Source organism: Variovorax sp. KBS0712 (assembly GCF_006323185.2).
In the GTDB taxonomy this organism is placed as follows: Bacteria; Pseudomonadota; Gammaproteobacteria; order Burkholderiales; family Burkholderiaceae_C; genus Variovorax; species Variovorax boronicumulans.
In genome coordinates this window covers 1240032-1688913 of sequence record NZ_VCCD02000001.1, presented here as the reverse complement: position 1 = coordinate 1688913, position 448882 = coordinate 1240032, and the positions used below count along the sequence as shown (strand labels likewise).

423 protein-coding genes, 2 tRNA genes and 8 pseudogenes (2 of these 433 only partly in view) are annotated in these 448882 nt (G+C 67.9%); 233 read left to right on the top strand and 200 right to left on the bottom strand.

What is annotated here, in order from left to right; all coding sequences use genetic code 11:
• The 13 genes from bamA to FFI97_RS07670 form a co-directional block, all read left to right on the top strand.
• On the top strand, nt 1-1317 hold the 3' portion of the coding sequence (gene bamA, locus FFI97_RS07730; protein WP_062471595.1) for an outer membrane protein assembly factor BamA. Its footprint begins 1116 nt before the window's first position; only the last 1317 of its 2433 coding nucleotides appear in the window; its start codon lies beyond the left edge, outside the window; the stop codon is at nt 1315-1317.
• Nucleotides 1318-1863 (top strand): OmpH family outer membrane protein, encoded by a 546-nt coding sequence (locus FFI97_RS07725; RefSeq protein ID WP_062471593.1) that lies wholly within the window; start codon nt 1318-1320, stop codon nt 1861-1863.
• Between the two features lie 14 nt (nt 1864-1877).
• Entirely contained in the window at nt 1878-2855 is a 978-nt protein-coding gene (lpxD, locus tag FFI97_RS07720; RefSeq protein ID WP_139704617.1) for a UDP-3-O-(3-hydroxymyristoyl)glucosamine N-acyltransferase, read from the top strand.
• 23 nt (nt 2856-2878) lie between these two features.
• A complete protein-coding gene (gene fabZ / locus FFI97_RS07715; protein ID WP_056582588.1) occupies nt 2879-3334 on the top strand; it encodes a 3-hydroxyacyl-ACP dehydratase FabZ in 456 nt (151 codons plus the stop codon).
• Between the two features lie 25 nt (nt 3335-3359).
• A complete protein-coding gene (lpxA, locus tag FFI97_RS07710; protein WP_095745191.1) occupies nt 3360-4148 on the top strand; it encodes an acyl-ACP--UDP-N-acetylglucosamine O-acyltransferase in 789 nt (262 codons plus the stop codon).
• 10 nt (nt 4149-4158) lie between these two features.
• The gene (lpxB, locus tag FFI97_RS07705; protein WP_139704615.1) at nt 4159-5307 is read left to right on the top strand and encodes a lipid-A-disaccharide synthase; all 1149 of its coding nucleotides are present in this window, start codon (nt 4159-4161) and stop codon (nt 5305-5307) included.
• Nucleotides 5279-6010: a ribonuclease HII gene (gene rnhB / locus FFI97_RS07700; protein ID WP_260684930.1), complete on the top strand. Its 732-nt coding sequence runs from the start codon at nt 5279-5281 to the stop codon at nt 6008-6010. The genes lpxB and rnhB overlap by 29 nt, the downstream gene beginning before the upstream one ends.
• A gap of 7 nt (nt 6011-6017) precedes the next feature.
• A complete protein-coding gene (locus tag FFI97_RS07695) occupies nt 6018-6803 on the top strand; it encodes a TrmH family RNA methyltransferase (RefSeq protein WP_139704613.1) in 786 nt (261 codons plus the stop codon).
• A 142-nt stretch (nt 6804-6945) separates the two neighbouring features.
• Entirely contained in the window at nt 6946-8130 is a 1185-nt protein-coding gene (carA, locus tag FFI97_RS07690; RefSeq protein WP_139704612.1) for a glutamine-hydrolyzing carbamoyl-phosphate synthase small subunit, read from the top strand.
• Nucleotides 8123-11371 (top strand): carbamoyl-phosphate synthase large subunit, encoded by a 3249-nt coding sequence (gene carB, locus FFI97_RS07685; protein ID WP_062471576.1) that lies wholly within the window; start codon nt 8123-8125, stop codon nt 11369-11371. The genes carA and carB overlap by 8 nt, the downstream gene beginning before the upstream one ends.
• A gap of 11 nt (nt 11372-11382) precedes the next feature.
• The gene (locus FFI97_RS07680; protein WP_139704610.1) at nt 11383-12252 is read left to right on the top strand and encodes a Kdo hydroxylase family protein; all 870 of its coding nucleotides are present in this window, start codon (nt 11383-11385) and stop codon (nt 12250-12252) included.
• 66 nt (nt 12253-12318) lie between these two features.
• Nucleotides 12319-12795 (top strand): transcription elongation factor GreA, encoded by a 477-nt coding sequence (gene greA / locus FFI97_RS07675; RefSeq protein ID WP_056518766.1) that lies wholly within the window; start codon nt 12319-12321, stop codon nt 12793-12795.
• Nucleotides 12796-12804: 9 nt separating this feature from the next.
• The gene (locus tag FFI97_RS07670; protein ID WP_139704608.1) at nt 12805-13227 is read left to right on the top strand and encodes a DUF4149 domain-containing protein; all 423 of its coding nucleotides are present in this window, start codon (nt 12805-12807) and stop codon (nt 13225-13227) included.
• A 37-nt stretch (nt 13228-13264) separates the two neighbouring features.
• Here the strand turns inward: FFI97_RS07670 and FFI97_RS07665 are convergent, their stop codons facing one another.
• A complete protein-coding gene (locus FFI97_RS07665) occupies nt 13265-13984 on the bottom strand; it encodes a glycosyltransferase (protein WP_167395020.1) in 720 nt (239 codons plus the stop codon).
• Between the two features lie 41 nt (nt 13985-14025).
• Entirely contained in the window at nt 14026-14505 is a 480-nt protein-coding gene (locus FFI97_RS07660) for a YhbY family RNA-binding protein (protein WP_062471564.1), read from the bottom strand.
• 33 nt (nt 14506-14538) lie between these two features.
• Between FFI97_RS07660 and FFI97_RS07655 the strand changes: the two genes are divergently transcribed.
• The 5 genes from FFI97_RS07655 (at nt 14539) to FFI97_RS07635 (ending at nt 20043) form a co-directional block, all read left to right on the top strand.
• Nucleotides 14539-15207 (top strand): RlmE family RNA methyltransferase, encoded by a 669-nt coding sequence (locus tag FFI97_RS07655; protein ID WP_095947720.1) that lies wholly within the window; start codon nt 14539-14541, stop codon nt 15205-15207.
• Between the two features lie 166 nt (nt 15208-15373).
• On the top strand, nt 15374-17290 hold the full coding sequence (gene ftsH / locus FFI97_RS07650; RefSeq protein WP_139706553.1) for an ATP-dependent zinc metalloprotease FtsH: 1917 nt from the start codon (nt 15374-15376) through the stop codon (nt 17288-17290).
• A 115-nt stretch (nt 17291-17405) separates the two neighbouring features.
• Nucleotides 17406-18218, top strand: coding sequence for a dihydropteroate synthase (gene folP / locus FFI97_RS07645; RefSeq protein ID WP_139706575.1), 813 nt, complete (start codon nt 17406-17408; stop codon nt 18216-18218).
• On the top strand, nt 18215-19552 hold the full coding sequence (gene glmM, locus FFI97_RS07640) for a phosphoglucosamine mutase (RefSeq protein ID WP_139706556.1): 1338 nt from the start codon (nt 18215-18217) through the stop codon (nt 19550-19552). Before folP ends, glmM begins: the two co-directional genes overlap by 4 nt.
• Nucleotides 19549-20043, top strand: a complete 495-nt coding sequence (locus tag FFI97_RS07635; protein ID WP_139706558.1) for a GNAT family N-acetyltransferase — start codon at nt 19549-19551, stop codon at nt 20041-20043. The genes glmM and FFI97_RS07635 overlap by 4 nt, the downstream gene beginning before the upstream one ends.
• A gap of 101 nt (nt 20044-20144) precedes the next feature.
• On the opposite strand, the gene FFI97_RS07630 is transcribed toward FFI97_RS07635, so the two are convergent.
• The 9 genes from FFI97_RS07630 to lexA form a co-directional block, all read right to left on the bottom strand.
• Nucleotides 20145-21422 carry an acyl-CoA dehydrogenase family protein gene (locus FFI97_RS07630; RefSeq protein WP_139706559.1) on the bottom strand — a complete coding sequence of 426 codons (1278 nt, stop codon included), beginning with the start codon at nt 21420-21422 and terminating at the stop codon, nt 20145-20147.
• Nucleotides 21423-21456: 34 nt separating this feature from the next.
• Nucleotides 21457-22563, bottom strand: coding sequence for a phosphotransferase (locus tag FFI97_RS07625; RefSeq protein ID WP_139706561.1), 1107 nt, complete (start codon nt 22561-22563; stop codon nt 21457-21459).
• A gap of 12 nt (nt 22564-22575) precedes the next feature.
• Nucleotides 22576-23295, bottom strand: coding sequence for a Crp/Fnr family transcriptional regulator (locus FFI97_RS07620; protein WP_139706563.1), 720 nt, complete (start codon nt 23293-23295; stop codon nt 22576-22578).
• Nucleotides 23296-23355: 60 nt separating this feature from the next.
• Nucleotides 23356-24135, bottom strand: a complete 780-nt coding sequence (locus FFI97_RS07615; protein ID WP_062471537.1) for an oxepin-CoA hydrolase, alternative type — start codon at nt 24133-24135, stop codon at nt 23356-23358.
• Between the two features lie 11 nt (nt 24136-24146).
• Nucleotides 24147-25667, bottom strand: a complete 1521-nt coding sequence (locus FFI97_RS07610; RefSeq protein ID WP_139706565.1) for a 3-hydroxyacyl-CoA dehydrogenase — start codon at nt 25665-25667, stop codon at nt 24147-24149.
• Nucleotides 25668-25800: 133 nt separating this feature from the next.
• Nucleotides 25801-26961 carry an MFS transporter gene (locus FFI97_RS07605; protein ID WP_070060544.1) on the bottom strand — a complete coding sequence of 387 codons (1161 nt, stop codon included), beginning with the start codon at nt 26959-26961 and terminating at the stop codon, nt 25801-25803.
• 4 nt (nt 26962-26965) lie between these two features.
• Nucleotides 26966-27973, bottom strand: coding sequence for a D-2-hydroxyacid dehydrogenase family protein (locus FFI97_RS07600; protein WP_062471528.1), 1008 nt, complete (start codon nt 27971-27973; stop codon nt 26966-26968).
• 167 nt (nt 27974-28140) lie between these two features.
• Complete coding sequence (locus FFI97_RS07595; protein ID WP_139706568.1) at nt 28141-28524, bottom strand: hypothetical protein; 384 nt, start codon at nt 28522-28524, stop codon at nt 28141-28143.
• Nucleotides 28525-28668: 144 nt separating this feature from the next.
• Nucleotides 28669-29352, bottom strand: a complete 684-nt coding sequence (lexA, locus tag FFI97_RS07590; protein ID WP_062471522.1) for a transcriptional repressor LexA — start codon at nt 29350-29352, stop codon at nt 28669-28671.
• Between the two features lie 73 nt (nt 29353-29425).
• Between lexA and FFI97_RS07585 the strand changes: the two genes are divergently transcribed.
• Entirely contained in the window at nt 29426-30412 is a 987-nt protein-coding gene (locus tag FFI97_RS07585) for an asparaginase (protein ID WP_139706569.1), read from the top strand.
• A 30-nt stretch (nt 30413-30442) separates the two neighbouring features.
• Here FFI97_RS07585 and adk read toward each other — a convergent pair whose 3' ends face one another.
• The 6 genes from adk to FFI97_RS07555 form a co-directional block, all read right to left on the bottom strand.
• Nucleotides 30443-31099, bottom strand: a complete 657-nt coding sequence (gene adk / locus FFI97_RS07580; RefSeq protein ID WP_062471515.1) for an adenylate kinase — start codon at nt 31097-31099, stop codon at nt 30443-30445.
• A 135-nt stretch (nt 31100-31234) separates the two neighbouring features.
• Nucleotides 31235-32008, bottom strand: coding sequence for a 3-deoxy-manno-octulosonate cytidylyltransferase (gene kdsB / locus FFI97_RS07575; RefSeq protein ID WP_139706571.1), 774 nt, complete (start codon nt 32006-32008; stop codon nt 31235-31237).
• Nucleotides 32005-32187 carry a Trm112 family protein gene (locus tag FFI97_RS07570; RefSeq protein ID WP_013541700.1) on the bottom strand — a complete coding sequence of 61 codons (183 nt, stop codon included), beginning with the start codon at nt 32185-32187 and terminating at the stop codon, nt 32005-32007. Before FFI97_RS07570 ends, kdsB begins: the two co-directional genes overlap by 4 nt.
• Nucleotides 32168-33163 carry a tetraacyldisaccharide 4'-kinase gene (gene lpxK, locus FFI97_RS07565; RefSeq protein WP_144004400.1) on the bottom strand — a complete coding sequence of 332 codons (996 nt, stop codon included), beginning with the start codon at nt 33161-33163 and terminating at the stop codon, nt 32168-32170. The genes FFI97_RS07570 and lpxK overlap by 20 nt, the downstream gene beginning before the upstream one ends.
• On the bottom strand, nt 33164-33589 hold the full coding sequence (locus FFI97_RS07560; RefSeq protein WP_062471507.1) for an ExbD/TolR family protein: 426 nt from the start codon (nt 33587-33589) through the stop codon (nt 33164-33166). It lies immediately after the preceding gene.
• A gap of 145 nt (nt 33590-33734) precedes the next feature.
• Nucleotides 33735-34367, bottom strand: a complete 633-nt coding sequence (locus FFI97_RS07555) for a MotA/TolQ/ExbB proton channel family protein (protein WP_070060550.1) — start codon at nt 34365-34367, stop codon at nt 33735-33737.
• 312 nt (nt 34368-34679) lie between these two features.
• Between FFI97_RS07555 and xseA the strand changes: the two genes are divergently transcribed.
• Nucleotides 34680-35993: an exodeoxyribonuclease VII large subunit gene (gene xseA, locus FFI97_RS07550; protein ID WP_144004399.1), complete on the top strand. Its 1314-nt coding sequence runs from the start codon at nt 34680-34682 to the stop codon at nt 35991-35993.
• A 50-nt stretch (nt 35994-36043) separates the two neighbouring features.
• Nucleotides 36044-36625, top strand: coding sequence for a superoxide dismutase (locus FFI97_RS07545; protein WP_144004398.1), 582 nt, complete (start codon nt 36044-36046; stop codon nt 36623-36625).
• A 69-nt stretch (nt 36626-36694) separates the two neighbouring features.
• Here FFI97_RS07545 and FFI97_RS07540 read toward each other — a convergent pair whose 3' ends face one another.
• From FFI97_RS07540 to FFI97_RS07530, 3 genes are all read right to left on the bottom strand, one after another.
• Nucleotides 36695-37165: a DUF192 domain-containing protein gene (locus FFI97_RS07540; RefSeq protein ID WP_082548869.1), complete on the bottom strand. Its 471-nt coding sequence runs from the start codon at nt 37163-37165 to the stop codon at nt 36695-36697.
• A gap of 91 nt (nt 37166-37256) precedes the next feature.
• The gene (locus FFI97_RS07535) at nt 37257-37442 is read right to left on the bottom strand and encodes a hypothetical protein (RefSeq protein WP_139706199.1); all 186 of its coding nucleotides are present in this window, start codon (nt 37440-37442) and stop codon (nt 37257-37259) included.
• Nucleotides 37443-37594: 152 nt separating this feature from the next.
• Nucleotides 37595-37933, bottom strand: coding sequence for a hypothetical protein (locus tag FFI97_RS07530; RefSeq protein WP_062471494.1), 339 nt, complete (start codon nt 37931-37933; stop codon nt 37595-37597).
• Between the two features lie 219 nt (nt 37934-38152).
• On the opposite strand from FFI97_RS07530, the gene icd reads away from it, so the two are divergent.
• The 22 genes from icd (at nt 38153) to FFI97_RS07420 (ending at nt 66319) form a co-directional block, all read left to right on the top strand.
• Complete coding sequence (gene icd / locus FFI97_RS07525; RefSeq protein WP_062471491.1) at nt 38153-39412, top strand: NADP-dependent isocitrate dehydrogenase; 1260 nt, start codon at nt 38153-38155, stop codon at nt 39410-39412.
• A 360-nt stretch (nt 39413-39772) separates the two neighbouring features.
• A complete protein-coding gene (gene tssH, locus FFI97_RS07520) occupies nt 39773-42478 on the top strand; it encodes a type VI secretion system ATPase TssH (RefSeq protein WP_139706200.1) in 2706 nt (901 codons plus the stop codon).
• Nucleotides 42479-42575: 97 nt separating this feature from the next.
• On the top strand, nt 42576-43121 hold the full coding sequence (gene tssB, locus FFI97_RS07515; protein ID WP_139706202.1) for a type VI secretion system contractile sheath small subunit: 546 nt from the start codon (nt 42576-42578) through the stop codon (nt 43119-43121).
• Nucleotides 43122-43155: 34 nt separating this feature from the next.
• A complete protein-coding gene (gene tssC, locus FFI97_RS07510) occupies nt 43156-44646 on the top strand; it encodes a type VI secretion system contractile sheath large subunit (RefSeq protein ID WP_139706204.1) in 1491 nt (496 codons plus the stop codon).
• A 127-nt stretch (nt 44647-44773) separates the two neighbouring features.
• Nucleotides 44774-45259 carry an Hcp family type VI secretion system effector gene (locus tag FFI97_RS07505; RefSeq protein WP_062471480.1) on the top strand — a complete coding sequence of 162 codons (486 nt, stop codon included), beginning with the start codon at nt 44774-44776 and terminating at the stop codon, nt 45257-45259.
• 118 nt (nt 45260-45377) lie between these two features.
• Nucleotides 45378-45962, top strand: coding sequence for a type VI secretion system lipoprotein TssJ (tssJ, locus tag FFI97_RS07500; protein WP_139706206.1), 585 nt, complete (start codon nt 45378-45380; stop codon nt 45960-45962).
• 35 nt (nt 45963-45997) lie between these two features.
• Nucleotides 45998-47353, top strand: a complete 1356-nt coding sequence (tssK, locus tag FFI97_RS07495) for a type VI secretion system baseplate subunit TssK (protein ID WP_139706207.1) — start codon at nt 45998-46000, stop codon at nt 47351-47353.
• A complete protein-coding gene (locus FFI97_RS07490; RefSeq protein ID WP_139706210.1) occupies nt 47350-48612 on the top strand; it encodes a sterol desaturase family protein in 1263 nt (420 codons plus the stop codon). Before tssK ends, FFI97_RS07490 begins: the two co-directional genes overlap by 4 nt.
• Before the next feature lie 12 nt (nt 48613-48624).
• The gene (locus FFI97_RS07485; RefSeq protein WP_139706212.1) at nt 48625-49281 is read left to right on the top strand and encodes a hypothetical protein; all 657 of its coding nucleotides are present in this window, start codon (nt 48625-48627) and stop codon (nt 49279-49281) included.
• Nucleotides 49282-49334: 53 nt separating this feature from the next.
• Nucleotides 49335-50699, top strand: a complete 1365-nt coding sequence (gene tssL / locus FFI97_RS07480) for a type VI secretion system protein TssL, long form (protein WP_139706214.1) — start codon at nt 49335-49337, stop codon at nt 50697-50699.
• A gap of 24 nt (nt 50700-50723) precedes the next feature.
• Complete coding sequence (gene tssM, locus FFI97_RS07475; RefSeq protein ID WP_139706216.1) at nt 50724-54791, top strand: type VI secretion system membrane subunit TssM; 4068 nt, start codon at nt 50724-50726, stop codon at nt 54789-54791.
• Nucleotides 54792-54809: 18 nt separating this feature from the next.
• Nucleotides 54810-55541 (top strand): type VI secretion system-associated protein TagF, encoded by a 732-nt coding sequence (gene tagF, locus FFI97_RS07470; RefSeq protein ID WP_185993576.1) that lies wholly within the window; start codon nt 54810-54812, stop codon nt 55539-55541.
• Nucleotides 55538-56647, top strand: a complete 1110-nt coding sequence (locus FFI97_RS07465) for a TagK domain-containing protein (RefSeq protein WP_139706220.1) — start codon at nt 55538-55540, stop codon at nt 56645-56647. Before tagF ends, FFI97_RS07465 begins: the two co-directional genes overlap by 4 nt.
• A complete protein-coding gene (tssG, locus tag FFI97_RS07460) occupies nt 56644-57801 on the top strand; it encodes a type VI secretion system baseplate subunit TssG (RefSeq protein WP_139706222.1) in 1158 nt (385 codons plus the stop codon). The genes FFI97_RS07465 and tssG overlap by 4 nt, the downstream gene beginning before the upstream one ends.
• Before the next feature lie 26 nt (nt 57802-57827).
• Nucleotides 57828-58871, top strand: a complete 1044-nt coding sequence (locus FFI97_RS07455) for an ImpA family type VI secretion system protein (RefSeq protein WP_139706224.1) — start codon at nt 57828-57830, stop codon at nt 58869-58871.
• Nucleotides 58868-59452 carry a hypothetical protein gene (locus FFI97_RS07450; RefSeq protein WP_139706226.1) on the top strand — a complete coding sequence of 195 codons (585 nt, stop codon included), beginning with the start codon at nt 58868-58870 and terminating at the stop codon, nt 59450-59452. Before FFI97_RS07455 ends, FFI97_RS07450 begins: the two co-directional genes overlap by 4 nt.
• 141 nt (nt 59453-59593) lie before the next feature.
• Nucleotides 59594-59953, top strand: a complete 360-nt coding sequence (clpS, locus tag FFI97_RS07445; protein ID WP_062471456.1) for an ATP-dependent Clp protease adapter ClpS — start codon at nt 59594-59596, stop codon at nt 59951-59953.
• 67 nt (nt 59954-60020) lie between these two features.
• Nucleotides 60021-62342: an ATP-dependent Clp protease ATP-binding subunit ClpA gene (clpA, locus tag FFI97_RS07440; RefSeq protein ID WP_139706228.1), complete on the top strand. Its 2322-nt coding sequence runs from the start codon at nt 60021-60023 to the stop codon at nt 62340-62342.
• A gap of 100 nt (nt 62343-62442) precedes the next feature.
• Nucleotides 62443-63891, top strand: coding sequence for a cardiolipin synthase (gene cls, locus FFI97_RS07435; RefSeq protein WP_139706230.1), 1449 nt, complete (start codon nt 62443-62445; stop codon nt 63889-63891).
• Nucleotides 63892-65331: an exodeoxyribonuclease I gene (gene sbcB, locus FFI97_RS07430; protein ID WP_139706232.1), complete on the top strand. Its 1440-nt coding sequence runs from the start codon at nt 63892-63894 to the stop codon at nt 65329-65331.
• 17 nt (nt 65332-65348) lie between these two features.
• Nucleotides 65349-65783 carry a DUF3574 domain-containing protein gene (locus FFI97_RS07425; RefSeq protein ID WP_139706234.1) on the top strand — a complete coding sequence of 145 codons (435 nt, stop codon included), beginning with the start codon at nt 65349-65351 and terminating at the stop codon, nt 65781-65783.
• Nucleotides 65784-65959: 176 nt separating this feature from the next.
• Entirely contained in the window at nt 65960-66319 is a 360-nt protein-coding gene (locus FFI97_RS07420) for a GNAT family N-acetyltransferase (protein ID WP_260684929.1), read from the top strand.
• On the opposite strand, the gene FFI97_RS07415 is transcribed toward FFI97_RS07420, so the two are convergent.
• Together FFI97_RS07415 and FFI97_RS07410 are read right to left on the bottom strand one after the other, a co-directional pair.
• Complete coding sequence (locus FFI97_RS07415) at nt 66316-66864, bottom strand: GNAT family N-acetyltransferase (protein ID WP_139706235.1); 549 nt, start codon at nt 66862-66864, stop codon at nt 66316-66318. The genes FFI97_RS07420 and FFI97_RS07415 overlap by 4 nt on opposite strands.
• Nucleotides 66836-67900 (bottom strand): DUF72 domain-containing protein, encoded by a 1065-nt coding sequence (locus FFI97_RS07410; protein ID WP_139706237.1) that lies wholly within the window; start codon nt 67898-67900, stop codon nt 66836-66838. The genes FFI97_RS07415 and FFI97_RS07410 overlap by 29 nt, the downstream gene beginning before the upstream one ends.
• Nucleotides 67901-67961: 61 nt before the next feature.
• Between FFI97_RS07410 and FFI97_RS07405 the strand changes: the two genes are divergently transcribed.
• The 8 genes from FFI97_RS07405 (at nt 67962) to FFI97_RS07370 (ending at nt 74413) form a co-directional block, all read left to right on the top strand.
• A complete protein-coding gene (locus FFI97_RS07405; protein ID WP_144004397.1) occupies nt 67962-69440 on the top strand; it encodes an ATP-binding protein in 1479 nt (492 codons plus the stop codon).
• The gene (locus FFI97_RS07400; RefSeq protein WP_139706360.1) at nt 69437-70093 is read left to right on the top strand and encodes a response regulator transcription factor; all 657 of its coding nucleotides are present in this window, start codon (nt 69437-69439) and stop codon (nt 70091-70093) included. Before FFI97_RS07405 ends, FFI97_RS07400 begins: the two co-directional genes overlap by 4 nt.
• A 116-nt stretch (nt 70094-70209) precedes the next feature.
• Nucleotides 70210-70710, top strand: coding sequence for a GlcG/HbpS family heme-binding protein (locus tag FFI97_RS07395; protein WP_056581174.1), 501 nt, complete (start codon nt 70210-70212; stop codon nt 70708-70710).
• A complete protein-coding gene (locus tag FFI97_RS07390) occupies nt 70710-71408 on the top strand; it encodes an ankyrin repeat domain-containing protein (protein WP_139706359.1) in 699 nt (232 codons plus the stop codon). The genes FFI97_RS07395 and FFI97_RS07390 overlap by 1 nt, the downstream gene beginning before the upstream one ends.
• A 64-nt stretch (nt 71409-71472) precedes the next feature.
• Entirely contained in the window at nt 71473-72108 is a 636-nt protein-coding gene (locus tag FFI97_RS07385) for an FMN-binding negative transcriptional regulator (protein ID WP_139706358.1), read from the top strand.
• A 1-nt stretch (nt 72109) separates the two neighbouring features.
• On the top strand, nt 72110-72334 hold the full coding sequence (locus tag FFI97_RS07380) for a hypothetical protein (protein WP_095745223.1): 225 nt from the start codon (nt 72110-72112) through the stop codon (nt 72332-72334).
• Nucleotides 72324-73439 (top strand): tRNA adenosine(34) deaminase TadA, encoded by a 1116-nt coding sequence (gene tadA / locus FFI97_RS07375; protein WP_139706357.1) that lies wholly within the window; start codon nt 72324-72326, stop codon nt 73437-73439. The genes FFI97_RS07380 and tadA overlap by 11 nt, the downstream gene beginning before the upstream one ends.
• A complete protein-coding gene (locus FFI97_RS07370) occupies nt 73436-74413 on the top strand; it encodes an LD-carboxypeptidase (RefSeq protein ID WP_139706356.1) in 978 nt (325 codons plus the stop codon). The genes tadA and FFI97_RS07370 overlap by 4 nt, the downstream gene beginning before the upstream one ends.
• A gap of 52 nt (nt 74414-74465) precedes the next feature.
• Here FFI97_RS07370 and FFI97_RS07365 read toward each other — a convergent pair whose 3' ends face one another.
• Complete coding sequence (locus FFI97_RS07365) at nt 74466-74801, bottom strand: hypothetical protein (RefSeq protein WP_062480058.1); 336 nt, start codon at nt 74799-74801, stop codon at nt 74466-74468.
• A gap of 331 nt (nt 74802-75132) precedes the next feature.
• Here FFI97_RS07365 and FFI97_RS07360 point away from each other — a divergent pair, with 331 nt between their 5' ends.
• The 3 genes from FFI97_RS07360 (at nt 75133) to FFI97_RS07350 (ending at nt 76969) form a co-directional block, all read left to right on the top strand.
• On the top strand, nt 75133-76080 hold the full coding sequence (locus tag FFI97_RS07360; protein ID WP_062480056.1) for an adenylate/guanylate cyclase domain-containing protein: 948 nt from the start codon (nt 75133-75135) through the stop codon (nt 76078-76080).
• Nucleotides 76081-76202: 122 nt separating this feature from the next.
• On the top strand, nt 76203-76553 hold the full coding sequence (locus FFI97_RS07355; RefSeq protein WP_139706354.1) for a hypothetical protein: 351 nt from the start codon (nt 76203-76205) through the stop codon (nt 76551-76553).
• A gap of 185 nt (nt 76554-76738) precedes the next feature.
• Nucleotides 76739-76969 (top strand): hypothetical protein, encoded by a 231-nt coding sequence (locus FFI97_RS07350; protein ID WP_070060568.1) that lies wholly within the window; start codon nt 76739-76741, stop codon nt 76967-76969.
• A 20-nt stretch (nt 76970-76989) separates the two neighbouring features.
• Here FFI97_RS07350 and FFI97_RS07345 read toward each other — a convergent pair whose 3' ends face one another.
• The 5 genes from FFI97_RS07345 to FFI97_RS07325 form a co-directional block, all read right to left on the bottom strand.
• Nucleotides 76990-77343 carry a response regulator gene (locus tag FFI97_RS07345; protein ID WP_235926581.1) on the bottom strand — a complete coding sequence of 118 codons (354 nt, stop codon included), beginning with the start codon at nt 77341-77343 and terminating at the stop codon, nt 76990-76992.
• A 91-nt stretch (nt 77344-77434) separates the two neighbouring features.
• Nucleotides 77435-78652 (bottom strand): hybrid sensor histidine kinase/response regulator, encoded by a 1218-nt coding sequence (locus FFI97_RS07340; protein WP_095745228.1) that lies wholly within the window; start codon nt 78650-78652, stop codon nt 77435-77437.
• Nucleotides 78642-79256: a chemotaxis protein CheB gene (locus tag FFI97_RS07335; RefSeq protein WP_062480044.1), complete on the bottom strand. Its 615-nt coding sequence runs from the start codon at nt 79254-79256 to the stop codon at nt 78642-78644. The genes FFI97_RS07340 and FFI97_RS07335 overlap by 11 nt, the downstream gene beginning before the upstream one ends.
• Nucleotides 79253-80083 carry a CheR family methyltransferase gene (locus FFI97_RS07330; RefSeq protein ID WP_062480071.1) on the bottom strand — a complete coding sequence of 277 codons (831 nt, stop codon included), beginning with the start codon at nt 80081-80083 and terminating at the stop codon, nt 79253-79255. Before FFI97_RS07330 ends, FFI97_RS07335 begins: the two co-directional genes overlap by 4 nt.
• A gap of 47 nt (nt 80084-80130) precedes the next feature.
• A complete protein-coding gene (locus tag FFI97_RS07325) occupies nt 80131-83631 on the bottom strand; it encodes a response regulator (RefSeq protein WP_139706352.1) in 3501 nt (1166 codons plus the stop codon).
• Between the two features lie 141 nt (nt 83632-83772).
• Here FFI97_RS07325 and FFI97_RS07320 point away from each other — a divergent pair, with 141 nt between their 5' ends.
• From FFI97_RS07320 to bioD, 7 genes are all read left to right on the top strand, one after another.
• Nucleotides 83773-86112 carry an ATP-dependent DNA helicase gene (locus tag FFI97_RS07320; RefSeq protein ID WP_139706351.1) on the top strand — a complete coding sequence of 780 codons (2340 nt, stop codon included), beginning with the start codon at nt 83773-83775 and terminating at the stop codon, nt 86110-86112.
• Nucleotides 86090-86707, top strand: a complete 618-nt coding sequence (locus FFI97_RS07315) for an alpha-ketoglutarate-dependent dioxygenase AlkB (protein ID WP_139706349.1) — start codon at nt 86090-86092, stop codon at nt 86705-86707. The genes FFI97_RS07320 and FFI97_RS07315 overlap by 23 nt, the downstream gene beginning before the upstream one ends.
• Nucleotides 86704-87294 (top strand): DUF4304 domain-containing protein, encoded by a 591-nt coding sequence (locus FFI97_RS07310; RefSeq protein WP_139706346.1) that lies wholly within the window; start codon nt 86704-86706, stop codon nt 87292-87294. Before FFI97_RS07315 ends, FFI97_RS07310 begins: the two co-directional genes overlap by 4 nt.
• A gap of 114 nt (nt 87295-87408) precedes the next feature.
• Nucleotides 87409-87720: a plasmid stabilization protein gene (locus FFI97_RS07305; RefSeq protein WP_070060574.1), complete on the top strand. Its 312-nt coding sequence runs from the start codon at nt 87409-87411 to the stop codon at nt 87718-87720.
• A gap of 298 nt (nt 87721-88018) precedes the next feature.
• Entirely contained in the window at nt 88019-89446 is a 1428-nt protein-coding gene (gene bioA / locus FFI97_RS07300) for an adenosylmethionine--8-amino-7-oxononanoate transaminase (RefSeq protein ID WP_139706344.1), read from the top strand.
• Nucleotides 89430-90662: an 8-amino-7-oxononanoate synthase gene (bioF, locus tag FFI97_RS07295; protein WP_144004396.1), complete on the top strand. Its 1233-nt coding sequence runs from the start codon at nt 89430-89432 to the stop codon at nt 90660-90662. Before bioA ends, bioF begins: the two co-directional genes overlap by 17 nt.
• On the top strand, nt 90659-91417 hold the full coding sequence (gene bioD / locus FFI97_RS07290) for a dethiobiotin synthase (protein ID WP_144004395.1): 759 nt from the start codon (nt 90659-90661) through the stop codon (nt 91415-91417). The genes bioF and bioD overlap by 4 nt, the downstream gene beginning before the upstream one ends.
• On the opposite strand, the gene FFI97_RS07285 is transcribed toward bioD, so the two are convergent.
• Nucleotides 91400-92452 (bottom strand): aldo/keto reductase, encoded by a 1053-nt coding sequence (locus tag FFI97_RS07285; RefSeq protein ID WP_139706342.1) that lies wholly within the window; start codon nt 92450-92452, stop codon nt 91400-91402. The genes bioD and FFI97_RS07285 overlap by 18 nt on opposite strands.
• Nucleotides 92453-92688: 236 nt before the next feature.
• Between FFI97_RS07285 and FFI97_RS07280 the strand changes: the two genes are divergently transcribed.
• On the top strand, nt 92689-93672 hold the full coding sequence (locus FFI97_RS07280) for an AraC family transcriptional regulator (RefSeq protein WP_139706340.1): 984 nt from the start codon (nt 92689-92691) through the stop codon (nt 93670-93672).
• 162 nt (nt 93673-93834) lie between these two features.
• Nucleotides 93835-95055 carry an SAM-dependent methyltransferase gene (locus tag FFI97_RS07275; protein ID WP_139706336.1) on the top strand — a complete coding sequence of 407 codons (1221 nt, stop codon included), beginning with the start codon at nt 93835-93837 and terminating at the stop codon, nt 95053-95055.
• Nucleotides 95056-95187: 132 nt separating this feature from the next.
• Here the strand turns inward: FFI97_RS07275 and FFI97_RS07270 are convergent, their stop codons facing one another.
• Nucleotides 95188-95394: a dodecin gene (locus FFI97_RS07270; protein ID WP_062482179.1), complete on the bottom strand. Its 207-nt coding sequence runs from the start codon at nt 95392-95394 to the stop codon at nt 95188-95190.
• A gap of 176 nt (nt 95395-95570) precedes the next feature.
• On the opposite strand from FFI97_RS07270, the gene FFI97_RS07265 reads away from it, so the two are divergent.
• From FFI97_RS07265 to FFI97_RS07165, 21 genes are all read left to right on the top strand, one after another.
• Nucleotides 95571-95771, top strand: a complete 201-nt coding sequence (locus tag FFI97_RS07265) for a hypothetical protein (RefSeq protein WP_062482175.1) — start codon at nt 95571-95573, stop codon at nt 95769-95771.
• 115 nt (nt 95772-95886) lie between these two features.
• The gene (locus FFI97_RS07260) at nt 95887-96894 is read left to right on the top strand and encodes an LLM class flavin-dependent oxidoreductase (RefSeq protein ID WP_139706982.1); all 1008 of its coding nucleotides are present in this window, start codon (nt 95887-95889) and stop codon (nt 96892-96894) included.
• 33 nt (nt 96895-96927) lie between these two features.
• Entirely contained in the window at nt 96928-98268 is a 1341-nt protein-coding gene (locus FFI97_RS07255; RefSeq protein ID WP_139706980.1) for an LLM class flavin-dependent oxidoreductase, read from the top strand.
• A complete protein-coding gene (locus FFI97_RS07250; protein WP_144004394.1) occupies nt 98268-99488 on the top strand; it encodes a M20 aminoacylase family protein in 1221 nt (406 codons plus the stop codon). The genes FFI97_RS07255 and FFI97_RS07250 overlap by 1 nt, the downstream gene beginning before the upstream one ends.
• Nucleotides 99485-100021 carry a GNAT family N-acetyltransferase gene (locus FFI97_RS07245; RefSeq protein ID WP_139706243.1) on the top strand — a complete coding sequence of 179 codons (537 nt, stop codon included), beginning with the start codon at nt 99485-99487 and terminating at the stop codon, nt 100019-100021. Before FFI97_RS07250 ends, FFI97_RS07245 begins: the two co-directional genes overlap by 4 nt.
• The gene (locus FFI97_RS34290; RefSeq protein ID WP_139706244.1) at nt 100018-101844 is read left to right on the top strand and encodes an amino acid ABC transporter permease/ATP-binding protein; all 1827 of its coding nucleotides are present in this window, start codon (nt 100018-100020) and stop codon (nt 101842-101844) included. Before FFI97_RS07245 ends, FFI97_RS34290 begins: the two co-directional genes overlap by 4 nt.
• A 37-nt stretch (nt 101845-101881) precedes the next feature.
• A complete protein-coding gene (locus FFI97_RS07235) occupies nt 101882-102805 on the top strand; it encodes an ABC transporter substrate-binding protein (protein WP_139706246.1) in 924 nt (307 codons plus the stop codon).
• Between the two features lie 12 nt (nt 102806-102817).
• Nucleotides 102818-103744 carry an ABC transporter substrate-binding protein gene (locus tag FFI97_RS07230; protein ID WP_139706248.1) on the top strand — a complete coding sequence of 309 codons (927 nt, stop codon included), beginning with the start codon at nt 102818-102820 and terminating at the stop codon, nt 103742-103744.
• A 19-nt stretch (nt 103745-103763) separates the two neighbouring features.
• The gene (locus FFI97_RS07225) at nt 103764-104807 is read left to right on the top strand and encodes an LLM class flavin-dependent oxidoreductase (protein WP_144004393.1); all 1044 of its coding nucleotides are present in this window, start codon (nt 103764-103766) and stop codon (nt 104805-104807) included.
• 119 nt (nt 104808-104926) lie between these two features.
• Nucleotides 104927-105877 (top strand): sulfurtransferase, encoded by a 951-nt coding sequence (locus tag FFI97_RS07220; protein ID WP_062472823.1) that lies wholly within the window; start codon nt 104927-104929, stop codon nt 105875-105877.
• Between the two features lie 127 nt (nt 105878-106004).
• The gene (locus FFI97_RS07215) at nt 106005-107216 is read left to right on the top strand and encodes a YeeE/YedE thiosulfate transporter family protein (RefSeq protein WP_139706250.1); all 1212 of its coding nucleotides are present in this window, start codon (nt 106005-106007) and stop codon (nt 107214-107216) included.
• 165 nt (nt 107217-107381) lie between these two features.
• On the top strand, nt 107382-108971 hold the full coding sequence (locus FFI97_RS07210; protein ID WP_139706252.1) for an ABC transporter substrate-binding protein: 1590 nt from the start codon (nt 107382-107384) through the stop codon (nt 108969-108971).
• Between the two features lie 21 nt (nt 108972-108992).
• Nucleotides 108993-109958, top strand: a complete 966-nt coding sequence (locus FFI97_RS07205; RefSeq protein WP_070060589.1) for an ABC transporter permease — start codon at nt 108993-108995, stop codon at nt 109956-109958.
• Between the two features lie 22 nt (nt 109959-109980).
• A complete protein-coding gene (locus FFI97_RS07200; RefSeq protein WP_139706254.1) occupies nt 109981-110922 on the top strand; it encodes an ABC transporter permease in 942 nt (313 codons plus the stop codon).
• Nucleotides 110919-112676 (top strand): dipeptide ABC transporter ATP-binding protein, encoded by a 1758-nt coding sequence (locus tag FFI97_RS07195; RefSeq protein WP_144004392.1) that lies wholly within the window; start codon nt 110919-110921, stop codon nt 112674-112676. Before FFI97_RS07200 ends, FFI97_RS07195 begins: the two co-directional genes overlap by 4 nt.
• Before the next feature lie 139 nt (nt 112677-112815).
• Entirely contained in the window at nt 112816-113823 is a 1008-nt protein-coding gene (locus FFI97_RS07190; RefSeq protein WP_144004391.1) for an AraC family transcriptional regulator, read from the top strand.
• Between the two features lie 101 nt (nt 113824-113924).
• The gene (locus FFI97_RS07185; RefSeq protein WP_139706019.1) at nt 113925-114509 is read left to right on the top strand and encodes a carboxymuconolactone decarboxylase family protein; all 585 of its coding nucleotides are present in this window, start codon (nt 113925-113927) and stop codon (nt 114507-114509) included.
• Nucleotides 114499-115569, top strand: a complete 1071-nt coding sequence (locus FFI97_RS07180; RefSeq protein WP_139706017.1) for an acyl-CoA dehydrogenase family protein — start codon at nt 114499-114501, stop codon at nt 115567-115569. Before FFI97_RS07185 ends, FFI97_RS07180 begins: the two co-directional genes overlap by 11 nt.
• Nucleotides 115566-116405, top strand: coding sequence for an ABC transporter ATP-binding protein (locus FFI97_RS07175; protein WP_139706015.1), 840 nt, complete (start codon nt 115566-115568; stop codon nt 116403-116405). The genes FFI97_RS07180 and FFI97_RS07175 overlap by 4 nt, the downstream gene beginning before the upstream one ends.
• An 11-nt stretch (nt 116406-116416) precedes the next feature.
• Nucleotides 116417-117676 (top strand): ABC transporter substrate-binding protein, encoded by a 1260-nt coding sequence (locus FFI97_RS07170; protein WP_139706013.1) that lies wholly within the window; start codon nt 116417-116419, stop codon nt 117674-117676.
• The gene (locus tag FFI97_RS07165; RefSeq protein ID WP_139706011.1) at nt 117676-118443 is read left to right on the top strand and encodes an ABC transporter permease; all 768 of its coding nucleotides are present in this window, start codon (nt 117676-117678) and stop codon (nt 118441-118443) included. The genes FFI97_RS07170 and FFI97_RS07165 overlap by 1 nt, the downstream gene beginning before the upstream one ends.
• A gap of 20 nt (nt 118444-118463) precedes the next feature.
• Here the strand turns inward: FFI97_RS07165 and FFI97_RS07160 are convergent, their stop codons facing one another.
• Genes FFI97_RS07160 through FFI97_RS07150 form a run of 3 tightly spaced genes read right to left on the bottom strand, consistent with a single transcriptional unit; the run spans nt 118464 to nt 124153 of the window.
• Nucleotides 118464-120389, bottom strand: a complete 1926-nt coding sequence (locus FFI97_RS07160) for an esterase/lipase family protein (protein WP_139706008.1) — start codon at nt 120387-120389, stop codon at nt 118464-118466.
• The gene (locus FFI97_RS07155; RefSeq protein ID WP_139706005.1) at nt 120386-121399 is read right to left on the bottom strand and encodes a DUF4105 domain-containing protein; all 1014 of its coding nucleotides are present in this window, start codon (nt 121397-121399) and stop codon (nt 120386-120388) included. Before FFI97_RS07155 ends, FFI97_RS07160 begins: the two co-directional genes overlap by 4 nt.
• Before the next feature lie 60 nt (nt 121400-121459).
• Complete coding sequence (locus FFI97_RS07150) at nt 121460-124153, bottom strand: bifunctional acetate--CoA ligase family protein/GNAT family N-acetyltransferase (RefSeq protein ID WP_062472839.1); 2694 nt, start codon at nt 124151-124153, stop codon at nt 121460-121462.
• A 319-nt stretch (nt 124154-124472) separates the two neighbouring features.
• Between FFI97_RS07150 and FFI97_RS07145 the strand changes: the two genes are divergently transcribed.
• Nucleotides 124473-125834, top strand: coding sequence for a homoserine dehydrogenase (locus tag FFI97_RS07145; protein ID WP_139706003.1), 1362 nt, complete (start codon nt 124473-124475; stop codon nt 125832-125834).
• Nucleotides 125835-125897: 63 nt separating this feature from the next.
• Here FFI97_RS07145 and FFI97_RS07140 read toward each other — a convergent pair.
• The 4 genes and pseudogenes from FFI97_RS07140 to FFI97_RS07125 all read right to left on the bottom strand — a co-directional run.
• Nucleotides 125898-126539, bottom strand: a pseudogene (locus FFI97_RS07140) (MOSC domain-containing protein); the annotation flags it as partial.
• On the bottom strand, nt 126536-127228 hold the full coding sequence (locus FFI97_RS07135; protein WP_139706001.1) for a glutamine amidotransferase: 693 nt from the start codon (nt 127226-127228) through the stop codon (nt 126536-126538). The pseudogene FFI97_RS07140 and the gene FFI97_RS07135, both read right to left, overlap by 4 nt.
• A 22-nt stretch (nt 127229-127250) precedes the next feature.
• Nucleotides 127251-127802 carry a redoxin family protein gene (locus FFI97_RS07130; protein WP_139705999.1) on the bottom strand — a complete coding sequence of 184 codons (552 nt, stop codon included), beginning with the start codon at nt 127800-127802 and terminating at the stop codon, nt 127251-127253.
• A 1-nt stretch (nt 127803) separates the two neighbouring features.
• Nucleotides 127804-128352 (bottom strand): carboxymuconolactone decarboxylase family protein, encoded by a 549-nt coding sequence (locus tag FFI97_RS07125; RefSeq protein WP_139705997.1) that lies wholly within the window; start codon nt 128350-128352, stop codon nt 127804-127806.
• A 95-nt stretch (nt 128353-128447) separates the two neighbouring features.
• Between FFI97_RS07125 and FFI97_RS07120 the strand changes: the two genes are divergently transcribed.
• Entirely contained in the window at nt 128448-129332 is an 885-nt protein-coding gene (locus FFI97_RS07120) for an AraC family transcriptional regulator (RefSeq protein ID WP_139705996.1), read from the top strand.
• A 4-nt stretch (nt 129333-129336) separates the two neighbouring features.
• Here FFI97_RS07120 and FFI97_RS07115 read toward each other — a convergent pair whose 3' ends face one another.
• Nucleotides 129337-130524: a M20 aminoacylase family protein gene (locus tag FFI97_RS07115; RefSeq protein WP_139705994.1), complete on the bottom strand. Its 1188-nt coding sequence runs from the start codon at nt 130522-130524 to the stop codon at nt 129337-129339.
• On the bottom strand, nt 130521-131519 hold the full coding sequence (locus tag FFI97_RS07110) for a tripartite tricarboxylate transporter substrate binding protein (RefSeq protein ID WP_095947658.1): 999 nt from the start codon (nt 131517-131519) through the stop codon (nt 130521-130523). The genes FFI97_RS07115 and FFI97_RS07110 overlap by 4 nt, the downstream gene beginning before the upstream one ends.
• A 131-nt stretch (nt 131520-131650) precedes the next feature.
• Between FFI97_RS07110 and FFI97_RS07105 the strand changes: the two genes are divergently transcribed.
• Nucleotides 131651-132538 (top strand): LysR family transcriptional regulator, encoded by an 888-nt coding sequence (locus FFI97_RS07105; protein WP_095745258.1) that lies wholly within the window; start codon nt 131651-131653, stop codon nt 132536-132538.
• Nucleotides 132539-132550: 12 nt separating this feature from the next.
• Here FFI97_RS07105 and FFI97_RS07100 read toward each other — a convergent pair whose 3' ends face one another.
• Nucleotides 132551-134923, bottom strand: a complete 2373-nt coding sequence (locus tag FFI97_RS07100; protein ID WP_139705992.1) for an ATP-binding protein — start codon at nt 134921-134923, stop codon at nt 132551-132553.
• Nucleotides 134920-135597 carry a response regulator transcription factor gene (locus FFI97_RS07095; protein ID WP_221937666.1) on the bottom strand — a complete coding sequence of 226 codons (678 nt, stop codon included), beginning with the start codon at nt 135595-135597 and terminating at the stop codon, nt 134920-134922. The genes FFI97_RS07100 and FFI97_RS07095 overlap by 4 nt, the downstream gene beginning before the upstream one ends.
• A gap of 274 nt (nt 135598-135871) precedes the next feature.
• On the opposite strand from FFI97_RS07095, the gene FFI97_RS07090 reads away from it, so the two are divergent.
• From FFI97_RS07090 to FFI97_RS07055, 8 genes are all read left to right on the top strand, one after another.
• Nucleotides 135872-136672 carry a DUF1120 domain-containing protein gene (locus tag FFI97_RS07090; RefSeq protein WP_144004390.1) on the top strand — a complete coding sequence of 267 codons (801 nt, stop codon included), beginning with the start codon at nt 135872-135874 and terminating at the stop codon, nt 136670-136672.
• A gap of 101 nt (nt 136673-136773) precedes the next feature.
• Complete coding sequence (locus FFI97_RS07085) at nt 136774-137472, top strand: DUF1120 domain-containing protein (RefSeq protein WP_185993574.1); 699 nt, start codon at nt 136774-136776, stop codon at nt 137470-137472.
• A gap of 78 nt (nt 137473-137550) precedes the next feature.
• Entirely contained in the window at nt 137551-138279 is a 729-nt protein-coding gene (locus FFI97_RS07080) for a DUF1120 domain-containing protein (RefSeq protein WP_139705984.1), read from the top strand.
• Nucleotides 138280-138401: 122 nt separating this feature from the next.
• Complete coding sequence (locus FFI97_RS07075; RefSeq protein ID WP_139705982.1) at nt 138402-139064, top strand: DUF1120 domain-containing protein; 663 nt, start codon at nt 138402-138404, stop codon at nt 139062-139064.
• 275 nt (nt 139065-139339) lie between these two features.
• Nucleotides 139340-140056, top strand: a complete 717-nt coding sequence (locus FFI97_RS07070) for a fimbria/pilus chaperone family protein (protein ID WP_260684927.1) — start codon at nt 139340-139342, stop codon at nt 140054-140056.
• A gap of 2 nt (nt 140057-140058) precedes the next feature.
• Complete coding sequence (locus tag FFI97_RS07065; RefSeq protein ID WP_144004389.1) at nt 140059-142674, top strand: fimbria/pilus outer membrane usher protein; 2616 nt, start codon at nt 140059-140061, stop codon at nt 142672-142674.
• Nucleotides 142671-143252, top strand: coding sequence for a hypothetical protein (locus tag FFI97_RS07060; protein WP_139705979.1), 582 nt, complete (start codon nt 142671-142673; stop codon nt 143250-143252). Before FFI97_RS07065 ends, FFI97_RS07060 begins: the two co-directional genes overlap by 4 nt.
• Before the next feature lie 87 nt (nt 143253-143339).
• Nucleotides 143340-144212, top strand: a complete 873-nt coding sequence (locus FFI97_RS07055) for a winged-helix domain-containing protein (RefSeq protein ID WP_139705977.1) — start codon at nt 143340-143342, stop codon at nt 144210-144212.
• Nucleotides 144213-144228: 16 nt separating this feature from the next.
• On the opposite strand, the gene FFI97_RS07050 is transcribed toward FFI97_RS07055, so the two are convergent.
• Nucleotides 144229-145191: a LysR family transcriptional regulator gene (locus FFI97_RS07050; RefSeq protein ID WP_139705975.1), complete on the bottom strand. Its 963-nt coding sequence runs from the start codon at nt 145189-145191 to the stop codon at nt 144229-144231.
• A 198-nt stretch (nt 145192-145389) separates the two neighbouring features.
• On the opposite strand from FFI97_RS07050, the gene FFI97_RS07045 reads away from it, so the two are divergent.
• The 8 genes from FFI97_RS07045 (at nt 145390) to FFI97_RS07010 (ending at nt 151742) form a co-directional block, all read left to right on the top strand.
• Nucleotides 145390-146721, top strand: a complete 1332-nt coding sequence (locus tag FFI97_RS07045; protein ID WP_139705973.1) for an MFS transporter — start codon at nt 145390-145392, stop codon at nt 146719-146721.
• A 51-nt stretch (nt 146722-146772) separates the two neighbouring features.
• Nucleotides 146773-147327, top strand: a complete 555-nt coding sequence (uraD, locus tag FFI97_RS07040) for a 2-oxo-4-hydroxy-4-carboxy-5-ureidoimidazoline decarboxylase (RefSeq protein ID WP_139705971.1) — start codon at nt 146773-146775, stop codon at nt 147325-147327.
• A complete protein-coding gene (locus FFI97_RS07035; RefSeq protein ID WP_139705969.1) occupies nt 147320-147835 on the top strand; it encodes a hydroxyisourate hydrolase in 516 nt (171 codons plus the stop codon). The genes uraD and FFI97_RS07035 overlap by 8 nt, the downstream gene beginning before the upstream one ends.
• A 48-nt stretch (nt 147836-147883) precedes the next feature.
• On the top strand, nt 147884-148219 hold the full coding sequence (uraH, locus tag FFI97_RS07030; protein ID WP_062472877.1) for a hydroxyisourate hydrolase: 336 nt from the start codon (nt 147884-147886) through the stop codon (nt 148217-148219).
• A 19-nt stretch (nt 148220-148238) separates the two neighbouring features.
• Entirely contained in the window at nt 148239-148730 is a 492-nt protein-coding gene (locus FFI97_RS07025; protein ID WP_095947648.1) for a nucleoside deaminase, read from the top strand.
• Between the two features lie 100 nt (nt 148731-148830).
• A complete protein-coding gene (locus tag FFI97_RS07020; protein WP_185993573.1) occupies nt 148831-149442 on the top strand; it encodes a TetR/AcrR family transcriptional regulator in 612 nt (203 codons plus the stop codon).
• 53 nt (nt 149443-149495) lie between these two features.
• Nucleotides 149496-149945 (top strand): nuclear transport factor 2 family protein, encoded by a 450-nt coding sequence (locus FFI97_RS07015; RefSeq protein WP_185993572.1) that lies wholly within the window; start codon nt 149496-149498, stop codon nt 149943-149945.
• 99 nt (nt 149946-150044) lie between these two features.
• Nucleotides 150045-151742, top strand: coding sequence for a long-chain fatty acid--CoA ligase (locus FFI97_RS07010; protein ID WP_139705964.1), 1698 nt, complete (start codon nt 150045-150047; stop codon nt 151740-151742).
• Here the strand turns inward: FFI97_RS07010 and FFI97_RS07005 are convergent.
• A complete protein-coding gene (locus tag FFI97_RS07005; RefSeq protein ID WP_139705962.1) occupies nt 151734-152672 on the bottom strand; it encodes a LysR family transcriptional regulator in 939 nt (312 codons plus the stop codon). The two genes, FFI97_RS07010 and FFI97_RS07005, sit on opposite strands and share 9 nt — an antisense overlap.
• Before the next feature lie 139 nt (nt 152673-152811).
• On the opposite strand from FFI97_RS07005, the gene FFI97_RS07000 reads away from it, so the two are divergent.
• A complete protein-coding gene (locus FFI97_RS07000; RefSeq protein ID WP_139705960.1) occupies nt 152812-153222 on the top strand; it encodes a RidA family protein in 411 nt (136 codons plus the stop codon).
• A 256-nt stretch (nt 153223-153478) separates the two neighbouring features.
• Nucleotides 153479-154081, top strand: coding sequence for a hypothetical protein (locus FFI97_RS06995; RefSeq protein WP_139705958.1), 603 nt, complete (start codon nt 153479-153481; stop codon nt 154079-154081).
• A 13-nt stretch (nt 154082-154094) separates the two neighbouring features.
• Here the strand turns inward: FFI97_RS06995 and FFI97_RS06990 are convergent, their stop codons facing one another.
• The 6 genes and pseudogenes from FFI97_RS06990 to mltG form a co-directional block, all read right to left on the bottom strand.
• Nucleotides 154095-154775: an ankyrin repeat domain-containing protein gene (locus tag FFI97_RS06990; protein WP_095745272.1), complete on the bottom strand. Its 681-nt coding sequence runs from the start codon at nt 154773-154775 to the stop codon at nt 154095-154097.
• Nucleotides 154772-155578: a TatD family hydrolase gene (locus FFI97_RS06985; RefSeq protein ID WP_139705956.1), complete on the bottom strand. Its 807-nt coding sequence runs from the start codon at nt 155576-155578 to the stop codon at nt 154772-154774. The genes FFI97_RS06990 and FFI97_RS06985 overlap by 4 nt, the downstream gene beginning before the upstream one ends.
• An 85-nt stretch (nt 155579-155663) precedes the next feature.
• Entirely contained in the window at nt 155664-156047 is a 384-nt protein-coding gene (locus FFI97_RS06980) for a PilZ domain-containing protein (protein ID WP_062472893.1), read from the bottom strand.
• Nucleotides 156044-157066 carry a DNA polymerase III subunit delta' gene (locus tag FFI97_RS06975; protein WP_139705819.1) on the bottom strand — a complete coding sequence of 341 codons (1023 nt, stop codon included), beginning with the start codon at nt 157064-157066 and terminating at the stop codon, nt 156044-156046. The genes FFI97_RS06980 and FFI97_RS06975 overlap by 4 nt, the downstream gene beginning before the upstream one ends.
• Nucleotides 157063-157744, bottom strand: a pseudogene (tmk, locus tag FFI97_RS06970) (dTMP kinase). Before tmk ends, FFI97_RS06975 begins: the two are co-directional and overlap by 4 nt.
• On the bottom strand, nt 157741-158766 hold the full coding sequence (gene mltG / locus FFI97_RS06965) for an endolytic transglycosylase MltG (RefSeq protein ID WP_139705821.1): 1026 nt from the start codon (nt 158764-158766) through the stop codon (nt 157741-157743). Before mltG ends, tmk begins: the two are co-directional and overlap by 4 nt.
• A gap of 138 nt (nt 158767-158904) precedes the next feature.
• Here mltG and FFI97_RS06960 point away from each other — a divergent pair.
• Together FFI97_RS06960 and FFI97_RS06955 are read left to right on the top strand one after the other, a co-directional pair.
• Nucleotides 158905-159830: pseudogene (locus tag FFI97_RS06960) on the top strand (YgfZ/GcvT domain-containing protein).
• A 144-nt stretch (nt 159831-159974) separates the two neighbouring features.
• Nucleotides 159975-160904, top strand: coding sequence for a hypothetical protein (locus FFI97_RS06955; protein ID WP_139705823.1), 930 nt, complete (start codon nt 159975-159977; stop codon nt 160902-160904).
• Nucleotides 160905-160914: 10 nt separating this feature from the next.
• Here FFI97_RS06955 and FFI97_RS06950 read toward each other — a convergent pair.
• From FFI97_RS06950 to FFI97_RS06940, 3 genes and pseudogenes are all read right to left on the bottom strand, one after another.
• Nucleotides 160915-161797, bottom strand: a pseudogene (locus FFI97_RS06950) (YbgC/FadM family acyl-CoA thioesterase).
• Entirely contained in the window at nt 161794-162708 is a 915-nt protein-coding gene (locus FFI97_RS06945) for an alpha/beta hydrolase (protein WP_139705880.1), read from the bottom strand. Before FFI97_RS06945 ends, FFI97_RS06950 begins: the two are co-directional and overlap by 4 nt.
• 50 nt (nt 162709-162758) lie before the next feature.
• On the bottom strand, nt 162759-163631 hold the full coding sequence (locus FFI97_RS06940; protein WP_139705825.1) for a 2-keto-4-pentenoate hydratase: 873 nt from the start codon (nt 163629-163631) through the stop codon (nt 162759-162761).
• A 63-nt stretch (nt 163632-163694) separates the two neighbouring features.
• On the opposite strand from FFI97_RS06940, the gene FFI97_RS06935 reads away from it, so the two are divergent.
• The 7 genes from FFI97_RS06935 to FFI97_RS06905 all read left to right on the top strand — a co-directional run bounded on the left by FFI97_RS06935 (nt 163695) and on the right by FFI97_RS06905 (nt 172678).
• Nucleotides 163695-164831 carry an iron-containing alcohol dehydrogenase gene (locus tag FFI97_RS06935; RefSeq protein ID WP_095947634.1) on the top strand — a complete coding sequence of 379 codons (1137 nt, stop codon included), beginning with the start codon at nt 163695-163697 and terminating at the stop codon, nt 164829-164831.
• A gap of 175 nt (nt 164832-165006) precedes the next feature.
• Nucleotides 165007-167349 (top strand): type VI secretion system Vgr family protein, encoded by a 2343-nt coding sequence (locus tag FFI97_RS06930; RefSeq protein WP_139705827.1) that lies wholly within the window; start codon nt 165007-165009, stop codon nt 167347-167349.
• Nucleotides 167350-167365: 16 nt separating this feature from the next.
• The gene (locus FFI97_RS06925; RefSeq protein ID WP_062472912.1) at nt 167366-167803 is read left to right on the top strand and encodes a hypothetical protein; all 438 of its coding nucleotides are present in this window, start codon (nt 167366-167368) and stop codon (nt 167801-167803) included.
• 5 nt (nt 167804-167808) lie between these two features.
• Complete coding sequence (locus tag FFI97_RS06920; RefSeq protein WP_139705829.1) at nt 167809-170466, top strand: DUF2169 domain-containing protein; 2658 nt, start codon at nt 167809-167811, stop codon at nt 170464-170466.
• Nucleotides 170463-171587, top strand: a complete 1125-nt coding sequence (locus FFI97_RS06915) for a pentapeptide repeat-containing protein (RefSeq protein ID WP_139705831.1) — start codon at nt 170463-170465, stop codon at nt 171585-171587. Before FFI97_RS06920 ends, FFI97_RS06915 begins: the two co-directional genes overlap by 4 nt.
• Entirely contained in the window at nt 171584-172270 is a 687-nt protein-coding gene (locus FFI97_RS06910) for a DUF3540 domain-containing protein (protein ID WP_139705833.1), read from the top strand. The genes FFI97_RS06915 and FFI97_RS06910 overlap by 4 nt, the downstream gene beginning before the upstream one ends.
• Before the next feature lie 21 nt (nt 172271-172291).
• Nucleotides 172292-172678: a DUF4150 domain-containing protein gene (locus FFI97_RS06905; protein ID WP_056580973.1), complete on the top strand. Its 387-nt coding sequence runs from the start codon at nt 172292-172294 to the stop codon at nt 172676-172678.
• A gap of 15 nt (nt 172679-172693) precedes the next feature.
• On the opposite strand, the gene FFI97_RS06900 is transcribed toward FFI97_RS06905, so the two are convergent.
• From FFI97_RS06900 to FFI97_RS06880, 5 genes are all read right to left on the bottom strand, one after another.
• On the bottom strand, nt 172694-173680 hold the full coding sequence (locus tag FFI97_RS06900; RefSeq protein WP_139705882.1) for a tripartite tricarboxylate transporter substrate binding protein: 987 nt from the start codon (nt 173678-173680) through the stop codon (nt 172694-172696).
• A gap of 95 nt (nt 173681-173775) precedes the next feature.
• The gene (locus FFI97_RS06895) at nt 173776-174852 is read right to left on the bottom strand and encodes a phospholipase (protein ID WP_139705835.1); all 1077 of its coding nucleotides are present in this window, start codon (nt 174850-174852) and stop codon (nt 173776-173778) included.
• Nucleotides 174853-174892: 40 nt separating this feature from the next.
• Nucleotides 174893-177268: a Tex family protein gene (locus FFI97_RS06890; RefSeq protein WP_070060629.1), complete on the bottom strand. Its 2376-nt coding sequence runs from the start codon at nt 177266-177268 to the stop codon at nt 174893-174895.
• 79 nt (nt 177269-177347) lie between these two features.
• Nucleotides 177348-178262 carry a sensor histidine kinase gene (locus tag FFI97_RS06885; protein WP_260684926.1) on the bottom strand — a complete coding sequence of 305 codons (915 nt, stop codon included), beginning with the start codon at nt 178260-178262 and terminating at the stop codon, nt 177348-177350.
• Nucleotides 178263-178353: 91 nt separating this feature from the next.
• A complete protein-coding gene (locus FFI97_RS06880; RefSeq protein WP_062472928.1) occupies nt 178354-179148 on the bottom strand; it encodes a LuxR C-terminal-related transcriptional regulator in 795 nt (264 codons plus the stop codon).
• 379 nt (nt 179149-179527) lie between these two features.
• On the opposite strand from FFI97_RS06880, the gene FFI97_RS06875 reads away from it, so the two are divergent.
• The gene (locus tag FFI97_RS06875) at nt 179528-180220 is read left to right on the top strand and encodes a hypothetical protein (RefSeq protein WP_062472930.1); all 693 of its coding nucleotides are present in this window, start codon (nt 179528-179530) and stop codon (nt 180218-180220) included.
• Between the two features lie 326 nt (nt 180221-180546).
• Here FFI97_RS06875 and FFI97_RS33575 read toward each other — a convergent pair whose 3' ends face one another.
• The gene (locus FFI97_RS33575; protein ID WP_185993571.1) at nt 180547-180759 is read right to left on the bottom strand and encodes a hypothetical protein; all 213 of its coding nucleotides are present in this window, start codon (nt 180757-180759) and stop codon (nt 180547-180549) included.
• 147 nt (nt 180760-180906) lie between these two features.
• Between FFI97_RS33575 and FFI97_RS06865 the strand changes: the two genes are divergently transcribed.
• The 7 genes from FFI97_RS06865 to FFI97_RS06835 all read left to right on the top strand — a co-directional run bounded on the left by FFI97_RS06865 (nt 180907) and on the right by FFI97_RS06835 (nt 185224).
• Entirely contained in the window at nt 180907-181329 is a 423-nt protein-coding gene (locus FFI97_RS06865; protein ID WP_144004388.1) for a hypothetical protein, read from the top strand.
• A 23-nt stretch (nt 181330-181352) separates the two neighbouring features.
• A complete protein-coding gene (locus FFI97_RS06860; protein ID WP_062480212.1) occupies nt 181353-181691 on the top strand; it encodes a hypothetical protein in 339 nt (112 codons plus the stop codon).
• A gap of 90 nt (nt 181692-181781) precedes the next feature.
• On the top strand, nt 181782-182291 hold the full coding sequence (locus FFI97_RS06855) for a hypothetical protein (protein ID WP_139705839.1): 510 nt from the start codon (nt 181782-181784) through the stop codon (nt 182289-182291).
• Between the two features lie 56 nt (nt 182292-182347).
• Nucleotides 182348-182710: a GIY-YIG nuclease family protein gene (locus FFI97_RS06850; RefSeq protein ID WP_139705841.1), complete on the top strand. Its 363-nt coding sequence runs from the start codon at nt 182348-182350 to the stop codon at nt 182708-182710.
• Nucleotides 182707-183147, top strand: a complete 441-nt coding sequence (locus tag FFI97_RS06845) for a MarR family winged helix-turn-helix transcriptional regulator (protein WP_139705843.1) — start codon at nt 182707-182709, stop codon at nt 183145-183147. Before FFI97_RS06850 ends, FFI97_RS06845 begins: the two co-directional genes overlap by 4 nt.
• Nucleotides 183148-183215: 68 nt before the next feature.
• Nucleotides 183216-183788: a DUF2239 family protein gene (locus tag FFI97_RS06840; protein ID WP_139705845.1), complete on the top strand. Its 573-nt coding sequence runs from the start codon at nt 183216-183218 to the stop codon at nt 183786-183788.
• Nucleotides 183785-185224, top strand: a complete 1440-nt coding sequence (locus FFI97_RS06835; protein ID WP_139705847.1) for an MATE family efflux transporter — start codon at nt 183785-183787, stop codon at nt 185222-185224. Before FFI97_RS06840 ends, FFI97_RS06835 begins: the two co-directional genes overlap by 4 nt.
• Before the next feature lie 18 nt (nt 185225-185242).
• Here the strand turns inward: FFI97_RS06835 and FFI97_RS06830 are convergent, their stop codons facing one another.
• Nucleotides 185243-185719 carry a VOC family protein gene (locus FFI97_RS06830; RefSeq protein WP_139705849.1) on the bottom strand — a complete coding sequence of 159 codons (477 nt, stop codon included), beginning with the start codon at nt 185717-185719 and terminating at the stop codon, nt 185243-185245.
• Nucleotides 185720-185935: 216 nt separating this feature from the next.
• Between FFI97_RS06830 and FFI97_RS06825 the strand changes: the two genes are divergently transcribed.
• Nucleotides 185936-187201 carry a serine hydrolase domain-containing protein gene (locus FFI97_RS06825; RefSeq protein WP_260685022.1) on the top strand — a complete coding sequence of 422 codons (1266 nt, stop codon included), beginning with the start codon at nt 185936-185938 and terminating at the stop codon, nt 187199-187201.
• A 6-nt stretch (nt 187202-187207) separates the two neighbouring features.
• Here the strand turns inward: FFI97_RS06825 and FFI97_RS06820 are convergent, their stop codons facing one another.
• The 14 genes and pseudogenes from FFI97_RS06820 to FFI97_RS06755 all read right to left on the bottom strand — a co-directional run bounded on the left by FFI97_RS06820 (nt 187208) and on the right by FFI97_RS06755 (nt 204563).
• Entirely contained in the window at nt 187208-189622 is a 2415-nt protein-coding gene (locus FFI97_RS06820; protein ID WP_139705851.1) for a TonB-dependent siderophore receptor, read from the bottom strand.
• Between the two features lie 103 nt (nt 189623-189725).
• Nucleotides 189726-190742: a FecR family protein gene (locus tag FFI97_RS06815; RefSeq protein ID WP_139705854.1), complete on the bottom strand. Its 1017-nt coding sequence runs from the start codon at nt 190740-190742 to the stop codon at nt 189726-189728.
• 69 nt (nt 190743-190811) lie between these two features.
• A complete protein-coding gene (locus FFI97_RS06810; protein WP_139705856.1) occupies nt 190812-191321 on the bottom strand; it encodes an RNA polymerase sigma factor in 510 nt (169 codons plus the stop codon).
• Nucleotides 191322-191532: 211 nt separating this feature from the next.
• Nucleotides 191533-192969 carry a PAN domain-containing protein gene (locus FFI97_RS06805; RefSeq protein ID WP_139705859.1) on the bottom strand — a complete coding sequence of 479 codons (1437 nt, stop codon included), beginning with the start codon at nt 192967-192969 and terminating at the stop codon, nt 191533-191535.
• A gap of 184 nt (nt 192970-193153) precedes the next feature.
• Nucleotides 193154-194638: a flavin-containing monooxygenase gene (locus tag FFI97_RS06800; RefSeq protein ID WP_139705860.1), complete on the bottom strand. Its 1485-nt coding sequence runs from the start codon at nt 194636-194638 to the stop codon at nt 193154-193156.
• A 19-nt stretch (nt 194639-194657) separates the two neighbouring features.
• A complete protein-coding gene (locus FFI97_RS06795; protein ID WP_139705862.1) occupies nt 194658-196268 on the bottom strand; it encodes an MFS transporter in 1611 nt (536 codons plus the stop codon).
• A gap of 62 nt (nt 196269-196330) precedes the next feature.
• On the bottom strand, nt 196331-196960 hold the full coding sequence (locus FFI97_RS06790) for a membrane integrity-associated transporter subunit PqiC (protein WP_139705864.1): 630 nt from the start codon (nt 196958-196960) through the stop codon (nt 196331-196333).
• Nucleotides 196957-198618: an intermembrane transport protein PqiB gene (locus FFI97_RS06785; RefSeq protein WP_070060642.1), complete on the bottom strand. Its 1662-nt coding sequence runs from the start codon at nt 198616-198618 to the stop codon at nt 196957-196959. Before FFI97_RS06785 ends, FFI97_RS06790 begins: the two co-directional genes overlap by 4 nt.
• Complete coding sequence (locus tag FFI97_RS06780) at nt 198615-199352, bottom strand: paraquat-inducible protein A (protein WP_139705884.1); 738 nt, start codon at nt 199350-199352, stop codon at nt 198615-198617. Before FFI97_RS06780 ends, FFI97_RS06785 begins: the two co-directional genes overlap by 4 nt.
• Before the next feature lie 2 nt (nt 199353-199354).
• Entirely contained in the window at nt 199355-200011 is a 657-nt protein-coding gene (locus FFI97_RS06775) for a paraquat-inducible protein A (protein ID WP_139705867.1), read from the bottom strand.
• Nucleotides 200012-200031: 20 nt separating this feature from the next.
• A complete protein-coding gene (locus FFI97_RS06770) occupies nt 200032-201462 on the bottom strand; it encodes an MFS transporter (RefSeq protein ID WP_260684925.1) in 1431 nt (476 codons plus the stop codon).
• A 1-nt stretch (nt 201463) separates the two neighbouring features.
• Nucleotides 201464-202681, bottom strand: a complete 1218-nt coding sequence (locus FFI97_RS06765; protein ID WP_185993570.1) for a multidrug effflux MFS transporter — start codon at nt 202679-202681, stop codon at nt 201464-201466.
• 99 nt (nt 202682-202780) lie between these two features.
• Entirely contained in the window at nt 202781-203392 is a 612-nt protein-coding gene (locus tag FFI97_RS06760; RefSeq protein ID WP_139705871.1) for a pyridoxamine 5'-phosphate oxidase family protein, read from the bottom strand.
• Nucleotides 203389-204563 (bottom strand): annotated as a pseudogene (locus tag FFI97_RS06755) (MFS transporter). Before FFI97_RS06755 ends, FFI97_RS06760 begins: the two are co-directional and overlap by 4 nt.
• Nucleotides 204564-204641: 78 nt before the next feature.
• Here FFI97_RS06755 and FFI97_RS06750 point away from each other — a divergent pair.
• On the top strand, nt 204642-205523 hold the full coding sequence (locus FFI97_RS06750) for a LysR substrate-binding domain-containing protein (RefSeq protein WP_139705875.1): 882 nt from the start codon (nt 204642-204644) through the stop codon (nt 205521-205523).
• A 78-nt stretch (nt 205524-205601) separates the two neighbouring features.
• Nucleotides 205602-206822: an MFS transporter gene (locus FFI97_RS06745; protein WP_144004387.1), complete on the top strand. Its 1221-nt coding sequence runs from the start codon at nt 205602-205604 to the stop codon at nt 206820-206822.
• Between the two features lie 10 nt (nt 206823-206832).
• On the opposite strand, the gene FFI97_RS06740 is transcribed toward FFI97_RS06745, so the two are convergent.
• Complete coding sequence (locus FFI97_RS06740) at nt 206833-207390, bottom strand: methylated-DNA--[protein]-cysteine S-methyltransferase (protein WP_062471436.1); 558 nt, start codon at nt 207388-207390, stop codon at nt 206833-206835.
• 246 nt (nt 207391-207636) lie between these two features.
• Here FFI97_RS06740 and FFI97_RS06735 point away from each other — a divergent pair, with 246 nt between their 5' ends.
• From FFI97_RS06735 to FFI97_RS06710, 6 genes are read left to right on the top strand one after another with little or no spacing between them, the layout of a single operon-like run.
• Entirely contained in the window at nt 207637-208245 is a 609-nt protein-coding gene (locus tag FFI97_RS06735; protein ID WP_139706611.1) for a GspH/FimT family pseudopilin, read from the top strand.
• Complete coding sequence (gene pilV, locus FFI97_RS06730) at nt 208242-208841, top strand: type IV pilus modification protein PilV (RefSeq protein ID WP_139706609.1); 600 nt, start codon at nt 208242-208244, stop codon at nt 208839-208841. Before FFI97_RS06735 ends, pilV begins: the two co-directional genes overlap by 4 nt.
• Nucleotides 208838-209842, top strand: a complete 1005-nt coding sequence (locus tag FFI97_RS06725) for a PilW family protein (protein WP_260684923.1) — start codon at nt 208838-208840, stop codon at nt 209840-209842. The genes pilV and FFI97_RS06725 overlap by 4 nt, the downstream gene beginning before the upstream one ends.
• A complete protein-coding gene (locus FFI97_RS06720; protein ID WP_139706606.1) occupies nt 209839-210447 on the top strand; it encodes a PilX N-terminal domain-containing pilus assembly protein in 609 nt (202 codons plus the stop codon). The genes FFI97_RS06725 and FFI97_RS06720 overlap by 4 nt, the downstream gene beginning before the upstream one ends.
• 4 nt (nt 210448-210451) lie before the next feature.
• A complete protein-coding gene (locus FFI97_RS06715) occupies nt 210452-210955 on the top strand; it encodes a type IV pilin protein (protein ID WP_139706604.1) in 504 nt (167 codons plus the stop codon).
• 49 nt (nt 210956-211004) lie between these two features.
• Nucleotides 211005-214808, top strand: a complete 3804-nt coding sequence (locus FFI97_RS06710) for a pilus assembly protein (protein WP_260684922.1) — start codon at nt 211005-211007, stop codon at nt 214806-214808.
• Nucleotides 214809-214835: 27 nt separating this feature from the next.
• On the opposite strand, the gene FFI97_RS06705 is transcribed toward FFI97_RS06710, so the two are convergent.
• Complete coding sequence (locus FFI97_RS06705) at nt 214836-217892, bottom strand: FAD-binding and (Fe-S)-binding domain-containing protein (RefSeq protein ID WP_139706603.1); 3057 nt, start codon at nt 217890-217892, stop codon at nt 214836-214838.
• 9 nt (nt 217893-217901) lie between these two features.
• Nucleotides 217902-218615, bottom strand: a complete 714-nt coding sequence (locus tag FFI97_RS06700; RefSeq protein ID WP_139706601.1) for a GntR family transcriptional regulator — start codon at nt 218613-218615, stop codon at nt 217902-217904.
• A 121-nt stretch (nt 218616-218736) separates the two neighbouring features.
• Here FFI97_RS06700 and FFI97_RS06695 point away from each other — a divergent pair, with 121 nt between their 5' ends.
• The 3 genes from FFI97_RS06695 (at nt 218737) to FFI97_RS06685 (ending at nt 222159) form a co-directional block, all read left to right on the top strand.
• The gene (locus FFI97_RS06695) at nt 218737-219981 is read left to right on the top strand and encodes a pyridoxal-phosphate-dependent aminotransferase family protein (protein WP_139706599.1); all 1245 of its coding nucleotides are present in this window, start codon (nt 218737-218739) and stop codon (nt 219979-219981) included.
• Between the two features lie 133 nt (nt 219982-220114).
• On the top strand, nt 220115-221092 hold the full coding sequence (locus FFI97_RS06690) for a Bug family tripartite tricarboxylate transporter substrate binding protein (RefSeq protein ID WP_139706596.1): 978 nt from the start codon (nt 220115-220117) through the stop codon (nt 221090-221092).
• A gap of 302 nt (nt 221093-221394) precedes the next feature.
• Nucleotides 221395-222159: a fumarylacetoacetate hydrolase family protein gene (locus FFI97_RS06685; protein WP_139706594.1), complete on the top strand. Its 765-nt coding sequence runs from the start codon at nt 221395-221397 to the stop codon at nt 222157-222159.
• On the opposite strand, the gene FFI97_RS06680 is transcribed toward FFI97_RS06685, so the two are convergent.
• Nucleotides 222108-223070, bottom strand: a complete 963-nt coding sequence (locus FFI97_RS06680; RefSeq protein ID WP_095948546.1) for a LysR substrate-binding domain-containing protein — start codon at nt 223068-223070, stop codon at nt 222108-222110. The two genes, FFI97_RS06685 and FFI97_RS06680, sit on opposite strands and share 52 nt — an antisense overlap.
• 90 nt (nt 223071-223160) lie before the next feature.
• Between FFI97_RS06680 and FFI97_RS06675 the strand changes: the two are divergent.
• Nucleotides 223161-224358 (top strand): annotated as a pseudogene (locus FFI97_RS06675) (MFS transporter).
• Here FFI97_RS06675 and FFI97_RS06670 read toward each other — a convergent pair.
• Both FFI97_RS06670 and FFI97_RS34285 read right to left on the bottom strand, forming a co-directional pair.
• Nucleotides 224322-225161, bottom strand: a complete 840-nt coding sequence (locus FFI97_RS06670) for a dienelactone hydrolase family protein (RefSeq protein WP_139706592.1) — start codon at nt 225159-225161, stop codon at nt 224322-224324. The pseudogene FFI97_RS06675 and the gene FFI97_RS06670 overlap by 37 nt on opposite strands.
• Nucleotides 225162-225290: 129 nt before the next feature.
• Nucleotides 225291-225605, bottom strand: a complete 315-nt coding sequence (locus FFI97_RS34285; protein WP_313906258.1) for a hypothetical protein — start codon at nt 225603-225605, stop codon at nt 225291-225293.
• 70 nt (nt 225606-225675) lie between these two features.
• Here FFI97_RS34285 and FFI97_RS34280 point away from each other — a divergent pair, with 70 nt between their 5' ends.
• On the top strand, nt 225676-226296 hold the full coding sequence (locus tag FFI97_RS34280; RefSeq protein WP_313906257.1) for a helix-turn-helix domain-containing protein: 621 nt from the start codon (nt 225676-225678) through the stop codon (nt 226294-226296).
• A 27-nt stretch (nt 226297-226323) separates the two neighbouring features.
• Nucleotides 226324-226851, top strand: coding sequence for a GNAT family N-acetyltransferase (locus tag FFI97_RS06660; RefSeq protein ID WP_260684921.1), 528 nt, complete (start codon nt 226324-226326; stop codon nt 226849-226851).
• Here FFI97_RS06660 and FFI97_RS06655 read toward each other — a convergent pair whose 3' ends face one another.
• Together FFI97_RS06655 and FFI97_RS06650 are read right to left on the bottom strand one after the other, a co-directional pair.
• Nucleotides 226852-227493, bottom strand: a complete 642-nt coding sequence (locus FFI97_RS06655; protein ID WP_139701569.1) for an ATP-binding cassette domain-containing protein — start codon at nt 227491-227493, stop codon at nt 226852-226854.
• The gene (locus FFI97_RS06650; RefSeq protein ID WP_185993569.1) at nt 227490-229391 is read right to left on the bottom strand and encodes a hypothetical protein; all 1902 of its coding nucleotides are present in this window, start codon (nt 229389-229391) and stop codon (nt 227490-227492) included. The genes FFI97_RS06655 and FFI97_RS06650 overlap by 4 nt, the downstream gene beginning before the upstream one ends.
• Before the next feature lie 217 nt (nt 229392-229608).
• On the opposite strand from FFI97_RS06650, the gene FFI97_RS06645 reads away from it, so the two are divergent.
• Complete coding sequence (locus FFI97_RS06645) at nt 229609-232068, top strand: Mur ligase family protein (RefSeq protein WP_144004385.1); 2460 nt, start codon at nt 229609-229611, stop codon at nt 232066-232068.
• Nucleotides 232069-232070: 2 nt separating this feature from the next.
• Here the strand turns inward: FFI97_RS06645 and FFI97_RS06640 are convergent, their stop codons facing one another.
• Nucleotides 232071-232619 (bottom strand): hypothetical protein, encoded by a 549-nt coding sequence (locus FFI97_RS06640; protein ID WP_139701571.1) that lies wholly within the window; start codon nt 232617-232619, stop codon nt 232071-232073.
• Nucleotides 232616-233518 (bottom strand): transcriptional regulator GcvA, encoded by a 903-nt coding sequence (gene gcvA / locus FFI97_RS06635; protein WP_139701572.1) that lies wholly within the window; start codon nt 233516-233518, stop codon nt 232616-232618. Before gcvA ends, FFI97_RS06640 begins: the two co-directional genes overlap by 4 nt.
• A 134-nt stretch (nt 233519-233652) precedes the next feature.
• Between gcvA and FFI97_RS06630 the strand changes: the two genes are divergently transcribed.
• Nucleotides 233653-234339 (top strand): FMN-dependent NADH-azoreductase, encoded by a 687-nt coding sequence (locus FFI97_RS06630; protein WP_139701573.1) that lies wholly within the window; start codon nt 233653-233655, stop codon nt 234337-234339.
• 33 nt (nt 234340-234372) lie between these two features.
• On the opposite strand, the gene FFI97_RS06625 is transcribed toward FFI97_RS06630, so the two are convergent.
• From FFI97_RS06625 to FFI97_RS06510, 23 genes and pseudogenes are all read right to left on the bottom strand, one after another.
• Complete coding sequence (locus FFI97_RS06625; RefSeq protein WP_062471360.1) at nt 234373-235278, bottom strand: SDR family oxidoreductase; 906 nt, start codon at nt 235276-235278, stop codon at nt 234373-234375.
• A 107-nt stretch (nt 235279-235385) separates the two neighbouring features.
• Nucleotides 235386-236324 carry a glutathione S-transferase family protein gene (locus tag FFI97_RS06620; RefSeq protein ID WP_139701574.1) on the bottom strand — a complete coding sequence of 313 codons (939 nt, stop codon included), beginning with the start codon at nt 236322-236324 and terminating at the stop codon, nt 235386-235388.
• A gap of 32 nt (nt 236325-236356) precedes the next feature.
• The gene (locus tag FFI97_RS06615) at nt 236357-237997 is read right to left on the bottom strand and encodes an isovaleryl-CoA dehydrogenase (protein WP_139701575.1); all 1641 of its coding nucleotides are present in this window, start codon (nt 237995-237997) and stop codon (nt 236357-236359) included.
• Nucleotides 237998-238028: 31 nt separating this feature from the next.
• Nucleotides 238029-239045, bottom strand: coding sequence for an NADP-dependent oxidoreductase (locus FFI97_RS06610; protein WP_095745324.1), 1017 nt, complete (start codon nt 239043-239045; stop codon nt 238029-238031).
• Between the two features lie 24 nt (nt 239046-239069).
• A complete protein-coding gene (locus FFI97_RS06605) occupies nt 239070-239540 on the bottom strand; it encodes a PaaI family thioesterase (protein ID WP_082817985.1) in 471 nt (156 codons plus the stop codon).
• Nucleotide 239541: 1 nt separating this feature from the next.
• Complete coding sequence (locus FFI97_RS06600) at nt 239542-240342, bottom strand: SDR family oxidoreductase (protein WP_139701576.1); 801 nt, start codon at nt 240340-240342, stop codon at nt 239542-239544.
• A gap of 70 nt (nt 240343-240412) precedes the next feature.
• Nucleotides 240413-241587 (bottom strand): annotated as a pseudogene (locus FFI97_RS06590) (DUF2252 domain-containing protein).
• Between the two features lie 193 nt (nt 241588-241780).
• Nucleotides 241781-242083 (bottom strand): Dabb family protein, encoded by a 303-nt coding sequence (locus FFI97_RS06585; protein ID WP_062471343.1) that lies wholly within the window; start codon nt 242081-242083, stop codon nt 241781-241783.
• 20 nt (nt 242084-242103) lie between these two features.
• On the bottom strand, nt 242104-242343 hold the full coding sequence (locus tag FFI97_RS06580; protein ID WP_139701578.1) for a hypothetical protein: 240 nt from the start codon (nt 242341-242343) through the stop codon (nt 242104-242106).
• A gap of 2 nt (nt 242344-242345) precedes the next feature.
• Complete coding sequence (locus FFI97_RS06575) at nt 242346-244199, bottom strand: acyl-CoA dehydrogenase (RefSeq protein WP_139701579.1); 1854 nt, start codon at nt 244197-244199, stop codon at nt 242346-242348.
• Between the two features lie 18 nt (nt 244200-244217).
• Nucleotides 244218-244697 (bottom strand): PaaI family thioesterase, encoded by a 480-nt coding sequence (locus FFI97_RS06570; RefSeq protein ID WP_095948561.1) that lies wholly within the window; start codon nt 244695-244697, stop codon nt 244218-244220.
• 2 nt (nt 244698-244699) lie between these two features.
• The gene (locus FFI97_RS06565; RefSeq protein WP_070060672.1) at nt 244700-245875 is read right to left on the bottom strand and encodes an acetyl-CoA C-acyltransferase; all 1176 of its coding nucleotides are present in this window, start codon (nt 245873-245875) and stop codon (nt 244700-244702) included.
• Nucleotides 245876-245918: 43 nt separating this feature from the next.
• Nucleotides 245919-247394 carry a M20 family peptidase gene (locus tag FFI97_RS06560; RefSeq protein WP_139701580.1) on the bottom strand — a complete coding sequence of 492 codons (1476 nt, stop codon included), beginning with the start codon at nt 247392-247394 and terminating at the stop codon, nt 245919-245921.
• 25 nt (nt 247395-247419) lie between these two features.
• Nucleotides 247420-249522 carry a 3-hydroxyacyl-CoA dehydrogenase NAD-binding domain-containing protein gene (locus FFI97_RS06555; RefSeq protein WP_139701581.1) on the bottom strand — a complete coding sequence of 701 codons (2103 nt, stop codon included), beginning with the start codon at nt 249520-249522 and terminating at the stop codon, nt 247420-247422.
• A gap of 237 nt (nt 249523-249759) precedes the next feature.
• Nucleotides 249760-250455 carry an ABC transporter ATP-binding protein gene (locus FFI97_RS06550; RefSeq protein WP_062471318.1) on the bottom strand — a complete coding sequence of 232 codons (696 nt, stop codon included), beginning with the start codon at nt 250453-250455 and terminating at the stop codon, nt 249760-249762.
• Nucleotide 250456: 1 nt separating this feature from the next.
• Nucleotides 250457-251233 (bottom strand): ABC transporter ATP-binding protein, encoded by a 777-nt coding sequence (locus tag FFI97_RS06545; protein ID WP_062471315.1) that lies wholly within the window; start codon nt 251231-251233, stop codon nt 250457-250459.
• A complete protein-coding gene (locus tag FFI97_RS06540; protein WP_062471312.1) occupies nt 251234-252559 on the bottom strand; it encodes a branched-chain amino acid ABC transporter permease in 1326 nt (441 codons plus the stop codon).
• A gap of 4 nt (nt 252560-252563) precedes the next feature.
• Nucleotides 252564-253517 carry a branched-chain amino acid ABC transporter permease gene (locus FFI97_RS06535; RefSeq protein ID WP_062471309.1) on the bottom strand — a complete coding sequence of 318 codons (954 nt, stop codon included), beginning with the start codon at nt 253515-253517 and terminating at the stop codon, nt 252564-252566.
• An 83-nt stretch (nt 253518-253600) separates the two neighbouring features.
• Complete coding sequence (locus tag FFI97_RS06530) at nt 253601-254842, bottom strand: branched-chain amino acid ABC transporter substrate-binding protein (RefSeq protein WP_139701582.1); 1242 nt, start codon at nt 254840-254842, stop codon at nt 253601-253603.
• Between the two features lie 201 nt (nt 254843-255043).
• Complete coding sequence (locus FFI97_RS06525) at nt 255044-256273, bottom strand: branched-chain amino acid ABC transporter substrate-binding protein (protein WP_062471303.1); 1230 nt, start codon at nt 256271-256273, stop codon at nt 255044-255046.
• Nucleotides 256274-256413: 140 nt separating this feature from the next.
• On the bottom strand, nt 256414-258057 hold the full coding sequence (locus FFI97_RS06520; RefSeq protein ID WP_139701583.1) for a 3-(methylthio)propionyl-CoA ligase: 1644 nt from the start codon (nt 258055-258057) through the stop codon (nt 256414-256416).
• A gap of 114 nt (nt 258058-258171) precedes the next feature.
• Nucleotides 258172-260058 carry a CocE/NonD family hydrolase gene (locus FFI97_RS06515; RefSeq protein ID WP_139701584.1) on the bottom strand — a complete coding sequence of 629 codons (1887 nt, stop codon included), beginning with the start codon at nt 260056-260058 and terminating at the stop codon, nt 258172-258174.
• A gap of 79 nt (nt 260059-260137) precedes the next feature.
• Complete coding sequence (locus FFI97_RS06510; RefSeq protein ID WP_139701585.1) at nt 260138-261970, bottom strand: carboxylesterase/lipase family protein; 1833 nt, start codon at nt 261968-261970, stop codon at nt 260138-260140.
• Between the two features lie 149 nt (nt 261971-262119).
• On the opposite strand from FFI97_RS06510, the gene FFI97_RS06505 reads away from it, so the two are divergent.
• The 6 genes from FFI97_RS06505 to FFI97_RS06480 all read left to right on the top strand — a co-directional run bounded on the left by FFI97_RS06505 (nt 262120) and on the right by FFI97_RS06480 (nt 266905).
• On the top strand, nt 262120-263211 hold the full coding sequence (locus tag FFI97_RS06505; RefSeq protein ID WP_139701692.1) for an AraC family transcriptional regulator: 1092 nt from the start codon (nt 262120-262122) through the stop codon (nt 263209-263211).
• Nucleotides 263212-263284: 73 nt separating this feature from the next.
• On the top strand, nt 263285-264766 hold the full coding sequence (locus FFI97_RS06500; RefSeq protein WP_139701586.1) for a protein adenylyltransferase SelO: 1482 nt from the start codon (nt 263285-263287) through the stop codon (nt 264764-264766).
• Nucleotides 264763-265176, top strand: a complete 414-nt coding sequence (gene msrB / locus FFI97_RS06495; RefSeq protein WP_070060682.1) for a peptide-methionine (R)-S-oxide reductase MsrB — start codon at nt 264763-264765, stop codon at nt 265174-265176. The genes FFI97_RS06500 and msrB overlap by 4 nt, the downstream gene beginning before the upstream one ends.
• The gene (locus FFI97_RS06490) at nt 265173-265712 is read left to right on the top strand and encodes a septation protein A (protein ID WP_139701587.1); all 540 of its coding nucleotides are present in this window, start codon (nt 265173-265175) and stop codon (nt 265710-265712) included. The genes msrB and FFI97_RS06490 overlap by 4 nt, the downstream gene beginning before the upstream one ends.
• Complete coding sequence (locus FFI97_RS06485; RefSeq protein ID WP_139701588.1) at nt 265709-265990, top strand: BolA family protein; 282 nt, start codon at nt 265709-265711, stop codon at nt 265988-265990. The genes FFI97_RS06490 and FFI97_RS06485 overlap by 4 nt, the downstream gene beginning before the upstream one ends.
• 129 nt (nt 265991-266119) lie before the next feature.
• Complete coding sequence (locus FFI97_RS06480; RefSeq protein ID WP_139701589.1) at nt 266120-266905, top strand: peptidylprolyl isomerase; 786 nt, start codon at nt 266120-266122, stop codon at nt 266903-266905.
• A gap of 49 nt (nt 266906-266954) precedes the next feature.
• Here the strand turns inward: FFI97_RS06480 and FFI97_RS06475 are convergent, their stop codons facing one another.
• From FFI97_RS06475 to FFI97_RS06465, 3 genes are read right to left on the bottom strand one after another with little or no spacing between them, the layout of a single operon-like run.
• The gene (locus FFI97_RS06475; protein WP_139701590.1) at nt 266955-267941 is read right to left on the bottom strand and encodes a Bug family tripartite tricarboxylate transporter substrate binding protein; all 987 of its coding nucleotides are present in this window, start codon (nt 267939-267941) and stop codon (nt 266955-266957) included.
• Between the two features lie 37 nt (nt 267942-267978).
• Nucleotides 267979-269337: an amidase gene (locus tag FFI97_RS06470; protein ID WP_139701591.1), complete on the bottom strand. Its 1359-nt coding sequence runs from the start codon at nt 269335-269337 to the stop codon at nt 267979-267981.
• Nucleotides 269338-269353: 16 nt separating this feature from the next.
• Complete coding sequence (locus tag FFI97_RS06465; RefSeq protein ID WP_139701592.1) at nt 269354-270040, bottom strand: DUF2848 domain-containing protein; 687 nt, start codon at nt 270038-270040, stop codon at nt 269354-269356.
• A gap of 123 nt (nt 270041-270163) precedes the next feature.
• On the opposite strand from FFI97_RS06465, the gene FFI97_RS06460 reads away from it, so the two are divergent.
• Nucleotides 270164-270847, top strand: coding sequence for a GntR family transcriptional regulator (locus FFI97_RS06460; protein ID WP_095745340.1), 684 nt, complete (start codon nt 270164-270166; stop codon nt 270845-270847).
• Between the two features lie 113 nt (nt 270848-270960).
• Here FFI97_RS06460 and purL read toward each other — a convergent pair whose 3' ends face one another.
• Nucleotides 270961-274929: a phosphoribosylformylglycinamidine synthase gene (gene purL / locus FFI97_RS06455; protein ID WP_139701693.1), complete on the bottom strand. Its 3969-nt coding sequence runs from the start codon at nt 274927-274929 to the stop codon at nt 270961-270963.
• 157 nt (nt 274930-275086) lie between these two features.
• Between purL and map the strand changes: the two genes are divergently transcribed.
• Both map and FFI97_RS06445 read left to right on the top strand, forming a co-directional pair.
• A complete protein-coding gene (map, locus tag FFI97_RS06450; RefSeq protein ID WP_062471267.1) occupies nt 275087-275911 on the top strand; it encodes a type I methionyl aminopeptidase in 825 nt (274 codons plus the stop codon).
• Nucleotides 275912-275933: 22 nt separating this feature from the next.
• Nucleotides 275934-278543, top strand: a complete 2610-nt coding sequence (locus FFI97_RS06445) for a [protein-PII] uridylyltransferase (protein ID WP_139701593.1) — start codon at nt 275934-275936, stop codon at nt 278541-278543.
• A 24-nt stretch (nt 278544-278567) separates the two neighbouring features.
• On the opposite strand, the gene FFI97_RS06440 is transcribed toward FFI97_RS06445, so the two are convergent.
• Entirely contained in the window at nt 278568-278912 is a 345-nt protein-coding gene (locus FFI97_RS06440) for a hypothetical protein (protein ID WP_056580768.1), read from the bottom strand.
• Nucleotides 278913-278965: 53 nt separating this feature from the next.
• Nucleotides 278966-279598, bottom strand: coding sequence for a response regulator transcription factor (locus FFI97_RS06435; protein WP_185993568.1), 633 nt, complete (start codon nt 279596-279598; stop codon nt 278966-278968).
• A 198-nt stretch (nt 279599-279796) separates the two neighbouring features.
• Here FFI97_RS06435 and FFI97_RS06430 point away from each other — a divergent pair, with 198 nt between their 5' ends.
• From FFI97_RS06430 to FFI97_RS06420, 3 genes are all read left to right on the top strand, one after another.
• Nucleotides 279797-280039 (top strand): helix-turn-helix domain-containing protein, encoded by a 243-nt coding sequence (locus tag FFI97_RS06430; protein ID WP_062471259.1) that lies wholly within the window; start codon nt 279797-279799, stop codon nt 280037-280039.
• A 123-nt stretch (nt 280040-280162) separates the two neighbouring features.
• Complete coding sequence (gene pgm / locus FFI97_RS06425; protein ID WP_139701595.1) at nt 280163-281818, top strand: phosphoglucomutase (alpha-D-glucose-1,6-bisphosphate-dependent); 1656 nt, start codon at nt 280163-280165, stop codon at nt 281816-281818.
• A 16-nt stretch (nt 281819-281834) separates the two neighbouring features.
• Entirely contained in the window at nt 281835-282248 is a 414-nt protein-coding gene (locus tag FFI97_RS06420; protein ID WP_139701596.1) for a PPC domain-containing DNA-binding protein, read from the top strand.
• Here FFI97_RS06420 and FFI97_RS06415 read toward each other — a convergent pair.
• Genes FFI97_RS06415 through FFI97_RS06405 form a run of 3 tightly spaced genes read right to left on the bottom strand, consistent with a single transcriptional unit; the run spans nt 282203 to nt 285311 of the window.
• Nucleotides 282203-283261 (bottom strand): amino acid ABC transporter permease, encoded by a 1059-nt coding sequence (locus FFI97_RS06415; protein WP_139701597.1) that lies wholly within the window; start codon nt 283259-283261, stop codon nt 282203-282205. The two genes, FFI97_RS06420 and FFI97_RS06415, sit on opposite strands and share 46 nt — an antisense overlap.
• Complete coding sequence (locus FFI97_RS06410; protein WP_139701598.1) at nt 283258-284256, bottom strand: amino acid ABC transporter permease; 999 nt, start codon at nt 284254-284256, stop codon at nt 283258-283260. The genes FFI97_RS06415 and FFI97_RS06410 overlap by 4 nt, the downstream gene beginning before the upstream one ends.
• Nucleotides 284253-285311 (bottom strand): amino acid ABC transporter substrate-binding protein, encoded by a 1059-nt coding sequence (locus FFI97_RS06405; protein ID WP_139701599.1) that lies wholly within the window; start codon nt 285309-285311, stop codon nt 284253-284255. Before FFI97_RS06405 ends, FFI97_RS06410 begins: the two co-directional genes overlap by 4 nt.
• A 173-nt stretch (nt 285312-285484) precedes the next feature.
• Here FFI97_RS06405 and FFI97_RS06400 point away from each other — a divergent pair, with 173 nt between their 5' ends.
• Complete coding sequence (locus FFI97_RS06400; protein ID WP_062471245.1) at nt 285485-285874, top strand: DoxX family protein; 390 nt, start codon at nt 285485-285487, stop codon at nt 285872-285874.
• A gap of 20 nt (nt 285875-285894) precedes the next feature.
• On the opposite strand, the gene def is transcribed toward FFI97_RS06400, so the two are convergent.
• The 5 genes from def to smc all read right to left on the bottom strand — a co-directional run bounded on the left by def (nt 285895) and on the right by smc (nt 293780).
• Complete coding sequence (gene def, locus FFI97_RS06395; RefSeq protein ID WP_139701600.1) at nt 285895-286434, bottom strand: peptide deformylase; 540 nt, start codon at nt 286432-286434, stop codon at nt 285895-285897.
• Between the two features lie 45 nt (nt 286435-286479).
• Nucleotides 286480-286902, bottom strand: a complete 423-nt coding sequence (locus FFI97_RS33875; RefSeq protein WP_223301316.1) for a hypothetical protein — start codon at nt 286900-286902, stop codon at nt 286480-286482.
• A 119-nt stretch (nt 286903-287021) separates the two neighbouring features.
• On the bottom strand, nt 287022-289118 hold the full coding sequence (ligA, locus tag FFI97_RS06385) for an NAD-dependent DNA ligase LigA (protein WP_139701601.1): 2097 nt from the start codon (nt 289116-289118) through the stop codon (nt 287022-287024).
• 26 nt (nt 289119-289144) lie between these two features.
• Nucleotides 289145-290251 (bottom strand): cell division protein ZipA C-terminal FtsZ-binding domain-containing protein, encoded by a 1107-nt coding sequence (locus tag FFI97_RS06380; RefSeq protein WP_062471237.1) that lies wholly within the window; start codon nt 290249-290251, stop codon nt 289145-289147.
• Nucleotides 290252-290264: 13 nt separating this feature from the next.
• Nucleotides 290265-293780: a chromosome segregation protein SMC gene (gene smc, locus FFI97_RS06375; protein ID WP_139701602.1), complete on the bottom strand. Its 3516-nt coding sequence runs from the start codon at nt 293778-293780 to the stop codon at nt 290265-290267.
• Nucleotides 293781-293893: 113 nt separating this feature from the next.
• Between smc and FFI97_RS06370 the strand changes: the two genes are divergently transcribed.
• The 4 genes from FFI97_RS06370 (at nt 293894) to FFI97_RS06355 (ending at nt 297103) form a co-directional block, all read left to right on the top strand.
• Nucleotides 293894-294664: a hypothetical protein gene (locus tag FFI97_RS06370; RefSeq protein WP_139701603.1), complete on the top strand. Its 771-nt coding sequence runs from the start codon at nt 293894-293896 to the stop codon at nt 294662-294664.
• Nucleotides 294665-294719: 55 nt separating this feature from the next.
• Nucleotides 294720-295040, top strand: a complete 321-nt coding sequence (locus FFI97_RS06365; protein WP_139701604.1) for a helix-turn-helix domain-containing protein — start codon at nt 294720-294722, stop codon at nt 295038-295040.
• Entirely contained in the window at nt 295037-296332 is a 1296-nt protein-coding gene (locus tag FFI97_RS06360) for a type II toxin-antitoxin system HipA family toxin (protein ID WP_139701605.1), read from the top strand. Before FFI97_RS06365 ends, FFI97_RS06360 begins: the two co-directional genes overlap by 4 nt.
• Nucleotides 296333-296410: 78 nt before the next feature.
• Entirely contained in the window at nt 296411-297103 is a 693-nt protein-coding gene (locus tag FFI97_RS06355) for a mobilization protein (protein WP_139701606.1), read from the top strand.
• 118 nt (nt 297104-297221) lie between these two features.
• Here FFI97_RS06355 and fabG read toward each other — a convergent pair whose 3' ends face one another.
• Genes fabG through FFI97_RS06305 form a run of 10 tightly spaced genes read right to left on the bottom strand, consistent with a single transcriptional unit; the run spans nt 297222 to nt 306748 of the window.
• Nucleotides 297222-297953: a 3-oxoacyl-ACP reductase FabG gene (gene fabG, locus FFI97_RS06350; protein ID WP_062471225.1), complete on the bottom strand. Its 732-nt coding sequence runs from the start codon at nt 297951-297953 to the stop codon at nt 297222-297224.
• Nucleotides 297950-298423: a hydroxymyristoyl-ACP dehydratase gene (locus FFI97_RS06345; protein WP_139701607.1), complete on the bottom strand. Its 474-nt coding sequence runs from the start codon at nt 298421-298423 to the stop codon at nt 297950-297952. The genes fabG and FFI97_RS06345 overlap by 4 nt, the downstream gene beginning before the upstream one ends.
• Nucleotides 298420-299190, bottom strand: coding sequence for a class I SAM-dependent methyltransferase (locus FFI97_RS06340; protein WP_139701608.1), 771 nt, complete (start codon nt 299188-299190; stop codon nt 298420-298422). The genes FFI97_RS06345 and FFI97_RS06340 overlap by 4 nt, the downstream gene beginning before the upstream one ends.
• A complete protein-coding gene (locus tag FFI97_RS06335; RefSeq protein WP_139701609.1) occupies nt 299187-300041 on the bottom strand; it encodes a polysaccharide deacetylase family protein in 855 nt (284 codons plus the stop codon). The genes FFI97_RS06340 and FFI97_RS06335 overlap by 4 nt, the downstream gene beginning before the upstream one ends.
• Nucleotides 300041-302446, bottom strand: a complete 2406-nt coding sequence (locus tag FFI97_RS06330) for an MMPL family transporter (protein ID WP_144004382.1) — start codon at nt 302444-302446, stop codon at nt 300041-300043. Before FFI97_RS06330 ends, FFI97_RS06335 begins: the two co-directional genes overlap by 1 nt.
• On the bottom strand, nt 302443-303078 hold the full coding sequence (locus FFI97_RS06325; RefSeq protein ID WP_139701610.1) for a LolA-related protein: 636 nt from the start codon (nt 303076-303078) through the stop codon (nt 302443-302445). The genes FFI97_RS06330 and FFI97_RS06325 overlap by 4 nt, the downstream gene beginning before the upstream one ends.
• A complete protein-coding gene (locus FFI97_RS06320; protein ID WP_144004381.1) occupies nt 303050-304060 on the bottom strand; it encodes an acyl-CoA synthetase in 1011 nt (336 codons plus the stop codon). The genes FFI97_RS06325 and FFI97_RS06320 overlap by 29 nt, the downstream gene beginning before the upstream one ends.
• Complete coding sequence (locus tag FFI97_RS06315; RefSeq protein ID WP_260684918.1) at nt 304057-305772, bottom strand: AMP-binding protein; 1716 nt, start codon at nt 305770-305772, stop codon at nt 304057-304059. Before FFI97_RS06315 ends, FFI97_RS06320 begins: the two co-directional genes overlap by 4 nt.
• A gap of 16 nt (nt 305773-305788) precedes the next feature.
• Entirely contained in the window at nt 305789-306433 is a 645-nt protein-coding gene (locus FFI97_RS06310) for a hypothetical protein (RefSeq protein WP_070060740.1), read from the bottom strand.
• Between the two features lie 3 nt (nt 306434-306436).
• On the bottom strand, nt 306437-306748 hold the full coding sequence (locus tag FFI97_RS06305) for a phosphopantetheine-binding protein (RefSeq protein WP_062482694.1): 312 nt from the start codon (nt 306746-306748) through the stop codon (nt 306437-306439).
• Between the two features lie 102 nt (nt 306749-306850).
• Between FFI97_RS06305 and FFI97_RS06300 the strand changes: the two genes are divergently transcribed.
• Nucleotides 306851-308362, top strand: coding sequence for a helicase HerA-like C-terminal domain-containing protein (locus FFI97_RS06300; protein ID WP_139701612.1), 1512 nt, complete (start codon nt 306851-306853; stop codon nt 308360-308362).
• 10 nt (nt 308363-308372) lie between these two features.
• On the opposite strand, the gene FFI97_RS06295 is transcribed toward FFI97_RS06300, so the two are convergent.
• Both FFI97_RS06295 and FFI97_RS06290 read right to left on the bottom strand, forming a co-directional pair.
• Complete coding sequence (locus tag FFI97_RS06295) at nt 308373-309014, bottom strand: NrsF family protein (RefSeq protein WP_139701613.1); 642 nt, start codon at nt 309012-309014, stop codon at nt 308373-308375.
• Nucleotides 309011-309595 carry a sigma-70 family RNA polymerase sigma factor gene (locus FFI97_RS06290; RefSeq protein WP_062477750.1) on the bottom strand — a complete coding sequence of 195 codons (585 nt, stop codon included), beginning with the start codon at nt 309593-309595 and terminating at the stop codon, nt 309011-309013. Before FFI97_RS06290 ends, FFI97_RS06295 begins: the two co-directional genes overlap by 4 nt.
• A gap of 86 nt (nt 309596-309681) precedes the next feature.
• Here FFI97_RS06290 and FFI97_RS06285 point away from each other — a divergent pair, with 86 nt between their 5' ends.
• From FFI97_RS06285 to FFI97_RS06215, 15 genes are all read left to right on the top strand, one after another.
• On the top strand, nt 309682-310101 hold the full coding sequence (locus FFI97_RS06285) for a hypothetical protein (protein WP_139701614.1): 420 nt from the start codon (nt 309682-309684) through the stop codon (nt 310099-310101).
• A 14-nt stretch (nt 310102-310115) separates the two neighbouring features.
• Nucleotides 310116-310583: a DUF6152 family protein gene (locus tag FFI97_RS06280; RefSeq protein ID WP_070060744.1), complete on the top strand. Its 468-nt coding sequence runs from the start codon at nt 310116-310118 to the stop codon at nt 310581-310583.
• Between the two features lie 82 nt (nt 310584-310665).
• Nucleotides 310666-311991 (top strand): GTP cyclohydrolase II, encoded by a 1326-nt coding sequence (locus tag FFI97_RS06275; protein WP_139701615.1) that lies wholly within the window; start codon nt 310666-310668, stop codon nt 311989-311991.
• Complete coding sequence (locus FFI97_RS06270) at nt 311988-313385, top strand: URC4/urg3 family protein (RefSeq protein ID WP_144004380.1); 1398 nt, start codon at nt 311988-311990, stop codon at nt 313383-313385. The genes FFI97_RS06275 and FFI97_RS06270 overlap by 4 nt, the downstream gene beginning before the upstream one ends.
• Before the next feature lie 50 nt (nt 313386-313435).
• Nucleotides 313436-314065, top strand: a complete 630-nt coding sequence (gene upp / locus FFI97_RS06265) for a uracil phosphoribosyltransferase (RefSeq protein ID WP_062477764.1) — start codon at nt 313436-313438, stop codon at nt 314063-314065.
• A 183-nt stretch (nt 314066-314248) separates the two neighbouring features.
• Nucleotides 314249-315250 carry a BMP family protein gene (locus FFI97_RS06260; RefSeq protein WP_139701617.1) on the top strand — a complete coding sequence of 334 codons (1002 nt, stop codon included), beginning with the start codon at nt 314249-314251 and terminating at the stop codon, nt 315248-315250.
• Between the two features lie 33 nt (nt 315251-315283).
• Nucleotides 315284-318091 carry a polysaccharide deacetylase family protein gene (locus FFI97_RS06255; protein WP_139701618.1) on the top strand — a complete coding sequence of 936 codons (2808 nt, stop codon included), beginning with the start codon at nt 315284-315286 and terminating at the stop codon, nt 318089-318091.
• A 5-nt stretch (nt 318092-318096) separates the two neighbouring features.
• On the top strand, nt 318097-319062 hold the full coding sequence (locus FFI97_RS06250) for a 5'-methylthioadenosine/S-adenosylhomocysteine nucleosidase (RefSeq protein ID WP_260684917.1): 966 nt from the start codon (nt 318097-318099) through the stop codon (nt 319060-319062).
• Entirely contained in the window at nt 319053-319799 is a 747-nt protein-coding gene (locus FFI97_RS06245) for an alpha/beta fold hydrolase (protein WP_260684915.1), read from the top strand. Before FFI97_RS06250 ends, FFI97_RS06245 begins: the two co-directional genes overlap by 10 nt.
• Nucleotides 319796-321385, top strand: coding sequence for an ABC transporter ATP-binding protein (locus tag FFI97_RS06240; RefSeq protein ID WP_144004379.1), 1590 nt, complete (start codon nt 319796-319798; stop codon nt 321383-321385). Before FFI97_RS06245 ends, FFI97_RS06240 begins: the two co-directional genes overlap by 4 nt.
• Nucleotides 321385-322449 (top strand): ABC transporter permease, encoded by a 1065-nt coding sequence (locus FFI97_RS06235; protein ID WP_185993634.1) that lies wholly within the window; start codon nt 321385-321387, stop codon nt 322447-322449. The genes FFI97_RS06240 and FFI97_RS06235 overlap by 1 nt, the downstream gene beginning before the upstream one ends.
• Nucleotides 322446-323369, top strand: coding sequence for an ABC transporter permease (locus FFI97_RS06230; protein WP_099789232.1), 924 nt, complete (start codon nt 322446-322448; stop codon nt 323367-323369). Before FFI97_RS06235 ends, FFI97_RS06230 begins: the two co-directional genes overlap by 4 nt.
• Before the next feature lies 1 nt (nt 323370).
• On the top strand, nt 323371-323841 hold the full coding sequence (locus FFI97_RS06225) for a hypothetical protein (protein WP_409574619.1): 471 nt from the start codon (nt 323371-323373) through the stop codon (nt 323839-323841).
• A gap of 28 nt (nt 323842-323869) precedes the next feature.
• Nucleotides 323870-325150 carry an amidohydrolase family protein gene (locus tag FFI97_RS06220; RefSeq protein ID WP_139701619.1) on the top strand — a complete coding sequence of 427 codons (1281 nt, stop codon included), beginning with the start codon at nt 323870-323872 and terminating at the stop codon, nt 325148-325150.
• A gap of 71 nt (nt 325151-325221) precedes the next feature.
• Entirely contained in the window at nt 325222-325731 is a 510-nt protein-coding gene (locus tag FFI97_RS06215) for a DinB family protein (protein WP_095745365.1), read from the top strand.
• Between the two features lie 10 nt (nt 325732-325741).
• Here the strand turns inward: FFI97_RS06215 and FFI97_RS06210 are convergent, their stop codons facing one another.
• From FFI97_RS06210 to FFI97_RS06180, 7 genes are all read right to left on the bottom strand, one after another.
• The gene (locus tag FFI97_RS06210) at nt 325742-326233 is read right to left on the bottom strand and encodes a RidA family protein (protein WP_062477794.1); all 492 of its coding nucleotides are present in this window, start codon (nt 326231-326233) and stop codon (nt 325742-325744) included.
• Nucleotides 326234-326319: 86 nt separating this feature from the next.
• On the bottom strand, nt 326320-326640 hold the full coding sequence (locus FFI97_RS06205; protein WP_056580656.1) for a non-heme iron oxygenase ferredoxin subunit: 321 nt from the start codon (nt 326638-326640) through the stop codon (nt 326320-326322).
• 16 nt (nt 326641-326656) lie between these two features.
• On the bottom strand, nt 326657-327622 hold the full coding sequence (locus FFI97_RS06200) for a Bug family tripartite tricarboxylate transporter substrate binding protein (protein WP_139701620.1): 966 nt from the start codon (nt 327620-327622) through the stop codon (nt 326657-326659).
• Entirely contained in the window at nt 327619-327987 is a 369-nt protein-coding gene (locus tag FFI97_RS06195) for a chorismate mutase (RefSeq protein ID WP_139701621.1), read from the bottom strand. The genes FFI97_RS06200 and FFI97_RS06195 overlap by 4 nt, the downstream gene beginning before the upstream one ends.
• A gap of 9 nt (nt 327988-327996) precedes the next feature.
• A complete protein-coding gene (locus FFI97_RS06190) occupies nt 327997-328479 on the bottom strand; it encodes an aromatic-ring-hydroxylating dioxygenase subunit beta (RefSeq protein ID WP_056580648.1) in 483 nt (160 codons plus the stop codon).
• Nucleotides 328476-329735: an aromatic ring-hydroxylating dioxygenase subunit alpha gene (locus FFI97_RS06185; protein WP_139701622.1), complete on the bottom strand. Its 1260-nt coding sequence runs from the start codon at nt 329733-329735 to the stop codon at nt 328476-328478. Before FFI97_RS06185 ends, FFI97_RS06190 begins: the two co-directional genes overlap by 4 nt.
• Nucleotides 329736-329763: 28 nt before the next feature.
• On the bottom strand, nt 329764-330753 hold the full coding sequence (locus FFI97_RS06180; protein ID WP_139701623.1) for a 2Fe-2S iron-sulfur cluster-binding protein: 990 nt from the start codon (nt 330751-330753) through the stop codon (nt 329764-329766).
• 133 nt (nt 330754-330886) lie between these two features.
• Here FFI97_RS06180 and FFI97_RS06175 point away from each other — a divergent pair, with 133 nt between their 5' ends.
• Complete coding sequence (locus FFI97_RS06175; RefSeq protein ID WP_062477812.1) at nt 330887-331807, top strand: LysR family transcriptional regulator; 921 nt, start codon at nt 330887-330889, stop codon at nt 331805-331807.
• Here FFI97_RS06175 and FFI97_RS06170 read toward each other — a convergent pair.
• Nucleotides 331804-332265, bottom strand: coding sequence for a 2'-5' RNA ligase family protein (locus FFI97_RS06170; protein ID WP_409574618.1), 462 nt, complete (start codon nt 332263-332265; stop codon nt 331804-331806). The genes FFI97_RS06175 and FFI97_RS06170 overlap by 4 nt on opposite strands.
• Before the next feature lie 331 nt (nt 332266-332596).
• Here FFI97_RS06170 and FFI97_RS06165 point away from each other — a divergent pair, with 331 nt between their 5' ends.
• Entirely contained in the window at nt 332597-333211 is a 615-nt protein-coding gene (locus FFI97_RS06165; RefSeq protein WP_185993567.1) for a porin family protein, read from the top strand.
• Between the two features lie 61 nt (nt 333212-333272).
• Here the strand turns inward: FFI97_RS06165 and guaA are convergent, their stop codons facing one another.
• The 4 genes from guaA to guaB form a co-directional block, all read right to left on the bottom strand.
• Nucleotides 333273-334892, bottom strand: coding sequence for a glutamine-hydrolyzing GMP synthase (gene guaA, locus FFI97_RS06160; protein ID WP_062477832.1), 1620 nt, complete (start codon nt 334890-334892; stop codon nt 333273-333275).
• Nucleotides 334893-334903: 11 nt separating this feature from the next.
• Nucleotides 334904-335338: a type II toxin-antitoxin system VapC family toxin gene (locus FFI97_RS06155; RefSeq protein ID WP_070060761.1), complete on the bottom strand. Its 435-nt coding sequence runs from the start codon at nt 335336-335338 to the stop codon at nt 334904-334906.
• Nucleotides 335335-335583, bottom strand: coding sequence for a type II toxin-antitoxin system Phd/YefM family antitoxin (locus FFI97_RS06150; RefSeq protein ID WP_070060762.1), 249 nt, complete (start codon nt 335581-335583; stop codon nt 335335-335337). Before FFI97_RS06150 ends, FFI97_RS06155 begins: the two co-directional genes overlap by 4 nt.
• A 167-nt stretch (nt 335584-335750) precedes the next feature.
• On the bottom strand, nt 335751-337220 hold the full coding sequence (gene guaB, locus FFI97_RS06145) for an IMP dehydrogenase (RefSeq protein ID WP_062477841.1): 1470 nt from the start codon (nt 337218-337220) through the stop codon (nt 335751-335753).
• Between the two features lie 128 nt (nt 337221-337348).
• Between guaB and FFI97_RS06140 the strand changes: the two genes are divergently transcribed.
• Nucleotides 337349-337867: a DUF4124 domain-containing protein gene (locus tag FFI97_RS06140; RefSeq protein WP_139701626.1), complete on the top strand. Its 519-nt coding sequence runs from the start codon at nt 337349-337351 to the stop codon at nt 337865-337867.
• A gap of 31 nt (nt 337868-337898) precedes the next feature.
• On the opposite strand, the gene FFI97_RS06135 is transcribed toward FFI97_RS06140, so the two are convergent.
• A complete protein-coding gene (locus FFI97_RS06135; RefSeq protein WP_139701627.1) occupies nt 337899-338246 on the bottom strand; it encodes an RnfH family protein in 348 nt (115 codons plus the stop codon).
• On the bottom strand, nt 338246-338692 hold the full coding sequence (locus tag FFI97_RS06130; protein ID WP_062477851.1) for a type II toxin-antitoxin system RatA family toxin: 447 nt from the start codon (nt 338690-338692) through the stop codon (nt 338246-338248). Before FFI97_RS06130 ends, FFI97_RS06135 begins: the two co-directional genes overlap by 1 nt.
• Before the next feature lie 62 nt (nt 338693-338754).
• On the opposite strand from FFI97_RS06130, the gene smpB reads away from it, so the two are divergent.
• From smpB to FFI97_RS06100, 6 genes are all read left to right on the top strand, one after another.
• A complete protein-coding gene (smpB, locus tag FFI97_RS06125; RefSeq protein WP_062477854.1) occupies nt 338755-339231 on the top strand; it encodes an SsrA-binding protein SmpB in 477 nt (158 codons plus the stop codon).
• Nucleotides 339232-339326: 95 nt separating this feature from the next.
• Nucleotides 339327-339707: a hypothetical protein gene (locus FFI97_RS06120; RefSeq protein ID WP_139701628.1), complete on the top strand. Its 381-nt coding sequence runs from the start codon at nt 339327-339329 to the stop codon at nt 339705-339707.
• A 24-nt stretch (nt 339708-339731) separates the two neighbouring features.
• Nucleotides 339732-340238, top strand: coding sequence for a sigma-70 family RNA polymerase sigma factor (locus FFI97_RS06115; RefSeq protein ID WP_139701629.1), 507 nt, complete (start codon nt 339732-339734; stop codon nt 340236-340238).
• 16 nt (nt 340239-340254) lie between these two features.
• On the top strand, nt 340255-341079 hold the full coding sequence (locus FFI97_RS06110; RefSeq protein ID WP_139701630.1) for an anti-sigma factor family protein: 825 nt from the start codon (nt 340255-340257) through the stop codon (nt 341077-341079).
• A 77-nt stretch (nt 341080-341156) separates the two neighbouring features.
• The gene (locus tag FFI97_RS06105) at nt 341157-341552 is read left to right on the top strand and encodes an ATP-binding protein (protein ID WP_062479812.1); all 396 of its coding nucleotides are present in this window, start codon (nt 341157-341159) and stop codon (nt 341550-341552) included.
• Between the two features lie 100 nt (nt 341553-341652).
• On the top strand, nt 341653-342330 hold the full coding sequence (locus FFI97_RS06100; protein WP_139701631.1) for a hypothetical protein: 678 nt from the start codon (nt 341653-341655) through the stop codon (nt 342328-342330).
• A gap of 13 nt (nt 342331-342343) precedes the next feature.
• Here FFI97_RS06100 and FFI97_RS06095 read toward each other — a convergent pair whose 3' ends face one another.
• The 13 genes and pseudogenes from FFI97_RS06095 to FFI97_RS06040 form a co-directional block, all read right to left on the bottom strand.
• Nucleotides 342344-343261, bottom strand: coding sequence for a DMT family transporter (locus tag FFI97_RS06095; RefSeq protein ID WP_139701632.1), 918 nt, complete (start codon nt 343259-343261; stop codon nt 342344-342346).
• A 19-nt stretch (nt 343262-343280) separates the two neighbouring features.
• Complete coding sequence (gene typA / locus FFI97_RS06090; RefSeq protein ID WP_062479817.1) at nt 343281-345116, bottom strand: translational GTPase TypA; 1836 nt, start codon at nt 345114-345116, stop codon at nt 343281-343283.
• A complete protein-coding gene (gene truB / locus FFI97_RS06085) occupies nt 345113-346069 on the bottom strand; it encodes a tRNA pseudouridine(55) synthase TruB (RefSeq protein WP_139701633.1) in 957 nt (318 codons plus the stop codon). The genes typA and truB overlap by 4 nt, the downstream gene beginning before the upstream one ends.
• 2 nt (nt 346070-346071) lie before the next feature.
• Complete coding sequence (rbfA, locus tag FFI97_RS06080; RefSeq protein ID WP_070060772.1) at nt 346072-346443, bottom strand: 30S ribosome-binding factor RbfA; 372 nt, start codon at nt 346441-346443, stop codon at nt 346072-346074.
• 21 nt (nt 346444-346464) lie between these two features.
• Nucleotides 346465-348804 (bottom strand): translation initiation factor IF-2, encoded by a 2340-nt coding sequence (gene infB, locus FFI97_RS06075; protein ID WP_409574617.1) that lies wholly within the window; start codon nt 348802-348804, stop codon nt 346465-346467.
• A gap of 407 nt (nt 348805-349211) precedes the next feature.
• Nucleotides 349212-349454 (bottom strand): annotated as a pseudogene (locus FFI97_RS34405) (translation initiation factor IF-2 N-terminal domain-containing protein); the annotation flags it as partial.
• Between the two features lie 23 nt (nt 349455-349477).
• Nucleotides 349478-350962, bottom strand: coding sequence for a transcription termination factor NusA (nusA, locus tag FFI97_RS06070; RefSeq protein ID WP_062479821.1), 1485 nt, complete (start codon nt 350960-350962; stop codon nt 349478-349480).
• Between the two features lie 17 nt (nt 350963-350979).
• Nucleotides 350980-351609, bottom strand: a complete 630-nt coding sequence (gene rimP / locus FFI97_RS06065; protein ID WP_095745389.1) for a ribosome maturation factor RimP — start codon at nt 351607-351609, stop codon at nt 350980-350982.
• Nucleotides 351610-351796: 187 nt separating this feature from the next.
• Nucleotides 351797-353005 carry a YbfB/YjiJ family MFS transporter gene (locus tag FFI97_RS06060; protein WP_139701634.1) on the bottom strand — a complete coding sequence of 403 codons (1209 nt, stop codon included), beginning with the start codon at nt 353003-353005 and terminating at the stop codon, nt 351797-351799.
• Between the two features lie 19 nt (nt 353006-353024).
• Entirely contained in the window at nt 353025-354668 is a 1644-nt protein-coding gene (locus FFI97_RS06055) for an ABC transporter ATP-binding protein (RefSeq protein WP_409574616.1), read from the bottom strand.
• Nucleotides 354665-355708: an ABC transporter permease gene (locus FFI97_RS06050; RefSeq protein ID WP_070060775.1), complete on the bottom strand. Its 1044-nt coding sequence runs from the start codon at nt 355706-355708 to the stop codon at nt 354665-354667. Before FFI97_RS06050 ends, FFI97_RS06055 begins: the two co-directional genes overlap by 4 nt.
• Nucleotides 355701-356714 (bottom strand): microcin C ABC transporter permease YejB, encoded by a 1014-nt coding sequence (locus FFI97_RS06045; RefSeq protein ID WP_062479827.1) that lies wholly within the window; start codon nt 356712-356714, stop codon nt 355701-355703. The genes FFI97_RS06050 and FFI97_RS06045 overlap by 8 nt, the downstream gene beginning before the upstream one ends.
• A gap of 16 nt (nt 356715-356730) precedes the next feature.
• On the bottom strand, nt 356731-358563 hold the full coding sequence (locus tag FFI97_RS06040) for an extracellular solute-binding protein (protein ID WP_139701635.1): 1833 nt from the start codon (nt 358561-358563) through the stop codon (nt 356731-356733).
• 37 nt (nt 358564-358600) lie between these two features.
• On the opposite strand from FFI97_RS06040, the gene fabI reads away from it, so the two are divergent.
• Together fabI and FFI97_RS06030 are read left to right on the top strand one after the other, a co-directional pair.
• Complete coding sequence (gene fabI / locus FFI97_RS06035) at nt 358601-359383, top strand: enoyl-ACP reductase FabI (RefSeq protein ID WP_095745393.1); 783 nt, start codon at nt 358601-358603, stop codon at nt 359381-359383.
• Between the two features lie 31 nt (nt 359384-359414).
• Nucleotides 359415-360263, top strand: a complete 849-nt coding sequence (locus FFI97_RS06030) for a DNA ligase (RefSeq protein WP_139701636.1) — start codon at nt 359415-359417, stop codon at nt 360261-360263.
• Between the two features lie 45 nt (nt 360264-360308).
• On the opposite strand, the gene FFI97_RS06025 is transcribed toward FFI97_RS06030, so the two are convergent.
• Nucleotides 360309-362606 carry an arginine/lysine/ornithine decarboxylase gene (locus FFI97_RS06025; RefSeq protein ID WP_139701637.1) on the bottom strand — a complete coding sequence of 766 codons (2298 nt, stop codon included), beginning with the start codon at nt 362604-362606 and terminating at the stop codon, nt 360309-360311.
• 216 nt (nt 362607-362822) lie between these two features.
• On the opposite strand from FFI97_RS06025, the gene FFI97_RS06020 reads away from it, so the two are divergent.
• The 3 genes from FFI97_RS06020 (at nt 362823) to FFI97_RS06010 (ending at nt 364362) form a co-directional block, all read left to right on the top strand.
• Nucleotides 362823-363248 (top strand): NfeD family protein, encoded by a 426-nt coding sequence (locus FFI97_RS06020; protein WP_139701638.1) that lies wholly within the window; start codon nt 362823-362825, stop codon nt 363246-363248.
• A gap of 58 nt (nt 363249-363306) precedes the next feature.
• Nucleotides 363307-364236, top strand: a complete 930-nt coding sequence (locus FFI97_RS06015; RefSeq protein ID WP_056580537.1) for an SPFH domain-containing protein — start codon at nt 363307-363309, stop codon at nt 364234-364236.
• 35 nt (nt 364237-364271) lie between these two features.
• Nucleotides 364272-364362: transfer RNA gene (locus tag FFI97_RS06010), tRNA-Ser, on the top strand.
• 260 nt (nt 364363-364622) lie between these two features.
• Here FFI97_RS06010 and FFI97_RS06005 read toward each other — a convergent pair.
• The 5 genes from FFI97_RS06005 to FFI97_RS05990 form a co-directional block, all read right to left on the bottom strand.
• Nucleotides 364623-366314, bottom strand: a complete 1692-nt coding sequence (locus tag FFI97_RS06005; protein WP_139701639.1) for a hypothetical protein — start codon at nt 366312-366314, stop codon at nt 364623-364625.
• A 347-nt stretch (nt 366315-366661) separates the two neighbouring features.
• Nucleotides 366662-367990 (bottom strand): phage major capsid protein, encoded by a 1329-nt coding sequence (locus tag FFI97_RS06000; RefSeq protein ID WP_139701640.1) that lies wholly within the window; start codon nt 367988-367990, stop codon nt 366662-366664.
• Nucleotides 367987-368253, bottom strand: coding sequence for a hypothetical protein (locus FFI97_RS05995; RefSeq protein WP_139701641.1), 267 nt, complete (start codon nt 368251-368253; stop codon nt 367987-367989). Before FFI97_RS05995 ends, FFI97_RS06000 begins: the two co-directional genes overlap by 4 nt.
• A 118-nt stretch (nt 368254-368371) precedes the next feature.
• Nucleotides 368372-368542 carry a hypothetical protein gene (locus FFI97_RS33570; protein ID WP_185993566.1) on the bottom strand — a complete coding sequence of 57 codons (171 nt, stop codon included), beginning with the start codon at nt 368540-368542 and terminating at the stop codon, nt 368372-368374.
• On the bottom strand, nt 368539-368796 hold the full coding sequence (locus FFI97_RS05990) for a hypothetical protein (RefSeq protein WP_139701642.1): 258 nt from the start codon (nt 368794-368796) through the stop codon (nt 368539-368541). The genes FFI97_RS33570 and FFI97_RS05990 overlap by 4 nt, the downstream gene beginning before the upstream one ends.
• A 513-nt stretch (nt 368797-369309) precedes the next feature.
• Here FFI97_RS05990 and FFI97_RS05985 point away from each other — a divergent pair.
• The gene (locus FFI97_RS05985) at nt 369310-369528 is read left to right on the top strand and encodes a hypothetical protein (RefSeq protein WP_139701643.1); all 219 of its coding nucleotides are present in this window, start codon (nt 369310-369312) and stop codon (nt 369526-369528) included.
• 11 nt (nt 369529-369539) lie between these two features.
• Here FFI97_RS05985 and FFI97_RS05980 read toward each other — a convergent pair whose 3' ends face one another.
• From FFI97_RS05980 to FFI97_RS05955, 6 genes are all read right to left on the bottom strand, one after another.
• Entirely contained in the window at nt 369540-369869 is a 330-nt protein-coding gene (locus FFI97_RS05980) for a hypothetical protein (RefSeq protein WP_139701644.1), read from the bottom strand.
• On the bottom strand, nt 369866-371185 hold the full coding sequence (locus FFI97_RS05975; protein WP_260684914.1) for an AAA family ATPase: 1320 nt from the start codon (nt 371183-371185) through the stop codon (nt 369866-369868). Before FFI97_RS05975 ends, FFI97_RS05980 begins: the two co-directional genes overlap by 4 nt.
• Entirely contained in the window at nt 371182-371373 is a 192-nt protein-coding gene (locus FFI97_RS05970; RefSeq protein ID WP_139701645.1) for a hypothetical protein, read from the bottom strand. Before FFI97_RS05970 ends, FFI97_RS05975 begins: the two co-directional genes overlap by 4 nt.
• Nucleotides 371370-371552, bottom strand: a complete 183-nt coding sequence (locus tag FFI97_RS05965) for a hypothetical protein (RefSeq protein ID WP_139701646.1) — start codon at nt 371550-371552, stop codon at nt 371370-371372. Before FFI97_RS05965 ends, FFI97_RS05970 begins: the two co-directional genes overlap by 4 nt.
• Complete coding sequence (locus tag FFI97_RS05960) at nt 371549-371749, bottom strand: hypothetical protein (protein ID WP_139701647.1); 201 nt, start codon at nt 371747-371749, stop codon at nt 371549-371551. Before FFI97_RS05960 ends, FFI97_RS05965 begins: the two co-directional genes overlap by 4 nt.
• A 92-nt stretch (nt 371750-371841) precedes the next feature.
• Nucleotides 371842-373299 carry an EAL domain-containing protein gene (locus tag FFI97_RS05955; RefSeq protein WP_185993565.1) on the bottom strand — a complete coding sequence of 486 codons (1458 nt, stop codon included), beginning with the start codon at nt 373297-373299 and terminating at the stop codon, nt 371842-371844.
• Between the two features lie 228 nt (nt 373300-373527).
• Here FFI97_RS05955 and FFI97_RS05950 point away from each other — a divergent pair, with 228 nt between their 5' ends.
• On the top strand, nt 373528-373893 hold the full coding sequence (locus tag FFI97_RS05950) for a hypothetical protein (RefSeq protein WP_070060782.1): 366 nt from the start codon (nt 373528-373530) through the stop codon (nt 373891-373893).
• 103 nt (nt 373894-373996) lie between these two features.
• Nucleotides 373997-374386: a response regulator gene (locus FFI97_RS05945; RefSeq protein ID WP_070060783.1), complete on the top strand. Its 390-nt coding sequence runs from the start codon at nt 373997-373999 to the stop codon at nt 374384-374386.
• Nucleotides 374387-374492: 106 nt separating this feature from the next.
• Here the strand turns inward: FFI97_RS05945 and FFI97_RS05940 are convergent, their stop codons facing one another.
• The 4 genes from FFI97_RS05940 to FFI97_RS05925 all read right to left on the bottom strand — a co-directional run bounded on the left by FFI97_RS05940 (nt 374493) and on the right by FFI97_RS05925 (nt 378262).
• Complete coding sequence (locus tag FFI97_RS05940) at nt 374493-375698, bottom strand: branched-chain amino acid ABC transporter substrate-binding protein (protein ID WP_062470234.1); 1206 nt, start codon at nt 375696-375698, stop codon at nt 374493-374495.
• 136 nt (nt 375699-375834) lie between these two features.
• A complete protein-coding gene (locus tag FFI97_RS05935; RefSeq protein WP_139701649.1) occupies nt 375835-376263 on the bottom strand; it encodes a hypothetical protein in 429 nt (142 codons plus the stop codon).
• On the bottom strand, nt 376263-376706 hold the full coding sequence (locus FFI97_RS05930; protein WP_139701650.1) for a DNA polymerase III subunit chi: 444 nt from the start codon (nt 376704-376706) through the stop codon (nt 376263-376265). Before FFI97_RS05930 ends, FFI97_RS05935 begins: the two co-directional genes overlap by 1 nt.
• On the bottom strand, nt 376703-378262 hold the full coding sequence (locus tag FFI97_RS05925; protein WP_144004377.1) for a leucyl aminopeptidase: 1560 nt from the start codon (nt 378260-378262) through the stop codon (nt 376703-376705). Before FFI97_RS05925 ends, FFI97_RS05930 begins: the two co-directional genes overlap by 4 nt.
• Nucleotides 378263-378283: 21 nt before the next feature.
• Here FFI97_RS05925 and lptF point away from each other — a divergent pair, with 21 nt between their 5' ends.
• The 8 genes from lptF to FFI97_RS05885 all read left to right on the top strand — a co-directional run bounded on the left by lptF (nt 378284) and on the right by FFI97_RS05885 (nt 384243).
• Complete coding sequence (gene lptF, locus FFI97_RS05920) at nt 378284-379429, top strand: LPS export ABC transporter permease LptF (RefSeq protein WP_062470224.1); 1146 nt, start codon at nt 378284-378286, stop codon at nt 379427-379429.
• Nucleotides 379426-380535 (top strand): LPS export ABC transporter permease LptG, encoded by a 1110-nt coding sequence (gene lptG / locus FFI97_RS05915; protein WP_139701651.1) that lies wholly within the window; start codon nt 379426-379428, stop codon nt 380533-380535. The genes lptF and lptG overlap by 4 nt, the downstream gene beginning before the upstream one ends.
• Nucleotides 380532-380903, top strand: a complete 372-nt coding sequence (locus FFI97_RS05910) for a sirohydrochlorin chelatase (RefSeq protein WP_095745412.1) — start codon at nt 380532-380534, stop codon at nt 380901-380903. Before lptG ends, FFI97_RS05910 begins: the two co-directional genes overlap by 4 nt.
• A gap of 63 nt (nt 380904-380966) precedes the next feature.
• Complete coding sequence (locus FFI97_RS05905; RefSeq protein WP_062470216.1) at nt 380967-381908, top strand: CysB family HTH-type transcriptional regulator; 942 nt, start codon at nt 380967-380969, stop codon at nt 381906-381908.
• 31 nt (nt 381909-381939) lie between these two features.
• Nucleotides 381940-383121 (top strand): pyridoxal phosphate-dependent aminotransferase, encoded by a 1182-nt coding sequence (locus FFI97_RS05900; protein WP_139701652.1) that lies wholly within the window; start codon nt 381940-381942, stop codon nt 383119-383121.
• Nucleotides 383122-383149: 28 nt separating this feature from the next.
• Entirely contained in the window at nt 383150-383524 is a 375-nt protein-coding gene (locus FFI97_RS05895; protein ID WP_139701653.1) for a rard protein, read from the top strand.
• A gap of 11 nt (nt 383525-383535) precedes the next feature.
• Nucleotides 383536-383985, top strand: coding sequence for a DUF3592 domain-containing protein (locus tag FFI97_RS05890; RefSeq protein ID WP_139701654.1), 450 nt, complete (start codon nt 383536-383538; stop codon nt 383983-383985).
• Nucleotides 383986-384084: 99 nt separating this feature from the next.
• Nucleotides 384085-384243, top strand: coding sequence for a DUF3309 family protein (locus FFI97_RS05885; RefSeq protein ID WP_070060790.1), 159 nt, complete (start codon nt 384085-384087; stop codon nt 384241-384243).
• Nucleotides 384244-384288: 45 nt separating this feature from the next.
• Here the strand turns inward: FFI97_RS05885 and hrpA are convergent, their stop codons facing one another.
• Entirely contained in the window at nt 384289-388254 is a 3966-nt protein-coding gene (gene hrpA, locus FFI97_RS05880) for an ATP-dependent RNA helicase HrpA (protein WP_409574615.1), read from the bottom strand.
• Between the two features lie 351 nt (nt 388255-388605).
• Here hrpA and FFI97_RS05875 point away from each other — a divergent pair, with 351 nt between their 5' ends.
• The 11 genes from FFI97_RS05875 (at nt 388606) to FFI97_RS05825 (ending at nt 402031) form a co-directional block, all read left to right on the top strand.
• Entirely contained in the window at nt 388606-390627 is a 2022-nt protein-coding gene (locus FFI97_RS05875; RefSeq protein WP_139701656.1) for an AAA family ATPase, read from the top strand.
• A 43-nt stretch (nt 390628-390670) separates the two neighbouring features.
• Nucleotides 390671-392017, top strand: a complete 1347-nt coding sequence (gene argA / locus FFI97_RS05870) for an amino-acid N-acetyltransferase (RefSeq protein WP_062470199.1) — start codon at nt 390671-390673, stop codon at nt 392015-392017.
• 31 nt (nt 392018-392048) lie between these two features.
• On the top strand, nt 392049-392696 hold the full coding sequence (locus FFI97_RS05865; RefSeq protein ID WP_062470196.1) for a LysE family translocator: 648 nt from the start codon (nt 392049-392051) through the stop codon (nt 392694-392696).
• Between the two features lie 119 nt (nt 392697-392815).
• Nucleotides 392816-393811, top strand: a complete 996-nt coding sequence (locus FFI97_RS05860) for a DUF3829 domain-containing protein (protein WP_139701657.1) — start codon at nt 392816-392818, stop codon at nt 393809-393811.
• 58 nt (nt 393812-393869) lie between these two features.
• Nucleotides 393870-395081 (top strand): succinyldiaminopimelate transaminase, encoded by a 1212-nt coding sequence (gene dapC / locus FFI97_RS05855; RefSeq protein ID WP_139701658.1) that lies wholly within the window; start codon nt 393870-393872, stop codon nt 395079-395081.
• A 49-nt stretch (nt 395082-395130) separates the two neighbouring features.
• Nucleotides 395131-395964, top strand: a complete 834-nt coding sequence (dapD, locus tag FFI97_RS05850; RefSeq protein WP_062470187.1) for a 2,3,4,5-tetrahydropyridine-2,6-dicarboxylate N-succinyltransferase — start codon at nt 395131-395133, stop codon at nt 395962-395964.
• A gap of 88 nt (nt 395965-396052) precedes the next feature.
• The gene (locus tag FFI97_RS05845; protein ID WP_062470184.1) at nt 396053-397201 is read left to right on the top strand and encodes a PilT/PilU family type 4a pilus ATPase; all 1149 of its coding nucleotides are present in this window, start codon (nt 396053-396055) and stop codon (nt 397199-397201) included.
• 25 nt (nt 397202-397226) lie between these two features.
• On the top strand, nt 397227-398405 hold the full coding sequence (gene dapE, locus FFI97_RS05840; RefSeq protein ID WP_139701659.1) for a succinyl-diaminopimelate desuccinylase: 1179 nt from the start codon (nt 397227-397229) through the stop codon (nt 398403-398405).
• A complete protein-coding gene (gene prmB, locus FFI97_RS05835) occupies nt 398402-399283 on the top strand; it encodes a 50S ribosomal protein L3 N(5)-glutamine methyltransferase (RefSeq protein ID WP_139701660.1) in 882 nt (293 codons plus the stop codon). The genes dapE and prmB overlap by 4 nt, the downstream gene beginning before the upstream one ends.
• Before the next feature lie 142 nt (nt 399284-399425).
• The gene (locus FFI97_RS05830; RefSeq protein ID WP_139701661.1) at nt 399426-401429 is read left to right on the top strand and encodes an ABC-F family ATP-binding cassette domain-containing protein; all 2004 of its coding nucleotides are present in this window, start codon (nt 399426-399428) and stop codon (nt 401427-401429) included.
• A gap of 89 nt (nt 401430-401518) precedes the next feature.
• A complete protein-coding gene (locus FFI97_RS05825; protein WP_139701662.1) occupies nt 401519-402031 on the top strand; it encodes a hypothetical protein in 513 nt (170 codons plus the stop codon).
• Between the two features lie 21 nt (nt 402032-402052).
• On the opposite strand, the gene FFI97_RS05820 is transcribed toward FFI97_RS05825, so the two are convergent.
• On the bottom strand, nt 402053-402283 hold the full coding sequence (locus tag FFI97_RS05820) for a helix-turn-helix domain-containing protein (protein WP_062470169.1): 231 nt from the start codon (nt 402281-402283) through the stop codon (nt 402053-402055).
• Between the two features lie 70 nt (nt 402284-402353).
• Between FFI97_RS05820 and FFI97_RS05815 the strand changes: the two genes are divergently transcribed.
• Entirely contained in the window at nt 402354-403079 is a 726-nt protein-coding gene (locus FFI97_RS05815) for a helix-turn-helix domain-containing protein (protein ID WP_083259139.1), read from the top strand.
• A 414-nt stretch (nt 403080-403493) separates the two neighbouring features.
• Here FFI97_RS05815 and FFI97_RS05810 read toward each other — a convergent pair whose 3' ends face one another.
• Entirely contained in the window at nt 403494-405218 is a 1725-nt protein-coding gene (locus FFI97_RS05810; RefSeq protein ID WP_221937665.1) for a DUF2957 domain-containing protein, read from the bottom strand.
• 435 nt (nt 405219-405653) lie between these two features.
• Between FFI97_RS05810 and FFI97_RS05805 the strand changes: the two genes are divergently transcribed.
• Together FFI97_RS05805 and FFI97_RS05800 are read left to right on the top strand one after the other, a co-directional pair.
• Nucleotides 405654-405887, top strand: coding sequence for a hypothetical protein (locus tag FFI97_RS05805; protein ID WP_062470163.1), 234 nt, complete (start codon nt 405654-405656; stop codon nt 405885-405887).
• A gap of 102 nt (nt 405888-405989) precedes the next feature.
• Entirely contained in the window at nt 405990-407054 is a 1065-nt protein-coding gene (locus FFI97_RS05800) for an asparaginase (RefSeq protein WP_139701664.1), read from the top strand.
• Nucleotides 407055-407069: 15 nt separating this feature from the next.
• On the opposite strand, the gene FFI97_RS05795 is transcribed toward FFI97_RS05800, so the two are convergent.
• Nucleotides 407070-407972 carry a LysR family transcriptional regulator gene (locus FFI97_RS05795; protein WP_139701665.1) on the bottom strand — a complete coding sequence of 301 codons (903 nt, stop codon included), beginning with the start codon at nt 407970-407972 and terminating at the stop codon, nt 407070-407072.
• A gap of 121 nt (nt 407973-408093) precedes the next feature.
• Between FFI97_RS05795 and FFI97_RS05790 the strand changes: the two genes are divergently transcribed.
• Both FFI97_RS05790 and FFI97_RS05785 read left to right on the top strand, forming a co-directional pair.
• Nucleotides 408094-408801 carry a type 1 glutamine amidotransferase domain-containing protein gene (locus FFI97_RS05790; RefSeq protein WP_139701666.1) on the top strand — a complete coding sequence of 236 codons (708 nt, stop codon included), beginning with the start codon at nt 408094-408096 and terminating at the stop codon, nt 408799-408801.
• A gap of 15 nt (nt 408802-408816) precedes the next feature.
• Nucleotides 408817-409674: a type 1 glutamine amidotransferase domain-containing protein gene (locus FFI97_RS05785; RefSeq protein ID WP_139701667.1), complete on the top strand. Its 858-nt coding sequence runs from the start codon at nt 408817-408819 to the stop codon at nt 409672-409674.
• Nucleotides 409675-410198: 524 nt separating this feature from the next.
• On the opposite strand, the gene FFI97_RS05780 is transcribed toward FFI97_RS05785, so the two are convergent.
• Nucleotides 410199-410945, bottom strand: a complete 747-nt coding sequence (locus tag FFI97_RS05780; RefSeq protein WP_007832325.1) for a hypothetical protein — start codon at nt 410943-410945, stop codon at nt 410199-410201.
• A gap of 15 nt (nt 410946-410960) precedes the next feature.
• Nucleotides 410961-411974, bottom strand: a complete 1014-nt coding sequence (locus FFI97_RS05775) for a hypothetical protein (RefSeq protein ID WP_139701668.1) — start codon at nt 411972-411974, stop codon at nt 410961-410963.
• 669 nt (nt 411975-412643) lie between these two features.
• Here FFI97_RS05775 and FFI97_RS05770 point away from each other — a divergent pair.
• The 10 genes from FFI97_RS05770 to FFI97_RS05730 all read left to right on the top strand — a co-directional run bounded on the left by FFI97_RS05770 (nt 412644) and on the right by FFI97_RS05730 (nt 421815).
• Nucleotides 412644-414365 (top strand): DNA-primase RepB domain-containing protein, encoded by a 1722-nt coding sequence (locus FFI97_RS05770; RefSeq protein ID WP_185993563.1) that lies wholly within the window; start codon nt 412644-412646, stop codon nt 414363-414365.
• A gap of 315 nt (nt 414366-414680) precedes the next feature.
• Complete coding sequence (locus FFI97_RS33770) at nt 414681-415070, top strand: hypothetical protein (protein ID WP_221937657.1); 390 nt, start codon at nt 414681-414683, stop codon at nt 415068-415070.
• 978 nt (nt 415071-416048) lie between these two features.
• Entirely contained in the window at nt 416049-416453 is a 405-nt protein-coding gene (locus FFI97_RS05765; RefSeq protein WP_139701670.1) for a hypothetical protein, read from the top strand.
• Nucleotides 416454-416545: 92 nt separating this feature from the next.
• The gene (locus FFI97_RS05760; protein WP_144004340.1) at nt 416546-417781 is read left to right on the top strand and encodes a hypothetical protein; all 1236 of its coding nucleotides are present in this window, start codon (nt 416546-416548) and stop codon (nt 417779-417781) included.
• A complete protein-coding gene (locus FFI97_RS05755) occupies nt 417778-418578 on the top strand; it encodes a hypothetical protein (RefSeq protein WP_139701672.1) in 801 nt (266 codons plus the stop codon). Before FFI97_RS05760 ends, FFI97_RS05755 begins: the two co-directional genes overlap by 4 nt.
• Nucleotides 418579-419384: 806 nt before the next feature.
• Entirely contained in the window at nt 419385-419645 is a 261-nt protein-coding gene (locus FFI97_RS05750; protein ID WP_139701673.1) for a hypothetical protein, read from the top strand.
• 20 nt (nt 419646-419665) lie between these two features.
• Nucleotides 419666-419917 carry a hypothetical protein gene (locus FFI97_RS05745; RefSeq protein ID WP_139701674.1) on the top strand — a complete coding sequence of 84 codons (252 nt, stop codon included), beginning with the start codon at nt 419666-419668 and terminating at the stop codon, nt 419915-419917.
• A gap of 31 nt (nt 419918-419948) precedes the next feature.
• The gene (locus FFI97_RS05740) at nt 419949-420194 is read left to right on the top strand and encodes a hypothetical protein (protein WP_139701675.1); all 246 of its coding nucleotides are present in this window, start codon (nt 419949-419951) and stop codon (nt 420192-420194) included.
• An 18-nt stretch (nt 420195-420212) separates the two neighbouring features.
• Complete coding sequence (locus FFI97_RS05735; RefSeq protein WP_139701676.1) at nt 420213-420536, top strand: hypothetical protein; 324 nt, start codon at nt 420213-420215, stop codon at nt 420534-420536.
• Between the two features lie 58 nt (nt 420537-420594).
• A complete protein-coding gene (locus FFI97_RS05730; protein WP_139701677.1) occupies nt 420595-421815 on the top strand; it encodes a CAP domain-containing protein in 1221 nt (406 codons plus the stop codon).
• A gap of 50 nt (nt 421816-421865) precedes the next feature.
• Here the strand turns inward: FFI97_RS05730 and FFI97_RS05725 are convergent, their stop codons facing one another.
• A complete protein-coding gene (locus tag FFI97_RS05725) occupies nt 421866-422723 on the bottom strand; it encodes a hypothetical protein (RefSeq protein ID WP_139701678.1) in 858 nt (285 codons plus the stop codon).
• A 126-nt stretch (nt 422724-422849) separates the two neighbouring features.
• Between FFI97_RS05725 and FFI97_RS05720 the strand changes: the two genes are divergently transcribed.
• On the top strand, nt 422850-423701 hold the full coding sequence (locus tag FFI97_RS05720) for a hypothetical protein (protein WP_139701679.1): 852 nt from the start codon (nt 422850-422852) through the stop codon (nt 423699-423701).
• A 42-nt stretch (nt 423702-423743) separates the two neighbouring features.
• On the top strand, nt 423744-424091 hold the full coding sequence (locus FFI97_RS05715) for a DUF2958 domain-containing protein (protein ID WP_139701680.1): 348 nt from the start codon (nt 423744-423746) through the stop codon (nt 424089-424091).
• Between the two features lie 132 nt (nt 424092-424223).
• Here the strand turns inward: FFI97_RS05715 and FFI97_RS05710 are convergent, their stop codons facing one another.
• The 7 genes from FFI97_RS05710 to tolB form a co-directional block, all read right to left on the bottom strand.
• Entirely contained in the window at nt 424224-424640 is a 417-nt protein-coding gene (locus FFI97_RS05710) for a hypothetical protein (protein ID WP_139701681.1), read from the bottom strand.
• Between the two features lie 154 nt (nt 424641-424794).
• The gene (locus tag FFI97_RS05705) at nt 424795-425796 is read right to left on the bottom strand and encodes a site-specific integrase (protein ID WP_139701682.1); all 1002 of its coding nucleotides are present in this window, start codon (nt 425794-425796) and stop codon (nt 424795-424797) included.
• Between the two features lie 180 nt (nt 425797-425976).
• A tRNA-Lys gene (locus FFI97_RS05700) sits at nt 425977-426052 on the bottom strand.
• Between the two features lie 51 nt (nt 426053-426103).
• Entirely contained in the window at nt 426104-426922 is an 819-nt protein-coding gene (locus FFI97_RS05695) for a ThiF family adenylyltransferase (protein ID WP_235926844.1), read from the bottom strand.
• An 80-nt stretch (nt 426923-427002) separates the two neighbouring features.
• The gene (gene ybgF, locus FFI97_RS05690; RefSeq protein ID WP_095745430.1) at nt 427003-427755 is read right to left on the bottom strand and encodes a tol-pal system protein YbgF; all 753 of its coding nucleotides are present in this window, start codon (nt 427753-427755) and stop codon (nt 427003-427005) included.
• Nucleotides 427755-428273: a peptidoglycan-associated lipoprotein Pal gene (pal, locus tag FFI97_RS05685; RefSeq protein ID WP_056580452.1), complete on the bottom strand. Its 519-nt coding sequence runs from the start codon at nt 428271-428273 to the stop codon at nt 427755-427757. Before pal ends, ybgF begins: the two co-directional genes overlap by 1 nt.
• Before the next feature lie 36 nt (nt 428274-428309).
• Nucleotides 428310-429536 carry a Tol-Pal system beta propeller repeat protein TolB gene (tolB, locus tag FFI97_RS05680; RefSeq protein WP_216360076.1) on the bottom strand — a complete coding sequence of 409 codons (1227 nt, stop codon included), beginning with the start codon at nt 429534-429536 and terminating at the stop codon, nt 428310-428312.
• 253 nt (nt 429537-429789) lie between these two features.
• On the opposite strand from tolB, the gene msbA reads away from it, so the two are divergent.
• The gene (gene msbA, locus FFI97_RS05675; protein ID WP_139701683.1) at nt 429790-431574 is read left to right on the top strand and encodes a lipid A export permease/ATP-binding protein MsbA; all 1785 of its coding nucleotides are present in this window, start codon (nt 429790-429792) and stop codon (nt 431572-431574) included.
• Between the two features lie 6 nt (nt 431575-431580).
• On the opposite strand, the gene FFI97_RS05670 is transcribed toward msbA, so the two are convergent.
• Nucleotides 431581-432342 (bottom strand): GntR family transcriptional regulator, encoded by a 762-nt coding sequence (locus FFI97_RS05670; RefSeq protein ID WP_082817950.1) that lies wholly within the window; start codon nt 432340-432342, stop codon nt 431581-431583.
• A gap of 99 nt (nt 432343-432441) precedes the next feature.
• On the opposite strand from FFI97_RS05670, the gene FFI97_RS05665 reads away from it, so the two are divergent.
• The 3 genes from FFI97_RS05665 to FFI97_RS05655 all read left to right on the top strand — a co-directional run bounded on the left by FFI97_RS05665 (nt 432442) and on the right by FFI97_RS05655 (nt 435647).
• Nucleotides 432442-433224, top strand: a complete 783-nt coding sequence (locus FFI97_RS05665) for an SDR family oxidoreductase (protein ID WP_095948650.1) — start codon at nt 432442-432444, stop codon at nt 433222-433224.
• A 47-nt stretch (nt 433225-433271) separates the two neighbouring features.
• Nucleotides 433272-434204: a 3-keto-5-aminohexanoate cleavage protein gene (locus FFI97_RS05660; RefSeq protein ID WP_139701684.1), complete on the top strand. Its 933-nt coding sequence runs from the start codon at nt 433272-433274 to the stop codon at nt 434202-434204.
• Nucleotides 434205-434315: 111 nt separating this feature from the next.
• Nucleotides 434316-435647, top strand: coding sequence for an MFS transporter (locus FFI97_RS05655; protein WP_139701685.1), 1332 nt, complete (start codon nt 434316-434318; stop codon nt 435645-435647).
• Between the two features lie 33 nt (nt 435648-435680).
• On the opposite strand, the gene rng is transcribed toward FFI97_RS05655, so the two are convergent.
• Genes rng through FFI97_RS05615 form a run of 8 tightly spaced genes read right to left on the bottom strand, consistent with a single transcriptional unit; the run spans nt 435681 to nt 442633 of the window.
• The gene (gene rng, locus FFI97_RS05650; RefSeq protein ID WP_056580445.1) at nt 435681-437207 is read right to left on the bottom strand and encodes a ribonuclease G; all 1527 of its coding nucleotides are present in this window, start codon (nt 437205-437207) and stop codon (nt 435681-435683) included.
• A 7-nt stretch (nt 437208-437214) separates the two neighbouring features.
• Entirely contained in the window at nt 437215-437817 is a 603-nt protein-coding gene (locus FFI97_RS05645; protein WP_139701686.1) for a Maf family protein, read from the bottom strand.
• 40 nt (nt 437818-437857) lie between these two features.
• Complete coding sequence (rlmH, locus tag FFI97_RS05640; protein WP_070060813.1) at nt 437858-438325, bottom strand: 23S rRNA (pseudouridine(1915)-N(3))-methyltransferase RlmH; 468 nt, start codon at nt 438323-438325, stop codon at nt 437858-437860.
• A complete protein-coding gene (rsfS, locus tag FFI97_RS05635) occupies nt 438322-439017 on the bottom strand; it encodes a ribosome silencing factor (protein ID WP_062470113.1) in 696 nt (231 codons plus the stop codon). Before rsfS ends, rlmH begins: the two co-directional genes overlap by 4 nt.
• Complete coding sequence (gene nadD / locus FFI97_RS05630; RefSeq protein WP_062470111.1) at nt 439017-439649, bottom strand: nicotinate (nicotinamide) nucleotide adenylyltransferase; 633 nt, start codon at nt 439647-439649, stop codon at nt 439017-439019. The genes rsfS and nadD overlap by 1 nt, the downstream gene beginning before the upstream one ends.
• A complete protein-coding gene (gene hemF, locus FFI97_RS05625) occupies nt 439646-440566 on the bottom strand; it encodes an oxygen-dependent coproporphyrinogen oxidase (RefSeq protein WP_139701687.1) in 921 nt (306 codons plus the stop codon). The genes nadD and hemF overlap by 4 nt, the downstream gene beginning before the upstream one ends.
• On the bottom strand, nt 440566-441864 hold the full coding sequence (gene purD / locus FFI97_RS05620) for a phosphoribosylamine--glycine ligase (protein WP_062470106.1): 1299 nt from the start codon (nt 441862-441864) through the stop codon (nt 440566-440568). Before purD ends, hemF begins: the two co-directional genes overlap by 1 nt.
• Nucleotides 441865-441907: 43 nt before the next feature.
• The gene (locus tag FFI97_RS05615) at nt 441908-442633 is read right to left on the bottom strand and encodes a YebC/PmpR family DNA-binding transcriptional regulator (protein ID WP_056580425.1); all 726 of its coding nucleotides are present in this window, start codon (nt 442631-442633) and stop codon (nt 441908-441910) included.
• A 118-nt stretch (nt 442634-442751) separates the two neighbouring features.
• On the opposite strand from FFI97_RS05615, the gene FFI97_RS05610 reads away from it, so the two are divergent.
• The 4 genes from FFI97_RS05610 to FFI97_RS05595 are packed head-to-tail and all read left to right on the top strand — an operon-like array spanning nt 442752 to nt 446163.
• Nucleotides 442752-443543 carry a class I SAM-dependent methyltransferase gene (locus FFI97_RS05610; RefSeq protein WP_139701688.1) on the top strand — a complete coding sequence of 264 codons (792 nt, stop codon included), beginning with the start codon at nt 442752-442754 and terminating at the stop codon, nt 443541-443543.
• A 2-nt stretch (nt 443544-443545) separates the two neighbouring features.
• Complete coding sequence (locus tag FFI97_RS05605; RefSeq protein WP_139701689.1) at nt 443546-444586, top strand: Rid family hydrolase; 1041 nt, start codon at nt 443546-443548, stop codon at nt 444584-444586.
• Between the two features lie 36 nt (nt 444587-444622).
• Nucleotides 444623-445420 carry a lysophospholipid acyltransferase family protein gene (locus FFI97_RS05600; RefSeq protein WP_139701690.1) on the top strand — a complete coding sequence of 266 codons (798 nt, stop codon included), beginning with the start codon at nt 444623-444625 and terminating at the stop codon, nt 445418-445420.
• A complete protein-coding gene (locus FFI97_RS05595) occupies nt 445384-446163 on the top strand; it encodes a glycosyltransferase family 2 protein (protein ID WP_139701691.1) in 780 nt (259 codons plus the stop codon). Before FFI97_RS05600 ends, FFI97_RS05595 begins: the two co-directional genes overlap by 37 nt.
• A gap of 241 nt (nt 446164-446404) precedes the next feature.
• On the opposite strand, the gene FFI97_RS05590 is transcribed toward FFI97_RS05595, so the two are convergent.
• Both FFI97_RS05590 and macB read right to left on the bottom strand, forming a co-directional pair.
• Complete coding sequence (locus tag FFI97_RS05590; protein ID WP_139704204.1) at nt 446405-447793, bottom strand: efflux transporter outer membrane subunit; 1389 nt, start codon at nt 447791-447793, stop codon at nt 446405-446407.
• Nucleotides 447786-448882, bottom strand: partial view of a macrolide ABC transporter ATP-binding protein/permease MacB gene (macB, locus tag FFI97_RS05585; protein WP_139704206.1) — the 3' portion only. It continues 886 nt past the right edge of the window; the window shows 1097 of its 1983 coding nt (coding positions 887-1983); its start codon lies beyond the right edge, outside the window — the gene reads right to left on this strand; it ends in the stop codon at nt 447786-447788. Before macB ends, FFI97_RS05590 begins: the two co-directional genes overlap by 8 nt.

Sequence of the window (448882 nt, the reverse complement as noted above, 5' to 3'; positions counted from 1 at the left end):
ATCCGCCGCGAGTTCCGCCAGTTCGAAGCCTCGTGGTACGACGGCGACAAGATCAAGGTCTCGCGCGACCGCGTGGACCGCCTGGGCTTCTTCACCGAAGTGAACGTCGAGACCCAGGAAGTGCCGGGCTCGCCCGACCAGGTCGACCTGACCGTCAACGTGGCCGAAAAGCCCACCGGCACGCTGCAGCTGGGCGCCGGCTACTCGAGCGCGGAAAAGGTCGCGCTGACCTTCGGCATCTCGCAGGAAAACGTGTTCGGCTCGGGCAACTTCCTGGGCGTGCAGGTCAACACCAGCAAGTACAACCGCACGCTGTCGCTGACCACCACCGACCCGTACTTCACGAAGGACGGCATCTCGCGCACGATCAGCGTCTACCACACGACGACGCGTCCGTACTCCACGAACGAAGACGGCGACTACAAGCTGGTGAACCAGGGCGCCTCGATCCGTTTCGGCGTGCCGTTCAGCGAACTCGACACCGTCTTCTTCGGTGTCGGCCTGGAGCGCTACGCGTTCGACCCGAACCGCTCGGCGCTCGCCGGCCTCACCACGCCGCAGTCGTACCTGAACTACTTCCACTGCGGCAAGGACGCGACCGGCTGGTTCGTCACCAGCTGCGACCAGAAGAGTGTCTGGGGCATCCCGCTGACCGTGGGCTGGGGCCGCGACAGCCGCGACAGCGCGCTGGTCCCGACCACCGGCCGCCTGCAGCGCGCCAACCTCGAGTTGGGCGTGGGCGGCGACATGAAGTACCTGAAGACAAGCTACCAGTACCAGCAGTTCTTCGCGATCAACAAGCAGTACACCTTCGCCATCAACGGCGAAGTGGGTTATGCCAAGGCCTTCGGTGGCAAGGTCTACCCGATCTTCAAGAACTTCTACGCCGGTGGCCTGGGTTCGATCCGCGGTTTCGAGCAGAACTCGCTGGGCCCGCGCGACCAGCCGCTGCTCGGCCAGACCGAAGGCGCGGCACTGGGCGGTACCAAGAAGGCCATCTTCAACGCCGAGCTGAGCACGCCGTTCCCCGGCGCCGGCAACGACCGCACGCTGCGCCTGTACGGCTTCTTCGACGTCGGCAACGTGTTCGGTTCCCGCGCACCCAACGTGACGGACGAACAGTGGAAGGCCCAGAAGAAGCTGCGCGCCTCGGTCGGCCTGGGCATCAGCTGGATCTCGCCGCTGGGCCCGCTGCGCCTGGCCTACGCCTTCCCCGTCAAGTCCCAGAAGGAAGTGACGGATCCGAGCACCGGGTTCGTCGTGATCCCGAAGGATAGAATTCAGCGCCTCCAATTCCAGATCGGAACGTCTTTCTAAATGAAGCATTTGATTCGCGCCGCCGCCGGCGCGTTCCTGATTCCCGCTTTTGCCCTCGTGGCTGCGCCCGCGCAGGCCCAGGAAAGCTTTCGCATCGGTTTCGTGAACCCCGACCGTGTGCTGCGTGAAGCGCAGCCGGCCAAGACCGCGCAAGCCAAGCTCGAGGCTGAATTCCTCAAGCGCGAAAAGGACCTGACCGTGCAGGGCGATGCGCTGAAGACGGCCTCGGAGAAGTTCGAGCGCGAGGCACCGACCCTGTCGGAAAGCCAGCGCGTCTCGCGCCAGCGTTCGCTGGTCGACCAGGACCGCGACTTCCAGCGCAAGCGCCGCGAGTTCCAGGAAGACCTGAATGCGCGCAAGAACGAAGAGCTCCAGCAGGTCTACGAGCGCGCCAACCGCGTGGTCAAGCAGGTCGCCGAAGCTGAAAAGTACGACGCCATCCTCCAGGAAGCGATCTACATCAACCCGAAGCACGACATCACCGACAAGGTGATCAAGGCGCTCAACGCGTCGGTCGGCTCCTCTGCGCCTGCGGCCGGCAAGTAACGCCGCGAACCGGCGTGTCGCTGCAGCTCGGAGCCATCGTTGACGCCCTCGGGGGCGAGCTTCATGGAGATTCCACGCTGTCCATCGAGCGGCTCGCGCCGCTTCAGAATGCACAGCCCGATGCGCTCAGCTTCCTGAGCCATCCCAAATACCAGCAGGAACTGGCCGCCTCCAAGGCGGCCTGTGTCATCGTGTCGCCCGCCATGCGCGAGGCCGCCGCGGCGCGTGGCGCCTACATCGTCACGTCCGATCCGTACTACTACTTTGCGCGCCTGACGCAGCTGTGGAAAGCGCACCATGCGCGCCCGGAAGCCGATCGCATCCATCCCTCCGCCGTGATCCATCCCGAAGCTCAGGTCGACGCCACCGCGCGCATTGGCGCGCTGTGCGTGGTGGAGCGGGGCGCGCGCATCGGCGCGGGCACCGTGCTGAAGTCGCGTGTCACGGTCAGTGAAGACTGCACCATCGGCGAGCGCTGCCTGCTGCACCCCGGCGTGGTGATCGGGGCCGACGGCTTCGGCCTCGCGCCGCACCAGGGCGCCTGGGTCAAGATCGAGCAGCTGGGCGCGGTGCGCATCGGCAACGACGTCGAGATCGGTGCCAACACCTGCATCGACCGCGGCGCGCTCGACGACACCGTGATCGAAGACGGCGTGAAGCTCGACAACCTGATCCAGATCGGCCACAACGTGCGCGTCGGCAAGCACACCGCCATGGCGGGCTGCGTCGGCGTGGCCGGCAGCGCCACCATCGGCGCGAATTGCACCTTCGGCGGCGGCGCCATCGTGCTGGGTCACCTCACGGTGGCCGACGGCGTGCACGTGTCGGCCGCCACCGTGGTGACGCGTTCCATCCGCAAGCCGGGCCAGTACACCGGCATGTTTCCGATCGATGACAATGCGAACTGGGAAAAGAATGCGGCAACACTCAAGCAGTTGCACAGCCTGCGCGAACGACTGAAGGCGCTGGAAAAAGCCCCCTCGAAACAATGACGACGATGCAGGAACAGAACACCATGACGGACACGACGCTCGATATCCACCAAATTCTCAAGTTGCTGCCGCATCGCTACCCGTTTCTCCTGGTGGACCGGGTGTTGAGCATGGAAAAGGGCAAGCGCATCACGGCCCTCAAGAACGTGACGATGAACGAGCCTTTCTTCAACGGCCACTTCCCGCACCGTCCGGTGATGCCGGGCGTGCTGATGCTCGAAGCCATGGCGCAGGCCGCGGCGCTGCTGTCGTTCCGCTCGCTGGACATCGTGCCCGACGACAACACGGTCTACTACTTTGCGGCCATCGACGGCGCGCGCTTCAAGCGCCCCGTGGAGCCGGGCGACCAGCTCACGCTGGAAGTCGAGATCGAGCGCATGAAGGCCGGCATCTCGAAGTTCAAGGGCCGTGCGCTCGTGGGCAGCGAACTGGCGTGCGAAGCCTCGCTGATGTGCGCCATGCGCCAGATCAACAGCTGATCCGGCTCATCGTCTCTTGCAAGGCATGACCCAGGTTCATTCGACCGCGATCGTCGACCCGAAGGCCCAGCTCGACGCCTCGGTGTCGGTCGGTCCCTACACCGTGATCGGCCCGCACGTGCGGATCGGCGCGGGCACCACCATCGGCGCGCACTGCGTGATCGAAGGGCGCACCACCATCGGGCGCGACAACAGGATCTTCCAGTTCTCGTCGCTCGGCGCGATCCCCCAAGACAAGAAGTACGCGGGCGAGCCGACCGAGCTGACCATCGGCGACCGCAACGTGATCCGCGAGTTCTGCACCTTCAACCTCGGCGTGCCCGGGGCAGGGGGCATCACGCGTGTCGGCAACGACAACTGGATCATGGCGTACACGCACATCGCGCACGACTGCCGGGTCGACAACCACACGACGCTGTCCAACAACACCACGCTGGCCGGGCACGTGCATCTGGCCGACTGGGTCACGATCGGCGGGCTGACGGGCATCCATCAGTTCGTTTCGGTGGGTGCGCACGCCATGGTCGGTTTCGCGAGCGCGATCTCGCAGGACGTGCCGCCGTTCATGCTGGTCGACGGCAATCCGCTGGCCGTGCGCGGCTTCAACATCGTGGGCCTGCGCCGGCGCGATTTCTCGGCGCAGCGGCTCGCGGCGGTCAAGCAGATGCACCGCCTGCTGTACCGCCAGGGCAAGACGCTCGAAGAGGCGCGCGCCGCCATCGCCGAGCTCGCGGCGGAAATGCCCGAGGCCGCCGGCGATGTCGCGCTGATGGAGGCCTTCCTCGCTCATTCAACGCGCGGCATCGCGCGCTGACATGGGCGCGATGAGCACGAACGAACAGCGCCGCTTCGCGCTGGTCGCGGGCGAAGCGTCCGGCGACCTGCTCGCGGGCTTGCTGCTCGACGGCCTCGAAGCCCGCTGGCCTGCCTTGCAGACCGTCGGCATCGGCGGTCCGCGCATGCTGGCCCATGGCTTCCAGAGCTGGTGGCCGCAGGAAAAGCTGGCGGTGCGCGGCTACATCGAGGTGCTTCGGCACTACGCCGAGATCGCCGGCATCCGTCGCCAGCTCAAGGCCCGGCTGCTGCGCGAGCGCCCCGAGCTGTTCATCGGCGTCGACGCGCCCGATTTCAACCTCGACCTCGAAGCCGGCCTGCGCAGCGACGGCATCAAGACCGTTCACTTCGTCTGCCCCTCGATCTGGGCCTGGCGTGCCGACCGCATCGACAAGATCCGCGCCGCCGCCGACCACGTGCTGTGCATCTTCCCGTTCGAGCCCGAACTGCTCGAAAAGCAGGGCGTGGCCGCGAGCTATGTGGGCCATCCGATTGCCAACGTGATCCCGATGACGCCCGACCGCGCCGCCGCCCGCGCTGCGCTGGGGCTGGACCCCGAGGCGCAGGTCGTCGCGCTGCTGCCCGGCAGCCGCCGCTCCGAGATCCGCTACCTCGCGACCCGCTTCTTCGCGGCCGCGGCGCTGATGCAGAAGGCCAAGCCGAAGCTGCAGTTCATCGCGCCGATCCTGCCGGGGTTGCGCGCCGAGGTCGAAAGCTTGCTGCAGGCCGCCGGCATGGCCGGGCGGGTGAAACTCCTCGACGGCCAGTCGCACGCCGCGCTCGCGGCCTGCGACGTCACGCTGATCGCCAGCGGCACGGCCACGCTTGAGGCGGCGCTGTTCAAGCGGCCGATGGTCATCGCGTACAACATGAACGGGCTCTCGTGGCGCCTCATGCAGCGCAAGCAGCTGCAGCCCTGGGTCGGGCTGCCGAACATCCTGTGCCGCGAGTTCGTGGTGCCCGAACTGCTGCAGGAAGCCGCCTCGCCCGAGGCCCTGGCCAACGCCACGCTCGAATGGCTCGACGCGCCCGCGAAGACGCAGGCGCTGCAACAAAGATTTTCAGCGCTGCATGTGCAATTGCAGCGCGACACGCCCACACTGTGCGCCGATGCGATCCAGAAAGTTCTTGAAGGCTGAGCAGGCCCCGCTGGTGTGGGACGCGCCCGGCCTGATGGCGGGCGTCGACGAGGCAGGGCGCGGGCCGCTGGCCGGCCCCGTGGTGGCTGCGGCCGTGATCCTCGACGACCTGCGCCCGATCCGTGGCCTGGCCGACTCCAAGACGCTCACGGCCCTGCAGCGCGAACGCCTGCACGACCAGATCCTGGCCAAGGCGCTGTGCTGCTCGATCGCCCAGGCCTCGGTCGAGGAGATCGACAGCCTCAACATCCTGCAGGCCACCATGCTCGCGATGCGTCGCGCGGTCGAAGGCCTGCGGCTGAAACCGGTCAAGGTGCTGGTGGACGGCAACCGGCTGCCCCGGCTCGACGTGCTGGCCGAAGCCATCGTTAAGGGCGATGCGCGGGTCAAGGCGATCTCGGCCGCGTCCATCCTGGCCAAGGTGCACCGCGACCGGCTCTGCACGCAACTGCACGACGAATTTCCGCACTACGGCTTCGCCGGCCACAAGGGCTACGGCACGCGCGAGCACCTCGAGGCACTCCAGCGTCACGGCGCCTGCGTGCATCACCGCCGCTCGTTCAGCCCGGTGGCAGCGGCGCTGGCGCGCACGGCCGCCGCAACTTCAGGCGTCGACGTCTTGGCCGGCGAGGTTTCGGTCGCCCACGTGATCGGCGCCGCCGAGAACCATGGCGCGCGCCTCGATCCGCGCGCCGCCCCCTGAGCCCGCCATGACCACCGACACCGGCCCGAGCCACATCAGCTCGCGCGACAACCCCTTGCTCAAGGATTTGCGCAAGCTCGCGCAGGACCCGGGCGCCTACCGCAAGCTCGGCCGGCTCTGGCTCGAGGGCGATCACCTGTGTCGCGCGGCGCTGGCCCGCGGCGTCCGGCCGGCGGTGGCGGTGTTTTCGGAAGCGTTCTGGCCCTCTGCACCCGCCGAATGGGTACAGAGCGCTATCAAAACGGTAGTGGTCGCCGACGACCTGCTGCGCGCAGTGAGCGGCCTGGAGTCACCCGCGCCGATGGGTTTCGTGCTTGACCTGCCACCGCGGCCCGAAATCCTCCCCGACGCCCCGAGCGTGGTGCTCGACCGCCTGCAGGACGCCGGCAATGCCGGCTCCATCCTGCGCAGCGCGGCGGCTTTCGGCTTCACCCAGGTGATCGCGCTCAAGGGCACGGCCGCCCTGTGGGCGCCGAAGGTGCTGCGCGCCGGCATGGGGGCCCACTTCGGCCTGCGGCTGGTCGAAGGCGTGGACATCGACGCGCTCGATGCGCTGCGGGTGCCGCTGGTGGCCACCAGTTCGCACCGGGGCGAATGGCTGCACAAGGCCGATCTGCCGCACCCCTGCGCCTGGCTGATGGGCCACGAGGGGCAGGGCGTTTCGGCCGCGCTGGAGGCCCGGGCCGCCCACCACATCCGCATCGCGCAGCCGGGCGGTGAAGAGTCGCTCAACGTGGCGGCGGCGGCCGCCATCTGCCTGCACGCGAGCGGAGCAGCCCTGCAGGCCAGATAACACACCCAGTCCGGGCTACAATCGGGGGCTTACTCGCAAATCAGCGTCGCCCGGCCGCCTTCAACGCCAAAATCCCCTTAAGCAGCAGTCCGCAGGCAACGCGCCTGGGGCTCCGGGCGACCGTAACCATCCGGAGAACCCAGTGCTTTTGTCTCTCAAGGGAAGTTTCCCGCCCGCCATCCTGGCGCTCGCAGACGGCACGGTCTTTCTCGGCAACTCGATCGGAGCCGCCGGCTCCACGACCGGTGAAGTGGTGTTCAACACCGCGATGACCGGTTACCAGGAAATCCTCACCGACCCCAGCTACTGCCAGCAGATCGTCACCCTGACGTATCCGCACATCGGCAACTATGGTGTCAACGGCGAGGACATCGAAGCCGACAAGATCCATGCCGCGGGCCTGATCATCAAGGACCTGCCCCTCGTCGCGTCCAACTTCCGCAAGACCGCCACGCTGACCGAGTACCTCGTGTCCGGCAACACGGTGGCCATCGCGAACATCGACACCCGCAAGCTCACGCGCCACCTGCGCACCCACGGCGCGCAGAACGGCTGCATCCTGGGCTTGGCCGCGGGCGAGACCGTGACGCAGGCGCTGATCGACAAGGCCATCGCCGCCGCCAAGGCCGCGCCGAGCATGGCCGGCCTCGACCTCGCCAAGGTGGTGTCGGTCAAGCAGACCTACGAATGGACTGAAACCGAGTGGAAGCTCGGCGCGGGCTACGGCGTGCAGATCACGCCGCAGTTCCACGTGGTCGCGTTCGACTACGGCGTCAAGAAGAACATCCTGCGCATGATCGCGCAGCGTGGCGCGCGCATCACCGTGGTGCCGGCGCAGACGCCCGCGGCCGATGTGCTCAAGCTCAAGCCCGATGGCATCTTCCTGGCCAACGGCCCCGGCGACCCGGAACCTTGCGACTACGCCATCAGCGCGGTCAAGGAACTGATCGAGACCGGCATTCCCACCTTCGGCATCTGCCTGGGCCACCAGATCATGGCGCTCGCCTCGGGCGCCAAGACCTTCAAGATGAAGTTCGGCCACCACGGCGCGAACCATCCGGTGAAGGACCTGGACAACGGCCGCGTGAGCATCACCAGCCAGAACCACGGCTTCGCGGTCGACGAGAAGTCGCTGCCGGCCAACCTGCGTCCCACCCACATCAGCCTGTTCGACAACACGCTGCAGGGCCTGGCGCGCACCGACAAGCCCGCGTTCTGCTTCCAGGGCCACCCCGAAGCCTCGCCGGGCCCGCACGACATCGGCTACCTGTTCGATCGCTTCACGGCACTCATGGAAAAGCACAAGACGGAGAACAAGAATGCCTAAGCGCACCGACCTCAAATCGATCCTCATCATCGGCGCCGGCCCGATCATCATCGGCCAGGCCTGCGAGTTCGACTACTCCGGCGTGCAAGCCTGCAAGGCGCTGCGCGAAGAGGGCTACAAGGTCATCCTGATCAACAGCAACCCCGCGACGATCATGACCGACCCGGCCACGGCCGACGTCACCTACATCGAGCCCATCACCTGGCAGACGGTTGAAAAAATCATCGCCAAGGAACGCCCCGACGCGATCCTGCCGACCATGGGCGGCCAGACCGCGCTGAACTGCGCGCTCGACCTGTGGCGCAACGGCGTGCTCGACAAGTACACCGGCACGGCCACGAACCGCCCGATCGAGCTGATCGGCGCCACGCCCGAAGCCATCGACAAGGCCGAAGACCGCCTGAAGTTCAAGGACGCGATGACCAAGATCGGCCTGGGCTCGGCGCGTTCGGGCATCGCCCACACGCTCGACGAGGCGTGGGCCGTGCAGAAGACGGTCGGCTTCCCGGTCGTCATCCGCCCCAGCTTCACGCTGGGCGGCACCGGCGGCGGCATCGCCTACAACCCGGAAGAGTTCGAGACCATCTGCAAGCGCGGCATCGAGGCCTCGCCGACCAACGAGCTGCTGATCGAAGAGTCGCTGCTCGGCTGGAAAGAGTACGAGATGGAAGTCGTGCGCGACAAGGCCGACAACTGCATCATCGTCTGCTCGATCGAAAACCTCGACCCGATGGGCGTGCACACCGGTGACTCGATCACCGTGGCCCCCGCGCAGACGCTGTCCGACAAGGAATACCAGATCCTGCGCAACGCCTCGCTGGCCGTGCTGCGCGAGATCGGCGTGGACACCGGCGGCTCGAACGTGCAGTTCTCCATCAACCCGAAGGACGGCCGCATGGTCGTCATCGAGATGAACCCGCGCGTCTCGCGTTCCTCGGCACTGGCCTCCAAGGCCACGGGCTTCCCGATCGCCAAGGTCGCGGCCAAGCTGGCTGTGGGCTACACGCTCGACGAGCTGCGCAACGAGATCACCGGCGGCGCCACGCCCGCGTCGTTCGAACCGTCGATCGACTACGTGGTCACCAAGATCCCGCGTTTCGCCTTCGAGAAATTCCCGCAGGCCGACTCGCGCCTCACGACGCAGATGAAGTCGGTGGGCGAGGTGATGGCCATGGGGCGCACCTTCCAGGAATCGTTCCAGAAGGCCCTGCGCGGCCTCGAAGTGGGCGTCGACGGCCTGAACGAGAAGACGCAGGACCGCGAAGTGCTCGAGAAGGAACTGGGCGAGCCTGGTCCCGAGCGCATCTGGTACGTGGGCGACGCCTTCGCCATGGGCCTGAGCGTTGATGAAGTGTTCGCGCTGACCAAGATCGACCCGTGGTTCCTGGTGCAGATCGAAGAGATCGTGAAGATCGAACTCGAACTGGAAACCAAGTCGCTCGACGACATCGACAAGGACACGCTGCTTGCGCTCAAGAAGAAGGGCTTCTCCGACCGTCGCCTGGCCAAGCAGCTCAAGACCACCGACACGGCCATCCGCGAGAAGCGCCGCGCCCTGGGCGTGCGCCCGGTCTACAAACGCGTGGACACCTGCGCGGCCGAGTTCGCGACCAACACGGCCTACATGTACTCGACCTATGAAGACGAGTGCGAAGCCGACCCGACCGACAAGAAGAAGATCATGGTGCTCGGCGGCGGTCCCAACCGCATCGGCCAGGGCATCGAGTTCGACTACTGCTGCGTGCATGCCGCGCTCGCCATGCGCGAAGACGGCTACGAGACCATCATGGTCAACTGCAACCCCGAGACCGTGTCGACCGACTACGACACCTCCGACCGCCTGTACTTCGAACCGCTGACGCTCGAAGACGTGCTGGAGATCGTCGACAAGGAGAAGCCGCTCGGCGTGATCGTGCAGTACGGCGGCCAGACGCCGTTGAAGCTTGCGCTCGACCTCGAAGCCAACGGTGTGCCGATCATCGGCACCTCGCCCGACATGATCGACGCGGCCGAAGACCGCGAGCGCTTCCAGAAGCTGCTGCACGAGCTGGGCTTGCGCCAGCCGCCGAACGCCACCGCGCGCACCGAACCCGAAGCGCTCGAAAAGGCCGCGGCCCTGGGCTACCCGCTGGTGGTGCGCCCGAGCTACGTGCTCGGCGGCCGCGCGATGGAAATCGTGCACGAGCAGCGCGACCTCGAGCGCTACATGCGCGAGGCTGTGAAGGTCAGCAACGACTCGCCGGTGCTGCTCGACCGCTTCCTGAACGACGCCGTCGAATGCGACGTCGACTGCATCCGCGACGCCGAAGGCGGCACGCTGATCGGCGGCGTGATGGAGCACATCGAACAGGCCGGCGTGCACTCGGGCGACTCCGCCTGCTCGCTGCCGCCCTACAGCCTGAACGCCGACACGGTGGCCGAGCTGAAGCGCCAGAGCGCCGCCATGGCCGCCGCGCTGAACGTGGTCGGCCTGATGAACGTGCAGTTCGCCATCCAGCAGAAGGATGGCAAGGACGTCATCTACGTGCTCGAAGTGAACCCGCGTGCGTCGCGCACCGTGCCCTACGTGAGCAAGGCCACGGGCATCCAGCTGGCCAAGGTGGCGGCACGCTGCATGGCCGGGCAGTCGCTCGCGTCGCAGGGTGTGACCAAGGAAGTGACGCCGCCGTACTTCAGCGTGAAGGAAGCCGTGTTCCCGTTCGTCAAGTTCCCGGGCGTGGACACCATCCTCGGCCCCGAGATGAAGTCGACCGGCGAAGTCATGGGCGTGGGCAAGACCTTCGGCGAAGCCTTCGTGAAGTCCCAGCTGGGCGCGGGCACGCTGTTGCCCAAGTCGGGCAAGGCCTTCATCTCGGTGAAGAACAACGACAAGGCACGTGCCGTCGAAGTGGCGCGCGGCCTGGCCAAGCTGGGCTTCGAGCTGGTCGCCACCAAGGGCACCGCCGCGGCCATCAGCGCTGCCGGCATCGCCTGCGAGACGGTCAACAAGGTGACCGAAGGCCGCCCGCACATCGTGGACATGATCAAGAACAACGAGATTGCCTTGGTCATCAACACGGTGGAAGAGCGCCGCAACGCGATCACCGACTCGCGCCAGATCCGCACCTCGGCACTGCTGGCACGCGTGACGACCTTCACCACAATCTTCGGCGCCGAAGCCGCGGTCGAAGGCATGGGCTTCATGGACGAGCTGGGCGTGATCTCGGTGCAGGAGATGCACGCGCAGCTGGCCGCCGCCTGACCGGCACCGCCATGGAAACGCAGCTGGTCGAACTGGACCTCGCGGACTGGAATGCGGCCACGCCCAACGAGACGTGGATCGCGGAACTGGAAGCCGGCAAGGTGTTGTACTTCCCGCGGCTGGGCTTCGAGCTGCTGCCTGAAGAGCGCAGTCTGCTGACGCCCAGCCTGCTGTCGCCCGACGTGCGCAACATCAGCCTCGATGCCCACGGCAAGCTCAAGGGCGCCGTAGGCGACGAGGCGGTGCAGCGCGCCGCGGCGGCGATGGTGAAGCGCTTTCGCACGCAGGCGCAGCAGCTCATTCATGGCTTGCTGCCGCACTACACGCCGGCCCTGCGCCTGGCGCCGACCAGCTACCGGCCGGCCCAGGTCGAGACGCGCGTGCAGTCGTGGCGCGCCGACGACCGGCGCCTGCACGTCGATGCATTCCCGTCGCGCCCCAACTACGGCGAGCGCATCCTGCGCGTGTTCACCAACGTCAACCCCGACGGCGCACCGCGCGTGTGGCGTGTGGGCGAGCCTTTCGAGGACATCGCCAAGCGCTTCCTGCCGCGGGCCAAGCCCTATGCGCGCTGGCAGGCCAAGCTGCTGCAGGCGCTGCACGTCACCAAGTCGTTCCGCAGCGAGTACGACCACCTGATGCTGCAGCTGCACGACGGCATGAAGTCGGACATGGCGTACCAGGAAAACTCGCCCCAGGAAACGGCGAAATTCCCGCCGGGTTCGGTGTGGGTGTGCTTCTCGGACCAGACCTCGCACGCCGTGATGGCGGGCCAGTACATGCTCGAGCAGACCCTTCATCTGGCCGCATCGAAGCAATACAATCCCGAATCGAGCCCGCTCGCCATCCTGAGCCGGCTGACCGGACGCACACTCGTCTGATCAATTCCCTCAATCGACCGCCGAACGGCAGCGTTCGGCGGTTTCGCTTTATGGAGAACCAACAACATGGCCACCATTCCGATCACCAAGCGCGGCGCTGAAAAACTGCGCGCCGAACTGCACCAGCTCAAGACGGTCGACCGTCCCTGGGTCATCAACGCCATTTCCGAGGCACGCGCCCAGGGCGACCTGAGCGAAAATGCCGAATACGAAGTCGCCAAGGACCGCCAGGGCTTCATCGAAGGCCGCATCCAGGAAGTCGAAGGCAAGCTGTCGGCCGCGCAGATCATTGACCCGAGCGAGCTCGATGCCGGTGGCAAGGTGGTGTTCGGCTCGACCGTCGAACTCGAGGAAGAAGAGTCGGGCGATGCCGTCAAGTACCAGATCGTGGGCGAAGACGAAGCCGACCTGAAGCTCGGCCTCATCAACATCTCCAGCCCGATCGCACGCGCGCTCATCGGCAAGGAAGAGGGCGACACGGCCGAAGTGCAGGCGCCGGGCGGCCTCAAGCGCTACGAGATCGTGGCGGTTCGCTACCTCTGAGCCGGCCGGATGAAAGACCGCGTCGCGCTGATGCTGGCGGCCCTCTGGTGGGGCAGCCTCAGCACCATCGGCTTCCTGGTGGTGCCGATGCTGTTCGCCCGGCTCGGCAACCCGGCGGTGGCGGGCAATTTCGCGGCCCAGCTGTTCGAGGCGCAGAGCTGGATCGCCATCGGCTGCGGGCTGATCCTGCTGATCCATTTCCGCCAGAAGGCCGACGACGGCATGACCGGGCCGGTGTTGACGGCCATCTTCCTGGTGCTGGCGGCGTTGCTGCTGGCGCTGTTGCAGCAGTACGCCGTGGCGCCGCGCATCGTGGCGCGCGACAACCTCAAGCTGTGGCATGCCGTGGGCACAGGCATGTATTTCGTTCAGTGGGCGTGCGCCGGCACGTTGCTGTGGCGCATGGGCGGCGCCGCTCGGGCGCCACGCTGAACCGGGGAGGCGACGCGCTCGCCGCCTCCCTCCGGCTTTACTCTTTCCAGTGCTTGGCGACCCAGCTCGCCGGCCGGATGTAGCGGAAGGCGCGGTTGCGCCGCCCCGCCAGCGCATCGGGCGGGTTGCACTCGCCGTGGAACACCATCACACGGGCGCCTTCGGGCACGAAGGGCTCTTCCCAGTAGTTGGTCGGCCAGGTCGGGATGCCGTGGTACTTGAAGCTCGGGCACCAGGCCGCCGGCCAGTAGGCCAGCTTGCCCTGCTTGTGCAGCACGTCCGACAGGTAGGCCTGCTCGTTGCGGTATTCGGCCTGCACCTTGTCCATGTTGGCGCGGAAGTACGCCAGCACGTCCGCATGGGCGCCCAGCTCGAAGCGGTAGACCGATGAATTGCCCGTGATCCGCTCGCGCCGCCAGGGGCGGGCGTAGTCGTGAATGATCAGGAATTCGCCGGGCTGCTCGAAGAAGGCGTCCAGGCTGCCGACGATGACCACGTCGACGTCCAGGAAGAGGGCGGTGCCGCGCAGGCCGTGCAGGTCCTGCTCGAAGGTCGTGAGCTTCTTCCAGGCACCGTCGCGCTGGCCCGGGGCCAGCTGGAGGTTGAGCGGCGGAATGGGCAGGCACGTCACTTCGGGGCGGATGCCGTTGCCGTCGTCGGTCAGGCAGACGAACTTGAAGTCGCCGCTGAGGTGGCGGCGCACCATGGCGTAGAGCCGGTTGACGTACTCGGGGCCGTACTTGGTGCCCCACTTCATGCAAAGGATATGGCGCTGGGCGCCTTGCGCTGCCACCAAGTTCAGTCCGCCTGGTTGCGTTTCTTGGCCGACAGCGGACGCTTGGCCTTGGCGCGCTTGATGGTGCCGCCGGGAGTGAGGCGCTGGTTGCCGAGCACGCGCAGGGTCTTGATTTCAGGGCGTTGGCCGCCGCGCTTGCTGTACTTGACGATCTTCACGTCGCGCGGGCCGGGCATGCGGTCTTCGTCGATCACACGCTCTTTTTCGGGCTTCGGGCGCCACAGCACGAGCAGCTTGCCGATGTGCTGGATCGGGGCGGCGTCGAGCTCGTCGGCGAGCTCCTGGAGCATGGCGTCGCGGGCGAGGCGGTCGTCGGAGAAGACGCGCACCTTGATCAGGCCATGGGCCTTCAGGGCCGCGTCGGCCTCCTTTTTCACGGCAGGGGTGAGCCCGTCTCCACCGACCATGACGATCGGATCCAGGTGGTGAGCTTCGGCGCGGTGCACCTTGCGCTCGGCAGGGGTAAGTTGAATGGCGGGCATCCCCGTATTATCGACGCGTACACGAACACCCTCATGAGCACCAAAGCCAAAAGCAAAAAAGTCAACAAGGCGTGGCTTCACGACCACATCAACGATCCCTACGTGAAGCTCGCGACCAGAGAGGGCTACCGCGCCCGCGCGGCTTACAAGCTCAAGGAAATCGACGAGTCGCTCGGGCTGGTCAAGCCCGGCCAGCTGGTGGTCGACCTGGGTTCGACCCCGGGCGCCTGGAGCCAGTACCTGCGGCGGCGCATGTCGCCCGGCGGGGCGGCGGTCGGCGACCTCAACGGCACCATCATCTCGCTCGACCTGCTGCCGATGGAGCCCATCGAAGGCGTGACCTTCCTGCAGGGCGATTTCCGCGAGGATGCGCTGCTGGCGCAGCTGCTGGCGGTGCTGGACGGCCGCAAGGCCGACCTGGTGGTGTCCGACATGGCGCCCAACCTGTCGGGCATCCATTCGGCCGACGCGGCCCGGGTGGCGCACCTGATCGAGCTGGCCATCGACTTCGCCCAGCACCACATGAAGCCCGAAGGGGCATTGGTGGCCAAGGTCTTCCACGGCAGCGGGTACGACGAATTGGTCAAGATGTTCAAGGCCAATTTCCGCGTCGTGAAGCCGCTCAAGCCCAAGGCATCGCGCGACAAATCGGCCGAGACCTTCCTCATCGGCAGGGGATTGAAGGCGCTCGATACGCATTGATACCTTGCTGTGGGGTGCCCTCCAGGGGCGCAAACCCTTGTCAGCCTATGGCTGCTATAGGGAAATGTCCGCTTTTCGCAGCTTGAAAAGCCTAAAATGGGGCGCAATTGCGTACCCTCAGCGCGTATTTCATATTCCCGTCACGCGCTTTCGACTGGAGCTTCGTTTGAACAATCAGTGGTTTTCCAAAGTTGCCGTATGGCTCGTCATTGCCATGGTGTTGTTCACTGTGTTCAAGCAGTTCGACACCCGCGGTGGCGTCGGCTCGGGAACGGTGAGCTATTCCGAGTTCCTGGACCAGGTCCGCAACAACCAGATCAAGAGCGCCATCATTCCTGAAGGCGCCGGCGGCGGCGAGATCGTCGCTGTCACCAACGACGATCGCAAGATCCGCACGACCGCCACGGTCCTCGACCGCGGCCTCGTGGGCGACCTGATCGACCACAACGTCAAGTTCGACGTCAAGCCGCGCGAAGAGGGCTCGCTCCTCATGACCTTGCTGGTCAGCTGGGGCCCGATGCTGCTGCTGATCGGCGTCTGGATTTACTTCATGCGCCAGATGCAGGGCGGCGGCAAGGGCGGGGCGTTCAGCTTCGGCAAGAGCAAGGCCCGCATGATGGACGAGAACAACAACACGGTCACCTTCGCCGACGTCGCAGGCTGCGACGAGGCCAAGGAAGAAGTCCGTGAAGTCGTCGACTTCCTGAAAGACCCGCAGCGCTTCCAGAAGCTCGGTGGCCGCATTCCGCGCGGCCTGCTGCTGGTCGGCCCTCCGGGCACCGGCAAGACGCTGCTGGCCAAGTCGATCGCCGGCGAAGCCAAGGTGCCGTTCTTCTCGATCTCCGGTTCCGACTTCGTCGAAATGTTCGTCGGCGTGGGCGCAGCCCGCGTGCGCGACATGTTCGAGAACGCCAAGAAGAATGCGCCTTGCATCATCTTCATCGACGAAATCGATGCGGTGGGTCGTCAGCGCGGCGCCGGTCTCGGCGGCGGCAACGACGAACGCGAGCAAACGCTCAACCAGATGCTGGTCGAGATGGACGGCTTCGAAACCAACCTCGGCGTGATCGTCGTGGCTGCCACGAACCGCCCGGACATCCTTGATGCTGCGCTGCTGCGCCCCGGCCGTTTCGACCGTCAGGTGTACGTCACGCTGCCGGACATCCGCGGCCGTGAACAGATCCTCGGCGTGCACATGCGCAAGGTCCCGCTGGGCCAGGACGTGAACCCGAGCGTCATCGCCCGCGGCACGCCCGGCATGTCCGGCGCCGACCTGGCCAACCTGTGCAACGAAGCCGCCCTGATGGCCGCCCGCCGCAATGCGCGTGTGGTCGAAATGCAGGACTTCGAGAAGGCCAAGGACAAGATCTTCATGGGCCCCGAGCGCAAGAGCATGGTCATGCCCGAGGAAGAGCGCCGCAACACGGCCTACCACGAGTCCGGCCACGCCCTCATCGGCAAGCTGCTGCCCAAGTGCGACCCGGTCCACAAGGTCACGATCATTCCGCGTGGCCGCGCCCTCGGCGTGACCATGAGCCTGCCGTCGCAGGACCGCTACAGCTACGACCGCGAGTACATGCTGAACCAGATCAGCATGCTGTTCGGTGGCCGCATCGCCGAAGAAGTGTTCATGCACCAGATGACCACCGGCGCCAGCAACGACTTCGAGCGCGCGACCTCCATCGCCCGTGACATGGTCACGCGCTACGGCATGACCGACGCGCTGGGCCCGATGGTCTACGCCGAGAACGAAGGCGAAGTGTTCCTGGGCCGCTCGGTCACCAAGACGACCAACATGAGCGAACAGACCATGGAAAAGGTCGACGGCGAGGTGCGCCGCATCATCGACGAGCAGTACGCCCTGGCGCGCCGCCTCATCGAAGAGAACAGCGACAAGATGCACGCCATGGCCAAGGCGCTGCTCGAATGGGAAACCATCGACAGCGAACAGCTCGACGACATCATGGCCGGCCGCGCACCGCGCCCACCCAAGGACTGGACGCCGCGCATCCCGCCTTCGGGCAGCGGTGGCAGTGGCGGCACGCCGGCCGTCAATCCTGACCCGGCGCCGACCGCCGCTTGAGGTGAGCTTGAAATCAAGCAACAACGGGGCCCCTGGCCCCGTTTTCCATGGTGAGCCAGATGCTGCGGTTTGGCAGACCTCGCGTTTCAGGATTGACCTCGCGCAGCCGCGCGTGATGGGCATCGTCAACGTCACGCCCGATTCCTTCTCCGATGGCGGCGCGCACGCGTCGACCGAGACCGCGCTGAAGCACTGCGAGCAGCTGCTGAAGGAGGGCGCCGACATCCTCGATATCGGCGGCGAATCGACCCGCCCCGGCAGCCCCGCCGTGCCGCTGGACGCCGAGCTGGCGCGCGTGCTGCCCGTGGTGCGCGAGGCGGTGAAGCTGAACGTCCCGCTGTCCATCGACACCTACAAGCCCGAGGTGATGCGCGCCGTGCTCGACCTGGGCGCGGACATCGTCAACGACATCTGGGCGCTGCGCCAACCCGGCGCGCGCGAAGCCGTGGCGGCGCACCCGACCTGTGGCATCTGCCTGATGCACATGCACCGCGACCCGCAGACCATGCAGGCGCTGCCGATGCAGGGCGACGTGATTCCCGAGGTGCTGGCTTTCTGGGACGCGCAACTGGCGCCCCTGACAGCGCTGGGCATCGACCCTGCGCGCATCACGCTCGATCCGGGCGTCGGTTTCGGCAAGAGCGTGGCGCAGAACTTCGCGCTCCTCGGTCGGCAGCGGGAATTGTTGGCAACCGGTTACCCCTTGTTGCTAGGGTGGTCCCGCAAGTCCTCCATCGGGGCCGTCACCGGCATCGACAATGCATCCGGGCGTACCGTGCCCAGCGTGGCCGCCGCCGTGCTGGCCGTGGACCGGGGTGCGGTGGTCGTGCGGGTGCACGACGTGCGCGACACCGTCGCCGCCCTCGCCGTATGGCGTGCCATGCGCGCGGAAGTACCGCAAGAACACCTTCAAAGAGCAACAACATGACCCGTAAGTATTTCGGCACCGACGGCATCCGCGGCACGGTCGGCCAATCGCCCATCACCCCCGATTTCGTACTGCGCCTCGCGCACGCCGTGGGCCGTGTGCTCAAGAAAACCCAGGCCCGTCCCACGGTGCTGATCGGCAAGGACACCCGCATCTCGGGCTACATGCTCGAGTCGGCGCTCGAGTCGGGCTTCAACTCCGCCGGCGTCGACGTGGTGCTGCTCGGCCCGCTGCCCACGCCGGGCGTGGCCTACCTCACGCGCGCCCAGCGCGCCAGCCTGGGCGTGGTGATCAGCGCCAGCCACAACGCCTTTCCCGACAACGGCATCAAGTTCTTCAGCGCGCAGGGCACCAAGCTCGACGACGCCTGGGAGCTGGCCGTCGAGGCCGCGCTCGAAGAAGAACCCGTCTGGGTGGATTCGGCCAACCTGGGCAAGGCCCGCCGCCTCAACGATGCGGACGGCCGCTACATCGAGTTCTGCAAGAGCACCTTCTCCAACGACCTGTCGCTGCGCGGCATGAAGCTGGTGGTCGATGCCGCCCACGGCGCGGCCTACCAGGTGGCGCCCAACGTGTTCCACGAACTGGGCGCGGACGTCACCAGCATCGGCTGCGCGCCCGATGGGCTCAACATCAACAAGGGCTTCGGCGCCACGCATCCCGAGGCGCTGGTTGCCACGGTGACGGCGCAGAAGGCGGACTACGGCATCGCGCTGGACGGCGACGCCGACCGGCTGCAGCTGGTCGATGCCACCGGCCGCCTGTTCAACGGCGACGAGCTGCTGTACCTGATGGTGGCCGAACGCATCGCGCGCGGCGAGAAGCCGGCGGGCGTGGTCGGTACGCTCATGACCAACAAGGCCGTCGAGATGGCCCTGCGTGCGCAGGACATCGAGTTCGTGCGCGCCAAGGTCGGCGACCGCTACGTGCTCGAAGAACTCGACAAGCGCGGCTGGCTGCTCGGCGGCGAAGGCTCCGGCCACCTGCTGGCGCTCGACCGCCACACCACGGGCGACGGCATCGTCAGCGCGCTGCAGGTGCTGCAGGCCTGCGTGCGCAGCGGCAAGACGGTGGCGCAGCTGCTCGAAGGCGTCACGCTGTTCCCGCAGACGCTCATCAATGTGCGCCTCGCGCCTGACCAGGACTGGAAGAGCAACCAGGCGCTCGCCAGCGAAACCAAGCGCATCGAAGCCGAGCTGGGCGATGCGGGCCGCGTGCTGATCCGTGCGAGTGGCACCGAGCCGCTGGTGCGCGTGATGGTCGAGGCGCGCGATCCGAAGCAGTCGCAGTCTTGCGCCGAGCGCCTCGCGGCCACGCTCAAGCCTGCCGCATGACGACGGCGGGCCGCATCGAAACCCGCCTGGCCGACTACCGCGATCCGCTGCAGGCGGCGGCTGTGGTCGAGCTGCTCGACAGCTACGCGCGCGACCCGGCCGGCGGCGGCACGCCGCTGCCAGCGTCGGTGCGCAAAGGCCTGCCCGCCGCGCTGGCGGCGCGGCCGCAGGCGTTCAGCGTGCTGGCTTTCGACGGCGACACGCCCGTGGGCCTGATCAACTGCATCGAGGGTTTCTCGACCTTCGCCTGCCAGCCCTTGGTCAATGTGCACGACGTGGTCGTGCGCGCCAGCCACCGCGGCCAGCGCGTGGCGCAACAGATGTTTGCGCAGGTCGAGCAGGAAGCCCGCCGGCGCGGCGCCTGCAAGCTTACGCTCGAGGTGCTGTCGGGCAATGCGCCTGCGCTGCGCAGCTACGAGCGCGAGGGTTTCGTCAGCTACCAGCTCGATCCGGAATTCGGCCACGCCGTCTTCCTGCAGAAGAAGCTCTGACCGAATGCGGTAAATAAAAATGCCGCCGACGCGCAAGGCGTGGGCGGCATGGCCGGATTGAAAAGAAAAGGGCGCGGCGATTGCGCCCTTTTTTTTCTGGATCAGAAGCGCGTGACAGGCGCGTCGGCGGTGGCACCCGACTTGTCGGCGGCGTACTTGCCCAGCTCCCACTTGGCGATCGCGTTGCGGTGCACTTCGTCCGGACCGTCGGCAAAGCGCAGCGTGCGTGCCTGCGCATAGGCCGAGGCCAGCGGGAAGTCGTCGCACATGCCGCCGCCGCCGTGGACCTGCATGGCCCAGTCGATGACCTGGCAGGCCATGGTGGGCGCCACCACCTTGATCATGGCGATCTCGGTGCGCGCGACCTTGTTGCCGGCCACGTCCATCAGCCAGGCGGCCTTCAGCGTGAGCAGGCGGGCCATGTCGATCTTGCAGCGCGCTTCGGCGATGCGTTCCTGCGTGACGGTCTGCGAGGCGACGGTCTTGCCGAAGGCCACGCGCGACGAGGCGCGCTTGCACATCAGCTCGAGCGCGCGCTCGGCCAGGCCGATCAGGCGCATGCAGTGGTGGATGCGTCCGGGGCCAAGGCGACCCTGGGCGATCTCGAAGCCGCGGCCTTCGCCCAGCAGGATGTTGCCGACGGGCACGCGCACGTTCTCGAAGTACATCTCGACGTGGCCGTGCGGCGCGTCGTCGTAGCCCATCACGTTCAGGGGGCGCACGATGCGGATGCCCTTGGTGTCGGCCGGCACGATGACCATGCTCTGCTGCGAGTGCTTGGGCGCCTCGGGGTCGGTCTTGCCCATGGTGACGAACACGGCGCAGCGCGGGTCGGCGGCGCCGGAGATCCACCACTTGTGGCCGTTGATGACGTACTCGTCGCCCTGGCGCTCGATGCGGGTGGCGATGTTGGTGGCATCGCTGGAGGCGACGTCAGGTTCGGTCATCGCGAAGGCCGAGCGGATCTGGCCTTCGAGCAGCGGCTTGAGCCAGCGCGCCTTGATCTCTTCCGAGCCGTAGCGGGCGATGGTTTCCATGTTGCCGGTGTCGGGCGCCGAGCAGTTGAAGGCTTCGGAGGCCCATGGCACCCGGCCCATGATCTCGGCCAGCGGGGCGTATTCCTGATTGGTCAGGCCCGCACCCTCATAGCCCGAGGCCGAGGCGCTGTCGACTGGCAGGAACAGGTTCCACAGGCCTTGTGCCTTGGCCTTGGCCTTGAGCTTCTCGACGGTCTGCAGGGCGCTCCAGCGCTTGCCGGCGACCGTGTTGGCGGCCAGTTCGGCGCTGTACTCGGCTTCGGCCGGGTAGATGTGGTCTTCCATGAAGGCGAGAACGCGCTTCTGAAGCTCCTTGGTTTTGGCCGAATATTCGAAATCCATGCTGTCTCCTGGTGGGGTTAAGGGGGAGGGCTGGCTATGCCTTTTGGGCAAATTGCCAGGCCATCTCGGCCATCGGCCGTGCGCCACGGGCGGACGCCACGGCTTGCTCGCTCGATGCGGTACCGGCTTCGACGCGTTTCGCAATGCCCTGCAGGATGGCGGCCATGCGAAACAGGTTGTAGGCCTGGTAGAAATTCCAGTCGGGCGCCAGCGCCTCGGGCGTGCTGATGCGCGTGCGCTCGCAATAGCGGGCGATGTATTCGCTCTCGGTGGGAATGCCCAGCGCAGCCACGTCCACGCCGCCGATGCCGCGGCCGGTGGTGGGGGGCATGTGCCACGACATGCAGTGGTAGCTGAAGTCGGCCAGCGGGTGGCCCAGCGTGGAGAGTTCCCAGTCGAGCACCGCGATGATGCGCGGCTCGGTGGCGTGGAACATCACGTTGTCCAGGCGGTAGTCGCCATGCACGATCGAGACCTTGCTTTCGTCGCGTGCGCTCGCCGGCATGTGGGCGGGCAGCCAGTCGATCAGGCGCTCCATGGCTTCGATGGGCTGCGACAGTTCGCCGGCGCCGTCGGCCGAGGCCTTGTACTGCTTGCTCCAGCGGCCGATCTGGCGCTCGAAGTAGTTGCCAGGCTTGCCGTAGTCGCCCAGGCCGCGGGCGGCGAAGTCGACAGTGTGCAGCGCCGCGATGACGCGGTTCATCTCGTCGTAGTAGGCGGCGCGTTCGGCGTTGCTGAAGCCGGGCAGCGACTGGTCCCACAGCACGCGGCCCTGCATGAACTCCATGATGTAGAAGGCGCGCCCGATGATGGACTCGTCTTCGCACAGGCAGTACATGCGCGGCACGGGCACGTCGGTGCCCTGCAGGCCGCGCATCACCTTGTATTCGCGCTCGACCGCATGGGCCGAGGGCAGCAGCTTGGCGACCGGGCCGGGCTTGGCGCGCATCACGTAGCTCTGCGTGGGCGTGACGAGCTTGTAGGTCGGGTTCGACTGTCCGCCCTTGAACATCTCGACCGTCAGCGGACCCTGGAAGCCCTCGAGGTTCTTTTCGAGCCAGGCCGCGAGCGCGTCCACGTCGAAGGTGTGCTGTTGGGACACCGCGCGGGTGCCGATGAAACTGGAGAAGTCCTGGCTCATGTCGAATCTTTTTTAGTTGTCTGCTTCAGAGATGTGCATCAGCGCCGAGCGGTCCAGCACGACCAGTCCGGCCGGCTCGATCCGAATGGTGCCCTCGCGCTCCATCGTCTTGAGTTCCTGGTTGACCCGCTGGCGCGAGGCGCCGAGCAGCTGCGCGAGTTCTTCCTGCGCCAGTTGCAGGCCGATGCGCGTCTGGCTGCCGTCGTCCAGGCTGGGCACGCCGTAGCTGCGCACCAGATGAATGAGTTGCTTGGCCAGGCGTGCGCGCAAGGGCAGGGTGTTGAGGTCTTCCACCAGCCCGAACAGCGTGCGGATGCGGCGCGCCTGCAGCCGCATCAGCGCTTCGTACAGCTCGACGTGCGTGGCCAGGATCTTCTGGAAGTCGGCGCGCGCCACGCACAGCACGGTGGTGTCGCCGTGCGAGTACGTGTCGTGCGTGCGCCGCTCCCCGTCGAACATCGCCACGTCGCCGAACCAGATGCCCGGCTCGACGTAGGTCAGCGTCACCTGCTTGCCCGACACTGCGGTCGAGCTCACGCGCAACGCCCCCTTGGCACAGGCGATCCAGTGCTCGGGCGGGTCGCCGCGCGCGGCGAGCAGGTCGCCGTCCTTGTAGCGTTTGACAAAGGCGCATCGGAGGATGTCGTGCCGTAGCGATGGAGATAGGGAAGAAAACCAGCGACCACTGTTGATCGCTTCACGTTCTTCGATGGTAAGAATGGGGTCGTCCATGGTCTGTCCTCTCGGCGACTGAAAAGCTGTGGGGTGTCTCGGGAGCGACGCCGTCAGGCGTCACTCGTAGCGTGGCGGTGTCTTGTCGAGGAACGCGGCGATGCCGATGCCCGCGTTCGCGTGGTGCAGGTTGCGCACGAAATGATCGCGCTCCTGCGATAGCTGCGACGCCAGTGTGGCGCCGCGCGCGTCGCTCAGCAGCTCCTTGATGCTGGCTAGCGAGTTCGGCGCGCGCGCGTTCAGGCGGGTGGCCAGGGCCAGCGCACCGGCCAGTGCCTGTCCGCTGTCGGTGAGCTCGTTGACGAGGCCGAAGGCATGCAGGCGCGCGGCCTCGATGCGCTCGCCGTTCATCAGCCATTCGCTCGCCAGCTGGCGCGGCAGCGCTTGCCCGAGGTGCCAGCTGAGGCCGCCGTCGGGCGACAGCGCCACGTTGCTGTACGAGGCCGCGAACACGGCGTCGCGCGCGGCCACCACGAAGTCGCAGGCCAGCGCGAGCGAGAAGCCGGCGCCGGCCGCCGCACCCTCGACAGCCGCGATGACCGGCTTGGGAAAGGTGCGGATCGAGTCGATCCAGTTGTGCAGGCCCTCGATGCTCTCGGCCTGCACGGAGCGGTCGAGCTGGCGGTTGGCCAGCAGCCGCTGCAGCGAGCCGCCGGCGCAGAACCAGGCGCCTTCGCCCACGATGACGACGCTGCGGATCTCGTCGCTGCTCTCGGCGCCGTTCAGCGCCTCGATGCCGGCGGCATAGATCTCGGGGCCCAGTGCATTGCGCTGGGTCGGGTTGACGATGGTCAGCACCATGGTGCTGCCTTCGCTGGTGCTCTTGAGTTCGGCGGTCATGGTGTGCGTGCTTATTCTTCTTCGTGCAGCAGGCTCAGGCCCAGCGCGCCGCGGCGGCGCAGCCACGGGCTCGGGCGATAGCGCGGATCGCCATACACGGTCTGCAGGTTGAACAGCACCTCGAGCATGTTGGTCGGCCCGTACAGGTTGCCCATGGCGAGCGGACCGCGCGGATAGCCCAGGCCCAGCTGCACGGCGGTCTCGAGGTCGGCCGGCGTGCACACGCGCTGCTGGCACATGTCGGCGGCGATGTTGACGATGGCGCCGATCACGCGCTGCGTGACGAAGCCGCCGCTGTCGCGGATCACGCTCACGGCCTTGCCGTCGCGCGCGAAGAGGGCGTGCGCGGCGTCGCGCACGTCGCGGCGCGTGGCCGGGTTGGTGGCGAGCACGCGGCGCTTGGTGGCGGCGTCGTCGATCAGCATGTCGATGCCGACGGTGCGCGTGGCGTCCAGCCGCTCGACGGCCGCGACCGTCGTCACGTCGAAGCCCAGCGGCGCGACCAGGATGATCGACTGCGGTGCGGGGGCGCTGCCGCTGTCGATCTGCGCACCCAGCGTGTTCACCAGGCGCAGCAGCTCGGCGCGGCGCGCGGCGCGCGGCGACACCCAGACCGCGGGCGTGCCTTCGATCACCGGCGCCGGCGCTTCGGGCGTCTGCTGCATCACGCCGTCTTCATAGCGGTAGAAACCTTCGCCGGTCTTGCGGCCGAGTGCGCCGGCGGCCAGGCGCTGCGCGGTGATCACGCTCGGGCGGAAGCGCGGCTCTTCGAAGTACTGGTGGTAGATCGACTCCATCACCGGGTGCGACACGTCGAGCGCCGTGAGGTCGAGCAGCTCGAACGGGCCGAGGCGAAAGCCGGCCTGGTCCTTCAGGATGCGGTCGATGGTGGCGAAGTCGGCCACGCCTTCGCCGACGATGCGCAGCGCCTCGGTGCCGTAGCCGCGGCCTGCGTGGTTGACGATGAAGCCAGGCGTGTCCTGCGCCTGCACGGCGCTGTGGCCCATCTGCGTGGCGTAGCCGGCCAGTTGCTGGCAGACCTCGGGCGAGGTCTTGAAGCCCGCTACCACCTCGACCACCTTCATGAGCGGCACGGGGTTGAAGAAGTGGAAGCCCGCGAAGCGCGCGGGGTGCTGCAGGCCGGCCGCGATGGCCGTGACCGACAGCGACGAGGTGTTGGTGACCAGCGTGGCGGTGGGCGCGACCACGTCCTCGAGCTCGCGAAACAGCGTGCGCTTGACCTCGAGGTTCTCGACCACGGCCTCGACCACGAGGTCGCAGCCGGCGAGCGCCTGCATGCCGTCGACCGCCTTCACGCGGGCCACGTAGGCGTCGCGCGTGGGGGCGTCGATTTTGCCTTTCTCGTGCAGCTTGTTCCATTGGGCGGCGAGGGCTTCGCGGCCGCGCTCGGCGGCACCGGCGAAGCTGTCGAGCAGCAGCACTTCGCTGCCGGCCTGGGCGGCGATCTGCGCGATGCCGCGCCCCATGGCGCCGGCGCCGATCACGCCGATTCGGGGGTAGTTCACTGTCATGGGATCAAGGTTCTCATGGGTTGGTGGGTGTCCGGGGCGGCCGCGTCGGCGCGGGTGCGCGACGCGGACGAAAGCTCCGATTTTGCAATCTCGCGGGAGGCCCGCGCCCCGGGTGTTACGCGGGGCATCGGAATCAGGCCGGGCGGCGGCTGCGGTCGATGGCGATGCTCAGGCCCATGGCCAGCAGCATCAGTGCAAAACCGACCCGGCTCATCCACTCGGTGGCGTCGTTCGCCAGCAGCCAGCCGCCCAGCGCCGCACCCAGGGCCTGGCCGATGTAGATGCCCGAGCTGTTGAGCGCCACCGAGCCCGGCGCCAGGGCGGGTGCCAGTCCCACGAGGCGCGCCTGCTGCGAGGAGTTGGTGGCGAAGCAGCCCAGGCCCCAGGGCACGAGCACCACCGCGAGCCACGCCAGCGTGCTGGCCAGCGGCCACAGCAGCAGGCTCAGCGCGATCAGCCCGGTTGTCAGCAGCACCATGCGCCCGGCGCCGACGCGGTCGATGTAGCGGCTCACCACCATGTTGCCCAGCAGGCCGAAGGCGCCGAACAGCGCCCACATCAGGCTCAGCGTGTTGGCATCGGCGCCGAAGCCCTGCTTGAGCAGCGGGCCGAAGTAGCTGAACAGCACGAACTGGCCGACGCCCTGCAGCGCCGTGACCGACACGATGCCCATCAGCACCGGGCTGCGCAGCACGCGCGACCAGGCGGCGGCCGTGAGCGCGGCGGGCCGGATGCCGCTGGGCAGCGTGAGCCAGACCGAGGCGGCGCTCACGACGCTGAGCGCCGCGATGGCCATGAAGGCCATGCGCCAGCCCAGGTGGCCGCCGATCAGCGCGCCGATCGGCAGGCCCAGCACCGAGGCCACCGACCAGCCGAGAAAGACGAAGGTGACGGCGCGCCCGCGCTGCTCGGGCGGCACCAGCATGCCGGCGCAAGCCGCGGCCTGGGGCGTGAAGATGGCGGGCGCGATCACCGTCAGCATGCGCACCGGCAACAGCGCGCCGAAGCTGGGAACGAGCGCCGCGACCACGTGCCACGCGGCGTACCAGAGCAGGGTGAGGGCCAGCAGCTTGCGGCGGTCCCAGCCGGCGACCGCGGCGGCCAGCAGCGGGGCGCCCAGGCACATCACGAAGGCTGCTGCACTGATCAGCTGGCCCGCGGTGGCGACCTGGACGGCCAGCGAGGCGCTGATCTCATTGAGGGTGCCCGGCACGACCATCACGCCCGTGCCGATCACGAAATTGCCGGCCAGCAGCGCCCAGAGCGCGCCTCGCTGCGGCGCGGGCCGGCTCATGCGCTCACCGCCGGACCTGCAGCGCGCCGGGGTTCACGATGTTCGTGGGGTTGCCCTTGATGAAGCTCACGACGTTGTCGAACGCCTGGCCGAAGTAGCTTTCGTAGCTTTCCTGCTCGACGTAGCCGATGTGCGGCGTGCAGATGCAGTTCTCGAGGCGCAGCAGCGCATGGCCCTGCAGCGGCGGTTCGCTCTCGAACACGTCGATGGCCGCCAGCCCGGGGCGCCCGCGGTTGAGCGCGGCCAGCAGCGCATCGGCTTCGACCAGCTCGGCGCGCGAGGTGTTGACGAACAGTGCCGTCGGCTTCATGCGCGAGAGGTCTTCGAGCTTGACGAGGCCCTGGGTGTCCTCGTTGAGCCGCAGGTGCACTGACAGCACGTCGGCGGCGGCAAAGAATTCGTGGCGGTTCTGCGCCACCTGGAAGCCGTCGGAGCGCGCCTTGGCGCAGCTGGCCTCGCGGCCCCAGATCACGACCTGCATGCCGAAGGCCTGCCCGTAGCGGGCCACCAGCTGGCCGATGCGGCCGTAGCCCCAGATGCACAGCGTCTTGCCCTTGAGCACCGAGCCCACGCCGAAATTCGGCGGCATCGACGCCGACTTGAGGCCCGACTGCTGCCAGGCCCCGTGCTTGAGGTTGCTGATGTACTGCGGCAGGCGGCGCATGGCCGCCATGATCAGCGCCCAGGTGAGTTCGGCGGGTGCCTGCGGCGAGCCCGAGCCTTCGGCCACCGCTACGCCGCGTTCGGTGCAGGCCGTGACGTCGATGTGGCCGCCGACGCGACCGGTCTGGGAAATCAGCTTGAGCTTGGGCAGCTTCTCGATGAGCTGGCGGGAGATCTGGCTGCGCTCGCGGATGAGCACGATGACGTCCGCATCCTTGAGGCGAACCGACAGTTGGCCGATGCCCTTGACCGTGTTGGTGTAGACCTTGGCGGCGTAAGCGTCCAGCTTGGCAGCGCACTGCAGCTTGCGCACGGCGTCCTGGTAGTCGTCGAGGATCACAATGTTCATGGCATGCCATTGTGCCTCGCAGCATCGGCACGTCGCACGTGTGAACGTTTGGATACCCGGTGCCGGATGGCGGCCGGAAGGCCTGTTTCAGGCCGATTCCAGTGAATCCGCCGTGCGCATGAGGGGCGCGCAGAGCGCGCAGGCACGGCGGGTTCGTTCGCACCTTCTCAGTGCAGGTGGCTGGGGCGGGGCGTGCCGCTGCCTGTTTCTGCGGCTTCCAATGCGGCGAGCCGGTCGAGCTCGGCGCACACGTCGGCCATGCGGCCGGAAATCACGACCCGGTTGGCGCAGCCGCGCTGCGTGCCTTGGCGGTCGACCACGCGGACCACGCGCAGCGGACGGGCGGGTGCGGCAGTGGCGGATGGCGAACTGGCAGGTGCGGAGCCGCCAGCGGGGCGCGCCGTGCAGGCCGGGCGAATGGCCACGTAGCGCAGGCCAGCGGCAGCGTCGCCGCTCTCACCGTGCGACGAGCGGCGGGCGGGCATCCAGCGGGTGGCCAGCGATTGCAGGGGCGACCAGAGGTCGGCGATGGCGAGGAGGGCGATTCCCATGTGAACTCCAAAAAAGTATGAGGTTGAACACAGGCAGGATTTCTTGAATCGGCCACGACAGGGTGATGGCGACTTCGCGCCATACGCCCGCCACCTGTCGCGGCCGGATGAGGTACTGCTGCGTGTGAACAGCAGGCCCGGGGCTTACATCAGCATCGTGTTGCGGATGAGGCCGACCGCAAGGCCTTCGATCTCGAAGGGCTCGCCGGGCTGGACGATGATGGTCGGGTAGTCGGGGTTCTCGGCGTGCAGTTCGATCACCTGCTTGTTGCGCTTCAGGCGCTTCACAGTGACTTCTTCGCCCAGGCGGGCCACCACGATCTGGCCGTTGCGCGCTTCCTTCGTGGCCTGCACGGCGAGCAGGTCGCCGTCCATGATGCCGGCGTCGCGCATCGACATGCCGCGCACCTTGAGCAGGTAGTCTGGCTGGCGCTGGAACAGCGTGTTCTCGACGTAGTAGGTCTGGTCGACATGCTCTTGCGCGAGGATGGGCGAACCTGCCGCGACGCGGCCGATGAGCGGCAGCGCGAGCTGGGCCATGCCGGGCAGCGAGAGCGAGAACTGGTTGCCTTCGCGGTGGCGCGTTTCGTGGAGCGAGCGCAGCGCATCGCCCTTGAGGCGGATGCCGCGCGAGGTGCCGCTGACGAGTTCGATCACGCCCTTGCGGGCCAGGGCCTGCAGGTGCTCCTCGGCGGCGTTGGCCGACTTGAAGCCCAGCTCGTTGGCGATTTCGGCGCGCGTGGGCGGCGCACCGGTGCGTGCGATGGCGCCCTGGATCAGGTCCAGGATCTGCTGCTGGCGGGCGGTAAGCTTCACTGCGAACTGCATAGTGGTTTCCTTGCGGCACTGGCTAGATATCCAGTACCTGTATTTTTAACCAGTTTTCAAAAGTTGACAAGCCATGACTCATTCCTCTTCGTCCGAGACGCGCCGCGTGGTCGTGCTGGGCACCGGCGGCACTATTGCCGGCAAGGCTGCCAGCAGCGGCGACAACATCGGCTACACCGCCGGGCAGGTGGGCGTGGCGGACCTGCTGGGTGGCATCGAGGCGCCGGCCGGCGTGACGCTGGTGGCGGAGCAGGTCGCGCAGCTCGACAGCAAGGACATGGACGCCGACACCTGGCGCCAGCTGGCCGCACGCTGCGCACACTGGCTGGCGCAGCCTGATGTGGCCGGCATCGTGATCACGCACGGCACCGACACACTGGAAGAGACCGCCTTCTTCCTGCACGCGGTGCTGGCGCCAGCCAAGCCGGTGGTGCTGACCTGCGCGATGCGCCCGGCGACGGCCCTGTCGCCCGATGGCCCGCAGAACGTGCGCGACGCGCTCGCGGTGGCCTCGACGCCGGGCGCGCAGGGCGTGACGGTGGTGTGTGCGGGCACGATCCACAGCGGCGTCGATGTGCAGAAGGTGCACACCTACCGCCTCGATGCCTTCGCGTCGGGCGATGCGGGGCCGGTCGGCTATGTGGAGGAGGGCGAAGTGCGGCGCGTGCGTGCGTGGCCGCAGGGAGCGCCGTTCGATGCGGCGCGGCTGGATGCGGTATCGAAGCCGTGGCCCCGCGTCGAGATCGTCATGAGCCACGCGGGCGCGAGCGGTGCGATCGTGGAGGCGTTGCTGCTCCCGTCGACTGAGCCCTTGCGCGGCCTGGTCGTGGCCACGACCGGCAACGGCACCGTGCACCACGCGCTGGAAGCCGCGGCGCTGAAGGCGCAGGACGGCGGCTTGGTGGTGTTGCGCGCCACACGCTGCGCGAACGGACGCATCCTGCCGAAACCCGGTGACGGGCTGCGGGATGCGGGCGCACTCACGCCGGTGAAGGCGCGGGTTGCGCTGGTGCTGGAACTCTTGGGAGTGGCCGCCCTGCCGGAGGCGGAGGGCGGCTAGGAGAAAGAGGCTGACGAATCAGCCGCTGAATCAGCTGTTCAGTGCGGCAAGCGCGCGCTGCGTGATCTCGTCGACCGTGCCCACGCCCTGGATGGCGCGGTACTTCGGCGCAGCGGCCGGATCGGTCTTGGCCCAGGCCGAGTAGTAATCGACCAGCGGACGGGTCTGCTGGCTGTAGACGTCGAGCCGCTTGCGCACGGTCTCTTCCTTGTCGTCTTCGCGCTGGATCAGCTCTTCACCGGTCACGTCGTCCTTGCCTTCCACCTTCGGCGGATTGAACTTGACGTGGTAGGTGCGGCCCGATGCCGGGTGCGAGCGGCGACCGCTCATGCGTTCGATGATGTCGCCGAAGGGCACGTCGATCTCGAGCACGTAGTCGAGCTTGACGCCGGCCGCCTTCATGGCGTCGGCCTGCGGAATGGTGCGCGGGAAGCCGTCGAACAGGAAACCGCCGTTGCAGTCGGGCTGCGCGATGCGTTCCTTCACGAGGTTGATGATCAGGTCGTCGCTGACCAGTGCACCCGAATCCATGATCGTCTTGGCCTGCAGCCCGAGGGGGGTGCCTGCCTTGACCGCGGCGCGCAACATGTCGCCGGTGGAGATTTGGGGAATGCCGTATTTCTGGCAGATGAAGGTCGCTTGCGTGCCTTTGCCTGCTCCGGGCGCGCCCAGCAAAATAAGTCTCATGGTGTCCTCGGAAGGTTCTTAGATTTTGTGTCGCGCCCCATGCGCACCCTCAGGCGCGCCGAGGCGGAATTGCATCGAGGATAGCATGCGTCCCCGTGACAAATTGCCGCCGTCTCCCTCGGGGCGGCCTGCAGCTCACGCAGGCGAGCCGGCCGCGAAGACGGCGCGCACGCGTGCCAGGTCTTCGGGCGTGTCGATCCCGGGGCCCGGTGCCACATCGCTCACATGCACCGCGATGCGGTGTCCGTGCCACAGCGCGCGCAACTGTTCGAGCGCCTCGGTGGCTTCGACAGGGGCAGGCGACAGCAACGGAAATTGCCGCACGAAGCCTGCGCGATAGCCGTAGATGCCGATGTGGCGCAGCGGCGCCGGGCTGGGCAGCACCGAGGGCGCCGCACCGCCTGAAGAGCCGTCGCGCCACCAGGGGATCGGTGCGCGGCTGAAGTACAGCGCGTGGCCCTGCGTATCGAGCACGGCCTTCACCACGTTCGGGTTCATGAAGTCGGCCAGCGAGTCGATCGCATGGACGGCGGTGCTCATCGCGGCCTGCGGGCGCGCGGCCAACGTGGCGGCGACGGCGTCGATCAGCGCGGGGTCGATCAGCGGTTCGTCGCCCTGCACGTTGACGACGATCGCGTCGCCGTCGAGCCCGAGCTGTTCGCAGGCTTCGGCCAGCCGGTCGGTGCCGCTGGCGTGGTCCTGGCGTGTCAGCAGGGCCTCGACACCGTGCGCCTTGCAGGCCTCGATGATGGCGGCGTCGTCGCCGGCCACCACCACGCGAAGGGCGCCGGACTGGCGGGCGCGTTGTGCCACGCGCACGACCATCGGCAGGCCGGCAATGTCGGCCAGCGGTTTGTTGGGAAGTCGCGTCGAAGCCAGCCGGGCCGGCACCAGAACGGTGAAGCTCACAGGCCCAGCTCTTCGTCGGACAGCGTGCGGGCCTCGTTCTCGAGCAGCACCGGGATGCCGTCGCGCACCGGGTAGGCCAGGCGCGCGCTGCGCGAGCAGAGCTCCTGCTTCTCGGCGTTCCAGGTCAGCGGGCCCTTGGTGACGGGGCAGACGAGCAGTTCAAGCAGCTTGGTATCCATCGAGCGATGATAGCTTCGCGTCGAGGGCGGCGAAGAACGCCGGCGAGGGTTCGAAATGCAGCGGCACGGCGAGCGCGTCGGGTGCCTGCTGCCAGAGCTTGACGGCGTCTTTTTCCGTGCAGACGAGGGGCAGGGCGGGGGCGGCAGGTCGTTGCCAGCCGCTGAAATCGTGGTGGTCAGGCAGCGCGAGGGTGTCAGCGAGCGCCAGGCCGCGAGCACGCAGCATCGTGAAGAAGGCCTCCGGCCGCGCGATGGCGGCGAGCGCGATCACGGGCTGGCCGGCGAGCGTGTCGAGCGGGATGCGTCGACCATCCTTCGCGAGGGCGTACGGCGCCAGTTCGCGGGTGGCGGTGTAGCCATCGGCGAAGGCGGGCCGCTCGCCGCTGTGCAGCAACAGGTCGCAATGGCGTGGCCACGGCTCGCGCAGGGGGCCGGCCGGCAGCAGCCAGCCGTTGCCGACACCGCGGTCGTCGAACACGCAGATCTCGATGTCGCGCGCCAGCGCCAGATGCTGCAGGCCGTCGTCGCTGACGATGACCTGCGTGGCCGGGTGCTGCTCGAGCAGGGCGCGTGCGGCCTCGATACGCTGCCGGGCCACGAAGACGGGCGCGCCGGTGGCGTGGTGGATCAACGCGGGTTCGTCGCCGACGTCCTGCGGATCGCTGTCGGCCCGGACTTCACGGCAGTCGTCGGTGCGGCGGCCGTAGCCGCGCGACACCACACCCACCCGCAGGCCGCGCGCCTGAAGATGGCGCACGACGGCCATCACGACCGGTGTCTTGCCGGCTCCACCCGCAATCACATTGCCGACCACGATCACGGGTACCGGCACGCGTCCGGTTTTCTGCCAGCCCCATCGATAGAAGGCGCGCCGCAGCGCGAAGAGGGCGCCGTAGACCTGCGACAGCGGCCACAGCAGGCAGGCCAGCGCACCGCGGCGCAGCCAGGCATCCTGCAGCCGCGCGCCGGTCGACACTCAGTGACCGGCCTGGGCCGTCGACTGGGCGGCGAAGGTGATCTGCATCAGGCCGGCGCGGCGCGCGGCCTCCATCACCGTCACCACGGCCTGGTGCGGGCTGGCGGCGTCGGCGCTGATGATCACGACGCTGTCCTTGCCACCGGTGGCGGCAGCGCCGAGCGCGGCGGCCACGGTGTCGACGCTGCGGTCCGCCAGCGGCGACTTGTTGATCACGTAGCGGCCGTCAGCCGACACCGCCACGATCACCTCTTTCGGGTAGTCGCGCTGGGCGTCGACGTCCGCTGTCGGCAGCCGCAGCTGCATCTCGGTGAACTTGCTGTAGGTGGTCGACAGCATCAGGAAGATCAGCACGACCAGCAGCACGTCGATGAACGGGATCAGATTGATCTCCGGCTCGTCGCGCGCGCCGTGGCGAAACTGCATGCGGCCCCGAGTCATAGGCTCACCCCCAGGCTGCGCGCACTTCGTGTCGCTACGCCACCCCCCTTCCGGGAGCGACACCTGCGGCCCGGCGAAGCCGGTTCCGCGGTGTCCCTGGTGTGACGGCCGTCGGTTGCTGCGATGGCCGTCATTTGCGAAGTGCGTTCAAGTGGCGCGCGAAGCGCTCGCCCGAGAGTTCGAGGTTCAGCAGGTACTCGTCGACGCGGCTGCGGAAGTAGCGCCAGAAGATCAGCGTCGGAATGGCCACGATCAGGCCGAAGGCCGTGTTGTACAGCGCGATCGAGATGCCGTGCGCCAGCTGCGCCGGGTTGCCCGAACCGACCGCACCGCTGCCGGGCGACTGCGAGCCGAAGATCTCGATCATGCCGATCACCGTGCCCAGCAGGCCGAGCAGCGGCGCGGCCGAAGCGATGGTGGCCAGCGCCGGCAGGTAACGTTCGAGCTTGTGCGCCACGGTGCGGCCCGAGGCCTCCATGGCGGCGCGCAGGTCTTCTTCGGTGCAGCGCGGGTTGGCGTTCAGCGCGCGCAGGCCGGCGGCGAGCACCTGGCCGAGCATCGAGTTGCTTTCCAGTTTGGTCACGACATCCGGGCCGGGAACCGCGCCGCGCGACACGGTGATGGTCTCGTCCAGCAGCTTTGGCGGCAGGACCTTGACGGTCTTGAGGCTGGTGAAACGTTCAATGACCAGCGCGAGTGCGATGACCGAACAGGCGAGCAATGGCCAGATTGGCCAGCCCGCGGCAACAATGATGGAAAACAAGAAAATCCTCCGGCCCGTAGACTGCAAATGCGCGGCGATTATCCACCGAGCCACCATCGGCTCGCGGCTTGTTTGCGTGTCGGCAAGGACGCACAGATTCTGTGGATAACTTTGTGATTAACCCATCGCGCAATGTCTCCGAACCCGCATGGGACGGGCTTTCCGTTAGATCGATTGAATTTTGAGCAGCACTTTTTTTAATGAAATCAACAGCTTGCACGAGAACTCGTGCATCTGTTCCACCATACCCCTCCAAAGTGGGGGGCGCGACGCCCGTTGTGGAAGAGTGGCGCTCGGCGGCGGAGGGGCGCGATGAGCTTCAGGGAGCCGAACGCCGCGCCCGGGCCGCGCGTGTGGGCTGTGGGCGCGCTGTGCCGCGCGGTGGCGGATGCGCTCGATGCGCGTTTCAACCCGGTCTCGGTGCGCGGGGAAATCTCTGGTTTCTCGCGCGCATCGAGCGGTCATTGCTATTTCTCGCTCAAGGACGAATCCGGCCAGCTGCGCTGCGCGATGTTCCGTCGCGCGGCGGGCCTGCTCGACTTCACGCCGCGCGACGGCGATCAGGTCGAGGTGCGCGGCCGGCTGGCGGTGTACGAGCCGCGCGGCGACCTGCAACTCGTGGTCGAGAGCCTGCGGCGGGCGGGGCAGGGCGCGCTGTTCGAGCAGTTCCTGCAGCGCAAGGCGCGCCTCGAAGCCGAGGGCCTGTTCGATCCGGCGCGCAAGCGGGCGCTGCCGTCCATGCCACGCGCCGTGGGCGTCGTCACCTCGCTGGGCGCTGCGGCGCTGCATGACGTCGTGACCGCGCTGCGGCGGCGCGTGCCACATATTCCCGTGGTGCTGGCGCCGTCGGCAGTGCAGGGGGCCAGTGCGCCGGCCGACCTGGTGCGCGCCTTGCAGTCGCTGTACACGCTGGAGCCAGCCGTCGACGTGATCCTGCTGGTGCGCGGCGGTGGCTCGATCGAGGACCTCTGGGCCTTCAACGACGAAACGCTGGCGCGCACCATCGTGCAGAGTCCCGTGCCGGTGATCAGCGGCGTGGGGCACGAAACCGATTTCACCATAGCCGACTTCTGCGCCGACCTGCGCGCGCCGACGCCCACGGCCGCCGCCGAACTCGTCAGCGCGCCGCGCGACCTGTGGCTCGGCGCGCTCGACCTGCTCGACGAACGGCTCGGTGACACGCTGGGCGGGCGGCTCGATGTGCTTGGCCAACGGCTGGACCAGGCGGCCGCGCGGCTGGGCCGCCCGTCGGGCCTGGTCGCGCGCCAGCAGTTGCGGCTGGCGCACCACGCGCAGCGGCTGCACTACGCGGTGCTGTCGCGCCGGGAGCGCCTGGCGCAGGTGCCGCAGGCCATCGCCACCGATTTCTCCGCGAAGTTCGCGCGCTCGCTGACGCAGCGGCGCGAGCGGCTCGAACGCGTGGCCTTGCGCCTGCGGCTGCTCGACCCGGCCCTGGTGCTGCAGCGCGGCTATGCCTTGCTGACCGATGGCGAAGGCCGCGCGGTCGTCAGCGCAGGCAGCCTGAAGGCTGGCGATGCCGTGGTCGCACGCCTTTCGGATGGCTCGGTCGACCTGACCGTGACGCCCGGCGGCGCGACGGGAACACGTCTGACGCCGCCCCCCTGATTACTTCCTAGAATCCTTCTTTCCCCACAACCAACCCACGAGAAAAAACCATGGAACATGTGCTCCCACCCCTGCCGTACGCCATCGACGCACTGGCCCCCGAGTATTCGAAGGAAACGCTCGAGTACCACCACGGCAAGCACCACAACGCCTACGTGGTGAACCTGAACAACCTGCAAAAGGGCACCGAGTTCGAAGCGATGACGCTCGAAGAGATCGTCAAGAAGTCCAGCGGCGGCATCTACAACAACGCCGCCCAGATCTGGAACCACACCTTCTTCTGGAACTGCATGAAGCCCCAGGGCGGTGGCGCACCCACCGGCGCGCTGGCCAAGGCCATCGACGCCAAGTGGGGCAACTACGACGCCTTCAAGGAAGCCTTCGTGAAGTCGGCCGTGGGCAACTTCGGCTCGGGCTGGACGTGGCTGGTGAAGAAGGCCGACGGTTCGGTGGACATCGTGAACACCGGCGCCGCCGGCACGCCGCTGACCACCGCCGACACCGCGCTGCTGACGGTGGACGTGTGGGAACACGCGTACTACATCGACTACCGCAACCTGCGCCCGAAGTTCGTCGAGACCTTCCTGGCCAAGCTGGCCAACTGGGACTTCGCGGCGAAGAACTTCGGCTGAAGCCGGACCTGGCGCTCGCCATGAAAAAAGCCGACCTGCGGGTCGGCTTTTTTGCGGGCGCTCAATTGCTCAGCGCTTGGCGGCCGAGAAGAGCTCGCCGCCGAGCTTGGCCCCCTTCTTGATGTTCTTCTTGGCGAACCAGCCCTGGTTCATCTCGAGCACGTAGCGCACCGGCTCTTCGGAGCAGTGCGAGTTCTCGGTCATCGGCTGCATGTCGACCAGGTTGACGATGCGGCCGTCGTCGGCCACGAAGGCGGCGGTCAGCGGCAGCAGCGTGTTGCGCATCCAGAAGCATTGCGTGGCCGGCTGCTCGAACACGAAGATCATGCCTTCGGCCTGCGGCATCGTCTTGCGGAACATCAGGCCGATCTCGCGCTCGCGAGGCGATTGCGCCACCTGCGCATCGATCTTGTAGAGGCCGACCGACAACTGCGTGCGTGCCAGATCGGTTTGGGGTTGCGGTTGGATTTGCTGCTGCGCGTGGGCCGGCGCCAGGAAGGACGCGGACACCAGAAGCAGCGCGGCGAGACGCTGAAACATCGGATGACTCTTTCGGGGCCGCGACACACGAGGTCGGCCCGTGACCAATAAAAATGCCCGCTGAAGCGGGCATTGCCGGGAGCTTGAAAGCTTACACCTTCTTGGCGGCCGCGTGGGCCTTGGAGACGTGACGCACCTTGTGCTTCTTGACCGTGTGCTTGGCCTTGGTCTTGTGGACGGCGGGAGCGGCCGGCGCTGCGGGCACGGGCTCGGCGGCTTGGGCGAATGCACCGGCTGCGAAGAGGCCGGCGACCAGGGCTGCGATCAGCTTGTTCATGAGAAATCCTTTGAGATTGTTGATATGGATCACCTCCCTGCGGAAGGTCTCCATTCAACGGACCTCAAGAACCCCGGTTGACAGTGGTTGAACAAAACTGCGAACGAAAAAAAGCGCTCCGGAGAGCGCTTTTCTTAGGGGGACAGACCGGCTTACTTGGCGCCGGGCATGTCAGGCGTGCCGCCTTGGGTGGCCTTGCGCTTCACGCTGCCGTCCTTGTTGCGACGACGATCGTCGCGGGTCTTGGCGCGCTTTTCGCCAGCAACGCCAGCCTTGTCGGCACCGAAGGCGCCGCCTTCAGGCGTCTTGGCGATGTCGCCAGCAGCGGGAGCCACTTGACCAGCGGGCTTGGCTTCCTTCTTGGCTTCAGCGCGAGCTTGCGGCTTGCTGTTGGTCGCGTTGCCTTGTTCGGGCGTGGTACCGGCCGGGTTCTGGGCGTACGCGCCAGCGGCGAACAGGCCAGCGATCATGACTGCGAGAAGTTTGCTCATTGATGATTCCTCTATCGAGAATTGGTTGGAAACGCCTCCCGGCGAGCAGAAGGTCAGCCAGTAACGGGCTCTATCGCCCTACGGTTGACAATTGTCCGCTGATGGGTTGCGTCTAAAATGTACAGCGATTTGTTAGCGCGCTGTACAGCGATTCTCCCTCGCTGTCTGAATTCGCAGACAGTCGTTCGAATTACGTCACTCCCGGAGTCAAGCCCCCTCATGTCCAGCTATCAGCACATCAAAGTCCCGACCGAAGGCCAGAAGATCACGGTCAACGCTGACAATTCGCTCAATGTGCCCGATCAGCCGATCATTCCGTTCATCGAAGGCGACGGTACGGGGCTGGACATCACGCCGGTGATGCTCAAGGTGGTGGACGCCGCAGTGGCCAAGGCCTACGGCGGCAAGAAGAAGATCCACTGGATGGAGGTCTACGCCGGCGAGAAGTCGACCAAGGTCTACGGCCCCGACGTCTGGCTCCCCGAGGAAACCCTGCATGCGGTGCGCGACTACGTGGTGTCCATCAAGGGCCCGCTGACCACGCCCGTCGGCGGCGGCATCCGCTCGCTGAACGTGGCGCTGCGCCAGGAACTCGACCTGTACGTCTGCCTGCGGCCCATCCAGTACTTCGAGGGCGTGCCCAGCCCGGTGCGCGAGCCGCACAAGACCAACATGGTCATCTTCCGCGAGAACTCGGAAGACATCTACGCCGGCATCGAGTTCGAAGCCGAAAGCGACAAGGCCAAGAAGCTCATCAAGTTCCTGCAGGACGAGATGGGCGTCAAGAAGATTCGCTTCCCCAACACCTCGGGCATCGGCGTCAAGCCCGTCTCGCGCGAAGGCACCGAGCGCCTCGTGCGCAAGGCTTTCCAGTACGCCATCGACAACGACAAGCCCAGCGTCACCTTGGTCCACAAGGGCAACATCATGAAGTTCACCGAAGGTGGCTTCCGTGACTGGGGCTACAACCTGGCCGCCAAGGAATTCGGCGCCGAGCTGATCGACGGCGGCCCGTGGATGAAGTTCAAGAACCCCAAGACGGGCAAGGAAATCACCGTCAAAGACAGCATCGCCGACGCGTTCCTGCAGCAGATCCTGCTGCGTCCCGCCGAATACAGCGTGATCGCCACGCTGAACCTCAACGGCGACTACGTCTCCGACGCGCTGGCCGCACAGGTTGGCGGCATCGGCATCGCACCGGGGGCGAACCTGAGCGACACCGTCGCCATGTTCGAAGCCACCCACGGCACGGCCCCCAAGTACGCCGGCAAGGACTATGTGAACCCGGGTTCCGAGATTCTGTCCGCCGAAATGATGCTGCGCCACATGGGCTGGACCGAAGCGGCCGACCTGATCATCAGTTCGATGGAAAAGTCGATCGCTAGCAAGAAGGTCACCTATGATTTCGCGCGCCTGATGGACGGCGCGACGCAAGTGAGCTGCTCTGGTTTCGGTCAGGTCATGATCGACAACATGTAATTGCGATCGCTGACGTCGAGAAACGTCAGACCCTTATCAAGCCCTCGAGCTTCCGAAAGGACTCGAGGGTTTTTTCTTGCCTGTCGCCCTCGCGATATCGTTAGTGAATTACCTCCTTTGTGCTCTGAACGTAAGGAGAGGCGGGCAAACATCACAGATCAATAGGCTCCGTCTTTCGTTTAACCATTGGTAGAAACTGTGCTGTGTTTGCCTCGCAGCGAGCCGCCAGAATCGCGCCCATTCCAAGACGCATAGGGGGCGCGAAGTGGGGAAAAAGAACGCAGGAATCTGCCCGACAACAGGGGGCCTCGCAGACGACTCGATCGAACAGGGCGTGCACGCCGCACGGCAGATCGCGCAATGACGATCTCTCGGCGAGCGCTGTTCGGCAAGCTCAACCTCACCTTGTTTCGCGGCATCGAATCCGCCACCGCCTTTGCCAAGCTGCGCGGCAATCCCTATGTCGAACTGACGCACTGGATTCACCAGCTCTGGCAGCTCAACGACAGCGACCTGCACCGCATCTGCCGGCACTACCAGATCGACGCGCAAGCCATCGAGAAAGACTTCGCATCGGCCTTGTCCAGCTTGCCATCCGGTGCCACTTCGCTGACCGATTTTTCCAGTCACATCGAAGCTGCCATTGAGCGCGCGTGGGTGCTCTCGAGCCTCGAGTTCGGCGCGCATTGCGTGCGCGGTGCGTGGCTGCTTGCTGCGCTGCTTCAGACGCCGGACCTGCGGCGCGTGCTTCTTGGCATCTCGCCTGCATTCCAGAGAATCCCAGCAGACCAACTGACGGAGGCCATCGGTGCCATCGTGGCCGGCTCCCCCGAAGGGCAGGAAGGACCGCACGATGGCTCCGGTCTGCCATCAGCGCTGCCCGGTGAAGCCAGCGCCGCGCTCACGGATGCAGCGTCGGATGGAAGGTCCGCGTTGCGGCGCTACTGCACGGATCTGACCGAGCGCGCGTCTCAAGGGCAGATCGATCCGGTCATCGGGCGCGGACACGAGATCCGCACGATGGTCGACATCCTGCTGCGTCGCCGTCAGAACAATCCCTTGCTCACAGGAGATGCGGGCGTCGGCAAGACGGCGGTGGTCGAGGGGCTCGCATTGGCCATCGCGCAAGGCGAGGTTCCTCCCGATCTGAAGAACTGCCGCCTGTGGAGCCTCGATGTCGGAGCCCTGTTGGCCGGCGCAAGCATGCGCGGGGAGTTCGAGTCCCGCCTCAAGGCCTTGCTGGAAGAGGCGGGCAAGTCGGTGCAGCCCGTCATCCTCTTCATCGACGAGGTGCACACCTTGGTCGGTGCGGGCGGGCAATCCGGAACCGGCGATGCCGCCAACCTGCTCAAGCCCGCGCTTGCACGGGGAACCTTGCGCACGATCGGTGCCACCACCTGGAGCGAGTACAAGCGCCACATCGAGAAAGACCCGGCGCTGACGCGCCGCTTTCAGACGCTGCAGGTGGAAGAGCCCGACGAGGTTGCTGCGATCGAGATGGTGCGTGGCCTTGTCACCACCTTTGCAGAGCACCACGGCGTGCTCGTGCTCGATGAAGCCGTGCGCGCGGCCGTGACGCTGTCGCATCGCTACATCCCTGCACGCCAGCTGCCCGACAAGGCGATCAGTCTCCTGGACACCGCATGCGCGCGCGTCGCCATGTCGCTTCACGCGCCGCCGCCTGAAGTCGAGCAATGGCGGCACCGCATCGCGGCCCTCCAGGTCGAGCTCGAACTGCTGAGTCAGGAGGGTGTCGTTGCCCAGGGGAGTGATGCAAGAGCGCTGCGCCTCGACGCAGCCCGATCTCAACTCGATGCCGCGCAGCAGGCGTTGACCTTGCACGAAGCGCGATGGCAGGACGAGCTTGCACTGGTTCGCACGATTCATGGATTGAGGACCAAGAAGAGGGAGGAGGCGAAAGAGCTGAGCTGCGCCGAGGGGAATGCACCTTCGGCGCAGCTGGAAGCCCTCGAACTCGAGCTTGCCGCGCACCAGAAGGAGTTGCCTCTGATTTTTCCCCAGGTGGACGAGGCCGTGGTGGCGGGCATCGTGGCCGATTGGACCGGAATTCCCGTAGGGCGGATGGTCACCGACGAAGTTGCGGCAGTCGTTGCGCTTCAATCACGGCTGGAAGCGCGCGTGATCGGCCAGGGGCCTGCGCTCGCTGCGATCGCCGAGCGCATGCAGACGGCGCGGGCGCAGCTGACCGATCCAAACAAGCCGGTGGGTGTCTTCCTGCTGGCCGGCCCTTCGGGTGTGGGCAAGACAGAAACGGCATTGGCATTGGCCGAAGCCATGTATGGCGGTGAGCAGAACCTCATCACCATCAACATGAGCGAGTTCCAGGAGTCGCACACGGTGTCGACCTTGAAAGGCGCGCCCCCGGGTTATGTCGGCTACGGCGAAGGTGGCGTGCTCACGGAGGCCGTGCGCCGAAAGCCCTACAGCACGATCTTGCTCGATGAGGTGGAAAAAGCCCACCCAGATGTGCACGAGATCTTCTATCAGGTGTTCGACAAGGGGTGGATGGAAGATGGGGAAGGGCGTCGTGTCGATTTCCGAAACACCACGATCCTGTTGACGAGCAACACCGGTGCGGAACTCATCGCCGCTCTGAGCGAAGACCCCTTGCTGATGCCCGATGTCGAGGCTCTGCGCGATGCACTCCAGCCGGCGCTGCGAACGGTCTTTCCTGCGGCCTTCCTTGGTCGGTTGACCGTGGTGCCTTACCTGCCCTTGGCCCCGGACGCACTGCGCGACATCGTGAGCTTGCACCTGGATCGCGTGGTCGAGCGCATGCATGCGCAGCATGACATTGCGCTGGACTACACGCCTGCGCTGCTCAGTGAAATCGTCGGCCACTGCGGTGCCTACGAAACCGGGGCTCGCCGTCTGATCGGCTTCATCGAGCAACGTCTCCTGCCGATTCTTTCCCGGCAATGGCTGGATGCGTTTCAAGCGCGGCAAAAGATCCGGCGCATGACTGCCGACGTGAAGCCGAGCGACAGCGCCAACCCAGCTTTGCAAGGAGGAGGCGCCATCGTCTGTCACACCGAGTTCGCCTGAGTCCACCGAGCCGTCTCGTTGGCGCAGGAGATGCGTCGTTGCCTCCGAAAAGGCGCGATGCCAGGTTCTTGTCTGTCTTTTTCACCAGGGAGTTTTCATGGCCACCAACAACAACAGCAGTCAGAAGTTCATTGCCCGCAACAGGGCACCACGTGTGCAGATCGAGTACGACGTGGAAATCTACGGGTCCGAAAAGAAGATCGAATTGCCTTTCGTGATGGGCGTCTTGTCCGACCTGTCCGGCAAGCCGACGCAGGCCTTGCCTCCTGTGCCCGAGAGAAAGTTCCTCGATATCGACATCGACAACTTCGACGAGCGGATGAAGGCCATCCAGCCGCGCGTGGCATTCGCCGTGCCCAACACGCTGACGGGCGAAGGCCAGCTCATGGTCGACATCACCTTCGAGAGCATCGAAGACTTCTCGCCGGCCGCCGTCGCACGAAAGGTAGAGCCACTCAGCAAGCTCCTCGAAGCCCGCACGCAGTTGGCCAACCTGCAGACCTACATGGACGGAAAGGCGGGTGCCGAAAGCCTCGTCAACAAGCTGCTTCAGGACCCTTCGCTCATGAAGTCGCTGGCGAAATCCGCCAAACCCCGCACCGACGACCTGGAGGGCGCACCTGCGTCCGATTCCGCCGCGTGACATTCAGACCAAGGAATTTCAGATGACCACCCTCATGGACAACGTGCTCGAGGCGCCCGAAGCGACGCGCTACACCGACCCCACCGACTTCTCGGCCCTGCTCGACAAGGAATTCAAGCCCAAGACCGACGAAGCGCGCGATGCCGTCGAGGCGGCCGTCAGGACGCTGGCAGAGCAGGCGCTCGTCAACGCCGCAACGATGACCGACGATGCCTACAGCAGCATCGAAGCCATCATTGCCGAGATCGACCGCAAGCTGTCGGAGCAGATCAACCTCGTGCTCCACAAGGAAGACTTCCAGAAGATCGAGTCGGCCTGGCGAGGCATGCACCATCTGGTCTACAACACCGAGACGGACGAGAAGCTCAAGATCCGCTTCATGGACGTCTCCAAGGACGAAGTCCGTCGCACGCTGCGTCGCCACAAGGGAATCGCCTGGGACCAGAGCCCGATCTTCAAGCGCATCTATGAAGAGGAGTACGGCCAGCTCGGCGGCGAGCCCTACGGGTGCCTGGTGGCCGACTACTACTTCGACCACACGCCGCCCGATGTCGAGCTGTTGGGGGCAATTGCCAAGGTCTCTGCAGCATCTCACGCGCCGTTCATCGCCGGATCGGCGCCCTCGTTGCTCGGCATGGAATCGTGGCAAGAGCTTGCGAATCCGCGCGACCTCGCAAAGATCACGTCGAACCTCGAGCACGCACCGTGGAACTCGCTGCGAAACACCGAGGACTCCCGCTACGTTGGTCTGGCAATGCCTCGATTCCTGGCCCGGTTGCCTTATGGCGTGAAAACCAATCCTGTCGACGAATTCGACTTCGAAGAGGAAACCGAAGGCGCCGATCACCGCAACTACGTATGGAGCAATGCGGCCTATGCCATGGCGGTCAACATCAACCGCAGCTTCAAGCTCTACGGCTGGTGCACGATGATCCGCGGCGTGGAGTCGGGTGGCACCGTCGAGAACTTGCCGTGCCACACCTTCCCGACCGACGACGGCGGCTTCGACATGAAGTGTCCGACCGAAATCGCGATCTCCGACCGCCGCGAGGCTGAGCTTGCGAAAGCCGGACTGATTCCGCTGGTGCATCGAAAGAACACCGACCATGCCGCGTTCATCGGTGCCCAGTCGCTCCAGAAGCCACAGGAGTACATGGACCCGGACGCGACCGCCAATGCCAATCTGTCCGCACGGCTGCCGTACCTTTTCGCCAGCACGCGGTTCGCGCACTACCTGAAATGCATCGTGCGCGACAAGATCGGCTCCTTCAAGGAGCGCGACGAAATGCAGCGCTGGTTGAACGAATGGATCATGCATTACGTCGACGCCGATCCTGCGAATTCGTCCCAGGAAACCAAGGCCCGGCGACCCCTCGCGGCTGCCGAAGTCGTGGTGGAGGACGTCGAAGGCAATCCGGGCTACTACAGCGCGAAGTTCTTCCTGCGTCCGCATTTCCAGCTCGAAGGCCTGACCGTTTCTCTGCGTCTGGTTGCAAAGCTGCCCTCGCTCAAAGAAGCGGCCTGACACCCAACCGCCATCGAATTGTTCGAGGAAGTGGCGCGCAGACGCCACGGCATTTCCAAGGACGCGCCATCAAGAGCGCTCGTGCATTCGTCATTTACCGACAAATTCAAACACAGGGAGTTTTTTCATGTCACAAGACATTTTTCTGAAGATCAACGGCATCGAAGGCGAATCGCAGGATTCGGACCACAAGAACGAGATCGAGGTTCTGGCCTTCAACTGGAAAGCCTTCCAGGAATCCACCATGCACGCCGGCTCGGGCGGCGGCGCAGGCAAGGCGACGGTCGAAGACCTCGAGTTCGACCACTACATCGACCGTTCGAGTCCCAACCTCATGAAGTACTGCCTGACCGGCAAGCACGTGCAGGAGGCCAAGCTCACGGTTCGCAAGGCCGGCGGCAATCCGCTGGAGTACCTGAAGTTCACCTTCTCCGACGTGATCATCACCTCGATCCAACCCTTCGGCTCGAACTCGGACGAGATGCGTGTCAAGGAGCGCGTGCGCCTTTCCTTCTCCAAGATCAAGCAGGAGTACTCCGTGCAGAACGCGCAAGGCGGCAGCGGTGGTGCCGTCACTGCGGGCTACGACATCAAGGGCAACAAGGAGTCCTGAAGCCTTCGCTTCGCCCCGGATCCGTCCGGGGCTTTTCGACTTCGGTTCGCGCAAGGTGGTTGAGGAGGCGCGAATCGAAGTCGGTTCTTTTGCATTCTTTTTTCAGTTTGATTCCCACATGAATCTCGACATGCCAGGGCTGTGCCGGAGTGTTGCGTCCCGACGCGGGCTGTCCAGGTGGATGTCGCGTCTCGGGTTTCCATGCCTGTGGGGCTTTGCATTGGCAGTTGCGTTGGCAGGGCCTTCGCCGGCATATGCGCAGTTCTCACACCCAAGAGAGCAAACCAAGCTCGATATCACGGTCACTGCGGAGGCCGGTGTCAACCCCGACGACAAGGGGAGGGCGGCACCCATCATGGTCCGCATCTACGAGCTCAAGTCGGAGGCAACCTTCGAGTCGGCCGATTACTTCTCGCTGCACAACAGCGACAAGACCGTGATGGGGGCCGACCTTCTGGTGCGCGATGAGTTCATCCTGCGACCCGGAGAGGTCAAGAAGATCCGGCGCATGTCGCACCCCGAGCTCGCCGCGATCGGCGTGATCGCCGGCTATCGAGAGCTTGCACAAAGCGAGTGGCGCCTTGTGCAGAAAGTCGATCCTGCCCCCGAGGCCGCCTGGTATCGCACCGTCATCCCCGCCAACAAGGTCAAGCTGGAGATCGCCCTTCAAGGCAAGGGCATCCAGCTGACACCCATCAAGTAGCACGTCTGCGGCCCGAAAGCACAACGATCGAATCCATGAGCTGGTACAACAAAGTCGCCTGGAGCGAAGGGCTCTTCCTGCGTCCGCAGCTGTTTCAACAGCAGGAGCGCTACCTCGAACACCTGGCGCACAAGCGTGCCGCCTCGTTGACTCCCTTTTACTGGGGGTTCAACCACTACAGCATCGATGCGGAGTCGCTCTCACTGGGCAAGCTGGTGCTGGCCAGCGCGGCCGGGATCTTCTCGGATGGCACGCCCTTCGATGCACCAGGCCAGACGCTGCCGCCAGCGCCGCTCACGATCTTGCCGGAGCATCTGGAGCAGGTCATTCACCTGGCGGTGCCGATCCGGACGCCCAATGGAGAAGAAACGACGTTCGATGACGCCGGCATCTCAGCGTCGTCATTGGCCCGGTTTTCGGTGTTCGATGCGGAGCTGCGCGATGCCAACTCGATCGGACAGGGTGCAAAGACCGTTCAACTGTCCCGTCTGCGCCTGCGTCTCCTGCCGCAACGCGAACTGACGGACGCCTGGATCGGCTTGCCGCTCGCGAAGGTGACGGTGCTGCGCTCGGACGGAAGCATCGCCGTCGACCCGCACCTGATTCCACCGGTGGCAGGCTATGGCGCAAGCCCCTTGCTGGCGGACTGGATCACCAATCTGCACGGTTTGTGCAAGCTGCGCGCGCAATCCTTGGCCGCCCGACTGAGTGGCAACGACGGCAAGTCCAGCGAAGCTGCCGAAGTGTCCGACTTCCTGCTGCTGCAGATCCTCAACCGCTACGAGCCCATGCTCGAGCACTGGCTTCGGGTGCGTGAGACCTCTCCAGAGATGCTCTACACCGCGTTGCGCACGTTGAGCGGAGAGTTGGCCACCTTCGTTCGCGGAACCACCCGTCGCCCGCAACCGCATCCTGCCTATCAACACCTCGACCCGTACCTCTCCTTCAGGGAGTTGATCGGGGATGTGCAGGCCTTGCTGAACGACGTGCTCGTGCGAAGCGCCCAGAGCATCCCCTTGGCGTCAAGACCCAATGGTGTGCGTGTTGCGAGCGTCGAGCCCGCGGAGTTGCAGGGCTTCTCCAGCCTGGTGTTTGCGGTCGCGGCGCACACACCGCCGGAACAGTTGGCGAGCCAGTTTCCCGCCCGCTGCAAGGTGGGGCCGAGCGACAGGTTGACCGAGCTCATTCGGTCCCATCTGCCGGGCATACCGCTGCAGACCTTGCCCGTTCCGCCGCGTCAGATTCCCTTCAATGCAGGCTTTGTCTACTTCCAGATCGACCCTCGCGGTCCGTTGTGGGAGCACATGGTCAAGCACGGTGGGCTGGCGCTGCATGTCGCGGGCGAGTTTCCGGGGTTGCGCATGGAGCTTTGGGGAGTGAGGGAAAAATGAATCCCCTGAAATTCCCGACCCGTTTGTACGAAGGGGTCCTCTACGAGATCAAGAAGGGCGCCGAGCTCGCACTGTCGCATGGGCCTTTGCGATCGGGCAAGGGGATGGTGAGCGGAATGATCGCACTGGTGCTGGCCAACTTCAGCATGCTGGGCGTGTTGTTGTTCCAGTTTCCGGATTTCCTCAGCACGCCCAAGGTGCGTGAGTACCTGAGCTTCGATGTGATGCGAATCGTGTTGCTGGGCGCGATGGCATTGTGCGGAACCTTGGCGTTGTTCAACGTTGTCTTCGGACGGGTTCGACGCCTGTCTGCATGGGCATTGCTCTGGTTGGCCGTGGCCGTTGTGGGGTCGAAGTTGGGCGTCAGTGCAACGGGCAATGGCTGGCTTCCTGTTGCGGGGCAGTTGGCCGTTGTTCCCTATCTAGGGGTTGACTGGTTGATCTTCGATTTGCTGGCGACGACCCTGCTTTTCACCACGATCGAAAAGCTTCGGCCCCCGAAGCCCGAAATGCCCGTTTTCAGGAAAGTCTGGCAGACCGACTTTATGTACTTCGTCACAGGCCACTTGCTCATTGGCGTGACGTTGTTTCTCGTCTATGCCGTCTTGTACGGCGTGAGCGGTGCACTTGCCGATCTCAATCCCGCCGCACAAGGCACGTTGCGCGGCTGGGTGCGGCAGCTGCCGTTCGGCTACGCACTGCTGCTGCTTTTGCTGATCACCGACTTCGGACGGTACTGGCTGCATCGCTTCTATCACGAGACCGCCATCGGATGGCGACTGCACTCGATCCATCACAGCGCCGAGCATATGGACTGGATCTCCGGAAGCCGGACCCATGGCGTGGAAACGGTGATCTCGACGGTAGTCATCCTGGCGCCAGCGTTCTTGCTTGGCTTTTCACAGAGCGTGATCAACGTCTACGTCTTGATTGCGGGCGTGCAGGCCGTGTTCAACCACACCAACGCATCGGTGCGGCTGGGGCCCCTGCGCTATCTCATCGTGACACCGAACTTTCACCATTGGCATCACAGCCGAGACGCGGAAGGCCTGGACCGATGCTATGCCGCGCACTTTGCGTTCTGGGACTACCTGTTCGGTACGGCGGTCAAAGCCGACAAGAACAAGATCTGGCCGGATGGCTACGGGGTCGTCGGCGACTACGTCCCGCGAGGGTTCTGGGCGCAGCAACTGCATCCGATCCGATGGTCGGGGCGGTGGGTCGATGCGCACGGCGTCGAGCACAGAGAGAACCGTTGATCGGAGGCGCAAATGACCACACCCATCACCAGCCTCCAGAAAGAGTACATCCGATTGCTCGACGGCAGCTCGGCCGCGATGACCATCGTCGGTGCGCACATGGCCTCGGGTGCCTTCGTCGGCGTGTCCTGGAAGAACCTGACTTTTGTCGGATGCGACTTCGCAGGGGACGGCAACATCAAGCTGGCATCGATGTCGGGCTGCAAGTTCATCGACTGCCGGTTTCTGGCACCCCATCACGATTTCGGCGTGATGACCGATGTGAGCTTCACCCAATGCAGTTCGGCTGGGCGTTCGATCGTCTGTGGGGGCGATGGAAGCACCGGCGTCCTGTTCCAGGCGTGCAGCTTTGACGGCGGAAGCTCTGCACCCGCGGCGCACGAAGGCGTGGGGTGCATGGGGGAGGTCACCTTTCGCAATTGCACAGGTCGCGGCGAAGTACTGGTGGCCGGCACCCGTCTGACCATCGACGACTGCCGGTTCGACCACATGACCTTCGCCATCGGCCGCCAGCGCCGGCGCGGGACACCGCTGGCGGCCACCGTCCTGATCGACAACTCGCAGGGCTCCGGCGTGTGGCGGATGGTCGATTGCCGCATGAAGACCAGTCACATCCAGAACAGCAGCTTCGAGCAGATCGTCAACGACAGCTCCGAGTGCGAGGCCTGAGCAGTCTTCGTTTTTTTCATCGGGCTCGGCCCGTTCATTTTTCCAACGCTCCAATGCTCTACAAAGAAGAATTCAACGAGGCGCCCGCGGGAGGCGGCGGAACCGCCCCAGGCGACGGATCCGACGATGGAGAACTGTTCGGCGAGTCGGCCGATGTCGCGCATCTGGTGTCCGAGTCCTCGACGCAGGAGCGCCTGACCGCGGTCGCCGCGGCTCAGAATCCTTTGCTGGAGGCGGCCCAGCCCTTGCTGCGGGCCCTGGCAGACATGCCCGCTGCGCTGGAAAGCGACGGCGTGTCGTTGTTCCATCAGTTGCTCGAGCGCGAGGTGGCCGCTTTCCAATCCATCTGCACCACTGCGCAGGTCCGGCACGAACATGTGGTGGCCGCGAGCTATGCGCTGTGCACCGCGCTCGACGAAGCGGCCAACAGCACGCCTTGGGGCGGCGGGCAGGGCGGAGAGGCCGGTATCTGGGCTGGCCAACAGCTGGCCGCGAAATTTCACGGTGATACCAAGGGCGGTGACAAGTTCTTCCTTCTCGTCGGTCGCCTCGCCGCGAGCCCGCAAGAGCACGTGGATCTGCTCGAAGTGCTGTACCAGATTCTCGGGCTGGGTTTCGAGGGGCGCTTCAGCACCGCGGCGAACGGGCGCCGGCAGCTTGAAACGGTCCGTCATCGGCTGTTCTCTTTGCTGGGCAACGCGCGCGGCGATGTCCCGAGCGACCTGTCGCCGCATTGGAAGGGTGTGGGGGCTGGCAAGTTTCGCTTGCTGCGCAGTGTGCCGGTGTGGGTGACCGGCTCGGTGCTGACGCTGATCCTGTTCGGCCTGTTTGCCTGGTACAAGTACCAGCTGTTGCAGTCGAGCGCTGATCTGCAGCAGCGCATTGCCGCCATCGGCCGGCTGCGTCCCCCGCCGGCGCCTCCCGTCAAGCCGCTGCGCCTGAAGGAATTGCTGGCGAGCGAAATCGAGCGAGAGACGGTGAGCGTGGACGAAGACGAGCGCCGCAGCATCGTCACCTTCAAGGGGGACGAGATGTTCGTCCCCGGTCAGGCGCGCCTCAGTGCACGGATTCTTCCCGTGCTGGCGAAGGTGGCTGACGAGATCAACCAGGTCTCCGGCACGGTTCAGATCACCGGCCATTCGGACAACCAGCCGATTCGCACGCGCGAGTTTCCCGACAACCAGGTCCTGAGCGAGAAGCGGGCACAGGCCGTGGCCGAAGTGCTGACGGGCAAGGGCGTCGTGCCGTCGCGCATCCAGACCGAGGGGCGCGGCGCCACGGTTCCCATCGCAGACAGCACCACCGCTGCGGGACGTGCCCGCAACCGGCGCGTCGACATCATGGTCACGCAGGGCACTGGCGTTAGCGCCAACGCCAGCGCGGGTCCGGTGAAGCAGCCAGCCGTCGCCCCGCGCTAGACGCAAGGCAGGAATCCATCACTCATGCAATATCTCAAACAGTTCCTGGCCTTCCTGTTTTCTCGACAGATGCTGGCCTTCCTCGCGATGGTGCTGCTGGCCCTCGCGATCTGGTTCATCGGCCCGCTGCTCGCGGTGGATGGGCTTCGCCCCTTCGCCTCGGTCGGGGTGCGCGTGACCTTCATCGTCATGCTGCTGGTGCTCGGTCTCCTCTGGATGGTGTCGGGCCCCTACAGCCTGTTGGGCGTGGCAGCGCTCTGCCTGCTTGTATGGCATGCAGGGCCTCTGCTGGCCATCGGGGCGGCGAAGCCATTGGCGCCGCTCTGGGTGCGCACCATGGTCATCTGCGCCATCCTTGTGATGTACGCGGTGTACTGGCTCTACCGTCTCTGGCAGGCCTTGCGCAACAACGACGATTTGCTCGCGAAGTTCCTGCGTTTTGGCCAGGATGCCGACAAGGACGACAGCGCGAAAGAGGAGCTCAAGACAGTCACCGCCACGGTCACCCGCGCCCTGGCCCAGCTGAAGGGCTTGCGTGGACGCGGCGGGCTTCGCCGGATCCTGGAGGGCAAGCGCTACCTCTACGAACTGCCGTGGTACATGATCGTCGGCAGTCCGGGCGCAGGCAAGACGACGGCGCTCCTGAACGCCGGACTGCAGTTTCCCTTGGCGCGCCAGATGGGGCACGCGTCCAGAAGCATGGTGCTCAGGTCGGAAGGCGGCACGCTGAACAGCGACTGGTGGTTCTCGAACGAGGCCGTGTTGATCGACACGGCCGGCCGCTACACCACGCAGGAAAGCAACCCGGTCTCGGACCCCATCGAGTGGCGGGGATTTCTGGGGCTGTTGCGCAAGCACCGCACGCGCGCGCCGCTCAACGGCGTCATCGTCGCGCTCAATGCGGCCGAGCTGCTCACGATGTCCGAGATGGAACGCGCAGAGCATGCAAGCATGGTGCGAGACCGGTTGGCTGATCTGCGCCAGGAGCTCGGCATCCGCTTCCCGGTCTACGTGATCGTGACGAAGATCGATCTGCTGCGGGGCTTCAGCGAGTACTTCCAATCCCTCACCAGTGAAGGCCGCACCCAGACCTGGGGCTTCACGCTGCCGTTCCACGGCATCCAGAGCTCGCGCGCGGCAGTGCGCGACCGTGAGCCGCTGCGCGCCCAGATCGAGGCGGAGCTGGCGTTGCTCAAGGACCGCCTGGCGGCGGGTTTGCGCGCCCGATTGAACGAGGAATTCGACGTCGACCGCAGGAAGCGCCTGTTCGCGTTGCCCCAGGAACTGGCCGGCATGTCGGCGCTCCTGGTGCCGATGCTCGACGAGATGTTCCTGGCGTCGCGTTTCGACGGAACCCAGCTGCACGACACGCTGCGTGGTGTCTATTTCACGAGCGGCGCCCAGGCCGATCTGGAAATGCCTGCCGATGCCGGCACGCTGTTTCAGCGTCTGCAGCGCAGTCTGGGCTTGGGTGCGGGCGGCGCATCTGCGGCTGGCAACGAAGAGGGAGGCAAGCCACCGGGAAGAATGGCCTCGACCATGCGGGGGCAGCAAGGGTTCTTTCTGCAGGACCTGCTGACCAAGGTGATCATTCCCGAGGCGCATCTGGTGCGCCCCAATCTGCGCTGGGAGTTCCGCTTCCGGTTGCTGCGTCTCACCGGGCATGCGCTGGCCGTGGTGATCTTCCTGTGGCTTGCCGGCGCGCTGGCCCTGAGCTTCGGCAACAACCGCCAGTACCTGAGCGCCGTGGGCCAGCGCGCCGAGGCGCTCACAGTGCAGGTACGCCAGCTGTTCGCCGATTTCAAGCCTGCAGGGGTTCCGGACGTGCTCAGCGGGGCGCGCGAGTTGCCGGGCTATTCGGGCCTCGACATCGACAACCCGCCCGGCAGCTTTCTCTACGGCCTTTACACGGTGCCTCCGGTGCTGGAGGCGGCCAGCGATACCTACGCCCAACTGCAGGATCACACCCTGCTTCCCTCCGTCCTGCAGCGGATGGAGAGCGTGCTGAAGCAGAGCATGAACGACGGCGATGCCAAGACCGCGTACGAGGTCTTGCGTGTCTACAAGCTGCTGCACGACAAGGAGCGCTACATGCAGGGCGGAGCGCAGGATGTACGCAACTGGGTGCTGAAAGACTGGGAGAGGGCCGACAGCGCTGCCGCCTTTGGCGGCCGGGCATCGATGGTGGGGCATGTCACGGCACTGTTCTCCGGTGCCCGACCGGTGCAGTCCGCATCGCTGCCCAACGAGGCGCTGGTGCGCGCGGTACAGAACTTCCTGGACAGCAATACCTCGAGTCAGCGCGTCTATGAGCGCGCCAAGGCCGCCATGCTGTCCGAGGCGCCCCAGGAGTTCACGCTGGTGCGCGCGGTCGGACCCCAAGCCGGGACCGTGTTTTCCCGCGCAGGCGGATTGCCCCTGGAAAAAGGGGTGGCGGGCCTGTTCACCTATGACGGCTACCACGAGGTCTTCAACAAGCGTTTGCCAGAATTCGTGGTGCGGGCCCTCGATGACGATGCATGGGTCATGGGGCGCGGCGCGCAGGGCGGCGCGACCTTGGCCACGCAAATGAAAACACCAGCGCTGCTCGATGAAGCGGCCCGAAAGCTGCGCAACGATCCGCTGCTCGATGACATCCGGCGCCAGTATTTGGCGGAGTACGCCCAGCACTGGGAGTCTTTTCTCGAATCGATCCGCACCGTGAGCGGCAGCGACACCACGGGAACAAGCTTGGGCTTCGATCTGAGCGTGCTGCGGCAGCTTGCCGCGCCGGACTCTCCGCTGGCACGGTTGGCGCGAGCGGCAGCCCGCGAGACCACCTTGTCGCGCCCGCTGGTGGTTCGCACGCAGGAGGAAAAAGGCTTCCTCGACAAGGCCACCGACGAACTGAACAAGCAGACCAACGCCATCGGCCGGAACCTCGGTATCCGGGCCGAGGAGCGGCTTGAAAAGCAGATCGTCGACAACCGCTTCGCCGCACTGCGCGAGGTCGTCACGGGGCAGGCGGACATTGGCGTGACCAGCGCCGGTGCCGCTGCGGGCAAGCCGGGGCTCGAAAACATCTCTGGCCTGCTGAACGAGTTCTACACCTTGCTGGTCGTGGCAGACACGGCGCTCACAGCCGGAAGCCTGCCTCCTGGTGGCGCCGAGGTCGGCGCCCGTTTGAAGCTGGAGGCCGGCAAATTGCCGGCGCCCTTTCGTGAGGTGCTGACGGCGCTGGCCGCCAGCGGTGGCGACAAAGTGATGCTCGGCTCCACCGGCATCCTGCGCAGCCAGGCTCAACTGCAGCTCGACCGCATCATGGGGTTGATGGCGATGCAGGTCAGCGAGCCCTGCAAGCGCGGCGTGGAAGGGCGATACCCGCTGGCCGCCGTGACGCAGGACGCGTCCATCGAAGACTTTTCGCTGGTGTTCGCTGCAGGCGGGGCTGCGGACGAGTTCTTCAACAAGCACCTCGCCCCTTATGTCGACATGAGCGTGCGGCCGTGGCGCTACAAGGATCCGAATGTGGCCAATGCCATGGTCGGCATCGACGCGGCGGCAGGCAACGGCGCCGGGCTGAAGCCGGCCACTTCCGGCCCGACCTTGCTCGGTGAATTGCTCAAGCTTCTGGCCCAGAGTGGTCCGAGTCTCGATGCCTTCTACCGCGCACAGCAGATTCGCGACCTGTTCTTCCGCGACGCAGGCGGCAAGAAGCTGGCCTGGAAAATCGACCTGCGTGTGCTCGAGCTCGAGCCCAGCATCACCGAACTGGTCATCGACATCGACGGGCAAGGGCAGCGCTACGTTCATGGCCCGGTGCAGGCCTTTGCCGTGAACTGGCCGGGGCCCCGCGGCGGGGCGATGGCGGAGATCACGGCCAATCCCCGCATTTCGAACCCGACGTCGACCTTCCTGGCCCATGGGCCGTGGGCCTTGTTTCGTCTTCTGGAGAAAGGGCGCATCGTGAGCACGGCCACGCCGGGGCGATTGAGCGTGGAATATGCGTTCGACGGCCGCAGGGCGTTGATCGATGTCAGTTCGGGCAGTCAGCCGAATCCCCTCGGTAGCGATGTGCTGAAGGGCTTTCGTTGCCCTGGACGCGCAGCCTGACCCATGCGGATGTGGAGCATGCTGCGTGCCGCGTGGCACGTCACCCCGCCCGCCATCTGGGGAAAACTTCCCGGTCATGCGGATTTCGTTCGCAGCGGCGTCCGCCACGGGGAGCCGGACGCGTGGATGCCCTGGCTGGCCCAGCAGTGCCGCCATGCCGGGGCGGACGCCACGGCGCGTGCCATGGCGATTCCCGTCGCCTTCGTGCTTCCGCCCGGGACGCTGGCGTTCGCGCGGCGGCGCTTCGTGCTGGGCGTGATCGCGCCATCCGTCGACAAGGTAGGTCGGCATCACCCGTTGCTCGTCTATCAACTGGCGCATCCGCGCTGGACGCAGGCGCACTTCGGCGCTCAGGCGCAGGAGCCCCTGGATTGGCAGTTCTGGCTTGCGCGTGCCGTGGCCCGTCATGCCTGTGCCCAGGGGGCGGCCGATCTGCGCGTGCTGGAGCGCACGGTGCGGGCGCTGTGGCGCGCGCAACCATCGCAGGACGGGCGTGCGGCATTGAAGGACGAGAGCAACCGCGCGCATCGGCGCAGGCAGATGCAGGCATTGCTCGAACGTGGGGCGGGGCCCGCGCTGCCGGACGATCCCGCCGCGGCGCTGCAAGGCGTTCGCTTTCTGCCATGGGCTGACTGGCCGAACCGTCTGCAGGGAGCCCGGGCGGAAATGGCGTTCTGGCAGCAGGACGCGCAAGGGCGCTTCATCGGAGCGGCCAACCGATTGCAGAAGCTGTGGGGGGACGCACCATGATCCGCATGGAGACAGGGGAAGGCGACCCCGAAAAGACCCCGTTGCGCCTGCAACTCACGCACAGCAACGGCGAGCCACGGCGTGGCGCGTTGTCGATCCCTCCCTCCGGCGCCGGCATGGCCGATGCGCTCCAGCTGTGTGGGGAGCGTCAGAGCGAAGCGCAATGGCGCGCGGCCAATCTGTGTCGCATCGCATGGAGCGAGAGTGCGGGGGAATGGCGTTTGACGAACAGCAGCCACACGCTGATGTGCGTGTGTCGGGGCGAGCGCGTGCCCGCAGGAGCGAGCGTGCCGGTCGCGCCGGGGGACACGCTGGAACTCGGGCTGTTGCGTTTCACGGTCGAGCAAGACGCTCCGGCCGACGTGAGGAAGCCGGGCACGCAGGCGCCTGGCCGGCGCGCTTCCGCCGATGCCGACCGGGGCGCGGCGTCGCACACGCCCGCGTCCGACGCGTCGCCCTTTGATCTGCGTGTACTGGCCTTCAACGACCGTCCGGAGGGCGGCGAGCGCGACGAACACGTGGATGTGCTGGCGAACCCCTTCGGCGTTCTCGACATCGCAGGGGCGCAGCCGTCGCCCGTTGCCGATGTCCTGGCGGGGCTGCTCGGTGATGCCCCCGTGGCTGCGCAAGCACGACCTGCGGCGCGCCCGGCAAGCCCGCCGGCCCGTGGCGATGGCCGCCCGGCCAGCCTGCTCGACGAACTGCACGAGGAGTTCGTCCGCGTCGTGCGCGATCCCGCTCAACTCTCGGGGCGTGTCGACTGGGTGGGCCTGCTGGCATCGGGCAACGAAGCCGCGCCCACGCTCGACGACTTGCGTCGGCAGGCCGAGCCGTACCCGTTGCTGCGCGACATCCTGCTGCCGCGCGAGGGCATCGACCGGATCATCGAAGACTTCGAGCCCCTCGTGAGATCAGGCTTGCTCGACCAGGAGGTGCCCGAGGACGTGCTGGGGCTGTTCGCCCCGGAACTGGCGCGCGACAGCCGTGCGCCATTGCCCAGCCTGACACGGCAAGAGCACCACGACCTGTCGCCTGACAGCCATCTTCACCTGGGGTCGACAACGTCGCACCGCGTGGGCAGCGACGAAGGCGAGGGGAAGCCATGACGAAATCCCCGGAGGCCGCTCCCGTCGGGACGCTTCAAGACATGCTGGGACGATTGCGGCGTGCGCCGTGGAGGTTCGGCTTCCTGTCCCTGTTGAGGCGCTTCGGCGCGTCCCACCTGCAGCATCCCCCCGTCGGCTTGGCCAGGCGCCCTCAGCAGGAGCCGTTCCGGCTGGGGCAGGCGGCGGCCTTGACCTTCGCGCCGCGCGAAATCGCCAGCGTGGTGCTGCCCGGCGAGTCGGAGCGCCGGGTGCCGGGTGCGTCGCCGACGCGGTCCGGCAACAACCCGACGCTGCCGGTCGTGCGCCTGTACGGCCTCGGGCTCCTGGGCCCCAACGGCCCGTTGCCGCTGCACTACACCGAACTGGTGCGGGACCGCACGGAAAACCACAACGACAGCACCCTCGCGGACTTTCTCGACCTGTTCCATCACCGCTACCTGACGCACATGTACCGGGCGTGGGCGCAAGGGCAGGCCGCTGCCGGGCTCGACCGGTCGGAGGACGAGGCGTTCAGCCGCTACATCGCACGCCTGACGGGGCACGACCCGCTCGAGATCCGCGATTCGGTGCTGCCCGCGCACGCCCGGTTGGCGGCCTCGACCCACCTGGCCCGCGAAGCCCGCAACCCCGACGGGCTGGCCGCCACGCTGGCGCACTTTTTCGCCGTACCCGTGCAGCTGCAGGAGTTCGTGCGCCACTGGATCCGGATCGATCCCGAGGACCAGAGCCACCTGGGGCGCGCGCGAACCTCCAGCATCATGGGCGTCGGGGCCATGGCGGGGGAGGTCGTGGCCGACCGGCAGAACAAGTTCCGGCTCGTGCTCGGCCCGCTGAGCCTGGAGCAGTACCTGCGTTTCACCCCGCAGGGGCAGGACCTGGGCTTGCTCGTCGAATGGGTGCGCGGCTTTGTCGGCTACGAATTCGTCTGGGAGGTGGAACTGCGTGTGCGCAACGACAGCACCCCGCCGGCACGGCTCGAAGATGCCGAGAAGCTCGGGTGGTCTACATGGCTCGGCGGTTCCGGCAGCGCGGAAGACGGGCGGCCTGCCGTCGATGCGCCGCGTTCGACGCCCGGCTACACCGTCGGCATGGTGTTCGAGCCCGAGGCGTACATCGGCTCGCGCCATCACGGCCAGGCGACGGCAGCACGCTGAATTTTTCCCTTCGAGAAACCTGCTCCATGACCGCTCCCATCCACACCGACGCCGAGCCCACCGCCTACGCCACGCGCGCCCGCATCGAGGCGGGCGACCGGCTGTCTCCCTTCAGCGCGACAGCGCCTTGTGGCCCCAGCCTGGAGTACGACGCCGAATACGCCGTCCTGCTGGCGCGCATGTCCCCGCGTGGCGATGCGCAATACGGGCAGTTCGTCGGAGCACCCGACGCGCCGAACTGGGCCGAGATCGAACGGGACTGCCGCCGGCTGCTGTTGCGGACGCGGGACATCAATCTCTTTGTCTGGCTGTGCCGCGCGCGCACCCGGCTGGCGCAGGCGGCAGGGCTTGCGCAGTCGTTGGTGCTGCTGGTCGAGGCGCTCCGGACCTGGCCCGAAGCGGTGCACCCCCAGTTGGTGATCGAAGGCGAGCGCGACCCGGCCGTGCGCGCCAATGCGCTCGCTGCGCTGGCCGATCCGGAGGGCCTGTTGAGCGACGTGCGAGAAGTCGTCATTGCAGCCAATGCCGCGCGGCACCTGACAGTGCGTGAAGTCGAGCGCGCCTTTGCGATGCCCCGGGCGCCGGACGCAGCCAGTCCGGAGGCCATGGCGCAGCAGTTGGCAGACCTCGGGGCCGCTGCGTCGGGCGACGACCAGGCGCCGCTGCGCCTGTTGGCGCAAGCGGCAGAGGCGGCGGCGCAGATCGTCGGCTGGGCCGCCCAGCACCTGGGGCTGGACGCGCCTCCACTGCATCCGCTGGTGCGGTTGCTGGCCCCATTCCAGCGAACCGGGTCGTCGGCGCCGCCTGTCGCGGCCGCAGCAAGGCCTGACCCACTCCCGTCGTGGCCGGCAAGCACGCCAGCAGGCGAGGGCCTCGCAACACGCGACGACATCTTGGGTGACATTCGCAAGGCCCGCCGATGGTTCGAGAACCACGAACCGAGCAGTCCTGTCGCCGTGTTGCTCAAGCAGGCCGAACGCATGACCGGCCTGCGGTTTTCCCAGGTGGCCGATGCCATTCCACTTGATCTGCTGCGCAAATGGGATGCCGATGAGGAGGCTTCGCTGTGACGCTGATCCAGGCCCACTTTCTTGTCGTCTGCTTCGCGGTCGGCGCCGCTGGCGCCTTGCTCGGCCTCTGGGTGTTCTCGCACAGGCTCGGCAGGCAACTCGACGCGCAGCGCCGTGCCTCGGATTCGGAGCGCGAACAGATGCGGCTGGCGATCCGCGCCGAATTGGCGCTGCTCGGGCAGCAGCAGACCGCACATCAGAAAGCGCAACGCTTGGCGCTGACGCGGTGGCAGGCTGAGCAGGATGCGCGGCGGCTGGCTGAATGGCAGGCGTTGTCGCCAGCGCTCCCTACGTGGCCGGGCAGAAGAGGGGGGCCGGTTGCGCCGCCCGTTGCACCGTCACCCCCGCAGCGGCCGAGACCAGCGCCACCAGTACCGGCCTTGCACGAGGATTCCGAGCCGCAAAACTCAACGGTGCCGCTCGCGCTGCCCGCCGCCGTTCACCGGGAAGCAGAGTCGGCCCCCGAGCGCGAACTCACCGACGAAGAAATCGACGCCTTGCCGCCCGATCTGCCGGTCCCGACCCGGGTGCCGGGCCGGAAATTGCCGGTGCCCAAAGGTCCCGTTCTGCGCAATCTGTAAAAAAGACCGGCAATCTGCCGGTTTTTTTTACGTCTGTCTTCGTGCTGTCGTACACGCCGCATGCCTCTTGATTTGTCGAATAGGCGTCACCAAGTCTGTTGGCGTCGGCACGGTGCTTGCACGCTCTATAGAATCTTTTTCATGGCAACGAGAATTCCCAAAACTCCCAGCACCCCACCGGCGCAGAAACCGGCGGGCGACGACGGAGATTCGGTCGTTCTGGAGCGCCGCCCGCAAAAAACGGCGCCGCCCCAGATGTACCAGGTCGTCATGCTGAACGACGACTACACGCCGATGGAGTTCGTGATCGTCATCCTGCAGGAATACTTCAGCAAGGACCGAGAAACGGCGACCCAGATCATGCTCAAGATCCACCTCGATGGCCGGGGTGTCTGTGGGGTTTATTCCCGCGACATGGCGGCCACCAAGGTCAATCAGGTGATGGAGGCCGCGCAGCAGGCAGGGCACCCGCTGCAATGTGTCAGCGAACCGGTCGCGTGAACCAGTTGAATTGCACGCGCTCCAACCCATCTGAGAACTTATTTACAGCAAGGCAAAAGGAAATCACATGATTGCCCAGGAACTGGAAGTCAGCTTGCACATGGCCTTCGTCGAGGCCCGGCAGCAACGCCACGAGTTCATCACCGTGGAACATCTGCTGCTCGCTTTGCTGGACAACCCGAGCGCGGCGGAAGTTCTGCGCGCCTGCTCGGCGAACGTCGACGACCTGCGGGCGTCGCTCACCAACTTCATCAAGGACAACACGCCCCAAGTGGCGGGTACCGATGATGTCGACACCCAGCCCACCCTGGGTTTCCAGCGCGTGATCCAGCGCGCCATCATGCACGTGCAGTCCACCGGCAACGGCAAGAAGGAAGTCACCGGCGCCAACGTGCTGGTCGCGATCTTCGGCGAGAAGGATTCGCACGCCGTGTACTACCTGCACCAGCAGGGCGTCACCCGCCTGGACGTGGTCAATTTCATTGCCCACGGCATCAAGAAGAGCGATCCGCCGGAAGCCGTCAAGGGCAGCGGTGAAGCGCCTCAGGGCGAGGGCGAAGAGGGTGGCGGCGAACGCAACGAGAAGGCCTCGCCGCTCGAGCAGTTCACCCAAAACCTCAACCAGCTCGCCAAGGACGGCAAGATCGATCCGCTGATCGGCCGCGAGTACGAGGTCGAGCGCGTCATCCAGATCCTGTGCCGCCGGCGCAAGAACAACCCGCTGCTCGTGGGCGAGGCCGGCGTGGGCAAGACCGCGATCGCGGAAGGCCTGGCATGGCGCATCACCCAGGGCGACGTGCCCGAGATCCTCGCCGAGGCGCAGGTCTACTCGCTCGACATGGGCGCATTGCTGGCCGGCACCAAGTACCGCGGCGATTTCGAGCAGCGCCTGAAGGGCGTGCTCAAGTCGCTCAAGGACAAGCCGAACGCCGTGCTCTTCATCGACGAAATCCACACGCTGATCGGTGCGGGCGCAGCCTCGGGCGGCACGCTCGACGCGTCGAACCTGCTGAAGCCCGCGCTCTCGAGCGGCCAGCTCAAGTGCATCGGCGCGACCACCTTCACCGAATACCGGGGCATCTTCGAGAAGGATGCGGCCCTGTCGCGTCGTTTCCAGAAGGTCGACGTGGTCGAGCCGTCGGTGCAGGAAACCGTCGACATCCTCAAGGGCCTGAAGTCGCGCTTCGAGGAACACCATGGCGTGAAGTACGCGGTGGCAGCCCTGCAGGCCGCCGCCGAGCTGAGTGCCAAGTACATCAATGACCGTCATTTGCCCGACAAGGCGATCGACGTCATCGACGAAGCCGGTGCCGCGCAGCGCATCCTGCCGCCGAGCAAGCGCAAGAAGACCATCAGCAAGACCGAGGTCGAGGAAATCGTCGCGAAGATCGCGCGCATTCCCCCGGCCAACGTCAGCAACGACGACCGCAGCAAGCTGCAGACGATCGAGCGCGACCTCAAGAGCGTGGTGTTCGGCCAGGACAAGGCACTCGAAGTGCTGGCCTCCGCGGTCAAGATGGCGCGTTCGGGCCTGGGCAAGGGCGACAAGCCGATCGGCTCGTTCCTGTTCTCCGGCCCCACGGGCGTCGGCAAGACCGAAGCGGCCAAGCAGCTGGCCTACATCATGGGCATCGAGCTGATTCGCTTCGACATGTCGGAGTACATGGAGCGTCACGCGGTGAGCCGCCTGATCGGCGCGCCTCCGGGCTACGTCGGTTTCGACCAGGGCGGTCTGCTGACCGAGGCTGTCACGAAGAAGCCGCACGCGGTGCTGCTGCTCGACGAAATCGAGAAGGCGCACCCGGACATCTTCAACGTGCTGCTGCAGGTCATGGACCACGGCACGCTGACCGACAACAACGGGCGCAAGGCCGATTTCCGCAACGTCATCATCATCATGACGACGAACGCGGGTGCCGAGACCATGAACAAGGCGACCATCGGCTTCACGAACGCGCGGCAGGCCGGCGACGAAATGGGCGACATCAAGCGCCTGTTCACGCCTGAATTCCGCAACCGCCTGGACGCCATCGTCAACTTCAAGGCGCTCGACGAACAGGTCATCCTGCGCGTGGTCGACAAGTTCCTGCTGCAACTGGAAACCCAGCTCAGCGAGAAGAAGGTCGAGGTCACCTTCACCGACAAGCTGCGCAAGCACCTGGCGAAGAAGGGCTTCGATCCGCTGATGGGCGCACGTCCGATGCAGCGCCTGATCCAGGACACGATCCGTCGTGCACTGGCCGACGAGTTGCTGTTCGGTCGCCTGACCGACGGCGGTCGCCTCGAAGTCGACCTCGACGAGAAGGACGAAGTGCTGCTCGACATCCAGCCGATCCCGAAGAAGGAAGGCAAGTCGAAGCCTGAAGCCGAGGAAGCCGCCACGGGCTGATCCCGCCTCTCTGAGGAACGAAGTCAAAGGCCGGTAGCATTCGCTGCTGGCCTTTTTCTTTGGGCCGGCCGAAAACACCCCGCCTTCAACCGCTTTTGCCTTGATCCTCCCCGAACTCAGCCACGAATGGAAAACCGGCCTCTCCCTGGCGTGGAGCGGCTACATCGCCGTGCTGTCGATCTGGATCGTGATGCAAAAGCGCGCGCCGGTGTCCACCATGAGCTGGATCCTGTCGCTGGCGCTGCTGCCGTTCGCGGGCTTCATCGTCTATTACTTCCTGGGGCCGCAGCGGCTGCGCAAGCAGCGGCTCAAGCGCCTGCGCAACCGCGCGAACGCCCATGCGCAGGCCGACCTGGCGCGGCTGCGTGACGCCTCGCAGCATGCGCCGCCGGCACTGCAGCAGATGGCCCGGCTGGGCACCGCCGCCTGCGGCCTGCCGGTGTCGAGCGCCACGGGCGTCGAGCTGCTGTCGGGCGGCGCGCGCACCTTCGACGCCATCTTCGAAGCCGTGCGCGCGGCGCGCGACCACGTCCACCTCGAGTACTACATCTTCGAGCCTGACCGGATCGGCACCGCCTTGCGCGACCTGCTGGTCGAGCGTGCGCAGGCCGGCGTGCGGGTGCGCCTGCTGCTCGACGCGCTCGGCTCCAAGCGCATCGGCCGCAAGTTCATGGCGCCGATGCACGCGGCGGGTGTGGAGGTGGCGCTGTTCCACGACACCAAGATCGGCCGGCGCCTGCGCCCCGTGACCAACTACCGCACCCACCGCAAGATCGTGGTGTGCGACGGCCGCGTGGGCTTCACGGGCGGCGTGAACATCACCGACGAGGAAGACAAGCGCACCAACCCCAAGGACGCCTACCACGACGTGCATGTGCGCATCGAAGGCAGCGCGGTGCGCTGGCTGCAGACCACCTTCCTCGAGGACTGGAGCTACGCCACCGGCGAAAAGCAGCACCGCTCCGACGCCGTGCTGGACGCGCTGCTGCCCCAGGTGGAGGCGGGCGACATCCCGGTGCAGATCGTCACCAGCGGCCCCGACAACGCTTTCGAGGCCATCCACCGCATGCACGTCGAGGCCATCCATTCGGCCACGCGCCGGGCCTGGCTCACCACCCCGTACTTCGTGCCGGGCGAGCCCGCGCTGATGGCGCTGACCAGCGCGGCGCTGCGCGGCGTCGACGTGCGGCTGCTCGTGCCGCGCCGCAGCGACTCGGCCATCGTGAGCGCTGCCGCGCGTTCGTACTTCGACGAGCTGATCGCCGCGGGCGTCAAGATCTGGGAGTACAAGGAACGCATGCTGCACTCCAAGACGCTGGTGGTCGACGACCATTGCGCGATGATCGGCACCGCCAATTTCGACAACCGCAGCTTCCGGCTCAACTTCGAGGTCTGCGCCGTGGTCTACGGACCCGCGCTGACCCAGCCGCTGGCGGCGCAGTTCGAAACCGACCTGCACAGCTCTGGCGCGGTGCGCGCCCACCGCCCGCAGACTTTCTGGCGCCGCCTCGGCGACGCCATTGCGCGACTGTTTTCTCCCTTGCTCTGAATGAACCACACCTTTCTCTGGCACGACTACGAAACCTTCGGCGCCGTGCCGCGCCGCGACCGTCCCTCGCAGTTCGCAGCCATCCGCACCGACGCCGAGCTCAACGAAGTCGGCGAGCCGCTGATGATCTATTGCAAGCCCGCGCCGGACTACCTGCCCAGCCCCGAGGCCTGCCTGATCACCGGCATCACGCCGCAGGTCTGCCTGGAGCGCGGCGTTCCCGAGCACGAGTTCGCGGCCCACATCGAGCAGGCCTTCTCGCAGCCCGGCACCATCGGCGTGGGCTACAACACCATCCGCTTCGACGACGAGGTCACGCGCTTCCTGTTCTGGCGCAACCTCATCGACCCGTATGCGCGCGAATGGCAGAACGACTGCGGCCGCTGGGACCTGCTCGACGTGGTGCGCCTCACGTATGCGCTGCGCCCTGACGGCATCGAATGGCCGAAGAAGGAAGACGGCAAGCCCAGCTTCAAGCTCGAAGACCTGGCGCGCGCCAACGGCCTGCTGCACGAGTCGGCGCACGATGCGCTGTCCGACGTGCGCGCCACCATCGCGCTGGCGCGGCTCATCCGTGACAAGCAACCCAAGCTGTTCGACTTCGCCTTCGGCCTGCACAAGAAGGACCGCGTGGCGATGGAACTCGGCCTGCCCGCGATGCGCGAGACCGCCAAGCCCTTCCTGCATGTGTCGGGCATGTTCCCGGTCGAGCGCGGCTGCCTGGCCGTGATGTGGCCGCTGGCCAGCCACCCGACCAACAAGAACGAGCTGCTGGCCTGGGACCTGTCGCAAGACCCGAGCGAGCTGCGCGACCTCGACGCCGAGACGCTGCGCCTGCGCCTGTTCACGCGGACCGCCGATCTGCCCGAAGGCATGACGCGGCTGCCGATGAAGAGCGTGCACCTGAACAAGTCGCCGATGGTGGTCGGCAACCTGCGCACGCTGGCACCGGCCATGGCCGAGCGCTGGGGCGTCGACATGGACACCGCCATGCGCCACGCCGCCATCGCGCGCGACCTGCCCGACATGAGCGCGATCTGGTCGCAGGTTTTTTCCCGCCCGAAGGAAGCGACGCCCGATGTCGATGAAGACCTCTACGGCGGCTTCGTCGGCAACGGAGACCGCCGTCGCCTGAACCAGCTGCGCGGGCTGTCGCCCGAGGGGCTCGCCAAGGAGCGCGTGGCCTTCGACGACGGGCGGCTCGACGAAATCCTCTTCCGCTACCGCGCGCGCAACTGGCCCGAGTCGCTGAACGAGGAAGAGACCGAGCGCTGGGAAGCGCTGCGCGTCGCACGTCTCTTCAAAGGCGAGGGCGGGGCGCGCACCATCGAGGCGCTGTTCAGCGAAGTCGATGCGCTGTCCGAGAACGCCGACGAGCGCGGCGAGGAAATCCTGGGCGCGCTGTACGAGTACGCCGAGTCGATCGCGCCCGAGGCCTGAAAGACCGAGGGGCCGGCATGAACAACGTCGCACGCCCCAGGCTGTCTCGCGCAGGCATGGCGGGCGTGCTGGCCGCTGCGGTGCTTGCAGGTTGCGCCGCAGGACCGTCCGGCCACTGCGCCGCGGGCTTCGAGGCCTTCGAGCGCGACACCCTCTATTTCGGCCGCGCCATCCCCACGGGCGGTCAGGTGTCCGACGCCGACTGGGCCAACTTTCTCGACACCCGCGTCACGCCGGCCTTTCCGCAAGGCTTCACGGTGATCGACGCCGCCGGCCAGTGGCGTGGTGCGTCGGGGCAGGTGGTGCGCGAGCCTTCGAAGCTGGTCGTGCTGCTGCACCCGCGCGACGCCAAGGCCGACACGGCCATCGCCGCATTGGTCGACACCTACCGCCAGCGCTTCGCGCAAGAGGCGGTGTTGCAGGAAAGGCAGTCCGTCTGTGCCCGTTTCTGAAGCCGCTCCCACCGTTCGCCGCTTGGTCCCCGCTGATGCGCCGGCCTATCGCGCGCTGATGCTCGACGCCTACGCGCGGCACCCCGAAGCCTTCACCTCCACGGTCGAAGAGCGCCAGCCTGCCGCCGACGTGGTGGGAGACGCGCCTGCGCACGGACGCCGATGCCGCCGAGGTGGTGTACGGCGCCTTCGATGCCACCGGCGCGCTGATCGGCGCGGCGGGGCTGGGTCGCGAATCGCGGCAGCGCACGCGCCACAAGGCGACCTTGTTCGGCATGGTGGTGGCGGAATCGGCACGGCGCGCGGGCGCCGGGCGACAACTCGTGCGGGCCTTGCTCGCGCATGCACGCACGCTCGGCGGCGTGCGCGTGGTGCAACTGACGGTGACCGAAGGCAATCGCCCGGCGCAGGCGTTGTACGAGCGCTGCGGCTTCCAGGTCTTCGGCGTCGAGCCGATGGCCACCGTGCTCGATGGCGTGTTCTCGTCGAAGGTCCACATGTGGTGCGACCTCGGCGCTGCGCCGCCTGCGGCTTAAGCGCCGCGCTCGCGCACCATCAGCAGCGCGGGCCCGTCGGGCGTGACCACCTCGCCCAGCGCACGGAAGCCGGCCTTGACGTAGCTGCGGATCGCGCGGGCGTTGCGCGGCGACGGATCGGTCTGGATGCGCGTCACCGCCGGGTCGGCGAACAGCTGGTTCGTGAAGGCGCGGACCATCGCGCTGCCGAGTCCGCGATTCAATTGGTCCGCCTGAGCCAGGAACTGGTCGATGCCGCGCGCACCCGGATCGCGCTCGTCTTCCCACCAGCCGTCGCCCGAGCCCATCACGACGTACGACTGGATGAATCCCAAAGGCTGCCCGCCGTACAGCGCGATGTAGCCGCGGTCGGGCGAGTCAGGCGCCAGCATCGGCGTGAAGTCGGCCTCGACCTCGGCGAGCGTCGGCACAGGCGTCCACCACTCAGCCACATGCGGGCGACACAGCCAGTCGTGGAGCATCGCGAAGTCCGTGGATTGCAGCGGCCGGAACGAGATCGAAGGCATGGCGGGCGTCCTAGCGGGAGATCCGGTCGACGATGTCATGCGCCAGCGAGGCGATGGTCAGCGGCGCGCAGCCTTCGGCGTTGTTGCTCACGGTGACGAAGGCGTTCTGCCCGGCGCCCGCGGTGCCGGCGATCACCTTGGCCAGCGCGGCGCGGGTTTCGGGGTCGGGGTCGAGCACCTTGTCGAAAGGGCCGTAGAGTTTTTCGGCGTCTTCATAACCGAAGCGGCCGTGGCGGCGGTGCAGGTTCCAGCGGCACACGAGCGGCCCGGGCCACAGCGCGCGCAGCATCGGCAGTTGGTCTTCGATGGGCGGCATCTTCGCGTGCAGGCCCATGCAGAAGGTCGCGCCCACGCTGCGCAGCATGTCGGCGAAGGCGGGGCACAGCAGCTGCGGGTCGCGCACCTCGACCGCGAGCACGGCGTCGGGCGCGATGGGCTTCAGGTCGGGCATCGCCGCCAGCATCGCGCCGATGCGGGCGATCAGCGCGGGCTGGTCGGCCAGCAGGTGCGCGGGGATCGGGCTCAGCTGGAACACCAGCGCGCCGATGCGGTGGCCCAGCCCGTCGAGCGCCGGCTGCACGAACTCCTGCAGCGCGATCTCGTGGCTCAGGAACACCGGGTTGGCTTGCGTGCCACGGCCGCTTTCGTCGCGCACGGTGGCGTCGGTCACGAGGCTCGGGGCCTTCACGACGAAGCGGAAGTCGTCCGGCACCATGGCCGCGTAGCGCGCGTACTGGCTGGCGGTGAGGGCGCGGTAGAAGTTGCGGTCCAGGCTCACGGTGCGCAGCAGCGGGTGCTGCGCGAGCGCCGACAGGCCGTTCTTCGAGAGCACGGTCTCGGCATAGTCGCCGTCCCAGACCAGGCCGGCCCAGCCCGGGTAGCTCCACGACGAGGTGCCCAGGCGCAGCTGCGGCGGCAACTCGGCGGCGAGGGCGACCAGCGCCGCGTCGGGTGCCACCGGCTTCACGGTGGCGCCGCGCGATTTCTTCGGCGAAGGCGGCGGCGCGTCGGCCGCTTCGGCCGGTCGCGGAAGTTCGGGGAGGTCGGAAAAGAGGGAGTCCTGCACGTCAGCCATGTCTGGGTCGGCATTTTCGGCCAAGCGGGGAGGCCCGTCGGCGCCGGGCACAATCCGCGCCATGACACAGTGGTTGCGTACGCGGGGCGGTTGGTGGCTGGCTTGGTTGGTGCTCACGGCCGCCGGCGCCGTGTGGTTCGCGCGCGCCGAGCTGACCCGGCTCCAGCAGGATTTCGAGACCGATGCGCGCATTGCGCACCGCCTCATGAGCCAGCAGGTGGTGCAGTACGACGCGGTGCTGGCCACGCTCGCCTTGCTGGAACCCAACGCCGGCGCCGACTACCCCGAGCGTCGCCTGCCGTCGGTGTACTCGTCGATCCTGCGCGTGCAGCGGCGCGCGGCCGACGAGCCTTGGCCCGATGCCGAGCACGCCGACGCGCTGGCCGCCGCCGAGGCCCGCTCGCGCGCCGAGCGCCGCGCCGACCTGGCCGTGCTCGATCTGCCGCATGGCCGCTACCAGCTCGTGATCGGCTCGGAGCCGCTGAGCTATGCGCTCGAGATCGACCTCGTCGGCTCGGTGCCCTGGCGCGACTGGCCGATGAACCCGCAGCGCAGTCCCGTGCGCCTGGTCCTGCAGCGCGACGGCCAGCAACTGGTGCTGCAACACGGCCAATCGGCCGCGCATGGCTGGCGCTACAGCCTGAGCAAGGAACTGGCGTCGCCGAGCCAGCCTTTCGAGCTGGTGGCCGAGCGCCAGGTCGGCTGGGCCGAGCTGCCGTGGCGCACCATCGGCGGCTGGGCGGTGGCGATGGCGCTGCTGCTGGCGGGCCTGTGGGCCGCGCAGCGCCAGCGCATCGCGCGGCGCCGCGCCGAAGAACTGCTGCGGCTGGGCCAGGTGGCGCGCCTCAATGCGCTGGGCGAGCTGTCGGCCGGGCTGGCGCACGAGCTCAACCAGCCGCTCACGGCCGTGCTGGCCAACGCCCAGGCCGCGCGCCGCCTGCTCGACGACGACCCGCCCGACCTCGCCACCGCGCGCGACGCGATGGGGCAGGCCGTCGAACAGGCCCGCCGTGCCTCGGGCGTGGTCGGCCGCCTGCGCCGCGTCATCGAACGTCCCGAGGCCGGCGGCGACGTGAAGCCGCTGGTGCTGCAGGAGGTGGTGCGCAGCGCCATGCACCTGCTGGCGCCCGAGTTCGCGCGCCACGGCGTGGCGGCCCAGTTCGACGCCAGCGCGCAGGCGCCCGTGCGCGTGCAGGCCGAGGCCGTGGCGCTGGAGCAGATCGTGCACAACCTGCTGATGAACGCGATGCAGGCGCTGGACCTCGTGCCCGCCGCCGAGCGGCGCCTCGTGGTCTCGGTTGGGCGCAACGGCGAGGAGGGCGTGCTGACCGTCACCGACAACGGCCGCGGCATTGCGCCCGAGGCGCTGCCGCGCCTGTTCGAACCCTTCTTCAGCACGCGCGAAGGCGGCCTGGGCCTCGGCCTGAGCCTGAGCGAAACGCTGGCCAGCGGCATGGGCGGCAGCCTGAGCGCCGCCAATGCCTCGCCGCGCGGTGCGCGCTTCACCTTGCTGCTGCCGCTGGTGGCACCTTCGACATGAACACGCCAACCACCGCGGACCAGCCGCAATCGCCCCTGATCCACCTGATCGACGATGACCAGGCCGTGCGCGACAGCCTGTCGCTGCTGATCGGCACCGTCGGCCTGCGCGTGCAGGGCTGGGCCGATCCGCAGGCCTTCATCGACGGCTTCGACCGCGCGAGCGTCGGCGCCATCGTGCTCGATGTGCGCATGCCCGGCATCAGCGGCCTCACGGTGCTCGACCGGCTGGTGGCGCAGGGCGTCGACCAGCCCGTGATCATGCTGACCGGCCACGGCACGGTCGAGATGTGCCGCCGCGCCTTCAAGGCCGGCGCGGCCGAGTTCCTGGAGAAGCCGGTGGACGACGAGCAGCTGCTCGAAGCCCTGCAGCAGGCCGTGCGCCAGCATGTGCGCACGCGCGAGCGCTCGCAGGCCGACAACGCCGCGCGCGAGCGGGTGGCGCAGCTGTCGGAGCGCGAGCGCGAGGTGCTGGCCTTCATCGTGCAGGGGCTCACCAACAAGGAGATCGCGCGCGTGCTGGCGCTGTCGCCGCGCACCGTCGAGACCCACCGCGCCAACCTGTTCGCCAAGCTCGATTGCGACTCGCTGGCGCAGCTGATCCGGCGCTATGCCGTACTGGCGTCGGATGCAGGAGAAGAGGGCGCTCCGTAGTTCTACGGAGGGCTGGGCGTAGCCGTACGAATGGTTGCAGCGGACCTTATTTTTTACAGTGACACCGTGGTCGGCACAGGCCGGCACGAACCCTCTCATCACTGGAGAAACAACACATGCAATCGATCATCCGCGTTGGCGGCCTCGCCGTTCTGCTCGCTGCTTCCGTCGCCCAGGCCCAGACGCCGGCCCCCGCTGTTCGCACCGAGAAGAACATCTCGCTCGCGCTGGCCAACCAGATCGCCGCAGAAACCGTGGCCGCCTGCGCCGCCAACGGCTACAACGTGGCCGCCACCGTGGTCGACCGCGCCGGCACCGTGCGCGCCGTGCAGCGCGCCGACAACGCCGGCCCGCACACGCTGTCGTCGAGCGAACGCAAGGCCTGGACCTCGGCTTCGGCCAAGAGCCCCACGCAAGCCATGATGGAAGGCGCCCAGAAGAACCCCGGCGCCGCCAACCTCGTGTACCTGCCGGGCTTCCTGCTGCTGGGCGGCGGCGTGCCGATCAAGTCGGGCAACGAAGTGATCGGCGCCGTGGGCGTGGGCGGTGCGCCCGGCGGCCACCTCGACGAGCAGTGCGCCAACGCCGCGCTCGAGAAGGTCAAGGGCCAGCTCTGATGACGGCGCGCGGTCTCTGGTCGGCGGTGCTCGCCGCCGCAATCGGCTGGAGCGCCGCGCCCGGCGCGGCGGCCCAGGTGCCGCCGCTGGCCGCCGAGGTGCTGGCCTACGAGGGTCTGCATCGCGCGGCCTGGCACGGCGATCTGCCGAAGCTCAAGAGCCTGATCGCCTCCGGCGCCAGCCTCGATGCGCGCGACGCGCGCGGCCGCACGCCGCTGCAGGTCGCCACCTATGCACGCCAGCGCGACGCCGTGACGCTGCTCGCCAAGGCGGGCGCGAACATCGACCTGCTCGAAGACGACCGCTACGACGCCGTGACCATCGCGTCGGTGGCCGACGACGTGACCACGCTCACGCTGCTGCTGCAACTGGGCGCCAAGCCCGGGCAGGTCACCAGCCGCTACGACGGCACCGCATTGATTGCCGCTGCGCACCTGGGGCACGACGAGGTCGTGCGCCGGCTGGTCGCGGCCGGTGCGCCGCTGGACCACGTGAACAACCTGCACTGGACGGCGGTGATCGAATCGATCGTGCTCGGTGACGGTGGCGCACGCCACCAGCGCACGCTGGCCGCGTTGATCGCCGGCGGCGCCAACCTGCAACTGGCCGACCGCCAGGGCCTCACGCCACTGCAGCTCGCAAAGGCGCGCGGCTACACCGCGATGGTGAAGCAGCTCGAAGCGGCACGCGCCAAGTAGCCTGCTGCGCCGCAAGCCGGGGGCGACTCGGGGACAATCGGACCTCCCCACGAGGAACCGCCCCATGTACATGCCTCCGCAGTTCAACGCCAAGGACCCGGCCGTCGCGCTGGGCCTGATGCGCGACCACCCCTTTGCCAACCTGATCTCGAACGACGACGAGGGCCTGCCCTTCGTCACGCACCTGCCCATCGTGGCCGAGCAGCGCGAGGGCGATGTGTTGGTGCTGCTGGGCCACTGCGCCAAGCCCAACCCGCACTGGCGCTACCTGCAGGCGCGGCCGCGCGCGGTGGTGGTGTTCCAGGGCCCGCACGCCTACCTGTCGCCTTCGGTCTATCCCGACCTGGCGCGGGTGCCGACATGGAACTACCTCGCGGTCCATTGCACCGTCGAAGCCCGGCTCGTCGAGACGCCCGAGGCCAAGGACGCGCTGCTCAAGAAACTCATCGGCGACCACGAGCCGGCCTACGCCCAGCAGTGGAAGGACCTCGGCGAGGAGTTCCAGCGCAAGATGCTGGCCGGCATCATGGGCTTCGAGCTGCACGTGACGGCGCTGCAATGCAAGATCAAGCTCAACCAGCACCGGCCCGAATCGCATGCGGCGATGCGCGAGGTCTACCGCGCCGGCTCGGCGGACGAACAGGCGCTGGCCGTGTGGATGGACCGGCTCGGCATGGCCGTCGCACCGGAGGCGCGCTGAGATGCGGATGTTCGGTTTGATCGGCCTCGTGCTCGCGCTGGTCGTCGTCGGGCTGCTGGCGAAGCAGCAGCTCTCTCGCACTGCGGTCGCCAAACAACCGGCCGTACCTGGCGTATCCGCCCCGGCGGCGGTCGATGCGCGCACGCAGGCGCAGCAGGTCCAGCAACAGGTCAAGGACGCCCTCGACGCCGCGGCCCAGGCCCGCAAGATGCCCGATGACAACTGAGCCGGCCGCATCGACATCGGACGCGCACTGGATGGCGCTCGCGCTGCAGGAAGCGCAGCGCGCAGCCGATGCGGGCGAGGTGCCCGTGGGCGCGGTGCTGGTGAAGGACGGCCAGGTCATCGCAACCGGCCGCAACACGCCCGTGGCGCAGCACGACCCGAGCGCGCACGCCGAGATCAATGCACTGCGCGCCGGCGCCGCCGCGCTCGGCAACTACCGGCTCGACGGCTGCGAGCTGTTCGTCACGCTCGAACCTTGCGCGATGTGCGCGGGCGCCATGCTGCATTCGCGGTTGGCGCGCGTGGTGTTCGGCGCCGCCGACCCCAAGACCGGCGCCGCGGGCTCGGTGCTCGATCTCTTCGCCGAGCCGAAGCTGAACCACCACACCCGCGTGCAGGGCGGCGTGCTGGCCGACGACTGCAGTGCGTTGCTGCAGCGCTTCTTCCAGCAGCGCCGCAGCGTCGCGCGCGCGCAGGCCGAGCCGCTGCGCGACGACGCCTTGCGCACGCCTGCTGAACGCTTTGCCCCGCTCATCGATTTCGAATTCGCGCCGCATCACGTCCAAGACCTGCCAATCTTGCAAGGCTGGCGCCTGCACTGGATCGACGAGTCCGGCCCGGCCGGCAGCGACGGCCGCGTGGCGGACGTCCTTTGCCTGCATGGCCCAGGCGAGTGGGGTTACTTCTTCCGCCACCTCGTCGGCACGCCCGGCCTGCGCACGCTGGTGCCCGACCTGATCGGCTTCGGCAAGAGCGACAAGCCCAAGCGCGAGGCGACGCACCAGCTCGAATGGCACCGCGACGTGCTGCTGGCGTGGCTCGAGCAGGTGCATCCCGAACCGCTCGCGCTGGTGCACAGCGCGGCGGGCGGCGAACTGGCCGCGCTGCTGCAAACGTCGGCACCGGGCCGCTTCACCGCGACGCTCGCCGCACCCGACAGCGGCGTGCGCGCCAAGGACGCCTGGCGCGCGCCGTTCCCCGACCGGGGCTACGAAGCCGCGCTGCGCGCGCTGGGCCCACGGGCTGTATCGGGCGGTCCAACGGTGGCGCAGGCCGCCCCCCTGGCCCGGCAGATCCGGGACGCAATGGGATACTCGACGACGTGACGTCCAAACATATCTACATCTATTCCCCCTCCAGTGCCATCCGCGACAAGGCCGCCTTCCGGCGCGGCGTGGCGCGGCTGAAGGCCCTGGGCCATGAAGTCGAAGTCGATGAAGCCGCGCTCTTGGCGCACCAGCGTTTCGCGGGCGACGACGCCACCCGGCTTGCCGCCATCTCGCGCGCAGCCGCCAGCGGCGCCGACGTGGCGCTGATCGCGCGCGGCGGCTACGGCCTCACGCGCATCCTCGACGCGCTGCCGTACAAGGCGCTGGCCAAGGCCATCGACAAGGGCACCGAGTTCGTCGGCTGCAGCGACTTCACGGCCCTGCAGAACGCACTGCTGGCCAAGAACGGCGCCGTCACCTGGTCCGGCCCTGCGGTCGGCGAAGACTTCGGCGCCGAAGGCGGCGCCGACGACATCATGGAAGCCTGCTTCGACGACCTGTTGAGCGGGCAGGGCGAAGGCACCGGCTGGCGCATGCCGGCGCGCGATGCCGAGCTCAAGGTCAAGCCGATCGAAGACGCCGTGCTCTGGGGCGGCAACCTCTGCGTGCTGACCAGCCTGCTGGGCACGCCGTACTTCCCGGTGGTCGACAAGGGCGTGCTCTTCATCGAAGACACGAACGAACACCCGTACCGCATCGAACGCATGCTCGACCAGCTGAAGCTCGCGGGCGTGCTGGCGCGCCAGAAGGCCGTCGTGTTCGGCCAGTTCACGGGCGTGCGCAACATCGCCGGCTACGACCGCGGCTTCGGCATGAACACGGTGATCGACCGGCTGCGCGCCAGCCTGAAGAAGGTGCAGGTCATTGCCGGCCTGCCGTTCGGGCATGTGCAGACCAAGGTGCTGCTGCCGGTGGGTGCGAAGGTGGCGCTGGCCGCCGAGGGGCGCGACGTGTTCCTGGTGTGGGGCCATCGGCACGGCCACCATGACCATGATCACCACGGTCACGACCATCACGGCCACGACCATTGAGCCAGCTCGCAAGCGGCCACCGGTGCCGCTGCGATGCCGGCCGATCAGGACATCACTGGTTGGTGAAACGCTGATGGACGCGCGGGCCCATCGAGCCGGGCAGGCCGCCCTTGAACATGCTGTTGATTTCTTTCATCTGGCGCCGCGCAGCCGATTCGCCGTCGATGGCGCTCAGCGCGACCATCACGTCCTGGCGCAGGTACCAGAGGGTCTCGACATCGACCGCAAAGCGCACGCGTTGGCTGACGCGCTGGATCGATTGGCCGCCGCGGCCCTGGAGCACCGACAGCATCGCCGTACGGATGCGCCCGAGCTGACTTTCCGCAACCTGCCGCGAGCCCAGGCCGGGTACGTTCAGGAGCTGAAAAAGGCGGCGAAAGAGCAGCATGTCACGAAAAGCGTATTGCCGGGAGCTGAGACGGTCGCTACCTTAAGCCTCAGTTCGCCGGGACACAAGATGTGAAACACCGTTTCTTGTTTGCAAACAACAAGCTTTAGCGGTCTCTTTTGTTGTCATTTGAATTTTGAGCGCAAAAGTATTAAAAAACTTTGGCATTCATCTGCACGATGCGCCAAGCTGGCCCCGTCGATGCAGCGTCAACAAGAAGCTTCTGCGGATCGTTCCTTGCATGTGAAGGCGCATGTCGGGGAAACTTCTCGCAGGAGCGGCGAAAGGTCCAGAGCAACATAACTAGCGCTTGCCGCCAAGAAAAAACAGTATGGGTGTCAATTCCACAGTCGTTTTCGCGGACTTGACCGGAAGTACCAGGGTCTTCGAGGCCATGGGGAATGCACGTGCCACCGAAACCGTGACGCGGCTGACCCAATGGATCGGGCGTGTGTGCGAGGCCCACGGCGGCCGGGTCGTGAAATCGCTCGGCGACGGCGTGTTCGCCATCTTCACCAGCGGCGCCGCCGCCACGCACGCGGTCATCGAGTTGCAGCGCTACCACCAGAAGCGCCTGGCCGGCTGGCCCGTGCCGCTGCGCATGGCGCTGCAGATCGGCGTGGCCAGCGGCGACGTGGTCGAGGTCGAGGGCGACTGCTTCGGCGACGCCGTCAACCTGGCCTCGCGCCTGAGCGACCTGGCCGGCCCCGGCCAGATCTGGGTCACCGAGGCGGTGATCCAGCAACTGCACGAAGGCGCGGTGCAGCACCGCGACCTCGGGCCCATCAGCATCCGCGGGCGCACCGAGATGTCGATCGTCCACCGCATCGACTGGCAGGAAGACCTCACCAGCTTTCTCACCGTGCCGGCCGCGTTGCTGCCGGCGCGGCTGCCCGATTCCACCTTCGGCCGCATCGAACTCGCATGGCTCGACGTGCGCTCCATGTTTCGCATCGACCAGTTGCCCATTCACCTGGGGCGCGTGGGCGACGCGCAGTTCGTGGTCAACGACCCGCGCGTGTCGCGGCTGCATGCGCGCATCGAGGAGCGGCAGGGCAGTTGCGTGCTGATCGACGTCAGCACCTACGGCACCTGGGTGCGCTTCCACGGCAATGGCGGGCCGAGCCACGAGATCGCGCTGCGGCGCGACGAGTGCGTGCTGCACGGCCGCGGCGAGATCGGCCTGGGCGCGCCGCTGAGCGATTTCAGTGCGCCGACCATCGCCTTCAACACGACGGGCGACGACGTGATGCTGTCGCGCCGGGCCATCGTGAACTGAAGGCCGACTGGGAATCCCGTTCACGTTTGGCAACCAGCTGGTGCGCTTCGTGGTGCACCACGCAGGGACATGTGGCGTTGCAGGACCACGCCGGCGCCGTTCGCGCCAGGCCTGGAGCCACCATGCATTCCCCAAGTGATTCTTCTGTTTTCAGATGGGCCGCCGCTGCCGCGATCGCGGCCGGCGCGCTGCTCGCCACGGGTGCCGCCAGCGCGCGCACGAGCTGGTCGGTGCAGATCGGCACGCCCGGTGCGGTCTATGCGCCGCCGTACTACGTGCCGCCGCCCGTCTATGCGTACCCGGCCCCGATCTACTACGAGCCGCCACCGCCGCGGGCCTACTACCGTCCGCCGCCACCCGTGTACTACCGGCCGGCCCCGATCTACGTCCCGCCGCGCGGGCGCCTGTACTACGGCCCCGGCTATCCCTACCGTGCGCCGAACGATGACGACGACGATGACGACCGCGATTGACCGGCGATCCGCAAGCTTGCAGGCATGCCAATTCTTGGCGTGAACTCTGACGAAAACGTCACATTCAGTCACATTTGTAAGATCAAAGAATTCATTTCATGCCTGCGGAAGGGTTCGGGCCCGGGGCATGACACTTGCCTTGGATCGTTCAACAGGCGCGCAGAGTGCCGAAGGAGCGACAAAAAATGCAGACCAGCGTTCGGCCTTTCACCGATGTCGAGGCCGCCATTGCGGCGGTGGAGGCCCTGGACGGCGAACTCCGTAAGTTCGAGCTGGCCGTGGGGGACAACCTCCAGGACAGCATCGGCCTGCAGATGGCGCAGATCACCGACCGTGCGCTCGCACGCGGCTGGGAGCCCAGCGGCTTCATCCAGAAGGAAGGTTTTCGCCTCTACCGCTACCGCGCGATGCGCTGACAGGTGAGGAGAGGGCCGGATCAGCCCGGCGCGAGGATGCGCTCAAGCGCCCCGATGTCGATGGGCTTTTGCAGGTGGTGGTCGAACAGCACCTCGCCCGGCGCCGCATTCGCCGCGTCCCGCTCCGAAAAACCAGAAATCGCCACCAGCAGCCGCGGCGTGCCTTCTGCGGCCGTGGCACGCAGCCGGCGCGCCACCTCGGTGCCCGGGAAGTCGGGCAGGGTGAGGTCGATCAGCGCCGCATCGAAGCGCTCGCCGGCCGCTGCGTCCAGCGCCTGTTGCGCCGTGTAGGTGCAGCGGGCGGTGTGATCCTGCAGCGTCAGCAGCTCCCGCAGCAGGTCGGCCGCGGCCTCGTTGTCGTCGACGATCAGCACATTCACAGTTGTTTTCTCTCGGCATCCATTGATTGCGATCCCGCAGTATCGACGCTGTGCCTACCGGAATCCGTAACAGAGGCCTTGTTTGTTACTTCCCGCTGTCGGCCGAGGCGGGCGGCGGCTGCAGCGGCAGCTCGACGAAAAAGCGCGCGCCGTGGCCCGGCGTGCTCTCCACACCGATGCGGCCCGCATGCAGGCTCACGATCTTGTGCGTGATGTACAGCCCCAGGCCCAGCCCGGCCGCGTGCTTGCGGCTGACGTCGGTGCGTTCGAACTGCTCGAAGATGCGCTGGTGGTCCTCGGGCGAGATGCCGATGCCCTGGTCGCGCACGCTCACGACCGCGTGGTCGCCGTCCTGGCGCACCGTCATCTCGACCGGCTTGCCGCCGCCGTAGCGCAGCGCGTTGGTCAAGAGGTTGGTCAGCACCTGTTCGATGCGGAACTCGTCCCACACACCGCGCAGCGCCGGGGGCGCGTCCAGGCTGATGGTGCAGCCCGCGGCCTCGGCCTGGTGGCGCAGGTTGTCGACCACGGCGCGGGCCAGCTCGGCCAGGTCGACCGGCTTCGTCTGGATCGACAGCGCGTCGCGCCGCAGCCGCGTCACGTCGAGCATGTCGTCGATGAGGCGCACCATGTTGCGGATCTGCCGCTGGTCGCGCTCGATCATGGTGGGCAGCTTCTCGGGCGAGAAGCTGTCGAGCTTGCCCTTGGACAGGTGCAGCTGCCGCAGCTGCGCCTCCAGGTAGAGCGTGTTCAGCGGCGTGCGCAGCTCGTGCGACACCATCGACATGAAGTCGTCGCGCATGCGCACCGCGCGCTCCAGCTCGCGCTGCGTGTGCTGCAGCTGCTGCACCAGCTCTTCCTGCTTGCGGTGCGCGGCGGCCAGCGATTCCATTTCGTGGCGCAGCGCCTTGCGGTGCTGGTGCAGGTCGACGAACACGCTCACCTTGCTGACCACCGCGTGTGGGTCGAGCGGCTTGTGCAGGAAGTCGACCGCGCCGCTTTCGTAGCCCTGGAAGGCGTAGTTCATCTCGCGCCCGGCGGCGCTCACGAAGATGATCGGGATGTGCCGCGTGCGCTCGGTGCCGCGCATCAGCTCGGCCAGTTCGAAGCCGTTCATGCCGGGCATCTGCACGTCGACGATGGCGAGCGCGAATTCGTGTTCCAGCAGCAGCGCCAGCGCGGCCTCGGCCGAACCGGCGCGGTACACCAGCCGCCCGGGCGCGCGAATCAGCGCCTCGAGCGCCAGCAGGTTCTCGGGCAGGTCGTCGACGATCAGCAGCTTGCTTTCGACCTCAATGGGCATGGGCGGGCTCCAGTAGCTGCAGCAGGATGCGCAGGTCGCGCAGCCGAAGCACGTGGTCGGGGGCGTGGCGCGCAATGGCGGCGAGGGGCATGGTGGGAACCAGGGCTTCTTTCGGGTCTTGCACGGCGGTGAGTCCGCCGGCGCGGTGGATGCGCAGCAGGCCTTCGGCGCCGTCCTCGTTGGCGCCGGTCATGAGAAAACCGGCCACCGAGGGCCCGTAGGCATCGGCGGCCGAGGCCATGAGCACGTCGATGGACGGGCGCGAGAACAGCACGGGCGGCTCGCAGCTCAATGAAAAGCGGCGCCCGCGCTCGATCGACAGGTGGTAGCCCGGCGGCGCGAAGTACAGGCAGCCGTCCACCAGCGGCATCTTGTCGAGCGCCTCGTGCACGGGAATCGGCAGGCGCTGCGCGAAGATCTCGGCCAGGTGGCTCTCGTGCGATTCGGGCAGGTGCAGCACCACCGCCATCGGAATGCGCCAGTTGGCCGGCAGGCCGTCGAGCACCGCGCTGAGCGCGTCGATGCCGCCGGCCGAGGCGCCGAGCACCACGGCCTCGACGCGGCGAACCGGAAACGGACGGTGCTGCGTGCCGGCGCGCTTCATGCGACCTTGCGGTAGATGCGCTCGGCGCGCGCGTGGGCGTCGAAGCGGTCGGCGTAGCCCGAGAAGTCGATGCTTTCCTTCGAGCCCAGGCCGAGAAAACCGCGGTGCGACAGCGACTCGTGGAACAGTCCGAGCGCGCGGTCCTGCAGCTGGCGGTTGAAGTAGATCAGCACGTTGCGGCACGACACCAGCTGCGTCTCGGCGAACACGCTGTCGGTGGCCAGGCTGTGGTCGGCAAAGATCACGTCGGCGCACAGCGAGGGGTCGAAGCGCGCGGCCTCGTAGGCGGCGGTGTAGTAGTCGGAGAACGCGCTCAGGCCGCCCGCGCGCTGGTAGTTGGCCGTGTAGCCGCGGATCGCCTCGAGCGGAAAGATGCCCTGGCGCGCCTTCTCGAGCGAGGCCGGGTTGATGTCGGTGGCGTAGATCTGCGTGCGCTCGAGCAGGCCTTCCTCGCGCAGCAGGATGGCCAGCGAGAACACTTCTTCGCCCGTGCTGCAGCCCGCGACCCACACCTTGACTGACGGGTAGGTGTGCAGGATCGGCACCACGTGCCGGCGCAGCGCCAGGAAGTAGGCCGGGTCGCGGAACATCTCGCTCACGGGAATGGTCAGGAACTGCAGCAGCTGGCCGAACAGCGCCGCGTCGCGCAGCACGCGGTCCTGCAGCGCCGAGATGCTGGGCAGCTCGAGCTGCTCCAGCGCATACAGCACGCGGCGCTTCTGCGAGGCCGTGGTGTAGTTGCGGAAGTCGTAGCTGTACTTGAGGTAGATGGCCTCCATCAGCAGGCGCAGCTCGATCTCGGTGTCGCTCAGCGGCTGGGGCTGCATGGGGGCGGTGGCCGGGTCCTGCAGCGCGGCGGGAAGGGGCTTGCGGGTCACAGGCGCTCCATCTTCGGCATCCACACGCGCAGCAGCGAGAACAGGCGCTCCAGGTCGACCGGCTTGGCCAGGTAGTCGCTGGCGCCGGCGGCCAGGCACTGGTCGCGGTCGTCCTTCATGGCCTTGGCGGTGATGGCGATCACCGGCATCTTCGCGAAGCGCGGGTCGGCGCGCAGGTGGCGCGTGGCTTCCAGGCCGTCCATCTCCGGCATCATCACGTCCATCAGCACGAGGTCGATCTCGCTGACCTGGTCCAGGCGCTCCAGCGCCTCGCGGCCGTTGCGGCCGATCTCGACCGTGGCGCCGCGCTGCTCCAGCGCGCTGGTGAGCGCGAAGATGTTGCGCACGTCGTCGTCCACCAGGAGGATGGTGCGGCCCTCGAAGATGCGGTCGCGCCCGCGCGCCGTCTTCAGCATGCCCTGGCGTTCGCTGGACAGCGAGGCCTCCACCTTGTGCAGGAACAGCGTCACCTCGTCGAGCAGCCGCTCGGGCGAGCGCGCGCCCTTGATGATGATCGAGCGCGAGTAGCGCTGCAGCTCGGTCTCTTCGTCGCGCGTGAGGTTGCGCCCGGTGTAGACGATGACCGGCGGGAACGACACGATCTCTTCCGCCGCCATGGCCTTGAGCAGCTCGCTGCCCTGCATGTCGGGCAGCCGCAGGTCGGTGATCATGCAGTCGAACACGCGCGTGCGCAGCAGCGCCAGCGCCTCCTCGCCGGAGCCGACCGCGACGATTTCGATGTCGTCGTCGCCGATCAGCCGGATCACGCTCTCGCGCTGCAAGGCGTCGTCTTCCACCAGCAGCACGACCTTGACCTTCTGCGTGAGCTTTTCTTCCAGCCGGCCGAACACCTTGGTCAGCTCCTCGCGCGTGGCCGGCTTCAGCGCGAAGCCGATGGCGCCCATGTGCAGCGCGGCGGCCTGCGCGTTGTCGGCGGCCGAGACCACGTGGATCGGGATGTGGCGCGTGTGCGGCGAGTCCTTGAGCTTTTGCAGCACGTCCAGGCCGGTGCTGTCGGGCAGGCGCATGTCCAGCAGGATCGCGTCGGGCACGAACTGCGTGGCCAGCTCGAAGCCGTCGGCCGCGCCGTGCGCCACCAGGCAGCGGTAGCCCAGCTCGTGCGCCAGGTCGTACAGGATGTGGGCGAACTGCGGCTCGTCCTCGATGACCAGCACGCGGCGCACCTGGTCGCGCGGAATCGAGCGGTCGTCCGCGAAGCGCGGGGCCGGCACCACCGGCGCCGGGGCAGGGGGCGCGAGCGGCGGCGGCGACAGCACGGCGGGTGCATGCGAGGGCGAGGCGCTCGACACCGAACGCAGCGTGCCCACCGGCATGGCCGGCGCCGGCATCGTCTGCGGCGCGCGCGGCGGCAGTTGCAGCGTGAAGGTGCTTCCCTGGCCGGTTTCGCTCTTCACCGTCAGCGAGCCGCCCAGCAGCTGCGTGAGGTCGCGCGAGATCGACAGGCCCAGCCCTGTGCCGCCGTAGCGCCGGCTGGTGGTGCCGTCGGCCTGGCGGAAGGCTTCGAAGATCAGCTCGTGCTGCTGCGGGTCGATGCCGATGCCCGAGTCGTGCACCGCAAAGGCCGCGCCGCCGTCGGCCGTGGCCGACACCGTGAGCGCCACTTCGCCGCGCTCGGTGAACTTGATCGCGTTCGACAGCAGGTTCTTCAGGATCTGCTCCACGCGTTGCCGGTCGGTGACCAGCAGGGCGGGCGCGTCGGGCCGCAGCTCCAGGCGGAACTCCAGGTTCTTGTCGGTCGCGAGCGGGCGGAAGGTGCTTTCCAGGCTCTGGGCCAGCTTGTCGAGCGGCACCTCCTCGGGCACCAGTTCCAGCTTGCCGGCCTCGACCTTGGCGATGTCCAGGATGTCGTTGATCAGCACCAGCAGGTCGTTGCCCGAGGCGTAGATCGATTCCGCGAACTTCACCTGCTCCAGCGACAGGTTGCCCTGCGGGTTGTCGCCCAGCAGCTTGGCCAGGATGAGCGCGCTGTTCAACGGCGTGCGCAGTTCGTGCGACATGTTCGCCAAAAACTCAGACTTGTAGCGGCTGGCGCGCTGCAGTTCGTCGGCGCGGTCTTCCAGGTCGCGCTGCACGCGGCGCAGGGCGGTGTTGCGTTGGTCGAGCGCCTCGGTGCGCTCGGAGAGCTGGCTGTTGGTCTGCTCCAGCTCGGCCTGCTGGTTCTCCAACATGGCCTGCGAGGCGCGCAGGGCGCGCGACTGTTCTTCGAGCTCTTCGTTGGCGGTGCGCAGCTCTTCCTGCTGCACCTGCAGTTCTTCGTTGAGCTGCTGCGTTTCAGCCAGCACGTCCTGCAATTGCTCGCGGTAGCGCGCCGCCGCCAGCGAGGTCCCGATGTCGTCGGCCACGAGGTCGAACAGTTGCTCGCTGCGCGCGTCGGGCGTGCCCGGCAGGCCGAGTTCGAGCACGCCGTTGACGGCGCCGTCGGCCGCCACCGGCAGCAGCAGCACGGCCTTGGGCGCCATCTCGCCCAGGCCGGAGTTGACCTTCAGGTAATCGGCCTGCACCGGATCGATCAGCATGCGGCGCTGCTCGGCCGCCGCCTGGCCGATCAGGCTTTCGGTGGGGGAGAACACCTGCGGCGAGGCTTCGGCCTCGCTCGAAAAACCGTAGCTCGCGGCGCGGCGCAGCGGGCCGTGGCGCTCGCGCACATAGAGCGCGCCCACGGAGCTGCCGAGATGGCGCGAGAAGAACGCGAGGATCTTGCGGCCCATGTCCGGCGCGCTGAGTTCGCCGACCAGCTCGCCCACCAGTTCGGTCTGCGCATTGCGCAGCCAGGCCTCCTGCGACAGCCGCTCGGCGTGGGCCGCCTGCTCGCGCAGCACCACGTCGTAGCTGTCGGACAGCCGCATCAGCTGCCGGCGCCCGAAGAACGCCACCAGGCCCGAGTACACCAGCGTGAACAGAAGGAACAGCCCGACCACCCACCAGCTCGTGCGGTTGGCTTCGGTGTTGCGCTGGAAGCGCAGCGTCTGCTCGGTGTCCATGAAGGCCGTGAACTCGGCGCGCAGGTCGTCGGTCAGGCGCTTGCCGCGGCCCAGCCGGACGGTGGCCTGCGGATCGATGCCGTTGCGCCGCGCCTCGATCATTTCCCGCGCGAAGGTCAGCCACGACTCCTGCAGGCCGACGATGCGGTCGACACGCTCCACCTGCTGGCGGTTGTCCGACACCTGGCGGCGCAGCGCGTCGGTGTCGGCTTTCAGGCGCGGCAGGGCGGACTGGTAGGGCTCGAGAAAGCTCTCCTCGCCGGTGATCAGGAAGCCGCGCATGCCCGTTTCCATGTCGATGGAGCGGCGTTGCAGTTCGCTGGCGGCGCGCGTGACCTGGTCGGTGTGCTCGACCCAGCTCAGGCTCGTCAGCAGATACAGGATCAGCGCGACGAACGCCACGGCGCCGATCAGTCCGCCCAGCAGCGGCAGCTTGAGGTTGCGGCTGAGCAGGCGGTCGAATTCGACGGGGTCGATCGCGGAGGGAGTTTTCATGAATGCATTTGTAAGCAAAACTTGTCAAGTCTTGCCGAAAAAGATCATTTGACCTGTCGGAGAAGGCCTCGATACCGATTTGTGTGACGTATTGCCGCATTCGGTGCTCGCTATACTGTGATTTCATCCAGTATCGGCAGCATGCCTTCCGACCTCCATTCCGCTCCGTCAGCCGCCGTTTCGGCGGCGCACGTCGTGTCCGTCAAGGCCTTGTGCGCCTTCGGCGCGAAGGCGGGCGATCTCGACCTGCGCTTCGTGCCCGCGCCCAGTGCGCTCGAAGGCATGGCCGGCCACGCGCTGGTGCAGGCCCGGCGCGGCGGCGACTACCAGAGCGAGGTGCCGCTGGCCACCACCTGCGGCACGCTGCGCGTGCGCGGCCGGGCCGACGGCTACGACCCGGCGCAGGCGCGGGTGGAAGAAATCAAGACCTTCCGCGGCGACTTCGACGCCATCCGCGCCAACCACCGCGCGCTGCACTGGGCCCAGGTGCGCTGCTACGGCTGGATGCTGTGCGAGCAGGAAGGGCACGAGAGCCTGACCGTCGCGCTGGTCTACCTCGACCTGGCCAGCGGCGACGAAACCGTGCTCGAAGAGCAGCACACGCGCGACACCCTGCGCACGCACTTCGAGACCCTGTGCGCCTGCTACAGCGACTGGGCGCAGCGCGAGGCCGCGCACCGCGGCGCGCTCGACGACGCACTGACGCAACTCGAGTTTCCCCACGCCGACTTCCGCACTGGCCAGCGCGAACTGGCCGAGGCGGTCTACCGCGCCGCCGTGGGCGGGCGCTGCCTGCTGGCGCAGGCGCCCACCGGTATCGGCAAGACGCTGGCCACACTCTTTCCGCTGCTCAAGGCGCGCGCAGCGCACAAGCTCGACAAGGTGTTCTTCCTCACCGCCAAGACCTCGGGCCGACCCGTGGCGCTCGACGCCTTGCGCGTGCTGGGGCAGGGCGGCGCGCACCGGCCGCGCGTGCTCGAACTCGCGGCCCGCGAGAAGGTCTGCGAGTACCCCGACCGCGCCTGCCACGGCGAGGCCTGCCCGCTGGCGCGCGGCTTCTACGACCGCCTGCCCGCCGCGCGCGCCGAGGCCGCACAGGTCGGCTGGCTCGACCGCGAGGCGCTGCGGCGGGTTGCGCTCGCGCACGAGGTCTGCCCCTATTTCCTGGCGCAGGAAATGACGCACTGGAGCGACGTCGTCGTCGGCGACTACAACTACTACTTCGACGGCAGCGCCTTCCTCTTCGCCAGCATGAAGGACGCGAACTGGCGCGTGGCCGTGCTGGTCGACGAGGCCCACAACCTGCTGGAGCGCGCACGCGGCATGTACACCGCCAAGCTCGAAGGTGCGGCCCTCGAAGAAGCGCACCGCGCCGCACCCGCGGCCGTGCGCGGCCCGCTGGCGCGGCTGTTCCGCGAATGGGACACGCTGCAGCAGGCGCAGACCGCCGGCTACGACACCGCCGACGAGATCCCCGAGCGCTTTTTGCGCACGCTGCAGGCCGCCAACACCGCGATGGCCGAGCACTTCGCCGCCACGCCCGACGCGGCGCAGGGGCCGCTGCAGCGCTTCTTCTTCGACGCGCTGCACTTCGCACGGCTGGCCGAGGTCTTCGACGACCACTCGGTCTTCGAGCGCACGCTGGGCGCCACGCAGGAACAGCGCGGCCTGGCCATCCGCAACCTCGTGCCCGGGCCGTTCCTCGAAGGCCGCTTCGCCGATGCGGTGTCGGTCACCTGCTTCTCGGGCACGCTCGCGCCGTTCGCGTTCTACCGCGACGCGCTCGGCCTGCCTGAAGACACGGCGCTGCTCGACGTCGAATCGCCGTTTCGCGGCCAGCAGCTGCGCGTCGAGGTGGCGACCGGCGTCTCCACGCGCTTTCGCGACCGCGCCGGCTCGCTGCGCCATGTGACGGACATCATCGGCGCGCAGTTCGAACGCCTGCCCGGCAACTACCTGGCCTTCTTCAGCAGCTTCGACTACCTGGACAAGGCCTGCGCCGCGTTCTCGCTGCGCCACCCCGGCGTGCCCGTGTGGACGCAGACGCGCGGCATGCGCGAAACCGACCGCCACGATTTCGTCGCGCGCTTCGAAGAAGGCGGGCAGGGCATCGGCTTCGCCGTGCTCGGCGGCGCCTTCGGCGAAGGCATCGACCTGCCGGGCAGCCGGCTCATCGGCGCCTTCGTCGCCAGCCTGGGGCTGCCGCAATACAACGAACTCAACGAGATCACGCGCGAGCGCATGCAGTCGCGTTTCGGCAAGGGCTACGAGTACACCTACCTGTACCCCGGCCTGCAGAAGGTGGTGCAGGCCGCCGGCCGCGTGATCCGCACCGAGGCCGACACGGGCGTGCTGCACCTGCTCGACGACCGCTTTGCGCACGCCGAGATCCGCGAATTGCTGCCGCGCTGGTGGCATGTGCAACTGGCCGGGGAGGCCGGGCAGGCCGGAGAAGGCGATGCGCGCCACCCGACGCCTTGAGCACGCCGGCCAGCCCGACCTGTTCGGCGAGGCGCCCGTGGCGGCCATCGAGGGCCTGCGCTACGAAGCCGGGTTCCTGTCGCGCGACGAGGAGGCCGGCCTGCTGCGCATCGTGCAGGGCCTGCCGCTCAAGGAGATGCGCTACAAGGAATACACGGCCCGCCGGCGCGGCACCAGCTTCGGCGGCAGCTACGACTTCGACACGAACCGCCTCAAGCCCGGCGCGCCGCTGCCCGAGGCGCTGCACCCGCTGCGCGCGAAAGCAGCCGCCTGGGCCGGCCTGGCGCCCGAAGACCTCACCCACGTGCTGATCGCCGAGTACCGCCCCGGCACGCCGCTGGGCTGGCACCGCGACGTGCCCGACTTCGAGGACATCGTCGGCGTCTCGCTGCACGGCGACGCGGTGATGCAGTTCCGGCCCTACGTGCCGGGCGCGCCCGCGTCGGGGCCGGCCGCGCTCGACGTCCTGGTCGAGCCGCGCTCCGTGTACCTGCTGCGCGGACCGGCGCGCTGGGCATGGCAACATGCCATCGCCCCGACCGAGGGCCTGCGTTATTCGATCACCTTGCGTACCCGGAGACCCCGCGCGCCATGAACCGCACCGCCTTCCTCAAGCTGCTCACGCGCCACCTCTTTCCCGTGCTCAAGGCCGAAGGCTTCCAGGGTTCGGGCCAGACGCTGCGGCGCATCGACGGGCCGGTGATCCACGTGTTCAACGTGCAGGGTGCGAGCGGCGGCAAGGCCTGCTACCTGAACCTCGGCGCGCACCTGGACTTCCTGCCGCCCGAGGGCGGAACGCCGGTGGCGCCCGAGGCGCTCGAAGAATCGCACTGCGTGTTCCGCGACCGCCTGGACCCACCGCCCGGCGCCGCGTTCGGATGGGCCTATGGCGAGACGAAAGAACAGGCCGAAGAAAACGTCGAATTCATCGTGAGCGAGTGGGAAGGGCCGGGGCGTACTTTCTTCGCACGGCATGGCAGCTATCCGCAGAGCTTCGAACAGATGCTGCGCGAGACCGACCCGCACCAGATCCATGCGCGCACCGCCTTGCACTTCGCACGGATCGCGATGCATCTGGGCGACCGCGCACGGGCACAGGCGCTGGTCGAGGCGGGGCTCGCGCGGGCGCCGGAACGCGCCACGGCCCTGAAGGCCGACCTCGCGAACGTGTTGTCGGCCTGAGCGCGCACGACAGACTGCGCTGACGCGCAGCGCCTGCCTCTTCCGACCCATGGCGGCTCACAGGCGGCCAGCATGAAGGCTTCTTTCATCCCATTTGATTGAAGGAGCGCAGACATGCCACGAGGCGACAAGTCGTCCTACACGGACAAGCAGAAACGCAAGGCCGAGCACATCGAGGCAGGCTACGAGCACCGCGGCGTGGCCAAGGGCGAGGCCGAGCGCCGCGCCTGGGCCACGGTGAATGCCGAGACCGGCGGCGGCAAGAAGAGCGGTGCGGGCCGCGGCCGGCCCGAGAACCATGCACCGTCTCGCAAGGGTGGTCGCCTCGGTGGCGCCGCAGCGGCACACCGCACCGCCGCCGAACGCTCGGCATCCGCCAGGAAGGGCGCTGCCACGCGCAAGCGCAACGCCGAGAAGCGCGGCTGAAGCCGGTTGCGAATACCAGCCACATCGGGTGTCCGAAAAGCGGAATCCACCCACCGCACACCCTGAAAAGCGGACATTCCTTCGCCATCTGTGACGGCAGCCGGACAACTTGCGTCGGCCCCGCGCCGGCGCGGCCCCGCACGAAGTCGCCAGCTTGCGCGACGTTGGCCTGAACGCACGCGCTACACCGCCCAACCTCGGTCATTCCGCCTTCTTTTTGCACGCGTTCCGGGCGTTTGCCGGGGCGCGTTCGCGTCGATACGATCCGCCGCCTTGCCCTCCAGAAAGGAACGCGCGGGTGCCTCCCTCGAACGTTTTCTCCCCCACGACCGCGCCAGCCGCCGCAGGTGCCGATGCCGCCAATGCCAACGCCGACTGGCAGCAGCGCAGCCGCCGCCACGTCTGGCACCCCTGCACCCAGAGCATCCGCCTCGACGTGGCGCCGCCGCTGCCCATCGCGCGCGGCGAGGGCGTCTGGCTGACCGACCACGAAGGCCGGCGCTACCTCGACGCCACCAGCTCGTGGTGGGTCAACCTGTTCGGCCACGCGCACCCGGCGATCAACGCCGCGCTGAAGGCGCAGCTGGACACGCTGTCGCACGTGATGCTCGCCGGCTGCACGCACGAGCCGGCGGTCGAGCTGGCCGAGCGGCTGGCGGCGCTCACGGGCGATGCGCTGGGTCATTGCTTCTATGCCTCCGACGGCGCCTCGGCCGTGGAGATCGCGCTCAAGATGAGCTTCCACGCCTGGCGCAACGCAGGCCGCGCCGGCAAGCGCCGCTTCGTCGCGCTGCGCGGCGGCTACCACGGCGAGACGCTGGGCGCGCTGCACGTCACCGACGTGCCCGTGTTCCGCGACGCCTATGCGCCGCTGCTTGCCAGCGCGCACCTCGTGGCCTCGCCCGATGCGCGCGCCGCCCGGCCCGGTGAAGACGCCGCCGCCGTGGCGCACCGCGCTGCCGACGAGCTCGAGGCGCTGCTGGCTGCGCAGCACGACAGCATCGCCGCCGTGATCGTCGAGCCGCTGGTGCAGTGCGCCACCGGCATGGCGATGCACGATCCGGCCTACCTGCGCCGCGTGCGTGCACTGTGCGACTGCTTCGGCGTGCACCTGATCGCGGACGAGATCGCGGTCGGCTGCGGGCGCACCGGCACCTTTTTCGCGTGCGAGCAGGCCGGCATCTGGCCCGACTTCCTGTGCCTGTCGAAGGGCATCAGCGGCGGCTACCTGCCGCTGGCGCTGGTGATGACGCGCGAGGCCATCTACCAGGGCTTCGTCGACGACGACGCCGCGCGCAGCTTCCTGCATTCGCATTCCTACACCGGCAACGCGCTGGCCTGCCGCGCGGCGCTCGCCACGCTCGACCTGTTCGAGAAGGAGGACGCGCTGGCCCGCAACCAGGACCGCGCCGCGCGCCTGCTGGCGCGGCTGTGCGAGGGGCTCGCCGGCCAGGCGATCGACCACCTGCGCCAGCGCGGAATGATCACGGCCTTCGACGTGCGCGAGCCCGGCGCGCGCTTTGCCGAGCGCTTCCACCTCGCGGCGCGCGACCATGGCCTGTTGATGCGGCCCATCGGCGCCACCGTGTACCTGATGCCGCCCTATGCCATTGCCGACCACGAGATCGACCAGCTCGTGGACGGCACGCTCGCCACGCTCCAGGCCGTCACCCACGCACCCGGCGCCACCGCCGACGAAGGAGCCCGCGATGCTGCGCTTGCTTGAACGCCTGCAGGACGAGATCACCGCGCTCGACGCGCGCTCGCTGCGCCGCCGCCGGCAGATCGCCGAGACCGCCTGCGCGCCCGAGCAGATCCTCACGCTGGCCGGCGCCACCGCGCCGCGCACCATGCTCGGCTTCAGCAGCAACGACTACCTGGGCCTGGCCGCGCACCCCGCGCTGGCCGAGGCGCTGGCCGAAGGCGCGGTGCGCTACGGCACGGGCAGCGGCGGCTCGCACCTCATCCTGGGCCACTCGCGCGCCCACGCGCAGCTCGAGGAGCGGCTGGGCGAATGGATGGCGCCGCACATTCCCGAGGCGCGCAGCCTGTTCTTCTGCACCGGCTACATGGCCAACCTGGCGGTGCTGTCGGCGCTGGGCGACGGCGAGGCGGTGATCTTCTCGGAGACGCTGAACCACGCCTCGCTGATCGACGGTGCGCGGCTGGCCCGCGCCCGCGTGGAGCGCTACCCGCACTGCGACCTGCAGGCGCTCGACGCGCAGCTGGCCGCCTGCGACGCGCCGGTCAAGATCATCGTGAGCGACGCCGTCTTCAGCATGGACGGCCACATCGCCCCGGTCGCGGGCCTGCTCGCACTGGCCGAGCAGCACGACGCCTGGCTGGTGATCGACGACGCGCACGGCTTCGGCGTGCTCGGCGCCACCGGGCGCGGCGCGCTGCAGGCGCTGGCGCTGCGCTCCGAGCGGCTGGTGCTCATCGGCACGCTGGGCAAGGCGGCCGGCGTGTCGGGCGCCTTCGTGGCGGCGCACCGCACGGTGATCGACTTCCTGGTGCAGCGCGCGCGGCCCTACATCTTCACGACGGCCGCGCCGCCGGCGGTGGCGCATGCGCTGCTCACCAGCCTGGCGCTCATCGAGGGCGAGGAGGGCATGCGCCGCCGTGCGCAGCTGCGCGCCCGCATCACCCAGCTGCGCAACGGCCTCAAGCAGGTGCTGCCGGCCGACGGCAGCGCCTGGCTGGCCGATTCGCCGACCGCGATCCAGCCGCTCATCGTGGGCGACAACGCGCGCGCCATGCAGACCATGGAGCGGCTCGACGCGCACGGCCTGCGCGTGGGCGCGATCCGTCCGCCCACGGTGCCCGCCGGCACCGCGCGGCTGCGCATCGCGCTGTCGGCCAGCCACACCGAGGCCGACGTGGCGCGGCTCATCGGCGCGCTGGGCGAGGCCCTGGCCGAACCGTGGCCGGAGGCCGCATGACGACGGCGGCAGCAGCGACACAGCGCCGCTGGTTCGTCACCGGCACCGACACCGGCGTGGGCAAGACACTGGTGAGCAGCGCCATGCTCGCGCTGCTGGCCGCCTCAGGCCTGCGCGCGGTCGGCATGAAGCCGGTGGCGGCGGGGCTCGATGCCATCGACGGCGAATGGCGCAACGAAGACGTCGAACGCCTGCAGGCGGCCGGCAACGTCGCCGCGCCGCTGGCCTGGCGCTGCCCCTACGTGCTGAAGGCGCCGATGTCGCCGCACCTGGCGGCGCGGGAAGAGGGCGTGCAGGTCGCGCTGCCCGTGCTGCTCGATGCCTTCGAACGGCTGTCGGCGCAGGCCGATGCGGTGGTGGTGGAAGGCGTGGGCGGCTTCTGCGTGCCGCTGGGCGACGACCTCGACACCGCCGACCTCGCGGTGGCGCTGGGCCTGCCCGTGATCCTCGTGGTCGGGCTGCGGCTGGGCTGCCTCAACCACGCGCTGCTCACCGCCGAGGCGATACGCGCGCGCGGGCTGGTGCTCGCGGGATGGGTCGCGAGCGTGGTCGAGCCGCAGATGCTCTCGCCCGAAGGCAACCTGCAGACGCTGCGCGCCCGGCTCGGTGCACCGCTGCTGGGCGTGGTGCCGCACCTGGCAGAGCCCTCGGCCGCGCAGGCCGCCGAACACCTCGACCTGCGCGCGCTGCGGGCGAGCGCGGCCCATGCCGCGCGTCGCACCGAGGCCCCGCTCGTGTCAGCCGCGACGGCCTGAGTCGGCCAGCCGCTGGGCGCGCACGCCGCCCTGGCGCGCCAGCATCCACCCCGGGTACTCGGGCGCCAGCGCACTGGCCTTGTCGATCGCCGCGAGTTCGTCGGCCGTGAGCCGCACCTCGGTGGCGGCGATGTTGTCGTCCAGCTGGTCGATACGCTTGGCGCCGACGATCACGCTGGTCACCACCGGCTGGTGCAGCAGCCAGGCCAGCGCGATCTGCGCCACCGACACGCCGCGCGGCTCGGCGAACTGGCGCATGAGGTCGATGCAGTCGTAGGCGCGTTCCACGTTCACCGGCGGAAAGTCGAAGCTCGCGCGGCGGCTGCCTTGCGCGGTGGCGGTGTGGCGGTCGACCTTGCCGCTGAGCAGGCCGCCGGCCAGCGGGCTCCAGACCATCAGGCCGAGCTGTTCGCTGCGCAGCATGGGTACCAGCTCGCGCTCCAGGTCGCGCCCGGCCACGGTGTAGTAGGCCTGCAGCGACTCGAAGCGCGCGAGCCGGTCGCGCTCGGCGATGCCCAGCGCCTTGGCGATCTGCCACGCGGCCCAGTTCGACACGCCCACGTAGCGCACGTGGCCCTGGCGCACGAGGTCGTCGAGCGCGCGCACCGTTTCCTCGATGGGCGTGATCGGGTCGATGCCGTGGATCTGGTACAGGTCGATGTGGTCCAGTTGCAGCCGCTTCAGGCTGGCCTTCACGCCGTCCATGATGTGGTAGCGCGAGGCGCCGGCCGAGTTCACGCCCTTGCTGCCGGTTTCGCCCAGCACCTTGGTCGCGACCACCACGCGGTCGCGCGGCACCTTCAGGTTCTTCAGCGCCTGGCCGGTGATGGTTTCGGACAGGCCCTCGGAGTACACGTCGGCCGTGTCGATGAAGTTGATGCCGGCATCGAGCGAGCGACCGATGAGGCCTTCGGCCTCGCCTTGCTGCAGCTGGCCGATGTGGTCCCAGATGCCCGGCGCGCCGCCGAAGGTCATCGTGCCGAGGCAGAGTTCGGAAACCAGGAGGCCGGTGCGGCCGAATTGGCGGTATTGCATCGAAAGTTGTCCTTTGGGTGGGGAGGGGCCGTCCGGCGTGACGAATGGCCGGCGGTTGCGAAAAAGTATCCCGCCGGCGCGCCCCGGCGGGCGAGCGCGTTTCTGCAAAGTCTTTGCCTATTTCTCCAGACCTCGTGCGCAGGCCGTGCGAAGGAGAGGATGCGACGCTAAGCTGCGGGCAGCCCAATCCTCCATGGCCGCCACCGCGGCCGCTCCCCTTTGTCAGAGGCCTACCCATGTCTGATGAAACCCCCGACACCGCCACCGTCCTCGCCATGCCGATGCCGCTGGAACCCGAACTCGATGCGGCCCGCGAAGAGCTGGTGCAGCTCATCCGCAACATCACGCGCGGCCAGGACGGCACGGTCGAATGCGCCGTGCCCGGCCTGCAGGTGCACTGCATCAGCAAGCCCGACGGCCCCAAGCACGGCTTCGCGACGCCGGCGCTGGGCCTCATCGCGCAGGGCTCCAAGCGGATCATCGTGGGCGACGACATCTACGTGTACGACCCCATGAACTACCTCGTCACCTCGGTCGACCTGCCGGTGTGCGGCCAGGTGTGCGTGACCAGCGAGAACGAGCCCTACCTGGGCGTGCGGCTGGAGCTGGCGCTCGACGAGATCGGCGACCTCATCGGCGACGAGAAGCTGCCCGCCAAGGCCAACGCCCCGGCCTCGCGCGGCATGTACGTGAACCGCATCGCCATGCCGGTGCTGGAGCCCGTGCTGCGCCTGCTGCGGCTGCTCGACACGCCCGAAGACATTCCGATCATGGCGCCGCTCATCAAGCGCGAGATCATGTACCGGCTGCTGGTGAACGGCGAGGGCGCGCGGCTGCGCCAGATCGCGCTGCACGACAGCCACACGCAGCGCATCGCGAAAGCCATCAGCGCGCTGCGCACCAACTACGCCCAGTCGCTGCGCGTGGAAGACATGGCGCGCGCGGTGCACATGAGCGTGTCGTCGTTCCACCACCACTTCAAGGCCGTGACGGCAATGAGCCCGCTGCAGTACCAGAAGCAGCTGCGCCTGCAGGAGGCGCGCCGCCAGATGCTGATCGCCGGCACCGACGTGGCCAGCGCCGCGCACAACGTGGGCTACGAAAGCCCTTCGCAGTTCGCGCGCGAGTACGGCCGCATGTTCGGCGCGCCGCCGCTGCGCGACAAGCGGCGTTGGCTCGGCGAGGCCGGCAACGACGCGACCTCGATGGAAGCCGCGTAGGCCGCCCAGGGCCCCGAGCGAGGGGTCTTTCAACATAGCACCTGCCGCGATTTCTTGCGTCGTCGTGGAAATGCAGGTTTCGCCAAATCTCGCTATCGTTTTGTTCGCTGCAGCACCCGTCCGCCCGTGGAGGCGGGACTACTCAACAACTCGGAGAGATGCATGCTTTGGGAAAAGAAGCTGGCGCAGTGGAGCGCCGCGGTCCGTGCTCGGGCGAACCTGCCCGCGCGGCTCACCTTGTGGGACGGCCAGTCCTACGACTTCGGTGACTTCAGCGGGCCGGCGGTCACGCTGCACGTGAAATCGCCCGCGGCGCTGTCGCTGATGCTGCAGCCCACGCTCGACAACCTGGGCGAGGCCTACGTCAAGAGCAAGATCGACATCGAAGGCAAGCTCAGCGACGTGATCGACATTGCCTACGGCCTGGCGAAGAACTCGCTCGAGAAGCCCGGCGGCGCGCTGCAAAGCATGGCCCGCTACTTCGCGCACACCAAGTCGTCGGACAAGAAATCCATCGAGTACCACTACGACGTGTCGAACGCGTTCTACCAACTCTGGCTGGACGCGAACATGGTCTATTCGTGCGCCTACTTCGAGAACGGCGACGAAGACCTGGCCACCGCGCAGCTGAAGAAAATCGACCACATCCTCACCAAGATCGAACTGCAGCCCGGGCAGACGCTGCTCGACATCGGCTGCGGCTGGGGCGCGCTGGTGATCCGCGCGGCGCAGAAGTTCGGCGCGCGCTGCGTGGGCGTCACGCTGTCGCAGAACCAGTTCGACCTCGCGACAGAGCGCGTGAAGGCCGCAGGCCTCGCAGACCGCATCGAGATCCGCCTGCAGGACTACCGCGACGTGACCGGCCAGTTCGACCGCATCACCAGCGTCGGCATGTTCGAGCACGTGGGCCGCAAGAACCTGCCCGAGTACTTCAAGCGCGTGCAACAGCTGCTGGCCGACGACGGCATCGTCATGAACCACGGCATCACCTCGTCCGACCCCGAGGGCGGCGGCGTGTCGTACGGCGGCGGCGACTTCATCGACCGCTACGTGTTCCCCAACGGCGAGCTGCCGCACATCAGCCTGGCGCTGCAGGCCATGCAGCAGGGCGGGCTCGAGGCCTTCGACGTGGAGAACCTGCGCCGGCACTACGCGCAGACGCTGCGCCACTGGAGCGACGCCTACGAGGCCCATGCCGACGAGGCGCGTGCGCTGGTCGACGAAGAAAAATTCCGCATCTGGCGCATCTACCTCGCGGGCTGCGCCTACGCCTTCGAGAACGACGACGTGGCGATCTACCAGATCGTCGGGCGCAAGGCGGGCAGGGCGGCAAGCACGCTGCCATGGTCGCGCCGCTACATCTACGAAGGAAGGCACGAATAAACCTACTGCGCGCCCCGATCTCGCATCTGCGGTCCTCACCGTACGGGTGTACGGTTCCGGTCCTCGACGCGACCTCGGGGCGCTCGCTACGGTTTCTTCGCGCCTTCCAGGCGCCCATGGATTGTTGCTTTGCTACTCGAGCGTGAAGCCGATCTTCACCGTCACCTGCCAGTGCGCGACCTTGCCGTCGACCACGTGGCCGCGCGTCTCGGTGACGGTGAACCACTGGATGTTGCGCACCGTCTCGTGCGCCTTCGCGATGGCGGTCTGCACCGCGTCCTCGATGCTGGTCTTGGACGAGCCCGTCAGCTCGAGCGACTTGTAGACATGGTTCGACATGGCGGCTGCTCCTTGGGTGGTTGCGTGCCCATCGTAGCCATCGCAGGGGGAGCGAGGCAACACCTTTGGGCGCGCGGATGCGATGCAAACCGCATCAGGACATTCGCAATCCGTCGTTGGCAACGGCGGATGCGCTTCGCAGAATCGGCGGCATCGAACCAGGGAAACCGCCCGCCATGCCACTGCACACCGTCGCCTCTTCATCCCCGGCCGCACAGGCCCGCCACGTCCTCGCGCTGACCGCCATCGCCTGGTGCATCGCGCCGGCGTCGCCGCATGAAGTGGCACGCCGTGCGCCGCATGGCCATGTGCCGCTGCGCGTGCGCAGGAGGCTGCACGCCACGGCCGTGGCGGCGCTCCTGCCCTATGCATGGTGAGCCGCGCGACCCCGCAGATTCCAGATATCGATAGAGGAATTCAGCGCAAACGGCCCGCGTGATGGCTCGCAGAATTTGAAGCACACCCGCTTCCACTGCGCCATCGCCGAACACCGTGTCCTACTCGCTCTCCCTGCTCGACAAGAGCCTGATCCCCGAAGGTGCCGACGCCGCGCAGGCGTTCCAGCACACCATCGCGCTGGCCCGGCGCGCCGAACGGCTGGGCTACCGCCGCTACTGGCTGGCCGAGCACCACGGCAACCGCACCTACGCCGGTTCGGCGCCCGAAGTGCTGGCCTCGCACCTGCTCGCGAAGACCTCGCGCATCCGCATCGGCACCGGCGGCGTCATGCTGCAGCACTACAGCCCCTTCAAAGTGGCGGAGACCTTCAAGGTGCTGGCCTCGCTGGCGCCGGGCCGTGTCGACCTGGGCATCGGCAAGGCGCCGGGCGGCCTGCCGCTGACCAGCAAGGCGCTGCAATCGCTGCACGACCCGGTAAAGGCGAAGGCCCTCGATTTCGAAGCGCGCCTGCGCGAGCTCGATGCCTTCCTGCACGACGGCGTGCCCGCCGACCATGCGCTGGCCGGTGCCGTGGCCACGCCGTTCCCGCCGGTGGCGCCGCAGCGCGTGCTGCTCGGCGGCAGCCCCGAGAGCGCGCTGCTCGCGGCGCGGCTGGGCTGGCAGTTCGTCTATGCGGGCCACTTCAACGGCGACCCCGTGAACATCGGGCAATCGATCGATGCCTACCGCGGCGCGACCGGCCGCGCGCCGCTGCTCGCGCTGTTCGCCTTCGCCGCCGAGACGCACGACGAGGCCGCCGAGCGCGTGGGCGCGCTGCGCAGCTTCCGCGTGACCTTGCCCACGGGCCAGAGCGTGAACCTGCCCAGCCTCGAAGCCGCCGCCGAGTTCGCGCGGCAGGCCGGCGCCAGTGACTACCGCACCGAGGAGCGGCGCCCGCATGTCATCGCCGGCACCGGCGACGAGGTGCGCGACGCACTCGAGGCCCTCAGCGCACGCCACGGCATCGAGGAGTTCGTGATCGACATCCCGGTGGCGGACTTCGGCGCGCGCGCCACGGCGGTCGAGCTGCTGGCGCAGGCCCGCGAACCCGCGCTGGCCTGAGTTTTTTCTTTTCCCACCACAAGAACGATCGTCATGAGCAACATCCAGTTCGGCGTCATGCTGCAAGGGGCCGGCAGCCACATGAATGCCTGGAAGCACCCGGGCGGCCCGGCCGATGCCAGCGTCAACCTCGACTTCTTCATCCGCAGCGCGCAGAAGGCCGAGGCCGCGGGCATCGCCTTCGCGTTCGTGGCCGACGGGCTCTACATCAACGAGAAGTCGATCCCGCACTTCCTCAACCGCTTCGAGCCGATCTCGATCCTGTCGGCGCTGGCCGCCGTCACCACGAAGATCGGCCTGGCGGGCACCATCTCCAGTTCGTACAGCGACCCGTTCACGGTGGCGCGGCAGTTCGCCTCGCTCGACCTCATCAGCGGCGGGCGCGCGGGCTGGAACGTGGTGACCACGCCGCTCGAAGGCAGCGCGAAGAACTACAGCCGCGCGCACCCCGAGCACGCGCTGCGCTACGAGATCGCCGACGAGTACCTGGCCGTGACGCAGGGCCTGTGGGACAGCTGGGACGACGACGCCTTCGTGCGCGACCGCGAAAGCGGCCGCTTCTTCGACCGCGACAAGCTGCACACGCTGGACCACAAGGGCCGCTTCTTCCAGGTGGCGGGGCCGCTGAACATCCAGCGCTCGCCGCAGGGGCAGCCGGTGATCTTCCAGGCCGGCTCGTCGGACGCGGGCATCGGCCTGGCGGGCAAGTACGCCGACGCGGTGTTCACCCATTCGCCCTCGCTCGAAGACACGCGCGCCTTCCTCAAGCAGGTGAAGGCCAGCGCCGTGGCGCAGGGGAGGCAGGCCGGCGACGTGAAGATCTTCCCGGGCATCGGCCCGGTGGTGGCGGCCACAGAAGCCGAGGCCGACGCCAAGTACCTCGCCATCCGCGCACTGCTGACGGTCGAAGAGGCGCTGGCCTACCTGGGCCGCTTCTTCGACCACCACGACTTCAGCCAGTACCCGCTCGATGCGCCGTTCCCCGAGCTGGGCGAGATCGGCCGCAACAGCTTCCGCTCGACCACCGACCGCATCAAGGCGAATGCCAAGGCCAACGGCCAGACGCTGCGCGAGGTGGCGCTCGAAGTGGCCACGCCGCGCACGCAGTTCGTGGGCACGGGCGAGCGCATCGCCGACGAGATCATCCGCTGGGTGGACGAGGGCGCGGCCGACGGTTTCATCCTCGGCTTCCCGGTGCTGGGGCAGGGCCTGGACGACTTCATCGAGTTCGTGATTCCGGCGCTGGAGGCGCGCGGCCGCTACCAGCGCACGCTGCCCGGCCAGACGCTGCGTGACCACCTGGGCCTGCCGCGCAAGGCGAGCCGCCATGCCGCGCCGCAGGGCGGCGCCACCGCCGAGCGCAAGGCCGCCTGATGGGCGCCGCGCTGCCACGACCGGCCCTCAAGGACATCCACCGCGTCGAATCCACCATTGCGGGCTACGGCGACGAGTTCATTGCGCTGCGGCGCGACATCCACCAGCACCCTGAGCTGTCGTTCAAGGAGCACCGCACCTCGGCCCTCGTGGCCGAGCGGCTCGCGGCCTGGGGCTACGAGGTCACGACGGGCCTCGCCGGCACCGGCGTGGTGGGCACGCTGCGGCGCGGGCCGGGGCGCAGCCTCGGCATCCGCGCCGACATGGACGCGCTGCCGATCCAGGAAGCCACGGGCCTGCCGTACGCCAGCGAGAACGCGGGCGTGATGCACGCCTGCGGCCACGACGGCCACACGGCGATCCTGCTCGCGGCGGCGCGCTTCCTGGCCGAGGCGGGGGCCTTTCGCGGCACGTTGCACCTGATCTTCCAGCCCGCCGTAGAACTGGGCGCGGGCGCCAAGAAGATGATCGACGAAGGCCTGTTCACGCGCTTCCCGTGCGACGCCGTCTTCGGCCTGCACAACTGGCCCGGCGTGGGGGCAGGGCACGTGGGCTGCGTCACCGGGCCCGCGATGGCGGCCATCGACCAGGCCCACATCACGGTGCGCGGCAAGGGCGGCCACGGCGCGCAGCCGCACGAGACGGTCGACCCCGTGGTCGCGAGCGCGCACCTGATCGCGGCGCTGCAAACGGTGGTGGCGCGCAACGTCGATCCGCTGGACATGGGCGTGGTCACGGTCGGCTCCATCCACGGCGGCGAGGCCTCCAACGTGATTCCGAACACGGTCGAGCTCAAGCTCACGGCCCGCTCGTTCAAGCCCGAGGTGCGCGCGCTGCTGGCGCAGCGCATTCCCGCCTTGGCGCTGGCGCAGGCCGAGAGCTTCGGCGCGCAGGCCGAGGTCGACTACCGGCCGGGCTTTCCGCCGGTGGTCAACCACGTGGAAGAAACCGCCTTCGCACGCGCCGTGGCGCTGGACACCTTCGGCGCGCAGCGGGTCGACCCGGCCTTCCGCCCGCGCACCGCCAGCGAAGACTTCGCCTACATGCTGCAGGCGCGCCCCGGCAGCTACGTGTTCTTCGGCAACGGCGAAAGCGCCTCGCTGCACAGCCCGCGCTACGACTTCAACGACGCGATCCTCGCGCCCGCGGCCGTGTACTGGGCCCGGCTGGCCGAGCGCTTTCTTTCCGCCGACGGCGACACCCAGGAAACCACCCCATGAGCGAACAGTTTGTCTACACCACGCCGCTGGACCCGCTGGCCCGGCCGTTGATCGAGGGGCTTACCTTCGAGTACGACAGCCGCTACGGCGACGTGCTGCGCGAGCCCGGCGCGCCGCGCGAGATCGACCGCTACGCGCCCGAGGTGTTCGCGCCGCCGCACGGCAACTTCGTGCTGCTGCTGCGCGACGGCGTGGCGATCGGCGGCGGCGCCTTCATGCGCCACGACGAGCGCACCGCCGAACTCAAGCGCGTGTGGACGCACGGCGCGCTGCGCCGCCAGGGCCTGGCCAGCCGCGTGCTGGCCGAGCTGGAGGCGCAGGTGCTGCGCCAGGGCTACGAGCGCATCTACCTCACGACCGGCTTTCGCCAGCCCGAGGCCGTGGGCCTGTACCGCAGCCACGGCTACACGGCGCTCTTCACCGACGACGCCGACCCCGAGACGCCGCGCAAGCTGCCGTTCGAGAAGCACCTGGCGCAATGGGCCACGCAAGGCCGCGTGGGTGCGGCGCTGAGCGGGGCGGTGTCGCGATGAACACGACCACCGTGCTCGACGCCGGTCCGGAGCCTCGTACCCCCACAGCACCCGCACGACCAATCGGCCGCAGCGACGCGGCACCGCCCGCCAAGGGCGACTACTCGCACTTTCGCATCGTGCCCGCGACCTACCCGGCGCGCACCGTCGGCACGGTCTTCGCGGTGGCGGTGATCGGCCTCGTGCTGCATTCGGTGCTCACCAACCCGCGCTGGGGCTGGCCGGTGTTCGCGCAGTGGTTCTTCTCGGAGCCGGTGCTGGCCGGGCTGGGCCGCACGCTGCTGCTCACGGCGCTGGGCGCGGTGCTGGGCTTCTTCTTCGGCACGGGGCTGGCGCTGGCACGGGTGTCGCGCTCGCCGCTGCTGGCGCGGCTGGCCTGGGTGTTCACCTGGCTCTTTCGCTCGGTGCCGGTGATCGTGCTGCTCTTGATCATCAACAACCTGGGCTACCTGTACGAGACCGTGTCGCTGGGCGTGCCGTTCACCGACCTCACATTCTTCTCGTACCCGACCACGCAGCTCATCAGCCCCTTCGTGGCGGCGTTGCTGGGCCTCACGCTGAACCAGGCGGCCTTTGCCTCGGAGATCGTGCGCGGAGGCATCCTGTCGGTGGACCAGGGGCAGCTCGAGGCCGCCGCCGCGCTGGGCCTTTCGCGCCGGCGCCAGGCTTCGCGCATCGTGCTGCCGCAGGCCATGCGCAGCATCCTGCCCACGGCCTTCAACGACATCATCGGGCTGGCCAAGGGCACCTCGAACCTCTACATCCTGGCGCTGCCCGAGCTGTTCTACACGATCCAGATCATCTACCGGCGCAACCTGGAAGTGATTCCGCTGCTCATGGTGGCGACCGTGTGGTACCTCGTGATCCTCACCGTGCTGTCGGTGGTGCAGCATTACATCGAGCGGTATTTCTCGCGCGGGGCGCTGCGCCATGCGCCGCGCTCGTGGCTGGGCGGCGTGGTGCACGGGCTGTGGGCGCGGGGCAGGGCGCCGGCCGTGGTGCCCGTGTCGGCACCGGTGCCGGCGCCCGCGCAGGTGCCGCGCTGGAACGGCTCGCGCGCCCCCGGCGGCGAGGTGACGATCCACGGCGTGTCCAAGCGTTTCGGCGCGCTGCAGGTGCTCGACGACGTGACCTTCACCGCGCCGCGCGGCAGCGTCACCGTGATCCTCGGCCCCTCGGGTTCGGGCAAGTCGACGCTGCTGCGCACCATCAATCACCTGGAGCGCGTGGACGACGGCTTCATTGCCATCGACGGCGAACTCATCGGCTACCGGCGCGACGCCGACACGCTGTACGAGCTGCACGAGAAAGACATCCTCACGCGCCGCGTCGACGTGGGCATGGTGTTCCAGAACTTCAACCTGTTCCCGCACCTCACGGTGCTGGAGAACATCGTCGAGGCGCCGCAGTCGGTGCGCGGCCTGCCGCGCGCCGAGGCCGAGGCGCTGGCCACCGACCTGCTGGCCCGCGTCGGCCTGGCCGACCGCAAGGACGCCTACCCGCGCCAACTCTCGGGCGGCCAGCAGCAGCGCGTGGCGATCGCGCGGGCGCTGGCGCTCAAGCCCAAGGTGCTGCTGTTCGACGAGCCCACCTCGGCGCTCGACCCCGAGCTGGTGGGCGAGGTGCTCGCGGTGATCGAAGAGCTCGCGAGCTCCGGCACCACGCTGGTCATCGTGACGCACGAGATCGGCTTCGCCCGCGAGGTGGCCGACACCGTGGTCTTCATGGAGCAGGGCCGCATCCTCGAAACCGGCACGCCCGAACAGGTGTTCAACGCGCCGAGGCATCCGCGCACGGCCGAGTTTTTGGCCAAGGTGCTCTGAGTTTTTTCTCTTTCTCTTTTCCAACCGACAGCTTTTCATGACCCATCGACGCCTTCTCCTGTCCGTTCTCCTGGCGGCCTTGCTGCCGATCGCCGCCACGGCCCAGACCGCCCCGGCGCCCGACCTGAGCCCCGAGCAGCCGGGCCGCCCGCGCGCGCAGAAGATCGACGAGGCCGTACGGCTCGCGAAGGACTTCAAGTTTCTCAAGGAAGGCGTGCTCGTCGTCGGCACCACCACCGGCCGACTGCCGTTCGCGGCCTACGCCACCGACACCAAGACGCCCGTCGGCAACGCGCCCGACATCGCGCAGCTCGTGGCCGACAGCCTGGGGCGCAAGCTGGAGCTGGTGTCCACCGCCTGGGCCGACTGGCCGCTGGGCCTGCAGTCGGGCAAGTTCGACGTGGTGGTGTCCAACGTGACCGTGACCGAGGAGCGCAAGGAGAAGTTCGACTTCTCGACCTACCGCAACGACCAGCTGGGCATCTACGTGAAGTCGGACAGCAAGCTCGGGCCCATCAAGGAACCGAAGGACATCGCGGGCCTGAAGCTCATCGTGACGGCCAGCACGAACCAGGAGCAGATCCTGCTGCGCTGGAACAAGCAGAACCTCGCCGCCGGCCTCAAGCCCATCGAGATCCAGTACTACGACGACGATGTGGTGCAGCGCCTGGCCATCCAGTCGGGCCGCGCCGACGCGTACGTGGGCCCCAATGCCATCGCTGCCTACGAGGCGCGCGACGGCAAGACCCGGCTCGCGGGCCTGGTGTCGGGCGGCTGGCCGCTCAACGCCGAGATCGCCGTCACCTCGCGCAAGGGATCGGGCATTGCCGAGGCCGTGACGCTCGCGCTGAACACGCAGATCAGGAACGGCAACTACGGCAAGGCGCTGTCGCGCTGGAACCTGGCGTCCGAGGCCATCGAGGTGGCGCGCACCAACCCGCCCGGCCTGCCGAAGAACTGAGGGGAGGGGACCATGTCGCTCAAGAAAAAACTGGGGGCGCTGGCCGCCCTCGGGCTGATGGCGTTCGCGCCGGCGCACGCCGCCGATGCCTTCGACTTCAGCCCCGAGCAGAAGGGCCGCCTGCACACCGGCAAGGACGCCGAGGCCGTCAACGCCATTCCGCCGAGCTTCAAGTTCGTGAAGGAGGGCGTGCTGACCATTGCCATCGCGCCGTTCGCGCCGCCGATCTCCACCTATGCCACCGACGCGAAGACGGTGGTGGGCTTCGACCCCGACTTTGCCCACCTCATCGCCGAGGCGCTGGGCCTGAAGCTGGAGCTGCGGCCCGTCGCCTGGGCCGACTGGCCGCTGGGCCTGAGCTCGGGCAAGTACGACGCCGTGATCTCCAACGTGGGCGTGACCGAGCAGCGCAAGGAGAAGTTCGACTTCTCGACCTACCGGCTCGGGCTGCACGGCTTCTATGTGCGCACCGACAGCGCGATCCAGTCGATCAAGGAGCCGAAGGACGTGGCGGGCCTGAAGCTCACCACCGGCGCCGGCACCAACCAGGAACGCATCCTGCTCGAATGGGACCGGCAGAACGTGGCCGCGGGCCTGAAGCCGGTGTCGATCCAGTACTACGACGACGATGTGACGCGCTGGCTGGCGGTGACGACGAAGCGCGTCGATGCCAACTTCAACCCCAACGCACCACAGGCCTACGAGGCCGCGAAAAACGGGCAGCTGCGGCTGGCCGGCACGGTCAATGCGGGCTGGCCGCTGAAGTCGGACGTGGCCGTGGCCACGCGCAAGGGCAGCGGCCTCGCCGTGGCGCTCACCACCGCGGCCAATGGCCTGATCCGCAACGGCACCTACGCCAAGGCGCTCGCGCGCTGGCGCCTCGCGGAAGAGGCGCTGCCGAAATCGGAGGTCAACCCGCCGGGGTTGCCGAAGTTCTGACCCTGCGAACCCCACGACCATGACCATCCACCACATCGGTTTCCTCACGCCCGGCAACTACGACGAAGCCGACCCGCACGCGGGCCTCGAGGCCGCGCTGCGGCTCTTTGAATTCGGCGAGCGGCGCGGCTTCGACAGCGCCTGGGTGCGCCAGCGCCACCTGGAGCGCGCCGTGTCCTCGGCGCCGACCTTCCTGGCCGCCGCCACGCAGCGCACGCGCCGCATCGAACTCGGCGCGGCCGTGATCCAGATGGGCTACGAGAACCCGTTTCGCCTGGCCGAAGACCTGGCCACGGTCGACGTGCTCTCGCGCGGCCGCCTGCAGGTGGGCCTGAGCGCGGGCGCGCCGCCGCACGGCGCCTTGCTGGGCGGTCGCTTCCAGGACGCACCGCCGGCCACGGTCGACTTCACGCACAAGCGCGTCGCGCGGCTGCGCGCCAACCTCGAAGACGTGCTGCTGGGCGACGAAGACACGGTGGTCGAGTCGGCCGGCGGGCGCGTGCGTCCGCGCGTGCAGCCCTATGCGCCCGGCCTGGTGGGGCGGCTCTGGTACGGCGGCGGGTCGCTGCGCTCGGCCGAATGGGCGGGGCGCAACGGCTTTCATCTGCTGCTGGGCAACGTGCTCACGGGCGAGACCACCGACGACTTCCTCGAGGCGCAGACCGGCCTCGTCGAACGCTACCGCGCCAGCGAAGTGCCGGGCGCGCGACGCGGGCGGATCGCGCTGGGCCGCGTGATCGTGCCGCTCGACGGCGCCGATGCCGCCACGCGGCGCCGCTACCGCGCGTTCGCCGCGGGCCGCGTCGAACGCACGCTGTCGCCGCAGGGCGAACGCCGCACGCTGTTCGCCGGCGACCTCGTGGGCAGTGCCGACGAGATCCTCGAGCGCCTGCACCGCGACCCCGTGCTGCCGCTGGTGAGCGAGCTGCGCGTGGAGCTGCCCTACAACTTCGACAGCGAGGCCTACGAGCAGATCCTGGACGACCTGGCGGTGCGCATCGCGCCCGAACTGGGCTGGCGCGTGCGTGCCGAGCTGCCACACGAAGCGCTCGCACTCGCCTGAGCCTCAGACGCTTTGCGCATGCGCTTATCGCAAACGCTTCGTTGGTGATCGCGGGTGGTCTGCCTAGAGTTCGCTCTGATCTGTTTCTGATGTCTTCCATTCAACACAAGGAGTCCCGCATGTCGATCTTCAGCAGATGGTGGCGCGCCGCGTCCCTCGCCACGCTGACCTTCCTGGCCACCGCACCGTCGGCCTTCGCGCAGGCCTCGGCCGACGGCAGCGGCCCGCTGGTCTCCACCGACTGGCTCGAGAAGAACCTGCGCAACCCGAAGCTGCGCGTGATCGAGGTCAGCGTGAACCCGGGCCTGTACGAGCGCGGCCACATTCCGGGCGCGGTGAACTTCTCGTGGCACAACGACCTCAACGACCGCGTGCGCCGCGACATCGTGAGCCAGGCGGAATTCGAGAAGCTGCTGTCGGCGGCCGGCGTCGACAAGGACACCACCGTGATCCTCTACGGCGACACCAACAACTGGTTCGCCGCCTGGGGCGCCTGGGTGTTCGACCAGTACGGCGTGCAGAACGTGAAGCTGCTCGACGGCGGGCGCAAGAAGTGGGAGGCCGAGAACCGCGTGCTCGACAACCGCGCGCCCGAGCACGTCGCCACGCGCTTCAAGGTGACGCAGCCCAACCCGCAGCTGCGCGCGCGGCTGGCCGACGTGCTGGCCGTGGCCGAGGGCCGCTCCGATGCGAAGCTGGTCGACATCCGCTCGGCCGACGAATACAGCGGCAAGATCTTCGCGCCGGCCGGCGCCGCCGAACTGGCGGTGCGCGCGGGCCACGTGCCCGGCGCGGCCAACGTGCCCTGGGGCCGCGCGGTGAACGAAGACGGCACCTTCAAGTCGGCCGCCGAGTTGAAGGCGATCTACGCGGCCGTCGGCATCGACGGCAGCAAGCCGGCCATCACCTACTGCCGCATCGGCGAGCGCTCGAGCCACACCTGGTTCGCGCTGCACAAGATCCTGGGCTACAAGAACGTGCGCAACTACGACGGCTCGTGGACCGAGTACGGCAACGCCGTCGGCGTGCCGGTGAACAACCCGGCCGGCACGGTGTGGGCGTCGAAATGATTGAGTTGAGGTGAGATGAGTTCGAGGTGAGTCGGCGTTGGAGGGACCTCGCGGCCTCTCTGATGAGCGACATTGGGCGAGCCCTCGGGCTCGCTTTTTTTTGGACCCAAGAAAGAGGGACCGGGGCATGTCCGCTTCGTCAATCCATGTGGCGCCTGCGCCGCTTTCTCGCACGGGCCTGGCCGCTGCGGTCGTGGTGTTGCTGCTGATCGCCGCCGGCGTGCATCTGCTGGGCGAGCGCAGCGGCGGCCGTGCGCTGGCCTTCGCGCTCGGGCTGGGCGCGGTGCTCGGCGTGGTGCTGCAGCGCTCGCGCTTCTGCTTCTATTGCCATGCGCGCGACTACTTCGAGGGCGGCGACGCACGCGGCCTGCTGGCCATCGTGGCCGCGCTCGCGGTCGGCACCGTGGGCATGCACGTCGTCATGACGGGCTGGCTGCCCGTGCCGCAGCCGGGGCGATTGCCGCCCGATGCGCACATCGGGCCGGTCAGCGGCGCGCTGGTGCTTGCGGGGCTGGCGTTCGGCGCGGGCATGGTGGTGTCGGGTTCGTGCATCAGCGCGCACTGGTACCGGTTGGGCGAAGGCTCGCCGACCGCGCCGTTCGCGCTGCTTGGTGCGGGCGCGGGATTCCTGTTGGGGTTCAGCAGCTGGAACTGGCTCTACAGCGCCACCATCGCCATCGCGCCCGTGGTGTGGCTGCCGCATCACCTGGGCTATGCAGGTTCGGCCGCGCTGCAGCTGGCGGTGCTTGCGGCGCTCGCTGCCTGGCTCTGGCGGAAACTGCCAGCAGGTGAGGGTGCGTCGCCCACGCCGCGCCGCTTCATCGACGCCGCGCGCCGCCTGCTGCACGGGCGCTGGCCGTATGCGTGGGGCGGCCTCGCAGTCGGCGCGATCGCTGTGATCGTGGTGCTGCGGCTGCGCCCGCTGGGCGTGACGGCCGCGCTCGGCAGCGCCGCGCGCGACCTCGGCAACGCGCACGGCTTGCTGCCGCAGCGCCTGGACGGGCTCGACGGCTTCGGCGGCTGCGTGACGGCGGTCGTCGAAAGCCTCTGGCAGACGCCCAACGCACTGCTGGTCGGCGGCCTCGTGGCCGGCGCGCTGGCTGCGGCGCTCGCGAGCGGGCAGTTCAAGCCCGCATGGCCGACGGCGGGCCAGGTCGTGCGCGGACTTGGCGGCGGCGTGTTGCTGGGGTGGGGCGCGATGACCGGGCTGGGCTGCACGGTCGGCAACCTGCTCTCCGGCACCATGGCCGGTGCGCTGTCGGGTTGGGTGTTCGGCGCGAGCGTGCTGCTGGCGGTGTGGGGTGGATTGCGATTGAAGCGGCTGGCGACGAGGGCGTAGCGCCCGGTTCATCGTCACGCGGCAGGCACCGCATTTCCATATGCGGAGTCCTTCTTTCGGGACGGCGCGGGGCAGGGCACAGTCCCTCACGCACAGGCACAGGACGGCGCCGCCCCGCGCGGTCGTCCGCCTGTCTTCTCTTCCAAAGAACACCCGAGGGATTCCATGCTCCGACCACTCCTGACCGCGGCCCTGCTGGCCGCCGGCCTGCTGCAGGCGCCTGTTGCCGCCGCCGAAACCGTGCGCTGGGCGCGCAGCGCCGACCCCGCCACGCTCGACCCGCATGCGGTCAACACCGGCACCAACTTCGGCCTGCTGCACCAGATCTACGAGCCACTGATCCTGCGCGGCGCCGACAGCAAGCTGCAGCCCGCGCTCGCCACCTCGTGGAAGCTCACGGCCGACCCGACGGTGTGGGAGTTCAAGCTGCGCCCCGGCGTCAAGTTCCATGACGGCGCGCTGCTCACGGCCGACGACGTGGTGTTCTCGCTGCAGCGCGCGCAGGCGCCGAGCTCGGCGCTCAAGTCGCTGCTGTCGTCGGTGGCCGAGGTGAAGAAGGTCGATGCACTCACGGTGCAGGTCAGGACCAAGGGCCCGAACCTGATCTTCCCGAACAACCTCACGAACCTCTTCATCCTCAACGAAGCCTGGGCCAAGGCGAACAAGGCCGAGCAGTCGCAGGACGTGGCCAGCAAGACCGAGAACTTCGCCACCCGCAACGAGAACGGCACCGGCCCCTACGTGCTGGCCTCGCGCGAGGTCGATGCGCGCACGGTGCTCAAGCAGTTTCCGCAGTACTGGGGCCGCGGCCAGTTTCCGCTGGATGTGACCGAGCTGGTCTACGTGCCGATCAAGTCGCCCGCCACGCGCGTGGCCGCGCTGCTGTCGGGCGAGGTCGATTTCGTGCAGGACCTGCCGGCGCAGGACGTGGGCCGCCTCAAGGCCGACAAGCGCCTGCGCGTGACCGAAGGGCCCGAGAACCGCTCGATCTTCCTGGGCCTGAACGTGGGCGCAAAGGAGCTCAAGTACGCCGACGTGAAGGGCAAAAACCCGCTGGCCGACCCGAAGGTGCGCGAGGCCATCGGCCTGGCCATCGACCGCGATGCGATCAAGGCGGCGGTGATGCGCGGCCTGTCGAACCCCTCGGGCATCATCGCGCCGCCGTTCGTGCACGGCTACGAGAAGGGCTTCGCGGCCTACCCGAAGGCCAACGCGGCGCAGGCGAAGAAGCTGCTGGCCGAGGCCGGCTACCCGAACGGCTTTGCGATCACGCTGCACACCCCGAACGACCGCTACGTGAACGACGAGGCCATCAGCACGGCGGTGTCGGGCTTCCTCGGGCGCATCGGCATCAAGACCACGGTGGCGGCGCGCCCGATTGCGCTGCACAGCACCGCCATCAACTCGGCCGACACCGACTTTTACCTGTTCGGCTGGGGCGTGCCGACCTACGACTCGGCCTACATCTTCGACTACCTGGTGCACACGCGCGGCAAGGACGGCCGCGGCCCGACCAACGCCACCGGCTACAGCAACGCCGAGGTCGACGCGCAGATCGCATCGCTCGCGGCCGAGAGCGACAAGGCGAAACGCGACGCCACCATCAAAAGCATCTGGCAGACGGTGCAGAAGGAACGCATCTACATCGCGCTGCACGACCAGGTGCTCAATTTCGCCTCGACCCCGAAGCTGGACATTCCGGTCAGCCCCGACGGCAGCGTGTTCTTCAAGAACGTGAAGGTAGCGAACCCCTAAGCACACACACGCACGCACACCATGTGGGTTCATCTCTTGCGCCGGCTCGGCCAGTCCGTGCTGGTGCTGCTGGCGGTGTCGTTCGTGTCCTTCCTGGTGTTCCGCCACATCGGCGATCCGACCATCAGCCTGCTCGGCGAAGACGCCACGCTGGAAGAACGCGCCGCGCTGACGGCCGAACTGGGCTTCGACCGCCCGGTGCCGGTGCAGTACCTGCGCTACGTGGGCCACGCGCTGCAGGGTGACCTGGGCGTGTCGTACCGGCTGAAGCGGCCGGTGGTCGAGCTCATCGCCGAGCGGCTGCCGGCCACGCTCGAACTGGCGCTGGTGGCGGCCGTGCTGGCGGTGGCGGGCGGCGTGGCGCTGGGCGTGTACACCGCGATCCGGCGCGACAGCGTGGCCAGCCGCGCGGTCATGGCGGTGTCGCTGGTCGGCGTGTCGCTGCCCACCTTCCTGATCGGCATCGGGCTCATCTACCTGTTCGCGGTCGAGCTGCGCTGGCTGCCGTCGTTCGGGCGCGGCGACACGGTGCAGCTGGGCGGCTGGAGCACCGGGCTGCTCACGGCCTCGGGCTGGGCCTCGCTGCTGATGCCCGCGCTGACGCTGGGCCTGTACAAGCTGACGCTGATCATGCGGCTGGTGCGCGCCGAGATGCTGGAGGTGCTGCGCGCCGACTACATCCGCTTCGGCCGTGCGCGCGGGCTGCGCGAGCGCGACCTGAACTACGGCCATGCGCTGCGCAACACGCTGATCCCGGTCATCACCATCACCGGGCTGCAGATCGGCTCGCTGGTGGCCTTTGCCATCGTCACCGAGACGGTTTTCCAGTGGCCCGGCGTGGGCCTGCTGTTCATCACCTCGATCCAGGGGGTGGACGTGCCGGTGGTGGCGGCCTACCTGCTGCTGATTGCGCTGCTGTACGTGGCGATCAATTTCATCGTCGACCTGCTGTACGTGCTGGTCGATCCGCGCCTGCGACGCGCCTGACTTCTTCTTGCTTTTTTACCGAATGACGCTTCCTTCCCCGACCGGCGCGCCCGCGCCGCGCCGCTGGCGCAACGCCGAGTCGCCCGTGCTGCGCGCGTTTGCACGCTCGCGTACCGTGCAACTGGCGGCCTTCGTGCTGTTGCTGGTCGCGCTGGCCTCGCTGTTCGCGCCGTGGATCGCGCGGCAAGACCCCTTCGACCCAGCCGTGCTTGACCTGATCGACGCCTTCACGCCGCCGGGGCAGCAGGGCGCGTCGGGCGCGTTCTACCCATTGGGCGCCGACGACCAGGGGCGCGACGTGTTCTCGGCCATCCTCTACGGGCTGCGCATGTCGCTGCTGGTGGGCGTGAGCGCGGTCGGGCTGTCGCTGGCCATTGGCGTTCCGCTCGGGCTGGCGGCCGGCTATGCGGGCGGCTGGTTCGACACGCTGGTGATGCGCGTGGCCGACGTGCAGCTGACCTTTCCGGTGCTGCTGGTGGCGCTCTTGATCTTCGGCATTGCGCGCGGCCTGCTGCCCGAGGGCTACCGCGACGACATGGCGGTGTACGTGATCGTGGCGGCCATCGGGCTGTCGGAATGGGTGCAGTACGCGCGCACGGTGCGCGGCGCCGTCATGCTCGAGAAGCACAAGGACTACGTGGCCGCCGCGCAGATCATCGGCCGCTCGCGCACCGGCATCCTGGTGCGGCACATCCTGCCGAACCTGCTGGCGCCGGTGCTGGTGATTGCCACCATCAGCTTCGCGCTGGCCATCGTGGCGGAGTCGACGCTGTCGTACCTGGGCGTGGGCCTGCCGCCAACGCAGCCGTCGCTCGGTACGCTGATCCGCATCGGGCAGGGCTTTCTGTTCTCGGGCGAGTGGTGGATCCTGCTGTTTCCCGCGCTGGTGCTGCTGGCGCTGGCGCTGGCGGTCAACCTGGCGGGCGACTGGCTGCGCGACGCCTTGAACCCGAGGCTGCAATGAGCGCGCGCGGCCCCTCGCCATCGCCCCGCGGCGAAACGCCCGTGCTGCGGGTGCGCGGGCTGGACGTGGCCTTCGACACGCACCGGGGCACGGTGCAGGTGCTCGATGGCGTCTCGTTCGAGATCGCGCCGGGCGAAATCCTGGGCGTGGTCGGCGAGTCGGGCGCGGGCAAGTCGATGGTCGGCGCGGCCGTCATCGGCCTGGTGCCGCCGCCGGGGCGCATCGCGGGCGGCACGGTCGAGCTGCACGGCGAGCGCATCGACACGCTGCGCGGCGAAGACATGCGCCGCGTGCGCGGGCGCCGCATCGGCAGCGTGTTCCAGGACCCGCTGACCAGCCTGAACCCGGTCTACCCGATCGGCCGGCACCTCATCGAAACCATCCGCACGCACCTGCCCGTGAGCGAGCAGGAGGCGCGCCGGCGCGCGCTGGCGCTGCTGGCCGATGTGGAGATTCCCGACCCCGAAAGCCGCATCGACCAGTACCCGCACCAGTTCTCGGGCGGCATGCGCCAGCGCGTGGCGATTGCGCTCGCGCTGTGCGCCGAGCCGCAGCTGCTGATTGCCGACGAGCCCACCACCGCGCTCGACGTGTCGGTGCAGGCGCAGGTGATCCGCGTGTTCCGGCGCGTCTGCCGCGAGCGCGGCACGGCCGCGATGCTCATCACGCACGACATGGGCGTGATCGCCGAGGCGGCCGACCGCGTGATGGTGATGTACCAGGGTCGCGTGCTCGAGACCGGCCCGGTGCGCCAGGTGCTCGACCACCCGCGCGAGCCGTACACGCGCGCGCTGATGGCCGCCATTCCTTCGGTGCACGACAGGCTGCATCGGCTGCCGGTGCCGGAGATCGGCGCGGACATCGCGGTGGCTGCCGCGCTGCCGCCTGCGCAGATCGAGACCGTGGCGGCGCCGGCCGACAGCGCGCCGCTGATCCGCGTGCAGGGCCTGTCGCGCGAATTCGATCTTTCGGCCGGCTGGCTCGTCCGCACGCTCGCACGCCAGCCGAAGAAAGTGCTGCACGCGGTCGACGGCGTGAGCTTCGACATCGCGCGCGGCCGCACCTTCGGGCTGGTCGGCGAGTCGGGCTCGGGCAAGTCGACCGTGGCGCGCATGATCGCCGGCCTCACGCGGCCCACGGCCGGCAGCGTGCATTTCGACGGCATCGACCGCTGGGGCGACGCCGCGCAGACGGCCGCGCTGCGGCGGCGCTTCCAGATGATCTTCCAGGACCCGCATGCCAGCCTCAACCCGCGCTGGCGCGTGGACCGGCTCATCGCCGAGCCGGTGGAGGTGCTGGGCCTGGCCGCCAGCGCCGACGAAACCGCCGAGCGCGTCGCCCAGGCGCTGCGCCGCGTGCGCATGTCGCCCGACGACGGGCGGCGTTACCCGCACCAGTTCTCCGGCGGCCAGCGCCAGCGCATCGCCATCGCACGGGCGCTGGCCAGCCAGCCCGAGTTCATCGTCTGCGACGAACCGACCTCGTCGCTCGACGTCTCGGTGCAGGCCCAGGTGCTGAACCTCATGCGCGACCTGCAGGACGAGTTCGGCCTGACCTACCTGCTGATCAGCCACAACCTCGCGGTGATCCGCCACATGTGCGACGACGTGGGCGTGATGCAGCGCGGGCGGTTGGTGGAGCAGGGCAGCGCGAGCGAGGTGCTCGACGCGCCGAAGCACGCCTACACGCGGGCCTTGATGGCGGCGGTGCCGGACATGCGCGGCGCGCAGGCGCCTGAGGCGATACGCGTCTGAGGCTTCGAGGTCGTCGTGGGATGAGCGCTTGCCATACGCCCCCCGCCGTTGCTGGCCCGGTGCCATCATCGCCCAGGCATAAGCTCACGCCGATTCGTTCTTTGGTTCCGCCCGGGTGCTCGGCCACACTCGGGCCCCTATGTCTTTCGTACGACAGTTCGATGCCTGCGTTCCTTCCGTCGATACCGCCGATGCCGGCGCGGACGCACAGGTCGACCGCGTGGTCGACTGGCTGCTGGGCAGCCTCGAATGGAACGCCACGCTGTTTCATGTCGGCCAGTACTGCGGTCGCTGGCGCGCCTCGACGGCGGGGCGTGCGCGGGCCAGCTTTCACCTGATCCTCGAGGGGCGCTGCTGGCTGCACATGCCGGGGCGCGCGTCGGTACAGCTGTCGCCGCGCGATGGCGTGTTCCTGATGCGCGACGTGCCGCACTTTCTCTCGCCCTATGCCGACCCCGGCATCGACTGTGCGCCGCGGCAGATGCAACCCTTGTCGGGCAGCGCCGCCTCGGCGAAACCGGCCTGGCCTGTGGCTTCTTTTTCCTTCGACGGGCCGTTTCGCGACGTGATCGCCAGCGCCTTTCCCGATTGCCTGGTGCTGCGCGCGGGCGACCTGGCCATGGCCTCGGCGGGCACGCTGTTCGACCTGATGCGCAGCGAGGCCTTGCGCGTGGGCGCCGAGCCCTCGGTGGCGATGGACCGGCTCGCGGGCCTGCTGTTCTTCTATGGCCTTCGGCACGTGGCGCACAGCGAAGTGCATGCACAGGGCCTGTGGACGCTGCTGCGCAAGCGCGGCTTTGCGCCGCTGCTGGCCGACATCCTGCAATCGCCCGCGCGCGACTGGAGCGTGGCCGAGATGGCGCGTCGGGTGAACCTGTCGCGCACCGCATTCTTTCGCCAGTTCGGCGAAGCTTGCGACCAGTCGCCCTTGCAATTCCTGCTGCTGTTGCGCATGCAGCTGGCGGCGCGGCGCATGGCGCAGGGCGACTCGATTTCGCAGGCGGCCGAAGCGGTGGGCTACGCGTCTTATGCCGCGTTCTCGCGCGCCTTCAAGCGCGTGATGGGCGAGCAGCCCGGCGCCTGGCAACGCGCGCGCAGCGGCGCCCCGTCGGGCCCCGTCGCACCGCACGGGGACGAACCGGCATAGATCAGAGACCTCCGGTCATTGATGTGCGGCAGCGGCGCCTGAAGAATCGACGCATCACCTCATCAGCAGCAAGCGCAAAGCAAAAGCGATTGCCCTCAGCCATGACACGCCTCACCCTTCACACCGAAGCCACCGCCCCCGAAGCCAGCCGCCCGCTGGTGCAACGCGCCATTGCCAACAACGGCTTCTTGCCGAACCTGATCGGCATCCTCGCCAACTCGCCGCAGGCGCTCGAAACTTACCTGGGCATGGCCCAGGCCACCGCCCGCGGCGAGCTCACGCTGGCCGAGCGCGAGACGCTGCAGATCACGGCCGCGCGCATCCACGGCTGCGACTTCTGCGTGGCCGGGCACACCGCCGCCGCGCTGAAGCAGGCCAAGCTGCCGGCCGAGGCCGTGGGCAAGCTGCAGCGCGGCGAGGCGAGCGGTGAAGGCCGGCTCGATGCCGTGCGCGCCTTCACCGACGCCGTGATCGCCACGCGCGGCAAGGTGTCGGACGAAGCCCTGGCCGCTTTCCGGGACGCGGGCTTTTCCGAGCGCCAGGCATTGGAGGTCGTGCTGGGCGTGAGCCTTGCCACGCTGTGCAACTTCGCGAACAGCCTGGCCGGCAGCCCGGTCAACCCGCAGCTGCAACCGTACCTGCCTGAAAACCTGCAACGTGATGGAGCGCCCGCCCATGCTGGTTGAGGCCGACCGGCGCTGGCTCGACGACAACGCCGAGGCGCTCGACGCCGACAACGCGCTCGCGCACGAGGTGGTGCCGCGCCTGGCGCACGCCGGGCTCTTCGGGCTCGGCGTACCGAAGGCGCTGGGCGGACAGGGCGGTGACGTGCGCGACGCCGTCGAGGCCATTGCGGCCGTGGCCGGCCATTCGCTGGCGGCCGCCTTCACCTTCTGGGGGCAACGCGCCTTCATCGAATACCTGCTGCAGTCGCCCAACGCGGCGCTGCGTGAGCGCTGGCTTGCTGCCTTGCTCGACGGTTCGCAGGCCGGGGCCACCGGCTTGTCGAACGCGATGAAGTACCTCGGCGGCATCGAGGCGCTGCAGATCACCGCCACGCCGGACAACAACGGCTGGCGGCTCGATGGGGCCGTGCCGTGGTGCACCAACCTGCGCCCGCAAGGCTTCGTGGCCGCGGTCGCGGTGCAGCGCGCCGAAGGCGGCGTGCCGCTGGTGGCGGTGCTCACGGCGGGGCAAGAGGGCGTGCGACGCAGCGCCGATCTCGACCTGATCGCGCTGCGCGGCAGCAACACGGCGTCGCTGCGCATCGAGGGCGCGCGGCTGGAGACGGCCGACCTGATCCATGAAGAAGCCAATCGCTTTCTTCCCGCCGTGCGGCCGGATTTCCTGGGGCTGCAATGCGGCCTGTCGATCGGCCTGGCACGCGCCGCGCTCGACACCGCAACTGAACGCGGCGGTGCCGGCCGTTCGGTGCTTGAAGCGCCGATTGCCGCACAGCGCGCGGCATTGGCCGCCACCGTCGATGCGCTGTACGAAGGCCTCGCGGACGGCCGGTTCAAGACCCAGCCCGAGGCGCTGTTCCGTGCGCGGCTCTCGCTGGCCGAAGTGGTACAGAACGCCGCGCAGCTCGAACTGCAGGCCAGTGGCGGCCGTGGCTACCACCGCGACCAGCCGCTGACGTTGGCCCGCCGTTGGCGCGAAGCGGCCTTCATTCCCATCGTGACGCCGAGCGTCACGCAACTGCAGGGCGAGCTGGCCAAGCGCGCGGCGGCCCGCACAACGTGAACCCGCAAGACCCACACGCCGTCGCGCGCCAGCCGGTGCTCCAGGCGCGCGATCTCGCCTTCGGCTACGCCAAGGCCGTGCCGGTGTTCGAGGGCGTGTCGCTGGAGGTGGCGCCGCGCGAGATCGTCTGCCTGCTCGGTGGCAGCGGGTGCGGCAAGTCGACCTTGCTGCGCACGCTGGCGCATCTGGAACCGTCTCATGCGAGCCATGCCAGGGGAGAGATCCGCTTCCTCGGCGAAGCGCTGACCGCGCCGCACCCGCGCGCGGCGCTGGTGTTCCAGCAGCCCGGTCTGCTGCCGTGGCTCGATGCCGCGCGCAACGTCGGCTTTGGCCTGGACTTCGTTCGGCAGCTCAGGCTGGAGCGTGCGCGGCGCGAACAACGCGTGAACGAAGCACTGGCCGCCGTCGGCCTGGGCGGGCAGGGCGGGCTCTTTCCCTCGCAGCTGTCGGGCGGCATGGCGCAGCGCGTGGCGCTGGCCCGTGCACTGGCCCGCGAGCCCGTGCTGCTGCTGGCCGACGAGCCTTTTTCCGCGCTCGACGCCATCACGCGCGCGCAGATGCAGGACCTGCTGGTCGAGCTGGTGCACCGCTGGCAGACCGCCGCGTTGCTGGTCACGCACGACATCGACGAAGCCATCCTGGTCGGCGACCGCATCCTGCTGATGGGCGACAAGCCGGGCCGCATCGTGCGCGAATGGCGCGTCGACATCGGCCGCCCGCGCACCGCCGACGCGGCGGCCTTCACCGCGTTGCGGTTGGACATCCTCGCGGCGCTGCATGCGGCGCATGCGCCCGGCGGCGGTCTTGCTGTAGCCGCTGCCGTTTCTTCTTCCTGAAAGCCTTTCGAATGACCGACTCTCCATTCGCCTGCGAGCCATCCCTTCGCAAGATTCCGCATGTCTGCGCATCGTCGGCCTGCGACTGTGGCCTGACGCGGCGCGACATGCTGCGCCTGTCCGCACTGGCCGGCGCCGCCGTGGCCGCGCCATTCCTCTCGGCGGGCGATGCCATGGCCCAAGGTTTCAAGGGCGACGACCAGCCCGTGAAGATCGGCTACCTGCCCATCACCGACGCCACGCCGCTGCTGATCGCGCATGCGCGCGGCCTGTTCGACAAGGAAGGCCTGCGCGCGGAAACGCCGCGCATGTTCCGCTCGTGGGCACAGATCGTCGAGGCCTTCGTGGCCGGGCAGGTCAACGTGATCCATCTGCTCACGCCTGCCACGCTGTGGGTGCGCTACGGCTCCAAATTCCCCGCGAAGATCGCGGCCTGGAACCACATCAACGGCTCGGCGCTGACGGTGCTGCCCGAGATCCACAAGCTCGCCGACCTTGGCGGCAAGACCGTGGCCGTGCCGTTCTGGTATTCGATCCACAACGTACTGCTGCAGGACATGCTTCGCGCCGAAGGCCTCACGGCGGTCACGCGCGCGGCCAGCGGCGCCATCGGGCCGAAGGAAGTCAACCTCGTGGTGCTGGCGCCGGCCGAGATGGTGTCGGCGCTGGCGGGCAAGTCGATTGCCGGCTTCATCGTGGCCGAGCCCTTCAATGCGGCGGCAGAAATCGCCGGCGTCGGCAAGGTGCTGCGCTTTTCGGGCGACGTCTGGAAGGACCACGCCTGCTGCGTGACGTTCCTGGCCGAACGCGATATCGCCGAAAAGCCCGAATGGGCACAGCGCGTGACAACCGCCATCGTCAAGGCCCAGCTCTGGACGCGCGACAACCGCCTCGACGCGGCCCGCCTGCTCTCCAACGCCGGTGAGCGCCGCTACACGCCGCACCCGCCACAGACACTGGCGAAGGTGCTCGCCTCCACCGACTACGCAAGCTACGAAGCCAGCGGCGTGGTGCGCCACAAGGGCTGGAGCCAGCGCCGCATCGATTTCCAGCCGTACCCCTTTGCCTCGTACACCGAGCAGCTGGTACGCGCGGTGCAGGGCACGAAGGTGGAGGGCGACAACGCGTTCCTGCGTGCGCTCGATCCGAAGTTCGTGGCACGCGATCTGGTCGACGACCGGTTCGTACGCAAGGCCATCCAAAGTGTGGGCGGGCCGCAGGTGTTTGGCGTGGCGGCGGACTACACGCGTCGCGAAACGATCTCGGTTTGATGAACGTCCGCTTTGGGGGGCGCTGGCGCCGTTGGCTGTTGCCTCTTGCGGGCCTGGGGGTGGTGCTGTTGGCATGGTGGGCGGGAAGCCTGCTGCTGACGCAACGCACCCCCATTGCCGCCGCCTTCGCGACCGGCCCCTCGCTGGTGGCGCTGGGCCATCTGCTCGTGGGAGCCGACATCTGGCACCACGCGCTGTTGAGCCTTCAGCGCGTGGCCATTGGTTTGCTTCTGGCCATCGTGTTCGGCGTGCCGCTGGGCGTGCTCACGGGCCTGTCGCGCGGCTTTGCACAGGCCAGTACGCCGGTGTTCCAGTTCCTGCGGATGATCTCGCCGCTGTCGTGGATGCCCATTGCCGTCATGGTGCTCGGCGTGGGCGATCTGCCCGTGTACTTCTTGCTCGCGTTCGCCGCCGTGTGGCCCATCTTGCTCAACACCGCCGCGGGCGTGGCGCAGATCGATCCGCACTGGCTGATGCTCGCGCGCGGGCTGTCGGCCACGCGGCGCGAGACGGTGCTGCGCGTGATCTTGCCGGGCATCACCGCGCAGATCCTCACGGGCGTTCGGCTGGCCATCGGCATCGTCTGGATCGTGCTCGTGCCAGCCGAAATGCTGGGCGTCTCGGCCGGGCTGGGCTATTTCGTGCTCGACACGCGCGACCGGCTCGCGTACTCAGAGCTCATGGCCGTGATCCTGCTGATCGGGGCGCTGGGCTATCTGCTGGATGCTTTTGCGCGATGGCTGCATGCGCGGTGGACCCACGCCTGAGTGCCCCACGCGGCACGCGCTCAGGGTTTCACGGCTGCAGGTGCTGCCGCCGGCAGCCCCAATTGCTCCCGCAGGATGCGCCGGATCTCCAGGATCGCGAGCGGGTGCTCCTGCACGCTGTGCGCCGACGGAATCACCAGCTCCGACACCGCGCCGTCGAGGTGCGCGCTGGTGTAGGGCACGATGCCGTCGCTCGACTCGGCCAGCGGCAGGCCGGGCGTGTCGTTGCCGATGATCGAGTGGTAGCGCACCTTCGGGCTCAGCGGCAGCCCCGACGACAGGCGCACGAACGCATCGCGGTCGCTGAGGTTGTCGATGCTGTTGGGAATGCGCAGCGGGCCCATGTCCTGCGAACTGGGCGCCACGCGCATCAGCTCGCGCGAGATGTCGTTGAGCTGGCCCAGCATGGCCACCGGCAGCGTGATGAGGTTGGCCACCCAGCGCGAGATGCGCTTGTTGGCGAACGAGGTGCCGCGGTGCGGGGAGGCGATGAAGATGGCGTCGCTGACCTGGGGCAGCGGCTCGAAGCGCAGGTAGGGGCCCAGCCCTTCCTCGATGCGGCGGCGCTGCGCGGCCGGCATGGGGTAGCCCTCGCGCAGCGCGTCCCACAGCACGTCGCCCGACGACGACACCAAGAGGCGCGACAGCACGCCGCCCATGCTGTGGCCGATGAGCGTGACGTTGCGCGAGGCCTCGGCGCGGCCCTGCGGATCGAAGTGCGCCAAGGTCTGCGTGATGGCTTCGCGGATGGCCAGGTTGTTCAGCGGCAGCGGCGCGTTGGTCGGGTAGTACACCTGCCAGATCTGGTAGCGGCGGCGCAGCGTCTCGTCGCCGAGCACTTCGTTCGCCACGTTGATCCAGGCCTCGGGGCTGCTGGCCAGGCCGTGCAGCATGACGATGGTGCGGCGCTTCGGGTCGTAGGGCTGCATCAGGTAGATGTGCGGCCGGGTCAGGCCCTCGGCGCCGCCGAACAGGCTGCGCAGCGCCTGCAGCGCGAAGTCGGAGCGGGCCAGCCACAGGCCGTAGCCCGAGGTGAAGTTGGCGGCCAGCGGAATCTCTTCGCCGGCCAAACGGATCGTGCTGGTGCGGTAGGGGTCGAACACGGCGATGCGCAGCGTGCGCGTGGCCAGCACGTCTTGCAGCGTGGCGCCGTCGAACTGCAGCAGCGCGGTGAGGGCGGGGAAGGGCGTCTCGCTGAAGGGCGGGGCGTCTTCGTCGGCCTGCACCGCGGTCGGGCGGTCGTCGCCCGCGGCGACCAGCTCGGCGCCGAAGCCGTCGCGGCGGTAGATGTTGCGCAGGCCCGAGAAGGTCAGCGAGGCGGCGGGAATCAGCTCTTTGGGCGGGGGCGCGTCGGGTGCGAGCTGCAGCGCCGACAGGTCGGCGTCGATGCGCCAGCCGCTCACCTGCGGAATGGCGGCCACCGGCATGTCGCTCTTGCGGTAGCGGCTGAACAGGCCGGTGATGGCGCGCTGCACCGCGTAGTTGTAGTAGTCGCGCACCTGCGTCTGGCGGTCTTCGAAGGCGCGGTCGCGCGGGTTGCGCGTCGTGTGGAACAGGTAGGCGTAGGCGTGGCGCGCGGTTTCCAGCCAGGCCTCGATGGCCTCGGGCGCCATGGGCTGCGCGGCCGAGCCGCCATCGCCGCCCCCCAGCGCGAGCTGCAGCCACACCTCGGACAGCGCCGACATGCGTTGCTCGTCGCTCAGGCCGGCGGAGGTGGCGAGGTTCTGGCGGCAGGCGCGGCCGTCCTTGCGGCACTGGTCGGCGTCGGAGCCGATGACACGCAGCACCTCTTGTGCGGAACTGCTGAGCTTGCCGGTGGTGAGCACGTCGCCGCGCCGCTGCGCCAGGTAGTCGGCCGGCGAGATGGTGCCGACCGTGACGCCCGCGCAGCCCGTGAGCAGCGACAGCGCCAGCAGCAGGGCGGGGAGGAAGCCGATGCGCCTCATGGCGTCACGCCCGGCAGGCCGTGGCGGATGGCTTGCGAGAAGTTCACGCCGGGCTGCTGGTCGGTGGCGATGGCCCGGTCGGTGATGCGGCCGCCAGCGCGCAGCGCCTCCATGCTCAGCCCCGGCGTCAGGCCGCCCACGTCGTGCAGGTACTCGGGCAGGTAGCCCGAGGCCAGCAGGCGGTAGTCCATCGGCAGGCCGGGCACGACGTGCCTGGCGAGGCTGTAGACGATGGTCGTGCAGTTGGCGGTGAGCGTGTTGTAGAAGCTCGGCGCGCGCGCCAGCGCATTGGCCTCGCCCACGTAGCCCAGGAACAGCGAACGCATCTCGGCCTGCGGCAGGTGCACGCGGTACATGTAGACGTCTTCGCCGCGCACGTTGGTGCGCACGCGCAGGATGTCGTGCTCGTCGGCGGCCACGAGGCTGTTCTCGAACTGCTTGAAGAAGCCGCCCACGGACGAGAAGCTCTCGCCGCGCTCCTTGCGGATCTCGATGGAAAAAGTGACGAACTGGCCATCGTCGAAGCCGAAGGACACCAGCGTGTGGGCGATGGCCGGGCCGGTCCAGTACGACAGCGACACGTCGACCGAGCGCAGGCGGTCCAGGTCGTAGCGGCGCGTGTCCCAGCGCACGGTGTAGTCGGTGTCGCTGCGCCAGTCGAAATTGCGCACGTTCTCCATCGTGACCACGCTGCCCTCGACGCGCGGCCTCAGGTAGCGGGCCACGTCGTCGGCCCATTCGCGATGCTGCGAGGGCGCGATGGTGCCCCACCACTCGAGCAGCACGACGAAGCCGATGGCGTAGGCCAGCAGCGAGCGGCCGGCCTTGCCGCGCCACAGCAGCACGATCGCCGCCAGGCCGAAGAGGCCCCACAGCACCATCGCGCCGACCTTGACCGGCAGCGTCGCGGGCAGCTGGTACCAGAGGGCCGCGCAGGCCCAGGCGGCCGACAGCAACACGGCGAAGCTCACCAGCAGGCGGCCGAGGGAACGCAAAAGGATTCGGAACATGAAGAAACGCGCGGGTGGAGGGCGGCCGATTCTCGTCGAGTTGCAGCCGCCGCCGTCGGGCTACAGCGGGTAGGTCACGAGCTTGAAGTCCGGGTCCTCGGGGAAGGACTTCACCGAGAAGCCCAGTCGGCGCACCAGCTTGAGCATGTCGGGGTTGCCGGCCAGCACCAGCCCGTCCATCTCGGAAAGGCCGCGGTCGCGCGCCACATCGATGATGCTTTCCATGAGACGCGAGCCGATGCCCTTGCCGCTGAACTCGTCGGCCACCACGAGCGAGAACTCGCAGCTGGTCTGGTCGGGGTTGGTGATGTAGCGCGACACGCCCACGATGCGCTCGCTCTCGAGGATGCTGCCGTCGGGCGCGGTGCTGCGCTCCATCACGGTGGCGACCAGCGCCATCTCGCGGTCGTAGTCGATGAGCGTGAAGCGCGACAGCATCGACGGCGGCAGCTCGTGGAAGCGCGAGACGAAACGGAACCAGCGGCTTTCGGGCGACAGGCCCTGCACCAGCGCCTGCAGCATCTGCGCGTCGTTCGGATGCACCGGCCGCACGACGTACGCGCCGCCACCGGGCAGCGGCCATTCGCGCCGGTAGCGCGCGGGGTACGGCATGATGGCCAGGTGCTGGTAGCCGTTGCCCACCGGGCCCGCCACGGCCTGCGTGCTGCTGTCGACCACGATGCGCGCATCGACCGACACCGCGCCGTGCTCGTCCACGATGATGGGGTTGATGTCCATCTCGCGCAGCTCGGGCAGCTCGCACACCATTTCGGACACGCGCAGCAGCACATCCTCGATGGCCTCCATGTTCACGGCGTTGGCGCCGCGCCATTCGCCCAGCGTCTCGGCCACGCGCGAGCGCTCGATGAGGTGGCGCGCCAGGAACTGGTTCAGCGGCGGCAGCTCCATCGCGCGGTCGTTCATGAGCTCGATCATGGTGCCGCCCGCGCCGAAGACGATCACCGGGCCGAAGGGCTGGTCGGTGACCAGGCCCACGTAGATTTCGCGCCCGCGCCGCGCGCGCACCATCTTCTGCACGGTCACGCCGTTGATGCGGGCATCGGGTGCCAGGCGCGCCACGCGCTCCATCATCTCCAGGTAGGTGTCGCGCGCGCTGGTGCCGTTCATCACGTTCAGCGCCACGCCCTCGACGTCGGACTTGTGCGAGATGTCGGGCGAGTCGATCTTCAGCGCCACCGGAAAGCCCAGCTGCGTGGCGATCATCATGGCCTCGTTGGCGCTGCGCGCGAGCAGGGTGCGCGTGATCGGGATGTGGAAGCACGACAGCAGCGACTTCGACTCCATCTCGGTCAGCACCTTGCGCCGCTCGGCCAGCACGCTCTCGATGAGCAGGCGAGCGCCGTCGATGTCGGGCTTGGCCAGCGCCGACAGCGGCGGCGGTGTCTGCTGCAGCAGCTGCTGGTTCTGGTAGAAGGCCGCGATGTTGCCGAAGGCGCCCACGGCCGCCTCGGGCGTGCGAAAGCTCGGGATGGTGGCCTCGGCCAGCACGGCCCGCGCATTGCCCACCGAGGCATCGCCCATCCAGCACGACAGGAGCGGCTTGGGCATGGGGCGCGGAATGTCGGCCAGCGCGCGCGCCGTGGCGGCCGCGTCGACGCCGGCCTTGGGCGAGAAGATGGCGAGCACGCCGTCGATCTGGCTGTCGGCCGAGGCGGTGTCGATGGCGGCGCGAAAGTGCGCGGGCGTGGCGTCCTCCGACAGGTCGATGAGGTCGGTGAGCGAAGCCAGCGCCGGCAGCGAGGGCTGCAGCGACCGCTGCGCGGGGGCCGAGAGGCGGCCCAGGTCCAGGCCGATCTCGTTGATCCAGTCGGCCGCGAGCACGCCGGGGCCGCCGCCGTTGGTGACCACGGCCAGCCGCTTGCCCACCGGCCGGTAGCGCGAGGCCAGGCACTTGGCGGCCGAGAACAGCTCGACGAAGGAGCGCACCCGCACCGCGCCCGCGCGGCGCAGGGCGGCATCGAACACGTCGTCGCTGCCCACGATGGCCGCGCTGTGCGTCTGCGCGGCCTCGTTGCCGGCCGGCTTGCGGCCCGCCTTGAGCACCACCACCGGCTTGGCGTGCGAGGCCGAGCGCAGCGCGCTCATGAAGCGGCGCGCATCGGCAATGCCTTCGAGGTACACGATGATGCTGTGCGTGCTCGAGTCGTTGGCCAGGAAGTCGAGCACCTGCGGAATGTCGACCGAGGTGTGTGGCCCGAGCGACACCACGCTCGAAAAGCCCACACCGTTCTGCCGCGCCCAGTCGAGCATCGAGGCCGTGAGCGCGCCCGACTGCGACACCAGCGCCAGCGGCCCGGTGCGCGCGAGCGGGCCGGCCACGCTGGCGTTCAGGTGCAGCGGCGGGCGCTGGAAGCCCAGCGAATTCGGGCCCAGCAGGTGCACGCCTTCGCGGCGCGCGATCTTTCGCCACTGCGCGGCCTGCTCGGCGGCGATGCCGGTGGAGATGACCACCGCGGCCTTGCAGCCGATGCGCCCCGCGATCTCGAGGGCGGCCGCCACGTCGTGCGGCGCCAGCGCGATCAGCGCCAGGTCGGCATGCGTCTGCGCCAGCTCTTCGAGCGTGCCCTGGGTGCGCACGTCCAGAAAGCGCAGCGTGCCGTCGAAACGGTCGGCCCGGAAGGCTTCGCGCAGCGTGCGGCCCAGGGCGGTCTGGCCCCCCGGATCGCTGGGCTGGCCGACGAAGGCCACGATCGACGCCGGGGCGAACAGGGGGGTCAGGAAATGCTTGTCCATGCCCTAGTTTGCCCGGATCGGGGCGTGCCGCAAGCACCGCGTGTACACTCGCCAGCTCATGTCGTGCCTTTCACTTTTCCCCGTTGCAGCATCCAGCGCCGCCGTTGTCGGCCGCACGATGCCGTTCGCCGCCTGCGTGCGAACGAGCGACGCAGTGAATGCACGAATGATTACCACCATGACCGCCGCGGCCCCCTGAGCACGCGCAGGGTGGCCGCTCCGGCAGCCACCTGGTGTCTCTTCTCCCGAATGAACGAAACCCAGCTGGCAGCTGGGTTTTTTTGTTTTTGTCCTGTTCGTTCGTTGTTTGGAGAAGCCCATGTACCGCGATCCCGTCTCGTCCTTCCTGCCCCAGCCCAGCCATCCTGCGGCCATTCGCCCCCTGCGCGTCGGCATGATCGGCATCGGCACCGTGGGCGCGGGTACCTTCCGCGTGCTGGCCCGCAACCAGGACCTCATCGCCGCCCGTGCCGGGCGCGGCATCGAGGTGACGGTGGTGGCGGCGCGCAACCTCGCGCGCGCCCAGGGCATCGTGGGCGAGGGCGTGGCGCTCACAGCCGACCCGATGCAGGTGGCCATCGACCCCGATGTCGACGTGGTGGTCGAGGTGGCCGGCGGCACCGGCCCGGCGCGCGACTGGGTGCTGGCGGCCATCGCCCACGGCAAGCACGTGGTCACGGCCAACAAGGCGCTGCTGGCCGTGCACGGCCCCGAGATCTTCGCCGCCGCCAGCGCGCACGGCGTGGCCGTGATGTACGAGGGCGCGGTGGCGGTGAGCATCCCCATCGTGAAAGCGCTGCGCGAAGGTCTCACGGCCAACCGCATCGAATGGGTGGCGGGCATCGTCAACGGCACCACCAACTTCATCCTGAGCAAGATGCGCGACGAGGGCCTGGACTTCGGCGACGCGCTCGCGCAGGCCCAGGCGCTGGGCTATGCCGAGGCCGATCCGGCCTTCGACATCGAGGGCGTCGACGCCGCCCACAAGACCGCGCTGCTGGCCGCCAACGCCTTCGGCATGCCGGTGCGCTTTGCCGATGCGCAGGTCGAGGGCATCACCGCGCTGCAGCGCCTGGACGTGGCCTGCGCCGAGCAGCTGGGCTTTCGCGTCAAGCTGCTGGGCGTGGCGCGCCGACGTGAAGACGGCGTGGAGCTGCGCGTGCAGCCCGCGCTGGTGCCCGCGGCGCACCTGCTCGCGCAGGTCAACGGCTCGATGAACGGCATCATGGTCAAGGCCGACGCGGCGGGCGTCACGATGTACTACGGCGCGGGCGCCGGTTCGGAGCAGACCGCCTCGGCCGTGATCGCCGACCTGGTCGACGTGGCGCGCCTGGACGGCACCCACGCCGGCCAGCGCGTGCCGCACACCGGCTTCCACGCGCATGCGGTGCGCGAACTGCCGGTGCTGCCGCGCGCGGCCGTGCGCAGCGCGCACTACCTGCGCGTGCCGGTGCAGGCGGCGACCGACATCGCGGCCGTGGCCGAGCTGCTGGCCGCGCAGCGGCTGCCGGTGCGGCAACTGGTGCTGGCGAACGGGCCGGCGGATGCGGCGCCGCAGGTGCTGGTGATCACCGAATCGGCGTTGCAAAGCGCGGTCGATCTTGCCTTGCACGCGTTGCAGACGAGTCCGGTCGTGGCTGGCCCGGTGATCGCGCTGCGCGTGGAAACGCTGGACGACTGAAGAGCGCTCAGGGGGCGGACGCAGGCGCGGCTCCCAGTCTTCGACCCGCCCCGCATCCACCCGCTTGCGAAACGTGGCGCGCCAGCGCTCGGCCAAAGCGGGCAGGGCGGCGGCCTGTTCCCATTCGGGCGCGAAGCGCGCGTCACGCGAAAACAGCAGCGCGATGAGGCGCGACAGCGGCCACTCGGGATGCGGGCGTTCCACGCGCGTGGCCAGGGCGCCGGCCCGCACCCAGCCGGGTTTGAGCACGCGGTAGTACCAACCCGTGCAGCCGCGCGCCTGCATCTCGCGCGCCATGCCGGGCCTGCCGAAGTGGGCGTCGAGCTTCCAGCACGGCTGCCGGCCCTGCGACACCTGCACCCGCGCATCGCCGAGCTGCACGACGTCGCCGATGCACACGGTCGATTCGTTCCAGCCCGTGGTCGAGATGTTCTCGCCGAAGGCGCCCGCGTGCGCCAGCAGTTCGCTGCGGTGGCCGCCCGTCGCCCAGTCCGCGTAGTGCTCGCGCGGGTAGTGGTGCACGGCCTTCTCGATACCGCCGTGGATGCGCAGGTCGGCCTGCGCATCGCCCTGCAGGCCGGTGGACGACAGCCACAGCGCATCGGCCGTCGGCGTCTTGCGGATGCCGCTGCGTGTGCGGCCGTCGGGCAGCAAGGCCACGGAGCCGACCAGCAGCGCGTCGATGGGCAGGGCGGGCTGCGTCATGCGAGCTGATCCAGCCATGCCGTCAGCATGCGCGTCGCGGCATCGGAGCGCACCTTGGCCAGCTCGGCGCTGCGGGCGCGCAGCGCGGGAATGTCGATGCCGGCCGCGGCCAGTTCGTGGTGATGACCGATGAGCCAGGGCTCGATGCGTGCGGGATCGGCCTCGGGGTGGAACTGCAGCGCGAGCGCATGGCGGCCGTGGCGGAAGGCCTGGTGTGGCGTGCGTGCGGTGCTCGCCAGCAGTTCGGCGCCGGGCGGCAGGTCGAAGGTGTCGCCGTGCCAGTGCAGCACGGGTTCGCCATCCAGCGCCGCGAGGCACGAGGCCCGGCCCGCCGCGCTCAGGTCGACCGGCGCCCAGCCGATCTCCGTGTGCCCCGACGGGTACACGCGCGCGCCGAGCGCACGGGCCATGAGCTGCGCGCCCAGGCACAGGCCCAGCGTGGGGCGCTGTAGCGCCAGTCGTTCGCGCAGGCCGGCGATCTCTTCGGTGAGCCAGGGGTAGGTCGCCGTGTCGTAGGCCCCGATGGGGCCGCCGAGCACCACGACGAGGTCGGCGTGGCGCCACTCGTCGGCGCTGAGCGCGGACGGGCCCGCCTGCCGGTAGTCGATGGCGTGGCCGGCCTGGATGAGCACGTTGGCGAAGCGCCCGAGGTCTTCGAAGGCGAGGTGTTGCAGGGCGATGCATGGCATGCGGCGGGTGTCCTTTCTTCGTTCAGGCGCGGCAGGCGGTGTCGTCGCACGGGCCGTCTGGCGATGCATCGTCTGCAGGTTGTGCAATGAGGTGCGCGGGCGCCTCTTCGGCCGCAAGCTGCCCGATGGCGGCGCCCAGCGCCATGTCGTCGATCAACCCGAAGTGGCTCATGCGCAGGCGCCCCTGCCGGTCGACCAGCACCGTGCTCGGCGTGCCCTGCCACTGGTAGTCGCGCATCGTGGCGGGGATGCCGCCGGTGGGCGAGGGCTGGTCGATGCCGATGGGGAAGCCCAGCCGGTACTCGCGCACGAAGGCGTCGAGCGCGGCGGGCGTCATGACGTCGTGGTGCTCGAACACCGAATGCAGGCCGATCACCGCCACGTCTTTCGCGGCGAAGAGCTGCCGCGTCTTCTTCGCCTGCGGCAGGCCGTGCGACACGCAGGCCGGGCACAGCATCTGGAACGCGTGCAGCACCACGACCCGGCCGCGCAGCGACGCGAGCGTGACGGGCGTGTCGGTGTTGAGCCACTGCGCGACCTGCAGCTCGGGCGCCTCGGGGCGCGGCCAGGCCATGTCAGGCCGCCTCGGTGCGCAGCTTCACCTGCGGGAAATCCACCGGCACCTGGAACGCCACGTTCACGTAGTTGGTGAACAGGTTCAGCGCGACGTGGGCCAGGATCTCGACGATGTGCCGGTCGTCGAAGCCCACGGCGCGCAAGGCCTGCACGTCGGCGTCGTTCACCTGGCCGCGTGCATCGACGAGCTTGAGCGCAAAGCGCAGCGCCGCCGCCGTGCGCGGGTCGGCCGATTCGCCGGCCTGCGCGGCCGCCATGTCGGCGGCCGAGACGCCCGCCTTGCGACCCAGCGCGGTGTGCGCCGCGAGGCAGTAGTGGCAGGCGTTGCGGTCGGCAATGGCCACGGCGATCTGCTCGCCAAGCTGCGCCGGAATGACGCCGCCTCCGAGCGCGCCGAACGATCCCCACAGGCTGCGCAGCGCCGCGGGCGAGTTGGCGACGGCGCGGAACATGTTGGGCGTGGCGCCGAAGGCACCGTGGATGTCGGCGAGCAAGGACTGGGCGTCGCCAGTGGCGGCGGTGTCGGTGACGAGGTTGACGCGGGGCATGAAGACTTCCTTTCGGTGATGACGATGGAGGCAGTGTCTTCCGGAAATCCGTATGATTTGAATGCTTTTATCCATTCAACATACCTTTTCGTCCAATGCCGAGCGCAACACCGCCGACGCCCATCGACAGGCTTTCATCCCTGCTCGAACGCTTCCGTGTCCGGGCCCACCTGTTCCACACGGGGCCGCTGTGCGGCGTGACGCACTTCGCGGCGAAGGAAGGGCGCAGCTTCCTGCATGTGATGCAGCGCGGCGAGATGGTGGTCACGCATTCGGCGCCGTCGGTGCGTTCGGCCGGCGTGCCGCGCAAGCTGGTCGTGAAGGAGCCCAGCCTGCTGTTCTATCCGCGCCCGCTGGCGCACGACTTCCACAACGCGCCCACCGAAGGCTCGGATTTCGTCTGCGCCACGGTCGACTTCGACGGCGGCGAGGCGCACCCGCTGGTGCGCGCCTTGCCGCCGCTGGTGCGGCTGCCGCTGCATGCGGTCGACGGCCTCGAAGCTTCGCTGGCGCTGCTGTTCGCGGAAACCGGGCGCGTGCTGTGCGGGCACCGCCTGCTGGCCGACCGGCTGTTCGAGGTGGTGCTGATCCAGCTGCTGCGCTGGCTGCTCGACCATCCGCAGGAGAGCGGCGTGCCTGCCGGCCTGCTGACGGGCCTGGGCGATCCGCAGCTGGCGCGCGTGCTGGTCGCGCTGCACGAGCGACCGGGCGAGCCGTGGCCGCTCGAACAGATGGCCACGGAGGCCGGCATGTCGCGCAGCGCGTTCGCCGCGCGCTTCAAGTCGGTGGTGGGCGCAACGCCCGCCGACTACCTCGCGCAGTGGCGCCTGACGATCGCGCAGGCCGAGCTGCGCACGGGCGCGTCGGTCAAGGCGATTGCCGACAGCCTTGGCTACGCGAACGCTTCGGCGCTGTCGCGCCTGTTCGCGCAGAAGGTGGGCGTGTCGCCGCGCGAATGGCTCGCGCGGCAGTCGGCTTGAGCGCTCAACCCTCCGCGCGCAGAAAGCGCTCGGTCAGCAGCACCCAGTAGGCGCCGCCCACGGCAACGTTGCTGTCGTTGAAGTCGTAGCCCGGGTTGTGGACCATGCAGGCGCCGTGCGCGTCGCCGTCTCCATTGCCGATGAGCAGGTAGCAGCCGGGCACGCGCTCCAGCATGAAGGCGAAGTCTTCGCTGCCCGGCAGCGGCGGCGTCTGCCAGGTGACCTGCGCCGGGCCCACGAGTTCTTCGGCCACGGTGCGCGCGAAGGCGGTTTCTTCAGGTGTGTTGACCAGCACCGCGTAACCGGGCCGCCAGTCGATCTGCGCCTGCACGCCGAAGCTCTCGGCCTGCGCGGCCACCAGCGCCTTGATGCGGGTTTCGATCTTCTTGCGCACCTCGCGGTCGAGGGCGCGCACGCTCAGCTCGAGCACGGCGCCTTGCGGGATCACGTTGTTGGCCTTGCCCGCATGGATGGCGCCCACCGTGACCACCGCCATCTGCAGCGGATCGATGTTGCGCGAGACCACGCTCTGCAGCGCCATCACGATGCTGGCCGCGGCCACGATGGGGTCGGCCGCGCGGTGCGGCATGGCGCCGTGGCCGCCCACGCCGGTGAGGGTGATGGTGGCGTAGTCGGACGAGGCCATGGCCGGGCCTTCGCGCATCGCCAGCCGGCCCTGCGCCATGCCGGGCATGTTGTGCATCGCGAAGATGGCGTCGCAGGGGTAGCGTTCGAACAGGCCGTCGTCGATCATGCGCACCGCGCCGCCGCCGCCTTCCTCGGCGGGCTGGAAGATCAGGTTCAGCGTGCCGTCGAAGCGCCCGCGTTCGGCCAGGTGCTGCGCTGCCGCCAGCAGCATCGCCGTGTGGCCGTCGTGGCCGCAGGCGTGCATCACGCCCGTGTGCGCGCTGGCGTAGGCCAGGCCCGTGGCCTCGTCGATGGGCAGGGCGTCCATGTCGGCGCGCAGGCCGAGGCGGCGCGTGCCGTTGCCGCGCACCAGCCGGCCCACCACGCCGGTGCCGCCGATGTGGCGCTCGACGGTGTAGCCCCAGGCTTCGAGCTTTTCGGCCACCAGCGCCGAGGTGCGGTGCTCGTCGAAGCCGAGCTCGGGGTGCTGGTGGATGTCGCGGCGGATGCCGATGAAGGTGTCGGCGCTGGCGTGCAGGTCGTTCAGGAGGGCGGTGGTGCTCATTGGGGTTCCAGTCGGATGGACTTGGCGATGTCGCGGTAGCGCGCGGTCTCGGCTTCGTAGAACTTCGCCGATTCGGCCAGCGTCGTCTGCGGAGAGGCCAGCTGCGTCTGGGCCGCGAGCTGCTCGCGCACGCTCGTTTCCTTCAGCGCCGCGCCGACGGCCTGGTGCAGCTTCTGCACCACGTCCTCGGGCGTGTTCTTGCGCACGAAGAAGCCGCTCCAGGTCTTGTAGTTGACGTTCTTCAGCTCCTTGCCTTCGCTGGCGGTGGGCACGTTCTTCAGCAGCTCGGAGCGTTGCCCGCCGAGCTGGCCGAGGATCTTCAGCCGGCCCTGGTCGGCCAGCGCGCCCATGGCGGCGCTGTAGACCAGCACTGCAAAGTCGACCTGGCCGCCGCCGATGTCCTGCAGCAGCGGCGCGTTGCCCTTGTAAGGCGCGTGCATGAGCTTCACGCCGGTGTCCAGCTGCACCTTCTCGAGGATCAGGTGGTACAGCGAGCCGATGCCCACGCTGCCGTACGACAGCGGCTTGTCGGGCGACTTGCGCGCCAGCGCAATGAGCTCGTCGACGCTGTTGGCCGGCAGGTCCTTGCGGGCAACGAAGACCATCACGGCCTCGGCCACCGGGTGCACCATGCGGAAGTCTTCGGCCTTGAGCTTCACGGCCGCATTGGCCAGCGGCGCCAGGATGATCTCGTTGGGCGAGCCCTGGAAGAGGTAGTAGCCGTCGGCCGGCGCGGCCAGCACCTTCTGCGCGGCCATGGCGCCGCTCACGCCGCCCAGGTTCTCCACGACCACCTGCTGGCCCAGCGCCTTGCCCAGCGGCACGGTGAAGATGCGCGCGGTGGCGTCCGAGGGGCCGCCGGCCGGGTAGGGAACCATCAGGTTCACGGGCTTGGCGGGAAAGCCGTCGGCGCGGGCGGGGCCCGCAGCCAGCAGCATCAGCCCGCAGCCGAGCAGCAGCGCGGATCGGAAGAGCGAAGTCGTCGTCAAAGTCATGTCTCCTGGGGTGGTGCCGGCTCGTGGGGCCGGATGCAGGGGAATGCTAGGAGCGGCCCGACGCAACGTCCAATGCATTATTGGCTGCATTAGCATGAGTCCAATGCATTCATGAAAACGAGGTTTTCGCCATGACGCTGGTCCAACTGAGGCACCTGATTTCGCTGGCCCACACGGGCTCGTTCAGCCAGTCGGCGCAGGCGCTGCACCTGACGCAGCCCGCGCTCAGCCGCAGCGTGCGCGCGCTCGAGGACGAGCTGGGCATGCCGCTGTTCGACCGCATCGGCCGGCGCAACGAGCTCACGGTCTTCGGGCGCGAGGTGCTGGAGCGCGCGCGGCTTTTGGTGTCGGAGGCCGAGGCGCTGCGCGACCGCGGCCGGCAGATGCGCGAAGGCGAGGGCGGCACGGTGCGCATCGGGCTGGGCTCGGGGCCGGGCGCGCTGCTGATGACGCCCTTTCTGCTGCACATGGCGACGCACCACCCGGCGGTGCGCACCGTGATCGCGCGCGGCAGCACCGACCTGCTGGCGCAGGCGCTGCGCGAGCGTAGCCTCGATGCGCTGGTGGTCGATGCGCGCGCGCTCAAGCCCGCGCCCGACCTGGTGCTGACCCACGTGTACGAGCTGCGCGGCGCCTTCCTGTGCCGCCGCGGCCATCCGCTCACGCGGCTGCGCAAGGGCGTGAGTTTCGAGGCGGTGCAGCGCTACCCGATCGCCTCGACGCCGCTGAGCGACGAGGTGGCGCGCGGGTTGGTCGAAACCTACGGCCCGCAGGCGCATCCTGCCAACTGCGTGACCCTGCAGTGCGAGGAGTTGCCCAGCATTGCCGACGTGGTGCGCCAGAGCGACACGGTGCTGCTCGCGGTGCACGAGTCGGCACCCGACCTGGTCGAGCTGCGGATGGAGCCGCCGATGCGCGGCACGGCGCGCTTCGGGCTGGTGACCTTGCGCCAGCGCACCGAGGCGCCGGCGCTGGCGATTCTTCGGCGGTTGATGAAAGAACGGATGGCAGGGGCGTAGGGCGCCGTCTGCTCAGGGCGCGGCCTGTGCCGACAGCGCAAGCTGGAGTTCGTCCAGCAGGTCCGCCACGCGCATGTGATCCGAAGCGGTTTCGGCGCGAGCGATTTCTTCCAATGCATCGGCGGGCGCTGCCACGGCCGCAGCGTCGACCATCAAGGCCGCGCCCCTGATACGGTGCGCATGGTGTGCCGCGCTCGCGGTGTCGCCCGCAGCGAACGCCCGGCGCAACGCCGCAAGGTCTTCCGCCATGGCCTCGTGAAACTGCGGCGGCAAGGCCGTGTCGGGGCGTTGCTGCGACGAGGGCGCCCCGCCCAGCCAGAGCTGCAGCATGCTCGACAGTTCGTCCAGCCGCAGCGGCTTCTTGAGCACGCCGTCCATCCCGCTTTCCATGCATTCGTCGAGGTGCGCCGAGTCGGTCGCGGCCGAGATCGCGATCACGGGCAGATGGGTGGCGCCTGCCTCGCGCTCGCGCTCCCGGAGGCGGCGCGTCGCCTCATAGCCGCTCATCCCCGGCATGTGGCAGTCCATGAGCACGAGCGCAAAAGGATGCGGCGGCGCGAGCGCGGCCAGTGCCGCCGCGCCGTCGGCTTCGATCCGGGCGTCGTAGCCCAGCATGCGCAACTGCTCGGCGATGATGAACTGGTTGCCCGGATGGTCCTCCACGACCAGCACGGTGGCCGCAGGATTGGAAGGCGGCTTGCCATGCGCCGCAGCAGCATCCTTGGACAGTTCTTGTGGGGGCGATACAAGCTTCACCGGCAGGGCGAACTCGACCGAGGTGCCCGCACCAAGACGGCTGGTCAACCGGATCTCGCCACCCATCAACTCGACCAGCTCCTTGCAGATGGTCAGCCCCAGCCCGGTGCCGCCGAAGCGCCGGGTCGTGGAGCTGTCGGCCTGCGAATAGGCATCGAAGAGGGTGGCCTGCTGCGAGGGCGCGATGCCGATGCCGGTGTCGCTCACCGTGACCGTCAGCAGGCCGTTCATGTCGCCATCGTCCAGAAGCTCCAGCGTCACGTCGATGCGCCCGCGCTCGGTGAACTTCACGGCATTGCCCAGCAGGTTGAGCAGCACCTGCCGCAGCCGCGTGGGGTCGATCAGCACCTGCCGGCCCGAGGGATTGTGCGTGCGCACCGCGATGACCAGCGGCTTGTCCTGCGCGTTCACGCGCGCCACATGCGCGACCTTCTGCGCCAGCGCGTCGACATCGGTGGGCACCAGTTCCAGCGCGAGGCGCCTGGCGTCCAGCTTCGAGAGGTCGAGCACATCGTCCAGCAGCGACAGCAGGGCTTCGGCGGCCGCCGAGGCGGTGCGCGTGAAGCGCGTCTGGCGCGCATCCAGCGGCGTGTGCGCCAGCATCTCGATGGAGGCCAGCACCGCGTTCATGGGCGTGCGGATCTCGTGGCTCATCACCGCCAGGAAGTTCGACTTGGTGCGCTCGCTCTTCTGTGCGGCGCGCTGCGCCATGCGGGCGCGCCAGGCGAACCAGCCGAGCAGCACGACACCGCCGAGCAGCAGCAACAGCTGCGGCAGGCGGTAGCGCACGATCGACAGCAGCGACGGCTCGCCGAAGTCGGTCTGCTCCAGCCACCGGTCGTTCATCTGGCCGGTCTCCGCCGCCGAGAGGCTCGCGAGCGACTTCTCCACGATGGAATGCAGCAGCGGCAGGTCGGCGCGAACGCCCATCTGGGCCACGTACAGGAGATCGCCGATCGTGCCGGAGATGCTCAGCTGGCGCGCATGCCTGCGGCGCATCATGGGCAAAAACACCGCGTCGGAGCCGATGGCGGCGTAGGCCTCGCCGGTGATCACCGCGTCGAGGCTTTCCATCGGTTCGCTGGTGGGAAGCACGCGCACGCCGGGGTAGCGCTCGGCGAAGACATGGGCGTAAGTGCCTCCGCCGCGCACGGCCGCCACCTTGCCGTCCAGGTCCTTCATGTGCAGGACGAAGGGGGCGTCGGTGCGCGTGACGATGATCGTCTGCGCCACGAAGAAGGGATCGGTCAGGCGCAGCCGGGCGCCGACCTCGCGCGTGGTGCGGTCGGCGCTGGCGTTCGGGAACATGTCGACCTTGCCGTCGAGGAAGGCCTGCTGGGCTTCCTGCCAGTCGGGGGTGGCGTGCAGCTCGAAGCGCAGGCCCGACTTGCGGGCGACCGCGTCGAGGTACTCCGCGATCAAACCCTTGTAGCGGCCATGCTCGATGGACTCCAGCGGACTCAGCCGCGTGTCGGCGGCATAGCGCACGACGGGGTTGGCCTTCATCCAGCGCTGTTCCTCGTCGGTGAAGAGGGGCTGCGCCTGCGCCCAGGCGGGGCCGGCGGGGAGGGCCATCGCACTCCACATCGCCCAGCGGGCCGTTCGCCCGAGAGTGAGCCAGGGATTCATGTCTTGTCCAGCTGGTGGCGGATCTTGAACAGCTCGTTGTCCGTGCGGATGCCCAGCTTGCGGAACGCCGCGTGTTTCTGCGTGCTGATGGTGTTCACGTTGCGGGAGAACTTCGTGGCGATCTGCGTGACCGACAGGCCTTCCAGGCAGCAACGCAGCACCTCGCGCTCGCGCGGGGACAGCAGCGGGTTCTTCGTGAGCGCCTCGGCGTCGGTGTGGGGCGACGCGGCTTCGGCGTAGGTCGCGATGTCCGCCGCCATGTCGGGATGCAGGTGGATGCGGCCCTTGCCCACCGTGCGCACGGCCGCCACCAGCTCGTCCAGTTCCTGGCTCTTTCCGACATAGCCGCGCGCGCCGGCCTTCAGCGCCAGCGCCACGGTGGCCGCGCTGTAGTGCGCGGAGATGACGATCGTCCGGCTGCGCGGATGCCGCACCTTCAGCGCCCGCAGGAGGTTGAGCCCGTCGATGTCCGAAGGCCCGAGCGAGAAATCCATGAGCACGACATCGGCCGCCACGGTGGCCAGGGCATCGAGCAGTTCGCGGCTGGTGGCATGGCTGCCGACCACCGACAGGTCGGGCTCGTCCGCCAGTCTTGCGATCAGGCCACGCCGGACGACCGCGTGGTCGTCGAGCAGCATCAGGCGAAGCGGCTGCGCGGTGAGGTGGTGTGCCATGAGGACCCTCCCAGTGGGTGGATCGTAGGCGGCTCGCCCCCACGTCGACACCATCACAACGAGGGGATGCGCGAGCGCATGCCGCGCAAGCCACCACGCTGCCCCGTGGCTCGATTTTTCGAACGATCCCTAAGTCGACCCCCCGTTTTTTCGTTGCATTTCTATATCGGGAAAAGCACCCAAAAAGAACAATCCATCGCAACAAAACACGCCGCCGCTCACACGCTTTCCGTGCGCCCTTTCAAGGGCGCTCGCTGCAAGAGGCGCAAGGCCCTTGCGACGCGAAACCCGACGCATCGGCGGTTGGATTGGGTTCGTTGCGGTGCAGTCCAACGCATCGTTTCGAGGCCATGGGTGGGTTTCAACGATTCCTTCGTTGGCCCTTTTTTTTGAAGTTCTTGAGGAAATATCTGTGAAGAAAATTGCAACTTTTGCCGCTGTCGCCAGCGTGGTCGCCGTGATGTTCGTGCCCGGGCAGGCGAGCGCCGAAAGCGCCGAACTCCGGATCACCGGCACCATCGTGCCGGCCGCTTGCGCGCCCGTCTTCACGGGCGGCGGCGTGGTCGACTACGGCAACATTCCCGCCAGCACGCTGAATCCCACGACCCAGACCACGCTCGCCGACAAGTCGACCCAACTGACGCTGAGCTGCGATGCGCCTGTGCTGTTCGGCTTCAAGGTGATCGACGAACGCGCTGCGACGGCGGTCGCCGCGTTGGAAACCATCCCGGGGTATGCCACGAACGCGAAGTTCGGCCTGGGCGCTGTGGATGGGAAGAACATTGGCGCCTATTCGTTGCAGATCACGAAAGAGACGGCCGATCAAGGCAGCACCAAACACATCAACAGCGTGGACGGCGGAGCCACCTGGTCGGACTTTGCCGGCGGCATGACCGGCGACGGCGGCACGCTCGTTGCGTTCGCCGCCAGTGCCACGGGAACGGTGCCAGGCGCCCACACCGCCATCACGGCCGACATCCGTGTGGTGACCGCCATCGACAAGGGCAGCAACCTGCCGCTGACTCAGAAGATCCCGCTGGATGGCCTGTCGACGTTCGAACTCGTCTACCTGTAAGCAGCGACTGACGAACAGCCCGCCGATCCATTTCCGTTCTTGTTTCTGCTGCCGTCAACGGCAGCGTTTCGGGACCATGGCGGGCGTCAACGAATCCTTCGTTGAAATCTTTTTCTGAAGTTCTCGAGGAAATATCTGTGAAGAAAATTGCAACTCTTGCCGCCGTCGCCAGCATGGTCGCCGTGATGTTCGTGCCCGGCCAGGCGAGCGCCGACAGTGCCGAGCTGCGGATCGCCGGCACCATCGCGCCATCCCCTTGCACGCCCGCTTTCACAGGCGGTGGCGTGGTCGACTACGGCAAGATTCCCGCCAAGTCGCTGAACTCGACGGCCCAGACCACGCTCGCGGACAAGACGATCCAACTGAGCGTGACTTGTGATGCGCCTCTGCTGTTCGGCTTCAAGGTGATCGACGAACGCGCCTCGACCGCAGTCACTTCACTGACAACGATCGCGGGATATGCCCCGAACAAAAAGTTCGGCTTGGGCGCGTCGGATGGCAAGAACATTGGCGCATATTCGTTGGTAGTTGCGAGCCAGACCGCCGATGGCGGAAGCGCGACTTCCATTGGGACCATGAACGGCGGCGTCAACTGGGCGACCCATCCCCCAGGATTCGGCCTGATGGCTGATGGGGGCGAGATCATTTCAACGCGTGTCGACGGGCAGGGGCCGAGTGCTCGCAGGTCTGGCACGGCCGATATCCGCGTGGTGACCGCCATCGACAAGGGAAGCAACCTGCCGCTGACCCACGCGATCCCGCTGGATGGCCTGTCGACGTTCGAACTCGTCTACCTGTAAGCAGCAACTGACGAACAGCGCCCGCCGATCCCTTTCCGCTCTTGTTTCTTCTGCCGTCAAGGGCAGCGTTTCGGGGCCATGGCGGGCGTCAACGAATCCTTCGTTGAAATCTTTTTTGAAGTTCTTGAGGAAATATTCGTGAAGAAAATTGCAACTCTTGCTGCTGTCGCCAGCGTGGCCGCCGTGATGTTCGTGCCCGGCCAGGCGAGCGCCGACAGTGCGGAGCTCCGCATCGCCGGCACCATCACGCCATCCCCTTGCACGCCCGTTTTCACAGGCGGTGGCGTGGTCGACTACGGCAAGATTCCCGCCAGCTCGCTGAACCCGACGGCCCAGACCACGCTCGCGGAAAAGACGATCCAACTGAGCATCACCTGCGGTGCACCCCTGCGGTTCGGCTTCAAGGTGATCGACGAACGCGCTGCGAGCGCGGTCACTTCGCTTGAAACGATCCCGGGGGCCACCCCGAACATGAAGTTCGGCTTGGGCACTTCGGATGGCAAGAAAATTGGCGCATATTCGTTGCAAGTTACGGGTCAGACCGCCAATGGTGGGGGCTACGCGGCTGTCCTTGTGAGCAGGACCAGCGGGCACGATTGGAATTTCCTTGTTAACCAAGAGGGCCTGTCAAGTGCCGAGGGCAGACTTATTTCATTCAGTAGCACCCCTATAAATTGGCCGAGTGCTAACGAGTCTGTCACGGCCGATATCCGTGTGACGACCGCCATCGACCAGGGCAGCAACCTGCCGTTGACCCACGCGATCCCGCTGGATGGCCTGTCGACCTTCGAACTCATCTACCTGTAAGCAGCGGCTGACGAACAGCCCGCTCGTCCATTTCCAGTCTCGATTCTTCCGCCGTCAAAGGCCGCGTTTCGAGACCATGGACGGGCTTCAACCACTCTTTCGAAGTTCTTGAGGAAATATTTGTGAAGAAAATTGCAACCCTTGCCGCCGTCGCCAGCGTGGTCGCCGTGATGTTCGTCCCCGGCCAGGCGAGCGCCGAAAGCGCCGAACTCCGGATCGCCGGCACGATCACGCCGACTGCTTGCACGCCCGTTTTCACAGGCGGTGGCGTGGTCGACTACGGCAAGATTCCCGCCAAGTCGCTGAACCCGACGGCTCAGACCAATCTCCCGGAGAAATCGATCCAACTTGGCATGACCTGCGATGCGCCTGTGCTGTTCGGCTTCAAGACGATCGACGAACGCGCAGGAACCGCGGTCACTTCGCTTCAAACGGGTGTGGGGGAGCCGGAAACGAAGTTCGGCTTGGGCACTTCGGATGGCCAGAAGATTGGCGCCTATTCGATGCAGATTGTGAGGGCGACCGCCGATGGAAGACCCGCGCTAACCCTTTTTAGCGAGAACGGCGGCACCTACTGGGGAGCCCTCAACACTGGCGGCCTGATGGCTGATGGGGGCAGACTCATCGCATTCGTTAACGACGGGGGAGCGTCGAGGCCGAACGCTCACAAGTCTGTCACGACGGACATCCGTGTGACGACTGTCATCGACAAGGGCAGCAACCTGCCGCTGACCCACGCGATCCCGCTGGATGGCCTGTCGACCTTCGAGCTCGTCTACCTGTAAGCCACACGGCTGTATCGGGCGGGCCTTCCGCCCGATACAGGGGTGTGCCGGGCAGGGCGCTTGGCGCAACCCTTTCCAGGACATCCCGTTCTCGAGCCCGCTGCGGCATTGAGGACCCTCCGGCATCGCGTCCGGACCGATCGGGATCGACGCGGTGCCACTGCCTGGCGCCACGGCTGGCGAACAGCCCGTCGATCCATCCCCATTTTGATTCTTCTCGAAAGCGTTCCTTTCGAGACGGCGGACGCGCTCGTCCGACCACAGGAAAGAGAACCGTGAACTTCATCCCCGCCAGATTTGTTTTCGCACTGTCCGCCTCGGCCGCATGGATCGCGGGCCTGGCCCCGCTGCCGCTGCATGCCGCGGGCATGCTGCCGGAGACCTCGGTCGTCATCGTCAACGAGAGCGATGGCGAAGCCAGCATCAACGTCAAGAACACGGACGCCAAGCCGGCGCTCATGTTCACGTCGCTGACGGGCATTCCCGGGGACGACGAAACCCTGCTGATCGTGACCCCGCCGGTCGCCCGGGTCGAGCCCGGCGAAACGCAGCTCGTGCGCTTTCTCTTGCAAACCGGGCAGCCGCTGAAGACGCAACGCCTGCGGCGCGTGATCTTCGAAGGCATCCCGCCGAAGAACACGGAACCGGGCCTGCGCGTGACCATGAACGTTCGTCAGAACCTGCCGGTGCTGATCCACCCCAAGGGCCTGGCGAAGGACGACCAGCCATGGAAGCGGCTGAAATGGTCGGCTGGGAGCGGCACGCTGCGCGTCGTGAATGACAGCCCGTACGTGGTGCGCATGGCTGCCGCGGTCCAGTTGCTGCCGTCGACCGTGACGGTCGAATTGCCGCGCCCCTATGTGCTGCCCGGTGAGAAGGTGGAAGTGCCCCTGCCGGCCGCGGCCCAGGACGCCGCCACCGTGCGGATGGCGCCTGCGACGGTGTACGGCTTCTCCGTGCCCAGCTACGACGTCAGGCTCGCCGCGCACTGACGATGGCTGCGCAGTCTTTCCGCAGCGCGGCCCCGGCGGCCGCCCGCCGGCCGCACGGCCGCGCCTTTCGCCGCATCCAGCGCCGCTCGCCGGTCGCTGCGGCCGCCATGGGCGGGCGCACGAAAGGCGCTTCGGTCGGCCTGCCGGCGATGCTCTGCGTGCTGCTGGCTTCTCCGTCGGCCTTTGCCCTGGCCGGCGAGGAGCGCGCCGATGTCATCGAGCAGTTCATCAAGGAAAAACAGGGCGCCGGCTTCGACCTGGACGTGCTCAAGCAGCGCGGCATCGACCCGAAACTGGCGGACTACTTCCGGCACGAAGCCCGCTTTCGCGCCGGGACGAGCGTGGTGACACTGTTCGTCAACGACGAGCGCCGCGGGTTGGTGCCTGCCACCTTCGATGCGCAGGGCCGCTTGTGCTTCGACGAGACGCTGCTGGACAAGGCCGGCCTCGTCGCAAGCCGTGAGGCGGATGACGCGCCGAAGAAGGGCGACGCGGCTGCGAACGCGGCAGCCTGCGATGAATTCCAGCGCCGGTTTCCCAGCACGATCGTCGAGCTGCGCCCCGGCAGGGACGAGGTCCGCCTCATCGTGCCGACCGACGCGTTCCGGGCCCGCGAGCGGGCCGACACCTTCAGCAGCGGCGGCGTCGCCGGCCTGCTGAACTACGACCTGCTGACGATGGACAGCCGCCATGCCGGTGGCACCAGCAGCTTCCATTCGCTGGGCACCGAGGCCGGCCTGAACGTCGGCGACTGGATTTTCCGCAGCCGCCAGAGCTACACCTCGAACAACGGCAAGGAAAAGCTGCAGCACCTGTATGCCTACGGCCAGAAGACGCTGACCGGCCTGGGCTCGACGGTGCAGGGCGGCCAGATCACCATCGCCAGCTCGATCTTCCCGGGCGATCCGATCCTGGGCGTGCAGATCGTCCCGGAGGAGGCCCTGCGCACCGACGCACGCGACAACGGCGCCGTGGTCGAAGGCATCGCCCACACGCAGGCCCGCGTCGAGGTGCGGCAGAACCAGGCGCTCATCTACTCGACGGTCGTCCCGCCGGGGCCGTTTTCGCTGACGGGCCTGCCGCTGCTCAGCGGCGCGAGCGACCTGGAAGTCACGGTCATCGAGGCCGACGGCTCGCGCCGGCCGTTCACCGTGCCAGCGGCCGCCCTGGGCGCGACCGCGCTTCGCACCACGGCGGGCTATTCGTTCGCGGTCGGCCGCTACCGCCCGTACGGCCACGGTGAGCGCCAAGACAAGCCCTGGGTGGCGACAGGCACCGGCACCTGGGCCCTGGACAAGCGCACGCACCTGACGGCGGGTGCCATGGCGGCCTCGCGCTACCAGGCAGCGGCATGGGCCGTGAATCGCATGGTGGTGCCGGGCACGATGGCGGGGTTTCGCCAGGCCGTGTCCAACGCCTCGGGGGAAGGCGTGCGCGGCACGCAGGTCGATGCCTCGGTGAGCAGCGTGATCTCGCCTGCGTTGTCTGCGTCGATGAGCGCCACGCAGCAGACCCGGGGCTACCGCGCCCTGGCGGACACGATCAACCCGAACCTGTTCGACACCGCCTGGACGCGCCAGCGCTACAAGGGCCAGTACACGGGCTCGGTCGGCTGGACCCACGCGAGCCTTGGCGGTTTCCGGCTGGCCTATTCGGCCTCCTCGAGCTTCGACGGACGCCACATCCAGCGCGTGATCGGCTCGTGGGTGAAGTCGTTTCCGCACGCCACGGTATCGCTCAACGTGGAACGCAGCACCGGCGACCTGGGGCGCTTCGACAACCGGCATGCGGCCTATGTCACGGTGAGCATTCCGCTGGGCTCGAAGACGGTCAAGACGTACGTCAACCGCTACGACGACCGGACCCGCGCCGGCGTCACGCTCAACGAGCGCATCAACGACACGACGAGCTACCAGGTCTCGGCCGAGCGGGACAGCCGCGACGGGCGCAACGACTTCGCGGGGCGCCTGAGCCTGCTGCCGCGCTACACGCAGGCCAACCTGGGCTTCTCGCGCAACGGCGCGAGCACCACCTACAGCGGGCAACTGCAGGGCGGCATCGTCGCCCACAAGGACGGCGTCACGTTCTCGCCGTACCCCGTGCAGGACACCTTCGGCATCGTCTCGGTGGGGGGCGTGTCCGGCGTCCGCATCGGCACGCCGCAAGGCCCGGTGTGGACCGACGCCTGGGGGCGCGCGGTGGCCCCGCAGCTGTTCCCGTACCACACGAGCCGGCTGGAGGTCGCGACCCGGTCGCTGCCCCGCAACGTCGACCTGGTGAACGGCTACCAGGAACTCGATGCGGGCCGCGGGTCGGTGAACCACATCCGCTTCGGCGTGGTCAACGCCCGCCGGGTGCTGCTGAAAGCCGTCGGTCCCGCGGGGCAGGCGCTCGAGAAGGGCGGGGCGGTGGTCGACGGCGACAACCAGTACGTCACCTCGGTCGTCGACGGCGGGCAGGTCTTTCTGCCCGACGTGCGCGATGGCGCGAACCTGCGGGTCACGCTGTCGAACGGCGGCAGCTGCAGGCTCGCGTTTTCGCTGCCGGACAAGCCGGACGCCTCCGCCTACTTTGAATCGGCCGATGCCACCTGCACGGCCATGGAAGCACACGAATGATCACGATGAAAAACCTGCGCCGGGACAGCGCGTTGTTCAGCATGGTGCTTGCCGCGCTTTTCGCCCTGGCGGGAACGCCGGCGCATGCACAGGCCTCGGGGCGCTGCGATGCGCAACTGAGCGAGTCGCTCGTCGACTATGGACGGATGACCCGCGCACAGCTGCTGGAGCGCCAGCCCGACCCCGCCCGCGCCTCGCTGGGCAAGCGCCTCGTGACGCTCACGGCGGTGTGCGCCGAACGCACGGCGATGGCGCTGTCGTTCCAGGGCGCGGCGGCGGACGACACGGGGTTCCGGTTTGCCGCGAACGACCGCTTCACCCTGCGGATCGTGCAGGCGCAGCTCGACGGCAAGCCGGTTCGCCTGGCCGCGTCGCAGGCGGACGCCACGAACTCGGCCCCTTCGTCGCTGCTTCGGCCCGGGGACCGGATGTCGCCCATGGACGGCGCAAGCCTGGCCCAGGGCCAACGCCTGACGGTGCAGCTCGAGATCGAGCCCTTCGTGGGCGCTGGCGCCACGCGCGTCGCGGCCGAAAGCACCTGGGAAGGCGCGGGGCGTTTCGAAGTTTTGCGCCGCTAGCCCGTCATCTGGCGCACAGGCCACCCGGTCGACTCGCCCACAAGGCGATTCGACATCCGATCCATCCATCCACCTCTGGAGTGATCCTTGAAGCAGAGTCATTGCACCCTCCACACCGCCACCCCCTCCACGCTGCGGCTGCCCCTCACGGGGGGCGAGACCGCGTGCGCCACCATCGCGGTGATCGACCCGGAACTGCGGCCCCGACAGCAGATGGGGCGGGCCATCCGCAGGCTCGGCCATTGGCCGCTGGTCTTCACCAGCGCACTGGAATTGATGCAGGCGTGCCGCTACCTCCAGCTTCGCTTCGACGCCGTGGTCGTGGCCTGCCCGGTGGACGCCGGCGCGGCGGGCGCACTGATCGCCCAGGTGCGGGAGCAGGTGGGCCCGGAGTGCCCGCTGGTCCTGAGCGGCGGCAAGCGCGGTCTGCGCGAACTGGCGGTCCTGCATGCACGCGAATCCGACCACGTGGAGGTGACACCGTCTTCGTTCGAAGAGGCGTACCTCCTGATGCGGTGCTTCCTGCAGTGGCGCCGGGCACAGGTGGCGGGCCAGTTCGTCGAGTGGGGTGCGTTCCGCTTCGACCTGTCCGCGGACAGCGCTCTGGTGGCCGGCATCCGGGTCGAATTGACGCCCAATGAGTTCGACCTGGCCATCGTGCTGTTCAGGAACGTCGATCAGATCCTGACCCACCACGCACTGCGCGCGCTGGTCTGGGACAGTGGCCATCGTTGCGGCTCCGGGGTGCTTTCCACGAACGTGTGCGGCCTGCGCCGCAAGCTCGGCCTGGGCGCCGGACGCCATGGGCTGGAGCTGCAGACCGTTCCGGGGCAGGGCTACCGGTTGAGCACCGCGGCCAGCGCGCCGGGAGAGAACAGGAGCAGGCAGCGGGAACCCGCCCGAAGGGCAGGGGAACGCGCGTGGGGGAGCGCAGCCGCTGCGCCGGGTTCGCCCGCCTGAGCGAAAGGCAATCAGCCTAGGCGCTCGCGGGGGCGGCAACTTCCGCCGCATCGGGCCGCGCCAGCCCCGACGCCACCGCCGCCAGGATGCCGCGCAGCCAGCGGTGCGCCGGCTCGTGCTGCGAGCGGTCGTGCCACAGCTGGTAGAAGCGCATGCGCGGAAAGCCCTGCGGCGCGGGCACCGCCACCAGCGGCAGCGTGTGCACGAACTGCATCGCGAAATGGCGCGCGGTGGTGAAGACCAGGTCGGTGCCCACCAGCAGGTGCGGCGCCACGGTGAAGTAGGGCACGGCAATGCAGGCCTCCCGCGTCTGGCGCAAGGTGGCCAGGTGCGTCTCGACCACCCCGCGCTGCGACGCCGCATACGGCGTGGGCACCACGTGGCGCGCCGCGATGTAGCGCTCCATCGTCATGGCGCCCTTGGCGGCCAGCGGGTTGTTCTTGCCCATGAGGCACATCAGGTCGTCCTCGAGCAGCAGCGACAGGTGCAGCCGGTCGGGTGGCTGCGGCCAGTTGCCGATGACGATGTCGAGCTCGCCCTGGGCCAGCGCGCGCTCGTAGTCGTAGGTGACGCTCAGCGGGTGCACCACCAGCCGCGCATGCGGCGCCTCGGCGCGGAACCGCGTGGTCACGTCGGCCAGGAAGCTCATCGCCAGGTAGTCGGGCAGCGCGAGGTGGAAGGTCATCGCGCTGGAGGCGGGCTCGAACTGCTCGGGGCCCGAGAGCATGCGGTCGATTTCGAGCAGCGCGCCGCGTGCGCGGTCGCGCAGCTGCAGCGCCCGCTCGGTGGGCACCATGCCGCTGCGCTCGCGCACCAGGATGGGGTCGGCGAACACCTCGCGCAGCCGGCGCAGGGCGGTGCTGATGGCGGGCTGGGTCTGGTTCATACGCACGGCGACCCGGGAGACGCTGCGTTCGGCCACCAGGGCGACCAGCACGCGCAGCAGGTAGGTGTCGACGGGGGCGTGGGAGCGTGACATGGCGGCAGGGCGGAGAAAAGAGGCGTTGCCGGCGGCAGCACCATCATGGCAAACCGTTATGCCGCACATTCTAGAGAGCGTGATCCGGGGCCGCGATATCTGCCTACAGTTCGCCACCAGCGGGAACGGCAGCCGCAAGCGGACCCACAGAAGGTCCCAGGCGGCGCGTCCCGTCCACACCTAGAAATGGAGACAACCATGAGCATGGACGCCACGATGGCGCCAGTCCGGGAACACACCGCCACGGCGGAACTGGACGGCATCTACCGCAAGATCATCTTTCGCCTGATTCCCTTCCTGATGCTGCTGTGGGTGCTGGCCTGGATCGACCGGGTCAACATCGGCTTCATCAAGCTGACGATGCTGGACGACCTGAAGTGGAGCGAGGCGGCCTACGGGCTGGGCGCGGGGATCTTCTTCCTGGGCTACTTCTTCTTCGAGGTGCCCAGCAACCTGCTGCTGCAGAAGATCGGCGCCAAGAAGACCATCATGCGCATCACGATCGGCTGGGGCCTGACCTCGATCGCCACGATGTTCGTGAAGAGCACCGAGATGTTCTACCTGCTGCGCTTCCTGCTGGGCGTGTTCGAGGCGGGCTTCTACCCCGGCATCATCCTGTACCTGACCCACTGGTTCCCCGACAGCCGGCGCGCCAAGGCCTTCGGCATGTTCATGTCGGCCTCGGCCTTCGCGGGCGTGATCGGCGGGCCGCTGGCCGGCACCATCATGAACAACATGCATGGCGTGAACGGCTGGGCCGGCTGGCAGTGGGTGCTGCTGCTCGAGGGCATTCCCTCGGTGCTGGCCGGCATCGCCACCTACTTCTACCTGACCGACCGCCCCGAGCAGGCCCACTGGCTCACGGCGCGTGAACGCCAGCTGGTGCACGACGACCTGGAACGCGACCGCAAGACGCTGGGCCACCGCGAGCACAGCATGCTGGCCTCGCTGAAGAACGGCAAGTTCTGGCTGCTGATCCTGATCTTCTTCTGCATCATCGCGGCGAACTCGTCGCTCACCTTCTACGGCCCGACGCTGGTGAAAGAGATCGGCTTCACCAACCCGCTGACCGTGGGCTGGATCATGGCCGGCGCCTACCTGTGCGGCGCGGCCGGCATGATCTGGAACGGCTTCCACTCCGACCGCCACCAGGAGTCGCGCTACCACTGCGCGCTGGCCGCGGCGCTGGGTTCGGGTGCGTTGCTGGTGGTGGCATTGTTCCTGCGCCAGAGCCCGGCTCTGGTGCTGGCGGGCCTCACGCTGGCCATCGTCGGTACCATGAGCGCGATCCCCGTGTTCTGGCAGATGCCCAACCGCTTCCTGGCCGGCACCGCGGCCGCCGGCGGCGTGGCGCTGATCAACTCGATCGCCAACCTCGCGGGCTTCGGCGCGCCGTGGATGCTGGGCCTCATCAAGACCGCCACCGGCAGCCTGGCGCCGGGCCTGTATGTGGTCGCGGCGGTCGAAATCTGCGCCACCGTGCTGATCCTGCTGTTCGTGCCGCGCCTGCACAAGACGCCCGCGCGCTGATTCCTTTCCACCCCTTCGTCCGACTGTCTGAATACAAAGGAGATGCTCTCCATGCCTTCCCACGCCCATCGTTTCGATCTCCAGGCGCTCAACGCCATGGACTGCGACGCGTTCGTCGCCGCACTCGGGCCGACTTTCGAGAATTCGCCCTGGGTCGCACGCTCGGCCTGGTCGCTGCGGCCTTTCGCCACCATCGACGCGCTGCACGAAGCCATGCTCGACGTGGTGCGCCGCGCACCCGACGCCCAGCAGCTGGCGTTCCTCTGCGGCCACCCCGAGCTGGCGGGCCGCGAAGCCCAGTCCGGCACGATGACTGCCGAGTCGGTCGGCGAGCAGGGCAGTGCGGGCCTGAATGCGCTGAGCCGCGAAGAGATGGCCGAGATCCAGCGGCTGAACCGCGTGTACCGCGAGCGGCACGGCTTTCCTTTCATCATCGCGGTGCGGCGCAGCACCAAGGGCCAGATCTTCGAGGCGCTGCGCAGCCGCGCCGCCGAGTCCACCGAAGCCGAGCGCCGCGCGGCGCTGACGCAGATCGGCCTCATCACCCGCGGGCGCATCGACACGCTGCTGGGTGCGTCCACTTCCCAAGGAGCGGTCCATGCCTGAGAAAGAAATTTCCCTGCCCGCACGCCGTCGCTTCGCGCTGTCGGGCCTCGCGCTCGGCGCCGCAGCCCTGGCGCCCCACGGTGCTGTTGCACAAACAACGGCCGCACCCGCCGGCCCGGCCCAGGCCAGCGGCCCGATCGTGCTGCACGGCGTGAGCCCGCGCCTGACCGTGCATGCGCTCGACACCTTCCACGGCGCCGCGGCGACCGGCCTGCGCATTGATCTCTCGGTGCGCGAGGGCGACGGCTTCAAGCTGCTGCGCACCGTGACCATGAACGGCAACGGCCGCTCCGACGAGCCGCTGCTGGTCGGCGACAGCTACCGCGCCGGCGACTACGAGCTGCTGCTGCACGTGGATGAGTACTTTGCGCGCAAGCAGTCGCGCCTGCCCACGCCGCCGTTCCTGTCGAAGCTGCCGGTGCGCATCCGCGTGGCCAACGTGGCCGAGCGCATCCACCTGCCGATCCAGTTCGGCCCGTGGAGCTACACCTACTCGCGCGGCAGCTGACCAAGCAGGCCCCGTTCGTTCCCATCGTCTGCAAGGAGTTTTCTTCGTATGACCGGCATCACCACCCACGTGCTCGACATCACCACCGGCCGCCCGCTCGTCGGGCTGAAGGTCGACCTCTACGACGTGGCGACCACGCCGCCCACACGCCTGAACAGCACGCGCACCAACGCCGACGGCCGAACCGACGCGCCCATGCTGGCCGCCGCCTCCGCGCGCACCGGACAGTTCGAGCTGCAGTTCCATGTCGGGGATCACTTCAAGGCGGCCGATGCGCTGTCCGACGTGGTGCCCGTGCGCTTCGCCATCGCCGACGCCGCTCAGCACTACCACGTGCCGATGCTGTGCGCCCCCTGGTTTTTTTCCACCTATCGCGGCAGCTGACCGCGGGAGCTTTTCCTGAATGACAACTTCCCATGACCCCCACGCAGGCGCGTACCTGCTCGACTCCATCCGCCTCGCCATGGGCAACATCCGCGAGCGCAAGACCTGGCCCTTCGGCGCGGTGATTGCGCGCGACGGCAAGGTCATCGCCACCGCGGTCAACGAAGTGGACGCCCTGTGCGACCCCTCGGCCCACGCCGAGATGCAGGCCGTGCGCGCCGCCGCCAAGGCCCTGAAGAGCACCGACCTGTCGGGCTGCACCGTGTACGCCAGCGGCTACCCCTGCTCGATGTGCCTGACGGCGATGTACCTGTCGGGCGTGAAGGAGGTGTTCTACGCCTACTCGAACGAAGACGGCGAGCCCTTCGACCTGTCGGCCGCGCGCGGCTACGTCGAGATCGCCCGGCCGCTGGAGCAGCGCGAGATGAAGCTGCATTCGCTGCCGGTGCGCGATGAGGCCGATGAGGACTTGTACGAAGCGTGGCGCAAGGTGGCGCAGCCGGCGGGTTGAGCCAGAGACAGCGCTGCGCCCGAGCCTGCCGGGCCGATGCTGCGTGCCATACTGCCCGCGTGTTCACGTGGCGCAGCAGCCATCGAGGAGAGAGACGCACATGGTCCAGCAGGCCAAGCGCAGCGCAACCACCGTCGGGGCCATCCTCGCCTCGGCGCGACAGCTGTTCATCGAGCGGGGGTTCGCGGCCGTCAGCATCGACGACATCGCGGCCGGTGCAGGGATCGCCAAGGGCGGCCTGTATCACCACTTTCGCGCCAAGCACGACGTCTTCGAGGCGGTGCTCGATGCGGTGCAGGCCGAGCTGGCGGCGGAACTCGGCACGCGCATCCAGCGCATCGAAGGGCATCGCTCGCCCCACACCATCGCGACCAACCTGCGCATCTACCTCGAAGCGGCCACGCAAGAAGGCCTGCGCCAGCTGATCCTGGTCGACGGGCCCGTGGTGCTCGGCTGGGAGCGCTGGCGCGGCATCGACGACCGTCACTTCATGGACTCGATCCGCACCGGGCTGGTGGCGATCATGCCGGCGGGCACGCCGCCCGAAGAGATCGAGGCCGCCACGCGGCTCATCGCCGGCGCGGTGGCCGAAGCGGCGCTGGCCTGCGGGGCGGCGCAAGACCCGATGGCCGCCGTGCAGCTGCACTGCCGGTTGCTCGAAACCATGCTGTGCGGGCTGCAGCAACACGGGTCGGGTTCGCACCCGGATTGACAAACCGACTTTGAGTCGGTAAATTTTCTCCATCGCATCCGATGGAGACAGACATGGCGTTTCCTGGCAAGACCGATCCCGCCGACCCCGCCCTGGGGACCGAAGCGTTGTTCGCGCGTTACCACGTCGGATGGGAAACACGCGACCCCGACCGCATCGCGTCGCTGCATTCCGAAGACACGAGCTACTGGCTGCACGACGGCTCCGCGCCGGTGCGCGGGCGCGAGGCGCTGCGCCAGTACTGCGTCGGCGTGTTCGCCCGCTACCCCTTCAGCTTCGAGCTGCGGCGCAGCCTGTTCGGCGCGCGGCACTGGGTGCTGGAGTGGGTGATGGTGTTGCCGCTGAAGGACACGGCAGGGCAGCCGTTCACCGCGCGCGTCGAGATGCTCGACGTGGTCGACGTCAACGACGCCGGCGAGGTGACGCGCAAGGACGTCTACATGAACGGCGCCCAGTCGCAGGCCGCCTTTGCGCGCGCGGGCATCGCGCCCGGCCAGCAGTAGCCGTCTCGTTCTCGAACATCGCTCCCGCCTCCGGCACGCCGGAAGCGGGCAGGGCGCAGCCACGCCCAACGACCGGTTACCACCCACCAGGAGCACGCCATGCACACCCGCCCGCATCACACGTTCTGGCCCCGGCGCCTGCCCCGCGCCTTGCACGCGGCGCGCACGCCGCTGTGGGACAACCTCGCGGTCAATGCCCGCCGCTTTCCCGACAAGGCGGCGCTCATCTTCATGGGCCGCACGATGAGCTACGCGCAGCTGTGGGCCGCCGTCGAGCGCCTGTCGGCCGGCCTGCATGCGCTGGGCGTGCGCCCCGGCGACCGCGTGCTGCTGGCGATGCAGAACTGCCCGCAGCTGGTGATCGCGCATTTCGCGATCCTGCGCGCCGATGCCGTGGTGGTGCCGGTCAACCCGATGAACCGCGCCGAGGAGTTGAAGCATTTCATCGTCGATCCCGATGCGCAGGTGGCGATCGCGACGGCGGACCTCGCGGTCGAGCTCGCGAAAGCCAACGATGCCTTGCCGCAGGCGCAGCAGCTGCGCCACCTCGTCGTGACCCAGTTCACCGATGCCTTCGACCCGGCCGCGCTGTCGGAACAGGACATGCCGGCAGCCTGGGCGCCATGGCTGCTGCCGCGACGCGAGCTGCCGACGCTGGCCGGTGGCGCGGTGCATGCGTGGTCCGACTGCCTGGCCTGCGAAGCCGCACCGCCCGTGGCCCGCGCCGATGCGGACGCACTGGCCCTGTTGCCCTACACCAGCGGCACGACCGGCCTGCCCAAGGGCTGCATGCTCAGCCACGCGAACGCGATGCACAACGCAATGGCCATCAACGCCTGGGGCAATGTGACGCCACAAAGCATCCACCTCGTGGCCGTGCCGATGTTCCACATCACCGGCATGGTCGGTGTCATGCATGCGGCGATGCAGGTGGGCGCCACGGCCGTGCTGATGCCGCGCTGGGACCGCGAGCTGGCGGGCCGGCTGATCGCCACGCACCAGGTCACGCACTGGGCCAACATCCCGACCATGGTCATCGACCTTCTGGCCAGCCCGAACGTGGCGCGCTTCGACCTGTCGAGCCTGGTGGCCATCGGCGGCGGCGGGGCGGCGATGCCGCAGGCGGTGGCACAGCGGCTGTTCGAGCAGTACGGCCTGCGTTATGTCGAGGCCTATGGCCTCACCGAGACCGCCGCGCCCTCGCACTACAACCCGCCCGACGCACCCAAGCTGCAGTGCCTGGGCATCCCGTTCATGAGCACCGACGCGCGCGTGATCGACCCCGACACGGGCCGCGAGGTCGCGCCGGGAACGCAGGGCGAGATCGTGATCCACGGGCCGCAGGTCTTCGCGGGCTACTGGAAACGCCCGGCGGACACCGAGGCCGCCTTCGTCGAGATCGACGGCAGGCGCTTCTTCCGCTCCGGCGACATGGGGCATGTGGACGGGGAGGGCTACTTCTTTGTGACCGACCGGCTCAAGCGGATGATCAACGCGAGCGGCTTCAAGGTCTGGCCGGCCGAGGTGGAGGCGCTGATGTTCCGCCACCCGGCCATCCAGGAGGCCTGCGTGATCGCGACCCGGGACGCCTACCGCGGCGAATCGGTCAAGGCGCTGGTGGTGCTCAAGCCTGCGCAAGCGCCAGTGAGCGCGCAGGACATCATCGACTGGTGCGCCGCGAACATGGCGGCGTACAAGGCGCCGCGCGTGCTGCAGTTCGTCGACGCGCTGCCCAAGAGCGGCAGTGGCAAGGTGATGTGGCGCGCGCTGCAGGAAGCAGAGGCTGCGTCAACGTGAATCCGACAGGCCCGGGCGAACGATGACCGGCGCATGCTGCGCCATGAGCCCGGCGACCCACTCGATGAACGCGCGCAGCTTGGCGCTCACATGCCGGTTCGGCGCGAACGCCACGTACAGCGGCATCGGATCGAGCTGCCAGTCTTCGAACAACGGCACCAGTTCGCCGTGCGCCCGGTGCGGCGCGGCCATGTAGTCCGGCAGCCAGAGGATGCCCAGGCCCGCCAGCCCCGCTGCGAGGTAGGCATTGCCGTCGTCGACCGAGAGCACGTAGCGGCCCTGCACGTCGATGCGCTCGCCGCCCCGGCGCATGGCGTACGGAAAGGTCTTGCCGTGGCGCGACCACAGGAAGCCGACGATGCGGTGGTGCGTGTCTTCCAGGTCGCGCGGGTGCGTTGGCGTGTCAGCCAGTTCGAGATAGCCCGGCGCCGCGTAGACGCCGAGCTGCAGGTCGCCCACGCGGCGGGCCATGAGTGAGGGGTCGGCGAGCTCGCCGCCGCGCACCACGCAATCGACGTTCTCGCCGATCACATCGACCATGCGATCGCTCACGCCCATGTCGAGCTGGATGTCGGGGTAGCGCGCATGGAAGGCCGGCAGCGCGGGCACCAGGATCATGCGGGCCAGGGGGCTGGGCACATCCACGCGAAGGCGGCCGCGGGGCAGGGCGGCGGCGCCCGACAGGCTGGTCTCGGCATCGTCCAGGTCGGCCAACAGCCGCACCGCACGCTCGTAGTACGCCGCGCCGTCGGCTGTGACGTTCACCTTGCGCGTCGTGCGATTGAGCAGCTTCACACGCAGCCGCGCCTCCAGCTGCTGCACCAACTGCGTCACGCTGGTCTTGCTCATGTGCAGCGTGTCGGCGGCCTTGGTGAAGCTGCCGGCTTCCACCACGCGGGTGAAGGCCTGCATTGCATCGAAACGGTCCATGGGAGGGCTCCTGCGGGACGTGTGCCGTGATTGTTTGGGATCTGCAAACAGTGATTGTTGGCTTTGCCCGTTTATCGATGGCGCATGGCTTCCTAAAGTCCCTGCATCGTCCTCACTCACCGCAGAAAGAAAGCACCTTATGGCCTCCTCACGCGACGTTGTTTTTCCACCTGGGCGCCAGGCGCTCTACGAACGCAACCGCTATTCGCCAGCCGTTCGCGCCAACGGCTTCCTGTTCGTGTCGGGGCAGGTCGGCAGCCGCGAAGACGGCTCGCCGGAGCCTGAGCTGGAGGCGCAGGTGCGGCGCGCGTTCGACAACCTGAACGCCATCCTGAAAGCCGCGGGCTGCACCTTCGACGACGTGGTCGACGTGACAGTCTTCATCGTCGATCCGGAATCGAACTTCGAAACGATCTGGAAGCTGGTGCCCGAGTACTGGGGCGAAGCGCCGCACCCGACGCTGACCGGGATCGGCGTGACGTGGCTGTATGGCTTTCAGTTCGAGATCAAGGTGATTGCGAAGCTGCCGGATGGGAGCACGCTGAGCTGATTCGACTCAGGGCAACTTCGCTCAGGCTTGAAATGAAGGGCTGGGCGAAGTGCGAAGGCTGGAAGGGCATTGGGCTCGGGTCGAGGACTGCCCAGGTTCTCAGGTTCACCGCGGCAAATGTTCCGTACGCACGCTAGTCATTTTACATAATGCACATTGTATTCAATATGAAGGGGCTGCCGTACAGTCGACGGAACTCAAGAAACCCAGGCAAGCACTCCGCAAGCCCAACCCGTCGAAAAAGGAACGACCACAAGTGACATCGAACGTCCTTGCCGGCCAGGAAGAAATGAGCCACTGCTTCTGCTGGCGATCGAGCAAGGAAGGATCGAGCGCTCGTTCTTCCTTTCTGTTGGCAGCTGCGGCTTCTCTGGCGGTACTCGCCATGGCCGCACCCGTCTATCTCCTCGGGCTCGGCTTGGCGAGCCTTGCCTCGCTCGCGAACGGCGTGAACCCGTCTTCATCCGGCGTGTTCGCTGATCCGGCAATTTGGATCCCGCTGTTCGGAACGAGCGGCCTCGCGGGTCTCATGCTGCTGGTCGCGACTTCGCGAAAAACGGTCATCGCCTTCAGCTTCGATTCGGAAACCAGGCAGCTCAGTTATGTCGAGACGGCGCCACTGCGAAAGCTGCGCACCACCGTGGTCCCGTTTGAGTCCATTCGCGCAGTGACCCCCACGGCGCTCACCAGCTATGCCACGGCGGGCTATCTGAGCGTGATCACGCGCGTGCCAGGACTGGATGAGAAGTCCCTATGGCTGGGCAACGATATTCCAGTGGAAAGCCTTCAAGAGCACTGCACATGGTTGTCCAAATACCTGGGCGACCGTGTTCAACCTCTGCTGCGTCAGGATTGCTGAGGCCTGCGGGCTCTCACCACTTCCCATCCTTCGGCACCGCCTTCACCCCATTCGCCTTCGCATCCCCAGCCGCCTTGATCAACTCCGCAGACTCAGCCCGATTGGCCTTCACTGCAAAGTCGACCGCAGTCATGCCAAGCTGGTTCTTCATCGCCGTGTCAGCACCTTCGGCCAGCAGCAGCTTCACGGCATCGTTCGATCCGTACATCGCGGCCATCATCAGTGGCGTGGTGCCGTTGGGCGACTGGGCGTCGATGAAGGCGTGGTTCTCGAGCAGCAGCTTCATGATCGACAGTTGCCCGCTGCTCGCCGCGTAATGCAGCGGTGCCCAGCCGGTCTTGTTGACGGCGGCGTCGCGCTTGAGCAGTTGCACCACCAGGTCTTGCTGGCCCTTGATCGACGCCAGCATCAGCGGCGTTTCGTCCTTGGCATTGGCCAGGTCGACGTTGAGCTGCGGCGACTCCATCAGCACCTGGATGACCTTCGGCGACGGCTCGCGCAGCGCGAGCATCAAGCCGGTCTGGCCGTGTTCGTCGCGCGTGTTCGGGTCAAAACCGCGGTTCAGCAGGGTGCGCACACCGCTGGCGTTGTCGCCGCGCACGGCACGGAAAAAGTCTTCGAACGAACCGGCATGCGCTGCAAAAGATGCAGCCATGACAACAAGATATATCGACTTCTTAAAGTAGTTTTTCATGATTTGACTTCCCTGAACAATGTTTCGAAGTTGTCGCTTGTCGCCTTGGCGATGTCCTCTACGGGCATTTGTCGCAGTTCGGCGATCTGTTGCGCCACGAAGGGCACGTACGACGGGTTGTTGGTCTTGCCTCGGTACGGCACGGGCGCCAGGTAGGGGCTGTCGGTCTCGATCAGCATGCGGTCCAGCGGCACGAAGGCCGCCACGTCGCGCAGGTCCTGGGCCTTCTTGAAGGTCAGGATGCCCGAAAAGGAAATGTAGAAACCCAGGTCGAGCGCGGCGCGTGCCACCTCGGCGGTTTCGGTGAAGCAATGGAACACGCCGCCGGCCGCCCTGCCCGCACCGTCTTCGCCCTCCTCCTTGAGGATGGCCAGGGTGTCGGCCGAGGCGTCACGCGTGTGGATGATGAGCGGCTTGCGGGTCTGCTGCGCGGCGCGGATGTGCACGCGGAAACGGTCGCGCTGCCACTCCATGTCGGCGATGCTGCGGCCGCCCTTGCGTTCTTCCATCTGGTAATAGTCGAGGCCGGTTTCGCCGATGGCCACGACACGCGGGCGTGCCGACAGGCGCACCAGGTCTTCCACGGTGGGCTCGGCGATGTCCTCGTTGTCGGGGTGCACGCCCACGCTGGCCCAGAAGTTGTCGTAGCTGGCGGCCAGGGCCTGTACGTCGTCGAATTCCTCGAGCTTGGTGCAGATGCACAGCGCCCGGTCGACCTTGGCGGCGGCCATGGCGGCGCGGATCTGGGGCATCTGGTCCGCGAATTCGGGGAAGGTCAGGTGGCAGTGGGAGTCGGTGAACATCGGAAAGGATGAAGTGCGGCGCGCCTGTGGGAGATCGCGCCGTGTCCGGAGTTCCGCGTCACGGGGACGGCGGCGGAGAAAGAACTCAGATGGTCTGGGTCGGGCGGTCGGAGGCCATGGAGCCACCGAGCGCGGCTTCGATGCGCGCCTTCAGCTGGCGCGACTTCTCGTCCGAAGGAAAGCGCACACCGACGCCCGGCGCCCGGTTGCCAGCGGCGCGGGCCGGCGTGATCCAGGCGACCTTGCCGGCCACCGGGTAGCGCTGCGGGTCTTCGGGCAGCGTGAGCAGCACGTAGACGTCGTCGCCCAGCCGGTATTCGCGCGTGGTCGGAATGAAGATGCCGCCCTCGGCAAACAGCGGGATGTAGGCCGCGTAGAGCGCGCCCTTTTCCTTGATGGCGAGCTGGATGACGCTCGGCCGGGCGGGCGTGGCAGACGAAGCGGCGGCGGGAGCGACAGGTTGGTTCATGGGCGGCGAGCGGCAGAGTTTAGGGTGCTTCGCGCCTCGCTCACAAGCGCTTCGAGCATGAGGCCGGCGTTGAACGGGTGCTCGGCGGTCCGCGCGGCGGCGGCGAGCGACTTCGACCAGCGCGCCAGCGCCAGCTTGTGCGGGGCCGGCGGCAGGTCGGCCGCATCGAAGAAACGGGGTTCGGCGCCGTGGCCCACGGCCATCAGGTCGTGGCAGAGCTTCTGCAGCGAGACGACGGCCTGGGCCGGCGCCTGGTCGGCCAGCGCGCCCACGTCGCCACGCGACACGGCCTTGGGCAGCAGCGACCACGCCTTGGGCGACTGGCCCGAGCGCGCCAGCCGCAGCGCATCGCTGGGCCGTCCGCCCGCGGCACGCAGCAGTTGCGCGGCATCGGCGACGGGCACGTCCTGCGCCGCCAGCCAGGCCTCGGCCTCGGCGGTTTCGGGCCACGGCAGCGTGAAGCCCAGGCAGCGGCTGCGGATGGTCGGCAGCAGCTGCCACGCGGCCTCGCTGGCGAGCACGAAGCGCACGTCGCCGACGGGTTCCTCGAGCGTCTTGAGCAGCGCGTTGGCGGTGATGGTGTTCATGCGCTCGGCCGGGTACACGAGCACGACCTTGCCACGGCCGCGTGCGCTGGTGCGCTGGGCAAAGCCGACCGCATCGCGCATGGCTTCGACGCGGATCTCGCGGCTGGCCTTGCGCTTCTTGTCGTCGATGTCGGACTGGGCCTTTTCGTCGAGCGGCCAGCCCAGTTCCTGCATCGCGACTTCGGGCATCAGCACGCACAAGTCGGCGTGGGTGCGGACCTCGATGGCGTGGCAGCTCGCGCAGTGGCCGCAGGCGGCACCGCCCTCCTCCATCGGCTGTTCGCACAGCCAGGCGGCGGCGAGCGCCAGCGCGAGTTCGTACTGGCCGATGCCCGATGGGCCTTGCAGCAGCCAAGCATGGCCGCGCTGGCGCAGCAGTTCGGCCAAGGGCTGGCGCAGCCACGGGGTCAGCGTGTTCACCGGCTCGCTCATCGCGTGGCTCCCTGCACCGGCGACAGCACGCCGCGCGCCACCAGCGCCGTGTCGATCTGCTGCCAGACCTGGTCGCGGGCCTGGCTCGCGTCGATGCGCACGAAGCGCGACGCATCGGCGGCGGCGCGGTCTGCATAGCCCCTGCGCCACGCGGCGGAAGAACTCGACGGGCTGGGCCTCGAACTTGTCGGGCACGCGCGCACCGGCCAGGCGCTGGGCGGCGATCTCGGGGGCGAGGTCGAACCACACGGTCACTTGCGGCTGCAGCAGTTGCGACGCGGGCAAGCCTGCCCGACCTGCTTGCACCCACTGTTCGAGGGTCGACAGCACGGCCGTGTCGAAGCCGCGCCCCGCGCCCTGGTAGGCAAAGGTGGCATCGGTGAAACGGTCGCACAGCACGACCTCGCCGCGCGCCAGCGCCGGCTCGATGACCTGCGCGATGTGGTCGCAACGCGCCGCGAACACCAGCAGCGATTCGGTCAGCGGGTTCATCGGCTGTTCGAGCACCAGCCCGCGCAGCGTCTCGGCCAGCGGCGTGCCGCCCGGTTCGCGCGTGCGCACCACGGTACGGCCCTGCGCCTTGAAGCGGGCTTCCAGCGCGTCGAGGTGGCTGGACTTGCCCGCGCCGTCGATGCCTTCCAGCGTCAGAAACAGACCGCCATTGCTGATCGAACTCATTGGGTCGCCTTGGGTTGGGAGCTGCTGCCACCGCCTCGCTGGTAGCGGTTGACCGCGCGGTTGTGGTCGTCGAGCGAACTGCTGAACTGGCTCGTGCCGTCGCCGCGCGAGACGAAGTACAGCGACTTGCTCTGCGCCGGCTGCACGGCCGCCAGCAGCGCGGCCTTGCCGGGCATGGCGATCGGCGTGGGCGGCAGGCCGCCGCGGGTGTAGGTGTTCCAGGGCGTGTCGGTCTGCAGGTCGCGCTTGCGCAGGTTGCCGTCGAAGGCGGTGCCCATGCCGTAGATCACGGTCGGGTCGGTCTGCAGCGGCATGCCGATGCGCAGCCGGTTGGTGAAGACGGCGGCAATCTCCGCGCGGTCGTTGGCCTTGCCTGTCTCCTTTTCGACAATGCTGGCCAGGATAAGCGCCTCATCGGCCGATTTGAGCGGCAGATCGGCCGCGCGCGCCGCCCAGGCGGCCTCGAGCTTCTTGTCCATGGCCCGCATGGCGCGCTGCAGCAGCGCGATGTCGGTCGAGCCCTTCGAGTAGGTGTAGGTGTCCGGGAAGAAGCGGCCTTCGGGGTGCAGGCCCGGCTTGCCCAGGGCGGCCATCAGCGCGTCTTCGCTCATGCCCACGCTTTCGGGCTTGAGCTGCTCGGCCTTGGCGAGCGCGGCGCGCACCTGGCGGATGTTCCAGCCTTCGACCAGCACCACGCTGCGCGTGGCTTCCTCGCCGCGCACCAGGACGTTGAGCAGCAGCTTGGGCGTGACACCGCGTTCCAGTTCGTAACTGCCGGCGCGCATCTGGCGGTCTTGCCCCGAGACGCGGAACCACATGTACAGCAGCTGCGGCTGCACGTCGACACCGGTGTCGGCCACGGCCTGCGCAATGCCGCGCGGCGTGGTGCCGGGCTCCACCGACAGGTCGACGCTGGGCGTCGGCAACTTGAGCGGCTGGTGCACCCACCAGAGACCGGCGCCGCCGAGCGCCAGGACGGCCAGGGCCACGAGCAGGAAGAGCGTGAGGAAGAAGCTGCGCACGAATCCGAGGAAAAGACGGAGGAAGAAAAAGGGCTGGCAAGCAGATGGACACCGGCCCGCGGGAACGGCCGGCCCCGTCGCTGCGACGGGGAATCCCTGCCGCCCCGAAGGAACAGGCACGGCCATGATAATTCAGCGATGACCACAGTCGTTCTCAACGGGGTGAGCACCCTGCCCCACCTCGGCGTGATCCGCGCCGAAGGCCCCGATGCCGCCAGCTTCCTGCACGGCCAGCTCACGCAGGATTTCTCGCTGCTCGGCGCCACCGAAGCCCGCCTGGCGGCGCTTTGCACGGCCAAGGGCCGCGTGATCGCCAGCTTCATCGGCATCCGCCCGCAGCCCGAACTCATCCTGCTGGTGTGCAGCCGCGACATCCTGGCGGCCACGCTCAAGCGCCTGTCGATGTATGTGTTGCGCGCCAAGGTCAAGCTGACCGACGCCACCGAGCAGTTCGCGCTGCACGGCGTGGCCGGCACCGCCCTGACCGCCAACGGCCTGGACGCGGCCCTGCCGCCCGGTCGCCGCACGGCCATCGGCGAAGACATCAGCGTGGTGTCGCTGTACCCGGCCGACGGCGTGCCGCGCGCGCTGTGGATCGCGCCGGCCGACCAGAAGGCGCCCGTGGGCCCGACGCTCGACGCCGCCCTGTGGCCCTGGAGCGAGGTGCGCAGCGGCATCGTCACGCTGACCACGCCGGTGATCGAGGCCTTCGTGCCGCAGATGATCAACTACGAGTCGGTGGGCGGCGTGAACTTCAAGAAGGGCTGCTACCCCGGCCAGGAAATCGTGGCCCGCAGCCAGTTCCGCGGCACGCTCAAGCGCCGCACCTACCTTGCGCAGACCGACGCCCGCTGGCCGCGGGCCAGGAGGTGTTCGCGGCCAACGACGCCGAACAGCCCGTGGGCACCGTGGCGCAGGCCGCGCCCGCGCCCGATGGCGGCTGGTCGGCGCTCATCTCCATCCAGATCGCCGCGCTCGAGGCCGGCGGCCTGCACGCGGGAGCGCCCGGCGGACCGGCGCTGTCGGTGGAGCCGCTGCCCTACCCGCTGCTTGAAGACATCTGATTTCCCCTGCGTCCCTGCCTTCTTTCCGGGGCGCTTGGCGCTGTCTCACCGACAGCGCCATTTTTTGCGCGACGCTTAACCCCGTTCGCGAGGCCCCGCCGTAGAAGCCTGCATCGATCCACTCCTGGCAAGGAAGCCACCATGATGCAGCGCAGACTTCTCCTCACCACCGTCCTGGCCCTGACCGCGCTGTCGGCGGGGGCGGAAAGCCCGATGCGGCCCTACCCCTCCGGTGCCAGCCGCATCGGCGGCCTGATGAACATCAGCATCGTCGACCGCACGAGCGGCGCCGAACTGCCGATCTACCGCCACCGCGGCGAGTACTGGGTGGCCGGCCGCCCCGGCGCGCGCTATGCGATCCGGGCGCGCAACGCGATGGGCGAACGCATCATGGCCGTGATGTCGGTGGACGGCGTCAACGTCGTCACCGGCGAAACCGCCGGCGTCGGCCAGAACGGCTATGTGTTCGGCCCGCGCGAGCGCAGCGACATCGCGGGCTGGCGCAAGAGCGATTCGCAGATCGCGGCCTTCGAGTTCGCCGCCGCCGGCAATTCCTACGCAAGCCGCACGGGCCGCCCCGACGACGTGGGCGTGATCGGTGTCGCGATGTTCCGCGAACGCCGGCCGGAACCGCCGCCGCCGGTCGTGACGCCCTATCCGTCGCGCGACGAGTACAGCGGCGGCAACAGCAGCCGCGAACGGCGCAGCGAGGCGCCGCCGGCACCGTCGTCGATGGGCGATGCGCGCGCCAAGGCGGCCCCACCCGCAGGCAGCGCCGGCAACGCCGACATGGCCGCCGAGTCGTCGGCCGGCGCCATGGCCCGCCAGTCGGCGCCCAGCCCGAGCCTGGGCACGGCCCACGGACGGCGCGAGACCTCGTACGTCGGCAAGACGACCTTCGAGCGCGCCAGCTCGCAGCCCGACGAGGTGATCCGCATCCGCTACGACAGCCGCGAGAACCTGGTCGCCGCGGGCGTCATCCCGGTGCCGCAGCGCTGGCCGCGTCCGTCGGGCCCGTCGCCCTTCCCGGGCTCGGACCCCGGCTACGTGCCGGACCCGCCGGCCCGCTACTGATCGGGAGTGCTCAGCGCAGCGCGCGCCGCATCTCGATGTGCGCAATGCCGGCTTCCTCGAAAGGCTGGCCGTGCACCGCGTAGCCGAGTCGCGCATAGAAGCGCTCGGCGCTGCGCTGCGCGTTGAGCGCCACTTCGCGGTCGCCGCGCGCGGGCCGCGTCTTCGAGCGCCTGCACCACGGCCGCGCCGTGGCCGCCGCTGCGCAAGGTGCGATGCACCGCCATGCGGCCGATGTGCGAGACGCCGTCCTCGGCGGGCAGCAGCCGGCCGGTGCCGATGACCTGGCCGAGCCGGTTGCGCGCCACCGCGTGCAGCACGACGGCGTCGTGCGCGTCCCACTCCAGCTCCTTGGGAATGTTCTGTTCCTCGATGAACACGGCACGACGCAGCGCGCTCGCGCCTTCGCCGAGCGTGGCCCAGTCGCCGGTCTCGACGGTGCGCATCGGCTCGCCGGCCTCGAAGGCCGTCAGCGTCTCGCGCAGGGCCGCGGGCACCGGCTTCGAGGTCTGCGTGGCCGGGTCGGCGAACACGTAGACGAGCTCGCAGCCCACCAGGAACTCGTCCTGACGGAACAGGCCGCCCTGGAAAATGATCGACGAGTTGCCGATGCGCGCGCACTTCATGCCCACGTCGATCACGTCGTCCATGCGGGCCGAGGCGCGGAAATCGATGGTCGCCTTGCGCACGTACAGGTCGCCGCCCAGCGAATGCATCGCCTCTTCGTAGGGCAGCGCCATCGCGCGCCAGTAGTCGGCGATGGCGGTGTCGAAGTACATCAGGTAGTGCGCGTTGAAGACGATCTTCTGCATGTCCACCTCGGCCCAGCGCACGCGCAGGCGATGGAAGTAGTGGAAGTCCTCGCGGCGGACCGGGGTGTTGTTGTTCTCGCTCATGGGTTCAATGCCTCTTTCAGTGCGCGGGCCGCGTCGTTCTGCGCCTGCAGCGCCTCGGGAATCGCCCGGCCCATCTTGATGAATTCGTGGATCACGCCACGGTAGATTTCCAGGTCGACCGCCACGCCCGCGGCGCGCAGCTTGTCGGCGTAGGCGATGCCTTCGTCCACCACCGGATCGGCCTCGGCCAGCCCGATCCATGCCGGCGCCACGCCGTCGACGTCGTCGGCCAGCAAGGGCGCGAAACGCCAGTCGTCGCGGTCGGCGGGCGTGTTCACGTACTGGGCGAAGAAGAAGTCGATCATGGCCTTGGTCAGCAGCGGGCCGTCGACATGGCGTCGGTGCGACTCGGTGTCCTGGTGCGCGGCCATGCCGGGGTAGATGAGCAGCTGCAGTGCCACCGGCAGGCCGGCATCGCGCGCCAGGATGGCGCACACGGCCGCCAGCGTGCCGCCCGCGCTGTCGCCGCCCACCGCCAGGCGCGTGCCGTCCAGGCCCAGGCTCGCGCCCTGCGTGGCGATGAACTGGAAGGCGTCCCACGCGTCGTTCGACGCGGTCGGAAACTTGTGCGCGGGCGCGAGCCGGTAGTCGACCGACACCACCGCGCAGCCGCTCTTGAGGCTGAGCACGCGGCACAGCGTGTCGTGCGTGCGGATGTTGCCGACCGTGAAGCCGCCGCCGTGGAAGTACACGAGCACCGGCAGCACCTCGGCCGACGGCGCATACAGCCGCGCGGGAATGGCGTGGCCGTCGCGCGCGGCGATGTGGAAGTCTTCGATGCGCGCCAGCTCGGGCTTGGGCACCTCAAGCACGCCCGCGCCTTTTTCGTACGAGGCCTTGGCTTCGTCGGGCGTGAGCTGGTCGAGCGGCGGATGGCCCGCGCGCGCCATGCGCTCGACCACGCCGGCCATCTTCGGTGTGAGTGCGGGTTGCGCGAGGCGGTTCGCTGTCGTGGTCGTGCTCACTTGAAAGACACCACCACCGGTTGCATGCGCGACAGCCCTTCGTAGCTCACCATCACAGTCTGCCCGGCCTTGGGCGGCAGCAGCGGCGAGAACGAGCCCAGGCTGATCAGGTCGCCCGGCTTCAGCGCGATGCCGTCCTTGGCCAGCGCGCCGGCCAGCCACACCACCGCGTTGAGCGGGTGCTCGAGGATGTCCGATCCCTTGCCAGTCGCCAGCTCCTTGCCCTGCCCGTCCTTCATGACCACGCGCATGTCGCGCAGGCTTTCGAGCATCCAGGACTGGCCGTCGGCCGTGGCCGGCACATCGACCGGCAGCCCGCGCACGCCGAGCCGCGCACCGACGTTGATGGCCGCCACGCCCGGGACGTTGAGCTTCGAGGGCGTCTGCACCGCGAGGTCGGGCAGCTCGATGAAGGGAATGAGCTGGTCGATGTTGGCCAGCACCTCGGCCGGTGTCTTGGCCTTGTGGATGTCGGCGCTCTTCACGCGCACCAGCATGTCGGCCTCGAACAGCGGCCGCGCGCCGAAGGCCGCATCGACCACCGCGCCGCTGTCCAGCAGCATGCGCTGGTAGAGCACGCCCCACACCGGCTGGTCGTAGTTGAAGCGCTTCTGCACCGCGGGGTTGGTGAGGCCCGCCTTGTAGCCGACCATCTCGCCCAGGTTGCGCGCATGCAGCACGTTGAGCTTGGCGCGCGTGCAGGCCGCGTCGGCCTCGCTGAGGTTCTCGATGTCGGCGGCGGGCGTGCGCGCTGCCTGCGCGGCGGCGAAGTCGGCCACCTGGGTGTCGCTGAGACAGGCGGCCTGGATCGAGGCGGCCAGCAGCGCTGAGCCCAGTGCGACAGACGCAAGGGTTTTGTTGGTGGGCAAGAATGTCCCCTCTTGTTAGATTCGAACGGTCAGCAATCGTACTGCCCTCGGGCGTTCCCCCTCATGGCCCTCATCCAATACCTCACCCAGATCCAGTTCGAATTCGGCGCCATCAAGCTCCTGTCGAGCGAGTGCGCGCGCATCGGCATCAACCGCCCCCTGATCGTCACCGACGCCGGCGTGCGCGCGGCCGGCGTGCTGCAGAAGGCGCTCGACGCCATCGCCGATCTCGAGGTCTCGGTGTTCGACCAGACGCCCTCCAACCCGACCGAGGCCGCCGTGCGCGCCGCCGTCGAGCTCTACCGCAGCGGCCGCTGCGACGGCCTCATCGCCGTGGGCGGCGGCTCGGCCATCGACTGCGCCAAGGGCGTGGCCATCGCGGCCACGCACGACGGCCCGCTCAAGACCTACGCCACCATCGAAGGCGGCTCGCCCAAGATCACCGAGCGCGCGGTGCCGCTCATTGCCGTGCCCACCACCAGCGGCACCGGCAGCGAGGTGGCGCGCGGCGCCATCGTCATCGTCGACGACCACCGCAAGCTGGGCTTCCACAGCTGGTTCCTCATGCCCAAGGCCGCCATCTGCGACCCCGAGCTCACGCTCGGCCTGCCGCCCCGGCTCACGGCCGCCACCGGCATGGACGCCATCGCGCACTGCATGGAAACCTTCATGTCGGCCGCCTTCAACCCGCCGGCCGATGGCATCGGCCTCGACGGCCTGGAGCGCGCGTGGGGCCACATCGAGCGCGCGACGAAAGACGGCAGCGACCGCGAGGCGCGCCTGAACCTCATGAGCGCGTCGATGCAGGGCGCCATGGCCTTCCAGAAGGGCCTGGGCTGCGTGCACTCGCTGAGCCACAGCCTGGGCGGCGTCGATCCGCGCCTGCACCACGGCACGCTCAACGCCCTCTTCCTGCCGGCGGTGATCCACTTCAATTCGGGCGCCGAGTCGGTGCAGAAGGAACAGCGCCTGCAGCGCATGGCGCAGGCCATGCACCTGGACTCGGCCGGCGACCTCGGCCACGCGATCCGCGACATGAACGCGCGCCTGGGCCTGCCCAAGGGCCTGGCCGAAGTGGGCGTGACGCCCGCGATGTTCGAACAGATCATCGACGGTGCCATGGCCGACCACTGCCACAAGACCAACCCGCGGCTGGCCACGCGCGACGACTACAAGGCGATGCTCGAAGCGTCGATGTAAAACCTTTGCGTCACTCCTGCTGCGCAGGCGTGCATTCGCTTTCACAAAAGGCCGTTTCGACGGCCTTTTGCATGGGGCGCGTCATGGATGTGACACGCGGCGTTTTCATACTGGCCTGGCCCCATCTGCAGAGGCTTCGCATCCGTGAAAGCCCGAGGGGTCAGGGAAGTGTCGAATGCCGCGTACCGTCCAAGTCCATACCGTCCTGAGCGCCGAGCAACTCAAGTTCCGCGCGATGCGGGGACACGAAGGACTCTCGCAACTCTTCGAGTTCGAGGTCGACATGGTCAGCACCAGCTTCAACCTCGACCTGAAGCGCCTGCTCGGCACCTCGCTCACGCTGGCCATTGCCGACGACGGCACAACGCGCTACCTCAACGGCACCGTGGTGCGCTTCGAGCTGGTCGGGCGCGCCAACGAAACCGGTCGCCACTACATCTACCGCGCGCTCGTGCAGCCCTGGCTGTGGTACCTCACGCGCACCACCGACTGCCGCATCTTCCAGAACCAGAGCGTGCCCGAGGTGCTCGATGCGGTGCTGGGCAAGTACGGCTTCCAGTTCGAGAAGCGCCTCACGGGCAGCTACCGCCCCTGGGAGTACTGCGTGCAGTACCAGGAGAGCGACTTCGCCTTCGTGAGCCGCCTCATGGAGCACGAAGGCATCGCCTACCACTTCGAGCACGGCAACGGCTCGCACCTGCTGGTGCTGGCCGACGACACGGGCGGCTACCACCCGCTGCCGGGCCACGCCCGCATTCCCTACCGCCCGCGCGACCGCGTGGTGAATGCGCTGGAGCCCTGCATCGACCGCTGGCGCGTGGCCGAGCAGATCACCTCGGGCCGCGTGATGCTCGACGACTTCGACTTCAGGAAGTCGCGCGCCTCGCTGCAGAGCGTGCAGCAGGACCCCAAGGGCCACGACCACGCGACCTACGAAGTCTATGAATGGCTCGGCGGCTACAGCGAGCACCAGCAAGGCGACGCCTACGCGAAGATCCGCCTGCAGGAGCTGCAGTGCGCGCACGAGCTGGCCTCGGGCCACACCAACGTGGTCGGCATGGCGCCGGGCCACCTGTTCGAGATGACGCACTGCCCGCGCGAGGCCGACAACCGCGAGTACCTCGTCACCGGAACGCGCTACGACCTGCGCGAGCCCGAATACTCGACCGGCGGCAGCAGCGAATCGGTGTGCGAGTTCGACTTCACCGTGCTGCCTTCGGCCGTGCCCTACCGCCCCGCGCGCACCACGCCGCGCCCGCGCACCAACGGCCCGCAGACCGCCACCGTGGTCGGCCCCGAAGAGATCTGGACCGACCGCTTCGGCCGCGTGAAGCTGCAGTTCCGCTGGGATCGCTACGGCCAGTCGGACGAGAACAGCTCGTGCTGGGTGCGCGTGTCGAGCAACTGGGCCGGCGCCAACTACGGCACCATGCACATGCCGCGCGTGGGCCAGGAAGTGATCGTCGATTTCATCGGCGGCCAGCCCGACCGCCCCATCATCACCGGCCGCGTCTACAACAGCGACCAGATGCCGCCGTGGGAGCTGCCCGCCAACGCCACGGCCAGCGGCATCCTCACGCGCTCCAGCACCGGCGGCGCGGCCAACCAGGCCAACATGCTGCGCTTCGAGGACCGCACGGGCGCCGAGCAGATCCTGCTGCACGCAGAGCGCAACCTCGACGTCGAAGTGGAAGCCGACGAGACCCACACCACCGACGGCACCCGCACCACCCTCATCAAGGGCCACGAGTCGGCCACCTACCAGGACGGTGAGACGCGCGACATCACGGCCGGCGCGACAGAAACCATCACCGGCGGCGACACGCGCGACGTGACCGGCGGCTTCAGCGAAACCGTGAGCGGCGGCGTGACGCAGCGCATCACGGGCGGCAAGACGCGCACGCTCAGCGGCGGGCTGAACGACACCATTTCCGGCGGCGTGACGCTCGCCATCAGCGGCGGCTTCAACGGCACCATCGACGGGCAGGAAATCCGCTTCGTGAGCGCGGGCCGCAACGACACCATCAACACGTCGAACACCGTGCACGTCAACGGTCCGTCGAACACCACGGTGACCGGCCCGACGGTCCACACCTCGCCGGACGTGACCTTCAACACCACGAACCACATCCACAACACGACGCAGCACGTGATCAACACCAACGTCTACAACACGACGTCCAAGGTCTACAAGAACATCACGAACGACTACACGAACAACTCGAAGACCTACATCAACAACTACGCCAAGAGCAACGACTGGCGCTGGTACCGCGCGGGCGGCGTAGGGGCGCGTTTTTCGGCGGTCGGGCTGGCGCTCGACCTGTGGGGGCTGCGCCAGCAGAACTACATCCTCAATTCGCAGTTCTCGGGCATACGGCTCGACGTGGCGGTGTTCCGCTCGCAGAACTCGGCGACCGAGATCGAGGGAAAGATGCTCAAGGTCGCGAACATCGGCATGAAGATCGCCAGCGGCGGCCTGGCCTTCGCCGCCAAGGCGATGACCGTCAAGGTCTGAGCCGATCGCCCCATCGATGGCCATCTGGGAACAGGTCCTCTGGAGCGTCTTCGCCGTGATGATGGGCGGGGCGCTGCTGGCCGGCGTCGCGGTGGTCGTCACGGCCACGCGCGAGCAGCGCAGGTACACGCAGGAGCGGCGCATCGGCGAACGCCTGGGCGGGGCCGGCGTGGCCACGCACGGCGTGGTGGCCCAGGTGCGGCGCTCCGAACACCAGCTCACCAGCCCGGGCAGCCATGGCCAGTGCATGGTCGCGCTCGAATTCACGCTGCAGATGCCGCCGTCGTCGCCGGTGCCGAGCGTGGTGCTGCGCACGCTGGTCGACGAACTGCTGCTGCCCCGGCTCGCGGTGCCGGGCGCGACCCTGCACCTGGTCCAGGACCCGGCGCACCCCGACGTGGTGGCGGTCGATCGGCAGCGCACGCCGCTCGAAGTGGCGCCCGCACGGAGCTAGTCCCATTGAAAACCGTCAAGCCGCTGCGGCTGAGCGTCATCACGCGCCCCTTCCTGCGAGGCGGCCGGCAACGCCTGGGTGTCACGTTGATGGGCATGGTGTCGATGGACGCCGCGCCCGTGCTGCTGCCCGAGCCGGAGTTCTGGAAGATCGCCGCCGAAGAGCTCGGCCCCACAGGCGCCATCGACCTGGGCATTCCCAAACCCCACGCCGAGTTTCTGGCCACTGGGTATGCCTACACGCAGCATCAGGACGACAAGACTGCGTGCGCCGTCGCGATGCGCGTGGGGGAGCTTTCGCGCCAGCTGCTGGTGTTCGGCGACCGCTTCTGGCTCGACGGCCGCGCCACCGCGCCGCAGCCCTTCGAGTCGATGCGGCTCGACGCCACACGTGCCTACGGCGGCCCCAGCTTTGCCGAGAACCCGCGGGGCATCGGCCACGCGCACGAAACCGTCAACGGCCTGCAGGTGCAGCGCCTGCCGAACATCGAAGACCCGCAGCAGCGCATCGACCGGTCCGATCGCGAGACCGAGCCCGCCGGCTTCGGCCCGATCGAGCTGACCCGGCCCAGCCGCATGCGCCTGATTGGCCAGCAGTACGACGGCCACTGGCGCGAGCACCTGTTCCCCGGTTTTTCGGAGGACATGGACTGGCGCTTCTTCAACGCCGCGCCGCCGCAGCAACGCTGGCCCGCGCGCGACCACATTCCCGGCGACACGCCCTACGAAATCTGGCACATGCACCCCACGCAACCGGTGCAGCGCGGGCGCCTGCCCGACTGGCGTGCGCGCGCCTTCATCGCGCGGCGCAACGGCCCCAGCCGCGAACCCGAGCAGTTCGACGAAGTGCCCATGCGCCTCACCACGGCGTGGTTCTTTCCGCACCGCGGACAGGTGGCGCTGATCCACCACGGCGAGATCGACATCGTGGAAGACGACGCCGACGACGTGACGCACGTGATGCCGGCCATCGAAGCCGCGGGCGATGCACCGCGCCCGCTGGCGCACTACTTCGCGCTCCTCCAGCGCCGTTGCGATCCCGAGACCGGCGCGCTGCATGCGGCCCGCGACGACGAGCTGCTGCCCGCGCAGGCCATCGGCCCGTGGCTCGACACGCTGGACGACGGTGAGGAATCCGCGTTGGTGCGCAACATGCGCGAGCGCGGCGACCGGCTGCGCGCGGACCTGATGCAGCAGGCGCGCGAAGCCGGCCACGATCCGCGCCTGCTGCGCGAACGGCCGCTGCCCGAGCCCTTCCGCAAGGCGCCGACGCTCGCCGAGCTGCCCGAGTTCGTCGAGCGCACGCGGCGCTTCACGCAGGACCAGCGCAAGGCGCTCGACGACGGGCGGCGCGAGCTGGAACGTGCGGGGCAACTCAATGCGGCCGAGTCACGCCAGGTCGGCTTCGACTCCGCAGAGTTGGTCTCGGGCATCGACCGCACCACGACCAAGGGCCCGCCCGCCTTCGATGCGCAGACCGTGCTGCAGGGCATGTTCGGCATCGCCGCCGCGACGGGCACGTCCGCGCTACCGCCCGCGCAGCAGCAGGCCTTCGCGGAGGTGGTCGAGAAAGGCCAGCGCGGGCTGATCGACATGTACCGGATGGGCGCGCAGCACCAGTCGCCCGCCGACGTGCTCGAAGGCGAACGCGCCGCCGAGGCGCGCCAGCGCGTGCAGGACGCGATGGCCACCACCCGCGACCTCTCGGAGATGGACCTCACGGGCGCCGACCTGTCAGGCATGGACCTGCGCGGCGCGCGCCTGCACCGCACCTTGCTCGAACACGCGAACCTCGAAGGCGCCCGGCTCGATGGTGCGGATGCCACCGAGGCCGTGCTCGTGCGTGCGCGCCTTTCGCGGGCCTCGCTCGCGGGCTGCGTGCTGCACCGCGCGAACCTCAGCCTGGCCCATTGCGTCCACACCGTGTTCACCGGGGCGCAGTTGCACCACACCACGCTCGAGCAGACGCACTTCGACCATTGCGACTTCTCGCAAGCCTCGCTGGAGCACCTGACCGTGCTCGGCCTGCAGGTCGACCACTGCCGCTTCGACGCCGCACGCCTTTCCTACGTGACCTTCCTCGAACAGACCCGCCTGCAAGACTGCAGCTTTCGCAACGCCGTGCTCCACAAGGTCGGCCTGATCTCGTGCATCGCCGAGCGGCTCGACTTCAGCGGCGCCCGGCTCGAAGCCTGCGCCTGGGCCCACACGCCGGGCGACACCGGCATCGTCTTTCGCGGCGCCACCCTGCACACCACCTGCTTCGTCGGCACCAGCAGCCTGCGCACCATGGACTTCGAAGACGCGACGCTGGTGCAATGCGGCCTGCGCGAGATGCCGCTGGACGGTGCGCGCTTCGTGCGTGCCACGCTCGACACGTGCGACCTGTCGGCCTGCAGCCTCACGGGCGCCGACCTCAGCGGTTGCGATGCGCCCGAAAGCCTCTTCATCCGCGCCGACTTCACGCAGGCCTCGCTGCGCGGCGCCAACCTCATGCATGCCAGCCTGCAGAAAGCCCGCCTGGTCCGCACCGACCTGCGCGAGACCAACCTGTTCCGCGCCGACGTCTCGCAGACCCTGATCGACAGCGTGACCGACACGCACGGCGCGCACCTCGAACAGGCCAAGACCCTCCCGCGCCGCGCCGCGGGCCCGGTGCGATGACGCCGGCCGAGCTGGCAGCGAAGATCCGCGGCGGCGACCACATCCAGGACCAGGACTTCCAGGGCATGGACTTCGACGGCATGGACCTGCGCGGCGGCAGCTTCGGCGCCTGCGATTTCCGCCGCGCCCACCTTCGCGGCGCGCGGCTGGGCGAATCGGTGTTCGACAGCTGCCGCTTCGACGACGCGGTGCTCGACACCGCCGACCTGCAGCACGCCGCCTTCCACCGCTGCGCCCTGCCCCGTGCGCAGTTGCGGTCTGCGGCGATGGCCCACGCCGTCTTCTCCGAGGCCGACCTGAGCGGCGTCGACATGAGCGCGGCGCAGGCGGGCCAGGCCACCTTCCACCAGAGCACGCTCGACGGCGCGGGCTTCGGGCGCGCGGACCTCACGAAGTCGGTGTTCGGCGAATGCCGCCTCGACGGCACGCGCTTCGACGACACGGCGCTGAACACCACCGTCTTCTACCGCGCGGCGCTGCGCGGCACGCGCTTCAGGGGCGCGAGCTTCCACAACGTGATCTTCGGCGAGGCCGACCTCGCGGGGCAGGACTTCTCGGCGCAGTCGTTTCATCTGTGCCAGTTCATCGATGCCGACCTCACGGGTTGCAACTTCGCCGGCGCGCGTTTGAGCCAGTGCAACTTCAAGGGCGCGAAGCTCGAAGGCGCGGTGCTGTCGGGCGTGCAGGCGCCGCAATGCCTGTTCCCCGAGGCCGACCTGCGCCGGGTGGATGCGCGCGGCGGGCACTTCGACCAGAGCCTGTGGGTCGGTGCCCGGCTCGACGACGCCGACCTGTCGGACGCGCGGCTCGAGCAGTGCGTGTTCCACCGCGCAAGCTGCCGCCGCACCGCGTTCGCCCGCAGCCACCTCGTGTATGCGGATTTCTCCTACGCCGACCTCGCCGATGCCGACCTGCGCGGCGCCACCTTCCACCGCACCCAGATGCACCGGGCGATCGAGACCGGTGCGCGCTGGAGCGACCGCCTCGGCGTGCTCGACAGCGACCCCGCGCTGTTCGAGGCCGAGCGCTTTTCTGCCGCCCGTGCGAGCCGCCCGCAACGCGCCGGCCGCGACACCTTCGGCCGGCCACTGCCGCCCGATCCACAGGACACCCCGCCATGACCCAACGAGCCCTTCGCGAAGCTGCTTCGCCGCCATCGGTTACGTCAGAGACCGAGATGCACGCGCTGCTGCGCAAGCCGCTGCCTGCGGTCGCCGCACCGGCCTGGACCGGCAGCGCGCTCGGCACCGTCATGCAATCGCTGCCCAACGGCCGCTTCGTCGTTGAACCGCAGCCGAGCGGCGCGCCCTGGCATTGCCCGCGCGCCGCGAGCTGCCTGTTGCAGCCCGCCGTGGGCGATGTCGTGCTCGTGGCCGGGCCGCAGCGCGAGCAGCTGTTCCTGATCGCCGTCGTCACCCAGGCCGACCCCAGCCAGTCGCAGCTCGTGGCCGAGGGCGACCTCACGATCCGCTCGCGGCGCGGCGGCATCGCGATGCAGGCCTCCGCATTCGCACTTCAGGCCGACAAGGCCACGGTGGACATCACCGACATGGCCTACCGCGGCGCCGAGGTGCGCGTGACCACGCTGGTCGCCCGCTTCGTGGGCCGCACGCTCGAGACCGTGCTCGACCGCCTGAGCCTGCTCACGCGCTCGAGCTTTCGCCTCACTGAAGAGGTCGAGCAGGTGCGCGCGGGCCAGATCGACATGCAGGCCTCGCAGAGCCTGCGACTGCACGCCAGGAACACCTTCGTCACCAGCCAGGCGCTGGTGAAGGTCGACGCCGAACAGATCCACATGGGTTGATACCGACAAGGAGCCTGAACCATGTTCGCCAACGCACAGATGATGGGAATGGACCTCGCGTTTCCCGATGTCTGCAAGACACCGCCCGCGCTGCCCGTGCCCTACCCCAACATCGCGCTCGGGCCGACGGCCCTGCCCAACGCCTGGAACATCCTGTACGGCGGCACGCCCGTGCACAACATGGCGACCACCACGCCGATCACCAACGGCGACAACGCCGGCGTGCTCATGGGCGTGGTGTCGCAGACCGTGATGGGGCCGTCGCGCCACATCACCGGCGCGTTCACGGTGCTGCTCAAGGGCACGCCCTGCACGCGCATGACCAGCCTGGCGGTGCAGAACCGCTGCAACATCGTGGGCATGCGCATCGTGCCCAGCCAGTTCAAGGTGCTGGTGCTGGCCCCCTGAAACAGCGCTGGAGGCTCAGTCGAGCTTGACGCCCGCCGTGCGGATCACCTTGCCCCACTTGGTGGTCTCGGACGCAATGAACGCGTCGAACTCCTCCGGCGTGCTGCCCGCCGGGAAGGTGCCCATGGCATCGAGCTTGGCGCGCGTCTCGTCGCTCTTGATGATGCGCGCCACTTCTTCCGACATGCGCTTGACGATCTCCCGCGGCGTGCCCGCCGGCGCCAGCATGCCGGCCCAGGTGCTGCCGGTGAAGCCCGCGAAGCCTTGCTCGATGAAGGTCGGCACGTCGGGTACGGCCGGCAGGCGCTTGTCGCCGGCCACGCCGATCAGCCGCACCTTGCCGGCCTTGCCCTGGTTGATGAGGCCCGTGGGCGCGTCGAAGAACAGCTGGATCTGCCCGCCCATCAGGTCGGTCAGCGCAGGCACCGCGCCGCGGTACGGGATGTGGATCATGTAGGTCTGCGTGAGCGACTTCCACAGCTCGCTCGTGAGGTGCGCGGCCGAGCCGTTGCCCGAGGAACCGAAGCTGATCTTGCCGGGGTGCTTGCGTGCGTAGTCGATGAGCTCGCGCGCCGTCTTGAACGGCGCGTCGTTGTTGACCGCCGCCAGCAGCGGCGACACCCCCATCAGCGACACGCCCACGAGGTCCTTGCGCGGGTCGTAGGGCAGCTTGGGGTACAGCGTGGTGTTGGCCGTGTAGGCCGCGATGACGACGCCGAAGGTGCTGCCGTCGGGCGCGGCCTTGGCCACGGCATCGACGCCGATCAGGCTGTTGGCGCCGGGCTTGTTGTCAATCACCACTGGCTGGCCCAGGCGCGTCTGCAGGCCCGCCTGCACCAGCCGCGCCATCTGGTCGGTGAAGCCGCCCGGGGTGTAGGGCACGATGATGCGGATCGGCTTGCTCGGCCAGGCGCTCTGTGCGAAAGACGGTGCGGCCAGGCTGGCAGCGGCGGCCGCGGTGGCGAGGGAAAAACGGCGGCGGGAGAGCGTGGCGTGCGGCATGGTCGGGAACCCTTCGAATGGCATGGATCGGACCATTCTCGAAGCGCCCTCATGCGCCGGCGCTCAGGGTTTGTCCCCGACGGGACAAGCTGGGTTCAGAGCGGCAGGATGTCGCGCGAGCGCCCGTCGTCGCCGAGCCAGGCCTCGAACTCATCCGACAGGCGCGTCGCCTCGCGCGTGGCTTGACCCCAGGCCGCGATGCGGGCCTGCGCGTCGTTCGCGAAGCGGATGAAGTCCTTGCGGTCGGGCAGCTTGCCGTGCGGCAGCGTCTTCACCCATTCGGGATTCGGCGCCAGCACCACCATGCGGTCGAGAAAGCGCGTCGACTTGTGGCGCCAGCGCAGCCCCTTGTCGAGCCAGCCCGGCACCACCGCCTGCTGGAAGTGCGGGTACAGCACGATGCCTTCGTCGGCGGGCTGGTAGTCCAGGTGCAGGTGGTAGTCGGTGATGCCGCCGTCCCAGTAGGCGCCGCGCGGCGCGCCCGGAATGTCGTGCACCGCCGCCAGCAGGAACGGAATGGAACACGAGGCCTGCAGCACCCGGTTGAAGTTGGCCTCGCTCAGCGCGTGCTGGCGCGTGCGGAAGTCTTTGGTGCCGAAGGGCAAGGCCGCGCCGGGCGTGGAAAACACGCAGCGCTCCAGCCAGGCGCCCAAGCTCTTGCGATGCAGGCTGTTGCTCGCAAAGGCGCCCAGGTAGCCGACCGGCGTGCGCGCCCTGCCCTCGCGCCCCAGGATGTGGCGCCCGCGCGAGGTCACCACATGCAGCCGGTAGCGCGCATGGCCCAGCACCTCACCGATGCGTCCGCCATAGAAGGTGTCGAGGCTCTCCGCGAAACGTTCGCTGAGCTGGTGCGGACTGAGCCGCTTCTGGCCCGGTGGCACTTCGAACTGCTGGCGCACGTAGTCGTGCTCGAAGCGCCCGAAGGCCGCCTCCGGGTCTGACAGGCAGGCCGTCGCCAGCCGCCACGCGCCGATCGACGCGCCCACCAGGTCCACCGGCTGGCTCGACTGCGTGAGCCAGCGCCCGAAGATGAAGCGATCGAGCGGCCCGAGGATCAGCCCCTTGGGCCCGCCCGCCGCGCCGGGGATGGTACGCACGTCCTGCGGACGCAGGCCGTGCTGCTCGATGTGCTGGCGGGCCGTGGGGCCGGCGTAGATGCGCAGGGCTTTCATGCCGGCGGTGTTTGCAAGAAACGTGCGGTCGGCGGGCTGCTTACTTGCGCAACCCCTGCAACTTGGCAAACGCACTCGCCATCTGCCCCGCCGGCTGCGGCGAGTTGTCGCGCCGGCCTTGTTGCTGCTGGCCGCGTCCTGCCCCTTCGAAGCGGTTGTCGCGCGGACCGTCGCGGCGTGCGGGGGCGGCGTCGAGCTTCATCGACAGGCCGATGCGCTTGCGGGCCACGTCGACTTCCATCACCTTGACCTTGACGATGTCGCCGGTCTTGACGACTTCGCGGGCGTCGTTGACGAACTTGTGGCTCAGCTGGCTCACGTGGACCAGGCCGTCCTGGTGCACACCCAGGTCGACAAAGGCGCCGAACTGGGCCACGTTGCTCACGGTGCCCTCGAGGATCATGCCCTCGGTGAGGTCGGAGATGTCGTCCACGCCGTCGTTGAAGCGCGCCACCTTGAAGTCGGGGCGCGGGTCGCGGCCGGGCTTCTCGAGTTCGCCCAGGATGTCCTTGACCGTGATGACGCCGAACTTCTCGTTGGCGAACAGCTCGGGCTTCAGCGTCTTGAGCATGTCGGCGCGACCCATCAGCTCGGCGATCGGCTTGCCGGTCTTGACGATGATCTGCTCGACCAGCGGATACGTTTCAGGGTGCACGCCGGTGATGTCCAGCGGGTCGGCGCCGTCGCGGATGCGCAGGAAGCCGGCGCTCTGCTCGAAGGCCTTGGGGCCGAAGCCGGTCACGTCGAGCAGCTGCTTGCGGGTGGAGAACGCACCGTTGGCCTCGCGCCAGCGCACCACGGCCTTGGCCACGCTGGCCGACAGGCCGGACACGCGGCTGAGCAGCGGCACGCTGGCGGTGTTCAGGTCGACGCCCACCGAGTTCACGCAGTCCTCGACCACGGCCTGCAGGGTGCGCGCGAGTTCGCTCTGGTTCACGTCGTGCTGGTACTGACCCACCCCGATGCTCTTGGGGTCGATCTTCACGAGCTCGGCCAGCGGGTCCTGCAGGCGGCGCGCGATGGACGCGGCGCCGCGCAGGCTCACGTCGACATCGGGCATTTCCTGCGAGGCGAATTCGCTGGCGGAATACACGGAGGCGCCGGCTTCGCTGACGACGACCTTGTCGACCGTCATTTCGGGCGCACCGGCCTGCGCGGCCATCTTGGCCAGCAGCTTGATGAGGTCGCCGGCCAGCTTGTCGGTCTCGCGGCTGGCGGTGCCGTTGCCGATGGCGATGAGGTTCACGCCATGCTTGGCGCACAGCTTGCCCAGGGTGTGCAGCGAACCTTCCCAGTCCTTGCGCGGCTCGTGCGGGAACACGGTGGCGGTCTCGACCAGCTTGCCGGTCGAATCGACCACGGCCACCTTCACGCCCGTGCGGATGCCGGGGTCCAGGCCCATCACGACGCGCCGGCCGGCGGGCGCGGCCAGCAGCAGGTCGCGCAGGTTGTCGGCGAACACCTTGATGGCGACCTTTTCGGCGTCTTCGCGCAGGCGGGTGAACAGGTCGCGCTCGGTCGACAGCGCGAGCTTCACGCGCCAAGTCCAGGCCACGCACTTACGCAGCAGGTCGTCGGCCGGGCGGGCCGCGTGGCTCCAGCCCAGGTGCAGCGCGATCTTGCCTTCGGCGATGCTGGGCTTGCCCGGCTCGGGTTCGACGGGCAGCACGAGCTTGGCGTCGAGCACCTCGAGTGCGCGGCCGCGGAACACGGCCAGGGCGCGATGCGAGGGCACGCGGCCGATGGGTTCGTCGTAGTCGAAGTAGTCGCGGAACTTGGCGATATCGGCGTTGTTCTCGTCCTTGCCGGCCATCAGGGTGGACTTGAGCAGGCCTTCGTTCCAGAGCCATTCGCGCAGGCGCTGCACCAGCACGGCGTCTTCGGCCCAGCGCTCGGACAGGATGTCGCGCACGCCGTCGAGCACGAGGGGCACGGTGGAGAAATCGGGGCCCGGCTTGCCGTCGTCCAGCGTGGTGGCGGGCTGCAGGAAGGCCTTGGCTTCCACGGCCGGGTCGAGCGTGGGGTCGGCCAGCAGCTTGTCGGCGAGCGGCTCGATGCCGAATTCGCGGGCGATCTGGCCCTTGGTGCGGCGCTTCTGCTTGAACGGCAGGTACAGGTCTTCGAGCTCCTGCTTGGTGGGCGCGAATTCGATCGCGGCGCGCAGCTCGGGGGTCAGCTTGCCCTGCTCGTCGATGGCCTTGAGCACCGCCACGCGGCGGTCTTCGAGTTCGCGCAGGTAAGACAGCCGGGCCTCCAGTTCGCGCAGCTGGATGTCGTCGAGGCCGCCCGTGACTTCCTTGCGATAGCGGGCAATGAACGGAACCGTGGCGCCTTCGTCGAGCAGTTCGACGGCGGCCTTCACCTGGTGCTCGCCGACCTTGATTTCAACGGCGAGCTGGCGAATGATTTTCTGCATGTCTTGAGCGCGTCCCTGGCAAAGCGCGGAAGTTTGCCATAGGCGACGAGGCCCCCCGCCGGGCACCGGCGCGGGATGGTTACAACGTGCTCTCGGCCGGCGCCGCGACCGCCGACTGAGGCAGCACTTCGCCGGGCATCACGAGCCGGATGCGCAGCCCGTGCGGCGCTGCGTCCATGACGGCCAGCTCGCCGTGCAGCGCATCGGCGCGCTCGCGCATGCTGCGCAGGCCCTTGCCGCCGGCCTCGCCGGCCGCCGCATCCAGGCCGCGCCCGTCGTCCAGCACTTCGAGCACCAGCCCGTGCGAGCGCTCGCGCGGGCCGAAGCGCACCTCCACGCGGGTCGCCTGCGAATGGCGCAGCACGTTCGACAAGGCCTCCTGCGCGATGCGGCACAGCTGCATCGCGGCCTCGGGCGACAGCGGCGGCGCCAGCACCACGTCCTGCACGTTCCACACGAGCGTGATGCCGAGCCGGTCGAACGCCGGTTGCAGCCGGTAACGCAAGTGGCCCAGGCGCTCGCCGATGCTGGTGTCGGCCTGGTCGTCGAGGGAGTCGACCGTCAGCTGCAGCTCCAGCAGGCAGGCCTGCAGGGCCATCGACAGCTCGCGGGCGTCGGCCGAGCGCGGGTCATAGCTGGCCATGAGCGCCACCAGCCGCGAGCCGACACCGTCATGCAGGTCGCTGGCGATGCGGCGGCGCTCGGCGAGCACGGCCTGCGCCTGGCGGTAGCGCACGAGGCGGCGCCGCGTGAAATACCAGGTGGCCACGATCATGCAGAGCACGGCGACGTTCACCCCCTGCAGGGCCCAGAAGGCGGCCGGCACCTCGGTACCCAGCGTGGTGATCGCCGAGGTCGCGCGAATCACCTGCCCTACCACCGGCGTCAGGTGCAGCGCGAATGCGAGCCCCACCCACAGCAGCATCCGCTGGCGCGAGGCACGCGGCCACAGCCAGATCAGGAGCACACACCAGGCGGCGATCGAAAGCCACACGAACTGGTCCTCCAGGAAATACGGCGGGAGCGGGGGCGCGGGCGCGCGCATGGGTGGCTCCGCTGCGAACGCGGCGCGCCCGAAGCGCGCCCTAGAGCAGCCCCCGGTGCGAGGCGAAACTCACGGCCTGCGCGCGGGTGTGGGCGTGCAGCTTGCGGTAGATGTTCTTGACGTGTGCGTTAACCGTCTGGGCACTGATGGTGAGCTGCAGGGCGATCTCTTCCGTCACATATCCCGTGGCTACAAGTCGCAACACTTCACGCTCCCGTGCCGACAGGGTCGCCTTGCTGTCCGGCGGGCGCACCGGGCTCGGATTGGCGCGCTGATGGTCCAGGTGAACGAGCAGCCGCCGCGCCAGCCGGGGGGTGATGGCGGCCCCGCCATTCACCACCTGCAGCACGGCCTGGGCATAGCTCTGGAACCAGGCGTTCTTCACCAGGTAACCCGAGGCGCCGAGCTCGAAGGCATGCAGCACCTGGGGCTCGTCTTCCAGCGCGGAAATGACGATGATCTCGGCGGCGCTGCGGTGCTTCTTGGCCTCTTCGATGAGCTCGAATCCGCTGCCGTCTCCGAGGCGGATGTCGACCATGAGCACATCGAATTCATGCTGCATCAAGAGGCGCCTTCCCTCGCGCAGGGAGCCGGCCTGGCCTTCGAGCTGGATGCGCAGATCGCCCAGCAGTTCCTGGGCGATGACACGGCGGACAAAGGGGTCGTCGTCGACGAGCAGGACACGAACGGGCTTGGTTTCCTGGCCCGTGAGGTAGTCCGGCCACGGCAGGGTATCCGCCGAGGGAGCCAGCAGCCCTCCGAACTGGCCGGGATTGGAGAATTTCCTAGCGCCACCACCGACATCGGTCAATGAAATGTCGAGATCGTTTTCCATTTAAGCCCCCTTGTCACAGATAAAAGTCGCGACTTCGTGAACAAAAGTTAATCGATTTCTACTCTTTTTCCGGCTATCGGCTTTTTTGATTACCTTGGTTTCTTTCGGTTGCAATATTGCCAGATTGTGAACCAAAGTGATAGTTCCCACGAGGGGAACAGGGCCTAGAACCGGCTCTCTGTCAACGCCCAAAACGCCCTCGGACATTGCTTTCGCCATAGCCTTGCACTACCCAGCCTGAGGCATTTTTCGATCCCTTCCCCCCGCTGAAACTGCATCCCGGTCGCAACGGAATCCATTCAATCCGTGCTCGCTGACCGTCGCTGATGGCCGGATTCCCCGGCGATCGGGTTCGTTTCAACACTATCGAGGAAGCATCATGAAGAAGACTCTTATCGCCATGGCAGTGGTTCTCGTGGCTGGCATCGGGACCGCAACCGGCAGCAGCGTGGCGCTCGCCGTCACCAACACCACGACCGGCTCCTCCAGCTCGGCAGGCTCGGTCGCCGCCAGCTCCGGAACGGGCAGCGCACTGAGCTACAACGCAGCCAGCTCCACCTCGTCGGCCACGGCCAACGCGGCGGGCGGCGCAGCAGGCAATGCCTTCCTGCGCGTCGGCGGCGCCACCGCCAGCGGCTCGGCCACCACGCAAGGCCGCGTGACCAGCGTGGCAGCAACGACCGGCAACGGCGTGGCTGCAGGCGGTGCGAATGCCCAGGCCAATGCGACCTCGAGCGCCAATGCGAACTACGCCGGCGGCGGCGCCAACCCCGTGAGCGGCTCTGCAGGCGGCGCAGCCGGCTCCACCACCAACAACACCGCAGCCACCGCTGCAGGTCCTGGCGGCGGTCTGGCCGTGGTGACACGCACCTCGGGCACGACGGCCGGCTTCAGCGCCAATTCGGGCGCAGTCAACGGCATCGTCAACGGCACGACGACCTCGGCCACGTCGGGCTCGACCGGCGGTTCCACGGGCGTCATCAACTTCGCCGTGGGCAACGCAGCGGGCTTCAGCAACGGTGGCGGCACCGCCGGCGGCGCGATTTCCGGCGCAACGGCCAACGCTCCCTGAGCGATCCGGACCATCGGTTGTTGGACCAGAAACGGGGAGGGGCACGCCCCTCCCCTGCTTCCCAAAGGAGTCGAAAAAATGAAAACATTGATTGCTCTGACCTTGCTGGGCCTGTCCGCCGGCGCCTTGGCGCAGACCACGGCGGGTGGCGCCAACAACCAGTCGCAGAGTTCAGCCACCACCAACGCCCAGGGCAACACCCAGGCGGTGAATTTCAACAGCTCCGCCCCCTCGGAAGTCACCTCCCGGGCCACGGTGGACAGCAACAGCACACAGAACATCAACAACACGGGCGCGACGACCAGCACCGTCGACTACCGTGGCAGCTACACCGTCAAGAACGTGCCCTCCGTGAGCGGCCCGAACCTGACGACCAGCAACGACACCTGCATGGGCAGCACCAGCGCCAGCGCCAACGGCGCCGGGGTCGGGCTGAGCTTCGGCACCACCTGGACGGACGAACACTGCAAGCGCCTGAAGATGAGCCGCGAGCTCTGGAACAAGGGCATGAAGGCCGCGTCGCTGGCCATGGACTGCATGGACCCAGCGGCCCAGGCGGCCCTGGAGATGACCGGCTCGAAGTGCCCGCAGTCGATGACCGCCGAAGAGCGCGTGAGCGCGTTCGGACCGCAGGCCTCGTCGGCCGGCGCGCCCGTGGCGGCACGTCCGGCGGCGCCGGTAGCCCTGTGGCCGCGGCACCGGCGCCTGCGCCGGCCCCCGTGGCGGTGGCCGTGCCCCAGCCGGTGGCGCCCGTGGCACCTGCAGCGCCTGTCGCGTTGGCGCCGGCCCCGGCACCCGCGCCGGTCGTGGCGGTGCAGCAGCCTGCCGCACCGGCCACGCTGGTCGAGGCGATGCCCATGGCAGCCCCGGCGCAGGAACAGCCGGCGCCGCAACCCGCGCCGGCCGCGACCGCCGTCCCGGTGTCTGCGCCGGAGGTGGCACCGGCCCCTGTGGCCGCAGCGCCCGCCGAGGAAGCCGCGGCACCTGCGGCGGAGCCGGCACCGGTCATGGCGAGCGCCGTGGCCCCGCAGCCGGACATCCTGGAAGCGCGCATCACGCGCCGCCTGCCGGCTGACGAGGTGGCTTCGGCACCGGCCGACGCGCAATGAGGCCGGTTCTGGAGTCCATCACCATGAACACCAGGACCGTTCCTCTCTGGCTGGCCGCCTGTTGCGTGGCGACGGCATCGGTCGCCGCCACGCCGATCATCCGCATCGAGCGGATGCCCATGGGCAGCGGCCTGCAGAACGCCAGCGGCACGGAAAACGCCGAGCCGGTGGGCGACTACGGCGTCTGGCACGTGCCGCAGTACATGCCCGGGTTTCCGACCTCGGCCACCATCTGGCCGCGCGTCGTGATCATCCAGTGCAACGTCACGCGGTGCAGCGGCTACGAAGTGACGCCCGAACTGGGCCGGGGCGAGTACCTGTTCTTCCGGCCGGCGGAAGACAGCAGCGTCGGCCGCAAATAGACAGGCGCGCAGACGCCGCTTTTCGAACGATGCGCCGCCGGGTCCGCAAGGTCCCGGCGGCGCGCGGCCGTGTGCGTATACCCTTCGCGCATGCACAACCCCCTCGTGCGCGCCTTGCGCGCCCTGTTTCGCGCCGTTGCCACCACGATCCTCGTGCCGGTGCTGCTGTTCGAGGAATGGGGCTGGGCCCCGCTCGCGGCGCTGGTCGCGCGGCTGGCGCGCCTGCCCTTCTGGGCGCGGCTGGAGAACCTGCTGCGCGCACTGCCGCCCTGGGGCGCGCTGCTGGCGTTCTTCGTGCCGATGCTGCTGCTCTTTCCGGTGAAGCTGCTGGCGCTGTTCCTGTTCGGGCGCGGCCACGCGTTCAGCGGCATGGCCGTGCTGCTGCTGGCCAAGCTCGCGGGCACGGCCGTGGTCGCGCGGATCTTTCAGCTGGTCGAGGGCTCGCTGATGCGGCTGGCCTGGTTCGCGCGCTGGTACCCGCGCTGGAAAGCCTGGAAAGACCAGGTGCTGACGCGGGTGCGCGAAAGCCGTCCCTGGCGCATCGTGCGGGCGGTGCACCGGCGGGTGTTGCGCGGCTGGCACCGGCTGCGCGCCGAGTGAATCTATTTTTACCCGGGTGTATTGTGTTTTATATTTTGCCCGGGTAATATTTGGAGATGAGTCCATCTCCCCACACTAGGCGTACCCTGGTCAAGCAATACAAGGACAGCGTGCGCCCCGCCGGCGTCTTCGTGATCCGCAACCTGACGGACGGCCGCGTTTACGTGGCCGGCAGCCTCGACGTCGAAGGCGCCATGAACCGCGCCCGCTTCGAGCTGAACCTGCGCTCGCACCGCAACAAGGCATTGCAGCGCGACTGGGTGGCGCAGGGCGCGACGCACTTCGGCTTCGAGGTGATCGACCGGGTGAAGGAGCGCGACGACCCCGCCTTCGACCGCGCGGCGGAGCTGAAAAAGCTGCTGGAGCTCTGGCGCGAGGAACTCCAGTGCACCACTGACAAGGGCTACAACACGCCATGAGCACCGACGCACTGGGCTTTTGCCTCGACCTCGGCCGCGCCCACGCCAGCCTGAGCTTGAAACTCAACGAGGACCTGGGCGCCTTCCACGGGCTGGACTACGACGACTTCACCCTGCTCCATCTGTTGCTGCGTGCCGGCAACGGCGCCATGCCGATGGCCGAGCTCGCGCACACGCTGGGGTTGCCAATGTCGGCGCTCATCCGCAAGATGGTGCTGCTCGAAAAGACCGGCCTGGCCGAGCGCACGACGGGCCCCGATGACGACCCCCAGCGCCATGCGAATATTCGCAGCGGCGGAAAGAAGTTGATGCAAGCCGCCATCACCACCGTCGAAGCGATCTGCGTCGATGCCGTGAAATCGCTGGACCCGCAACGCCTGCCAGACCTGCATGCCGCGCTGCGGGTGCTGTGCGATCACGACACGCCGCACGCCTGAACCGTCCTGCGGGTAGATTACGAACCTCGTTTCGTTCCGCCCGGATCGACAACCCAAAAAGAATTTGCATGTCACCCGACGAACTACCGACCACATTCACTGCGTTTGCCGGCTTCCAGCGCGTCGCCGCCGGCACCAAGGCCCAGGTGCTCACGCAACTGCGCGAGCGCGGCGACGCCGCCGCCTGCCTCGTGTTCGACGACCAGACCGGCGAGCAGCTCGATGTCGACCTGCGCGACCCGAAGGCCATCGAAACCTCCGCGCTCGAAGCCGAGAAACACGAAGACGCACCGCGCGGCGTCGGCCGTCCGCGCCTGGGCGTTGTGGCGCGCGAAGTCACGCTGCTGCCGCGCCACTGGGACTGGCTCGGCCGCCAGCCGGGCGGCGCCTCGGTGGCGCTGCGCAAGCTGGTGGACGACGCACGCCACGTGCACGCCGACCGCGACACGGTGCGCGCCGCGCGCGAAGCCACCTACCGCTTCATGACTGCCATCGCGGGCAACCTGCCCGGCTTCGAGGAAGCCACGCGCGCGCTGTTCGCGGGCGAGCATCAGCGCTTCAGCGACCTCGTGGAACCCTGGCCCACCGACCTGCGCGTGCACCTGCACAAGCTGTCGGCCGGTGGCTGGGGTGGTGCATGAGCGCGGCGCCCGACAGCAGCAGCACCACCTCCACCAGCCCCGGCAACCCGAGCGGACTGCGCGGCGTGCCCGTGGCGCCGGTGGGTGCGCCGCGTCCGCTGTGGAAGGTGTTCCTGTTCTTCCTGGCGCCGATGTTGCTCAGCAACATCCTGCAGTCGCTCTCCGGCACCATCAACAACGTCTACGTCGGGCAGATGCTCGGCGTGAGCGCGCTGGCGGCGGTGTCGAGCTTCTTCCCGGTGATGTTCTTCTTCATCGCCTTCATCATCGGCCTGGGCGCCGGTGCCTCGGTGCTCATCGGCCAGGCCTGGGGCGCGCGCGACGCGGCCAAGGCCAAGGCGGTGGCGGGCACCACGCTCACGGTCGGCCTGCTGCTGGGGCTGGCGATCGCGGTGTTCGGTGGCCTCTTCACGACGCCGATGCTGGCCATGCTGGGCACGCCGCCCGACGTGCTGGCCGACTCCACGCGCTACGCCCGCATCATGCTGATCGCGATGCCCGGCGTGTTCCTGTTCCTGCTGGCCACCGCCATGCTGCGCGGCGTGGGCGACACCATCACGCCGCTGCTAACGCTGCTGATTTCCACGGCCATCGGCCTGGTGGTCACGCCCGCGCTCATCCGCGGCTGGGGCGGGCTGCCGCAGCTGGGCGTGGCGGCCGGCGCGTGGGCCTCGGTGCTGTCGTTCGCGGTCGCGACCACGTGGCTGGGCTTCCGGCTGCGCCAGAAGAAGAGCCCGCTCGCGCCCGACGCGGAGTTCGTGCGCTGCCTGCGCATCCAGCCGCAGCTGCTGAAGGCGGTGCTGAAGATCGGCGTGCCCACGGGCGTGCAGATGATCGTGGTGGCGCTGGCCGAAGTGGTGCTGCTGTCGATGGTCAACAGCTACGGCTCCAACGCCACGGCCGCCTACGGCGCGGTGAACCAGGTGGTGGCCTACGTGCAGTTCCCGGCCATCTCGATCGCCATCACCACGTCGATCCTCGGCGCGCAGGCCATCGGCGCGGGCCGCGCCAACCGGCTGGGTGCCATCGTGCAGACCGCGCTGGGCATGAACCTCGTGCTGACGGGCGGGCTGGTGCTGCTGGGCTACCTGTTCTCACGTCCGCTGATGGGCTTCTTCATCACCAGCGCACCGGTGATCGAGATCGCGCAGAACCTGCTGCACATCATGCTGTGGAGCCTGGTGCTGTTCGGCATGGCCTCGGCCATCTCGGGGATCATGCGCGCCAGCGGCTCGGTGCTGGTGCCGACGCTCATCTCGATCGTCTGCATCCTGGGCGTCGAAGTGCCGGTGGCCTGGCTCATGAGCCGCCAGTTCGGCATGGGCCTGGACGGGATCTGGGTCGCCTACCCGGTGACCTTCGGCGCGATGCTGCTGCTGCAGACCGCGTACTACCGGCTGGTGTGGCGCAAGAAGCCGATCGGCCGGCTGGTCTGACCCGGACTTCGGCGGGGGTCACTCCCCGTCGAAGGCCTTCTTCACCGTGGCGATGTCGAGCTTGATCATCGTCATCATGGCCGCCATCGCGCGGGCGGCCTTGGCCGCGTCCTTGTCCTGGAACATGCGGATGAGCGGCATCGGCGTGACCTGCCACGACACGCCGAAGCGGTCGGTGAGCCAGCCGCACTGCACGGGCTGGCCGCCGCCCTCGAGCAGCTTGTCCCAGTAGTAGTCGACCTCTTCCTGCGTCTCGCAGGTCACGATGAGCGAGATGGCCGGCGTGATCTTGTACTCCGGCCCGCCGTTGAGCACCATGAACGACTGCCCGTCGAGCTCGAAGGTCGCGGTGAGCAGCTTGCCCTTCTTGGCGGGATTCACATCGCCCCAGAGCAGCGTGTCGGTGAGGCGCGACTTCGGAAAGATGGCGGTGTAGAAATTGACCGCCTCCTCGCCGTTGCCGTCGAACCAGAGGCAGGGAATGATCTTCTGCATGGAATCTCCTTGGATTGAATGATGAACTGAAGGGTTCAGTATCAAAGCCGAAGCGGCGCCCTGTCAACCTGCGCCGCGGCTGTCAGTGGGAAGTTCGCAGGCGGGGCCGCGGGCCACAATGGGCCGGTCCTTCGCTTCGGAACTGCCATGTTCGCCCCTTCCAGAACCCGCCTTGGCGCCCCCGCTTTGCTGAGCGCCGCACTCGCCGCCCTGGCGATGTCGGCCGGCGCGGCCGATGCCACCTACCCCGACGCTGCCGCCAGCGACCCCGCGAGGCTCGGGTGGATGACCGGCTCGCCCCCGCCGCCCGAGCGCACGCTGCGCTTCGAGGACGGCAGCTATTTCCAGTTTCCGGCGATGCGCTGGAGCATGTCGAATTTCCGCCAGCTGATGCCGACCGTGAACGTGTCGCGCGGGCTCGGTGCGCCGTCCGCCCTGCCCCAGGCCTTGCGCAAGGACATCGACACGCTGCGCTTCACGCCGCTCGATGCGAAAACGCCCATGACCTGGGACGCCTCGCTGGCCGCCACCTACACCGACGGCATCCTCGTGCTGCACCGCGGCCGCGTGGTCTACGAGCGCTACTTCGGCGTGCTGAAAGACGCCGGCCAGCACGGCGCCATGTCGGTCACCAAGTCGGTGGTCGGCACGCTGGGCGCGATGCTGGTGGCCGAGGGCACGCTCGATGCCAACAAGCAAGTAACCGACTACGTGCCCGAACTCGCGACCTCGGCCTTCGGCAACGCCACCGTGCGCCAGGTGCTCGACATGACCACGGGCCTGAAATTCAGCGAGGACTACGCCGACCCGAAGGCCGAGGTCTGGGCCCATGCGCAGGCCGGCAACCCGCTGCCCAAGCCCAAGGACTACACCGGCCCGCGCAGCTACTACGAGTTCCTGCAGACCGTGCAGCCCGAGGGACGGCACGGCGAAGGCTTCGGCTACAAGACCGTCAACTCCGACGTGCTGGGCTGGGTGATCGCGCGCGCCACCGGCCGCACCGTGGCGCAGTTGCTGTCGGAGCGCATCTGGCGCCACCTGGGCGCCGAGCAGGACGCCTACTTCACCGTCGATTCCATCGGCGCGCCCTTCGCGGGCGGCGGCCTGAACACCGGCCTGCGCGACCTCGCGCGCTTCGGCGAGATGCTGCGCAACGACGGGCGAGTGAAAGGCCGGCAAATCGTGCCCAAGGCGGCCGTCGAAGACATCCGCCGCGGCGGCGACAAGGCGGCCTTCACCAAAGGCGGCTACCCCCTGCTGCAGGGCTGGAGTTACCGCAACATGTGGTGGGTGACGCACAACGACCACGGTGCCTACATGGCGCGCGGCGTGCACGGCCAGCGCATCTACATCGACCCGAAGGCCGAGATGGTGATCCTGCGCTACGCCTCGCACCCGATCGCGGGCAATGCCGCGAACGACCCGGTGACGCTGCCGGCTTTCGAGGCGCTGGGGCGGCATTTGCTGCGCGCACCGCGCTGAAAGCAGTTACCAGCGGTAGGTCGCCGTGGCCGTCGCCGTGCGCGGGTAGCCGTAGTAGCAGTTGCGGTAACCGCAGTTCGCGAAGTAGGTCTTGTTGGTCAGGTTGCGCAGGTTCAGTGCCAGGCTCCAGCGGTCGATGTCGTAGCCGAGCATGGCGTCGAACACCGTCGAGGCCGGCACCTTGCTCGGCCACGCGGCCTCGCCGTCGCCGTAGTTCGAGCCCGTGTAGCGCGCGCCCAGGCCCACCTTCACGCCGCCGGCGAAGCGGTAGTCCGCCCACACCGACAGCCGGTGGCGCGGCACGGCCGTGGCCTGCTTGCCGATCTCGCTCGTGTTGCTGCTGGCCGTGACGATGGCCCGCGGCGTGTAGCTGTACGACGCCGTGAGGTTCAGGCGCGAGGCGATCTCCGCCGTGGCCTCGAGCTCAAGCCCGCGCACCGAGATCTCGCCCGTCTGCTTGGGCATGAACTCGCCGTCGTAGCTGATGTAGTTCTTGCGCCGCAGGTCGAAGATGGCGGCGCTGTACATCGCCTTGCTGCCCGTGGGCTGGTAGCGCACGCCGGCCTCGTATTGCTTGCCGCTTTCGGGCTTGAACGGGTCGCCCGACGCCGGGTCGATGGTGGCCGTGGGCGCGAACGACTCCGAGTAGCTCAGGTACGGTGCCCAGCCGCTCGGGTGCAGGTAGACCAGGCCGGCCCGGCTGGTGAACTTGTGGTCGCGCATGCGCTGGCGCGAGCCGTCGAGGCGGCTGTCCACGGTGCTGTCGGCGGTGTCGTAGCGACCGCCCAGCGTCAGCGTCCAGCGCTCGCCCCACTTGATCTGGTCCTGCAGGTAGACGCCGGTCTGCGCGAGCCGGGTGATGCCGTCGAAATACGGCGCGGGCCGCTCGATCGGCCCGCCGTACACCGGTGCGTAGATGTTCAGCGGCGAGGCGCTGCCGCCGCTGAAGGTGACCTGGTCGATGCGGGTGCGCTGGTAGTCCAGCCCGACCAGCACCTTGTGCTGCGTCTCGCCCAGGCGGAAGTCGGCCTGCAGCTGGTTGTCGAGTGCCAGCGCGCCGATGTTCTCGCGGCTACCGAACACGCTGCGCGACATCTGCTGGAAGTTCAGCGGGTCGTTCGGCACGTCGGGGTTCAGCGCCATGAAGCCCTTCAGCTGCGTGCCCGTGTAGTCGAGCTTCTGGTGCGCGTAGCGCGCGTTCTGCCGCACCGTGAAGGTGTCGTTGATGCGGTGCTCGAACTGGTAGCCGACCATCTGCTGGTCCTGGTCGAAGCGGTCGAAGCCGGGCTCGCCGACGAAGAGTTTCGAGGGAATGGTGGTGCCGATCGCGGTCGGATCGAGCGAGCCGACCTGCGGCCGTGCGCGCGTGTAGACCCCGCCGCGCGTGCGCGAGAACTGCGAGAGCAAGGTGAGCGTGGTGTCGCCCGACGGCTTCCAGGTGAGTGCAGGCGCGATGTACATGCGGTCGTCGGCCTCCTTGCCCGCCGGCAGTTGCGCGTCGCGCACGAGGCCGGTGATACGGTACAGCAGCTTGCCGTCGGCATCGAGCGCGCCCGAGAAATCGCCCGCCACCTGCTTGCGGGCGTGGTCGCCCACCTGCAGCTGCAGCTCGCGCACGGGCTCTGCCGTGGGACGCTTGCTGACCACGTTCACCACCCCGCCGGGACCGCTCATGCCGTACAGCACCGACGACGGGCCGCGCAGCAGCTCGATGCGCTCGGCGCCGTAGTTTTCGGTGCGCCACACGCCCCAGGTGCTGTTGTTGCGCAGCGGCAGGCCGTCGAGATAGAAGCCCGGCGAATAGGCGTCGAAACCGCGCAGCGAGATCCAGTCGTAGCGCGAATCGGCGCCGTAGGTGGTGGTCGACACGCCCGGCGTGTAGCCCAGCGCGTCCTTGAGGTTGGTGGCGCCGATGGCCTCGATGCGGTCGGCGGTGATGACCGAGATCGACTGCGGCGTCTCGATGATCGGCGTGTCGGTCTTGGTGGCGGTGGCGCTGCGTTTGGCGACATAGCCCTGCACCCGGCCCGTGGCGCTTTCTTCGCCGTCGGCCACGACGGTCACCGCCGGCAGCGTGGAGGTGCCGCCCGTGGCGGGCGCCGTCTTGATGACCGCCGCATTGCCTTCCATCGTGGCCGCCAGGCCGCTGCCGGCCAGCAAACGGTCGAGTGCCTGCCGGGCCGTCAGGCTGCCCGAGATGGCGGGCGCGGTCTTGCCCGCGACCAGGCTCTGCTGCACGACCAGCTGGATGCGGGTCTGCCGCGCCCAGTCGTTCAGCGCCTCGGCCAGCGGCTGGGCCGCGATGCGGATCGGCTGGGGCGCGCCCTGCGCCCGGGCCATCAAGGGCGCGTTCGCCAGGGCCAGTGCAACGGCCAGGGCCAGCGGCGCGGGTGTCATCTTTGTTCTCAAGCGCTTCGTCATCGAACGTCTTCCAGGTAGTGAATGCAAATGGTTCCTATCTGGGCTGACGCACGAGCCGGCGGAATCCCCGTAGTGCCGGCGAGAAATTCTTGATTCTTTTGTTTCAGGGGGCCGGCAGGATTTCCGCGACCGTGCCGGTTTCCTTCAGCCGCACCGGCAAGGCGCTGGCCAGGGCGCGCCGCAGCGTGCGCGCGTCCCGCGGGTCGAAGGTGCCGCTCAGTCGCAGGGCCGCCACGGCCGGGTCGTTCACCACCAGGCCGGTGCTGCCGTAGCGCTCCAGCTCGGCCAGCGCGCGGGCCAGCGGCGTGTCGACGAAGCTCAGGCGGTGCTCGCGCCAGGGCGCGATGCCGTCGCGCGGCACGGCCGAGACGGCAGAGAACCGGCCCTGCGCATCGCTTTCCACCTGGCGGCCGGCGACGAGGAAGACTTCGCTCGTCGCATCCGGCGCCCGGCGCAGCACGCGCACCTTGCCCTCTTCCACCGACACCCGCGTGCCATCGGCGCCCGGCATGCCGGGGGTGTGGCGCACGGCGAAACGCGTGCCGACCACCCGCACGCGCAGCGGACCGGCCAGCACGTCGAAGGGGCGTTTCGCATCGGACTGCACCGCGAACACCGCCTGCCCGTCGATCAGCGTCACCTCGCGGCGGTCGCGGAACAGGCGCACTTCGAGGCAGGTGGCGGTGTCCAGCCGCAGCCGGGAGCCGTCGGGCAGCGGCGCTTCGAGCTGCTGCCCGCGCCGGGTGGCGAAGGCCTGTTCGAACACGGGCTGGGCCTGCACATGGCGCCAGCCGAGGTAGCCGGCGCCGACCGCCATGCCGGAAACGCCCAGCACGACCGCCGGTTTCAGGAAGCCGCGGCGCGTGGGTGCGGCGGGCGCGTGGCCTTCGAAGCCGCTGCGCCAGCCCGCGACCGTCTCGGGCGCGATCGCGTCGAAGGCGCGCCAGCGCGACTCCCATTCGCGGAACGCCTCGCCATGGCGCGCATCGGCGCCGAGCCAGGCCTGGAACGCGCGCTCGTCGGACGCGCTCCAGTGCGCGCGCTGGCGGCGGACGAACCAGTCCAGCACGTCCTGTCGCAGGCGCAGGGCTTCTTCGGACGGTGGCGACGTGAGGGTCATGACGTGGGGATCGTTCTTAGGGGGGTAGACGCACGAGCGTGGTCAAACCCTGTAATGGGGCGTCTCATCTCACTCTGAACCACGGGTCCGCTCCAGGCACGCCCAGCACGCCTCCATCGCGATACGCAACTGCATCTCGACCGTCCGCACCGAAATGCCCATGCGCTCAGCCACCTCGGCGTACGAAAGCCCGTCGAACTTGTAGAGCACGAAGGCTTCGCGGCAGCGCGGAGGCAGCCGGTCGATGGTCTCGACCATGGCCGCCATGCCCTGGCTGGACGACAGGATGGCGTCGGGCTCGAAGGTGGGCGGGCCGATGCAGTCGTCGGCGTCGGGCGGCGCGTCATCGGGCGCCGCCGTGTCGCCGCCCGCGCGCACGCTGGTGCGGCGGTGGTGGTCGGTGACGAGGTTGCGGGCCGTGCGGTACAGCAGCGCGCGCGGATCGCGCACCACGCTGCCCGTGCGCTGCGCCTCGTACACCCGCACGTAGCTCTCCTGCGCCAGGTCGGCCGCGGTGGCGCGGTCGGGTACCTTGCGGGACAGAAAGCTCAGCAGCTCGCGGTAATAGCGTTCGAACACGGGCGCACCACAGCCGGAAAGGGTTGGTCGAAGTCCAGGGGCAGGTTGGCTTCGACACGGCGTGGCTACCTGAGAGATTCAGAACAAAAGAAAACGCGAGATTATGTGCGGGTTCAACCCGCCGATCGCCGAAGGGTAGGCATTTCGCCTGCCGCGCACGGCATGCGCGCGGGCTACCCTCCCCTTCGACGCTCTCCAGATTCGCTCGACCTCAGTTGCCGCACGCGGGGTGCTTCTGCCCTTCGGTGGTGTTCGGCAGGCCCAGGAAGTCGAGGATGTGCGGCGTCGTGCCGTCCACCTGCGTCAACGCGGTACCCCCGAGGTTGCCCAGGCAGTAGCTGGGCTTGAGCGGGTTCTGGTGGTTGTTGTTCAGGATCAGCAGCGTGCTGCGCTCCCCCGCCGTCTGCCCGCCGTGGCCGCTGCCGGTGCCGCCGTGGTCCGAGGTGACGACGATCAGCCATTCTTCATTCGCGTAGTTCGGCCGCGACGTGAGCGCCGTGAGCACCTGCTGGATCTGCTGGTCTTCGCCGGCGATCTTGCCCTGGTAGTAGGCATTGAGCGGGTCGTAGCTCGGCGCGTGCACGTCGACGTTGTGCAGGTAGTAGAAGATGGCCGTCGGCGGGTGCTTCCAGCTCAGCCAGCCCTTCACCGCATCGGTGGCCTGCTGCGAATTCTTGGCTGCGTTGGCGACCACGAAGTCGGCCAGCGCGGGGCGCAGGTTGTGGGTGATGTTGAACCAGTCGCCCACCACCGCCGTCGTCGCCGTCGGCCAGGCCGCCTTGATCTGGTCGAACACGTGCGTCTTCTTCAGCGGCAAGGTGGTGGTGTTCGAGGTCACGCCGTGCTTGTCGGCCCAGAAGCCGGTGAACACCGACGACCAGCCGGGCCCGCTCACGGTCGCCTGCTTGGTGCCGCCCGCCAGCACGTTGCCGTGGAAGGCGCCGCCGGCGATCAGCGCCGACATCGCCGGCGTCTGCACGCAGCCCGCGCACTGGATGGCGTCGCCACGCAGGCCGTCGATGCCGATCAAGAGGATGTGCTTGTTGCCGGGCACGGGGTTGGGAACGCCCTCGCCCGCGATCAGCGAGTAGTGGTCGTAGGGGTTGCCGACGTAGTCGGTCTTCAGGCCGCCGATGTCGCTGGCGCGCTTGTCGCTCAGGTCGCAGCGCTGGTTGGTCTTGTGGTAGTCGAAGGACTTGCACCACGACGAGCGGCTCGCGTCGGTGCAGGCGTTGGCGCAGTCGGCGGGCGTCACGGCCTGCAGGGCCTCGGTGTTGTAGCCGCTGATCGCCGCATTGGGCGTGCGCGCGAAAGGCTTCAGCGGATCGGGCTTGAGGCTGTAGTGGTCGTAGGGGTTGCCGGGGTAGTCTGTCTTCAGCCCGCCCACGTCGGCGGCGCGCTTGTCGCTCAGGTCGCAGCTCTGGCCGGCCTTGTTGTAGTCGAACGAGACGCACCAGGCGCCGCGTGGCGCGCCCAGGCAGGCCGACGCGCACATCTCGGGCGTGGACTGCGTCAGGTTCTCGACGTTGTTGCCGGAGATGGCGGCGTTCGGCGTGGCCGCGAAAGCGTCCAGCGAGGCCGCGCTTGCATGTCCTGCCAGCGCTGCGAACAGCAGGCCCGCCAGGGATGCACGGATCGATGACTTCATGAGGTCTCCTCATCACAGGGTCGTGGGGTGATTCCCGGGCACCGCCTCGCCGTTTTTTCAGTGCGAGTGCAACGCCGGGCGGAGTAAATCACCGCCGCCTGCCATCGATCCAATTCAAAAATCTTCGATGTTGTATTGAGCAGAGCTATACATCGACGTGTCACGCAACGCGGTCAGGCCGCGATCAAACCGCGCGGTTCGAGAACGCCATCACCCCGTCATCTACGCGCCCGAGGCGCAGCAGGAGGATGTCGCGCAGGTAGTTCTGGTGCAGCTTCCATGGCGTGTGAGCGCCCTGTTTCGGAAACTTGTCGAGCGAGCGCTGCACGTAGCCTGAGCTGAAATCGATCCAGGGTTCGGGCGACAGGTCGGGGCCCGCGTTGTGCGGCGTGCATTGCCGCCAGCCGTGCTTGTGCATGTGGTTCAGCAGCCGGCAGACGTAGGCGCAGGTCAGGTCGCACTTGAGCGTCCACGAGGCGTTGGTGTAGCCGAAGGACGAGGCCAGGTTGGGCACGTCGCTGTACATCATGCCCTTGTAGTTGAAGGTCGCTGCGGGGTCGACGCGGCGGCCGTCCACGCTCAGTTCGATGCCGCCGAGCACCTGCAATTCAAGGCCGGTGGCGGTGACGACGATGTCGGCCTCGAGTTCGCGGCCCGACTTCAGCCGCAGGCCCTCGGGCGTGAAGGTGTCGATGTGGTCCGTGACCATCGAGGCGCGCCCCGCGTTGAGCGCGGCGAACAGGTCGCCGTCGGGCACGAGGCACAGGCGCTGGTCCCACGGGTTGTAGCGCGGCGTGAAGTGCGTGGCGATGTCGTAGCCGGGCCCGAGCGCGTGGCGCACGCCGCCAAGCAGCATGCGCCTGACGCGCGCCGGCTTGCGCCGCGCGAGCCGGAAGAACAGCATGCCGAGCGTCACGTTCTTCCAGCGCGTGAGGCGGTACGCGGCCATCGCCGGCAGCAGGCGCCGCAGGCGGTTGGCAATCGGGTCTTCGGCCGGGCGCGCCACCACGTAGGTCGGCGAGCGCTGCAGCAGCGTGACGTGCGCGGCGGTCTTGGCCATCGCGGGCACCAGCGTCATTGCGGTGGCGCCGCTGCCGATCACGACCATGCGCCGGCCGCCGTGGTCCAGGTCGGCGGGCCAGTGCTGCGGATGGACGATGCGGCCTTTGAAGTCGGCCATGCCGGCGAAGTCGGGCGTGTAGCCCGCTTCGTAGCGGTAGTAGCCGCTGCACAGGAAGAGGAAGCTGCAGCGCCACTGCACGGGCCGCTTGTCGGCGCCCTGCTCCACGTCGACCGTCCAGCAGGCCTGTGCGCTTGACCAGGCGGCGCGCACCACGCGGTGCTGGTAGTGGATCTTGTCCTCGACGCCGTGCTGGCGCGCGGTGTCGCGCACGTACTGCAGGATCGAGGGGCCGTCGGCGATCGCCTTGGCCTGCGTCCACGGGCGGAACACGTAGCCCAGCGTGTACATGTCGGAGTCGGAACGCACGCCCGGGTAGCGGAACAGGTCCCAGGTGCCGCCGCTGCGTTCGCGCCCTTCGAGGATCGCGTAGCTGCGGCCCGGACACTGCGCCTGCAGGTGGCAGGCGGCGCCGATGCCGGACAGGCCGGCCCCGACGATCAGGACATCGACATGCGGCGGCGCGACGGCCGGTTGTGCTGCTTCCATCGGTGGTTTGTCTCCTGTCTCATGGCTTGTTGTTGTCTGGCTTTTCCACGGGCGTGCGCCGGATCATCAGCCAGGCGCTCACGGCACTCAGCACGGCCAGGCCGGCGCTCAGCAGCATCACCCAGCGAAAGCCCGCGACGAAGGATTCGGCCACCGCGCGCTTCACGGCGGCGCCGGTGGCCGCATCGGCCCCCGGCGGTGCGCCGGCCGCGGCCAATCGGTCGCGCTCGGCGGCAAGAAAAGCCCGCACCTCGTCCGACGCGCCCATCGCCTGCAGCCGCTCGGCCAGCGCCGCGTCGAAGGCCCAGGCTATGATGGCGCCGAACACGGCAATCGCGAGCACCGCCGCCGCGCGCGACACCGCGTTGTTCACGCCCGAGGCCACGCCCGCGAGGTCGGGCCCCACGGCGTTCATGACCGTGGTGGTGAGCGGCGCGACCGTCACCGTCATGCCGAAGCCCAGCACCACCACGGCGGGCAGAAAGCCGCTCCAGTAGCTCGCGCCCACGCCCGGCAGCGCGAACAGCGCAAAGCCCACGGCCGCGATGGCCGGCCCGATGACCAGCGGCACGCGCGGCCCGAAGCGGTCGACCAGCTGCCCGGCCCAGCCCGAGAGCGCGAACATCAGGAAGATGAACGGCAGCAGCGCCGCGCCCGCCACCGTGGCCGAGTAGCCCTGCACCTGGATCAGGTTGAGCGGAAAGAAATACAGCCCGCCGCCCAGCGCCGCGTACAGCAGCAGCGTCAGCAGGTTGGCACCGCTGAAGTTGCCGATGCGCAGCAGCGACAACGGCAGCATCGGCGTGCGCGCCCGGCGTTCGGCGATGACGAAGCCGACACTGCCCACGACACCGATCACTAGCGCCGCGAGCACGGCCGGCGAACGCCAGCCCTGCGTGGGTGCCTCGATGAAGGCGTAGACGATGCCACCCAGCCCGGCGGTCGCCAGCAACGCGCCCCACAGGTCGAGCCCGCCGCGCGCGGCGGCGCCTTTGCTCTCGGGCACGTGGCGGCGCACGATCCACAGCACCAGCAGCGCCATCGGCACGTTGATGAGGAAGGCCCAGATCCACGAGAAGTGATCGACCAGGAAGCCGCCCAGCACCGGCCCCACCGCCGCCGTGATGCCGCTGAAGCCCGACCAGGTGCCGATGGCCTTCCCGCGTTCCTTCTCGGGAAACGAGGCGCTGATAAGCGCCAGGCTGCCCGGCACCAGCAGCGCGCCGCCGATGCCTTGAATCGCGCGTGCGGCGATGAGCTGCTGCACGTCGACCGCGAGTGCACAGCCGACCGACGACAGGGCGAACACGACAACGCCGATGGCAAAGATGCGCCGCCTTCCGTAGCGGTCGCCGAGCGCGCCACCCACCAGCAACAGCGCCGCGAGCAGCAAGGCGTACGACTCGACCACCCATTGCGCCTGGAAGGCCGTGGCGCGCAGATCGGCCTGGATGGCAGGCAAGGCAACGTTGACCACGGTGCCGTCGATGAAAGCCATGCTCGAGCCGACGATGGCCGCGGCGAGCACCCAGGGTTTGGAAGCTTCGGGGCAGGCGCCCTCTTCCGTGGGAGATGGAGACCCATGCAAGATCAGCGTGTCGTCGCAGGGCGCCTTGCCGATCTGTGCCATGGGGCCTCCGATCTATCGGATGACGGCGTGGTGCCTTCCCCCGTCGGGGAAAGGTGAAAGCCTCAGGTCGCGCACGCCGTCGCGCCCGGGTTCGTCCGCGCCGCATTCACGCTGCGCGCCATGGCCGCCGCCGCCGCGGCCGTCACGCGCTGCGCGCCTTGCGCCAGCGCATCCATGCCGCCGCCGGTGGCTTCGCCCGCGTCGAGCCGGCACACCAGCGTGCGCGCCTCGTCGGAGCGGCGCAGGGTCCAGGTGAAGCCGGCGTCCACGCGCCCGCCGTCCACCATCTCGAACTGGCGCACCTGCACCGCCACGCGCCACACGGGCTGCGAGGTCTGGCGGCCGCCTTGCGTGACGTCGAGCGCGCCGAGCCGGCTGGCGATGCCGCTGCCGAGCGCGTCGCGCAGCTCGTTCTCGAAGGACGAGGCCCAGCGGTGCTGCTCGAGCACGTCGACCTGCACGCCGCCGGTCGGGCGGCGCACCACCATCTGCGGGCGCGCCAGCCGCTCGGGCACGGCCACGGGCGCGAGCTCGATGTACAGCGGCGTGGCGGCGTCGCTCTGGCGCGGCGCGGCGTCGGTGAGCGCGGGCGGGCTGGCCAGCGTGTAGTAGCTGTCGGGCTTGCTCGCGCAGCCCGCCAGCACCAGCAACGCGGCGGCGCCCGCGAGCGCGAAGGTCGTCGTCGTCTTCATTTCTTGTCGTCCGGTTTGCCGCGCAGCAGCGATTCGGGATGGCGTTCGAGGTAGTCGGTCAGCACGCGCACCGAACCGGCGGCGCGCGTCAGCTCGCGCAGGGTCTGGCGCATGTCCTGCTGCAGCGGCGAGTCGTCGGCCAGCGTGCGTTCGGCCGAGTTGACGGTCTTGCGCACGTCCTTCATGGCGGCGGCCAGCTCGGGCGTCACGTCGCTGTTGATGCGGCTGACGGTCTGCTCGGTGCTGGTGAGCGTCTTGTTGAGCGTGGCCAGCGTGGTGCGCAGGTCGGTGGCGATCTGCTCGTAGGGCACCTTGTTGAGCTTGGTGGCGATTTCCTGCACCTGCGACTGGATCTCGTCCAGGCCGTTGGCGATGGTGGGCAGCTCGATCGGGCTCTTCGACAGGTCGATCTTCGCGGGCGGCGCCTTCGGGAAGAAGTCGAGCGCCACGTAGACCTGGCCGGTCAGCAGGTTGCCGTTGCGCAGCTGCGCGCGCAGGCCCTTCTCGGCCAGGAAGCGCAGCCGTTCCTGCTGCGTCGCGCGCGACTCCGTGGCCTGCGCACCGGCGCCGCTTTCGCGGCGGCGCAGGCGGTCGGGGTAGATCTGCACCAGCACCGGCATGCGGAACTCGCGCTCGGCGCGGTCGAACTCGACGCCGATGGATTTCACCTCGCCCAGCACCACGCCGCGGAAGTCGACCGGTGCGCCCGGCGTGAGGCCGCGCAGCGACTGGTTGAAGTACATCAGCAGCGTCTGCGAAGGGCCGTCGGGCTCCTTCATGGCGGCGCTTTCGTCCTGCGCCAGCACGAAGGCCGTGTTCTCCTTGGCCAGCGGGCCCATGGCGTCGTCGGGCGCCTGGAAGGCGATGCCGCCGAGCAGGATGGTGGCCAGCGACTGCGTGCGCAGCGTGAAGCCACTGGCGCTGAGCTGCGCGTCGATGCCGCTGGCCTGCCAGAAGCGCGTGTTCATGCCGACGAACTTGTCGTACGGCGCGTTCACGAACACCCGCAGCGTGACGCCGCGGCCGTCGCCGTCGAGCTCGTAGGCCGCGACCTGCCCGACCTTGATGCGCCGGAAGTACACGGGCGAACCGACGTCGAGCGAGCCCACGTCGCGCGCCCGCAGCAAAAACTGCTGGCCCGAGTCGCCGCGCGTGACGATGGGCGGGGCTTCGAGGCCTGTGAACTCGCCCGCGGTTTCTTTCTCGACACCCGCGTCGGCGCCGATGTAGGCACCCGACAGCAGCGTGCCCAGGCCCGAGATGCCCGAGGTGTCCAGCCGCGGCCGCACCACCCAGAAGCGCGAGTCGGCCGAAGTGAAGCCCTCGGCGTCCTTGTTGAGCTGCACCAGCACGCGCACGTGCGAGCGGTCGCGCGCCAGCCGCAGGCTCTGCACCAGGCCGATCTGCACGTCCTTGTATTTCACGGCGGTCTTGCCGGCTTCGAGGCCCTCGGCCGTCTTGAAGGTGAGCACGATCTCTGGGCCGCGCTCCATGAGGATGCGGGCCACCAGCGTCACGCCGACCAGCGCGGCGACGATGGGAATCAGCCAGATCAGCGAGGGCAGCCATTCGCGGCGGCGCGCCACCTTCGGCTTCGGCAGCGCGGGCGGGGCCGACGCTGCCGGACGGTCTTGCGGTTGCGTGTCTTCTTCACTCATGCGATTTTTTCTTCCCTGCTTTCAATGTGTCGTTCGTCCGTGTCTGCTTCAGGCACCGGGCCGTCCCACGTCAGGCGCGGGTCGAAACTCAGCGAGGCCAGCATGGTCAGCACCACCACCGCGCCGAAGGCCGCGATGCCCACGCCGGCGGTGATGACCGCGAAGCCCTGGATCTGCACCAGCCCGGTCAGCAGCGACACCACGAACACGTCGAGCATCGACCAACGCCCGATGATCTCGATGATGTGATACAGCTTGGCCCGCTCGCGCCGGCGCCAGTTGCTGCGCCGCTGCGCCAGCACCACAAGCAAGAGCAGTACCGCCAGCTTGAACAGCGGCACCAGGAAGCTCGCAATGAACACGATGGCCGCCAGCCCCCAGGCGCCCGACACCCAGAAGTAGATGACGCCGCTCAGGATGGTGTCGTACTGTGCGCCGAACAGCGTGCGCGTGATCATCACCGGCAGCAGGTTGGCCGGGATGTACATGATGCAGGCCGCGATCAGGAAGGCCCAGGTGCGGTTCAGGCTCTGCGACTTGCGCGTGTGCAGGTGCGTGCCGCAGCGGGCACAGGCGTCGCCATCTTCGGCATCGCGCCAGACGGCCGTGCAGTGCGTGCAGACGTGCAGGCCGAGCGCGGCGGCCGTCGGCACCGGGTTCTCGTGGTCGTGCTCGTCGTCGACCTGCGCCTCCCAGGGGCGTGCCGAGGCCAGGCGGGCGGGCAGCCCGCGCATGTTCATGCGCGCACCTCCGGCGGGTCTGCCTCTGCGTTGGCGTCTTCTTCATCGGCCTTACGGAAAGTCATCTCCCAGAACGCGCCGGGGTTGAACGACAGCACGGCCGTGAGCGTCACGGTGAGCGCCACGAAGGCCCACAGCGCGGGCCCCGGCACCACCGTCGCCATGCTCGACAGCTTGACGATCGCGACCAGCACGCCGAGCAGGAAGACCTCGATCATTCCCCAGGGCCGCAGCGACTGCATCATGCGCACCAGCACCGCGAAACCCCAGGGCCGGTGCGCGCGGGCCAGCGGCACCAGCAGGTAGGCCAGGATGCACAGCTGCAGCAGCGGAAACAGGATGGTCGTGGCCAGCACCAGCAGCGCCACCGGCGACATGCCCTCGGCGCTCAGCACCACCACCGCGCCTGCGAGCGTGGTCTGGCTGCGCAGGCCCTGCAGCTCGATCTCGACGATGGGAAACAGGTTGGCGATGGCGAACATGATCAGGCTCGCGACCGTCAGCGGCAGGATGCGCCGCTGCTGCGCGCCCGGGTGCCGGTCGAGCTCGGTGCCGCAGCGCGGGCACTCGGCCACGTCGCGCGGCGCCAGCGGCGTGCGGGCGTAGACCGCGTCGCAGCCCGGACAGACCACGGTGTCAGGTACTTCCTTCATGAGGCCGTACCCTACCTTATTCAGGCATGCGGACTTGTCGTCTTCAGCCGCAGACTGCTGAAAACCGCCGCCACCGCCGCGCAGCCCGCCGCCAGCACCAGCGCCACCACCGGGCCATGCCCGCCGTGCGGGCTCCAGACGCTGAACACCGCCGCCAGCACCACGGCCCCCAGCGTCTGTCCCGTGAGCCGCGCCGTGCCCAGCATGCCGCTGGCCGCACCACTTCGGTGCGCGGGTGGCGAACTCACGATGGTGTGGTTGTTGGGCGACTGGAACAGGCCGAAGCCCAGGCCGCACAGCGCCATGCGCCAGGCGATGTCGGCATTGCCCGGATGCGCCGGCAGCGCCGCCAGCAGCGCCAGGCCCGTCGCCAGCAGGCCCAGTCCGATGCCGCCCAGCAGCCCGTCGGGGTAGCGGCCGATGAGCCGCCCGGCGATGGGCGCCATCACCACGATGGCCAGCGGCCACGCCGTGATCAGCAGGCCGGCCTCGATGTGGCTGCGGCCGTACACGTCGAGCAGCAGGAACGGCAGCGCGATGTAGGCCAGCATCTGCGCGCAGAACGCCGCCACCGAGGTGCCCATCGACAGCGCGAACACCGGGATGCGCAACAGGTCGATGGGAAAGAGCGGCACCGCCTGCGTGCGCTGGCGCCGCAGGTAGACGAAACCCACCGCCAGCCCGGCCGCCAGCGTGGCCCAGGCCGACCACGGCGTGCCCGTGGCCTGCACCCCGCCCTCGCGCACGCCCAGGTGGTCCACGCCGAGGAAGACCAGCGAGAACATCAGCACGTTGAGCGTCACGTCGACCAACGAGAAGCGCGCGCCCGCGGCCGGCGCCGCGCGGTTGAACGGCAGCGCGCGCATGCCCAGCGCGAAGGTCACGATGCCCAGCGGCACGTTGATGGCAAAGAGCCACGGCCACGACGCCACCGACAAAATCGCCGCCGCCACCGAAGGCCCGGCCACCGACGAGGTGGCGACCACCAGCGAATTGATGGCCATGCCCCGCCCCAGCTGCGCCGAGGGGAACGTGAGCCGCACCAGCGCCGCGTTGACGCTCATGATCCCCGCCGCGCCCAGCCCCTGCAGGGCGCGCGACGCGATCAGCGTGGCGAGCGAATTGGCGAAGGTCGCGGCCAGCGACGACACGGTGAACACCGCCATGCCCACCAGGTACACGCGCCGGTAGCCCACGAGGTCGCCCAGCGAGGCCAGCGGCAGCAGCATCACCAGCGTGGCGATCTGGTAGGCATTGACCACCCAGATGGCCTGCGCCGGCGAGGCCTGCAGCTCGCGCGCGATGCCGGGCAGCGCGAGGTTGACGATGGTGCCGTCGAGCACCGACACCGTGAGCCCGAGGATGATGACCAGCATCGCCCAGCCGCGTGCGGGCGCGGCCAGGCCGTCGAGCTGGGCCTGCGGGCCGTTGCCTGTCATGGCCACCGTCATGTCAGGCCTCCTGCGCCCTGCCCCCGGTCGGCTCGGAGCGCACACCGCCCAGCGTGAGCCAGGTCAGCACCAGCGCGATGAGCGCACCGCCGGCCATGCCCGCCACCATCGGCAGCGGACGGCCGTTGGAGAACAGCCCCACCACCGCCATCGCCAGCGCGCCGGTCAGCATCTGCAGCGTGCCCAGCAGCGCCGAGGCCGTGCCGGCGATGGCGCCATGCATCTCGAGCGCCAGCACGCCGGTGGTCGGGATCACGAGGCCCATGAAGCCCGAGGCGATGAAGTACAGGACGATCAGCACCCACAGGTTGTCGCCGCCCATCGCGAAATACACGAACATGGCGACCATCGCCACGCCGCAGCAGGCCACGCCGAACTTGACGAGGTTGACCAGCCCGTAGCGCTCGCCCAGCGAACCCGTGAACTGCGAGGCCGCAATGAAGGCCGCGGCGTTCACGCCGAAGGCCACGCTGTACATCGCGGGTGACAGGCCGTAGTGGTCGATCATCACGAACGACGAATTGGCCAGGTAGGTGAAGAAGCCCGCCATCGCGAAGCTGCCGATGAACACCAGCCCGAGGTAATGCCAGTCGCGCAGCAGCAGCCAGTAGGCCGACAGCGCGCTGCCCAGGCTGCTTTCGACACGCTCCGAGGCCGGGCGTGTTTCGTCGAGCAGCTTGACCATCATGGCCAGGCCCGCCACCGCGGCGATGGTGACGGCCCAGAACACGCCGCGCCAGCCGGTGAAGGCGATGACCAGGCTGCCCGCGAGCGGCGCCAGGATGGGCGACACGCTGAACACCAGCATCAGCAGCGACATCAGCCGCGCGGCGTCGGTGCCCGTGTGCAGGTCGCGCACCACGGCGCGCGGAATCGCCATGCCGGCGGCCGCGCCCAGGCCCTGCACGAAGCGCAGCGCGATCAGGGTCTGAATGTCGGTCGCCAGCGCACAGCCCACGCTGGCCAGCGCGAACAGCACCAGCCCGGCATACAGCGGCGGCTTGCGCCCGACCATGTCGGAGATCGGGCCGTAGAGCAACTGGCCCGCGCCGAGCGACAGGAAGAAGGCGGTGAGGCTCATCTGCACCGCGCCGATGTCCGCATGCAGGCTCTGCCCGATGGCGGGCAAAGCCGGGAGGTACATGTCGATCGCGAAAGGCCCGATGGCGGAGAGCAGGCCCAACAACAGGGCCATTTTGAAGAACGGAGAAGAACGCATTGGGTCGATTGTGGCGAAGGCTCGCAATCGGTGCAGGCGTGGGGTCGGCGGCTTTCGCCGCTAGTGCATTCGTTCTACCGGGCGGTACGCCGCGCCCCTTCAGTACAGCGTGGCCTGCTGGCGCGCGGGCAGTTCGCGGTCGTAGGTGGCGCCGTCGAAGGCGGCATCGGTCAGCGCGGAAAGGATGGCGCCCGGCGTCGGCACGGTGCGCGGCGCGTCCGGCGGCACCGGCGCCCAGAGCTTGGAACGCTGGATGGCGCGGGCGCACTGGAAGAACACGGTCTCGACGGCGACCTCGATCACGCACTGCGGCGCGCGCCCTTCCACCGCGAAGCGCGCCAGCAGCTCGGGTGCCACGCGGATGCGTGCGCGTCCGTTCACGCGCAGCGTCTCGCCCACGCCCGGAATCAGGAACAGCAGGGCCACGCGCGGGTCGGTCACGATGTTGCGCAGGCTGTCGATGCGGTTGTTGCCGCGCCGCTCGGGCAGCAGCAAGGTCCTGTCGTCCTGCACCGCGACGAAGCCCGGGGCGTCGCCGCGCGGCGAGGCATCGAGCCCGCCGGCGCCGGTGGTCGCGAGCACGGCGAACGGCGATGCGGCGATCAGCGCCTGGTAGCTCGGGTGCAGGTACGGCACCTCTTTCTTGAGCGAAGCCTCGCCCGGCTGGCCGAACAGGGCTTCGAGTTGCGCGACGGTGTCGATGGTGGTCATGGGGCGATGTTCTCCTGGATCGGGGTGGGTGGCGATGCGCGCCGGACACAGGCCAGCGCCGCCACCGCCAGCAACAGCGCGGCACTGCCGTAGATCCACGGCGGCGAGGCAATGGGCAGCAGCACGCCGGCCAGCAAGGGCCCGGCACCCGCGCCGATGTCGCGCCAGACCGCGCGGGCCGCGAGCGCCCGCACGCGCTCCGGCCCCGGCGTGCGACGCGCCACGATGGGAGGCAGGAGCGGCAGCTGCAGTGCGCGCAGCACCACGATCAGCGCCGCGCAGCTCCACAGCCAGCCCAGACCGAAGCCCACGAGCGCGAGCGACGTCACCAGCGACAGGCTCACGAGCAGGCGCTCGGCGTCGAAGTGCTCCGCCATGCGCCCGCCCACCGGCCCGAGGAGATTTCCGCGAGGTAGCGCAGCGCCATCAGTACACCGGCCACGATCACCGCACCGCCGGGCAGCAGGTCCTTGCCGAGGTACGACAGGCCCACGATGAACAGGCCGTCGAGCGCCAGCCCTTCCATGAAGGACCAGCCGTCCAGCGCGTTCGGCCGCGAGAAGCGCCGTGTCGGCGCTGCGCTGTGGTGCGGCTTCGACGGCAGCCGCCGGGTGACGAACAGCGCGAGCAACGACACCACCGCCAGCACGCCGAAGATCGCGCGCGGACCGACCGTGTACGCCAGCAGCGCACCGAGCGGCAGCGCGAGCACCGGCCCGGTCGCGATGAAGGCGCGCGACCGCCCGCTACGCCGCGCGGCACCGAGCGGGTCGGCCGTGGCCAGGGCCTGCGTCGACAGGTTGAGCGCCGCGAAGCACAGGCCCCAGGTCAGCCGCAGCGGCAACAGCGCCCAAAAACCCGAGAGCGTGGCGTAGCCCAGCCCGCAGCACGCGGCGGCCACCACGGCCAGCGTGCAGCTCGCCCGGTCGCCGTGGCGTGCATAGAAACGCGCCACCCAGCCATAGCCCGCGATGCGCACCAGCCGGTTGGCCGCCAGCAGCAGGCCGACCTCGGCCAGCGAGACGCCGAACTGCGACGCGTACATGGGCAGCAGCAGGTACAGCACCACATCGGCCGGCAGCGACAGGCCGAGCGCCATGGCGGCGTGGCGGGAATCCAGGTCGGTGGAACGGATGGGAACGGCGGGAGAAAGCGGTGGTGCAGCGGACATCGAGCCCGTATCGTGCCCGCTCGCGACGCCCGGCGACAAACGACATTCCCGCGCGGCATGCGTGAGAAAATCGCACACATGCCGCTTCGCGAACCGCCCCTTCATGCCGTGCGCGCCTTCGTGGCGGCGGCCCGCCACCTGAGCTTCACGCGTGCCGCGGTCGAACTGCATGTGACGCACAGTGCGGTGAGCCGGCAGATCAAGAGCCTCGAGGCCTGCTTGGGCGTGGCGCTGTTCGAGCGCCGCATCCGGCAGGTCACGCTGACGCCCGAAGGCCAGCAGTTCTTCGCGGAGACCGCGCCCGCGCTCGTGCAGATCCACGCGGCGGCCCGCGCGCTGCAGCTGCAGGGCCCGGCGCGCGCGGTGCGCATCAATGTGCGGCCGTCGTTCGCGGTGCGCTGGCTCATTCCCCGGCTGCCGTCGTTCGTGGAACGCCATCCCGATATCGAGCCGCAGGTCGTCACCAGCACCGTCATGCCCGAGCAGGCCACGGACAGCTTCGACATCGCCGTGCGCCGCGGCCTCGAGGGCTGGCCGTCGTCGATCCAGGTGCGGCCTTTCCTCGAAGACGAAGTGCTGGTGGTCGGCGCGCCCGGGCTGTTCAAGGCGCAGCCGCTGCCCGACCTGCGCGCCCTCGCCTCGCATGTGCTGCTGTCGGCGCGCACGCGCAAGGACGATTGGGACGACTGGAAGAAGCAGGTCGGCGCACCGCGCGCGCGGCCGGCCGGTCGGCTGCAGTTCGATCACCTGCACTTCGTGCTGCAGGCCGCGGTCGACGGCCTGGGCATCGCGCTGGCGCCGACCTCGCTGGTGGCGCACGACCTGGCCTCGGGCCGGCTGCAGTCGCCGTTGCCTGGGTTGCGGATGACGCTGGAGCGTTACTACTACGGCCTTGCGCCCGATGCGGTGCCCGAGGCGGTGTGTGTGGCCGAGTGGTTCGAACAGATGAACGCGGGCTGAGGCTTCCACGTCCGTAAACGGCCAGCGGCCGACGGGCGTGGCCCCGAGGATGCGGTCTTTCTCTTCGTGTGCCGCCCCATGCCCTCGCCTCTTCCCCGTTCCTTCTCCCATCTCGCCTGGGCCAATCTTGCGGCGCAGTCCGCCGAACAACTGAGCCTCGCGGCCGTGCCGCTGGTGGCCGTGCTCGCGCTCGGCGCCGGGCCGGGCGAGATCGGCTTCCTGGCGGCGGTGCAGACGCTGCCCTTCCTGCTGGTCTCGCTGCCGATGGGCCTGCTCGCGGACCGCATGTCGCGCCGTCGGTTGATGGTGTGGGCCGAGGGGCTGCGCGCCGTGTCGCTGCTGGCTCTGCTCGGCATGGTGCTGTCGTCGACGCTGGGCATCGGCGGGCTGGCCGTGCTCGGCTTCCTCGGCGCGGTCGGCACCGTGGGCTTCAGCGTCGCGGCGCCCGCGCTGGTGCCGGCCCTCGTGCCGCGCGACGCGCTGGCGCGTGCCAACGGGCGGCTGGAGTTGGCCCGCAGCGCCGCCTTCACGGCCGGGCCTGCGCTCGCGGGCGCGCTGGTCGCGTGGGCTGGCGCGTCGTCGGCCTTCGTGCTGGCGTCGGTGCTGTCGGTGGCGGCCGTGGGCCTGTTGCTGCGCCTGAACGAAGCGCCCCGCCCTGCAGCCCCGTCGCGCCATCCACTGCGCGACGTGCACGACGGCGCGCGCTTCGTCTGGCAGCACGCTTTCTTGCGGCCGATGCTGATGACCGGCGCGGTCTTCAACATCTCGTGGTTCGTGCTGCTGGCGGGCTATGTGCCTTATGCCGTGCGCGTGCTGGGCCTCGGCGCGCAGGCCGTGGGCTTCACGCTTGCGATGTACGGCGCGGGCATGGTGGTCGGTGCACTGCTGACCTCGCGCGTGACGGCACGACTGCCTTTCGGGCGCGCGATCCAGGTCGGGCCGGCGGTGGCGGTGGCCGCCGCCGCGACGATGGCAGCCACGCTCGTCGTGCCGACCGCCTCGCTGGCCGCGCTCTCGTTCTTCCTGTTCGGCGCGGGGCCGATGGTCTGGGTCATCACCTCGACCACGCTGCGCCAGAGCGTGACGGCCTCGGCGATGCTGGGCCGCGTGTCGGCGGTGTTCCTCACGGTGAATGCCGGTGCGCGCCCCGTGGGCGCGGCGCTCGGCGGCCTGGTCGGCGCCTTGTGGGGCGAGCCGGCCTGCCTGCTGCTGGCGCTCGCGGGCTTCGTGCTGCAGGCCGCGATCATCTTCGGTTCGCGCATCGCGGGGCTGCAACGGCTGCCCGTGCCGGCGGCCTGAACGTTCAGGCTCAGAACAGCGAACGCGTCCCGCTCGGCGTGGCGCCTTCGATGTCGAGCATGCGCAGTTTGGTCAACGCGCCGCCGCCCGCGGAGAAACCACCGGGCTTGTTGCCCGCGGCCAGCACGCGGTGGCACGGCACGACCGGCGCGAAGGGGTTGTGGCCCATGGCCTGACCGACCGCGCGCGACAGGCCCTTGTCGCCGAGCTCTTCGGCCACCTCGCCGTAGGTGCGCGTCTGCCCCGGCGGAATGCGCCGCGCGATCGCATAGACGCGCTGATAGAACTCGGACACGCCGCGCATGTCGAGTTCGATGTCGCACAGATCGTCGGTCGCACCTTCGAGCAGCGCCTGCACACCCGCGATGGCGTGCTGCGCGCGCGGCGACGGCGGGGCTTCTTCCAGATCAGGAAAGCGTCGGTGCATGCGTGCACGCGTCGCCGCCTCGCCCCGTTCTTCGGGCAGTTGCACACCGACCAGCCCCTGCGGCCCCCAGGCCAGCGCGCAGACGCCGATGGCGGTCGGGAACAAGGCAAAGCCGGAATCGGAAGGAGATGCGGCAGTCATCGAAGCATTGTGATTCAAGGTTGAAAAACGACGCGCGGACGTGGGCGCGAAGCCCACTTCCGCAGAAGAGAAAAAGTACCAGCCAAACACCCCGAAATACCAGACTTTCACTCGGCACTTCGAGGCATTTCCGCTCATCCTTTCGAACGCACCGAACGTCGGCAAGCCGTTGTCGGACATGTGCATCGCCCCCTAGTCTCGCGCCCAGAAGTTGTCGGCTGAAATTCCAAAACAACAGGGAGAGACATGCACATGAGGCCACGCGATTCTTCGCGGCCCGCGCGGCTGCGCGACCAGCGCGGACTGACCGCCATCGAGCTGATGGTCACGCTGGCGATCCTCGCGATCCTGATCGGCATCGCGGCGCCTTCGATGTCGCGCTTCGTCGTGCAATGGCGGCTGTCCAACGCCGTCAATGCCGTGACCGGTTCGCTGCGCATCGCGCGCACTGAAGCCATCGCCCGCGCAAGAGCCGTCGTCGTCTGCCAGTTGCGCGCTGGCACCGCGGTCGACTGCGAAACCGGCTCGGGCGGCAACGATCTAGCGGCCGGCTGGATCGTCTTCGTCAACAACGACCGCGACGGCGACTTCTCCTGTTCCGAATCGACAGACGAGGTGCTGCTGCGGCAGGACGCACTGCCCGGCATCGCGAAGATCGCCCTCGGCAAAGCAGGCCGCTTCGTCTTCCTGCCCAACGGGCTGGTGAGTTCGGGAAGCAACAGCATCACGGTCGAGGCCCCCGGTTTCGAAACAGCCAGTACCACCCCATGGGCACGCAAGACGCTGTGCATCAGCAAGCCCGGGCGCATCCGCTACGCCGCGGATGGCGAAGATTGTTCGGGCAACGACGAATGAAGCGCCCCACACAACAACGCGGTGCCACCCTCATCGAGGTGCTGGTCGCCATCGTCATCCTGGCCATCGGCCTGTTCGGCATGGCGGGGCTCACGTCGGCGGCCCTCAAGTACAACCAGTTCTCGCGCATGCGCGCCACCGGCCTGAGCCTGGTGAACGACTACGCGGAACGTGCCCGCGCCAACCTTGCGGGCTTTGCCGGCTACACCCACGCCAAGGCCTACAACGCCAGCGCGCGCGAGGCGGCCTCCACGGACCCCACGCCGCCGCCAGCCGCCTGCGAGGTCGACACCTCCGTTCCCGACAGGCCGGTCAACACCTGCGGCGCGGCCATTGCCGCCTACGACCTCGCGCAGTGGCTCACGAATGTCGGGAACCGGCTGCCTGGCGGCACGGCCTACGTCACGACCGAACTGGTCGACGCGGCCTCCGGCGTGAACGGCCTGCCGGCCACGCGCGTGCTGAACATCTGGCTGATCTGGCGCGCCATCGCGGAGGACACGGGCTTCGCGCTGCACCAGGCCTGCCCCATCGCCGGCGCCAACATCGCGGCCCCGACAGAGGTGAACTGCATGTACTTCCGGGTCACGCTGTGAGCACCGTCTTCACTGTTCCCCCGCGCAGGCGCAACCCGGCTCGCGGCTTCACGCTGATCGAGCTGATGATCTCGCTGACGATCGGGCTGGTGATCCTGGCCGCCGCCCTGTCCACGTTCTCGACCTCCAGCCGCAGCAGCCAGCTGTCGCAGGCCGAGACGCAGTTGAACGAGGACGGCATCCTCGCGCTCAACCTGATCCAGCAGCAGCTCAAGCAGGCCGGCTATTCGCAGCAGCTCATCCCGAGCAACGGCGCCACGGTGATGGGCAACTACGCCGGCCCCGCCGTGCGCGGATGCACCGGCGGATTCACCGACGCCGCAGCCGCCTTCGACAAGCTGTCGTGCACGGGCAAGGGCAGCGACGCCATCGCCGTCCGCTACGAAGCCACCACCGACAACACCATGCCCACGGGCACCGACGCCAAGCTGGCGACGAACTGCCTGGGCAACGGCATCAACGCGCTCACGCCATCGCAGGTGAGACCGCCTCCCACGCCGACCCCCGGCGCGCGCCCACCCGGCAACTACGCCCTGGCCGACAACCGCTATCTGGTGACAGACGCGAGCACGGCGCCGATGCTGTCCTGCCGCGGGATGGAAAAGCGCGACGCCGTCAACGCCATCGGCGCCTCGCAGCCGTTGCTGGCCAACGTCGAGAGCATGCGCATTCTTTATGGCGTGGCCAGCCGTCCCAGCATCGAGCTGGCGGCCACCTACGACCCGCTGCGACACCAGATCGTCAAGTACCTCGATGCCGCGGGTGTCGATGCCCTGCCCGGCAGCGGCGTCCTGGCCGATCTCGCCGAAGACCGCTGGAGCCGCGTGCTGAGCGTGCGCGTGTGCCTGCAGATGCGCAGCGACCGGCCGGTGCGCGACGTGCCCGACGGTGGCCTTTCCTACAAGCGATGCGACAACACCGACCGCACCGGCACCGACGGCTACCTGCGCAGGACCTTCACCACCACGGTGCTGCTGCGCAACCGCCTGATCACCCCATGAACACGAAGCCATCCCCTCTTCCGCGCCGCATCGCCGGTGGTGCGTACGAACGCGGCGTCGTGCTGATCGTCACGCTGATCCTGGTCGTGATCCTGTCGCTGGTCGGCACCTTCGCAATCCGCAATGCCACGCAGAGCGAGCGCAGCGTGAACGGCATCCGATCAGCCGAAGTGGCCCGCGAGGCCGCGGAGACCGCGCTGCGCTTTTGCGAACAGGTGGCCATCTTCGACGGCGACGACAAGGACTACACCGACTACGCCTCCGTCGGCATGCGCGCCCGGATCATCACGACCCCCATCGGCTCGGAGTTCGACGAAGCCGCGGCATGGCGCAAGAAGGCCAGCTGGGTCGGCAACAGTGCGATCGCCGTTCCGAAGGCGTATGTCAACAAGAAGCCCACCGGCACCACGGTCGACGCGACGCCCCTGGAGATCGAACCGCGCTGCCTCATCCAGAAGATCGCCACCACCTCGACGCCCAGCCTGACCGGCTACCTGATCACCGCCCGGGGCTTTGCCAACAACGCCAGGTTCGAGACGTCGACCGGCGTCGCCACCCAGGGCGCCGAAGCGTGGCTGCAGTCCGTGCTGACGCGCGACAAATGACTTCATGACCTTCATCGCCATGACACACCTGTCCCCCGGTTCCTTGCACTCCCGCCGCGGCTTCACGCTGATCGAAGTCATGGTCGTCGTCGCGATCGTCGCCATCCTGGCCGCCATCGCGCTGCCGAACTACCAGGAGCATGTGCGCCGCTCCAAGCGCGCCGAAGCCCAGGGCATCCTGATGGAGGCCGCGCAGTTCATGCAGCGCTACTACTCGGCGAACGATCGCTACACCGCTGCCGCGGGCGATGCCGGCGAGGAGACTGAGCAGAAGAAAGGCGCAGAGAGCCTGTTGCCCAAGGCTTTGCAGCAGTCGCCGAAGTCCGGCGCCGCCAACTACACCATCGCCGTCTTCGCGCGCGACACCCCGCCCAGCTACATCCTCAAGGCCACCCGCACCGGCAGCATGACCGGCGACCGCTGCGGCACGCTGACCTTGAGCGGCCTGGGTGTGAAGGACATGGATGACGAGGTCACGGGACTGCTGACGAAGGAGTGCTGGAGATGAATCTCGCACGTCCCATCAGGACCCCACTTTCAACCGCAGGAACAACCGCATGACCACCGCGCGCACGCTTTCTTGTTCCGCCCCCACCCATGCCGCGCGCGTGCGGCGGGCATTCGCCGCCTTGGCCGCCACGCTGCTGCTGCCCATGGACGGCATACTCGCTGCCACGACACCAAGCCAGGCCCCCCTCTACAACGCCGTGCCGGGCGCCAAGCCCAACCTGATGTTCGTGCTGGACAACTCGGGGTCGATGGAGGAAGAAGCCCAGGACGGGTATTCAGTGAATGACAAGTGCAAGGGTGACGAGAAAGACTGCGCGGGCCAGTACGGTTGGTACGCGATGCGGTCCAGCAACATCAATACCCAGTACTACAACCCGGCCATCAGGTACTTCGCCAGAGTCAACGCGGATGGAAGCGAGCAGGAACGCTCGACCTATTTTGTCGACAACCAGAGCTCCACCTTCAGGAGGCCCATTCACAACACGGGCTCAAGCATCTCCCAAGAGAAATTCACCTACGTTCAATGCAAGAACGGTGACTGCTCCCAACCGGCCACCCGAACCGTCGTAACCATCAACAACCCGCCCGGTTCCGGCACCGTCAACCTGCCCGGCGGACACAAGCGGACAGATTGCGGCGTGGCGGTCGCCAAATGCACGGCCGAACTTGAGCGCCAGAACATCGTCAACTGGTACGACTGGTATCGCACCCGCTCACTTGCGGTCAGCACGGCCCTCGGCCTGGCGATGCAGAGCTACGACAGCAAGTTCAGGGTTGGGTACGTTCAGTACAACCAGAGCGTTGCGGTCGTCGATCCGAAAAACCCCGCAAAGCCCGCCGAATACATCGTCAGCGGCGTCAACCATTTCAAGGACGAATCCACCGTTTTGGGCCAGAAATGGAAGTCCAGGTTCTATCGCTGGATCTACGACATCGTCCCCAACGGAGGAACGCCGAGCCACAACGCCCTGAGACTCGCCGCCGACTATTACGCCGGCAAGGAGACCACGACCTATGCGGCCTCCTCGCTGACCAACCCGTGGAAGAACGATCCCAACGACGCGACAAGTGGCGAATTGAGCTGCAGGCGCGCCTACGCCATCGTGCTGTCCGATGGCGCCTGGAACGCCGGCACCGCGCAAGCCATCGAGACGAGCGCCACGGCCACGACCGCCAGCACCAACTACGACGGCAAGCCTTCCGGCAGTGCAGCGAAGTTCAAATACGACCCCAAGGGCGCTCCCGCCCGCGACAGCCAGGACCTGCCCCAGAAGCTGAGTGCCAGAAACCTCTACATCCCCTACAGCGATGGCGGCACCAGCAGCAACGGTTTCGCCGACCTGACGGCCCGCTACTTCTGGCACACGGATTTCTCCAGCACCCTGTCCAACGACGTACCACCCGTAGAGGGCCAGCACAACCCCACCTTCTGGCAGAACATGACCACGTACACCATCGGCTGGGGCCTCACGCCTTCGGGCGACTCACCTCTCAAGAAAGGGCTGACGTGGGGGCAGATCGAGAAGTACAACAGCGACTGGCTCGCCGGCAATCCGGCGACGCCGCCGCAGTGGGCAACCGGCGACCTGAACCGCGACGGATCGGACGCGGGCGACGCCCGGCGCGTCGACGACTTCATCCGTGCCGGCTTCACCGGCGGCGGCCGTGCCTACAGCGTGTACTCGGGCGAGGACGTGCGCCGCGCGCTCGACAACGCCTTGAGCAGCATGGTCGGCTCCGGCAACGACGCCGGCGTGGCCGTATCGGGCAACAGCAACGAGTTCCAGACGCTGCAGGGCCAGTACAAGTACACGACCGAATACCAGACGGCCGACAACAGCGGCGACATCAAGGCCTTCGCGCTGAATGCCGACGGCGCCAACGCTGTCTTCGACGATGCCGGAAAGCCGAAGCCGGCCTGGTCCGCCAATGCCAGGATGCCGGCCGTGGACAAGCGCACGATCCTGGCCTTGTCGAACTACGACCCCAACGCCCCCGGGAGCGCCCAGCGCACGGCGCTCACCGACCGCACCCGGCTGAGCGACCTGCCGAGCGATCTCCAGACCCTGCTGAATGCCGACAAGCAACAGGCCACCGACGAACGCTTTGTCCGCTACCTGTTGGGCGAGGACCCGCAGAAGGATGTCGGCGGCACGGTCTACCGGCTGCGCAGGCAGCCCATCGGCGCCTCGGTCAACTCGCCGCCGGTGTTCGTGGGGGGGCGCTTCGACATGGGCTACGGCACCTTCGGCTCGGTCGACGGCAAGGACACCTACCCCGATTACAAGGCACTCAAGACCACGCGCCCTCCCACCATCTTCGCGGCCACCAACAACGGCAAGGTCCATGTGCTGAATGCCGGCAGAAACGAGGCCGCAGGCAGCGAGCTGGCCGCGTTCATGCCCAAGGGCGCCATGGCCTCGCAGATCGACCTCGCCGGCGCGAACTTCCGCCTTCGCTACACGCTCGACGGCCCGCTGGTCGAGCAGGATGTGTACGACAAGAACGGCCAGACCCCGGCTGGCGAAAAGAACACCTGGCGCCAGCTGGTGCTGGGCACGGGCGGACGCGCGGGCCCTTTCATGTACGGACTGGAATCGCCGTTGAACAACGCCGACCGGACCCCGGGCAAGGAACACTTCCTCTGGGAAGTGAACAACAAGCACAAGGACTATCCCCACCTGGGGCATGTGACCAACAACCCCGCCGCGGGCCAGCTGGACGACGGCACCTGGGTCATGCTGACCGGCAACGGCCACTACCCCGAAACACAGAAAGTCGGGTTGTACGTGGTGGAGGCGCTCACCGGCAAGCTCAAGCAATTCATTCAACTCCCCACGGGCTATGGCGGTGAGGTCAGCGGCGGCAACCGTGGCCTGGGCGGCGTGGTCGCGGTGCGGGACAGCACCCGCCGCATCGTGGCGGCCTACGCTGGCGATGCCAACGGCAACCTGTGGCGCTTCGACCTGCGAAGCGCGAAGCTCGCGGCCTCCATTCCCAGGCGGCTGTTCACCACGCCACAGGGCAGAAAGCAGCCCATCTATGCCGCGCCGACCTGGCAGGTCCACCCGGGCGACGGAAGCACGTGCACCTACAGCACCACTTCGCAGTGCGGCGCCATCGTGGTGATCGGCACGGGCATCCTGCTCGACGAAGACGACCTGGCCATGCCAGCCACGAAGCAGGCCCTCTACGGCATCTGGGACCAGACCCCGATCGGAGGCGACGACAAGGCCGGCGCCGTCGCGCTCAGCACCTCGAACCTCGTGACGCAAACCATCATTCCTGCGGCGAAGACCGGCGCCGGCATCGAGGAGGGAAAGGACTTCTACCAGCTCAGCACGAATGCCGTCGATTGGAAAACCAAGAAGGGATGGCAACTGAACCTCGGCACCATCACCCACCCCGGCGCGATGGCCAACGGCGAGCGCGTGGTCGGCGACCTCGCCAACCTGGGCAGCAGCGTGATCGTCTCGTCCTTCCTGCCGGAGGACAAGAAACAGGGCATCGAATCCTGCACGGCCACGGGCAGCCTGCCCAACATCATCTACGTGCTCGACGCGTTGACCGGCAAGAACAAGAACTCCTTCGACGTGGATGGCAACGGCAGCTTCGACGCGTACTCGGTCGTCTCGATCCCCACCGGTGGCTTCACGCGCGGCAACGTGAACTCGCGCAACATGGTCGGGCAGCCCAACGAAGGCCAGCCGGACGGCAAGCCCAGGAGCAGCTGCACCAACGAAACCGGCTTTCTCACCGGCGTGGGCGGCACGCAGAAGGCCGGCGATGGCTGCCCGGACTCCCGCACCTGGCGCCGCAGCTGGCGACAGGTGGTCTCGCCACCCTTCTGAGTTCCGAAAGAGAAAGCCGCAGCCGCCTCAGAGCATCATGTGCCGCGCCAGCAGCACCGCCACATGCACCGCCTCGCGCTGCGCCCCGTCGCCGATCTGGTGCCTGCAGCTCGTGCCGTCCGCCACCACGATCGCATCGGGCCGGGCACGAATGGCGGGCAGCAGGCTCGCCTCGGCCATCTGCATCGACACCTCGAAGTGGCTGGCTTCATAGCCGAAGCTGCCGGCCATACCGCAGCATGAGCTCTCGATCAGCTCGGGCTCGGCGCCCGGAATCAGCTTCAGCACCTCCATGATCGGGCTCACCGCGCCGAAGGCCTTCTGGTGGCAGTGGCCGTGCAGCAGGATCGGTGCGGTGGCCGGCTTCAGTGCAAGTTCGAAGCGCCCTGCCTTGCGTTCGCGGGCGATGAACTCCTCGAACAGCAATGCCTGCTTCGCGGCGGCCTGCGCCTTGTCGCCGAAGCCCATCACCAGCGTTTCGTCGCGCAGCGTGAGCAGGCACGAGGGCTCGAGCCCGACGATGGGAACGCCGGCCTGCGCCAGTGGCAGCAGTGCATCGATCAGCGCCCCGGCGCGAATCTTGGCCTCGTCCACCATGCCGCTGGCCAGGAAGGTCCGGCCGCAGCAGTGGTGCCCGCCGCCCTTCTCCACCGTGTGCAGCGCATAGCCCGCGGCGTGCAGCACGCGCGCCGCCGAAAAGACGTTCTCGCTTTCGAAGGTGCCGTTGAAGGTGTCGACGAACAGCACGGCGACCTTCTCGCCGCGCGCTGCGGCAGCCAGCACCGAGGCCTGATCGGAAAACAGGCCGGCCGCCACCGTGTCCCTCGCCCGCCAGAAGGTGTCGGTGCGCCACTCGGGCAGTGAGCGCTTCGCCGAAAAGCCCAGCATCTTCTCGCCCAGCCATGCCGCGCCCGGCACGCGGTTGCGCAGGTTCAGCAGCCACGGCATGCGGCTGGCGCGGTGCGCGTAGTCGGGCATGTAGGCGACCAGCTTGTCTTTCAGCGTGTGGCCGTGGCGCTTCTTGTAGTGGTCGAGAAACTCGACCTTCATCTTCGCCATGTCGACACCCGTCGGGCAGTCGCGTTTGCAGCCCTTGCAGCCGACGCACAGGTCCATGGTGTCGTGCATGGCCTCGCTGGTGAAGGCGTCGGCGCCGAGCTGGCCCGACAGCGCCAGGCGCAGCGTGTTGGCGCGGCCGCGCGTCAGGTGCTGCTCGTCGCGCGTCACTCGGTAGCTGGGGCACATGGTGCCGGCGTCGAACTTGCGGCAGTGGCCGTTGTTGTTGCACATCTCGACGGCCTTGGCGAGGCCGCCGGTGCTGTCGCCGCCCGTGCCGGGCGCGGTGGTCACCTCGGTCACGGGGTCGGCGTTGACGTTCCAGCTCGACCAGTCGAGCACGGGCTTCAATTCGATGCGGCGGTACGGCCTGGGCGCCGTCGGCGGCGCAAAGCGGAACAACGCGCCGTCGTCCATGCGCGGCGGGTCGATGATCTTGCCGGGGTTGAACAGGCCGATCGGGTCGAGCTGCTGCTTGATCGCGCGAAAGGCCTCGTTGATCGCCGGCCCAAATTGCCATTCGATCCATTCGCCGCGGCACAGGCCGTCGCCGTGCTCGCCGCTGAAGGCGCCCTTGTACTTGCGCACCAGCGCGCTGGCCTCCTCGGCGATGGCGCGCATCTTGGCCGCACCGTCGGCGCGCATGTCGAGAATGGGCCGCACGTGCAGCGTGCCGACCGAGGCATGCGCGTACCAGGTGCCGCGGCTGCCGTATTTGGCGAACACCTCGGTCAGCGCGTCGGTGTATTCGGCCAGGTGTTCGAGCGGCACGGCGCAGTCTTCGATGAAGCTCACGGGTTTGCCGTCGCCCTTGAGGCTCATCATGATGTTGAGGCCGGCCTTGCGCACCTCCCACAGGTTCTTCTGGCGGCCGTCGTCGGGCATCTCGACCACGCTGCCGGGCAGGCCCAGGTCGCCCATCAGCTCGACCAGCCGCTTCAGCTGCGGCAGCAGCGCGGCCTTGTCGGCGCCCGAGAACTCGACCAGCAGGATGGCGGCGGGCTTGCCGATCAGCGCCGTTTCCACGGTCGGCTTGAACGCGGGGTTGGCCAGGCTCAGTTCGATCATCGTGCGGTCGACCAGCTCCACCGCCGTCGGCCCCAGCTTCACGATGTGCTGCGCCGCATCCATGGCTGCATGGAAGGTCGGAAAGTTCACGATGCCCAGCACCTTGGCGCGCGGCAGCGGCGCCAGCTTGAGCTTCAGGCTGCGCGTGTAGGCCAGCGTGCCCTCGGCGCCGATCAGCAGGTGCGCCAGGTTCACGCTGCCGTCGGCCGTGTACGGCTTCTCGCTCTGGTTGTCGAAGATGTCGAGGTTGTAGCCCGCCACGCGGCGCATCACCTTGGGCCAGTGCTGCGCCATGGCGTCGCGGTGCGCTTGCGCCAGCCCGTGCACGAACTGCGCAATGCCCGCCGCGCGCGCGCCCAGCTGGCCCAGCGGCCCGAACTCGACCAGCTCGCCACTCGACAGCCACGCGCTCGCGCCCAGCACGTTGTGCACCATGTTGCCGTAGGCGATGGAGCGCGAACCGCAGGAGTTGTTGCCCGCCATGCCGCCCAGCGTGGCCTGCGCGCTGGTCGACACGTCGACCGGGTACCAGAGCCCGTGCGGCTTGAGTTGCGCGTTCAGGTGATCGAGCACCAGGCCGGGCTCGACCGTCGCGGTGCCCTCTTCCACGTTCACCTCGAGCACCTTGCGAAAGTGCTTGCTGTTGTCGATGACCAGCGCCGCGCCCGTGGTCTGGCCGCACTGGCTGGTGCCACCGCCGCGCGCCAACACCGGCACCTTCAGGTCGCGCGCGATGTCGATGGCGGTGGCGATGTCGCGCTCGTTCGTGGGCACGAAGGCGCCCACCGGCGTGATCTGGTAGATCGACGCGTCGGTGGCATAGCGCCCGCGCGAGCCGTCGTCGAACAGCACCTCGCCCTGCGTGTCGGTGCGCAGCCGGCGCGCCAGCAGTTCGCAGGTGTCGTTGGGCGGAAGAACGGTTCCGGCTGGCTGCATGTGGCTGGCGGGGTCGATGCGCATGGTGGGTGCTTAGCTCGCGTTGTTGCTCGTGGTCTTGCTCTTGGCAGAGGGATAGATCTGCCCGGCGCGCAGCAGCTCCAGCACGGTGTCGCGCTTGCGCAGCACGTGCGCCGTGAGCACCTTGCGCATGGCCTGCGCGTCACGCGCGGCCAGCGCCTGCACCATCTGCTCGTGCTCCTCGACCGCGTGCTTCCACTTGGTCTCGTCCTGGTTGGTGCGAAAGCGCAGTGACTGCACGCGGGCGTTGATCGAGCGGTAGGTGTTCGACAGCACCGGGTTCGCCGCCGCGTCGTTGATGGCCGTGTGGATGCGCGCGTTCAGGCGGTAGTAGCCCGACAGGTCGCGCCGTGCGAAGCAGGCCATCATTTCGTAGTGCAGCGCGCGCACCTCCGCCAGTTCCTCGTCGGTGATGCGCTTGGCCGCCAGCTCGCCCGACATGCCCTCGAGCATCGCCAGCACCTCGAAGGTGTTGAGCACGTCGGCCTCGGTGAGCTTCACCGCCACCGCGCCGCGGTTGGGCAGCAGGTCGACCAGCCCCTCGGCGGCCAGCAACTTGATGGCCTCGCGCAGCGGCGTGCGCGACACGTTCAGCTGCAGGCACAGCTCGCGTTCGTTGAGCTTGGCGCCGGGCGCGATGCGCCCCTCCACCAGCATGGTGCGCAGGCGCGACGCCACCTGGTCATGCAAGGCCAGCCTGGAGATTTCGATGATTTCAGCGGTCATGTGGGATTCCCTTGTCTGCATTTTGAATGCAAAAAATAGCCGATACAACCAGGGTTCATAAGTGTAAACCATCATACATAAATGCATTTTGAATGCAAAACTGAGCACACAAGGAGAGCCCATGCTGCAACTCGACATCCACCCCACCGGCCGTCACTTCCTCCAGATTCCCGGCCCCAGCCCGGTCCCCGACCGCATCCTGCGGGCCATGAGCCTGCCCACCATCGACCACCGCGGGCCCGAGTTCGGCACGCTGGGCCTGAAGGTGCTCGGCGGCATCAAGGAGATCTTCAAGACGAAGCACCCGGTCGCCATCTACCCCGCGTCGGGCACCGGTGCATGGGAAGCCGCACTCGTCAACACGCTCAGCCCCGGCGACCACGTGCTCATGTACGAGACCGGTCACTTCGCGTCGCTGTGGCAGAAGATGGCCACGCGCCTGGGCCTGTCGACCGAGTTCCTGGCCTACACCGGCACCGACACCCACCTGCCGAACGCCCCCAGCTGGCGCCGCGGCGTGCAGGCCGAACTCATCGAGGCGCGCCTGCGCAAGGACACCGAGAAGAAGATCAAGGCCGTGTGCGTGGTGCACAACGAGACCTCCACCGGCGTCACCTCCGACATCGCCTCGGTGCGCAAGGCCATCGACGCGGCGGGCCACCCCGCACTGCTCATGGTCGACAGCATCTCGGGCCTGGCCAGCGCCGACTACCGCCATGACGAATGGGGCGTCGACGTCTGCGTGAGCGGCTCGCAGAAGGGCCTGATGCTGCCGCCCGGCATCAGCTTCAACGCGCTGTCGCCCCGTGCACTCGAAGTCTCGAAGACCGCCAAGCTGCCCAAGGCCTTCTGGGCCTGGGACGAGATCGTCGAGATGAACAAGGACGGCTACTGGCCCTATACGCCCAACACCAACCTGCTCTACGGCCTGTCGGAATCGCTGGACATGATCCTCGGCGAAGGCCTGGACAACGTGTTCGCGCGCCACCAGCGCTGGGCCGCCGGCGTGCGCGCCGCGGTCAACACCTGGGGCCTGCCGATCCAGTGCGCCGACCCGTCCGTGTACTCGCCCGTGCTCACCGGCGTGATCACGCCCGAAGGCGTCGACGCCGACGCCGTGCGCCGCCTCATCCACCAGCGCTTCGACCTCTCGCTGGGCACGGGCCTGGGCAAGCTCAAGGGCCGCATGTTCCGCATGGGCCACCTGGGCGACAGCAACGACCTCACGCTCGTGGCCATGGTCGCCGGCGTCGAAATGGGCATGAAGCTCAGCGGCATCAAGCTGGCGGGCAGCGGCGTGCAGGCGGCGATGGACTACTTCGCGAGCCACCAGGCCGCACCGGTCGGCCTGCAAAAAGCAGCCTGAGCCCGGCGCACGCCAACCCACACGGGCCGCAGCGCATCGCTCGAACGATGCGGCGGTCCACCACCATCCTGCCGGGCCCGCGCAAGCGGCTCCCGGCACGCATCGGATTCCCCAACCGACGGAGACAAAGAAGATGCAAAGACGTTCCCTGATCCAGGCCGCCGCCGGCGCGGCCGCCACGCTGGGCGTGCCCCGGCTGTTCGCGCAGGAGTGGCCCACGGGCCCGGTGCGCATCGTGGTGGGCTTTCCACCGGGCGGCGGCACCGACGCGCTCGCGCGCGTGGTCGCGCAGAAACTCACGACGATGTGGGGCCAGCAGGTCATCGTCGAGAACAAGGCCGGCGTCGCCGGCGTGCTCGCGGCCGATTACGTGGCGCAGCAGCCCAGCGACGGCAGCACCCTGCTCATGGCCCACATCAACAGCCACGCGCTCGCCCCCAGCCTGCAGCCCAAGCTGCGCTACAACGTGGAGCGCGACTTCGTGCCGATCGTGCTCGTGGGCGTCACGCCCAACCTGCTCATCGCCAACCCGGGCCAGAAGGCCTTGAACGTGAAAGACATCGTCGCCGCCTGCAAGGCCGCGCCCGGCACCGTGAGCTTCGGCTCGGCCGGCGCGGGCTCGGCGCAGCACCTGGCGCTGGAGATGTTCAAGCTGCAGGGCGGCGTCGATGCGTTGCACGTGCCGTACAAGGGCAGCGGCCCGCTGCTGGCCGACCTGATGGGCGGGCAGATCCAGTACAGCTTCGAGACCATGACCGCCGCCACCCCGCACGTGAAGAACGGCCGTGTGCTCGCTGTCGCGCAAACGCGCACCAAGCGTGCCAAGGGCCATCCGAACGTGCCGACGATGCAGGAGCAAGGCTTCGCAGGTTTCGAAGCGACCACCTGGTACGGCCTGGCCGGCCCCGGCAAGCTGCCCCCGGCCATCGCGCAGAAGGTGAACCGCGACGTCAACACCGTGCTCGCGATGCCCGATGTGCAGGAACGGCTCGACACCTACGGCGCGGAAGACGGCGGCGGTTCACAGGACAAGTTCAAGCAGTTCATCAGCACCGAGATCGCCAAGTGGGCGAAAGTCGTCAAGGACGGCAAGGTGCAGGTCGAGACTTGAGGCTTTTGTTCAGGGCGACGCTCACGCCGACGGGGCACCTTGCTCCGCGAATGTCCCCCGGGGCTGCGCCCCTCCTCCTTGATTTCGCTGCGCAAGGCACCCCGTCGGCGTGAGCGAGTTCAGAGCGGTTGTTGATCGGCCGCACACCAACAGCGCGTCCATGTGCCCAGGACACTGGGTGCTTCCCGCAGCGAAATCAAGGAGGAGCCGAAGGCGGGGGACATTCGCGGAGGGAAGTACCCGGTGGCCTGGGCACGCGCCCTGAACAAACGACCCCCAAAAGAAACTGAGAAGATCCAAAAATGACGCCCGACCAAAAAGCCCTCACCGAAGCCCTCATCGCCGCACGCCAGGCCAACCGCACGCTCGACGCCACCCCGTGGACCGATGCCCTGCCAGACGCACCTCAAGCGTATGAAGTGCAAGACGCCGTAGCCGCGGCCCTCGGCTGGTTCGACGGTGTTCCAAAGACCTGGAAGTCCGGCGGCGGCTCCCGCAGCGCCACCCTCACGCACGCTCCGCTGCCCCCACATGGCGTGCGTCAGAGCCCCGCCAATTTCAGCGACCTCACATTCCACACCCCCGGCATCGAGGCAGAAATTGCATTGCGCCTCGGCCAGGACGTCACCCCCGCCCAAGCCGCCGCACTCGACCACGACAACTCGGCAGCCCTCATCGACGCCATGGCCGTCTCCGTCGAAATCGTCGATGCGCGCTGGCAAGACCTGGCCGCCACACCCGCCCTGTTGCGCCTGGCCGATTCGCAAGTCCACGGCGCACTCGTGCTCGGCGACTGGCAACCGTACGCCGCCGTCGACTGGGCCTCGCAGCGCTGCGAAACGAAGATCGGCGACGCAGAAACGGTGGTGCGCGAAGGCACGCATCCGCTGGCCGATCCGGCATGGCTGTTGCCGATCTGGCTGCGCCACCTCACGCGCCACGGCCAGACCGTGCCCGCCGGCACCGTCGTCACCACCGGCTCGTGGGTCGGCGTGCTGCCCTGCCGCCGCGGCGATCAGGTGACGGCCGAGTTCCCCGGCATCGGCGCCGTGCGCTTGAGCGTGTAACGCCCGCCGCCCACGCCCGAGCACGCCACCAGGAAATCGAGCACCGCCCGCACCCGCGCGGGCAGCGTGCCGGCCTTGCCGATGTACACCGCGTGGATCGGCTCGATCTCGCCCGGGTTGAACTCTTCGAGGAGCGGCACCAGCCGGCCGGCATCGATGTCGTGCTGGATGTGATACAGCGACAACCGAGCCACACCCGCCCCCGCGATCGCCAGCTGCCGCAGCGTCTCGCCGTCGCCCGCGCGCACCGGCCCCGCCACCGGCAGCATCACCATGCGGCCATCGACACGCAACGGCCAGTCGGGCGTGTTGCGCCGGTAGCTCCAGCCCAGCCGGTTGTGCGCCTCCAGCTCCTGCGGCGTGCGCGGCGTGCCGTACTTCGCCAGGTAGTCCGGCGCAGCCACGATGGCCTGGCTGGTTTCGCCCAGGCGCCGCGCCACCAGGTCGGACGACGGCAACTGGCCCCAGCGGATCGCGATGTCGGCGCGCTCGTCCATCAGGTCGACGATGCGGTCGGTCAGCGCAATGTCGAGCGTGATCTGCGGATGCATCTCGAGCAGGCGCGGTACCAGCGGCACCAGCTTGTGGTGCCCGAAGGACACGCTGGCGTTGATGCTCACCCGCCCGCGCGGCGCCGCACCGGCCGCGGCGCAACGCTCGGCCTCGTCCATGTCGGCCAGCACGCGCGTGCTGCGCTCGTAGAAATGCAGCCCCTCGGGCGTGAGCTGCAGCTTGCGTGTGGAGCGGTGCACCAGCTGGATGCCCAGGCGCAGCTCGAGCCGCGCCACCAGCTTGCTGACCGCCGAGGGCGTCATGTCCAGCAGCCGCGCCGCCGCCGAGAAACCGCCCGCCTCCACCACCTGCACGAAGGCCTCCATTTCGCCGGAGCGGTTGACGTCGATGCGCGGCATGGGCTTCCTTGTCTGTGACTTGAATTCACAAGTGCATGTACTCGCGGCATTCTAGTCATCGAGGCCGATCATCCGCACAGTACAGGCATCATGCCCATCGCTCTTCTTGCCCTCACCGCCGGTGCCTTCGGAATAGGCACCACCGAATTCGTCATCATGGGCCTGCTCCTGCAGGTGTCGACGGATCTTCACGTCTCCATCACGGCCGCCGGCCTGCTGATCTCGGGCTACGCGCTCGGGGTCGCGGTCGGCGCGCCCGTGCTCACCATCGCCACCCGCAAACTGCCCCGCAAGACCGTGCTGCTTGCGCTGATGGCGATCTTCACGCTCGGCAACCTCGCCTGTGCGCTGGCGCCCAACTACGAGATGCTGATGGCCGCGCGCGTCATCACCTCGCTGGCGCACGGCACTTTCTTCGGCGTCGGCTCGGTGGTCGCCACCGGCCTCGTGGCGCCCGAGCGCCGCGCCTCGGCCATCGCGATCATGTTCACCGGCCTCACCGCCGCCACGCTGCTGGGCGTGCCGGCCGGCGCATGGCTGGGCCTGCAGCTGGGCTGGCGCTCGACCTTCTGGGCGGTGACGCTGATCGGCGTGCTGGCCTTCGTGGTGCTCGCGGCCTTCGTGCCCCGCATGAAGGGCGAAGCCAAGCCGGCACCGCTGCGCGAAGAGCTGGCCGTGCTCGCCCGCCCGCAGGTGCTGCTGGGCCTGGCGATGACGGTGCTCGGCTTTGCCGGCGTGTTCGTGGTCTACACCTACATCCAGCCGCTGCTGACGCAGGTCACCGGGCTCTCGGAATCGGCCGTGTCACCGATCCTGCTGGTGTTCGGCGGCGGCCTGGCCGTCGGCAACATCCTGGGCGGCAAGCTGGCCGACCGCGCACCGATGGCCGCCGTGCTCGGCACGCTGGTGGCGCTGGCCGTGGTGCTCGGCGCGATGCAGTTCACCATCGGCACGCCGTTCACCGCCGTGGTCTTCGTCGGCCTGCTCGGCGTGGCCTCGTTCGCCACGGTGGCGCCTGATGCAGCTGCGCGTGCTCGAGAAGGCCTCGGGCGCGGGCCAGAACCTCGCCTCGAGCCTGAACATCGCGGCCTTCAACCTCGGCAACGCGCTGGGTGCCTGGGTCGGCGGCGTGACGATCGACCACGGCCCGGGGCTGCGTGCGCTGGGCTGGGTGGCCGCGCTGCTCACACTCGTGGGCCTGGCGATCGCGCTGTGGAGCCGCGCGCTCGACCGCCGGGCACAGAAGACCGGTCAGCTGCCGGCCGACGGCGCCTCGGCACGGGCCTGATCCTGCACCCCCAGGCGGCGCGCGAAGAACGAAAGGATCTCGTCGCGCGCTGCAATCGTCGGCTGGCCGGCCTCGTCGATCAGGTGCGCCGTCACCACGCTGTGCGGGCTGGCCACCACCTGCGAGAAGAACGACGGCAGGTCGCGCGTGTTGGCCGCGCTGTCGGGCAGCACGCGGGCCACGAAGCGGTCGCCCAGCGCGTCGGCATACGCCGCAAAGCGCTGGGCCCGGCAGAAGCGGTCGCCCTCGAAGCGGTAGGCCATCACGGTCAGGTCCTCGCGCTCCAGGCGCTGGCGCACCTGGGCGATCTCTTCCTGCGAGATCTCGATGCCGCCGGGGTTGTCCAGCGGCAGCGACGGCTGCGACAGCACGGGCGCCAGCACGGCAGGCTCCAGCATCATGGTGAGCGCGAAGTTGCCGGTGAAGCACATGCCGATGGCGCCCACGCCGGGCCCGCCGCACTCCGCATGCGCCAGCCGCGCGAGCGCGCGCAGCCACTGCGTCACCGGGCTCGAGGCGTTGCCCGCGAAGGCGCGGAACTCGGCGCTCACGCAGGCACGCTGGAACACGGCCTTGCCCTCTTCCGCATCCGGCACCGCGCCATCGCGGCCGAACATCGACGGCATGTAGACCGTGAAGCCGGCGTCGCGCACCCAGCGGGCGAAACGCGCCACGTGCGGGCTGATGCCGGGCATCTCGGTCATCACGATCACGGCCGGGCCGGTGCCGGCCACGTAGACCGTCTTGGTGGCGCCGTCGAGCGCGATCTCGCGGCGGGTGAAGTCGTCGAGCGGGTCGGTCATGGCAAGGCCTCCTGGGCGTTCAGGGGGGCGCCGTGAGGAGCAAGGGCAAGGATGTGGGACACGAAAGCACTTTCGGTGTTGCGACGATGCCCATTGCACCCGAGCACGCACTAGACTGCCAGTGTCCATTCAGACGCCTATCGAGCGTTTTCTGCCATGCACGACTTCACCGTCCTCGTTCTTCCGGGCAGCTTCGCCACCAGCACCGCCGTCACGCTCGACGTGCTGGCGGCCGCCGCCACGCTCGCGCCGCGCCACCGGATGCCCCGCCCCACCTGGCGCGTGGTGTCGCCCGATGGTGGCAGCGTGCCGCTGAGCAACGGCCTGCGGATCGACACCCTCGCCATGCCCCGCCGCGCGCGCGCCGACGGCTCGACGTGGATCGTGCCCGGCCTCGGTGTCGACAAACCGGCCGACCTCGCACTGCGCCTGACCGACGACCACGCCCGCGCCGCCATCGACGCCGTGCGGCCATGCCGCACGCGGCGGCGCGGTCGCGGCCTCGTGCTCGGCCGTGTTCCTGCTGCAGGCGGCCGGCCTGCTGCATGCGCGCCGCGTCACCACCTCGTGGTGGCTGGCGCCCGAGCTGCGCCGGCTCGAACCGGCCTGCCATGTCGACGCCGACCGCATGGTCTGCGCCGACGGGCCGGTGAGCACCGCGGGCGCGGCCTTCGCGCAGTCGGACCTCATGCTGCATCTGCTGCGCACGCGCTTCGGCCCCGCGCTGGCCGAGGCCGTGAGCAAGGTGCTGCTGATCGACGGCCGCCAGGCGCAGGCCCCCTTCGTCGTGCCGTCGATGCTGTCCAACGGCAACGAGCTGGTCGCGCGCCTCACGCGGCGCATCGAGGCCGCGCTGCCCACGCCGCCCAGCGTGGCCGCGCTGGCCGAAGAGTTCGCGATGTCGCAGCGCACGCTGGCCCGGCGCGTGCGCGCCGCCACCGGCTTGGGGGCGCTGGCGCTGGTGCAGAGCGTGCGGCTGAACCGCGCGCGCATGCTCATCGAAAGCAGCCGCATGACCATCGAGCAGGTCGCGGCGCAGGTCGGCTACGAAGACGCCACGGCGCTGCGGCGGCTGATGCGCAAGTCGGCCGGTGCGCCGCCGAGCCGGTTCCGGTCGGCGCTGCAGGCAGCGTGAGGCGCTTGCCGCAGAATGCGCCGCACCATGAACCGTCCGTCTGTCACCCTCCGCCCCGCCACCGCAGCCGACGCGCACACGCTTGCCGCGCTCGCGATCCAGGTCTGGCTCGACACCTACGCCACCGACGGCGTGAACGACGTGCTTGGGCGCTACGTGCTCTCGACCTTCACGCCGGCCGCGTTCGCCGCGTGGTCGGAATCGCCTCAGGTTGCGCTGCGCGTGGCGCAGGTCGGCGACCAGCTCGTGGGCTATGCGCTGCTGCAGTTCGGCGCCGCGCAGCCGCTGGTGCCCGGCTGCGACACCGAGCTGCGCACGCTCTACGTGCAGTCAGCCTTCCAGCGCAGCGGCGTCGGGGCGATGCTGCTGCGCGAAGCCCGCAGCACTGCCCACGCGCGCACGGGCAGCGACGGCCTGTGGCTCGCGGTGTACGCGAAGAACCCGCGCGCGGTCGCGTTCTACGAAAAGCAGGGCTTGGTCGCGATGGGGCTCACGCAGTTCATGCTCGGCGGCAAGCCGCACGACAACCACGTGATGGCGACGCCGGGCCGCTGATCAGCCCAGCGGCAGCTCGATGCAGGCGGCCAGCGGCACTTCCGTGATGCGCTCGCTGCTCGCCACCACCACCGCCCGCCCCGGCTGCGCAACGCGCCGTTCGATGGCCCGCCAGAGGCCGTGGATCGAACGCGCATCGAGCGCACCGACCGGGTCGTCGAGCAGCACCACGGGCCGCCCCGACGCGAGCGCGGCGGCCAGCCCGACCTTGCGGCGCGAACCGGTCGACAGCATGAACATCTGCTTTTCCAGATGCGGCACGAGCGAGAAGGCCTCGACCAGGCGCTGCCATTCGGCCTTGTCGAACCCCGCATCGCCCTCGCCCAGCAAGGCCGTGCAGGCCTGCACGCCGAGCTGATCGAAGGCTTCCGATGCCGGCTCGCAGAAGAAGACCTGGCGCCGGTAGGCCGCGGGTTCGGCGTCGAGCGCCACGCCGGCCGCGCGCAGTTGCCCGGCCGATGCGGGCTGCTGCCCCGCCAGCACGCGCAGCAAGGTCGACTTGCCGCTGCCGGTGTCGCCGTACAGCAGCGTGACGCCCTCGCCGATGGCGGCGGACCAGCCATCGGCCAACGCCGGCTGGTCGGGGTACGCGAAGCGCAGGTTCTGGATCTCGAGGAGAGAGGGAGCTATGGAAAGCCTCATGCGGAATTTGTATCTGTAACGCTAGACTGAACGCCATTTGTAACCGCACCCGCCGCGAGTCGGGCAGGACAGGACACAACGCCGTGAGTCTCTCCGATCTTCTGGGCAGCGCCTGGCAGGGCCTGCGCACCGCATCGAACCCCGACGAGACGCCGGCCGCCGAAGGCCTCGAAGACTGCGTCGTCTTCTTCGCCTGGAGCGACGGCACGACGCAGGCGCGGGTGATGTCCGGACGCGGCCAGGACCTCGAGACCGCGTGGGCACAAGGCACGCGGGCGCTCGAAGCGCAGGCCACGGGCGTGCCGCGCGACCTGCGCGTCGACTGGGTCCGCCGCCTGCGTCCGCTGCGCTGGGCTGCGTTCAAGGACGGCCTGGACTTCCCTGCCACCGAAGGCCTGGCCTTCGACGCGCGATGCGAGTCCGCCCTGCTCGCCCCGCAGGTCGACAGCCAGCGCCGGCGCCTCCTCAACGCCCCCACCGACGACGACACCACCGTGTGGGCCTTCCAGACCCGCGCGGTGCACGTGGACGCCAGTGGCGTGCACGTCCTCGCCGCCGACGGCCATCGCGAACTGCAGCCCATCGACGTGGCCTTGCTGCGCCGCCTCGTCGCGGCCGGCGCGGACCATCTCGCCGCCCGCGTGCAAGCAGACGGCACGCTCGCACCGAGCACGCCCGATGCCGACGCCCCCGCGCCGCCGACCACGCCCACGCCGCGCGCGCTGCTGGAGGCCTGGGACCCGGCGCAGGCCGAAACCCGGCAGGCCGCGATCCACCGCGCGCTCGCGCGGCTGACGCGCACACTGATCCGGCCGGCCGCGCTGCCCAACGGCACGCACGTCGCCTGCCTCGTGGAGCCCGGCAGCAACGACACCTCGCTGGGCGCCAACGCCGCCTGCATCGGCGCGCTGGTGCGCTACACCGAGCTCAGCCGCGACCGGCGCTACCTGCCGCTGCTCGACCAGCTCGCGCGCACCGTGCTGCACATGCAGGACCCGATCTCCGGCCGCTTCGCCCACACGCTGCACCACCCGTCGATGGCCGAGAAGGCCGAAGCGCCCGGCGATGCGCGCGAGGACGACAAGGCCGTCGTCGCGTTGCTGCGTCTGTACGGCCTCACGGGCAACCGCCGCTGGTTCGGCGCCGTCGAAAAGGCCTTCGAGCATTTCGTCGCCGCCAGCTACGCCAACGCACAAGACCACGCGCTGTGCCGCGCCACCAGCGCGTTCGCGCGCTACCGGCCCGAGCCGCGCCACTTCCAGTTCGGCCTGCAGAACCTCCACGCTTCGCTCGACTTCGCGCTCGCACAGACCACCGCCGTGGCGGCCCTGCCGGCCCAGCTGGCGGCCGGCGCCGAACTGGTCGCGCGGCTCGACGCCAACCCCGCCCAGCAGCCGCTGCTCGACGGGCTCGACCGCGTCGCGCTGCACCGTGCGCTGCTGCACAGCATGCAGCGCCTCGCCGACAGCCACGCCGGGCCCGAGCGCGCGATGTTCTTCGCGCAGCCGGCGGCCGTCGAAGGCAGCTTCTTCGGCGACACGGCGCAGGCGCTTGCCGACGCCATGGCCTGCCTGAAGCTGATGCAGTCGCCGGCCGGCGCGCCGTTGCGCGACGAGGCCCTGGCCGAGGCCATGCGCACCGCCGCGCGGCAGCCGCTGGTCGACGCGGTGCTCGATGCCGTGCCGCGCGACGTCCGCTTCACCCACCCGCTCACGCTCGGCCCGCTGCGCCTGCTCGGTGCGCGCGTGCGCCCGCGCGAGATGACCGGCCCCGGCCCGCTCACCGTCGAGACCTGGTGGCAGGCCGACTCGCCCGTCGACACCGACTGGCGCCTGGACATCGGCACGCGCCCCGCCACCTGCGTCACCGCGCCGGCCTGGGGCCTGTCGACCGGCCATGCGCCCTGCCAGGGCCGCCATCCCGTCAGCCGGTGGACGCCGGGCAAGGTCTACCGCGACGTCCACGTGCTGCGCCCGCCGCTGGCCACGCGGCTGTACGACGTCGACATGCAGATGGAAGCCGGCCTGATCGGCCCCGGCCAGCGCATCGAGCGCCTGCGCATGCCGCGCTTCTTCGACTTCGTCGTGCAGGAAGGCAAAGGCGTCGCCGGCGCCGATGTGGCGCTATCCGCCGGTGCCGCGCTACCGCGTCGTCGCGCCCGCGTCGCTGCCGCCCGACCAGCCGGGCGAGCCGCGCCAGACCTGGAACGCCGCGCAGATCGAAGCCGTGACGGGCGGCACCTGGCATGTGGCCCCGCCGCCGGGCTGGTTCATTCGCTCGCTCACGCGCGGCGAAGGCCACACGCCGCTGGTGCCGCCGCCCACGATGTTCGTCGCCTCCGACTACTGGACCCTCGCGACCCACGAGCGCTTCGGCGACAACGAGAGCGAGCGCAATTGGGACTGGTCGGAGTCGGTCGCGCGCATGCAGCCCACGCTGGCCGGCGCGGTGCTGCGCAAGCCCGTCCCGGGCCTGGCGCCCGACTTCCCGGTGCTGCTGGTCGACGACCCGATCCAGGCGCTGGTCGAGCTGGGCATTGCCGCGCGCGAACGGCTGCAGGGCAAGGTCATCGGCATCACGGGCAGCGCGGGCAAGACCTCGGTGTGCCACATGCTCGACCACGCCTTCGCGCCCACGCACACGCGCTTCGCGACCATCGACAACTACAACTCGCGCGTGGGCATGCTGTCGATGCTGGCCAACACGCCCGCGCAGACCGACCTGGTGATCCTGGAGGTGGCCGTCAGCGCGATCAACGCGGTCGACTACCAGAACATCAAGCGCGTGCGGCCCGACCTGGCCGTGCTCACGAACATCACGGCCTCGCACCTGGGCGAAGGCGAAACCGTGATGGACGTCGCGCGCCGCAAGGCCAACATCTTCGAGGGCATGCAGCCCGGTGCCTGGGCCGTGATCTGCACCGACACCGACCACTTCGACTACCTCGTGGAGCGTGCGCGGGCGCGCGAGCTGCGCGTGCTGACCTACGGCAGCGCCGCATCGGCCGACTTCCGGCTCGACGCGCACGACCCGGCCACCGGCCACGTCCGCGCCAGCCGCCCCCACAGCGACGGCCAGCGCTTCGAATACACGCTCGGCGCCAAGGGCCGCCACATGGCTGTCAACAGCCTCGTGTGCTTCGCCGTGGCGCATGCGCTGTCGCTCGACAGCGGGCGCGTGCCCGAGCAGCTGGCCTCGTTCGCCGCCGTGAAGGGGCGCGGGCAGGAGCTGTCGTTCACGCTCGGCCACAGGCGCTTTCGCGTCATCGACGAGTCGTACAACGCCAACCCGCTGTCGATGACGGCGGCGCTGGCCTCGCTGGCCGACCGGCCCGACGAACAGGGCCGCAAGCTGCTCGTGCTCGGCGACATGAAGGAGCTGGGCGACGACACGCAGCGCCACCACGATGCGCTCGTCGAGCCCATCGTCCAGTGCCATCCGGCGCGCGTGTTCCTGCTGGGCGAGTGCATGACGCGGCTGCACGAGCGCCTCGCCGCCGCCTTGCCGCAGGGCGCCACCGTGCAGGCCTTCGACACGCTGGAGGCGTTGGAGCGCGCGCTGCTCGAACAGGTCGCCACCGACGACACCGTGCTCTTCAAGAGCTCCAACGGCACGGGGCTATGGCAGATCGTTCGCAACATGACCGAGCGGCAGGAAGAAGAAAAGGAAAAAGAGCAGCAACAACAGGCGCGCCTCGCGCGCGAACGCGCGGCAGCAGCGGCTGCTGCGGCGGCAATGCCGAAACCGCCCGCGCTTCCCCCCATGCCCCAACCGCCCACCGTCGTGATCCGGCGCACCGGTTCGCCGGCGGAGAGCGCGCAGCCCACGCCGAGCTGGGTGCTGTACGACCTCACGCACGACCGGCTGCTGACCCATCAGCCTTCAGAACACAGCTTTGTGCCCGCCTCGCTGTCGAAGCTGGTCACCGCCGCGCTGGTCGAGCAGAAGCTGCGCGACGACCGGCTCGACCGCCACGCCGAAGCCGTGCAGGTGCCCGTCGACCCCGTACCCGCGCGCGACGATCCGTCGGCCGCGCTGTATGCAGCCGATGCGCCGCCGCTGCCCGTGCATCGCCTGCTCGAAGCGGCGCTGGTCGTGTCGTCCAACAAGGCGGCGCTCACGCTGGCGTCGTGGCACAGCGGCGACTTCGACAGCTTCGTCGCGGCGATGAACCGCCAGGCGCAGGCCTGGGGCATGCACGACACGCACTTCGCCTGCCCCGCCGGCCTGGTGCGCACGGCGCGCACCACCGCGGTCGACATGCTCACGATGGCGCGCCATGTGCTGCACGACTTTCCGGCGCTGCTCGAAATGGCCGGCAAGGACCGGCTCGACGGCGTGTCCGCCGAAGCCCCGAGCACCAACCTGCTGCTGGGCCGCGTGCCCGGCGTGGACGGCCTGAAGACCGGCTCGCTCCCGGGCCTGGGCGCGCACCTGATCGCCACCGCGCAGCGCGACCAGCGCCGGCTGGTGTCGGTCGTGCTCGGTGCGCCGGATCGCCAGACCTGTGCGCGATTGTCGGCGTTGCTGTTGCAGCGTGGGTTCGAGACGCCGGCGGCGCCTGGGCTGCAGTGAAATCAGCGCCGCAGCGTCAGGCGAACCTCGTGTTCCATCCGATGCAGACAGGCCTGAGCGAACGCCAAACGAACCACGGTCGACTCGGGCGCCGTGGTCAGGAACAGATAGCCCGGCCCCACCCGCGTTGGCATCAAGGTCATCCGTCCATCGCGGATTTCGTGCATGACCATGATGTCCCCAGGGTTCTCGCCGACCTTGCCCAGCGCCGCCAGATCGTCGCGCGTGATGCAGACCACGGACGTGTCGAACTCCGCCAGCATCTTCGTTCGATAGTGAGGCGGTGAACCGTACAAGACCGACACCGACGCGAAGCCGATAGCATTCCCCGGTAAAGGCTTCAGGCGCGCGAAGCGGTGCGTCAACGACGCCATGTCGCCCTCGAGTTCCAACCCCAGCCGCCGGGTCCGTTCTGGAAACGGGGTTTCGGTGTCCACCAGAAAGCGGCGATAGCCCTCGACCACCGACGCGGCATCTTTCGGCGTCGTGGCGCATCCGGCCATCGACAGCAATGTCACGGCGGCCAGCGGCAGCAGGAAAGGGAATTTCATGTCGCCGTGCCCAACGGCTGCAACCCCTTCACCCACTCGAACACCGCCGCCACGTTCGGATCGTCTCGCCGCGCCTGCGGGCACACCAGGTAGAACGGCGAGCCCTGCAGCACCGGCCCGAAGGGCTGCACCAGGTTACCCGCGCGCAGTTCGTCGGCGATGAGCGCCAGGCCCATCAGCGCCACGCCCTGCCCCTGCAGCGCGGCCGAGACGGTGTGGGTCTCGTCGGAGAACACGGGGCCGGCCGTCACGTCCAGGCCGGGCACCTGGGCCACCTGCTGCCATGCGGCCCAGGTGCCGGGCTGGGTCTTGCTGTTCGGCACCGCGAAATGCAGCAGCGTGTGCTTCACGAGGTCGGCCGGGCGGCGCAGCTTGAGCGCGGGGCTGCAGGCCGGTGCGAAGACGGTGTCGAACAGCTTCTCGGCCACCAGGCCCGGCCACTGGCCCTTGCCGTAGCGAATGGCGACGTCGGCCGTGAGGCCGTCCAGCGGCACGGCGTCGTGCGAGGCGTGGATGCGCAGGTCGAGCCGGGGATGCGCCGCGCGCAGCGCCCCCACGCGCGGCAGCAGCCAGCGCGCGGCGACGGCGGGCGTGGTCGACAGCGTGATGGCACTGCGCTCGGGCGGCGCCCGCAGGCGTGCCACGGCCTGGGCCATGGCTGCGAACGAATCGCTCAGCACCGCCTGCAGCTCGCGGCCCTGCGGCGTCAGCACGAGCTGGCGCGGCTGGCGCACGAACAGTGCCACGCCCAGCGACTCCTCGAGCTGGCGCACCTGGTGGCTGATGGCCGTGGGCGTGACCGACAACTCGTTCGCCGCGAGCTTGGCGCTGCAATGGCGCGCGGCGGCCTCGAAGGCGCGCAGCGAGGCCAGCGGAGGCAGGGAATGCAGGAGGGCCATGGCGTGCTGATAGATGAATTGAATTTTCTGCAGCGAGAAAAATTCGTCGTTTGTCCGGCCACGGATGCTTCGATAGATTGGGAACCGTGTCAAGCAGACAGCTGAATTCCCTTCATCCAACCGAGGACCACGCCATGACCACCACCACCCTGCTCCACATCGATGCCAGCCCCCGTTCCGGCCGTTCGGGCTCGGTCGTCCACGGCTCGCATTCGCGCCGCCTGAGCCACCACTTCGTCAGCACCTGGCAGGCGGCCCGCCCGCAGGACGAGGTGATCTACCGTGACTTCGGCATCGCGCCGCCGCAGGCGGTCACCGGCGACTGGATCCACAGCGCCTACACGCCCGCCGAAGCGCGCGAACCCTGGATGCACGAGGTGCTGGCCGAAAGCGACACCTTCATTGCCGAGCTGCGCCGCGCCGACGTGATCGTCATGGGCACGCCCATGTACAACTACAGCGCCCCGGCCACCGTGAAGGCGTGGATCGACAACATCGTGCGCGTCGGCGAGACCTTCGACATGGACCCGAGCCTGGACGACCCCTACGTGCCGCTGCTGGCCGAGCGCCCGCGCCGCACGGTGCTGCTCACCGCGCACGGCAGCAGCGGCTTCGGGCCCGGCGGCATGCAGGCGCATCTGAATTTCCTGGTGCCGGGCGTGAAGGCCGCGCTGGGCCTGGTCGGGCTGCGCGAGGTGCACGACATCGCGGTCGAGCATGCGGAAGACCGCGGCGACCTGCTGGAACGTTCGATGGCCGAGGCGCTGTCGGGCATCGATCAATTGGTGCGCGACCTGCAGGCGAAGGTGCAGGCCGGCTGAAGGCGGCCCGCGAGGGGCCGCCTCAGGAAGGGATCAGGCGGAACGGAGTTGCTCGCGCAGCTTCTGGCCGATCTCGGGGCGCTCGAGGAACGGGTCGGCCGGGTTGGTGATCGACACGATGTTCTCCATGCGGCTCTTCACGTTGCCCAGCGCCTTGGGGTGGCTGAACACGTAGAACTGGTTGTCGCTGATGGCTTCGAACACCTTGTGCGCCACCTCGGCGGCCGTGATCTTGCCGCTGCTCACCGCCTTGTTGCTCATGGCCTGGCCGATGAGCTGGCTCTTGGTGAGCTCGGTGTCCTTCGGTGCGTTCGGGCGGTTGCGCTCGCTGCTCGTGATGCCGGTGGGCACGAAGTACGGGCACAGCAGGCTGGCGCCGATCTGGTCGGTGACCAGGTTCAGGTCCTGGTACATGGTTTCGGTCAGGCTCACGACGGCGGCCTTGGCCGCGTTGTAGATGCCCATGTTGGGCGGCGTGAGCAGGCCGGCCATGCTGGCGGTGTTGGTGATGTGGCCGCGGTAGCTCGGGTCCTTGGCGGCGGCCTCGAGCATCATCGGCGTGAACAGGCGCACGCCGTGGATCACGCCCCACAGGTCGACGCCCAACACCCATTCCCAGTCGGCCACGGTGTTTTCCCACACCAGGCCACCGGCGCCCACGCCGGCGTTGTTGAACACGAAGTGCGGCGCGCCGAAGCGCTCCTTGACGGCAGCGGCCAGCGCTTCCATCTGGGCCGCGTCGGACACGTCGACCTTGCGCGCCAGCACCTGGACGCCCAGGGCTTCCATTTCTGCCTTGGCCTTGTCGAGTGCGTCCTGCTGCACGTCGACCAGCACGAGGTTCATGCCGCGGGCGGCGCCGATGCGCGCGCATTCGAGGCCGAAGCCCGAGCCTGCGCCGGTGAGTACGGCGGTCTTGCCCTTGAAGTCCTGGATCATTTGCCGGTGTCCTTGTCTCTGACGTTGAAGCGGAAGCCCCTATTGAAATACGGAACGCGCGCCGGCGCAGTCACGAAGGTGCCCGTCGCACGCGGATCTTTCGCTCATCAGGCCTCTGCTTTCTTCAACACATACCCGATGCGCGGAAAGTGCACATGCACCGTGCCCGTGCGCTCGCTGCTGCGCTCCAGCGTGTAGTGGGTGCGCGTGGCAGCCACCAGCGTGCCCGCCGTCTCTTCGAGGCCGAAGCTCTCGGCGCGGATGGTGACGGCACTGCCCAGCGCAATGCCGTGGTCGTCCTGGAAGGTGCTGTCGGTCAGCAGCGTGTGCGGCGTGGCGGCCTTGGCGACGGCGATGGCCTCGTCGCTGGAGAACTTCGACGAGGTGCCGTGGCCGATGGCCGCCATGCGGTCCATCCAGTCGAGCACCGCGGGCGTCAGATCGAGGATGCCCTTCACCGCCTCGATGCGGCGCGTGTACCACAGCGGGTGGTAGGCCGAGAAGTCGGCGATGCACGGCACTTCGCCCAGCAGGAAGGGCTTGTCGTCGAGCATGTCGGACAGGCGGCGCAGGTACGACTTGTAGGCGCCGGTGGCGTCGGCCGGGCGCAGGCGCGTCATGTTGCCGGCGCTCATCTTGCCGCGGTCTTCGCCGAAGGCCTTGAGGGCTTCGGGCGGCGCCTTGGCGAACACCTCGGCGGCGCCCTTGGGCTGCAGGCTCCAGGCCATCGCGGCCCAGAACAGCGAGGTGTCGGCCCACTGCGCGAGGATGCGCGACATGCCCTTCTCGGGCTGCGGGTAGAGCGTGGGCTCGGGCTGCAGGTGCTCCAGCACGTCGGCGATGAGCGCGCTGTCGCAGTACATGTCGGCGCCGATCTGCAGGAACGGCGTCTTGCGGTAGCCGCCCGTGAGCACCTCCACGTCGGGCTTCGGCATGATCGGCGGAATGAAGACCGACTTCCACGGCAGCTTCTTCGCGCCGAGGATCGTGCGCACCTTTTCCGAGAACGGCGAGGTGGTGTAGTGGTGGAGGATGAGGTCGGCCATGGTGTCTTTCGTGGAGGTGTTCTTGTCGGGGCTCAGCGCGGCTGCGCCCGCTGGATGATCGAATCGAAATCGGTGCCCGCGCCCAGCGTGCCGAAGGCCTGGCCCCAGTCGCCGCCCAGGCGCGAGGCGCAGAAGGCATCGGCCACGGCGGCGGGCGCGGTCTGCACCAGCAAGGCGGCCTGCACAGCCAGCGCCACATCTTGTGCGAGGCGGCGTGCCTCGGTCTCGGAGGCCATGGCCTCGATGCGTGCGGGCAAGGCGTCGGCCAGGCGGTCGAGGGCGGCCTGCTGGCCGCGCGCGGGGGCCAGCTCGTGCGCCAGCGCGGCCACGGCGTCGCCCTTGCGCAGGCCGCGCAGCAGGTCGAGCGCCATGATGTTGCCGGCGCCCTCCCAGATGGAGTTGAGCGGCATCTCGCGGTAGATGCGCGCGAGGATGCCCTCGCCGCCCTCTTCCACGTAGCCGTTGCCGCCCAGGCACTCCATGGCCTCCTGCGCGAAGTGGCTGCCGCGCTTGCAGATCCAGAACTTGGCGACCGGCGTGAGCAGGCGCGCCATCAGGCGCTCGTGTTCGTCGCTTTGCTGGTCGAAAGCGCGGGCCAGACGAATGGCCAGGGCGGTGGCGGCTTCGCTTTCGAGCGCCAGGTCGGCCAGCACGTTCTTCATGAGCGGCTGTTCGACCAGCGGCTTGCCGAAAGCCTGGCGCTGCGCCGTGTGGTTCAGCGCGATGCCCAGCGCCTGGCGCATGAGGCCGCTGGTGCCGAGCGAGCAGTCGAGCCGCGTCATCGTGCCCATCTCGAGGATCTGCGGAATGCCGCGGCCCTCCTCGCCCACGAGCCAGGCACTGGCGCCGTGGAACTCGACCTCGGAGCTGGCGTTGGCCTTGTTGCCGAGCTTGTCCTTCAGGCGCTGGATGTGGATGGCATTGCGCGTGCCATCGGGCAGCACGCGCGGCAGGAAGAAGCACGACAGCCCGGCCGGCGCCTGCGCGAGGATGAGGAAGGCATCGCACATCGGCGCCGAGAAGAACCACTTGTGGCCCGTGATCGCGTAGCGCTCGCCCCAGGCGTCGCTGCCGTCGCGCACGGCCTGCGTGGTGTTGGCCCGCACGTCGGAGCCGCCCTGCTTCTCGGTCATGCCCATGCCCATGGTCACGCCGGGCTTGTCGTTCAACGGCTTGAGCGCGGGGTCGTACCAGAGGCTGGCGAGCTTCGGGCCCCAGTCGGCATGCACGCCCGCGTTGCCGCGCAAGGCGGGCGTGACGGCGTAAGTCATCGAGATCGGGCACAGGATGGACAGCTCCAGCTCGGTGAAGAGCATGAAGCCTGCTGCGCGCAGCACGTGCGGCGAGGCGGATGTGCCGGTCCACGGCGTGCCGTGCAGGCCCGCGCCGACCGCGGCGGTCATCAACGCGTGGTAGCTCGGATGGAACTCCACCTCGTCGATGCGACGGCCGAAGCGGTCGTGCGTGTGGAGTTCGGGCGTGTGGATGTTGGCCAGCCGCGCATGCGTCTGCATGGCGGCCGAGCCGAGGGTGGCGCCCAGTTCGTGCAGCTGCGTGGTCTGCAGCGTGGGCGCGTTGAATTTCAGCGCATCGCGCAGGGGGCGGTGGGTGTCGAAGAGGTTGTAGTCGACCAGCGGCGTGGGCTGGTTGAAGACCTCGTGCGTCGTGTCCATGACCGGCCTCCTTGCCGTGCGTTTCAGTGCATCAGATCAGCTTGACCAGTTGTTTGCCGAAATTCTTGCCCTTGAGCAAACCCAGGAAGGCTTCAGGGGCGGATTCGATGCCCTGCGCGATCGACTCGCGCGGCTTGAGCTTGCCCGTGCCCACCAGCGTGCCGAGTTCGGTCAGCGCCTCGGGCCACACTTCCATGTGCTCGCTGACGATGAAGCCCTCGATCTTCAGGCGGTTGATGAGGATCAGCGCCGGGTTCGCCAGCGGCAGCGGCTGGCCGTCGTAGCCCGCGATCATTCCGCACAGTGCCACGCGCGCAAAGGCGTTGGTGCGCAGCAGCACGGCGTCGAAGATGTAGCCGCCGACGTTCTCGAAGTAGCCGTCGATGCCGTTCGGGCAGGCTTCCTTGAGCGCGGCGCTCATGGTCTTCACGTCGGGGTGCTGGCGGTAGTCGATGCAGGCGTCGAAGCCAAGCTCGTCGGTCACGTACTTGCACTTGTCGGGGCCGCCCGCGATGCCGACCACGCGGCAGCCGCGCGCCTTGGCCAGCGCGCCGAAGGCGCTGCCCACGGCGCCGCTGGCGGCGGTGATGACCACGGTTTCACCGGCCTTGGGCGCGATGATCTTCACGAGGCCATACCAGGCCGTCACGCCGGGCATGCCCACGGCGCCGAGGTAGTGCGACAGCGGCACGTGCGTGGTGTCGACCTTCTTCAGCGCGCCGGGCTGCGAGGCATCGACCACGCTGTATTCCTGCCAGCCGCCGAAGCCGACGACCTTGTCGCCCACGGCGAACTTGGGGTGCTTGCTCTCGACCACTTCGCCGACCGTGCCGCCCTGGAACACCTGGCCCACGGGTTGCGGCTGCGCGTAGCTCTTCGCGTCGTTCATGCGCCCACGCATGTACGGATCGAGGCTCATGTAGTGGTGGCGCACCAGCACCTGGTTGTCGGCGAGCGCGGGCGTCTCGACAGTCACCAGCTTGAAGTTGCTGGCCGTGGCTTCGCCCTCGGGGCGGTTGTCGAGGTGGATCTGCTTGTTGGTGGGCATGAAAGTCTCCGGGGAAATGGGGTGTCAGTCGGTGGATGGCGGACGCATCGCGTTCGCGCTCGCGGGGCCGGTCGGCAGCCGGCGCTTCACGTACTTGAAGGTGCCGGTGGCATGGGCGCACACGCGCTCCTGCTCGTCGTAGATCTTGGCCTCGGTGAAGGCCAGCGTCGCGGTGCGATGCAGCAGCGTGCCGCGTGCGTGCAGCGGGCCGACCGACGGTTGCATGAAGCTGGTCTTCATCTCGATGGTGACCACGCCGGTCTCGGGCGCCACGCTGCGCGCAGCGGCCGCCATGGCGATGTCGAGCAGCGTCATGCAGGCGCCGCCGTGCGTCACGTCGAAGGTGTTCAGGTGCTCGGGCTTGGCGGTGTAGATGATCTCGGACTGGCCGTCCTCGAACTTCGTGAGCTCGAAGCCGAGGTGGCGCGCGAACGGAATCTGGCTCGTGTACGAGCGGATGTTGATGTCGCTGGACTTTTCAGGCGAATCGGACATGTCAGGCCGCACCCAGCACCACGCTCACGCCGCCATCGACCGCGACCCACTGGCCGGTGATGTGCTTGCCGGCGTCGCTCGCGTACAGCAGCGTCAGGCCCTTCAGGTCTTCGTCGTCGCCCAGGCGGCCCAGGGGCGCCGAGGCGGCCATGTGCTCTTCGCCCAGGGTCTTGATCAGGCCGGCGGCCATCTTCGTCATGAAGAAGCCCGGGCAGATCGCGTTCACGTTGATGTTGTACTTGCCCCATTCGGCGGCCAGCGTCTTGGTGAAGCCGATCACCGCGGTCTTCGAGGTGTTGTAGGCCAGCGTCTGCATGCCGGGCGGGTTGCCGTTCAGGCCCGCGATCGAGGCGATGTTGATGATGCGCCCGCGCTTCTTCGGGATCATGTAGCCGTTGGCAACCTGCTGCGCCAGGATGAAGTAGCCGCGCACGTTGAGGTTCATCACCTTGTCCCAGGCCTCGACCGGGTGGCTCTCGGCCGGCGAACCCCAGCTGGCACCGGCGTTGTTGATGAGGATGTCGACGCCGCCCATGCGCTGCAGGGTCTCGTCGGCCAGGCGGCGGGTGTCTTCTTCTTTCGAGCAGTCGGCGGCGATCCAGCGCGCGTCGATGCCGGCGGCCTGCAGCTCGGCGGCAGCCTGTTCCAGGTCGTCGGCCTTGCGCGAGCTCAGCATGAGCTTCGCGCCGGCTTCGCCGAGCGCATGGGCCATCTGCAGGCCCAGGCCGCGCGAGCCGCCGGTGATGAGCGCCGTCTGACCCGTGAGGTCGAACAGCTGTTGGGTGGTGCGGGGCTTCGTCATGTCGGTGTCTCCGGTGTGGATGATGAAAGAAGAGGGTTGCGTTGACGCTGGAGGCGGTGGCTTCGGGCCGTCAGGACGCGGTGTCGTCGGCCTCGACGGCGGCGGCCTTGCCGGCGGCCACGGCTTTTTTCAGCCGGCGCCAGTCGGCCTGGTTCACGTCTGCATAGCCTTCGGCGAAATCGGCGAGCGCCGTGTTGAAGCTCCTGGAACGCCCCAGGTAGCCGTCGATGGCCCAGGCGTCGCCGCCCTTGGCATGCGCGCGGGCCAGGCTGTAGCCGCAGGCCTCGGCGAACTCGAGCAGGTCGACCGGCTTGAAGTCCTCGAGCTTGTAGGAGGCCTTCATGTCGCGCAGCTGCCGCACGTAGAAGCCGCGCCCGCCCGGTCCCTGGGCCCAGCCCAGGAAGACGTCACTGGCGGCCTGTGCGAGCCGCTGGCCCTGCACCACGCGCTGGCCCGGCGACGCTGTGTCCGGTGCCGCGCCCAGCGGGGCTTCGAGCACCGACTCGCCGGCCTCCTTGCACTGCAGGAACAGCGGATGCGCGCGGTCGGCCACGAACAGCAGCAGGAAGCAGCGCCGGGCGTGAGCACCGCGACGTCGTGCAGCTCGTAGCGGTCGAACAGCCGCTGGCGCTCGGGCGGCAGGCTGGCGCGGTACTGCGCCAGGAAGGCCGGCAGCCCGGCGCGGAAGCGCTTGATTTCCCGCGCGGTCGCACGAGCGTCGTGGTACACGAAAGGCGGCTGGTCGCGGATCATGAGGCGGCCGTCGACCGTCTCGGTTGCGCTGTCGGCGAACACGCGCGAGGTGCTGCGGCGCGCCTTCTTGATGACCGCGAGCTCGGTCGCGTCTTCGGCGCCGAGCTTCAGCAGGGTTTGCGACGTGAGCCGCGCGTACCAGGCCTCCAGCGTGTCCATGCGCGCGAAGGCCCGCATGCGGTCGCGGTACGCCTCGGCCAGCTGCTGCACGGCCTCGCGCCCGATGCGCGGCTTGAAACCCCGGTCGCGCGCGGCCACCACGAACGAGGTGGCCAGCCGGCGCACGTCCCAGTCGAAGGGCCCCTGCAGGGTTTCGTCGAAATCGTTGATGTCGAAGACCAGCGCGCGCTCGGGGCTGGCAAAGAAGCCGAAGTTCGCGAGGTGCGCATCGCCGCACAGCTGCGTCGCGATGCCACTGTGCGGCAGCCTGGCGAGGTCGTTCGCCATCAGGCTGGCGGCGCCGCGGTAGAACGTGAAGGGGCTGACCAGCATGCGGCCGTGGCGCACCGGCACCAGCTCGGGCACGCGGCCGCGGTTGGACGCCTTCAGCCAGCCGAGCGGATCGCGGTCGCCCGCGTCGGGCTGGGGCACCTGCGCCCACTGGCCGAGCGCACAGCGCTGGCGCTGCGCACGGCCGAACGCCCGCCGCTCGGCCGGTGAGGCCGTGGCGTCGGGCGCGTGGGGTTCAGAGCTCATAGTCCATGCACTGGCGGGCTTCGCGCACGGCGCCGATGAAAGGCTTGAGCGCCACGTGCTGCGGATGGTCCGCATAGGCCGCCAGCGCGGCGGCGTCGGTGAATTCCGAGTTCAGGATCAGGTCGTAGGTGGCCTCGAGCCCGGGCTGGGCAATGACCACCTCGAAACGGTGCGTGCCGGGCGAAAGCGTCGCGCAGGCATCGAGCAGCGCCTTGGCCTTGAGCAGGTTGGTCGCCTTGTCGGCGCCCTCGGCGTGCTCCTTGAACTTCCACATCACGATGTGCTTGAGCATGGTCGGTCCTTGCCTTGTTCTTACTTGAGCCGCGAACGCACGTAGATGAGCACGACGCCCACCGCGGCGACCACGACGCCGGGCACGGCCATCGACCAGCCCAGCGCGGGCTCGGTGCGGCCCGTGGCGATGCCCAGGATCACGAGGAACAGGCCGCCGTAGATCAGGATCCAGATCCACTTCTCGAGCCGCGCATGCGGCTTGGGTGGTTTCGGCGGTTGGGCGGCGGGCGGGGGTGAGTTCGGGGCGGCGTTGGCCATTGTCAGAAAGCGTCCTCGGGCAAAGCGGTACAGGTCGGGTCACGGGTTTCGACCACCTGGAGCCAGGCACCGATTTTCGGCAGCTCGTAGTGGAAGAAATAGTCCGTGGCGCCGATCTTGCCAGCTGTTACCGCCCTCGCCTTCTGTGCGTCGATTTCCAGGGCCCGCAGCGCCACGTCGAGCCAAAGCCAGGCCAGCACGGTGTGGCCGAAGGCCTGCATGTAGGGCACGGCGTTGGCCAGCGCGTCGGCCGGGTCGCCGGTGGACCAGGCGGCCTCCGTGGCGCTGCCGATGCGCTGCAGCGCGGCGCCCAGCGCCTTGGCATGCGGCGCCAGCGCAGGCACCTTGGCCGCGCGGCCGATGGTTTCGGTGACGCGCCCGGCCAGCAGCTGCAGGCCGCGGCCCTTTTCCATCAGCACCTTGCGGCCCAGCAGGTCGGCCGCCTGGATGCCGTGCGTGCCCTCGTGGATCATGTTCAGGCGGTTGTCGCGCCAGTACTGCTCCACCGGGAAGTCGCGCGTGTAGCCGTAGCCGCCGTGCACCTGGATCGCCAGCGAATTCGCCTCCAGGCACCACTCGCTGGGCCAGCTCTTGGCGATGGGCGTGAGCACCTCCAGCAGCAGGCGGGCGTCGTCGGCCTGCGCGGCGTCGCCGGTCTTCTGCGTGTCGACCAGGCGGGCGCAGTACAGCTCCAGCGCCAGTGCGCCTTCGCAGTACGCCTTCTGGGCGAGCAGCATGCGGCGCACGTCGGCGTGCTCGATGATGCGCACCTGCGGCGCGGCCGAGTCCTTGGCCACGGCGGCGCCGGCGGCTTCGGGTTTCTTCACCAGCCGGCCCTGCGGGCGGCTCTTGGCGTAGTCGAGCGAGGCGTAGTAGCCAGCCATGCCGAGCATGGTGGCGGCGGTGCCGACGCCGATGCGGGCCTCGTTCATCATGTGGAACATGCAGTGCAGGCCCTTGCCGGGCGCGCCGACCAGGTAGCCCACCGCGCCGGCCTTGCCGCCGACCGGGTACTTGCCTTCGCCGAAGTTCAGCAGCGTGTTGGTGGTGCCGCGCCAGCCGAGCTTGTGGTTCAGGCCGGCCAGCGCCACGTCGTTGCGCTCGCCGGTGAGCTCGCCCTGCGTGTCCACCATGCGCTTGGGCACGATGAAGAGCGAAATGCCGCGCGTGCCGGGAATGAGCTTGCCGTTCTCGTCAGGGATCTTGGCCAGCACGATGTGCACGATGTTCTCGGTCAGCTCGTGGTCGCCGGCCGAGATCCACATCTTGTTGCCGGTGAGCCGATAGCGCGGGCCCAGCGGGTCGTTTTGAAAGTCGGCGCCATCGGGCACGGCGCGCGTGGCCACGTCGCTCAGCGAAGAGCCCGCCTGGGGCTCCGACAGGCACATCGTGCCCGCCCAGCGGCCCGAAAATTCGTTCTTGGCAAACACCTCTTTCTGCATCTCGGTGCCGTGCACCATGAGCAGGTTGGCGTTGCCGCTGGTGAGCATGTTCGAGCCGATGCTCACCGAGGCCATCGCGAAGAAGCTGTTGGCCGCGGCCTGCACCGTGTACGGCAGCTGCATGCCGCCGATCTCGTAGTCTTGCGCGGCGCTCATCATCCCGGACTCGACGAAGGCCTTGTGCGCATCGTGCGTGGCCTGCGGCAGGATGACCTTCTCGCCATCGAAATGCGGCTCCTGCGTGTCGACGGTGCGGTTGAACGGCGCGTACTTTTCGCGCGCGATGCGCTCGCAGGTGTCGAGCACGGCGTCGAAGGTCTCGCGCGAGTGGTCGGCAAAACGCTCGCTCTGGTTGAGCTTCTCGGCGTCGAGCCAGTCGTAGAGCAGAAAGTCGAGGGTGGGACGCAGGCTCATGGTGATGTCTTCTTCAGGCTACGACTTCGCGGGCGACGAAGTCTTCTTCGGGGAATCGGGCAGCTTGGCGATGGTGCCCTGCGCCAGTGCGCAGAGCTTCTCGGTGCCGTCGTCGGCCACCGCCACCACCTCGCAGGTGCACACGGCCTGCGAGCTACCGGTGTGCACGGCCCGGGCGCGCGCAATCAGCCGCTGGCCGATGGCGGGCCGCACGTAGTTGATCTTGAATTCGGAGGTCACGACCGGCACGCGCAAGGCACTGCCGCCTGCAAAGGTCAGCGCGTTGTCGGCCATGTAGCTCACGATGCCGCCATGGGCGAAACCGTGCTGCTGCTTCAGCTGCGCGCCGAGCGGCAGCTGGAGCTCTGCATGGCCCGGCGCGAGCGCATGCAGCTCGGCGCCGATCAGCACGCTGAAGGGCTGCGCGGCCAGCACGCTGCGGCCGTAGGCCAGGACGGCTTCGGGCGAGACCTCCTGGTCATTGCCCAAGCCGGACATGGTTACAGGACCTCGAACACGCCCGCAGCGCCCATGCCGCCGCCGATGCACATCGTGACCACGACCTTCTTGGCGCCGCGGCGCTTGCCTTCGATGAGCGCGTGGCCCGTCAGGCGCTGGCCGCTCACGCCGTAGGGGTGGCCCACGGCGATGGCGCCGCCGTTGACGTTCAGGCGGTCGCCCGGAATGCCCAGCTTGTCGCGGCAGTAGATGACCTGCACGGCGAAGGCTTCGTTCAGCTCCCACAGGTCGATGTCGTTGACCGTGAGGCCCAGGCGCTTGAGCACCTTGGGAATGGCGAAGACCGGGCCGATGCCCATTTCGTCGGGCTCGCAGCCGGCCACGGCGAAGCCGAGGAAACGGCCCAGGGGCTTCAGGCCCTTCTGCTGGGCGTACTTCTCGTCGACCACCACGCAGGCGCCGCCGCCGTCCGAGAACTGGCTGGCGTTGCCGGCCGAGATCAGGCCACCGGGCATGGCCGAGCGGATGCCGCTGATGCCTTCCTTGGTGGTGCCGGGGCGGATGCCTTCGTCGTTCTCGATCGTGACTTCCTTGGTGCGCAGGCCCATCACGGGGTCGGCCACGCCGGCCAGCACGGTGATGGGGGCGATTTCAGCCTTGAAGAGGCCGGCTTCAAGCGCGGCAGTGGCGCGCTGCTGGCTCTGTGCGCCGTACTCGTCCATGGCGTCGCGGCCGATGTTGTAGCGCTTGGCGACCTGCTCGGCGGTCTGCAGCATGTTCCAGTAGATCTCGGGCTTGTGCTTCACGAGCCAGGGGTCGGCCAGCATGTGCGTGTTGGCTTCGTTCTGCACGCACGAGATGCTCTCGACGCCGCCGGCCACGTACACGTCGCCCTCGCCCGCGATGATGCGCTGGGCGGCGGTGGCGATGGTCTGCAGGCCCGACGAGCAGAAGCGGTTGATGGTCATGCCCGAGGTGGTGACCGGCAGGCCGGCGCGCAGTGCGATCTGGCGCGCGATGTTGGAGCCGGTGGCGCCTTCAGGCGTGGCGCAACCCATGATGACGTCGTCGACCGAGGCCGGATCGATGCCGGCGCGCTGCACCGCGTGCTGCACGGCATGGCCGCCCAGCGTGGCGCCGTGGGTCATGTTGAAGGCACCCTTCCAGCTCTTCGCGAGCGGCGTGCGGGCGGTGGAAACGATGACGGCGCTGGTCATGGTGAGGTCCTTTGAAGATGGAAGGGAAAAGAGGGTGTGGTCGTCATTGCGCCGGAGCAGCGTTGGTGTTGCTCAGGAGCTGGTGATAGAAGCCGATCATCTCGCCGTAGTTCGAGATGGCCAGGCGTTCGTTGTTGCCATGGAAGCGCGCCAGGTCCTCGCTCTTCACGCGGAACGGCGAGAAGCGGAAGACAGCGTCGCTCACGAGGCTGAAGTGGCGGGAATCGGTGGCGGCGGTCATGAGGCCGGGCGCCACCACGGCATCGGGGAAGCTCTGGCGCACCGCCTGCTGGATCGCGCGGTAGCCGGTGCTGTCGGTGGGCGACACCGGCGAGGGCTCCGAGTTGCCGGGGTACGGCTTGATCTTGATGTCGTCGTCGCCCAGCGCCTTGCGCAGGTGCGCCTCGACGCTGGCCAGCGTGTCGCCGGGCAGCACGCGGAAGTTGACGGCGGCCTCGGCGCGGCCGGGCAGCACGTTGTCCTTGTTGCCGGCACGCACGATGGTCAGTGCGGTGGTCGTGCGCAGCATCGCGTTGCTGCTCGGGCTCTTCTCGAGCTGGCCGCGCACCAGTGGCTCGGTGAGCCACAGGTTCGACAGCATGACGCGATTGACGCCGCCCATCTCGGGCGCAAGCGCGCCGAACATCTGCCCCGCCACGCCCTGGATGCCGCCGGGCATCGGCGTTGCTTCGAGCCGCGCAAGCGCGGCGCTCATGCGGCCGATGGCGCTCTTTTGCGGTGGCATCGACGAGTGGCCGGGCGCGGTATCGAGCGAAAGGAAGAAGGTGCCGTAGCCCTTCTCCGCCAGGCCGATGAGCGCCGCGGGCTTGCTCAGCCCGGGCAGCACGCCGTCGAGCACGAGCAGGCCTTCGTCGAGCACCCAGTCGAGCTTCACGCCGCGCGACTTGAGCAGTTCGGCGATGGGCTGCGCGCCGCGCAGGCCGCTCACCTCTTCGTCGTCGCCCATCACGAGGTAGACCGTCTGCTTCGGCTGGAAGCCGCTGCCGATGAGCAGCTCGATGGCTTCCATCTGCGCAAACAGGTTGCCCTTGTTGTCGAGCGTACCGCGGCCCCAGACGAAGCCGTCCTTGATCTCGCCCGCGAAAGGATCGACCGACCAGGCCTTTTCGGTGCCGGGGGCGATGGGCACCATGTCCTGGTGCGCCATGAGCGCGATGGGCTTGGCCTGCACGTCGGTGCCGGTCCAGGTGTAGAGCAGGGCCTTCTGGCCCACCACTTCCTTCTTGAGGGTGGCGTGGACCTTCGGGTACTGCTGCGCCAGGTAGGCGTGCAGCTTGTCGAACTCGGCCAGGTTGGCGGCCGGGTCGTCCAGGCTCGACACCGTGCGGATCGGAATCGCGCCGGCCAGCCGCTTCGCAGCGGCCTGCAGGTCGATCTCGAGCTTCGGTGCAGGGGCCACCGCGAGTTGCTGCGATGGCGTGGTCCAGGTCTTGACCGCCACGGCCGCCACCAGTGCCAGCAGCACCAGCAGCAGCCCGAGGAAGATGCGTTTCAACATGGGCGGTCTTGATCCTGGGTCAGTCTCAGCTGAAGGACTTGCCTTCGGCCACCAGCTTCTGGATCAGCGGTGCGGGCTGCCAGAACTCGGCGTCGTCGCGCGGGTTCAGCGCAAAGCGCTTCATCGTCTCGGCCACGTTGTACAGGCCGACCTGCGAGGCGTAGTGCATCGGGCCACCGCGGTAGATCGGGAAGCCGTAGCCGGTGAGGTACACCATGTCGATGTCGCCCGACTTGGAGGCAATGCCGTCTTCCAGGATGTGCGCGCCTTCGTTGACGAGGGCGAACACCAGGCGCTGCACGATTTCCGTGTCGGAGATCTTGCGCGGCGTGATGCCCAGTTCCTTGCGGTGGTCCTCGATCATCTTGTTGACGAGTTCCGACGGGATGGCGTCGCGCTTGCCGGCCTGGTAGTCGTACCACCCTGCCCCGGTCTTCTGGCCGAAGCGGCCCAACTCGCACAGCTTGTCGGCCGTGCGGCTGTACTTCATGTCGGCGCGCTCGACGGCGCGGCGCTTGCGAATGGCCCAGCCGATGTCGTTGCCGGCCAGGTCGCCCATGCGGAACGGGCCCATGGCGAAGCCGAACTTCTCGATGGCCTTGTCGACCTGCTGCGGCGTGGCGCCTTCGTCCAGCAGGAAGCCGGCCTGGCGGCTGTACTGCTCGATCATGCGGTTGCCAATGAAGCCGTCGCACACGCCCGACACGACCGAGGTCTTCTTGATCTTCTTGCCGATGGCCATCACGGTGGCCAGCACGTCCTTGGACGTGGCCTTGCCGCGCACCACTTCGAGCAGCTTCATCACGTTGGCCGGGCTGAAGAAGTGCATGCCGACCACGTCCTGCGGACGGTCGGTGAACGAGGCGATCTTGTCGACGTCCAGCGTCGAGGTGTTGGAGGCCAGGATGGCGCCCTTCTTGGCGACGCGGTCGAGTTCCTTGAAGACCTTTTCCTTGACGCCGATTTCTTCGAAGACCGCTTCGATGATGAGGTCGGCGTCCTTCAGGTCGTCGTAGCTCAGCGTGGTGCTCAGAAGCGCCATGCGCTGCTCGTACTTGTCCTGCTTGAGCTTGCCCTTCTTGACCTGGGCTTCGTAGTTCTTCTTGATGGTGGCAATGCCGCGGTCGAGCGCCTCTTGCTTCATCTCGAGAATCTTGACGGGGATGCCCGCGTTCAGGAAGTTCATCGAGATGCCGCCGCCCATGGTGCCGGCGCCGATCACGCCCACGGCCTTGATGTCGCGCTTGGGCGTGTCTTCGGGCACGTCGGGAATCTTGCTCGCGGCGCGCTCGGCCATGAACAGGTGGCGCAAGGCCAGCGATTCGGGCGTGAACATCAGCGCGGTGAAAAGGCGACGCTCTTCGGCCATGCCGTCGTCGAACTTCATCTTGGTCGCGGCCTGCACGGCGTCGACGCACTTCAGCGGCGCGGGGTAGTTCTTCGACATGCCGCCGACCATGTTCTTGGCGAACTGGAAGTAGGCATCGCCTTGCGGGTGCTTGCACGGCAGGTTGCGCACCAGCGGCAGCTCGCCGCCCTTGGCGGCGACCGACTTGGCGAACTCGACGGCTTCGTCGAACACCGATTCGGCCGAGGCGGCCAGCTTGTCGAACAGCTTCTGGCCCGGCAGGCTGGCGAGCAGTTCGCTCTTCACCGGCTCGCCGCTGACGATCATGTTCAGGGCGGTTTCCACGCCGAGCACGCGCGGCAGGCGCTGCGTGCCACCGGCGCCCGGCAGCAGGCCGAGCTTGACTTCAGGCAGTGCCACGCTGGTGCCGGGAGCGGCCACGCGGTAGTGGCAGCCCAGGGCCAGTTCGAGGCCGCCGCCCATGCACACGGAGTGGATGGCTGCGACGATGGGCTTGGGAGAGGCTTCGAGCGAGAGGATCACGCTCAGCAGGTTGGGCTCTTGCAGCGCCTTGGGCGTGCCGAACTCCTTGATGTCCGCACCGCCCGAGAACGCCTTGCCGGCGCCGGTGATGACGATGGCCTTGACGGCGCTGTCGGCATTGGCCTTGGACAGGCCGTCGGTGATGCCGATGCGTGTCGAGAAGCCGAGACCGTTGACCGGCGGGTTGGTCAGGGTGATCACGGCGACATCGCCGAGCACTTTGTATTCAGCCGTCATGCTGCGTTCCTTGGTGTGTGAAGAAAAAGAAGAAAAAGCACGAGTGTTCTTTTTCGAAGATTCTAGGCGTTTTGCGTGGCCGAACAATGGCACGCAGTCGCTGTCGGGACAAGGGCCTCAAGAGAGAGCCGGACTTTCCAGGAACACCGCGGAACCGGCTTTGCCGGGCCGCAGGTGTTGCCCCCTGCAAGGGGGAAGACGCGCGCGACACGAAGTGCGCGAAGCCTGGGGGTTTGCTTAAACCTCCAGCCACTCCCTGCGGGTGGTGCCGTCAGCGCGCAGGCTGTCGGGCGTCCCGTCGAACACGATGCTGCCGTGGCCCATGACGAGCGCGCGGTCGGAGATCTGCATCGCGATGGTGAGCTTCTGCTCGATGAGGAGCACCGAGATGCCCTTGTCCTTCAGCGTGCGCAGGTACTGCCCCACCAGCTCGACGATCTTGGGCGCGAGGCCTTCGGTGGGCTCGTCGATGATGATCAGGTCGGGGTCGCCCATCAGCGTGCGGCACAGCGTGAGCATCTGCTGCTCGCCGCCCGAGAGCACGCCGGCCTCGGTGTGCTGGCGCTCCTTCAGGCGCGGGAACATGCCGTACATGTCGTCGAAGGACCAGCGGCTGCCCTTGCCCGAGCCCTTCTGCCCCAGGAGCAGGTTCTGGTGCACCGTGAGCTTGGGGAAGATGTCGCGGTTCTCGGGCACGTAGCCGATGCCCATGTGCGCGATCTCGTAGGCCTTGCGGCGCAGGATGTCGCCGCCCTTCCACTGCAGCGTGCCCTCGGCATGCACCAGGCCCATGATGGCCTTGGCGGTGGTCGAGCGGCCCGAGCCGTTGCGCCCCAGCAGAGCCACGATCTCGCCCGGGCGGACGTCGAAGGAAACGCCATGCAGCACATGGCTCTTGCCGTAGTAGGCGTGGATGTCGTGAAGCTTCAGCATGTCAGTGTCCCGCCCCTTGCGCGTCGGCAACCGACGAACCCAGATACGCCTCCTGCACGCGTGCATTGGCGCGCACGGCAGCCGGCGTGTCGAAGGCGATGACCTCGCCGTAGACCACCACGGCGATCTTGTCGGCCAGCCCGAAGACCACGCCCATGTCGTGCTCCACCGTCAACAGCGTCTTGCCGACGGTGACGTGCTTGATGAGCGAGATGAAGTGCGAGGTCTCGGTCTTGCTCATGCCGGCCGTGGGCTCGTCCAGCAGGATCACGCCGGCGCCGCCGGCAATGGTCACGCCGATCTCGAGCGCGCGCTGCTCGGCATAGGTGAGGTTCACCGCATGCACGTCGCGCTTGCGCTCCAGGCCGATCTGCTTGATGAGCTCTTCGGTGCGCGCGTTGGCGTCGTCCAGGTTCGAGAGAAAGCGCAGGAAGGTGTACTTGTAGCCCAGGCTCCACAGCACGCCGCAGCGCAGGTTCTCGAAAACGCTGAGCTTCGGGAAGATGTTGGTGATCTGGAAGCTGCGCGACAGCCCCAGGCGGTTGATTTCGTAAGGCTTCTTGCCGTCGATGCGCTGCCCGTTGAGCAGCACCTCGCCGCTGGTGGGCGTGAGCCGCCCGCTGATCAGGTTGAACAGCGTCGACTTGCCCGCGCCGTTCGGCCCGATCACGGCGATGCGTTCGCCGGCCTTCACCGCCAGGTCCACGCCGCGGATGATTTCGGTCTTGCCGAAATTCTTGCGCAGCGCCTTCAGTTCCAATGCGTATTGCGCGCTCATTTACGCCGCCTCCCGACGTTTGATTTCTGCTTCGATCTCTTCCTGCGCCTGGCCCCAGACCCGCACGAAGCGGCGCCGTGCCACCTCGAGCAGGCCCAGGCCGACGGCCAGGATCGCGATGGCGCCCAGCCAGCTGGTCACGCCCGCCGTGTTCAGCATGGTGCCGAAGAACTTCAGGTCCGGACCCATCGCCGCGTTGAGCTGGATGTGATAGATCATCTCGATCAGCGCGGCAGCGCCGACCACCACCGGCACCAGGGCCACGGCGAGCGCGGCGTACAGGCCCCAGAAGCGGTTGAACTTGCCGAACTTGGCCACGCGCAGGTTCATCATGACCAGGCTGGCGATGCCGCCGGGGGCGAACATCACCATGAACACGAACACCAGGCCGAAGTACAGCTGCCAGGCCTTCGACAGTTCGGACAGCAGGATCGAGGCGAACACCAGCAGCACCGCGCCGATGATCGGGCCGAAGAAGAACACCGCGCCACCCAGGAAGGTGAACAGCAGGTAGCCGCCCGAGCGGATGGCGTTCAGGCTGTCGGCCGCGTTCACGATCTCGAAGTTGATCGAGGCCAGGCCGCCGCCGATGCCGGCGAAGAAGCCCGCGATGATGAACGCGAAGTAGCGCACGCGCTGCGTGTTGTAGCCGATGAACTCCACGCGCTCCGGGTTGTCGCGCACCGCGTTCAGCATGCGGCCCAGCGGCGTGCCGGTGAAGGCATACATCAGGGCCGTGCACACGAAGCAGTACGCGGCGATCAGGTAGTACACCTGGATCTGCGGACCGAAGGTGAAGCCGAAGAAGCTCGGGCCGTACACGCGGTCGGTGGTGATGCCGCCCTCGCCGCCGAAGAAGCTGGGGAACATCAGCGCCATCGAGGCCACGAGCTCGCCGATGCCCATGGTGATCATGGCGAAGGTGGTGCCCGACTTCTTGGTGGTCACGAAGCCCAGCAGGATGGCGAAGAACATCCCCGCCAGCCCGCCGACGAGCGGAATGAGCACCAGCGGAATCGTCGGGCCGCCCTTGGTCGCCATGTTCATCGCGTGGATGGCGATGAACGAGCCCAGGCCGGTGTAGACGGCATGGCCAAAGCTCAGCATGCCGCCCTGCCCCAGCAGGATGTTGTAGCTCAGGCAGATGATGATCAGATAGCCCATCTGCGAGAGCATCGTCAGCGCCAGGCTGCTCTTGAACAGCATCGGCGAGATGATCAGCACCAGGGCGAACAGCGCCCAGACCAGGTAGCGCCCGATGTTCCAGGGCTTGAAGCGGTAGTACCGCGTCGGGGTCGTCGGTGAAGTGGTGGTTGCGGTGGTCATGGTGTCAGTCCTCCCGGGTGCCCAGAAGACCCTTCGGGCGGAAGATGAGGATCAGCACGAGGAACAGGTACGGCAGGATCGGTGCGACCTGCGAGATGGTGAGCTTGAGCAGCTCGTAGCCGAAGGTCTGGTCGGTCACGGCCACGCCCAGGGCCTGCAGCGCGGTGGCCAGCGAGTGGTCCAGCGCCACGGCGAAGGTCTGGATGATGCCGATCAGCAGCGACGCCAGGAAGGCGCCGGCCAGCGAGCCCATGCCGCCGACCACCACCACCACGAAGATGATGGTGCCGACCGAGCCGGCCATGGCCGGTTCGGTGACGTAGGTGTTGCCGCCGATCACGCCCGCCAGGCCGGCCAGCGCGGCGCCGCCGCCGAACACCAGCATGAACACGCGCGGCACGTTGTGGCCCAGCGCCTCGACCATGTCGGGGTGCTTCAGCGCCGCCTGGATCACCAGGCCGATGCGGGTGCGCGTGAGCAGCAACCACACGGACACCAGCATGAGCATCGCCACCAGCATGATGAACGAGCGCGACTTGGGGAACTGCGTGCCGTACAGCGAGAACAGCGGGCCCTGCAGCGCCTCGGGCAGGCCGTAGGGCACCGTGGAGCGACCCCAGACCAGCTGGACCAGTTCGAGGATGAGGTACGAAAGACCGAAGGTCACCAGCAGCTCGGGCACGTGGCCGAACTTGTGGACCCGGCGCAGGCTGTAGCGTTCGAAGGCCGCGCCCAGTGCGCCTACCAGCAGCGGCGAGAGAAAGAGCGCGGGCCAGAAGCCGACGATGCCTGACAGGGTGTAGGCGAAATAGGCGCCCAGCATGTAGAAGCTGGCGTGTGCAAAGTTGAGCACACCCATCATGCTGAAGATCAGCGTAAGGCCAGAGCTCAGCATGAACAACAGCAGGCCGTAGCTGACGCCGTTGAGCAGTGAGATGACGAAGAATTCGACGTTCATCGGTCTTCCGTGTCGGTTGAAAAAGAAAGAGGCCCGAGTGTTGAAGTCGGGCCTCGACCGGTCAGGGGGCGATCAGCAGGCGATCAGGAGGCGCCGCCGGGTCGCTTCATCTGGCACGAGGTGGGCGTGCTCGAGACGTAGGGCTCGTAGTACTTGACCGGTGCCAGCGTGTAGCCGGTGTTTTCCGGGCTGTACGGGCTCTTCGCGTCGGCCTTCTGCCAGCGCGTGATCCACAGGCCCTGCTGCAGCTGGTGGTCGGACTTGCGCATCTCGACGTCGCCGTTGAAGCTCTTGAACTTCATGCCTTCCATGGCGGCGGCCACCTTGACGGGGTCGGTCGACTTGGTGCGCACGAAGGCTTCGGCGAGCATCGCGTACACGGTGTACGGCGACGTCGTGTACAGGTCTTCGTTGAAGCGCTTCTTGAACTCGTTCATCATCGGCGCGATCGGGCCCGGCGCGTTGTAGTGGCTGTAGCCCACCATGTAGACCTTGCCGTCCGAGGCCGCGCCCATGGCGGTCGGCGTGCCGTTGGTCACGGCGTAGTAGGTGTAGAACTTGACGTTCAGGCCCGCGTCGTTGGCCGACTTGATGAGCAGCGCGAGGTCGGAGCCCCAGTTGCCGGTGATGACGGTGTCGGCGCCCGAAGCCTTGATCTTGGCGATGTAGGGCGCGAAGTCGCGCACCTGGGCCAGCGGGTGCAGGTCGTCGCCGACGATCTGCACGTCGGGGCGCTTGGTCTTGAGGTTGTCCTTGGCGTACTTCGCGACCTGCTGGCCGTGCGAGTAGTTCTGGTTGATCAGGTAAACCTTCTTGATGTCGGCCTGGTCCTTCATGAAGGTGGTCAGGGCTTCCATCTTCATGGAGGTGTCGGCGTCGAGGCGGAAGTGCCAGTAGCTGCACTTGCTGTTGGTCAGGTCGGGATCGACGGCCGCGTAGTTGAAGTACACGACTTCCTTGCCCGGGTTGCGGGCGTTGTGCTTTTCGAGCGCGTCCATGATGGCCAGCGCCGGGCCGGAGCCGTTGCCCTGCACCACGTAGCGCGCGCCCTGGTCCATGGCCGAGCGCAGCGCGGCGGTGGTTTCCTGCGGGCTGAGCTTGTTGTCGATGCCGATGACCTCGAACTTCACGCCGGCCACGTTCTTCTTGTTGAATTCTTCGGCCAGGAACTGGAAGGTCTTGAGCTGGTTGGTACCGACGGCCGCCATCAGGCCCGACAGCGGGTCCAGCCACGCGATCTTGACGGTCTCACCCTTCTGGGCAAATGCACCGGCGGCAGTTGCCGCGAGCACGGCGGCGGTAGCGATCTTCAGAGCGAACTTCAATCTATATCTCCTGGTCAAACCGATATCAAAAACGCTGCACAAGCGTACAAGTCTTTGCCACCCCACCCCTCAGGGAATGCCCGTAAGGAAGGGGCTGCAAAGGCACGTATCTATCGCGCAGGCGACAGTGCATTTCCTTCTTTTGCTACCCGGCGGTAGGTATCTTCTACCGATGGGTAGGAAATGCGTTCACAAAGACGCCTAGGGGCGCTTCATCTGGCAGGTCGTGGGCGTGCTCGCCACATACGACTCGTAATACTTCACGGGGACGTTGGTGTAGCCGGTGTTCTCGGCGTCGTAGGGGTACTTGGCGCTGGCCTTCTCCCAGCGCGAGATGTACAGGCCCTGCTGCAGCTGGTGGTCGGCCTTGCGCATCTCGACCTCGCCGTTGAAGCTCTTGATCTTCATGCCTTCGAGGGCCGCAGCCACCTTGACGGGGTCGGTCGACTTGGTCTGCACGAACGCGGCATCGAGCAATGCGAAGGTGTGATAGATCGAGGACTGCGTCAGGTCGTCGTTCATCTTCTTCTTGTAGCCGGTCAGCAGCCGCTGGATTTCGCCGCCCATGTTGTAGTGGGCATAGGCCACGGTGTAGACCTTGCCTGCCGAGGTGGCACCCATGGCCGTGGGCGTGCCGGCGCCCGGTGCGTAGTACGTGAGGAACTTGACGTCCAGCCCCGAGTCGTTCGCCGCCTTGATGAGCAGCGAGAGGTCGGAGCCCCAGTTGCCGGTGATGACCGTGTCGGCGCCCGAGGCCTTGATCTTGGCGATGTAGGGCGAAAAATCGCGCACCTGCGCGAGCGGGTGCAGGTCGTCGCCCACGATCTGGATGTCGGGGCGCTTGGTCTTGAGGTTGTCCTTGGCGAACTTGGACACCTGCTGGCCGTGGGAGTAGTTCTGGCCCAGGATGTAGACCTTCTTGATGTCGGCCTGGTCCTTCATCCAGGTGGTCAGCGCTTCCATCTTCATGGAGGTGTCGGCATCGAGGCGGAAGTGCCAGTAGCTGCACTTGCTGTTGGTGAGGTCGGGATCGACCGCCGCGTAGTTCAGGTAGAGCAGTTCCTTGCCGGGATTGCGCGCATTGTTCTTCTCGACGGCGTCGATGATCGCGAGCGCCGGGCCCGAGCCGTTGCCCTGGGTGATGTAGCGCGCGCCCTGGTCCTGCGCCGAGCGCAGCGCCGCGGTGGTCTCCTGCGGGCTCAGCTTGTTGTCGATCGCGATGATCTCGAACTTCACGCCCGACGCATTCTTCTTGTTGAACTCGTCAGCCAGGTACTGGGTCGTCTTGAGCTGGTTGGTGCCCACGGCCGCCATCAGACCCGACAGCGGGTCCAGCCAGGCGATCTTGACGGTTTCGCCCTTCTGGGCGAACGACGCTGAAACACTCACCAACATGGCGCAGGCGGCCACTGACTTGATACCGAAGTGCATGAAGAGTCTCCTGGTTGAAAGGCGGGACGCCAGCGTACAAGCGCCCTTTTCTTCGCCGCACAGGGAATGCCCGGAAGGAAAGCCGCCGGGGCGGCCTTCCTATCGCGTGCGCGACAGTGCGGGTGGGCTTTGGCCGTGCTTCAGAGGCCCGGCAGCTTGTAGTCCTTGAGCAGTTCGCGAAGCTTGGTCTTGAGGATCTTGCCGGTGGCGCCGATCGGAATGGCCTCCACGAACACCACGTCGTCGGGGATCTGCCACTTGGCGGTCTTGCCCTCGTAGAACTTCAGCAGCTCCTCGCGGGTGACTTCTGCGCCGGGCTTCTTCACGACGGCGATGATCGGGCGCTCGTCCCACTTGGGGTGGAACACGCCGATGCACGCCGCCATGGCGATGGCCGGGTGCGCGACGGCGATGTTCTCGATGTCGATGGAGCTGATCCACTCGCCGCCGGACTTGATCACGTCCTTGCTGCGGTCGGTGATCTGCAGGTAGCCCTCGGCGTCGATGGTGGCCACGTCGCCGGTGGGGAACCAGCCGCGGCCTGCGGCGTCGGCGACCAGCGGATTGCCGCCCTCGCCCTTGTAGTACTCCTTGACGACCCAGGGGCCCTTGACCAACAGGTCGCCGTAGGCCTTGCCGTCCCAGGGCAGCTCGTCGCCGTTGCCGTCGACGATCTTCATGTCGACGCCGAAGATGGCGCGGCCCTGCTTCATGCGGATCTGCAGCTGTGCATCGGCGGGCAGCGACAGGTGCTTGTTCTTCAGCGTGCACAGCGTGCCCAGCGGGCTCATCTCGGTCATGCCCCAGGCATGCAGCACCTCGACGTTGTAGCTCTCCTGGAACGCCGTGATCATGGCCGGCGGGCAGGCCGAGCCGCCGATGACGGTGCGGTTCAGCTTGCTGAACTTCAGGCCGTTGGTCTGCATGTGGCCCAGCATCATCTGCCACACGGTGGGCACGCCGGCCGCGAAGGTCACGCCTTCGGCTTCGATGAGCTCGTACACCGACTTGCCGTCCAGCGACGGGCCCGGGAACACGAGCTTGCAGCCCACCAGCGCGGCCGAATACGGAATGCCCCAGGCGTTGACGTGGAACATCGGCACCACCGGCAGCACCGAGTCCTGCGCCGAGATGCGCATGACGTCGGGCAGCGCGGCAGCGTAGGCATGCAGCATGGTCGAGCGGTGGCTGTACAGCGCGGCCTTCGGGTTGCCCGTGGTGCCGCTCGTGTAGCACATGCTCGAGGCCGAGTTCTCGTCGAAGGTGGGCCAGTCGTAGGTGGTGGACTGCGTGCCGATCCAGGCCTCGTAGCTCACGAGGTTGGGCACGCCGCTGTCGGCCGGCAGCTTGTCGGCATCACACAGTGCAACCCATTTCCGGATCGTGGGACAACGCGCATGCACCGCCTGCACCAGCGGCAGGAAGCTCAGGTCGAAGCACAGGATCTGGTCTTCGGCATGGTTGGCGATCCACGCGATCTGGTCGGGGTGCAGGCGCGGGTTGATGGTGTGCAGCACGCGGCCGCTGCCGCTCACGCCGTAGTACAGCTCCAGGTGGCGGTAGCCGTTCCAGGCCAGGGTGGCGATGCGGTCGCTGAACAGCAGTTGCTCGCCGTCCAGCGCATTGGCCACCTGCCTGGCGCGCGATGCGATGTCGCTCCAGGTGCAGCGGTGGATATCGCCCTCGACACGGCGCGAGACGATCTCGCCGTCGCCGTTGTGGCGCTCGACGAACTCGATCAGCGACGAGATCAAAAGCGGTTGGTCTTGCATCAAACCCAGCATCTACGGACTCCTATGTGAAATGACTTCAAAAAGCGTTGCGAACGAGAGATTCACGCAAGCTTCGGCCACTTGCACAATGACACAAACCCGCACTGCATGATTGAACGAAGCGGCTCAAGTGGGCGCCTTCGGACCAGTGCCCGCGGGCACCGTCACCACGTTGGTGCGGCACGGCTGGCGCAGCGTCTTGCCGCACTCGGGCAGCGCGGCCGCATGCGGGTAGGCGACGTAGCCCAGCACGATGCTCGACGCGTTCGCGCCCTGGTGCCACAGCGTGTTGGTCGAAGGCCTCGTGTCGTTGCCGAACAGCCAGAAGCCGGTCTGCGACGGCGAGTCCACCGTCACGCGGATGCTGGAGCCGGCGCGAAAGACATGGGCGAACTTCTGGATCTCGATGCGCACCAGGTTGGCCTGGCCGGACTGCAGCGGCGCTTCCTTCGGTTGGGTGAAGTCGCCGAAGGGGCGCAGCTCGGTGGAGCGGCTGGCGTCGAGCGCCCGCTTGGAGGCGCGCAACCAACCGCGCTGCACGAACATCTCCTTGCCGTCGGGCCGCACTTCCGACACCGTGACCTGCAGGTCGGTGCTGTCGGCGGTGGCGCTCAGGTACAGGTCGGCCGAGCCTTCCCCGTAGAAGCTCAGGTCCTCGGGCAAGGCGGCGGTGGTGAAGGTGAGCTGGCCGTCCTTTTCCGCGTCGGCCACGGCCTGCCAGCCTTCGGCGGCCGGGTTGTTCACCACCGGGCTCTTGGCCGGATAGCGGTAGTCGGACGAGGCCGCGCCGGCGCTCGGCTTGGCATCGGCGAGCCCGCCGCCCGGCTGCATCCACAGGCGCATCGGCTTGACCTTGACCGGCAGGCGGTCGAACTCGGCCACGGCCGTCTGCTTCAGCTTGGCGGCGCCGTTGATCGCCTTCTGGTCGGTCTGCTGCATTTCCTGCAGCAAGCGCACGTGCGGCTCCTTCTCGAAACCGTTGTCCTCGCCCTTCACGAAATGGGCGAGAAAGCGCTTGAGCGTGCCGTCGATGTAGTCGGAGGTGACGTTGGTGTGGTGGTCGCCGTTGGAGCTGACGAGCCACATCTTTTCGGGCGCCATGGTGTCTTCGTAGTAGCCAGAGCGCGGACCGATCTGCTCGTCCTGCCACGACTGGGTGCCCAGTGCGGGAATGTCGATCTTGCCGGTCTCGTGAAACGCGCTGCGTTTCACGTAGAGGCCGTCGGCATACGGGTTCTCGAGCCACTTGGTCAGGTCGAGATCGGGGCGCTTGAGCTTCTCGATGTTGTCGGCCACGGTCTTGGCGCACTCCGTGTCGCCGTCGAGCTTGGCGGCCAGCGCGGCCGCGCGGGTCCAGGTGGCCGGGAAGCCGCCCCACCACTGCGCGGGAAAGCCGACGTTCTTGATGCCGCCCGGGTAGCCCACGTCGCGGTACGGGTCGGTCACGTTCTTGCTGGGCGTGATCGCTAGCAGGCCCTTGGGCCGGTGCGCCGCCACCCACAGCTGGTTGTAGCCGGAGTACGAGTAGCCGATCATGCCGATCTTGCCGTTCGACCACGGCTGCTTGCCGGCCCATTCGAGGGCGAAGGCACCGGCCGCGCCGGTGCTGGCGTCGAAGACCTGGTCGTCGCCCGTCGAGCAGCCGGTGCCCGGCACGTTCAGGCCCATCACCGCATAGCCCTCGGCCAGCCAGCGCTGGCCGATGTTCGGGGCCGAGCCCGAGCTGTAGCCGTCGTACTCGACCAGCAGCGGATAGGTGGCGTTGCCTCCGCTGGGCAGCAGCAGCGAATAGCGCATCCGGTTGCCGTCGGGCAGCGTGATGTAGCCCCACTTGCGGACCGGGCCCGTCTCGGGCGCGACCGGCGGCTGCGCGGGTGGCGTTTCGGCGACGGGAGGAAAGAAGCTGAACCCGCTGCCGCCCGACGAACCGCCGCCGCAGGCCGCAAGGCCCGCCAGGGTGGCAAGCAGCGACGCGGCAAGGCGCCATCGGCGGGGGTGCATGGAAATCCTCATGGTGTTGTCTCTGTGATCGTTTTGATGGATGGCGCGCGTTGCCCAGGCGCGTCTCGGGGCAGGACGGCGATCCCTTTGATCAGGGCGCCGCGGTGATCTTCGTGGCGGTGGGCGTGGCGTCGAGCAGCAACTGCGAGGGCCACGTTCCCCAGGTGGCACCGAGCTCGGGCGTGTTCGGGTCGCCGTTGCGCATGAAGGCCCCGACGCTGGCCATGACAGCCTTCGACAGCGCCACGCGCCCCTTCTCGTTGGCCTTGCCGCCCATCACGTTGCTGAGCAGCGAACCCTCGAAGTTGCCGAACACGAACGGCAGGTCGAAGGCGTGCGATGCGCCGTACACGTCGTTCCACGGCGCGGCCTCCTGCGACCAGTCGAGACGGTAGTGCCAGATGTTCGACTGGCGCGTCTTCATGGTGTTGAGCAGGTTGTCGCGGTTGGCCTCGAAGAGCCCCTTCGTGATGAGCGCGGTGGCCGCGTTGTAGCCGGTGCGGGCCTTGTCTACCGGAAGGTAGAACGGGTCGATGATGTGGTCCACCGTGAGCGTGGGCGCAGCATCGGGGTTGAAGTTGAACATCATCGAGAAGCGCGGGGCATCGGTGACGATCCAGCCCGACGTCGGGAAGCCGATGGTGCCCAGCAGCGACGCGAAGAGCTTGCCCTCGTCGCGCGTGTTGCCCGCGAGCATGGGCACCTTGACGTACTTGTCGGCCGCGATGGCGCCGATCGGGTCCGACGGCAGCACTGTGCCGTCGGGAATGGGCGCCACGTTGCCCTGCCCGGCTGCCGTGACCTTGGTCAGCAGCGCCCCACCCTCTTGCGCACGCAGGTACTCGGCGATCTGCGCCGGCGAGCGCGTGCCGATGTAGACCTTGGCCGCCGCTTCATCGGCCACGGTGCCGTCGGCGACAAGCAGCTTTTCGAGGATGGTCTGGCCCTGCGTCAGCGAGGCCGAAGCCGGCTGCAGCGTCGGCAGCGTCCCGGGCGGCAGATTGGTCTTGAGCGAAATGCCACCACTCATCTCGAAGGCCTTGTGGAACAGGCCCTTGGCCATCGGCGAGGTCATCACCGCCAGCAGGTTGGTCGCACCGGCCGATTCGCCCGACAGCGTGACGTTGCCCGGGTCGCCGCCGAAGTTGGCGACGTTGCCCTGGATGAAGCGCAGCGCCGCCATGTTGTCCAGCAGCGCGAAGTTGCCCGAGTCGTCGCCCGCGCTGCCGCCCGGCCGCAGCTGCGGCATGTTCAAGAAACCCAGGATGCCCAGGCGGTAGCTGGCGGTGATGACCACCGCATTGGTGGCCTTGGCCAGCGCCGCTCCGTCGTACAGCGGATCGGCCGTGTAACCCGAAATATTGCTGCCGCCATGGATGAACAACAGCACCGGCAGGTTCTTCTCGGTGGTGGCCGGACGCCAGATGTTGACGAACAGGCAGTCTTCGCTGCCGACCGGCTTGCCCAGGTTGGTGCCGATGGTGGCGTCGTAGGTGTTGCTGGTGCCGGGGCTGAAGATCCGGCCGATCTGCAGGCAGGCGTTGCCGAAGGCCTTGGCCGGGCGGATGCCGGTCCAGGCTTCGGGCTCGACCGGTGCGCGCCAGCGCAGCGCGCCGACCGGCGGCTGGGCGAACGGAACACCCTTCCAGGACCAGGTGCCGTTCCTGGCGCTGTCGTCCGAGCCCTCGACCTTGCCGGCCGTGGTCTGGCGCACCATGGGGCCGTCGGCGGCGGGTGCCGGAGCGGGCGCGGGTGCCGGAGCCGGTGCAGGCGGCAACACGGGAAAGGCGGTCGCCCCGGACGAACCGCCACCGCAGGCTGCAAGCGCCGCCGCGGCGGCCAGCGTGGCCACGGTGGCGATGGCGCGCGCCATCGCCGTCTGTCCTGCCGCACCCTGGTCTTGTGCTGTTGTCGTTGTCTTCATGTTTTGTCTCCACACCGGGTTAATCGGAATTCCTGGCTTGGCGCGCGGCACCCATACTCCGGGCCGCCGTGCACTGGAAAAATTCTAGGAACCGGCCCCGTTTTCACCGCTATCGCAAGCGAGCCAATCGAATGACTTCAGAAGCCTCCCTGCCGCGCCATTCGCGCCGGCCGTCGCGCCGCCCCGGATGTCCGCAGCCGGAGCTGCGCACCAGCTCGGCCGCATGGCTGGAGGGGGTGCTGTCGATGTTCGAGGCCGAGGGGCTGAACGTGCCCACGCTGCTGCGCGATGCCGGCTTCGACCCCGACTCGCTGCACCGCCAGAACGCGCGCATCCCGGTCGACGAGATCTCCGTGCTGTGGCAGGTGGCCGTGGCGCACGCCGGTCGGCCCACGCTGGGTCTGGACCGCGACCTGGCCGCCACGCACAGCAAGCTGGGCACCGTGGGCCACGCCATGGCCTGCAGCCCCACCCTGGGCGCGGCGCTCACGCGGCTCACGCGCTACATGGCCGTGATCTCCGACGCCACCGCGTTCTCGCTGCAGTCCGACGCGCGCGGCTGCTGGATGGTCATGGAACACACCGGTGGCAGCCTGCCGATCCCGCGCCAGCGCGTCGAGTACGCCCTGCTGACCGTGCTCATGCAGTGCCAGTGGCTCACGCGGCGCGAGCTGCAGCCGCTGGCCATGGAATTCGTCTACCCGCCGCCGGCCAACGACCGGCTGCACCGCGAGGCCTTCGGCTGCGAGATCCGCTTCAACGCGCCCGCCAACCGCGTGCTGCTGTCGTCGGCCGACATGACCATGCCGCTGCCCACCCACCACCCGGCCCTGGGCGAGATGCAGGAGCACCTGCTCGACGACCAGCTCAACCTGCTGGGCCAGACCACCACCGCCAGCCTGGTGTGCGCCGAGATCGCGCGCCGGCTGCAGCACGGCGAGCCGCGCCGCCAGGACGTGGCCTCGGGCCTGGGGCTGGCCGACCGCACGCTGCAGCGCCGCCTGCAGGAGGAGTCGGTGTCGTTCCAGGCGCTGCTCGACCGCACCCGCCGCGAACTCGCCAAGCAGTACCTGGCCGAACAGCGCCACACGCTCGCGGACGTGGCCGACCGGCTGGGCTTCGTGGACGTCAGCAACTTCTTTCGCGCCTGCAAGCGCTGGTTCGGCCTGCCGCCGGCCCAGTACCGCGCCAGCCTCGCGCTCGACGGCGCCGGGGCGCTGCGCGGCGCGCTGCTGAACTGAGCGGCGCCGCCCGCCCCACGCGCCCGATGGCCTCCGCGGCCAGGGGTTTCGCGCGCTGCCGGACAATCCGGGCATGAGCTTGTTAGCCGAAGACACCCCGGTCGCCGACCTGGGCCTGCGCTGGAAGCCCGGCTTTTCGACGCTGGGCCCCGCCTTTTTCACCGAACTGCGCCCCACGCCGCTGCCCGATCCGTACTGGGTCGGCCACAGCGACGCCGTGGCGCGCGAGCTGGGCCTGCCGCCCGGCTGGCGCGAGTCGGACACGACGCTTGCCGCCCTCACCGGCAGCCTGCCGGTCGCGGGCACTCGGCCATTCGCCACGGTCTACAGCGGCCACCAGTTCGGCGTCTGGGCCGGGCAACTGGGCGACGGACGCGCGATCCTGCTCGGCGAGACCGAGGGCGGGCTCGAAGTGCAGCTCAAGGGCGCGGGGCGCACGCCCTATTCGCGCGGCGGCGACGGCCGCGCCGTGCTGCGTTCGAGCATCCGCGAGTTCCTGTGCAGCGAGGCCATGCACGGCCTGGGCATTCCGACCACGCGCGCGCTGTGCGTGACGGGCTCCGACGCCCGCGTGCGCCGCGAAGAGCTGGAAAGCGCTGCCGTGGTCACCCGCGTGGCGCCCAGCTTCATCCGCTTCGGCCACTTCGAACACTTCGCCGCCAACCAACGCGAAGACGAGCTGCGCGCGCTGGCCGACTACGTCATCGACCGCTACTACCCCGAGTGCCGCGCCACCGCGCGCTTCAACGGCAATGCCTACGCCGCCTTCCTCGAGGCCGTGAGCGAGCGCACCGCCGCCCTGCTCGCACAGTGGCAGGCCGTGGGCTTTTGCCACGGGGTGATGAACACCGACAACATGAGCATCCTCGGGCTCACCATCGACTACGGGCCGTTCCAGTTCCTCGATGGCTTCGACCCGCGCCACATCTGCAACCACAGCGACACCCAGGGCCGCTACGCCTTCAACCAGCAGCCCAACGTCGCCTACTGGAACCTGTTCTGCCTGGCGCAGGCACTCTTGCCGCTGATCGGCGACCAGGAAATCGCCGTGGCCGCGCTGGAGTCGTACAAGACCGTGTTCCCCAACGCCTTCGAAGACCGCATGCGCGCCAAGCTGGGCCTCACGGCACCTGCCGAGGGCGACCGCGCGCTCATCGAGGACGTGCTCAAGCTGATGGCGGCCGAGAAGGTCGACCACACCATCTTCTGGCGCCGCCTGTCGAACCACATGGCCGACGGCAACGTGGAGCCGGTGCGCGACCTGTTCCTCGACCGGGCCGGCTTCGATGCCTGGATGCTCTCTTTTTCGGAGCGCCATGCACAATCGCAGCGCGCCGAAGCGGCAAAATTGATGCTGCAGTCGAACCCCAAGTTCGTGCTGCGGAACCACCTGGGCCAGCAGGCCATCGAAGCCAGTCAGCAAAAGGACCACGCGGGTGTGGCAACCTTGCTGACGCTGCTCCAAACCCCATGTGAAGAACACCCCGGTGCCGACGACTACGCCGGCTTTCCGCCCGACTGGGCCTCCACGATCGAAATCAGCTGCTCCTCATGACCACGCCCGTACAGAAAACCGACGCCGAATGGAAAGCCCTGCTCGCTGAGAAGGGCGCCGAACCCGCCGCCTTCGAGGTGACGCGCCACGCCGCCACCGAACGCCCCTTCACCGGCAAGTACGAAGCCCACTGGGACGACGGCACCTACCACTGCATCTGCTGCGGCGCCAAGCTGTTCGAAGCGGCCACCAAGTTCGATGCCGGCTGCGGCTGGCCCAGCTTCTCCGAAGAAGCGGTGCCCGGCGCCATCCGCAACATCGTCGACCGCTCGCACGGTATGGTGCGCACCGAGAACGTCTGCGCCAATTGCGGCGCCCACCTGGGCCACGTGTTCCCCGACGGCCCCACCGAAACCGGCCTGCGCTACTGCATGAACTCGGCGTCGCTCGACTTCCAGAAGAAGAAATGAAACTGCTCCTCGACTTCTTTCCGATCCTGCTGTTCTTCGGCGCCTACAAGTTCGCCGACATCTACACCGCCACCGGCGTGCTGATGGCCGCCACCGTGGTGCAGATGGCCGTCATCTACGCCATGGAACGCAAGCTGCAGGCGATGCAGAAGGCCACGCTGGTGCTGATCCTCTTGTTTGGCACGCTCACGCTGGTGCTGCACGACGACCGCTTCATCAAGTGGAAGCCGACGGTGCTGTACGGCGCCATGGCGATCGCGCTGGCCGTGGCGCTGTGGGCGCTGAAGAAGAACTTCCTGAAGATGCTGCTGGGCGCGCAGCTCGAGCTGCCCGAGCGCATCTGGGGCCGGCTCAACGTGGCGTGGATCGGCTACTGCGTGTTCATGGCCGCGATCAACGGCTACGTGGCGGCGTACTTCACGACCGAGGCCTGGGTCAACTTCAAGCTCTGGGGCTATGTGTTCCCGATCGTCTTCCTGGTGGCGCAGGGCCTGTACATCGCGCCGCACCTCAAGGAAGACAAGCCGACCGCATGACCACCACCACGACCTTCCCCCTGCCCACCGTGGCCGCGCTCGAGGCGGCGCTGCGCGCATCGCTTTCGCCCACGCAGCTCGAAGTGATCGACGAAAGCGCCGCCCACGCGGGCCATGCGGGCGCCAACGCCGAGGGCTACGGCACGCATTTCCGGGTGCGCATCGCCTCCCCGCTGTTCGACGGAAAGCCCCGCGTGGCGCGGCATCGGCTTGTGTATGATGCCCTCCAAGTTTTTATCGCACAGGGTCTGCACGCCATCGCCATCGAGGTGCTCTGAGTCGTCCAATCGGTTGCTTGCCGCGTTCGCCGCGGCCGCCCACCCTCTCCTTCTTTTCTCCTGATTCCTGCTTTCTTTCCCGCGCCTTTTCCTACACGCGCATTTCCTCTCCAGCCTGATATTCATTTCATGAAAAAACACATCTTGCAGGCCGTTGCGGCCGCAGCGCTGATCGGTGCACTCCCCCTGTCGGCCCTGGCGCAGAACGCAGCCATCGTCAACGGCAAGCCGGTGCCCAAGGCCCGCATGGACGTCCTGGCCCAGCAGCTGGCGGCAGCCGGCCGCCCGGTGACGCCCGAGATGCAAGGCCAGCTGCGCGAGGAAATCGTGGCGCGCGAAGTGTTCATGCAGGAAGCGCAGAAGCAAGGCCTGGACGCCACCGAGGACTACAAGAACCAGCTCGAACTCGCCCGCCAGGCCATTCTGATCCGCGCGCTGTTCGAGAACTACCGCAAGACCAACGCGGTGTCCGACGCCGACGTGAAGGCCGAGTACGACAAGTTCGTGGCAGCCAACGGCGGCAAGGAATTCAAGGCCCGCCACATCCTGGTCGAAACCGAAGACCAGGCCAAGAAGATCATGGCCGACCTGAAGAAGGGCGCCAAGTTCGAAGACATCGCCAAGAAGCAGAGCAAGGACCCGGGTTCGGGCGCCAACGGCGGCGACCTCGACTGGGCCAACCCCGCCAGCTTCGTGCCCGAGTTCTCGGAAGCGATGATCAAGCTAAAGAAGGGCGAGACCACCCCTGCCCCGGTCAAGACCCAGTTCGGCTATCACATCATCCGCGTCGACGACATCCGCCAGGCTCAACTGCCGAAGCTGGAAGAAGTGAAGCCGCAGATCACGCAGCAGCTGCAGCAGCAGCGCCTGCAGAAGTACCAGGAAGACCTGCGTGCGAAGGCAAAGGTCGAGTAAGCCTGCGGCCCATCGCCCAGCAAAAAGCCCCGCAGTCGCGGGGCTTTTTTCATTGCGGCGTGATGTTGAAGTCTTTGACGAACCGGGCGTAGTCGTTCGACTCCTTGCGCACAAAGCTTGTGAAGTCCGCTGTCGAGCCGCCGATGACTTCCAGGCTGAGGTCGGTGAACTGCTTTTGCGTGTCGGCGTTCTTGAGCAGCGCCTGCACCTGCTCGTTGAGCTTGGCGATGACCGGTGCCGGGGTTCCGGCCGGCGCCACCAGGCCGACCCAGCCCATGAAGCGGTAGCCCGGCACACCGGACTCGGCCACCGTCGGCACGTCGGGCAAGGTCGACACGCGCTTGTCGCCTGTGACCGCCAGCGCCTTCAGCTTGCCGCTCTTGGCGTAGGGCACGGCGGTCGGCGAGGTCTCGAACATCATGTCGATCTGGCCGCCGACGAGGTCGGACAGCGCGGGCGCCCCGCCCTTGTAGGCCACGTTGAGCAGATCGGTGCCGGTCATCTGCATGAAGCGGCGCGCGGCCACGTCCTGCGGGCCGCCCACGCCCGAGGTGCCGACGCTGAGCTTGCCGGGGTTGGCCTTGGCATAGGCCACCAGCTCGCCGACATTCTTGAACGTCCACTTGGGATTCATGATGAGCACGTTGGGCTGGTCGGCCACGCGGATCACGGGCGCCAGATCCTTGATCGGGTCATAGGGCAGCTTCGCGAACATGTGCCCGTTGGAGGCCAGGCCGGTGTGCACCATCAGCAAGGTGTAGCCGTCCTTCGGGGCCTTGGCGACGTAGTCCATGCCGATGTTACCGCTGGCGCCGGGACGGTTGTCCACCAGCACGGGCTGGCCCAGCGCCGTCGAGAGCTTCTGGCCGACCAGGCGCGCCGTCATGTCGATGCTGCCGCCCGGTGGGAACGGCACGACCATGCGGATCGGCTTGGACGGATAGGCATCCTGCGCATGGGCGGCGGGCACGATGCACGCCAGGCCGGCGGCAAGACAGGCGAGCGAGGCGAGCGGGAAACGAAAGCGCTGGGTCATGAGGTTCTCCGGAGTTTCTTGAGGGTGGGCAGACGGATCAATCGGCGGTGGCGCGCAGGGTGCGTTCGATGTCGGCGGCCCACGCGAGCAGCGCGGCGTCGCGCATCGGCAGGCCAGCAAGGCTCAGGCCCACGGGCGCGTCGCCGGCCGCGTGGCAGGGCAAGGAGATGGCGCAGCCGTCCATGAAGTTGACGATGGAGGGGTTGCGCAGCATCGCGGCGTTGACGGCGACGTACTGCGCTTCGTCGGCTTCGAGCGCCTCGATGCGCGGCGCCACCAGCGGCACGGTCGGCATGAGCCAGCCGTCGAATTCGCCCAGGCGCGCGGCCACGCGAAGTTGCCAGTCGGCCCGCTGTGCTTGCAGCGCGAGGTAGGCGCGCGCCGTGAAGTCCTTGCCGCGCAGGATGCGGCTGAGCACGTGCGGGTCGTAGCCGCTGCCGCTGCGTTCGATCAGCTCGGCATGCCACGCCCATGACTCCGCGGCGCTGAAGCCGCCTGCGGCGTTGATGGCCGCGAGCTCGTCGAACTCGGGCACCGCCAGCTCGACCAGCTGCGCGCCGGCGGCCGAGAGGCGCTGCAGCGCGCGTCGGAACGTGGCGGCGACGTGGGCGTCCATGCCGTCCTGCACCAGCGTGGTCGGCACCGCGAAGCGGGCCTGGCGCAGGTGCTGCGTTCGGGGCGCCTCGGACACGCCGGACAGCACCACATCCATGGCCGCGCAGCCGGCCACGTCGAGCGCCATCACGCCGACCGCGTCGAGGCTGTGCGACAGCGGCACGAGCCCGGTGCCGGGCATGCGGCGCGCCGTCGGCTTGAAGCCGGTGATACCGCACAGCGCCGCCGGAATGCGCGCCGAGCCGCCCGTGTCGCTGCCGACGCTGGCGACGCACAGGCCGTCGGCCACCGCCACGGCCGCGCCCGAGGATGAACCGCCGGGAATGCGCCGCTCGCTGCGCTGCCACGGATTGGCCGGCGTCCCGTAGTGCGGATTGAGGCCGAGGCCGGAGTACGCGAACTCGGTCATGTTGGTCTTGCCCACCAGCACCGCGCCAGCCGACAGCAGGCGCTGCACGGCCTCGGCGTCGTGCGCGGCGGGCGGCGCGTCGCGCAGCACGACGGAGCCGGCGGTCGTCGTTTCACCGGCCACGTCGAACAGGTCCTTGACGGAGACCGGCAGGCCTTCGAGCGGAGAACGCACGACGCCGGCTTCGCGCAGGCTGTCGGAGGCGCGCGCGAGGTGCCGGGCACGGTCTGCCAGCACGCGCGTGAAGGTGCGCGCGCCTTCGCCGGCAGGGTCGGCGATGCGTTGCAGTGCCGATGCGGTCAGCGCGGCGGAGGTGGTGCGGCCTGTGGCCAGTTCGGCGCGGGCGGCTTCGAGGGAGATCGCGGCGGACATGAGCGGTCCTCGTGCGTCAGGCGACGATCGGCAGCGAAACCGCGCGGTACTCGTGCGCGATGCGGCGGCCCGTGTGTTCGTCGACCAGCTCCATGCGAAAACGCGCCGCCGGGCGGATGCCGCCGATGGCGCCGACCGTGCCGCAGGTCATCGCGAAGCCGTCGGCCGGTTCGCCGTCAGCCGCGGCGCAGCGCGCCAGCAGATCGGCCGGCGGACGCAGCGCGGCCAGCGTGCCTTCCTGGTAGAGGCGCCATTCACCGCCCTCCTCGATCCACGAACGCAGCACCAGCGTGTCCCAGCGCTCCTGCACGTCGGCCAGCCGCCAGGCGCTGCGCGCCACGGGCTTCACACAGATCTGCTTGGACAGCGCCACGCTGTGCGCTTCCAGCGCGCGGTCGGTGTGGTCCGAGCCGATCGAGACGAAGAACTCGCCCCCGTGCAGGAACAGCAGCGGCTCGACCTCGCCCGAGGTGTCGGCCCCCACCACCTGCACCACATCGGCTTGGCTCAGCTGCTGGGTGGCCACCCGGTAGAACAGCGGCACGGCGCTGGGCGCGGGCACGCCGAGTTCGGCGAGTTCCTCGATGTGGTGCTCGATGGCGGCGGTGTCGCGCCCGGTCCAGCCGGCGATCACGAGGTGCCGGGCCTCGAAGCTCAGCGTTGACGGGGCACTTCCCTCGGGAAGTTCGAAAGACAGTTTCATGGGTGGCAGCTCGATTGAAGTTTCAGTGAAATTTCACAACGATATTACAGTGAGTCCACAGAAACTTCAAAGGGATTTCCCGCAGGTACCATCGGGGAACTCCACCATGACCCTCCCGCCCCGATGAACGCAGCCACGCCCGCCCGCAAAGCCCCCGTCCGGCGGCCCGAAGCAGCCATCTCCCTCAACGAAACCGCCTACCTGCGCCTGAAGGAAGCCCTGGTGACCCTGGCCTACAAGCCCGGGGAGTACCTCAACACCGCCCAGGTGATGGAGCGGCTGGGCGTGGGCCGCACGCCGGTGAACCAGGCGCTGCACCGTCTGTCGGCCGAGGGCCTGGTCCGCATCATTCCGCGCAAGGGCGCGATGGCTTCGCCGCTGTCGATCAACGACGCGCTGGAGCTCATCGAGGTCCGGCTGGTGAACGAGGTGCTGTGCATGCGCCTGGCCGCGGCGGCCATCACCGAGGCCGAGCTGGCCGAGCTGCAGGCCATCGCCGAGCAGTTCGAGGCAGCGGCGCAGCGGCGCGATGCGATGTCGGTCATGAACCTGGACCGCCTCTTTCACGAAAAGATCGCTGCGGCGGCGCGCAACGCGATGCTGCAGGACATCCTGAGCGTGCTGCACGCGCGCTCGCAGCGCTTCTGGGCGATTTCATTGGCCGCCGAGGGGCATCTGGCCGAAGTGATCGAAGAGCACCGCACCATCGTCGCCACGCTGCAGCGGCATGACGCCGATGCAGCGGCCGAAGCGGCGAAGACGCATGTGCTGTCGTTCAAGGCGTCGATGCTGAACAGCCAGCGCTGATCGACGGCGCTTCAGGCGCATCGATCCCCATGAAAAATGCCCTCCAGACCCGAGCCTGGAGGGCATTTTCGTTGACTGTCGTCAGGCCGCCTGCACGGCCCGACTTCGGTCGATCAACCCACCCACTTGCGCGCGTTGCGCCAGATCTGCATCCACGGGCTCAGCTCGCTCTTGTCGCCCGACGTCCAGCTCATCTGGATGTTGCGGAACACGCGCTCCGGGTGCGGCATCACGGCGGTGAAGCGGCCGTCCGGCGTGGTGACCGAAGTCAGGCCGCCCGCGCTGCCGTTCGGGTTGAACGGGTACTGCTCGGTCGGCTGGCCGTGGTTGTCCACGAAGCGCATCGCTCCGATGGCCTTGGCGGCGTCGCCGCGGTGCTTGAAGTTGGCGTAGCCCTCGCCGTGCGCCACCGCGATCGGCAGGCGGCTGCCGGCCATGCCCGCAAAGAAGATGCTGGGCGACTCGAGCACCTCGACCATCGACAGGCGCGCCTCGAAACGCTCGCTCTGGTTGGTGGTGAAGCGCGGCCAGGCCTCGGCGCCCGGGATGATGTCGGCCAGCTCGGCGAACATCTGGCAGCCGTTGCACACGCCCAGGCCGAAGGTGTCAGCGCGGCCGAAGAAGGTCTTGAACTGCTCGGCCAGCTTCGGGTTGAAGGTGATGCTGCGCGCCCAGCCGATGCCGGCACCCAGCGTGTCGCCGTAGCTGAAGCCGCCGCAGGCGACCACGCCCTTGAACGCGGCCAGGTCCGCCCTGCCCGTCTGCAGGTCGGTCATGTGGACATCGAAGGCCTCGAAGCCGGCTTCGGTGAAGGCGTAGGCCATCTCGACGTGCGAGTTGACGCCCTGCTCGCGCAGGATCGCGACCTTGGGGCGCGACTGCAGGATGGCCGGTGCCACCGGGGCGTTCGGAAGGAACACATGCATGCCCGGGTCGTTCGGCACGCCGGCCGCGGCGTGCTCGGCATCGGCGCAGGCCGGGTTGTCGCGCTCGCGGGCGATCTTCCAGCTGACCGAATCCCAGACCTGGTGCAGGTCGTGCAGCGAGGCACTGAACACCGACTTGGCATCGCGCCAGACTTCGAGCTTGCCCTTGCCGGCGTCCATGGCCGAGCTGGCGGGGCGGGTCTTGCCGACGAAGTGGCTGTGCGTGCTCAGGCCGTGGGCGCGCAGCACCTGCATGACGTCGTTGCGCTCGGCGGTGCGCACCTGCAGCACCATGCCGAGCTCTTCGTTGAACAGCGCCTTGAGCGTGAGCTCTTCGCGCCGCGCGCTGACCTGCTGCGCCCAGTTCTTGGCGTCGCCGGTTTCCATGCGGCTGTCGGAAATGCCGTCGCCTTCGGTGACCAGCATGTCGACGTTCAACGCCACGCCGACGTGGCCCGCAAAGGCCATTTCGCAGGCGGTGGCGAACAGGCCGCCATCGCTGCGGTCGTGCATCGCGAGGATCTTGCCGTCGGCGCGCAGGGCGTTCACGGCGTTGACCAACGCGACCAGCTGTGCCGGGTCGTCGAGGTCGGGCACGGTGTCGCCGCTCTGGTTCAGCGTCTGCGACAGGATGCTGCCGGCCATGCGGTGCTGGCCACGGCCCAGGTCGATGAGCAAGAGCGTCGTGTCGTCTTCGGTCGCGTCGAGCTGCGGCGTGAGCGTGCCGCGCACGTCGGCCAGCGAGGCGAAGGCGGTGACGATCAGGCTCACGGGCGAGGTGACCTTCTTGGCTTCGCCGTTGTCCTTCCACTGCGTGCGCATCGACAGCGAATCCTTGCCGACCGGAATCGACACGCCCAGGGCCGGGCACAGTTCCAGGCCCACGGCCTTGACGGTTTCGTACAGCGCGGCGTCTTCGCCGGGCTCACCGCAGGCGGCCATCCAGTTGGCCGACAGCTTGACGCGCGACAGCTCGATCGGCGCGGCCAGCAGGTTGGTGATGGCCTCGGCGACGGCCATGCGGCCCGAGGCCGGCGCGTCGAGCGCGGCCAGCGGCGTGCGCTCGCCCATGCTCATCGCTTCGCCAGCAAAGCCCTTGTAGTCGGCCAACGTCACGGCGCAATCGGCTACGGGCACCTGCCACGGGCCGACCATCTGGTCGCGGTGCGTCAGGCCGCCCACGCTGCGGTCGCCGATGGTGATCAGGAAGCGCTTGGAGGCCACGGTCGGGTGCGCGAGCACGTCGATGGCGGCCTTCTGCAGGTCGACGCCCGTGAGGTTGAGCGGCTTGAAGCTGCGCGCCACGGTCTTCACGTCGCGGTGCATCTTGGGCGGCTTGCCCAGCAGCACGTCCATGGGCATGTCGACGGGCTGCACCGCCGCGCCTTCGTCGGCCACCAGCAGCTGGCGCTCTTCGGTCGCCACGCCGACCACCGAGAACGGGCAGCGCTCGCGCTCGCAGAAAGCCTTGAACTGCTCAAGCGACTCCGGTGCGATGGCCAGCACGTAGCGCTCCTGGCTTTCGTTGCACCAGATTTCCTTGGGCGCCATGCCCGACTCTTCGAGCGGCACGGCGCGCAGGTCGAAGCGTGCGCCGCGGCCGGCGTCGTTGGTCAATTCGGGAAAAGCGTTGCTCAGGCCGCCCGCGCCCACGTCATGGATCGCCAGGATCGGGTTGGCCGCGCCCTGCTGCCAGCAGTGGTTGATGACCTCTTGCGCGCGACGTTCGATTTCGGGGTTGCCGCGCTGCACCGAATCGAAGTCGAGTTCGGCCGCATTGGCGCCGGTCGCCATCGAGCTGGCGGCGCTACCGCCCATGCCGATGCGCATGCCGGGGCCGCCGAGCTGGATCAGCAGCGAGCCGGCCGGGAACAGGATCTTCTTGGTCTGCGTGGCGTCGATGCTGCCCAGGCCGCCCGCGATCATGATGGGCTTGTGGTAGCCGCGCTGCACGGTGTCGCGGTCGCTCGTCACCGCCTGCTCGTACTCGCGGAAGTAGCCCAGCAGGTTGGGACGGCCGAATTCGTTGTTGAACGCGGCGCCGCCCAGCGGGCCCTCGGTCATGATCTGCAACGGGCTGGCGATGTGCTCGGGCTTGCCGTAGTGGCCGTCTTCGGGCCAGAGCTTGGAGACCGTGAAGCCGGTCAGGCCCGCCTTGGGCTTGGAGCCGCGGCCCGTGGCGCCTTCGTCGCGGATTTCCCCGCCCGCGCCGGTCGAGGCGCCGGGGAACGGGGAAATGGCCGTCGGGTGGTTGTGCGTCTCGACTTTCATCAGCACATGGCTCAGGGTGCTATCTTTTTGATAGCTCTGCGAGCCGTTCGCCGGAATGAAGCGCTCGATGGTCGCGCCTTCCATCACCGAGGCGTTGTCCGCATAGGCGATCACCGTGTGCTGCGGGTTCTGCTTCTCGGTGTGGCGGATCATCGAGAACAGGCTCTGCGGCTGGGCCACGCCGTCGATGGTGAAGTTGGCGTTGAAGATCTTGTGGCGGCAGTGCTCGCTGTTGGCCTGCGCGAACATCATCAGCTCGACGTCGCTGGGGTTGCGGCCCAGGCGGGTGAAGGCTTCGACGAGGTAGTCGATTTCGTCTTCCGCCAGCGCCAGGCCGAAGCCGGTGTTGGCCGCCACCAGGGCGTCGCGCCCGCCGGTTTGCACATCGACCTGCGCCATCGGCTGGGCCGGCAATTCGCTGAACAGGCTGGCCGCCTGCTCGACCGCGGCGAGCACCGATTCTGTCATGCGGTCGTGCAGCGGGCCGGCCACGGCGGCCAGGGCGTCGCCTTCGAGCACGGGGGCCTTGCCGATCAGCGGCGCCTTCAGCTTCAGGTGGTACTGGGTGACGCGCTCCACGCGGCGCAGCGCCAGGCCGCAGTTGTGGGCGATGTCGGTGGCCTTGAAGGCCCAGGGCGACACGGTGCCCAGGCGGGGCGTGACGACCACCGAGGCGCTCGCCTTGGCCGCCGGGGCCTCGAAGGGCTCGCCGTAGGTCAGCAGCGCGGCAAAACGCTCGCGGTCGGCGTCGCCCAGCGACGCATCGGTGACCACCAGGTGCACGAAACGGGCCGAAATGCCCTCGATGCGCGGCTCGATGGCCTGCAGCTTCGGCAGCAATTGCCGTGCACGGAAGTCGCTGAGTGCGCTGCCGCCCTCGAACATGGTTACGACAGGAAGGGCTTGAGGTGCGGGCTGCGTCACGGTCGATGGGGGGCCTCGGGGGCCGCGTTGGGAATCAAGGAATCTGGGCGGAGGCCGCTGACTGGGGTCATCCGCGTTAACCCGGAATTTTAGCTTGCCGAATGGGATAATTCGGGGCATGAGCATTACCTACAAAGACGCCGCAGGCATCGAAGCCATGCGGGTCGCCTGCCGCCTCGGGTCCGAGGTGCTGGACTACCTCACGCCCTTCATCAAGCCCGGCATCACGACCAACGACGTGGATCGGCTGGCCGCCGAGTACATGGTCAAGCAGGGCACCACCTCGGCCACGGTGGGCTACATGGGCGCCAGCAGCGTGCCGTTCCCGAAGTCGCTGTGCACCTCGGTGAACCACGTGGTGTGCCACGGCATCCCCAATGACAAGCCCCTGAAGAAGGGCGACATCATGAATGTCGACGTCACCGTCATCAAGGACGGCTGGTTCGGCGACAACAGCCGCATGTTCGTGATCGGCGACGCCTCCATTGCCGCCAAGCGCCTGTGCAACGTCACCTTCGAAGCCATGTGGCACGGCATCCTGCAGGTGCGCCCCGGCGCCCACCTGGGCGACGTGGGGCATGCGATCCAGAAGTTCGCCGAGGGCCAGGGCTTCTCGATCGTGCGCGAGTTCTGCGGCCACGGCGTGGGCCAGCGCTTCCACGAAGAACCCCAGGTGCTGCACTACGGCCGCCCGGGCACCATGGAAGAGCTCAAGCCCGGCATGATCTTCACCATCGAGCCGATGATCAACGCCGGCAAGCGCGACGTGAAGGAAGACTTCAAGGGCGGCCAGTACGACGGCTGGACCATCGTCACGCGCGACCATTCGCTGTCGGCCCAGTGGGAGCACACGGTGCTCGTCACCGAGACCGGCTACGAGGTGCTGACGCTCTCCGAAGGCAGCCCGCCGCTGCCGGCCTTCGTCACCTCCACCAAAACCTGACGCGCCGAAGCGCGCCCCCGCCGTGATCGAAGCAGCCAAGATCGACGTGGCGACGCTGCGCGAAGCCTATCGCGCGAAAAAGCTCGCCCTTTTCGACACCCTGCGCTTCGCACGCGCGCCCACCCGCAGCGTCCACACGGTGCTGCGCCAGCTCTCGGCGCTGGCCGACCAGACGCTCACTGCGCTGTGGAACGAGGCCGGCTTCGGCGACGCCTTCGCGCTGGCCGCGGTGGGCGGCTACGGGCGCGGCGAGCTGTTTCCGTACTCCGACGTCGACGTGCTGCTGCTGCTGCCGCCCGAGGGCCAGGACAGCGGCGTCGAGCCCGCCCGCATCGAGGCCTTCATCGGCCAGTGCTGGGACGCCGGCCTCGAGATCGGCTCCAGCGTGCGCACACTCGAAGAGTGCCTGGACGAGGCCGCCAAGGACATCACGGTCCAGACCTCGCTGCTCGAATCGCGCCTGATCACGGGCGACAAGAAGCTCTTCGCGGCCTTTCGTCGCCGCTTCACCCAGGCCATCGACCCGCAGGCCTTCTTCGTGGCCAAGTCACAGGAAATGCGGCACCGCCACCAGAAGTTCGACAACACGCCCTACGCGCTCGAACCCAACTGCAAGGAATCGCCCGGCGGCCTGCGCGACCTGCAGACCATCCTGTGGATGAGCAAGGCCGCCGGCTTCGGCAGTCGCTGGGACGACCTGGCCAAGAACGGCCTGGCCACGCCCTTCGAGGCGCAGCAGATCAAGCGCAACGAGGCCCTGCTCTCGCTCATTCGCGCCCGCCTGCACGTGATCGCCAACCGGCGCGAAGACCGGCTGGTGTTCGACCTGCAGACCGCCGTGGCCGCGAGCTTCGGCTACGAGAGCGAGTCGCAGCGCAAGTCGAGCGAGGCGCTGATGCGCCGCTACTACTGGGCGGCCAAGGCGGTGTCGCAGCTCAACCAGATCCTGCTGCTCAATATTTCCGAGCGGCTGCAGCCCATCGACGAGCAGCCCACGACCATCAACGAGCGCTTCTACGAGCGCGCCGGCCTGATCGAGATCGCCAGCGACGACCTGTACGAGCGCGAGCCGCACGCGGTGCTCGAGACCTTCCTGCTGTACCAGAAGACCATCGGCGTGAAGGGCCTGTCGGCGCGCACGCTGCGTGCGCTGTACAACGCGCGCCATGTCATGGACAGCAAGTTCCGCAACGACCCGGTCAACCACGTGACCTTCATGCGGATCCTGCAGCAGCCCTACGGCATCACGCATGCCTTCCGGCTCATGAACCAGACCTCGGTGCTGGGACGCTACCTGCGCGTGTTCCGCAGCATCGTGGGGCAGATGCAGCACGACCTGTTCCATGTGTACACGGTCGACCAGCACATCCTGATGGTGCTGCGCAACGTGCGCCGCTTCTTCATCGCCGAGCACGCGCACGAGTACCCGGGCTGCTCGCAGCTCGCGGCCGGCTGGGACAAGCCCTGGATTCTCTACGTCGCCGCCCTCTTCCACGACATCGCCAAGGGCCGCGGCGGCGACCACTCCACGCTCGGCGCGCGCGACGTGCAGCGCTTCTGCAAGCAGCACGGCATCGCGCGCGAAGACGCCAAGCTCATCGAATTCCTCGTGGCCGAGCACCTGGTGATGAGCCAGGTCGCGCAGAAGCAGGACCTGGGCGACCCCGAGGTCATCGGCGCCTTCGCCAAGCGCGTGGGCAACGAGCGCTACCTCACGGCGCTGTACCTGCTGACCGTGGCCGACATCCGCGGCACCTCGCCGCGCGTGTGGAATGCCTGGAAGGGCAAGCTGCTCGAAGACCTGTACCGCTTCACCCTGCGCGCCCTGGGCGGACGCATGCCCGACCCGGATGCCGAGGTCGAGGCCCGCAAGCGCGAGGCGCTGGTGCTGCTCGCCCTGCACGCCCAGCGCTTCGAGGCGCACAAGGCGCTGTGGGACACGCTTGACGTCGGCTACTTCATGCGCCACGACGCCACCGAGATCGCCTGGCACGCCAAGCAGCTGTCGCGCTTCGTGCCGCCCAAGAACGTGCCCATCGACCCGAAAGCGCCGCCCATCGTGCGCGCGCACCTGTCGCCGGTGGGCGAAGGGCTGCAGGTGGTGGTCTACACGCCCGACCAGTCCGACCTGTTCGCTCGCATCTGCGGCTATTTCGACCAGGCCTCGTTCAGCATCCTGGACGCCAAGGTCCACACCACGAGCAACGGCTACGCGCTCGACACCTTCCAGGTGGTGACGACCTTCCAGCCCGACCACTACCGCGACCTGATCAGCATGGTCGAAACGGGTCTGGCGCAAACGCTCACCGAGGCCGGCGCCCTGCCCGCCCCCAGCATGGGGCGCGTGTCACGCCGGGTGCGCAGCTTTCCGATCAAGCCACGCATCAGCCTCGTGCCCGACGACAAGGCGCAGCGCTGGCTGCTCAGCATCTCGGCCAGCGACCGCGCGGGCCTGTTGTATTCGGTGGCGCGCGTGCTCGCGCGGCATCACCTGAACCTTCAACTGGCGAAGGTGACGACCTTGGGTGAACGGGTGGAAGACACGTTCCTGATCAGCGGACCGGAACTGCAGGGCCAGAAGACGCAGCTGGCCATCGAGACCGACCTGATGGAGGCGCTGGCCTCCCAGTGAGGCCGCTGAATCGGCGCGTGCGGCTCAGCCGCAGTACGCGCCGAGGATGCGACCCGTGGGATCGACCTGTGCGTTGAGGCGCGTCGCGTCTTGGGCCGGGTCGGCCGGTGCCGTGGCCGGCACGGTGCGGGCGGTTTTCGCGCCGGCGCGCTGGCGCATTTCTTCGAGCAACGGACGCGTCGCCTGCATGCCGAGCGCAAAGCGCACTTCCGGGGCCTGGCAACTTTCGGGCGGGGGCGCGAAGCTCGGCGGCGCCGGCACTTCGGAGGTGAGCGGCCGGTCCTTGGGCGGGGCCTCGCAGCCCGCGAGCACCGCAGCCAGGGCCGCAGCCGTCAGAAGAAACCCGTGCCGGCCAAACGTCATGCGCATCTTGTCTTGCTCCTTGAAACCAGCCTGAAGCTTAGCCGCCCGCGGAGGCCCGCTCATGACCCCTTGCGCTGCAGCGGCGACAACAGCCCCAGGCGGATGCCCGTGATCACGGCCTCGGTGCGATTGTGCACACCCAGTGCCTGGAACAAGGTGCCGATGTACTCCTTCACCGTGTGCTCGGACAGGCCGAGCTCGCGCGCGATCGACTTGGTCGGCAGTCCGCGCGCCAGGCCGTGCAGCGTGTCGGTCTGGCGCGGGCTGAGCGTCGGCCTGGCGGTGCTCTTCGGCCCCACGTGCAGGATTTCCTGCGGCAGGTAGACCCCCCCCGCCAGCACGGTCTCGAGGGCCTGCTTGAGGAAGTCGGCCGGCATGGTCTTGGGCACGAAGCTCATGGCGCCCGCCTCCAGGCAGCCGCGGATGATGTCGACGTCGGTCGAGGCCGACACCACCACGACCGCGATGTCGTGCGCCATGGCCCTCAGACGCACCAGCGCGTCCAGGCCGTACTCACCCTTGAGCTCGAGGTCCAGCAAGCAGAGGTCCAGGTCGGGATGGCGCAGCGCCAGAGCGCAGGCTTCGTCGACCGTGGCGGCCTCGAAGATCTCGATACGGCAACCCGTGTTCTCCAGCAGCATGCGCAGACCGGCGCGAAACAACGCGTGATCGTCCAGCAGCATCACTTTCATGGCACACCCCCTTCGGCCTTTCTGGCCGATATGCACCCTCATTCTGACGCTGGCACCCACGGGTAGAGCCGCCGCGCGTCGGAACTAGATCACCCTCCATGCAAAAAACTACCAGCCCCTGCGAAGGAGGGGTTGGGTGCCTGGCGCGTTTCGAGGAAATTCAGAGCCGACCGCTGTTGTCGCCAAAGGGGGCCGACCATGAACGCCAGTTTTCAAGACCGACTGATCTCGCTTGTCGCGGGGTCGCAGCCCCAATGGAAATCCGAGCTCGCCCGACAGTGCGGCGTCAGCGCCCCCACCGTGATCCGCTGGCTCACCGACCGGCACAGCTGCGCAGGCACCCTGCACCTGCATGCGATCGCCGCGTACTTCGAGGTGCCGGCCCGGTGGCTGGCCACGGGCGACGGCCCGGAGCGGGTCCGCACGCGGCGCTCACATTGAAAGGGTTGTAAGCGGACCTCTGTGAACGGGCGCGCAGGCGGCAAGCCGCCCCCGCCCATGGCGTATGCTGAAAGGCCGCGCACGGCACCGCCGGTGCGCTCCCTTTCATCACCCGCTTTCGACATGAGCACCTCTTCCCATCCCCTCGCGGGCCAGCCGGCCCCGTCCGATCTGCTGGTGGACGTGCCGCGCCTCGTCTCGGCCTATTACACCGGTCGCCCCGACCCAGCCGTGCCCAGCCAACGCGTGGCCTTCGGCACCTCGGGCCATCGCGGCTCCTCGTTCGACGACGCGTTCAACGAATGGCACGTGCTGGCCATCAGCCAGGCCATCTGCGACTACCGCAAGCAGCAAGGCATCGACGGCCCGCTGTTCCTGGGCATCGACACGCACGCGCTGTCCACGCCCGCCTTCGCCAGCGCGATCGAGGTGCTGGCGGCCAACGGCGTCGAGCTGATGCTGTCGAAGGACGACGAGTACACGCCCACGCCGGCCGTGTCGCACGCCATCCTGGTCTACAACCGCGGACGCACCAGCGGCCTGGCCGACGGCATCGTGATCACGCCCTCGCACAACCCGCCCGAAAGCGGCGGCTTCAAATACAACCCGCCCAACGGCGGCCCCGCAGGCACCGACATCACCTCCGCCGTCGAAGCCGCCGCCAACAAGATGCTGGCGAACAAGCTCGAAGGTGTGAAGCGCATGCCGCTGGCGCAGGCGCTGAAGGCGTCCACCACGCACCGCCACGACTACCTGAACACCTATGTCGAAGACCTGGCCCAGGTGCTGGACATGGACGCGATCCGCGGCGGCACCATCGACCTGGGCGTCGATCCGCTGGGCGGTGCCGGCGTGCACTACTGGCCGGCCATCGCCGCGCGCTACAAGCTCCAGCGCCTGAATGTGCTGAGCCAGGCGGTCGACCCGACCTTCCGCTTCATGTCGCTCGACTGGGACGGCCGCATCCGCATGGACCCGTCGTCGCCCGACGCGATGCACGGGTTGGTCGCGCTGAAAGACCGCTTCGGCATCGCCTTCGCCTGTGACACCGACCACGACCGCCACGGCGTGGTCACGCGCAGCGCGGGCCTGATGCAGCCGAACAACTACCTCGCGGTGATGGTCGACTACCTCTTCACGCACCGCCCCCACTGGCCAGCGCAGGCAGCCGTCGGCAAGACGGTGGTCAGCAGCCGCATGATCGACCGCGTGGCGGCGCAACTGGGCCGCCCGCTGTACGAGGTGCCCGTGGGCTTCAAGTGGTTCGTCGACGGTCTGGTCGACGGCTCGCTGGGCTTCGGCGGCGAGGAAAGCGCCGGCGCCACCTTCTTGCGCCACGACGGCAGCGCCTGGACCACCGACAAGGACGGCATCGTGCCCGCCCTGCTCTCGGCCGAGATCGCCGCGCGCACCGGGCGCGACCCCGGCGAGCGCTTCACCGAGCTGACGCAGGCGCTGGGGCGCCCCGTGTCCGACCGCGTGGACGCGCCCGCCACGCCCGAGCAGAAAAAACGCCTGTCGGCCCTGTCGCCGCAGCAGATCACCTCGACCACGCTGGCGGGCGAGAAGATCGAGAACGTGCTGAGCCACGCCCCGGGCAACGGCGCGGCCATCGGCGGCGTGAAGGTCGTCACCGAGAACGGCTGGTTCGCCGCGCGCCCTTCGGGCACGGAGAACATCTACAAGGTCTACGGCGAGAGCTTCCTCGGCGACGACCACCTTGCGCGCATCCTCGGCGAGGCGCAGCAGGTGGTCGACAAGGCGCTGTCGGCGAGCTGACGCGAGGCAACAGCGCATGGACACGCTCGTGCTGCGGCTGCAACCGGGCGACGATCTGCGTGCGGCGCTCGATGCCGTGCTGAAGCCAGACGGCATCGGCGACGCCGCCTTCGTGGTCTCAGGCATCGGCAGCCTGCGCGGCGCGAGCATCCGTTTCGCGGGTGCCGAGTCGTCGACGCGGATCGAAGGCGACCTTGAAATCCTCACGCTCGCCGGCACGCTGTCGCCGGACGGCTCGCACCTGCATCTCAGCGTGTCGGACGGCGTGGGCCGGGTGTCGGGCGGCCATGCCGCACCGGGCTGCGTGGTGCGCACCACGGCCGAGATCCTCGTCGCGGTGCTGCCCGAGTGGCGCTTCTCGCGCGAGCCCGATGCGCAGACCGGCTACGCCGAGCTGGTGCCCAGGCGCCGCTCCAGCCAGACGCTGTAGCGCGACAGCCCGAAGCACAGCAGCCAGTAGACGGCGGCCACGAACAGGTAGCCCTCGAGGTAGAAGGGCCGCCAGACCGGGTCGCCGCCCAGCGCCAGCCCGAGCGCGCCGGTCAGCTCGAACAGGCCGACCACGGTGACCAGCGAGGTGTCCTTCAGCGTGCCGACCACGCTGTTGGTCAGCGCCGGCACCACGAGGCGCAGCGCCTGCGGCAGCACGATGTCGCGCTGCACCGGCCAGCGGCCGAAGCCCAGCGCCATCGCCACCTCGGTCTGCCCGCGCGGCACGGCCTGCAGGCCGCCGCGGATGATCTCCGCCAGGTAGGCCGCGACGAACAGCGTGAGGCCCATCAGCACGCGCACCAGCACGTCGGGCTGCCAGCCCGCGGGCCACAGCAGCGGCAGCAGGAACGAGGCCATGAACAGCACCGAGATCAGCGGCACGCCGCGCACCAGTTCGATGTAGCTCGCGCTCAGCGTGCGCACCACGGGCCATTCGGAGCGCCGCCCCATCGCCAGCAGCAGCGCCAGCGGAAAGGCCAGCGCCAGCCCGACCACCGCCAGCCCGATGGTGAGCGGCAGGCCGCCCCAGCGGCTGGTCGGCACCGGGCTCAGCCCGGCCACGCCGCCGTGCATCAGCCCGACGAACAGCAGCAGTGCCACGCCCCACAACGGCGCCAGCCACCAGCGCCAGCTGCGCGGCCACGCGCTGAGCACGGTCACCGCGGACAGCACGACGACGGCGACGGCTGGGCGCCACTGCTCTTCATACGGAAAGCGACCGAACAGCATCGGTCGCCACTTCTCGGCCACCACGCCCCAGCAGGCGCTGTGCTGCACCGCGCGGCAGGCGTCGGCGTCGGGGCGGAACACGGCATGCACCACGCCCCACTCGAACGCATGGAAGCCGGCCCAGGCCAGCAAGCCCAGCAGCAGCACCGTGGCCAATGCGCGCAACGGCGAACCCCACAGCTCGCTGCGCCACGCGATGGGGCCTTGCGCGACGTTTCTCATCGCCAGCCTCGCAGCGCGACGCGCGCGTTGTAGCGGTTCATGCCAAAGGAGATCACGAGCGACAGCAGCAGGTACACCGCCATGATGATCGCGATGCACTCGAAGGCCCGGCCGTTCGAGCCGATGGTGGTGTTGGCCACCGACACCAGCTCCGGATAGCCCACGGCCACGGCGAGCGACGAATTCTTGGTGAGGCTCAGCAGCTGGTTGGTGAGCGAGGGCACGATCACGCGCAGCGCCTGCGGCAGGATCACGATGCGCAGCTGCTGCACCGACGACAGGCCCAGCGCCTGCCCTGCCAGCACCTGCCCTTGCGACACCGAGAGGATGCCGGCGCGCACGATCTCGGCGACGAAGGCCGCCGAGTACAGCGACAGCCCGGCGACGATGGTCACGTACTCCGGGCTCAGCACGGCGCCGCCGCTCACGCCGAAGTCGCCGCGTTCGGGCCATTCGAAATGCGTGGGCCACCCACCGCCCTCGCCCGCCACGGGCCAGGGCACGCTGAGCCCGCCCTTGCTGAGCCACACGCCCGGCAGCAGGTGCACGGGCTCGGTCGGGTCGGGCAGCAGGTTGGCCATCGCGAAAGCCAGCATCAGCAGCTGCACCAGCAGCGGCACGTTGCGCAACAGCTCCACGTACGCCGTGCAGATGCCGCGCAGCAGCACATGCGGCGCGAGCCGGCCGATGCCAATCAGCGTGCCGAGCACCACCGCGAAGATGGCGGCCGGCACGGCCGCGCGCACCGTGTTGATCAGGCCCGCGAGGAACGCGCGCCACGACGGCTGGCTGGCATCGAAGTCGAGCCAGCCTTCGCTGATCGAAAAGCCCGCGGGCTCGGTGAGAAAGTCGAAACCCGAGCGCACGCCGCGTGCGCGCAGCACCTCAAGCGCATGGTTCACCACCCAGAAGGCGCCGGCCACGACGGCCAGCACCAGCAGGGCCTGCACGAGCCAGGCCAGCCAGGCGCCGCGGCGCGAGGCCTGCCGACTCATCGAACAGGGGGTGCGTAGATCAGGCCGCCTTTGCTCCACAGATTGTTGGAGCCACGCGGCAGTTTGAGCACCGACTTCGGTCCGACGTTGCGCTCGAACATCTCGCCGTAGTTGCCCACGGCCTTGATGGCGCGGTACGACCAGTCTTTGTCGAGGCCCAGCAGCTTGCCGAGGTCTTCACCGGCGCCGAGCAGGCGCTGCTGCGCCGGGTCTTTGCTGGCGGCCTTGAGCTGGTCGGCATTGGCTTGGGTGACGCCGAATTCTTCCGCCTCGATGAGCGCGTTGGGCACCCACTTGGCGATGGCGAACCACTCGTCGTCGCCGCGACGCACCAGCGGCGCGAGCGGCTCCTTGGAGATCAGCTCGGGCAGGATGAGGTAGTCGTCGGGGTTCGGCGCTTCCTTGTTGCGCAGGCCGGCCAGCGCCGAGGCGTCGGTGGTGAAGGCCTGGCAGCGGCCCGAGAAGAAGGCCTTGAACGAGGCTTCGAAGCTCTCGAACACGACGGTCTTCACCGGGATGTTCTGCGCGCGGAAGTAGTCCGACACGTTCTTCTCGTTGGTGGTGCCCGACTGCGTGCAGATGGTGGCGTTCTTGAGCTGCTTGGCGCTCGTCACCTTGAGCTTCTTGGGCACCAGGAAGCCCTGGCCGTCGTAATAGGTGATGGTGGTGAAGTTGAAGCCCAGCGAGGCGTCGCGCGTGAGCGTCCAGGTGGTGTTGCGCGCGAGGATGTCAATCTCGCCGGCCTGCAGCGCCGAGAAGCGCTGCTGCGAATTCAGCGGCACGAAGTCGACCTTCTTGGGATCGCCCAGCACGGCCGCGGCGATGGCGCGGCAGGTGTCGACGTCCAGGCCCGACCAGTTGCCCTGCGTGTCGGGGGCCGAGAAACCGGCCACGCCGTTGGTCACGCCGCACTTGACGGTGCCGCGCTGCTTGACCGCGTCGAGCGTCTTGCCCGCAAAGGCCGGGGCCGCGGCGGCCAGCACGAGAACGGAAGCGGCGGCGAACAGTGCCGGGCGCAGTCGGGTGGTTGGGGTGGTCGTTGTCTTCTTCGTCATGGGTGTGTACTCCTCAACAGTAGGCAAAAGGCAGTGTACGGGGCGATGCAGGCCGACGACAAAGAACCCTGCGTTGGATACATATGTCGATCCGCTCGCGGGCGATCGGTCCGCGGCGCGGCCAGTTTCACTACCATACGGCCCTTTCATCACTCCCGAACAGGAATCACACCATGGTCAAGTCCGACGACACCGGCAAGCTCATCCTGCGCGTTGCGCTGGGCATCCTCATCCTGCTGCATGGCATTGCCAAGGTCGGCAAGGGCGTCGACGGCATCGGCGGCATGCTCGCGTCGCACGGCGTGCCCGCGGTGCTGGCCTACCTGGTCTACGTGGGCGAGATCCTGGCGCCAGTGCTGCTGATCGTCGGCCTGTTCACGCGGCCCGCGGCGCTGGTCGTGGCCATCAACATGGTGGTGGCGATCTGGCTGGCCCACCGCAAGGACCTGGGCGCGCTGAACGGGCAAGGCGGCTGGGCGCTGGAACTGCAGGGCATGTTCCTGTTCGCGGCCATCTCGCTCGCGCTCACGGGCGGCGGGCGCTTCGGGCTCAACAACAAGTAAGCGAAGAGGCGACTGGCGAATCAGTCGTCGTCAGCCGCATCGAGGCCCGGGAACAGGACCTCGGTGTAGCCGAAGCGCGAGAAATCGCGCACCCGCATCGGGTACAGCTTGCCGAACAGGTGATCGACCTCGTGCTGCACCACGCGCGCATGGAAGCCGTCGGCGGTGCGGTCGATCGGGTCGCCGTACAGGTCGAAGCCCGTGTAGCGGATATGAGCGAAGCGCGGCACCACGCCGCGCAAGCCGGGCACCGACAGGCAGCCTTCCCAGCCCTCTTCCTCTTCATCGCCCAGCGGCGTGATGACGGGGTTGAGCAGCACGGTGCGTGGCACCGGCGGCGCGTCGGGGTAGCGTGGATTGATGGTGTCGGTGCCGAAGATCACCAGTTGCAGGTCGACGCCGATCTGCGGCGCCGCAAGGCCGGCGCCATTGACCGCCTGCATGGTCTCGAACATGTCGCGCACCAGCAGGTGCAGTTCGTCGGTGTCGAAAGCGGCGACCGGCTGCGCGGTGCGCAGCAGCCGGGGGTCGCCCATTTTCAGGATTTCGCGGAAGGCCATGGAGGGATTATGGCCAGCGCGCAGCGCCCTCGCTGGAGCGCTTGCTCAAGGCTTGTCGGCCAGCGCCGGCGCGTCACGCCACGGCACGCCCGGCGGTGGGCGCATCGCATTGCTCGGGTAGTTGGGCGACACACCCGGATGCGCAGGCGAGACAGCCGGTGGACGCTGCCAACCCGGCGGACGCCCGGCCGGATAGGTCGGCCGCACGGCTGGGTAGCTGGGACGCACCGCGGGATAACCGGGACGGCCATAGTAAGGACGGCGGTCGTAGTACGGGCGACGGTTGTCGTAATAACCGCCACCCTGGATGTAGACCGGCGCCGGCACCACCACGGGACCCGGATCGGAGTAGTACGGTTCGGAATAGCCGCCGGAGTAGTACGGATCGCCAGGGACGGCTACGCAGCCGCTCAGCAGCGCGATGCCGCCGAGTGCGAGGCTGGTAGCGAGAACACGAATTTTTTGCATGAGGGACTCCTTGTCGGCCTTCTGTGATCGTTCAACGCCCGCTTGTAGACCCTGTTGACTGCGCTGATGTGAAGTCGCGTAACGGCCGGTAAAGGCCCGGATCCCAGGCGCCGGGCGAATCAGGCGTCGGGCGCCGGCGGAACACCGCTGGCGAGGATCTCCAGCATACGCGCCTCGTCGATCACCGTGACGCCGAGGTCGCGCGCCTTGTCCAGCTTGCTGCCGGCCTCCTCCCCGGCCACGAGGTAGTGGGTCTTCTTGCTGACGGAGCCGGCCACCTTGGCGCCGGCTGCCTCCAATTTATCCTTCGCTTCGTCGCGGCCCAGCGTAGGAAGGGTGCCGGTGATCACGAAGGTCAGTCCCGCCAAAGGCTTGGGCGCGCGGGCTTCGGGCTCGAACTCGTCCCAGGTCAGGCCGCAGGCGCGCAGCTGCTCGACCACCTCGCGGTTGTGCGGCTGGTCGAAGAAGGTGCGCAGGCTCTGCGCCACCACCGGGCCGACGTCGTTCACTTCGAGCAGTTGCTCTTCGGTCGCGTCCATGATGGCGTCGAGCTTGCCGAAATGCTTGGCCAGGTCCTTGGCCGTGCTCTCGCCGACGTGGCGGATGCCCAGGCCGAACAGGAAGCGCGGCAGCGTCGTCTTCTTCGAGGCTTCGAGCGCATCGACGAGGTTCTTGGCCGACTTCTCCGCCATGCGGTCCAGGCCCGCCAGCGTGACGAAACCGAGCTTGTAGAGGTCGGGCAAGGTGCGGATCAGGTTGGCATCGACCAGCTGTTCGACCAGCTTGTCGCCCAGCCCGTCGACGTCGACCGCGCGACGTGCCGCGAAATGCAGGATGGCCTCCTTGCGCTGCGCCGCGCAGAACAGGCCGCCGGTGCAGCGGTAGTCGACCTCGCCCTCCTCCCGCACCGCCTCGGAATCGCACACAGGGCACTTGTGCGGCATGGTGAAGACCGCGCCGCGCTGGTCGTCGGGCTTGGCCAGGCTGTCGGGCGCCACGCCCACCACTTCGGGAATCACGTCGCCGGCACGCCGCACGATCACCGTATCGCCCACGCGCACGTCCTTGCGGCGGGCTTCGTCTTCGTTGTGCAGCGTGGCGTTGGTCACGGTCACGCCGCCCACGAACACTGGCGCCAACTTGGCCACCGGCGTGAGCTTGCCGGTGCGGCCCACCTGGATCTCGATGCCGACCACCTCGGTCAGCTGCTCCTGCGCCGGGTACTTGTGGGCCACGGCCCAGCGCGGTTCGCGCGAAACAAATCCCAGCTGGCGCTGCAACTCCAGGCTGTCGACCTTGTAGACCACGCCGTCGATGTCGTACGGCAGCGCATCGCGCTGGCGGCCGATGGTTTCATGGAACGCTATCAGTTCAATAGCGCCGGTCGCCCGCGCGGTCTGCGTGGCCACCGGAAAGCCCCAGGCATGGAACTGCTGCAGCCAGTCGAACTGGGTCGCGATGTCGGGGCCGCCGTCGCTCGCGGGCGAGACCTCGCCCAGGCCGTAGGCAAAGAAGCTCAGCGGGCGCTCTGCCGCGATCGCCGGGTCGTGCTGGCGCACCGCGCCGGCCGCCGCGTTGCGCGGGTTGACGAACACCTTCTCGTTCTTCTGCCCGGCGGCGATCTTCTGGCGCTGGCGCTCGTTGAGGGCGTCGAAATCGGCGCGCTTCATGTAGACCTCGCCACGCACCTCGACCACGGGCGGCGCCGCACCCTTGAGCTTGAGCGGGATCTCGCGCACGGTGCGGATGTTCTGCGTGACGTCCTCGCCCACCTCGCCGTCGCCGCGCGTGGCGGCCTGCACCAGCACGCCTTGCTCGTAGCGCAGGCTCATGGCCAGCCCGTCGAACTTGAGTTCGCAGACGTAGCTGATCTGCGGCGCGTCTTCGGCCAGGCCCAGTTCGCGGCGCACGCGCGCGTCGAAGGCGCTGGCGCCGGCGGGCGTGATGTCGGTCTCGGTGCGGATCGACAGCATCGGCACCCGGTGGCGCACCTTGGCCAGGCTGTCGAGCACGGTGCCGCCCACGCGCTGCGTCGGCGAATCGGGCGTGCGCAGTTCGGGAAACTCGGTCTCCAGCACCTGCAGGCGCTGGAACATCTTGTCGTACTCGGCGTCGGGCAGCTCGGGGGCGTCGAGCACGTAGTACAGATGGGCGTGGCGATGCAGCTGCTCGCTCAGTGCGGCGGCTTCGCGTGCCGCTTCGTCGCGCGTTGTCATGGGGGGTCCCTCGGGAAAAAGACGGATCAGCTGAAGAGGCGTCGCGCCAGTGGCGAGCCCGCGGCGAGGTCGCGTGCGTCGAGCGTGTCGTACAGCTGCTCGAGGTCGGTGCCGATCACGTCCATGGTTTCGTCGCGCAGCAACTGGCCGTCGCTGTCGGTCACCACGCCGTCCATCTCGCGGGCAAGCGTGGCAGCAGCTTCACGCATGCGGCGGAACGGCTCTTCGCCACGATCGACCTGCGGCACATCGAGGCTCAGGCTGAGCTCGCGAATGGCCGATTGCGCCGGATCGTCGGCCAGCGCGGCCTGGGTGTCGAACGAGAGCCCGAGGATCGGCGGCAGGCCGGCCTCGCTGGTCGGCAGCACCATGCGGCCCGGAATGATCCCGGCCACGAAGCCCAGCCGCGCGGCGTTCTGCTGCACGTAGCCCGGGCTCCAGGCGGCGTGCAGCGCGCGCAGCACGAAGCCCAGCTGTGCGTCGTGCGCGCTGGCGAACTGGTCGAGCTCGCGGGCGCGCGCCACTTCGTCGAGCATCTCGGGAAACTCGGGCGCGCCGTTCACGGCATCGGCAAAAGCCTGCGCCTTGACCACGAATTCGGAGTACTCGATCTCGTTGAGCGCCCCGGTGCGGTTGGCCAGCTGCACGCCGACCTGGAACGCGCGGTAGCGCTGTCCGGGCGCCGGCGGCTCCCATTGGCTGGTGAGGTCATTCAGGCCTTCAATGGCCACCGGCTTGCTGCCGGCGCGGCGCGTCGACGGCATGGACGCGAGCGCGGCATCGCCCGAGGCCAGGCCTTCGAGCGAAATGGGCGCGATCACGTCGATCAGCGGATCAAGCCCGCCACGGCGCTCGCCGGTGGGCACGGGCACGCCGCTGGGCGCGGGCAGGTCGGGATCGAACAGCGGCTCGTGGCGGTCGCTGCCGGCCACCTGGCTCGGGTCGGCATGGAGCATCGGCTCCACGCCGCCGTCGCTGCCGCCGGCCAGCGCGCGCTCGGCTTCGGCCAGGGCGACGTCGACCGCATCGGGCTGGCGCGGCGCGTTGCGGCGCGACATCAGGGTGTTGTAGGCCACGACGGCCGCGAGAACGAGGCCGCCGAGGATCGCCAGGGCGAGGGTGAGATTGCTCATGCGCGCGCCTGCCTTATGCCGCTTCGACCATCGAGACCGCCGACTCCATGTCGACCGCAACGATGCGCGACACGCCCTGCTCCTGCATGGTCACGCCGATCAGCTGTTCGGCCATTTCCATGGCGATCTTGTTGTGGCTGATGAAAAGGAACTGGGTTTCACGGCTCATGGCGGAGACGAGTTTGGCATAGCGTTCGGTGTTGGCGTCGTCCAGCGGCGCGTCCACTTCGTCCAGCAGGCAGAAAGGCGCCGGGTTCAGCTGGAAGATGGCGAACACGAGCGCAATGGCCGTGAGCGCCTTCTCGCCGCCCGAGAGCAGGTGGATGGTCTGGTTCTTCTTGCCGGGCGGCTGGGCCATGACCTGCACGCCGGAATCGAGGATTTCGTCGCCCGTCATCATCAGCTTGGCGTTGCCGCCGCCGAACAGCTCCGGGAACATGCGGCTGAAGTGCTCGTTGACGATCTTGAAGGTGCCGCCGAGCAGGTCGCGCGTTTCGGCGTCGATCTTGCGGATGGCATCTTCGAGCGTGCCGATGGCTTCGTTCAGGTCGGCCGACTGGGCGTCGAGGAAGATCTTGCGCTCGCTCGCAATCGCGAGTTCGTCGAGCGCGGCCAGGTTGACGGCGCCGAGCGCGACCACCTCGCGGTTCAGGCGGTCGATTTCGCTTTGCAGGCCGGTCAGGCGCACCTTCTCGGTCTCGATCGATTGCGCCACCGCTTCGAGATCGGCACCGGCGTCGTCCAGCAGCTGCTGGTACTGCTCGACGCCCAGGCGCGCGGCCTGCTCCTTGAGCTGGAACTCGGTGATGCGCTGGCGCAGCGGATCGAGTTCACGCTCCAGCTGCAGCCGGCGCTCGTCGCTGGCGCGCAGCTTGAGCGTGAGGTCGTCGTACTGGCTGCGGGCCGCACCCAAGGCAGTCTCGCGCTCCAGCTTGAGCGACAGCGCGTCCTGCAGGCCGGCTTGCGCGGCGGCATCCGACAGGCGGCTCAGCTCGGCGCGGGCGCGCTCGTCTTCGTCCGTCAGCGCGACGGTCTGCTGCGAGGCGGTTTCGATGCTGCGGTTCAGTTCGCCGCGGCGCGCTTCGAGCGTGCGCTGCGAGAAGGTGGCCTCCTGCGCCTGTCGCTCGAGGCTGCGGTGCTGTTCGCGGCTGGCCGTGAGCGCGCGACCGGCTTCGATCACGCGCTCGTCGAGCTGCGCATGGCGCTCCTGGCTGTCGGCCAGCTGCATGTCGAGCTCTTCGAAGCGGCCTTCGGCGGCGATGCGCTTTTCTTGCAGTTCCTCGAGCTGGGCATCGACCTCGCCGAGGTCGGCGGCCAGCTGCTGGCTGCGCGCGCGGGTCTGTTCGGCGAGCTGCGTCATGCGCAGCGTCTCGACCTGCAGTTCATGGGCGCGCGACTGCGTTTCGGCGGCTTCGCGGCGGGCCGTGACCAAGCGTTGTGCGGCGTCGCCGTAGGCCGCTTCGGCGCGGACCAGCGCGGTGCGCGCCTCTTCGTTGATGAGCGTCTGGGCCTTGAGCTGGCGCTCGAGGTTTTCCATTTCCTGCTGGCGGGCCAGGAGGCCGGCCTGCTCGGAATCGGGCGCGTAGAAGTTCACGCTGTGCGACGACACGGCATGGCCGCTGCGCACGTAGATCACCTCGCCGGGCTGCAGCGTGGCGCGCTGGGCCAGCGCCTCTTCGAAAGTCTCGGCCGTGAAGCAGCCGTGCAGCCAGTCGTTCAGCAGCGCTTGCTGGCCGGCGTCGTTCAGGCGCAGCAGGCTCGACAGCTTGGGCAGCGCGCCCGCGCCCTGCGGCACGCCAGCGACGGGCGGGCTGTAGAAGGCGAGCTTGGCGGGCGGCGCGTCGTTGCCGAAAGCACGCACCATGTCGAGCCGGCTGACTTCGAGCGCGCCCAGGCGTTCGCGCAGTGCGGATTCGAGCGCGTTCTCCCAACCCTGTTCGATGTGGATGCGGCTCCACAGGCCCTGCAGGCCGTCGAGGCCGTGCTTGGCGAGCCAGGGGGCGAGCTTGCCGTCGGTCTTGACCTTCTCCTGCAGCGCACGCAGCGCTTCGAGGCGGGCCGAGAACTCGGCATGGCGGGCGCCCTCGGTGTTGACGGCCTGCTGCTTGGCGCGTCGGTCTTCGTCGAGCTGCGGAACGGCTTCCTGCAGTTCCTGCAGGCGGGCGTCGGATTCGCTGGCAGTTTCCTGCGCCGCGGCCAGTTGCTCCTGCATCTCGGTCAGCCGGTCTTCGTCGGGCGCGGCGAGCGCGTTCTGGTCGGCGCGCAGGCGTTCGCTGCGCAGCGTGAGCTGGCGGCTCTGGTCTTCGATGTTGCGCTGGTCGGCAGCCAGCACCTGGATCTGCTGCTGCACCTGCGACACCGTCGCGCGCTGCGTGTTGGCTTCGTTCTGCGCACGCTGCACGGCCTCTTCGAGGTCAGGCAGGCGCGCGTCGTGCTCTTCGAGCTGGGCGGCCAGCAGGATGGCCTGCTCTTCGGCATCGACGCCGGCACCGGCCAGCGTCTCGATCTCGGCCTCGGCCTCTTCGCGGCGACGGCCCCACTGGCCCATCTGTTCGCGCAGCTGCACGAGGCGTTGCTCGACGCGCTGGCGGCCTTCGACCACGAAGCGGATCTCGCCTTCGAGCCGGCCGACTTCGGCGCTGGCTTCGTACAACTTGCCCTGCGCCTGGTTCACCAGGTCGCCGGCGCCGTAGTGGGCCTGGCGCACGGTTTCGAGTTCGGACTCGATGCGGCGCAGGTCGGCGGTGCGCGATTCGAGGTCGTTGATGGCCTTTTCCGAATCGGCCTTGATCTTGGCCTGGTCGGCGTCGCTTTCGCCGCGCTTAAGGAACCACAGCTGATGCTGCTTCTTCGTGGCGTCGCCCTGCAGCGCGTTGTAGCGCGCCGCCACCTCGGCCTGCTTCTCGAGCTTCTCGAGGTTGGCGTTGAGTTCGCGCAGGATGTCTTCGACGCGCGTGAGGTTCTCGCGCGTGTCGCCCAGGCGGTTCTCGGTTTCGCGGCGGCGCTCCTTGTACTTGGAGACACCGGCGGCTTCTTCGAGGAACAGGCGCAGCTCCTCGGGCTTGGATTCGATGATCCGGCTGATCGTGCCCTGGCCGATGATGGCGTAGGCGCGCGGGCCCAGGCCGGTGCCCAGGAACACGTCCTGCACGTCGCGGCGACGCACCGGCTGGTTGTTGATGTAGTAGCTGCTGGTGCCGTCGCGCGTGAGCACGCGGCGCACGGCGATTTCGGTGAACTGGTTCCACTGGCCGCCGGCGCGATGGTCGGCGTTGTCGAACACCAGTTCGACGCTCGAACGGCTGGCCTGCTTGCGGGTGGTCGTGCCGTTGAAGATCACGTCCTGCATCGACTCGCCGCGCAGTTCCGACGCACGCGACTCGCCGAGCACCCAGCGCACGGCATCCATGATGTTCGACTTGCCGCAGCCGTTCGGCCCCACCACCCCGACCAGTTGGCCCGGCAGCAGGAAGTTGGTGGGTTCGGCGAACGACTTGAAGCCCGAGAGCTTGATGGAGTTAAGACGCACGACTTGTCGCCCTGCCTTGGCGTAGCGCCAAGGTATTGATTTGTAAGGAAAATTGCACGGGCCCGCAGCTTGAAGCGAGCCGCCGCCCCAGCCGTGGATGATAACGTCAGGGCATGAGCGATTCCCTGGCTTCTCCCCTCGCGGCGCGACGCACCTGCCTGCTGGCAGGCACGGCGGCCGCCCTGCTCGCGCCGCTGGCGCTGACGGGCTGTTCCTCCTTCCGTTCCACCGAGCGTGCCGAGCCTTACGGCAACCAGGAATGGCTGCAATCGGGCACCAACCGCATCGCCAACCTGTCGCTGCGCGACAACCTGCAGTCGGTGCGCCGCGTGCAGACCACCTTGTACCGACGCAACCCGCGTGAATGGCGCAAGTCGGCCGCCAGCATGGAGGAAGCCACGCAGCGCACCTGGGATGCGGTCCTGCAGGGCACGCCGTTGCCCGAGTTGCGCGGCGCCACCGGCATCGACGCCATCCGCCTGGCCTTCGAGACCGGTCCGCAGGCCTACCAGGGCGACCGCGTGGCGGCGCTGGTCGTCGGGTGGGCCTCGATGCTCAAGCAGGCCAACGGCAACACCTGGGACCAGACCATGATCGACGGGGTCGACGCCGAGAACAGCTACCGCACGGCGCGCAACTTCGAGATTTCGCTCTGGCTCATTTCCTCCAAGACCGGCCCCGACGGCCAGCCGCTGCTGCTGGCCACCGAAATCAGCGATCGCGGGCGCAACCTCGTGGCCGACCGCGAACTGTCGAAGGTGGTGGCACGGCTCGACCTGCTGGCCGCGCAGGCCGACGAGAAATACCGCCGGGCGGCCCTCGACTTCGGCCAGAACTGGGTGATGGGCGTGGTCATGCCGCTCTTCACGCTGATACCCAAGTAGGCTCTTCGCATCGGAAGTATGTTTCCCAAATAGGCATTTGCGGTAATATCTTTCCGTGGACAAGCAGGAACTCATCACCGCCCTCACGGCGCGTCGCGGGGCCGCCGGCCTCACGAACGCCGAGATCGCCTTGCGTTCGGGGCTCACCGAACGCTCGGTGCGCAATGCCCTGAGCCTGAAGGGCAACCCGCAGCTGTCGTCACTGCTCGCGCTGGTCGATGCGCTGGGGCTCGAACTGCAACTTGCGCCCAAGGGCTTCGGCGAAGGCACGGCCGTCGATCCCGGCTACCGCCCGGTCGCCACGCGCGTCGGCCGGGCGCTGGCCGAAGCGCCTGCCGCGCCGCCCTACGTGCGGGGCCGTCGCTCACCGCCATGAACGTCAAGATCCTCGAGATTTCACTCGGCGCGCACCGCCTCGGCAAGCTGTTCCAGTACGCCGATCTGTGCCGTTTCGTGGCGGAGCCCGAGCTGATCGCCAACCCGCTGCCCGGCGTGCTTTCGCTGTCGATGGTCGCGAGCGACCCGGCCGCCCAGGCCGCGTTGTGGAGCGACGTGAAGAACCCGCTGTTCAACGCCCAAGGCGGCCAGTTGCCCGGTTTCTTCCAGAACCTGCTGCCCGAGGGTGTGCTGCGCAGCCACATCGCGCAGCTGCGCGGGTGCCGCGAGAACGATCACTTCGAATTGCTGGCGGCCTGCGGCGGCGACCTGCCCGGCGCCGTGGCCGCGCGCCCGGTGTCGGTGGACCGCGGCACGCTGCAGCGGCTCATCACGCAGGACCAGGACGCACTCGAGATGTCGGTGGTCGAGCTGCCGATGCCGCAGGGCATCTCGGTCTCGGGCGTGCAGCCCAAGCTGGGCCTGCGCCGCCAGGGCGGACGCTACGTGGCGCGCGTGCGCGCCGGTGCCAGCACGCGGGTGATCGCCAAGCTGCCGGTGGCCGGCCGGCCGCACATGCCGCAACTCGAGATGCTTTCGCTGCAGATGGCCGGGGTGGCGGGTGTCGAGGTGTGTCACGCCGAAATCGCACCGCTGTCGGCCATTGCGGCGGAGCACAGCTATGCGCTGCCGGACGAGCCCGAGTTCCTGGCCGTCACGCGCTTCGACCGCGATGGCGCGCGCCGCATCCACTTCGAAGACTTCGCCCAGGTGCTGGCGGTCGACCCGATGCACAAGTACAGCGGGAGCTACCTCGACATGGCGCTGGCGATGCGCGCCTTTCCGTCGCTGGGCGAGGATGCCGTGCTCGAACTGGTGCGCCGGCTCGTGGTCAACGACCTGCTGGGCAACCCGGATGCCCACCTGAAGAACTTCGGTGTGCTGTATCCCGATGGCATTGCGCCGCAATTGGCGCCGGCCTACGACATCGTGGCCTACGCGGCGCTGCAGGGTGTCGAGGGCCATGCGCTCCCGCTGTTGCCGGCCGCGGTGGGTGCCACCGCCCGGCGCACCGCGATGTTCACGCCCGCCAACGTGCGCGCCTTCTGCTTCTCGGCCGGCTTGCACGAGCCGCGCATGCGGCGCGTGGTGGCCGACACGGCCCGCCTCGCACGCGACCAGTGGCCCGCGATGATCGACACGTCCGTGCTGCCCGCTCCGTGGAAGAAACGGCTGCATCAGCGTCTGCAGGCACATCCCTTGCTGCAGGGCATGAGCAAGCGGGGTCGCTAGCCACAGTGGTGCGACAGGCGAACCCTAGAATGAATCCGCCCTCCTCCCCCCTCAACCCATTCGAGGCAGCAACCACTCATGAGCTCCATCAATTTCATCGGCGGCGAAAAAGGCGGTGTCGGCAAATCGGTCACGGCACGCGTGCTGGCCCAGTACTTCATCGATCGCAGCCGCCCCTTCACCGGCTTCGACACCGACCGTTCGCACAGTTCCTTCACGCGCTTCTACGAGGGCTTTGCCTCGCCCGTGGTGGTCGACAGTTTCGAAGGCCTGGATACGGTGGTGAACGGCTTCGAGACCAACCCGAAGCAGAGCGTGATCGTTGACCTCGCGGCGCAGACGCTGGCGCCGCTGTCGCGCTGGATCAAGGAATCGGACCTGTTCGACGTGTTCGAGGAGATCGACGTCACGGTCAACTTCTGGCACGTGCTGGACGACGGCAAGGACTCCACCGACCTGCTCGGCACGCTGATCGACACCTTCGGCAACCGGCCCAACTACATCGTGGTGCAGAACTACGGGCGCGGCAGCGACTTCGGGATGCTGCTGGCTTCGCAATCGCTGTCGAAGGCAAATTCGAATGGCGCACGCGTGATTGCATTGCCGCGTTTGCATGAGGCCAGCATGCGCAAGATCGATGCGCAGAACACGAGTTTCTGGAAGGCGGTGAACGACCGCGAAGGGCCGCATGCGCTTGGGCTTCTGGAACGGCAGCGCGTGAAGTCTTGGCTGGCTACGGCTTACGCTGCGTTTGATACGCTGCCTCTTTAGGCCTTTTGGGAGCGCCCGACAGGCGGCACGGCGTGGTCGGCCCCACTGTGCCGCCTGCCGGGCTTCGGGGTGAAGTGAATGCCGCGCCCTTCGCAGGGAAGAACGAACTGGCAGGGTCTCAGATCATCCCGCCGTTGATCGAGATCACCTGCCCCGTGATGTACGCGGCTTCATCGCCTGCCAGGAACGCCGCCAGCGCCGCCACTTCCTGCGGCGTTCCGGCGCGCTTCACGGGCACCATCTGGTTGATGAGCGCGGGGTCGAACACCGCATCGGCCATCGGCGACGCGATGATTCCCGGCGCGATCGCGTTCACGGTCACGCCGCGCGACGCCACTTCGAGCGACAGCGCCTTGGTCGCGCTGTTCAGCGCGCCCTTGGCCGCGGCGTAGTTCACCTGCCCCTTGTTCCCCGCGATGGCAGCGACGGACGAGATGTTCAGCACGCGCCCCCAGCGGGTGCGCATCATCGGCAGCAGCAGCGGCTGGGTCACGCGGAAGAAACCGTTCAGCGACACGTCGATCACCTTGTGCCATTGCTCGGCGCGCATGCCGGGCAGCACGGCGTCGTCGTGCACGCCCGCGTTGTTGACGAGGATCTGCACCGCGCCGCCTTCGAGGATGCGTGCGCAGCCGGCCGCGCAGGCCTCGTCGCTGCGCAGGTCGAACACATGGCATTCCGCCTTGCCGCCGGCGGCGGTGATCGACGCGGCCAGTTGCTCGATGGCCTCGGGCCGCGAGTTCGCATGCAGCAACACGGTCGCGCCGTCGCGTGCAAAACGCTCCGCCATGGCCGCGCCGAGCGCGCCGCTGGCGCCGGTGATCAGTGTGCGTTTTCCTTCGAAACTCATGACGGTGTGCTTCCCATGTCCGCCAGCGGCGTGTTCAAGACCACCACGGCCCGGCCTTCGGCCAGCAGGCGGCCGTCGTCGGCCGCCACCGTGAACTCATACAAGACCTGCCGGTCGTCGCCGGACAAGCGCTTCGCGCGCACCTGTAACGCCCCGGCGATGTCGTCCAGCCGCGCCGCCGCCAACTTCACGTTGCGCGCACTGGCCAGGAAGCCGGCCGACGGCGTGCTGCCCTCGGCGGCCAGCAGGCCGCCGTGCAGCGCCATGGCCTGCGCCGCGTATTCGATGGCGTTCGGCGCGAGCAGGCCGCTTTCGGTGCGCAGCGGGTTGTCCGCGTGGCTGTGCGTCGTGGTGCTGCAATGGATCGATTCGGCGTCCCAGCCTTCGAGGCGCTCCAGCAGGCACATGCTGCCGCTGTGCGGAATGCGCGCGGCGATGCCCGCACGGTCGAGCGTCTGCGGTGCCGTCAAACGACAGTCTCCAGGTCGGCCACCAGCAGCACGTTGGCGAAGGGCGTGCCTTCGCTCATCGGAATGCTCTGCACGCGGAACCCCAGGCGCTGCAGCAGCGCAGTCCATTCAGTCAGTGGCCGGCCCCAGGTCGGCGAGACCTTGTGGCCGCGAATACGCGTCACGGTGCGATCGACCCACTGGCTGATCGCGAAGCCGCGCGTGCTCGACGCGTCGCCCACGCGCAACAGCAGCCGCGCCTTCGGGTTGCCGCCGCGACGGAGCGCGTCGCGCACGCGGGTCAGCACGCCCTCCTGCGCCGCGAGGTCCACGTAATGCAGCACGTCGAGGATCACGACCAGGTCGCAATCGGGCAAGGCGGCCGAGCACATGTCGGCGCACACCAGGCGCGGCGTTGGCTTCAGGTGGCCGACCGATGCCTCGGCGCGCGCCACGTCCTTCGGCATCAGCTCGATGCCCGTGTAGTCCGCGGCGGCGGGCGTGGCGGCCCATGAGGCCGGCCAGCGTCCTTGCTGCTGCATCGCACTCATCGACGCCAGCAGGCTCACGAAGAGGCCCTGTCCGCAGCCGATGTCGACCACGCGCCGGTGCTGCGCGTCGATCAGCCCGCGTTCGAGCAGGCCGCGGAACACCGGGTCGCGCCCGAGCTTGCCGCGCGCGAACTGCCAGGCGAAGGTGCCGCCCTTCTTGTAAGGGACGGTCGCGGCTTCGTGCAGCTCGCGCCAGGCTTGGTCGGTGGTCATCGTCGATGGCATCACGGCGCTCATGCGGTCTTCAATCCTTCAGGCAGGGTCACGGCGCGCAATCCATCGGTGCGCAGGCGTTGGAGCAACAAGGGCAGGACTTCCAGCAAGACGGGTTGCCCCGCCGCGGTGCGCGCGGCATTGCCGTCGTGCAGCAGCAGGATGTCGCGCGCCTGCAGGTGGCGGGCGAGGCGCGCCATCACCTTGGCGGCGTCGCCTTCGCGGGTGTCGAAACCGCGCCGCGTCCAGCTCACGAGCGAGAGGCCGAGGCGGTGCAGCACGGGTTCGAGGAAAGGGTTGCGCAGGCCGGCGGGCGCACGGAAACAGGTCGGGCGCTGGCCGGTCACGTCGGTCAGGATGTCCTGCGCGCGCGCGATCTCCGCCGCGAAGCCGCGCGGGCCGAGGAAAGAGAAGTTGTGGCGATGCCGCGCCGTGTGGTTCTGGATGCTGTGGCCGCGCGCGACGATCTCGCGCGCCAGTGCGGGATGCGCCAGCACGCGCTCGGCGATGCAGAAGAAGGTGGCGCGCTGGCCGTGGGCGTCCAGCAGGTCGAGCACGCGGGGCGTGACCTCGGGCTCGGGCCCGTCGTCGATGGTGATCGCCACCTCGCGACGCGCAGCGGCGGCTTCGGGCAGGCGCGTGACGTTCGGGCCGAGCAGGTTGCTGCGCGGCGTGAGGCCCGCACCGGTGATCAGCGCATGGTTCAGCACCACCGCGCCGAGCGCCCAAGGCCATGCGCCGGGCACCAGTACCCCAGCGCCCAACGCGGCCACATGCACGGCCGCGCTGGCGCGCATGGCGGGTGGCCAGGGCCAGGATTCGGTAGCGGCGACAGGGGCGGAAGGCGACGACATGGTGGGCCCTGATTTTCCCATCAGCGCGGACGCTGTGGGCTCGGGCCCTTCCCGGGCGCCACGTTGCGCGCGAACGCGGCCGACAGCAGCAGCGCCAGCAAGGCACCCGGCGCGACCACGCGGCCGATGGACGACAGCGCCGGGATGTCCGAGATCGCGATCAGCCCGAACGACACCACCGTCGTGAGGTTGGCCAGCATCAGCGAGGCCAGCGTGTCTTCGTCGGCGCGCCCGGTCGTGCGCAGCTGGTCGAAGAAGAGCGCGTAGTTCGATCCCACGGCGACGATCAGCAACAGCCCCACGAGGTGCAGGATGCCGAGCGCCGCCTGCGCCAGCGCCATGCCGCCCAACGTGAGCACCACCGCGAACAGCAGCGGCTGGCACACGGCCAGCAGACGGCGCCAAGAGCGCAGGTACACGCCCAGCAGCACCACCACCGCCAGCGCGCCCAGCAGCACCTGCACGAAGGCCTCGTGCAGGTAGCGCTGGTAGAGGCCGCCGAGTTCGCGCCCGACGTCCACCACCTGCACCTCGGGCAGCCCGGCCAGCACCTCCTCGAGGCGCGCCTGTTCGAAGCCGGGGCCGGGATGCAGCACGACCAGCGTGGACCAGCCACCGCCCGGTCGCTCGTACATCAGCGTGTTCACCACTGAGCCCAGCGGGCCGCCCATGAGGTCGACGCGCTGCACCGGCGCCTGCTTGCGCGCGGCCTCCACGTCGGCCACGAAGGGACCGAGGCGCGAGGCCGGCAGCGGCAGGCCCTTGGTCGCCTCGGCCAGGTTGGCACGCAGCGTGTCGGCGTCGGGCAGGCTGGCCCGGCGCGCCGTTTGCGCGGCCACGCTGGGCAGCACGCGGGTCACGGCTTCGTAGCCGCTGAGCTCGCCCTTGTCGACCAACGCATCGAGGCGCGCGGCCGCGGCCTCGGTGTGACGCAGTGCGGCCTGTTCGTCGTCGCCGAAGGCCACCACGAGCACGCCGCCGTCGCTGGCGCCGATGTCCTTGCGCAGCATCTCGTCGAGCTGCTGGGCCGAGCGCGGCACGGGGCTCATCGCGCTCAGGTCGGCGCGCCACAGGTGGCCGCCCTGCCACAGCACCAGCGCAAGTGCCGCCACGCCGAGCGCCGCCAGCGGCCAGCGCAGGCGCGGCAGGCCGCGCACCAGCAGGCCGGCCAGGCGCGCCATGTGCCGGCGCATGCCCATGCCGGTCGCGCCATCGGGTGCCAGCACGGGCAGCACGTAGCGCGTGGCGAGCGCGGCCGACACCAGCCCGGCGATCGAGAACACGCCCAGTTGCGCCAGCCCCGGAAAGCCCGAGAACACCAGCGCCGCAAAGCCGCACACGGAGGTCAGCAGGCCCAGCCGCACGGTGGGCCAATGCACCTCGCGCCAGCGCTGCCAGCCGGTGCCGGCCACGGCCGCGCCGCGTGCCTGAATCAGGTAGTAGATGGCGTAGTCGACCGTCTCGCCGATCAGCGTGCTGCCGAAGCCCAGCGTGAGCCCGTGCACCGAGCCGAACACCAGGCTGACCGACGCGGTGCCCACCACCACGCCCGTGGCCACCGGCAGGAAGGCGATGACCAGCGCGCGCGGCGAGGCGAAGGCCAGCAGCAGCAGCACGCTCATCACGATGCCGCCCACCACCGCAAGGTGGATGGCTTCGGTCTTGATCTTTTCGCGGCTCATCACCGAGAACACGGGCGGCCCGCTCAGCAGCAGCTTCGGCGCGGCCTCGCCCATGCCGCGCGCGGCGGCTTCGTAGGCGGCCTGCACGCGGGCGATGGCGACGGCCTGCGCGTCGAGGTCGCCGCCAGCTGCGCGCGTGGTGGCGATCATGAGCGCACGCGGCGCCTCGCGCGACATCCAGACGCCGGCCTCGCTGCGCGGTGCGCTGGCCGGCACCAGCTCCATCGCGATGCGTTGGGTCTCGCCCGTCGGATCACTGTCGAGCAAGGGCTTGATCGCATTCCCGGCCGGCGTGCCGAGCATCGACAGCGTGTCGACGATGGCCTCGCGCAGCCCTTCGGCGGTGAACTGCCCCGGCATCACGCCGGACGACAGCTGGTAGCGGTGCTGGAACACCCAGGTGCCGGCCTCGCTCCAGTCGCTCACGTCGCCGTTCTGCACCAGGTCGAAGAGCTTGCTGTCGCGCATCGCCTTGCCGACGGCGCGCGAGACTTCAGCACGCTGTTCGACGCTGCCGCCCTCGAAGCCCAGCATCAGCGTGCGCGAGGCGACGCCGCTTTGCAGCTGCTCGATCAGCACGCGCTGGCGCAGGTCAGGGCTCTTGGGAAGAAAGGCCGACAGGTCGGCGCCGATCTGGGTGCGCGCGATGATGACCGCGCCCAAGGCCACGACCAAGAGCCACGCCAGCAGAACGACGATGCGGCGCGACCACCCCGGCGGGCCGCCCGCCTGCGCCAGGCTCACGGTGTCGCGCGCCCGGGGGCGCCGGCCGGCAGCGCCGACGGCGGCGCGTTGGGCGAGATGTGCATGACCGAGCGGTCACCGCCCACGAACTCCATCTCCAGCCCCAGCACTTCACTGTTGCGGCCGGTGATGCGCATGCTGCGCACCTGCGCGGCCAGCCGGCTGTCGTTGGGCGTGAGGTCGAGCGTCCACTTGCCGGCGGCGCCGGTCACAGTGCTCTTGAAGTAGCGCTGCAGCGTGGCGCCGTCGCCACTCAGCGTGCCGCGCATGGCTTCGACCAGGCCCAGCAGCTCGGGCATGCTGTCCAGCGCCAGCGTGCGGTTGCGGTTGCCGCGCGACAGGGTCAGCGTGTTGCCGTCGACGGACATGGTCTCGATGCGCGGCGACAGCGTGCGGCGCACCAGCTTGTCGGGCGCCTCGAAGCTCAGCGTGCCGCTCGCGTCGAGCGGGCCTTCGAGGCCGTGCACGAAGCGCTGCTCGGTGAAGCGTGCCTCGCCGCTCTTCTGCCGGGCCAGCAGGCCCATCAGTTCGGGCAGGTCGAACGCCGCCCAGGCCGGCGCGGCACAGAAAGCCACCGCCAGCACCACCACCCTGCAAAGCCGATCAAGCCGCATCTTCGAGCCAGAAATCATGAAAGTTGAACCAGTTGTACGGGTAGGCGCGGCACAGCGCCTCCAGGCGGGCCACATAGGCTTCGACCGCGCTTCGGATGCGGCGTTCACGCTCCGCGGCGTCGACGAACGGCGTGCCGAAGTCGGCCAGCGGGTCGAACCGGACATCGTAGCGGGCACCGCCGCCGTACATGCCGGCCATGAAGAACACCTTGCGACGCAGCAGCGCCGCCAGCCGGAACGGGCCGTCGTTGAAGACGGCCGGCTGGCCCAGGAAAGGCAGCACGATGTTGTTGCCGCGCTGGTTTGCCGGCTGCTCCTCGCTGCCCGGCAAGGTGCGGTCGGCCAGCATGCCGCCAAGGCCACCGCCGTCGAGCCAGTCGCGCAGCGCGAGCATGGAATGCGGCCGGCCCAGCGCGATCACGTGGGGCCGCATCTCGGGCAGCGCGATGGCGTTCAGGATGGCGGTGATGCGCTGCGCGTTGTCCGGGTACATCAGCATCGCCAGCCGCATCCGGTTCTGGTGCTTTTGCTGCTTGCAGGCGCCGAGCACCTCGAAGCTGCCGATGTGGGCGCCGAGCAGGAAAGCGCCCCGCCCTTCGGCCGCCTCGGCCTCGATCGGGGCGTTGCCTTCGATCTTCAGCTTGAACAGGTCCATGCGCCCGCGCAGGAAATACACGCGGTCGAGCACGGTCGAGGAAAACGCGTGCAGCAGGCGGTAGCCGTCGACCCAGCCCGCGCGCGGGCCGATGGCCCGGAACAGGTAGCGCTTGATGTAGCGGCGCGGCGCCGGCGCGAACAGCAGGAAGTACAGGCTGATCGGCGGCAGCAGCAGCCGCGTGACGTGCCGCCCGCACACCAGCGCCATCAGGCAGATGAAGCGCAGCGCCAGCATGTTGCTGCGCTCGGGCGCGCGCGCCCAGTCGCCCTGCTGGGCCGCCGGGCGGGCTGTCTGCCGCGCCGCTTCGTCCACGGCGCGCGTTTCGGCGTCGGTGTGCTTCATCCCGCCGACTCTGGCACAGCCGTCCAGCGGCCGGTGACAGCCGCCACGCCGTCACAGCGCACGTCGAAACGCACGCCGCGGCCGGTTCCGGCCTCGGGATGCAGCTCGATGGACAGCGTGCTGCCAGGCCGCACGGGCGCCAGGAACTTGGCGGCCGCGAGCGTCGGACTCGCGCCGAGCCGTGCCGACAGCGCCGGCACGCGCCGCACGACCTCCATGACCTCGGCCAGCAGCAATGCGCCGGGCACCAGCGGCTGGCCGGGGAAATGGCCGGCAAAGGCCGGATGGTCGACCGGCACCGTGTGCGCCATCTGCACCGGCGTCTGGTCGTCGGCGAGCTGCGCCAGCGCAAATTCGCGCAGCGCCCGCACCGTGAGCTTGCCCGTGCCTTCGCGCGGGAAGGCCTTGACCTGCACCACGCGGCGCGGCACGAACACAGGCTCCAGGCGTTGCCGCAGTGCAGCAATGATGTCCGCCGCCGACAGCGTGGGCGCGACCACGAACGCCACCGGCCGCACCACGCCGTCGGCCACCTCGTCGGGCAGCCAGAAGGCGCCGTCCTCGACACCCGCGATGCTGTTGAGGTGGTAGTTCAGGTGCGCGAGCGAACTGCGCCGGCCGGCGACGTGGATCAGGTCGTTGGCACGGCCGAACAGGCGAAAACGCCGTACATCGAGCAGTTCGAGCACGTCGGCCATGGGCGTCGGCTCGGGAATGAAGTCGCCGCTGAAGATGAAGCGCTCGGGGCCGTCGCCCTCCCCCGGCTGCGCATGCACGCGGATCTCGCCGAAGGTTTCCCAGATCTCGCTCTCGGTCGTGCGACGCGTGGCCACCTGGCCCGATTCGGTGCTGCCGTAGATTTCGAGCAGCACACCGCCCAGCGCCTGCTCGGCCTGCGCGGCCAGCTGCGGCGACAGCGGCGCGGTGGCCGACAGGATCAGGTCGACCGGCGGCAGTTCGATGCCCGACAGCAGCAGCGTCTTCAGGTGGAACGGCGTGGTCACCAGCGCGCGCGGACGCGGCACCGAAGCCAGCGCCTTCGCCACGTCGGCCGGAAAGAACGGCCGCCCGGTTTCAAACGCGGCGCCGCCGAGCATCGCGAGCAGCACCGACGACTCCAGGCCGTAGCTGTGCTGCACCGGCACGGTCGCCACCAGCGTGAGCCCTTCGAGCGTGGGCCGCTGCAGCACGCGGCACAGCCGCTCGACCGCCACTTCGACATCGCCGACCAGCGTGCGCCAGGCCTTGGCATGCGGTTGCGGCACGCCGGTGGAGCCCGACGTGAGCAGGCTGGCCGCATGCCGGCCGCCGTCGATGGCGGGCACCGGCGCATCGCCGGCCGGGCCGGGAACGGCCTCGACCTGCAGGCGCCGCATGCCGGGCGTGCCCAGCTTCGTGTCGTCAGTCAACGCGAACAGGTGCGGTCCGCCGGTTTCGGTCAGGCGCGCCAGCGTGTCCGGCCGTGCATCGGGCGGCAGCAGGCTGGCGTGGCCGCGCACCAGCGCGGCGCCCAGGCTCACGGCGAAGGCGTAGCGGTCGAGGCACAGATTGACGGCAGGCCCTTCGGCGGGCAGTGCGGGCGCCAGGCGTGCGACGTCGGCCAGGAACTGCCGCGTGCTGACCGGCTGGCCGGCGCGCCAGGCCAGGGGCGCGTCGGGGTTGCGGTCCGCGAGCAGCGGCAGGAAGGAAGAAGAAGCGGTGTCGGGGGTCACGCGGGCTGCGCCTGTTTCATTGGCCGCCAGCGCCGTTGTCCACCGTCGAGGTGCCGTAGAACGCGCGCACCGCATCGACCAGGCGCGTGCGTTCGAATTCGGGATGCAGGCGGTAGCGCACGAGGTGCTCGCCCACGAAAAGCAGCGCCACGCTCAGCGGCGACAGCACGTTGGCCAGCAGCGACCAGGCCGAGAACGGCATCGTCAGGTAGACCACGATCGACGAGACGACCACCACGGCGAAATACACCGTCCACACCTGCGTCAGGTGCGTCGTGTACGACAGCATGTGCCCCTTCAGCGGGTGAACGCGCTGCGCGAACTGGGTGATCAGCGGCAGGCCCTTGCCGCGCAGCGTCGAGCCGAACCAGCCGCACAAGGCGCCGTTGATGCCGATGTGCTGGAGCACGTACAGGCGGTTCGTGTCGCCCGCCTCACCGAGGAAGACGAGCGAGAAGCCGCCGATGCCCAGCGCCGCCGCAATGGCCAGGCCCCAGCGGCCGAACCAGCTGGCGGCGCAGCCCATGGCCGCGATCCACAACGGCCCGAGCAACACCACCACAGCCCAGGGCTCGGTGGCGTGGAACAGCGTCATCCAGTGGGAGAGGCCGGCATACGTGACCCCTACCAGCAGCAGGAGGACGAGTCGCCATCGGGACATGGATCAGGTGGCGCTGCGGTGCTCGGCGACGTGGGTCGCGAGCGTACGCAGCGACTGGAAAATCTGCTGGTTGCGCTCGTCGTCCGAGCGCAGCTGGAAACCGTAGCGGCGCGAGACTTCGAGCGCGACTTCGAGGATGTCGATGGAGTCGAGGCCCAGACCTTCGCCGTACAGCGGGTCGGTGGGAACGATCTCTTCAGGTGCGACCTCGAGATTGAGCGCGTTCACGAGCAACACGGCCAGCTCTTTTTCGATCGGCGACTGTTCGGATGCATCGCCAGTGGCGGGAATGGGGGGCTGAGCAGTCGATGACAAAAAAACCTCCTGAACTTTTTTCCTGAACGACCGTGCGGGGTCGTGAATTATAGGAGTGGCGGTTGATTAGACTGCGCGCTTCGATACGACCCGGAGCGCCCCATGGCCGACCCCCTTCTGATCGCACGCCACGACACCATCGAGTGCACCCTCCTGCCCGGCCTGGCCAACCGCCATGGCCTGATCACCGGCGCCACCGGCACCGGCAAGACCGTCTCGCTCCAGACCATCGCCGAACAACTGTCGAACATCGGCGTGCCGGTGTTCATGGCCGACGTCAAGGGCGACCTGACCGGCATCAGCCAGAAAGGCAGCGTCGGCGAAAAAATGGCCGCCACGCTCAAGGAACGCGGTATCGACGTGCCCGAGCCCGCCGCCTGCCCCGTCACGCTGTGGGACGTGTTCGGCGAACAGGGCCACCCGGTGCGCGCCACCGTGTCCGACATGGGCCCGCTGCTGCTGGGCCGCATGCTCGACGTGAACGAAACCCAGGCCGGCGTGCTGAACCTGGTGTTCAAGATCGCCGACGACAGCGGCATGCTGCTGCTCGACCTGAAGGACCTGCGCGCCATGCTGCAGTACGTGGGCGAGAACGCGAGCCAGTTCACCACCGAGTACGGCAACATCAGCGCCGCCAGCGTGGGCGCGATCCAGCGCGGCCTGCTGCAGATCGAGACCCAGGGCGGCGACAAGTTCTTCGGCGAGCCGATGCTCAACATCACCGACTTCATGCAGACGGTGGGCGGCAAGGGGGTGGTGAACATCCTGGCGGCCGACAAGCTCATGAACTCGCCGCGCCTGTACGCCACCTTCCTGCTGTGGATGCTGTCGGAGCTGTTTGAGCAGCTGCCCGAAATCGGCGACCCCGAGAAGCCGAAGCTGGCCTTCTTCTTCGACGAGGCCCACCTGCTGTTCAACGAGGCGCCCAAGGCGTTGGTCGAGCGCATCGAACTCGTGGTGCGGCTGGTGCGCTCCAAGGGCGTGGGCGTGTATTTCGTCACGCAAAACCCGCTGGACATTCCCGATTCGGTGCTGGCCCAGCTCGGCAACCGGGTGCAGCACGCGCTGCGGGCCTTCACGCCGCGCGACCAGAAGGCCGTGAAGGCCGCCGCCAGCACCATGCGCCAGAAGCCCGGCCTGGACATCGAGACCGCCATCACCGAACTCGCCGTGGGCGAGGCGCTGGTGAGCTTCCTGGACGCCAAGGGCCGCCCGAGCATCACCGAGCGCGTGTACGTGCTGCCGCCGGGCAGCCAGCTCGGCCCGATCACACCCGAGCAGCGCAAGGCGCTGATCGCGGGCTCGCTGGTGGCGGGCGTGTACGAGAAGACGGTCGACCGCGAATCGGCCTACGAAAAGCTCAAGGGCCGCGCCGAGAGCGCCCCCGATGCACCGGCCGCCGGCGCCAAGGGCGGGGCCGCCGCGGAAGAATCGTCCGGCATGGGCGGCATGCTCAACGACATGCTCTTCGGCAGCACCGGCCCGCGCGGCGGCAAGCGCGACGGCCTCGTGCAGACCATGGCCAAGTCGGCGGTGCGCACCATGGGCACGTCGGTGGGCAAGGAGATCCTGCGCGGCGTGCTGGGCGGGATCTTCGGCAGCAAGAAGCGCTGAAGCAGCGCCGTTACCAGCGCAGCAGGCGCGGTCCCAGCACCGCGCCCAGCAGCACCGGCACAGCAATCCCGCTCACGTACCAGACCGCGAGGAACGGCGCGGTCAGCTCCATGCAGTGCAGCGCGTAGACCGACGCGCCCACGCCGCCGGCCAGTGCGCCGGCCGCGGCCCCGGCCAGCGCGGGCCGCGTCGGCGCCAGCCCGCGCAGCGCCACGAAGGTGGCCGCGAACACCGGCAGCGCCATGAAGCCGATGCTCAGGGCGCAGATGCGCCACGACTGGCCCATCAGCAAGGGCATTCGCTCCGCGATCGGCACCGAGAACCAGACGAACGCCGCCAGCCCCCAGATCCCCAGCACCGGCAGCACCCCGCCCCACCACGCGTGGCGCACCCGCACGCCGGGCCGGGCCAGCCGCTGCACCGTCACGAAGGCCGCCGCCGCGATGCACAGCGGAAACAGCACCTTGACCCAGAACATCGGCCAGAACATCGCCTGCACCAGGTCGGGTCGCAGCCCGTACTCGCCGAACAGGATCACGAAGGACACCGGCAGCGCGGCCAGCACCGCCAGCCCGATGCGCCCGCTGGCGCTGCGCCGCGGCACCGCCACCTCGCCGGCGGCCAGCAGGTTCACGAGGTCGTCGGTCTTCATGGCGCGGCGCCTCCCCCGAACTTCGCGGCCAGGGCCTTCAGGCCCCGGTGGATGCCGACCTTCACCGCCGACTCCGACATGCCCGTGAGGCTGGCCGTCTCGGCCACCGAGAGGCCTTCGATCTTCACGTGCACGATGGGCAGGCGCTGGCGTTCGGGCAGGGTCTGCAGCAGCCCGCCGAGGTCGCGCTTCGCGTCGCTGGCCTCGGTGGCCGACGCGGCGAACACGGCCAGGTCGTCGTCCAGCGGGTCATGCAGGTCCTCGCGGACCGACTTGGCGCGCAGCAGGTCGATCATCTTGTAGCGCGCAATGGCATGCACCCAGGCCGTCAGCGGCTGGTCGCTCTGGTAGGTGTGGCGCTGGTTGTGCATGGCGAGCAGGCATTCCTGGACGAGGTCTTCCACTTCATCGGGCCAGCCGAACAGGCGCTTGCCCAGAAAAGCGCGCAGGTGCGCGCTCAGTTTCTGCAGGAACTCGCGGTACGCGCCGGCGTCGCCATCGAGGCCGCGAAGGAACAGGCGGCGCAAGGCCGCTTCCGCGTCGCTCGGTGTCGTCCTGCTACCTACGGTGTTTCGTGCCATCGGGCCGGCCGGTTACAGCCTGGTGAAAAAAGATTGCAAGGGATTGTGCCGCGCCCCCGGGGCGAGGCTTGCGCTAAGCTGCCCCGATGCTGGCCGGACTCGTCTCGCACCCCTGGGCCTACCCGGCGCTGGAGGCGGCGCACATCGTGGGCATCGCGCTGCTGTTCGGCGGCCTGCTGGTGTTCGAGCTGCGCGCCCTCGGCCTGGCCCGCGAGCTGCCGGCGCCGCTGCTGGCGCGCCTCACGCTGCGCCCCGCCCTGCTGGGCTTCGGCCTGTGCGCGCTGACCGGCCTGACCATGTTCGCGAGCCAGCCGGGCGAGTTGCTGAACAACACGGCCTTTCGCGTGAAGCTGCTGCTGATCCTGCTGGCCGGCCTCAACGCCGCCTGGTTCCACCTGCGCGGCGACATCGCCGGGCAGAGCGGATTCGCCAGGTTTCAATGCCTCCTGTCTTTGGGGTTTTGGCTCGCTGTCATCATCTGCGGGCGCTGGATTGCCTATGTCTGACCAAGGAGAACGCGATGCTGCATCGACGCATGTTCGTGACCGGTTCGATCGCACTGGCCCTGCCCGCCTGGGCCCACCACGGCTGGAGCAGTTTTGACCAGGAGCGCCCGCTGTACCTGGAGGGCCGCGCCACCAAGGTGAGCTGGCGCAATCCGCACGGCGAGCTGGAGATCGAGCTGCCCGAGAACCTCGCGCTGCCGCCGGACCTGAAGCAGCGGCCCCTGCCGAAGCAAAGCGCCACGGTCGACGGCGCGGCGCTGCTGGCCAAGGCGCAGTTGCCGACGCGGCGCGACCGCAAGTGGCAAATCGAGCTGGCCCCGCTCACGCGGCTGCAGGCCTGGGGCGTCGAGGAGATCAAGCCCGGCACGCCGGTGGCCGTGCTGGGCTTCACCTTCACCGGTGAGAAAGGCGACGCGGTGCTGCGCGCCGAGTACCTGTTCGTGCATGGCAAGACCTACGGCCTGCGCTCCTCGCCTGCATGAATGCCAGTGCGGCCGGACCGCGCGGGCCCTCGCTTGCCAGCCGCACAAGTGCTCGGTACATTGCATTTTTTGAGGGCCTCAAATGTCTGCAGACAGCACCGCGCTCCCTTCCGCCTTGCCGACCGCGACCGGTGCCAGCCCGGCGCAGAGCCCTCCGCTCCACCCCTCGTCCTCGACCGGCCACATCCGCCTGACCTCGCATGCCGGCGGCTTCGGCGCCCTGCCGATCCATTGGGGCGCGGCCACCGCCACCGAGCGCGGCCCCGTGGTCGGCACGACCACCAAGCGCGCGCACCGCAACGTGATCGGCACGCACAGCGGCTCGTACAGCGTGTACCGCGCGCTCGCCGTGGCGGCCGGCGCCCTGAAGCGCGAACACAAGGCCGACCTCACCAACACCGCGCCCACCGACGTCATCGGCCCGTATCCGCAGTGGAGCGAGCCCGGGCGCATCGTCTCGCTCGACCCCTGGGGTGCACTCGTGGCCGACGTGTTCTCCACCGAGCTCGCGGCCGGCTACGACATCCGCCCGACCATCGCGATCACCAAGGCGCATGTGATCCTGCCCGAGGTGATCGAGGCGCTGCAAAGCGGGCGCCTGAAGGCCGACGGCCATTTCCTCACCACGGGCGGCGCGGCGATGGTGACCAAGGCGGCCATCGAGCCCGTGTGGTACCTGCCCGAGGTGGCGCGCCGCTTCGGCTGCTCCGAGACCGACCTGCGCCGCACGCTCTTCGAAGAGACCGGCGGCATGTACCCCGAGCTGGTCACGCGCTCCGATCTCGAGGTGTTCCTGCCGCCCATCGGCGGGCAGACGCTCTACATCTTCGGCAGCCCGCGCGACCTGGCCAACCCGGACGTGGAACTCACCGCGCGCATCCACGACGAGTGCAACGGCTCCGACGTGTTCGGCTCCGACATCTGCACCTGCCGCCCCTACCTCACGCACGCCATCGAGGAATGCATCCAGGGCGCGCAGCGCGGCGGCGTGGGGCTCATCGCCTACTCGCGCAAGGAAGGCCGCGCGCTCGGCGAGGTGACCAAGTTCCTCGTCTACAACGCCCGCAAGCGCCAGGTGGGCGGCGACACGGCCGACCAGTATTTCGCGCGCACCGAGTGCGTGGCCGGCGTGCAGGACATGCGCTTCCAGGAGCTGATGCCCGACGTCTTCCACTGGCTGGGCATCAAGAAGATCCACCGCCTCGTGTCGATGAGCAACATGAAGTTCGACGCCATCACCGGCTCGGGCATCGAAATCGGCGAGCGCGTGAACATTCCCGACGAACTGATCCCGGCCGACGCCCGCGTCGAGATGGACGCCAAGATGGCGGCCGGCTACTTCACCCCCGGCCCGGTGCCGGACGCAGAGGAACTGAAAAAGGCCAAGGGCCGGGGATTGAGCGAATGAACCGAAGCACCGACATCGACCTGCCCGCCGACGGTTCCGGCAGCCTGCGCCCCGGCGGCGCGGGCAATGTCGACCCGTCGATCGAATTCACGCCCGACACCGGCCACCCGGCCGGCGCCGCCAGCCTGCTGCGCACCACCACCGCCATCCGCCAGCGCGCCGGCGCCCTGCTGGCGCGCGCGCGCCGCGGCGAATCGCAGTGGTTCCGCATCGGCAGCGACGACGCGCTCGAAGACGCGGCGCGCACCGTGGCCGAGGTCACGCGCGAGCGCTACCCCTGGGACACCATCCCGTACCACAGCCGCTGGCGCCACTTCGAGGCCGGCGGCGTCGACCGCCGCCTGCAGCTCGACGCGCTGCTCGGCAAGGGCCTCGACGCCCGCCAGCGCGCCCGCGCCCACATCGACCTCACGCTGGTGAGCGTGCTGCTCGACGCCGGCGCCGGCCCGACCTGGCACTACACCGAACCGGCCACCGGCCTGCGCTTCACGCGCTCCGAAGGCCTGGGCGTGGCGTGCTTCCATGCGTTCACCAGCGGGCTCTTCTCGTCCGACCCGAACCACCCGCTGCAGGCCGACGCGGCCGGCCTGCGCGGCCTCGTGACCGAGCGCCTGGGCGACGCTTTCCAGGTGAGCGAGGTCAATCCGCTGGTCGGCCTGGCCGGACGCGCGGTGCTGCTGCGCCGCCTCGGCGAAGCCATGAGCGAGCAGCCCGAGACCTTCGGCGACGACGGCCGGCCCGCCGGCCTTTTCGACGCGCTCGTGGCCCCGCTGGGCGCGGCCTCGCCGCCCACGGCCGAGATCACGGCGCACCAGATCCTGTCGCTGCTGCTCGACACGCTGTCGCACATCTGGCCCTCGGCCAACGCCATCGACAGCCTGGCGGCCGACGGCAGCGACAACGTCGGCGGCTCCGGCGATCCGGCCTTCGCACTGGGCGACTGCTGGCGCCACAGCGCCGTCGCCGGCCCCGGGCTCACCAACGGCTGGATGCCGTTCCACAAGCTGTCGCAGTGGCTCACGTACTCGCTGCTCGAACCCTTCGAATGGGCCGGCGTGAAGGTGCGCCACCTCGACGCGCTCACCGCCCTGCCCGAGTACCGTAACGGCGGCCTGCTGATCGACAGCGGCGTGATCGTGCCGCGCGAGGCGGCCTTTCTCACCCGCCGATGGAAGGCCAGCGACGAGTTCATCGTCGAATGGCGCGCCCTCACCGTGGCGCTGCTCGACGAAATCGCCCCGCGCGTGCGCAAGGTGCTCGACCGCACCGAGGAAGAGCTGCCCCTGGCCTGCGTGCTCGAAGGCGGCACCTGGGCCGCCGGCCGGGTGCTGGCACAGCGCTTGCGAAACGGTGCGCCCCCGCTGCAGATCGAGAGCGACGGCACCGTCTTCTAGTCTTTTAGACTCTCCTGTTTTCCGCAACGGCACACCAAAAGAAGACTCCAATGAGCAACGTCCACCTCGTCGACCACCCCCTCGTCCAGCACAAGCTCACACTGATGCGCCGCAAGGACGCCTCCACCAACAGCTTTCGCCGGCTCTTGAACGAAATCAGCATGTTGATGGCCTACGAGGTCACGCGCGACATGCCGATGCAGGACATCGAGGTCGAGACCCCGCTGGAGACCATGCAGGCCAAGGTCATCGACGGCAAGAAGGTGGTGCTGGTGTCGATCCTGCGCGCCGGCACCGGCATCCTGGACGGCATGCTCACGGTGGTCCCGGGCGCGCGCGTCGGCCACATCGGCCTGTACCGCGACCCCAAGACGCTCACGGCCGTCGAGTACTACTTCAAGATGCCCGGCGAGATGGAGAACCGCGACGTGATCGTGGTCGACCCCATGCTCGCCACCGGCAACTCGGCCGTGGCCGCGGTCGAGCGGTTGAAGGAACTCAACCCCAAGTCGATCAAGTTCGTCTGCCTGCTGACCTGCCCCGAGGGCGTGAAGACGATGCAGACCGCGCACCCCGACGTGCCGATCTATACCGCCGCCATCGACCGCGAGCTGGACAGCCACGGCTACATCCTGCCGGGCCTGGGCGACGCCGGCGACCGCATCTTCGGCACTAAGTAGGCTCGCCCCCAGGCTTCGCGCACTTCGTGTCGCTTCGCCAACCCCCTACCGGGGGCAACACCTGAGGCCCGGCAAAGCCGGTTCCTCGGTGTTTGCTGGAAGGGAGCCCGCCGCGAGGGCGGGCTCTGTTGGTGGGCATGGGGATTGCAGGGTGGTTCTTTTATTTCAATCGAGGAGAAGACCGTGACAGCACGCCGTCAATTGATCGTTCGTTCCATCGCCGTTGCCGCAGCGCTTGCGGCAGGCGCCCCGGGCCTTGCGCTCGCGCAGGCCAAGCTCAAGGTGGCTGCCGTGTACACGGTGCCGTTCGAGCAGCAATGGGTGGGCCGCATTCACAAGGCGCTGAAGGCGGCCGAGGCGCGTGGGAAGATCGAATACAAGGCGACCGAGAACGTGAGCAATGCCGACTACGAGCGCGTGATGCGCGAGTACGCCACGGGCGGCAACCAGCTGATCCTGGGTGAGGTGTTCGGGGTGGAAGCGGCGGCGCGCAAGGTCGCGAAGGACTTTCCCAAGGTGGCGTTCCTCATGGGTTCGTCGCTGAAGCCGCAGGCGCCCAATTTCTCGGTGTTCGACAACTACATCCAGGAACCGGCGTACCTCAGCGGCATGGTCGCGGGCGGCATGACCAAGAGCAACCGCATCGGCATGGTCGGCGGCTTCCCGATTCCCGAGGTGAACCGGCTCATGAACGCGTTCATGGCGGGCGCGAAGGAAACGAACCCGAAGGTGGAGTTCAGCGTGAGCTTCATCAACAGCTGGTTCGACCCGCCGAAGGCCAAGGAAGCGGCTTTCGCGATGATCGACAAGGGCGCAGACATCATGTACGCCGAGCGCTTCGGCGTGTCGGACGCGGCCAAGGAAAAGGGCAAGCTCGCCATCGGCAACGTGATCGACACGCAGGCCCAGTACCCCGACACGGTGGTGGCCTCGGCGCTGTGGAACTTCGAGCCCTCGGCCGACCGCGCCATCAAGCTGGTGAAGGAAGGCAAGTTCGCCGCCGAAGACTACGGCGTGTACTCGCACATGAAGCACAAGGGCTCCGAGCTCGCGCCGCTGGGCACCTTCGAGAAGAAGGTGCCGGCCGACGTCGTGGCCAAGGTGAAGGCGAAGCAGGCCGACATCCTGGCCGGCAAGTTCACCGTGAAGGTGGACGACGCCCAGCCGAAGTCCACCGCCAAGTAACAAGCAGACAGACAAGCGAGCAGACCCGAACCCATGAAGCGTGCGCGATGGCAGACCGCAATCCATGGCGTGGCCATCGCGGCATTGGCCGCCGGGCTCGCCGCCTGTCAACCTGAGCCGGCGGCCCCAGCGGTCGAGGTGCCCGCATCGGCCGCCTCGGCACCCGCTGCCGTTACGCCGCCTGTGGTCGCGGCACCGGTCGGCATTCCGGCCGCGCTGCAGGCGCGCGCCGACGCCCTGCTCGCCGCGCACCGCCAGATGATCGTGCTGATGACCGGCGAGCGTGCGCTCGAGGCGGCCGAGAAGCGCGCCGTCAGCGCCGTCGGGCAGCAGCTGTTCCACGAGATGCAGGAGCGTCAGCAGGCGCTGATCACCCAGGCCGCGGACATGACAGACCCTGCCGCCGTGGCGGGCCTGAACGCGCTGCTCGACCGCATCGAAAGCGAGCCCAGCTGGTTCGATGCCGACCGGCTGGCGTTCAAGGAGTTCCTGTCGGAGCTGAGCACGCGTTACAGCCAGGCGCAGTCGCTGTCCGGGCTCAAGCTCGGCCGCCGCGCCAGCGAAGACCTGGCCGTGCTCGCCGAGATCGAGCAGGCCTATGACCGCGAGTTGAAAGACGTGTTCGGCCGCTTCGCGCAGCGCGGCATCGAGCCCAAGCGCGAAAAGTGGGCCGACTACGTCGCGAAGCTGCAGGGCCTGTACTCGCGCGAGCAGATCCTGAAAGACTTCGGCGCCATCGTCCCCTACACGCAGCCCCCGGGCGGCGCCAAGGAAAAGGACAGCGCGGACGCACGCGAGATCTTCGGCACCTCGCTGCCCGCCAAGACCGTCGTGCTGACCTTCGACGACGGCCCGCACGCCAAGCACACCGACGAGATCCTGGAGATATTGAAGCGCTACGACGCGCCCGCCATCTTCTTCCAGCTCGGGCGCAACCTGGGCAAGCTCGACGCGCAGGGCAAGGCCCAGCTCAGCGCCACCGGCGCGGCGGCCAAGCGCGTGCTGGCCGCCGGCCACGTGCTGGCCAACCACAGCTTCAGCCACGGCATGATGGCCAAGATGACGGACGACGCGGTGCGCGTGGAAGCCAGCGAGACCGAAGCGCTGCTCGACGCCACCGGCCGGCCGCAGTCCACCCTCTTTCGCTTTCCCTACGGCGCACGCAACGAGGCCAAGCTGAGCACGGTCGAGGCGCTCAAGCTGCGCTCCATGATGTGGACCGTCGACTCGATGGACTGGGCCGACCCGGTGCCCAAGTCGATCGCCGACCGCGTGCTGGCCGAGGTCGACAAGGCCAAGCGCGGCGTCATCCTGTTCCACGACATCCAGGGCCGCACCGTGCAGGCCCTGCCCACGGTGCTCGACCAGCTGGTGGCCGACGGCTACCGCTTCGCCACCTGGCGCGACGGCAAGTTCGTCGTCAGCGCATCGAAAAAGGCGGCACCCGACGACGGCGTGGCCGCCACCTCGGGCGACACGCTCTACCGCGAGAGCCACGCGCTGGTGATCGGCATCGACAAGTACGCCAAATGGCCCGGCCTGCACCACGCGGTGCCCGACGCCAAGGCGATGGAGCAGCTGCTCGTGACGCGCTTCGGCTTCAAGCCCGAGAACATCACGGCGCTGTACGACGACCAGGCCACGCGCGCCAACATCCTGCGCGCGCTGAACGAAAAGCTGACCGACGGCAAGCGCGTGAAGCGCGACGACCGCGTGCTGGTGTTCTTTGCCGGCCACGGCAGCACCCGCAAGCTCGCGAGCGGGCGCGATGTGGGCTACATCGTGCCGGTCGACGCCACGCTGGACAACCTGCCGTCCGACGCCATCTCGATGCCGCAGCTGCAGGAGGTGGCCGAGGCGCTGTCGGCCAAGCACGTGCTGTTTCTCGTGGACGCCTGCTACTCGGGCCTGGGCCTCACGCGCGGCGGCGCGGCGCAGGGCAACAGGAACTTCCTGACCGACAACGCGCGCCGCATCGGCCGCCAGATGCTCACCGCCGGCGGCGCCGACCAGCAGGTGGCCGACGACGGCCCCGGCGGCCACTCGGTCTTCACCTGGACGATGCTGCAGGCGCTGTCGGGCAAGGCCGACCTGAACGGCGACAACGTCATCACCGGCACCGAACTCGCGGCCTACGTGGCGCCGGCGGTCTCGGCCATCGCGCGCCAGACGCCGGCCTTCGGCAGCCTGCCGGGCTCGGAGGGCGGCGAGTTCGTGTTCGCGCTGCCCGTCGAGCGCGAGGGCCTCAGCGGCGACAGCCTGCAGCTCGACGCCGCCGCCAGCCAGGTCAACAAGCGCATCGACCAGGCCAACGAGCAGGCCGTGCATGCGGCCGCAACCCCCAAGGCGGCCAAGGCCGGCCCGGCCGCCGTCGAAGTGGTGGTGAAGAACCTCGAAGGCGCCGACACCAAGCTGACCATGCCGGCCGCCGCGCCGCTCACGCCGCGCGTGGCCGCCCAGCGCGCCAACGACCGCGGCCTGCAGCTGTACCGCGAGCGCCGCTACGACGAGGCCGAAGCCGCGTTCACCGAGGCGCTGAAGCTGCAGCCGCGCTTTGCGCTGGCGGCCAACAACCTGGGCTTCGTGTACTTCAAGCGCGGCAAGCCGGTCGAGGCCGCGCGCTGGTTCGAGCAGGCCATCGACATGGACGGCAGCCGCGCCCTTGCCTACCTGAACCTGGGCGATGCCTACCTGCAGGCCGGCAACGACGCCAAGGCGCTCGCCGCCTACACCACCTTCGTCGGCCTGGCACCGAAGCACGCGCGCGTCGCCGCGCTGCAGGCCTGGATCGCCACGCCCGACGCCGCACACCGCCCCTCACTCCCGCCCACCAACTCCTGATGCCCATGACGAACACTTCCTCGCTTCTCCAGCGCCTGCGCGGCCCGGTCCTGGCCGCCGCGCTCGGCCTCGTGCTGACGGGCTGCGTCGGCGTCTACAAGTCGGACGTCGTCAGCATCAACAGCAGCACGCGGCTGGACGACACGCCGCGCCTGGCCGTGATCTCGGCCTTCGAGCCCGAGCTCAAGCTGCTGCTCACGCGCCTGCAAGGTCCCCGCAAACACAGCGTGAACGGCGTCGAGTTCACCACCGGCACGCTCGAGGGCAAGCCGGTGGTGCTGTTCCTCTCGGGCATCAGCATGACGAACGCGACCATGAACACGCAGCTCGTGCTCAACCGCTTTCGCGTCACCGGCATCGTGTTCAGCGGCATCGCAGGCGGCGTGAACCCCTCGCTGCACGTGGGCGACGTGACGGTGCCGGCCCAGTGGGGCCAGTACCTCGAGGTGCTCATGGCGCGCGAGACCGCGCCCGGCAAGTACAGTGCGCCGCCCTTCATCACCGACGCCACGCTGCCCAACTTCGGCATGAACTTCCCGCGCCCGGTCGAGGTGCGCTCGGCCGCCAAGCCGGGCATCGAACGCAAGTTCTGGTTCGCGGCCGATCCGAAGATGCTCGAGGTGGCGCGCAGCATCCGCAACGTCGAGCTGGCGAACTGCGGCGCCGGCAAGTGCCTGCCTCGCAAGCCGCAGCTGGTGGTGGGCGGCAACGGCGTGTCGGGCCAGGCCTTCATGGACAACAAGGCCTACCGCGAATACACCTACAAGACCTTCCAGGCCAACGTGCTCGACATGGAAACCGCCGCCGTGGGCATGGTCGCCTACAGCAACGGCGTGCCCTACATCGCCTTCCGCTCGCTCAGCGACCTCGCGGGTGGCGGCGACGGCGAGAACGAGATGGGCACCTTCATGAGCATCGCGGCCGACAACTCGGCCAAGGTCATGCTGGCCTTCCTGGCCGCGTGGAAGTGACGGTGGCGCCCGGGCGCCTGCCTCGTCTTGTCTTGCTGCCGGGCATGGACGGCACCGGCGATCTCTTCGCGCCGCTGGCGCAGGCACTGGGGCCGCAGGCCGCCATCGACGTCGTGCGCTACCCGGGCCGCCAGGTGCTGGGCTACGACGAACTCGAAGCGATGGTGCGCGCGCAACTGCCAACGCATCAGCCCTTCGTGCTGCTCGGCGAATCGTTTTCCGGGCCGCTGGCCATCTCCCTCGCGGCCTCGCGCCCGCCGGGGCTGCGTGGCCTCATCCTGTGCTGCAGCTTCGCGCGCCGGCCCGCGCCCGGCCTGGCGCTGATGCGCGCGGGCCTGCTCGACCTGTCGATGCGCCTGCTGCATTCGAAGCTCATGCGCGCGCCGATGCGGCACCTGCTGCTGGGTGGTTCGGCGTCGCCGCACCTGTCGGACATGCTCCAGGCTTCGCTGAAGCAGGTGTCGGTCGCCGTCATGACCCACCGCATGAAGGAAGTGCAGCGCGTCGACGTGCGCGACAAGCTGCCGCGGGTCGGCGTGCCCGCGATGTACCTGCAGGCGCTGCAGGACCGCGTGGTGCCGCGCCGCGCAGTAGCCGCCATTCAGCGCGGGCTGTCGGCGTTGCACCTGGTGCAGCTCGACGGCCCCCACGGCCTGCTGCAGGCCTCGCCCGCCGCCTCCGCCCGGGCCATCGAGAATTTCTGCCGCGACCTGCCGTCGCAACCTGTGTCCCCATGAACCCCACCGTGCTCCGCCTCCAGGGCATCACCAAGCGCTTCGGCCCGCTCGTGGCCAACGACGCCATCTCTCTCGACCTGCAGGCCGGCGAAGTGCTCGCGCTGCTGGGCGAGAACGGCGCCGGCAAGTCGACGCTGATGTCGATCCTGTTCGGCCACTACGTTGCCGACGAAGGCCGCATCGAAGTCTTCGGCTCGCCCCTGCCGCCCGGCAACCCCAAGGCCGCGCTGGCCGCCGGCGTGGGCATGGTGCACCAGCACTTCACGCTGGCCGACAACCTCAGCGTGCTCGACAACGTGACGATGGGCACCGAGCCGCTGTGGCGCCCGGTCTCGCGCCGTGCGGCGGCCCGCGCGCGCCTGCTCGAGGTCGCGCAGCGCTTCGGCCTGCCGGTGCAGCCCGACGCGACCATCGGCAGCCTCTCGGTCGGCGAACGCCAGCGCGTCGAAATCCTCAAGGCGCTGTACCGCGGCGCGCGCATCCTGATCCTCGACGAGCCCACGGCCGTGCTCACGCCGCAGGAGAGCGAGGCGCTGTTCGCCACGCTCGCACAGATGGTGGCGCAGGGCCTGTCGGTCATCTTCATCAGCCACAAGCTCGGCGAGGTGCTGCGCGTGTCGCAGCGCATCGCGGTGCTGCGCGGCGGCAAGCTCGTGGCCGAGGCGCGCACGGCCGACACCACGCAGGCGCAGCTCGCGCTGTGGATGGTCGGCCACGCAGTCGAGGCGCCGCAGCGCCGGCCCGCGAAATCGGTGGGCGACGCAGTCTGCGTGCTCGACCACGTGAGTACGGCCTCGGCGAAAGACGGCGGGCAGGACCGCTTGCGCGAGGTGTCGCTCACGCTGCGCGCGGGCGAAATCACCGCCATCGCCGGCGTCTCCGGCAACGGCCAGGTCGCGCTGGCCGAGCTGCTGAGCGGCACGCGCCGCGCCGTCTCCGGCAGCGCGCAGTTCATGGGCCGCGCGCTGCCGCCCTCGCCCGCCCGGCTGGTGCAGCGCGGCGTGGCGCGCATTCCCGAAGACCGGCACGCGGTCGGCGTGGTCGGCGACCTGCCGGTGTGGGAGAACGCCGTGTCCGAGCGGCTGCGCAGCCCGGTCTTTTCACGCTGGTCGTTCATCGTCCGGCGTGCAGCCGCGCGGCTGCACGCCCGGCGCATCGAGAAAGCCTTCGACGTGCGCGGCGCCGGCCTGATGTCGCCGGCCCGTTCGCTCTCGGGCGGCAACATGCAGAAACTGATCCTGGGGCGGGCGCTGCTGGCGCCCGAGCAAGTGGAACAAGACACCGACAACAAGAAGTACCCGAACCGCGCCCCGCGCCTCATCGTCGCGCACCAGCCGACCTGGGGGCTGGACATCGGCGCCGTCGCCTATGTGCAGCAGCAGCTCATCGCCGCGCGCGATGCCGGCGCGGCGGTGCTCGTCATTTCCGACGACCTCGACGAAGTGCTCGCGCTCGGCGACCGCGTGGCCGTGATGCACGGCGGCCACCTCGGCGAAGCGCGACCGGCCGCGGCCTGGACGCGCGAGGCCATCGGCCTGGCGATGGCCGGAGCCACGGCGCCACAACGCCCGGGAGCCGCCGCATGATGCGCCTCGAACGACGCCACGAAAGCTCGCGCGCCGCGCTGGTGCTGGCCCCCATCGGCGCGGTCGTGTTCACGCTGCTGGTGAGCGCGCTGCTCGTGCGCTGGGCCGGCGCGCCGGTCGGGCGCACCTACGCGCTGCTGCTGCAGGGCGGCTTCGGCTCGGTGTTCGCATGGAGCGAGACGCTGACGCGGGCCATTCCACTCATCCTCACCGGCCTGGCCGCCACGGTCGCGTTCAAGGCGCGGCTCTTCAACATCGGCGCCGAGGGGCAGCTGTTCGCGGGCGCGCTGGCCGCCGTGGCCGTGGGCGGCATGCACGGCGGCACCGGCTTCGAACTCTCACCCTGGCTGCTGTTCCCGCTGATGATGCTGGCCGCTGCGGTGGCCGGCGCGCTGATGCTGCTCGGCCCGGCGCTCATGAAGAACAAGCTCGGCGTCGACGAAGTGGTCACGACGCTGCTCATCAACTTCATCGTGCTGCTGGGCGTGTCGGCGCTGCTCGACGGGCCGATGAAAGACCCGACTGCGATGGGCTGGCCGCAGAGCGTGTCGCTGCAGTCCGATCTCGAACTGGGCAAGCTCATCGCGCAGACGCGCGTGCACACCGGGCTGCTGTGGGCCGTGTCGCTCGCGGTGATCGTGTGGGCGATCTTCAAGTACACGGTGCTGGGCTTCGACATCCGCGCGGTGGGCGCCAATGCGCGCGCCGCCGCCTTCGCCGGCGTGCCGGTGACGCGCACGGTGGTCATGGTGGCGCTGCTCTCGGGCGCGCTGGCCGGGCTGGCCGGCGCCATCGAGGTGGCGGGCCGCACGAGCTACGTCACGCTCGACATGTCGCCGGGCTACGGCTACACGGGCATCGTGATCGCGATGCTCGCCGGCCTGCACCCGCTGGGCGTGATCGCTGCCGGCGTGTTCGTGGCCGGCGTGCTGGTCGGCGCCGACACCATGAGCCGCGCCGTGGGCGTGCCGACCTACATCGCCGACGTGATCGTCGCGGCCTCGCTGATCGCGGTGCTGGTGGCCACGCTGCTCACGCAATACCGCGTGCGGGTGACGAAATGACCGACCTGCTCGACATTCTTTCCAACCCCGCCTTCTGGGTCGCGGTGCTGCGCATCGCCACGCCGCTCATCCTGGGCACGCTGGGCGTGCTGCTGTGCGAGCGCGCGGGCGTGCTCAACCTCGGCATCGAAGGGATCATGGTCGCGGGCGCCTTCACCGGCTGGCTCGCGGTGTACGCCGGCGCGCCGCTGTGGGCCGGCGTCGGCGTGGCCGCGCTCACGGGCATGGTGTTCGGATTGCTGCACGCCTTTTTGACCGTCGGGCTCGCGCTGTCGCAGCACGTCTCGGGGCTGGGCATCACGCTCTTGGCCACGGCGCTGAGCTACTTCGGCTACCGCGTGAGCTTTCCGAAGGTGAACACGCCGCCGACCATCACGCCCTTCGCGCCGATGGACTGGCTGCCCGTGCCCATCCTCAACGCGCAGACCGCGCTCACGCTGTTCGCGCTGCTGCTGGTGCCGGCCGTGGCCTGGGTGCTGTACCGCACGCCGCTCGGCCTGGCGCTGCGCATGGTCGGCGAGAACCCGCAGGCGGCCGAGAGCCAGGGCGTGTCGGTCGCGGCCACGCGCACCGGCGCCATCGTGGCGGGCTCGGCGCTGATGGGCGTGGCCGGCGCCTTCCTCACGCTGTCGGCCTTCAACGCCTTCTTCTTCAACATGGTGAACGGGCGCGGCTGGATCTGCGTGGCGCTGGTGGTGTTCGCCTCGTGGCGGCCCGGCAAGGCCCTGCTTGGCGCGTTGCTGTTCGCGTTCTTCGACGCGCTGCAGCTGCGGCTGCAACAATCGGGCGATGCCGTGCTGCCTTACCAGCTGTACCTGATGCTGCCCTACCTGCTGTCGATCCTGGCGCTGGTGCTGGTGGCGCGCAAGGCCAGCTATCCGCAGGCGCTGATGAAACCCTACCGCAAGGGAGAACGCTGACATGCCGATGACGCGGCCCCGCCTCCGTCGCCTGCTGGCCACCGCGCTGCTCGCCCTGGCCGGCGGCGGCGCCCACGCACTCGGCGCCGACTACGGCCCCGAGCGCTTCGCCACCCACGACGCCGTCACCTGGGTGCAGACCTGCGGCACCTGGGGCACCGACCACCGCGGCACCTACCGCGTGGTCCACGCCGAAGCCTTCGCGCAGTCGTTCCTCTACGTGCAGTGGATGGCGCGCGGCGAGGCCGACCGCAGCTACAGCCTGTATGCCGTGCACACGACCGCCATCGCCGAGCTCGACAACGACCACGCGGAAATCTCCCTGAGCGAACTCACCTGCCGCGCCACGCCGCGCGGCATCGTGGTGACGGCCAAGGCCGACTCGGGCCACGACGACAAGCTGCGCCGCGTGACCATCGAGGTCGGGCCGGCCGCAGGGCAATACCGCTTCCGCGCGCAGCGCACGCGCTGAGCGCCCCTCGAAAAAAAACACCCCACCGATGCTCGACCTCCTCATCACCAACGCCACCCTCCCCGACGGCCGCACCGGCATGTCGGTCGCCGTGCAGGACGGCCGCATCGCCGAGGTCACGCCCGGCCTGGCCGCGCCCGCGCACGAGACGCTCGACGCCCATGGCCTGCTGCTCGCGCCGCATTTCGTCGACCCGCATTTCCACATGGACGCCACGCTGAGCTACGGCCAGCCGCGCGTCAACCAGAGCGGCACGCTGCTCGAAGGCATCGCGCTGTGGGGCGAGCTCAAGCCGCTGCTCACGGCCGACGCGCTCATCGAACGTGCGCTCGCGTATTGCGACTGGGCCGTGGCGAAGGGCCTGCTGGCGATCCGCTCGCACGTGGACACCAGCGACCCCAGCCTGCTCGCGGTCGATGCGCTGCTCGAGGTGAAGCGCCAGGTGGCGCCCTACATCGACCTGCAGCTGGTGGCCTTTCCGCAGGATGGCGTGCTGCGCTCGCCGGGCGGCGTCGACAACCTCACGCGCGCGCTCGACAAGGGCGTGGACGTGGTCGGCGGCATTCCGCATTTCGAGCGCACCATGGCCGACGGCGCGGCCAGCGTGAAGCTGCTGTGCGAGCTGGCCGCCGAGCGCGGCAAGCTGGTCGACATGCACTGCGACGAGTCCGACGACCCGCTCTCGCGCCACATCGAGACCCTGGCCGCCGAGACGCTGCGCCTGGGCCTGCAAGGCCGCGTGACGGGCTCGCACTGCACCTCGATGCACTCGATGGACAACTACTACGTGAGCAAGCTGCTGCCGCTGATCGCCGAGAGCGGCGTGAGCGTGGTGTCGAACCCGCTTATCAACATTACGCTGCAGGGCCGCCACGACAGCTACCCCAAGCGCCGCGGCATGACGCGCGTGCCCGAACTGCTGGCGGCCGGCGTGAACGTCGCCTTCGGCCACGACTGCGTGATGGACCCGTGGTACGGCATGGGCTCGGGCGACATGCTCGAGGTGGCCCACATGGGCCTGCACGTGGCGCAGATGACCAGCCAGGCCGGCATCCACCAGTGCTTCGAGGCCGTGACCACGCGCGCGGCGCGCGTGATGCACCTGGACGGCTACGGCCTGGAGGCCGGCTGCGACGCCAGCTTCGTGCTGCTGCAGGCGCGCGACCCGGTCGAGGCCATCCGACTGCGCGCGACGCGGCTCAAGGTGTTCCGCAAGGGCCGGCTGCTGGCCGAGACGCCCGCGGCCACCGCCGCGCTGCACCTGCCGGGGCGCGGCGACCGCACGCGCTGGATGCTCGGCGAGCGCTGACCCGGCGGCGGCTGGACAGGCGCCGCGCCTGCCGCGAACATCCGGGTTCCCCGATGACAAGGACACCCGACATGAGCGCCCCACCCCTGCTGCGCACGCTGTTCCAGTACCACGCTTGGGCCAACGACGAGCTGCTGGACCGCATGGCCAGCCTCGACCCCGTACAGCACGCCGACGCCCGGCATGCCGCGATCCGCGTGGTCAACCATGCCCATGTGGTGAACCGGATCTTCGCGGGCCACCTCACGGGCACGCCGCACGGTTTCACCGACGACAACACGCCCGAAACGCCCACGCTGGCCGACCTGCGCGCGGCCGTGGCCGAGTCCGACCGCTGGTACCTCGCCTACCTGGACACGCTCACGCCGGCGCTGCTGGCCGAGCCGCTGCCCTTCGTGTTCACCGACGGCGACAAGGGCCGGATGACGCGCGAAGAGATGCTGGCCCACGTCGTGACGCACAACGGCTACCACCGGGGCGAAGCCGGCCGGCTGCTGGCGCAATGCGCGGTGCGCCCGCCGCGCGACACGCTGGCGGTGCACCTGCACCGCAGCGAACCCGCGCGCCGCGAACGCGGCTGACGCAGTCGATTCAGGCTGCGTGGGTGGTCGCGACAGTCATCTCGACCTCGACCGTCGCGTTCTTCGGCAGCGCATAGACGCCGACCGCCGTGCGCACATGCACGCCGGCCTCGCCGAACACGCGGTGCAGCAGGTCGGACGCGGCATCGGCCACCTCGCTTTGCTGCGTGAAGTCGGCCGTGCACTGCACGAACACGCCGACACGCAGCACCTTCTCGACCGCATCGAGCGAGCCGAGGGCGCGGCGCAGCAACGCGAGGCTGCGCAGCGCGCAGATCTGGGCGCCTTCGCGCGCGGTGTCGAGCGACACGGCATCGCCCACGCGGCCGGTGACGACCACGGTGGTGCCCACGCGCGGCACCTGGCCGCTGAGGTAGACGGTGCGGCCATCGCGCACCAGCGGCACGTAGTGGCCGCCGGCCAGGATCTCGCCGTCGAAGCGATGGCCCAGTTCGGCGGCAATCAGGTCGGCGATCTGGTCGCGGCTGTGTGGTTCTGTCATCGGATGTCCAGGAAAACGGGCCTCGATTGTCGCCAACCGTTCGGGCGCGAACAGAGACAGATTGCCCCCGCCGGAGGCAGAACAGTTCAGCCTTCGAACGCCAGGAACACCCGCCCGCCCTCGATCTTCACCGGGTAGGTGCGCAGGTCTTCCGTGAGCGGCGCGCACATGGCCTTGCCGCTGCGCACGTCGAAACGGCCCTGGTGCAGCGGGCATTCGATCTCGTGGCCTTCGAGAAAACCGTCGCACAGCCGCGCATGGCCGTGCGTGCAGATGTTGTCGGTGGCGTGGATGCCGTCGTCGGTGCCGTACAGCGCGATGTCGCGCCCCTGCACCTCGATGCCGACCACGTCGTCGGCGGGAACGTCGTCGACCGCCGCGGCGTCGACCCAGGTCATCGTGCTCATCGTGTGCTCCCTTTTCTCAATCGGGCTTGAGGCCGGCGCGGTCGATCACCGGCTTCCAGCGGCGCAGCTCCTCGTCCATGAACTTCGACAGGCCTTCGGGCGTGCTGCCCACGGGGTCGAAGTACGCGGTCTGCAGGCGCTTGACCGTGTCGGGGTCTTTCAGCGTCGCGGCAATCTCGCGGCTCATGCGCTGCACCACGTCGTTCGGCGTGCCCTTGGGCGCCATGTAGGCGAACCATGGCACGGCCTGGATGTCGGGCAGGCCCGACTCACGCAACGTCGGCAGCTCGGGCAGCAATGCCGAACGCTCGGCCGACGTGACGGCCAGCGCCTTCAGGCGGCCGGCCTTGGCCTGCGGCATCACCGTGACCGGCGGCAGGCAGGCGTACTGCACGTCGCCCTGCACGATGGCCGTCACGGCCTGGCCCGACGAGGCGTACGGGATGTGCACCGCGAACGACTGCGTCTTGGCCTTGATGAGCTCCACGCCCAGGTGCGAGATCGAGCCGTTGCCGGTCGAGGCGAAGTTGAACTTGCCGGGGTTCTTCTTCATCGCGGCCAGCCAGCCCTTGACCGAATCGACGCCCATCGAATTGGAGACCGCGCAGACGTTCGGCGTGGTCGCGGCGAGCGACACGGGCACGAGGTCCTTGAACGGTTCGTACGGCAGGTTCTTGTAGAGGATGGTGTTGTAGACCAGTGGCGCGTTCACCGACAGCAGGAAGGTGTAGCCGTCGGGCTGCGCCTTCGAGACCGCGTCGGTGCCGCTGTTGCCGCCCGCGCCGGGCTTGTTCTCGACGATGAGCGGCTGGCCGATGCGCGCCGCGAGCTTGTCGTTGACGATGCGCGCGAGGATGTCGGGCGACGAGCCCGCCGCGAACGGCACCACGATGCGCACGGGGCGCTGCGGCCATTCCTGCGCATGGGCGGCCGCGGCCAGGGCCACGGCGGTGAGTGCGACGAAGAGGCGTGCGCGCGTCATGGCTGCACCTCCACCTCGACCATGCCCAAATGGTCCTGCTGCTCGCGCGCGATGAAGCCCGCGATGAGCGCGCGGTAGGCGGCCTCGACCACCTCGGGGTAGGCGCCCTCCTTCTCGGCGAGCGCCTTCACCTTGTCGATCACTTCCTGCTGGCGCTGCGGCGCCGACACCTGAAAGGCGTCGCGCTTGAAGCGCGCGGCGTCCTTCACGTAGCGGCCGCGCTCGGCCAGCAGCGCGACGATCTGGCGGTCGAGCCGGTCGATGTTCTCGCGCACCTCGGCAAGGTTGGCGCACAGCGGCACGTAGGCCGGGTCGGTGAAGCGGCGCAACGGGGCACCGTGGGTCTCTGGTTCTTTTTCTGTCATGGCTCGGTTTCAGATGGGGTAGATGATGGAGTTCGGGATCATTTCGCTGTCGAACACGCACAGGCGCGACGCGAACTTGAGGCCCTCGGGGGTCTGCACGACCTTGTCGATGTAGCGCCCGACATTGAACACGGTCGACGGCCCGTCGAGCTTGGTGCGGAACACCGCGTAGTTGGCCTCGCTGTGGATGGTGCCGTCGTCGTCGACGCGGTGCACCAGCGGCAGGCCCACCACGTGGCGCTGGTAGTACGGGTCGTGGAACAGCGTCTCCTTGATGCCGTAGACGCGGTCTTCGAGCATGCCCCGGCTTTCGAACGAGAGCGTGGCCAGCGGCAGCCCGCGTTCGTGGTTCTCGCGCGGCTGCAGGCGGTAGCTGCACTGCTCGGTGAAGAACGCGGGCCACAGGTCCCAGTCGCCCGAATCGACGGCGTGCGCATACGCCGCATACAGGCGCGACAGGTCGAGGTAGGTGGCGGTGTCGAGCGTGCTCATGCGGCCTCCATCACTTCACGCCAGTAGCGGTACATGCCGCGGATCAGCGTCTCGGTCACCATGTGGTCAGTGTTCTCGACCTCGCGCCCGCCGAGCTCGGCCAGCGTGCGGTGGTAGGGCTTCTGCTCGAAGCCTTCCTGCGAGAACTCGATCACCTCACCGTCGTCGGCCGACACGAAACCCGCCGGCCCGAACAGGTTGGCCTGGCGCAGGCGGCGCTGCGTCATCTCGGGCGTGTCGCCCTCGAAGCCGAAATGCGTCCAGACGAAATCGAAGGCGTCATGGCCCACGGGCTGGATGTGGCGCGTCGACACGCTGTTGACCTGCTGCTGCAGGATGAGGCTGGGAAACAGCGTCATCATCACCGCCGTCGGCCCGCCCCACCAGGGCTCGGGCACGATGTCCAGAAAGCGCGGGTCCTTGAGCTGCATGCTTTCCTTGAAGCTCGACACCTGTGTCACCTGCGCAGCCTTGCCGGCGCTGCCGCGCGTGGAGATCATGGCGGCGTGACGGCCGCGTGCGTCCATCTTCAGCTCCGACTTGTTGTCGGCGCGCCAGAGCCCGAAGGTCACGAACCAGGTGTGCAGCAGGCCCGGGTGGTACGGGTCCTTGATGTTCTCCTGCATGAGCTTCCAGTTGCCCGGAATGCGCTGGCGGCTGTAGCCCAGGATGGTGAGCTTGCGGCCGTCGAACAGACGATCGAAGTAATGCAGGATGTCGGGGCCGAGAAAATCTTCGAACGATTCGATGTCATGGTCGAACGACGCGAACACCACGCCGCCGCGCGACGCGACCTTGAGCTTGTTCAGGCCGTGGTCTTCGGTCTTGAAATCGGCCGGCATGCCACCGTGCACCTTGCCATCCTGCTTCACGCCACGGCGGAACGGCACGCCCTGCAGGTCGCCCTTGAGCGTGTAGTTCCACTGGTGATACGGGCAGACGAACTCTTTCTTGTTGCCATGGCGCTCGCGGCAGAACTGCATGCCGCGGTGGGCGCAGACGTTCTCGAACACGTGGATGGCGCCTTCTTCGTCGCGCGACAGGATGACCGAGCGCTCGCCGATGGCGGTGCGCTTGAAGTCGCCCGGGTTCGGGATCTCGGCTTCGAGGCCGACATAGCACCAGTGCTTGTCGTAGAAAAAGCGCTGCAGCTCCTTCTTGTGCAGCGCCTCGTCGGTGTAGGCCATGAAGGGAATGCGGCTGGTCTTCTCGCTCTCCCAGCGCAGCTCGATGGGGAAGACGGCTGGCGTGGTCATCGGGTCTCCTTTTCTCTTGTTCGGTTCTTCAGGTGCCTTGCAGGTAGAAGGCATCGGCATGCGTCTGCTCGGGCGCCAGGCCGTGCGCCTGCACCAGCCGGCTCGCGGCCTCCACCATCGGCGGCGAGCCGCAAAGGTAGGCGCGCCAGCCTTCGAGCCCCGCAGGCAGGTCGGCGCGGATCGCGTCGGTGATGAGCCCCAGCCGCTGGCCGTCGCGCGCGGGGCCGGCGACCACCACGACGTGCACCTTCAGGCCGGGGTGCTGCGCCTGCAATTCACGCAGCTCGGGCAGGCCGTACACGTCGGCATCGGAACGCACGCCGAGGTAAAGGTGGATCGGCTGCATCAGCCCCGCCGCGACCGCGCCGCGCACGATCGACAGGATGGGCGCGAGCCCCGTGCCGCCCGCCGCGCAGAGCATCGGCCCGCGGTGCTTGGTGCGCAGGTAGGCGGTGCCCAGCGGGCCGCTCACGCGCACGGTGTCGCCCACGCGCAGCTGTTCGAAGATGTGGGCCGTGACGCGGCCGCCCGGCACGCGGCGCACGTGGAATTCGAGCTCCGCGTCGCGGCTCAGCCCGGCCATCGAGTACGGCCGTGCCAGCTCGGGGCCGAACTGCAGCTGCGCGTACTGGCCCGGCGAGAACGCCAGCGGCTTGTTGGGCTTGAGGCGCAGGCGGCGGATGTCGTGCGTGAGCACGTCGATGCCCGTGACCGTGGCCTTGAGGACGCGCGCCGGGTGCACCACCACCTCGTCGGGCTCGGGAATCTCGATGGTGCAGCTTTCGGTCAGCGTGCTCTGGCAGGCCAGCACGTAGCGCTCGCCCTGCCCGTCGGGCCGGATCGCGTCCTGGCCGCCGTCGAGCAGCTGGCCCGACACCACCTTGCAGCGGCAGGTGCCGCAGCGCCCCGACATGCAGCTGTACGACACCGGCACCTGGTGCTCGCGCAGCACCTCGAGCAGGTTCGCGCCGGGGCGGACCTCGAGGGTGCGGGCAAGGGGGTGAATGTGCAGGTCCATCGTCGGGCTCTCCTTTTCTCGCGCCGGCGGCAGGGCCGGCTTGTCTCTGGGCACGGATGATGCGCGGCCCTTGTCGATTGACCAATAGAATCTGGTGAATCGGCTGTATCACCAGCATGAATAAAGGTGCGCCATGCAACTCAAGGACATCGACCTCAACCTGCTGCTGGTGTTCGACCGCATGCTGGCCGAGAAGCGCGTGTCGGCCGTGGCCGAGTCGCTGGGCCTGTCGCAGCCCGCCATCAGCAACGCGCTGGCGCGCCTGCGCAAGCTGCTGGGCGACGAGCTTTTTCTGCGCACCGCACGCGGCATGGAGCCCACGCCCTTCGCGCTGCAGCTGGCCGAGCCGGTGGCCTACGCCATGGGCGCGCTGCACACGGCGCTCAACCAGCAGGTGGTGTTCGACCCCGCCACGAGCACGCGCAGCTTCACGCTCGCCATGACCGACATCGGCGAGATCTACTTCACGCCGCGCCTCATGGAAACGCTCTCGGCCGCCGCGCCGGGCGTGACCATCAGCACGCTGCGCAACAACACCGCGACCCACCTGCGCGACGACCTGGAGGCCGGCCATGTCGACATCGCCATCGGCCTGCTGCCGCAGCTCAAGTCGGGCGTGTTCCAGCGCCGGCTGTTCCTGCAGCGTTATGTGTGCCTGTTCGCGGGTACGCACCCGCTGGCGCGCAAGCGCAGCGTCTCACTGAAGGACTTCAGCGCAGCGGACCACGTGCAGGTGCAGGCCGCCGGCACGGGCCACGGCAAGGCCGACGACGTGATGGCGGCGCAGGGCATCCAGCGCCGCATCCGGCTCAAGGTGCCGCACTTCGTGGCCATCGGCCACATCCTGCAGTCGAGCGAGATGATCGCGACCGTGCCCGAGCGGCTGGCGCGCAGCATCGCCGAGCCCTTCGGCCTGGTGTGGCGACCGCACCCGGTGGCGCTGCCGCAGATCGCGATCAACCTGTTCTGGCACGCGAAGGTGCACCGCGACCCGGGCAACCAGTGGCTGCGCGGGCTGCTGTTCGATACGTTTGCCGATCAGGACGGCGCCTAGGCGGCCACCTCGGCGGGCCAGCGGCCCAGCACCTCGTGCACGCCCTCGCCCACGTGGCTGTCGATGAGCACCAGCGAATGGGCGGACCACCGGGCGGGCGCTTCGAGCGCGTGCTTTTCGAGCTTGCGCCGCGCATAGGCGACGGTCATGTGCGGCGTGAACGCGCGCGAGGGCTTCAGGCCGACATCGGCCAGCGCCTCGCCCAGGCGCTGCCTGAACGCGCGCAACGCCGCAACGTTGGCCTCGTCGTCGGCGCACAGCACCAGCGCGCCTTTGGCGTAGCTCATGGACTTTTCGAAAACGACATCGAGCGCCGGCACGGACACCGCGGCGGCCGCGGTCGATGCCTGGGCCACCTTGTCGGCCGGCACCTGGTCGTGGTTGCCGAGGTCGAACAACGTGACATGCAGGCGCTGCGCCTCGACCACCGTGCCCTTCAGGGCGTGTTGGGAGTTCATGCGCGCACCGAGCGCGGCGATCGTTTCGGCGTCTTGCGGGGCGGGAAGCAGTGCGAAGAAAAGCGAGTGCGGCAGCGGCGCCTTGCGAGGGGCCTGGGTGCCGCGAGGCCGCGGCAGGGGCCGCGGCGGGGGATCGATTCCGGGAAGAAGAAGCTGGGCTGACATGTGTCGATCATCGCCCATGGCAAGGGCCCTTCATGAGGCCTTCAGCAAACGCGAAGCTCGTCTTCAGCTTGGTTTTTGAGAATCGTCGAACGGTGGCGGCAAGGCGAACAACGACACGCCGTTCATCCACGCATTCATTCAATCGATCAACCAACAGGATTTCATCTTGACGAAAACGCAAGCCCGCCTCGCACTCGCAGCTCTCTGGCTCGGCACCGCCTCCATCGGCGCCTTCGCCGCCGGTCTCGACAAGGACACCGGGCTGTATGTCGGCGGCGCCATCGGCCGCTCCAGCTACAGCCTGTCGTCCTCGAAAAACGCCCCCGTGCCCGTGCCATGGGGCGGCAAGAAGGCCGACAAGAGCGGCACGTCGTACAAGCTGTATGGCGGCTATCGCCTGACCGAGCACTTCGGCGTGGAAGCCGGCTACGCCCGCCTCGGCAGCGTGAGCCAATGGAGCTCGGCCTACGGCGGCTCCAGGCTGCAGACCGGCACCGGCCAGGTCTTCTACGCGGCCGCCACCGCCCGCATGCCGCTGGGCGACGCCTTCGCCCTCAACGGCCGCCTCGGCGTGGCACGCGGACGCATCTCCGGCGACAACAAGTGGGCCCCGGCCAACCAGCGCCTTTCGGGCAGCGGCACGGGTCTGATGGTCGGTGTCGGCGCCGAGTACCGCATGACGCAGAACCTCGCGATCACGGCCGACTACGACTACTTCGGCAAGCTGTCGAAGCAGGCCAAGGGCGGGATGTTCACGGTGGGGTTGAAGGCGAGCTTCTGATCATCGGGTCACCCGCCAAAGAAGAAAGGCGCCTTGCGGCGCCTTTCTTCTTTTCAGGAACTCATTCCCACTCGATCGTCGCCGGCGGCTTGCTCGACACGTCGTAGGTCACGCGGTTGATGCCGCGCACCTCGTTGATGATGCGGCCCGACACCTTCTTGAGCAGCGCGTACGGCAGCTCGGCCCAGTCGGCGGTCATGAAGTCGCTGGTCTGCACGGCGCGCAGCGCGACGACGTAGTCGTAGGTACGGCCGTCGCCCATCACGCCCACGCTCTTCACGGGCAGGAACACGGTGAAGGCCTGGCTCGTGAGGTCGTACCAGGTCTTGCCGGTCTCGGCGTCGGTGAAGTTGCGCAGCTCTTCAATGAAGATCGCGTCGGCGCGGCGCAGCAGGTCGGCGTATTCCTTCTTCACTTCGCCCAGGATGCGCACGCCCAGGCCCGGGCCAGGGAACGGGTGGCGGTACACCATCTCGGGCGGCAGGCCCAGCGCCACGCCGAGTTCGCGGACTTCGTCCTTGAACAGGTCGCGCAGCGGTTCGAGCAGCTTCAGGCCCAGCTGCTCGGGCAGGCCGCCCACGTTGTGGTGGCTCTTGATGGTGACGGCCTTCTTGCTCTTGGCGCCGCCCGACTCGATGACGTCGGGGTAGATGGTGCCTTGCGCCAGGAAGGTCGCGCCCTTGTGGCCGCCGTCGCCCGCCTTGAGCTTCGCGGCTTCCTGCTTGAACACGGTGACGAACTCGCCGCCGATGATCTTGCGCTTGGCTTCGGGATCGCTCACGCCGGCGAGCTTGCCCAGGAACAGGTCGCTGGCATCGACACGAATGACTTTCGCGTGCAGCTTGCCTTCGAACATTTCCATGACCATGTCGCCTTCGTTCAGGCGCAGCAGGCCGTGGTCGACGAACACGCAGGTGAGCTGGTCGCCGATGGCGCGGTGGATGAGCGCGGCGGCCACGCTCGAATCGACACCGCCTGACAGGCCCAGGATGACCTCTTCGTCGCCCACCTGCTCGCGGATCTTCTGCACGGCTTCGGCGATGTGGTCGCGCATGACCCAGTCGGGCTTGGCTTCGCAGATGCCGAGCACGAAGCGGTCGATGATGGCCTTGCCCTGCACGGTGTGCGTGACTTCGGGGTGGAACTGCAGCGCGTAGTAGCGGCGCGCCTCGTCGGCCATGCCGGCGATGGGGCAGCTGTCGGTGCTGGCCATGAGCTTGAAGCCGGGCGGCAGCTCGGTGACCTTGTCGCCGTGGCTCATCCACACGTTGAGCATGCCGAAGCCCTCGGGCGTGGTGAAGTCGGCGATGTCCTTCAGCAGCGCGGTGTGGCCATGGGCGCGCACGGCCGCGAAGCCGAACTCGCGCTTGTGGCCGCCTTCGACCTTGCCGCCGAGCTGGTGCGCCATGGTCTGCATGCCGTAGCAGATGCCGAGCACGGGAATGCCGAGGTCGAACACAGCTTGCGGGCACTTGTCGGTGGTCTCTTCGTACACGCTGGCGTGGCTGCCCGAGAGGATCACGCCCTTGAGGTGGCCGTCGGCGGCGTATTCGCGCACCCACTCGTCGGTGACGTCGCAGGGATGCACTTCGCTGAGCACATGCGCTTCGCGCACGCGGCGTGCGATGAGCTGGGTGACTTGCGAGCCGAAGTCGAGGATGAGGATCTTGTCGTGTTGCATGGCGAAAGGACTCAGAGCGTTGAAATGTCGAACAGCTTGACGCCCGCGTGCGGCGCCGCCTGGATGAGGTGCTCGTCGAAGGTGGCGAGCGGAAGGTTGAGCGATTTGGCGAGCCAGAGGTAGCCCGCATCGTAGAGCGAGACACCCGCGTCGATGGCCACGGCGAGCACGGCCTTGTGCTGGGCCGGCGCAAGGTCGTGCAGCTCCACGCGGTGGCGGATGGCATCGAGCACGCTCCACAAGCCCTCGACGGCCGATGCCGGGATGCGGCCGCTGCGCACGCCGTTGGCGAGGATGTTGGCGCACTCCCATTGCCAGGCATTGGGCGCCTGCGGCTCGACCTCGTCGCGGCGGATGGCGGCGTAGAGCCTGCGGGTGTGTTCGCTGGCCTGGTCGGGCAGCAGCCAGGCGGCGGTGACCGAGGCGTCCATGACGAAGGCGGTCATGGCTGGCGTCCCTGGTCCAGGAGCTCGCGGGTCGTGGGGCCGGGCTGGATGGTGGCGTGCAGCGCGTCGATCTGCCCGAGCTCGCGGGCGATCTGCTCGTCGGTGATGACGGGCTTGCGGCGCACCGGCAGCATGCGCACGACTTCCTTGCCGTGGCGGGTGATGCGAACCTCCTCGCCCTTTTCGACCAGGTCGATCAGGGCCGAGAAGTTGTTCTTGGCTTCAGCGATGCCGATGGATTGCATTTGGGCCAGAAAATTTGAATCTGGCCCGAATTCTAAACCGAGTCTGGCCTGACTTTCAAGGTCTGGCCAGATTGGGCTTCAGGCCGGCGCCGGGCCGCCCCAAGGCGGCCTGCGGCCCCCTTGGGGGGCAGCGCCCCACACGCAGTGGGGGCGCGTGGGGGCCACATTTACTCAGCGCGGTAGTTCGGCGCTTCCTTCGTGATCTGCACGTCGTGGACGTGGCTCTCACGGATGCCGGCCGTGGTGATCTCCACGAACTCAGCCTTGTTCTGCATGTCCTCGATGGTCGCGCAGCCGCAGTAGCCCATGCTGGCACGCACACCGCCGGCCATCTGGTAGACGATGGAGACGATCGAGCCCTTGTAGGGCACGCGGCCTTCGATGCCTTCGGGCACGAGCTTGTCGGTGTTGGGGTTGCCGGTGGTCGATTCCTGGAAGTACCGATCGGCACTGCCCTGCTGCATCGCACCGATGGAGCCCATGCCGCGGTAGCTCTTGTAGCTGCGGCCCTGGTACAGCACGATTTCGCCCGGCGCCTCTTCGGTGCCGGCGAACATGCTGCCCATCATCACGGTGCTGGCGCCTGCGGCGATCGCCTTGGCGATGTCGCCCGAGTAGCGCACGCCGCCGTCGGAGATCAGCGGAATGCCCGTGCCCTGCAGCGCGGTGGCGACGCTGTCGACCGCCATGATCTGCGGCACGCCCACGCCAGCGACGATGCGGGTGGTGCAGATGGAGCCCGGGCCGATGCCGACTTTGACGGCATCGGCGCCGGCGTCGGCCAGTGCGCGTGCGGCGTCGCCGGTGGCGATGTTGCCGCCGATGACGTCGACCTGCGGATAGTTCTTCTTGACCCAGCGCACGCGCTCGATCACGCCGGCGCTGTGGCCGTGGGCCGTGTCGACCACGATGGCGTCGACGCCGGCCTTCACCAGGGCTTCGACGCGCTCTTCGGTGCCGTCACCCACGCCGACCGCCGCGCCCACGCGCAGGCGGCCGTTGGCGTCGCGTGCGGCGTTGGGGAAGCTGGTCTGCTTGGTGATGTCCTTGACGGTGATGAGGCCCTTGAGCTCCCAGTCGCCGTTGATGACCAGCAGGCGCTCGAGCTTGTGCTTGTTCAGCAGCGCCTTGGCCTCGGCCAGCGTGGTGCCGTCGGGCACGGTGATGAGCCGGTCGCGCTGCGTCATGATTTCGCTGACGGGCACGTCGTAGCGGTTCTCGAAGCGCAGGTCGCGCCCCGTGACGATGCCGACGACCTTGCCGCCGTCGATCACCGGGAAGCCCGAGATGCCGAGCTGGTCGGACAGTGCCATCACCTGGCGCACGGAGTGCGTCGGCGTGATCACCACCGGGTCGCGCAAAACACCGGACTCGTAGCGCTTGACGCGGGCCACTTCGGCGGCCTGCTGCTGCGCGGTGAGGTTCTTGTGCACGATGCCGATGCCACCTTCCTGCGCGATGGCGATCGCGAGGCGGGCTTCGGTCACGGTGTCCATGGCCGCCGAGACGAGCGGCAGGTTCAGCGTGATGTTGCGGGAGAACTTGGTGGCGAGAGACGTGTCCTTGGGCAGGACTTGGGAGAATGCTGGCACCAACAACACGTCGTCGAAGGTGAGCGCTTTGCCGAGAAGGCGCATGGGTGAGGCTCCAAAAGACGGATTGTAACGAGGCCCTCGCCCGCTTCGCCGGCGCGGGTTCTTTTTGACCGTTGCAAAACCGCCTATTCCGGATGTTGCAAAAAGTAAGGCCCAGCTAAACTCCGCGCATGAATCTCCTGCATTGGCTGGTACTGGGTTGCGCGTGCGCGCTGCCGCTCTCGGCGAGCGCGCAATGGCAATGGGTCGACAACAGCGGCAAGAAGGTCTTCAGCGACCAGCCGCCGCCCACCGACATCCCCGAGAAGAACATCCTGCGCCGTGCCGGCCCCTCGCCATCGGCCCGGGCGCCCGCTCCGGTCACGCCAGCCCCCGAGGGAAGCAGCGAGACGACAGCGGCGGCGCCCAAGGCTGCGCCGCCCAAGCCCACGGGCGTGGACAAGGAACTCGAGGAAAAGACCAAGAAGGCCGAGGCCGAGCAGAAGGCCAAGGAAGCGGCCGAGGCCGCGAAGATCGCCAAGGCCAAGGCCGACAACTGCGCCCGTGCGCGCGAGAACAAGAACACCATCGACAGCGGCATCCGCATCGCCAAGGTCAATGCCAAGGGCGAGCGCGAGTTCATGGACGACGCCGCTCGTGCCGACGCGCAAAAGCGCGCTCAAACGGTCATCGACAGCGACTGCAAGTAAGCCGCTGACCCGGCCGGCCAGTGCAGGCTGCTCAGTAGCCGTCCTTGCCACCCTTGCGCTTGTTCGCGAACAGGCCCGTGCCGCGCGCGCCTTGCCGCTGGAAGCGTTCACGGCGCGCCACCTTCGGATCGACCGTGAGCGGACGGCACAGCTCGATGCGGTCGCCGTCCTTCAACGGCTGCTCCCACGCCACCGCCCGGCCCCAGATGCCCGGCGTCATGGCATGCCGCCAGTCCAGGTCGGGAAAGCGCTGCATGAGATCGCTGGCCTTCACCGCCTCGGCCACCGCGGTGCCGGGCGCGAGCTGCAGGACCTGCTCGAACACCTCGCGCGCCGCCGGCGAACAGCTCAGCGTGACCTCGATGCGGCTGTCGGCCATCAGCCTTCGCCGTAGACCTGTTCGGCGCGCTTGACGAAGGCCTCGACCAGGCTCGATGCGATGGTGTCGAACACCGGCCCCACCAGCGCCTGCAGCGCGAAGTTGCTGAAGCCGTAGCTCATCTGCAGTTCGACGCGGCAGGCGCGTTCGCCCTGCTCGCCCACGGGATGGAATTTCCAGGTGCCGTCGAGGTTGGAGAACGGCCCGTCGACCAGCTTCAGCTGCACCTCGCGGCCTGCGATGTGCGTGTTGCGGGTGGTGAAACTCTGGTGCAGCCCGGCGAAGGCCAGGCCGACTTCGGCGGTCATGCCGCCCTCGTCCTGCTCGATGACGCGCGACTTGTCGCACCAGGGCAGGAACTGCGGGTACTTCGCCACATCGGTGACGAGCGCGTACATTTCTTCGGCGCTGTACCAGATGAGGACGGACTTGTGGACTGTTTTCATAGAATCGGCACAGCGTGCGCGACGGATTGTATTGAAGCCATGCGCCCCCAACTTCTCGAGCCATGGCCACCAAGAAACAAGACACCTCCTCCCGCATCGCCGACAACAAGAAGGCCGCCTACAACTATTTCTTCGAAGAACGCTTCGAGGCCGGCATGGTCCTCGAGGGGTGGGAAGTCAAGTCGCTGCGCGAAGGCAAGGTGCAGCTGACCGACGGCTACGTGGTGATCCGCGACGGCGAGCTGTTCGTGGTCGGCTGCCAGATCAACCCGCTCAAGAGCGCCTCGACGCACGTCAATCCTGATTCGGTCCGCACCAAGAAGTTGCTGCTGCACAAGGAAGAGATCAAGCGCCTCGTCGGCAAGGTCGAGCAAAAGGGCTACACGCTGGTGCCGCTGAACCTGCACTGGAAGGCCGGCAAGGTGAAGTGCGAGATCGCGCTCGCCAAGGGCAAGGCCGAGCACGACAAGCGCGACACCATCAAGGACCGCGAAGGCAAGCGCGAAGTCGAGCGCGCGATGAAGAGCCGCAACCGCTGATTTTTCTTTTTTTGGGCGGCATGGAATAAAACGCGCTCTGCGGGCGTTTGTGCGGTGTCATCGATCCTCGATGCCATCAACCCAGGAGTCTTTCCATGTCGCCTCTTCGCATGTCTTCCGTCGGCATCGCCGCCGCACTGCTCGGCAGCCTGCTCGCCCTCCCCGCGTTCGCCCAGCCCAAGGCCGCCGATGGCGCGCTGGTCGGTGCGAACGGCATGACGCTCTACACCTTCGACAAGGACACGGCCGGCAGCGGCAAGTCGGCCTGCAACGGCGGCTGTGCCACCAACTGGCCACCCTTCATGGCAGCCGACAGCGACAAGCCGAGCGGCGACTTCACCATCGTCACGCGCGACGACGGCAAGAAGCAATGGGCCGCCAAGGGCTGGCCGCTGTACTACTGGGTGAAGGACACCAAGCCGGGCGGCAAGACCGGCGACGGCGTCAACGGCACCTGGAAAACCGCCAAGCCCTGAGTCGGACAGGCTCCCGGCCCGCCCATGGACGCCCGCCTGCTGGTCGAGCACATCCCGAGCCTGCGCCGCTATGCGCGCGCGCTCACGGGCAATGCCTGGGCGGCCGACGACCTGGTGCAGGACACGCTCGAGCGCGCCTGCGGCAAGTGGCGGCTCTGGGTGGTGGGCACCGACCTGCGCGCCTGGCTCTTCACGGTCATGCACAACCTCTTCGCCAGCCAGGTGCGGCGCCGGCCGCCGCCGCATGCAGTCGTGCCGCTGGAGGATGTAGCGCCCGAGCAGCTGCAGGGCGGCGTCGATCCGGGCCTGGGCCTCGACCTGCAGCGCTGCCTGATGCAGCTGCCCGAGGAGCAACGCGCCGTGCTGCTGCTTGTGACGCTCGAAGACCTGTCCTACGCCGAGGTGGCGAAGGTGCTCGGCATCCCGATCGGCACCGTGATGTCGCGCCTCTCGCGCGCCCGCCTTCGCCTGCAGGAACTGATGGACGGCGCCACCGCGTCCAGCCGCCCCGGCCTGCGCCGCCTCAAGTGATTTGAAGCACCCCGCCATGAACCGCCCCACCCTGCCCCCCACCGACGACGAGCTGCACGCCTGGGTCGACGGCCAGTTGCCGCCCGAGCGCCGCGAGGCGATCGAGGATGCACTGGCGCGCGATCCGGCCATGGCGGCCCGCGTGGCGGCCTGGCATGCCCAGCGCGACGCCTTGCGCCGCCTGCACGGTGGCCTGCTCGATGAACCCGTGCCCGCGCCGCTGATGGGCGTGCTCGAGCGGCGCCGTGCCGAGGCCGGTCGCTCGGCCCCCTGGCTGCGCTGGGGCGGCATGGCCGCCGGCCTGCTGGTCGCCTTCGCGGCCGGCTGGCTCGGCAATGCCCAGTGGTCGAGCGCGCCGCGCGCGGCCGGTGCCTCCTTGGCACGCGCACCGGCCGTGCGCGAGTTCGTGCGCGACGCCTCGGTGGCCCACGTCGTCTACACCCCCGAGAAACGGCACCCCGTCGAAGTGGCCGCCACCGAGCAGCAGCACCTGGTGCAGTGGCTGTCCAAACGCCTCGACCACCCGCTCAAGGTGCCCGACCTGTCCTCGCTCGGCTACACGCTGGTCGGCGGACGCCTGCTGCCCGGCGAAAACGGCGCGCGCGCCCAGTTCATGTTCGAGGACGCGGCGGGTGAACGCATCACGCTGTACATCGGCACGCTCGACGCGCAGGCCGCGGACGCCGCTGCCTCGCGCGAAACCGCCTTCCGTTTTGCTTCGGACGGCGCCGTGCCGAGCTTCTACTGGATCGACCGGGGTTTCGGCTATGCCGTGGCCGGTCGCCTGCCGCGCGATGCGCTACTGAGACTCGCGACCCTGGCCTACCGCGAGTTATCGTAGCGACGGCATAAACTGCCGGTTCGCGCATTCACCTGGCTTGTTTTCGCGATTGATTTTTCAACTGAAGGAGAAACTGCATGAAATTGCTCAGCGCCTCGATCCTCGCAGCGGCACTGCTCGCCGGCTGCGGCGGCATGTCCACCAAGACCGCTGGAGCGCCCGACACGCCCACCCGCACCGCCGACGGCGTGCTGGTCGGCCCGAACGGCATGACGCTCTACACCTTCGCCCGCGACACCGCCAATGCCGGCACCTCCGCCTGCAACGGCCAATGTGCCACCAACTGGCCGCCGCTCGCCGTGGCCGACGCCGCCAAGCCCATGGGCGGCTACACCATCATCGTGCGCGAAGACGGCAAGAAGCAGTGGGCCTACAAGGGCTGGCCGCTGTACTACTGGGCCAAGGACACCAAGGCCGGCGACAAGACCGGTGACGGCGTGGCCAACGGTGCCTGGAAGGTTGCCCGTCCCTGATGCCGCTGATGTGATGGCGTCGGTCTGAACCGGCGCTTTCAGCGACCCAAGCCTCGGCACCTGCCGGGGCTTTTTTCATGGTGCACGGCAGAATGGCCCGATGACTTTTGCCGACACCCACCCGGATGCCTTCCACGCGCTCGTGTCCCACGGCCTCATCACCGACGCGCAGCACGATGCCGCGCTCGCGCACCCCGAGGCCCCCGCCCTGCCACCGATTCCCGGCCCCGCGCATGCGCTGGCCTGGATGCGCCTCAAGAACCTGATCGCCGAGGAAGAACTGGATGCGGCTGTGGAACGCCTCGAAGCCGCCTCGCCGGCCGTCGCGGCGTTCACCGAAGCGGAAGACATCGCCTACGACGCGGACGACCTGCTGGACCTCGGCAAGACCGGCATCACGCACGAGGCCGTGATCGCACTGTTCAACGAAGGACTGATCGACACCGAGACCCGCGACCTGGCGCTGCGTGCCGCGCCCCTGACCGGCGCGCCCGTCGCCCTGGGCCGCACGCTGGGCTGGCTAGTGACCGACGGCCTGCTCGACACGGCGCCGTTCGAAGCGCTTCGTGCCCGTGTTGCCGCCGAGCCGGCCTTTGCGACGGCAGCCGACCACCGACGTATCCTCGACGAAGCCCAGGCGATCGTCGCCGCCGACGAGCAGGAGACCGCCGACATGCTCAAAGAGTTCGCGCGCAGCCAACAAGCCAGCTGGCGCAACTTCGGAATGATCGTGGTGGCCGTCGTGATCGTGATCGGCTGGTACCTCTTCGGGCGCTGAGGTCGACCGAGAGTCAGTGCGCGCCCGGCAGCGCGCTGTCCGCCAGCGTGGTGCGGCGCCCGCGCAGCGCGAGCAGCTCGTTGAACACCAGCGCGCCGATCACGAGCACGCCGCCCGTCAGCACGCTGGCCGCGGGCGTCTCGCCGGCGCCGAGCCAGGCCAGTGCGATGCCGAAGATCACCTCGAGCAGCGCCAGCAACGCCACCTCGGGCGCCTTGAGCACCTGCGCGCACAGCACCGAGAGCACGCACGGAATCGCCAGCTGAAACACCCCCAGGAAGGCCAGCAGCCCCAGGTCATGGGGGCCGGCATGGAACGGCCAGGCCAGCGGCAAGGTGACGAGTGCGGAGAGGGTCGCGCCGATCAGCACCGCAGGCACAAGGTCGACATCCTGCCCCTTGGCGTGCGCATGCTGGACCACGGTCCATTGCGTCGCGCCGGCCAACGGCACGCACAGCGCCACCAGCGTGCCGACGAGCGACCCGCCACCACCGCCCAGCAGCTGCGTGCCGTACATCCAGCCGATGCCCAGCCCGGCGAGCACGATGGCCGCCCAGGTGCGCGCGGGAAGCTTGTGCCCGATGAAAAGACGCGCGGCCAGTGCGGTGAACAGCGGCCCGAGCGACATCGTGACCAGCACGCTCGCGGTGGAGGTGAGGGTCAGCGCCACCATGAAGGCCGTGAACATCACGGCCCAGCAGACGCCCGAAATCCAGAGCGAGCGCCCGCCGCGGCGCAGCAGCGAGAACACCGCCCGCCCCCGCCAAAGCGGCAAGATCACCAGCAGCGCCAGCATCGTGAAGAGGCTGCGCCAGAAGGTGATCTCGAAACTGTGCGCCTGCGCCAGGTGCCGGGTGACAACGCCCGCCGTGCCCCACATGAGGGTCACGGCGACCATCAGCCCGACGGCTGCGCCATGCGTGAGGCGCATGAAACGACGACGCCGGCGATCAGGCGGCCGTTTCGCGGCCGGCGCGCTTGCGCTCGTTTTCCTTCAGGAAACGCTTGCGCAGGCGCACGCTCTTGGGCGTGATTTCGACCAGCTCGTCGTCCTCGATGAACTCGACGCCGTATTCCAGCGTGAGGTCGATCGGGGGCGTGATCTTGATCGCGTCTTCCTTGCCGCTCACGCGGAAGTTGGTCAGCTGCTTGGTGCGCGTGGCGTTCACGACGAGGTCGTTGTCGCGGCTGTGGATGCCCACGATCATGCCTTCGTACACCGGATCGTTCGCCTTCACGAACATGCGGCCGCGGTCGTCCAGCTTGCCCAGGGCGTAGGTGAAGATTTCACCGTCGTCCATCGAGATCAGCACGCCGTTCTTGCGGCCGCCGATGTCGCCCTTGTGCGGCTCGTAGCTGTCGAAGATGTTGCTGATGAGGCCCGAGCCGCGCGTCAGGTTCAGGAATTCGTTCGTGAAGCCGATCAGGCCACGCGCCGGAATGCGGTACTCCAGGCGCACGCGGCCACGGCCGTCCGGTTCCATGTTGACGAGTTCGCCCTTGCGCTCGCCCAGTGCCTGCATCACGCCGCCCTGGTGGCCTTCTTCGATGTCGGCCGTGACCATTTCGATGGGCTCGTGCTTCTCGCCGTTCACGGTGCGGAACACCACGCGCGGCTTGGACACGGCCATTTCATAGCCTTCGCGGCGCATGTTTTCCAAGAGGATGGTCAGGTGCAGTTCGCCGCGGCCCATGACTTCGAAGATGCCTTCTTCGTCGGTCTCGTTCACGCGCAGCGCCACGTTGTGCTGCAGTTCCTTCTGCAGACGGTCCCAGATCTGGCGGCTGGTCACGAACTTGCCTTCGCGGCCGGCCAGCGGGCTGGTGTTCACGCAGAAGTTCATGGTCAGGGTCGGTTCGTCGACCTTGAGCATGGGCAGCGGCGCGGGATTGTCCTTGTCGGTCACGGTGACGCCGATGCCGATGTCGGCGATGCCGTTGATCAGCACGATCTCGCCGGGGCCGGCTTCGGTCGATTGCACGCGGTCCAGGCCCTGGAAGGTCAGCACCTGGTTGACGCGGCCCTTGATGCTCTTGCCGTCCGGGCCTTCCATGACCAGCACGTCGGACATGGGCTTGAGCGTGCCCTGACTGATGCGGCCCACGCCGATGCGGCCGACGAAGGTCGAGAAGTCGAGCGCGGAAATCTGCAGCTGCAGCGGCGCGTTCGGATCACCCTTTTGCGACGGCACGTGCTTCAGGATGGTGTTGAACAGGGCCGACATGTCGGGGCCCCACTGCTCGCCAGGCGCGCCTTCTTCGAGCGACGACCAGCCATTGATGCCCGAGGCGTACACCACGGGGAAGTCGAGCTGTTCGTCGGTCGCGCCGAGCTTGTCGAACAGGTCGAAGGCGGCATTGACCACCTTGTCGGGGTTCGCGCCGGGCTTGTCGACCTTGTTCACGACCAGGATCGGCTTCAGGCCCAGGGCCAGCGCCTTCTTGGTCACGAAGCGCGTCTGCGGCATCGGGCCTTCCTGCGCGTCGATCAGCAGCACCACGCCGTCGACCATCGACAGCGCGCGTTCCACTTCACCGCCGAAGTCCGCGTGGCCCGGGGTGTCGACGATGTTGATGTGCGTGCCTTCCCAGGTCACGGCGCAGTTCTTGGCCAGGATCGTGATGCCACGTTCCTTTTCGATCGCGTTGTTGTCCATCACCGTGTCGACGACCTTCTCGTGCTCGGCGAAGGTGCCCGACTGGCGCAGCAGCTGGTCGACCATGGTGGTCTTGCCATGGTCCACGTGGGCAATGATGGCGATATTGCGGATTTGCTTGGTACTCATGGTGTCGCTTCGGTCTGTGGTGCGTTCAAAAGAATTTGCTGAATTTCGATGGGGTTCAGCAAGCGCCCCGGGATCAGTTCGCCGGCGCTCACGTGGGCGGTGCCCAGGAACGCCTGCGGGTCGGTGCCGAACACGGCCACCGCCTCGGCATCGGCCCAGCCGCCGCGGCGGCGCAGGCCCGAGAGAAAACGTGCGGCATCTTCGGCCGCGAGCGTGACGCGGCTGTGGCCGTCGACCAGCGCTTCGGGCGGCAACAGGCGTGCCAGGCGCTCGTCTTCGGTCATGGCTTCGAGCGCTTCGATGGTGACGCACTGCGCCTGCCCGAAGCCGCCCGTGGCCGTGCGGCGCAGCGAGGTCAGGTGCGCGCCGCAACCCAGGGCCTCGCCGATGTCCTCGCCCAGGGTGCGAATGTAGGTGCCCTTGCTCACGCTCGCAACGATGCGAATGCTGGTGTCATCCAGCCGGGTCAGCGTGAGCTGGTGAATGACGACGTCGCGCGGCGCGCGCTCGATCTCGATGCCTTCGCGCGCGTACTCGTACAGCGCCTTGCCGTCCTTCTTGAGCGCGCTGTGCATCGGCGGCACCTGGCGGATCGGGCCGGTGAATTGGGCCTGGACGCGGGCCAGGTCTTCAGATGAGACCTGTACCGGGCGTTCGGCGATCACCTCGCCTTCGGCGTCACCCGTGGCGGTCTTGACGCCCAGGCGCGCGACCGCCTCGTAGGTCTTATCGGCGTCCAGGTGCAGTTGGCTGAATTTGGTGGCGGCGCCGAAACACAGCGGCAGCACGCCTGTGGCGAGCGGATCGAGCGTGCCGGTATGGCCCGCTTTTTCGGCGCGCAGCAACCACTTGGCCTTTTGCAAGGCCTGGTTGCTGGAAAACCCCAGCGGCTTGTCGAGCAGCAACACCCCATGCACAGGGCGCCGCTGCACCCGTGTGCGTGGCGCGTTCATCGCTAGTCGTCTTTCGAGCGCGAAGCAACGGCCTGTGCGATCAGCGCATTCATGTCGGCCGCACGCTCGGTGGTGCGGTCGAACAGGAAGTGCAGCGTCGGCACGGTGTGGATGTGCAGGCGCTTGAACAGGCCGTTGCGCAGGAAGCCTGCGGCCTGGTTCAGCGCTTCGGTGGTCTCGGCCACGTCGCCCGTGAGCAGGCTGAAGAAGACCTTCGCATGCGCATAGTCGGGCGTGACTTCGACCGCCTGGATCGTGACCATGCCCACGCGCGGGTCCTTCAACTCGCGCGCGATCAGCTCCGTCAGATCGCGCTGGATCTGGTCGGCGACCTTGAACGCGCGGTTGGGTGCGGCTGCTTTTCTTTTCGGCATGGCCTCTTTCACGTCGAACGCTTACAGCGTCCGGGCGATTTCCTTGATCTCGAAGAATTCGAGCTGATCGCCTTCCTTGATGTCGTTGTAGTTCTTGAGCTTGATACCGCACTCAAAACCTTCGCGGACTTCGCGGACATCGTCCTTCATGCGCTTGATCGAGTCGACTTCGCCGGTGTAGATCACCACGTTGTCGCGCAGCAGGCGGAAATGCGCACTGCGGTTGACCGAGCCCGAAGTGACGTACGAGCCGGCCACGGTGCCGATCTTCGAGGCCACGAACACCGTGCGGATCTCGGCCGAGCCGATGATCTCTTCGCGGCGCTCCGGTGCCAGCATGCCCGACATCGCGACCTTGATCTCGTCGACGGCGTCGTAAATGATGCTGTAGTAGTTCAGCTGAACGCCATTGCCTTCGGCCAGCTTGCGCGCACCAGCATCGGCCCGCACGTTGAAGCCGATGACCACCGCCTTCGACGCGATCGCGAGGTTGATGTCGCTTTCGCTGATGCCGCCGACACCGGCGTACACGATCTGCACCTTGACTTCTTCGGTCGCCAGCTTGAGCAGCGACTGGGCCAGTGCTTCCTGCGAGCCCTGCACGTCGGCCTTGATGATGATGCGCAGCGTCTGCACTTCGCCCGCCGACAGGTCGGTGAACATGTTCTGCAGGTTCGCGGCTTGCGCCTTGGCCAGCTTGGTGTTGCGGAACTTGCCCGCGCGGTAGGTGGCGATTTCGCGCGCACGGCGCTCGTCGGCCATCACCATGAACTCGTCGCCCGCCTGCGGCACTTCGGTCAGACCCTGGATTTCGACCGGGATCGACGGACCTGCCGACTTGGTGGCCTTGCCGTCTTCGTCCAGCATGGCGCGCACGCGGCCATAAGTGGAGCCGGCCAGCACCACGTCGCCGGTCTTGAGCGTGCCGGACTGCACCAGCACGGTCGCGACCGGGCCGCGGCCCTTGTCGAGCTGCGCTTCGATGACGAGGCCCTTGGCGGCGGCATCCACCGGCGCCTTGAGTTCCAGCACTTCGGCCTGCAGCAGCACCTGCTCGAGCAGGTCGTCGATGCCCTGGCCGGTCTTGGCCGACACCGGCACGAACGGCACGTCGCCGCCGTACTCTTCGGGCACGACCTCTTCGGCCACCAGTTCCTGCTTCACGCGGTCCAGGTTGGCGTCGGGCTTGTCCACCTTGTTGATCGCAACCACGATCGGCACACCCGCCGCCTTCGCGTGCTTGATGGCTTCCTTGGTCTGGGGCATGACGCCGTCGTCGGCCGCCACCACCAGGATCACGATGTCGGTGGCCTGCGCACCGCGGGCACGCATGGCGGTGAACGCCTCGTGACCCGGGGTGTCGAGGAACGACACCATGCCGCGTTCGGTTTCGACGTGGTACGCACCGATGTGCTGCGTGATGCCGCCGGCTTCGCCCGCGGCGACCTTGGCGCGGCGGATGTAGTCCAGCAGCGAGGTCTTGCCGTGGTCGACGTGACCCATGACGGTCACGACCGGTGCGCGCGGCAGGGCTTCGGCCTGTTGCGCCGACACGTCCTCGTCGGTGAAGGCTTCGGGGTCGTCCAGCGCGGCAACCACCGCGTTGTGGCCCATTTCCTCCACGATGATCATCGCGGTGTCCTGGTCGAGCGACTGGTTGATGGTCGCCATCATGCCCAGCTTCATCAATTGCTTGATGACTTCCTGCGCCTTCACGGCCATCTTGTGCGCGAGCTCGGCGACCGTGATGGTCTCGGGCACGTGCACTTCGAGCACGCGCGCCTCGACCGGTGCGGCCGGTGCGTGCTGCTCGTCATGACCGCCACGGTCGTTGCCGCGACGGCCGCGCGGGCCTCCGCGCCAGTTGCCGCGGCTGACACCGCCGCTGGCATCGCCGCGGGTCTTGATTTCCTTCTTCTTGGCAGGATCGCCAGCCCAGCTCGACGAGAGCTTGGCGGACTTGACTTCCTTGCCGGCACCGGCGGCGGCCGGCGCTGCGGCGCCAGGGGCCGCAGGAGCGCCCGGGCGGCCCGGCGGCGTGGCCGGCTTGTGCAGCGTGCCCTTGACCGTCGACTTTTCAGGCTGCGGCTTCTCCGGCGCCTTGTGCGGCACCAGCACGCGGGCCGGTGCGTTCATCATGGCGCGGATGGCTTCGGCTTCGGCCAGGGCCTTGCGGCGACGCTCGTCGAGGTCCTTGGCGCGGGCGGCTTCTTCGTCGGCACGGGCCTTCGATTCGGCGGCGGCCTTGGCCTTGGCGTCTTCCTTGGCCTGCGTGGCGGCGTTCTGTGCGGCCAGCTTGGTGTCGGCAGCCTGCTTTTCGGCGACGGCAGCGGTTTCTGCGGCCGCAGCGGCGGCGGCCACAGCGGCCGGTGCGGCCGGGGGGCAACCACCGGCTGCTTCGCGGCTTCCTTGGCCGAGGCAGCGGCGGCTTCAGCGGCCTTCTTCTCGGCGGCGATGCGCGCAGCTTCCTGCTCGGCCTGTTCGGCGCGCTCGGCCTTTTCGGCCTGCTCGCGTTCGCGGGCTTCGGTTTCTTCGCGCTGGCGACGCTTCTCGGCCAGCTCTTCTTCCTGGCGGCGGATCAGCTCGGCCTGACGGCGTGCGTCTTCCTCGCGGCGGGCCAGTTCGGCTTCGTCGATCTGGGGCGCGGCCGGTGCGGCGGACGTTTCGGCCGCCTGCTGCTGCGCGCCTTCGGCCGTGGCCGGGTGACCTTCATCGCGCTGGATGAAGGTGCGCTTCTTGCGCACTTCGACCTGGATGGTGCGGGCGCGACCGGTGGCGTCGGCCTGCTTGATCTCGCTGGTCGACTTCTTGGTCAGCGTGATCTTCTTGCGCTCGGGCTCGGCCGTGCCGTGGCTGGCCTTCAGGAAGCCGAGCAAGCGCTGCTTGTCGGCCTCCGTGAGTGCATCGGTGGCGGCCGCTTTGGGCACGCCTGCGCTCTTGAGCTGGTCAAGCAAGGTTTCGGGAGTCTTCTTGAGCTCGTTCGCGAACTCGGCGACAGTGGTACTGGACATATTGCTTTCGTGCCTCCATACCGTCACTCTTGGCCGGCGAACCAATGTTCGCGGGCTTTCAAGATGAGGGCTTTGGCGTCATCGGCGCTCAGGCCGGTGATTTCGGTGAGTTCATCGACCGCGAGGTCGGCCAGGTCGTCACGGGTGTTCACACCCGCTTCAGCCAGCTGCGGAATCAGGTCGGGATTGAGGCCTTCGAGGTCGCGCAGGTTCTGCGAGACGGTTTCGACACCTTCTTCCTTGGCGATTTCCATGGTCAGCAGCGCATCCTTTGCACGGGCGCGCAGCTCATTGATGGTGTCTTCGTCGAAGGCCTCGATCTCAAGCATCTCGGAGATCGGCACGTAGGCCACCTCTTCGAGGCTGTTGAAACCTTCCGAAATCAGGATGTCGGCGATTTCCTCGTCGACATCGAGCTTTTCCATGAAGAGCTTGCGGCTGGCATCGGTCTCGGTCGCCTGCTTCTGGGCCGACTCGTTCGCGTCCATGATGTTGATCTTCCAACCGGTGAGGTCGGAAGCCAGGCGCACGTTCTGGCCGCCGCGGCCGATGGCGATCGCGAGGTTTTCCTCGTCCACCACCACGTCCATGGCGTGTTTTTCTTCGTCGACCACGATCGACGAGACATTCGCCGGCGCCAGGGCGCCGATCACGAACTGGGCCGGGTCTTCGCTCCACAGCACGATGTCCACGCGTTCGCCGGCGAGCTCGTTCGTGACGGCGTTGACGCGGGTGCCGCGCACGCCGACGCAGGTGCCGATCGGGTCGACACGCTTGTCGTGCGAGAGCACGGCGATCTTGGCGCGCGAACCGGGGTCACGGGCGCAGCTCTTGATTTCGAGCAGGCCTTGTTCGATCTCGGGCACTTCCTGGCGGAACAGCTCGATCATGAACTCGGGGGCCGAGCGCGACAGGATGATCGGCGCGCCGCGCAGCGTCAGGTCGACCTCCATGATCATGGCCCGCACGCGGTCGCCGTTGCGCAGGTTTTCCTTGGCGATCATCTCGCTGCGGCGCAGGCGGCCTTCGACGCGCCCGGCTTCCACGATGATGTCGCCCTTGTCCAGGCGCTTGACGGTACCCACGAAGATCTTGTCGCCGCGCGACATGAAGTCGTTGAGCAGCATCTCGCGCTCGGCGTCGCGGATCTTCTGCAGGATGACCTGCTTGGCAGCCATGGCACCGATGCGCCCGATCGGCACCGAATCGACGGATTCCTCGATGTATTCGTCGACCTCGATGTCGGGCATCTCCTCACGAGCCTCGAAGAGCAGGATCTCCTGGTCGGGCAGTTGCAGGCCGGCTTCGTCGGGAACGACGTGCCAACGGCGGAAAGTTTCGTAGTCGCCGCTGTCGCGATCGACCGCCACGCGGATATCCACGTCACCCTGATGGAGCTTCTTGGTGGCTTGCGCCAGTGCGGATTCGACCGCGCCGAAGACCACGTCGCGCTCGACGTTCTTCTCGCGCGAGATCGCATCCACCAACATCAACATTTCGCGATTCATGCCACCACTCCTCTTGTTCAGTCCGGAACGTTCGTTCCGTCGTCAATATCCGAAAAACCCGGTTGGGTTTTGGCCTTGCGGCCCTTGAAATCCACAATCGGCGCGAGCCGCGCATCGCGCAGCTCGTCCAATACGAAGCCCAGCGCATGCAACGGTGCAGGCGCGCGCTTCTTGCTCACTTTTTGACCCGGCTTGGTCTCGGGCGCATCGCTCCAGACGATCTGCCAACCCGAACCGCCTTCAGCACGCTCCAGCGTGCCGCGAAACTTCTTGCGATTGGCCGACACCTGGCCCGCCGCGGCAGCGCCCATGGGCGCCTTGAGGGTGATGTCGATCACCGCGCCCACGAATCGCTCGAAATCCTGTTCATTGCGCAAGGGGCGATCGATACCGGGCGAGGAGACCTCGAGCCGCTTGTAATCGACCGCATCGACTTCCAGCGCGAATTGCAGCTGGCGCGTGACCTTCTCGCAGTCTTCCACCGTCACGAAGGGTTCGGGCACGCCGGCCGCCACATCTTCAGAGGTGGGGGGCGTCCAGGGCAAATCAATCGTCACGCGCAGCAATCCACCGGCCGAGCGCTCGACCTCGACCAGGTCGTAGCCGAGACCGGCCACGGTTTGTTCTACTGTTTGCTGCAATGCCACGTGTTTGAAAGCGCCTTCTGAATCAATGCCCAAGCCGCAGCACCCGCCCACCACGGATGCCACGACGCCAAATAATTGCTGCTTGAGAATGCATAGACCAAAAAAAACGGGCGGTTGGTACCCGCCCGTTTGGTCGTGAGCCTCGAATTATATGCTATTCGCGTGCATAAATGAAGGACATCGGTATTCAGGCGGCCACAGGGCGCCGGTATTTCGACCAGACCACGGCAAACAGCACCGCGCCCAGGGCCAATGCGGCCGCCGCCACCAGCAAAGGCAGCTCGAAAGAACCGGTGCGCTGGGCCAATGGCGCCGCAAACAGCGGCCCGATGATCTGCCCCACCCCGTAGGACGCCGTGGCATAGCCGATCAGCCCGGCCGCGGCATTGCCGCGCAGCCGGCGGGCCTCCCGCATGGCGAAAAGCGTGATGGCGGTGAAAGGCATGCCGAGCAGCAGGCTGCCGAGCGCAAAACCCGCAATGGTCGGCCAGGCCACCGAAAACACGACACCGAGCGCCTGCAATGCATAAGCGGCGGCCAGCAGCAGCCGGTTGTCCCAATGCACCGGGGCGCGAGCGCCGATCAATGCGCCCGGAATAATGGCCGCGCCGAACAGCGGCCAGAAGAAATCCGGCCATGGCGATCCCGGCAGCGCCTGCCGGGCGATCACCGGCAGGAAGGTGGCGGTAATGATGTAACCAAAGCCTGCCAGCCCATAGAGCGCGACCAGCCAGATCGCATCGCTTCGGGCTGACGCCGATCCAGAGGCACTGCCCGCTGCAACAGCCGGACTCGCCACCGCCCCGCCCGCCGGCGCCCCCGCCCGCTCGCCGTCATCGAACACCCGCCAGATCACCGCGATCAGCGCCACGGCCAGCAGCCCGAGGCCGATCCAGCCCGCTTCCGAACCCCAGCGGCCCAGCGCCCCGCCCAGCAGCCCGGTCATGGCGATCCCGATGCCCGGCCCCGTGTAGATCACGCCGGCCAGCGTGGGCGCGTTCGTCTCGGCCAGCCGGCGCAGCCCCCAGCCGGAGGCGAACACGAAGACCCAGGCACTCATCACCCCGGCCGCCGCGCGCAGCACGCCCCAGCCGACGAAGCTGTGCAGCAGCCCCATGCCGACCAGCAAGGCGGCCGTGGCGAGCAGCCCGCCGCGCACCATGCTCGACGCCTTGATGCCGATGGCCGCGCAGCTGACCGCGCCGAAGAAATAGCCCAGGTAATTAAGAGACGCCAGCAAACCGCCGCCGGCCAGCTCGAGCTTTCCCTCGCTCAGCATGATGGGCAGCATGGGCGTGAAGGCGAAGCGCCCCAGGCCCATGGCCACCGCCAGCGTGACCATGCAGGCCAGCGCCGCGCGCCAGGCACCGCACCGGTCGTGTCCGATATTCGACATTTCCACCCGTCTCCGTTTTTTATTCCAGCAGCGCCGCAGCCACCAGCTTCTGTGTGTAGGGATGCTCGGGGGCGTCGAGGACGCGCAGGGCCGGCCCGGATTCGAGGATCGCGCCGTCCTTCATCACGATGACCTGGTGCGCCATGGCGCGGATCACCTCGACGTCGTGGGTGATCAGCAGGTAGCTCAGCCCCCGCTCGCGCTGCAACCGCTGCAGCAGGCCGAGCACCTGCTTCTGGATGGTCACGTCGAGCGCGCTGGTGGGCTCGTCGAGCACCAGCAGCCGCGGATCGACGATCAGCGCCCGGGCGATCGCCAGCCGCTGGCGCTGCCCGCCCGAGAACTCGTGCGGATAGCGGTCGAGCAGCGCGGGAAACTGCGCCTCGCTCAGCCCCACGTCCGCCAGCGCCGTGAGCGCGCGCGCCCGGCGGGTCGCGGCATCGAGCTCGGGCGCGTGCACGCGCAGCCCCTCGCCCACGATCTGCTCCACCGTCATGCGCGGCGAGAGCGACGAGAACGGGTCCTGGAACACCACCTGCATCGTGCGGCGCAGCGCGAGGTCGGAGGCGCGGTCCACCGCCCAGCCCTTCCCCGTCACCCGCAGTTCGCCCCGGTGCTTGAGCAGGCCGAGCGCGGCCAGCGCCAGCGTCGACTTGCCAGAGCCCGATTCGCCGACCACGCCCAGCGTTTCGCCCGGCGCGATCCGGAAATCGGCGCCCTGCACGGCGACAAACTCGCCCTTGCGGAACCAGCCCGCGAAGCCGGGACGCGACACCGGGTAGCTCACGCGCAGCGCCCGGGCCTCGAGCACCGGCGGCGCCGCGCCATCGGCGGCCGCCTCGGCCACGTCGCGCGCCGGATGGCTGTCGATCAGCTTGCGGGTGTAGGCATGCTGCGGCGCCTCGAACACCGTGCCCACCGGGCCGTGCTCGACGATGTGGCCGCGCTCCATCACCGCCACGCGGTCGGCAAAACGGCGCACCAGGTTCAGGTCGTGGGTGATGAGCAGCACGGCCATGCCGTACTTGCGCTGCAGATCGGCCAGCAGCTCAAGGATCTGTGCGCGCACCGTGACGTCGAGCGCCGTGGTCGGCTCATCGGCCAGCAGCAGGCGCGGCTTGCAGGCCAGCGCCATCGCGATCATGGCGCGCTGGCGCTGCCCGCCCGAGAGCTGGTGCGGATACGACCTCGCCCGCCGCGCCGGTTCGGGAATGCCGGTGTCGGCCAACAGCTGCACGGCCGCCTCCTGCGCGGCGCGGGCCGACAGCCCCTCGTGCAGCTCGAGCACCTCGGCGATCTGGTCGCCCACGGTGTACAGCGCATTGAGCGCGGTCATCGGCTCCTGGAAGATCATCGCGATCTCCTTGCCGCGGATGCCGCGCAGCTCGCGCTCCGGAATCGACAACAGGTCGCGCGCACCGCGCTGCGCCTGCGCCCCCGACAGGGTTGCCACCCCGGCGAGGTCGGCGTTCTGCACCAGCCGCAGCAGCGACAGCGCCGTGACCGTCTTGCCCGAGCCCGACTCGCCGACCAGCGCAAGCTTTTCGCCGGCTGCGATCTGCAGGTCGATGCCATGCACCACCGGCTTGCCGCCGAAGGCGACGCGCAGCCCCTTCACGTCGAGCAAGGGCTGGTTCTTCGTCGTGTCGCGCATCGTCGTCATTTGTCGGCCTTCCGGGGGTCGAGCGCATCGCGCAGCGCGTCGCCCATGAAGGTCAGCAGCATCAGCGTGACGACCAGCACGCAGAAGGTGGACAGCGAGATCCACCACGCATCGATGTTTCCCTTGCCCTGGCTCAGCAGTTCGCCGAGCGACGGCGTGCCGGGCGGAACGCCCAGCCCGAGGAAGTCGAGCGAGGTCAGCGCCAGGATGGCCGCGCTCATGCGGAACGGCAGGAAGGTGACGACCGGCACCATGCTGTTGGGCAGGATGTGGCGCCACATGATCTGCAGGTTGCCCACGCCGAGCGCGCGCGCGGCGCGCACATAGTCCATCTGGCGGTTGCGCAGGAACTCGGCGCGCACGTAGTCCGACAGCCCCATCCAGCCGAACAGGCTCAGCAGGATCAAGAGCAGCGACACGCTCGGCGTGAAGATCGCGCTGAAGATGATCAGCAGGTACAGCTCGGGCATCGCACTCCAGATCTCGATCAGGCGCTGGAAGGTCAGGTCGATCTTGCCGCCGAAGAAGCCCTGCACGGCACCGGTCGCGATGCCCAGCACCACCCCGACCACCGTGAGCGCCAGCGCGAACAGCACGCTCACGCGAAAGCCGTAGATCAGCTGCGCCAACAGGTCGCGCCCGCGTTCGTCGGTGCCCAGCAGGTTCGCCTGCGAAGGCGCGGCGGGGTTCGGCGGCTTCGAGAAATAGTTGAGCGTGGCCGGACCGTAGCGGTTGGGCGCATACAGCGCCCAGTTGTCGCCCTGCGTGATGCGCTGCTCGATGAAGGGGTCGAGGTAGTCGGCCGGCGTTTCGAAGTCGCCGCCGAAGGTCTTCTCGGAATAGTCGCGCAGCACGGGGAAGTAGGTCTGGCCTTCGTAGCGCACCACCAGCGGCTTGTCGGTGGAGAGCACGTCCGCGAACAGGCTCAGCACCACCAGCGCCGAGAAGACGACCAGGCTCCAGAACCCCAGCGGGTTGCGGCGGAAACGGCGCCAGGCACGGCGCCCGGGGCTCACGGACACGGCGGCGGCTTCAGTCAAACTTCACCCTCGGATCGACCCAGACGTAGCAAAGATCGGAGATGAGCTTGGTCACCAGCCCGATCAGCGTGAACAGATAGAGCGTGCCCAGGAACACCGGGTAGTCGCGCCGCAGCACGCTCTCGTAGCTCAGCAGGCCCATGCCGTCGAGCGAGAACAGCGTCTCGATCAGCAGCGCGCCCGAAAAGAAGGCGCCGATGAAGGCGGTCGGAAAGCCCGTGATGATCGGGATCAGCGCATTGCGGAACACGTGCTTCCACAGCACCTGCCGCTCGGCCAGCCCCTTGGCGCGCGCCGTCAGCACGTACTGCTTGCGGATTTCCTCGAGGAAGGAGTTCTTGGTGAGCATCGCGGTGATCGCGAAGCTGCCCAGCACCATGGCGGTCACCGGCAAGGTGATGTGCCACAGGTAGTCGACGATGCGCGCGCCCCAGCTCAGCGACTCCCAGTTCGGCGAGGTCAGCCCGCGCAGCGGGAACCACTGCAGCTGGCCGCCGAAGATCACCAGCAGCGCCACGCCCAGCACGAAGCCCGGAATGGCGTAGCCGACGAGCACCAGCAGCGTCGTGAAGAAGTCGAAGCGCGAGCCCGCGCGCACCGCCTTGGCCACCCCCAGCGGCACCGCGATGAGGTAGCTGATGAAGAAGGTCCACAGCCCCAGGCTGATCGACACCGGCAGCTTCTCCTTGATGAGCTGCCACACGTCCTTGCTCTGGAAGAAGCTCTTGCCCAGGTCGAAGCGGGCGAACTGCTTGAGCATCTGCCAGAAGCGCTCGGGGGCCGGCTTGTCGAAACCGTAGAGCGCCTTGATCTCGGCCACCTGCTTGGCGTCGAGCGTGCGGCCGGTGGGGCCGCCCGAGATGCGGTTCTCCTTGTTGGTGAGTTGCGAGAGCAGCTGCTCGGCCGGACCGCCCGGCACGAACTGCACGATCGCGAAGTTGAGCAGCAGCACGCCGAACAGCGTGGGAACGATCAGCAGGAGGCGTCGGATCAGGTAGGCGGCCATGCGTGTTCTTGTTCTCTTACTTGGCGCTCGGCTCGATCCACCACATCGTCAGCATCGCCGACCCCGCCAGCAGGCGCTGCGGCAGTGGCGCGTCCGGGCGACGCAGCTTTCGCTTGTGGGCAATGAAATACTGCTTGCCGTAGTACATCGGGGTCATGTAGTGCTGGTGGAGCAAGTAGCGGTCCAGCAGCCGCGCGGCCGCCGCGAGCGAGGCGCGGTCGTGGCTGTTGACGATCACCTCGACGATCTCGTCGACCACCGGATCGCTGATGCCGCTCAGATTCTGGCTGCCCTTCTCGCTCGCCGATTTCGAGCCGAAGTCGTCGTACAGCTCGTTGCCCGGGCTCGACGATCCGCCCACGAGGCTGATGGCCATGTCGAAATCGAAGTCGTCCAGCTTCTTCTTCAGCAGGCTCGGGTCGCGCAGGCGGTAGTCCAGGCGGATGCCCAGCTTGCCGAGGTTGCGCGCATACGGCGCGAGCACCACGCCCGAGCTGCGGTCGGCGATGTCGATGGTGATCACGAACGGCGTGCCGGCCTTGTCGCGCAGCGCGCCGTCGCGGTAGCTCCAGCCGGCCTCCTTGAGCAGCTCCTGCGCCTTCACGAGGTTGCGCCGCAGGCCTTCGGCGGTGTCGCCGCTGCTGTCGGGGCGCGGCAGCTCGCCCTTGGTGTTGTCCAGGTAGCGTTGCCGGGTCTTGAGCTTGTCGATCAGCGCCTGCTCCTCGGGGCTGACCTCGGGCTGGGCCATGAGGTCGTCGCTGTTCTGGAAATAGCTCTGGGTGCGCCCGCGGCGGCCGTAGAACAGGTGGGCGTTGAGCCAGTCGAAGTCGAAGGCCAGCGCCAGCGCCCTGCGCACGCGCATGTCGGCGAAGCGCGGCTGCCGCAGGTTGGGCGCCAGGCCCTGCATGCCGGTGAAGCGGCGATGCGCGATCTCTTCCTTGACCAGCTCGCCGGAGTCGAAGCGGCGGCCCTTGTAGCGGCGCACCCACGCGATGATCGAGCGCTCTTCCATTGCGTCGAGCGCGCCGGCCTTGAGCGACTCTTCCTCGCCGAGCGAGTCCTTGAAGTACTGGTACGACACCGTGTCGTAGTTGAACATCCCCTTGCGCACCGGCAGGTTGGCGGCCCAGTAGTCCGGGCGCCGGCGGTAGGAGATGAACTTGCCGAAATCGACCCTGTCCACCACGTACGGCCCGCTCGCGATCGGCGCCTCGGTCACGATCTGGTCGAAGGGCTTGCCCTTGCCCCAGGCGCTGGAGAACACCGGCAGCCCGCCGATGATCATGTGCAGCTCGGCGTTCTGGCGCACGAAGTCGAAGCGGATGGTGCGCTCGCCCGTCACCACGGCCTCCTTGATGTCGGCCCAGTACGAGCGGAAGGTCGGCCCGGCCGCCTTGCTGCGCAGGGTGTCGAAGGAGTACTTCACGTCTTTCGCCAGCACCGGCGAGCCGTCGGAAAATCGCGCCTTGGGGTTCAGCCGGAAGGTGACGCTCAAGCGGTCGGGGGCCAGCTGGATGTCTTCGGCCAACAGGCCGTACTGCGAGAAAGGTTCGTCCTCGCTCGGCGTGGTCAGCGAATCGAAGAGCAGGCCGTACTCGGAGAACACGAAGCCGTTGGCGCTGTAGCCCATGCCCACCGGGGGCACGCCGCGCAAGGTGAAGGGGTTGAGCTTGTCGAAGCTGCCGGCGGCCGACAGGGTCAGGTCGCCGCCCTTGGGCGCGTTGGGGTTCACGTAGTCGAAATGCGTGAACGACGCCGGGTACTTGGGCTCGTAACCCATGCCCAGCCCGTGCGCCGCCCACGAGGGCAGCGCCAGGAGCGCCAACATCCAGAGCAGCCAACCTCGCATGCGAGAATTCTGCCCAAGATTTTCACGAGGCAACTTCATGGGCTTTCTTTCCGGCAAGAAACTGTTGATCACCGGTGTGTTGAGCAATCGCTCCATTGCATATGGCATTGCCAAGGCCTGTCACGACCAGGGCGCGGAACTCGCCTTCAGTTATGTCGGCGAGCGATTCAAGGACCGTATCACCGAATATGCCGCAGACTTCGGCTCGAAACTGATTTTCGACTGCGACGTGGGCGACGATGCGCAGATCGACAAGCTCTTCACCGACCTCGCGCAGACCTGGCCCAAATTCGACGGCTTCGTGCACAGCATCGGCTTCGCCACGCGCGAGTCGATCGCCGGCGACTTCCTGGAAGGCCTCTCGCGCGAAGGCTTCAAGATCGCGCACGACATCAGTGCGTACAGCTTCCCGGCCATGGCCAAGGCGGCCCTGCCCTACCTCAACGACAAGTCGGCCCTGCTCACGCTGACCTACCTGGGTGCCGAGCGCGCACTGCCCAACTACAACACCATGGGCCTGGCCAAGGCCTCGCTCGAGGCGTCGGTGCGCTACACCGCCGCCTCGCTCGGCCCGAAGGGCATGCGCGTGAACGGCATCAGCGCCGGCCCCATCAAGACGCTCGCCGCCAGCGGCATCAAGAGCTTCAGCAAGATCCTCACGGCCGTGGCCGACGCCTCGCCGATCCGCCGCAACGTGACCATCGAGGAAGTCGGCAACGTGGCCGCCTTCCTGCTGAGCGACCTGGCCAGCGGCGTGACCGCCGAGATCACCTACGTGGACGGCGGCTTCAGCAACGTGGTCGGAGGCATGGCGGAGTAATTTCCCCTCTCGGCTCCCAGCGCCTGCCATCGTGTTGAATCGACGCTCCCTCCTCCTGCTTGCGGGACTGGGCGCAGCCCTCTCGGGTCGCGCCGCGTTCGCGCGCGCCGCCGCGCCCGCCCTGATGCTGGCCGAGGTCTACCGCCCCGGCATGTCGCTCGCGGGCTACTGGGTCAGCGAGAAGTTCGACGGCGTGCGCGGCTACTGGGACGGCCAGAAGCTCTGGACCCGCGGCGGCGAGCCCGTCATGGCACCGGCGTGGTTCACCGCCTCGCTGCCCAAGCAGCCGCTGGACGGCGAACTGTGGGCGGGACGTGGCCGCTTCAACCACACGATGTCCACCGTGCGCAGCCAGACGCCCAGCGACACGGCCTGGCACGAGATCCGTTTCATGGTGTTCGACCTGCCCGCCCAGGGCGGCGACTTCAACACCCGCCTCGCGGCGCTGCGCAAGCTGCTGCCGATCACCGACGCGCCCTGGGTGATGGCCGTGCCGCAGCAGCCGGCGACCACGCACGAGGACCTGCAGGCGCTGCTCGACAAGACCGTGAAGATGGGCGGCGAAGGCCTGATGCTGCACCGGGGCGCGTCGATGTACCGCGGCGAGCGCAACAACGACCTGCTCAAGGTCAAGCCCTTCGAGGACGCCGAGGCCCGCGTGGTCGCGCACCTGCCCGGCAAGGGCAAGCACCACGGCCGGCTCGGCGCGTTGATGGTCGAGATGCCCGACGGCCAGCGCTTCCGGCTCGGCACCGGCCTGACCGACGCCGAGCGCGATCAGCCGCCGCCGATCGGCAGCCTGGTGACCTACCGCTACAACGGCACGCACCCGAGCGGGTTGCCGAAATTCGCCCGCTTCATGCGGATGCGCGAAGGCTAGCCCCGCCTTCGCAGACCGTGCCCCTCACCGGGGCACGCTCCTCTCTCAGCTTGCCTTGCGCACGCAGTCCGCGTAGTACCGCTTCTTGCCCGTCTCGTCGATGCGCGCCACCAGGCCGTGGATGTCGGTCTCGAAGCCCGGGCACTGCAGGTTGAACTCGCGCGAGAACTTGAGGTAGTCGACGATCTTCTTGTTGAAAACTTCGCCCGGAATCAGCAGCGGAATGCCCGGCGGGTACGGCGTGATCAGGCTCGTCGTGATGCGGCCTTCGAGCTCGTCGATCTCCACGCGCTCGGTCTTGCGGTGCGCGATGTGGGCGAAGGCGTCGCTGGGCTTCATGGCCGGCGTCAGGTCGCTCAGGTACATCTCGGTCGTGAGGCGGGCCACGTCGTAGCGCGCGTACAGCTGGTGGATGTGCTGGCACAGGTCGCGCAGGCCCAGGCGCTCGTAGCCCGGGTGCTGCTGGCAGAACTCGGGGAGGATGCGCCACATCGGCTGGTTGCGCGCGTAGTCGTCCTTGAACTGCTGCAGCGCCGTGAGCAGCGTGTTCCAGCGGCCCTTGGTGATGCCGATGGTGAACATGATGAAGAAGCTATAGAGGCCCGTCTTCTCCACGATCACGCCGTGCTCGGCCAGGAACTTGGTCACCACGCTGGCGGGAATGCCGGTCTCGGCAAAGTTGCCTTCCAGGTCCAGGCCCGGCGTCACGATGGTCGACTTGATCGGGTCGAGCATGTTGAAGCCGTCGGCCAGTTCGCCGAAGCCGTGCCAGTTGCGCGGCGACTTCTTGCTCTTGGGCTTGCCGTTCTTCTCGCCGTGCATGATCCAGTCTTCGGCGCGGCCGATGCCTTCGTCGACGAGCTTCTCGGGGCCCCAGACCTTGAACCACCACTCGTCCTTGCCGAACTCTTCCTCGACCTTGCGCATGGCGCGGCGGAAGTCGAGCGCTTCCAGGATGCTCTCTTCCACCAGCGCGGTGCCGCCGGGCGGCTCCATCATGGCGGCGGCCACGTCGCAGCTCGCGATGATCGCATACTGCGGGCTGGTCGACGAGTGCATCAGGTAGGCCTCGTTGAAGAGATCGCGGTCGAGCGCGCGATTCTGCGAGTCCTGCACCAGCACGTGGCTGGCCTGGCTGATGCCGGCCAGCAGCTTGTGCGTCGACTGCGTGGCGAACACCAGCGATTCCTTCGGGCGCACGCGGCGCTTGCCCATCGCGTGGTAGGCGCCGTAGAACGGGTGGAAGGCGGCGTGCGGCAGCCAGGCTTCGTCGAAGTGCAGCGTGTCGACGTAGCCGTCGAGCATGTTCTTGATCGTCTCGGTGTTGTAGATCACGCCGTCGTAGGTCGACTGCGTGAGCGTCATCACGCGCGGCTTGACCTTGTTCGGGTCCACGTCGGCCAGCAGCGGGTTGGCCTTGATCTTGGCCTTGATGGCGCTCTGCTCGAACTCGCTCTTCGGAATGGGGCCGATGATGCCGAAGTGGTTGCGCGTGGGCTTCATGAACACCGGAATCGCGCCGGTCATGATGATCGCGTGCAGGATCGACTTGTGGCAGTTGCGGTCCACCACCACCACGTCGTCGGGCGCCACCGTGTGGTGCCACACCATCTTGTTGCTGGTGCTGGTGCCGTTGGTCACGAAGAAGCAGTGGTCGGCATTGAAGATGCGCGCCGCATTGCGCTCGCTGGCCGCCACCGGGCCGGTGTGGTCGAGCAGTTGGCCCAGTTCTTCCACCGCGTTGCAGACGTCGGCGCGAAGCATGTTCTCGCCGAAGAACTGGTGGAACATCTGGCCCACAGGGCTCTTCAGGAACGCCACGCCGCCCGAGTGGCCCGGGCAGTGCCACGAGTACGAACCGTCTTCGGCGTAGTCGATCAGCGCCTTGAAGAACGGCGGCTGCACGCCTTCCAGGTAGCTCTTGGCCTCGCGGATGATGTGGCGCGCCACGAATTCGGGGGTGTCCTCGAACATGTGGATGAAGCCGTGCAGCTCGCGCAGGATGTCGTTCGGGATGTGGCGCGAGGTCTTGGTCTCGCCGTAGATGTAGATCGGCACGTCGGCGTTCTTGCGACGCACCTCGCCGATGAAGCTGCGCAGGCTCAGCACGGCCGGGTCGAGGTCGGGGCCGACCGAGAACTCTTCGTCGTCGATCGACAGGATGAAGGCGCTGGCGCGGCTTTGCTGCTGCGCGAACTGGCTCAGGTCGCCGTAGCTCGTGACGCCCAGCACCTCGAAGCCCTCGCTTTCGAAGGCCTGCGCGAGCGCGCGGATGCCGAGGCCCGAAGTGTTTTCGGAGCGGAAGTCCTCGTCGATGATGACGATGGGAAAGCGGAATTTCATGAGCGGGGCTCCGGACAGGCAGTCAGACAGGCAATGAGCGAGGCGCGAAGTGTACGGAATTCGGATGACGGATTGCGTCGGGCGCCTGCAAGCCCCGCAGGGCACGCCGGCCCGAGCAGCCCCACCGGGCGCCATATCCCTACGCGACACAGGCGCATGGCGCGCCATGCCGCAGAATGGCGAAGGTCCAAGTAACAAAAGAAGAGAGGAGTTGCCATGGGAAATCCCACCTTCTGGTGGTTGATCGCAGGCGCGGCCATCGTGGCCGAGTTGTTGTCCGGCACGGTGTACCTGCTGCTGCTGGCCGCCGGCTTCGCCGCCGCAGCCATCGCCGCCCACCTGGGCTTCAGCCTCGTCACGCAACTGCTGGTGGCCGCCGTGGTCGGCGTGGGCGCGGTCGTGACCTGGTACCTGATCCGCCGCAACCGCCCTGCCGAGCCTTCCAGCGAGGCCAACCGCGATCTCAACCTGGACATCGGCGAGAGCGTGTACGTCGATGCCTGGAACCTCGACGGCACAGCCACCGTGCGCTACCGCGGCTCGCAATGGACCGTCGTGCTGCGCGCGGGCCATGCGCCCTCCACCGGCGAACACCGCGTGGTCGAGGTGGTCGGCAGCCGTCTCGTGGTCGACAAGATCTAGCAGATCTAACAGTTCAATCGGTCAGTCAGAAAAACGCATTCGAAAAGGAAGCAACACCATGGAATTTTCCGTTCCTCTCATCATCCTGGTCATCGCGATCATCTTCATCAGCCAGTCGGTCAAGTTCGTGCCGCAGCAGAACGCATGGGTGCGCGAGCGCCTGGGCAAGTACCACGGCACCATGACGCCCGGCCCGAACTTCCTGATCCCGTTCATCGACCGCGTGGCCTACAAGCACAGCCTGAAGGAAATCCCGCTCGACGTGCCCAGCCAGATCTGCATCACGCGCGACAACACGCAGCTGCAGGTCGACGGCATCCTGTACTTCCAGGTGACCGACCCGATGCGCGCGAGCTACGGCTCGTCGAACTACATCGTGGCCGTGACCCAGCTCGCACAGACCTCGCTGCGCAGCGTGATCGGCAAGCTCGAGCTCGACAAGACCTTCGAGGAGCGCGACGTGATCAACGCCCAGGTCGTGGCCGCCATCGACGAGGCCGCGCTCAACTGGGGCGTGAAGGTGCTGCGCTACGAAATCAAGGACCTGACGCCGCCCAAGGAAATCCTCTTGGCCATGCAGGCGCAGATCACGGCCGAACGCGGCAAGCGTGCGCTCATCGCCGCCTCGGAAGGCCGTCGCCAGGAACAGATCAACATCGCCACCGGCGAACGCGAAGCCTTCATTGCCCGCTCGGAAGGCGAGAAGCAGGCGCAGATCAACAACGCGCAAGGTGAAGCCGCTGCCATCACGGCCGTGGCCACCGCCACGGCCGACGCCATCGAACGCGTGGCCGCGGCCATCCGCCAGCCGGGCGGCGAACAGGCCGTGCAGCTGAAGGTGGCCGAGCGCGCCGTCGATGCCTACGGCAAGGTGGCCGCCGACTCCAAGACCACGCTGATCGTGCCGAGCAACATGACCGAGACGGCGGCGCTGATCTCGTCGGCCATGCGCATGATCCAAACCGGGAAAAGCGCCGGCCCGAACTGAAACGGCTGAAAACCCGCGCTACAATCGTGGGCTCAGGAGCGGTGGATGAGCGGTTTAAGTCGCACGCCTGGAAAGCGTGTGAGGGTTAATAGCCCTCCGCGGGTTCGAATCCCGCCTGCTCCGCCAGAGAAGTAATGAATACGGGGCCTTGTGCCCCGTTTTTCTTTTCTACCCATCAACGCGTCCATCAACCCGAGAACGCGCCTCCGTCCTGCTGAGTCTGCCTTTACTCTTTCTGACCCGCGCCAAAATCGCGGGCAACTGCATGTTCCGGCTAGCTTAGTGGCGAGGAAGAATGCTACCTGCGCAACACTCGAGCCACGCAAAGGCGAGTCCTTGCCAAAAGAAAACCCGCCGAAGCGGGTTGGGTGGCGGCGTTCATGGGCTCATGCAGTCGTGGAGTCGGTGATCAGGCCGAAGCTTGCGAGCTTCGTGATCAGATCTGCAAGAGCAGCATTCCCACCTCGCGAGCCGCTGACACTCGGCTTTGCCGTGACCGGTGCAGATCCGAAGAACCCTACCGATCCAGTGAGGTAGACGTGTTGCCACTTCAGCGAAGTAAGGCCGAGATCGAGTGATCCTGTGGCGTTCGGCGCGAAGCTCGTGTTGACCCCAACGTTTGTGTTTCCAAGGTTCTGGAGCCACGCAACAGGAGCGGCCGTCCCGTTGCCAAGATAGATGCGGCCATTCACATAGTCGAGGCGCATCCGTTCGCTAACGTCAGCCTTCCTCTTTCCGCGCAGGGTCTGCGAGGTGTGACGCATACTCCATTCGTTGACCCCCGCAGTCTCTGGCTTCGTGCCGCCTTCGTAGAACAGGTCGTAGGGCAGATCGGCACCACCTCGGTTTGCAACCGCGCGCCCTTCCACGTACTCCTGCTTTTCGACTCCAGCACCGACCAACAGATTGGCGCCACCTGTCGTCCCGGCGTAGGAAACTACGACGTCTTGAACGCCGTAGCCTCCAAGAACAAAGTTGCGGTTGCCGTGCGTGGTCATGTCGCCGTTGTATAGCAACTTCGGCGGAGAGGCCTCCCATCGAGCCGACACGAGTGTGTTGTACGCACCGCAGTTCTCGACGTGGTACTCGGCGGTGTTGCCCTCGATCGAGGGTTTGTAGAAAGCATTGTTGTTGACGGAGTTGATGCCCTTGTCAAACTTGATGTGGCGAGTGCCGGCGACGTTTATCCCTTCGCCGCTGTAGTGGCTGAAACGGCCGCCAAAGTGATTGTTCTCATTGACCCATGAGGTAGTGGCACCAGGGACCAGATCGAGATTGATCTGGTTGTTTTCGAGATGCCCGATATAGATCTCGTTGTAGACGTTCCCGTTTGTTCCATAGGACGTCTCTCGGAACCCGATGGCAAAGCCAGTGATGTTGCCGGTGTAAATGCGGCAGCTCTGCGTGTTCACGGTTCGTGCACCGATCCCCTGGCCGCCCCATCCTGGAACAGGCTTGGCTGCGTTTTCCGTTCGATAGGGCAAGTGCACCACTACGTTCGAGAGAACGTCCGTCGGATTGGCGGCAGAACCGGTAGACACTTCCATGGCGATAGCCGGCGCACCGTAGACGATGAACTTCGCCTTCGAAAAATCCGCATCGCCGAGGAAAACGATCTTCTGCGCCCCCACACGGTAGGTGCCGAAAGCATCGAGCGGACGGCCCGCGGCCACGGCGCGCTGGATTGCCGTATTGATCTTGGCCGACACGTCGATTGTTGGAGATCCGGAGGCCGAATCCACGCGCTCGGCCTCAGTCAAGAAATTCCATAAGTTGTAGCGAAGGCCGAGTGCCTCGGCTGCCGTCATCGGCTGCGCGCCGACTTCGGCCAGCACCGAACCAAGGCCGTGCGAGGCGCCGGCTTGGGCTAAGTCTGTGGTCGTAGGTCTCGCATCCAGCGCAGCCTGCACTGGGCCTTCAGGGGTGCCGATCTTGGTGGCGCCATCATCTGCGGCGAGCTGCGCGAACGATGGCCCCGCCCAAAAGTTCTTTATTTGCCCGCCCGCTACAACCCCCAATACGCGCGATGTGGGATCAGGTTCAACGACCTCGATGGATGGGACTGGAATAGATGTCATTTCAAAGCCTCTCTTAGGCGGTGTGTTGAAGGGGGGGAAACAGGGTTTTTCACTTGGAATATCAGCTCAGGCATGCGACCGCTATCAGTGCGCGAGTCGGGGAGAGTGTTTAGATGTTGTCGAGCGCCCGACCTTTGCGTGGGTCGTAGGGCTCGAGGTCTTCCAGCCTGACGGGCTGAGACGCAGCCACCAGGATGCTGACGTTCCAGCCGGTGAATCTCACGGCGCCACTCGGCAGCGGTGTGTGCGGATACCTTGACGTGCGCAGTGTTCGCGCACGAGTGCGGTGATGTTCGTCTGCATGGTCGTAAAAAAGGCGCCCCGACGAAGCGAGGCGCCCTTCCCGATCAAGACGTGCCGAATTTCAAGAGCTTCACGGCTTCGCTGTTGTTCATGGCGCCGCCGACGCGGCGATACGAATAGAGCAGAACGTGCGGCTTGGCCGTGTACGGGTCCGGCAGGAACTTGATGCCAGGCTTCTGCACGATCGTGTACGCGCGATTCAGGTTGGCGAAGGCCACCGACAGCGTGTCGGCGCCGATGTCGGGCATGTCTTCATCGATCTCGACCGGATAGCCCAGCAACGTCGCAGGCTGGTCGGCGAGAAGCGAATCGCTCCACACGTAGCGGCCGTCGACATCCTTGAACTTGCGCACCACGGAAGCGGTGTTGCGATTCATCAGCCACACCGCGCCTTTGCGGTACTGCGGCTTCATGGCCGTGATCATGTCGATCAGCTTGTCAGCCGGGTTCACCGTGGACGAGGTCGTCGGGAAGGCGCCCGAAGAGCCCGTGGCGATGTGCTGGATCGTGCCCCAGGCGCGCGACGCATCGGCAGTCGCCGCAGTGGCATAGGACAGGATGCCGCGCGGCTTGGCGATGCCGTCGCCGGCGTGGAAGGCGGCCGACTCCTTGGAGCCGAAAGCTTCGCCCACCTTGGTCTGTAGCCAGCTCATGATGTTGAGCGACGAGACGTCGAGCAGCTTCTGCGTGGTCTTGGGCATGGCGTAGATCTCGTCCACCGGGACATAGAACATGCCGAGGTCCGGCGTTCCAGTCTCCGGGCGCGCGCTTTGCTCTCCGACCCAGGTGGCATCGGCCGTGTCGCGGTCGATCGGCTCCTCGAAGCCATCGGTCCCGGCGTCCAGGTCGATCACGCGCGCCAGGCGGAACACGGGGCTGATCTCGGCCATGACCTTGGTGAAGCCTGAAGAGAATTGCGTCTGCACCATGTAGCCGCCTTCAGGGCCGCTGCCGGCGCTCATCGCCTTGGCCTCGACAAAGAGCTGATCGGCCTTGGCCTTGTCGCCGGTGATCAGCGCGCGGAATGCGCCCTCCATGGCCTTGAGCTCCGCCGGGGTGCCGGCGCTTCCGCCGAAGCCGCCAGAGCCGCCCATATTCGGCCGGCCGGCCTTCTTTTGCAGTTCGTCGATCGCGGCCTTCAATTCGTCCCTCTCCGCGTCGTTGCGGTCGATGAACGATTTGAACGCCTTGCCTTGCGTATCAAGAATGTTGGCAACTTCTTCCATGCTCACAGGACCTGCGGCCAGGGGCAACATGCCGAAGCCCGCGAGAGCTTCGGGCGGGATGACGGGATGCCCCAGGAGCGTGAAAGCGGCCAGAACGGCCAGAGTCGCCAGGATGGCGATGACGAAATGCTTGCGAGTGATCTTCATGACAGGGACCTTTCAATACGTTCGAACAATTTGCTGTTGCGCTCAACGAGCGCTGCTAGTTCGGACAGGTCCTCGACCGGGTCTTCGACTTGAAGGCCCTTGAACCCATGGCTTGCGATCGCGCGCGATTCGGTCTTGCTGAAGCCCAACTCACGAAGGGCACGCTCGAAATCGCGGCTGGTGCGCGGCTTTGACTTTGTCGGGGGAGGCTCTGGCAGCAGAGGTGCTGCAGAGCTGTCGCCGGGTTGGGTCGGGTCGCTCACGGAAGGCACGCCACAAGTCCGAAGACTTGTCCGCTTCTCGCAAGCTGCATCCCGCAACCGGCTTTTTGAAGGTCCTGTTGAGCATCCCACCCAACCGGCACAGGCATAGTGTGCCATTTCATGGCTTACCCTCCAAGTCTTTTTTGAAGTACAGCGACGCGACCTTGATAGCCATCGCCCTCGAGCAGCCGGCCTCTTGCGCCACACGCTGCAACTCGCGCTTCTTCAGCGCCAGATCGATGACGGCTGAAGTCTTCGAACGCGGTAGGAGTCGGGAAAGCCAGTTCATGCGCGGCCTCCTGGTTGAATGAAGTTGCGCAGCGCGATTTCGGAAGCGATACCACTGCGCATGCGGTCGATCACGAGGCCAACCGTGCGGAGGGCAAGCTGACCGAGGATCTGGTCGGAAGCGTTCTTGTGGATGGCCTCAATGGCAGCGGCGATCTCGCGCTCTTCCGCAGAGCCGGTCGGGGGCGGTTGATCGCCGTCCATCTGGCGGGTCAGGAAGTCGATCAGGGCGTCGATGTTGGGATTGGTGGTCATGGTGTTAAGCCTTAACAAAGAATCAGCAAATCAAAGAAATCAAAAGTGGCCGGAAAGCTAGGCGCCATGCGGGTTTGCGGGCGATTTGCTGTTTGATTAACAAAACCTCAGGGGGGATTTTTTCTGCGCGTGAGGAACCACCCGGTCTAGAGAACCGGCCCCTTCGAGAGATTTCCACCCCCCTACCCCGTATGAGAATTGTTCTCACTTGCTCTTTGCCTCGCGCGCGCGCACGACACGAGTTGTGGGTTAGCGATGAAGAAGCTCTAAGCGCCGGGTCAGGGCCGGCAAACCCGCAGACTTTTGACCCGCCTGGGGGCCGCTGGCGCCCCATGAAAAAAAGTCTTTCATTTCGCGGGTGTGCGCAGAGACGGAACCGGACGGTTTCCAGGCGAGTTCCGTCAGACATTCGCCCCCCTGCCGTGAGCAGTGCCGGCCGGCCCTACCCAGTTGCACCGATTGCCGCGGCTGGAGGCTGTGCGTATCCTGACTTCCCCTTACTCTGGAACTGCTATGACCGACAGCATGCGCATCACTGACCCAGTCGAAATCAAGACCGATTCCCAACAGCGGGTCGCATTCGAACTGATGACCATGATTCACAACTTCGAACCGAAAGATAAGCATCCCAAGACGCGCGAGTACTTCTTGAAGCTCTACGCGCAGTGCTATTCGGTCACCATCGGTCGCACTTCTGCGAGGGCAATCTCCGGCGAACCCGACAGCCAGTAACCAGTGGCACTTCATGACCGCACCCCATAGGTTTGGGTGAAGTGGTGCATCAGGTCCAGGCGCTGGTATAGCAGCGTGTCGAGCACGGCAGCACGCATGTCGGCGCGGGCCTGCTCGCTGTCCTCGTACAGGTCGCAAACACGCATGGCAGCGTCGACCAGTGCAGGGGTGATGCGCTCGCATGCGGCCAGGTAGGCGACTACCTCGGCCTTGGCGTCGGCCAGCATGGCGCGCACCGCTGGAGTGATGCGGTCAGCCGGCTTGACCACCAGGTCGGGACCGTCGACCAGCACCAGCAGGCCTGCGGCATGGGCCGCAGCGGCTACCTCGGCGGCGGTCATATGCGTTCCTCCTGACCATCAAAGACAGAAGCGGCAACCAGTGCCGATGCTCGCGGCCTGGCGATCTCTACGAGCCCCGATTCCTCATTCGTGCCCATAGATGCCCTCAAAATGTGAGGGCCGGAATGGGCATGAATGGCTTCCGAGGGCACGACTGCCGTGTCGGGCAACTTCCAGTAGGAGGCCATTTCCTTGCCGAAACCAGAGCGCTTGACGATCACGCCGATGCGCTCGCGGGCATTCCTGATGACCTTTGGCGAGAACCCTTCGGCCTTCATCTTGGCCGTCGCCTCTTGGCTCGGGACCATGTCCTTGCCGATGATCCGGATCAGGCTGTCAGCGGCTTCGTCGGTGGCCGTCTTGTCTTGGCCTTCCTGTTCGGCCTCCGCGTCTGCCAGCAGCTCGCGCGCCGTGCCGTCGATCGCCGAGCCCCAGGACACCACCGATGTCTCGATACCAGGCGCCGCCTCCATCTGCTCGACGTGGTACTCGAAACCACCTTGATCCGGGCCGATGTTTGACTTGCTGCGCACCAGGATGCGCTTGTCGGCTCCGTCGTCTGCCTTGATCTTCGCGGCCAGCAGCACCACGCGCACCACCGCCGTGAAGGCGACCGAGCCATTCACGCGCTCATTCGGATCGCGACCCGCTGTGCCTTTGCTCAGATGGCTGATGCCCAACACGGCAGCCGATAGCGACCAGGCCATATCGACCAGAGGCTGCAGCCCCCGGCGCACGTCGTTGTTGCTGTTGCCGTCCTTGGCGATGGCGGAAACGATGGGGTCAACGATGACGAGACGAACGTCGCCGATGCTCTGTGCGGCCTTCTCGAGGTCCGGCATGTCTCGGGCAGGATCGAACGGCATGACCTCACCGTTCACGCGCATTGCGTCGATAAAGTGCACCCGTTCAAGATCGGCACCCATCGCCGTCAGTCTCGGGATCAAGGTGTCACCCGGATCGTCTTCGCCACTCCACACCAGCACGTTTCCGGGGGCGCAGCGCCGGCCATCCGGCCACTTGCCACCAGCGGAGACAGTTGCGGCGAACGCCAAGGCGATCGTAGTCTTGCCCTGACCAGGGGCGCCGGCCAGCAGGTGGACCTTGCCCTGTGCGAGCCAGTCCTGCCAGAGCCATTGCACCGGGACCATCTTGATGGTCGATGCGCGGGTGAGGATCACAGCGTCGAGCTCCACCACCGGCGTGATGATGGTCTCGGCCGCGCGTTCATAGGCCGACTCTGCCGGCGTGCGCTGGCGCTTCGGTGGCGTCGGCGCCGCCTCCAGCTGTTCGATGAGGTCGTCAACGCCGCTCATGCCTTGAACCTCCAGCCGCGGGCGATCAGGCGCTCTTTCACCTCTTGCTTGAGGTACTCCTCGATCCACTCGAGGTGGGCCTCCCACGCCGCGCCCAGTGCCATGCGGGAAACTTCAACCTGGCGGCGATACCACTCCTTGGCATTGGCCTTGACTTGGTCCGGCGTGAGTTCGTCGGCGGTCTTCACGCGGGCACCTCGCCGATGGACAGGCTGAGCCACTTGGAGGCCTCAGCCAACGCACCGAAGATCCAAGCCCCACCGCTGCGCGACATCACAATGTTGCCGGCCAGCGTGGCGGTGCACTCGAAGCCGTGCAGAGCTGCCTTGGCCTGCAGCGTGGGGAAGTCGGTGGCCGACGTCTTCATACCGACACCCTTGCGGCTTCCTCATGCGCCACGACGGCCGCCATGGACCAGTGCGGCGTGTGTGGGCCGAACGGATACTCGGGCTTTGGGATCGCGCCCTTCTTCAGGCGGTCATAGAAAGTCGAGGCGGCCATCCCGCCCCAACGCTTGCGCAACTGCGCCCCTCGAATCCAAACAGGCTTGATCTCGGTTTCCATCGCATACCCTCGGTGAATTTGGTATGCGAATGGTCAGTTTTAGACCCTCCTAAGTCAGGTGCAGAAGTTGATGAAGTTCTGCACCTAGGGCTTCATGAGCGCCATGCGCCGCACCTGGTCGGCCGTGACGCCCAGCCGCTCAGCCACCTGTTCATAGCTCGCGTCGGACCTCGGCAATGCGTTCGGCCCGTTGAAAGCGGCCCAGACCTGCGGAAGCAGAACGCGCCGCATTCTCTTGGCGGCAGCTTTCTTGCCGTCTTTGATGTCCGGCACCGCAAAAGCGGCGCCGAGTGTCTTGGGAGCCTCAGCCCGCTGTTCCTGCCTCGTCCACCCAGAGGGCGGCGCCCCATCCGTGAAGAGCTGGTAGCACGCAGAGATCTCGCGAAGGCCGACTCGGCCATCGGCGCGGCGTGCTGCGCGCCCTGCGTGAAGTGGCACCCGAGACTTCGCGCCAACGCGAGGTCACGCTCGCCGTCGACGCCCTTCACGAGCAGCGTCGCGTGCTGTTCGCGTGCCATGGCGATCACGCTCGCCAGGATGTGGCGGGCATGCGGGTTCTCGCGCGCCTGTGCCAGCTGGCGCGCGTCGATCTGGAGCTCGCTGAACGGCACCTTGAACCAGCGGCTCAGGGTCGAGTCGCCCTGGCCGAAACGGTCGATGGCGCAATGGAACCCGCGCAGCCGCAGGTGCGCGACCGCGCCGGCCAGCACCTCGTTGCAGCGCGCGCCGCCGTCTTCGGCGATCTCCAGCACGAGCTGGTCGGCGGCGATGCCGGCACGTTCGGCCTGCTCGGCCACGCCCTGCGCCCAGGGCACCGAAGCGGCCACCGACGCGGGCACGTGCACGCCCAGGCGCAGGCCGTGGTCCTTGTGCATGTAGTCGAGCAGTTCAAAGGCGCACTCAAGCATGCGTTGCACCAGCGCGTCGTGCAGGCCGGCCTGCGCAATGGCGGGCAGGAAGTCGGCCGCGGACAGCCAGGTGTCGTCGGGCCGGTACCAGCCCGGCTGCAGCTCGGCGCCGCGCAGCACGCCCGTGTGCGCGCAGTGCCGGGGCTGGAAGTGGGCGGCGATCTGGCGCGTGGCCAGCGCCTCGCGCAGGACTGCTTCCGTGAACGCCGGTGCGCCGTTCGCAGGTGGGGCGCTTCCGCGCCGCAGCCCGGCCCGGTGGCGCCGTTCGCGCGCCATGGCCTGCGCCGCCGACGCCATCGTGACCATGGTGCGCGGCTTGGCGATGGCCGAAAGCACACGCGCGCCACGGGCCCGGGCATAGTCTTCTGCGGCCTGCAGGATGCGCGGCGGCTGGGCGCTCATGAGCACCAGCGCGGCGGGGCTGCCGGCCTCGACCACGGCATCGATCATCTGCAGGCCCGTGACTTCGGGCGTGTCGATGTCCACCACCAGCAGGTCGTGGCGCCGGTGCTGTACTGCCTCGACAAAGCCATGGCCGCTGCGCCTCACGTCCACGCGGGGAATGCCGGCGTAGCGCATGAAGGTGGCCAGCGCGAGGCCGGTGCGTTCGACCTGGTCGATCACGAGTGCGTGTCTGATCATGGCGAGCCTTGGAGGGGGAAGAGGATGTTCTGCATCTTCCCGGGGGCGGCAAAAATCCCCCATCGGCCCAGTCCGAAACTCGCGGCCGATTCCGTAGGACTTCGGCTGGACCCTGTTGCCACGCAGCAACTGTTGCCTATCCTGAGCAAGGCCGCGTCTGGCGGTACGATGCGCGGAATCGAATCCACCGACATTCCACCCCACCTCGCCTGCCGCAAAGGAGCCTCGATGGCCGGACCTTCCCCCACCTTGACGCGCGGCACCACCTCGCTGGACAAGACCCTGAAAAAGAGCGAACAGGTGGCCGCCGATGTGCAGCGCGCCTCGGACAACCTCGCCGTCGTGAGCACCGTGCTGGAACAGGAACTGCCGGACGAGGTCCAGGTCGGCGAGGTGGCGCAGGCCATCGAGCACACCAGCCAGCTCGAGGAAAAACTCGCCCAGTCGGCCGAGAAGCTGGCCGAAGTGAATGCGGCGCTGAGCGAGGAAATCGAGAAGCGCCTCGAAGTGACCGCCGAGCGCGACGAGAGCCAGGCGTTGGCCGAGCAGCTCAAGGCGCGCATCCGCACCCAGGCGACGTCGGACAAGCGCTGATCGCCGTTGTTTCCGCACGGTTTGCGTGCGTCGTTCTCCCTTCTCCTACGCGGAGACCGCTTGCGCCACGCTACGCTATTGGTTCACACATCAAAACCGCGGCATGGCCCTCATCACGTTCCTCGTCGAGGACAACAAGACCATCAGGGACAACCTGGTCCCGGCCCTCGAGGACCTCGTCAACGGCCATGTCGTCGGCTATGCCGAAACCGAATCGGGCGCCCTCGCCTGGCTCGCCGCACACCCCGATGCCTGGCAACTGCTCATCGTCGACCTGTTCCTCAAGGAAGGCTCCGGCCTAGGCGTGCTGTCGGGCTGCCGCGAACGCGGCCCGCACCAGCGCGTCGTGGTGCTGAGCAACTACGTCACCCCCGACATCCGCACGCGCTGCCAGGCACTGGGCGCCGACGCGGTGTTCGACAAGTCGCGCGACCTGGACGCCTTCATCGAGTACTGCAACGCCGATCGCCCCTCGGGCATGGCTGCGCTCTGAAGGCAGGCCCGCGCCACGGCTGCGCGCACCCCTGAATGAAAAAAAGGGCCCGAGGGCCCTTTTTTCAATGGAACGACCCGGTGAAGGGTCGTTGGCTGCAATGCGATCAGCGCACCACGGCGATCTGCGTACGCACGCCACCCTTGTAGGTGAAGAGCGTCAGGGCGCCGTTCTTGATGTCGCCCTTTTCGTCGAAGGCGATCGGGCCGGTCACGCCCTTGTATTGCACCTTGCCGACTTCAGCCAGGTACTTTTCCGGGTCGGACGAGCCGGCCTTGGCCATGGCTTCGGCCAGCACGTTGACCGCGTCGTACACGTACGGTGCGTAGATCTGCACTTCGACGCCGTTCTTGGTCTTGAACTTGGCCTTGAAGTCTTCCAGCGGCTGCTTGAAGTCGCCGTCGACACCGCCGGCTTCGGCGCAGACCACCATGTCTTCACCGATGGCATCGCCTGCCAGCTTCGGCAGTTCGCCGGTGCACAGGCCGTCGCCGCCCATGAACTTGACGTTCAGGCCGAGCTGCTTGACCTGCTTGAGCATCGGGCCGCCCACGGCGTCCATGCCGCCGAAGAACAGCACGTCGGGCTTGGCAGCCTTCAGCTTGGTCAGGATGGCGTTGAAGTCGGTCGACTTGTCGGTCGTGAACTCGTGGCCCACGATGGTCGCGCCGGCAGCCTTGGCAGCCTTCTCGAACTCTTCGGCAACGCCCTGGCCGTAGGCCGTGCGGTCGTCGATCACGGCGATGTTCTTGCCCTTGAGCGTTTCGACGGCGTACTTGCCGAGCGTGCCGCCCAGCTGCGTGTCGTCGGCCACCACGCGGAACGTGGTCTTGAAGCCCTGGCGGGTGTACTTGGGGTTGGTGGCCGACGGCGAGACCTGCGGAATGCCGGCGTCGCTGTACAGCTTGGAAGCGGGGATCGTGGTGCCCGAGTTCAGGTGACCGACGATGCCGTTGACCTTTTCATCGACCAGCTTCTGGGCGACGGCGGTGCCTTGCTTCGGATCGCCAGCGTCGTCTTCGGGAACCAGCACGAACTTGGCAACCTTGTCGCCGATCTTGAAGCCCTTTGCATTCAGGTCTTCGATGGCCATCTTGGCACCGAGCTCGTTGTCCTTGCCGAGGTGGGCAATGGGACCGCTGGTCGGGCCGACGTGGCCGATCTTGACGACCAGGGCATCAGCAGGAGGCGCAGCAGGGGCCGGAGCCGCAGCCGTGGGTGCCGGTGCCGCCGGAGCAGCAGCTTCTTCCTTCTTGCCGCAAGCCACGAGCGTGAGTGCAGCCAGTGCGACCGCAGTCCATTTCAATTGCATGAGAACCTCCAGAACTTGGATGAAAAGATATAAAAACCGGTCGTTCGATCCGGGCGTTCAGACCTCGCAAGTTTCGCGCCGCAGACCAGCGGCACCCTCACGCCATTCCGACCTGCGGCGCAGTTTAGCCGAGGATTTATGCGCCGGAAGTTGGCGTAGACCCTGTGTTTTCCCCTGTGTTTTCACAGAGTTCAGCGGCCATGGATTCGATGACGAGCGCGCGCAGCACGGCCTCGATTTCGCCGCGCAGACGCGGCACCATTTCGTCGAGCTGATGCTGAACGGCAGCTGACACGGCGTCGCTCAATCGCTCCTCCAGCGACAGGTCGACACGCTGCAGCACGCGGTGCAGCAATTGCTCTTCGAGGCTGACGATTTCGGCCGGCGTGAGCGACACAGAAGGCGGCAACGCCACGGCGCTCGCGGGGTCCGGCGGCGGGGGCTGCGACACCGGTGCACCCGTGGGTCGCACCGTCTCGGCGACCGGCACGGGCTCGGCCGGGATCTCGAGCACGGTCGTCAGCGTCGGGACGAACCGGGGCGGCGTGCGCAGCGTGCTGGCCATCAGGAAGCGCTCCTTGCGAAATCGTGCGGCTGGATCGTGTAGCCCCGGTCGGCGTAGTGGCGCCAGCGCGTGCGGCCGATCTGCCGGTCGTTGGCCTCGTCGCTCACGATGTCGATCATGCGTTCGAAGCGCTCGAAGCCGGCCGGCACCTCGAGGCCGAGGTTGACCAGCATCTCGCGGTGCGGCAGCGAGGCCGCGTCCCCGCCTTCGGCGCACAGGATGACGGGCGAACGCGCCACCACATGGGCCGGCGCATCGGCGCGGCAGTGCGCGACGAAGTCGACCGGCGACAGCTGCCAGAGCGCGGCATCGACCGTGTCGAGCGCGCGCGCATCGCCCACCACCACCACGCGCAGGCCGCGTGTGTTCACGGCCTTGCGAACCAGCCGGCAAGCGTAGGTGAGCTTGTCGGGCGCGTTGTAGTGAAAGCCGATGTCGGTCACTGCGCGGACCGGGCCTTTCGGGCCGGCTTGGCCGGGGCCTTGGGCGACGCAGCCTTCTTCACAGGCTTGGCAGCCTTGCCGGCCTTCGGCGCGGCGGCAGCGGCGTTGCTGCTGCCCGCGCGGTTCGTCAGGTACGACACCAGCAGGCCGACGGGCCGGCCGGTCGAGCCCTTGGCCGCCCCGCTCTTCCAGGCCGTGCCTGCGATGTCCAGGTGCGCCCAGGCGTAGTCGGCCGTGAAGCGCTGCAGGAACTTGGCCGCGGTGATCGCGCCGCCGGCACGCCCGGCGATGTTGGCCACGTCGGCGAAGTTGCTCTTGAGGCCTTCGGCGTAGTCGTCGTCCAGCGGCAGGCGCCAGCAGCGGTCCTGCGAGGCCTCGCCGGCCGATTCGAGCGCGGAGGCCAGCGACTCGTCGCTGGCGAACAGGCCGCTGCGCACGCCGCCCAGAGCCACCACGCAGGCGCCTGTGAGCGTCGCGATGTCGATCACGGCGGCCGGGTCGAAGCGCTTGGCGTACGTGAGCGCGTCGCACAGGATGAGCCGGCCTTCGGCGTCGGTGTTCAGGATCTCGATGGTCTGCCCGCTCATGCTGGTGACCACGTCGCCGGGCTTGACGGCCTTGCCGTCGTTCATGTTCTCGCACGAGGGGATCAGGCCGACCACGTTGATCGCCGGCTGGATCGCGCCCAGCGCGCGGAAGGTGCCGAGCACGCTGGCGGCGCCGCACATGTCGAACTTCATCTCGTCCATCTCGGCCGCGGGCTTGAGCGAGACGCCGCCGGTGTCGAAGGTGATGCCCTTGCCCACGAGCACCACCGGGGCCTCGTCCTTGGCGCCGCCCTGGTAGCGCAGCACGATGAAGCGCAATGGTTCGGCCGAGCCCTGGGCCACGGCGGCGAATGCACCCATGCCGAGCTTGTCGACTTCCTTCGGGCCCAGCACTTCGCACTTGATGCGCGGCAGCTTCGCCAGCCCCTTGGCGGCTTCGGCCAGCAGCGTGGGCGTGGCGTGGTTGGCGGGACGGTTGCCCCACTCCTTGGCCAGCTCGATGCCGGCGACCGTGGCGCGGGCGTCGTCGAAGGCCTTGGTGACGGCGGGGCTGGCGGCCTCGGCCACGCCCAGCGTCAGGTGGCGAATGCTGCGCGGCTCGGCCTTCGACTTGGTCGTGGTGTAGACATAGCTGGCATCGGCCGCGGCCGTGACGGCGGCGGCCACCGCGGCGGCGTCGGCCGGCTGCGCGAAGACGATCACGACGCGCTTGGGGCCGTTGGCCTTGGCGGCGGCCACCGCCGCGCTCACGGCGCTGCGCACCGAGGCGGCCTTGCCGTCGCCGATGGCGGCCAGCAGCACGCGCGAGGGCACCACGGTCTCGGGGCGGTACAGCGCGAGCAGCTTGCCGGCCTTGTCAGGCAGGTCGCCGGCCTTGCGGGCGCTGGCGGCGAGCACGGAAACGGGGTCTTTGGCGGTGGGGAGAGCGCTGCCGACGAGCACGATGAGGAGGTCGGATTTCTCGGCGGCGGCCTGGGCGACGGTGAGGGTCTTGAGTTGAAAGTCCATAATCCTTTTTTTCCTCGAACGATGTTATTCCATTCTTCCCTACGCAAGGAGCTGTCGCGCAGCTTCGGAGCGACCCTCGTCGTCCTGGTCACCATCGTGATGACCATGATGCTCATCCGTACGCTCGGGCTGGCGTCCAAGGGCAGCGTGAACCCGCAGGAGGTCTTCCTCGTGATGGCGTACACGGTGCTCGGCTACATGCCGACCATCCTGAGCCTGAGCCTGTTCATCGCCATCGTCGGCACGCTCTCGCGCATGTACCGCGACAGCGAGATGGTGATCTGGTTCTCCAGCGGGCGCGGCCTGGCCGATTTCGTCCAGCCGCTGTTCCGCTTCGCCTGGCCTGTGCTGCTGCTCATCGCAGCCATGGCGCTGGTGGGCTGGCCCTGGGCCAACTCGCAGACCATCGGCATGCGCCAGCAGTACGAGCAGCGCAGCGACATCGAGCGCGTCACGCCGGGTGAGTTCCGCGAGTCCTCGGGCCGGCTGCGCGTGTTCTTCATCGACAAGGACACGCCCGACGGCGCCACCGCCACCAACGTGTTCATCTGGGCGGTCGAGCGCGGGCTGCAGATCACCACGTCGGCGCGCAGCGGCCGCATCGAGGACATCGACAACCACCGCTTCCTGCTGCTGAGCAACGGCCAGCGCCTGGAGCGCCCGCTGTTCACCGAATCGGGCCTGAAGATCAGCGAGTTCAAGACCTATGGCACGCGCGCCGGCGGCAGCTCGAACGCCACCGGCGACAGCACGCCCACGCGCGCGCGCTCCACGCTCTCGCTGCTGCGCGACCGCAGCGATGCCAGCCTGGGCGAGCTGGGCTGGCGCTTCGGCATGCTGCTGGCCGCCATCAACTTCGTGCTGCTGGCACTGACGGTGTCCAGCGTCAACCCGCGCGTGGGACGCAGCGGCAACCTGGTGTTCGCGCTGTTCGCCTTCGTCGTCTACTACAACCTGCTGAACCTGGGCCAGAGCTGGATCAGCTCGGGCCGCTACGGCATGGGCTCCTTCATGCTGCTGCTGCACGGCGGCGTCTTCCTCTTCGCCACGGCTTGGCTCACGCTGCGCAACAACAACTGGTCGGCCCGCCGACAGGCCCGCGCCAGCGCCGCCACGGCCGGCGCCCTGCCGGCCGTACCGCCTTCCCGGATCGACCCGACCTCGTGAAAACCATCCGCCGACTGATCTACGTCGAGGCACTGAAGGCCGTGGCCTTCGTGACGCTCGGCTTTCTGAGCCTGTTCTTCTTCTTCGACTTCGTCGACGAGCTGCAGTCCGTGGGCAAGCCCGAAAGCCTGGCCTACGGCCCGGTGCAGGCGCTGATCTACGTGCTGCTGCTGGTGCCCAGCCACCTGTACGAACTGCTGCCGATCACGGTGCTGATCGGTTGCATCTTCGTGATGGCGCGGCTGGCGCAAAGCTCCGAATACACCATCCTGCGCACCAGCGGCCTGGGCCCGTGGCGTGCGCTGCGCACGCTGCTGCTGCTGCTGGGGCTGGGCTTCGTGGTGCTCACCTTTGCCATCGGCGACTACATCGCGCCGCTGTCGGGACGCACCGGCCAGCTGCTCAAGTCGCGCTACCAAGGCACCTACTCGCTGGTAGGCAACACCGGCGCCTGGCTGAAGGAAAAGCGCGGCGACACCTCGTATGCGGTCAACGTGCTGTCGATTTCGCGCGACGGCTCGCTGCAGAACACGCGCATCTTCGAGTTCGACGGCAACGGCTACGTGAGCAAGCAGCTCATGGCCAAGTCGGCCCGCATCCTCGACGAGAAGTGGGTGCTCTCCGAGGTCGAGCAGCAGGACTACGAAACCCGCAGCGCCGACAAGGCCCGCGTCACGACCACCCATGTCGAGAAGATGGACTGGCCCACCTCACTCACCGCCGAAATGGTGTCGGTTGCACTGCTGCGGCCCGACCGCATGAGCACCATCGACCTGTTCGACTACATCCGGCACCTGAACGCCAACGGCCAGACCGCGCAGCGCTACGAGATCGAGTTCTGGCGCAAGGTGTTCTACCCGCTGTCGTGCCTGGTGATGGTGGTGCTCGCCCTGCCCTTCGCCTACCTGCACTTCCGCCAGGCCGGCATCACGACCTACGTGTTCGGCGGCGTGATGATCGGCATCAGCTTCTTCCTGCTGAACAACGTGTTCGGCTACCTCGGCAACCTCAGCAACTGGTCGCCCTGGCTCACGGCGGCGGCGCCGGGGCTGATCTATTCGGTGCTGTCTCTCACAGCCTTCAGCTGGCTGGTCCTGAGGCGATGACCACGCAGGTGCCGGGCACGGTGCTGCTCGCGCACGGCTCGCGCGACGCGCGCTGGCGCGAGCCCATCGAGGCGGTCGCCGCCCGCATGCGCGAAGACGACCCCACGGTGCGCGTCAGCTGCGCCTACATGGAACTGGCCGCCCCCGACCTGCCCACGGCCGCCGCTGCGCTGATTGCCGACGGCGCCACCGCGGTGCATGTGGTGCCGCTGTTCCTGGGCATGGGCAAGCACGCCCGCGAAGACCTGCCGCTGCAGCTCGACGCCCTGCGCCTGCGCTGGCCCGACGTGGACTTCTCGCTGGCCCCGATCGTGGGCGAATCGCCCGAACTGGTCGCTTTGCTGGCCCGGATTGCCATCAAATCCTGAAGTCCCGGTCATTTTTATAGACTTCAAAGGCATAATGAATTCCGCAATCAGACGGAATTTGATATGAATCTGCACCAGTTCAAGTTTGTTCAGGAAGCCGTGCGGCGCAACCTGAACCTCACCGAGGCGGCCAAGGCGCTCCACACCTCGCAGCCCGGCGTCTCCAAGGCGATCATCGAACTCGAGGAAGAGCTCGGCGTCGAGATCTTCGCCCGCCACGGCAAGCGCCTGAAGCGCATCACCGAACCCGGCCAGCACGTCATCGCCAGCATCGAACTCATCATGCGCGAGGTGGGCAACCTCAAGCGCATCGGCGAACAGTTCAGCGCGCAGGACAGCGGCACCCTTTCCATCGCCACCACCCACACGCAGGCGCGCTATGTGCTGCCGGTGCCCGTGGCCAACCTGCGCGAGGCCTACCCGAAGGTCAACGTGAGCCTGCACCAGGGCTCTCCCGACCAGGTGGCGCGCATGGTGATCGACGAGATCGCCGAGATCGGCATCGCCACCGAATCGCTCGACGGCTACGCCGAGCTGGTCACGCTGCCCTGCTACGAATGGCAGCACGTGCTGGTGCTGCCCAAGGACCACCCGCTGGCGGCCAAGGAGCGCGTCTCGCTCGAAGACCTCGCGAGCGAGCCGATCATCACGTACCACCCGTCGTTCACCGGTCGCACGCGCATCGACCACGCCTTCGCGCAGAAGAAGCTCACGCCGCGCATCGCGCTCGAAGCCATCGACTCCGACGTGATCAAGACCTACGTGCGCCTGGGCCTGGGCGTGGGCATCGTGGCCGAGATGGCCGTGCGCGACGAGTCGAATGCCGACCTCGTGGTGCGCCCGATGGGCCATGTGTTCGGCCAGAACATCGCGCGCGTCGCCTTCAAGCGCAGCGCCTACCTGCGCAACTTCGTCTTCAAGTTCGCCGAGCTGCTCTCCGACCGCCTCGACCGCAACCTGATCGCGAAGGCCCTGAGTGGCCATCAACAAGACTACGAACTCTGACCTTTCGCTTTTTTCCCCGCGACGACCGACCATGAGCACCGCCACCCCTTCGTCTTCTCCCCGCACGCCCGAGATCACCACCAAGCTGCCGGCTGTCGGCACCACCATCTTCACCGTGATGTCCACGCTCGCGGCCGAGAAGAACGCCGTGAATCTCGGCCAGGGCTTCCCCGATTTCCACTGCGATCCGAAGCTGCTCGAAGACGTGACCGCCGCCATGGCGGCCGGCCACAACCAGTACCCGCCGATGCCGGGCATCCCGTCGCTGCGCGACGCCATCGCCGCCAAGATCGAAGCGCTCTACGGCCGCAGCTACAGCGCCGCGACCGAGATCACGGTCACGGCCGGCGCCACGCAGGCGATCATCACCGCCATCCTGGCCATCGTGCGCCCCGGCGACGAAGTGATCGTGCTGGAGCCCTGCTACGACAGCTACGTGCCCAACATCGACCTGGCCGGTGGCAAGGTCGTGCGCGTGCCGCTCGTGCCCGGCACCTTCCGCCCCGACTTCGACAAGATCGCCGCCGCGCTCACGCCGAAGACGCGCGCGATCATCATCAACACGCCGCACAACCCGAGCGCCACGGTCTGGACCGAGGCCGAGATGCGCCAGCTCGAAGAGCTGCTTGCGCCCACCGACGTGTTCGTGATCAGCGACGAGGTCTACGAGCACATGGTGTTCGACGATGCACGCCATGAAAGCGTGGCGCGCTTCCCCGGCCTGGCGGCGCGCAGCTTCATCGTCAGCAGCTTCGGCAAGACCTACCACGTCACCGGCTGGAAGGTCGGCTTCGTGGCCGCGCCCGCGCCGCTGATGGCCGAGTTCCGCAAGGTGCACCAGTTCAACGTGTTCACCGTGAACACGCCGATGCAGCACGCGCTGGCGCAGTACATGGCGCGGCCCGAGCCCTACCTGGAGCTGCCGGCCTTCTACCAGCGCAAGCGCGACCTGTTCGCGGCCGGCCTGGCCGAGAAGACCCGCTTCAAGCTGCTGCGCAGCGAAGGCAGCTACTTCCAGTGCGTGGACATCTCGGCCGTGAGCGACCTGTCGGAGGCCGACTTCTGCCTCTGGCTCACGCGCGAGATCGGCGTCGCGGCGATCCCGCTGTCGGCCTTCTACGGCGACGGCTTCGACCAGCGCGTGGTGCGCTTCTGCTTCGCCAAGAAGGACGAGACGCTGCTCGCCGCGCTCGACCGCCTCGCGAAGCTCTGACGCCGGCGGCCGCTATCCAGGCACCGCGATGACGATGAACCGGCCGCGCTGGATCCTGCTGGCCCTGGCCCTCTCGTTCCTCGTGGTGGGCATCGCCGACGCGTTCCTGCCGCCGCTGCGCGGCAAGGACTACACCGCGCTGGACGTGGCGCATGTGTTCCTCATCTCGGCGCTGTGCTACACGTGGTGCCGGGCCGACGGCCTCGTGCGCGGCGTGCCCGCGCCCGGTCGCTCGGCGCTGCTCGCGGGGGTGTTTCCACTGCTGGGCATCCCGGTCTATTTCTTCCGCACGCGCCCCTGGCGACGGGCCCTGCTGGCCACGCTGGGGGCCGTGGCCTTCCTGGTGTCGAGCCTCGTGCTGGCCGCGGTGGGCACCTTGTCGGTCGAGTGGATGCGCAGCTGAAAGCCGCCCGAATGAACCCCACCCGCCTCATCACGCGCATCTTCACGCTCGTCGGCGCGCTCATGCTCCTCGGCGGCTGGCTGCTCTACCAGAACACCACGAAGTTCATCGCATCGGCCGGCAAGGCGCAGGGCGAGGTGATCGCGTTGCAGTCCGCGGGAAGTTCGAGCCGCAGCAATTCGCCGACGTGGCGCCCGCTGGTGCGCTTCACGCTGCCCTCGGGCGCGATCGTCGAGTTCTCGCCGTCGAGCAGCAGCAACCCGCCGGCCTACGACAAGGGCGAGATCGTGGGCGTGTTCTTCAACCCCGCGAACCCGCAGGACGCCCGGCTCGACGGCTTCTTCGACCTGTGGGGCGGTGCCGCCATCGTCGGCGGGCTGGGCGCCATCTTCCTGGCGGTGGGCGTGGCCATGCACTTCCTGCTGGCAGGCGCACCGGTAAAGCGCCGACGCCCACGGTAGGACAGCCCTGACCGCGTCAGGGGCGGCTCTCCGGCGCTCGCAGCGCCCCGGGACGATGAGCATGGAGGCTCGTGACAACAACGTCCCAGGAGAAAAAACATGTCCCTCTCGTTCATTCTGCTGATCGTCCTGATCCTGCTGCTGATCGGCGCGCTGCCGAGCTGGGGTTACAGCCGGTCCTGGGGCTACGGGCCCAGCGGCGGCCTCGGGCTCGTGGTGCTGATCCTGGTGATCCTCGTGCTCATGGGCCGCATATAGCGCCCGCGCCATCATGAAAAAAGCCCGCGTCGCCGCGGGCTTTTTTCATGCCTGAAGCTGCGCCCAGGCTTTGTCGAGCCGCTTCACGCTCACCGGCTGCGGCGTGCGCAGCTCCTGCGCGAAGAAGCTCACGCGCAGTTCCTCGAGCAGCCAGCGGAATTCGAGCATGCGCTCGTCCACCACGCCCTTGCGCTCGGCCACGAGGCGCCAGTAGCGCTGCTCCTGCGGCTTCAGCTCGGCCAGCTTGGCCGTATCGCGCGCAGGGTCGGCGCGCAGCTTGTCCAGGCGCAGCACGATGGCCTTGAGGTAGCGCGCGAAGTGCTGCAGCTGCGTCCAGGGCGCGTCGGCGATGAAGCGCTTGCCGACGAGCTTCTGCAGCTGCTGCGCCGCATCCTGCACCGCCTCGGGCTGGATCTTCGTGTCCTTGATCTTGCGTGCGGCGGCTGCGTATTCGACGAGGATGACGCCCGCGAGCCGCGCCACCTCGTTGGCGATCAGCGTGAGCCGCCCGCGCCCCTCTTCGAGCCGCTTCTTGAAGGCGAACTCGTCGGTGGGCAGCGGCTCCTGCAGGAAGGCGCGGTCGATCGCCACGTCGATGATCTGCGTGCGCAGTTCTTCCGACGTGCCCAGCGGCATGTAGGCGACCGACATCTTCTGCAGGTCGGGGATGTTCTTCTCGAGGTACTTGAGCGCGTCCTTCAGCTGCAACGCGAACAGGCGGCGCAGGCCGGCGCGGTGCTTGGCGGCCGCCACGGCGGGCTCGTCGAACACCTCGATGGTCACGGCATCGCCCTCGTCGCGCAGCGCCGGGAAACCGATGAGCGACTGCGAACCGCGCCGCACTTCCATCAGCTCGGGCAGCTCGCCGAAGGTCCAGCTCGTATAGCGCTGGCCGGCGGGCAGCGTGGGTGCCGCCTTCTCGGGCGCGGCGCTCTTCGCCGGGGACTGCCCCCCGTTCGCAGGCCCGGCCTTGGGCGCTGGCGACGCCTTCACGTTGAGCCCTGCGAGCGCCTGGAATGCACCGCGCGCCTGCGCGCCCAGCTCCGCCTTCAGCGCGCCGAGGTTGCGGCCCATGCCCAGCTGGCGGCCGTGCTCGTCGACGATGCGCAGGTTCATGAACAGGTGCGGCGCCAGCATGTCGAGCTTGAAGTCGGCGCGCTTCACGTCGATGCTGGTCAGGTCGCGCACACGCTTGAGCAGCACGTCGGTGAGCGAGCCGGTGCCGAACAGTTCGGGCACCGACAGCTCCTCGGCCAGCTTGGTGGCCGACTCGGGCAGCGGCACCAGCCGCGAGCGCGGGCGCTGCGGCAGGCTCTTGAGCAGCGCCTGGATCTTGTCCTTGAGCATGCCGGTCACCAGCCACTCGCAGCGCTCTTCGTTCACCTGGTTGAGCACGAACAGCGGCACGCTGACCGTGAGGCCGTCTTTCGCATCGCCCGGCTCGTGCAGGTAGCTCGCGGCGCAATCGACGCCGCCCAGGCGCAGCGTGGGTGGGAACGACTGCGTCGTGATGCCGGCCGCCTGGTGGCGCATCAGCTCGTCGCGCGTGAGGTACAGCAGGCGCGGCTGGTCCTTCGAGGCGTGGCGGTACCAGTTCTCGAAGGTGATGCCGCTGGCCACGTCGGCCGGCAGCTGCGCGTCGTAGAAGGCGAAGATCAGTTCGTCGTCGACCAGCACGTCCTGCCGGCGCGCCTTGTGCTCCAGGCCTTCGACCTCGCGCGCCAGCTTGCGATTGGCGGTGAGGAACGGGAACTTGCTTTCCCACTGGCCACCGACCAACGCTTCGCGGATGAAGATCTCGCGCGCCGAGACCGGATCGACCTTGGTGAAATCGACGCGCCGCCCGCTGTAGACCACGAGGCCGTACAGCGTCGCGCGCTCCAGCGCCGAGACCTGCGCGCCCTTCTTCTCCCAGTGCGGATCGAGCAGCTGCTTCTTCAGCAGATGCTCCGCCACCTGTTCGAGCCACTGCGGTTCGATGTTGGCGATGCCGCGCCCGAACAGGCGCGTGGTCTCGACCAGTTCGGCCGCGACGATCCAGCGGCCGGGCTTCTTCTTCAGGTGCGCGCCGGGGTGCTTGTAGAACTTGATGCCGCGCGCGCCGAGGTAGGCCTCGTCGTCCTCGAGCTTCCAGCCCACGTTGCCCAGCAGGCCCGCGAGCATCGACAGGTGCAGTGGCTCGTAGCCGGCCGGCGTGGCGTTGATGCGCCACTTGTGCTCGGTGACCACCGTGAGCAGCTGCGAATGGATGTCGCGCCATTCGCGCACGCGGCGGATGTTGATGAAGTTCTGGCGCAGCAACTGCTCGTACTGGCGGTTGCTGAGCTTGTGCGTGTCACCGTGGCCGCCGCGCGCGTCGGCGATCCACTTCCACAGCCGCAGGTAGCCGCTGAACTCGCTTTTTTCGTCGTCGAACTTCGAGTGCGCCTGGTCGGCCTGCTGCTGCGCGTCCATCGGGCGGTCGCGCACGTCCTGCACGCTGAGCGCGGAGGCGATGATGAGCACTTCTTCCAGCGCGCCGCGCGTGCGGGCTTCCAGAATCATGCGGCCCACGCGCGGATCGAGCGGCAGCTTGGCCAGCTCGGCGCCGGTGGCCGTGAGTTCGTTGGCGTCGTCGACCGCGCCGAGTTCATTCAGCAGCTGGTAGCCGTCGGCAATCGCGCGCGGCGACGGCGCTTCGAGGAACGGGAAGCGCGCCACATCGCCCAGCCGCAGCGACTTCATGCGCAGGATCACGCCCGCGAGCGACGACCGCAAGATTTCCGGATCGGTGAAGCGCGGGCGGCCCGCAAAGTCCTTCTCGTCGTACAGGCGGATGCAGATGCCGTTCGCCACGCGCCCGCATCGGCCCGCGCGCTGGTTGGCCGCGGCCTGGCTGATCGGCTCGACCAGCAGCTGCTCGACCTTGCTGCGGAAGCTGTAGCGCTTGACGCGCGCCGTGCCGGTGTCGATCACGTAGCGGATGCCCGGCACGGTGAGCGAGGTCTCGGCCACGTTGGTGGCCAGCACGATGCGCCGGCCGTGGTGGCTTTCGAAGATGCGGTCCTGCTCGGGGCCCGAGAGCCGGGCGAACAGCGGCAGCACCTCGGCATTGCGGAACAGCGGCTGGTGGCTGACGTGGCGGCGCAGGTGGTCGGCCGCCTCGCGGATTTCGCGCTCGCCGGGCAGGAAGATCAGGATGTCGCCCGCGTTGTGCGGGTCGCGCCAAAGCTCGTCGACCGCGTCGGCGATGGCGTCGTTCAGGTCGTGCTCGCGCGATTCCTCGAACGGCCGGTAGCGCTGCTCGACCGGGAAGGTGCGGCCCGACACCATGATCGTCGGCGCCGGCCCTTTGGCCGAAGCGAAGTGCTGGGCGAAGCGGTCGGCATCGATGGTGGCCGAGGTGACGATCACCTTCAGGTCGGGCCGGCGCGGAAGGATCTCGCGCAGGTAGCCCAAGAGGAAGTCGATGTTCAGCGAGCGCTCGTGGGCCTCGTCGATGATGAGCGTGTCGTAGGCCTTGAGCAGCGGGTCGGTCTGCGTCTCGGCCAGCAGGATGCCGTCGGTCATCAGCTTCACCGACGCGTCGCGGCTCAGGCGGTCCTGGAAGCGCACCTTGAAGCCGACCACGTCGCCCAGCGGCGTCTTCAGCTCTTCGGCGATGCGCTTGGCGACCGAGCTGGCGGCGATGCGCCGCGGCTGCGTGTGGCCAATGAGGCGGCCCTTGCCGGGCTCGGCGTTGAGCTTGCCGCGCCCGAGCGCCAGCGCGATCTTCGGCAGCTGCGTGGTCTTGCCCGAGCCCGTTTCGCCGCAGACGATCACGACCTGGTGCGCCGCGATGGCGGCCATGATCTCCTCGCGCCGGCCGGAGACCGGGAGCGATTCGGGAAACTCGATGCGCAGGGGGGCGGGAGGTGTGAGGGTCGTCAAGGCAAGGCAGTCGTCGGTCGTTGCGCGCGGCGGCAGGCGGGCAAACCGCCAATTATCGCGGGGCCCCGGTGCTGTTGCATGGCGTCCACAGCGAGGCCGCATGCAGCAGGTGGCGCAGAAAATTTCGTAAAGACTCTTTACTCTACCGCATGCCGCCGCTACGATCGCGGCCATGACCTCCTTCCTTGCCCCCCTTTCGATGCGCATCCGCTGCGCAAGCCGCGTCCTTGCACGCGGCGGGGTCAAGGCGACCCGCCCGGCCTGACGAAGCCCGCGCGCCGGCTTCAGCTTCCTTCGCGGAACTGAACGCCCACCGCTCGCGCTTCACTTCGGTCGAAGCGCGCCAGCCTGACCCGCACAGCGCCTGCACCACCGCCCTCCCCGCATCTCGCGTGGAGAAGCGGCCGCATTCCTGTTTCCGTGTCCCGAATCATTCGAAGAAAAAAGAACCTCATGTCGCATCCAGACATTTCCCGTGACCTGCACACCACGCTGGCCGAGCGCACGCGCCACCTGCAGGCCATTGCCCATTCGCTGAAGGCCGAGCTGTTCGGCATCGACGAGATCATCGATCGCGTGATCGATTCGCTGCGCGCCTGGTACGTGCTGCCGCAGCTCATCAGCCGCCCGGTCGTCATCTGCCTGTGGGGCCTGACCGGCACCGGCAAGACGCAACTCGTGCGGCGCCTGGCGCAGCACCTGGGCTTCTACGACCGCTTCATCGAAGTGCAGATGGACGGCTTCAGCCACGGCTCGGGCCACCGCACCGCCGGCTCGATCTCGGCCATGCTGGCCGAGTCGGGCATCGCCGAGGGCGCGCCCGGCATCCTCGTGCTCGACGAGTTCCAGCGCTTTCGCACCGTGGACGCCAGCGGCAAGGAAGCGCGCGTGGAGCGCTACCAGGACGTGTGGGCGCTGCTGTCGGACGGCCGCCTGCCGCCGTCGCTGTCGGTGCTCAGCGAGATCGAGTCGTCGCTGGCCTGGGCCGAGTACGACCAGGACCGCCGCACCGATGATGACGACGAGGAAGACGAAGAGGACGGTGCCAAGGCCGGCAAGACCAAGCGCAAGCGCCGCCTGCAGCTCTCGCCCTGGGAGGCGCAGGAGTTCAAGCGCTGCCTGAAGCTGCGCGAGTCGCTGCTCGAAATCATGACCTGGAAGCCCGACGAGATCCAGGCGCGGCTGCGCGCCTTCCGCGCCTCGCAGGACAACTGGGAAACCGACTACTCCAAGCTGCTGGTCTTCGTCTCGGGCAACCTCGACGAGATGTACGCCGAGACCGCCAAGCGGGTGGAAGACTGCGACACCGACGCCGACATCTTCCACGCGCTGACGAAGAAGCTCTCGCTCATCGACGTGAAGAAGGCGCTGGCCGAACGCTTCAAGCCCGAACAGGTCGCGCGGCTGGGCAACAACCACGTGATCTACCCCTCGTTCAGCCGCGCCACCTACGTGCGCCTGATCCTGTCGATCTGCGACCGCTACGTGAGCGAGATCCAGGAAAGCTCGGGCGTGCGCTTCGTGCTCGACGCGAGCGTGTACGAGCAGATCTACGCCAACGCCGTGTTCCCGGCGCAGGGCACGCGCCCGCTGTTCTCGTCGATCCACGCGATCCTGAGCGCGACGCTGGTCAATGCCGCGCTGTGGGCGCTCGAACAGGGCGCGCACGGCAGCGAGCCCGTGTGGCTGATGCTCGACCCCGGCGAGGTCACGCCCGGCGGCCCGCGCCTGGTCGCGCGCTTCCGGCTGGCGCGGCGCGAGTTCCCGGTGGCGCTGGAGCTGAACCGGCTCAAGCAGCGCGCCAACGCCGACTTCCGTGCGCTGCTCGCGGTGCACGAGGCCGGCCACGGCCTGGTGTACGCCCTGCTCTTCGGCCGCGCGCCGCAGGAGATCCGCATCAACGTGGCCTCGTTCGAGGGCGGCTACAACAGCTACGTGAAGCGCAAGGCTTGGTCCAAGCGCAACCTGCTGGACAGCGTGTGCGTGAGCCTGGCCGGCCGCGCGGCCGAGCGGCTGGTGTTCGGCGAATCGGGCTGCACCACCGGCGCCGAGCGCGACCTGATGCAGGCGACCGCGACGGCGGCGCGCCATGTGCGCCACCTGGGCTTCGGCACGCGCTGGAGCCGCACCGACGTGACGACCGATTCGAACGACAACCTCAACACCGACGTGGCCGCCACCAACCGCGAGATCGAGGCCATCCTGGCACGCGAACACACCCGCGCGCTGGGCCTGCTCGAAGCGCACGCCACCGCCTTCATGGCGGTGGTCGATGCGCTGATGGCGCACGGTTCGATCGCACCGGACGAGCTCGCCGGACTGCTCGGCCTGCCGCTGGCGCCGGCCGCGCCGGCGGGTGCCGCCGAGGCGGCGGTGGAGCCGCTGGACGCCTACGCCGACCAGCTCGAGGCCTTCAAGGCCCGCGGCACGCCCGCCGCGGCCGGGGCCGGCCGGCTGCTGCGCGCCCTGGCATGACGCGCTGCACCAAAACCTTGCCAAGAATGCACAATCACGCCCCATGTCCACCGTCTTCAATTTCACCTTCGTGCCCTGGTTCCGCTCGGTCGCGCCCTACATCCACACGCACCGCGGCAAGACCTTCGTGGTCGCGCTGGCGGGCGAGGCCATCGCGGCGGGCAAGCTGCAGAACATCGCGCAAGACCTGGCCCTGATCCAGAGCATGGGCGTCAAGATCGTGCTGGTGCACGGCTTCCGACCGCAGGTCAACGAGCAGTTGGCGGCCAAGGGCCACGAGGCGAAGTACTCGCACGGCATCCGCATCACCGACGCCGTGGCGCTCGACTCGGCGCAGGAGGCCGCGGGCCAGCTGCGCTACGAGATCGAGGCCGCCTTCAGCCAGGGCCTGCCCAACACGCCCATGGCCGGCTCGACGGTGCGCGTGATCTCGGGCAACTTCATCACCGCGCGCCCCGTGGGCGTGGTCGATGGCGTGGACTTCAAGCATTCGGGCCTGGTGCGCAAGGTGGACGCGGCCGGCATCCGCCGCACGCTCGACTTCGGCGCGATGGTGCTCATGTCGCCCTTCGGCTTCTCGCCGACCGGCGAGGCCTTCAACCTGACGATGGAAGAAGTGGCGACCAGCGTGGCCATCTCGATCCAGGCCGACAAGCTGATCTTCCTGACCGAAGTGCCGGGCATCCGCGTGGACAGCGAGCTGCCCGAGAGCGAGGACAACCCGATCGACACCGAACTGCCGCTGGCCGCCGCCGAGAAGCTGCTGGCCTCGCTGCCGCCCGCGCAGAAGCCGACCGACACCGCCTTCTACCTGCAGCACTGCGTGAAAGCCTGCAAGGGCGGCGTGGAGCGCAACCACATCCTGCCGTTCGCGCTCGACGGCTCGCTGCTGCTCGAGATCTACGTGCACGACGGCGTCGGCACCATGGTGATCGACGAGAAGCTCGAGAGCCTGCGCGAAGCCACGGTGGACGACATCGGCGGCATCCTGCAGCTGATCGAGCCCTTCGAGCGCGACGGCACGCTGGTCAAGCGCGACCGCACCGAGATCGAGCGCGACGTGGGCCACTACACGGTCATCGAGCACGACGGCGTGATCTTCGGCTGCGCGGCGCTGTACCCGTACCCCGAGGCGAAAACCGCCGAGATGGCCGCGCTGACGGTGTCGCCGCAGTCGCAGTCGCAGGGCGACGGCGAACGCATCCTCAAGCGCATCGAGCACCGCGCCAAGGCCATGGGCCTGGAGAGCATCTTCGTGCTCACCACGGTCACGATGCACTGGTTCCTCAAGCGCGGCTTCCAGCAGGTCAACCCCGACTGGCTGCCCGAGGCACGCAAGCGCAAGTACAACTGGGACCGCAAGAGCCAGGTGCTGGTCAAGAAGATCTGAAGAAGAAACCCATCCGAAGAAAGACGCCCCGATGACGCTCGCCACCGCCCTGCTGTTCGCCATCGTGGCCTTCGCCGCCATCGCCACGCCCGGCCCCACGGTGCTGCTGGCCCTGAGCAACGGCTCGCGCCACGGCGTGCGCCGGGCGCTGCCGGGCATGCTCGGCGCGGTGCTGTCCGACTTCGTGCTGGTCGGCGCCGTGGCGCTCGGCCTGGGCGCACTGCTCGCGGCCTCGGAGTTCTGGTTCTCGATGCTCAAGTGGGTCGGCGCGGTCTACCTGGCCTGGCTCGGGCTGCGCATGCTGCGCTCCCAGGGCGGCTTCCAGCTGCCGAGCGCGGACGCCGCGGCCACCGTCACGGCGGTCGAAAGCCGGCGCATCTTCTTCAAGTCGTTCCTCGTGGCGGTGACCAACCCCAAGGGCTACATCTTCTGTTCGGCGCTGCTGCCGCAGTTCATCGACCCGACTGCCGCGCAGGCGCCACAGTACCTGATCATTGCGCTGATCTTCGCGGGGCTGGACATGGCGGTGATGCTGGCCTACGCCTTCGTCGGCGCCCGTGCGATCCGGCTGCTCACGGTGTCGGCCACGCGCTGGATCGACCGCGCCTGCGGCGGCATGCTGCTGGCGCTGGCGGGCTCGCTCGCCTTCTACCGACGCAGCGCGGCCACCGCCGTCTGACCATCCCGCTCCCTCGACCGCTGTCCTCAGGCAGCGGCGCTCCTTCCCACGATGTTTTTCCGGCAAGCCGCCATCCCGCGGCCTGCCCGTGCTGTTTTTTCAACGGAGGAAATGAAAGAATGAAGAACTACCAAGCCCTGCTGGGTGCCACCCTCGTCGCCGTCTCGGCGCTCGTCGCGGGCTGCGGCGACAAGGCGGACAAGACCGCCCCACCCGCTTCCGCCGAAGCCAAGCCCGCCGCCCAGGCCGGCAACGACCAGCAGCAACTCGTCGAGAAGTACAACCTCTACGTCGACGTCTCGAACAACCTGCGCACCTCGTTCCAGGAAGCCCGCGAAAGCTACGTGACCGGCCAGGTGCCGCTGCTGCAGGCCAAGGCGCCGCTCACCAGCCTGCGCATCCAGAACGACATCCTGGTCGACCGCTCGGCCAAGAAGCTCGATGCCGCCGCCGCCATCGCCGCGCCGCTGCCCGAGATCGACGAATCGGCCAAGGCCTTCTCGGCCGCGCTCAAGGTGCTGTCGCCGCTGAGCCGCGAGCTGAACGACTACGCCAATTCCAAGGGCTACCTCGCCGACAACGGCGACAAGGCACGCCAGATGAGCGCCGACTACCTGGCCGCGCTCACCACCGTCGCGCAGGCCGAAGCGGCCTTCGACAAGGGCCTGAGCGCCCGCGACCGGGCGCTCACCAGGGAAGCCTTCGAGAAGGCGCCCAAGGACACCGCCGCCTACTACCGCGCCGGCCTGATCTACCACGGCAAGCTCAACCACGCCGACGCCATGGTGCTGTTCGCCGCGCCCAACGACCCGCAGGCGCTGGCCGCCTTCGAGGCCTCGCTGGCGCTGGTGGCCGACTCGGCCGCAGGCTGGAGCAAGAAAACCAGCGAGCAGTCGACCCAGAACGGCAAGAGCTGCAGCGGCGGCATGCTGCAGATCAACGAGTTCATCGGCCAGTCGCGCTCGGTGATCAAGGACGCCAAGGACGGCGTGTTCAAGCGCAAGGAAACCGGTGCGATGGCCCGCATGGGCCGCTCGGCCATCGTCGATGCGGCCAACCGCTACAACCAGAATTTCGCCAACATGATCGGCCAGTTCAACCGCCCGCTTTGCTGAGCGGGCCAAGGGGCGCGGGGCGTGCGGGCCGCCCGCCCCGTCGCCGATAATCCGGGGCATGAATCCCTTGCTTGCCAAATTGCAGCCGTACCCGTTCGAGCGGCTGAAGCAACTGTTCGCTGGCGTCACGCCCGCCCCCGAATTCGCCCCCATCAGCCTGGGCATCGGCGAGCCCAAGCACGCCACGCCGGCCTTCATCAAGGACGCCCTGAGCGCCGGCCTCGGCGCCCTTGCCGCCTACCCGGCCACCGCCGGCGAGCTGAAACTGCGCACCGCCTTCACCGACTGGCTGCATCGCCGCTACAGTCTCTCGCTCGACCCGGCCACCCAGGTGCTGCCGGTCAACGGCTCGCGCGAGGCGCTGTTCTCGCTCGCCCAGACCGTGGTCGACGCCAGCGGCGGCACCAAGCCGGTGGTGATGTCGCCCAACCCGTTCTATCAAATCTACGAGGGCGCGGCCCTGCTCTCGGGCGCCGAGCCGTACTACGTGCCCAGCGTGCCCGCGCGCAACTTCGCGGTCGACTGGGACAGCGTGCCCGAGGCCGTCTGGGCCCGCACCCAGCTCGTGTTCGTCTGCTCGCCGGGCAATCCCACGGGCGCCGTGATGTCTCTGGACGAGTGGAAGAAGCTCTTCGCGCTGTCCGACCGCCACGGCTTCATGATCGCCGCCGACGAGTGCTACAGCGAGATCTACTTCCGCGACGAGCCGCCGCTGAGCGGCCTCGAAGCCTCGATGAAGCTCGGCCGCCCCGACTTCAAGAACCTGATCGCGCTCACCTCGCTGTCCAAGCGCAGCAACGTGCCCGGCCTGCGCAGCGGCTTCGTGGCCGGCGACGCGGCCCTCATCAAGGGCTTTTTGCTCTACCGCACCTACCACGGCAGCGCCATGAGCGGCGCCGTGGCCGCCGCCAGCATCGCGGCCTGGGGCGACGAGTCGCATGTGGTCGACAACCGCGCCCAGTACCGCGCCAAGTTCGCCGCCGTCACGCCGCTGCTCGAACCCGTGCTCGACGTGCGCCTGCCCGACGCCAGCTTCTACCTCTGGGCCGGCGTGCCCGAAGTGTGGGCTGGCGACGACGAAGCCTTCGCCCGCGCGCTCTACGCTCAATACAATGTCACGGTTCTGCCGGGGAGCTATCTGGCGCGCGACACCGACCACAGCGCCAACCCGGGCCGCGGTCGCATCCGCATGGCGCTGGTGGCCGAAACGGCCGAGTGCGTCGAGGCCGCCCAGCGCATCGTCCGGTTCGTCAAAGACGGCCGCCGCTGACCCCCTGTCGCCCCGCTTCCCTGCCCCTTTTTCACCCGAGACTCTCTCCATGACACAGCAACTGCAACAAATCATCGACGCCGCGTGGGAAGACCGCGCCAACATCTCGATCAACGCCGCCCCCGCCGAAGTGCGCGACGCCGTCGAGCACGTGATCACCGAGCTGAACAACGGCAAGCTGCGCGTGGCCACCCGCCAGGGCGTGGGCCAGTGGACCGTGCACCAGTGGATCAAGAAGGCCGTGCTGCTGTCGTTCCGCCTGAAGGACAACGAGCAGATCCAGGCCGGCTCGCTGGGCTTCTACGACAAGGTGCCGACCAAGTTCTCGCACCTGTCGGCCGCCGAGCTGAAGGAATCGGGCGTGCGCATCGTGCCGCCGGCCGTGGCCCGCCGCGGCAGCTTCATCGCCAAGGGCGCGATCCTGATGCCTTCGTACGTGAACATCGGCGCCTACGTGGGCGAAGGCTCCATGGTCGACACCTGGGCCACCGTCGGTTCGTGCGCGCAGGTCGGTGCCAACGTGCACCTGTCGGGCGGCGTGGGCCTGGGCGGCGTGCTCGAGCCGCTGCAAGCCAACCCGACCATCATCGAAGACAACTGCTTCATCGGCGCGCGCTCCGAAGTCGTCGAAGGCGTGATCGTCGAAGAGAACTCGGTGCTGGGCATGGGCGTGTACCTGGGCCAGAGCACCCCGATCTTCAACCGCGACACCGGCGAAATCTCGTACGGCCGCGTGCCCGCCGGCAGCGTGGTCATCAGCGGCAGCCTGCCCAAGAAGACCAAGTCGGGCCAGGACTACAGCACCTACGCTGCAGTCATCGTGAAGACGGTCGACGCGCAGACGCGTTCCAAGACCAGCCTGAACGACCTGCTGCGCGACTGAAAACGCACCCACCACCGGCCGCCTGCTTCAACGCGCGCGGCCGGTTCGCTTCTTCCCTGAGAAAAAACAGCACCGAGGAGAGAGACCGATGAACATGATGGAACGGATTCTTCGTTTGATGGCCGAGCGCAAGGCCTCCGACATCTACCTCTCGGCCCACTCCCCGGTGATGATCCGCATCAACGGCAACTGCCTGCCCATCAACGCGCAGGTGCTGCCGCCGACCGCGCCGCTGGCGCTGCTGTCGGAAGTGGTGCCCGAAGCCCGCATCCAGGAACTGGAAAACACGGGCGAACTCAACATGGCCGTCGCCCTCGAAGGCGCCGGCAACTACCGCATCAGCGCCATGCGCCAGCGCGGCAGCTACGCCGTGGTGGTGCGGCACATCGCCTCGGTCATCCCCAGCTTCGACGACCTGAATCTGCCCGACATCCTGAAGTCGCTCATCATGGAAAAGCGCGGGCTGATCCTGATGGTGGGCGCCACCGGCGCGGGCAAGACGACCACGCTGGCCTCGATGCTCGACTACCGCAACGAGCACGCCAGCGGCCACATCCTCACGGTCGAAGAGCCGATCGAGTTCACCTACACCAACAAGAAATCGCTGGTGAACCAGCGCGACGTGGGCAGCGACACCACCTCGCTGCAGGTGGCCCTGAAGAACGCACTGCGCCAGGCGCCCGACGTGATCCAGATCGGCGAAATCCGCGACCGCGACACCATGACGGCCGCCATCGCCTACGCGCAGTCGGGCCACCTGTGCGTGGCCACGCTGCACGCCAACAACAGCTACCGCGCGCTGAACCGCATCCTGAGCTTCTTCCCGGTCGAGGTGCGCCCCACCCTGCTGGGCGACCTGGGCTCGGCGCTGCGCGCCGTGGTGTCGCAGCGCCTGCTGCGCACGCCGGCCGGCGGGCGTGTGCCCGCGCTCGAAGTGATGCTGAACACCGCACTGGTGGCCGACCTGATCGAAAAGGGCGACTTCTCCGGCGTCAAGGAAGCCATGGAGCAGTCGATGGCCGAAGGCTCGCAGACCTTCGAGGAAGACATCGCGCGCCTCATCACCGAGGAGCGCGTGACCCGCGAAGAAGGCCTGGCCAACGCCGACTCGCCCACGAACCTGATGTGGCGCCTGCAGAACCGCGACGCGCCCAAGAAGCAGGCCGAGGATCGCGACCTGACCGACCAGCTCGACGAACCCACCTTCACCGACATCACGCTCGACGTGAAGTTCTGACCGCCCCTTAATCCCCGCTCCCTCGATGTCCCGTACGCTCCAGCTCGCCGAACAACTGATCTCGCGCCCTTCCGTCACCCCCGACGACGCGGGTTGCCAACAGATCCTGGGCGAACGCCTCGCTGCGCTGGGCTTCACGCTGGAAACCATCGAGAGCGGCCCGGCCGATTTCCGGGTCACCAACCTCTGGGCCGTGCGCCGCCCCGCCAACGGCAAGGCCACGAAGACGCTGGTCTTCGCCGGCCACACCGACGTGGTGCCCACCGGCCCGCTCGACCAGTGGAGCAGCCACCCGTTCACGCCCACGCACCGCGACGGCAAGCTCTACGGCCGCGGCGCCTGCGACATGAAGACCTCGGTCGCGGCCTTCGTGACCTCCATCGAAGAATTCCTGCAGGGAGAGCCCGACCCGGCGCTCACGCTGGCGCTGCTGCTGACCAGCGACGAGGAAGGCCCGGGCGTCGACGGCACCGTGATCGTCTGCAACGCGCTGGCCGCACGCGGTGAAACCATCGACTACTGCATCGTCGGCGAGCCCACCTCGGTGGCGCGCTGCGGCGACATGATCAAGAACGGCCGCCGCGGCACCATGAGCGGCAAGCTCACGGTGAACGGCGTGCAGGGCCACATCGCCTACCCGCACCTGGCGAAGAACCCGGTGCACGCGGTGGCGCCCGCGCTGGCCGAGCTCGTGGCGATCAACGCCGCCGGCGGCTGGGACGCGCAAAGCAACCCCTACTTCCAGCCCACCAGCTGGCAGATCAGCAACTTCCACGCGGGCACCGGCGCGAGCAACGTGATTCCGGGCAGCGCGGTGATCGACTTCAACTTCCGCTTCTCGACCGAGTCCACGCCCGAATCGCTGCAGCAACGCGTGCACGCCGTGCTCGACACGCACGGCGTCGACTGCACGCTGGCCTGGACCGTCGGCGGCCTGCCCTTCCTGACCACGCCCGGCGAACTCGTCACGGCCGTACAGGCGGCGATCCGCGAAGAGACCGGCCTGGACACCGAGCTGTCGACCAGCGGCGGCACCAGCGACGCGCGCTTCATCGCCAAGATCTGCAAGCAGGTCGTCGAGTGCGGCCCGGTGAACGCCAGCATCCACAAGATCGACGAGCACATCGAGGTGGCCGAGATCGAGACGCTGAAGAACATCTACCTGCGCACGTTGCGCGGGCTCGACGCGGCGCTCGCTCAATGAGCACCGTCATCGAACTGATCGAAGCCGGTGCCCAGCGCCTGACCGACGCCGGCGTGGCCTTCGGCCATGGCACCGCCAACGCCTTCGACGAAGCCGCGTGGCTCGTGCTGTGGCGCCTGAAGCAGCCGCTGGACGACATCGACGCCGTGGCCGACACCCCCGTGTCGCCAGCCGACGCCGCCAAGGTGGTGGCCCTCATCGACGAGCGCATTGCCACGCGCAAGCCCGCCGCCTACCTCACGAAAGAGGCGTGGCTGCAAGGCGTGCCCTTCTACGTGGACGAGCGCGCCATCGTGCCACGCAGCTTCATTGCCGAGCTCATCGCCGACGGCAGCATCGACTACTGGCTGGGCGAACACACGCAGCGCGTGCTCGACCTGTGCACCGGCAACGGCAGCCTCGCGGTGCTCGCGGCGCTCACCTACCCGGATGTGACGGTGGACGCGGCTGACCTGTCGACCGAAGCGCTCGAAGTGGCCGCCATCAACGTCACGCGCCACGCGCTCGACGCCCGCGTCACCTTGATCGAATCGGACGGCCTGAAGAACGTGCCCGGCACGTACGACCTCGTGCTGTGCAACCCGCCCTACGTGAACAGCGCCAGCATGGCTGCGCTGCCCGCCGAATACCGCGCCGAGCCCGAACTGGCGCTGGCCGGCGGCACCGACGGCATGGATTTCGTGCGCCAACTGTTCACCGACGCGCCCGCCCGCATGAGCGAACAGGCCGTGCTGGTGCTGGAGATCGGCAACGAGCGCGACTACTTCGAGGCGGCGTTTCCGCAGCTCGAGGTGGTCTGGCTCGAAACCTCGGCCGGCGAAGACCAGGTGTTGCTGGTCACCCGGACGGCGCTGCTGGCCGGCGCCGGCGCGCGTTAGCGGCGCCCGCCCAAGCCCCCTTCTTCGCCTTGCATGCAGCCTCGTGGCTGCGCCCCCTTTCATCGGGTGATGTCCGCCTTTGCCCCTTCGCGCCGGCTCGCTGAAGGTCGGACGGGATAATCCCCCCTACGGTTCCTATTTCATGATTACTCTCAAAAACGTCATTCTTCGCCGCAGCGCCAAGAAACTGCTCGACGGCGCCACCGTCAATCTCAACCCCGGCGAAAAGGTCGGCCTGGTGGGACGCAACGGCGCCGGCAAGTCGTCGCTGTTCGCGCTGTTCAACGGCACGCTGCACGAAGACGGCGGCGATTTCTACATTCCCAAGCAGTGGCGCATGGCCCAGGTGGCGCAGGACATGCCCGAGACCGAGGAGTCGGCCACCGACTTCGTGGTCGGCGGCGACACCCGCCTGACCGAGCTGCGCGCCACGCTGGCGGCCATCGAGGCCGCCTACGCCGAGAACCCCGACGACGCCGACATCGGCATGGAACTGGCCCACGCCTACACCGACCTGGCCGATGCCGGCGAGCACGACGCCGTGCCGCGCGCGCAGGCGCTGGTGCTGGGCCTGGGCTTCAAGTCGCACGAGCTCGACGAGCCCGTCAACAGCTTCTCGGGCGGCTGGCGCATGCGCCTGCAGCTGGCCCGCGCGCTGATGTGCCCGAGCGACCTGCTGCTGCTCGACGAACCGACCAACCACCTGGACCTGGACGCGCTCGTCTGGCTCGAGGCCTGGCTGCAGAAGTACGCCGGCACCATGATCGTCATCAGCCACGACCGCGAGTTTCTCGACGCCGTGACCGACGTCACGCTGCACATCGCCAACGCCCAGCTCACGCGCTACGGCGGCAACTACAGCAAGTTCGAGGACATGCGCGCGCTGCAGATGGAGCAGCAGCAGGTGGCCTTCAGCAAGCAGCAGGACAAGATCGCCCACCTGCAGAAGTTCATCGACCGCTTCAAGGCCAAGGCCAGCAAGGCCAAGCAGGCGCAAAGCCGCGTCAAGGCGCTGGAGCGCATGGAAAAAGTGGCGCCGCTGCTGGCCGAGGCCGACTTCACCTTCGAGTTCAAGGAGCCGGGCAACATCCCGAACCCGATGCTCTCGATCGACAACGCCAGCTTCGGCTACGAGGTTGAAGGCGAAGCGCCCAAGACCATCCTGCGCGGCGTGAGCCGCTCGGTGCTGGCGGGCCAGCGCATCGGCATCCTGGGCGCCAACGGCCAGGGCAAGTCGACGCTGGTGAAGACCATCGCGCGCGAAATGGGCGCGCTGGCCGGCCAGGTCACCGAAGGCAAGGGCCTGAACATCGGCTACTTCGCGCAGCAGGAACTCGACGTGCTGCGCCCGCAGGACAACCCGCTGGAGCACATGGTGCGCATGGCGCGCGAACTCGGCAGCAATGCCAAGGAAGCCACCGGCGAGCAGGCCCTGCGCGGCTTCCTGGGCAGCTTCAACTTCAGCGGCGACATGGTCAAGCAGCCCGTGGGCACCATGAGCGGCGGCGAAAAGGCCCGCCTCGTGCTCGCGATGATGGTCTGGCAGCGCCCCAACCTGCTGCTGCTGGACGAGCCCACCAACCACCTGGACCTGGCCACCCGCGAAGCCCTGGCCGTGGCGCTCAACGAGTTCGAAGGCACGCTGATGCTGGTGAGCCACGACCGTGCGCTGCTGCGCTCGGTGTGCGACGAGTTCTGGCTCGTGGGCCGCGGTGTCGTCACCGACTTCGACGGCGACCTGGACGACTACCAGCGCTACCTGCTCGACGAATCCAAGCGCCTGCGCGAAGAGGCCAAGGTGGCCGTGCGCGAAGCGGACGCCGTGGCGGCGGCCGCTGCGGCCGCCGCAGCGGCAGCGCCAGTGAAGAGCAGCAACACCCCCGAGCAGCGCAAGCAGGACGCCCAGGAGCGCCAGCAGCGCAGCGAACAGGCCAAGCCGCTGAAGAAGGAGATCGCCAAGATCGACGAGCGCATGGCGGCAGCCAGCACCGAGCGCAGCACGCTCGAAGCCCGGCTGGCCGAACCGCTGCCGCCCGCCGAGATCGCCGACGCCGGCAAGCGGCTGAAGGCGCTCAACGACGAGATCGCGCAACTCGAAGAGCGCTGGCTGGCGCTGTCCGACCAGCTCGAAGCGCTGGCGGCATAACCCCTGCCGCCCGCACGGCCCGGCCGGTCTCCACCGGCGCGGCCGGGTAGCATGGCACGCTCAGGGAACCCGCCAAGGAGCCACGCTGCATGCCTTCTTCGATCGAACTCGCCCGGGGCGATGAAAAACTCATCGCGGCCATCCACCGCAGCCGGCGCCTGATCGGCCGCAAGGCCCTCATGGCCGCCGCCGCCAGCGCCGTGCCGCTGCCTGGCGTCGACTGGATGGCCGACGCGGCGCTGCTGTCGCGCCTGGTGCCGCAGATCAGCGCCGAGTTCGGCCTCTCCGTCACCCAGGTCGAAAAGCTCGCGCCGCACCAGCGCGAGCGCATCCAGAAGGCCGCGACCACGCTCGGCGCCCTGCTCGTGGGGCGGCTCGTCACGCGCGAGCTGCTCATGAAGCTGGCCCGGCACGCCGGCATCCGCCTCACCGCCAAGCAGGCCACCAAATACGTGCCCATCGCCGGGCAGGTCGTGTCGGCCGCGCTCGGCTATGCCGCGCTGCGCGCGCTGGGCGAACAGCACATCAAGGACTGCGTGCGCGTGAGCACCACGCTGGCCCTGACGCCGCCCGAGCCCGCCGAACGGCTCAAGCCGGCATGATCTGATCCCGCCACTTCCGGCTCAGTCGCCGGCTGGCGGCGGCCCATAGTGCGGGGCCGGCCGCAGCGCCTCTTCCTTCATGCGCTGCTCGTAGGCGGCCAGCAGCGCGACGTAGTGGCGCGACATCACGTCGCTCACCCGCCCCAGCCCGATCTTGCTGACCGTGGGCTGCGGAATGCCCGTGCGTTCCTGGATCTGCTTTTGCGTCAATCCGAGCGCTCGCAGCGCCTGCACCAATTCGCGTGGCTTCATATCGATCCTCCCTTTTTTTCCTATTTTAGAGTCCAATACGAATATTCATCTGCGCTTGAATCTCCACCCCATGGAGACTATTGCTTCACGTGCCCTGGCCGCACGCAAATTCGCCAAGATGACGCAGAAGCAGGCCGAGGCCGCTTCGGGCGTCAAGCAGTCGAGCATCTCGAAGATCGAGCGTGGCGACACCAGCCGGTCGATGAGCGTGCTCGCCTTGGCACGCGCCTACCGCGCCGACCCCAACTGGCTCGACACCGGCGACGGCCCCGCTCCGTGGGACGAGGTGCAGATCCGCCTGGCACGCGACAACGCCCACGAGCCGCCCGGCCCCTACCGCGTCACCCGCATCGCGCCCGTCGGCCCGGCTTTCGCGCCCCAGACGCCCGGCACCGTGCCGCTGATCTCGTGGGAGCAGGCCGGCGAATGGCGCGGCGCCGAATCGCCGCCCCGGCCCACGCTGGCCGAACGCTGGATTCCCTGCATCGCGCACCACAGCGCCGGCACCTACGCGCTGCGCGTGCGCGGCGACAGCATGACCTCGCCGCACGGGCACCTGAAGAGCTACCCGGCCGGATCGATCGTCTTCGTTGACCCGCAGCACACCACGCCCGACGACGGCGAGCGGGTGGTCGCCAAGCTGGACGACGACATCCGCGGCGAAGTCACCTTCAAGGTCTACAAGGAAGACGCGGGCCGCCGCTGGCTGCTGCCGCTGAACCCCGCACACGAGGCCGTGCGCGTGCCCTTCACCGTGCTGGGCACCGTGATCGGCAAGTGGGAAGACGAAGACTGAAGGCCCAAAGGGCCTCTTTTCGCGAGGTCAGGTTGCGTACAGATTCGCCGGGCACAGTGAGGTTTCTCCCGGTGGCTTGCACCTCTGATCCTCCCTCCTCCAGCAAGTCACCTTCCAGCCCGCCCTCGTGCGGGCTGTTTTTTTGCCTGCCCCGCTGCGCGTCGGGCGGCGGCTTTCGAAGGGGTCGATTCATTCTGGTATATAATTCGTGGTTGCCCGAAATCATCGGGCATTTGCCTGGCCAGGCAAGCTGAATCTCATACCAGCGCGTCGAAGTCATAGCGACGAGAAAAACAACAATGACTTCCGCAAACGAATCTTTGCCGTAGCGTGGACCGCGTAAGAGTTCACGACCACATTCCGACAAAAGCCCTCCTCGCGAGGGCTTTCTTCATGCGCGTTCGCCTCGACGAGCTATTCGGCGAACACCCCGATCGACAGGAACGGGTTCACCTTGCTGACGTTGTTCACGGGGTCGTAGGTGGTGAACTGCCGGTTCACGCCGTTCATCAGCAAGCCGTACACGGGGCCGACCTTCACCATCACGCCCGTGTCGCCAGCCTTGAAGACGGGCGTGCGGCCCGACATGAAATCGGTGTTCGCCGTCACGGTCACGAGACCGGGGCGCGCCTGCGTGAAGTCGAGCGCGAGACCGGACGACGCCGCCAACGTGAACGGGTTCAGCAGCGTGGCCGATCCGCCCTGGAACGACATGGCGCCGTTGTTGACGCCCGCGTCGCTTGACGCGCTGCCGTCCGTGCAAGCCCCGGCCGAAGGGAAGATCATTTGCCCGTTGACCTGCGATGACCGGGAGCTCTGCCCGGGCGACGTGACCACCCCGCAAACGGACGCGCTGTTCGTTCCCACGTAGCGGCCCGTAAGCGCCGCCTGCGTGATGTTCGTGGCGGGTGCGAGCAACGAAAAGCCGGCCTGGTCGTCGAGCATGTGCGCAAGAACGTTGCCCTGGCCATCTTTGATATAGCCGACGCGAACGATCACCGGAACAAGCTGGTCGCCCACCTTGCCCACGATCATGATGCCGTGCGCCAGGCTGGGGCTCACGAGGAACTGGAACACCTCGACGCCGACCGCCGGATACCTCAGGTCGGGATTCGCACCGCTGGTGAACACACCGTCTGGCGTGCCGTCGGCATTGCGTCGCAGCTTCCAGGGCGCGCCGGTCGAAAAGCACGAGTACTGCGATGCGTCGGGGGTACAGCTGCCGTCGGCGTTGAAGGTCTGGCTGGCCTGTATTGCCTGGGTTTCCCAGCCGAACCAATGCACGCCAGAGGCGCTTTGCGAAGGCGTGCCTTCCGGCGTGACGCGAAAGCCGAGCTCGTTGTAGGTGCCCGCCACTTGCGTGAAGTCGGTCACGGTGTGGCTGAAGCCGATGAACGGGTACGAGTCGAAGGTTCGCGGCGGCACGGCGCCAAGAAAAAGTCCCCCGCTGAACTCGAGCCCATTGTCCTGGACCGTCGCGCCCGGAATACCGCCGACGACCAACCCATGGCCGACGAACAGCACTGGCGGCGCCTTCGGATTGATCGCTACGGTGTAGCTGCCGCTGGCGGTCTTGCCGTTCTTCAGCACGATCGCACAGCGGTTCTGCCGGGCCGATGGCAAGGCCAGCGCCGTGCCGTCGGGATGCACGTAGTCGCCGGCGATCGTCAGGCCGGCACGCGTGTCGTTGCGCTGGCCGCTGGACGTCGGTACCGGCGATTCGACGAAGGTCATCTCATAGCGCTTGGCCGCCGAATCGAATTTGACCTTCACGTACTCGCCGCTGGCAGCGCCGCCGGTGTAGGTGACCGACGGATCGAGCACGTCGGGACACAGGCTCGCCTGGACGACGTCCGTGCACACCACGGCCACATTACTGACGGCCGCGCCGCCGACCGTGCCGGCGTCGTTGCTGACGACACAGTTCTGCGGCGGATCGGCGCTCGGCGCGGTCTTCACGGTGACGGCATACGCCGCGCCGTCGGCCAGCGGCGTGGCAAAGCGGATGGGGCCGTCGGCGGCCACGGCGAGGTCGTCGCCTCCGTTGTTCTGCAGCACGAGACCCGTGCCCTTCAGTCCGACGACGGTGCCGCTGACGAAGTAGGTCGTCGCAACGGGGTTCGTGCCCGGTCCGGTCACGGTCTCTTCTGCGGGAGCGGTCTCCGACACAGGTTGCGTGATCGGAAGTACAGGAGCGCCGCTCGTGCCGCCGCCTCCTCCACATCCGGCGAGCACGGCGCCCAGGGCCATGCCGGCCATCACCAGTCGACGGCGATGCACAGGGGCGCGAACGGTGATGCCTTGACGGAAACGGCGGCGCAAAAGAATGAGAAACATGGACCCTCGGGTGGAAGCAGGCTGAAGGCCGCGATGCTAGGAACGCACGGCGAACAGCGCATCGGCCGAAGGTCCATTGCAAGGCGAACCAGGGCGTGCTACTTCGCCCCCAAGGCGTCCGCCTTCCGTCAACCCCTCTTCTTTCCTACACGGTGTAACGGAATGCGACCTACGCAGTACCACGCGGGCCCAAGAGACGATTCGTTCACTGTCAGCACAGGGAACAAAGGGAATCACATGAGCCTCAGGGACATCCGCGAACGCTACGGCGTCAGCTTCGAAAGAGGAGCCCGCGTCATCTGCGGCGGCCGGCTCGGCACCGTCGCCGGCGCGAGCAGTTCGCACATCCGCATCAAGTTCGACGGGCGCCAGATCAGCAGCCCGTGCGATCCCCTGGAGGTTCAGCCCTGCCACGAAGGCGCCGTGAACCTCTCGCCGCAGACCACGCAAGACTGGCACGCCCCGGCGTAGCCCTGCCTGCGTGCCGCATGGGGCACATCTTCCTGGGCGCCCACGGTGTGGCGCAGCCGTCGCGTAGCATCGGCGCGCACCCTCACACCGCCAAGGAAACCCATGAAGACACTGAAGAGGACACTCGCACTTGCGACGATCGGCCTGGCAGCCGTGGCCACGTCGGCGCAGGCACAGGCGCAGACGCGACCCGTCGTGCAGTTCATCGCCACGGGCGGCACCATCGCGATGAAGATCGACCCCGTCACCAAGGGCGTGGTGCCCGCGATCTCGGGCGACGACCTGATGCAGACGGTGCCCGATGCCGGCAAGTACGCCACCATCGAGGTCAACAACTTCTCGGCCATGTCGTCCAACTACATCGAGGCGAAATGGTGGACGCGCCTGACCAAGGCCGTCGATGACGCGCTCGCGCGCCCCGAGGTGGCCGGCGTCGTCATCGCGCACGGCACCGACACCATGGAAGAAACGGCCTACTGGCTGGACCTGACCGTCAAGTCCGACAAGCCGGTGATCCTCATCGGCGCGCAGCGCAACGCCTCGTCGCCCGACTTCGACGGCCCGCGCAACCTGCTCAACGCCATCCGCATCGCCACCACGGCCGAAGCGCGCGGCAAGGGCGTGATGCTGGCGATGAACAACCAGATCAACGCAGCGCGCAACGTCACCAAGACGCACACCGCCAACGTCGAGACCTTCAATTCGGGCGACTTCGGCTTCCTGGGCGAGGTGTGGGACGACAAGGTCGTCTTCACGCGCGCGCCGCTGCGCCGCCAGCACATCGACATCGGCAGCGCCGAGATGCCGCGCGTGGAAATCGTCGCCATGTTCGGCGGCGCCGACGGCTCGCTCATGCGCTACGCCGTCGACCAGGGTGCCAAGGGCATCGTGGTGCAGGCGGTGGGCATGGGCAACATGAACGTCTCGATGTTCGAGGCGCTCAAGTACGCGCTGTCGAAAGGCGTGCCGGTGGTCGTCTCCACGCGCGTGCACAACGGCCGCACGCGCCCGGTCTACGGCTTCGTGGGCGGCGGCAAGACCAGCGACGAGGCCGGCGCCGTGATGGCCGGCGACCTGAGCCCGCAGAAGGCGCGCCTGCTGCTCATGCTCCAGCTGCACCGCGGCGTCACCAGCAAGGCCGAGCTGCAGGCCGCGTTCGACCGCTGAGCCCCGCGCACCGCGTCAGGCCGGCGCGCCGGCCAACGCATCGATCAGGGCGCGCGAGGCGGACGACAGCCGCCGGTGCGGCGCATAGATCACCGACACCGGCCGCGAACGCCCGCATGCCGGCGCGAGCACCTCCACCGCGCGGCCCTGCGCGAACAGCGGGCGCGCGATGAAGTCGTAGGTCTGGCAGATCCCGAGCCCGCTCAGCGCGAGCGCAACCACGCCCAGCACATCGTCCGACACCTGGAGGCTGCCGTGCGGCGTCCAGTCCACGTCGCGCCCGTCCTCCTGAAGAATCCAGGGCGCCACGCGGCCGGTGCTGGGCATCACGAAAGGCAGGCAGGCGTGCTGCGCGAGGTCGCCGATGCGCGCCGGCATGCCCGCGCGCGCGATGTAGTCCGGCGCGGCGAGCAGGCACATCGGCGCGTCCTCGAGCTTGCGCCCGACCAGGCCGCTGTCGGGCAACGGGCCCATGCGGATCGCGAGGTCGTAGCCCTCGGCCACGAGGTCGACGTTGCGGTTGGTGATGTTCAGCTCGACGCGCACCTGCGGATGGCGGGTGCAGAAAGGCTGCAACAGCGCCGGCAACCGGTGATGGGCGTAGGTGGTGGGCACGCTCAGGCGCACGCTGCCGGTGAGCTCGTCGCCCTGCCCCTGCATCGCGCGCTCGGCATCGTCGATGAGTGCGAAGGCCGCACGCGACTGCTCCAGATACAGCCGCCCCTGCTCGGTGAGGCTCAGGCGCCGCGTCGTGCGGCGCAGCAGCTGCACGCCCAGCCGCGCCTCCAGGCGCGTGATCGCGCGACTGAGCACCGAGGGCGTCGTCGCCAGCGCCACGGCACCGGCCGTCATCGAGCCCTTGTCGACCACGGTGACGAAGGTTTCCACATCCCCGAGGTGATCGAATCGTCGGCTCATCTTGTCTCCTGAAGAACAAATGTTTTCCTGACTGGCCAGTTTATCGCCGGCGAGGCAATCAATACATTCGATCCCAAGGGCCACAGGGCCCGGCCTCTTCACCCTTTTCCAGGAGCTACAGATGACTTCCACCACCACCGCCCCGTCGATCCGCCCCGTGCTCATGGTGCTCACCAGCCACGGCACCAAGGGCGCCACCGGCGGCGAGCCGACGGGCTTCTACCTCGGCGAACTGACCCACCCGCTGGCCGAGCTCGAAGCGGCCGGCATGGCATTCGAACTCGCGTCCATCCAGGGTGGTGAGCCGCCAGTCGATGGCCTGGACCTCGGCGATGCGGTCAATGCGCGCTACTGGAATGACAGCGCCTTTCGCGAGGCCCTGCGCCACACGCAACGCCTGGGCGATGTCGACGCCTCGAAGTACAGCGCGATCTTCTTCGCCGGCGGACACGGCGCGATGTGGGACTTTCCGACCAGCCCCGACGCGGCGCGCGTGACCCGCGAGGTCTACGAAGCGGGCGGCGTGGTGGGCGCGGTGTGCCACGGCCCCGCGGCGCTGGTCAACGTGACGCTGGGCAACGGCGCCTACCTGGTCGCGGGCAAGAACCTCAGCGCCTTCACCGACGACGAAGAACGCGCCGTCGGCCTCGCGCAGACCGTGCCCTTCCTGCTGGCCACCACGCTCGTGCAACGCGGCGCGCACCACCATCCGGCGCCCGACTGGACGGCGCAGGTCGTGGTCGACGGGCGGCTCGTCACGGGGCAGAACCCGCAGTCGGCAGCCGGCGTCGGCGCGGCGATGCGCGAACTGCTGCTGCGCCAGAACTGAAAGGGAAGAACGTCCATGAACGCTCTCCACAAACTCGCCGCCGCCGCGACCCTCGGCCTGGCCGCGCTCGGCGCGCAGGCGGCCAACGTGCTGGTCGTGCTGTCGGATGCCGACCACCTCGACCTGAAGGACGGCAAGGTCTTCGCCACCGGCTTCTATCTGAACGAGCTGATGCAGCCTGTAAAGCTGCTGCTCGACGCCGGCCACCAGCTGACCTTCACCACGCCGCAGGGCAACGCGCCCACCGTGGACGCATCGTCGGTCGACAAGATGTATTTCGATGGCGACGAAGCCGCCCTCAAACAGCACAAGGCGCTGCTCGACAAATTGAAGCTCACCTCGCGCACGGACTCGCCGGTGATCAGCCTGTCGCGCGTGGCGCAGATCGGCTACGCCCGCTTCGATGCCGTCTATGTGCCGGGCGGCCATGCGCCCATGCAGGACCTGCTGACCAGCCCCGCGCTGGGCCGGCTGCTCGCGGACTTTCATGCGCGCCACAAGACCACGGCCCTGGTATGCCACGGCCCGATCGCACTGCTCTCGACCTTGCCCGATGCACAGGGCTTCACGAACCGGCTCGCGGCGGGCGGCGCGATCGAGCAACGCCCGGACTGGATCTACGCCGGCTACCGCATGACCGTGATCAGCAACCAGGAAGAGGAGCTTGCGAAGGCGGCGCTGCAGGGCGGCACGATGAAGTTCTATCCGCAGACCGCGTTGCAGCAAGCCGGCGGCGCCTACAGCAGCAACCAGGCGCCGTTCACGCCGAACGTGGTGATGGACCGCGAGCTCATCACCGGGCAGAACCCGGCGTCTGCGCTTGGCGTGGGGCGCGAACTGCTCAAGCGGCTCCGGCAACAGCCGGCGTCCTGACCGCCTGCCTGGCGTCGGACCCAAGAAAAAAGCCAGCTGTCGGGTGACAGCTGGCTTTTCATGTTTCGCATGGCTCGGTGGTAGGACGTACTGGATTCGAACCAGTGACCAACGGATTAAAAGGCGTTGGCAAGCAAAATCAGCGCTCGAATGAGCAACCTTCATCGATCGCTGTTGATTATGTAAGGCCTTGATCTAAAAGGCAAATCTCCGTTGATTGCTGTTGACCGCTGCGCACGGCAGTTGAACCGACTTCACTTTTGAGTGCACTGAAATTGCACTGGAGATCTGCACCCCGCCCCCTCAACGCCATGCCCGCGCGAATTCAGCACGGCCCACCTCGGTCTCGCTTCGCTCCCGCGCTCGGACGCTCCTACTGCTTGGACGGCGCCGGTCGACAGCAGTCACACTCTCCGCCAAAACAGTGCCTATCTGGTTCATTTTTTTAGGCGCCGGGAGTTTCCCCAGCAAATTCCCCCTGCAACGGACGGTAACTGGCCCGGCCGCGAAGTCGCCGGCCGCGCTCACCGCAAGTTGGAGTCAAACGGCTGCTGGCCTTTGCCGAATATGCGAATCCCACGCGTAGTCGGCTCGTAGCAGCTCTGCGAAGTCGAGCCGTCAACGCGCAAGACGGTGAGCAGATTCCCCGGCGCCGTAGCTTGCCAAGCGACGAACGCGCGGTCCTTGTCGGTGTTCGCCATGCCTGATTGAAACTGCGCAATCTGCTTGCACGTGAGACGCCACATCGTCGCGGGGCGGTTCTCGAATAGGAAGTCCTCACGCATGCCCGGCGGGGCGGATTCGAGGTGCACCAGCAACCGCTCACTCAAGGCCGACGTGTGCGGGTGCTCGGGCATCGGCGCGGGTTTGATCGGCGGCGGGACCAGCTGCGTCGGTCGGGCCTGCACGCGGTTCGAGCGCACGATGCGCTCGAACTCATCGATGCGCTCGGGCGACATGTACCCGTCGTAGCCGTTTTGATAATAGCCCTGGGTGCGTAGTTTGAGCTCAAGTTTATCCCGCTGCGTGCATGTCGCGTCCGATGTCGAGCCGCTGCGCCGGCACATCTCGCTGAGCGATTTATAGTCGTCGAGCGCGTCGGCTCGGGCCTGCGTAGGGGCTGTCGCTGCCGCCAAGACGAGGACGAGGGCTAGCCACAGCTCAGGCGATTTGCCCGACGCCAGGGCTCGCCGCCCGGCTTCCCTGTCGGCAACAGGTGCGGGGGTAATCGCGCGGGTTATGGAGTCGATGCGCTGGGTGATCACGGTCATGTGGAGAGCCTTTCGTCAGCGCCAGCGAGCGAGCCCCTGGGCGAGATCGACGCTGGCGCCGGCGTCATTGCCCTGCGCCTGGCCGCGGCGGCCAGCGCGTGGCCGGTGGGCCGCGACCGCGTACTCGGCCAGATCGAACGCGGCGGACATGCTGTCTGCGGCGGGCTGAATCGCCCAGGCATGGCCTTCCTCACCTTCGCGCATCGTGTAGACCACCACCAATGGGGACGCCTCGATCACGTCTCCGACCTTGCGGTCGCTGAGCGCGACCTCCACCGCTGCCGGCACCGGCGGCTCATTCAATGCATCGAGACTCACTGGGCCTTGCAGCGCATCCACCTGCGCGGCGTGCGCCGCTGCGGATTTGCGAAATTCAGAACCTCCCTTGACCATTGCTCGCCAAGCGCGCGCCAGCTCGGAAGATGTCAGCGCTGGCGGCGGGGGTGCCAGCAGCGCGGCCTCTAGCTCTCGCAGTTCGTGGGACCACACCCGATCTTCTTCGGGCTCTGGGGAGGCGAGGGTCAGCAGCAGGCGAAGTAGGTACGGCGCGCGCCAATGCCCCTCGGGGAGCCAGCCGATGCTCTCTGCTGCCTGAGCCAGCCACCCGGCGCGCTCTCGACTCAGACCACTGAGGTGCTTGCGCTTGCGCTTGGGACCTGGATCTGTGCAATGCGCCTGAAGGACGGCCCCGAGTTGCGCGGCATCGTCGATCCCATCGGGTAGCCCGCCGGCTGCTTTCTCAAGCTCTTGCGCGATCTGCAAAGGGCTCAAAGTGGGCTCGTCCACGCGGGCAGCCATGACGATCATCCTCACCAGCATCCGATTCGCATCGTGTGGGACCGTCGGCGGCTTGCCACGGCCTCGGCGCCCCTGCCCTTGGTCCGACGCGGCGGCGTCGGCATCAAGCGCACCGAGCATGACCAGCTCGAGGACCCTCCGACATGCTTTCTTTTGGGCGTCGCTCAGATCGATTGCGTAACTCGTGCCGAGCGGGAGATCTGGAGCCAACCGAGCGCGCAACGACTCCATGGCCTCGATCGTGTCCGAGGCCAGTCGTTCGTTTCGGTGACGGGCTGAATTTGTCATTTTGGTGCACCCGCGTTGATGGCGGGTAATTCGCTCATCACAGATTACCAGCCATCGAACGACATATGCCAAATTCTTACGCGACGGACCACAACGAGCGCGCACAGCATGCGGCCATGCCAGACGACACGTTCCTGACCGCTGAGGCTGTCGGCGCGCTGCTGCCTTGGCTCCGCGGCCGCACCCCGGCTCAAGTAAGAGGCGGGGTGCGCTATGCCGCGAGGCAAGGACTGATTCCCGCGGCGGCGGTTGCAGGTGTCGGCGGTCGACCGTCTGTGTGGCTTGCCAAGGACATCAAAGCGTGGATAACCGGGTTGTCCACCACAGCGGCCCCTGCATCGCCAGCCTCAGTTGCCCCTGCCGCCACCACCGCACGCGCGCAGCCGCAGCAGGCGGCGCGGCGCGGGAGAAAGCGCCGCCCTCTGCCTGAACGCGCGCTCGCACTGTTGCAGGGTTCCGAGGCCTGAAAAGGGAAAAGCCCGGCCGCCTTGGGGAAGGCAACCGGGCTCGGAGGGGTAGCTTGGACGCTGCCTAAATTATCTTCGGGCCTCGTAAATGGGGCAAGCATCTCGCGCTTGCTCGCCTCCCTTCGAGCGTCTGGTCATTCGACCTGTGGACGCGCTCGTTCAATTCCTCACTGGTGAGATCCGCTGGGTTGGCCAGCGGCTGACGCCTACAGCCGGGCAAGTACTTGCTGAGCTGTGCCGCAAGGCCAAGGCCAGCGACCCAACTGCAGGGATCAAGGTGAAGCTTGAGTTTCTGGGCAGCCATGGGCCGAGGCAAGCCTCGCCCCGCGCCGTGGACGATGCGGTGGCTCTCTTGCTGCAAGTTGGCCTGATCGTGCGCGAGCGGCGCCGGCCACGCGGCGCCAGGCTCAAGGAGGAAGTCGCATTGACTCACCTGAACCCGGCATTCATCGAAATCGCGCTGGCTTGGCACCGGCAGCGCGCAGCGCTGCGCGCTGCGGGCAAGCGGGGGCACTTGGCCTACCCGTCACCGGCAGAAATCGAGCTCCCAATGACATTCGCACTAGGCCTTTCGGGGCCCAGAGACTTGCACATGGCAATCACGCCCAAAAAAGATGCCCCCTCTGGAAACCCAATGCCCATGCGGGTTGCCAGCGCCCCAGCACGCAAATACTGCGCTCTCCAGCACGCAAATTTTGCGGAGACCGGTATTCACACCCCCCTGGCCGTAAGACTCGACATGGGGGGCTTGGGCGACCAAGGGGCGCATTCCTCCGCGGTTTCCGCGGCGCGCGAGCGCCGCTCCCCCTCACTCCCGCCCGCGACAGCGGGCTGGGGGGGTGGTGCCCAGTTCATCGAGGAACCAGTTCCCGAGGTCCTGAGTGCCCCTCCGATCGACTCTTCTATGGCCGGCCGCCCGTTGAACGAGTCCGAGGGAATGAGTCGATCAGAGACGGCGATGCGCGAACGGTGCGCCAATTCGACCCGCCTGGCCATTTGGATCATGAAACAGAACGGCGGCAACCGAGACCACCTCACCCGATTGGTGACGATTCGGTGTTCGAACGACGGTCGCTATTCCGGCGGCGAATTACCTATTGGAAAGTATTCCAAGAATGCCGAGTCGATCGGTCAATACCGCGGGCTCTCACTTACGAGCTGGGAAGATTTTTTCAAAATGGTGCATGCCCGCGAAAAGAAAATATCCAAGAGCGTTGGCGAATTTATTGGCGAATCACTCTTTGCAGGGCCACGCGAAGGCTCACGCATTCTTCTACTTGACGACGTCAAATCAGCGACACCACTGTTCGACGGATTTGCTTGTGCTGTTCTCGAAACTTCATATGGAAATTTTCAGCACCTTTATGCCGGCGATCAAGATATGACGAACGAAGATCGTCATCACGCTCACCGCGTCCTGTACGAAAGCACCGGATACAAGTCAGATCCTGGCGCGCTTTCGGGGCATCAGGCTCATCGATGGCCTGGTTCTGTAAATCTCAAACCTGGCCGAGGAAGATTTTGGACTCGGCTTGTCTATTTGGCTGATGGAAAGAAGCACGAAATCGGAAATTTACTTGCCAAATCCCAACTCAACCGTCCGTCCGCATTGGAGAAGAAAGTGCCGGGGGCGCAACAGCCGCGAACGCGTCCCCTTAGCTCCGGCACCGACAGCACAGCCTCAGGGCGCGACTGGGGCCGCGCGATCGGCATGCTGAAGTCCGGGCGCAGTGCTGCTGAGGTCGAAGCCTTCCTCCAGCATTCGGTGCGCCAGCCAGGTCGGCAACCGCGCGACGAGACGCGCTGTGCTCACTATGTGAGCACGACCCTGGACAAGCTCCGTCAGCAGGGTTTCTTGTCGGGCTGAGATCAGGAGTGCACCCAAGCTGCGGGACGCTCCGATGCAGCGGCACGCTGCGACGGTGTGCCTCAAGGGCAGTCGCCAGGGCCGCCTCAACTGCCCAGCCCGAATTTGTCATTTCGGTGCACCTCGGGCTTGGGAAGACCATCGGGGCATGAGTTCCCTTGCACAGCCAGAACACACAAGTGACACCAAACGACCCGCTGCGCGGTTCGTTTGGTGCCCCTTGTGTTCTGGCAAGGGCTCTGCCCTTGAACCCGTTATGCAGCCCGCTCCGCGGTCTGCCGTCGGCTACGCCAACGCCTCTGGAAGCCACCACTCGTGAGCCGTCCACCCAAGCCTGGCGGCCCGTTCGACGCTCACCTCACCCTCCGCCTGCCCACTGAAGATCGAGCCGCCTGGCGAGCAGCTGCGGCCACCGCGAACCTTGGCGTCTCGGACTGGCTTCGCAGTCAGGTGGCCGCAGCCGCATCCGTGCCCGGCGCTTTCACGGGCCGGGGCGCACCGCGCCGACCGGCTGCGGTTTCCGACCCCAAATTGACCTGGCTCGCATCAAACATCAGCTCGTCTTGCAACCAGTTGGCCAAGCATGTCAACACTGCTGCGGTAATTGCAAGCCCAATCCAGGCCGTCCAGATCCTGGAATCCCTCAAAGCCATTGAAGAAACCGCCCGAGAGCTCTTCAATTCAAGCGAGCGCCGAAATGGATGATGGGAAAATTTATCAAAGCCGGGGCCAAGCATCGCTCGCCCGAGGGAGCTGTCAAATACGTATTAGCTCTGCACGAGGCCAACGGTCAGCTGCGCCACGCCCAACCGGAAATTCTCGCCGGCTCACCGGAGGAATTTCTAGCTTGGTGCGCACAGATTGGACATCTGAAACACAAGTACAAATCCTTTGTCCTGAGTTGGGCGGACGAGGACGCACCGACGCACGAAGAAATTATCGAGGAATGCCACCGCTGGGAGAGCGTGGCCTTCAGCGGCTTGGAAAAAGGAACGTACTCTTATTTGGTCGTGCTCCATACATCGCCAACGGGTGGACACGACGTCCATATATTAAGTCCCTCTTGCGTGGCTTCCTCGGATATAGATGGTCGAATTCGTTTTCGAAGTCTAAATATCTGCCCGCCGTCCAAATCAGCTCTACGGGCATTTGTTCTCTCCCAGGAGGTTGCCAATGCCACTCGGGGCTGGTCGTCAATCCTCGACCCGAGCCGTACCCGGCTCGTCAGGCCCAGCACGCCAGCGGCCGCCTTTACGGACGCCGCACTCCTCCGCGCTGGCCTTCAGCCCGGGCGGCGAGCCGAGCACCAGATTACGGAATGGTTGGCCCGCGGTGTTCAGGCCGGTCAGGTCGAGACACGCGAGCACGTGGTGGCCGCCCTGGAGAAGCTGGGGCGGGTGACCCGCCAGGGCGAGGACTATGTTTCTGTCCTGCTGCCTGGGCGCGAGCGGGCCATGCGATTGCGGGGTCTTCTGTATGACAAAAAGCTCAATCCCGCCCGCATTGTCGAGCGACTTCAGTTACCTGGACACGCTGGAGTGGCCGAGCACAACCCCCTCTGGCGCGGCTCAGAGCCGGACGCAGCCAGAGCAGCCAGAGCAGCAGCCGAGCTCGCTCCTCTTATCTCCGCGAAAGCCCGCTACCACCGGGCCAGATACGGCCAGCCCGTCGTCGACCAGCTCGATGGAAACGCAGATCGCGCGCCAGGCAACGGCGCTGGTCGAGCTCAATCAACAGGTCGGCCAGGTCATGGGCAAGACCAGGACGCTCGGCACCCTTCTCGATCAGACGACGGAACGGATGGCGACGGCTCTTCAAACGCATGGGCAAGCTCTTCGCGCGTCCATCGAGCTGACCGAGGGGCAAGCCAGGGACGACTTGCGGCAAGCCCGTCTGCGCTTGCGCAAGGCCCTGCTCTTGGTCGTGGTCACGCCGATCGCGGTGACGGTGACGACGTGCGCCCTGATCGCCGTGGCCGCCTGGAGTTGGGCCCAGATGCAGATCTCAGCCGTTCGCGCCGCACACGCACAGGAGCAGATCCGACCAAGCCCTCCAAGCCCACCTCCAAGCGTAAGGCGCAGCAGATGACAGCACCCAGTGTCATCGACCACCTGTTGGAGCGGGCTCAGGCCCACGCCGCCAATGAGTTTCACCACCAGCATCAACCAAAGGAGCTCCCGATGCCCACCACGCCCCCAGTCCCGCCCGTTTCGCCTCAATCCAACCCGACCCCGGCACCCGCACCGACTGCAGCAGAGGCGCCGCGCCCCAGCCTGCGCGACTCGTTGCGGTTCGATGGGGTCCCGATGAAGAAGAGCGCCACCGCTGCGGCCGCAGCCGGCACCAGCGGCAGCGGTATCGACGCCGACCGTCCGCGGCCTCCGCTCAAGACCGAGCGTAGCGAACTCGCCGCGCCTGAAGCTTGGCCAAGCGGGTTGCTCGAAAAGCTCATCGAAGGTTTCCGCCGGGTCCTCGCTGCGATCGCGTCATTCTTTGTTGCTCGACCGACCCCGGCCGGCGCCGTGCAGACCCTCGAGCCCGATACCGATTCCGACCCGCGCGAAACAGAGCTTCGCGCCCTGCGCAGTGAGGTGCAAGAGCTCAAAAATACGCTGAGTCGTTACCGAAAAGCCGCAGAGGCAGCCGGCGTCAGCCTGGACAACGCGGGCGCAGTGCAAGACGTGACAGAGAGCGCTTTGGATCGTGCTGCGAGGGCGCTTGAGCTAGACCGTCAACGTGACTTGCTTCGCAATGCGAGAGAGGGCAAGACGTTGCCTGGAGACGCTCAGCTGGCCGAGCTGGCCGCCGCGAACCTCAAGTTGGCGCAGGCGGAGCACGGGCGCGATGACGTGATGGCTCTGGGCCAGGAGGCAGTGGCAGCAGCCAACAAGGCCGAGGCGTGGGCGACGGTGAAATCCGTGGGCGCAGCGGGATCAATCGCGCACGCTCTCGTGGGAGAGCAACTGTTCCTCCAGAAGGCCATTGGCGAGGTCCTGGATGAGCAGGAGCAGCAGACCATCTCCGATCGCGAACATGCCGCTCAGGAGCAGGACATCGGTCCTAACCAAGCGCCGTCGGTGCTCGATATCACCGACGCTAAGCGCGCTGCCGAGCTGAGGGCGACTTTTCTCGCGGCCTCACGTCGCCTGAGGCTCCTCCATGCGCACCAGGTGCACCACGTGCCGCCGTACGAACAAGAGGCCTTCCACGCTCTGCCCCTCGGCGAGGCACGCCTGCAATTCATCAAGGCCCATGAAGACCGAATCAAGGGGGAGAAGGCTGCGCTCGAGGAGGCGATTCAGGATGCGGCGCTCGCCCGAAACCAGGCTGCCGCCGAGCTCTGGCCCGACGGCCTGGACGATACCGACGCGGACGATGACACAGCCCATGAGCGTGAGCGTCCTGGTCGCGCATGAACGGTCTCGTGGTCGCCGACGACGAAGATGGGGCCTTATCCTTACCGGTGTACCAGGTGGCGCCGGCAAGGCCTGCGCTGGCAGGCTGGTTATGCAGGATCTTGACTCCGGTGATAACTGCTTGCCGCCTTCAAAGGCCGTATCCCATCGAACTGCGCCCCACGGGGCAATGGGGCGGCTTTGCCTTGGACTCGACGTTGGTCCCTGACGGGCGCATTGCCGTGAGCAGTCGACTCGTCTTGTGGTCGCACCGCTCGATCGTCGCCACGATCATTCACGAGTGGACTCATCGTCTGCTGCCCCATCACGTTCACGATGGAGCATTCGCAGCCCTGCAGCAGGCCTTATTCCTGCGCATCGACGCAGCCGCGGCGTGCCCGCCGCTCGCCGGCGAAGAGGGTCTGCAGTTGCAGTACTCGGCGTCGCTATACGACCTCCAGGACTTGCCCGATCCGTTGGTGGCGCACGCGGACGGCGGGCTTGGCGAGGCTTGGTGCTGGGCCATGACTACCGCCCGGGAGCTGGCCCCGTCGCAGCTCACCGCCGAGGCCCTCGCTGCGGAGATCTCGGGGCGCTACAAGAACTGGATCCTCCAGCTTGAAGCAGCCCCCGCCGCGGCTGCTGCTCGCGCTCAGACTGTCGCTGATGCCGCCGCTGCTGCCAAGGCCAACCGCGATGAACTGCGGCGAGCAAATGACTTGCTTCGCACCGTTTCGATCTTGCTGGGTGTCGCGGGTGTGGCCGTCCTGCTCGAGGCGTTCATGTTGCTGAAACTCTTCTCGTTCGGCGGCGCTTGATCGTGACGCGAGCCGTCAAGTTCGCCCAGCATTCGGACAGACTTGGATGAACCTTCGGCCAAGCTTCGTGCAAGTTCGCATTTGGCCGAACCTTGTACGAAGGTTCGGCCATCTTTTTCTCTGCATTGTTGCCGCGCGCTCGGCGCGCGGCTCTAGAGGCAGTGTTGTACGAAGGTTGGCCGAAGGTTCGTACAAGTCGCGACTTGGCCGAAGGTTCGACGAAGTTTCGGCCAACGATGGACGAAGGTTGGGGCAAGAGTCGGTCGTTGTCGTTGGGCGTCTCGGCTTCGCCGACCGCGCTCTCAGGGCTGCGCCCCCGAGCCCTTCGGTCTCGGCCTCCGGTTCCGATCGCATGACGCACGCTGCCTGCGGCAGCAGCTCGCTGCGCTCAACGGCCTTCGGCCGACCAGTGCCGCTGCGCGGCATGAGGCGCTCGCCGCGCGGCGTCCCGTCTGGGAATTGTTCTCCGCGGCCTTCACCGTCTACCTCGCGCCTTCGCTATTCCTTCGTCAGTGTGACCGGCGCCGCGCGCTGCGCGCGCTCGATTGCTACCCGCAAGGGTTCGCTTCGCTCCCGTCCTCTCCCGTTCGCACTCGCTGCGCTCGCTTGCGCATGCGGCATCCGGGCGGGCCCTTGCGAGCATCAATCGCGCCGGCCCCACGGACTACGGGCGAAGGCGAGAGGTAGACGGTGATTGAGACCGCCTGGATCGTTTTCCCAGCCGGGACCGGATTCCCAAGGGCTCAGCTCAAGGTTCCGGTGTTTTTTGAAGACCAACGCCGCGTTGCGGCACGAAGGAAATGACGATGGCAAAAGCAAAACAACTCGATGCGCTCGCCGAGCGCGCGCTTGACGCAGTGGTGGCAAGTCGACCGGATCTGCGCACCTGGGCAGAGGATAAGCGCCGTGAGCTGGCTGGAGAGCCGCGTAGTGAGCTGCTCCGGTTTCTTGTGTTCTCCCTCGATCAGGGCAACCAGCAAGCCGTCGAGGCGGCCTTCGGCCTTGCCCCCGGCGACCTGGCGGTCGCTGGCCCGGCTGGCCGGATCGCTAGGCTGCTGCGCGCCTGAACACCGCCGAGGAAAACGACATGAACGACGTTGAATTTCGCCATTTTTTCGGCAAAGCGCGGGATGCGGTTCGTGGCGGCCGCGACGCCTGGTCATCCATGAGCACGGGCGAGAAAGTGGCGGTCGCACTGGTCTTGAACAAGGCCGATTGGCTTGCAGCCGTGGGTTACACGATGGCCGAAGCAATCGAGCGTGCGGGCTCCTGGGTCGCACTCATGCCGTGGGTCGTTCGCGAGCTCGAGCGCGAGCAGCAGGACGCGGGCGAGATCTAGATCCAACAACTACGAACGAGGAGTGAACGACATGGACAACGGCAACGGAAGCTTCAGCCTGGACACGACCTGCGGGACGGGGGCTGACTGGGCGGAGCTCGAGGCTCGTCATACCCAGTGGTACGACACGTTCGAGGCCGGACCCTGGCAGATGTCCCGAGCCGAGCTCGAGGAGCTTGCGAAGACCGCTCCGAACGGCTTCAGCCGAGGCCTGGCGTACGCCTGGCTGGCGGCCCGACAGGACGTGGCCAACCAGACCCAAGTCCCCTTCCTTTGATTTTTTGAGGACACCATCATGAACCCCCTGCCCCAAAACGAACGGGCTGCCCGCCGGCAGGCCTGGCTCGTGTTTCAGGCGCAGCTCGATCAGCTAGACGCCCGCCTGGCTCAGATCGACTGCGCCGTGGGTGCGTTGGAAGCCGAACAGCGGCAGCGTCGGCGCGCACAGGCTCAAGCCGCACGAGCAGCCGCGGCAGCTCGCCAGCGTGAATACGAGTCTGCCCAGGCGGTGCGCCGGCAGCGGATGGCACAAGGCCTGGCCACGGCCGCGGCGCTGGGCCTGGGAGCGGTCGCATCTGCGGCCTCGATTCGGCATCCCATGGGTCTTCGCCTCGGCTGAACTCGCACCCCAAGACCTTTCAACAACAGCTTTTCAGTTCCCGATTTTTCAACTCATCATGAAAACCAAAAACAAGCTCCCCAAATTCCCCAGCGCGATCGCGCTTTCTGCTGCAGCCCTCGTTCTCTTATCGGCCTGCGGTGGTGGTGGAGGTGGCAGCGGTGGTGGCATCCCGCTGATCGCCATTGCACCGCCACCGGACACTGGGACCCCGGCTACGCCGCCCGCGCAGCCGCCCGTTGCGCCGCCGCCGTCGCAGCCTGGGACGAACGATCCTTCCGCAGGCGATACCGCGTCGACCATCGTCACCTCGGTGCCTGGCTCGACCTACGGCGCTGGCAGTGAAGAACTCGCCGCCTACTCGGCACTCAACGCCGAGCGCAGCCGCTGCGGTTTCGGCCTGCTGGCTCAAAACGCACACCTGGATATCGCCGCAGCGGGCCACTCCAACTACCTGCTGGTGAATAACATCGCTGGCCATTTCCAGGACGCTTCGAAGGCTGCCTTCACCGGGGTGACGCCTACCGACCGCGCCAATGCCGCAGGTTACGGACAAGGGCTGATCCTGGATGCCTTCGCCGACACCACAGGCGCGAACGGCAACGTGTTGGGCCCCACGGAGTTTGCCCCTCAGGGGCGCGGCATCGCAGCAGTGCGCAGCCTGCTCAGTGCCCCGTATCACGCACTCGACTTGCTGTCGCCGCAGATCGACGTGGGCATCTCGATCATGAGCTCCGACCAGGTCGGAGCCGCCACCGCAAACTTTGGCCCTCGCGCGATCTCCCAGTTCAATCTGGCTATCGCACAGGGGCAGTTTTCTCAGAAGCCTGATGGTGCCGCGGTGCAGACCTATCCGTGCGATGGCACCACCGGTACGGCCTACCAGCTCAAGAACGAGCAGCCGAACCCAGTTCCGGGCCGCGATCTGTCGACCAACCCCGTTGGCCAACCCATCATCGTGGCAGTACGCGTCGGCCAGCTGATCACCATCCAGTCCGCCACGATGCTGAAGAAGTCGGACGGCGCCTCAGTGACGCTGCGCGCGCCGATGCTCAAGGCGAACGACCCCAACTTCTTGGTCGACCCGAGCCGCGCGATCATCCTGCCGGATCAGCCGCTCGAGCCGAATACGGAGTACCTAGTCAGCGTCACGGGGACGAACACCACCATGGCCGACTACAACAACGGCCAGCCGATCAGCACCGGCAAGAACCCTGCGATCACGACGAACGCGACAGGCAGCTTCACGAAGACGTTCACGTTCAAGACGGGCGGCTAACTAGCCGCAGGGCGCATGCCAACGGGGCGGGCTTTTCGCAGTCCGCCTTCTTAGCTGGTGCGTTCCAACTGCAGCGTGTATCCGCTGGCGCCGTCGACGAGGTTGTAGCCGTCCTTCTCGACACCGACAAGCCGCACGTTGGTGATCCAAGCGGATGACCTTGGAAACCATCGCTCATAGTTCTCGGCGACCAGTCCTTCAAGACGTCGAAGGTCCGCGAAGATGCGATCGGCCTCAAGCACGCCCGCAAGCGAACGGCCAGCGCTCGTGGCTCCAAATGCCGGCATCACGACGCGCGTGTCGGTTTGAACCGCAGTGTTCAAGTTCCCTTTTCGCAGTTTCTTGATCTGCGCAGGCGATAGCACCCGGGTCGTGAATCCACGCATCTGCTGATGCAGTTGGGGCCAGTTGCGATCAACAATCTTCACCAGTTCATCCTGCGCAAAGGGCGATGGATTGTGGGGAAGGATGTCGATCAGATGGATGTCGGCGCCATTCACCCGAAAGAACAGCAGGTTGTCCGCCCTGGCAACATAGCCCCTCTCGTCCAATGTGCAGAGCGGCTCCAGATGCAAGTGATGGACGCCCCAGTGCACGAGCAAATGATCATGGGTGACCAGCTTGTTGGCGAGCGTCGATAGGTAGGGCGCCAGGGGCTGGCCGGCTGTCATGCGCGCGATCACCTCATCGATCGTTGGCCGTAGCAAGGGGAATTGGAGGTTTCGGAGAATCTCGCGCGATAGGTGAACGCGATACGGGCGCGCCGGCACGAGTCGCTCGCGGATTTCGAACAGGTAGAGGTACCGGCCAAGGTCATCATCGGACTGGGACTCGACGTAGCCGTGTTCGGAAAGCTCTTCTTTGACCAGCAAGCCGTGGTCGTAGGGGAAATTCACATAGCCGTACACGCAGTCTCTCCTGGATCGTTGGCCTCAAGATCGCCCCGTGGACTTGGCCTCGCGGCCAACTGTAGATGATCACGTGGGCGGGTTCGGGTACGCTGTGGTGATGGAAATCCAGCATCGGAGCGAAAGATGAGCCTTAGTCTGCTTGAGCCGGGGTGCCATGCCGATGGCACCCGTTCGAAACCGCGCCTGCAGGTGCTTGAAATCTATGATCGCGAAAGCGGAAAGGACGTAGGCGATCCAATCGCTCACCTGCTGCTGCAGCGCGAGGAAACGAGTCGGCTGGATGAGGACGACGGCTCGATTTTCGAGGCGACGATCAGTCTGCGGTACCAACGAATCCTCGGCAAATCCGACCATCGTCGGCGTTCGCATGCTCAGGCCGGCAGCTTCGTGGGGGTTTACAAGAAGCTCCACGGGCGGGTGTCGCTGACTTCTGGTGAGGTCTACGGTCGCGGTGGAGTCTTCTTGAACCTGGATGAGCTCGACGGCCACCGCATCGCGACTTACATGATGAACGAGATCGTAACTTGGGCGAAGCAGTGGCCTGAGGCAGAGGTCAAGACCGTCACGCTGAATGCCAGTGACGCATGGTCAGGCAACAAGCAACGCAGGAACCGTCTATACGAGCAGTTCAATATCGTCTTTGACTACGACCCGCATTCCGATCATGGAGCGGGCCAGTCGCGCTCGATGCACGCCGGCGCACTGACCCCGGTGGACACCTGGAAACGCAATATCGTCGAGCTTCCCGTCTTTGACTATTTTGCCGGGCTTGTCCAACGACATGCCGACACGGCTTCAGATCTGGAGGCCCGTAACAAGGCTGTTCAAGATGCCTGGTCGCTGTACGACGAGGCCAGGGAGCGCCCAATTCGCTGGGCTGTCACCACCTTGGTGTCCAGGTACTGGCAGCGACTGACCGCTTTCACCTTTGCTGGACTCCTGTTCTTCGGCCTGTGGGAAAAGCTCAGGTTCTGACCGATCAAGCACGATGCATGCATTCGATCCCCCGGAGGTTCTATGCCGTCCCCGTTCATGACCGAGGATCAGCGCAAGGAGATGCTTGCGAACGGCGTGGCGCGCGTTCGCGGTGAAGCCGTCGACCCCTATCCGGTGGTCAAGCTCTACACGCCGGACGCCGGCGCATGCTGGGTGCTGACTGCGCTCGATGCAGACGGCGATGTGGCCTATGGGCTCATCGACATCGGGACCGGGTTCCCGGAACTGGGCCTGGTCAGCTTGAGGATGCTGGCCAGTATCAAGGGGCCAAGGGGAATGTCGGTGGCGGTCGAACCTCACTACAAGGCACGCAAGACGTTGTCGGCCTATGTGGCTGACGCGCTGCGCGATGGCATGGTTACCGACTGATCCTGATTGCGCAGAAAGACAGGTTCCAAGATTTGCGGTCGTTGGATTTCGACTGGCACTCAGATGCACGTGAGGAGGCAAAAAAGCGCCCTTGAGGGCGCTTTCTGTCATAGAGGGAACTGGCTCCTGAGGTTAAGGGGCTGGATACTGGGCATCCGCCATGATCGTGCAGTAAACCGGATTACCCCCCGTGGCCATGCAGTTGCTGATGGCAGTCGACCGCGTGTAATTCCAGTTGTACCAGGCCGTGTAGTCGGCGCGGGCCCGGGCATCGGCTGCACGACCTACGGCATAGCTCGCCGTGCCCTGTGCGGCCGAAGCAACTTGGCTAGCGCTCTGGGCTGTTTGGCCTGCCCACTCGGCCATACCTTGGGCGTTCTGCGCTCGTCCACGGGCATCGCTGATGCCGTTGTAGATCGCCGCCTGGTCAATGCCTACGCCGGCGATCTGGTGACCGCCAGTGCTGTCAGCGATCTGGAGTTGCTGAGCCTGTGCGCTGAGGCTGAGTGCGAGGGCCAGCGCAGCGCCGGCCAGTGGTTTCATCTTCATTTGGAAGTTCCTTTCGAGGAGATGACCGCCTCGCAGGCCTCGAAAGGAGGGGCACCGGGGAGATGAACCGGCTAGACCTGCGGGCAGTCGAGGTCAGTGTGCGGATGACACATCAGTGCACCGAAATGACAAATTCACGGGCACTATTGGCTCGCTAACCAATTTTCGCGAGCAAGTCAGTCGCCCGAAGGTGCGTATACCGCTTGAGCATGACGAAGCTCTTATGGCCGCTGATACTCGATGCCTCGATGGCACTCAAGCCCTTCTCGAACAATCTAGACACCCCTTCGTGGCGTAGATCGTGCCAACGCAAGTCACTGATCTTGAGACGTTTCAGCGTCCGTTTCCAGAGCATCAAGACCGCGTTGGCCGTGCACCCAAACACCCTGCCATCGATGCTGCGCGGCATGGCTTGCAGGACTGCCATCGCCTTCGACGACAGCGGGATCTCGTGCGGAACCCCTTTGTTCACACGCTGATGGTAGGCGCGCGGGATCGTGAGCACACGGTCGGCCAAGCTGATCCACTCCCACCGCAACTCGAAAAGCATGGTTTTCCGCAGCGTGGTTTCGACAGCCAATTCGAAGGCGGGAGTGGCCCATGGGTTGCCTGTCGCGGCGAGCGCCACCGCTAGGCGTTCCCGCTCGCCAGGGTGCAGGCGTCGATCACGCGCCTTTGTGCCACTGGGCTTGCGGATGTTCTTCAGCGGGTTCGGTTGCCCCTCCCACCCCCATTCTTTTCGCGCCATTTCAAAGAGGTGACTCACCAGTTGGAGTTCGAGTCTGATCGTGTTCTCGGCACGGCCAGCTCGGCGCCTTTCGTCCCTATATGCTGCGAAGTCGGCCCCACGCAGCGTTGCCATGAAGCGCTGTGCAAGCGGATGCTGCTTCCAGCGTTCAATGCGCTGTAGGTCCCGTTCAGGATGCGCTTTGCGGCTGCTGAAGTCGCTCCCATAGCGATCGAATGCCTCGGCCAGCGTGGTGCTCTCAGCCTCCCGGTTGTCGCGGTAGGTGCCACGGTCCATGTCCGACTCGATCGCCCGTGCGATGCGATGCGCCTCCACTGATGTGTCGGCCGTGCCGAACCAGGCTGGCCAGCCTTTGCGCCGGATCTGGATCTTGTAGTTGCCCTCGCGGGTCTTTTGGATGCTTGCCAAGTGGTGGGTCCTCTGGTCGATCGATGAAGTGATCGATGAAGCCCACAATGTCCAGTGCACTGAAATTGCACTGAAATGACAAATTCGGCGCCGATGCCTGCGATGCCTACGCCATTCGAAAGGACAAAAAAAACGGCCGGAACCCGCATAGATGCTGGGTTTCGACCGATTCAGTGTTGGTGGTAGGACGTACTGGATTCGAACCAGTGACCAACGGATTAAAAGTCCGCTGCTCTACCAACTGAGCTAACGTCCCGGAACCATTTTTCTTGCTTCTTGCCGACGTTGAATCCAGCAAAGCCTTGGATTATAGCGTGGTGTTTCTCGCAATTTCGTCGAGCACCCAGCCTGCCGCACATTGTCCGAAGGTGGCGGTCACGCTGACCACCGATCCGTAGCCGTGGCAGTTGAGCGAACCGTCGCCCGCGTCGATCTGGCAGGACGCGTCGGGCGGTGCCACGCTCTCGCGGCTGAACACGCAGGCCAGACCGATCTTGCGGCCTTCGCGCGGCGCGCCGTGCAGCTTGCGCAGCCGCTGGCGAAGCTGGGCCAGCAGCGGGTCGTGGGTGACGAGCGACAGGTCGTCGATGTCGACCTTGTGCGCCTGCCGCTTGCCGCCCGCCGCGCCGACCGTGATGAACGCGGTGCTGCGCGACACGGTGCGCGCCCAGGCGGCCATGGCGAGCTTGGCCTTCACCTGGTCGCAGGCATCGATCACCGCGTGCACCGGCCCGTGGGCGGCCTGCGCGGTCTCGAGCAGCGAGGCCCAGTTGTCGGGTTCGACGAACTCGTCGATGGCGAGCACCTGGCAGTCGGGGTTGATCTGCGCGATGCGCTCGCGCATGGCCTCGACCTTGGCCTGCCCGACGGTCGAGTCGAGCGCGTGGATCTGGCGGTTGATGTTCGACTCCGACACGTGGTCGAGGTCGATGAGCGTCAGGCGCCCCACGCCGCTGCGTGCCAATGCCTCCACCGCCCACGAACCCACGCCGCCGATGCCGACGACCAGCACATGCGCGTGGCGGATGCGCGCGGCACCGGCCACGCCGTACAGGCGCTCGAGGCCGCCGAAGCGGCGCGCAAAGTCAGGCGCCGCGGTGTCGGTGAGGACATCCGCGGCGGCCATGGGGAGGGACGAGGCTTCTTCAGCCGAAGGCGTCATCGAAGCACTCTCAAGCGGAACACTCCGTCGAAACGGTCATTGCATCAACGCAGGCGCGACAGACGCTCGCGGCCGGCTTGTGCGGCTTCCGACTGCGGGTAGGCCTTGGTCAGGTCTTCCAGTGTGCGTCGTGCGGCGCGCGTGTCCTTCAGTTCGATCTGGCAGTTCGCGATCGACAGCACGGCTTCGGGCGCCTTGGCGTGGTCGGGCGCGAGCGAGAGCATCGAGCGGAAATTGGCGATGGCTTCGTTGTAGTTGCGCGTGGCGTACTGCGCATTGCCGAGCCAGAACAGCGCGGACGCGTTGTAGCCGCTTTGCGGATAGCGCTTCACGAACTCGGCGAAGGCGGTCTGGGCCTGCGCGAACTGGCCCGAGCGGAAGACGCCCAGGGCTGCTTCGAAGTCGGCTTTTTCCTTCGGATCGGCGTTGAACTCGCGCCCATCGATCGAGACCTTGGAAGGCTCGTTCTGCTTGAGCTTGTCGTCGATCGTGGTCTGGCGCGACTGCATTTCGCTCAGCGTGCGCGTGAGCTGCTCGTTCTGGCCGGTCATGCGTGCCAGTTCGCCGCGCATCTGCTCGATCTGGCTTTGCAGGTCGAGCAGGCTGCGGCGCAACTGGCCGTTCTCGTCGGCCAGGCGCTGGTCGGTCTGCTGGCGCATGGCTTCGACGCGCTGGCGCAGGTCGAGGATGGCGCGGCGCGCCTCGTCGTCCTCGAACAGCGCCGCCTGCGAGCCGGCCGACGCGCAGAGCAAGGCGGCGGCGAGGGCCGCGCCTCGCCACAGGGCACGTGGTTGCATCACCGGGTGTAGCGGATTTCAGCGCGGCGGTTCTGCGCCCACACTTCTTCACCCGAGCCCTGGGCCGCGGGCTTTTCCTTGCCGAAGCTCACGGCTTCGATCTGGCTGTCGCTCACGCCCAGCAGCGTGAGCGCGCGGCGCACGGCTTCGGAACGCTTCTGGCCGAGGGCCAGGTTGTACTCGCGGCCGCCGCGCTCGTCGGTGTGGCCTTCGATCGAGATGCGACGTTGCGTGGCGCCCTTGAGGAAGCGTGCATGGCCGTCGATCACCGACTGGAACTCGGGCTTGACCGTGTAGCTGTCGTAGTCGAAGTACACGATGCGCTCGACGCCGACCGGACCTTGCGCCGTGTTGGCGTTGGGGTCGATGGTCACGGGCGCCACGGCGGCAGCGCCGCCTTGCTGGCCGCCGGCCGTGCCGCTGCGGTCGGTGACCGGCGTTTCGTTGAGCTTGGTGCCCGACGAGCAACCGGCGATGAGCGCCACGATGGCGAGCGAATAGATCGTACGTTTCAACATTTGCGAACTCCTCAAGTAAATTTATCTGGTCAATGCTTATTGCTTCTGAAACGGACCCCAGTCCGGTTCACGGATGTCTCCCGCCTGGCCCGCGAGGCGGGCCTTGATCTTTCCGTCCAGCGTGGTCGTCATGAGCGCCTCGCGGCCCTGCAGGTGCGTGGCATAGACGATCAGCTTGCTGTTGGGTGCGAAGCTCGGGCTCTCGTCGGCCGTGGTGTCGGTGATCGCGGCGACATTGCCGCTGGCCAACTCCATCACGTGGAGTTTGAACGCACCGCCGACCCGCGAGATGTAGGCCAACCACCGGCCATCGCCGCTGACAGATGGAGAAATGTTGTAGGTGCCGCTGAAGGTGACCCGCGTCGGGTTGCCACCGCTGGCGCTCATCTTGTAGATCTGGGGCGCGCCGCCGCGGTCGCTCACGAAGTAGATCGTGCTGCCGTCGGCCGAGTACACGGGCTCGGTGTCGATGCTCGAGCTCTGGGTCAGGCGGCGCGGTTCGCCGCCGCTGGCCGGGATGGTGTACAGCTGCGAGCCGCCGTCGCGGCTGAGCGTGACGGCCAGCGAACCGCCGTCGGGTGCCCAGGCCGGGGCGCTGTTGGAGCCCTTGAAGTTGGCGAGCAGCCGGCGCTGGCCGCTGGCCACGTTGTGCACGTAGACCACGGGCTTGCGCGACTCGAAGGACACGTACGCCAGCTGCTGGCCGTTGGACGACCAGCAGGGCGAGATGATCGGCTCGGGGCTGGCGAGCGCAGCCTGTGCGTTCTCGCCATCGGCGTCGGCCACCCACAGCGAATAGCGGCTGCCGCCCTTGGTGACGTAGGCGATGCGGGTCGAGAAGATGCCCTTCTCGCCGGTCAGCTTCTCGTACACGTAGTCGGCGATGCGGTGCGCTGCCAGGCGCAGGTCGCCCTGCGGCACGGTGTAGCTCTGGCCGCCGAGGTCGCGGTCTTTCACGACGTCCCACAGACGGAAGCGCACGTCGTAGCGGCCGTCGCCCAACCGGCTGACGCTGCCCACCACGAGCGAGTCAGCGGTGCGCTGGCGCCACAGGGCGAGGTCGGGGCGCGAGGATTCGTCGAGCGCCTGGCCCGAGGCATCGACGCCGCGGAACTGGCCGCTGCGTTCGAGGTCGGCCTGGACGATGTCGGAAATCTTCTGGGGCGAGGCGTCCTGCCCCCGGAAAGGCACGAGCGCGATCGGCAACTGCGTCAGCCCCACGCCCGACACCTCGACCCGGAACTGGGCCATGGCGGGAAGCATGGGAGAGGCAGCAAGGGCCGCGATGAGGCTGCGGCGTGCAATCAACGATGAAGAAGGAGTTGGGGAAAGATCTGGCAACGGCTTGTTCATGCGGTTCGGAGAGGTTTCCGGGTAAAAAGTTTCTCCCCGGCGTTTCACGGGCCACATGTTACACACTGGTTTGGACACGCCGTCACAAAACGTTTATCCGGCGAAATGGTCCTACAGGCCTCTCGAAAGGCGGTCGGAGCCGCCCCGTAAAATCCGCCGCCATATGCAAGCATCCCCCGGCAGCGAGAGCGCCCGCCCTCCCCTCATGCGCCGGCTGGCGCGACTCATGACCTGGTTCGGCAGTTCGCGCCAATGGTGGGCCGTGGGGCTGATCGGCGCCCTGCTGGCCGCGCTCACCGAGCCGCTCATGGCCGCCCTGCTCAAGCCGCTGCTCGACCGGGGCTTCACGCGCGGCGAAATGCCGCTGTGGTTCATTCCGGCCGCCGTGCTGCTGCTGTTCGCTGTGCGCGGCATCGCGCAATTCATTTCGCAGTACGCGCTCTCGCGCATCGCCAACGAAGGCATGCAGAAGCTGCGCCGCGTGCTGTTCGAACGGCTGCTCGGCGCCGAGCTGGCGCTGTTTGCGCGGCAGTCGGCCAGCGCGCTGTCGAACACCGTGGTGTACGAGGTGCAGACGGGCGCCATGCTGCTGGTGCAGGCGCTGCTCGGGCTCTCGCGCGACGGCTTCACGCTGATCGCGCTGCTGGGCTACCTGGTCTACCTGAACTGGAAGCTCACGCTCATCGTCGCCTTCCTGGTGCCCAGCATCTCCTGGATCATGAAGGTGTTCTCCAAGCGCCTGTACAAGCTCACGCAGCAAGGCCAGCAGGCCACCGACGAGCTTGCCTACGTGGTCGAGGAAAACGTACTGGCCCACCGCGTGGTGCGGCTGCACGGCGCGGAGCAGGCGCAGGAGCGCCGCTTCGAACAGCTGAGCCAGCGCCTGAACCGCCTGGCCGTGAAATCGACCATCGCCCAGGCCGCCACCACGCCGCTGACGCAGATGATGGCTTCGCTGGCGCTGTCGGTGGTGGTGATGATCGCGCTGTGGCAAAGCGGCAAGCAGGGCTTCACGGTGGGCGGCTTCGTCGCCTACATCACGGCCATGCTGATGCTGATCGCGCCGATCCGCCGCCTGGCCGAAGTGGCCGGGCCGATCACGCGCGGCCTCGCAGCGCTGGAGCGTGGGCTGATCCTCATCGACGAAGTGGCGCCCGAATCGCAGGGCACCTTCAGCATCGCGCACGCGCAAGGCCACATCGAGCTGCGCAACGTGCAGGTCAGCTACCGCGGCGACGACGAACAGCGCGCGCTCGACGGCGTGAACCTCGTCATCGAGCCGGGCCAGGTGGTGGCCTTCGTCGGCCCCTCGGGCTCGGGCAAGACCACGCTGGTCAACCTGCTGCCGCGTTTCGTGCAGCCCAGCGGCGGCCAGGTGCTGCTCGACGGCCACGACACCAGCGAGTGGCAGCTCAAGAGCCTGCGCGCCCAGTTCGCGATGGTGAGCCAGGACGTGGTGATGCTCAACGACACACTCGCCGCCAACGTGGCGCTGGGCGGCGACATCGACATCGCGCGCGTGCAGTCCTGCCTCGAGGCGGCCAACCTGAGCGCGCATGTCGAGACGCTGCCGCAGGGCATCGACACCGTGCTGGGCCACAACGCCACGCAGCTGTCGGGCGGCCAGCGCCAACGGCTGGCGATTGCCCGCGCGCTGTACAAGAACGCGCCCGTGCTGCTGCTCGACGAAGCCACGTCGGCGCTGGACACCGAATCGGAACGGCTGGTGCAGGACGCCCTGCAGCGCCTGATGCAGGGCCGCACCACGCTGATCGTGGCGCACCGCCTGTCGACCATCCAGCACGCCGACCGCATCATCGTGATGGAGCAAGGCCGCATCGCCGAACAAGGCAGCCACGAGCAACTCATGGCGAGCGACGGGCTCTATGCACGGCTGCAGACGCTGGCGGTGCGCAGCGCGGCGCCGGGGCAGGACCCGACGCTCTGAGGCCCCTCAGCGCGCAGTGCCTGCGGCGCTGCGCGCCTTCTTCGCCGCCGGTGCGGCGTTCTGCGGCGGCAGCGTGCCATCCGACACCAACACGCCTGTCGACAGGATGAATTCCGCAGCGCTTTCGATGTCGCCCTGCAGTGCGGCCCGGGCCTTGGCACCATCGCGGCGCTTCAGCGCGGCCAGCAGCGCCGCATGGTGCGACATCGCCACCTTGTCCCCCACGCGGCGCGAGCCGGCCCGCAGGTCGTAGTTGAGGATGGGGCCGATGCGCAGCCACAGCGCCTCGATCATCTGCAGCAACACCGGCATGTCGGCGGCAGCGTAGACCGCGAAGTGGAACTCCTTGTTGAAGGTGACGAGCTTCGAGCCGTCGGGGCTGGCCGCATTCATCTCGGCCGCGAACTCGTCGTGCCAGCGCGTGATGTCGCGCAGCGCCACCGCGCCTGGCGCCGAGGCCGCCACTTCCGTGGCCAAGCCTTCGAGGTTGGTGCGGATGGTGGTGATCTCCTTGAACTGCGCCGCCGTCATCCGGGGCACGCGCAAGGTGCGGCTGGGCGTGAGTTCGAGCGCCTGCTCGGCCACCAGGCGCTGCATCGCCTCGCGCACCGGCATCACGCTCACGCCCAGCGCCTCGGCCGCGCTGCGCAATGAAATCTGCTCGCCCGGCATCATCTGCCCGCTCATCACGAGGTCGCGCAACTGGTCGTAGACGTTGGCGCTGAGCGTCTGGCGCTTCAGGGGGGTGACGAGATCGGTGAGGCTCATGCGTCGAAGTATATGGCCGGGGTATTCCCTATGAATTATCTGTGATCACAGATATACGATCCCCGTCATTCCAAAATCGACCCTAAGGATCTCTTCAGCATGTGGAACAACAACTCCCTCGCCGGCCGGCGCGTGCTCGTCACCGCCGGTGCCAACGGCATCGGCCTGGACATCGTGCGCAGCTTCGCGGCGGCGGGCGCCAAAGTCTTCGTCTGCGATGTGCAGGCCGCCAGCCTCGACCAGCTGGCGCGTGAACTGCCCGAGGTGGGCCGCTGCGTTGCCGACGTGTCCAACGAGGACGACGTGGCCCGCCTGTTCGAGGCCGTCGACCGCGAACTCGGCGGCCTCGACGTGCTGGTGAACAACGCCGGCGTGGCCGGCCCCACCGGGCCGGTCGAGACCGTCTCGCTCGCCGACTGGGAACGCACGATGGCCGTCAACGTCACCGGCCAGTTCCTCTGCGTGCGGCTGGCCGTGCCGCGGCTGCGCAAGGGCCGCCTGCCCGCCATCATCAACCTGTCCTCGGCCGCCGGGCACCTGGGCATGCCGGGGCGCTCGCCCTACTCCGCCTCGAAGTGGGCCGTCATCGGTTTCACGAAAACGCTGGCGCTCGAGCTCGGGGCCGACGGCATCCGCGTCAACGCGATCCTGCCGGGCGCGGTCGATGGTCCGCGCATCCGTGCGGTGATCGCCGCCAAGGCCGAGGCGCTGGGCAAGCCGCTCGACGAAGTGACGCGCGCCTACACCGCGCAGGCCGCGCTGGGCCGCATGGTCACAGCGACAGACATCGCGAACATGGTGCTGTTCGCTGCCAGCGACCTGGCCGCCAGCGTCACGGGCCAGGAGCTCGTGGTGGACGGCCACACGCAAGCACTGAGCTGATCCCCTCGCACGCCCTTTCTTTTCCTCTTCTTCTTTCCGGACACCTCATGGCCCAACGCCCCAAAGCCATCATCACCTGCGCCCCCACGGGCGCCATCCACACGCCCAGCATGTCGCCGCACCTTCCCGTGACGGCCGACGAAATTGCGCACGCTTCGATCGAAGCCGCCCGCGCGGGCGCCGCGATCCTGCACCTGCATGCGCGCGACCCGAAGGACGGCCGCCCGTCGCAGGACCCGGACCTGTTCCGCCCCTTCCTCTCGAAGATCAAGGCCGCGACCGATGCGGTGATCAACATCACGACCGGCGGCAGCCCGCACATGAGCGTCGAGGAGCGCATGCGCCCGGCCACCACCTTCAAGCCCGAGCTCGCCTCGCTCAACATGGGCTCGATGAACTTCGGCCTCTTTCCGATGCTGGAGCGCTTCAAGTCCTTCGAGCATGAATGGGAGCGCGAGCACCTGGAGAACAGCCGCAACCTGATCTTCAAGAACACCTTCGCCGACATCGAGAACATCCTCAAGCTCGGCAACGCCAACGGCACGCGCTTCGAGTTCGAGTGCTACGACGTGAGCCACCTCAACAACCTGCGGCACTTCCTGGACCGCGGGCTGGTGCAGGCGCCGGTCTTCGTGCAGACGGTCTTCGGCATCCTGGGCGGCATCGGCGCCGATCCCGAAGACCTGATGCACATGCGCCGCACCGCCGCGCGGCTGTTCGGCGACCGCTTCGAATGGTCGATCCTCGGCACCGGCCGCAACCAGCTGCCGCTGGCCACCATCGGTGCGGCCATGGGCTCGCACGTGCGCGTCGGGCTCGAAGACTCGCTGTGGATCGGCCCGGGCCGGCTCGCCGCGTCGAGCGCCGAGCAGGTGCTGCGCATCCGCGCCGTGCTGGAGGCACTGAACATCGACATCGCGACACCCGCCGAAGCGCGCGAGATCCTCGGGCTCAAGGGCGCGGCGAACGTCGACTTCTAGCCCTGCGCCAGAACCACTGACCCGACTCGGCCCGGCCCACGACCGGGCCGCATCTGCACGCCCGCCGGCGACCTTCCGCCAGAACACGACAGGACAGGAGAGAGACATCCCATGCAACACACATCCATCCCCGCCACGCCGCCGGGCCTGCGCGCCCGCCAGGCCGTCGACGAGCAGGCCTCGCTCAATGCGCTGATCTTTCGCAAGCTCATGCCGCTGTTGGTGCTGGCCTATGTGATCAGCTTCATCGACCGCACCAACATCGCGCTGGCCAAGAGCCACATGGCCGTGGATATCGGCATCTCGGCGGCCGCCTACGGGCTGGGCGCCGGGCTGTTCTTCCTGAGCTACGCGCTGCTCGAAGTGCCCAGCAACCTCGTGATGCACCGTGTGGGCGCGCGCTGGTGGATCGCCCGCATCATGATCACCTGGGGCTTGCTGTCGGCCGGCATGGCCTTCGTCACGGGCGAGACCTCGTTCTACGTGATGCGCATCCTGCTCGGCGCGGCGGAAGCCGGCCTGTTCCCGGGCGTGATGCTGTACCTGAACTACTGGTTCGGCCGCAAGGACCGCGCACGCGCCACGGGCTACTTCCTGCTCGGCGTGTGCATCGCGAACATCCTCAGCGGCCCGGTCGGCGGCGCGCTGCTGCAGATGGACGGCCTGTGGGGCTGGCACGGCTGGCAATGGATGTTCGTGCTCGAAGGCCTGCCCGCCGTGGCGCTGGCCTTCGTGGTCTGGCGCAAGCTGCCCGACGGGCCTTCGAGTGCCAGCTGGCTCACGCGCCCGCAGGCGCAGGCCATCGAACGCCAGCTCGCCGCCGAACGCGCCGAGGACGTGGCCAACGGCCAGGTCGGTGAGTCATTCCGCGCCTGCCTGGTCGACCGGCAGATCTGGCTGGCGATTTTTGTCTACTTCTGCCACCAGATCAGCATCTACACGGTGATCTTCTTCCTGCCGAGCATCATCGGCACCTACGGCAAGCTCTCGCCGCTGGAGATCGGCGCGCTCAACTCGCTGCCCTGGGTGGCCGCCGCTGTCGGCGCCATTGCGCTGCCCCGCCTCGCGGTCACGCCGCAGCGCGGCCGGCGCCTGCTGCTGGTCGGGTTGGTCTCGATGGCGGTGGGCCTGCTGATCGCAGCCTTCGCGAGCCCGGCCGTCGCGCTGGCCGGCTTCTGCCTCACGGGCTCGATGTTCTTCGTGGTGCAGTCCGTGATCTTCCTGTTCGCGTCGTCACGGCTGGCCGGCGTGGCGCTGGCAGGCGGACTCGCGTTGGTCAACACCTGCGGCCTCGTGGGCGGCTTCATCGGCCCGTCGGTGATGGGCTGGATCGAGCAGAGCACGGGCAGCACGAAGAACGGACTGTTGCTGATCGCCGGGATGCTGGTGGCCGCTGCACTGGCCAGCATCTGGATGCGGCAAGGCCAGGAATCGAAGCGCTGACCCGTCGTTGCAACGGGCCGCGCGCTCCTGTCGTCAGAGCAGCACGATGTCGTACTGTCCCTGCCCGATCGCCGGCTCCGACTGCAGCGAGATCGGCTTGCCGATGAAGTCGCTCAACCCGGCGAGGTGCTGGCTCTCTTCGTCGAGGAACAGCTCGATGACCTGCGGTGACGAGACGATGCGGAACTCGCGCGGCGTGAACTGCCGCGCCTCGCGCAGGATCTCGCGCATCACGTCGTAGGCCACGCTGCGCGCGGTCTTCACGATGCCCTGCCCGCCGCAGGCCACGCAGGGCTCGCACAGCATGTGGGCCAGCGATTCGCGCGTGCGCTTGCGCGTCATCTCGACCAGGCCGAGCTGCGAGAAGCCGCCGGCCGTGGTCTTCACGCGGTCGCGCGCGAGCTGCTTGCGGAACTCGGCCAGCACCTGCTCGCGATGGTCGTCGCGCGCCATGTCGATGAAGTCGACGATGATGATTCCGCCCAGGTTGCGCAGGCGCAGCTGCCGCGCAATGGCCTGCGCGGCCTCGAGGTTGGTCTTGAAGATGGTGTCGTCGAAGTTGCGCGCACCGACGAAGCCGCCGGTGTTCACGTCGACGGTGGTCAGCGCCTCGGTCTGGTCGACCACGAGGTAGCCGCCCGATTTCAGGTCGACGCGCCGGCCCAGCGCTTTCGCGATTTCCTCGTCCACCGAATACAGGTCGAAGATCGGCCGCTCGCCCTTGTAGTGCTGCAGCTTGCCGGCCGCCTGCGGCATGAATTCGAGGCCGAATTTCAGCAGCACCTCGAACTGCTCGCGCGAGTCGATGCGGATGGTCTGCGTGTCTTCGCTCGTCATGTCGCGCAGCACGCGCTGCAGCAGGCTCAGGTCCTGGTGCAGCAGCGACATGGCCGGCATCCGGCTCGAGGCCTCGCGGATGCGCGTCCAGGTCTTGCGCAGGTAGGCGATGTCTTCGGCCAGTTCGGCGTCGGCCGCGTCTTCGCCGTTGGTGCGCAGGATGAAGCCGCCCGTGTTCACAGGCACCACGCCGCCGCTCTCGGCGGCCGCGGCCGCCTCGATGAGCGCCAGCATGCGGTTGCGCAGCGACTCGCGCTGGTCGGGCGGGATCTTCTGCGACACGCCGATGTGGTTGTCCTGCGGCAGGAACACCAGCAGGCGCCCGGCGATGCTGATCTGCGTGGACAGCCGCGCGCCCTTGGTGCCGATCGGGTCCTTGATGACCTGCACCAGCAGCGACTGGCCTTCGAACACCTGCTTCTCGATGGGCACCATCGGCCCGCCGTTGCGGTGGTCGCGCTCGGGCGGCGTGGCGCTCGGGCGCGAGCCCGGCGTGAACGGCGAGACGATGTCGGCCACGTGCAGGAAGGCGGTGCGCTCCAGGCCGATGTCGATGAAGGCCGACTGCATGCCCGGCAGCACGCGCGAGACCTTGCCCAGGTAGATGTTGCCGACCAGCCCGCGCTCGAGCGTGCGCTCGACGTGCAGCTCTTGCACCGCGCCGTGCTCGACCAGCGCCACACGGGTCTCCTGCGGAGACCAGTTGATCAGGATGTCTTGCATGGATGTCTTAAGTATTGAAACCGACGCCTCGAAGCAGCTGCGCGGTCTCGAACATGGGGAGTCCCATGATGCCCGAATAGGAGCCGCTGATGTGCTCCACGAACGCCGCCGCTGCGCCCTGAATGGCGTAGGCGCCGGCCTTGCCGAGCGGCTCGCCGCTGGCGGCGTAGGCCGCGACCTGCTTCTTCGTGAGCGTGGCGAAGCGCACGCGCGACACGCTCAGCGCCGCATGGCGTCGACGGCCGTTCTGCAGCGCGACCGCCGTGAGCACACGGTGCGTGGCGCCGGACAGGTGCGCCAGCATGCGCTCGGCATCGCGCGCGTCCTCGGGCTTGCCGAGGATGGTGCGGCCGAGCGCGACCGTGGTGTCGGCGCAGAGCACGGGCGCATCGGCCAGGCCCAGGCGCTTGCGGCGCGCAACGGCGGCATCGAGCTTGAGGGCGGTCACGCGCTGCACGTACGCTGTGGGCGACTCGTTCGGCAGCAAGGCCTCGAGCGCCTCGGCGTCTTCGTCGGCACCGGCCAGCAGCAGTTCGTGGCGCACGCCGAGCTGGCCGAGCAATTGGGCGCGGCGCGGGCTTTGCGACGCGAGGTAGATGAAGTCAGGCAAGTTCAGGTCTCCGAGGTGGGCCCCACCGCCGGCCCCGTGGTCATTCCCGGTGGTACGGATGGCCCGCGTTGACCGACCACGCCCGGTAGAGCTGTTCGACCAGCAGCACGCGCGCCATGGCATGCGGCAGGGTCAGGTCGGACAGGCGGATGCGTTCGTGCGCCGCGGCCTTGAAGGCCGGGTCGAGCCCGTCGGGGCCGCCGATGACCAGTGCCACGTCGTCGCCCTCGCCCTGCCAGGTCTGCAGCCGTGCGGCCAGCGCCTTGGTGGTGAGCGCGGTGCCGCGCTCGTCGAGCACGACGATGCGCATGCCGCGGGCGATGGCGCCTTCGATGCGCTCGCGCTCGGCGGCATACAGCGTCTCGAGTGTCTTGGAGCCGCGCGGCTCGGTCTTGACGGCGCGCAACTCGAGCTTGAGCTCGGGCGGGAAGCGCTTGGCGTAGTCGTCCCAGGCAGTCTGCGCCCAGTCGGGCATGCGCTGCCCGACGGCGACCACCAGCAGCTTCATGCGCGGCGGGCTGGCGCCTTCTTGGCCGGCGCCTTCTTCGCAGCGGTCTTCTTGGCGGCCGGCTTGCCGACCACCTTCACCGGCACGCGTGCGGTGCCCGTGGCGGACTTCTTCGCAGGCGCCTTCTTGGCGGCAGTCTTGCCCGCGGTCTTCGATGCGGCCTTCTTCGCCGGGGCCTTGGCGGCCTTGGCTTCCTGCTCGGCCGCGCGGATCGCGGTCTTGGCGGCGCTCGAACGGCGCAGGCTCGGCGTCTTGGCGGCGGCCGTCTTCTTCTCTTCGGCACCCTTGACGACGGACGAAGCAGTGGCCAGCGCGGGCTTGGTGGCGCCGAGCTTGGCGCGCACCGGCTTGTCACCCCAGATCTCTTCGAGGTGGTAGTACTGGCGGATGGCGGGCTGCATGATGTGCGCCACGGCCGCGCCGCAGTCCACAATGATCCACTCGCCGTTTTCCTCGCCCTCGGTGCGCGGCTTGGCAAAGCCGGCTTCGCGCACGGCGTCGCGCACGCTCGATGCGAGCGCCTTGGTCTGGCGGTTGGAGGTGCCCGACGCCACGATCACGCGCTCGAACAGCGGCGAGAGGTGCTCCGTGTCGAATACCTGGATGTCCTGCGCCTTGACGTCTTCGAGACCATCGATGATGGCTCGCTGGAGTTTTTGGATGTCTTTTTTGGCGGCGGCTTCAGTGGTCATCAGGCAGAGCGGTAGAGGTGGTGTTGGTCAATATAGCGTGCAACCGTGGGCGGAACCAGCGAGGAAATGTCCACACCCGACGCCACACGCCGCCGGATATCGGTGGCGCTGGTGTCCATGGCGGCAGGCAGTTCAAGCGCCTCGAAACGCGCGCCAGCCGGGAGGCCGGGCAGCTGTTTCGGATCAAAACGAGTGACGTCACCCGTCGATAGTGCGCGATACGCTACAGAAACGATAGCAATGCCGAGTATATCCTGCCAGCCGTGCCAGGTCGGCAAGGCCGCCGCCTGGTCCGCGCCCATCACCAGCACGAGCTGTGCGCCGGGCTGCTCTTTCTGCAATTCATGCAGCGTGTCGAGCGTGTAGGTCGGGCCGTCGCGCAACACCTCGCGGCTGTCGATGACGACCTTGCCTTGCAGGTTGCCGAAGGCCAGTTGCGCCATCGCAAGGCGGTCTTCCTTCGGCGTGAGCGTACGGCTCTTGTGCCAGGCCTGCCCCGTGGGAATGACGTGCAACTCCGTCAGATCGAGTTGCGCCAATGCAGCTTCGGCCAGGGCGACGTGGGCGTTGTGCGGCGGGTCGAAGGCCCCGCCGAAGACGCCGATGCGCAAAGCGGAACCGGTGGGGCTCACACCCAGTCCCGGCGCACGATGAAGTCGCTGTACAGCGCGGCTTCGGGGCTGCCCGCTTCGGGCTGTTGCCGGTAGGCCCAGCTCGCGAGCGGCGGCATCGACAGCAGGATCGATTCGGTGCGTCCACCCGACTGCAGGCCGAAGTGCGTGCCGCGGTCCCACACGAGGTTGAACTCGACATAGCGCCCACGCCGGTACAGCTGGAACTCGCGTTCGCGCTCGCCGTACGGCATGCCGCGTCGGCGTTCGACGATCGGCAGGTAGGCCTGCAGGAATGCATCGCCGACCGAGCGGATCAGCGCAAAGCCGTTCTCGATGCCGCCCTCGGCGAAGTCGTCGAAGAAGATGCCACCGATGCCGCGCTGCTCGTTGCGGTGCTTCAAAAAGAAATACTCGTCGCACCACGTCTTGAAGCGCGGGTACTTGTCGGCGCCGAAAGGCGCGAGCGCGTCGCGGCACACGGTGTGGAAGTGCACCGCGTCTTCCTCGAAGCCGTAGCACGGCGTGAGGTCCATGCCGCCGCCGAACCAGCACACGGGATCGCCGCCGCCCGCGGGCTGTGCGGCCAGCATGCGCACGTTCATGTGGACGATCGGCACGTAGGGGTTGCGCGGGTGAAACACCAGCGACACACCCATGGCCTCGAACGGCGCGCCCGACAGCTCGGGACGGTTCTGCGTGGCCGAGGGCGGCAACTTGGCGCCGCGCACCTGCGAGAAGCCGACGCCGGCGCGCTCGAACAGCGCGCCGCCTTCGAGGATGCAGGTCAGGCCGCTGCCCTGCAGCGGCTCGCCGGGTTCTTTCTGCCAGGCGTCGCGCACCGCGCTGCCGCCGTCCGCCGCCTCGACCGCCGAGATGATCGATTGCTGCAGTCCGCGCAGGTAGTCGCCGACCGCCTTCGGCTGGGTGGCTGGCATCAGGCGTGGGGCGTGTTGCGCGCGTTCACGGCGCGGTAGCCGATGTCCTTGCGGTACTGCGCACCGTCGAACTGCACGCGCGCCGCGACCTCGTAGGCGCGCTGCTGCGCCTGCTTGACGCTGTCGGCCAGCACGGTCACGCAGAGCACGCGGCCGCCGCTGGTCTTGAGCTCACCGTTCTCGAGCGTGGTGCCCGCGTGGAACACCACGGCATCGGGCGCCTCGGCCGGGATGCCGCTGATGCGGTCGCCCTTGCGCGGCGACAGCGGGTAACCGTGCGCGGCCATCACCACACCCAGCGCCACGCGCCGGTCCCACTGCAGCTCGACCTGGTCGAGCGTGCCATCGGTGGCGTGCCAGAACACCTCGAACAGGTCGGACTTCAGGCGCATCATGATCGGCTGCGTCTCGGGGTCACCCATGCGGCAGTTGAATTCGAGCGTCTTGGGCTGGCCGGCCGCGTCGATCATGAGACCGGCATAGAGGAAGCCGGTGAACGGAATGCCGTCCTTTTCCATGCCGCGGATGGTCGGCAGGATGATCTCGCGCATGGCACGCGCATGCACCTCGGCCGTGACCACCGGTGCGGGCGAGTACGCGCCCATGCCGCCGGTGTTCGGGCCTTCGTCGCCGTCCAGCAGGCGCTTGTGGTCCTGGCTGGTGGCCAGCGCGGCGACGTTCTTGCCGTCGCACATCACGATGAAACTGGCTTCTTCGCCTTGCAGGAATTCTTCGATGACGACGCGTGCGCCGCCTTCGTTGTGCGACACGCCGAACTTGTTGTCGACCAGCATGAAGTCGACGGCCTCATGGGCTTCCTGCGCGGTCATGGCAACCACCACGCCCTTGCCGGCGGCCAGGCCGTCGGCCTTGACGACGATGGGCGCACCCTTGGCGTCGATGTACGCATGGGCGGCAGCGGCGTCGGTGAAGGCCTCGTATTCGGCCGTCGGGATCTTGTGGCGCTTCATGAAGGCCTTCGAGAAAGCCTTGGAGCTTTCGAGCTGCGCAGCGGCCTGCGTCGGGCCGAAGATGCGCAGGCCGTGCGCGCGGAACTCGTCCACCACGCCCGCCGCCAGCGGCCCCTCGGGGCCGACCACGGTCAGCGCGATTTTCTCGGCCATCGCCCACTCGCGCAGCGCGGCGGGTTCGGTGATGTCGATGCAGTCGTAGCGTTCGTCGCTCACGGTGCCGCCGTTGCCCGGCGCCACGTAGACGCGGCTGACCCGGTTGCCCTGCGCCAGCCGCCACGCCAATGCGTGCTCGCGGCCCCCTCCTCCAATCACCAGTACCTTCATTCGCGGGCTTTCGTTTGTCGCTGTGGATCCATCATTCATTCGCTCAGTCGGACAGTGCGGCGTTGTGATAAACGTCCTGCACGTCGTCCAGGTCCTCGAGCACGTCGAGGAGCTTCTGCATCCTGGCCGCGTCTTCGCCGGTCACGTCCACGGTGTTCTCGGCGCGCATCGTGATTTCGGCGGCGTCGGGCTTCAGGCCCGCGGCTTCGAGCGCGTTCTTCACGGCCTCGAAGTCGCCGATGGCGGTGAGCACCTCGATGGCGCCATCGTCGTCGGTGATCACGTCCTCGGCGCCGGCTTCGAGGGCCACTTCCATGACCTTGTCCTCGCTGGTGCCGGGCGCAAAGATGATCTGGCCGCAGTGCTTGAACTGGAAGGCCACCGAGCCTTCGGTGCCCATGTTGCCGCCGTGCTTGGAGAAGGCGTGGCGCACTTCGGCCACGGTGCGCACGCGGTTGTCGGTCATGGTGTCGACGATGATCGCCGCGCCGCCGATGCCGTACCCTTCGTAACGAATTTCTTCGTAATTGACGCCTTCGAGGTTGCCCGTGGCCTTGTCGATGTTGCGCTTGACGGTGTCGATGGGCAGGTTGACCGCCTTGGCCTTTTCGACCGCCAGCCGCAGCCGGGGGTTGGCGCTGAGGTCGGCGCCGCCGGCGCGTGCCGCCACCGTGATTTCACGGATGGCGCGGGTCCAGAGCTTGCCCCGTTTCTCGTCCTGGCGGCCCTTGCGGTGCTGAATATTTGCCCACTTGCTATGTCCGGCCATGGCTTTCTCTCTCGCTGTCGTGTGTTTTCAAAGCAAGTGTGGAGTTTACTGTCCGGCGCACACAACGCTCCCCCGGCGCCCGGGATTTCGGCCCGGACCTTTTGGTGATAATTGTTCGATGACGCCATCGCCCATTGCCGGTACGGGAAATCCCGACGCCCTGCCGCCGCACGCCCCGCTGCCGCTGTACTACAACACCGAAGCGGAGCACCAGGCGTTCCTGCGGCGCATCTTCGACAGCACGGCCGCGGACTACGACCGCATCGAAGCCGTGCTGGCCTTCGGCACCGGCCCCTCGTACCGCCGCGACGCGCTGAAGCAGGCCGGCCTCACGGCGGGCGCCCAGGTGCTCGACGTGGGCATCGGCACCGGGCTCGTCGCCCGCGAAGCCCTGAAGCTCATCGGCTCTACCGGCAAGCTCACCGGCGTCGACCCCAGCGTGGGCATGATGGGCCAGGTCCGGCTGCCCGGCGTCGAACTCATTCAAGGCGTCGCCGAGGCCCTGCCCCGGCCCGACGCCAGCTGCGATTTCGTGAGCATGGGTTACGCCATGCGCCACATCAGCGATGTGGCCGCCGCCTTTTCCGAGTTCCATCGCGTGCTGCGCCCGGGCGGGCGCGTGGTGGTGCTCGAGATCACCAAGCCCGAGGGCCGCATCGCCACCGCACTGCTCAAGGGCTACATGCGCGCCGTGGTGCCGCTGATCGCCCGCGTGGTCGGCCGCCGCAGCGACACCTCGGAGCTGTGGCGCTATTACTGGGACACGATCGAGGCCTGCATCCCGCCCGAGCGCGTCATGCGGGCACTGGGCGCCGCCGGCTTCAGCGACGTGCGCCGGCATGCGAGCCTCGGGGTCTTCTCGGCCTACACCGGCCGCAAACCCGAATCCACCGCCGACGAGGTTCGCTGAACGTGCGCCCCCAGGACGACCGCCTTCATTCCCCCCTGCGCGTGGAGCGCCTCTCGCTGCCGGACAGCCTTGCGCTGGCCACGCACAGCCATGCGCCCTTCGCCGCGCTCGGCTACGGCACGCCGCACGGTGTCGCCTGGATGCCCACGGTCAACGCGCGCGTGCTGTCGCCGCAAGGCGCGATGGCCGATGTGTGGCACGCGGGTGACGGCACCCAGGTCCGGTCGGGCACCACCGGCATCGCGCGCTGGCGCACCGACGGGCACTGGCTGCTGGGCGCCATCGACCTCGATGAAGCCGTCGAAGGCCAGAGCCTGACCGAGCTTGCGCAGCGCGCCTACCGCGACCTGTTCCGCACACTCGACCAGGCCGATACGCCGCACCTGCAGCGCATCTGGAATTATCTGCCGCGCATCAACGCCGACGGCGGCGGGCTGGAGCGGTATCGCCAGTTCAACCTCGGCCGGCAGGAAGCCTTCTTCGAGGCTGGCCGCGCCGCCTTCGAAGGTGCCCCGGCCGCCTGCGCGCTGGGCATCCGCCAGGGCGCGCTGTCGATCCGTTTTCTTGCGGGACGTGCCGCGCCGCTGCCGGTCGAGAACCCGCGGCAGGTGTCGGCCTACCGCTATCCCGAAACCTACGGCCCGCGCTCGCCGACCTTCTCGCGCGCCGCACTGGCGGACATCGGCGACGGTCAGGTCGCGCTCTTCATCTCGGGCACGGCGAGCATCGTCGGCCACGAAACGGTGCACCACGGCGACGTGCGTGAGCAGGCCCGCGAAACGCTGCGCAACCTCGAGGCCGTGATCGCCTCCGCCCATGCGCAGACCACGGCGCACTTCTCGCTCGATGCGCTCGACTGCGTGGTGTACGTGCGGCATCCGTCGGACACCGACGCCGTGCGCGAGGTGATCGAAGCCGCGCTCGGCGCCCAGTCGCCGATGGCCCGCCATGCGGTGTACCTGGAAGCCGACATCTGCCGCAGCGATCTGCTGGTCGAGATCGAGGCCCACACGGTCGCCGCCGGCCGGCTGCAGGCCGCCTGAGCGGCCCGCCGTTCGCCTGCTCGACCGACACCACCCATGAACGTGCTGCGTCTTCTCACGTCGATCCCGCTCGCGCTGATGCTCTATGCGCTGCTGCTGTTCCTCGGCCTGATTTCGCTGGTCTGGAACTTCGTCGCCATGCTGCTGTATCCGGTGATGCCGGCCGTACCGGCGCGCGCGCTGGGCCGCATGACCATCGCTTTTGCCTACCGGATGTTCTGGTGGCTCGCCTCGGTCACCGGCATGATGCGCATCGACGCTTCGTGCCTGGACCCGATGCGCAACGAGCCCGGCGTGATCTTCGTGGCCAACCACCCGACCATGCTCGATGCGCTGCTGCTGGTGGCGCGGCTGCCGCGCAGCGCCTGCATCATGAAGGCCGAGCTGATGAGCAACATCTTCCTCGGCGCGGGAGCCCGGCTGGCGCGCTACATCAGCAACAAGTCGGCCCGCACGATGGTGCGCCTGGCGGTCAACGACCTGCGCCAGGGCGGCCAGCTCGTGATCTTTCCCGAAGGCACGCGCACGGTGACGCCGCCGCTGAACCCCTTCCGCCCCGGCACCACGCTGATCGCCAAGCTGGCGCAGGCACCGATCCAGACCGTGTTCATCGACACCGACTCGCCCTACCTAGGCAAGGGCTGGCCGCTGTGGCGCGTGCCGCCGCTGCCCATCGTCTTCACGCTGCGGCTGGGCAAGCGCTTTGCGCCGACGCAGGACAGCGATGCGCTGCAGGTCGAGCTGGAACACTATTTCCGTCAACACATGGAGCAGCGCGCCACCGACGCGTCCCCCGAATGCCAGCAGACGCCTCGCGCACCCACCTTGTCCTGATCCCCAGCTACAACACGGGCGAGCGCCTGTTCTCGACGGTCGCCGCCGCGCGGGCCCAATGGAACCCGGTGTGGGTGGTGATCGACGGCAGCGACGACGGCACGGGTGAACGGCTGCAGCAGATGGCGGCCAGCGATCCCGGCCTGCGCGTGTGGGTGCTGCCGCAGAACCAGGGCAAGGGGTCGGCGGTGCTGCACGGCTTGCGGGTCGCGAAAGAAGCGGGCTTCACGCACGCGCTCACGATGGATTCCGACGGGCAGCATCCGGCGGACCTGATCCCCTCTTTCATGAACGCCTCGCTGGCGCGGCCCGAGACGATGGTGCTGGGCCGGCCGGTGTTCGACGCCAGCGCGCCGCTGCTGCGGGTGCGTGGGCGGCGGGTGTCCAACGGCTGGACGCAGCTCGAGACGCTGTTCGCGGGTGTCGGCGATTCGCTTTACGGTTTTCGCGTGTACCCGGTGGTCGACCTGATCGCTGTGATGACGCGGCAGCCGTGGATGCGGCGTTTCGACTTCGATACCGAGGCGGTCGTGCGGCTGGCCTGGCGCGGGGTCAAGCCGGTGAACATCGATGCGCCTGTGAAGTACCTGACGGCGGAGGAAGGCGGGGTGTCGCACTTTCGCTATGGGCGGGACAATGTGCTGCTGACTTGGATGCACACGCGGTTGATGGTGGAGTTTGTCTTGCGGTTGCCTGGGTTGCTCTTTCGGAAGGTGCGGGGGGCGCCGCCGTTTCAGGCTTAGGTCTCTTTTGAGGGGCGCCCGGCAAGCGGTACGGCGCGGTCGGCCCCACTGTGCCGGCCGCTTCGCGGCTGCCCTGCGGTGCTCGCGTTTCGCGGGGTCTCGCAGAACTCGCCTTCGGCTCAAACAGCTGCGAGCCCTGATCCGCGAAACGCTGCGCTCCTCGGCGGCACAGACGGGCCGCCCACACCGTACCGCCTGCCGGGCACCTGCCGTGGCGTGAGAGCTCCTTGCCTTTCTTCCGCTACTCGACGATCGCGCCTCCACCCAGCGCCTTGTAGAGCGTCATCGTCGCATTGAGCTGGTTCAGGCGGTTCTGCGCCAGCGACACCTCCGCGGCGCGGCGCTTGTCCTTGGCATCGAGCACCGGTTGCAGCGCGGTGGCGCCGGCGCGGTAACGAACTTCCGACAAGGCCTCGGCGCGTTGCGCCTGTTGCAGCGCCTGGGCCAGCTTCACGCTTTCGTCCTGCAGCTGGGTGCGCGACGACAGCGTGTTCTCGACCTCGGACAGCGCGGTGTACAACGACTGGCGGAACCCGACGACCGCTTCTTCATACTGCGTCTGCGATACGGCGACGGTCAGCCGCGCGGTGTTCCATTGCAGGAAAGGCAGCACCAGGCCGGCACCGAGGGTCGCGACCGGGTTCTTCAGTACCTCGCCCAGTGCATTGCTCCCCGCGCCCAGCGAACCCGTGAGGTTCAGCACCGGATAGAAGCTGGTGCGCGTGGCATCGACGTTCGCCAGCGAGGACCGCAGGCGCTGCTCCGCAGCGCGCAGGTCGGGCCGGCGGCCCAGCAGGCTGGCGGGCAGGCCGGCATCGATCACGGGCAAGGCGGTGTCCGGCAGCTGCGAGGGCTCGTCCCTTGGCGCGTCGGGCGGCATGTCGAACAGGATGGCCAGCGCGTTGCGCGCCTCGACGCGCTGTTGCAGCAACTGCGTGTGCGCGGCCTCCTGGCTCGCGAGATTCTGGCCCGCCTGCGCGACGTCGAGGCCGGACACGGCGCCCGCCGCATATTTGGCGCGCACCAGCGCCTGGATGCGCCGTGCATCGGCCATGCCCGCTTCGCTCAGCGCAATGCGGTGGTTCAGGTAGCCGGTCTGCCAGTACAGCCCGGCTGTGGTGCCCACCAGCGCCAGCGCCGTGGCCTCGCGGTCGGACTGGGTGGCCTGCAGCTCCCAGTCGGCAACGCTGCGCTGCGCCGACAGGCGGCCCCACAGGTCGACTTCGTAGCTCAGGCTCAGCAAGGAGCTCGCGCTCGATGCGGCCACGCCGCCGCGCTTCAGGTCGAAGCTGCGTTGGGTGCCCAGTTGACCTGTCACGCCGGGCGTGAGGTTGGTGTTCGCCAAGCCGGCCTGCAGCTGCGCCCGCTGCACGCGGATGCCGGCGGCGGCGAGGTTGTTGTTGGTGCGCAAGGCGCTGTCGATGAGGGTGTCGAGCCGCGCGTCGTGGAAGGCGGTCCACCAGCGGGCCTGCGGCACGGCCGCTGCGTTCTGCGGCAGAGGCTGTTGCTGCTGCCAGGCCTGCGGCACGCCGAGCGGCCGTTGTTCGCGCCGCTCCGGCGCGAACAGCGTGCAGCCGCCGAGCGCCAGTGCGATGGCGAGCGCCCCCAGGGTCGGTCGCGCGCTACTCACGCGCCAGTGCCTCGATGGGGTCGAGCCGCGCGGCGTTGCGCGCCGGCAGGTACCCGAACAGCACGCCGATGAGCGACGCGCACAGGAAGGCCGACACCACGGCCCCGAGCGAAAAGATCATTTGCCATTGCTTCACGAACAGCGAGAACACAAAGCTGATGCCGTACGACAGCAGCACGCCGATGAAACCACCGACCAGGCACACGAGCACGGCCTCGGTCAGGAACTGCTGCAGCACGTCGCTCTGGCGCGCGCCCACGGCCATGCGGATGCCGATCTCGCGGGTGCGCTCGGTCACCGAGACCAGCATGATGTTCATCACGCCGATGCCGCCCACCACGAGCGAGATCACCGCGATCAGCGACAGCAGCAGCGTGAGCGACTGGCTCGTGCGCTCGGCCGTCTTCACGATGCTGTCCATATTGAAGGTGAAGAAATCCTTGCCGCCGTGGCGCAGCGTGAGCAGCCGCACGATGCTCTCTTCGGCCGCCTTGGTCGGCTGGTCGTCGCGGATGCGCACGGTGATGCTGTCGAAGTGCTGCTGGCCGAACAGGCGGCTTGCACCCGTGCTGTAGGGCAGCCAGATGTTGAGCGACTTGTTCTCGCCGAACATGCTCTTCTTTTCCTGCGCCACGCCGATCACGGTGCACGGCAGGCTGCCCACCAGGATGATCTTGCCGACCGGATCGGTGCCGTCGGGAAAGAGCTTGCGCCGCGTGTTCTGGTCGATCACCACCACCTGCGACTGGTGCCGCACGTCGTTGGCGTCGAAGTCCGTGCCGCTGGCCATCTGGATGTCGCGCACGCTGAAGAAGTTGTCGCTGACGCCGTTCACGTTGCCGTTGACGTCGGCGCTGCGGTAGCGCAGGCGCAGGCTGCGCATGGTGGTCGGCGTGACGCTGTGCACGTAGGGCTGCGCGGCAATGGCCTGCAGGTCGGCCGGCAGCAGCGTGCGGATGCTCGCGGCCTTGTCGTCGCCGAAGTCGTGGCCCGGGTAGATGTCGAGCGTGTTGGTGCCGATGGCCTTGATGTCGGCCAGCACGAAGCGCTTGGCGCCCTCCCCGATGGCCACGATCGACACCACCGAGG

What these genes read in the sequence shown, in the direction of transcription:
- tolB (WP_216360076.1), bottom strand. Translation starts at nt 429,536, where the DNA reads ATGCTTCCCGCCATGGCCCAGTTCCGGGTCGAGGTGTCGGGCGTGGGG.
- FFI97_RS06200 (WP_139701620.1), bottom strand. Translation starts at nt 327,622, where the DNA reads ATGACGCGCGCACGCCTCTTCGTCGCACTCACCGCCGTGGCCCTGGCC.
- FFI97_RS06190 (WP_056580648.1), bottom strand. Translation starts at nt 328,479, where the DNA reads ATGAGCACGCTCGACACCGCCACCTACCTCGACCTGTCGCGCCTGTAT.
- FFI97_RS06135 (WP_139701627.1), bottom strand. Translation starts at nt 338,246, where the DNA reads ATGGCCGACAGCCGCATCGAGGTCACGCTGAGCTGTTCGCCGGCGGCG.
- FFI97_RS06460 (WP_095745340.1), top strand. Translation starts at nt 270,164, where the DNA reads ATGAACGCAGCCACGCCCGCCCGCAAAGCCCCCGTCCGGCGGCCCGAA.
- FFI97_RS07725 (WP_062471593.1), top strand. Translation starts at nt 1,318, where the DNA reads ATGAAGCATTTGATTCGCGCCGCCGCCGGCGCGTTCCTGATTCCCGCT.
- FFI97_RS05910 (WP_095745412.1), top strand. Translation starts at nt 380,532, where the DNA reads ATGACCACGCAGGTGCCGGGCACGGTGCTGCTCGCGCACGGCTCGCGC.
- FFI97_RS06215 (WP_095745365.1), top strand. Translation starts at nt 325,222, where the DNA reads ATGAGCGCCCCACCCCTGCTGCGCACGCTGTTCCAGTACCACGCTTGG.
- ligA (WP_139701601.1), bottom strand. Translation starts at nt 289,118, where the DNA reads ATGACAACGCGCGACGAAGCGGCACGCGAAGCCGCCGCACTGAGCGAG.
- FFI97_RS05805 (WP_062470163.1), top strand. Translation starts at nt 405,654, where the DNA reads ATGAGCCTCAGGGACATCCGCGAACGCTACGGCGTCAGCTTCGAAAGA.
- FFI97_RS06615 (WP_139701575.1), bottom strand. Translation starts at nt 237,997, where the DNA reads ATGGACACGACGCACGAGGTCTTCAACCAGCCCACGCCGCTGGTCGAC.
- FFI97_RS06220 (WP_139701619.1), top strand. Translation starts at nt 323,870, where the DNA reads ATGCTCGACCTCCTCATCACCAACGCCACCCTCCCCGACGGCCGCACC.
- FFI97_RS07230 (WP_139706248.1), top strand. Translation starts at nt 102,818, where the DNA reads ATGTCGCTCAAGAAAAAACTGGGGGCGCTGGCCGCCCTCGGGCTGATG.
- FFI97_RS07210 (WP_139706252.1), top strand. Translation starts at nt 107,382, where the DNA reads ATGCTCCGACCACTCCTGACCGCGGCCCTGCTGGCCGCCGGCCTGCTG.
- FFI97_RS06410 (WP_139701598.1), bottom strand. Translation starts at nt 284,256, where the DNA reads ATGAGTCGGCAGGCCTCGCGCCGCGGCGCCTGGCTGGCCTGGCTCGTG.
- FFI97_RS07255 (WP_139706980.1), top strand. Translation starts at nt 96,928, where the DNA reads ATGAGCAACATCCAGTTCGGCGTCATGCTGCAAGGGGCCGGCAGCCAC.
- FFI97_RS07695 (WP_139704613.1), top strand. Translation starts at nt 6,018, where the DNA reads ATGACCACCGACACCGGCCCGAGCCACATCAGCTCGCGCGACAACCCC.
- FFI97_RS07660 (WP_062471564.1), bottom strand. Translation starts at nt 14,505, where the DNA reads ATGCCCGCCATTCAACTTACCCCTGCCGAGCGCAAGGTGCACCGCGCC.
- FFI97_RS06890 (WP_070060629.1), bottom strand. Translation starts at nt 177,268, where the DNA reads ATGCAGAAAATCATTCGCCAGCTCGCCGTTGAAATCAAGGTCGGCGAG.
- FFI97_RS06520 (WP_139701583.1), bottom strand. Translation starts at nt 258,057, where the DNA reads ATGCTGGGTTTGATGCAAGACCAACCGCTTTTGATCTCGTCGCTGATC.
- uraD (WP_139705971.1), top strand. Translation starts at nt 146,773, where the DNA reads ATGCCTTCCCACGCCCATCGTTTCGATCTCCAGGCGCTCAACGCCATG.
- FFI97_RS06380 (WP_062471237.1), bottom strand. Translation starts at nt 290,251, where the DNA reads ATGAGCAATCTCACCCTCGCCCTGGCGATCCTCGGCGGCCTCGTTCTC.
- FFI97_RS07655 (WP_095947720.1), top strand. Translation starts at nt 14,539, where the DNA reads ATGAGCACCAAAGCCAAAAGCAAAAAAGTCAACAAGGCGTGGCTTCAC.
- folP (WP_139706575.1), top strand. Translation starts at nt 17,406, where the DNA reads ATGGGCATCGTCAACGTCACGCCCGATTCCTTCTCCGATGGCGGCGCG.
- FFI97_RS05755 (WP_139701672.1), top strand. Translation starts at nt 417,778, where the DNA reads ATGAACGGTCTCGTGGTCGCCGACGACGAAGATGGGGCCTTATCCTTA.
- FFI97_RS06225 (WP_409574619.1), top strand. Translation starts at nt 323,371, where the DNA reads ATGCCGATGACGCGGCCCCGCCTCCGTCGCCTGCTGGCCACCGCGCTG.
- dapD (WP_062470187.1), top strand. Translation starts at nt 395,131, where the DNA reads ATGACACAGCAACTGCAACAAATCATCGACGCCGCGTGGGAAGACCGC.
- FFI97_RS06705 (WP_139706603.1), bottom strand. Translation starts at nt 217,892, where the DNA reads ATGCGCATCGACCCCGCCAGCCACATGCAGCCAGCCGGAACCGTTCTT.
- FFI97_RS06845 (WP_139705843.1), top strand. Translation starts at nt 182,707, where the DNA reads ATGAGCACCGACGCACTGGGCTTTTGCCTCGACCTCGGCCGCGCCCAC.
- FFI97_RS07595 (WP_139706568.1), bottom strand. Translation starts at nt 28,524, where the DNA reads ATGGGAATCGCCCTCCTCGCCATCGCCGACCTCTGGTCGCCCCTGCAA.
- pilV (WP_139706609.1), top strand. Translation starts at nt 208,242, where the DNA reads ATGAAGCGCCCCACACAACAACGCGGTGCCACCCTCATCGAGGTGCTG.
- FFI97_RS07505 (WP_062471480.1), top strand. Translation starts at nt 44,774, where the DNA reads ATGTCACAAGACATTTTTCTGAAGATCAACGGCATCGAAGGCGAATCG.
- FFI97_RS06695 (WP_139706599.1), top strand. Translation starts at nt 218,737, where the DNA reads ATGCTGCAACTCGACATCCACCCCACCGGCCGTCACTTCCTCCAGATT.
- FFI97_RS05660 (WP_139701684.1), top strand. Translation starts at nt 433,272, where the DNA reads ATGGCCCAACGCCCCAAAGCCATCATCACCTGCGCCCCCACGGGCGCC.
- FFI97_RS06420 (WP_139701596.1), top strand. Translation starts at nt 281,835, where the DNA reads ATGGACACGCTCGTGCTGCGGCTGCAACCGGGCGACGATCTGCGTGCG.
- FFI97_RS06240 (WP_144004379.1), top strand. Translation starts at nt 319,796, where the DNA reads ATGAACCCCACCGTGCTCCGCCTCCAGGGCATCACCAAGCGCTTCGGC.
- rng (WP_056580445.1), bottom strand. Translation starts at nt 437,207, where the DNA reads ATGCAAGACATCCTGATCAACTGGTCTCCGCAGGAGACCCGTGTGGCG.
- FFI97_RS06180 (WP_139701623.1), bottom strand. Translation starts at nt 330,753, where the DNA reads ATGGACCTGCACATTCACCCCCTTGCCCGCACCCTCGAGGTCCGCCCC.
- FFI97_RS06270 (WP_144004380.1), top strand. Translation starts at nt 311,988, where the DNA reads ATGAACCGAAGCACCGACATCGACCTGCCCGCCGACGGTTCCGGCAGC.
- FFI97_RS05975 (WP_260684914.1), bottom strand. Translation starts at nt 371,185, where the DNA reads ATGAGCGGCGTTGACGACCTCATCGAACAGCTGGAGGCGGCGCCGACG.
- tadA (WP_139706357.1), top strand. Translation starts at nt 72,324, where the DNA reads ATGACAACTGAGCCGGCCGCATCGACATCGGACGCGCACTGGATGGCG.
- tssB (WP_139706202.1), top strand. Translation starts at nt 42,576, where the DNA reads ATGGCCACCAACAACAACAGCAGTCAGAAGTTCATTGCCCGCAACAGG.
- FFI97_RS05595 (WP_139701691.1), top strand. Translation starts at nt 445,384, where the DNA reads ATGCCAGCAGACGCCTCGCGCACCCACCTTGTCCTGATCCCCAGCTAC.
- FFI97_RS05980 (WP_139701644.1), bottom strand. Translation starts at nt 369,869, where the DNA reads ATGACCGCCGCCGAGGTAGCCGCTGCGGCCCATGCCGCAGGCCTGCTG.
- FFI97_RS07045 (WP_139705973.1), top strand. Translation starts at nt 145,390, where the DNA reads ATGAGCATGGACGCCACGATGGCGCCAGTCCGGGAACACACCGCCACG.
- FFI97_RS06680 (WP_095948546.1), bottom strand. Translation starts at nt 223,070, where the DNA reads ATGCCGCGCATCGACGTCAACCGCTCCGGCGAAATGGAGGCCTTCGTG.
- FFI97_RS06625 (WP_062471360.1), bottom strand. Translation starts at nt 235,278, where the DNA reads ATGATCCAGGACTTCAAGGGCAAGACCGCCGTACTCACCGGCGCAGGC.
- FFI97_RS07185 (WP_139706019.1), top strand. Translation starts at nt 113,925, where the DNA reads ATGACACGCCTCACCCTTCACACCGAAGCCACCGCCCCCGAAGCCAGC.
- FFI97_RS06535 (WP_062471309.1), bottom strand. Translation starts at nt 253,517, where the DNA reads ATGAACGTCGAATTCTTCGTCATCTCACTGCTCAACGGCGTCAGCTAC.
- FFI97_RS06805 (WP_139705859.1), bottom strand. Translation starts at nt 192,969, where the DNA reads ATGAAGTCATCGATCCGTGCATCCCTGGCGGGCCTGCTGTTCGCAGCG.
- FFI97_RS06710 (WP_260684922.1), top strand. Translation starts at nt 211,005, where the DNA reads ATGACCACCGCGCGCACGCTTTCTTGTTCCGCCCCCACCCATGCCGCG.
- FFI97_RS06900 (WP_139705882.1), bottom strand. Translation starts at nt 173,680, where the DNA reads ATGCCGCACGCCACGCTCTCCCGCCGCCGTTTTTCCCTCGCCACCGCG.
- FFI97_RS05710 (WP_139701681.1), bottom strand. Translation starts at nt 424,640, where the DNA reads ATGAAGATGAAACCACTGGCCGGCGCTGCGCTGGCCCTCGCACTCAGC.
- FFI97_RS06620 (WP_139701574.1), bottom strand. Translation starts at nt 236,324, where the DNA reads ATGGCCGACCTCATCCTCCACCACTACACCACCTCGCCGTTCTCGGAA.
- FFI97_RS06440 (WP_056580768.1), bottom strand. Translation starts at nt 278,912, where the DNA reads ATGCGCATGACGTTTGGCCGGCACGGGTTTCTTCTGACGGCTGCGGCC.
- FFI97_RS05740 (WP_139701675.1), top strand. Translation starts at nt 419,949, where the DNA reads ATGGACAACGGCAACGGAAGCTTCAGCCTGGACACGACCTGCGGGACG.
- lptF (WP_062470224.1), top strand. Translation starts at nt 378,284, where the DNA reads ATGTTATTCCATTCTTCCCTACGCAAGGAGCTGTCGCGCAGCTTCGGA.
- FFI97_RS06095 (WP_139701632.1), bottom strand. Translation starts at nt 343,261, where the DNA reads ATGCGCCTCACGCATGGCGCAGCCGTCGGGCTGATGGTCGCCGTGACC.
- clpA (WP_139706228.1), top strand. Translation starts at nt 60,021, where the DNA reads ATGATTGCCCAGGAACTGGAAGTCAGCTTGCACATGGCCTTCGTCGAG.
- hemF (WP_139701687.1), bottom strand. Translation starts at nt 440,566, where the DNA reads ATGCCAGCCACCCAGCCGAAGGCGGTCGGCGACTACCTGCGCGGACTG.
- ybgF (WP_095745430.1), bottom strand. Translation starts at nt 427,755, where the DNA reads ATGCAACCACGTGCCCTGTGGCGAGGCGCGGCCCTCGCCGCCGCCTTG.
- FFI97_RS06640 (WP_139701571.1), bottom strand. Translation starts at nt 232,619, where the DNA reads ATGAAATTCCCTTTCCTGCTGCCGCTGGCCGCCGTGACATTGCTGTCG.
- FFI97_RS07620 (WP_139706563.1), bottom strand. Translation starts at nt 23,295, where the DNA reads ATGGACGACCCCATTCTTACCATCGAAGAACGTGAAGCGATCAACAGT.
- FFI97_RS07265 (WP_062482175.1), top strand. Translation starts at nt 95,571, where the DNA reads ATGCCACTGCACACCGTCGCCTCTTCATCCCCGGCCGCACAGGCCCGC.
- FFI97_RS05885 (WP_070060790.1), top strand. Translation starts at nt 384,085, where the DNA reads ATGTCCCTCTCGTTCATTCTGCTGATCGTCCTGATCCTGCTGCTGATC.
- FFI97_RS07285 (WP_139706342.1), bottom strand. Translation starts at nt 92,452, where the DNA reads ATGCAATACCGCCAATTCGGCCGCACCGGCCTCCTGGTTTCCGAACTC.
- FFI97_RS06500 (WP_139701586.1), top strand. Translation starts at nt 263,285, where the DNA reads ATGAGCTTGTTAGCCGAAGACACCCCGGTCGCCGACCTGGGCCTGCGC.
- fabI (WP_095745393.1), top strand. Translation starts at nt 358,601, where the DNA reads ATGGGCTTTCTTTCCGGCAAGAAACTGTTGATCACCGGTGTGTTGAGC.
- tssJ (WP_139706206.1), top strand. Translation starts at nt 45,378, where the DNA reads ATGAATCTCGACATGCCAGGGCTGTGCCGGAGTGTTGCGTCCCGACGC.
- argA (WP_062470199.1), top strand. Translation starts at nt 390,671, where the DNA reads ATGTCCACCGTCTTCAATTTCACCTTCGTGCCCTGGTTCCGCTCGGTC.
- FFI97_RS07415 (WP_139706235.1), bottom strand. Translation starts at nt 66,864, where the DNA reads ATGACATCGTCGACCGGATCTCCCGCTAGGACGCCCGCCATGCCTTCG.
- FFI97_RS06465 (WP_139701592.1), bottom strand. Translation starts at nt 270,040, where the DNA reads ATGAAACTGTCTTTCGAACTTCCCGAGGGAAGTGCCCCGTCAACGCTG.
- FFI97_RS06835 (WP_139705847.1), top strand. Translation starts at nt 183,785, where the DNA reads ATGAGCGCGGCGCCCGACAGCAGCAGCACCACCTCCACCAGCCCCGGC.
- FFI97_RS07000 (WP_139705960.1), top strand. Translation starts at nt 152,812, where the DNA reads ATGGCCTCCTCACGCGACGTTGTTTTTCCACCTGGGCGCCAGGCGCTC.
- tssC (WP_139706204.1), top strand. Translation starts at nt 43,156, where the DNA reads ATGGACAACGTGCTCGAGGCGCCCGAAGCGACGCGCTACACCGACCCC.
- FFI97_RS07325 (WP_139706352.1), bottom strand. Translation starts at nt 83,631, where the DNA reads ATGAAAACTCCCTCCGCGATCGACCCCGTCGAATTCGACCGCCTGCTC.
- FFI97_RS06400 (WP_062471245.1), top strand. Translation starts at nt 285,485, where the DNA reads ATGGTCAAGTCCGACGACACCGGCAAGCTCATCCTGCGCGTTGCGCTG.
- tssK (WP_139706207.1), top strand. Translation starts at nt 45,998, where the DNA reads ATGAGCTGGTACAACAAAGTCGCCTGGAGCGAAGGGCTCTTCCTGCGT.
- FFI97_RS05845 (WP_062470184.1), top strand. Translation starts at nt 396,053, where the DNA reads ATGAACATGATGGAACGGATTCTTCGTTTGATGGCCGAGCGCAAGGCC.
- FFI97_RS06565 (WP_070060672.1), bottom strand. Translation starts at nt 245,875, where the DNA reads ATGACCAGCGCCGTCATCGTTTCCACCGCCCGCACGCCGCTCGCGAAG.
- FFI97_RS05890 (WP_139701654.1), top strand. Translation starts at nt 383,536, where the DNA reads ATGAACCCCACCCGCCTCATCACGCGCATCTTCACGCTCGTCGGCGCG.
- FFI97_RS06055 (WP_409574616.1), bottom strand. Translation starts at nt 354,668, where the DNA reads ATGACGACGATGCGCGACACGACGAAGAACCAGCCCTTGCTCGACGTG.
- FFI97_RS07115 (WP_139705994.1), bottom strand. Translation starts at nt 130,524, where the DNA reads ATGAGCACCACCGCCCTCCTGAACGACCTGCACGCCAGCGCCGACACC.
- FFI97_RS07050 (WP_139705975.1), bottom strand. Translation starts at nt 145,191, where the DNA reads ATGTCACGCTCCCACGCCCCCGTCGACACCTACCTGCTGCGCGTGCTG.
- FFI97_RS06650 (WP_185993569.1), bottom strand. Translation starts at nt 229,391, where the DNA reads ATGGCCGGTCGACAGGCCCCAGGCCGGCGCGGTGACGCAGGTGGCGGG.
- dapC (WP_139701658.1), top strand. Translation starts at nt 393,870, where the DNA reads ATGAATCCCTTGCTTGCCAAATTGCAGCCGTACCCGTTCGAGCGGCTG.
- FFI97_RS05750 (WP_139701673.1), top strand. Translation starts at nt 419,385, where the DNA reads ATGGCAAAAGCAAAACAACTCGATGCGCTCGCCGAGCGCGCGCTTGAC.
- FFI97_RS06875 (WP_062472930.1), top strand. Translation starts at nt 179,528, where the DNA reads ATGAAGAAGACTCTTATCGCCATGGCAGTGGTTCTCGTGGCTGGCATC.
- FFI97_RS07605 (WP_070060544.1), bottom strand. Translation starts at nt 26,961, where the DNA reads ATGAGCCGGCCCGCGCCGCAGCGAGGCGCGCTCTGGGCGCTGCTGGCC.
- FFI97_RS06545 (WP_062471315.1), bottom strand. Translation starts at nt 251,233, where the DNA reads ATGAGCGCGCAATACGCATTGGAACTGAAGGCGCTGCGCAAGAATTTC.
- FFI97_RS06660 (WP_260684921.1), top strand. Translation starts at nt 226,324, where the DNA reads ATGAACCGTCCGTCTGTCACCCTCCGCCCCGCCACCGCAGCCGACGCG.
- FFI97_RS07180 (WP_139706017.1), top strand. Translation starts at nt 114,499, where the DNA reads ATGCTGGTTGAGGCCGACCGGCGCTGGCTCGACGACAACGCCGAGGCG.
- FFI97_RS06605 (WP_082817985.1), bottom strand. Translation starts at nt 239,540, where the DNA reads ATGTCCGATTCGCCTGAAAAGTCCAGCGACATCAACATCCGCTCGTAC.
- FFI97_RS06115 (WP_139701629.1), top strand. Translation starts at nt 339,732, where the DNA reads ATGGACGCCCGCCTGCTGGTCGAGCACATCCCGAGCCTGCGCCGCTAT.
- FFI97_RS06925 (WP_062472912.1), top strand. Translation starts at nt 167,366, where the DNA reads ATGGCCATCTGGGAACAGGTCCTCTGGAGCGTCTTCGCCGTGATGATG.
- FFI97_RS06850 (WP_139705841.1), top strand. Translation starts at nt 182,348, where the DNA reads ATGAGTCCATCTCCCCACACTAGGCGTACCCTGGTCAAGCAATACAAG.
- FFI97_RS06475 (WP_139701590.1), bottom strand. Translation starts at nt 267,941, where the DNA reads ATGACCCAGCGCTTTCGTTTCCCGCTCGCCTCGCTCGCCTGTCTTGCC.
- FFI97_RS07670 (WP_139704608.1), top strand. Translation starts at nt 12,805, where the DNA reads ATGAAAGACCGCGTCGCGCTGATGCTGGCGGCCCTCTGGTGGGGCAGC.
- FFI97_RS06785 (WP_070060642.1), bottom strand. Translation starts at nt 198,618, where the DNA reads ATGAGTGAAGAAGACACGCAACCGCAAGACCGTCCGGCAGCGTCGGCC.
- def (WP_139701600.1), bottom strand. Translation starts at nt 286,434, where the DNA reads ATGGCCTTCCGCGAAATCCTGAAAATGGGCGACCCCCGGCTGCTGCGC.
- FFI97_RS07250 (WP_144004394.1), top strand. Translation starts at nt 98,268, where the DNA reads ATGGGCGCCGCGCTGCCACGACCGGCCCTCAAGGACATCCACCGCGTC.
- FFI97_RS05695 (WP_235926844.1), bottom strand. Translation starts at nt 426,922, where the DNA reads ATGGCCGCCGCGGATGTCCTCACCGACACCGCGGCGCCTGACTTTGCG.
- FFI97_RS07235 (WP_139706246.1), top strand. Translation starts at nt 101,882, where the DNA reads ATGACCCATCGACGCCTTCTCCTGTCCGTTCTCCTGGCGGCCTTGCTG.
- FFI97_RS07355 (WP_139706354.1), top strand. Translation starts at nt 76,203, where the DNA reads ATGCATTCCCCAAGTGATTCTTCTGTTTTCAGATGGGCCGCCGCTGCC.
- FFI97_RS07625 (WP_139706561.1), bottom strand. Translation starts at nt 22,563, where the DNA reads ATGAGCCAGGACTTCTCCAGTTTCATCGGCACCCGCGCGGTGTCCCAA.
- FFI97_RS07615 (WP_062471537.1), bottom strand. Translation starts at nt 24,135, where the DNA reads ATGACCGCCGAACTCAAGAGCACCAGCGAAGGCAGCACCATGGTGCTG.
- FFI97_RS06585 (WP_062471343.1), bottom strand. Translation starts at nt 242,083, where the DNA reads ATGCTCAAGCACATCGTGATGTGGAAGTTCAAGGAGCACGCCGAGGGC.
- truB (WP_139701633.1), bottom strand. Translation starts at nt 346,069, where the DNA reads ATGAACGCGCCACGCACACGGGTGCAGCGGCGCCCTGTGCATGGGGTG.
- lpxB (WP_139704615.1), top strand. Translation starts at nt 4,159, where the DNA reads ATGAGCACGAACGAACAGCGCCGCTTCGCGCTGGTCGCGGGCGAAGCG.
- FFI97_RS07400 (WP_139706360.1), top strand. Translation starts at nt 69,437, where the DNA reads ATGAACACGCCAACCACCGCGGACCAGCCGCAATCGCCCCTGATCCAC.
- FFI97_RS06130 (WP_062477851.1), bottom strand. Translation starts at nt 338,692, where the DNA reads ATGAAAACAGTCCACAAGTCCGTCCTCATCTGGTACAGCGCCGAAGAA.
- FFI97_RS07270 (WP_062482179.1), bottom strand. Translation starts at nt 95,394, where the DNA reads ATGTCGAACCATGTCTACAAGTCGCTCGAGCTGACGGGCTCGTCCAAG.
- FFI97_RS06490 (WP_139701587.1), top strand. Translation starts at nt 265,173, where the DNA reads ATGAAACTGCTCCTCGACTTCTTTCCGATCCTGCTGTTCTTCGGCGCC.
- FFI97_RS05735 (WP_139701676.1), top strand. Translation starts at nt 420,213, where the DNA reads ATGAACCCCCTGCCCCAAAACGAACGGGCTGCCCGCCGGCAGGCCTGG.
- FFI97_RS05990 (WP_139701642.1), bottom strand. Translation starts at nt 368,796, where the DNA reads ATGACCACCAATCCCAACATCGACGCCCTGATCGACTTCCTGACCCGC.
- FFI97_RS06980 (WP_062472893.1), bottom strand. Translation starts at nt 156,047, where the DNA reads ATGAACCAACCTGTCGCTCCCGCCGCCGCTTCGTCTGCCACGCCCGCC.
- FFI97_RS07600 (WP_062471528.1), bottom strand. Translation starts at nt 27,973, where the DNA reads ATGAACATTGTGATCCTCGACGACTACCAGGACGCCGTGCGCAAGCTG.
- FFI97_RS05720 (WP_139701679.1), top strand. Translation starts at nt 422,850, where the DNA reads ATGAGCCTTAGTCTGCTTGAGCCGGGGTGCCATGCCGATGGCACCCGT.
- FFI97_RS05790 (WP_139701666.1), top strand. Translation starts at nt 408,094, where the DNA reads ATGACTTCCACCACCACCGCCCCGTCGATCCGCCCCGTGCTCATGGTG.
- FFI97_RS06955 (WP_139705823.1), top strand. Translation starts at nt 159,975, where the DNA reads ATGCAGCGCAGACTTCTCCTCACCACCGTCCTGGCCCTGACCGCGCTG.
- FFI97_RS05825 (WP_139701662.1), top strand. Translation starts at nt 401,519, where the DNA reads ATGCCTTCTTCGATCGAACTCGCCCGGGGCGATGAAAAACTCATCGCG.
- FFI97_RS06770 (WP_260684925.1), bottom strand. Translation starts at nt 201,462, where the DNA reads ATGACGGTGGCCATGACAGGCAACGGCCCGCAGGCCCAGCTCGACGGC.
- smpB (WP_062477854.1), top strand. Translation starts at nt 338,755, where the DNA reads ATGGCCACCAAGAAACAAGACACCTCCTCCCGCATCGCCGACAACAAG.
- FFI97_RS06005 (WP_139701639.1), bottom strand. Translation starts at nt 366,314, where the DNA reads ATGACATCTATTCCAGTCCCATCCATCGAGGTCGTTGAACCTGATCCC.
- FFI97_RS07320 (WP_139706351.1), top strand. Translation starts at nt 83,773, where the DNA reads ATGCCTTCCGACCTCCATTCCGCTCCGTCAGCCGCCGTTTCGGCGGCG.
- FFI97_RS06820 (WP_139705851.1), bottom strand. Translation starts at nt 189,622, where the DNA reads ATGACGAAGCGCTTGAGAACAAAGATGACACCCGCGCCGCTGGCCCTG.
- FFI97_RS07560 (WP_062471507.1), bottom strand. Translation starts at nt 33,589, where the DNA reads ATGCAGTTTCGCCACGGCGCGCGCGACGAGCCGGAGATCAATCTGATC.
- FFI97_RS07130 (WP_139705999.1), bottom strand. Translation starts at nt 127,802, where the DNA reads ATGGCCTGGCCGCGCCCCGAGGCGCCCGAGCTGCAGGTCGCGCAGTGG.
- FFI97_RS06720 (WP_139706606.1), top strand. Translation starts at nt 209,839, where the DNA reads ATGAACACGAAGCCATCCCCTCTTCCGCGCCGCATCGCCGGTGGTGCG.
- FFI97_RS05935 (WP_139701649.1), bottom strand. Translation starts at nt 376,263, where the DNA reads ATGGCCAGCACGCTGCGCACGCCGCCCCGGTTCGTCCCGACGCTGACG.
- FFI97_RS05730 (WP_139701677.1), top strand. Translation starts at nt 420,595, where the DNA reads ATGAAAACCAAAAACAAGCTCCCCAAATTCCCCAGCGCGATCGCGCTT.
- FFI97_RS05875 (WP_139701656.1), top strand. Translation starts at nt 388,606, where the DNA reads ATGTCGCATCCAGACATTTCCCGTGACCTGCACACCACGCTGGCCGAG.
- FFI97_RS06525 (WP_062471303.1), bottom strand. Translation starts at nt 256,273, where the DNA reads ATGCACTTCGGTATCAAGTCAGTGGCCGCCTGCGCCATGTTGGTGAGT.
- FFI97_RS07095 (WP_221937666.1), bottom strand. Translation starts at nt 135,597, where the DNA reads ATGGCACACCACCTCACCGCGCAGCCGCTTCGCCTGATGCTGCTCGAC.
- FFI97_RS05830 (WP_139701661.1), top strand. Translation starts at nt 399,426, where the DNA reads ATGATTACTCTCAAAAACGTCATTCTTCGCCGCAGCGCCAAGAAACTG.
- FFI97_RS06935 (WP_095947634.1), top strand. Translation starts at nt 163,695, where the DNA reads ATGGCCCTCATCCAATACCTCACCCAGATCCAGTTCGAATTCGGCGCC.
- FFI97_RS05925 (WP_144004377.1), bottom strand. Translation starts at nt 378,262, where the DNA reads ATGGACTTTCAACTCAAGACCCTCACCGTCGCCCAGGCCGCCGCCGAG.
- FFI97_RS07680 (WP_139704610.1), top strand. Translation starts at nt 11,383, where the DNA reads ATGGAAACGCAGCTGGTCGAACTGGACCTCGCGGACTGGAATGCGGCC.
- FFI97_RS06930 (WP_139705827.1), top strand. Translation starts at nt 165,007, where the DNA reads ATGCCGCGTACCGTCCAAGTCCATACCGTCCTGAGCGCCGAGCAACTC.
- FFI97_RS07350 (WP_070060568.1), top strand. Translation starts at nt 76,739, where the DNA reads ATGCAGACCAGCGTTCGGCCTTTCACCGATGTCGAGGCCGCCATTGCG.
- FFI97_RS06745 (WP_144004387.1), top strand. Translation starts at nt 205,602, where the DNA reads ATGCCCTCGCCTCTTCCCCGTTCCTTCTCCCATCTCGCCTGGGCCAAT.
- FFI97_RS07335 (WP_062480044.1), bottom strand. Translation starts at nt 79,256, where the DNA reads ATGAAGCGCGCCGGCACGCAGCACCGTCCGTTTCCGGTTCGCCGCGTC.
- FFI97_RS06355 (WP_139701606.1), top strand. Translation starts at nt 296,411, where the DNA reads ATGAGCTCCATCAATTTCATCGGCGGCGAAAAAGGCGGTGTCGGCAAA.
- FFI97_RS07455 (WP_139706224.1), top strand. Translation starts at nt 57,828, where the DNA reads ATGACCGCTCCCATCCACACCGACGCCGAGCCCACCGCCTACGCCACG.
- FFI97_RS05760 (WP_144004340.1), top strand. Translation starts at nt 416,546, where the DNA reads ATGCCCACCACGCCCCCAGTCCCGCCCGTTTCGCCTCAATCCAACCCG.
- FFI97_RS07010 (WP_139705964.1), top strand. Translation starts at nt 150,045, where the DNA reads ATGCACACCCGCCCGCATCACACGTTCTGGCCCCGGCGCCTGCCCCGC.
- FFI97_RS06915 (WP_139705831.1), top strand. Translation starts at nt 170,463, where the DNA reads ATGACGCCGGCCGAGCTGGCAGCGAAGATCCGCGGCGGCGACCACATC.
- FFI97_RS06405 (WP_139701599.1), bottom strand. Translation starts at nt 285,311, where the DNA reads ATGACGAAGAAGACAACGACCACCCCAACCACCCGACTGCGCCCGGCA.
- sbcB (WP_139706232.1), top strand. Translation starts at nt 63,892, where the DNA reads ATGAACCACACCTTTCTCTGGCACGACTACGAAACCTTCGGCGCCGTG.
- FFI97_RS07225 (WP_144004393.1), top strand. Translation starts at nt 103,764, where the DNA reads ATGACCATCCACCACATCGGTTTCCTCACGCCCGGCAACTACGACGAA.
- FFI97_RS06000 (WP_139701640.1), bottom strand. Translation starts at nt 367,990, where the DNA reads ATGAAGATCACTCGCAAGCATTTCGTCATCGCCATCCTGGCGACTCTG.
- FFI97_RS05780 (WP_007832325.1), bottom strand. Translation starts at nt 410,945, where the DNA reads ATGACCGTGATCACCCAGCGCATCGACTCCATAACCCGCGCGATTACC.
- FFI97_RS06310 (WP_070060740.1), bottom strand. Translation starts at nt 306,433, where the DNA reads ATGTCCCGATGGCGACTCGTCCTCCTGCTGCTGGTAGGGGTCACGTAT.
- FFI97_RS05775 (WP_139701668.1), bottom strand. Translation starts at nt 411,974, where the DNA reads ATGGAGTCGTTGCGCGCTCGGTTGGCTCCAGATCTCCCGCTCGGCACG.
- FFI97_RS06815 (WP_139705854.1), bottom strand. Translation starts at nt 190,742, where the DNA reads ATGACCCTCACGTCGCCACCGTCCGAAGAAGCCCTGCGCCTGCGACAG.
- FFI97_RS07165 (WP_139706011.1), top strand. Translation starts at nt 117,676, where the DNA reads ATGAACGTCCGCTTTGGGGGGCGCTGGCGCCGTTGGCTGTTGCCTCTT.
- FFI97_RS06295 (WP_139701613.1), bottom strand. Translation starts at nt 309,014, where the DNA reads ATGAAGACCGACGACCTCGTGAACCTGCTGGCCGCCGGCGAGGTGGCG.
- FFI97_RS33875 (WP_223301316.1), bottom strand. Translation starts at nt 286,902, where the DNA reads ATGCAAAAAATTCGTGTTCTCGCTACCAGCCTCGCACTCGGCGGCATC.
- prmB (WP_139701660.1), top strand. Translation starts at nt 398,402, where the DNA reads ATGAGCACCGTCATCGAACTGATCGAAGCCGGTGCCCAGCGCCTGACC.
- FFI97_RS07280 (WP_139706340.1), top strand. Translation starts at nt 92,689, where the DNA reads ATGTCTGATGAAACCCCCGACACCGCCACCGTCCTCGCCATGCCGATG.
- FFI97_RS06485 (WP_139701588.1), top strand. Translation starts at nt 265,709, where the DNA reads ATGACCACCACCACGACCTTCCCCCTGCCCACCGTGGCCGCGCTCGAG.
- FFI97_RS06285 (WP_139701614.1), top strand. Translation starts at nt 309,682, where the DNA reads ATGCTGGCCGGACTCGTCTCGCACCCCTGGGCCTACCCGGCGCTGGAG.
- FFI97_RS06860 (WP_062480212.1), top strand. Translation starts at nt 181,353, where the DNA reads ATGAACACCAGGACCGTTCCTCTCTGGCTGGCCGCCTGTTGCGTGGCG.
- FFI97_RS06790 (WP_139705864.1), bottom strand. Translation starts at nt 196,960, where the DNA reads ATGAAGACGACGACGACCTTCGCGCTCGCGGGCGCCGCCGCGTTGCTG.
- fabZ (WP_056582588.1), top strand. Translation starts at nt 2,879, where the DNA reads ATGACGGACACGACGCTCGATATCCACCAAATTCTCAAGTTGCTGCCG.
- rsfS (WP_062470113.1), bottom strand. Translation starts at nt 439,017, where the DNA reads ATGACCACTGAAGCCGCCGCCAAAAAAGACATCCAAAAACTCCAGCGA.
- rlmH (WP_070060813.1), bottom strand. Translation starts at nt 438,325, where the DNA reads ATGAAGCTGCTGGTGGTCGCCGTCGGGCAGCGCATGCCCGACTGGGCG.
- tagF (WP_185993576.1), top strand. Translation starts at nt 54,810, where the DNA reads ATGCTGCGTGCCGCGTGGCACGTCACCCCGCCCGCCATCTGGGGAAAA.
- FFI97_RS07465 (WP_139706220.1), top strand. Translation starts at nt 55,538, where the DNA reads ATGATCCGCATGGAGACAGGGGAAGGCGACCCCGAAAAGACCCCGTTG.
- FFI97_RS07205 (WP_070060589.1), top strand. Translation starts at nt 108,993, where the DNA reads ATGTGGGTTCATCTCTTGCGCCGGCTCGGCCAGTCCGTGCTGGTGCTG.
- tssH (WP_139706200.1), top strand. Translation starts at nt 39,773, where the DNA reads ATGACGATCTCTCGGCGAGCGCTGTTCGGCAAGCTCAACCTCACCTTG.
- FFI97_RS06015 (WP_056580537.1), top strand. Translation starts at nt 363,307, where the DNA reads ATGGAATTTTCCGTTCCTCTCATCATCCTGGTCATCGCGATCATCTTC.
- FFI97_RS06110 (WP_139701630.1), top strand. Translation starts at nt 340,255, where the DNA reads ATGAACCGCCCCACCCTGCCCCCCACCGACGACGAGCTGCACGCCTGG.
- FFI97_RS07025 (WP_095947648.1), top strand. Translation starts at nt 148,239, where the DNA reads ATGACAACTTCCCATGACCCCCACGCAGGCGCGTACCTGCTCGACTCC.
- FFI97_RS06300 (WP_139701612.1), top strand. Translation starts at nt 306,851, where the DNA reads ATGGCCGACCCCCTTCTGATCGCACGCCACGACACCATCGAGTGCACC.
- FFI97_RS05610 (WP_139701688.1), top strand. Translation starts at nt 442,752, where the DNA reads ATGACGCCATCGCCCATTGCCGGTACGGGAAATCCCGACGCCCTGCCG.
- FFI97_RS33575 (WP_185993571.1), bottom strand. Translation starts at nt 180,759, where the DNA reads ATGCAGTCCATGGCCAGCGACGCGGCCTTCATGCCCTTGTTCCAGAGC.
- FFI97_RS06765 (WP_185993570.1), bottom strand. Translation starts at nt 202,681, where the DNA reads ATGCGTTCTTCTCCGTTCTTCAAAATGGCCCTGTTGTTGGGCCTGCTC.
- FFI97_RS07635 (WP_139706558.1), top strand. Translation starts at nt 19,549, where the DNA reads ATGACGACGGCGGGCCGCATCGAAACCCGCCTGGCCGACTACCGCGAT.
- FFI97_RS06515 (WP_139701584.1), bottom strand. Translation starts at nt 260,058, where the DNA reads ATGAGGATTTCCATGCACCCCCGCCGATGGCGCCTTGCCGCGTCGCTG.
- upp (WP_062477764.1), top strand. Translation starts at nt 313,436, where the DNA reads ATGAGCAACGTCCACCTCGTCGACCACCCCCTCGTCCAGCACAAGCTC.
- FFI97_RS06760 (WP_139705871.1), bottom strand. Translation starts at nt 203,392, where the DNA reads ATGACCACCATCGACACCGTCGCGCAACTCGAAGCCCTGTTCGGCCAG.
- FFI97_RS07365 (WP_062480058.1), bottom strand. Translation starts at nt 74,801, where the DNA reads ATGCTGCTCTTTCGCCGCCTTTTTCAGCTCCTGAACGTACCCGGCCTG.
- FFI97_RS05670 (WP_082817950.1), bottom strand. Translation starts at nt 432,342, where the DNA reads ATGAGCCTCACCGATCTCGTCACCCCCCTGAAGCGCCAGACGCTCAGC.
- FFI97_RS06025 (WP_139701637.1), bottom strand. Translation starts at nt 362,606, where the DNA reads ATGAAATTCCGCTTTCCCATCGTCATCATCGACGAGGACTTCCGCTCC.
- FFI97_RS07340 (WP_095745228.1), bottom strand. Translation starts at nt 78,652, where the DNA reads ATGCCCATTGAGGTCGAAAGCAAGCTGCTGATCGTCGACGACCTGCCC.
- FFI97_RS07060 (WP_139705979.1), top strand. Translation starts at nt 142,671, where the DNA reads ATGATCACGATGAAAAACCTGCGCCGGGACAGCGCGTTGTTCAGCATG.
- FFI97_RS05960 (WP_139701647.1), bottom strand. Translation starts at nt 371,749, where the DNA reads ATGGAAACCGAGATCAAGCCTGTTTGGATTCGAGGGGCGCAGTTGCGC.
- FFI97_RS07150 (WP_062472839.1), bottom strand. Translation starts at nt 124,153, where the DNA reads ATGGACAAGCATTTCCTGACCCCCCTGTTCGCCCCGGCGTCGATCGTG.
- FFI97_RS07665 (WP_167395020.1), bottom strand. Translation starts at nt 13,984, where the DNA reads ATGAAGTGGGGCACCAAGTACGGCCCCGAGTACGTCAACCGGCTCTAC.
- carB (WP_062471576.1), top strand. Translation starts at nt 8,123, where the DNA reads ATGCCTAAGCGCACCGACCTCAAATCGATCCTCATCATCGGCGCCGGC.
- adk (WP_062471515.1), bottom strand. Translation starts at nt 31,099, where the DNA reads ATGAGACTTATTTTGCTGGGCGCGCCCGGAGCAGGCAAAGGCACGCAA.
- FFI97_RS06430 (WP_062471259.1), top strand. Translation starts at nt 279,797, where the DNA reads ATGAACGCCAGTTTTCAAGACCGACTGATCTCGCTTGTCGCGGGGTCG.
- map (WP_062471267.1), top strand. Translation starts at nt 275,087, where the DNA reads ATGAGCATTACCTACAAAGACGCCGCAGGCATCGAAGCCATGCGGGTC.
- FFI97_RS05955 (WP_185993565.1), bottom strand. Translation starts at nt 373,299, where the DNA reads ATGATCAGACACGCACTCGTGATCGACCAGGTCGAACGCACCGGCCTC.
- icd (WP_062471491.1), top strand. Translation starts at nt 38,153, where the DNA reads ATGTCCAGCTATCAGCACATCAAAGTCCCGACCGAAGGCCAGAAGATC.
- FFI97_RS06990 (WP_095745272.1), bottom strand. Translation starts at nt 154,775, where the DNA reads ATGAAAAACTACTTTAAGAAGTCGATATATCTTGTTGTCATGGCTGCA.
- FFI97_RS06360 (WP_139701605.1), top strand. Translation starts at nt 295,037, where the DNA reads ATGAACGTCAAGATCCTCGAGATTTCACTCGGCGCGCACCGCCTCGGC.
- guaA (WP_062477832.1), bottom strand. Translation starts at nt 334,892, where the DNA reads ATGCAACACGACAAGATCCTCATCCTCGACTTCGGCTCGCAAGTCACC.
- FFI97_RS07145 (WP_139706003.1), top strand. Translation starts at nt 124,473, where the DNA reads ATGTACCGCGATCCCGTCTCGTCCTTCCTGCCCCAGCCCAGCCATCCT.
- FFI97_RS06550 (WP_062471318.1), bottom strand. Translation starts at nt 250,455, where the DNA reads ATGCTGAAGCTTCACGACATCCACGCCTACTACGGCAAGAGCCATGTG.
- dapE (WP_139701659.1), top strand. Translation starts at nt 397,227, where the DNA reads ATGTCCCGTACGCTCCAGCTCGCCGAACAACTGATCTCGCGCCCTTCC.
- hrpA (WP_409574615.1), bottom strand. Translation starts at nt 388,254, where the DNA reads ATGCGGCCTCGCTGTGGACGCCATGCAACAGCACCGGGGCCCCGCGAT.
- purD (WP_062470106.1), bottom strand. Translation starts at nt 441,864, where the DNA reads ATGAAGGTACTGGTGATTGGAGGAGGGGGCCGCGAGCACGCATTGGCG.
- FFI97_RS06290 (WP_062477750.1), bottom strand. Translation starts at nt 309,595, where the DNA reads ATGGCACGAAACACCGTAGGTAGCAGGACGACACCGAGCGACGCGGAA.
- FFI97_RS07395 (WP_056581174.1), top strand. Translation starts at nt 70,210, where the DNA reads ATGCAATCGATCATCCGCGTTGGCGGCCTCGCCGTTCTGCTCGCTGCT.
- FFI97_RS06840 (WP_139705845.1), top strand. Translation starts at nt 183,216, where the DNA reads ATGTCACCCGACGAACTACCGACCACATTCACTGCGTTTGCCGGCTTC.
- guaB (WP_062477841.1), bottom strand. Translation starts at nt 337,220, where the DNA reads ATGCGCCTTCTCGGCAAAGCGCTCACCTTCGACGACGTGTTGTTGGTG.
- fabG (WP_062471225.1), bottom strand. Translation starts at nt 297,953, where the DNA reads ATGAGTTTCGAAGGAAAACGCACACTGATCACCGGCGCCAGCGGCGCG.
- FFI97_RS05765 (WP_139701670.1), top strand. Translation starts at nt 416,049, where the DNA reads ATGGAAACGCAGATCGCGCGCCAGGCAACGGCGCTGGTCGAGCTCAAT.
- FFI97_RS06540 (WP_062471312.1), bottom strand. Translation starts at nt 252,559, where the DNA reads ATGACCACCGCAACCACCACTTCACCGACGACCCCGACGCGGTACTAC.
- FFI97_RS06825 (WP_260685022.1), top strand. Translation starts at nt 185,936, where the DNA reads ATGTCGGCCGGCGCGGCCGATGCCACCTACCCCGACGCTGCCGCCAGC.
- FFI97_RS07630 (WP_139706559.1), bottom strand. Translation starts at nt 21,422, where the DNA reads ATGGATTTCGAATATTCGGCCAAAACCAAGGAGCTTCAGAAGCGCGTT.
- FFI97_RS06880 (WP_062472928.1), bottom strand. Translation starts at nt 179,148, where the DNA reads ATGGAAAACGATCTCGACATTTCATTGACCGATGTCGGTGGTGGCGCT.
- FFI97_RS06020 (WP_139701638.1), top strand. Translation starts at nt 362,823, where the DNA reads ATGGGAAATCCCACCTTCTGGTGGTTGATCGCAGGCGCGGCCATCGTG.
- purL (WP_139701693.1), bottom strand. Translation starts at nt 274,929, where the DNA reads ATGTTCGAGGGCGGCAGCGCACTCAGCGACTTCCGTGCACGGCAATTG.
- FFI97_RS06855 (WP_139705839.1), top strand. Translation starts at nt 181,782, where the DNA reads ATGCACAACCCCCTCGTGCGCGCCTTGCGCGCCCTGTTTCGCGCCGTT.
- tssL (WP_139706214.1), top strand. Translation starts at nt 49,335, where the DNA reads ATGCTCTACAAAGAAGAATTCAACGAGGCGCCCGCGGGAGGCGGCGGA.
- FFI97_RS05950 (WP_070060782.1), top strand. Translation starts at nt 373,528, where the DNA reads ATGGCCGGACCTTCCCCCACCTTGACGCGCGGCACCACCTCGCTGGAC.
- FFI97_RS07275 (WP_139706336.1), top strand. Translation starts at nt 93,835, where the DNA reads ATGCTTTGGGAAAAGAAGCTGGCGCAGTGGAGCGCCGCGGTCCGTGCT.
- gcvA (WP_139701572.1), bottom strand. Translation starts at nt 233,518, where the DNA reads ATGGCCCTCCTGCATTCCCTGCCTCCGCTGGCCTCGCTGCGCGCCTTC.
- FFI97_RS05785 (WP_139701667.1), top strand. Translation starts at nt 408,817, where the DNA reads ATGAACGCTCTCCACAAACTCGCCGCCGCCGCGACCCTCGGCCTGGCC.
- FFI97_RS07305 (WP_070060574.1), top strand. Translation starts at nt 87,409, where the DNA reads ATGCCACGAGGCGACAAGTCGTCCTACACGGACAAGCAGAAACGCAAG.
- lpxA (WP_095745191.1), top strand. Translation starts at nt 3,360, where the DNA reads ATGACCCAGGTTCATTCGACCGCGATCGTCGACCCGAAGGCCCAGCTC.
- FFI97_RS34290 (WP_139706244.1), top strand. Translation starts at nt 100,018, where the DNA reads ATGAACACGACCACCGTGCTCGACGCCGGTCCGGAGCCTCGTACCCCC.
- pal (WP_056580452.1), bottom strand. Translation starts at nt 428,273, where the DNA reads ATGTTGAAACGTACGATCTATTCGCTCGCCATCGTGGCGCTCATCGCC.
- FFI97_RS05965 (WP_139701646.1), bottom strand. Translation starts at nt 371,552, where the DNA reads ATGAAGACGTCGGCCACCGACTTCCCCACGCTGCAGGCCAAGGCAGCT.
- clpS (WP_062471456.1), top strand. Translation starts at nt 59,594, where the DNA reads ATGGCAACGAGAATTCCCAAAACTCCCAGCACCCCACCGGCGCAGAAA.
- FFI97_RS06325 (WP_139701610.1), bottom strand. Translation starts at nt 303,078, where the DNA reads ATGATTTCTGGCTCGAAGATGCGGCTTGATCGGCTTTGCAGGGTGGTG.
- FFI97_RS05715 (WP_139701680.1), top strand. Translation starts at nt 423,744, where the DNA reads ATGCCGTCCCCGTTCATGACCGAGGATCAGCGCAAGGAGATGCTTGCG.
- FFI97_RS06100 (WP_139701631.1), top strand. Translation starts at nt 341,653, where the DNA reads ATGACTTTTGCCGACACCCACCCGGATGCCTTCCACGCGCTCGTGTCC.
- FFI97_RS07585 (WP_139706569.1), top strand. Translation starts at nt 29,426, where the DNA reads ATGACTCATTCCTCTTCGTCCGAGACGCGCCGCGTGGTCGTGCTGGGC.
- pgm (WP_139701595.1), top strand. Translation starts at nt 280,163, where the DNA reads ATGAGCACCTCTTCCCATCCCCTCGCGGGCCAGCCGGCCCCGTCCGAT.
- FFI97_RS06830 (WP_139705849.1), bottom strand. Translation starts at nt 185,719, where the DNA reads ATGCAGAAGATCATTCCCTGCCTCTGGTTCGACGGCAACGGCGAGGAG.
- FFI97_RS06275 (WP_139701615.1), top strand. Translation starts at nt 310,666, where the DNA reads ATGTCTGCAGACAGCACCGCGCTCCCTTCCGCCTTGCCGACCGCGACC.
- FFI97_RS06205 (WP_056580656.1), bottom strand. Translation starts at nt 326,640, where the DNA reads ATGAGCACGATGACCTGGGTCGACGCCGCGGCGGTCGACGACGTTCCC.
- FFI97_RS06335 (WP_139701609.1), bottom strand. Translation starts at nt 300,041, where the DNA reads ATGGGAAAATCAGGGCCCACCATGTCGTCGCCTTCCGCCCCTGTCGCC.
- FFI97_RS06715 (WP_139706604.1), top strand. Translation starts at nt 210,452, where the DNA reads ATGACCTTCATCGCCATGACACACCTGTCCCCCGGTTCCTTGCACTCC.
- FFI97_RS07110 (WP_095947658.1), bottom strand. Translation starts at nt 131,519, where the DNA reads ATGACTTTGACGACGACTTCGCTCTTCCGATCCGCGCTGCTGCTCGGC.
- FFI97_RS06555 (WP_139701581.1), bottom strand. Translation starts at nt 249,522, where the DNA reads ATGACGGCTGAATACAAAGTGCTCGGCGATGTCGCCGTGATCACCCTG.
- FFI97_RS06060 (WP_139701634.1), bottom strand. Translation starts at nt 353,005, where the DNA reads ATGTCGAATATCGGACACGACCGGTGCGGTGCCTGGCGCGCGGCGCTG.
- FFI97_RS05800 (WP_139701664.1), top strand. Translation starts at nt 405,990, where the DNA reads ATGAAGACACTGAAGAGGACACTCGCACTTGCGACGATCGGCCTGGCA.
- FFI97_RS06185 (WP_139701622.1), bottom strand. Translation starts at nt 329,735, where the DNA reads ATGACCACGCCAGCCGTCTTCCCCATCGAGCTGCGCTGGGAGAGCGAG.
- FFI97_RS06700 (WP_139706601.1), bottom strand. Translation starts at nt 218,615, where the DNA reads ATGACCGCTGAAATCATCGAAATCTCCAGGCTGGCCTTGCATGACCAG.
- FFI97_RS06435 (WP_185993568.1), bottom strand. Translation starts at nt 279,598, where the DNA reads ATGAAAGTGATGCTGCTGGACGATCACGCGTTGTTTCGCGCCGGTCTG.
- FFI97_RS07215 (WP_139706250.1), top strand. Translation starts at nt 106,005, where the DNA reads ATGTCCGCTTCGTCAATCCATGTGGCGCCTGCGCCGCTTTCTCGCACG.
- FFI97_RS06045 (WP_062479827.1), bottom strand. Translation starts at nt 356,714, where the DNA reads ATGGCCGCCTACCTGATCCGACGCCTCCTGCTGATCGTTCCCACGCTG.
- greA (WP_056518766.1), top strand. Translation starts at nt 12,319, where the DNA reads ATGGCCACCATTCCGATCACCAAGCGCGGCGCTGAAAAACTGCGCGCC.
- FFI97_RS07065 (WP_144004389.1), top strand. Translation starts at nt 140,059, where the DNA reads ATGGCTGCGCAGTCTTTCCGCAGCGCGGCCCCGGCGGCCGCCCGCCGG.
- glmM (WP_139706556.1), top strand. Translation starts at nt 18,215, where the DNA reads ATGACCCGTAAGTATTTCGGCACCGACGGCATCCGCGGCACGGTCGGC.
- FFI97_RS05820 (WP_062470169.1), bottom strand. Translation starts at nt 402,283, where the DNA reads ATGAAGCCACGCGAATTGGTGCAGGCGCTGCGAGCGCTCGGATTGACG.
- FFI97_RS05985 (WP_139701643.1), top strand. Translation starts at nt 369,310, where the DNA reads ATGACCGACAGCATGCGCATCACTGACCCAGTCGAAATCAAGACCGAT.
- FFI97_RS06570 (WP_095948561.1), bottom strand. Translation starts at nt 244,697, where the DNA reads ATGTCCGGCTTGGGCAATGACCAGGAGGTCTCGCCCGAAGCCGTCCTG.
- FFI97_RS07485 (WP_139706212.1), top strand. Translation starts at nt 48,625, where the DNA reads ATGACCACACCCATCACCAGCCTCCAGAAAGAGTACATCCGATTGCTC.
- FFI97_RS07425 (WP_139706234.1), top strand. Translation starts at nt 65,349, where the DNA reads ATGAACAACGTCGCACGCCCCAGGCTGTCTCGCGCAGGCATGGCGGGC.
- FFI97_RS33570 (WP_185993566.1), bottom strand. Translation starts at nt 368,542, where the DNA reads ATGAACTGGCTTTCCCGACTCCTACCGCGTTCGAAGACTTCAGCCGTC.
- FFI97_RS06105 (WP_062479812.1), top strand. Translation starts at nt 341,157, where the DNA reads ATGAAATTGCTCAGCGCCTCGATCCTCGCAGCGGCACTGCTCGCCGGC.
- rbfA (WP_070060772.1), bottom strand. Translation starts at nt 346,443, where the DNA reads ATGCCGAAAAGAAAAGCAGCCGCACCCAACCGCGCGTTCAAGGTCGCC.
- FFI97_RS06655 (WP_139701569.1), bottom strand. Translation starts at nt 227,493, where the DNA reads ATGAGGCTTTCCATAGCTCCCTCTCTCCTCGAGATCCAGAACCTGCGC.
- xseA (WP_144004399.1), top strand. Translation starts at nt 34,680, where the DNA reads ATGAGCTTCAGGGAGCCGAACGCCGCGCCCGGGCCGCGCGTGTGGGCT.
- FFI97_RS05905 (WP_062470216.1), top strand. Translation starts at nt 380,967, where the DNA reads ATGAATCTGCACCAGTTCAAGTTTGTTCAGGAAGCCGTGCGGCGCAAC.
- FFI97_RS06905 (WP_056580973.1), top strand. Translation starts at nt 172,292, where the DNA reads ATGTTCGCCAACGCACAGATGATGGGAATGGACCTCGCGTTTCCCGAT.
- FFI97_RS07125 (WP_139705997.1), bottom strand. Translation starts at nt 128,352, where the DNA reads ATGCCCCGCGTCAACCTCGTCACCGACACCGCCGCCACTGGCGACGCC.
- FFI97_RS07195 (WP_144004392.1), top strand. Translation starts at nt 110,919, where the DNA reads ATGAGCGCGCGCGGCCCCTCGCCATCGCCCCGCGGCGAAACGCCCGTG.
- FFI97_RS07080 (WP_139705984.1), top strand. Translation starts at nt 137,551, where the DNA reads ATGGCGGGCGTCAACGAATCCTTCGTTGAAATCTTTTTTGAAGTTCTT.
- FFI97_RS06320 (WP_144004381.1), bottom strand. Translation starts at nt 304,060, where the DNA reads ATGAAGCACACCGACGCCGAAACGCGCGCCGTGGACGAAGCGGCGCGG.
- FFI97_RS06250 (WP_260684917.1), top strand. Translation starts at nt 318,097, where the DNA reads ATGACGAACACTTCCTCGCTTCTCCAGCGCCTGCGCGGCCCGGTCCTG.
- FFI97_RS06690 (WP_139706596.1), top strand. Translation starts at nt 220,115, where the DNA reads ATGCAAAGACGTTCCCTGATCCAGGCCGCCGCCGGCGCGGCCGCCACG.
- FFI97_RS06230 (WP_099789232.1), top strand. Translation starts at nt 322,446, where the DNA reads ATGACCGACCTGCTCGACATTCTTTCCAACCCCGCCTTCTGGGTCGCG.
- FFI97_RS06235 (WP_185993634.1), top strand. Translation starts at nt 321,385, where the DNA reads ATGCGCCTCGAACGACGCCACGAAAGCTCGCGCGCCGCGCTGGTGCTG.
- FFI97_RS06195 (WP_139701621.1), bottom strand. Translation starts at nt 327,987, where the DNA reads ATGACAGAAAAAGAACCAGAGACCCACGGTGCCCCGTTGCGCCGCTTC.
- FFI97_RS06800 (WP_139705860.1), bottom strand. Translation starts at nt 194,638, where the DNA reads ATGGAAGCAGCACAACCGGCCGTCGCGCCGCCGCATGTCGATGTCCTG.
- FFI97_RS06670 (WP_139706592.1), bottom strand. Translation starts at nt 225,161, where the DNA reads ATGACCGACCCGCTCGACGACTTCACCCGCCGCGAGATCGCGCTCGAC.
- FFI97_RS07310 (WP_139706346.1), top strand. Translation starts at nt 86,704, where the DNA reads ATGAACCGCACCGCCTTCCTCAAGCTGCTCACGCGCCACCTCTTTCCC.
- FFI97_RS05895 (WP_139701653.1), top strand. Translation starts at nt 383,150, where the DNA reads ATGACGATGAACCGGCCGCGCTGGATCCTGCTGGCCCTGGCCCTCTCG.
- FFI97_RS07015 (WP_185993572.1), top strand. Translation starts at nt 149,496, where the DNA reads ATGGCGTTTCCTGGCAAGACCGATCCCGCCGACCCCGCCCTGGGGACC.
- FFI97_RS05795 (WP_139701665.1), bottom strand. Translation starts at nt 407,972, where the DNA reads ATGAGCCGACGATTCGATCACCTCGGGGATGTGGAAACCTTCGTCACC.
- FFI97_RS06735 (WP_139706611.1), top strand. Translation starts at nt 207,637, where the DNA reads ATGCACATGAGGCCACGCGATTCTTCGCGGCCCGCGCGGCTGCGCGAC.
- FFI97_RS06150 (WP_070060762.1), bottom strand. Translation starts at nt 335,583, where the DNA reads ATGCAATCCATCGGCATCGCTGAAGCCAAGAACAACTTCTCGGCCCTG.
- FFI97_RS05745 (WP_139701674.1), top strand. Translation starts at nt 419,666, where the DNA reads ATGAACGACGTTGAATTTCGCCATTTTTTCGGCAAAGCGCGGGATGCG.
- FFI97_RS07200 (WP_139706254.1), top strand. Translation starts at nt 109,981, where the DNA reads ATGACGCTTCCTTCCCCGACCGGCGCGCCCGCGCCGCGCCGCTGGCGC.
- FFI97_RS06610 (WP_095745324.1), bottom strand. Translation starts at nt 239,045, where the DNA reads ATGCCCACCAACAAGCAGATCCACCTCGACAACCGCCCCGAGGGCGAA.
- FFI97_RS07155 (WP_139706005.1), bottom strand. Translation starts at nt 121,399, where the DNA reads ATGTTCCGAATCCTTTTGCGTTCCCTCGGCCGCCTGCTGGTGAGCTTC.
- FFI97_RS07380 (WP_095745223.1), top strand. Translation starts at nt 72,110, where the DNA reads ATGCGGATGTTCGGTTTGATCGGCCTCGTGCTCGCGCTGGTCGTCGTC.
- FFI97_RS06645 (WP_144004385.1), top strand. Translation starts at nt 229,609, where the DNA reads ATGTGGCGCTATCCGCCGGTGCCGCGCTACCGCGTCGTCGCGCCCGCG.
- FFI97_RS05900 (WP_139701652.1), top strand. Translation starts at nt 381,940, where the DNA reads ATGAGCACCGCCACCCCTTCGTCTTCTCCCCGCACGCCCGAGATCACC.
- tssM (WP_139706216.1), top strand. Translation starts at nt 50,724, where the DNA reads ATGCAATATCTCAAACAGTTCCTGGCCTTCCTGTTTTCTCGACAGATG.
- FFI97_RS07360 (WP_062480056.1), top strand. Translation starts at nt 75,133, where the DNA reads ATGGGTGTCAATTCCACAGTCGTTTTCGCGGACTTGACCGGAAGTACC.
- FFI97_RS06210 (WP_062477794.1), bottom strand. Translation starts at nt 326,233, where the DNA reads ATGACAGAACCACACAGCCGCGACCAGATCGCCGACCTGATTGCCGCC.
- FFI97_RS07100 (WP_139705992.1), bottom strand. Translation starts at nt 134,923, where the DNA reads ATGAATCCCTGGCTCACTCTCGGGCGAACGGCCCGCTGGGCGATGTGG.
- FFI97_RS07540 (WP_082548869.1), bottom strand. Translation starts at nt 37,165, where the DNA reads ATGTTTCAGCGTCTCGCCGCGCTGCTTCTGGTGTCCGCGTCCTTCCTG.
- FFI97_RS07105 (WP_095745258.1), top strand. Translation starts at nt 131,651, where the DNA reads ATGACGCTGGTCCAACTGAGGCACCTGATTTCGCTGGCCCACACGGGC.
- msrB (WP_070060682.1), top strand. Translation starts at nt 264,763, where the DNA reads ATGACCACGCCCGTACAGAAAACCGACGCCGAATGGAAAGCCCTGCTC.
- FFI97_RS06795 (WP_139705862.1), bottom strand. Translation starts at nt 196,268, where the DNA reads ATGGCACAGATCGGCAAGGCGCCCTGCGACGACACGCTGATCTTGCAT.
- msbA (WP_139701683.1), top strand. Translation starts at nt 429,790, where the DNA reads ATGCAAGCATCCCCCGGCAGCGAGAGCGCCCGCCCTCCCCTCATGCGC.
- rnhB (WP_260684930.1), top strand. Translation starts at nt 5,279, where the DNA reads ATGCGATCCAGAAAGTTCTTGAAGGCTGAGCAGGCCCCGCTGGTGTGG.
- bioD (WP_144004395.1), top strand. Translation starts at nt 90,659, where the DNA reads ATGACGACGGCGGCAGCAGCGACACAGCGCCGCTGGTTCGTCACCGGC.
- FFI97_RS05860 (WP_139701657.1), top strand. Translation starts at nt 392,816, where the DNA reads ATGAAGAACTACCAAGCCCTGCTGGGTGCCACCCTCGTCGCCGTCTCG.
- FFI97_RS06340 (WP_139701608.1), bottom strand. Translation starts at nt 299,190, where the DNA reads ATGAGCGCCGTGATGCCATCGACGATGACCACCGACCAAGCCTGGCGC.
- FFI97_RS07535 (WP_139706199.1), bottom strand. Translation starts at nt 37,442, where the DNA reads ATGAACAAGCTGATCGCAGCCCTGGTCGCCGGCCTCTTCGCAGCCGGT.
- bioF (WP_144004396.1), top strand. Translation starts at nt 89,430, where the DNA reads ATGCTGCGCTTGCTTGAACGCCTGCAGGACGAGATCACCGCGCTCGAC.
- FFI97_RS07330 (WP_062480071.1), bottom strand. Translation starts at nt 80,083, where the DNA reads ATGCAGCCCCAGCCGCTGAGCGACACCGAGATCGAGCTGCGCCTGCTG.
- FFI97_RS06415 (WP_139701597.1), bottom strand. Translation starts at nt 283,261, where the DNA reads ATGAGAAACGTCGCGCAAGGCCCCATCGCGTGGCGCAGCGAGCTGTGG.
- FFI97_RS06510 (WP_139701585.1), bottom strand. Translation starts at nt 261,970, where the DNA reads ATGAAGACAACGACAACAGCACAAGACCAGGGTGCGGCAGGACAGACG.
- FFI97_RS06280 (WP_070060744.1), top strand. Translation starts at nt 310,116, where the DNA reads ATGCTGCATCGACGCATGTTCGTGACCGGTTCGATCGCACTGGCCCTG.
- FFI97_RS06255 (WP_139701618.1), top strand. Translation starts at nt 315,284, where the DNA reads ATGAAGCGTGCGCGATGGCAGACCGCAATCCATGGCGTGGCCATCGCG.
- FFI97_RS07405 (WP_144004397.1), top strand. Translation starts at nt 67,962, where the DNA reads ATGACACAGTGGTTGCGTACGCGGGGCGGTTGGTGGCTGGCTTGGTTG.
- nusA (WP_062479821.1), bottom strand. Translation starts at nt 350,962, where the DNA reads ATGAATCGCGAAATGTTGATGTTGGTGGATGCGATCTCGCGCGAGAAG.
- tssG (WP_139706222.1), top strand. Translation starts at nt 56,644, where the DNA reads ATGACGAAATCCCCGGAGGCCGCTCCCGTCGGGACGCTTCAAGACATG.
- FFI97_RS06910 (WP_139705833.1), top strand. Translation starts at nt 171,584, where the DNA reads ATGACCCAACGAGCCCTTCGCGAAGCTGCTTCGCCGCCATCGGTTACG.
- FFI97_RS07390 (WP_139706359.1), top strand. Translation starts at nt 70,710, where the DNA reads ATGACGGCGCGCGGTCTCTGGTCGGCGGTGCTCGCCGCCGCAATCGGC.
- FFI97_RS07005 (WP_139705962.1), bottom strand. Translation starts at nt 152,672, where the DNA reads ATGGACCGTTTCGATGCAATGCAGGCCTTCACCCGCGTGGTGGAAGCC.
- typA (WP_062479817.1), bottom strand. Translation starts at nt 345,116, where the DNA reads ATGAGTACCAAGCAAATCCGCAATATCGCCATCATTGCCCACGTGGAC.
- FFI97_RS05865 (WP_062470196.1), top strand. Translation starts at nt 392,049, where the DNA reads ATGACGCTCGCCACCGCCCTGCTGTTCGCCATCGTGGCCTTCGCCGCC.
- FFI97_RS05600 (WP_139701690.1), top strand. Translation starts at nt 444,623, where the DNA reads ATGAACGTGCTGCGTCTTCTCACGTCGATCCCGCTCGCGCTGATGCTC.
- FFI97_RS07570 (WP_013541700.1), bottom strand. Translation starts at nt 32,187, where the DNA reads ATGGATACCAAGCTGCTTGAACTGCTCGTCTGCCCCGTCACCAAGGGC.
- FFI97_RS07315 (WP_139706349.1), top strand. Translation starts at nt 86,090, where the DNA reads ATGCGCGCCACCCGACGCCTTGAGCACGCCGGCCAGCCCGACCTGTTC.
- FFI97_RS06780 (WP_139705884.1), bottom strand. Translation starts at nt 199,352, where the DNA reads ATGCGCGGGCTGCCCGCCCGCCTGGCCTCGGCACGCCCCTGGGAGGCG.
- FFI97_RS06470 (WP_139701591.1), bottom strand. Translation starts at nt 269,337, where the DNA reads ATGTCCGCCGCGATCTCCCTCGAAGCCGCCCGCGCCGAACTGGCCACA.
- FFI97_RS06775 (WP_139705867.1), bottom strand. Translation starts at nt 200,011, where the DNA reads ATGAAGGAAGTACCTGACACCGTGGTCTGTCCGGGCTGCGACGCGGTC.
- FFI97_RS07035 (WP_139705969.1), top strand. Translation starts at nt 147,320, where the DNA reads ATGCCTGAGAAAGAAATTTCCCTGCCCGCACGCCGTCGCTTCGCGCTG.
- FFI97_RS07020 (WP_185993573.1), top strand. Translation starts at nt 148,831, where the DNA reads ATGGTCCAGCAGGCCAAGCGCAGCGCAACCACCGTCGGGGCCATCCTC.
- FFI97_RS07120 (WP_139705996.1), top strand. Translation starts at nt 128,448, where the DNA reads ATGCCGAGCGCAACACCGCCGACGCCCATCGACAGGCTTTCATCCCTG.
- uraH (WP_062472877.1), top strand. Translation starts at nt 147,884, where the DNA reads ATGACCGGCATCACCACCCACGTGCTCGACATCACCACCGGCCGCCCG.
- FFI97_RS05815 (WP_083259139.1), top strand. Translation starts at nt 402,354, where the DNA reads ATGGAGACTATTGCTTCACGTGCCCTGGCCGCACGCAAATTCGCCAAG.
- FFI97_RS06040 (WP_139701635.1), bottom strand. Translation starts at nt 358,563, where the DNA reads ATGCGAGGTTGGCTGCTCTGGATGTTGGCGCTCCTGGCGCTGCCCTCG.
- FFI97_RS06600 (WP_139701576.1), bottom strand. Translation starts at nt 240,342, where the DNA reads ATGACGAAGCCCCGCACCACCCAACAGCTGTTCGACCTCACGGGTCAG.
- FFI97_RS06120 (WP_139701628.1), top strand. Translation starts at nt 339,327, where the DNA reads ATGTCGCCTCTTCGCATGTCTTCCGTCGGCATCGCCGCCGCACTGCTC.
- FFI97_RS06895 (WP_139705835.1), bottom strand. Translation starts at nt 174,852, where the DNA reads ATGAAAGCCCTGCGCATCTACGCCGGCCCCACGGCCCGCCAGCACATC.
- FFI97_RS07410 (WP_139706237.1), bottom strand. Translation starts at nt 67,900, where the DNA reads ATGGCTGACGTGCAGGACTCCCTCTTTTCCGACCTCCCCGAACTTCCG.
- FFI97_RS06985 (WP_139705956.1), bottom strand. Translation starts at nt 155,578, where the DNA reads ATGTTCACCGACTCCCACTGCCACCTGACCTTCCCCGAATTCGCGGAC.
- FFI97_RS07385 (WP_139706358.1), top strand. Translation starts at nt 71,473, where the DNA reads ATGTACATGCCTCCGCAGTTCAACGCCAAGGACCCGGCCGTCGCGCTG.
- FFI97_RS07190 (WP_144004391.1), top strand. Translation starts at nt 112,816, where the DNA reads ATGTCTTTCGTACGACAGTTCGATGCCTGCGTTCCTTCCGTCGATACC.
- FFI97_RS06575 (WP_139701579.1), bottom strand. Translation starts at nt 244,199, where the DNA reads ATGAGCCTGCGTCCCACCCTCGACTTTCTGCTCTACGACTGGCTCGAC.
- FFI97_RS06370 (WP_139701603.1), top strand. Translation starts at nt 293,894, where the DNA reads ATGAGCGATTCCCTGGCTTCTCCCCTCGCGGCGCGACGCACCTGCCTG.
- FFI97_RS07160 (WP_139706008.1), bottom strand. Translation starts at nt 120,389, where the DNA reads ATGAGGCGCATCGGCTTCCTCCCCGCCCTGCTGCTGGCGCTGTCGCTG.
- FFI97_RS06685 (WP_139706594.1), top strand. Translation starts at nt 221,395, where the DNA reads ATGACGCCCGACCAAAAAGCCCTCACCGAAGCCCTCATCGCCGCACGC.
- FFI97_RS07245 (WP_139706243.1), top strand. Translation starts at nt 99,485, where the DNA reads ATGAGCGAACAGTTTGTCTACACCACGCCGCTGGACCCGCTGGCCCGG.
- FFI97_RS06175 (WP_062477812.1), top strand. Translation starts at nt 330,887, where the DNA reads ATGCAACTCAAGGACATCGACCTCAACCTGCTGCTGGTGTTCGACCGC.
- FFI97_RS06140 (WP_139701626.1), top strand. Translation starts at nt 337,349, where the DNA reads ATGAATCTCCTGCATTGGCTGGTACTGGGTTGCGCGTGCGCGCTGCCG.
- FFI97_RS07490 (WP_139706210.1), top strand. Translation starts at nt 47,350, where the DNA reads ATGAATCCCCTGAAATTCCCGACCCGTTTGTACGAAGGGGTCCTCTAC.
- FFI97_RS06630 (WP_139701573.1), top strand. Translation starts at nt 233,653, where the DNA reads ATGACCACCACCACCCTGCTCCACATCGATGCCAGCCCCCGTTCCGGC.
- FFI97_RS06750 (WP_139705875.1), top strand. Translation starts at nt 204,642, where the DNA reads ATGCCGCTTCGCGAACCGCCCCTTCATGCCGTGCGCGCCTTCGTGGCG.
- FFI97_RS05945 (WP_070060783.1), top strand. Translation starts at nt 373,997, where the DNA reads ATGGCCCTCATCACGTTCCTCGTCGAGGACAACAAGACCATCAGGGAC.
- FFI97_RS07545 (WP_144004398.1), top strand. Translation starts at nt 36,044, where the DNA reads ATGGAACATGTGCTCCCACCCCTGCCGTACGCCATCGACGCACTGGCC.
- FFI97_RS05655 (WP_139701685.1), top strand. Translation starts at nt 434,316, where the DNA reads ATGCAACACACATCCATCCCCGCCACGCCGCCGGGCCTGCGCGCCCGC.
- FFI97_RS07530 (WP_062471494.1), bottom strand. Translation starts at nt 37,933, where the DNA reads ATGAGCAAACTTCTCGCAGTCATGATCGCTGGCCTGTTCGCCGCTGGC.
- FFI97_RS06975 (WP_139705819.1), bottom strand. Translation starts at nt 157,066, where the DNA reads ATGAGCGAGCCGGTGAACACGCTGACCCCGTGGCTGCGCCAGCCCTTG.
- FFI97_RS07170 (WP_139706013.1), top strand. Translation starts at nt 116,417, where the DNA reads ATGACCGACTCTCCATTCGCCTGCGAGCCATCCCTTCGCAAGATTCCG.
- FFI97_RS07135 (WP_139706001.1), bottom strand. Translation starts at nt 127,228, where the DNA reads ATGCCATGCATCGCCCTGCAACACCTCGCCTTCGAAGACCTCGGGCGC.
- FFI97_RS06580 (WP_139701578.1), bottom strand. Translation starts at nt 242,343, where the DNA reads ATGGCCAACGCCGCCCCGAACTCACCCCCGCCCGCCGCCCAACCGCCG.
- FFI97_RS06560 (WP_139701580.1), bottom strand. Translation starts at nt 247,394, where the DNA reads ATGTTGAAACGCATCTTCCTCGGGCTGCTGCTGGTGCTGCTGGCACTG.
- lexA (WP_062471522.1), bottom strand. Translation starts at nt 29,352, where the DNA reads ATGCAGTTCGCAGTGAAGCTTACCGCCCGCCAGCAGCAGATCCTGGAC.
- FFI97_RS07610 (WP_139706565.1), bottom strand. Translation starts at nt 25,667, where the DNA reads ATGACAGTGAACTACCCCCGAATCGGCGTGATCGGCGCCGGCGCCATG.
- FFI97_RS05665 (WP_095948650.1), top strand. Translation starts at nt 432,442, where the DNA reads ATGTGGAACAACAACTCCCTCGCCGGCCGGCGCGTGCTCGTCACCGCC.
- FFI97_RS05615 (WP_056580425.1), bottom strand. Translation starts at nt 442,633, where the DNA reads ATGGCCGGACATAGCAAGTGGGCAAATATTCAGCACCGCAAGGGCCGC.
- FFI97_RS05940 (WP_062470234.1), bottom strand. Translation starts at nt 375,698, where the DNA reads ATGCAATTGAAATGGACTGCGGTCGCACTGGCTGCACTCACGCTCGTG.
- FFI97_RS06155 (WP_070060761.1), bottom strand. Translation starts at nt 335,338, where the DNA reads ATGACCGCCTTCGTCATGGACGCCTCGGTCACCGCCGCCTGGCTGCTG.
- FFI97_RS06170 (WP_409574618.1), bottom strand. Translation starts at nt 332,265, where the DNA reads ATGAACTCCCAACACGCCCTGAAGGGCACGGTGGTCGAGGCGCAGCGC.
- FFI97_RS07220 (WP_062472823.1), top strand. Translation starts at nt 104,927, where the DNA reads ATGTCGATCTTCAGCAGATGGTGGCGCGCCGCGTCCCTCGCCACGCTG.
- FFI97_RS06740 (WP_062471436.1), bottom strand. Translation starts at nt 207,390, where the DNA reads ATGACTGCCGCATCTCCTTCCGATTCCGGCTTTGCCTTGTTCCCGACC.
- FFI97_RS06480 (WP_139701589.1), top strand. Translation starts at nt 266,120, where the DNA reads ATGAAAAAACACATCTTGCAGGCCGTTGCGGCCGCAGCGCTGATCGGT.
- FFI97_RS06945 (WP_139705880.1), bottom strand. Translation starts at nt 162,708, where the DNA reads ATGGCCGGCGTGGTCGAGCGCATGGCGCGCGCGGGCCATCCGCCGCTC.